The sequence below is a fragment of the Citrobacter sp. Cpo037 genome, from assembly GCF_030332945.1.
Classification (GTDB): domain Bacteria; phylum Pseudomonadota; class Gammaproteobacteria; order Enterobacterales; family Enterobacteriaceae; genus Citrobacter; species Citrobacter portucalensis.
This window is the reverse complement of record NZ_JAOWGW010000046.1, coordinates 57,672-396,864: the sequence shown is the minus strand read 5'-3', so window position 1 is coordinate 396,864 and position 339,193 is coordinate 57,672. Positions and strand designations below refer to the sequence as shown.

Genomic DNA, 339,193 nt, shown 5'->3' with positions numbered 1-339,193 from the left:
AAAATCGGCCCAGATCCGCGAAATTTTAATCAGCGAGTCAGCTTGGGAAGAAATGACCTGCTTATTCGCACCTTCCCAAGCGCTCTGAGGGGGGCGTCATCACGTAGATGGCTACGGTAAATAATGGTCGTGAGCATGGACAGTCCGGGATCAAGGGAAGGGAAGAGATATGGACAGTATCAAACAAACCAGCTTATGTCCTGATTTTAATACATTATTCTAACTTTATTTTTACAAACAAAGACCCTTAAACAGATCGAATTCATTCGTTAAACGAAGTGGATTGTACAGATGAATTTGATTTTATGTAGTTTGGTGTTTACCTAACTTACTGATTGTATTGATTTAGCACTTTTTGATAAAAATTGATGGTTAGCGTTGTACACATTTTTGGTACAACTTTTCTACTGTTATAAAACTTAATATTCACCAGCATTTTGTTACAGGAGCATGACATGCAGCAGCATACCGTTCGCACTGATACTGCAAGCGCGATTTCTCGTTACTTTGCGAAGGCGCATCTGCCAACTCAACAGGAAACATTGGGAGAAATCGTCACTGAGATACTCAAGGATGGACGAAATCTGAACCGCAAATCACTTTGCACCAAGCTTCTGTGTCGTCTTGAAAAAGCATCCGGGGAGAAAGAACAGAAACATTACAATGCGTTAATTGGCCTGCTTTTTGAATAAAACAAACCCCTTACTTATAGGGGTAAGTAGTGAAGGAGTTATGAAGAAAACTGATAGTGAACGCCTGAAACATGAAATTACAGGTTTGGCTGTGCTAGAAATTTTGCGAATGCATACAGACGTTTCGTTAGCTGCAGTGATTAAGCAATTGCGACTTATGCAGGCCAGTGAAATAGATAGCACACGCAAGCAATTAATTGACAGCGTTATCAATGATTTTACAAACATTAATCCGGGGAAGATAAGTAGAAAACCGGATAAAACCAGAGATGAGAGTGCTTTCAGTGCCAGCAAAAACCCTAAATTACATTAAAGATAATCTTCCAGACTATACAAGCGAGGTTACCATGCTTCATGAAATTAATGTCCACAGTGTAATGACGGATAAAGCTTTATCAAGTTACTTCCATAATGCAGGTGAGCTATTAGCAGATGAGTCTGCGGTATTGGGGCAGGCGGTAACAAATGTAATTCTTGCAGGTGATAATGTTAATAATAAAAACATCATTTTAAGCCTGATTGGTTCTCTGGAGTCAACAGTTGACGTTGTTCAGGCCGATATTATCAGAAAGACCCTGGAAATAGTGTTACGCTACACAGCTGACGATGTCTAAAAAGTCTTCATATTAATATAATATGTACAGCACCTTTGTTATATGCTGAAAGCACTCATGCTGAGCATTTTTTGATTAAGACTATACATAGCACCTTCTCTAGAACAATTGTGATTTTTCATTGAGGCCATAATGATGAACATCGTTCAGGAATACACTGGAAACGCAGAGTTATGGATTGATGATATTTTTATCAGGCAAGGGTTAAAGAATATTCTTGCAGATATCGTTTTTGAAGATGATAAGGCGCGACTGGTGTTCTTTACCGCGAATCACTTTAACGCGGTAAAAAGACAAAATTACGATCTGAGTACGCATCGTCTGGTACTGCTGATTGATGGTCATCTGTACAGATATCTCAATGATTTATCACTTTACAGACTGCCAATAGATGTTAGCGTTGCCACATTCAAACAATTTATTATTGATATTACTCGTTCTGGCGGTATACACGACAATCAGTCGGAACTAAATATTTCTCTAACTGCGCGAGATAAATATATTTTAACGCAGTTAGGGGAGGGGCGAACTATTGTTGAGATATCCGCCTTGTTAAATCTACATTTAAAAACGATTTACCAGGCCAGGCAGAATCTGATCAAGAAGCTTGGTTGTTCTGGGCTGATTGATTTTCAGGGAATACTGCGAGCGAAAATATTCCGTAACTGGCTGGAACATGCCTGAGTAAATCGACAGTTCGTACTTACTGTTGGGGGATACGACAGGGCCAATGGCCCTGTCCGGTATATTTTAAACTTCGCTACTCTGTCACCAGTTCATTTCCCATCTTCTGCTGATGATGCTTTTTGCTCAACGAGAAGTAGCCAAATATTAGCGTTATTACCACAATGCTGGCCATAATCAGGAAGATTTCCTGATAGCCCACTTTATCAAATAACTTACCGACAGGCAGTGACAGCACGATGATGCCGATGGAACTGGCGATATTGAAGCCAATAAGGTATATCGTTGACGACAGGCGTTTATCAAAATTCGCTACGCTGAATTTAAACACTGAAATAACAAACAGTGGGACTTCCAGCGCATGGAGCATTTTAATCAAGGAGATAATATAGATATCGGTGAACAGTGCTGAACCCAGGATTCGACAGGTCATGATTGTGCCGCCCAGCAGCAATGCGGATTTAGGCCCGATGCGGTTAATCAGGAATGGAACCAGCGCCATACCGACGGCTTCCATAAAGACCTGTACCGAGTTGAGGTAGCCGTATACGCGTGGTGCCAGTTCGGGATCGTCAAATAAGCTGGCGTAAAACACCGGGAACATCTGCTGATCGTAGATGCTATAGAACGACCAGGTACCGACGACAAAGATGACGAAAAACCAGAACTGCGTATCTTTAAAGATAGTGAGAAAATCATTTCGGGTCAGCGCGTCGGGTTCAGGAGAGCGCGTTTTTACAGAAGATGGGGCGGGTGAGTTGGTTTTGAACAACACGTTAATCAACAGGAATAATACCCCCATTACCGATACGCACCAGAAGTTAATGTGTGGGTTGATGCTGAAGAAGATACCACCAACAAATGTCCCTGCGGCGTAGCCAAGCGATCCCCACAAGCGGGCGGTACCGAATTCAAAGTTGAATTTGCGGCTCACTTTTTCGACGAAGCTTTCTACCAGACCACAACCCGCGAGGTAGCCAAGGCCAAAGAAAATGGCTCCCAGCGCCATACCAAGTTTGAAGTTGGAGGTCAGCAGCGGTTCGTAAACATAAATCAGGAACGGGCCGCTGAGCGTGATGACTATCCCCATCAGCCAGATAAGGTGTTTACGGGTGCCGAGCTTATCCTGCAGAAAACCGTAGACCAGCATAAACAGCATGCTAAAGAACTGGTTTACGGCATACAGCATTCCCAACTCCGTTCCGGACAGACCAAGTTTATTTTTTAGCCATATCGCATAAAAAGACCACCACAACGACCAGGCGGCAAAGAAAAAAAGCAGATACCCGGACGAGTACCGATATTTGTCATTACTGAACGGCATATTTATCTTCATGATTTTTCCAATCCAGATCAGGTCATTGTAAGGTCTTTCTGATACGACGTAATGAGTGCGCTTTATTACGGGGTAATCGTCCTCCGTAGCGACGGTTGTGACTGAATAAAGCTGCTCAGGTGTTGGTTGTCGGGAAACGCGCTTAGCGCGCCACGCCGGGTGGTCGCCAGAGCACCACAAGCGCTGGCCTGCTCGATAAGTGGAAGTAGCGTTGACGTTGATGTGGGCCAGCCTTCCTCGGCGAGTGCCGCCAGCAGCCCGGCCATAAAGGCATCACCGGCGCCAGTGGTATCGATACTTTCGACGTTATAGCCGCTTAAAGTTAGCCTGCTGTTTTGCCAGAAAGCGATAGCGCCGTCGGCACCGCGGGTGACGATTTTCAGGCGTGCAGGAAAATCAACCAGACGTTCGCAGGCGCTACTGAGACAGTTGGTCTGTGTTAGCCACAGCAGCTCTTCTTCTGACATCTTCAGAATGTCGCTCCGCCGGGCAAACTCGTTGACAAGGTCAAACATCTGCATCTCGTTGCTCCACATCTGCGGACGCAGATTGATGTCAAAGCTCAGAGTACCGCCGGTCTGTCGCAATGCGGCCATTGCCTGGGCGAGGGTGGCGCGGCAGTCAGGGGCAACCAGCGCCAGCGAGCAGAAGTGCAGAATATCGGCACCAAAGTCGGGCAGACTCGCCGGGCTGAGAAATTGATCGGCAGACGGATTGACCAAAAACTCAAACTGCCGCTCGCCGTTGGGAGCCAGTGAAACCAGTACGGTACTGGTGTGCTGATGTGCATCAAACTCCAGACTTCCTGTATCCACCTGCGCTGTTTCCAGCGTCTGATGCAGAAAGCGACCAAAAGTGTCATTGCCCACACGGCCAATAAAACCGCTGGCGCGGCCAAGGCGAGCGACGCCGATTGCCACATTGAAGGGAGCGCCTCCCGCACAGGCTTCAAACTGCATATTGTCGCGCGGCAATAAATCCACCACGGCGTCTCCGAGCGTCCAGATAGTCATTATTTTTCCCCAAAGCAGTAAGACGGGTGTTTATTTGGCGCTGAGCGGCCAGGCCTGCCCTTGATTAAAAATGGCGTGTCCGTTCTGGCTGAATAAGGTCAGCTGGCGATCGTCCGGTTCAGGATAAATACGACTGCTAAGGGTATATTCACCGTGATTGACAAATACCTCTACCGAGGAGCTGTCGATAAATAAGCGCAGATCCAGCCGGTCACCAACTGGCAGCGGCACGCTGCGATAACCAGAGAGACCATGCTGCGGGTAGCGACGATCCAGTACCAGACGCTGTGCCTGGCTATCGACGTAGATGCGCATCCCGTCACCCAGCGCGATACCATATTCTTCAGCACTGCTGCGGGCGATATCGAGGCTCAGTTCGACTTCAATAGCGAGCGCCTGCTCCTCTACCATCAGGGTGCGATTGTGCAGTTCGCTAACTGGCCAGACATGGAGCGGACCGCGCAATGATTCCAGTTCTTTAATTGGGTTCATACGCAGCCGCTGATCGGTATCGAGCGTCACCTCGCGGGGGAGGGTAAGCATGCCCGCCCAGCCGTCGGCTTGTTCTGGCATTGGCGATTCCCACATCGACAGCCAGCCAATCACGATGCGGCGCCCATCCGGGGTGGTAAATGACTGGGGGGCGTAAAAATCATGCCCGTGATCCATCTCCTGGAAGGCGTGGGTGACGTGAAAATGGAGATTATCCTGCCATTCGCCGACCATATAACCGCTCTGGAACAGGTTACGGCAATCGTATCCGTCTGCGGCGATGCCCTGAGGCGAGAACATGAAGACGAGCTTATCGTTGAGTGGGAAGAGGTCCGGGCACTCCCACATGTAGCCCATGCCGTCATCGGCCCTGCCGAGCGTGCTGGCAAACTGCCAGTGCTGTAGATCCTGCGAGCGATAGAGCTGCACTTCGCCCACGTCATCGACCCGGGCGCCCACCACCATGTACCAGCTGTCTCCCTCTTGCCAGACTTTCGGATCGCGAAAATGGTGTGCGCCTCGCGGGGTATCCAGAATCATGCCCTGGCGTTCAAAGTGAATCCCGTCGGTGCTGGTGGCCAGGCACTGTACCTGATACAGGTTTTCCTCATTCGCCTCGCCGTCAAACTTGTGTCCGGTGTAGATCAGGGCCAGCTTATTGCCTTCAACCACCGCTGAACCGGAAAAACAGCCGTCTTTATCTTCCGGCCCTTCTGGTGCCAGTGCGATGGGCAAGTGCTCCCAGTTCACCATATCGAGGCTGCGCGCATGGCCCCAGTGCATTGGTCCCCAGACCGGCTGCCACGGATAGTGCTGATAGAACGCATGGTAGTAACCATCGAACCAGGACAGACCGTTGGGATCATTCATCCAACCCGCCGGTGGCGCCAGGTGATAGCGTGGATACCAGCGCGGGTTTACAAGGTCTTTCTGCTGGCTTAAGGCTTCGTTGGCTTTGGAAAGTAGTGACGTCATTTGCTTGTCCCTGTAAGTGAATTGATCAAAAGATAACGTTAACATTCTCGGTTTTCTCGCAGATTTGATGGTAATATCGATGTTAATCACAAAAGTTAACGTTAACATTTTGCGGGTGTTATCGAGATCGCATTTTCAGACCCCGGCAAAGTGAACATCGGCGAAGGAGAGGGTATGGCATCTTTAAAGGATGTGGCGCAGCGGGCTAACGTCTCGTTAATGACCGTATCGCGGGCGATTAACGAGCCCGAACGACTACGGCCTGAAACCTATAAAAAGGTGATGGAAGCGGTAGATGCGCTGGGGTATGTCTCCGATCTCTCCGCTAAAAAAATTCGTGGCGCGAAAACCACTGCTAACACGATTGGGGTGCTGGCGCTGGACACCATGACTACGCCATTTTCCGTGGAGATAACGCTCTCTATCGAAGAGACCGCGCGGGCGCACGGTTGGAATAGCTTTGTGGTGAATATGTTCAGCAATGACAAGCCAGAGAAAATGGTTGATCTGCTGTTGGCACATCGCCCGGACGGTATTATCTACACCGCGATGGGACTGCGCCAGGTACCGGTACCGGAAAAGCTGCATAAGTATCGCTGCGTGCTGGCGAACTGCGAAAGCACAAGCGGCCCTTTCCCCACCTATATTCCCGATGATGAACAAGGGCAATATCTTGGCGTGAAAGCGCTGTTGGCCGCAGGCTATCGCCGACTGCTGTGCATCCACCTGCCGAAAGGAATTGTGGCGACCGATCGCCGTCGGGCGGGAATGGAGAGGGCTTGTTGTGAAGCGGGTGTCGACCCTGATGCAATGTTCCACCACTATCTTCCGCCGGGCGAGCGCCACCATATTGATGCGGCGGAGATTGCCGGGCATTACCTGAGAGGCGCGTGCCCGATGTTCGATGCGGTGGTGTGCGGTAACGACCGCGTGGCTTTTGTTATCTACCAGCTCTTGCTGGGGCGAGGGCTGCGCATTCCGCAGGACGTCGCTGTGCTGGGCTATGACAATATGGTGGGCACCGGCGAGCTATTTTTGCCGCCGCTATCAACGGTACAGCTGCCGCACTATGAAATCGGTCGTCTTAGCGCGCTGCATCTTATCCAGGGGCTCGATCACCGGGATACAGTGCGGGTAGACAGCCCCTGGCTTCCGCGCGCCTCAATATGAGTACGCTCACGTGGCTACTGCTGTTTTGCCAAAATAGCTCAGCCTTTTTGGTCATCGTGTTTGGTGCCAACTTTCAGATGCGCAGCAGCGGGAGCCTCTGAGATGCTATGAAATGAAAAATCCACGCAATTGCGTGGATTTTATAGAGTTTTACCGTTGTCATGAGATTCAGTGAAACCTCATGAGACAACAAAACTTATTTAGACGTTGAACAGGAAGTTCATGATATCGCCATCTTTGACGATATAGTCCTTACCTTCGGCACGCATTTTCCCAGCTTCTTTCGCACCTTGCTCACCTTTATAGGTGATGAAATCTTCAAACGCGATGGTTTGTGCGCGGATAAAGCCTTTCTCGAAGTCGGTATGGATTTTACCGGCTGCCTGTGGAGCCGTGGCACCGACAGGAATGGTCCAGGCACGGACTTCTTTCACGCCAGCGGTGAAGTAGGTCTGCAGGTTCAGCAATTCGTAGCCAGCACGGATAACGCGGTTCAGGCCCGGCTCTTCCAGACCCATTTCAGCCATGAATTCTTCACGGTCAGCATCATCGAGTTCAGCGATGTCAGCTTCAACGGCAGCGCAAACGGCAACCACAACAGAACCTTCGGCAGCCGCGATTTCGCGCACTTTATCTAGGTATGGGTTGTTTTCAAAACCGTCTTCGTTGACGTTGGCGATGTACATTGTTGGCTTCAGCGTCAGGAAGCTCAGGTATTTGATGGCCGCTTTGTCTTCGTCAGTCAGCGTTTTCAGCGCGCGCAGCATGCCAGCGTTTTCCAGCTGTGGCAGGCATTTTTCCAGCGCAGCCAGCTCTGCTTTAGCGTCTTTGTCGCCGCCTTTGGCCTTCTTCTGCACGCGATGGATAGCGCGCTCACAGGTATCGAGGTCGGACAACGCCAGCTCGGTATTGATAACTTCAATGTCGTCAGCCGGATCCACTTTGTTATTAACGTGGATGATGTTGTCGTTTTCAAAGCAACGCACCACGTGGCCGATAGCTTCGGTTTCACGGATGTTGGTCAGGAATTGGTTACCCAGACCTTCACCTTTGGACGCACCTTTTACCAGGCCGGCGATGTCGACGAATTCCATCGTTGTTGGCAGGATACGCTGCGGTTTGACGATTTCGGCCAGCTGATCCAGACGCGGATCGGGCATCGGGACAACACCGGTGTTCGGCTCGATAGTACAGAACGGGAAGTTTGCCGCTTCAATACCCGCTTTTGTGAGCGCGTTGAACAGGGTGGATTTGCCTACGTTTGGCAAACCGACGATACCGCATTTGAATCCCATGTTTAAATCACCTTAATCTTTTGATATTCAACCTGTTATGGAAAACAGATTGTAGAAATGTAAATAACTTTGCCTATTATACACAGCACGCGAGAAAAATGCCGCACATCACTGCTTATTGCGCTTTAAAGGTGTGTAACCGGCTCGTCGCTTTGGTCAGGCCGTCTTTGAACAAAATCTCGGTACAACGTGCCGCTTCGTCAATTGCTTCATCAATTAACTTCTGTTCTGAAACAGGCGGTTTGCCTAAAACAAATCCGACAACTTTGTTTTTATCGCCCGGATGGCCAATTCCAACGCGTAAACGATGAAAGTTGGGGTTATTACCTAACTTGCTGATGATGTCTTTCAGGCCATTATGTCCGCCATGACCGCCGCCAAGCTTAAATTTGGCCACGCCAGGGGGCAGGTCTAACTCATCGTGTGCGACCAAAATTTCATCGGGGTTAATACGATAAAAACTGGCCATCGCACCGACAGCCTTGCCGCTCAGATTCATAAATGTGGTTGGCACCAGCAGACGGACTTCTTCACCTTCAAGCGTAACTCTGGAGGTGTAGCCGAAGAATTTCGGCTCATCGCGCAGGGGAGCGCGTAATCTTTCTGCCAGCAGATCGACATACCATGCGCCTGCATTGTGTCGCGTTGCCGCATACTCTGCGCCGGGGTTCGCCAGGCCGACAATCAATTTAATCGCCACGTGTTTTGTCCTGAGTGTTTCGATAAACGACGTGTAGTTTACTGTCTGACGCTGCTGTTGACAAAAAACTGCGTGCTTATCGCCAAAAGCTGAATAATTGCAGAAATGGACTATTAGAAAATGAGTGTGTTCAGTGGCTTATTTGTAAAGTTTTGTTGCGTGAGTGTTTGTAATTGTGATCGTTCCCGCACTTGCGAACGGCAGTGTTGTCTATACTTTACACATAAGGATTAGGGGTATTCCCTGTAACAACCCAAAGTTCCGGAGGTGACACATGAAACGCAAAAACGCTTCGTTACTCGGTAACGTGCTCATGGCTTTAGGGTTGGTGGTGATGGTGGGTGGTGTTGGTTACTCTATTTTAAACCAACTGCCGCAATTTAATCTGCCACAGTTTTTCGCACATGGTGCCGTGCTCAGTATTTTTGTTGGTGGTGTCCTTTGGTTGGCGGGTGCCAGAGTGGGGGGGCACGAACAAATCAGCGATCGTTACTGGTGGGTGCGCCACTATGACAAACGCTGCCGTCGCGGTGATACCAATCATCGGCATAACTAAATAGCTCTCCCAACTCGGAGTGCGGTTGTTTGAACACAAAGTCCTGGTTTAAAAACCAGGGCTCTGCTTTTTCGTCAGTACTGGATTAAACGACTTCTACCTTTGGTGGCATACTACAAAGAAACGTTATTCGAATAACCGATAATGTAACGCTTTGATCGCGCTGTCTGCATTGTCAGCCGGTAACAGGATGCTCAGGTTGTCGTTTGACGCCCCATGGCAAATCATTCGTACCGTATGCTCTTCAAGCCAGGCAAAAACGTCTTTGCAAACTCCCGCAGCCTGTGTGAGTTGATTCCCCACCAAAGTGACCAACGCCAGTCCGGTTTCCACTTCCACACGACAGTGGGAGGACAAGGCGGTAAACAATGCGGTGGTCAGCACATGGTCTTCACCTGAGGTTGCATGAGTGGCGTCCAGCGCTAGCGCAATACTATTCTCTGAGGTTGTAACCAAATCCACCGCGACCGCATGGCGAGCTAAAATGGCGAAGGACTGCGCCAGGAAAGAACAGGAAGGTTGCTTCTCCAGACTGTGTAACCGCAACAGCGTCTGTTTACGACGAACTGCGAGCGCACGATAGCGAGGTGGATTATCGGTGGTGTTGTGCACCAGCGTACCTCCGGCGGCAGTATCCTTACTTGAGCCAACAAAGACCGGAATGCTTTTACGCATTGCCGGGAGCAGTGTCGCCGGGTGGAGGACCTTCGCACCGTAGGCGGCCATATCGCTGGCCTCGGAAAATGAGATATGGTCGATTCGTTTGGCCCGCGGCGCAATGCGTGGGTCGGTGGTGTAGATCCCTGCGACGTCGGTCCAGATGTCAACGCGTGCGGCGTGAAGCGCCTCACCGAGAAGCGTAGCCGTGTAATCACTACCGCCGCGTCCAAGCGTTGTGGTGTGTCCTGCGGCATCACGCCCGATAAATCCCTGAGTCACCATAATCGCTTGCTCAAGACGAGGGCGCAGGTGAGTCTCCACCTGGTGGTGCAGTGTGCCAAGCTCGGGTTCGGCACAGCCGAAGTTCGAGTTAGTACGCATCACATTACGGGCGTCAAACCACCCAGCCTCGGCATGCCGTTCACGTAAGACTTCAGTAAAAAGTAGCGAGGACATCAGCTCGCCATGGCTGACTAATTCATCGCTTAACGCATCAGACGGCGAAACCATCGCCGTTTGTGCAAGACGACGTATGTTGTTGAGAAGATTATCGATTTCCGTGCTGATAACGGACGGCTGCTTCAGGCGGGAAATAATGTTGTATTGAATGGCGCGTAAAGTCTCAATCTTATCTAATTGTTGATGTATTTCCAGACCTTCAGAAAGCTCAACCAGTAAGTTTGTCACGCCTGCTGAAGCAGACAAAACGACTAAACGGACATCTTGATCAGCAAGGACAATGCTGGCGCTTCGATTCATCGCATCAAAATCAGCGACGCTGGTGCCGCCAAATTTGGCAACGACGGATGGTGGATAAATGCGAGTCATAACAATCTCATATCAGGGCGCCATAAAAGTATGGCTAGAAAATTTTCATTCTCGGCATAAGGGAACGAAGTTCGCCTTACGAAATGTCCGCCCGCGAACATTTCTGCTGACAACCCAGGGAATACCTGTTGTCGATAACGCGTGTCGCCTGTACGCGTTATCGGGTGCTGCGCATTAATTTTATCTACATAGCCTGTAAATAAGCGCGCCATACTAAGTGATTTATATTTAGGGATCGACTTTTTTATTCGATTTATCGACAAATAAGTGAAAAATCATGTCATCACAAGATATCGCGAGCATCATTAATGGTAAAAACGTGTAAAAAAAATAATAAAAACACGAAAATCTCATGGTTTTTATTAGATTGTCTGCGTTGCAATTAGCTACAACATTGTTAATTAAATAGATATATTTCTTTAGGATTTAGTAATGGCAAATGGTTGTTACGCTTTGAATTTTAAAGGGAAAGTTGTTATTTTTAATGCCGAAAAATAAATGATTGAGTCCTAAGCTAAAACAACATATATTAGCCGCGCTTTTTTACAGGTAATCCTTATAACCATTTATTCAATCAGGTGTTAATCTACACTTGGTTGTAGGAGTGATATGATGACGGATAAAGTCCGTATTGATACTTTAAGTGCTAATTCATTACCACAGAGCAATGATACCTTTTTAGCAAGACAGGCTGAGTTTGAATCTAATGTCCGCAGCTATCCACGTAAACTGCCATTAGCGATCGCTAAAGCGCAGGGCGTCTGGATTACTGATGTAGAAAATAATCAATATCTTGATTGCCTGGCAGGTGCCGGAACCCTGGCGCTTGGTCATAACCATCCTGAAGTGCTGCAGAGCATTCAAAGTGTCATCACAAGCGGCTTACCGTTACATACGCTTGACCTTACCACGCCTTTAAAAGATGAATTCTCATCTTATTTACTTTCTTTATTACCGGGCCAGGGCAAAGAGTATTGCCTGCAGTTTACCGGGCCGTCCGGTGCCGATGCCGTTGAAGCCGCGCTGAAGCTGGCGAAGAAAGTTACCGGTCGTTCCAGTATCATCAGCTTCTCCGGTGGCTACCACGGGATGACCCACGGCGCGCTGTCCGTGACCGGCAACCTGTCGCCGAAAGAAGCGGTCAGCAACATGATGGCGGAAGTGCAGTTTATGCCGTATCCGCATCAGTACCGTTGCCCGCTGGGTATCGGCGGCGACGCTGGCGTCAAAGCATTAACCTACTACTTCGAAAACCTGATCAACGATGTTGAAAGCGGCGTGCGTAAACCGGCTGCCGTGATCCTCGAAGCGGTGCAGGGTGAAGGTGGCGTGAACCCGGCTCCGGTCGAGTGGCTGCAGCGCATTCGTAAAGTGACGCAGGAGCACGGCATTCTGCTGATCATCGATGAAGTTCAGGCGGGCTTTGCACGTACCGGTAAACTGTTCGCCTTCGAACACGCCGGTATTGAGCCAGACATCATCGTGATGTCCAAAGCGGTTGGCGGCGGTCTGCCGTTGGCGGTGCTGGGTATTAAGAAGAAGTTCGATGCGTGGGCTCCGGGCCACCACACTGGCACCTTCCGCGGCAACCAGCTGGCGATGGCGACCGGTCTGACAACGCTGAAGATCCTCAAAGACGACAAGATTGCCGATAAAGTTGCTGCCCAGGGCGAGTGGCTGAAAGGCAAACTGGCTGACCTGCAGAAACGCTACCCGGTTATCGGCCAGGTGCGCGGTCTGGGTCTGATGATCGGTCTGGAAATCGTGAAGCCGAACGAAGCGCAGGATCACATGGGCTGCTACCCGGCCGATGGCGAGCTGTCCGCGTTGCTGCAGAAAAAATGCTTCGAAAATGGGCTGATTCTGGAGCGTGGTGGCCGCAACGGTTGCGTGCTGCGCCTGCTGCCGTCACTGCTGATCACCAACGCTGAGCTGGAAATCTTCCTCGATAAATTCGAAAACGCCCTGCTGGGCGCTGGCGTGAAGCCGGTTTAAACGGAGTTGGATCGAATGTCAGACGTAAACCCGATTCTGTCCGGCTCGGCGCAAAGCATTGCAGCTTATCAGGACGCTATCGAGCAGAGTACGCAAGCGGTCGTTGAATGGTTGAAGCAGCCTGAGATGTATCAGGGTAAAACCGTTGAGCAACTGCGTGAACGTATCAACCTGAATTTTACGTCTCAGGGCCTGGGCAACCAGGCCGCTATTGAGCGTGCGGTTGAATACTTTCTCAAAGACAGCTTGTTGGTTCACCATGCGCAGTGCGTGGCGCATCTGCACTGCCCGAGCCTGGTAATAAGCCAGGCGGCGGAAGTGCTGATCAACGCCACCAACCAGAGTATGGACTCCTGGGACCAGAGCCCGTCGGCCACCATCCTAGAGATCAAGCTAATCGAGTGGTTGCGTGAGCAGGTTGGATACCCGGCAGGCGATGCGGGCGTATTCACCAGCGGCGGTACACAGAGTAACCTGATGGGCCTGATGCTGGCGCGTGATGCTTTCTTCGCTCGCCAGGGGCACTCCATTCAGCAGGATGGTCTGACCGGTGATCTGAGTAAAATCAAAGTGTTCTGCTCTGAAAGCGCGCACTTCTCTGTGCAGAAGAACATGGCGCTGATGGGGCTGGGCTACCGTTCCGTCACCCAGGTGAAGACCGATGCGTTTTCACGCATGGATCTGACTGACCTGAAAGACAAGCTGGCCCAGGCGAAAGTCAACGGCGAGCAGGTGATGGCAATTGTCGCCACTGCCGGTACTACCGATGCGGGCGCAATCGATCCGTTAGCGGATATTGCAGCGCTGGCGGCAGAACATCAGATCTGGATGCACGTGGATGCAGCATGGGGCGGGGCGTTACTGCTTTCTGAGAAGTACCGTGACTTCCTGAACGGCCTTGAGCTGGCCGATTCCGTGACGCTGGATTTCCACAAGCAGTTCTTCCAGACCATCAGCTGCGGTGCGTTCCTGTTAAAAGATGCGCGCCACTACGAGCTGATGCGTTACCAGGCGGCGTATCTGAACTCTGATTTCGATGAAGAGGCTGGCGTACCAAACCTGGTATCGAAGTCGCTGCAGACCACGCGTCGTTTCGATGCGCTGAAGCTGTGGATGGGCCTCGAAGCGCTGGGCAAAAAGCAGTATGCCGAGATCATTGATAACGGTGTGACGCTGGCGCGTGATGTTGCTGAGTTTGTCAAAACCCAGCCGCATCTTGAACTGGTGATGGAACCACAGCTGGCAAGCGTGCTGTTCCGCTTCCGCCCGCAAAGTGACGACGTGGCATTTGTCGCGCTGCTGAACCAGCGTATTGGCGACGTTCTGCTGGCTTCTGGTAGCGCCAACGTCGGCGTGACCGAAGCCGATGGTGTCACCTGCCTGAAGCTGACGCTGCTCAATCCGACGGTATGTCTGGAGGATGTCAAAGTCCTGCTGGCAAGCGTGAAGGCAACGGCTGAGCAACTGCTGAACGCGTAAGCAATAAGCTTGTTATAAAAATGGCTCCCACGTACGGGAGCCATTTTTTTGTCTGTCATTTGTAATCCGGTGGCGTTTCGCCTGGCCGGGCTACACGTTAGCGGATATCTGCTAGCGCAGCATCTTTATTCGGGAAGAACGTCAGACGCCCGGCAATCGGCTGAATACCCGCGCGCGCCATGGTACGTAGCGGCTGGAATTCCAGATTACTGATGCGTAATTCACAACCTTCCGGCAGACGTTTTACAAAGCGCTGGAAGGCGTCCAGACCACCGGCATCCAGTACCGGGACCGCGTCCCACTTCAAGACTACAATGCGTTTACCTTCAATACGCGACTCGAGATCGGTAAATAATCCTTCCGCCGCGGCAAAGAACAGCGGACCAATAACGCGCAGCACCAGCACATCGTCCGGTACGTCTACGTTGACCGGCGCCAGACGCGTCATGCGCGCAATACGACGCATAAACAGCAGAGAAGCGAGAACAATACCGACGCTGATGGCAATAACCATGTCGAACAGCACCGTCAGCGACATACACATCAGCATGACAATGATGTCGTCTTTCGGCGCATGACGCAGCAAATCCACCACTTTATGCGCTTCACTCATGTTCCATGCCACCATCAGCAGTAGGGCGGCCATGGCGGAAAGCGGTAACCAGGAAAGCAGCGGTGCAAGTACCAGCAGGGCGAGGATCACCAGAATCGCGTGGATAACCGCAGAGATTGGCGAGGTCGCCCCAGCGCGGACGTTTGCCGCAGAGCGGGCAATTGCTGCTGTGGCGGTGATGCCGCCAAAGAACGGTGCCACGATGTTACCCAGCCCCTGGCCAATCAACTCGCTGTTAGCTTTATGCTTGGTACCGGTCATCCCATCGAGTACGACGGCGCACAGCAGAGATTCAATTGCCCCCAGCATCGCCATCGAGAAGGCTGCCGGTAACAGCGCCTGTAACGAACTCCAGCTCAGGGTAAAGTTTGATTCAGGCATATTCCATGGCAGGACCAACTGCGGCAGCAGCTGCGGGATGCCATTACCCTGTGAGCCATCAGCCAGAATGTAGTGGAACTGCGAACCAATGGTGGCGACATGGCCGCCGGTCAGGTTCACGATACCCATTACCGCACAGCCAGCCAGCAGCGCGGGAAGGTGGCCCGGCAGTCGGATCCCCAGGCGCGGCCAGAAAATCAAGATCCCTAGCGTCACTACGCCAATGGCGGCATCACCGAAGTTAATGGTTGGCAAGGCCATAAACAGCGCGCCAACCTTCTGCAGATAGTGCTCCGGGACATGGGCCATCTGCAGGCCAAGAAAATCTTTAATCTGCATGGTACCGATGGTGATACCAATACCCGATGTAAAACCTAACGTTACCGACACGGGGATATATTCGATCAGGCGGCCAAAACGAGCGAGGCCGAAAAGGATCAGGAATATCCCGGACATCAGCGTGGCAACCAGCAGGCCTGCCAGCCCAAACTGTTGCGACACCGGATACAGAATCACCACGAAGGCGGCGGTCGGGCCAGATACGCTAAAGCGTGAACCGCCGGTAAGGGCGATAACAATCCCAGCGACGGCTGAGGTATACAGGCCGTACTGTGGCGCAACGCCACTGCCTATTGCCAGGGCCATCGCCAGCGGAATGGCAATGATCCCAACGGTAATCCCGGCGATCAGGTCGCGGGTAAAGCGAGAAGCGGTATATTTTTCTTTCCAACAAGCGTCGATGAGGGCGCGGAAAGGCATCACATGTGAGGAAAATAATCTGTTCACAATAATGTTTCATCCATGAGCGCATCATCTGTCAACTAAATGGCAGGTGAAGGAGGCATAAGTCATACAAATAAGTATTGCAGATAAAAAAACCCGCCGCAGCGGGTTTTTGAGCCGGGCTCGATTAATGCTCGAACATAGCAGAGATGGATTCTTCGTTGCTGATACGACGAATCGCTTCGGCCAGCATACCCGACAGGGTCAATGTACGCACGTTTGGCAGTGCTTTGATTTCGTCAGTCAGTGGAATAGTGTCACAGACAACGACTTCATCAATCACTGAGTTGCGCAGGTTGTTTGCCGCATTACCTGAGAAGATCGGGTGAGTAGCGTAAGCAAATACGCGTTTAGCACCACGTTCTTTCAGTGCTTCTGCTGCTTTGCACAGCGTACCGCCGGTATCGATCATGTCATCAACCAGAACACAGTCACGACCTGCAACGTCACCAATAATGTGCATCACCTGAGAAACGTTCGCACGCGGGCGACGTTTGTCGATGATAGCCATGTCGGTATCGTTCAGCAGTTTAGCGATAGCGCGGGCACGCACGACGCCACCGATATCCGGAGAAACCACAATCGGGTTATCCAGGTTCAGCTGCAGCATGTCTTCTAACAGGATCGGGCTACCGAATACGTTATCAACCGGTACGTCAAAGAAGCCCTGGATCTGTTCAGCATGCAGGTCAACGGTGAGGACGCGGTCAACGCCAACGCTGGACAGGAAATCAGCGACGACTTTAGCGGTAATCGGTACACGAGCGGAACGTACGCGACGATCCTGACGTGCATAGCCGAAGTAAGGAATAACGGCGGTGATACGGCCTGCGGAAGCACGGCGCAGCGCATCAACCATAACGACCAATTCCATCAGGTTGTCGTTAGTAGGGGCACAAGTGGACTGGATGATGAAAATATCACCACCGCGTACATTTTCATTAATTTGTACGCTGACTTCGCCGTCGCTAAAGCGACCTACAGCGGCGTCGCCGAGTGAAGTGTACAGGCGGTTGGCAATACGTTGTGCTAGTTCCGGGGTGGCGTTACCAGCAAAAAGCTTCATATCAGGCACGAGAAGAACCTCAGGCATGCGTCCATTGGTGGAAAGAATCTGCCGAAAACTGTGCGGGCCAGGCAGTATCCTCTCCATGCGGTGTATTAAAGAGCGCGATGCAACGTCTGGAACAGGGTGACGTTGTCACCGCAACTCAGCTTGCCCGGCTTACTCTTTATCTTTCGCGTTTCATTTGCGCTGGCATCAATTCCTCACACCAGTTACATACTGAAGTTGTATGCACCTGGCGATTCGTCGTTTCGCCATTTTCCTGAAACCCGAAGGATTTAGAGTAACGCTCTGTGCAATGGGGAGAGGTTGACGCCTTTCGCCACAAAGCCTTTGAGCCATTCCGGGGCTTGCTCAAGCACCTGGCGAGCACGAGACTCAGTGTCAAATTCAGCAAAGACACAAGCCCCTGTACCAGTCAGGCGCGACGGCGCGTATTCTAACAGCCAGGAAAGCGCCGCATCAACCTCGCGAAAACGTTTTCTTGCGATAACCTCGCAATCATTGCCGAATTCACATTTTAGTAACGTTTTTATTGACCTTTTTGGCGTGTTGCGGGGGAGGTCGGGATCGTTAAAAATCACCGGTGTCGGAATACTGACTCCCGGATGTGCAACCAGATACCACTTTTCCTCAGGCTCGACCGGCGTCAGAATTTCGCCAACACCTTCGGCAAAGGCCGCATGGCCGCGCACGAATACGGGAACATCCGCCCCCAGCGTTAAGCCGAGTGCCGCCAGTTCATCAACCGAAAGTCCGCACTGCCAGAGATGATTCAGCGCCACCAGAACGGTTGCCGCATTAGACGAACCTCCGCCAAGACCGCCGCCCATCGGCAGGCGTTTGTCGATACTGATGTCCGCACCACTCCCTTTGGGAAGGCGATTGCTTTCAGATGCCGCTTTCATCAGCGAACGTGCCGCACGGACGATCAGATTGTCTTCATGCGCAACGCCTTCCACTGGGGTTAACAGGTGAATTTCGCCGTCGCTACGCGGTGTAATATCTATCGTGTCGCCATAATCAAGAAACTGAAATAAGGTCTGCAGCGTGTGGTAACCGTCCGCACGCTGTCCGGTGATGTATAAAAACAAATTCAGTTTTGCCGGAGAGGGCCAATGGGTCATCATTTCACAATCCAGTTATCCATTTTCAGCTTAATACGCTGGGAACCGTCGGACAGCTCCATGTTTGCTGGCATCGCAGGCTGGGTTTTGCTGTCGTAGGCGCTATAGACCACTTTCCAGTTTTTACCGTCTTTGCTGTAGTTCACTTCACTCAGACGATATTGGTCGTCGAGCTTATAATCGGTGGCGTCACCTGGCAGACCAAGGATCCATTGGCGCAAGCTGTTTAATGGGATAGGCATGCCGGTCAGTTTGCCAATCATCTCTTCAGCGTCGTCGGCGGTGTAATGCTTGCCTTTGTTATCGACCAGTTCGACGTTGCCAGGCTGCGCATTAAGTTCCAGTTCCGTGCTGCCCAGTGGGTTGGTCAGCAGGAGACGATAGCGATCCTGACCGGTTTGCTGCCAGAAAAAGCGGGCATACACTTTCTGTTGATCGGAAATATAGGCAAACGCACCACGCGTCTGATACTGGTTCAGGGCGCGAACTTCCTGTTGGTGCTGGCGCCACTGCGGAGAATCGGGGCTTTTACCGGGACCTTTAGGCGCGTTGAGCGTACAGGCAGTAAGAACCAGGGCCGCCAGCGGCAGCAGGCGAATCAGGCGAAAATCAGGCAGGGTCATAATGATGACAAATCCTTGAGATACGTTGCAGTTATAACTCTTAATGCTAGCGCCGCCATCAGACATCGTCTACGTTCAAGTTATCTTAAATCGCTTAAATTTGTGCACTAAGCTATTACTCCAAAAGGGGTCAGTCTCTTTTATTGACCGCACGCATCCTGTATGATGCACTCAGTCTAACCTTATCAACGCTGGTACTATTCCCGCACACATGACCCTTTTAGCGCTTGGTATTAACCATAAAACGGCACCTGTATCGCTGCGAGAACGCGTAACGTTTTCGCCGGATACGCTCGATCAGGCGCTGGACAGCCTGCTCGCGCAGCCAATGGTGCAGGGCGGGGTAGTGCTGTCGACGTGTAACCGCACGGAGCTGTATCTCAGCGTTGAAGAGCAGGATAACCTGCAAGAAGCGCTGGTTCGCTGGCTGTGTGAATACCATAACCTCAATGAAGAAGATCTGCGCAACAGCTTGTACTGGCACCAGGACAACGACGCAGTCAGTCATTTGATGCGTGTTGCCAGCGGTCTGGATTCACTGGTGCTCGGTGAACCGCAAATTCTGGGGCAGGTGAAAAAAGCGTTTGCGGATTCGCAAAAAGGTCACCTGAACGCCAGTGCGCTGGAACGCATGTTCCAGAAATCATTCTCTGTCGCAAAACGTGTACGTACAGAAACTGACATCGGCGCCAGCGCCGTGTCGGTGGCGTTTGCCGCCTGTACCCTGGCGCGGCAGATATTTGAATCGCTCTCCACGGTAACCGTGCTGTTAGTCGGTGCGGGCGAAACCATTGAGCTGGTAGCGCGACATCTGCGCGAGCACAAAGTCAAGAAGATGATCATCGCCAACCGCACTCGCGAGCGTGCGCAGGTGCTGGCGGATGAAGTCGGCGCCGAGGTGATTTCACTGAGTGATATAGACGCGCGTTTACAGGATGCCGATATCATTATCAGTTCTACCGCCAGTCCGCTGCCGATTATCGGCAAAGGAATGGTGGAACGTGCGCTTAAAAACCGCCGCAATCAGCCTATGTTGCTGGTGGATATCGCCGTACCGCGCGATGTCGAGCCGGAAGTGGGTAAATTGTCTAACGCCTATCTGTACAGTGTTGATGACCTGCAAAGCATCATTTCGCATAACCTGGCCCAGCGCAAAGCGGCGGCGGTGGAAGCCGAAACGATAGTGGAGCAGGAAGCCAGCGAGTTTATGGCCTGGCTACGCGCCCAGGGCGCAAGCGACACTATCCGCGAGTATCGCAGTCAGTCAGAACAGATCCGTGATGAACTGACCGCCAAAGCGTTGGCCGCTCTTCAACAGGGCGGTGATGCGCAAGCCATTATGCAGGATCTGGCCTGGAAACTGACCAATCGCCTGATTCATGCACCAACCAAATCACTTCAACAGGCCGCCCGTGACGGGGATAGTGAACGCCTGAATATTCTGCGCGACAGCCTCGGGCTGGAGTAGCAGCACACCAATCTTATTTTTTACAGGGTGCATTTACGCCTATGAAGCCTTCTATCGTTGCCAAACTGGAAGCCCTGCATGAACGCCATGAAGAAGTTCAGGCGCTGCTCGGTGATGCGGGGACTATCGCAGACCAGGATCGCTTTCGTGCGCTGTCGCGCGAATATGCGCAATTAAGCGATGTATCTCGCTGTTTTACGGACTGGCAACAGGTTCAGGAAGATATCGAGACGGCTCAGATGATGCTCGACGATCCTGAAATGCGTGAAATGGCGCAGGATGAACTGCGCGAAGCAAAAGAGAAATGTGAGCAGCTGGAACAGCATCTGCAGGTCCTGCTATTACCTAAAGATCCCGATGACGAACGTAACGCCTTCCTCGAAGTGCGCGCGGGAACCGGTGGTGATGAAGCGGCGCTGTTTGCCGGCGATCTGTTCCGCATGTACAGCCGCTACGCTGAATCGCGTCGCTGGCGGGTTGAGATCATGAGCGCCAGCGAAGGCGAACATGGCGGGTTTAAAGAAGTCATTGCCAAGATTAGCGGCGAAGGCGTTTACGGGCGACTGAAGTTTGAGTCTGGCGGCCATCGCGTGCAGCGCGTACCTGCGACGGAATCGCAGGGGCGTATTCATACCTCTGCCTGTACGGTCGCGGTTATGCCGGAACTGCCGGATGCCGAACTGCCGGACATCAACCCGGCCGATCTGCGTATTGACACCTTCCGTTCATCAGGCGCGGGCGGTCAGCACGTTAACACCACCGACTCCGCAATCCGTATTACCCACTTACCGACCGGTATCGTAGTGGAATGCCAGGACGAACGTTCACAGCATAAAAACAAAGCCAAAGCGATGTCGGTGCTGGGGGCGCGTATTCGTGCCGCCGAAGTGGCAAGACGTCAACAGGCGGAAGCCTCTGAACGTCGTAACCTGTTGGGCAGTGGCGATCGCAGCGATCGTAACCGTACCTATAACTTCCCGCAGGGTCGTGTGACCGATCACCGCATTAACCTGACGCTCTACCGTCTGGATGAAGCGATGGAAGGCAAACTGGATATGCTCATTGAGCCGATTGTCCAGGAATACCAGGCCGACCAACTGGCGGCGTTGTCCGAGCAGGATTAATGGATTATCAGCACTGGCTGCGTGAAGCAATTAGCCAATTACAGGCAAGCGAAAGCCCGCGCCGTGACGCCGAGATTTTACTCGAGTTTGTTACTGGCAAAGGGCGCACCTTTATTCTGGCTTTCGGCGAAACGGAGTTAACCGAGGCGCAGCGTCAACAGCTTGATACGTTACTGGAGCGGCGTCAGCGGGGAGAGCCGGTGGCGCACTTAACCGGCGTGCGTGAGTTCTGGTCGCTGCCGCTATTTGTGTCTCCAGCCACGCTTATTCCGCGTCCAGATACCGAGTGTCTGGTGGAGCAGGCGCTGGCTCGCCTGCCGGCCTCAGCGTGTCGTATTCTTGATTTAGGAACCGGCACGGGTGCCATTGCGCTGGCGCTGGCAACCGAGCGTCCGGATTGTGCAGTGACTGCTGTAGACCGCATGCCTGATGCCGTGGCACTGGCTATTCGCAACAAGCAGCAACTGGGCATCGACAATGTTTGCGTGCTGCAAAGCAACTGGTTCAGCGCATTGCAGGGACAGCAGTTTGACATGATTGTCAGCAATCCGCCGTATATCGACGAGCAGGATCCGCACCTGGCACAAGGCGACGTTCGCTTTGAACCGCTGTCGGCACTGGTGGCGAGCGATCAGGGGCTGGCGGATATCGTGCATATCATTGACCAGTCTCAGCGCGTATTAACGCCCGGCGGCTATCTGTTGTTGGAACATGGTTGGCAACAGGGCGAGGCCGTCCGTGACGCTTTTACTCGTGCAGGTTACCTGGCGGTTGAAACCTGTCGTGACTATGGCGGCAACGAGCGAATTACGCTTGGACGCATCCCATCATGAGTACCTTCGGTGTGTTACTCAACGTCCATCTCATCAGCATTGCGCTTTCGGTTGGTTTGCTGACGCTGCGATTTTGGTGGCGTTACACCGACTCGCGCCTTGCCTGCGCGCGCTGGACGCGCATCGTGCCGCCGGTTGTCGATACCGTTTTATTACTCAGCGGCGTAGCGTTAATGGTTAAAGCGCACGTCCTGCCATTCACTGAGCACGGGACATGGCTGACTGAAAAGCTGTTTGGGGTTATCATTTACATCGTTTTGGGTTTTATTGCGCTCGATTATCGTCGGGCGCGCAGTCAGCAGGCGCGATTAATCGCTTTTCCGCTGGCGCTGGTGGTGCTGTACATCATCATTAAACTCGCCACCACAAAAATACCGTTACTGGGGTAAGCATGAGGTCGTTAGCTGATTTCGAATTTAATAAAGCGCCATTGTGTGATGGGATGATCCTGGCGTCGGAGTCTATCCGTCTGGATTTTCCAACACAAACTGTCTATGACGAACTGGAACGTCTGGTCAGTCTGGCGCAAGAAGAAATTAGCCAGCTCCTGTCTCAGGATGAGCAACTGGAAAAACTGCTGGCACTTTTTTACGGCGAATGGGGGTTTACGGATACCCACGGCGTCTATCGTCTTTCTGATGCACTATGGCTTGATCAGGTACTGAAAAATCGTCAGGGCAGTGCCGTATCCCTGGGCGCGATCTTATTGTGGATTGCCAACCGACTGGAACTGCCGCTGGTGCCGGTGATTTTCCCGACACAACTCATCCTGCGTATTGAATCGCTCGATGGCGAAATGTGGCTAATCAATCCGTTCAATGGCGAAACGTTAAATGAGCACACGCTGGAAGTGTGGCTGAAGGGGAATATCAGCCCGGTCGCGGAGCTGTTTAACGAAGACCTGGATGAGGCGGATAATGCAGAAGTAATTCGTAAGCTGCTCGATACGCTGAAATCATCGCTGATGGAAGAGCGGCAAATGGAGCTGGCGCTGCGTGCCAGCGAAGCACTATTACAGTTTAATCCTGAAGATCCGTATGAAATACGCGATCGTGGATTAATTTACGCGCAACTGGAGTGTGAACATGTTGCGCTGACCGATTTAAGTTATTTCGTTGAACAGTGTCCGGAAGACCCGATCAGCGAAATGATTCGTGCGCAGATTAATACTATTTCGCACAAGCAAATTGTATTGCATTGATTAATGACACTTTACCTACCGTTTAAGGCGATCCTATGAAACAAAAAGTGGTTAGCATTGGCGACATCAACGTGGCAAATGACCTGCCGTTCGTGCTGTTTGGCGGAATGAACGTGCTGGAATCCCGCGATCTGGCGATGCGCATTTGTGAGCACTACGTAACCGTTACTCAAAAGCTGGGTATCCCTTACGTGTTCAAAGCCTCCTTTGATAAAGCCAACCGTTCTTCCATCCACTCTTACCGTGGACCGGGCCTTGAAGAAGGGATGAAAATCTTCCAGGAACTGAAGCAGACTTTTGGCGTAAAAGTGATCACCGACGTTCATGAAGCCAGCCAGGCTCAGCCTGTTGCTGACGTGGTGGATGTGATTCAGCTGCCGGCCTTCCTCGCTCGTCAGACCGATCTGGTGGAAGCGATGGCGAAAACCGGTGCCGTTATCAACGTGAAAAAACCGCAGTTCGTAAGCCCGGGCCAGATGGGCAATATCGTGGATAAATTCCATGAAGGCGGCAACGACAAAGTAATTCTGTGCGACCGTGGCGCGAACTTTGGTTATGACAACCTGGTTGTGGATATGCTGGGCTTCAGCGTGATGAAGAAAGTTTCTGGCAACTCGCCGGTGATTTTTGACGTTACCCATGCGCTGCAATGCCGTGACCCGTTTGGAGCAGCAAGCGGCGGTCGTCGTGCGCAGGTTACCGAACTGGCGCGCGCAGGTATGGCGGTAGGTCTGGCCGGTCTGTTTATTGAAGCGCATCCGGATCCAGCCAATGCGAAATGCGATGGTCCATCCGCGCTGCCGCTGGCGAAACTGGAACAGTTCCTGACCCAGATTAAAGCGATTGATGACCTGGTAAAAAGCTTCGACGAGCTGGATACCGAGAACTAAGAAAGTATTGCAGTCCGGAGAGATATCTCTTCGGACTGCTGTTTGAGAAAAGTGTTAAGGGTGGCCGTCAGGCGCCAAACGCACCGTCAATTGTATGCATTGCCCCCGTCACAAACCCAGCCTCAGGGCCTGCAAGCCAGGCAACCATTCCCGCAACTTCTTCTGGACGGCCATGTCGTTTTAGCGCCATAAAACTGTGCATCACCTCTTTCAGTGGGCCATCTTCCGGGTTGGCATCGGTATCAATAGGACCCGGTTGAACCACGTTTACCGTAATACCGCGCGGGCCAAAATCACGTGCCAGCCCCCGGGCCAGCCCTTGCAGCGCTGATTTGCTCACTGCATAAGAGGCCAGGCCAGCAAGAGGCATACGGTCGCCATTCACAGAGCCAATAATGATAATGCGTCCGCCGTCAGGCATCTGTCGTGCCGCTTCCACGGCCGCATAGTATGGGGAGTGAATGTTAATTCGGAACAGGCGCTCAACGTCATCCGGATCCTGCTCCAGCGCATCACCAAACAGAATAATGCCTGCATTAACTACCAGCACGTCCAGCGGGCCGCTTTCGCGTACCCGGTTGATGACGGCGTTACGATCGGCGCTATCGGTTTGCGCTGTCTGGGTACCCGTCTCATCAGCAAGCGCTTTGGCAGCGTCAGGGGAGCCTGAATAGGTAAAGGTAACCGATGCGCCATCCGCGGCAAAACGGCGCACGATAGCCGCGCCAATCCCACGACTGCCGCCAAGAACCAGAACTGACTTGCCGTTAAAAGAAGACATGAGGTACTCCTTGAACAATTATGTAGTGATCGATATATAATAGGTGCACAGTTTTCTGTCAATGGATTTGTAATGAGCACTACAAAATGCACTCGTGCACCTGGACGCCCACGTAATTTTGATCCAGAAATGGCCGTTGCCAAAGTACAACCCTTGTTTCACGCACATGGCTATGACGCAGTTAGCGTGGCGGATGTCACCGCGGCGTTGTCGATCAAGCCCCCCAGTTTCTATGCTGCTTTTGGGAACAAAATCGGTCTTTATAAACGTGTTCTTGACCGCTACGTACAAACTGAGGCAATCCCTTTTGATGACATTCTGCGTCCCGACAAACCGGTTTCTGAATGTCTTACCGATCTGCTTGAAGAGGCGGCGCGACGTTATGCCGCAGATCCGCATGCGCCGGGATGTTTGGTCCTGGAGGGCACGCACAGTAACGATCCTCAGGCGAGGAAGGTCGCGCGGAATTTCTACTCGGCTGCCGAATATAAAATTCACGACTTTATCGCACAGCGGCATCCTAAAGAGGCTGACAGCCTGACTGATTACGTCAGTACCACAATGCTTGGCCTGTCGGGAAAAGCGCGTTGCGGGCATTCGTTCGAACGTCTGCTAGCCAGCGCGCGAATCGCCAGCGTAGCGGTGCGGCATCAGCTTTCCAGATGATCATCACATGATAAGGTAGATAAATATGATGGGGAAAATGGGAACTTAATCAGGAGGTGCCTCATATCAACCCGCATCAGAGCAGGGGGTTATCGTTGTAGGTGGTACTGATGCGACGCGGATTGGCGTTGCAGGAGTATGGCATGCCATTGAATATCATGTAACAGCTAAAGCGCTCGACGGCACGGTACGCCATAATGCGCGCCAGTTAAGCCGAGAAGATGCGTTAAAAATGTATACTCTAAATGCCGCCTGGATAGCTTTTGCAGAACAGCAGAGGGTAGTTTGCGGGTAGGTAAGCTCGCCGATTTTGCGGTGCTTAATCAGGATATTATGGCTATTCCGGCAGATAAATTGCACCAAACGGAGTCGTTATTAATGTTTGTCGATGGCCAACAGGTTTATCCGGAGCAGTGAGCGGTAAAAGAAAACGGCCCTGCGAAGGGCCGTGGGTTCTACCAGAAAAACTAATCAGGCAAATATCGTCATCAGATAGGCGATAAACAGCGCCAGATGCGCCGCACCGTTAAGCACGTTGGTGCGTCCGGTGGAGAAAGAGATGTGGCACAGTACCAGTGATGAAACCATCACAATCATCTCTGGCGCGCCCAGCGCAAAGACCAAGTCATTCCCGGTTGCCCATGCGATCAGGGTCACTACCGGAACGGTCAGTGAAATGGTGGCTAATACTGAACCGAAGAACAAATTCATCGCCCGCTGTACCTGGTTGCTCAGAACCGCTTTCAGCGCACCCAGCCCTTCAGGGGAGAGGATCAGCAATGCGACCAGGAAACCGGTAAATGCCACTGGGGCATTCAGTTCAGTCAGCAATGTCTCCAGCGGGCTGGCGTTCATTTTGGTCACGGCAATAACAGCGATCAGATGAATGATAAGCCAGGCGGCATGCCACATATTGCTGTGGGCTGACGGTTTACCGTGATGCGGATCGTCGTCGTCACCCTCGTCTTCATGCTCATAAATGAACAGACTCTGATGCGTTTTAGTTTGTATCAGCAAAAATACGCCGTACATCGCCGCAGAAATTAATGCCACTAATAGCGCCTGCCCGGTAGTGAAATTTGCACCCGGTAAAGCCATCGGGAACACCAGTACAATAATGGCCAGCGGAAACAGGGCGATTAAATACTGCTTAATACCAAACAGATTCATATACTGAGTGGCAAATTTACGGCCACCTAACAGTAATGAAAAACCGACCAGGCCGCCGGTTACGATCATAATGATTGAATATAGCGTATCGCGCATGAGCGTAGGCGCTGCATCGCCGGTCGCCATTAATGCGGAGATTAAGCTGACTTCAAGAATAACAACGGACAGGCTGAGGATCAGCGACCCGTAGGGTTCGCCAAGTCGATGTGCTAATACATCCGCATGACGGACAACGCTGAATGCGCTGCTTAATATACCAATAAGGGCCAGCGCATTAATACCGATGACCACTGGTAGTGACTGACTGCTCCCCCAGAAGAACAGTACTACCAGCGCCAAAATCGGGAAGACGAGAGAGGTCTCCTTGTGGCGGGTTTTTACCGCCTCATGTACGTGTGTCATTGAACTAATTCTCCATCTCTGCAGGTATTTATAATTATAAAAGTATTAAAGAATGTAAAAAATAACAGAACTTTCGGTATTTCCAATCTGATTTTACGTAATTTTACGGCATGGACCATTTTTTGCATCCGAGCGAATGAAATTGCATATCTTGTTTAGAGAATATTTAAATAACAACACATTAGATTTTAGCATCCACAAAAATTGATGATCGTACTGATACAAATGATAGTGCAGGACGTACCACCACGAGAGGATATAAAGTGCCGTTGACACTTTGTTCCCTTGCAAGCGAGCGGTGAATTGCCTATTGTCCAGCTATTGGTTTCAAAATGAGCAGTAAAAAAGCCCGGAAGGCGTCAAAAAAGTTGTCGCAGGGAAGCAGCAGTGGCGGAGGTGTAAGGTGTTAACGCGTGATTTTTTATTGAATGCCGACTGTAAGACGGCATTTGGTGCTATTGAAGAATCACTACTCTGGTCAGCGGAACAACGTGCAGCCTCACTGGCTGCCACGCTAGCTTGCCGACCAGATGATGGACCGGTGTGGATCTTCGGTTATGGATCATTGATGTGGAACCCGGCCTTAGAATTTGAAGAGTCTTGTACCGGGACGTTAGTCGGCTGGCACCGTGCCTTTTGCCTGCGTCTGACGGCGGGGCGAGGAACGGCGTGTCAGCCAGGACGTATGCTGGCCCTGAAAGAAGGCGGACGCACCACCGGTGTGGCCTACCGTTTGCCGGACGCGTCCCTGGAACAAGAGCTTTCACTGCTGTGGAAGCGAGAAATGATCACCGGCTGTTATCTGCCGACCTGGTGTCAGTTGGCGCTTGATGACGGCAGGACGGTGAACGCACTGGTCTTTATTATGGATCCGCGTCATCCGCTGTTTGAGTCAGACACGCGCGCGCAGGTGATTGCGCCGCTTATCGCCACGGCGAGCGGACCTTTAGGCACCAACGCCCAGTATCTGTTCTCACTGGAACAAGAGCTGGTCAAGTTGGGGATGCAGGATGATTGTCTTAACGATCTGGTGATCACGGTTAAACGATTGTTGGGAGAGAATCTGCCGGAAGGTGTTATGCGTCCAGGGTTTGCCTGAATCCAGCCAGGAACTGAATGCCCGAAAGCCAAGCGCTTTTCGGGCAATTAACGCTTAGGCTGCAATATAACTTATTGAATGCTCGAGCGACTGGCTATGGCTGTCGATCAGCACATTCCATACGCCGGTATACGGTACGGTTAACCATGCGTTATCACGATCCTGCACGCTTAAAATGTCGGACTGCGTGTCTTTGACGTGATTTTTCTCGCTCATCAGATGGATGTGACAGCGCTCGGAACAGCGCACAACCACCGTATCGCCACCAAATAACTTTAAACTCGCCTTCACTAATGCCATTTTTCACCCCGTTCTTGAAAACAACGTACTTTCTGTCGAAAGTGCTGCGTGATGTTGTTCACATTTCACTCATTGCATAACACCAAAGGGGGAGCAACAGGATGCTGATTTTGATCAAAAAATGGCATAACGATTAAACAAAAGTGACAAAATCCCTCAAAAGGGTTGAAAGGGCGTGCTAACGTTCAACGAAACCGCGCCCATCTACGATTAAATCCGGAAATTATCGACACTTTCAGTGAGCTTGCCTGAAGCGGTGTATCAGAAGGTCAGCACTTTATCTGCAGCCAGCGTCCATTGAGCCAGTTCTACCAGCGTGCCGACGGCTACTCCGTCAATTAACGGCAGCGTCGTGATCCCACGGCCATCGGTGCAGGTTTTGCACAGTTTGACCGGCACATTTTGCGCCGTCAGGATCTCCAGCATTTGCTGAATATTGTATCCTTCTGCAGGTTTCTGACCTCGTAATCCCGCGGTTACCGCGTCCGACATTAAAAACAGACGCAGGTCGAGATCCGCTTCCTGTTCGCGCAGGGCGATGGCCAGACGCAGGCTGTTAAATAACGATTCGCTTCCATAGGCCGCACCGTTCGCGACGATCACTATCTTTTGCATTTTTACTCCTGTTGTCAGATGGAAGGGATAATGCCTGGCGTGTATGTTACTCCCTGTTGGCTTAAGTAGAAAAGAAAGCATGATTGCAGAAGTGGGTACCTCTTATTATCCGGGTCGGAAAACCCTGAAAACGGTGATAAGGGCTGCAATTACCAGCCGAAGACGTTATGGTTTAACTTAGGTATGCCTAATTAATTGATGTAAGAAACCACTAACGATTTGAGCCGTCATATTTATTTTTCTCTCGCTGTATTCTCACTCTTGCCATTGGCAGGCGGTATTGCCAGCGCACGGACATCTTTTATTTACCAGGCCGAAAACCCTTTCGATAACAATAGTGATGGTTTACCCGATCTCGGTCTGGCGCCGGAGTCGCGGGCAGGCGAAAAGCACTTTGCTGAAATGGTCAAAGCGTTTGGTGAAGCCAGCATGACCGATAACGGGCTTGATACGGGTGAACAGGCGAAGCAGTTCGCATTTGGTCAGGTGCGTGACACGGTCAGCGAACAGGTTAATCAGCAACTGGAATCCTGGCTCTCTCCCTGGGGAAACGCCAGCGTTGGATTGCAGGTGGATAACGAAGGCAGCTTTACCGGAAGTCGGGGAAGCTGGTTTATCCCATGGCAGGACAATCCACGTTATCTTACCTGGAGCCAGTTGGGGCTGACGCAACAGGACGAAGGTTTAGTCAGCAATGCGGGGATTGGGCAGCGCTGGGTACGCGACGGCTGGTTTCTGGGTTACAACACCTTTTATGACAACCTGTTGGATGAAAATCTGCCCCGGGGAGGCCTTGGCGCCGAGGCGTGGGGCGAATACTTGCGCTTATCCGCTAACTATTACCAACCGTTGTCCTCCTGGCAGGAGCGTTCCGCAACCCAGGAACAACGGATGGCCCGCGGCTACGACCTGACTGCGCAAATGCGCATGCCGTTCTATCAACACCTCAATACCAGCGTCAGCGTGGAACAGTATTTTGGCGACCGGGTGGATCTGTTTCATTCCGGAACCGGGTACCACAATCCTGTGGCGGTGAATCTGGGATTGAGCTATACGCCGGTGCCGTTGATTACCGTGACGGCACAACATAAGCAGGGCGAAAGCGGAATCAGCCAGAATAACCTCGGCTTAACGCTGAATTACCGATTTGGCGTACCGCTAAAAAAACAACTGATGGTCAGCGAGGTCGCAAACAGCCGATCGCTGCGCGGCAGTCGTTATGACGATCCGCAGCGTAACAATATGCCGACGCTGGAATATCGTCAGCGTAAAACATTGTCGGTATTTTTGGCCACGCCGCCCTGGGATCTCAAGTCTGGTGAGTCAGTGGCGCTGAAGCTGCAGGTGCGTAGTTTGCATGGGATCCGCCATTTAACCTGGCAGGGTGATACCCAGGCGTTGAGTTTAACGGCGGGTAGCGATAACCGAAGCGTGCAAGGTTGGACGATTATTATGCCGAAGTGGGACAGCAGCGAAGGCGCGACAAACCGCTGGCGGTTGTCTGTGGTGGTAGAAGATGAGCAGGGTCAGCGTGTCTCTTCCAATGAGATCACGCTATCACTGACCGAACCGTTTATTACCGTTTCGGAAAATGATCCTCGTTAGCAATGAAGCATCAACGCGTTATCAGAAAATGCGTTCCTGATGTACCCATACCGCGGCTTCGACGCGTGATTTGAGCTTCATTTTCTTCAACATATGCTTCACATGGACTTTTACCGTACTTTCAGTGATGTCCAGACGACGGGCGATCATCTTGTTCGGCAGCCCCTGGGCAATGAGCTTGAGAATGTCGCGCTCACGCGGTGTCAGTTGGGTGACATCACGGTCCGACGTTGCACGATTAGCACGCAGGCTGGCGGCCAGAACCGGTGTTAAGGCTTCACTCAGCACCATTTCACCGGCCGCTGACTGCTGTAAGGCTTTGAGTAAATCTTCAGGCTCCATATCTTTCAGCAGATAACCGTCAGCGCCGCGTTTCAGTGCGGTAACTACGTCTTCTTCATGATTGGATACGCTAAACACAACGATACGGCCCGACAGTGACTTTTCACGCAGCTTATCGAGAGTTTCCAGGCCGTTCATGCCGGGCATGTTGAGATCAAGCAGGATCAGATCGGGATCAAGGGATTCAGCCAGCTCGATACCCTGCTCACCATTGCTGGCTTCGCCGACAACGGTAATATCGGGCGCCATGCTGACAAGCTGTTTTACACCGGTTCGCAGCATCGGATGATCGTCGATCAACAGGATGGTTGCCGGTTCCAGATTACTCATGGGTATCTCCTTGGACTTCTGTGAAGTTTGTTTCGGGAATAAAAGTGACAGCAACTTCAGTACCGCCCGTCTCGCGACGGCGTACGCGGCAATCGCCGCGCAAGCTCTGCGCACGGTCGCGCATTATAATCATGCCGTAGTGGTTACTGCGTTCGGCGTTTTCCGGTACGCCGCAGCCGTTATCTTGCACTGTTAGTTTGACCTGCTTGCCATTTTGCACCACCGTCACGACCACTTCATTGGCCTGAGAGTGTTTAAGTGCATTACTCAGGGCTTCGCGCGCAATTTGTAGCAGGTGAATCGCCTGATGCGAAGGGACCAGGCGTGGCGGTAGCTGATAATCCAGCTTAACCGTAAATCCAAAACGGGCGCTGTACTCCTGACAGCTGGCTTCCAGCGCCGGCCGTAATCCAGGTTCTGTGAGCTGTAAACGGAAGGTGGTTAACAGCTCACGCAGTTGTGCCCACGAAGCATTCAGCTCGTTACGAATCTGGCTGAGCAACTCGCGACAGTTATCTGAAAGCGCATCGCCCTGCATCTGCAAACAGCTAACCTGCATCTTCATACAAGAGAGCGATTGTGCAATAGAATCATGAAGTTCGCGTGCAATGGTGGCACGCTCTTCCATCACGATCAACTGCTGCTGACGCTCCTGATGTCTGTCGAGCGCGAGCGTTGCGGTCAGTTGCTCAACCAGGGTATCAACCAGTTGCTGCTGATCGTGGCTGAGATGGCGTCCGTTCGGCAAGGTGGCGAGCAGAATACCATACTGGGTATGCGCGTCGGTCAGCCGCCATTTCAATGTGATTCCGCCGTCAATCGCGGGCAGCGTTCCGCGAGGACAAAGATGGCAACCTTTCTCATCACAGCTGGCATTGGACTGACAGGTAAATTCCTGATGATTGTCTTCATCTTCCAGGTCGTAAACCCGGAGTTCAATATCATGCAGCAAGGTCAAATTTTGCAGACCATTCAGTACCGGAGAGAGGCGTTCGCACAACGGCACCTGAGAGTGCAGGCGGCGGTTGGCTTGCCACAGAAAAGAAAGGATCTGATTTTTGTGCTCCAGACCCGCCGTTTTCTCCTGTACCCGCTGTTCCAGCACGGCGTAACTTTCGGCCAGTTCTTCCGACATATTATTCAGTGCCGAGCCCAGAGCGGCCATCTCATTACGCCCGCTGATACGCGCGCGTTGGGTAAAATCACGTTGGCTGACGGCTCGCGCCATCGCCAGCAGCTGTTTCCACGGCTCTAACAGGCGCACGCGCAGCCAGATAATGGTGAAAACCAACAGCAATGCCATAAATATGGCCATCAGGCGATGCAGCAGGACGACGCGTTCAATGCGTAATTCAGTGGTATGGTCAAAGGCGGTAACCAGCTTATCCAGACCGCCTACAAAGCGTGTCACATCCTGCGCTACCGCATCAGGCGTTTGCGCATGCGCAAGCCCCGGCGCCAGTTCAGTGTGCCAGTAATCCTGTAGTGCTTTTAACTGCGCCTGTTGTCCGTCTCGCTTTGCGGCACGCGTCAACTCCGGGCTAAACGCCGTTTTCTCCATTTCATCCAGAAGCGGTTGATCGCTAGCGTCCAGCGGTACGGCTGCCAGCAGGCGATAACTCTGCATGCGCAGCGATCCCGCTTTGTTGATTGCATGGGCGCTACCCTGAACGCCCTGAACCAGCCAGCCGGAGACAGCCATACCCGCCACGCCGATGGCTGTGGACAATAAAACAATCAGCGCCACCTGGTTGACCAGCGTAAGCGGGGAGAGACAACGTTTAAACATGGTGACTTGTTCCTTCGGGTTTTCGTCGAACAGAAAACCTTATTGAATGACGATTCTGCTGCAGGCAGTGGCGTTATTCTCGGCGATACACTGGAGTATACCCATACCTCAAACGGGCTACCTCTTAATTGCCAGTGGAGGGAGAGATCCTGGGCGAGGGGGAGTAGGGGGCGACAGAAGCGTGAAAAACCACATCTTTTTTACCGAAGTTATGTACTCATTTAGGGTAATGATAAATTTTAGGCATGAATAATGACACCTTTTCCTTTGATTTATATCAACTTACCTCCAGCTGTAAACCCTAATGTTGCAGGCATCGAAACAAGTATCAGAGGTGTCTATGAGTCACTCATCTGCCCCGGAAAGGGCATCTGGAGCTGTAATTACCGAATGGCGGCCGGAAGATCCCGCCTTCTGGCAGCAGCGTGGTCAACGAATCGCCAGCCGTAACCTGTGGATTTCCGTCCCTTGCTTGCTGCTGGCGTTTTGCGTGTGGATGTTATTTAGCGCCGTGGCGGTGAACTTACCGAAAGTCGGATTTGATTTCACCACTGAACAGCTGTTCATGCTGACGGCATTACCTTCTGTGTCCGGCGCGCTGCTGCGTGTTCCGTACTCCTTTATGGTTCCCCTGTTTGGTGGACGTCGCTGGACAGCGTTTAGCACCGGTATCCTGATCATTCCTTGCGTATGGTTAGGTTTTGCGGTGCAGGATACTTCCACGCCGTTTAGTACCTTTATTATTATCTCTTTGTTGTGCGGTTTCGCCGGTGCGAACTTTGCGTCCAGCATGGCAAACATCAGTTTCTTCTTTCCAAAACAGAAACAGGGTGGTGCGCTGGGTCTGAACGGTGGCCTGGGCAACATGGGCGTCAGCGTGATGCAGTTGGTTGCGCCGCTGGTGGTTTCACTGTCAATCTTTGCCGCATTTGGTAGCCACGGGGTTGAACAACCGGATGGTACACAGCTGTATCTGGCAAACGCCGCATGGATTTGGGTACCGTTCCTTGCGGTGTTAACGCTGGCTGCATGGTTTGGTATGAATGAACTGGCAACCTCAAAAGCGTCGCTGAAAGAGCAATTGCCGGTGCTGAAACGTGGGCATCTGTGGATTATGAGCCTGCTGTATCTGGCAACCTTCGGTTCATTCATCGGTTTCTCTGCCGGTTTTGCCATGTTGTCAAAAACGCAGTTTCCTGAGGTACAGATCCTGCATTACGCCTTCTTTGGACCGTTGATTGGCGCGCTGGCTCGTTCAGCGGGCGGCGCAATCTCTGACCGTCTGGGCGGAACCCGTGTAACGCTGGTGAACTTCGTGCTGATGGCAATTTTCAGTGCCTTACTGTTCCTGACGCTGCCATCAAACGGCGTTGGCGGCAACTTTATCGCCTTCTTCGCGGTGTTCCTGGCATTGTTCCTGACGGCTGGTCTGGGGAGTGGTTCAACCTTCCAGATGATCTCCGTTATCTTCCGCAAGCTGACGATGGACAGAGTGAAAGCTGAAGGCGGTTCAGAAGAGAAAGCAATGCGCGAAGCAGCAACAGACACTGCGGCAGCGTTGGGCTTTATCTCAGCCATTGGTGCGATTGGCGGCTTCTTTATCCCGAAAGCATTTGGTACGTCTCTGGCGTTAACCGGTTCTCCGGTCGATGCGATGAAAGTATTTCTGATCTTCTATGTCGCTTGTGTGGTCATCACCTGGGCGGTGTACGGACGTCATTCTAAAAAGTAAAAAAGCTGTATACACAAAATCATTCGAACTGCATCAAGGCGGCAAGTGAGGATTCCCCAGGAGCTTACTGAAGTATGTGACTGGGGAGAACAAGCTCAGCCAACGCAGAAGCCGTTTGAATGATGACGTGTAGGTTGATTATCCATTGCGCGGTGTTAGACCGCGCTTTTTTTTATCTGTAATTAGTTACAACATACTTATGCATTGTGAAATGACAACAGCCTGTGAGAACGGTACTCGCAATATGCTAAGCAGGGGGGATACCCCTTAATACCCACTTATAAAGAATTTAACATTTGTATGATAAGTGAATTATTTAAAATCCTTTAAATTCAGAGTATTACGTTAAAAAACAATATCCCACTTTGGGGGTATGTAAAAACCAACCTTCATTTTTCATCCCTGCATGCCTTGATCGTTATCAATTCTCACGCCCTTTCAGAGCGTTACCTTCGCTCTCAATCAAGCAATGTCGATTTATCAGAGAGCCGTCAGGCTCCTACAGGAGAAAACCGATGAGTAAATTCCTGGACCGGTTTCGCTACTTCAAGCAGAAGGGCGAAACCTTTGCCGATGGGCATGGCCAGCTTCTCAATACCAACAGGGACTGGGAGGACGGATACCGCCAGCGTTGGCAGCATGACAAAATCGTGCGTTCAACCCACGGGGTAAACTGCACGGGCTCATGCAGCTGGAAAATCTATGTGAAAAATGGTCTGGTGACCTGGGAGACCCAGCAAACTGACTACCCACGCACGCGTCCAGATATGCCTAACCACGAGCCTCGCGGGTGCCCACGTGGTGCAAGCTATTCCTGGTATCTCTACAGCGCTAACCGTCTGAAATACCCGCTGATGCGCAAACGTCTGATGAAGATGTGGCGTGAAGCAAAAAGACTGCACAGCGATCCGGTAGACGCATGGGCATCCATCATCGAAGACGCCGACAAAGCAAAAAGCTTCAAACAAGCGCGCGGTCGTGGTGGGTTTGTTCGTTCTTCCTGGCAGGAAGTGAATGAACTGATTGCTGCATCTAACGTTTACACCATCAAAACCTATGGCCCTGACCGAGTTGCAGGCTTCTCTCCGATCCCAGCGATGTCGATGGTTTCTTATGCTTCCGGCGCACGCTATATGTCGCTGATTGGCGGTACCTGCCTGAGCTTCTACGACTGGTACTGTGACCTGCCGCCGGCTTCCCCGCAAACCTGGGGCGAGCAAACCGACGTACCGGAATCTGCCGACTGGTATAACTCCAGCTACATTCTTGCATGGGGCTCTAACGTACCGCAGACCCGTACTCCGGATGCACACTTCTTTACTGAAGTTCGCTATAAAGGCACCAAAACGGTAGCGATTACTCCGGACTACGCAGAAATTGCCAAACTTTGCGACCTGTGGCTAGCACCGAAGCAGGGAACCGATGCGGCGATGGCAATGGCGATGGGCCATGTCATGCTGCGCGAGTTCCACCTCGATAACCCGAGCCAGTACTTCACCGACTATGTTCGTCGTTATACCGACATGCCAATGCTGGTGATGCTCGAAGAGCGTGACGGCTACTATGCTGCTGGTCGTATGCTGCGTGCGGCGGATCTGGTCGACTCTCTGGGCCAGGAAAATAACCCAGAATGGAAAACCGTCGCTATCAACAGCAACGGCGAAATGGTTGCGCCAAACGGTTCAATTGGTTTCCGTTGGGGCGAAAAGGGCAAATGGAACCTTGAGCAACGCGATGGTACGTCCGGTGATGAAACCGAACTGCAGCTCAGCCTGCTGGGTAGCCAGGACGATATCGCTGAAGTGGGCTTCCCGTACTTTGGCGGCGAAGGTACCGAGCACTTCAGTAAAGTAGAGCTGGAAAATATTCTGTTGCACAAACTGCCGGTTAAACGCCTGCAGTTGGCCGATGGCTCTACCGCGCTGGTGACCACCGTTTACGACCTGACCATGGCTAACTATGGCCTGGAACGTGGTCTGAACGACGAAAACTGCGCGACCAGCTACGATGACGTGAAAGCGTACACGCCGGCATGGGCAGAAAAAATCACTGGCGTATCTCGCTCTCAGATCGTGCGCATTGCCCGTGAATTTGCGGATAACGCCGATAAAACACACGGTCGTTCGATGATCATCGTCGGTGCGGGCCTGAACCACTGGTACCACCTCGATATGAACTATCGTGGCCTGATCAATATGCTGGTGTTCTGCGGTTGTATCGGTCAGAGCGGCGGCGGTTGGGCCCACTATGTCGGCCAGGAAAAACTGCGTCCGCAAACCGGCTGGCAGCCGCTGGCATTTGCTCTTGACTGGCAGCGTCCGCCTCGTCATATGAACAGCACTTCCTACTTCTATAACCACTCCAGCCAATGGCGCTATGAGACGGTTACTGCGCAGGAACTGCTTTCCCCGATGGCAGACAAATCCCGCTACAGCGGTCATTTGATTGATTTTAACGTTCGCGCTGAACGTATGGGCTGGTTGCCATCTGCGCCGCAGTTAGGGACTAACCCACTGCGTATCGCCGAAGAAGCGCAGAAAGCAGGTATGACGCCGGTGGATTACACCGTTAAATCCCTGAAAGAAGGTTCAATTCGCTTTGCAGCAGAGCAGCCGGAAAACGGTAAAAACCATCCGCGTAACCTGTTTATCTGGCGTTCTAACCTGCTCGGTTCTTCCGGTAAAGGCCACGAGTACATGCTCAAGTATCTGCTGGGTACTGAACATGGTATTCAGGGCAAAGATCTCGGCCAGCAGAGCGGCGTGAAGCCTGAAGAAGTGGAATGGCAGGATAACGGCCTGGACGGCAAACTGGATCTGGTTGTCACGCTGGACTTCCGTCTGTCGAGCACCTGTCTGTATTCCGACATCGTGCTGCCGACCGCAACCTGGTATGAAAAAGACGATATGAATACCTCGGACATGCATCCGTTTATTCATCCACTGTCTGCGGCCGTTGACCCGGCCTGGGAATCGAAGAGCGACTGGGAAATCTACAAAGCCATCGCCAAGAAATTCTCTGAAGTTTGCGTGGGTCATCTCGGTAAAGAAACCGACGTCGTTACGCTGCCAATTCAGCATGACTCTGCCGCAGAACTGGCACAACCGCTGGACGTGAAGGACTGGAAAAAAGGTGAATGTGACCTGATTCCTGGTGTTACCGCACCGCACATCATGACCGTTGAGCGTGATTATCCAGCAACCTACGAGCGTTTCACCTCCATCGGCCCGCTGATGGAAAAAATCGGTAACGGCGGTAAAGGGATTGCCTGGAATACCCAGAGCGAAATGGATCTGCTGCGTAAGCTCAATTACACCAAGGCTGAAGGTCCGGCAAAAGGCCAGCCGATGCTGGATACCGCAATTGATGCAGCCGAGATGATCCTGACGCTGGCGCCGGAAACTAACGGTCAGGTAGCCGTTAAAGCCTGGGCTGCGCTGAGTGAATTTACCGGTCGTGACCATACGCATCTGGCGCTGAATAAAGAAGACGAAAAAATTCGCTTCCGCGATATTCAGGCGCAGCCGCGCAAAATTATCTCCAGCCCGACCTGGTCAGGACTGGAAGATGAACACGTGTCTTATAACGCCGGCTATACCAACGTTCACGAGCTGATCCCATGGCGTACGCTGTCTGGTCGCCAGCAGTTGTATCAGGATCATCAGTGGATGCGTGACTTTGGTGAAAGCCTGCTGGTTTACCGTCCGCCAATCGACACCCGTTCGGTGAAAGCGGTGATCGGCGAGAAATCAAACGGTAACCCGGAAAAAGCGCTCAACTTCCTGACGCCGCACCAGAAATGGGGTATCCACTCCACTTACAGCGACAACTTGCTGATGCTGACGCTGTCACGCGGTGGCCCGATTGTGTGGATGAGCGAAGTCGATGCGAAGGATCTGGGAATCGAAGATAACGACTGGATCGAAGTCTTCAACAGCAACGGTGCGCTGACGGCACGTGCAGTTGTCAGCCAGCGTGTACCGGCCGGGATGACCATGATGTACCACGCGCAGGAACGTATCGTTAACCTGCCGGGTTCAGAAATCACCCAGCAGCGCGGTGGGATCCACAACTCGGTGACCCGTATTACGCCGAAACCGACCCATATGATCGGCGGCTATGCGCAGCTGGCCTACGGCTTTAACTACTACGGTACCGTCGGTTCAAACCGTGATGAGTTTGTAGTTGTACGTAAGATGAAGAACATTAACTGGTTGGATGGCGAAGGCAATGACCAGGTACAGGAGAGCGTAAAATGAAAATTCGTTCACAAGTCGGCATGGTGCTGAATCTCGATAAGTGCATCGGCTGCCACACCTGTTCAGTGACCTGTAAAAACGTCTGGACCAGCCGTGAAGGTATGGAGTATGCCTGGTTCAACAACGTCGAAAGTAAGCCTGGCGTTGGCTTCCCGAACGACTGGGAAAACCAGGAAAAATGGAAGGGCGGTTGGATCCGTAAAATCAACGGCAAACTGCAGCCGCGCATGGGTAACAAAGCGCTGCTGTTGGGTAAAATCTTTGCTAACCCGCATCTGCCGGGCATGGATGATTACTACGAGCCGTTTGATTTTGACTACCAGACGTTGCATAACGCCCCGGCAGACAGCAAAGCACAGCCAATTGCTCGTCCACGCTCGCTGATCACCGGTCAGCGAATGGATAAAATCACCAGCGGTCCGAACTGGGAAGAAATTCTGGGCGGTGAGTTTGAAAAACGCGCCAAAGACCAGAACTTCGAAAACATGCAGAAGGCGATGTACGGTCAGTTCGAAAACACCTTCATGATGTACCTGCCGCGTCTGTGTGAGCACTGCCTTAATCCGGCGTGTGTGGCGACCTGTCCGAGCGGCGCTATCTACAAGCGTGAAGAAGATGGCATCGTGCTGATCGACCAGGACAAGTGCCGCGGCTGGCGTATGTGTATCACCGGCTGCCCGTACAAGAAGATCTACTTCAACTGGAAGAGCGGGAAATCTGAGAAGTGCATCTTCTGCTACCCGCGTATCGAAGCCGGTCAGCCGACCGTTTGCTCCGAAACCTGTGTAGGTCGTATCCGTTACCTCGGCGTACTGCTGTATGACGCAGATGCGATCGAAAGTGCAGCAAGCACCGAGCACGAGAAAGATCTGTACCAGCGTCAACTGGACGTGTTCCTCGATCCGAACGATCCGGCTGTTATTGAACAGGCGCTGAAAGATGGTATTCCGCTGAGCGTCATTGATGCCGCACAGCAGTCTCCGGTTTACAAAATGGCGATGGACTGGAAGCTGGCGCTGCCGCTGCATCCGGAATACCGCACACTGCCGATGGTCTGGTACGTGCCGCCATTGTCACCGATTCAGTCAGCTGCTGATGCGGGCGAGCTGGGCAGCAACGGTATTCTGCCGGATGTTGACAGCCTGCGTATTCCGGTTCAGTACCTGGCGAACCTGCTGACCGCAGGTGACACCCAACCTGTACTGTTGGCGCTGAAACGTATGCTGGCAATGCGTCACTACAAACGTGCGGAAACTGTTGACGGCAAAGTTGATACCCGTGCACTGGAAGAGGTGGGCTTAAGCGAAGCACAGGCACAGGAAATGTATCGTTACCTGGCAATCGCGAACTACGAAGATCGTTTCGTGGTACCGAGCAGCCATCGTGAACTGGCGCGTGACGCGTTCCCGGAGAAAAGCGGTTGTGGCTTTACCTTCGGCGACGGTTGCCACGGTTCTGATACTAAATTCAATCTGTTCAACAGCCGCCGCATCGACGCTGTCGATGTGACCAGCAAAACGGAGCCGCACCAATGATTGAACTCGTCATTGTTTCGCGTCTGCTCGAGTACCCGGATGCTGCCTTGTGGCAGCATCAGCAGGAACTTTTCGATGCACTCGCGTCATCTGAGAACCTGGATAAAGAGGATGCCCAGGCTCTGGGCGTTTTCCTGCGCGATCTAACCGCGCAGGACATGCTGGATGTGCAGGCCGCCTACAGCGAACTGTTTGACCGTGGCCGCGCGACATCGCTGCTGCTGTTTGAACATGTTCACGGTGAATCCCGCGATCGCGGTCAGGCTATGGTTGACCTGATGGCACAGTATGAGCAGCACGGTTTGCAGCTCGACAGCCGCGAACTTCCCGATCATCTGCCGCTGTATCTGGAATACCTTGCGCAACTGCCGAAAAGCGAAGCGCTAGGTGGCTTACAGGATATTGCGCCGATTCTGGCGCTGCTCAGCGCTCGTTTGCAACAGCGTGAAAGCCGTTATGCGGTGCTGTTCGATCTGCTGTTAAAACTGGCGAATACCGTTATCGACAGCGATAAAGTGGCTGAAAAAATTGCGGATGAAGCCCGTGACGATACTCCACAAGCGCTGGATGCGGTCTGGGAAGAAGAGCAGGTGAAATTCTTCGCCGATCAGGGGTGTGGCGAGTCGGAAATCTCCGCTCACCAACGTCGTTTTGCCGGGGCCGTTGCGCCGCAGTATCTGAATATCACCACCGGAGGACAGCAATAATGCACTTCCTGAATACGTTCTTCTTTGACATCTATCCGTACATCGCGGGTTCTGTCTTTCTGATCGGCAGCTGGCTGCGTTATGACTATGGGCAATATACATGGCGTGCGGCTTCCAGTCAGATGCTGGATCGCAAAGGGATGAATCTGGCGTCAAACCTGTTTCACATCGGGATCCTGGGTATCTTTGCAGGGCACTTCCTTGGCATGTTGACGCCGCACTGGATGTATGAAGCCTGGCTACCGCTTGAAGTGAAACAAAAGATGGCAATGTTTGCGGGCGGTGCCAGTGGCCTGATGTGTCTGATTGGTGGCGTACTGCTGCTGAAACGTCGTCTGTTCAGCCCACGCGTGCGGGCCACCACTACCGGAGCGGATATTCTGATCCTCTCACTGCTGGTGATCCAGTGTGCGCTGGGCCTGCTGACCATTCCGTTCTCCGCCCAGCATATGGACGGTAGTGAGATGATGAAGCTGGTGAACTGGGCGCAGACAGTGGTGACCTTCCAGGGCGGAGCGTCTCAATATCTGGATGGTGTTGCGTTCATTTTCCGTATGCACCTGGTGCTGGGTATGACGCTGTTCCTGTTGTTCCCATTCTCGCGTCTGGTACACATCTGGAGCGTCCCGGTCGAATATCTGACACGCAAATACCAGATTGTTCGCGCGCGTCACTAATCGTATATTTGAGAATGACAAAACCCTGCTTCGGCGGGGTTTTTTTATGCCTGTTTGCCGGATGGCGGCGCAAGCGCCTTATCCGACCTACGAAGGTATCAGCGAGTGCTGTAGGCCTGATAAGCGTAGCGCAGCAGACAAATAGCGGGCTCGTGTCGAGTTCGTAGGCCTGATAAGCATAGCGCATCAGGCAAATAAAGGGCATTGCAGAGGAATTGAGTGTGTTGCTTTATGAAGTGATGGTGGTGGGGGAAGGATTACTCAGCGCAGTGCGCTTCGCCCTTCGGGTCGTTGCCTGCGGCAACGCTTTCTCGCTACGCTCGAATCGAACCTTAGTCGAAGCTTCTCATCCTTCCCGCATGGGCAGAATATGGGGCATTAGAGATTGATTTGCTGTTGGTGCTTTATGAAGTGATGGTGGTGGGGGAAGGATTCGAACCTTCGAAGTCGATGACGGCAGATTTACAGTCTGCTCCCTTTGGCCGCTCGGGAACCCCACCAGGGGTAATTCAAATTGTAGGCAGTGCTAGAAGATGGTGGTGGGGGAAGGATTCGAACCTTCGAAGTCGATGACGGCAGATTTACAGTCTGCTCCCTTTGGCCGCTCGGGAACCCCACCACGGGGTAATGCTAATTACTGGCCTGCTTCCGTTGGAAGCGGGGCGCATCATATCAAATGATGCGCCCCTGTAAAGCATTCCGTTGATAAAAAATAACTGGTTGCCTGATTTTTACACGTAAAGATGTAAAGGTAACCAATTAACTTATCAATCGATTACAGAATAATCGTTCGGTTACCGTAAACAAAGACGCGTTGAGCCAGAACCTGATACAGCGCACGGCTTAATACATTTTTTTCAACGTCGCGACCCGCGCGCATCATATCTTCGGCAGTGTAGGTGTGATCAACATGGATCACGTCCTGCATAATGATTGGGCCTTCATCGAGGTTATCATTCACGTAGTGGGCCGTCGCGCCGATGATCTTCACGCCACGCTCATAAGCTTGATGGTACGGACGAGCACCAATGAATGCTGGCAGGAATGAATGGTGAATATTGATAATTTTATTCGGAAAGCGTGAAACAAATGTCGGGGTCAGAACGCGCATGTATTTAGCCAGCACGACATAGTCCGGCTGGTGGGCGTCGATAGCATCAGCCATTTTCTGATCATGTTCGTCACGTGTTAAACCTTCATGGCTCACCAGCTCAAACGGAATATCAAACCGTTCAACCAGAGGACGCAAGGTCTCGTGATTGCCGATCACCGCGGCGATTTCAACATCCAGCCCGCCATAATTGGCCTTCATTAATAAATCGCCCAGGCAATGCGCTTCCTTGGTGACCAAAATGACGATGCGGCGGCGGCCTGCTGGGGTTAATTCACGAATCGAGCCTTCAGGTAAGGCGCTGTCCAGATCGGCAAGCAGCGTGACGTCGTTAAAAATGCCCTCCAGTTCGGTGCGCATAAAAAAGCGTCCGGTACGGTGGTCCACAAACTCATTGTTCTGCACGATGTTCAGTTCATGCTTGTAACAGATATTCGTAATGCGCGCGATCAGACCTTTTTGGTCCGGGCAAATAGTACGCAGCACTTTTCGTTGTAATGAATGCATTTGCAGCGGTGATCCTGTTGAGAATGTTTGCAAAATTGATACTGTCGAGCGTTGATTAGCCGCAGCACTTTTTAAATTTTTTACCTGAGCCACAAGGGCAGGTATCGTTTCGTCCAATTTGAGGGCGTGTACCATCTATATAGTACCACTGACCGTTTTCTTTTAAAAAACGAGAGCGCTCGATAATTGCACCTGTTTTACCTTGTTCAGAAAACCGTGCGACAAAACTGACATAGCCGATATTTTCTGTGTCTGCCGTCTCTTGTTCAAAAACGGTCAGTCCAAGCCATTCGGTATGAGTAAATCCTGCGATAATGTCGTCGCGAAACTCGGCCGCATGACAATTCGGATGCCAGGTCCTGATAAGGTAATCTGCGTCTTTCATCACAAAAGCACAGTAACGAGAACGCATGAGGTGTGACGGCGTAGGTGCTACTTGCGCGCCGGACACATAACGGTAGCAACATAGGCTATACTCGACAGCGCTACCACAGGGACAAAGCTGAGACACAAAGTACTCCCTGGAATATAAAAACGGCGTAAAAACGCCAGAGTGGCACTATGTTAACTGAGCGGTAGCGATGTTGCTACGTCCGCAAGCCAGGGGAAGTTTGTACGTATAATGAGAAAAATAAAAATTGGGCTGGCGCTAGGTTCCGGCGCGGCGCGAGGTTGGTCGCATATTGGCGTTATTAAAGCCCTTAAGCATATGGGTATTGATGTTGATATCGTGGCAGGGTGCTCCATCGGTTCGTTGGTTGGCGCTGCCTACGCCTGCAATAAGCTGCCTGCTCTCGAAAAGTGGGTCTGTTCTTTCAGCTATTGGGATGTTTTACGGTTGATGGATCTCTCGTGGCGCAGGGGAGGTTTATTGCGCGGTGAACGGGTATTCAATCAGTACCGTAATGTGATGCCGGTAGAAGCAATTGAGCAATGTACTCGCCGTTTCGCAACAGTGGCCACCAATCTGAGTACGGGTCGGGAACTTTGGTTCACCGAAGGTGATTTACATCTGGCTGTCCGGGCCTCCTGCAGTATTCCTGGCCTGATGTCACCTGTGGCGCACAATGGTTACTGGCTGGTCGATGGTGCGGTGGTGAATCCTGTCCCTGTCTCCCTGACTCGCGCGTTGGGGGCCGATATTGTTATTGCGGTCGACCTGCAACACGATGCGCATCTCATGCAACAAGATTTACTCTCCTTCAACGTCAATAGCGATGCCGAATCGGGTGATGATGGTGACGAACTCTCATGGCATGCCCGTCTGAAAGAACGCTTGAGCAACATTACGGCCAGGCGTGCAGTAACTGCGCCCACGGCGATGGAGATTATGACGACGTCTATTCAGGTTCTGGAAAACCGACTGAAACGTAACCGCATGGCCGGTGACCCTCCAGACATTCTGATTCAGCCGTTTTGTCCACAAATATCCACGCTGGATTTTCACCGCGCCAGTGCGGCAATTGCTGCCGGGCAGTTAGCGGTCGAGAAGAAAATGGATGAGCTTCTACCCCTGGTGAAAACCAACGTCTAACGCATTTTTTATCAACACTTAAGCTAATTCTGACAGGCGTGAGTGGCAATAGCATGCCACTATTTATTAAAGCCAGTCAGGGGGGAGAATATGACGCAGCCATTGGTCGGAAAACAGATTCTTATCGTTGAGGATGAGCCGGTATTTCGCTCACTCATGGACTCATGGTTTTCCTCTTTGGGAGCGACAACGGCGGTAGCTGGTGACGGACTTGAAGCATTGGACTTGCTTGGGCATTTTAAACCCGACCTGATGATCTGCGACCTGGCTATGCCAAGAATGAACGGTCTCAAACTGGTTGAGTATTTACGCAATCGTGGCGATCAGACCCCGATACTGGTGATTTCTGCGACGGAAAACATGTCCGACATAGCCAAAGCGCTACGACTCGGTGTGGATGATGTCCTGTTGAAGCCGGTGAAAGACCTTAATCGCTTGCGAGAAACCGTCTTTGCCTGTCTTTATCCCAACATGTTTAATTCACGCGTGGAAGAAGAAGAACGGCTGTTTCGCGACTGGGATGCGATGGTGGACGATCCTACTGCTGCTGCGAAGTTGCTAAAAGAATTACAGCCTCCAGTGTCGCAAGTGCTCTCGCACTGTCGCATTAACTATCGACAATTGGTGGCAGCCGACCAACCGGGGCTGGTGTTGGATATTGCGCCGCTGTCGGATCATGACCTTGCATTCTATTGCCTTGATGTGACGCGGGCAGGGGATAATGGCGTGCTGGCTGCATTATTACTGCGAGCGCTATTTAATGGTTTACTGCAGGAGCAACTGACACAACAAAATCAACGGTTGCCAGAGCTAGGTACGTTATTGAAACAGGTAAATCATTTGTTGCGGCAAGCCAATTTACCAGGGCAGTTTCCCTTGCTGGTAGGGTATTACCACAGCGGATTAAAAAATCTAATTCTGGTATCAGCAGGGCTGAATGCGACATTAAATACCGGTTCCCACCAAGTGCAAATCAGCAATGGCGTTCCGCTGGGTACCTTAGGTAATACGTATCTTAATCAGCTGAGCCAACATTGTGAGTCATGGCAATGCCAGATTTGGGGGGCGGGAGGTCGCCTGCGCTTGATGTTGTCTGCAGAATGAACAATTGAGAGGCGTGCAAATGAAATTGGTTCACCCTCCCCATGTTGTGAGTGCTACTATCAGCGCCAGATTTATTCGTATTTATCTTAATTATACCGACGCGCGTCCTTTTCAGACCAGAAGCTTGTCGCTGTACTGATATACTCGGATGCGATACAGAATGATGAACACGTTCAATACATGAACAGTCCAGGAGAGTTTTAAATGGCTGCCCTTAATTCAAAAGTCAAAAAAGCCGTTATCCCAGTTGCGGGATTAGGAACCAGGATGTTACCGGCTACGAAAGCAATCCCGAAAGAGATGCTACCGTTGGTTGATAAGCCATTAATTCAGTACGTCGTAAACGAATGTATTGCTGCGGGCATCACTGAAATTGTACTTGTAACTCACTCGTCTAAAAATTCCATTGAAAACCACTTCGACACCAGTTTTGAACTTGAAGCGATGCTGGAAAAACGTGTAAAACGTCAGTTGCTGGAAGAAGTGCAATCTATTTGTCCGCCACATGTGACTATTATGCAGGTGCGTCAGGGGCTGGCTAAAGGTCTGGGCCACGCGGTATTGTGCGCGCACCCTGTGGTTGGCGATGAACCGGTAGCTGTAATCCTGCCGGACGTAATTCTTGACGAATACGAATCTGATTTATCCCGCGACAACCTTGCCGAAATGATTCATCGTTTTGATGAAACAGGTAGCAGCCAGATTATGGTTGAACCGGTAGAAGATGTTACGGCTTATGGCGTTGTGGATTGTAAAGGCGTTGAATTATCCCCGGGCGAAAGCGTCCCGATGGTTGGTGTGGTTGAAAAACCAAAAGCTGATGTTGCGCCTTCTAATCTGGCCGTTGTGGGTCGTTACGTTCTTAGTGCCGATATCTGGCCTCTGCTGGCTAAAACCCCTCCGGGAGCGGGTGATGAAATTCAGCTGACAGATGCTATCGATATGCTGATTGAAAAAGAGACGGTTGAAGCTTATCACATGAAGGGCAAAAGCCACGACTGTGGTAATAAACTGGGCTATATGCAGGCGTTCGTTGAATATGGTATTCGCCATAATACTCTCGGCGCCGAATTTAAAGCCTGGCTGGAAGACGAGATGGGTATTAAGAAGTAACCTTCTGGTATTATCTGGTCAGAACGGCGCTGTATTAACAGCGCCGTTTTTTTATACCTAATCCGGGTAGGTTTGAGCGAAGTACCGGTAAAAAAAATCCCGCCAGTGGCGGGATTTTAAACAAACTATTTCTGAATTATTCCTTGATCAGGAAATCGTCCAGTTGTTTACCTTGTTCTTCCATCGCTTTTTTGATCACTGCCGGTGTACGACCCTGGCCAGTCCAGGTTTTAGTTTCACCGTTTTCGTCAACATAGCTATATTTAGCCGGACGTGCAGCGCGCTTAGCTTTGGTGCCAGATTTAACAGCAGCCATGCTATTCAGCAATTCGTTCGGATCAATGCCGTCAGCGATCAGCATTTCACGATATTGTTGCAGTTTACGAGTACGTTCTTCAACTTCAGCAGCAGCAGCGCTTTCTTCTTCGCGACGCTCGCTAACTACAACTTCTAATTTTTCCAGCATTTCTTCAAGCGTTTCCAGAGTGCATTCTCTTGCCTGCGCACGAAGAGTACGGATGTTGTTCAGAATTTTAAGTGCTTCGCTCATTGTAGTAATCTCAAACTTATATTGGGGTGGTTTGTTGAGCTAATAATAGAGCGATAAATTCAGTTGTGCAATAGCCAGGAATGTAAGGAATTCAAAATTGCGCTTTATTTAGTATCAGAATTAATTCTCCTGTCTTAAATTCCCCATGATGTTGGGCATAAAAAAGGCTTATTGGCGAGGGGGCTTCTCAGCGGCTGAGAGTAAAAATTCAAGATTCAGGTCACATTTTATGGTGTACAAATAGTATCTCTTTGCAGTGATTTCAACCTTTTGTATTAGTTTTGCTTACGTGAATTCGCTAATACATGGCGACAGTAGGTAGATTCAATAACAATATGGGAAGGGGTTCTTTATTGCCGTATGATGATAAGTGACATTGATAAATTTCATGAGCACTATTTGTGAAAGAGTGTGTATATACGCGTCCGAGCTCAGGCTGTTTGGTCGATGGTTGTATGCTCTCTCACTACCCGTTACTTAAATTCAGGTGGCACTGTGCGAGCTTGCCCGCTCATTTATACGCCTTTGCGGCCAACGCTACACCGACATGTTCGTGAAATATGATACAATCCAGCCCATATTTATTTCCCCGGGTGAGGGCCTTCGGTCAATGGCACAACTATATTTTTACTATTCTGCAATGAACGCAGGTAAGTCGACTGCATTGTTGCAATCTTCGTACAATTATCAGGAACGTGGGATGCGTGCCGTTGTATATACAGCGGAAATTGATGACCGTTTTGGTGCTGGAAAAGTAAGTTCACGTATAGGTCTGTCGTCACCTGCAAAATTGTTTAACCAAAATTCATCATTGTTCGAAGAGATTCGCGCCGAGAATGCGCAGCAAAGAATTCACTGTGTACTGGTCGATGAGTCTCAGTTTCTGACCCGACAACAGGTTTATGAATTATCTGAAGTTGTCGATCAACTGGATATTCCTGTTTTGTGTTACGGCTTACGCACTGATTTTCGTGGTGAGTTATTTGGTGGCAGCGAATACCTGCTTGCGTGGTCAGATAAACTGGTTGAATTAAAGACCATTTGTTTCTGTGGCCGTAAGGCCAGCATGGTATTACGCCTTGATCAGGCTGGAAGACCTTATAACGAGGGCGAGCAGGTGGTTATCGGCGGGAATGAACGCTATGTGTCGGTATGTCGTAAACACTACAAACAAGCGCAGTCTGAGGGCTCTCTGACGGCGATACAAGAACGACACAGCCACGATTAACCCTGTACGCTTCTGAGCGCTTATAAACACAGGGTAGGCCGGAACCTTCGTCAATGTTCTCTACCCTGTCAGACTCTCTTCTGACGGCTAGTCTCACATCTTCCTGAATACATCTCTTACACTGCCATTTTATTCACATGGTTAAATTGTGTATTCCCCGATTTTCATAACACAAGACGAAAAAAAACGGCCCCAATTCAATTGGGACCGTTTATGATGAAACTAAAACTTATCTGAGCAAATTAAGCGGATTTCTTCGCTTTCTTTTCTGCTTTCGGTGCAGCTACTGCTTCAGTCTTAGCGGCGGTCTGACCTTCGCTATACTCACGACCGTAGTAGGTATCCAGCAGGATCTGTTTCAGTTCAGAAATCAGCGGGTAACGTGGGTTAGCACCAGTACACTGGTCGTCAAACGCATCTTCAGACAGTTTGTCCACGTGTGCCAGGAAGTCAGCTTCCTGAACGCCAGCTTCACGGATAGACTTAGGAATACCCAATTCAGCTTTGATTTCTTCCAGCCAGCCCAGCAGTTTCTGGATTTTCGCGGCAGTACGGTCGCCCGGTGCGCTCAGACCCAGATGGTCTGCGATTTCAGCGTAGCGACGGCGTGCCTGCGGACGGTCGTACTGGCTGAATGCAGTCTGTTTAGTCGGGTTGTCGTTCGCGTTATAACGAATAACGTTGCTGATCAGCAGGGCGTTCGCCAGACCGTGAGGAATGTGGAACTGAGAACCCAGTTTGTGCGCCATTGAGTGACATACACCCAGGAAGGCGTTAGCAAACGCGATACCGGCGATAGTTGCTGCACTGTGTACACGCTCACGCGCTACCGGGTTCTTAGAACCTTCATGGTAAGACGCTGGCAGGTTTTCTTTCAGCAATTTCAGCGCTTGCAGAGCCTGACCATCAGAGAACTCAGAAGCCAGTACTGAAACGTAAGCTTCCAGAGCGTGAGTGACGGCATCCAGACCACCGAACGCACACAGTGACTTCGGCATATCCATAACCAGGTTAGCGTCAACAATCGCCATATCCGGAGTCAGCGCGTAGTCTGCCAGCGGGTATTTCTGCCCAGTTGCATCGTCGGTAACGACCGCAAACGGAGTCACTTCAGAACCGGTACCGGAAGTGGTGGTAACTGCAATCATCTTCGCTTTTACGCCCATTTTCGGGAACTTGTAGATACGTTTACGGATGTCCATAAAGCGCAGTGCCAGTTCTTCGAAGTGAGTTTCCGGGTGCTCGTACATAACCCACATGATTTTCGCGGCGTCCATCGGGGAACCACCACCCAGTGCGATGATTACGTCTGGTTTGAAGGAGTTAGCCAGCTCAGCACCTTTGCGAACAACGGTCAGAGTCGGGTCAGCTTCAACTTCAAAGAACACTTCGGTTTCAACGCCAGCAGCTTTCAGAACGGAGGTGATCTGGTCTGCATAACCGTTGTTGAACAGGAAGCGGTCGGTCACGATCAGCGCACGTTTGTGACCATCGGTAATCACTTCATCCAGTGCGATTGGCAGAGAGCCACGACGGAAGTAGATAGATTTCGGAAGTTTGTGCCACAACATGTTTTCAGCTCGCTTAGCAACGGTTTTCTTGTTGATCAGGTGCTTAGGACCAACGTTTTCAGAGATGGAGTTACCACCCCAGGAACCACAACCCAGAGTCAGGGAAGGTGCGAGTTTGAAGTTGTACAGGTCACCGATACCACCCTGAGAAGCCGGGGTGTTGATCAGAATACGTGCGGTTTTCATCATCTGACCGAAGTAAGCAACACGCTCTGGCTGGTTGTCCTGGTCAGTGTACAGGCAAGAGGTATGACCGATACCACCCATCGCAACCAGTTTTTCAGCTTTGATGACTGCGTCTTCGAAGTCCTTCGCACGGTACATTGCCAGCGTCGGAGACAGTTTCTCGTGAGCAAACGGTTCGCTTTCGTCAACAACCTTCACTTCACCGATCAGAATCTTAGTGGTTTCTGGTACGGAGAAGCCTGCCAGTTCAGCAATCTTGTATGCCGGCTGACCAACGATAGCTGCGTTCAGCGCGCCATTTTTCAGGATAACGTCCTGGACTGCTTTCAGCTCTTTGCCCTGCAGCATGTAGCCGCCGTGAGTCGCAAAACGCTCACGTACTGCATCATATACGGAGTCAACCACGACGACAGACTGCTCAGAAGCACAGATTACGCCGTTATCGAAGGTTTTAGACATCAGAACAGATGCAACAGCACGTTTGATATCAGCGGTTTCGTCGATAACAACAGGGGTGTTACCTGCGCCTACGCCGATAGCCGGTTTACCGGAGCTGTATGCCGCTTTAACCATGCCTGGACCACCGGTCGCAAGGATCAGGTTGATGTCCGGGTGGTGCATCAGCGCGTTAGACAGTTCAACGGAAGGTTGATCGATCCAGCCGATCAGATCTTTCGGTGCGCCAGCAGCGATAGCGGCTTGCAGAACGATGTCAGCTGCTTTGTTAGTTGCATCTTTTGCGCGCGGATGCGGAGAGAAGATGATGGCGTTACGGGTCTTCAGGCTGATCAGTGATTTGAAGATCGCAGTAGAGGTAGGGTTAGTGGTTGGAACGATACCGCAGATGATACCAATCGGTTCAGCAATGGTAATGGTACCAAAAGTGTCGTCTTCAGACAGCACACCACAGGTTTTTTCATCTTTGTAAGCGTTGTAAATGTATTCAGAAGCGAAGTGGTTTTTAATCACTTTATCTTCGACAATACCCATGCCGGATTCGGCAACGGCCATTTTCGCGAGAGGAATTCGAGCGTCTGCGGCAGCCAGAGCGGCGGCACGGAAGATTTTGTCAACCTGTTCTTGAGTGAAACTGGCATATTCACGCTGGGCTTTTTTTACGCGCTCTACAAGTGCGTTAAGTTCAGCGACATTAGTAACAGCCATGATGCTCTCCTGATAATGTTAAACTTTTTTAGTAAATCATCTGCTCGATACGAGAGTATAGACAGACCGACGAAAATTTGTGTAATGGTTTGAAAATCAAACGGTTAATTAACGTCCACTTTACTTTGATTTACTAAAAGAGCTTATACGCTAGCGCCTGTTAACTCTAACGCGTTACCTCCAGGTGGTGTAAGCAAGATTACTCACTTCTGAGTAGTAATTGCGTGATCTGGATCAAAAATTCGCAAAGCTGACACCTTTCAGCAGGCCCTTTTAGCGTTTCTCGTTAAGTGTTAATAAATTGGCGTGATGAATGCTAATAACATTAGCATATTTAATACATATTAATAACACTGAGTATTGGTAGCGTATTTACATTGATATACGCAGATAGAAGGTGAAGTATGCTGACAAAAGGCGTATCTTCAGCGCGGATTTTATCAATTTTTATGACTCATTTTATCCGGCTAACGCTTCGGAGCTAACCGTGATCCAAACGCTATTTGATTTTCCTGTCTATTTTAAATTTTTCATTGGGTTATTTGCGTTGGTCAACCCGGTAGGGATCATCCCCGTCTTTATCAGTATGACCAGCTATCAAACTGCCGCAGCAAGAAACAAAACCAACCTCACGGCAAACCTTTCTGTCGCAATCATCCTGTGGACTTCGCTGTTTCTTGGTGATGGTATTCTGCAACTCTTCGGCATCTCAATTGACTCGTTCAGGATAGCTGGCGGCATTCTGGTTGTGACTATCGCGATGTCAATGATTAGCGGAAAACTAGGGGAAGATAAACAAAACAAACAGGAAAAATCAGAAACCGCAATCCGTGAAAGTATCGGCGTTGTGCCGTTGGCATTGCCGTTGATGGCGGGGCCGGGGGCGATAAGCTCAACTATTGTTTGGGGTACGCGATATCATAGCGCGATTAACCTGTTTGGCTTTTTTGTAGCGATTGCGTTGTTTGCCCTGTGCTGCTGGGGGCTGTTCCGCATGGCACCATGGTTAGTGCGCCTGTTGGGCCAAACCGGTATCAACGTCATTACGCGTATTATGGGGCTGCTGTTAATGGCTTTGGGTATCGAATTTATCGTTACAGGCATCAAATCCATTTTCCCTGGTTTGCTGGCCTGAAACCTCTCTTCTGTGCAAACGGAGCCGTGTCCGGCTCCGTTTCATTTCATTATCAGTAAAACTTCTCACTAAAGTTGAAAATCAGCAGAGCAATAATAAAAAATGCTGATGATTAACTCTCCTGTTAGTCATTGATTCTAAAGATATAACACGTCTCAGTGCGCCCGGTGAAGACCGATACTGCTGTTATTTTATTAACATCATACTCTGGGGCTTGCTGAAGGATTATCGAAATGTTATTAGTTATTTCAGCCTTTATTTCAGATGAATGTGCTAATTAATAACCAATTGTTAAATTTATGTGCATTTTGACATGGCGTTGACTTCGGACAGGATGGTTAACACCATAGTCGACATAATGTATTGATTTTTGTGAATTTCCCATAACGAATCTTCATTCGTAAGACTTTTTAAGTGAGATTTATTTCCAATAAAAGAGAATTGGTTAACAAATTTGTAAAATGTATTGGCGGTTAAGAAACGCATTTGATACTTTCCGGCCAGATATTATGCAGAAGAATTCACGTTGATGAGAATCATTTGCAGTTAGTTTCTCTCAACAGGGTAATAGCGTGTTTCCGGCAGGGGAGGCACGTAGAGAATCGACGCAAGGCGGTCATACGAATCGCCAGAATAAATAAAGTCGGTGATAGCAAGCAGTAAAACAATAAACCACCTGACGGCAGAAAATCTCCGGTGCCGTACAGGGATCCTGACAGGATTAACAGTCTGGTTAAAAAACCAGCCATAATAATGAGGGAGTACAACACAATGACTAACATCACTAAAAAAAGTTTAGTAGCTGCGGGGATCTTAACTGCGCTAGTCGCTGGAAATGTTGCCACGGCGGCAGAAGTGCCAGCGGGTGTGCAGCTTGCTGAAAAGCAGACTCTGGTGCGCAATAACGGTTCGGAAGTGCAGTCACTCGATCCCCACAAAATCGAAGGTGTACCTGAATCCAACATTAACCGTGACCTGTTTGAAGGTTTATTAATCAGTGATGTCGATGGCAAACCATCGCCTGGCGTGGCTGAAAAATGGGAAAATAAAGATTTTAAAGTCTGGACATTCCATCTGCGTAAAGATGCAAAGTGGTCTGACGGCACGCCTGTTACCGCGCAAGATTTCGTGTATAGTTGGCAACGTTTGGCTAATCCAAATACCGCTTCACCGTATGCCAGTTATTTGCAGTACGGTCATATTGTCAATATTGATGATATTATCGCCGGTAAAAAACCGGTCACCGATCTGGGTGTAAAAGCTCTCGACGATCATACTTTTGAAGTCACCCTCAGCGAACCAGTTCCTTATTTCTACAAACTGCTTGTGCACTCCTCCGTTTCACCGGTTCCTAGAGCTGCTGTTGAAAAATTCGGCGAGAAGTGGACCCAGCCCGCTAACATCGTTACTAACGGTGCGTATAAACTGAAAGACTGGGTTGTCAACGAGCGCATTGTGCTTGAGCGTAATACCAACTATTGGGACAACGCCAAAACGGTTATTAACCAGGTAACCTACCTGCCTATTTCTTCTGAAGTGACTGACGTTAACCGCTATCGCAGCGGTGAAATCGATATGACCTATAACAACATGCCGATTGAGTTATTCCAGAAACTGAAAAAAGAGATCCCGAACGAAGTCCACGTTGACCCCTATCTGTGCACCTATTATTACGAAATCAACAACCAGAAAGCACCGTTCAACGATGTTCGTGTTCGTACCGCCCTGAAGCTGGCGTTGGATCGTGACATTATCGTCAATAAAGTGAAAAACCAGGGTGACCTGCCAGCATATAGCTTTACTCCTCCATACACCGATGGTGCGAAACTGGTTGAGCCAGAGTGGTTCAAGTGGTCTCAGGAAAAACGTAATGAAGAAGCGAAGAAACTGCTGGCTGAGGCCGGATATACCGCTGAGAAACCGCTGACCTTTGATCTGCTGTATAACACCTCAGACCTGCATAAGAAGCTGGCTATTGCCGCGGCATCTATCTGGAAGAAAAATCTGGGTGCTAATGTGAAGCTGGAAAACCAGGAATGGAAAACGTTCCTCGATACGCGCCATCAGGGCAACTATGATGTTTCACGTGCGGGCTGGTGTGCGGACTATAACGAACCGACGTCCTTCCTGAATATGGTGCTGTCCGACAGCTCCAATAATACCGTCCACTATAAGAGCCCGGCATTTGATAAGCTGATTGCGGATACGCTGAAAGTGACGGATGAAGCGCAGCGCAGCGAACTGTATTCGAAAGCGGAACAGCAGTTGGATAAAGATTCTGCGATTGTACCGGTTTATTACTATGTTAATGCCCGCCTGGTGAAACCATGGGTTGGCGGATACTCCGGTAAAGACCCGATGGATAATATCCACGTTAAAGACTTGTATATTATCAAGCATTAATGGCAAGACGTGGGGCGATCAAAGTTGCCCCACAGTGTCTTTTTCTTCGAACTATAAATACCTCTTTAGACAAAGAGAGGTATACCCTAAATAATTCACGTTGCAGGAAGGCGGCAACGCAGCGAATCGCCAGGAGCTTACTTAAGTAAGTGACTGGCGTGAGCGAGTAAAGCCAACGCACTTGCAGCTTGAAGTATGACGGGTATAAAGGCACACGCCAGAAGGTACGGGCAATGTTAAAATTTATATTACGTCGCTGTCTGGAAGCGATTCCGACGCTGTTTATTCTTATTACGATTTCATTCTTTATGATGCGCCTTGCGCCCGGAAGCCCATTCACCGGAGAACGCGCGTTACCGCCAGAGGTGCTGGCGAATATCGAAGCGAAATATCATCTTAACGATCCCATCTCGACGCAGTACTTCAGCTATCTGAAACAGCTGGCGCACGGTGATTTTGGACCATCCTTTAAATATAAAGACTACACGGTTAACGACCTCGTTGCCTCGAGCTTTCCGGTTTCTGCGAAGCTGGGTGCGGCAGCCTTTATTCTGGCGGTGCTCGTCGGTGTTAGCGCCGGAGTGATAGCCGCGCTGAAGCAAAATACACGTTGGGACTATACGGTGATGGGGGTGGCTATGACCGGGGTGGTTATCCCCAGTTTCGTGGTCGCTCCCTTATTGGTCATGATATTTGCCATAACCTTGAAATGGCTACCCGGCGGGGGCTGGAACGGCGGGGCGCTGAAATTTATGATCCTGCCGATGGTGGCCTTGTCACTGGCCTACATCGCCAGTATCGCCCGTATTACTCGCGGTTCGATGATTGAAGTACTGCACTCTAACTTTATTCGTACCGCGCGCGCTAAAGGGCTGCCGATGCGGCGGATTATTTTCCGTCATGCGTTAAAACCAGCGCTGTTGCCAGTGCTGTCCTATATGGGACCGGCATTTGTCGGCATTATCACCGGTTCGATGGTTATTGAAACCATTTATGGTTTGCCGGGTATTGGCCAGTTGTTCGTCAATGGGGCGTTAAACCGCGACTATTCGCTGGTTCTTAGTCTGACCATACTGGTGGGTACGCTGACCATCGTGTTTAACGCGATTGTCGATGTGCTGTATGCCGTTATCGACCCGAAAATTCGTTACTGATACTGGAGCTCGCTATGATGTTAAGTAAGAAAAACAGCGAGGCGCTGGAGAATTTCAGTGAAAAGCTGGAGGTCGAAGGCCGTAGCCTGTGGCAGGACGCGCGTCGACGCTTTATGCATAACCGCGCGGCGGTAGCAAGCCTGGTGGTGCTGATAATTATTGCGCTGTTCGTAACGCTGGCACCGATGTTGTCGCAGTTTACCTACTTCGATACCGACTGGGGCATGATGTCCAGTGCGCCGGATACGGAATCAGGCCACTATTTCGGTACTGACTCGTCGGGACGCGACCTGTTGGTGCGCGTGGCAATTGGCGGACGCATTTCGCTGATGGTCGGCATTGCGGCGGCGTTAGTCGCGGTGGTTGTTGGTACGCTGTACGGTTCTCTGTCGGGCTACCTCGGCGGAAAAATCGACTCGGTGATGATGCGTCTGCTGGAAATCCTCAACTCCTTCCCGTTCATGTTCTTCGTGATCCTGCTGGTCACCTTCTTTGGGCAAAATATTCTGCTGATTTTTGTCGCTATCGGGATGGTCTCCTGGCTGGATATGGCGCGTATCGTGCGTGGGCAAACGCTAAGTCTCAAGCGCAAAGAGTTTATTGAAGCGGCGCAAGTGGGTGGGGTGTCTACCGTGCGTATCGTTATCCGCCATATTGTGCCGAACGTGCTGGGTGTGGTGGTGGTTTACGCTTCATTGCTGGTGCCGAGCATGATCCTATTTGAATCCTTCCTGAGCTTTTTGGGATTAGGTACGCAGGAGCCGTTAAGTAGCTGGGGCGCGCTGCTCAGTGATGGTGCCAACTCTATGGAAGTCTCACCATGGCTGCTGCTGTTCCCGGCTGGTTTCCTGGTGGTCACTTTGTTCTGTTTTAACTTTATTGGCGATGGCCTGCGTGATGCCCTCGACCCGAAAGACCGTTAAGGAGTGCAGCCATGAGCGTAATTGAAACCTCAACCGCGCCGCTCGCGCAACAACAGGCTAACGCACTGCTAAACGTAAAAGATTTGCGTGTGACGTTTGCGACCCCCGACGGCGATGTAACTGCGGTCAACGATTTAAACTTTTCTCTGCGAGCTGGAGAAACGCTGGGTATTGTCGGTGAATCCGGTTCGGGTAAATCGCAAACGGCCTTTGCCCTGATGGGCCTGTTGGCGGCAAATGGTCGTATCGGGGGCTCCGCAACGTTCAACGGGCGTGAAATTCTGAATTTACCGGAACGTGAACTGAACAAACTGCGCGCCGAGCAAATCTCGATGATTTTCCAGGACCCGATGACGTCCCTCAATCCATACATGCGGGTCGGGGAGCAGTTGATGGAAGTTCTGATGCTGCATAAAGGCATGAGCAAAGCGGAAGCTTTTGAAGAGTCAGTCAGAATGCTGGATGCGGTGAAGATGCCGGAAGCGCGTAAGCGTATGAAAATGTATCCGCATGAATTCTCCGGTGGTATGCGTCAGCGCGTAATGATCGCCATGGCACTGTTGTGCAGGCCCAAATTACTGATAGCCGATGAACCGACCACTGCGCTTGATGTAACGGTACAGGCGCAAATTATGACGCTGCTGAATGAACTGAAAAGCGAATTCAACACCGCGATTATCATGATCACCCACGATCTGGGGGTTGTTGCCGGTATTTGCGATAAAGTCCTGGTGATGTACGCCGGACGTACTATGGAATACGGCAGTGCGCGGGATGTCTTTTATAAGCCCGTTCATCCGTATTCGATTGGTTTGCTAAATGCCGTACCTCGTCTGGATGCAGAAGGGGAAGAGATGCTCACTATACCGGGTAACCCACCGAACCTGCTGCGTCTACCAAAAGGCTGTCCATTCCAGCCGCGTTGCCCGCATGCGATGGAAATCTGTAGCAGTGCTCCGCCACTGGAGGAGTTTAGTCCAGGCCGCCTGCGTGCCTGCTTTAAGCCGGTGGAGGAACTGGTATGAATGCGGTGACCGAACAACGTAAAGTGCTCCTTGAGATTGCCGACCTTAAAGTCCATTTTGATATTAAAGATGGCAAACAGTGGTTCTGGCAACCGACTAAAACCCTGAAGGCGGTTGATGGCGTAACCCTGCGACTATATGAGGGCGAAACCCTGGGCGTGGTCGGTGAATCAGGCTGCGGGAAATCGACCTTTGCCCGTGCGATTATCGGCCTGGTGAAGGCCACCGATGGAAAGGTTGCCTGGCTGGGTAAAGATTTACTGGGCATGAAACCCGATGAGTGGCGGGAAGTACGCAGCGATATCCAGATGATTTTCCAGGATCCTCTGGCATCGTTAAACCCGCGCATGACTATTGGTGAAATCATTGCTGAACCGCTGCGAACTTATCATCCGAATCTTCCTGGTCAGGAAGTCCGCGACCGTGTGAAGGCGATGATGATGAAGGTTGGACTATTGCCTAACCTGATTAACCGCTACCCACATGAGTTTTCCGGTGGCCAGTGTCAGCGTATTGGTATTGCCCGCGCGCTGATCCTCGAACCGAAGTTGATTATCTGCGATGAACCGGTTTCAGCGCTGGATGTATCAATCCAGGCCCAGGTGGTTAATCTTCTGCAACAGCTTCAGCGCGAAATGGGATTATCGTTAATCTTCATTGCTCACGACCTCGCTGTGGTTAAACATATCTCCGACCGTGTGCTGGTTATGTATCTCGGACACGCGGTGGAATTAGGGACCTATGATGAGGTGTACCATAACCCGCTGCATCCTTATACCAAAGCGCTGATGTCTGCGGTGCCAATCCCCGATCCGGATCAGGAAAGGAATAAGGTTATTCAGTTGCTGGAAGGCGAGTTACCGTCCCCGATTAATCCTCCTTCCGGTTGCGTGTTCCGTACGCGCTGCCCGATTGCTGGACCGGAATGCGCAAAAACGCGCCCGGTTCTGGAAGGAAGTTTCCGACATGCAGTTTCCTGCCTGAAAGTAGACCCGCTATAATCCTGAGGGCTGACAAAGGTCAGCCCTTTTTTTGGTGAGGTATCTGTGCCAGGTTTAGTCTCTTCTGTCCGCCGTGCGCTCTATCGCAAATTATTTGATTTAAATACCCGTTCAGGGCGTCGCTTTGAAGGTATGTGCGCACTATTTGCCTTGCTCAGCGTTATCGTTATCTTCATTGAGTCCGGAGTAGGGACGCAATACCATTTAACCTTTGAGGAATGGCGCATTTTTGTCTGGCTGGAGATCTTTATTACTCTGGTCTTCACCCTCGAATATCTTCTGCGCTTATGTTGCTGGGCCAACCCCGCTAAATATGTGTTCAGCTTCTGGGGGATAATTGACCTTGCCACCATTCTGCCGCTGTATGTGATGTGGCTATGGCCGGAAATCAGTCTGAGCTATGTTTTCGCCTGGCGAGCGATGCGTGTCCTGCGCGTTCTGCGTATTCTCAAGCTGCTGCGCTTTATGCCTTCTCTGCGGGTGTTCTGGAATGCGTTAAAAAGCGCCCGACATCAGCTGATGCTGTTCTATTCCTTTATCGCCATCCTGATGGTGGTTTTTGGCGCGATGATGTATCTGATTGAAGGGCCAAAATATGGGTTTACTACGCTGAATGCGTCGGTGTATTGGGCGATTGTTACTGTAACCACCGTCGGCTATGGCGATATCACGCCACACACACCGTTGGGGCGCATGGTGGCGTCTGTGCTTATCCTGATTGGTTACTCGGTGATTGCAATACCGACGGGATTGATTACCACGCACATGAGCAGTGCGTTCCAGCAGCGCGGGCACCAACGAAAATGTCCGCAGTGCCAGCAGGCGCAGCACGAACATAGTGCGCAATTTTGTAACCGCTGCGGAAGTAAACTACCGGGCTAAAAATGAAAAAAGCTGCGAGAGCAGCTTTTTTGTTTGATTATTCGCGCCAGAGAATATGGCAGAGCTTATGATCTTTTTCGCGACATAATAAAACGCGCGCAAAAATATCGTTAATCTCGCCGTCTTCTGTATCTGCCAGACCAATCACCACCTCGGCAAAGAAGTCAGGGTTCAGGTCAAAATCAACATGCTCCTGCCAATCTTCTGCCGGATCGAACAACTCGGCACCGCCACGCTCTTCAAACTGCAAATTGAACAGAATGATGTCGGCTGGATCCAGATTGTCCGCAGCCAGTTCGAGAAAAATGTCGTAAGCCTGCTCAAGCGTTTCGTCTTCGGTCAGGCGATTGTTCAAATCCATATCCATAATGACTACCTGTTTACTGTCTGATGGGCACGTTTTACAGCAACGGACTAAAGAAGTAAAACAGTCGCTCTGCTATCCTCTGCCAGAGTGGTCGTTTTACCCACAAACGGGCATCAAGCAGGCGTGAACGCGAAATATAATCATCCTGCACTGCCGCGAGATCGCCACCGAATCCGGCATCATCAATGACCAGCGTGATTTCAAAATTGAGCCACAGGCTGCGCATATCCAGGTTAACCGTCCCGACCAGGCTCAGCTCGCCATCGACCAGTACGCTCTTGGTGTGCAGCAAGCCACCTTCGAACTGATAAATTTTAACGCCAGCTGCCAGCAGCTCGGTGAAAAAGGCCCGGCTTGCCCAGCCAACCAGCAGGGAGTCATTTTTACGTGGAAGAATGATACTGACGTCAACCCCACGCTGCGCTGCCGTGCAGATCGCGTGCAACAGATCGTCGCTGGGGACGAAGTAGGGGGTGGTCATAATTAAATATTCACGCGCTGAATAAGCAGCGGTTAGCAGCGCCTGATGAATCAAATCTTCAGGGAAACCAGGTCCCGAGGCGATAGTGTGAATGGTGTGGCCGCTGGCCTGCTCAAACGGCATGATATTGACGTCTGGTGGCGGAGGCAAAATGCGCTTTCCGGTCTCAATTTCCCAGTCGCAGGAATAGACAATGCCCATAGCAGTGGCGACAGGACCTTCCATTCTCGCCATTAAATCAACCCATTGCCCGACACCCGCATCCTGTTTGAAGAAACGCGGGTCGACCATGTTCATGCTGCCGGTATAAGCAATGTAGTTATCTATCATGATCATTTTGCGGTGCTGACGCAGGTCCATACGGCGTAAAAATACACGCATCAGGTTCACCTTCAGCGCTTCTACAACCTCGATACCTGCGTTACGCATCATCGCCGCCCAAGGGCTGCGAAAGAACGCCACGCTGCCAGCGGAGTCCAGCATCAGGCGACAGTGAATGCCACGTCTCGCGGCAGCCATTAACGACTCGGCTACCTGATCGGCCATACCGCCAGGCTGCCATATGTAGAACACCATTTCGATGTTGTGGCGCGCCAGTTGAATATCACGGATCAGCGCCTGCATCACGTCATCTGAACTGGTGAGCAACTGCAGTTGGTTTCCCTTAACCCCGGCTATTCCCTGACGGCGCTCGCACAGTTTAAATAACGAAGAGGCGACGCTGCTGTTTTCCTGGGCAAAAATATGCTTGCAGGCCTTGAGGTCGTTCAGCCATTTGGCCGTTGACGGCCACATTGCCCGGGCGCGTTCGGCACGTCGCTTACCCAGGTGGAGTTCACCAAAGGATAGATAAGCAATGATCCCTACCAATGGCAGAATATAGATGATCAACAGCCAGGCCATTGCGGAGGGCACTGCGCGTCGTTTCATTAGAATGCGTAATGTTACGCCAGCAATGAGTACCCAGTAACCCAGAATGACCAGCCAACTCACCACGGTGTAGAAGGTTGTCATAAATTTAAAAATCCTTTTGAAAGCGTATTGTTAAGAGTTTACGCATCAGGATTAATCTGGCAAATAAAAACAAGGGAAAACCACTGGTCTGCATTCGGTCTGGCGTTATAATGGTCGTTCAGTGACTGAAAGAGTAGTAAACATGAAGCGTAGTAGAACGGAAGTGGGACGCTGGCGGATGCTGCGTCAGGCTAGCCGCCGTAAAGCACGTTGGCTTGAAGGACAATCGCGTCGTAATATGCGTATCCACACTATCAGAAAGTGCATTCTCAACCACCAGCGTAACTCGTTGTTGTTTGCGATCCACAGCATCTGATCCCAAAAGGGCACCGCTGGCGGTGCCCAATGTCTGCTTTACGTTCTGTTTTTAAAATACTTTTTTGTACGGTTTTACTGAAACCTGCGCATACACGCCCGCCGCGACATACGGATCGGCTTCCGCCCACGCCTGTGCCGCCTCCAAAGATTCAAATTCGGCAATCACCGTCGAGCCGGTAAAACCCGCCGCACCGGGATCGTTACTATCGACCGCTGGCATGGGGCCCGCCGTGAGCAAACGACCTTCGTCATGAAGGAGTTGCAGGCGAGCCAGATGAGCAGGGCGCACGGAGAGACGTTTTTCGAGAGAGTCTGCAATATCTTGAGCGTAAATAACATACAGCACGGGTAGAGCTCCTTGAACGGTAAAAGTCGTTAATAACGTTATTGGAAAGGCCTAACAACTGCAACGGAAAGATAACTGATATGTTAAGGCCATACTCTGAAAGCGGTTTTTTATCATAAAATCGCGTTTTAAATGTCAGTTACCGCCACGGGCTTATTGAATATGATTGCTATTTGCATTTAAAATCAGGGCCTGGTTTTTTTACTGAAACGATTATGACTTCAATGACCCTTGATTTACCTCGTCGCTTTCCCTGGCCAACGTTACTGTCTGTCGGCATTCATGGTGCCGTAGTGGCTGGTTTGCTGTATACCTCGGTACATCAGGTTATTGAACTGCCTGCGCCAGCGCAGCCGATCTCTGTCACGATGGTCGCGCCTGCCGACCTTGAACCGCCTCAGGCCGTTCAGCCGCCGCCGGAACCCGTTGTCGAGCCTGAACCGGAACCAGAACCGATTCCAGAGCCACCAAAAGAGGCACCGGTGGTGATTGAAAAACCGAAGCCCAAGCCTAAACCGAAGCCAAAACCGGTGAAAAAGGTGGAAGAGCAACCGAAACGCGATGTTAAACCAGCAGAACCGCGCCCGGCCTCCCCACTGGAAAATACGGCACCTACTCGCACAATGACCAATACCGCGCCGGCAACTACCAGCAAACCGGTGGTCAGTGCGCCATCAGGTCCACGCGCTTTAAGCCGTAATCAGCCTCAGTATCCGGCGCGAGCTCAGGCGCTGCGCATTGAAGGACGGGTAAAGGTCAAATTTAACGTAACGCCGGATGGTCGGGTTGAAAATGTGGAGATCCTGTCTGCGCAGCCTGCCAATATGTTTGAGCGTGAAGTGAAAAATGCGATGCGTAGATGGCGTTATGAGGCAGGTAAACCCGGTTCCGGACTCGTGGTGAATATTGTTTTCAAATTAAACGGCACAACGCAAATCGAGTAAGCATCAGGCCGTCCGGCAATCATCACTCTTGATCATTGCCGGATAGCATTACTGGCGTGTGCTATCAGGCCAACGTGGGAATTGGACGCGGTTTCCCGTCTTTATCAACGGCAACGTAGATAAACAGAGCTTCGGTGGCTTTATAGCGCTGCCCAATAGGTTCAGAAGCGACTTTCTTCACCCAAACTTCAATATTGATGCTGATTGAGGTTGTCCCGCGTTTCACACAGCGCGCGTAACAACACACTACATCACCTACGGCGACCGGCCGCAAAAAGCTCATTCCTTCAACCCGCACCGTTACCACACGACCATGTGCGATCTCTTTGGCCTGAATCGCGCCACCTATATCCATTTGTGACATCAGCCAACCGCCAAAAATATCACCATTCGCGTTGGTATCTGCAGGCATGGCCAGAGTACGTAAAACCAGTTCACCCTGGGGAGTGTTATTCGTTGTTGTCATTGTAGAACCGACTATAGAGAAAGATTACAGGCGCGATGCTACTAGAATTTGTGCGTTGAGAATAGAGGGGATGCGGCGTGCAGAGCAGATGTAAGCCAGGTTGTCAGCACAATGGAACGCGAGGGGATAAAAATTCGCCAGATCCGCAGATCTGGCGAGCATGTATTACGATTTATCTTCTTGCGGCAGATGACGGTAAATATAGACTCCACTCAGCAGCGTAAAGAATAAAGTCAGGGCGGTCAGGCCGAACACTTTGAAGTTGACCCAAATGTTCTGCGGTAGCCAAAATGCAATATAGATATTCGCCAGACCACACAGGATGAAAAAGACGGCCCAGGCTAAATTAAGTTTCGACCACACCGGCTGCGGCAGGGTCAGCTCTTTACCTAACATGCGCTGAATTAGCGGCTTTTTCATTACCCACTGGCTAACCAACAGAGCACCAGCAAACAGCCCGTAAATCACCGTTACTTTCCACTTAATGAATTCATCGTTGTGGAAAAAAATAGTCAGGCCACCAAATACGGCCACCAGGACAAAGGTGATTAACGCCATCTTCTCGACCTTGCGATAGCGAACCCAGCTGTAAATCAACACTACAGCCGTCGCGACAATCAGCGCCGAGGTCGCCGCATAGATGTCATAAAGCTTATAAAAAGCAAAAAAGACAACCAGCGGTAAAAAATCAAGAAACTGCTTCATTCTTCGATTCCGTCATCAAAAGCACCGGGTACAAGCCCGGAATGCGTTCAGGGTTTATTGGCGAATCAGCATGTACAGGCGGAACAAATAGATCAGCAACACGGCGGAGATCATATTGCTCAGCGTATTCGCCAATACCGCGCCTACATTCGGCGTAAGTACTGCAAAACTTGGCGCAAAAAGCAACAGCAGCGTTTTTGCCAGCAACCAACCGATCACTGCCGGCGCAACCAGTCGCATATTCGACCACGCCAGACGCATACTGTTGCGCATCGCGGCAAAGACACCCATTTTGTCCTGTACCAACATCACAGGGGCGAGTGCCAGCAGGATCGCCAGCAGAATACCGGGTACAACAACCAGCATAATACCGATTTGCACCAGCAGAGTAGTCAGAAAAATCAGAATAAACAGCTTCGGTAACACTGGCGCACTGGCGCCGATGGCACGTAATGCGCTGACGCGATGACCTGCTGAAATCAGCTGAATCATCAGGATGACACCCCCGGCGAGGATGGCATTACCAATCAGACCGGAAAACGTCGACGCCGCGGAAGCGCGTAGCAAAATTTGCTGTTGCTCCGGGGTCATGTTTTGCACCAGATCGAACAGCCCCACGCTGCTGGTTAACTGATCGCCTTCACTGAGTTGCGCAATTTGTGCGTCAGTGGGGGAAAAGGCATGCCCTAACACCACTGTGATAAACGCGCACAACAACGATACCAGCAAGATGGTAATGAATTGATTACGGAAAAAGTTTCCCGTGTCACGGTAAACGGATTTCGCCGTGATAGACATGCACTCTCCTTGAGTTTTGCAGGTGTTCATTTGCGGGCAATTGTACCCTGGATAACTCTACAGTGGCAGCATCGCGCGATGTATGGAAAAGCATATCTTTGTAAAGCTGCAGTAATTTTTGGCTATGACTTCAGCGTCGTGCATGAACGCTGTTTGTTATCTGCGCATCACGAGCAGATATCCATCACCCATCAGCAATGAGCTGGAGGTACTTGCACATTGAAAATATATCAAAATTGATCTGAATTAATTTAACCAGGATTTTTAATGCAAGTTCTAACTTAATCTGGATCAATAAATGTTAAATTATCAAAGTCAATGTGATCCATGTTAGATCACTTATTACTCCAATGTGGGTATATTCGTTCCGCTTTTATAACCATAACGATGGAGCGGACATGAAAAAATTAACAGTTGCAGCATTGGCTTTAACAACTCTTCTCTCTGGTAACGCATTTGCGCATGAAGCTGGAGAGTTCTTTATTCGTGCAGGTTCTGCCACCGTCAGGCCGACGGAAGGTGCAGGTGGTACGCTGGGCAGCTTAGGTGGCTTTGATGTCAGCAATAACACGCAGTTGGGTCTGACATTTACCTACATGGCAACCGACAATATCGGTGTTGAATTACTGGCAGCTACGCCGTTCCGCCATAAAATCGGCACTGCTGCAACGGGTGATATTGCCACCGTACATCATTTACCGCCGACGTTAATGGCGCAGTGGTACTTCGGTGACTCCAGCAGTAAACTGCGTCCGTACGTAGGTGTTGGGGTGAACTACACGACCTTCTTCGATGAAGGCTTTAACGATAACGGTAAAGAAACAGGGTTATCGGACCTGAGTCTGAAAGATTCCTGGGGCGCAGCAGGGCAAGTTGGTATGGACTATCTGATTAACCGTGACTGGCTGATTAACATGTCGGTGTGGTACATGGATATCGACACCACTGCAAGCTATAAAATGGGCGGTGTACAGCAGCGAGACAGCGTACGCCTTGATCCGTGGGTGTTTATGTTCTCTGCGGGTTATCGTTTTTAAGTTTTTCTGCAAACCCCCTGCAAAACTGGTCATCAAATGGCCAGTTTTTCCATTCTTTTCCACACGTGTCGTTGTCTTGAACGGCCATTATTTTGCGCCTCTGGCCTGACAAAATTTGTGTGTCGATACCTCGCTATAAGCTGTACTGCGCTAACTTTAATAGCAAGTGTGTTTATCTGGAATATCACTTTTGTTTCTCTTTTCTTATGCATTATTGTTGCGGTTCATTTATTACGCACAAAAAACCTGAAGATAGTCAGGGGATAATTTATCCAAAATGTTAACTATTGATAAAATTAAAGTAACATATCGTAAAATTTGGATATTTTATTTTTCATGGACGAGGATTTATACGTCATGATATAATGTAAGGCTAGGTTATTTACCTGTCGGCTATGTAAATGAATTTTTGAGGAGATCATTCCAGTGGGACGTAAGTGGGCAAATATTGTTGCTAAAAAAACAGCTAAAGACGGAGCAACGTCTAATGTATATGCAAAATTCGGTGTAGAAATTTATGCTGCTGCTAAACAAGGCGAACCAGACCCAGAATTAAATACATCTTTAAAATTCGTTATTGAACGTGCTAAACAAGCGCAGGTTCCAAAACACGTTATTGATAAAGCTATTGATAAAGCCAAAGGCGGCAGCGATGAAACGTTCGTGCAAGGGCGTTATGAAGGCTTTGGTCCCAGTGGCTCACTGATTATCGCTGAAACATTGACTTCAAATGTTAACCGTACGATTGCTAATGTCCGCTCAATTTTTAATAAAAAAGGCGGGAATATCGGAGCGGCTGGTTCTGTCAGCTATATGTTTGACAATACCGGAGTGATTGTATTTGAAGGGACAGATCCTGACCACATTTTTGAAATTTTGCTTAATGCTGAAGTAGATGTTCGTGATGTAACCGAAGAAGAAGGAAACATCGTTATTTATACGGAATCTACAGATCTTCACAAAGGCATTGCAGCTTTAAAAGCCGCAGGGATTACTGAATTCACTACCACAGAATTAGAGATGATTGCTCAATCAGAAATTGAACTTTCACCAGAAGATTTAGAAGTCTTTGCAGGGCTTGTTGATGCCCTTGAAGATGACGATGATGTTCAAAAAGTATATCATAACGTTGCAAATCTCTAATGATAGATTAAAAGAATCTGTCATTATGGCAGATTTTTTTAACTCATAGGGTTGTTATGAAGAAGAATGTCTGGCCAGATATGTTTATTCTAAAAAATAGATAAAAACCACTATCTTAAAAAAGAAAATGTAATAATTAAAATCTCTGGCCTTAACTTCTTAGGTACGCGATAAACGTTATACGTCCAATACGCCCCGCGATATCCTGAATCCACTCAGCGCTGCTATGAACAATTGAGATGTTAACTCCATCATTCCAGGTCATCCTGATGCAAGCACAACGTGAGTTCCTCGCTTATCGCTGTCCCGACAGTATGAGTGAAGCTTTTCATCAGACTTTTCATCAGATAGTCTGGTCCGCTTCACGCTCAGAGTCGTCCAGCGATTGACAGTCTCAGGCAGTATGGAAACAATGAGTACAAGTACACTGTTATTACAAACTCGGATATTTTCCATCGTCATCAACTAAAAAGATCTGAGATAGATACCAGGTATCATTTTCTTTGGACAATTGATATTCATAAATAGGTGAATAATACTGCCTTGATAATTTGGTCGTTACGACCGCTATTTTTTCAGTAATCTGAACCGATATGATCTTCTCTTGCTCAGGGTCATGACTAGACTCAGAACCAAAAGCTATAGGCTCGCCCTGAAAACCAGGTTTTGTATATTTTTTCAAAAGCTCATTCCAACCCTTCTGGGCCTGGAGCATAACTTCTTGCTTTCCATCGTTCTGATTTCTTAGGAATGACTGGTCATTCCAATATTTATAATCCCTCTGGAAAGCGGTGACTACCTGTTCCGGAGTATTTGCCAGTATGTCCTCAGCGCTTAAAAATCCAACGCTTAACACAACTAATTTAATCAACAGATGTCTCAACAAGTTCACCCATATTTGGTATGCTTTAAAGCAGTGTCTCGCAAGGGACTTTTTGAAGTCAACTTAATTAATAGCTGCACAACCAGGATGATTGAACTGTATAGATTCCGAGCATGCCTGACAGTAGTTAGCAACCAGGAAACATTCCCCTCGTTCTTCATTTAAACATTCTGGGGAAAACATCGAGCCTTTCTCCCCTTTGATGTAGTGCTACTCTTTAAGCAAACCAACTTTGAGGGTATTGCTGATGATGTTGACCCGCCATCTGCTACAGCAAAAAATCACACTTCTGGAACCGTTCTCCGAAGATCAAACGGCAGCGTTTGCCGTGAGTGCTGCACGTGAGTTATTACTTTACATGGATAAAATTGAGGTGCTGGAGAAAATTATTGCGACTCCAGTTACACTACCTTATTGCAGCGCAAGTCCGGTTTGCGAGATTGAGGCGGGCTATGCCGCAGGCGTAAACGACTGCCGCGAGGCCATCCGGCGGGCAGGATATCCTATCGAAGGTGATGATTAGTTTGCATTTATGTTAACAAATATGTGATTTTATTGTATAAATATGTAATCTAAGCGCGCGACTGCGGGCTACATCAACTTACCTGCTTCGGAGTGGCAAACATTCTCTATCAACGTACAACGCTGTTATGCAACAACATAAACGGGTAACCGATTTGGCAATACTGTTAACTATCAGGGTGGACTCGTGAAGATTGTGCAGGATAAGCTCAGAAACAGGCAGGCACTGCTGGTATCAGGGCTCATTACGTTGATATTTACTTCGTTGTTTCTGTTTATTATTTATGAACAGCGAATGGCCGCTGCCAGCGAAGGTGTCAACCGCCTGCAAGCGCGCATGATGGACATTTTTAACGATAACGAGCTGATCGCCGATGCGATTGGTGAGCGCTATCACCATATCAAAACGGGGGAACAATGCGGCGATATTTCACAATTTGTTCTCCGGGATGAGGATGAGTGGGGAATTAACGCCGACCCAAAGCGCCTGCATTCGGCGACGGGGACAATAATTTCCCAGCAAACCAGCCACAACGCGCTGTGTATGTTTACGGCAGCGGAGTTCATTCGCAGTATGGTCAATGAGCTAAACCCGGGCAGCTTCGATGCACATCGTTATATCATTGCCAAAAATTCAGATTATTTTTACTGGTTTATGGCTTCCGATTCACGCAATTTCAGTTTTTCAAATTCTGAAATGGCGCGGGATATCACTCAATTTTTCTACCCGCCCGTCGATTTCTATACCCGATTGCTGCAAAAAAACGTCAAAAACAAAGCCCTCAGTTCAACGAATTTCTATACCGATAAAATTACCGGTGAAAAAGCTTACAGCGTGGTGAGTTATATCTACGATCTGTCTGGCAAAGAGATATCAGACCAAATCGTAGCCTATCTGGTCTATGACCATTCAAAGCCCGAATTGCAGGAAGCGTTAGCGCAGGCATTTGACTATCAAGTTCCACCAGAGCTGAATGTGGAGTTGGTGAATTTGACCAACAATGAGAGTCTCTGTTTATCCGGTAAATGTCCCAGTCAATCCCGCTTTATGGTGCGCAATTTTTCGGAGAAATATGCGCTGCACTATTCGCTATCATTAGGTCGATTTATGGTACGCGACACACATGCCGGGATCGTGATTCTGCTGGCGCCGTTCTTTTTCATCATGATCAGTTTCTCACTCAAATCATGGCTGAATGAAAGCGACCTCAAGGTTTATATCGATACTCTGACCGGCTGTTTTAACCGCCGAATACTCGACATTATCAAGCGTCGGGATTTATCACACTGTTCGGTGGTGCTACTGGACTGCAATAAATTCAAGGCCGTCAATGATACCTGGGGCCACGCGGCAGGCGATCGCGCGCTGCAAATTATCGCCAACAGGATGCTGTCAAACACCCGCACCAGCCACGATATTGTGATTCGTACCGGCGGGGATGAATTTATGATCCTGCTGTTTCGATCACAGGCAACTGACGCTATAGCAATCGCGCAACGTATTAGCGGGCAGGTGACCAGTCATGTGTTCGTTGTGGACGGCCATACCGTGCCATTGTCAGTATCGTGGGGAATTGCAGAGGTGAACGATGAACTGGATGTGGCCATTCAGAATGCGGATAGCGCTATGTATAGAATGAAGCACACGAAAGAAGGGTGAAACCGCCAGCTGTCACTGGCGGTTGATTTAACTTACTGCTGGGTGGCGGTTTTCATCGCGCTGACAAACGCTTTCAGCTCAGCCAGCATCTGATCCGGTGCCGCAACATTTTTCTCAATGATCTTCACAATTGCCGAGCCGGAAATTGCGCCGGCAGCACCGGCTTCAATAGCACCAGCGACCTGTTCAGGCGCAGAAATACCAAAGCCCTGTAAAGAAGGCGGAGCATCATATTGTTTCAGCTTTTCAACCAGATGATACAGCGGTAATGCCGCACGATTTTCTGCACCGGTCACACCTGCACGTGAAAGCAGATAAGTGTAGCCACGGCCATAAGAGGCAATCTGGCGTAGCAGTTCTTCATCAGCGTTCGGAGGGCAGATGAAAATTGGTGCAATATTGTGGCGGAGCGCTGCAGTTCTGAACGGAGCTGACTCCTCAACAGGCACATCGGCCACTAACACAGAATCCACACCCACTTTTTCGCACTGGGCGTAAAACTCGTCAATGCCCTTGCTGAAGACCAGGTTGGCATACATCAGCAACCCAATGGGAATCGTCGGATGCTTCTGGCGAATCAGCGCCAGCATTTCAAAGCATTGCGACGGTGTAACGCCGGCGGCAAACGCTCGCAGGGTGGCTTCCTGTATGGTCGGACCGTCTGCCAGCGGATCGGAGAACGGAATGCCGAGCTCAAGCGCGTCGGCACCGGCTTCAATCAGCGTATCAATGATTTTCAGTGACTGCTCAACAGACGGATCGCCCAGGGTTACGAAGGGGACAAAAGCGCCTTCTTTGCGGTCCTTCAGCTGTGCAAACAGGTTTTCGTAACGTTCCATCAGATTTCCCCTCGCGCTTTCAGAATATCGTGTACGGTGAAAATGTCTTTGTCGCCGCGACCGGAGAGATTAACCACCAGTAACTGCTCTTTTTCCGGATTTTCACGCATCATTTTCAACGCGTGCGCCAGGGCATGGGAGGACTCCAGTGCCGGAATAATTCCTTCATGCAGACACAGCGTTTTGAAGGCTTCCAGTGCTTCATCATCGGTGATTGAAACATAATCTGCGCGGCCAATGCTGTTCAGGTATGCGTGCTGTGGCCCAACCGATGGGAAGTCCAGCCCTGCAGAAATAGAGTAAGATTCTTCGATCTGTCCTTCTTCGGTCTGCATCATCGGGGACTTCATGCCGAAGTAAATCCCGACACGACCATGTTTCAACGGCGCGCCGTGTTCTCCAGACTCAATCCCGTGACCGCCTGGCTCTACGCCAATCAGACCGACGCTGGTTTCATTGATAAAGTCGGCGAACATACCGATGGCATTAGAACCGCCGCCTACGCAGGCGATAACGGCGTCCGGCAGACGACCTTCTTTTTCCAGAATCTGCGCCTTGGTTTCTTCACCGATCATGCGCTGGAATTCACGCACAATGGTCGGGAAGGGGTGCGGGCCAGCCGCCGTACCGAGCATGTAGTGCGCGGTATCGTAGCTGCCAGACCAGTCGCGCAGCGCTTCGTTACAGGCATCTTTCAGGGTGGCGGAACCGCTGTGAACGGGGATGACTTCAGCACCCATCAGACGCATACGGAAAACGTTAGGCGACTGGCGTTCAACGTCTTTCGCACCCATATAAATACGGCATTTCAGACCCAGCAATGCGCTGGCGAGAGCAGATGCAACACCGTGCTGACCCGCGCCGGTTTCGGCGATAATTTCCGTTTTACCCATGCGCTTCGCCAGCAACGCCTGACCCAGCACCTGGTTGGTTTTGTGCGCGCCGCCGTGCAGTAAATCTTCACGCTTGAGATACAGCGTTGTGTTGGTGCCTTGAGTAATGTTCTGGCACTTGGTCAGTGCGGTTGGGCGACCCGCATAGTTTTTCAGCAGGTCTGTAAACTGGGCCTGAAATTCAGGATCTTTTTGCGCGCTGACAAAAGCTTCTTCCAGCTGGCGCAGGGCAGGCATCAGAATCTGTGGCACATACATACCGCCAAATTCGCCAAAGTACGGATTGAGTAATGTTGTCATGTCCTTTTCCTTAATATGCGCGCAGCGTCTGAAAGACCGAAGCCAGAAGACGTGCATCTTTGATGCCCGGCTGTGACTCTACGCCAGAATTGAAATCGAGACCGGCACAGCCGGTTTTTGCTGCGTCAACGCAGTTATCTGCACCAAGTCCGCCTGCCAGTAAAACGTTATCCAGCGATTGTCCGCCTAAAAGTGACCAGTCGAAGCGTTGACCGCTGCCGCCCTGGCCGTTGTCGAAGACGTATTTATCGACATGCTGATAATCACGGGCTGGCAACGTCTCGCTGACGCTGAGCGCCTTCCAGATTTGTACCTGTGCGGGCAGCACCTCGCGCAGGGCGTCAACATAGACCTGGTCTTCGTTACCGTGCAGTTGCACTGCAGCTAGTCCCAGCTCCGCCGCTGTTGCGCTCACGTCGGTAATATCTGAGTTGCGAAACACCCCGACGTATTGCAGCGGCGCGCCGGTCATGACCTCTCGCGCTTGTTCAACGTTGACCGCGCGCGGTGATGTGGGGACAAAAATCACGCCGCCGTAAATGGCACCCGCTTCGTATGCCGCATTTGCATCCTGAGCCCGGGTTAAACCGCAGACTTTATTCTCGCCGAGCAGTACGCGACGCACGGCGGCGTGCAAATCATCATGCGACATCAGCGCGGAGCCAATCAGAAAACCGTTGGCGAAGTGGCTGAGCTCGCGCACCTGACCATAGGTGTTGATCCCGGACTCGCTGATGACGGTAACACCGTGACCCAGTCGCGGCGCCAGTTGACGGGTACGATTCAGATCAATCGACAGGTCGCGTAAATCACGGTTGTTGATACCAACGACTTTGGCGCCCAGTGCGATAGCACGCTCCAGCTCTTCTTCGTTGCTGACTTCGGTCAGTACGCCCATTTTCAGACTGTGGGCGACGGCGGCGAGTTGACGATATTGCTCATCATCGAGCACCGACAGCATCAATAAACAGGCGTCCGCCTGGTAGAAACGCGCCAGGTAAATCTGGTAAGGATCGATAATAAAGTCCTTGCACAGAATCGGCTGCGGTGCGATACGGCTGACGATGGGCAGGAAATCAAAGCTCCCCTGGAAATACTTCTCATCGGTCAGTACAGAGATCGCGGAAGCATAATGTTTATAGACGCCAGCAATTTGTGCCGGGTCGAAGTCATCACGGATCACGCCTTTTGATGGAGATGCCTTTTTGCACTCCAGAATAAAGGCGGTGCGCGCACCTTGCAGCGCATCGTAGAAATCACGTGAGCCAGGCTGAACATCATTTTGAAAGCTGGCCAGCGGTTGTTGCTGTTTGCGGGCTTCTACCCAAATCGCCTTGTCTGCGACAATTTTCGCTAAAACGGTTTGCATCATTTACCCTCTTGCTGCCAGTGCAGTGACGCGGTCATAGGCCGCACCGCTACGCAGTACATTAATCACGGTTTGCGCATTGGCTTTTAAATCTTCTTCACCGTGCAGGCGCATTAACATGGCGACATTTGCGGCAACAGCAGCCTCATGAGCGGCTTCACCTTTACCTTGTAACAAGCGACTAAGAATGTCACGGTTTTCTTCCGGCGTGCCGCCAGCCAGCTGTTCCTGGTGGTAAGGCGTCAGACCAAAGTCTTCTGCCGTCAGTTGATAACTCTTGATTTCCCCATCGTGCAGCTCTGCCACAATGGTCGGCGCATGCAGCGAAACTTCGTCCATGCCACCACTGTGCACCACGGCTGCTCGTTGATATCCCAGCACGCGCAGCGTCTCGGCAATGGGTAGCACCAGTTCCGGGCTGTAAACGCCGATCAGCGCCAGCGGCGGATGCGCCGGGTTAATCAACGGGCCGAGCACGTTAAACAGCGTGCGGGTTTTCAACTGCTGGCGTACTGGCATGGCATGGCGAAAACCGGTGTGATATTTCGGCGCAAACAGGAAGCACACCCCGAGGTCGTCTAGCGCCTGACGGGATTTATCAGCGTTCATATCCAGATTGATGCCAAATGCCGCTAACAGATCCGAAGAGCCAGACTTGCTGGAGACGCTGCGGTTGCCGTGTTTGGCAACTTTCAGTCCGCAAGCCGCCGCAACAAAGGCGCTGGCGGTAGAAATATTGATACTGTTGCTGCCGTCACCGCCGGTACCGACAATATCGGCAAACAGATAATCAGGGCGCGGGAACGGGGCTGCGTTTTCCAGCAGCGCGGTTGCCGCACCGGCAATTTCATTCGGGTGTTCGCCACGAATTTTCATGCTTACCAGCGCCGCAGCCAGTTGTTCCGGTTTCAGTTCACCGCGTACCACGGCAGAGAACAGCAGGTGGCTTTCCTGCAGGGACAGCGTTTGGGCCTGATACAGTTTCTCCAGAATGGGTTGCAGCGTATTGGTTTGTTCAAGCTTCTGTTGCGCCCAGGCCAGCGTTTGTTCCAGCAATCGCGCGCCCTGGGTGGTCAGAATTGACTCCGGATGGAACTGGAAGCCGCAGACGCGATCGGTATCGTGACGTACCGCCATCACCATGCCGTTAAAGTGGGCGTTAATGGTCAATCCAGCAGGTACGTTGCTGCCAACCAGTGAATGATAGCGTGCCACCGGCAGCGGATTCGCCAGACCAGCAAACATCGCCTGACCGTCGTGTTCAATGCTGGACGCTTTGCCGTGCAGGATTTCTCCAGCCTGGCCCACATATCCGCCATAGGCCTCAACAATGGCCTGGTGCCCCAGACAAATACCGATGATCGGCAGCTTGCCGCGCAGGCGGGTTAACAGCTCCGGCATGCAACCTGCTTCGCTTGGCGCACCTGGGCCTGGAGAGAGCATCAGCACCGGATTTTTCATCGTTGCTAAGCGGTCAATCAACGTCTGGGCCGGAATATGGTTGCGGTAAATCACCACGTTGTGACCATTAGTACGCAGCTGATCCGCCAGGTTATAGGTAAAAGAGTCGATATTATCGAGCAGCAGAATGTCAGCCATTAGAAGGTCTCCAGTGCGTGGTGCGCGGTGGCGATAGCACGCAGAACCGCGCGCGCTTTATTACGGGTTTCATCGGCTTCAGACTGCGGTACAGAATCCAGAACAATCCCGGCACCGGCTTGTACGGTGGCAATACCGTCTTCCACGAGGGCGGAGCGAATGACAATACAGGTATCCAGATCGCCATGCGCCGTGAAGTAACCAACCGCACCGCCGTAGCTGCCACGGCGACGACCCTCTGCCTCGGCGATAAGCTGCATGGCGCGAACTTTTGGCGCTCCGCTTAACGTGCCCATATTCATACAGGCGCGGTAAGCGTGCAGCACATCCAGATCGCTACGCAATTCGCCGACCACGCGCGAAACCAGGTGCATAACGAAGGAGTAACGATCGACCTTGGTGAGGTCAGCAACATAGCGGCTGCCAGGCGTACAGATGCGCGCCAGGTCGTTACGCGCAAGGTCAACCAGCATCAGGTGCTCAGAAAGCTCTTTATGGTCGGTACGCATCTCCAGCTCGATACGGCTGTCGAGGTCGCGATCAAGCGAACCGTCCGCACGACGACCGCGCGGGCGAGTACCGGCAATCGGGTAGATCTCAATCTGGCGGCTGGTGGCATCGTATTTCAACGAGCTTTCCGGGGAGGCGCCAAACAGCGTGAAATCGTTGTCCTGCATGAAAAACATGTATGGGCTGGGGTTACTTTTCTTCAGCACATAGTAGGCCGCCAGCGGAGATGGGCAGGGCAGCGAGAAACGGCGGGATGGCACCACCTGGAAAATTTCGCCCGCGCGAATCGCCTTTTGCATGCCACGTACTACGGCGCCAAACTCTTCATCACTCTGATTGCACTCGCAGCGCATCTGTGGGACTTCAGTGACCGGCAATGGCGGCGCAGGCTCGGTAAGCTGCTGGCTCAACTGCGCCAGACGAGCGTTAATACGCTGTTTTTCAGCATCATTAGGGGAAAAAATACTGGCTTGAATACGGGTGCTTTTTTTCTGGTGGTCGATAACCATCAGCGTTTCTGCCAGATAGAAGCAGTAGTCAGGGCAACGGTTGCCCGCTTCAAGCTGAGGTAAATCTTCAAAACCGGCAACCAGGTCGTAGGAAAAAAGACCGCCGAAGAACATCGCTTCACGTTCTTGCGCTGGAACATTCACCAGCTCCTGCAGTAAGCGAAAAGCGTCAAATACGGAAAGAGAACATAAGCGGGCGTCTTCATCCAGCAGCGGGCTGACGGCGGGGAATCGCAGATGACGACCATTCGGCTGTTGTTCGTTCTCAACGCCAGCGGGCAGGGCAGCATCCAGCAGGGGCAGCAGCGATGCGCCGTTTGCGGACAACGCCTGAATAGTGACAGTGTCACCTAGAGCGGTAATGCGTAATGCGCTGTCGACCAGCAGCAGGCTCTTCAGATCGTCTTTGCTGTCGATATCTGCAGATTCCAGCAGCAGTGTTGCTGGACGTGCGCCACACACCTGATGAAACAGCGCCGTCGGATTCTCACGGTAGGCGGCATCGCAGGCAAGCAGTTCGAGTGTCGGTTTTTGAGTTTGCATCGTTATTCTCATTAATTTTGTTCAAAAAAAAGCCCGCTCATTTGGCGGGCCGGGTATCTGGTTGCATATTGCAGACGTAAGACACTGCCCGAAATCAGGAAGTGCGCCACCAACCGTGCAGAACAAATGTTGCTTTCATCTCAGATACCTTCTTCATGTGAACTTGCGTACTAGTTAACTAGTTCAATAGAATAAAGTCAACACCTGATTTCAGTATATTTGTCGAAACCGCTATGATGGGCGTGATACGACATTTATTGAAACGGGAGCCGCCTTGAGCGACACGAATTACGCAGTGATTTATGACCTGCACAGTCATACTACAGCCTCCGATGGGCGGTTAACGCCAGAAGCCTTAGTACACCGTGCGGTAGAGATGCGAGTCGGTACACTGGCGATCACCGATCATGACACCACGGCCGGCATTGCGGCGGCAAGAGAAGAAATTTCACGTTCAGGTTTAGCCTTAAATTTAATCCCTGGCGTCGAGATATCAACGGTCTGGGAAAACCATGAGATCCATATAGTGGGTCTGAACATTGATATCGCCCATCCCAGGATGTGTGAGTTTCTGGCGCAACAAACGGAACGTCGTCAGCAGCGTGCGCGCCTGATTGCCGAACGACTCGACAAAGCGCATATCCCCGGCGCGTGGGATGGGGCGTTACGCCTGGCTGATGGCGGGGCGGTTACGCGGGGCCATTTTGCGCGTTTCCTGATGGAATGCGGAAAAGCCACAACCATGGCGGATGTCTTTAAAAAATATCTTGCCCGTGGGAAAACCGGTTACGTTCCGCCACAGTGGTGTACAATAGAACAAGCTATTGATGTCATTCATCATTCTGGCGGTAAGGCTGTTCTGGCTCATCCTGGGCGGTACGATCTTAGCGCTAAGTGGCTGAAAAGACTGGTTGCGCATTTTGCTGAACATCGCGGCGACGCGATGGAAGTAGCACAGTGCCAGCAGTCTCCCAATGAACGCACCCATCTGGCGACGCTTGCGCGTTCGCATCAACTGTGGGCATCGCAAGGGTCTGATTTTCATCTACCCTGCCCATGGATTGAGTTGGGTCGTAAACTTTGGTTGCCCGCAGGCGTAGAAGGCGTCTGGCAACTTTGGGAGCAGCCCGAGATCACAGAGAGGAAAGTATGAGCCAGTTTTTTTATATTCATCCCGAAAACCCGCAGCAGCGACTGATCAATCAGGCCGTTGAAATCGTGCGTAAAGGTGGGGTGATCGTCTATCCAACCGATTCCGGCTATGCGTTGGGCTGCAAAATTGAAGATAAAGGCGCCATGGAGCGCATTTGCCGCATTCGTCACCTGCCGGACGGGCACAACTTTACGCTGATGTGTCGTGACTTGTCTGAACTGTCGACCTATTCGTTTGTCGACAACGTGGCCTTTCGTTTAATTAAAAACAACACGCCGGGTAACTACACCTTCATCCTGAAAGGAACGAAAGAAGTTCCGCGCCGTTTGTTGCAGGAAAAACGTAAGACCATCGGCCTGCGTGTGCCATCGAATCCGATTGCGCTGGCGCTGCTGGAAGCACTGGGTGAGCCGATGCTCTCTACATCGCTGATGCTGCCGGGCAGTGAATTTACTGAGTCAGACCCGGAAGAGATTAAAGACCGTCTGGAAAAACTGGTGGATTTGATTATCCACGGTGGCTATCTCGGTCAGCAGCCGACCACGGTCATCGATTTAACCGACGATTCCCCGGTGGTGTTACGTGAAGGCGTCGGCGACGTTAAACCTTTCTTATAAGGGCGCGAACCGCTATACTACGCGGCCTTAAAATGGCGCTGACTGGCGCCGTTGATTCTCCTGTTCGACGCCTGTGAAGGCGCACAAGATAAATATTAAATCATTTATAATCAATGGTTTACTGTTTTTCGGTTAATGGTTGTTACTAACTTGTGTGACAGCCATTAGCCACATCGCGACTCTCATCATGTATGTACACCTTTCCCGGCTGTTAATGTCTTCCTTGGTATAGTCCCGTATTCGGTATTACCACCAACGGGCTTATTGGCTACTATTCCCTTAATTTAGGTATGGTATCATGTAGAGAAAATCTTAAAAGAAGGGTGGTTTATGGGCTGGTCTTCGTTGGTTAGGATAACCATTGGTACATTTCTATTGGCTGGGTTGTCATTCTCTGCACACGCTAAGAACTGCAAGAAAGGTATTCCATGCGGTAATTCGTGCATTGCGGTTGGAAAAACGTGCCGGATTGGGTCAGGCACATCAACTACGTATAAAAATTATTCATACTCTTACCCGTCAACTTCTCTTCATAGTTCAATCCCTAAATCCTCTCCCCCTTCCTCATCAGCTAAGGTTGACGGAAAAAATACGTCTTCAACTGCTAAAACGTATCTCTGTCAGTATGCTATTGCAGCGATACAGAATGGAAGAATCGATGCTTTACGTGTGTTGGGTAGTGCCGAGGTAACATTGTATGTCGATAGCTTCAAAGCTAACCGTTTAAACGGTACATACTTGCTCTCGCCAAAGCTGAAAACTAACGGTAAGTTGATGATGGCAGATGATAAAAGCAAAGTGTACGCCTATGATCCGTCGCTGGGAAACTTTGCAATTAGTGACCGCATCGCAAGAAGCACTGAGCAATGGGATCATTGTAAACTGGTTCACAATTAATAAACTCAATTCGTGGGGATGTAATGAAAAAACTACTAATTGAATCGCCACGGATAATCTAGACACTTCCGAGCCGTTGATAATACTGGTATTATAAAGGTATACCCTTCTGTTTTTTTTACACTTTTATCGTCTGATATTTTATTTTAGTAGTGGTCAAATCAGATTTTTTATCCTAATGTGGATTAAGAACAATCTGATGAGTGGTATGGCAATGGACGATGAAGAGAAGAGATTGTGGCAAAACTTTCGGGATGCGTTACGACGTTTACTGGAACACCCAGATCTAACCCCCTCCCAACGGAATTATATTCTTAAAAGCCTGAAAGGATTCACATCAGAAGACAGTGTGATTGATCTACATAGCCGACGCATCCAGAAAAAAGAGTAGTGAGTGTAAACATCACCACATCCATAGACTGATCTGCCAGGCAGGTTTCCTCCTCCCGTAAAAGTCGCCCCCGATCCCTGGCAAATATCAGCGGGTTGTTTCATGGCCCGGCCCTTCTGGTATCAACAATCGAACGTTTTATGACACCAGTAAACCCTACCCTAAATTGGTGTCATTAAATTAGATCATTGACATTATGATACCATTAGTTGATTATGATACCGTTTTTGATACCAGCCAGGGGAGAGATTATGGGCCGTACATTTGCATATTGCCGTGTGTCCACCAGCGAACAGTCAACAGAAAACCAGATTATGGCGATTCGTCAGGCTGGGTATGCGGTGAAAGATAGCAGGGTAGTATCAGAAACCGTGTCAGGAGGAGTGCAGGCAATGCAGCGTAAAGCCTTTTCCAATATGGTGACTCATAAACTGGAGGCTGGGGATCAGCTTGTAGTATTGAAACTGGACCGCCTGGGAAGGGACAACATCGACGTGCAGCAAACCATTACGATGCTGGTGGATAAAGGGATTGATGTTGTTTCACTGGATCTGCCTGTGCGTAACCTTTCCAGCGCGGAAGGGAAGTTGATGCTGCAAATGTTTTCTGCGTTTGCAGAGTTCGAAAAATCCCGCATCATTGAACGCACAAAAGAGGGATTAGTAAGAGCCAGGAAGGAAGGGAAGAAGTTAGGTCGTCCGGTTGCGGCAGATACCTTTCAGCGTGTACAGGAAGCCAGAACTAAGGGACTGAGTCAGTCTAAAGCAGCACTTGCACTGAATTTAAGCCTACCTACAATCAAACGAAACTGGAACATCAAAGAGGCATAAGATTTAACCTGCCTTCACTCAGATTCAGATACTTCCCTGCCAGTGTGTGAGGCTTAATTATGGCTATTTTCGGGTCAATTAATCCGAAATATTCCGGCGGCAGTAAATCCAGCAGAGCCGCACAACAGCTTAAAATCATCTGGAAAAGATGACAATGAGGTGCTATTTTTAAAAGTTAAGCTGTAGTGCATCAGAGAACGCATTGTTAAACGCAATGAGCGCTATCGTGAGCGCTTTTTGTAGCATGGGTAATGCGAAGGTACTGCTATGCTCTTTAAATGGCTCAGGAGGCGTTACACGAAGGATTTAGCGATTTCATTTTTTCACCCCTCAATTTTGATGTTGAGTGGACCCGATCCCCATTTCCGGTCTGATACTTTCCACGCTCTTTCGCCAGATACGATACCCACTGGAAGGGACCTTTTAGCGTTTCCGGCCTATTTCTTTCGATAACGTAATGATTCGAATATCTTTCCGTTGCTTTTGGCAGCTCCACCAGCGCTGCTTTACCACCCGTCAGGCCCATCCAGATTTCAACAATACTTCCGGCAATGCCGCTTGTGGGTGTCCCAAGGCGTTTGACCTGTCGATGCGGAAGGGCAATCCAGCAATGATAATGCACCTGTTTTGCTTTCTCTTTCTCCCGTACCCAGCCATAAGCAAAGTTGAGGATCGGTTCTGCTAATCCCTCAGGTCTGTTTAATTTAGACTTCAGGCGTTCACGTAGTTTTTTAAACAGATCGCTTACCCACTTGTTGCCTGTGTCTATTGGGGTACTCTCAGGTAAGCGTAAATCGAAGCGAGAGAAGTAAACCCGGCTGTAGATGGACAGTATTGCATCAAGCTGTTCTGCTATAGGGGTAAGGATATCAAGGCGAACACCAGATTGGTCGGTGGTGTTGATCGGGTAGGAGTAACCATGACGAATGAAAACATCACCATCGATTACCCTGTAACGCCCGTGTGTATGAACTTTGGTTGTGTAAGGCGTAGCCTGTGTGAGCATTGACTGAATAGATCCTTCTTCTGACACAACACCCCCATAAGTTATTTATATAAACAACCCCTCGCGTACACGCACACACGTATAAGTTATTACCATCTGACCACCGTAAAACGGAGCGGTTACGGATAACACAAACCCCATCAGATAAAGGCTGACGGTAAAAAGATGTATGAAATTTTTTTGAAGAAAGTTTACATGATGTATATAATCCCAAGATAACAATAGCGCACAAGTCGTGGCAGTGCAAAGATTATTTTTAATCTGCGGTATTTTTCGGGTTTGCTTCTGCCATTTTGCCGTTTTTGCGATAACCCAACAAGGTACTTCCCAGTTGATAAGTGCTTTGCTTTGGATCAGTGGGCAGCGCTGACATTCTGGTTACATACAGGCATAAATTGATGCGTTCTGGCGCAGTCTGAAATCAGCGACAGATATCAATTTTACTGTCGTACAAACAGACAGCTACTATTGCTGAAAATCGACGATACATAATAAATCCTTCAGCGGCGGGCGATGGGTATACAACGCTGTTACCCCTAGGCTTTTGTTTCTGGAATGTCCGACAACGAATTGCATAAGTGGTATTGGTTGTTTTGCAGCAATGCAATTCGTCATAAAAGTATGCCGTAAACTGTGAATACGGCGTTTTAACCCATAGTCATCGTAATCCGGAATGCTGAGTTCCTTCATCAGATTGGCCCACACTTCAGTTGTTGTTGTGTAATTTGGTAGTCCATTGAAAACAAAATCGTTATCATTCAAACCGTTGATCAAAGTAAGTAATCCGTTTTCTAGCTTTTTGTGTAATGGAATTTGACGTTGGGCGTGATCCGTTTTTCCTTCTTCAATGAAAATATACCAACGCCCTGTTTCATCATCTTTGCGAATGTCTTGTTTCTTTATTGATGCAAGTTCGCCACGACGTGCACCTGTGTACATTAGTGCGAGAAAATACCACTTACGCCAATCAGTATCAGAAAGTGAAAACAGCTTTGTCTTTAGTTTTACAAGTTCGGCTGCATTATAATGACCCCTTCGATTTGGGCTTACCTGGTAAGAAATCCCGTCTGTAGGGGATTTCTCTAGGAAATCTTTAGTTTCCACTAGATATTTTCTGAATAATGAGCGCCAGATTTTTAGGTGTTTTTCGACATGTTGGCTACTAAGTAGCTCTTCTTCAGGAACGTCGTACGCAATACATTCTTTGAGGGTCAACCGTTTGTAGGGTAATTTGGTGCGGTTGGGGAGATTTTCTGTAATTTTAAGTGCCTCACGTATATCCTGCTTTGTCACTGAATCAATAGATTTATTTCCGACGACATAGTACAGAACATCGTAGAAACGCTGGTTTTCATTAGCGACACTTATGCGCCACTTTTGTCCTTTTTCTTTCACGTAGAGCATCCAAGCTTGAGAAAGGGAAATAGTTTCTTTTTTTTGTTCATTTTTTGCAGTTGCTGCAATAGGTTGAATGGAAGTTGTGGTTGATTTCGCTGTGTGTTCACGCGTTTTTAACTGCGATTGCAGGGTTTCTAATATCTGACGATATTGAGTAAGATCTCCAGAGTAGAATGCACTGTATGCTTGATAAACAATAGCACGGTTCATGTCTATTTCCCCTGCTACTTCTTTAGCCCAAGGTATGGCATCTCTGGAAAATTCTAGTTTACTGGTGCTGAGACCACCTTTTTTTTGTTCCAACATATCAAGGGATTGCAATCCCATGAGTACTTCTTTAGCCCCTATGTCATCGCCACTATATAAACGCTCCAAACACAAATCGGCATACTTTTGTGCTGATTCGACAGTAGCTGAAGGGGATAAAGGTGAATCTGGGAAGATTCTTTTATGATAGTGCCCTAGCTGTGGTAATCGTTTGACTTCTGTAATATCCATTTGAAGGGTGTGCAGCAGATAGTTATCAAAATCCAGCTTTGTAGCAGTACGGTAACCCTGCATTCTTCGTCTGAATTCATCAAGACTCATCGTCCCGTTTTGTACTAGAGGGATAAAAGGTCGTATCTGGTTCATGATCACTTCAGCCTGTTTACGGCTATCAGTGCCTAGACTAAGACGAACAAAACTAGTTGAATCATTTAATCTAAAATTCGTGTAGTATGTCCGGCCTCGAAGCATTGTGTGTGACAGCTTGTGTGACATATTGTTTGCCATGTTGTGTTCCATAAAATAGTTACATATCAATAAGTTGATGTAAAATCATTGTTAACTTGTTGTTTTTGAAAGTATACCAGACGCCTGTGAAGGCGACATCTAAAGGAAGCTCTATGAGCGAAAAGTTACAAAAAGTGCTGGCGCGCGCTGGCCACGGTTCTCGCCGTGAAATCGAATCTATTATTGCCGCGGGTCGCGTGAGCGTTGATGGCAAAATTGCCACGCTCGGCGATCGCGTTGAAGTCACTCCGGGTCTGAAAATCCGTATCGACGGTCATCTGATTTCGGTTAAAGAGTCTGCGGAGCAAATCTGCCGCGTTCTGGCCTATTACAAGCCAGAAGGTGAACTGTGTACCCGTAACGACCCGGAAGGTCGTCCGACCGTGTTCGATCGTTTACCAAAACTGCGTGATGCGCGCTGGATTGCCGTAGGGCGTCTGGACGTGAATACCTGCGGTTTACTGCTGTTTACCACCGATGGTGAACTGGCTAACCGTCTGATGCACCCAAGCCGTGAAGTTGAACGTGAATATGCGGTACGTGTGTTTGGTCAGGTTGATGATGCAAAACTGCGCGATCTGAGTCGTGGCGTACAGCTGGAAGATGGTCCGGCGGCATTTAAAACGATCAAGTTCAGCGGTGGTGAAGGGATCAACCAGTGGTATAACGTCACGCTGACCGAAGGGCGTAACCGTGAAGTCCGTCGCCTGTGGGAAGCTGTAGGTGTGCAGGTAAGCCGTCTTATTCGTGTTCGTTACGGTGATATCCCGCTGCCGAAAGGCCTGCCGCGTGGTGGCTGGACCGAGCTTGACCTCGCGCAGACCAACTATCTGCGTGAACTGGTGGAGCTGAAGCCGGAAACGACATCTAAAGTTGCCGTCGAGAAAGATCGTCGTCGCATGAAGGCAAATCAGATCCGTCGTGCGGTGAAGCGCCACTCACAGGTCGGTAGCAGCCGTCGTCCGGGTGGTCGTAGCAACAACGGTTAATCATGACCAGGCCTGATAAGCAAAGCGCTATCAGACGTTAGCGTGGAGCCGGATGCGGCGCAAGCGCCTTATCCGGCCTGGTGTCAGTAATCGATCCCTATCTGGGCCTTCACGCCCGCTTCAAACGCATGCTTGACCGGGCGCAGCTCGCTGACCGTATCCGCTAACTCCAGAATATCGCGATGACATCCACGGCCGGTGATAATCACCGTTTGATGGGCAGGGCGCGCATTTAGGGCAGTGATGACCTCTTCAAGCGGCAGATAGTCGTATGCCACCATATAGGTCAGCTCGTCCAGTACCACCATATCCAGTTCATCGTCGGCCAGCATCCGCTTGCCGTGTTCCCACACGGCCATACAGGCCGCGGTGTCGGACTCACGGTTTTGCGTTTCCCAGGTAAATCCTGTTGCCATAACCTGAAACTCTACGCCGTGGGGTTCAAGTAAGTTACGTTCTCCGTTTGGCCACGTACCTTTAATAAATTGTACGACGCCGACTTTTTTACCGTGGCCCACCGCGCGCGTGGCGGTACCGAATGCGGCGGTGGTTTTACCCTTACCATTTCCGGTGAACACGATGATGATCCCGCGCTCGTCCGTAGCGGCGGCAACGCGTGCGTCAACCCGATCTTTTACGCGCTGTTGACGTTGCTGATAGCGTTCTTCACTCATTGGGCAATTCCTGGTTTACGGCCCGGCTGGGCGTCAAAAGTCATACCGGTTTTACGGCGGCTGTCATCGCCCATCAGCCACAGGTAGAGCGGCATAATATCGGCGGGGGTTTTCAATTTTTGTGGATCTTCCGTGGGGAATGCGCTGGCTCGCATGCCAGTACGTGTTCCACCAGGATTGATACAGTTTACGCGCAGATGACGGTTTTGATACTCATCAGCCAGCACCTGCATCATCCCTTCGGTAGCAAATTTTGAGGTAGCATATGCTCCCCAATTGGCGCGTCCCTGGCGGCCGACGCTGGAAGAGGTAAAGACCAGCGATCCGGCATCGGATTTGAGTAACAACGGCAGCAATGCCTGAGTCAGCATAAAAGTAGCATTCACATTTACCTGCATTACATCCTGCCAGACCTGCGGGTTTTGTTCACTCATTGGGCAAATATCGCCGAGTAATCCGGCGTTATGCAGTACGCCATCCAGACGCGGGAAATGTGCGGCAATGCGCTGCGCAAGCTGGTGACATTCTTCAGAGGTACAGGTTAGTAAATCCAGTGTAAACCACTGTGGTTGTGTTCCGTTTTCATTGGCGATAGTGCGGGCAACCTGACGCAGTTTTTCTTCGTTACGCCCAAGCAGGATAACGGTCGCGCCATAGCGTGCATAGGTCTGCGCGGCTTCGCGTCCGATACCATCGCTGGCACCGGTGACAAGAATAATGCGGCCCTGTAAAAGGTCTTGTTTAGGTTGGTAATGCACGGCTACTCCTCGGCGACGCCCTGGCCATCTCGTTCGCAATAACTTTTGGGCTTTATGCCTTAAACCCTGTTCTTTTTCAATCAGCCAAAGGCAATAACACCGCAAAATGAACGCTTTGTCATGCTTTTTACTGATTCAGCACTGGATGTATGAAGCAAGACGAGGTGACACGCCTGTTGTACACTGAGCGGAAGTCGCGTTGTTTAACCAAGGTGGGTCTTGTGGAATTGTTGTCTGAATATGGGCTGTTTTTGGCAAAAATTGTCACTGTCGTGGTGGCTATTGCAGTGGTGGTGATGCTGATCGTAAACGCGACACAACGCAAACGTCAGCGTGGGGAATTGCGGGTTATTAACCTCAGCGATCAATATAAAGAGATGAAGGAAGATCTGTCGCTGGCCTTATTGGATGGGCATCAGCAAAAATTCTGGCATAAGGCGCAGAAAAAGAAACAGAAGCTGGAGGCGAAGGCCGCCAAGGCAAAAGCGAAACTGGGTGACAGCACGTCATCTGATAAACCTCGTGTATGGGTGCTTGATTTTAAAGGCAGTATGGATGCCCATGAGGTCAGCGCATTACGCGAAGAGGTGACGGCGGTGCTGGCGGTTGTTAAACCTCAGGATCAGGTGGTGGTTCGTCTGGAAAGCCCGGGTGGTGTGGTACATGGCTATGGCCTGGCTGCATCGCAATTGCAACGTCTGCGCGATAAGCAGATACCGCTAACCGTCACGGTGGATAAAGTCGCTGCGAGCGGCGGATATATGATGGCCTGCGTGGCAGATAAAATTGTCTCGGCGCCGTTTGCTATCGTCGGCTCAATTGGCGTGGTGGCGCAGATCCCGAACTTTAATCGCTTCCTGAAAGGGAAAGATATTGATATCGAACTGCACACCGCCGGACAGTACAAGCGTACGCTGACCTTACTCGGTGAAAACACGGAAGAAGGACGTCAGAAATTCCGCGAAGATCTGAACGAAACGCATCATCTGTTTAAAGACTTTGTGCATCGCATGCGTCCGACTCTGGACATTGAACAGGTTGCCACGGGTGAACACTGGTTTGGTCAACAGGCGCTGGCAAATGGGCTGGTGGATGAGATCAATACCAGCGATGAGGTGATCCTCGGGCTGATGGAAGGTCGTGAAGTGTTGAACGTTCGCTATCTGCAGCGTAAAAAGCTGGTGGATCGTTTTACCGGTAGTGCGGCGGAGAGCGCCGATCGTTTGCTGATGCGCTGGTGGCAGCGGGGGCAGAAGCCACTGATGTAAAATTGTCATTGCCGGATAGCGCTGCTCACATATCCTATCCGGCCTACAAATATGCATCAATGTAGGCTGGATAAGGCGTTGCTGCCATCCGGCAAATTATTTCTCGTATTAATCGATCAAGTGATACTTTTCAGAAAGTACGTGCGCCAGGTGTTTAAACATATTAAACACAGCCGTACTTTTGGGCGTTGGTAGCCCTTGCTCGTCTAAAAAGTAATCTCCGCTGAAAACCAGCACGCCGTTTCGCTGCGTAACGCCGGTGGCGACAATCCCCGCCAGCGTGTCCTCATGCTCACGAATGATTTTGTTGGCTTCAATCAGCAGTGTTTCGCGATCGATGGGTTGAGTGTCTTTATGCATGATTTACTCCTTAAACAAGGACATTAGTCTACGCTGAGCCCGCCTTATGGGCAAATATTCCCTGACATAAATGAAGGTTTTACGACAGTGTTACAACTGGCGAGATTTGTTTTTGCATGCTAATAAAGTTGCGTAACGCATTTTATCAGGTACAGTGTGACGCTTTCGTCAATCTGGCAACAGATTTGCTTGACATTCGACCAATACTTCGTCGTGCTAGAGCGTTTGTGAGCAAAAAAGCCTGTTAACTCAGTTACATGAGAGTTACATTACAAGCGCAAATCAGTTTAAGGGGTTGATATCCGCCGACGCAGAGACCATATCGATGTCTCGTCGCCAGTGGAAGGTGAATCAACGTGCGACGCATTCTGGAAGAATCAAATTAGGTAAAGGTGAATATGGGTAAAGCTCTTGTCATCGTTGAGTCCCCGGCAAAAGCCAAAACGATCAACAAGTATCTGGGTAATGACTACGTGGTGAAATCCAGCGTCGGTCATATCCGTGATTTGCCGACCAGTGGCTCAGCAACTAAAAAGAGCGCCGACTCAACCTCCACCAAAACGGCTAAAAAGCCCAAAAAGGATGAACGTGGCGCTCTCGTCAACCGTATGGGTGTTGACCCGTGGCACAACTGGGATGCGCGGTATGAAGTGCTGCCTGGTAAAGAGAAAGTTGTTTCTGAACTGAAGCAACTGGCTGAAAAAGCCGACCACATCTATCTCGCAACCGACCTTGACCGCGAAGGGGAAGCCATTGCATGGCACCTGCGGGAAGTCATCGGTGGCGACGATACCCGCTACAGCCGCGTGGTGTTTAACGAAATTACCAAAAATGCTATTCGCCAGGCGTTTGAAAAACCGGGCGAGTTGAACATCGATCGTGTTAATGCGCAACAGGCGCGCCGCTTTATGGACCGTGTTGTGGGCTATATGGTGTCGCCACTGCTGTGGAAAAAAATTGCGCGTGGTCTGTCTGCCGGTCGCGTACAGTCTGTGGCTGTGCGTCTGGTGGTTGAGCGTGAACGCGAAATCAAAGCATTTGTTCCAGAAGAGTTCTGGGAAATTGATGCTAACACGACCACGCCGGGCGGCGACGCGTTGCCGCTTGAGGTGACGCATCAAAATGATAAACCGTTCCGTCCTGTAAATCGGGAACAAACGCTTGCCGCTGTTAGCCTGTTGGAAAAAGCGCGCTATAGCGTCCTGGAACGTGAAGATAAACCGACCAGCAGCAAGCCGAGCGCACCGTTCATTACCTCCACGCTACAGCAGGCTGCGAGCACGCGTCTGGGCTTTGGTGTGAAGAAAACCATGATGATGGCGCAGCGCTTGTATGAAGCGGGTTACATCACTTACATGCGTACTGACTCAACCAACCTGAGCCAGGATGCTGTCACCATGGTTCGCGATTACATCAGTGATAATTTTGGCAAAAAATATTTGCCGGAGAGCGCGAACCAGTACGCCAGCAAAGAGAACTCGCAGGAAGCACACGAAGCTATCCGTCCTTCCGATGTCGCCGTACTGGCGGAATCGCTGAAAGATATGGAGGCCGATGCGCAAAAACTGTATCAGCTGATCTGGCGCCAGTTTGTTGCTTGTCAGATGACGCCGGCGAAATATGACTCCACCACCCTGACCGTGGGGGCGGGTGATTTCCGTCTGAAAGCGCGCGGTCGTATTCTGCGCTTCGATGGTTGGACCAAAGTGATGCCCGCGCTGCGTAAGGGCGATGAAGATCGCATCCTACCGGCGGTGGACAAAGGCGATACCTTGACGCTTATCGAGCTGACACCTGCGCAGCACTTCACCAAGCCGCCAGCACGCTTCAGTGAAGCTTCGCTGGTTAAAGAGCTTGAAAAGCGTGGCATTGGTCGTCCATCCACCTATGCGTCGATCATCTCTACGATTCAGGATCGCGGTTATGTTCGCGTTGAAAACCGTCGCTTCTACGCTGAAAAAATGGGTGAAATCGTCACCGATCGTCTGGAAGAAAACTTCCGCGAGCTGATGAACTACGATTTTACCGCGCAGATGGAAGACAGCCTCGACCAGGTGGCGAATCACGAAGCCGAATGGAAGGGCGTACTCGACAACTTCTTCACTGATTTTACTCAGCAGCTGGATAAAGCCGAGAAAGATCCTGAAGAGGGCGGTATGCGTCCGAACCAGATGGTACTGACCAGCATTGATTGCCCGACCTGCGGACGCAAGATGGGTATTCGTACTGCCAGCACTGGCGTTTTCCTTGGTTGCTCCGGCTACGCACTTTCCCCGAAAGAGCGTTGCAAAACCACCATCAACCTGGTGCCGGAAAACGAAGTATTGAACGTGCTGGAAGGCGACGACGCGGAAACGAACGCATTGCGCGCCAAACGCCGCTGCCAGAAGTGCGGTACGGCAATGGACAGTTATCTCATCGATCCTAAGCGTAAATTGCATGTGTGTGGTAATAACCCAACCTGCGACGGCTACGAGATCGAAGAGGGTGAATTCCGTATCAAGGGTTATGACGGTCCTATCGTAGAGTGCGAAAAATGTGGTTCTGAAATGCACCTGAAAATGGGACGTTTCGGCAAGTACATGGCGTGTACCAACGACGAGTGTAAAAACACCCGTAAGATCCTGCGTAACGGTGAAGTTGCTCCGCCGAAAGAAGATCCGGTTCCGCTGCCGGAACTGCCGTGTGAAAAATCTGACGCGTATTTCGTGTTACGTGATGGTGCTGCAGGTATCTTCCTTGCGGCCAATACGTTCCCGAAATCACGTGAGACTCGTGCGCCGTTGGTGGAAGAGTTGTATCGCTTCCGCGATCGCCTGCCGGAAAAACTGCGTTATCTGGCAGACGCACCGCAAACTGACCCGGATGGTAACAAGTCCATGGTTCGTTTCAGCCGTAAAACCAAGCAGCAATACGTTGCCGCTGAGAAAGACGGTAAGGCGACTGGCTGGTCCGCGTTCTTCGTTGACGGCAAATGGGTAGAAGGGAAGAAATAACAGCATTCTGGCTGAGTTCCTCCTCAAAGGGTCGCGTAAGCGGCCCTTTTTGTTTATGGCATATTATTTTTTGTCATACCTATACAGCGTACATATAAATGATATAGTGGTTATAGTTAACAAGCTTTTTATTATTAAATCGTATTAGCAGCGCCCACTAGCCTGCACAGAAACGATGATTTGATGGCGCAAATCGGGATGGCATAACATGAAATTACAGCAGCTTCGCTACATCGTTGAGGTGGTGAACCACAACCTTAATGTCTCCTCAACGGCAGAAGGGCTCTATACCTCCCAGCCCGGTATCAGTAAGCAAGTTCGTATGCTGGAAGATGAACTTGGCATCCAGATTTTCGCCCGTAGCGGTAAGCATCTGACCCAGGTTACGCCAGCGGGGCAGGAAGTTATCCGTATTGCGCGCGAAGTACTGTCTAAGGTAGATGCTATTAAGTCCGTTGCTGGCGAACATACCTGGCCGGACAAAGGCTCGCTGTATATTGCCACCACGCACACCCAGGCACGTTACGCATTGCCGAACGTGATTAAAGGTTTTATTGAGCGATATCCTCGAGTTTCATTGCATATGCACCAGGGATCGCCAACGCAAATTGCCGAAGCCGTCTCGAAAGGGAATGCGGATTTTGCTATTGCGACGGAAGCCTTGCACCTGTATGACGACCTGGTGATGTTGCCTTGCTACCACTGGAACCGTTCGATTGTCGTCACGCCGGATCATCCGTTGGCGGGAAAATCTTCGGTTTCTATTGAGGAACTGGCACAGTATCCACTGGTGACCTACACCTTTGGATTTACCGGACGTTCGGAGCTGGACACCGCGTTTAACCGTGCGGGTCTGGAGCCGCGTATTGTTTTTACCGCGACCGATGCCGATGTTATTAAAACCTATGTCCGTCTGGGTCTCGGCGTGGGTGTAATTGCCAGTATGGCGGTAGATCCTGTTTCCGATCCTGACCTGGTACGTGTGGATGCGCACGATATCTTCAGTCATAGCACCACCAAAATTGGTTTTCGTCGCAGCACCTTCTTACGTAGTTACATGTATGATTTCATTCAACGTTTCGCGCCGCATCTGACGCGTGATGTGGTGGACACGGCGGTGGCGCTGCGTTCCAACGATGATATTGAAGCCATGTTTAAAGATATTAAATTGCCTGAGAAATAATAACGGCCATAACCTCGTCGGTATCCATAAGCATAAAGCGATACCGACGGGAGAGTTTGAATTTATTCATTATTTCTCCTCCTATATATTAACCATATATTATTTATGGAAAAAGTTCTCTAAAGTAGTTTCAAATTAGTCAGCTTGCCAAAAATCACTCTCAAATATTCATAATTGATCAAACAATTGATTTATTTATCAGATTGAGTCCGAAAATTAACTGGCTTTTTCTCACCTTTTTTATTAGGATTCCTCCTATCTGATGATTAATTATACCAATTGTTTGGTGCCTAAATGATAAGTGATTTCGATAGTATGAGGTTAGCGATGCCTTCAGAAAACCAGCCAGCACGCCGGGATCCCGCGATGAAACGTAAAGCCTGGTTCGCCGTGTTTCTTGGCTCTGCGATATTCTGGATTATTGTCGCACTCGTGGCCTGGAACGTGTGGGGGTAAGTATGTCCGCACCGGAGCAGCACTTTACCGTGACGCCAGCGTCTCATGACCATGAGCAAGAGAGCAAAACCGTCGCCGAGAAGGAGCCAAAGATACCCGAATCCTGGAATCTTTCTCCTGAACAACGGGCGTTTATTGATCTGTTAACCGATGATGATGAACAGAAACAATAGTTCGTACGTATTTTATAATAATAACGATTACCTCGTGACCTTAAATATCGAATCGTTTATCCCATGTATTCATCATCAGCCACCTAATCAACGTATTATCGATTGCGCTAATGCCTGCTGAATATCCATCCTATTAATCTACACGGCTAGACCTTCCTCCCTACCATTGACCTCACTTCGCGCTTTTGTATCGCGCGCTACTTTTATCAATTTGAGTTGTTATCAAAGCGTTACATTTTGTTTGTGTTATCTTTAATACTAACCCTGAGGAAATCAGGGGATCCAACCCTGTCATTTAAGGAGGAGCTATGTCGTCGACCCTACGAGAAGCCAGTAAGGACACATTGCAGGTTAAAGATAAAACCTACCGCTACTACAGTTTACCTCTGGCCGCTAAATCACTGGGTGATATCACCCGACTACCCAAATCGCTGAAAGTGTTGCTGGAAAACCTGCTTCGTTGGCAGGATGGTAATTCCGTAACCGAAGATGATATTCATGCGCTCGCGCATTGGCTGAAGACTGCCCATGCCGATCGTGAAATTGCCTATCGACCCGCTCGTGTTCTGATGCAGGATTTTACCGGCGTGCCGGCGGTGGTCGATCTGGCCGCCATGCGCGAAGCGGTGAAACGTCTGGGCGGAGATACAGCAAAAGTGAATCCGCTTTCGCCAGTGGACCTTGTCATTGACCACTCGGTAACGGTGGACCGTTTTGGTGATGATGATGCTTTCGAAGAAAACGTTCGCCTGGAAATGGAACGTAACCATGAGCGTTATGTGTTCCTGAAATGGGGACAGCAGGCATTTAGTCGCTTCAGCGTTGTGCCACCGGGAACGGGGATTTGCCACCAGGTTAACCTTGAATACTTGGGCAAAGCCGTCTGGAGCGAGTTACAGGACGGTGAGTGGGTGGCTTACCCTGACACGTTGGTCGGAACCGATTCCCATACGACAATGATTAATGGTCTCGGTGTGCTGGGATGGGGCGTTGGAGGCATTGAAGCTGAAGCAGCAATGCTGGGTCAACCGGTTTCTATGCTTATCCCGGATGTTGTGGGCTTCAAACTGGTGGGCAAACTGCGGGAAGGCATCACCGCTACTGACCTGGTTTTAACCGTCACCCAGATGCTGCGTAAGCACGGCGTGGTCGGTAAATTCGTTGAATTCTACGGCGATGGGCTGGACACCTTACCGCTGGCCGATCGGGCAACCATTGCGAACATGTCACCGGAATACGGCGCAACCTGCGGTTTCTTCCCGATCGATAGCATCACTCTTGAATATATGCGTCTGAGTGGGCGCAGTGAGGAGCAGGTTGAGCTGGTCAGCGCCTATGCCAAAGCGCAGGGAATGTGGCGTAATCCTGGGGATGAACCCATATTTACCAGTTCACTGGAGCTGGATATGGGCAGTGTAGAAGCTAGTCTTGCCGGACCGAAGCGTCCGCAGGATCGGGTAGCACTGGCTGATGTCCCGAAAGCGTTTTCGGCGAGTAATGAACTCGAAGTGAATAGTTCGCTGAAAGATCGCCAGCCAGTGGACTATACAATGAACGGTCACCAGTACCAGCTGCCGGATGGTGCTGTGGTTATTGCGGCGATAACTTCATGTACCAACACCTCTAACCCAAGCGTATTGATGGCGGCGGGGCTGCTGGCGAAAAAAGCAGTGACGCTTGGTCTGAAACGTCAGCCATGGGTGAAAGCCTCGCTGGCGCCAGGATCGAAGGTGGTGTCTGATTATCTGGCGCAGGCAGGATTCACGCCGTACCTTGATGAGCTGGGATTTAACCTTGTAGGTTATGGCTGTACCACCTGTATTGGTAACTCGGGCCCTTTACCCGATCCTATCGAGACAGCAATCAAAAAAGGCGACCTCACCGTTGGTGCTGTGCTTTCCGGCAACCGAAACTTTGAGGGGCGTATCCATCCGCTCGTGAAGACCAACTGGTTGGCGTCTCCGCCGCTGGTGGTGGCCTATGCGCTGGCGGGGAATATGAATATCAATCTGACGAAAGATCCGTTAGGGCATGACAGAAAGGGCGATCCCGTATATCTGAAAGATATCTGGCCGACGGCTCAGGAAATTGCACGTGCCGTGGAGCAGGTTTCTACCGCCATGTTCCATAAAGAATACGCTGAAGTCTTTGAAGGCACGCCGGAATGGAAAGCTATCCAGGTAGATCGGGCTGATACCTATGGCTGGCAGTCTGACTCAACCTATATCCGCTTGTCGCCGTTCTTCGATGGTATGCAGGCGACGCCGGATCCGGTCCAGGACATTCATGGTGCGCGTATCCTTGCAATGCTTGGAGATTCCGTCACCACCGACCATATTTCTCCTGCCGGCAGTATCAAGCCGGATAGCCCGGCAGGTCGTTATCTGCAAAGCCACGGCGTGGAGCGTAAAGATTTTAACTCCTACGGTTCACGGCGCGGGAATCATGAAGTAATGATGCGCGGTACCTTTGCCAATATTCGTATTCGCAATGAGATGGTGCCCGGCGTTGAAGGTGGGATGACGCGTCATTTGCCGGGAACTGAGGTAGTGGCTATCTATGATGCGGCTATGCAATATCAACAGGAGAATATCCCCCTGGCGGTTATTGCCGGGAAAGAGTATGGCTCTGGCTCCAGTCGCGACTGGGCGGCAAAAGGCCCGCGCTTACTGGGGGTTCGCGTGGTTATCGCAGAGTCCTTTGAGCGAATTCACCGTTCTAACCTGATTGGTATGGGGATTTTGCCGCTGGAATTCCCACAGGGCGTCACGCGTAAAACGCTGGGACTAACCGGTGAGGAAGCGATCGATATTACGGATCTGCAAAACATCAAACCGGGTGCAACAGTGCCGGTGAGTATGGTTCGCTCGGATGGACGTAAAGAGGTGGTTTTATGCCGCTGCCGTATCGATACCGCGACGGAGCTAACGTACTACCAAAACGATGGCATTCTGCACTACGTGATTCGTAATATGTTGAGCTAGAATGTAAAAAGCCTGCGAGAGCAGGCTTTTTTATCGGCGGTAACAACTATTACTTGCCCAGCAAATGTCCCATCTTGGCGGCTTTGGTGTCCAGGTAATGTTCATTGTTCGGGTTACGACCCACAATCAACGGCACGCGTTCAACAATATTGATTCCCGCTTCGGTCAGAATTTCCACTTTTTTCGGGTTATTGGTCAGCAAACGAACTTCGTCCACACCAAGCAGCTTGAACATATCCGCACACAGCGTGAAATCACGCTCATCTGCCGCAAAGCCCAACTGATGATTAGCTTCAACGGTATCATAACCCTGGTCCTGCAACGCGTAGGCGCGGATTTTATTGAGCAGACCGATATTGCGTCCTTCCTGACGATGATAAAGCAGGATACCGCGCCCTTCTTCAGCAATATGGGTGAGAGCCGCTTCGAGCTGGAAGCCGCAATCGCAACGCAGGCTAAACAATGCATCGCCAGTCAGACATTCGGAGTGGACACGCGCCAGGACAGGCGTTTGGCCTGTGATATCGCCAAAAACCAGTGCGACGTGATCGTGTCCGGTTGCCAGTTCTTCAAATCCCACCATCAGGAAATCACCCCAGGGGGTTGGCAGTTTGGCTTCTGCCACACGTTTAAGCTGCATGTAATTCTCCAGATTATGCTGGCACTGTCGTGCCGTCGCCTGTTGGCTTCTGTTCTATATTGCACTATTTTGCCATAAGGCAACGATGTTCACCTAATCGCGACAACGGATTCGCTTTTGGAATGGCACAAAATTGTCAATTTCCCCGGCATGCGCTTTTTTCAGTTATGATTGTGAGACTTATCGACGAAAGGAGAGGCAATGCTGTCAATTGCAAAGCGCACTGCGGTCGGGGCCGGGCTGCTACTTATTATGCCGGTTGCTGTATGGGTATCAGGCTGGAGCTGGCAGCCGGGACATAACGTTTGGTGGCTAAAATCTCTGTACTGGATAACGGAAACGGTGACGCAGCCGTGGGGTATTATCACTCACGTTGTTCTCTGTGCATGGTTTCTGTGGTGTCTGCGTTTTCGTCTGAAAGCTGCGGTAATGCTGTTTGGGATCCTGGCTGCGGCAATTTTAGTCGGTCAGGGCGTAAAGTCCTGGGTTAAAGACAGGGTGCAGGAACCTCGGCCCTTTGTCGTGTGGCTGGAAAAAACGCACCATATCCCTGTTGATGAGTTCTACACTTTAAAACGTAAAGATCGTGGTCACTTAGTTAAAGAGCAATTGGCCGAACAACAGGATATTCCGACGTTTCTACGTAAGCACTGGCAAAAAGAAACAGGGTTTGCCTTTCCGTCAGGGCATACGATGTTTGCCGCCAGTTGGGCTTTACTGGCCGTAGGGCTGTTATGGCCACGCCGACGTTCGCTGACGATTGTGTTTTTACTTATCTGGGCTACGGGTGTTATGGGCAGTCGCTTGCTATTAGGCATGCACTGGCCCCGTGATTTGGTCGTTGCAACGCTGATTTCATGGTTGCTGGTAACACTGGCGACATGGCTTGCGCAGCGGGTATGCGGACCATTAACGCCGCCTGTGCAGGAGGAAAAAGAAATCGCTCAGCGTGAACAAGAAAGTTAGCCATGATTGATTTTTCGAATTTTGCCCTTAAATCAGAAAGGGGAAAGCGCTTTTCCGTTTCGCACTCGTTGTGAAAATGGTAATTTAAAGGGCTCAACGCGGTAAGTTGTACACGATTTATTCGCTCAAACCACATAACGGGAAGTAATGTGAAATATTTACTCATTTTCTTACTGGTGTTGGCGATTTTTGTTATTTCGGTGACATTAGGTGCGCAAAACGATCAACAGGTTACGTTTAATTACCTGCTGGCTCAGGGTGAGTATCGTATCTCTACGCTGCTTGCTGTATTGTTTGCCGCAGGTTTTGCGATTGGTTGGTTAATTTGCGGCCTTTTCTGGCTGAAGGTTCGTGTGTCTCTTGCGCGCGCCGAACGTAAAATCAAACGACTGGAAAACCAGCTTACGCCTGCGACCGACGTTGCGGTTTCTGCCGATTCGTCGGTTGTGAAGGAATAATTATTTATGTTGGAGTTGTTGTTTCTGCTTTTGCCTGTAGCCGCTGCCTATGGGTGGTATATGGGTCGCAGAAGTGCGCAACAAACCAAGCAGGATGAAGCTAACCGTCTTTCCCGTGACTATGTCGCCGGGGTTAACTTCCTCCTGAGCAACCAACAAGACAAAGCGGTGGATCTGTTCCTCGATATGCTAAAAGAGGATACGGGCACCGTTGAGGCTCATCTCACCCTCGGAAACCTGTTTCGCTCGCGCGGTGAAGTCGACCGCGCAATCCGCATCCATCAAACGTTAATGGAAAGTGCTTCGCTGACCTACGAGCAGCGTTTGTTGGCCGTGCAACAGCTGGGGCGCGACTACATGGCCGCAGGTCTGTACGACCGCGCGGAAGACATGTTTAATCAGCTTACCGATGAAACAGATTTTCGCGTCGGTGCATTACAGCAACTGCTGCAAATTTATCAGGCGACCAGCGAATGGCAGAAAGCGATTGATGTCGCAGAACGCCTGGTGAAGCTCGGTAAAGATAAACAGCGTATTGAGATAGCTCACTTCTACTGCGAACTGGCCTTACAGCAGATGGGTAGCGACGATATGGATCGCGCCATGACGCTGTTGAAAAAAGGGGCTGCGGCAGACAAAAACAGTGCCCGTGTTTCCATCATGATGGGCCGTGTGTACATGGTGAAAGGCGATTACGCGAAGGCCGTCGAATGTCTACAACGCGTGATTTCTCAGGATAAAGAACTGGTCAGCGAAACGCTGGAAATGCTGCAAAGCTGCTACCAGCATCTGGGGAAAAACGATGAGTGGGCCGAGTTTTTACGTCGGGCTGTTGAGGAGAATACTGGCGCCGCCGCCGAGCTGATGCTGGCCGATATTCTTGAAGCGCGTGAGGGGACTGATACCGCTCAGGTTTATATTACCCGCCAGCTACAACGCCATCCTACGATGCGCGTGTTCCACAAGTTGATGGATTACCATCTTAACGAAGCAGAAGAAGGGCGCGCGAAAGAGAGCCTGATGGTTCTGCGCGATATGGTCGGGGAGCAGGTGCGCAGCAAGCCTCGGTATCGTTGCCAGAAGTGCGGATTTACCGCATATACACTGTACTGGCACTGCCCATCCTGTCGCTCATGGTCAACCATTAAGCCTATTCGCGGACTTGATGGGCTGTAATTTTTAAAAAACCTCACTTTAGTTACAACATACTAATGATCTATAACAGATCCTACCTCAACCTCCGTTGCCAAATTTGCCTGGCAGAAATGTAATCGCGCCTGTTAATTTTCTATTGCCGCAGGTAGAATGCACGCCGTTTACCCATTTTGCGCCGCCGATGGCGCCCATCCTCAGGAAGGTCTGGTCATGACGTTTACTGCTTCATCTTCTTCTCGTGCTGTTACTGATTCTCCTGTCGTTGTCGCTCTCGATTATTCCAATCGTGATAAAGCATTAGCTTTTGTCGACAGAATTGATCCTTGTGATTGCCGTTTGAAAGTGGGCAAAGAGATGTTCACGCTTTTTGGACCTCAGTTGGTTCGCGATTTACAACAGCGTGGCTTTGACGTTTTTCTTGATTTGAAATTTCATGATATTCCCAATACTACCGCGCATGCCGTTGCGGCGGCGGCTGAGCTTGGCGTATGGATGGTTAACGTTCATGCTTCTGGTGGGGCGCGTATGATGACCGCCGCACGTGAAGCCCTGGTGCCTTTTGGCAAGGATGCGCCGTTGCTGATTGCAGTAACAGTTCTGACCAGTATGGAAGCCAGCGATCTTGCCGACCTTGGCGTGACGTTGTCACCTGCGGAGCATGCGGAAAGGCTGGCGCGCTTAACCCAACATTGTGGTTTGGATGGCGTCGTATGCTCCGCGCAGGAAGCAGTGCGATTCAAGCAGGCATTTGGCCAGGCATTTAAACTGGTAACGCCCGGTATTCGTCCTGAAGGCAGCGAGGCAGGCGACCAGCGTCGTATTATGACGCCGGAACAGGCACAGTCAGCTGGCGTCGATTATATGGTTATTGGTCGTCCGGTCACACAGTCGGCAGATCCGGCTCAGACGCTGAAGATGATCAATACCTCCCTGAAACGAGGTGCGTAAATGAACGACTCAAATTCTCGTCTGGTCTACTCAACTGACACCGGGCGTATTGATGAACCAAAAGCCGTCCCAGAGCGTCCCAAAGGCGATGGCATTGTCCGCATCCAACGACAGACCAGTGGCCGCAAAGGTAAGGGTGTGTGCCTGATTACTGGAATAGATCAGGACGATGCTGAACTGACCAAATTAGCTGCGGAACTGAAGAAAAAATGTGGTTGCGGCGGGGTAGTGAAGGATGGCGTGATTGAGATACAGGGTGATAAACGCGACCTGATTAAATCGCTGCTGGAAGCCAAAGGAATGAAAGTTAAATTGGCTGGCGGTTAATAAAAAAAGCCACGGAATTTTTCCGTGGCTTTTTAATAATACAGACCTGAAAAAGTAAACGTATTATTATATCGAGCCGTTTAACCGTAAATTATTTACCCACCTGGTGGCCAATAATACCACCTACTGCAGCACCACCCAGCGTTCCCAGCGTGCTGCCGTCAGTCAGGACTGCACCACCGATTGCACCAGCACCAGCACCAATTGCGGTGTTACGGTCACGTTTGGACCAGTTAGAGCAGGCACTCAGCGACATTGCCAGAGTAATCGCCAAAATGGCAGCGGTCATTTTTTTGCTCGTTACTAACATAATACTTTCTCCTGAATTATTGATTCACGGAATCCAGTGTTCTTTAAGAATAGCGCTAAATTTAGGCTAACGAAGATATTTCCGTGAAACCGTTTAGCGAAGGCATGACAAACACTATCCTGAGATTGGAGGTTCGTTCCTGTTATATCGCTAACATTAATTTTACGACTTAATCCTGTTAACGACAGGTAAAAAGTCTTAATTGGACTGTCAGATAACTCTCAGAGAGGAGATGATTTGCCGACTGACAAATCATCTGCTGAAGATTTTATGCGTGCGCATCAATGATATTGACGGTTAAACCCGAGTGCTCAAGCTGCATTTGTACGCTGGCGCTGAGTCTGGAATCCGTGACTACGCGGCTGAATCGCTCTAATGGACCCAGCGTGTAAGGGTGAATGGCTTCGAATTTTGAGCTGTCAGTAAGCACAATAACTTCTGCACCTTTTTCCAGCACCGCGTTAACCACATCAGAACGCATCATGTCGCGTCCGGTGAAGCCGGTGTCAGCCTGCCAGCCATCAATGCCGATAAAGGCCTTGCTGAAGTGTACCTGCTGGATAAACTGGCGAGTTAAGGGCCCCACCATGCTTTCGCTTTTTTTCTGATAGATGCCGCCAAGGAGAATCACTTCGCAGGGGGTTTCTTTCAGCAGATGGGCTATATAGCTGCTGACGGTAATGATGGTGACATCTTTTTGCTCCGCCAGCGTTCTGGCCAAGAGCGCATTGCTGCTGCCGTTTTCAATGAATACGGACTCGCCTGGGCTTACCAGCGATGCGGCGAATTCGGCCAGCTCACGCTTCAGCGTAAAATTAGTCATCATGCGCGTTTCCACATCATCGCTGTTCAATGAAACAGCAAAACCGTGCGCACGGCGTAAATAACTCTGTTTTTCCAGTGTGTTCAGATCCTGTCGAATCGTCACTTCTGAGACACCGGTGATTTTTGCCAGTTCGGCAACGCTCATCTGACCTTTATCAGTCACCATCTGCAAAATAGATTGTTGTCGGGAATTCATAATATTAATTTTATTGCGATATCGTATCGGAAATTAAACGGAAACTGCCTCATATGCAGTTTGCTGATAGCAGCGACATTAAAGGGTTAATGTCATCAGATCTCCCAGGGAGCCTTGTGCTTTTTGGGCAAAGACTCGGCATCTTCTTTGGCCGTGTCTAGCAGCTCAGCCTTCAGAATTTCGAGATTGTGGATGGCTGAGTGGTAATCACCTGCAACGAGGATATCCAGCACGGTATCAATGCGTTCGGCCAGACGCTGAGCGTCGATATCAGACATGGTTATCATCCTAATGGCAATAGAGTTTGAATTTCATGATGCAGAATTTCATGGCAAAAGAGAAGGGAAAAATAGTATTAACTTCAATGATAGAAGAATATTATATATTCTGTGATTACATGCAGATAGGATCGTTAGGTAATGTCCATTTATGGCTATTTTCAACGTTTGATCCCACTGCATTAGCGTGTTTTTTTATTCAGGTGCCGTCGATACCAACGTTCAAATGCAACTGCTGGCATTGGTTTGGCAAACAAAAAACCCTGACGCTCGTTGACACCATTTTTGGTTAAAAACGCATCCTCTTTCGCGCTTTCAACACCTTCGGCGATGACCTGCAGATTGAGTGCCTGTGCGACCGCAACAATGGCACGTACCAGCGACTGCGAAATAGGTTGTTTGTGTACATCCCTGACAAAGGTTTGATCCAGTTTAATTGCATCAAGCGGGAAGCGGGCCAGTTGAGACAGTGACGAATATCCGGTACCAAAATCATCCAAATGGATTTGTGCCCCCAACTGGCTAAACTGCTGAATGACGGACAGTGCCAACTGCTCATTTTCAATCAAACTGCTTTCCGTTAACTCGACATCAATGGGGCAATATTCAAAGTCGAGTTCATGAAGCACCTGTTTGAGATCGGTAAATAGCGTCTGATCGGCGAGTTGGCGGGCAGAAACGTTTACCGCCACGCGCAGATTGATTCCCTTGGCACGCCATTTTGCAACCTGACGCACAACGTCCAGAATAACCCAGCGCCCCAGCGGAACAATAAGCCCTGATTCTTCGGCGTAGGAGATAAATTCCAGTGGTGGAATGAGGCCGCGTTCCGGAGACTGCCAGCGTACCAGCGCCTCCAGGCTGCGCACTTCGCCTCGCCAGGTTATTTTTGGCTGATAATGGATAACCAGTTGATCGTTTTCCAGCGCCTTGCGCAGGTTAGTATCCAGCCACAGGTATTCAAAAACCCGCTGATTCATTTCCGGAGAGAAAACACAAAACTGTCCGCGGCCGCCTTCTTTCGCGGTGTACATGGCGGTATCGGCGTTACGAATGACGCTTTCGCAGTCCTGACCATGCTGTGGAGCGAGGGAAATACCAATAGAGCAGCCTGTATAGACTTCAATCAGGCCAATGCGAAAGGGTTGACGCAGGCGTGTCAGAATGCGCGATGCGGTAGCCTCCAGTGTGCTCTGGGACGTTTCGGTGGCAAGGACGATAAATTCATCACCGCCAAACCGAGCTAATAGCTGGTTGTCGTCAAGACAACTGAGGATTGCAAGCGACACACTCTGTAGTAGCTGATCGCCAAACATATGCCCGTAGGCATCGTTCACCTTTTTGAAGTTATCAAGATCGAGATATACAATCCCAACCTGAGTATCACCTGCGTTCTCAATCGCGTCGCTTATCAGCTCATGAATGGCGTTACGGTTCGGTAATCCGGTGATGGAGTCGGTATTAGCCAACATCCGCAGGCGTTCCTGCGCGCGGCGTTCTTCAGTGATATCGGTGCCGGAACAGATCAGAAATATTTCGTTCTTGCCGCTACCGTTATGTACAAACTTGTTGCGAAAAAGAAACAGGCGCTGACCTTTGCAGGTCTTTACCCAACGTTCGACCTCATATGAGTTGCCTTCGCGAAAAAAGACCTCGATGTTACGTCTGGAGGCTGCGGCTTCACGTCGACTCATAAACAGTGTGAATACGCTTTGGCCAATGACTTCACGTTCTCTGAGTCCGGTGTACTCTTCGCACAAACGGTTAAAACGCTGAATGTTGCCCATTCGGTCAAGAATGACAATAACGGAATTGGCTTCTGAAACCACCTGTTCGGCAAAAGAGAGACCTTGAGCCAGGTCGCGTGCGACGGAAGGGGTGTCATCCCAGGCTGATGCGCTACCGGCCCATTCGCGCTTATTGATTTTACGCCCGACCAAATGTACCGGAATATCGTCATCTTCAATGGGTAACGTCATCAACAGGCTTGACGTAATTACCGTCATCTCGCGAATGCGGTCGGCCTGTTCGGGTGATAATTCGATGGTCTGCTCAGCTTCTGCTGTTTCATCAATAGAGAAATGCAGGATGTTGCAATCCTCTGACAAACGCCAGTAGGGGTTATGAGTGCCCACATAGCTATACAACGTAACCAGCTCCCGGACGTCTTTCATGATGTGTACTATCCCGTTTAAAGCGCATAAAGCCTCAAAAGTAAGGGTAGCCATGATTCATTCAGGGTGATTATGGCTGAACGTATTGTTTTATTTATATATTTATATGTAATCCAGAATCCATAAAAAGCAAAGCCAGCGGAACTGAAAAATAGTAAAAAAATAATTTTGACTGGATGAGAGAAGTGTAGTGTGTGGTTGAAATTTGGTCGGTAAAAAAAGAAAACGACCTTTCAAAAAAGAGAAAGGTCGTTGGATTTGTCAGTTTACGCTGCTGGACGCGCGATAACGCTACGGGTTTCCATGCGAACTTCGGCGATAGTTACGTCAATCACATCAGTGACTTTGTAAACCACTTCACCTTTGATTTGTACGGTACCACTTTCCTGGCTGCAGACCAGTTCGTCACGCACGGCGTGCAGGAAGGGGGCAGGAATAAAGGCAACAGCGCCATTATCAACCAAACGTACGCGCATGCCGCCGCGGCTGACGTCGATGATCTCGGCCGCAAAGCGGGTGTCGGTTCCGGCTTTATCACTCAGGAAACGGGCGTATAGCCAGTCACCCACATCACGCTCAGCCATCCGGTTCAGGCGACGACGTTCTGCCATCTGCACGGTGGTATCATCCTGAGGTCGGGCGACGGTTTCGCCTTTGATGACGGCCTTAAGCAGACGGTGGTTGATCATATCGCCATACTTACGGATTGGGGAAGTCCAGGTGGCATATGCCTCCAGACCCAACCCAAAGTGTGGACCTGGCTCAATACTAATTTCAGCGTAAGACTGGAAGCGACGAATTCGGCTGTCGAGGAAACCGGATGGCTGTGCATCCAGTTCGCGGCGCAGTTTGCAGAAACCTTCCAGTGTCAGTACTTCTTCGGCATCGACGTGCATACCGTGGGTTTTCAGCAGCGCGGCCAGAGCGTCGGCGTTGGCCGGGTCGAATCCCATATGGACGTTATAAATACCGAAGCCCAGCTTGTCGCGAAGCACACGGGCGGCGCAAATATTTGCCGCAATCATGGATTCTTCCACGATACGGTTTGCGATGCGGCGTGGCTCAGCGACGATGTCCAGTACTTCACCTTTTTCACCGAGAACGAAACGGTAATCCGGGCGATCTTTAAAGACCAGCGCGTGGTTATGACGCCACTCTCCTCGGCTCAGGCAAATACGATGCAGCAGACGGATTTGTTCCGCAATCGCGTCGTTTTCTGGTTGCCACTCGCCTGTACCTTCCAGCCAGTCGGAAACATTGTCATAGGCCAGCTTCGCTTTAGATTCGATGGTTGCGGCGAAGAAGGTGATGTTGTCTTCAATCGTGCCATCGGCAGTAATGCTCATACGACAAGCTAAAACCGGGCGCACTTCGTTCGCGCGCAGAGAGCAGAGATCGTCAGACAATTCACGTGGTAACATCGGGATATTGAACCCCGGTAAATAATTGGTGAACGCGCGAATTTTTGCCGTTTTATCCAGCTTGCTGCCTTCTGCAATCCAGGCTGTTGGGTCGGCAATGGCGACGGTTAATTGTAGTGTGCCGTCAGCTTGTTCTTCAGCATACAGCGCATCGTCCATATCTTCGGTGCTGGCGCTGTCGATGGTGACGAAATTGAGGGCGGTTAAATCTTCACGAACCAGGCCTTCGTCCAGCATTTCGGTTGCTACACCGTCTGGGGCTTCTTTTTCCAGATTATGGCGTGCCAGTGTGACCCACCACGGGACAAAGTGGTCATCAGCAAAAGTGATAAATTGGGTTAACTCGGCGTAGAAGGTGCGATCGCCTTTCAGCGGATGGCGGCGCATTTCTGCAACAGCCCAGTCGCCTTCTTTAAATTCATGTTCAACGCCGCGGGCTGCACGACAAGGAATAGCATCTTTCAGTAACGGATGATCCGGCACAATGGACAGACGGTCATTTTTGCCCTGAACTTTACCCACGAAGCGCGTCAGGAAGGGTTCGATCAGTTCTTCCGGCTCAGCAGACTCACGATCTTTTTCTGTATGGATAACCGCAACAATACGGTCGCCATGCATCACTTTTTTCATCTGCGGCGGTGGAATGAAATAGCTTTTTTGTGCATCGACTTCCAGGAAGCCAAAGCCTTTTTCCGTGGCTTTTACCACCCCTTCAGCACGTGGCGTCTGGGAATGTAGTTGCTGTTTAAGCTGCGCTAGCAGCGGGTTGTCCTGAAGCATAATTGTCTATTTTCGTGGCTAAAAGAGCGGCTGACAGTTTTACGCGATTCTGCCAGTGGCAGCAAGCGCTCTTTCAGTAAGTGGATCGGTTAATCAGTGTCGCCCAGCGCGATTTTCAAGCGATTCAACCATCCGCACAATCCACTCCAGGCTAGCAGGTTAATGGCCTGCTCTGAAGAGATTCCCTGATCGAACAAAGGCGTTAACAGTGCGGTGCTAAAGCGGTCGGGCGCCCGGGTCAGCCATTGTACCGCCTGTAGGGTAACGCGCTCAACCGGATGTCGTTGTTCCCAACGTTGTAATTCACGTTCATCCTGGCGAAGAACGGTAATGGCCTCGGTTAATTCATGAGCTGAATACGCATGTTCATTAAAACAGGCCACGCTGCCATTAATCCGTGAAGTCATCAGCGTCGCCAATGAAAATGCCTGTACCGGTATCCCGCTACGTTGCGTGCTGGAAATGAGCGACCCGAGTAAATCCAAAATGACGGGGGAATGTATCAGTAATGGCAGTAACGCTTGCAGTTCCTCGGGATAACGTCTGTCTATCGACTCATCATGATTAAGATGTTTTTCTATCGGGAATGGCGCAGCGTGCCAGGTTGTGTTTGTTGCATTAAATGGCGCAGCGTGAGCGAATTGTTGTATATCGAGACCCGGAATTCGGCGCACCGGATGTCCACACCAGGCCTGAAACAGGGCCACGATACGGGCCTGAAAACCGACGAATCCGATAATTTGATTCATCAGAATGCTATCGCTGGTGGTTAGCCCGACAGCATCCAGATGCTGGCGATCGCGCGCGCCTATCACGGCAGGAGAGCTGGCAAGTTGACGAGCATATTGGGTGATTTGCGCCAGTCGATGGTTACTTTCCCGCGAGGAGTCCGGCCCAGGAAGCGGTGTTAGACGCGCGGCATAGTGATTACATAATCGCTGGACGCCATATACCTGAGCGACGGTTAACGCCGTACTCATCCGTTCATAGGCGCTGAATGTGTGCATCTGACTCAGGTTTACGTGGGTCGGGAAGAGAATCTGTGCAAGTTTACGGGCAGGGATTAACCAGGATTGAAAAGGTAAAAGGGCGTCATCAGATATCGCCAGATCCAGTAAAAAGCAGTCGTCGACATGAGCGGCTTCCGGCACCAGCGGCAGAACATCTTGTGGATACATGCTGGATTGCGTCTCATGATACCAGTGGCTTTTGCCTTCAATTCGGCGTTGTTCCATGGGCGGTCCTTGGTCTAAAAAGTGGCGACCCGGACACGTCGTCATACCACTCGCCGGATCGTTTGCGCTGCAATATCCTGACGTAAGCAGAAGAGGGGATGAAAGATTGTTACGTGATAATAAATATCAGAAAAGCATATATGGGACAGGGTAGAGGGGAATTAAAAACGAGCATCATGGGCGACAGCGGGCCGCCCAGAGAACAGTGGAAGATTATTTCAGTTCTAGTTCATTCATTGCAGCGATGCTGAAACCACCGTCAACGTGTACGACTTCACCAGAGATACCGGCAGAAAGATCGGAACACAGGAATGCCGCAGAGTTGCCCACATCTTCAATGGTAACAGTGCGGCGAATCGGCGTAACAGCTTCGCAATGGGCCAGCATTTTACGGAAATCTTTGATACCGGAAGCGGCGAGGGTGCGGATTGGACCTGCGGAAATTGCGTTTACGCGTACGCCTTCAGGCCCCATTGCGTTAGCCATATAACGGACGTTTGCTTCCAATGAGGCTTTCGCCAGGCCCATCACGTTATAGTTAGGGATTGCACGCTCTGCGCCCAGATAGGACAACGTCAGTAGCGCAGAGCCAGGGTTTAGCATGGAACGACATGCTTTTGCCATCGCAACAAAGCTATAAGCGCTAATGTCATGCGCAATTTTAAATCCTTCGCGGGTAACTGCGTTCACATAATCGCCATCCAGTTGGTCAGCAGGTGCGAAGCCGATGGAGTGTACGAAACCGTCGAATTTCGGCCAGGCTTTGCTCAGTTCAGCAAACATGGTGTCAATGCTGGCATCTTCAGCCACATCACACTGCAAAACAATGTTGGAGCCTAATTGCGCTGCAAATTCTTCCACACGACCTTTCAGCTTGTCGTTCTGGTAGGTGAACGCCAGTTCGGCACCTTCGCGATGCATCGCCTGAGCGATTCCCCATGCGATAGACAATTTACTGGCAAGGCCTGTCACCAGAATGCGCTTACCTGATAAAAAACCCATGGCTTTAATCCTTTTGGCTAACACTTATATTATATCAATCAATGAGTTATGATTGACGCATTAAACACACTCGAAATTGGCCTGAAATTATATCCCACGCTTTTTCCCTGGAGAATGGTTATCCGCCTCACGTGACCTGTCACGTCATTACATGTGAGGAGTATATCATCCCCCTCCGCTTGTGCTTCGTTCAGGCATCTAACGTCGGTGAATCAGAGAAAATACGAGGTTTCAAAGGCATTGAAATGGTATTATTTCATTGCTAGCTGATGTTAATAAACATAGCAAGGCAGGAACTTTCTTAAAACAATAAATGTGACAATATTCAGCTTGTTATGATATATTGTTTTTATCGATCAATATCGAATCATTGATCGATATTATTGATTGATTGTGATTAGAAGTGCATTATCAGGATGTTATGATCAATTGGAGTGGTCTTATGCACTATCATTTCATCGCGGAACCGATGAGAGACACAACAGATAAATTACTGGGTGTGGAGATTAACGCCCGGTTTACTTCAGATACGGTTCACCCGTTGCATCCAGATTTCATCATTTCAGCGTGGGATAGCGAACAAAAGCGTAATTTCATGCTCGAGCAAATTCGATTAATTGCCGAAAAGCGTGACTGGTTTGAGCACAACAGCCTTATTTGCACCCTGAACCTCATTGACGAAATGGCACTGCTGGCGATTGGTGATCCAGCCATCAAGTCGGCCTTACATGCTCTACCATTTATTGCACTGGAACTTTCAGAACGTTTTCTGTCGAATACCATGTGCCTGAATAATCTGCTGATTAATTCACTTCGCGACGGCCCAAACGCATTGTGGTTGGGCGATCTTGGCTCCGGCAGCGTAGGGGCCAGTCCACTGGTTTGCGGTCATTTTGACGTTGTGAAACTGGATCGCGGTTTCTTCCTGGAACAGGTAGAAAAACCGATGTTCCCGGTGCTGATCAAAAATATCAGGGAATATTGCGACCGTGTTGTGGTGAAGGGAGTAGAAACAGTACGACTTATCGACGAGGCCAGTACCGCAGGTGTCTGGGCAATGCAAGGTGGTGCCCTTTACCCGTCAGTCGCGTTTACCGAAGTTGATACGCTGCTATTACCCACATTGTGTCACTGATGGCAGATTGCCCCCCGGTTGAGGAGGGCAGCCGTTTGTTAACGATCTTTTCGCCAGGCATCAGCGGTAAGCGCTTCGCCGAAATGACCTGCAATCAGGCGGCGGGTAAGCTCATGAAGAGGGGACGCCAGAACATCCGCTGTACTGCCGCGTTCTACCACTTCGCCCTGATGCATGACTAATACCTGATCGCTGATGTGCTTCATCATGCCAATATGTTGGGTCACATAGATATACGAAATTCCCTGTTTTTCCTGCAATTCCAGCATCAGATTGATGAGCTGCGAACGCATCGACATGTCCAGAGAGGCCAGGGCTTCGTCGGCGATAATGACTTTGGGGCGTAAAATGAGCGCACGGGCAAGGCCCAGACGCTGTTTTTGCCCTGGGGCCAACATATGTGGGTAATAGCTTACGTGATCGGGTAGCAATCCGACCATGCGCATGGTCTCCACGATCTGTTTACGACGCTGCTCAGGCTCGAGGTCGGTATTCAGACGTAGCGGAAAATCGAGGATCTGCGAGATACGTTGCCGCGGATTAAGCGATGTTGACGGATCCTGGAAAATCATACGGATCCGCTGACTACGAAATGAATAATCGCCATATTTTAACGGATGATCGTCAATCAGCAGCTCACCGCTGGTGGGTTCAATCATACCCGCCAACATTTTTGCCAGCGTAGACTTCCCCGAGCCGTTTTCACCAATGACGGCGAGCGTCTGACGTTCGCGCAGGGTGAAACTCAGGGGCTTAACGGCCTCAACGGTCTGGCGGCGAAATAAACCTGTCCGGTAGCGAAAGGTTTTGCTTAGATTACGAACTTCGAGCAGGGTTTCTACCATCTCACTCTCTCTCCATGTTCAGCGGGAAATGACAGGCGTAGAGATGATTCTTTGCTCCGGTCAGTCTTGGGGTTTCAATACATTCGCGTTGTGCATAAGGGCAGCGTGGTCCCAGACGACAGCCGATGGGTAATTGTTCCAGCAATGGAATAGCTCCTGGCATGGTATTCAGGCGGCTTTTGTGCGGCATTGCGCTACCAAAATCAGGAATAGCGCGAATCAACGCTTGAGTATAAGGATGATGTGGAATGGTGACCAAATCTTTACTTGGCGCGGTTTCCACCGTTTGCCCGCAGTACATCACGTTGATTTTGTCAGCCCACTGGCTGAGCATTTGCAGGTCATGGCTTATCAATAAAATGGTGGTATTGCTGTTTTGATTCAGACGGGTTAGCAGACGGAAAATTTGCGCCTGGGTGGTTGGCTCCATCGCGTTCGTTGGTTCATCGGCAATCAGCAAACGCGGCTGATTCGCTAATGCAATAGCGATCATGACCTTCTGGCATTCGCCATCGGTCAGCTCATATGGGAAGCTGCGCATGGCATCTTTATGGTCTTTTATCCCGACGCGGTGCAAGAGTTCAATCGCACGGCGTTTGCGCCAACCGATGCGCTGCCACCAGCGACCTTTGTAGGTCCATGCCGGAATATTTTGCATCAGTTGACGTCCGATACGCTCGGACGGATCGAGACATGACTGCGGCTCCTGAAAGATCATGGAGACGTTATGACCGACCAGTTTGCGTCGTTCACGCGCGGAAAGGCGTAGCAGATCGATATCATCAAAACGCATACGGTCTGCGGTTACGCGCCAGTTATCTTTAGCGACACCGCAAATGGCCTTAGCGATCAGACTCTTGCCGGATCCAGATTCGCCGACGAGCCCGCGGATTTCACCCTCATTCAATGTCATGCTGACACGATCAACAGCCTTTACCCAGTCGTCACCGGTCCTGAATTCAATGGTTAGGTTGCGGATATCCAGTAATGGCATTACTCCACCCCCGCAATAATTGCGCGGCGCACGCCGTCACCCAGTAGGTTAACCAGCAACACGCTTATCATAATTGCCGCGCCTGGTAGCATCACCGTCCAAGGTGCGACATAAATCAGCTCCAGCGCGTCGCCGAGCATGGCTCCCCATTCCGGGGACGGCAGCTGTGCGCCAAGGTCGAGAAAACCCAGCGCGGCGATATCCAGAATCGCCATCGACAGTGCGCGGGTGATTTCAGTAATAAGGCCAGCGGTGATATTGGGCAGAACGGCGAACCACAGAATATTCAGTGTGGTTGCACCGTCCAGGCGAGCGGCAATGACGTACTCTTTCTCCAGCTCGTCATGCACCATGCTGTAAACGGAGCGCACCATGCGCGGCAGCAGCGCCAGCCAGACGGCAAACATGGCGTGTGTCAGATGCGGCCCGGCAAAGGCCACCACAATAATCGCCAGCAGCAGAGAAGGGATCGACAGTAGGGTGTCCAGAATGTGGTTCAGCACCGCAGAGCGCAATCCGTGCGTCGCACCGGCAACTACGCCCAATACCAGGCCACACAGCGTGGCGGCAAGAGTAACGACAAACGCGCCGCCAACGGTCGGGGCCGCGCCGCTGAGCAGACGACTTAAAACGTCACGTCCCAGATCGTCAGTCCCGAGGAAGAATGAGACTTCGCCATAGCGCGACCATGACGGCGGTAAAAGCTGATAGCCGAGAAATTGCTGATCGATGCCGTAAGGGGCAAACCAACCACCAAAAATACACAGAATAGCCAGTCCCGCACAGCCGTACAGGCCGATCATCGCAGTCGCATCACCATAGAAATTGCGCCATGCGGTGCGCAACGTACCCGGCGGGCGTTTTTCGCTATAGACGCTATCGTAAGGCATACCATTCCTTATGTTTCAGAGGGTTAGCCATAGCACCCAAAATATCAGAGATGACGTTAACGATGATAACCAGTGAACCAATCACCATCACGCCCGCTGAAATCGCCGCGTAATCCTGCTGGCGAATCGCGTTAATCAGCCAACGGCCAAGACCTGGCCAGCTAAAGACCATCTCGGTGATCATCGCCAGCGTCAGCATGGTGGAAAACTGTAAGCCCAGACGCGGGATCACCGGTGGAAGAGCGTTGTGCAGGACGTGACGACGCAGAATCGTTAATCGTGACAAACCGCGTGTGGCCGCCGCTTTGACGTAGTTCTGGTCAAAGACCTCAATGGTGCTGATACGCATCAGGCGGATGACTTCGGTGGTGGGCGCAACGGAGAGCGTCAGCACCGGGAGCACCATATGACGGATAGCGCTGACCAGCATTTCATCGCGCCAGGGCGAGTCGGAGATCCACGCATCAATAATGGCAAAACCGGTAACAGGTTTCACCTCGTAGAGAAGATCAAAACGCCCGGAAACGGGTAACCAGCCGAGGGTCAGTGAGAAGAGCAATGTTAGCAGCAGCGCCAGCCAAAAAACGGGGATAGAAAACCCCATCAGAGCCAATGCGCTGATGCAACGGTCCTGCCATTTGTTCCGCGTGATACCGGCCAGCATACCAACGGGGATCCCAACCATTAGTGCAAAACCAAAGGCAAGAATGCACAGTTCCATTGTGGCCGGGAACACCTCTTTCAGCTGCTCTGAGATCAACTGACCGTTAATACTGGATACGCCGAAATCCCAGTGGATGAGACCATTGAACCAGAATACCCAGGCGTTCCACAGCGATGCACCCTGCAACGGCGCATGAGGCGTGAAGTAGCTCAGGCTGAAGCCAATAAAGGTCAGGAAGAACAGGGTTACCAGTAGCAATAAAAATCGACGCAAGGTGAAGATAATCATGGTTTTTTCACCTCATCTTTCTTTTCCCTGGACACGCCGGCAAAAGAGGCATTACCGAATGGACTGAGCACCAATCCTTTGATGTCGTAGCGATAAGCCTGTAGACGCAGTGAAGAGGCCAACGGCAGAATAGGTAACTCTTGTGCAAGAATATTTTGCGCTTCGTCATAGGCATCTATTCGCGATGAAAGCTGCTGCGAAGAGAGGGCCTTGCGCAGAATGCTGTCAAACTGCGGATTACACCAGTGGGCAAAGTTGGTCTGCGAATTGATGGCGGCACAGCTGAGCAACGGCCGGAAAAAACTGTCAGGATCGTTACTGTCCGTCGCCCAGCCGGATAACGTCAGATCATGGTTCATATCCATTAATCTCGCCTCCTGAAAACGACCTTCTACCGGGATGATCTTCACTTTCACACCCACCTGAGCCATATCTGCCTGAATCAACTCGGCGGTTTTCAGCGGACTGGGGTTCCAGGCCTGAGAGCTGGTAGGGACCCAAAGTTGTAATGTCAGATTCTCCAGCCCCAGCGCTTTTAGCTGCTCGCGCGATTTTGCCGGGTTGTATTCTGTAATTTTAGCTTCGTTATCATAAGCCCACGAGGCGCGAGGCAAAATAGATGCCGCGGTTTCTGCCGTCCCGTAGTAGATAGACTGCATTAAGCGCTGGTTGTTAATGGCCAGCGCCAGCGCATGCCGCACGGCAGGGTTATTCAACGGCGGTTTATTGGTGTTGAACGCCAGATAGGCAATGTTCATCCCCGGGCGCAGCGTCAGACGCAGGCGAGGGTCATCACGCAATATGCTGAGCTGGCTGGCGGCAGGCCAGGCCAGGACGTCGCACTCGCCAGTGAGTAATTTCGATAAGCGTCCGGTTCCACCAGAGCCGAGATCCACTACGACCTGCGGCATCAGGGGGGTACCACGCCAGAATTTTTCATGTCGCTGCAACCGAATATATTGGCCGGCACGATTCTCCGAAAGCTGGTACGGGCCTGTGCCGACGGGTTGTCTGTCGAGCAACTCCTGGCGATCCTGTTTTGCCAGATTAGCGGCATATTCGGCCGACATTACGGAGGCATAGTGTGTGGCAAGGTGCCACATAAAGGAGGCATCCGGTTGCGTTAAGCGGAATTCAACGGTGTTGTTGTCCAGTTTGCGCACGCTTTGGACGTTATCGGCAAACTGCAGGCTGTCGAAGTAGGGGAAACTGCTACCGTTCACATTGTGCCACGGATGGTGGCGATCAAAGATGCGCTCGAAGGTAAACACCACATCGTCCGCATTTAGTTTGCGGGTGGGGGTGAACCAGGCAGTCTTCTGAAACTGAACGTCACGACGCAGATGGAAACGGTAGGTTGCGCCGTTATCCAGCACTTCCCAGCTTTCAGCCAGCTCAGGCACCAGCCGATAGGTGTAGGGATCTACATCAAGCAGTCGGTCATACAATTGGGCCGCTAACGTGTCGACGATGAGACCGCTGCTCGTTTTTTGTGGGTTGAACGTATTGACCTGCCCGCTGACGCAATAGACAAACCCACTGTCACGGATATCAGCGTGCGGAGCTTGCTCAGGCGCAGCAGCAGCCTGACCACTCAGAAATCCAGCCATCACGATCAGAGATGATAAAACCAGGCGCATAATTTTAATGGATTATATAAAGAGGCTATCTTACTAATACTTAATGACATTTGCCATTACCGTTTGTTTTTGGGAGTAACAGGCTCGATAAGCGCGAGTTCAACACCGCGACATGGTCAAAATTCATACCTGCTATCTACTTTGAATCTTCTCTGTTAACTATCTTAGCATTTTCATGGCCCATCTGACTTGCTATAAACGTGGGGCGTTCCTGTCGTTGTTTACTGATTGATATCAGTGTGTACTCGGAAGATGGAGTATGGCATCGATAACGAAGTGTGGAGCGCGCATTTAGAGTGTCACTATCAATGCTGAACTATAATCATTCAGGAAGTAGTACACGTTATGTGAGTTGTAATAGCTAAAGTATCTATAATTATTTCAATATGTTAATTCCATTTTTTCTTCATGGCATCTTAATCTTCTCACCCATTTATGGTGATGATTTCCATTGGTTATTAAATGCATTTTGGCTTTGATCCTGGTTATGAACGGTTTTCTGTTGCCATATAACCTCTAATGGAATGAATTGTATGAATAAATTACTGAGCCTTGTTGTTTCACTTGCCCTATTGCCTGGAGCCGTTTTTGCTGCGTCGACTCCAGACTGTGTGAAGGTGAATAAAGCGCAAATCGAAGCGCTATTTGATAAGTGGAACGAGTCATTGAAAACAGGTAACGCGCAGACGGTATCTGAAAATTATCTTAGCGATGCGGTATTGCTGCCTACTGTATCCAATAAAGCGCGTTTAACGGACGCTGAGCGTGTTGATTATTTCGAGCATTTTCTTGCGAAAAAGCCGACCGGGAAAATTGACATGCGTACCATTCGCCTGGGGTGTAATAAGGCGATAGACACCGGTACCTACACATTTACCTTCGCGGACAAATCAACGGTTTCAGCCCGCTACACATTCACTTATGCATGGGACGGTAAAGAGTGGAAAATTTCCACACACCACTCTTCAGCGATGCCTGAGGGGTAAAAAGCAGTGCAGGGGGCGGAATATTCACCGCTCCCTGAAGACTAGCCAATAATCGCGATGCCAAGACGTTCCATGAGCAACGATGCCTGGTAGTTGTCCAACTTAACGCCTTGTAAATCAACGCCCCGAATATCTAAGTCACCCAACTCCGAATTGGTCAGATCGCAATGTGTGAAGTTTGCTGCTCGCCAGTCGAAAGTCGAAAACTCGCCGCCGGAGAGATCTGAACCACTGAACGTCGCGCCCAGTACCTGGGCACCCATCCAACGGTTTTCCCACAGCTCACACTTTTCCAGCACGACTTTCGAAAAATTGGCGTAGCTTAGATTTGTGTTAGTGATATATGCGCTGCAAAACCAGGTGCGTGTAGTGATCATATTCATAAAGCTTGCGCCGCGGAAATCTGCGCCTTGTGCGCGGCAGTGGCGAATTTCAATGCCCAGCGCACTGGCATTGCGAAAATCCGCCATGGATAAATCACAGCTTTTAAAAATGGCATCTTTCAGCATTGCACGACTAAAATTGCACCCTTTCTGGCTTTCACGATCATAGAACTGACAGCCGATAAATTCAGTGCCACTCAGGTCGGCACCTGAAAAATCACAGTTAAAAAATGTACTATTTTCAATTTTCTCACCGGTGAAGCGGTTTCTGTCAATTTTTTCGCCAACGAGTGCCAGAGCCATATTTGTACCTGTTTTTTTATACAGTAATGGCGTCATGGTAAACCCTGATGAGGTTATGCGTCAAATCCGCCAATATGACATCTGCAAATGTGCTTTAAATCTGGTGCTTTTTCAGCAAAGCGCGAAGCTGATGGTAAGTCAGACCCAGTAATTCAGCGGCTTTTTTCTGGTTAAATTTTGCCTGCTGTAAGCTGGTTTGTAGAAAGTCTTTCTCTTGCTGCTGCTGGAATTCACGCAGATCCAGCGGTAACCCTACAGACATCGGTTTAGTTTCCGGCGCCTGCGGCTGCGTAGTGTGGCGGCGGAAGGGGTCAATGATTATCTCATCCAGCGGGTAATCACTGGTTCCATGCCGGTAAACGGATCGCTCCACGACGTTTTTCAGTTCACGAATATTGCCCGGCCAACGGTAGTGGAGGAGCGTTTCTCTGGCCTCGGCACTAAAACCCGGAAACAGAGGTAACCCGATCTCGCGGCACATCTGAATGGCAAAATGTTCGGCCATTAACATAATGTCACTTTGACGCTCGCGTAACGGTGGGAGTTGCACCACGTCAAAGGCCAGGCGATCCAGCAGGTCCGCGCGGAAAGTGCCTTCGCTAACCATACGAGGTAAGTCGGCATTGGTCGCACAAACAAGTCGTACGTTAACTTGCAACGGCTGGCTGCCACCAACGCGCTCCAGCTCGCCATATTCAATAACCCGCAGTAATTTTTCCTGTACCAACATCGGGGCGGTTGCCAGTTCATCGAGAAACAGCGTACCGCCGTCGGCGCGTTCGAAACGTCCCGGATGGCGTTTTTGCGCGCCGGTAAAGGCACCCGCTTCGTGACCAAACAGTTCGGAATCAAGCAAATTTTCGTTTAGCGCCGCGCAGTTAAGCGAAATAAACGGGCCTTGCCAGCGGGTGGAGAGGTAGTGCAGGCGGTTGGCAATAAGTTCTTTCCCGGTCCCGCGCTCACCTATAACCAGTACAGGTTTATCCAGCGGTGCCAGATGAGAAACCTGCTCCAGCACTTCAATAAAGCTGTTCGCTTCACCCAGAAGATTATCTTTGTATCCAGCCATGATGAAATTCACCATTTGTTAGTGTTATTCACCAATTTACGCTAATTAGCCTGGCAGGTAAAATTATATAATTACAATAAAATCAATTACATAAAAAGTTGGCACGCCAAGTGCATTATGAAAACAGCAGGGCATAGCCCGATATCAGAACAGTAAGTGAGGATTACATTATGGGTATTTTTTCTCGTTTTGCCGACATCGTGAACGCCAACATTAATGCGTTGCTGGAAAAGGCTGAAGATCCGCAGAAACTGGTGCGGTTGATGATCCAGGAAATGGAAGACACGCTGGTTGAGGTACGTTCTAACTCAGCGCGTGCGCTGGCAGAAAAGAAACAATTATCTCGCCGTATCGAACAGGCCAGTGCCCAACAGGCAGAGTGGCAGGAAAAAGCAGAACTTGCGCTGCGTAAAGAGAAAGAAGATTTGGCGCGTTCTGCGTTAATTGAAAAGCAGAAACTGACCGATTTAATTGCCTCTCTGGATCATGAGGTGACGCTAGTTGACGATACGCTGGCGCGTATGAAAAAAGAGATCGGTGAGCTGGAAAATAAACTCAGTGAAACCCGTGCTCGTCAGCAGGCGTTGATGCTGCGTCATCAGGCAGCGAGTTCTTCGCGTGATGTTCGTCGTCAACTGGACAGCGGTAAACTCGATGAAGCGATGGCGCGCTTTGAATCTTTCGAGCGTCGTATCGATCAGATGGAAGCCGAGGCTGAAAGCCATAACTTCGGTAAACAGAAGTCTCTGGATCAGCAATTTGCTGACCTGAAAGCAGATGATGAAATCAGCGAGCAGCTGGCGCAACTTAAAGCCAAAATGCAGCAAGACAAGCAATAATAACATCTGGCGGCGCCCGAACGCGCCGCCGCTCATCACCTGTAAGGAGTACTCATGAGCGCGCTATTTCTGGCCATCCCGTTAACCATCTTTGTGTTGTTCGTTTTACCGATTTGGCTCTGGCTGCATTACAGCAACCGTTCCAGCCGTGGCGAACTGTCGCAAAGTGAACAGCAACGTCTGGTCGAACTCAACGATGACGCACAGCGGATGCGCGAGCGCATTCAGGCGCTGGAAGACATCCTCGATGCTGAACATCCAAACTGGAGGGACCGCTAATGGGAGGCGTTAACCTGAACAAAAAACTGTGGCGTATTCCGCAGCAGGGCATGGTGAAGGGGGTTTGCGCTGGGATTGCGCATTATCTCGATGTGCCTGTGAAGCTGGTACGGATCCTGGTGGTGTTGTCAGTCTTTTTTGGCCTGGCCTTTTTCACCTTCGTCGCTTACATCGTGCTGACCTTTGTGTTGGATCCGATGCCGGACAATGTGGTTTCCGGCGAGCAGCAGCCATCAAGCGGTGAGCTGTTGGATGCCGTCGATCGCGAGCTGGCGGCTAGTGAAAAGCGTTTACGTGAAATGGAGCGTTATGTGACGTCCGATACTTTTTCCTTACGTAGTCGCTTCCGTCAATTGTGAGGACAGAAATGAACAATCGCTGGCAACGTGCCGGGCAAAGGGTTAAGCCGGGCTTTAAAATAGCAGGTAAGCTGGTGCTTCTGACCGCGCTGCGCTACGGCCCGGCGGGTGTAGCAGGGTGGGCGGTGAAGTCCGTCGCCCGACGCCCGCTAAAAATGCTGCTGGCGTTGGTTCTGGAACCGGTGTTGAGTCGGGCTGCGGCAAAATTGTCGAAACGTTATTCAGGTAATCAACCCTGATATTTGAATCAGCAAAAGCAAGCAACAATTAATCAACATTCCCTCAGTTAATTTGCGGCAGCTCACAAATATAATTTTGGGGCTGTCAAAATTCTTTTGGGTCGTTACCACGGGTATTGAAGGTGAACTAAAAAATCTATTTCGCAGGGCATTAATACACAGGTTTTATATCAGGAAGTCGGTCAGCAATATTTGTGTTCCTATAGTGATATTCTGTAATCCTTTCTCACCTGCAATCAGATTAAATAATAAATTATAGCTTTGCTCACCTAATTGTTGGGTAGGAACATCAAATGCGGGTAGAAAAATCAACAGGCTAACTGCAGCACGGGTAACCTGAGGAACAATCGTCCGCGCCTGCAGACGGTGATAATGCGGTCGCAATATTTTCTTAAGAACTGGCGTATAGTGTAGAGGTAAATCCAACTATCAGTCAGGAAGATATTATGTTGAAAAAAGGTGTATTAGCGTTGGCTCTGGCCATCGGCATGCCGGTTTATGCTGCGGAACATTGGATCGATGTTCGCATTCCTGAACAGTATCAACAGCAGCATATTCAGGGGGCCGTCAATATTCCGTTAAAAGAGATGAAGGCACGTATTGCAGCTGAAGTTCCTGATAAGAACGACACTGTGAAGCTGTACTGCAACTCCGGGCGTCAATCGGGACAAGCGAAGGATATGTTGACTGAAATGGGCTATACGCAGGTGACGAATGAAGGTGGCATCAACCAGATCTCGCTTCCTAAAGTAGAGAATAAATAATCCGTACGCAGTTCTTCTGCTCCTGGCGGTAAGAATAATGCCGCCAGGAACTGCCCAGGTAGTTGATAAGTAAGAATTGACCCCTATCTTTACTTCCTGTTTGTTATAATTTCTTCGGTTCCTTCAGCAAAACGGGATGGCGATGAAGCGACTTAAAAATGAACTCAATTCGCTGGTTAATCGCGGCGTAGACCGGCATTTACGCCTGGCTGTCACCGGACTTAGCCGCAGCGGTAAGACGGCGTTTATCACCGCGATGGTAAATCAGTTACTCAATATTCATGCCGGTGCACGTCTGCCGTTGCTCAGCTGCGTGCGCGAAGAGCGTTTGCTCGGCGTGAAACGGGTTCCTCAACGCGATTTTGGCATTCCGCGCTTTACCTATGATGAGGGACTGGCTCAGCTGTACGGCTCTCCGCCGACCTGGCCGACCCCTACGCGCGGCGTGAGTGAAATACGTCTGGCGCTACGCTATAAATCCAATGACTCTTTACTGCGCCACTTTAAAGACACCTCCACGCTGTACCTGGAGATCGTCGATTATCCGGGGGAGTGGCTGCTCGATTTACCGATGCTTGCCCAGGATTATCTGAGCTGGTCGCGGCAAATGACCGGATTATTGCAGGGGCAGCGGGGCGAATGGTCGGCAAAATGGCGGCAGTTATGCCAGGGGCTGGATCCGTTGGCGCCTGCTGATGAAAACCGTCTGGCGGAAATTGCTGCCGCCTGGACGGAGTATCTGCATCAGTGTAAACAGCAGGGCCTACATTTTATTCAACCGGGCCGTTTTGTCCTGCCCGGGGATATGGCGGGCGCGCCTGCGCTGCAATTCTTCCCGTGGCCGGATGTCGATGCCTGGGGGGAATCAAAGCTGGCGCAGGCTGACAAACACACCAACGCGGGCATGTTGCGCGAAAGATTCAATTATTACTGCGAAAAGGTCGTCAAAGGGTTTTATAAGAATCACTTCCTGCGCTTTGATCGCCAGATTGTGCTGGTCGATTGCCTGCAGCCGCTCAACAGCGGGCCACAGGCGTTCAACGACATGCGCCTGGCGCTTACTCAGTTGATGCAAAGCTTCCATTACGGGCAGCGTACGCTGTTTCGTCGGCTATTTTCTCCAGTGATCGACAAGCTGCTGTTTGCCGCCACCAAAGCCGACCACGTCACGGTGGATCAGCACGCCAATATGGTGTCGTTATTGCAGCAGCTGATCCAGGACGCATGGCAAAACGCTGCGTTCGAAGGTATCAGCATGGATTGTCTGGGGCTGGCATCGGTGCAGGCAACCACCAGCGGCTTGATCGATGTGAAAGGTGAAAAGATCCCGGCGTTGCGTGGTAATCGTCTGAGCGATGGCGAACCGCTGACAGTCTATCCGGGGGAAGTGCCCGCGCGTTTACCTGGGCAGGCATTTTGGGACAGTCAGGGCTTTCAGTTTGAGGCGTTTCGCCCGCAGGTTATGGATGTCGATAAACCCTTACCACATATCCGCCTCGATGCCGCGCTGGAGTTTTTAATAGGAGATAAATTGCGATGAGCGAGCCGTTAAAACCGCGTATCGATTTCTCAGGTCCGCTGGACGTGGAACAAAACACGGCGTTTAAAGCACAACAAATGTTCAACGAAACGGAGGCGCAGACTTTTTCTCCGGCGAAAGTGGATGAACCCCTGGAAGACGAAGGTCAGGCGGAGGCCGTCATTGATGTGGCCTTACGCCCCAAACGCAGTCTGTGGCGCAAGATGGTGATGGGCGGGCTGGCGCTGTTTGGCGTGAGCGTTGTTGCTCAGGGTGTGCAGTGGACCATGAACGCCTGGCAGACTCAGGACTGGGTCGCGCTGGGAGGATGTGCCGCAGGCGCATTGATTATCGGCGCAGGTGTCGGATCGGTGGCGACCGAGTGGCGCAGATTGTGGCGATTGCGTCAGCGCGCGCACGAACGTGATGAAGCGCGAGACTTGCTCCACAGCCATGGAACCGGAAAAGGTCGTGCATTTTGTGAAAAACTGGCGCAGCAGGCAGGTATCGATCAGTCGCATCCAGCATTGCAGCGTTGGTATGCCTCAATTCATGAAACGCAGAACGATCGCGAGGTGGTCAGTCTGTATGCCCATCTTGTGCAGCCGGTACTGGATGCGCAAGCCCGGCGTGAGATTAGCCGTTCTGCGGCAGAGTCCACGCTGATGATTGCCGTCAGCCCATTGGCGCTGGTGGATATGGCGTTTATCGCCTGGCGAAATCTACGGCTGATTAATCGCATTGCATCGCTGTATGGCATTGAACTTGGTTATTACAGCCGTCTGCGTCTGTTCCGCCTGGTGCTGCTGAATATCGCTTTTGCCGGGGCCAGTGAGCTGGTGCGGGAAGTAGGGATGGACTGGATGTCGCAGGATTTAGCCGCCCGCTTATCAACGCGTGCCGCACAGGGCATTGGCGCGGGGTTGTTAACGGCGCGTCTGGGCATTAAAGCTATGGAACTTTGCCGACCGCTGCCGTGGATCGATGATGATAAGCCACGACTGGGCGATTTTCGCCGTCAACTGATTGGTCAGGTGAAAGAGACCTTACAAAAAAACAAATCTCCGCGCGAAAGTTAGCTAAAAAACAGGCGCCGATCGTATAACTTTACGCCCCGGCGCCCAATTTTCCAGCGCGCTGTCAATATTTGTTGACAGAGTTCTTTCTGCGAACCAAATACTGTCTTATCATTTACTACATAATCCCTTGTCCTGATGAAGGTTCCTATGCGTTTGGAAGTCTTTTGTGAAGACCGTCTTGGTCTGACCCGCGAATTGCTCGATTTACTGGTGCTGAGAAGCATTGATTTACGCGGCATCGAAATTGACCCCATCGGGCGGATTTACCTTAATTTTGCGGAGCTGGAGTTCACCAACTTCAGCAGCCTGATGGCTGAAATTCGCCGTATTTCAGGGGTTACGGATGTGCGTACCGTGCCATGGATGCCTTCCGAACGTGAACATCTGGCACTAAGTGCGCTGCTTGAAGCGTTGCCAGAGCCGGTCCTTTCTCTTGATATGAAAAGCAAAGTTGAGATGGCGAACCCTGCGAGCTGTCAACTTTTTGCGCACACCCAGGAGCGGATGCGCAACCATACCGCAGCCCAGTTAATCAATGGGTTTAACTTCCAGCGCTGGCTGGAAAGCAATCCGCAGGATTCCCATAGCGAACATGTCGTGATTAACGGGCAGAATTTCCTGATGGAAATTACGCCCGTCCATTTGCAGGGCGAAAATCAGGAGCAGATGTTGACCGGCGCGGTGGTGATGTTGCGCTCCACCATCCGAATGGGACGTCAGCTGCAAAATATGACAACGCAGGATCTCAGTGCGTTTAGCCAGATTATTGCCGTCAGCACCAAAATGAAACACGTCGTAGAGCAAGCGCGCAAGCTGGCGACGCTGAGCGCGCCGCTACTGATTACTGGTAATACCGGCACCGGCAAAGATCTCTTTGCTCATGCCTGCCATCTGGCAAGCCCGCGTGCGTCGAAACCATATCTGGCGCTGAACTGTGCGTCAATCCCTGAAGATGCGGTTGAAAGCGAGCTGTTTGGCCATGCGCCGGAAGGTAAAAAAGGGTTCTTTGAGCAGGCGAATGGCGGTTCGGTTCTGTTAGATGAAATTGGCGAAATGTCGCCGCGTATGCAGACCAAATTGCTGCGTTTTCTCAATGACGGTACGTTCCGTCGCGTGGGAGAAGATCACGAAGTTCATGTTGATGTCCGTGTGATTTGCGCCACGCAAAAGAACCTTGTGGAGCTGGTGCAGAAAGGACTTTTCCGTGAAGACCTCTATTATCGTCTGAATGTACTGACGTTAAACCTGCCGCCGCTGCGCGATTGCCCACAAGATATTATGCCGCTCACCGAACTGTTCGTGGCGCGTTTTGCCGATGAGCAGGGCGTGCCGCGTCCGAAGCTGTCCGCCGATCTCAGCACGGTGTTAACCCGTTACGGTTGGCCGGGCAACGTGCGTCAGCTTAAAAATGCTATCTACCGGGCGCTGACCCAGCTTGAAGGCTATGAACTGCGGCCACAGGATATTTTGCTGCCGGATTATGATGCGGCAACGGTTGCGGTCGGAGAAGAGGTAATGGAAGGGTCGCTGGATGAAATTACCAGCCGCTTTGAACGCTCCGTGCTGACGCAGCTGTATATGAATTATCCCAGCACGCGCAAGCTGGCCAAGCGCCTCGGCGTTTCGCATACCGCGATTGCCAATAAATTGCGCGAGTACGGCCTGAGCCAACAGAAAAAAAGCGAAGAGTAATGCCGTAAATGAAAATGCCTCCATGTGGAGGCATTTTTGTATGCAAACGCAGCTTACGCTTTCAGTACGTCCAGCGCCGCTGTGTAGTCTGGTTCGTTGGTGATTTCATTGACCAGTTGGCTGAAGACGACGTTGTCATTTTCATCGATAACAACTACGGCACGTGCGGCCAGACCTTTCAGCGGGCCTTCAGCGATTTCAACACCGTAGTTTTTCAGGAATTCTGCGTTGCGCAGGGTGGACAGCGTGATAACGTTGCTCAGACCTTCCGCGCCGCAAAAACGAGAGTGGGCGAATGGCAGGTCGGCCGAAATACACAGTACGACGGTATTGTCGATTTCTGTCGCCAGTTGGTTAAACTTACGTACCGATGCCGCGCAAACGCCAGTATCGATGCTTGGGAAAATATTCAGCACTTTGCGCTTGCCTGCAAACTGGCCCAGCGTAACGTCAGACAGGTCTTTAGCCACAAGGGTAAAAGCCTGAGCTTTGCTTCCAGCCTGAGGAATGGAGCCGGCAACTGCAACCGGGTTGCCCTGGAAATGAACGGTTTGTGACATGGTTATCTTCCTGTTTACATATAGTTAACGTCGAGGCTAGTTTATGCCATCAACAGTTAACACGGCAAACGCTATTTGCGGATATCCGCTTCAGGGACTGCATTAAGGAAAACAAATGAGAACAGTTAAGGTATATGAGGAAGCCTGGCCGCTGCACACTCCCTTTGTCATCGCCCGTGGGAGCAGGACCGAAGCGCATGTGGTTGTCGTCGAATTGACAGAAAATGGCGTCACAGGTATTGGCGAGTGCACACCGTACCCGCGCTACGGTGAAAGCGATGCCTCTGTCCTGGCGCAAATTATGAGCATTGCGCCACAACTGGAAAACGGACTGACGCGTGAAGAGCTGCAAAAGCTGCTGCCAGCAGGGGCTGCGCGAAATGCCGTAGATTGTGCGTTGTGGGATCTGAGTGCGCGTCAACAGCAGACGTCGCTGGCGGAATTGGTGGGAAGTGAACTGGCGGAAGTGGTGACGACGGCGCAAACCGTGGTGATTGGCTCGCCGGAACAAATGGCCGCGAGCGCGGCTGCGCTGTGGGGAAATGGTGCGAGACTGCTGAAAGTTAAACTGGATGCTCGCTTGATTAGTGAGCGGATGGTTGCCATTCGTGCGGCTGTTCCTGACGCCACGATTATTGTCGACGCCAACGAATCCTGGCGGGCAGAAGGCCTTGCGGCACGCTGTCAGCTGTTGGCTGATCTAGGGGTGGCGATGCTGGAGCAGCCGCTGCCGGCTCAGGATGATGCCGCGCTGGAGAATTTTGTGCATCCGCTGCCCATCTGCGCAGATGAAAGTTGCCACACTCGCAGTAGCCTGAAAGCGCTGCACGGACGCTATGAAATGGTCAATATCAAACTGGACAAAACAGGCGGTCTGACGGAAGCACTGGCGCTGGCAACGGAAGCCCGCGAGCAGGGATTTGCGCTGATGCTGGGCTGCATGCTGTGTACCTCCCGGGCGATCGGTGCGGCGTTGCCGCTTACGCCGCAGGTTAACTTTGCCGATCTTGATGGCCCGACCTGGCTGGCCAGCGATGCGGAGCCAGCCCTGCATTTTACGACCGGGCAGCTCCATCTCTAGGGTGCCAGCGCAGCAGATTGGACATGGCCAGCAGGTATTTTTCGCTCGCTTCATCCGATGAAATGGGCGGAAATTCGGCGGTTATGCAGTGTAAATTCAGATCTGCGCACCAGCTCCCAAAAGAGCCGGGCGTTTCATAACCTACGCTGGTGACCAGAGGCAATTCAAACGACTGTGCCAGCCACGAACCCAGCTCGCTGCTTCTGGGATCTTCAATACAGGCCAGTGGATCGTGGAAAGAGACTACCCAGGCGGGATGAATTCGGTGAATAAGCTGACACAACGCCTGGGTTTCTGGTTCCGAACCCGGACTTTCGCCGGTCAACAACACCACATCACGCTCTTCTGCACTACTGTTCCAGCGATACACCGTTTCGCCCGCTCTCCAGTTTGCGGCGGGAAAATTACGGTTCAGATCGACGCCGTTCGCATTTGCGCGCAGCCCAAGCTGGCAACCGTCAGGGTTTACGGCCAGCACCACATGGTGGCGACGCAGGGAAGGGTTAAGCGTACGCAATGCGCAGGAAAGGGTAACGACCGAGGAGTTTTCGTCGCCGTGCGTTCCCGCCAGTATCAGGCCGCTTTCACGATCGGCTGCCAGTGCAGGAAACCAGATTAGCGGTGCGCCTAACAAGGAGCGTCCGTAATGTTCGGTTCCAGGTGGGAATGCGCCGCGCTCGGCACGGGGACGGGTAACGGTCATAGTCATCTCTGAATGCTTGGATTGTTACTCGCAGTGTTGTGCAAAATGTATGGATAATCAAATCGTTTTCACACACTTATCTTTTCAGGTGTAATATCACTTTCTTGTCGGAAGTTAATTGCATTTCCTGCTGGCGATACAAATAATTACACATTCACTTAGTAGCCGGAATTGAGGGTACCTTATGCAGCATTCTGTTTCAGTAACCTGTTGTGCGTTGTTGGTTAGCAGCATTTCTTTATCCTGGGCTGCTGATGTTCCCAGCGGAACGGTACTGGCAGAGAAACAAGAACTGGTGCGTCATATAAAAGACGAACCGGCGTCGCTTGATCCGGCAAAAGCCGTTGGGCTGCCTGAAATACAGGTGATTCGTGATCTATTTGAAGGGCTGGTCAACCAGAATGAGAAGGGTGAGATCGTGCCTGGCGTCGCTACCCAATGGAAGAGTAACGATAACCGCATCTGGACGTTTACGCTGCGCGACAATGCGCGATGGGCGGATGGTACGCCAGTAACGGCGCAGGATTTTGTCTATAGCTGGCAGCGTCTGGTTGATCCAAAAACGCTGTCGCCGTTTGCCTGGTTTGCTGCGCTGGCGGGTATTAATAATGCTCAGGCTATTATCGATGGCAAAGCCACACCTGATAAACTTGGCGTTAGTGCTGTCGATGCACGGACATTGAAAGTTCAACTGGATAAACCGCTGCCCTGGTTTGCCAATCTGACGGCGAGTTTTGCATTCTATCCGGTACAAAAAGCCAACGTTGAGAGCGGCAAAGAGTGGACCAAACCAGGCAATCTGATTGGTAACGGCGCCTATGTGCTCAAAGATCGCGTCGTAAACGAAAAACTGGAAGTGGTGCCGAACACGCATTATTGGGACAACGCCAAAACAGTGCTGCAAAAAGTCACCTTCCTGCCGATCAACCAGGAATCAGCTGCGACCAAGCGCTATCTTGCTGGTGATATTGATATTACCGAGTCCTTCCCGAAAAATATGTACCAGAAACTGTTGAAGGATATCCCGGGTCAGGTTTACACCCCGCCGCAGCTTGGTACTTATTATTATGCCTTCAATACCCAGAAGGGACCGACTGCCGACTCACGCGTGCGCCTGGCGCTCAGCATGACTATCGATCGTCGTCTGATGGCGGATAAAGTTTTGGGTACCGGTGAGAAACCAGCATGGCATTTTACGCCGGATGTAACGGCAGGATTTGTGCCGGAACCTTCACCGTTTGAGCAAATGAGTCAGGAAGAGCTGAACGCGCAGGCGAAAACGCTGCTGCGCGCGGCGGGCTATGGCCCGCAGAAACCGCTTAAACTGACGCTGCTGTACAACACCTCAGAAAATCATCAGAAGATTGCTATCGCAGTGGCTTCTATGTGGAAGAAGAACCTCGGTGTTGACGTAAAACTGCAGAACCAGGAATGGAAAACGTATATCGACAGCCGTAATACCGGTAATTTTGATGTGATCCGCGCCTCGTGGGTGGGTGACTACAATGAGCCTTCTACGTTCTTGTCGCTATTAACATCGACCCATACGGGCAATATCTCCCGCTTTAATGATCCGGCGTACGACAAAGTGTTGACCCAGGCAACTCTGGAGAATACAGAGAAAGCGCGCAATGCCGATTATAACGCCGCGGAGAAAATTCTGATGGAACAGGCACCTATTGCGCCGATTTATCAGTATACCAACGGGCGTTTAATTAAACCGTGGTTGAAAGGATATCCGATTACTAACCCTGAAGATGTGGCCTATAGCCGCACAATGTATATCGTTAAGCACTAACAGAGATAATGGCTGGTGTGATTTTGCATCAGCCATTTTATGTTTCCGGCGGCTGATGCTCCCGGCAAATCAGCAATGAATCTTCTTCACTCAATCTCTCTTTCGTCAGATTACAAAATCCCTGACCATCAATTTTTTGGTGGAACCGACAGCTATGGCAAAGACCAAAGCCAGGCACATTGTTGGTTCTCTGGATCCCACGTAACAGTTCTAACAGCAGCTCTCTGAGCACGATCGCCCGTTCACCCATTGCCGATTCACCCTCTACTAAAAACGTGGGGGGCAGCAGGGCTTCAAGTAAGGTATTGGCCGACTCACTTAAGTGTAGATGGACGCTACGTTTATCACGGTCATCCGGCTTGCGAACAATCAACCCTTTGTTTTCCAAAAGCTTCAGCGATTGCGACACGGTACCTTTGGTGAGACCAAGGTAGTCTGTCACGCCAAGCGGCGTATTGGAATAACGGTTGCAACGGGCCAGATACATTAACGCGCTAAGTTGTACTGGCTGGAGATCCGCCAGTAAAGGGTGCTGGCGAAACCACATCCTTGTCAGGCTGGACAGCCGGTCAAGTACGTCGAAAAGTGACATGTCGGGCATAACAAATCCTCCTCGGCATATAGTATCGATTAAAAACTATATTGACAAAGGATAAAAGCAGCGTAGCATGAATTATAGTATCGAATCGATACTATAATTTAAAGGAGATGTATCATGACTAAAGCTCGTTTCTATCATGCAGGTTGCCCGGTTTGTGTTTCCGCAGAACAGACACTTCTGCAGCATTTGTCTGCGGATGTTGAAATCGATGTGGTTCATCTGGGAGAGCAACCTGATCGGGTTGCTGAGGCTGAAGTGGCTGGCGTGAAATCTGTTCCGGCGCTGGTGATTGACGGCAATGTGCTGCATATTAATTTCGGCGCTCCCATTGAAGCGTTGAAATAGCTGGAAAGTTCGGGAAGTTGCGTTGGCGATTTCCCGAATATACAAGACGTTGGGGAAGATAGCGTGATGAAAACGACCGAAGAGTATCACCCGATAGATTGCGATCTTCATGATTATCTGGAAATCGCCTGCATGTACCACTATTGGTTGCACATTGAACTAACAGATGGCACATGTTTTGATGCTAAAGCGCTGACGACGTGTACCACAGTGGAAAAAGAAGAATTTCTGGTAGTGGAGCAATCTGAAAATCAGCAAAAAATCCGTCTGGATTATCTGTCAGCGATCACCGCGCTGACGCCAGGAGCGACGTTTAGCACAGTAAATCTTCAGCGAGCCTACCGCGGTTAGACGGTATAAATTCGAATGTCATGTGCCTGGAACGCTGTGGCGTACTCTTTGCTGATGTTGTCCTCTACAACAATCACATCGATATTGCTGCTTTCGGTCACGACATATCGGGCGACGGCTGGGATTTTTTCAGCCGTTAGCGCGACGATGGTTTCATTACATTGTTTTATCACCGCTTTTTTGAACTCACAATCCGCATAATCAAATCCCGTTAAGCCGGATTCAGGCGACATCGCGCAGCCGCCAATAAATCCCTGATCGAATAAAATGTCCTGCACTTGTGCGATGGCGGAAGCTCCCACGCACCCACCTGAAGATCTCTGCACCACGCCACCCAGCATAATGACTTCAAACAGCGGTTTTTTTAGCAAAACGGCGGCAATCTCCGGCGAATTTGTCACCACGGTTAACGCCAGTTCGGCGGGCAGAGCTTCTGCCATTGCCAGATTGGTGCTACCCGTGTCGATAAAAATACAGCTTCCAGATTTGACCAGCCTGGCACATCTCTGCGCGATGTTGCTCTTTTTGGCTACATTAATACTCTTGCGCACGTCGATGTCTTCGGATTCAGGGAGTGTAATGACCGCGCCACCATAAACTTTTTTACACACGCCATCTTTGCTCAATTCATGCAAATCACGACGAATTGTGTGTTCAGAAACGCCTAATCGGTTAGCGAGTTCAGAACAAATGACCCTGCCGTTTTCTTGCAGGATCTGAAAGATAAGCGCCTGACGCTGTTCCGGGAATGCGGCGTAATCGAGCATAGATACTCCAGGTGAAATAAACATCGAGCAATAGAGTGCATGATCGTGCATTATGATTAACGATGTCAACATCCCTTACAGGGGCCGTACTATTCTGGATACAATGGGAAGAGGTTCGCTATGAAGATTGCGCATATGGCGTTATGGACACAGGATCTCGAGCAGCAAGCTCGCTTCTGGGTATCGTTTTTTGACGGCAAGATCAACGAGAAATACCGCAGTAAAACCAATCCTGGGTTTGAATCTTATTTTGTCAAAATTGGCGAGGAAATTGCGATTGAGTTAATGACCAAACCGGGTCTTATCGGGCAGCAACCTGACAATAATCGTTGCGGATGGGTACACCTCGCCATTTCTGTTGGCGGCAATGAAAATGTTGATGTCATTGCAATGCAAGCGCAGGAACAGGGGATATTAGTCTCAGGTCCGCGTACTACTGGCGATGGTTATTACGAAGCGGTGATAAAAGATCCTGACGGCAATTTAATCGAGATTGTGGCGTAAGTCTTCAATCAGCTACCTGCAAATAAAGAGTACCTGCTACTGATTATTGATGAGCACAGCTCATAAGTTTGTCCTTCTTTTCCTCTCTAATCACCGACACGTCGAGTCTCTATAATTTTACTGTTTTCAGCCCCCGGTGGTGCAATGTTGCCACCGTTTTGGAGAGTCGAATATGCAATACCAACTGGATGCCAGACAACAGGCAGTCATCCCCATTGCGGCATTCACTGCCACAGGACAGATGGAAAAGTTGGACGTCGCGCTCAACGCCGGACTGGATGCGGGACTCACGCTCAGTGAAGTAAAAGAGATCCTGCTACAGCTCTACGCATACTGCGGTTTCCCTCGCAGCCTGAACGGTCTGTCCTGCTTTATGTCGGTGGTGAAAAGTCGAAGCGAGAAAGGGCTTTCAGACGACGAAGGTAGAACGGCCACGCCGCCACCTGCAGACTGGAACAGTGTTCAGGCTGGGAGCCTAACTCAGACACAACTGGTTGGACAGCCTGTAAGCGGTCCGCTGTTTGACTTTGCTCCCGCTATTGATGTCTGGCTTAAAACGCATCTGTTTGGCGATATTTTTCAGCGAGATGTACTCGACTGGCAGGACCGTGAATGGGCGACCGTTTCGGCGCTGGCCGTTCTGGGCGGCGTTAACAGCCAACTGAAAAGCCATTTTGCGATATGCCTTAACATCGGGATCCTCCCTGAGCAAATCAGTGAGTTTATTACGATACTCGAACAGCACTGTGGAGCCGGGATTGGGGAAAATGCCCGTACGGTTCTTGATGAATGTTTGGCATGAACACCGCGGACATTATCCATACTGGAGTGACTATGAACGAACATTTTGATGGTAACAGCGTCTTTCCGCGTGGAGAGAAAAATGAAGCGTATGCGAAGTATTTCACTGGCGACAGCTATCTGACCATGCTCTCCATGGAAGGCGTGGTAATTGGCAATGTCGCATTTGAACCGGGTTGTCGTAACTTCTGGCATGTTCATCATGAGGGCGGACAGATATTGCTGGTGACCGGTGGCAGAGGTTGGTATCAGGAGTGGAATAAACCGGCACGTGAGCTGAAAACCGGTGATGTCGTGCACATTCCGGCGGGAATGAAACACTGGCACGGTGCTGCGCGTGATAGTTGGTTTGCTCATATCGCCGTGGAAATCCCGGCCCCTGGCGCGTCGAACGAATGGCTGGAACCGGTTAGCGATGCTGAGTACAACCTGCTGCCCTGAACTATGCTGGTTCTGGTAACACCTAATCCCTGAGGAGATCTCAATGGTCATGAATGTGAAGGGTTATGCTGCTCTGGCGGTGAAAGAAGATTTAGTCCCCCATAATTTTGTTCGTCGCGATCCGCGTGAAGATGATGTGGTTATCGATATTTTATACAGCGGTGTATGCCACTCGGATATTCACAACGCCTACAACGATTGGGGCGGTGCTAAATATCCGATGATACCAGGGCATGAGATCATTGGCCGCGTGGTGCATGTTGGTAAGTCGGTAACAAAATTCAAAGTGGGCGATCTCGCAGGGGTCGGCTGCATGGTTGATTCGTGCCAACACTGTAGCGCCTGCGAGCAGGGGCTAGAGCAGTATTGCGAAGAAGGTAACACGCTAACGTATAACGATATCGACCGTCATGACGGTCTGCCCACTTTCGGCGGCTATTCTGACAAAATTGTCGTTACCGAAAAGTTTGTGGTGAAGGTCCCTGAAGGGATCGATTTACGCGGTGCGGCGCCGCTGCTTTGCGCCGGGATCACAACATGGTCGCCTCTGCGCCACTGGCAGGTAGGCGAGGGCAGTAAAGTCGCGGTTGTCGGTCTGGGTGGACTCGGGCATATGGCAATAAAACTTGCAAATGCGCTGGGCGCGGAAGTTACTCTGTTTACACGTTCACCGGGCAAAGAAGCTGATGCCAGACGTTTGGGGGCCAGTCACGTTGTGCTTTCCACTGACAGTGAACAGATGAAAGCGACAGCGAATCAGTTTGATCTGATTATCGATACTGTGCCCTACGTTCATGACCTGAACCCTTATATCCCAACCCTGGCGCTAAGCGGTACGCTGGTGTTGGTTGGTTATCTTGGTGCGTTGGATCCGTTGCTGAATACGGTTCCCCTGATCCTTGGGCGTAGGTCTGTGGCGGGTTCAGTTATCGGCGGTATTGCCGAAACGCAGGAGATGATGGATTTTTGCGGTCAGCATGGTATTACCGCCGATGTCGAGGTGATCGATATTCAGGATATTAATCGTGCCTGGCAGCGGATGTTGAAAAGCGATGTGAAATACCGCTTTGTAATTGATATTGCCTCATTGAAATAAGTACAAAAAAGACGCGGATTTCCGCGTCTTTTCTTTTGTTAGTGTGTAGATGGCGATGTTTCAGGATTATCCATATACAGCGTCTGGCTGGGGAACGCAAAGTCGGCGCCGTTTGCCTGGACTATCGTGATAATCTTTAAATAAACGTCTTGCTGTACCGCGAGCCATTCCTTCCAGACGGTGGTTTTCGTGAAGCAATACACCATGATATTCAACGATGAATCGGCAAATTCATTAAAATAGACCAACAGAGTTTGTTTCTGGTCTATTCCTGGATGGTTTTGCAGCATTTCTCTAACCGACTCGACAACGGCACCGACTTTATCGGCATCCTCATATCGTAACCCGATCACCGTTTTAATTCGCCGGTTGGTCATGCGCCCTGGGTTTTCTACGCTGATGGAGGAGAAAATCGAGTTTGGCACATACAATGGACGATGGTCGAAGGTGTTTATTTTAGTCATTCGCCAGCCAATTTCTGCCACCGTGCCTTCAATATTGCGGTCCGGGGAGCGGATCCAATCGCCTATGCTAAACGGTCTGTCGAAATAGAGCATAATGCCTGAGAAAAAGTTGCTCAGAATATCTTTCCCCGCCATACCCACTGCGATACCGCCAATACCGCCAAAGGTTAACAGGCCGGATAAGCTCATACCGAAGTGTTCGCCATAAAGTAAAATGATGGCAACCACGATGGTAATCTTGATGATACGCGACAGGATCCTCGCGCTGGTGATATCTCTGCCTTTATTAATCTGCGTCTTTTCAAACTGATTAATCACCAGAAAAAGTTTGATGGTCAGGATCAACGCAATCAACGAGGTGCAGATAAAGTCGACCACGCCGGGGGAGATAAATTTCAGGCTGTAACTTTCGATAACGTTATTAGCAATGCTGCCAAACGTCCCAATGATAATGGCATAGACAAAAAATTGTGCGGCATGAAATATGAATCCTTTGCAGCGACGCTCTCCACGATGATACCAGACGCTCATCAGGACCAGCGCGGCACAGCAGCTAAGAATTACCGTCAAATTAAACGCATTATTCATAAACAGTTCAGCGATCATGATTCTTCCTGGCAACTCCGTGTTAGCTAAATATCATCTGACATCCTAATCCCCAGATATTTTACCCAGTTAAGGAGGTCAGATCATTAATCAAAAGGAGAGATAAATAATGCAATCAGCGCTATTTTCAGCGAAATAACGCTGACGTCAACTCTGTATGCGGTTTATGTAGCAGACAGTCAGTTGATGTCATGGTATTGTTAGCGCAAAGTAACAAGGTTTTCATCTGCAAAAGGACAGTACTATGATCATGGCTAAGCTGAAAACAGCGAAGGGACGGAAGTTTCTGTTGTGCCTGCTTGGAGTGTTTATTATCGCAGCGTCGGTCGTGACGCGAGCGACGATCGGTGGCGTTATTGAACAGTATGACATTCCGCTATCCGACTGGACCGCTTCAATGTACGCCATTCAATCTGCAATGATTTGTGTCTACAGCATGGTGTTTACGATTCTGTTGGCTATCCCGCTTGGTATCTATTTCCTCGGCGGTGAGGAGCAACACTAGGCGTTTAAAATGCCGGATGATATCGCCATCCGGCATTTCATTGTGTGGTTAATCGTCTTCTTCGTCGTCCAGTTCAACTGGTGTCTGATATTCATCCGGCTTGATGACCAGCAGGTCACAGCGTAGATGATCGATAACCTGTTCCGCGGTATTACCAAGAAACGCAGCAGAAATACCGGTACGTCCGACGGTCCCCAATACCACAATACCCGCCTGCAAGTGCTCGGCTAAATCAGGAATGACCTCTTCAGGTAAGCCTTTTTCAACGTGCGTCACTTTCTCATCAATACTGAATTTCTGGCGTAGCGCCTTCATGGCCAGCAGGTGCTGTCCACGAATTGCGTCGTTATAAACGCTGGGATCAAATTCAGGCAGTTCAATCGCGATGTTGATTGGTGTGACAGGGTAGGCGCCAACCAGATGCACTTCGGTATGGTTAACCTGTTCTGCAAGCTGTAGCGTCTCCTTGACCAGTTTTTCATTGAGCGCGTTGTGATAAGCCTCTTCACTGGCGAGGTTTACGGCAACCAGTGCTTTACCCCCTTCAGGCCATGGCTGGTCTTTCACCATCCATACCGGACTTGGACATTTACGCAATAAATGCCAGTCGGTTGGCGTAAATATTACGGCTTCGAGGCGGTCGTGTTGGTGCGCCATCTTGAGGACCAGATCATGCCTGGCACTGATGACTTCCTGGATGATGGCTTCAAAGGGTCGGTTATGCCAGACCACTTTAATCTCCAAAGGGATCCCTGCTTCGATGTAGTATTTCGCTTGTTCACGTATCCATGCAGTTCGCTGGCTGATGACCCCCTGACGCATTGCCGTACGCTCATCAGGCGACAGCAGGGTAGTCATCTCATAGGAAAAGTCATAGATCGGCAAAAAGGCTTTAATTTTGCCACCAATCCGTTGATGCAAATAAACAGCTCGCCGTAATGCTGGTTGATCGTCCTGGTTAGGGTCGATGACGACCAGCATATTTTTATACATAGCCATACAGGGTCTCCTTACAACTGTCATCGCAGTTTGTAACTAAAAGAGTAACCCAATAATGTAGATTGAAACAGGGAATAACCTCCTGCCAGATCAATAAATCGGGAAAATTTAGCGATTTGACAGAAGGATAACTGAGAGGCTTGCGGAAAGATTACGCAACGTTACGCGTGTGGCCGGCAAGAACTGCCAGCGCGTCGCTGTTCTCAATAGTGATATATTTGCCTTTCACCGCCAGCATGCCGCTTTTCTGGAAACGACCCAGCAGGCGGCTGATGGTTTCAACCGTCAGACCGAGGTAGTTACCGATGTCGCCACGGGTCATGGTCAGGCGGAATTCACGAGGCGAGAACCCACGCTGGGCGAAGCGACGAGACAGATTGTAGATAAAGGCCGCCAGGCGCTCTTCAGCGTTTTTCTTCGACAGCAACAGGATCATATCCTGATCGCCTTTGATTTCGCCACTCATCAGACGCATCATCTGCTGACGCAGGTTCGGCATCTTACCGGACAGGTCATCAAGGGTTTCGAAAGGAATTTCGCATACCATTGAGGTTTCCAACGCCTGAGCAAAGCTCGGGTGATGACCGCTGCCAATGGCGTCAAAACCTACCAGGTCACCCGCCAGATGGAAACCGGTAATTTGCTCATCGCCTTGTTCGGTAATGGTGTAGCTTTTTATCGTTCCGGAGCGGATAGCATAGAGTGATTTAAGCTCATCACCTGCTTTAAAGAGCGTCTGCCCTTTTTGGATAGGCTTTTTGCGCTCGATGATGTTATCGAGCTGGTCAAGCTCATGCTCGTTAAGTGTGAACGGGATGCAAAGCTGGCTGATGCTGCAATCCTGGCAATGGATAGCACAACCGCCAGACTGAATGCGCCGTATAATTCGCTTTTCCGGGATCATAGGTCTGCTCAAGCCGTAATTGATATTTGTCAATTTTAACATCTTTTTGGTGAGCACGTAAGCCTGAGCTACTCCCAATAGAGAATAATTCAGGCATAACTGGAGCGAATGTTTGTATCTGCTTGATTAACCACACTTAATTTGGGGTCGCATTATGCGGAAGTGTGATGAATAAGGCATTAATTGCCTGGAATCTAGAGTAGCAAATAACCTTCGTGGCGCAATAACCACTCTTTTCGTTGTACGCCGCCGGCATATCCGGTCATGGTGCCGTTACGTCCAATGACGCGATGACAGGGAACCACAATGCTTACTGGATTGGAGCCATTAGCTGCGCCGACGGCTCTTGCAGCGCCGGGGCGTCCCAACTGTTCGGCCAACTGACCATAATGCATGACCTGCCCGCAGGGGATAGTGCGTAATGCTTGCCAGACTTCACGCTGGAAAGGTGTCCCAGCGGTTGCCGTTTCCAGCGAGTCAATGATGCTGAGGTTTCCGGCAAAATACTCAGAGAGTTTGTCGCTTAATCCACCTGGATTGTTGGCGGTAATGCGCTGATAACCTTCTGTACGGTAATGAATATCAAGCAATTGTTCCATGCGATCGCTGTGCTGATCCCATTCCACTGCGCGCAGGCGAAATTGCTCATCACAAATAACCCACAGCGGGCCCAGCGGCGTGTCTATGGTGTCTTCCAGTAAGTTAAGCATCCGTTTCTCTCATTACAGCATTCAAGCGAGGCTACACATTATCACGCCAGTGACCGTCGCAGCTATACCCCTAAAAACGGATATCAACTTGTCGTGGGTAGATCGGTTCAGCGCGGAGGATCCGGTTAATTATTGGAAATATCCGTAAACCGTTACCGGTATAGTTGTCGGTATAATAGTGCGCGGTTATGATAATGCCAGTCGCAATACGCTGGAGGATGAAACATGAACCTTGATGATGCATCGCTGTTTCTTGACGCAATGGGGGATGTTCAACCGCTGAAAAACCATGCCGATGTGCACTGGCAGCCCATGCGCAATCTTCGCACTCCGGCGCGTGTCGATACGCTTCAACTGGATAATTTTCTCTCGACGGGATTTCTCGATATTGTCCCGTTGAATGTGCCGCTCGAGTTTCGTCGCGAAGGTTTACAGAACGGCGTGACCGACAAGCTGCGAAACGGAAAATACCCGCAGCAGGCGAGTCTCAATCTTATTCGCCAACCTGTTGAAACATGTCGCCAGATGCTCTTTAGCTTTATTCTGCAGGCGCAGCAGGAAGGGTTGCGTAACGTGTTGGTGATACACGGCAAGGGACGTGACGATAACTCCCATGCCAATATTGTTCGCAGCTACGTGGCGCGCTGGTTGACGGAATTTGACGATGTGCAAGCATACTGCGCCGCACTGCCGCATCACGGCGGCAGCGGGGCATGTTATGTGGCATTGCGTAAAACCGCACAGGCAAAACAAGACAACTGGGAGCGTCACGCTAAACGTAGTCGCTGAACGACGTAAACATCAGGCGGCCAGCACTCTGTTCCTGCCTTCGTTCTTGGCTTTGTACAACGCGTCGTCAACGCGTTTGAATAACTCATCGATGCTTTCATTTGTTTCGTGCCGAGCTACGCCAATGCTGACGGTAAAGCGGGGAAGGCCAGGGAGAGTCACTTTGGCCACCGTCGCCCGTATCACTTCTGCGAGATTGAGGGCAGTGTCCAACGAGGTTCGCGGCAGCAGCAGCACAAATTCTTCACCTCCCCAGCGAAAAATCAGATCGTCCTTTCTCGCACAGGATTCCAGTGTGCGTGCCAGAGCGCAAAGTACCTCATCACCTTTTAAATGACCAAAAAGATCGTTAATGCTTTTAAAGCGATCGGTGTCGATCAACAGCAGGCTGTAATCCTGTGTCAGTGACATCGCGTGGGTCTGTTCCGGCTCGGTTACCTGATAAAAATGTCGGCGGTTAAGCAATCCCGTTAAGGCGTCACGCAGGGCCGCACGCTCAAGCTCCTGTTCCAGCCGCTTTTGCTCGGTAATATCATGAATAATGCACAACATGAGCTTATTACCGTAGATTTCGATTGGCCCGGCGTAGGTTTGTACGTGACGGGAGGTGCCGTCTGCCAGTTTATGCACAAAATGCAAAGGTTTATGGCCACCGGGAAGATGGGCGATTTCATGCATCACCGGGAGTATATGACGGCCCAGCGTATTGATTTCCCATGTATGTTTCTGGCACATCGTATCATGGCTATAGCCATAAAAATTTAGCGCGCTGAGATTTGCATCGACGATCAGCCCATCACGGGACGGATCGATAAGCAACATTGGTGCCGAGTTGGTCTGGAAAAAACGCGCGTAAAATCCCTGTTTTTTTCGCTGATAATTCGCTGAACGGCTCGCTTTCAGACCTTGCGAAGTCGGTGTTTCAATGCCTTCGAAAAGAATGACGTCACCTGATTCCGGCAGAGAGCGGATGGACAGGCGGCATGCCATTGCGACGGCTTCGCCTTCGCGGCAAACCGTAAGGATTTCCACAATATCGTGATGATTTCTCAAATCGCTGAGATACATGGTTAAATCATTCTGGGCATGAGTTGAAAATATACCCTTGCGGAGTAGAGAAAAGCAGGGGGCCTGCATCAGTTCCCGCGCAACGGTATTTGCGAACACCAGTTCTTCGGTATGCGGCGAAACAATCCACACCGGCAGGGTTAATAAATCCAGTGAATGCAGCTCGGTTGTGCTCATCGATAATCCCGTTATCTTTATCTGCTGTGTTGCCCGTTTAATGGCATCTGTTTTTTATATTACAGTCTCATAATGTTATCGATTGTTGAGGAGATAAAGACTGTACGATTCGCTGCTGCTTAATGTTGCTTTCCGTTGGAATCAATTCATGGATCTGATGCGCAGGCAACGGTTTTGCAAACAAGAAACCTTGCAGCACGCCACATCCCATCTGGGTCAGGAGTATTTCCTGCTCCTGGGTCTCTATTCCTTCAGCCACCACTTGCATATTCATGGAGTGGGCTATGTCAATAATAGTAGACACAATCTTTGTATTTTTGCTGTTCTCGTTGATATCTTTAACAAATACTCTGTCAATTTTTAATTCCCGTGCCGGAAGAGACTTTAACATCAATATATTTGAATAACCGGTACCGAAATCATCAATAGAAACGGTGATCCCTAAAGCTGAAAATGCATTCAAGACTTCAGCGCTACGTTTTAAATTTTTAAGCGCTGTACTTTCAGTCAGTTCCAGCGTGAGATATGCAGGTGATAGTTGATATTGTGCAAGGGCGCTGCAAACCACATCAACGATATCATGTTGTTCAAACTGGGAAGGGGAAAGATTAACAGCGAGGGTCCATTCCGCATGGCCCTGTAACTTCCATTGATGTAACTGCTGGCATGCCTGCTGGATAACCCATTTCCCGACCGGAATGATAAGACCTGTTTCTTCCAGCGCAGGCAGAAACTCTGCGGGTAACAGCATGCCGCGTTCCGGGTGATGCCAGCGTAATAACGCTTCAAAACCGGTCAGGGAATGATCTCCGGCGGTGTATTTGGGTTGGTACCAAAGCTCAAATTGATCGTGTTCCAGTGCTTGTGACAGTTCCTGTAAAAATGTCGGCGGTGTATCGGCGATAGCTTCCATTTCCGGGCTATAAATAGCCCAACCGTTTCTGCCAGCCTGTTTGACATGATACATCGCCATATCAGCCTTTACTTTTAACTCATGCAATGTGGAACCATGTTCAGGATAAATACTGCTTCCCGCACTTAACGAAACCCGAATGGTGTACCCAAACAGCGTGAAAGGATCGCCAATCGCAGCCGCAATCCGGGTCAGCAGAGCGGTGATAGTCTCTTTATTACAGTCAGGAACCAGAAGAATAAACTCATCTCCCCCCAGCCTCGCCAGCGTCATGGTGTCATCAAGGCAGCTGTAGATTCGCTGCGTACTGGCGATCAGCAACTGATCGCCGATGTGATGTCCCCAGGTATCGTTAACGACTTTGAAGCGATCGAGGTCGATGAATACCAGAGCAAATTGATGCTGATGCAGTTTGGAATGTTGTAGACAGGCCTGCAAGCAGGCATCTATATGTGTGCGATTGGCAAGTCCGGTCAGTGCGTCGAAGTGGACCTGATGCTCAAGCTGGCAGTTAAGTTGATGTAAGTTGTCTGCCAGCCGGGAGGTACGCAGTTGCGAATCCACCATCGACACCACCAGCATGATACCCAAAATAACCAGCGTGACGGCGCAGACCCAGACAGAGAGTTCCAGTGTGCTGAGCCCATTGTGTACAGTGTGTCCAAAATGGGTGAATGTTGCCGCTCCCATCCCGGTGTAATGCATAGAGGCAATCGCCAGCGCCATAATAAGGGCGGCGACAAGCCGATTGAACAGGGCTCGACGGGTATTTTGGCGCAAATGAAACGCCAGCCACAAACCCACACCAGATGCAACGATGGCAATCATCACTGAGAGCAGTATCAGCGAATGACTCCATAGGATGGCAACATGCTCAATGATGGCATACATGCCAACGTAGTGCATGGTGACGACACCTGCGCTTAATATTCCTGTGGCTACGACTAATCGTTTTGTTGAAAGCGTATTACCGGAAATGGCGATATTAATGGCGAGAGTTGCAGAAATGAGCGCAATAAAGAAAGAAAATGCCGTGAGCGAAAAATGGTAATTGATCGGCATACTCATTTTCATGGCCAGCATACCGATAAAATGCATTGACCAAATACCCATCCCTAGCGTAGCCCCGCCAGACAGGCGCCAGAAGGTTGATTCACGTCGATTGGAGATTGCCACTTTGCCCGCACTATCGAGAGCAATAAAAGAGGCAATAAACGCGACAACAAAGGAAATCCCAATCAATACAGGGTCCCACGACACGTTCAACATCATACTACCTATCGAAAAAAAGCCGTGGTAATAAATCTAGCAGGTTTTGTCCAGTTAACATGATAAAACCGGGAATATTCTGATGTTTTTACACTGGTATTAGAGGAAACAGGAAGATAGTGAAAATAACGAGCCATTACTTATATAAACATTCACCAAATTTATAGTTCTGTGTGTTTTATGCTCTCCATGTGCTTGTCATCACAATAACCTGATGACTGGCGCCATCACAGCCATTTGATGGAATAAAACACTGAACTAACAGGAATACAAGGTGTGATTTCTTGCCTTAAGTAAAAGGATTGCAGGCTCTCATTGAAAGTTCAGCTTTCGTCGCAGAGCAATGGCATTCTGCATTGCAGGTGCTATAAAAAATAATATCTACATAATTTCTTAGTGCACAGGACTAAAATGTTAAATGATATTAGCGTCAGAACCTTTATTATTTTATTTCTGCTTATTTCGGCAGTCGCTCTAAATATTGTTAAGATAATTTTATCGGCCACGCCGGAAATTATAATTGGTACAAATGTAGTAAGCCTTATTTCTGTATTTTGCTTATGGTGGTATATGACGAAATACCTGGTCATGCCGATCAATACGGTAAAAAGGAGCATTGAGGAAGTGACGTCTGGGAATCTGGCGATCAGTATTCCAGAGTTTGGTAATAATTGTGCGAGTAGACTAATACCGGGCATCAATAGTTTATCGAGTAATATTTCAACACTCGTTAATGAGATCAGAACATCCTCACAAACGGCGATGGCGCTCTCTGAACAGCTTGCGGAACGCAGCGCCGAGCTTTCAGTGAAAACGGAACAACAATCCGGAGCATTGATGCAGACGGCTGCTAATATGGATGAAATAGCCGTTAATACGCGAAATAATGCTGACAACACGCAAATCGCCAGCGTCCAGGCAACAGTTGCCACGCAATGCGCCATTCAGGGTGGCGAATTAATGGTGCAGGTTGCGACAAATATGCGTTCAATCACCGAATGTGCACAGCAGATGACGGAAATTATTACGCTAATTGATGGTATCGCATTCCAGACAAATATTCTGGCATTGAATGCTGCCGTGGAAGCGGCGAGGGCCGGTGAACATGGCAAAGGTTTTTCCGTGGTGGCCGGTGAGGTCAGAATGCTTGCACACCGTAGCGCGGATGCTGCTAAGAATATTAAGCAGCTGATTGCGCAAACCCATCAAAATGTTCAGCAAGGTGCAGCTATTGTGCGTGAAGCAGAAAAAAATATGCATGATATTGTCGGTGGTGCCGGTCAATTAAACCAACTGATGGGCGAAATATTAACCACTACACAGGAGCAGGAGAAAGGAATTATCAGAATTTCTCATGCACTGGCCGAACTGGAGAATGTAACCCAAAGTAATGCCATTATGGTTGATGAGCTTTCTGATTCCTCGGGTATCCTGAAAAACCAGGTGATTGATCTCCAGTCGCGAACACATAAATTTCGCTTAAGTAACGCTCTTGAGTCAGCGAGATGGCAGCGGGCTTAACCGGGTATTTCGAAGCAAGCGTCGCATTCGTCGGCGCTTTTTGTATTATCAGATATTTTTATGAATCATTTCAGCACAATGGGACAATGAGATATTGCTTAACATATTCTGACAGCTAGACTAACGAAAAAGGCTGAATGTTTGTGGAGGCGCTGTGGAAGCCATTAAGGGAACGGATGTTAATGTGCCGGATGCCGTGTTTGCCTGGCTGCTGGATGGTCGAGGTGGAGTAAAACCGCTGAGCGATAATGATGTAATTGATAGTCAGCATCCCTGCTGGCTACACCTTAATTACACTCATCCTGAAAGTGCCCAATGGTTGGCGACAACACCTCTTCTTCCCAACAATGTGCGTGATGCGCTGGCAGGCGAAAGTACACGCCCACGCGTCAGTAGAGTCGGGGAAGGTACGCTGATTACACTGCGCTGCATTAACGGCAGCACCGACGAGCGTCCTGACCAACTTGTGGCGATGCGCTTATATATGGATGAACGTCTGATTGTCTCAACCCGCCAGCGCAAAGTGCTGGCACTGGATGATGTGGTCAGCGATCTCCAGGAAGGGACAGGACCGGCTGATTGTGGCAGTTGGCTGGTGGATGTTTGTGATGCGCTCACCGACCATGCCAGCGAATTTATCGAACAACTGCACGACAAAATTATCGATCTGGAAGATAACTTGCTCGATCAACAAATTCCCCCACGCGGCTTCCTGGCATTGCTGCGCAAACAGTTGATTGTAATGCGACGTTATATGGCTCCTCAGAGAGATGTTTATGCGCGTCTGGCGAGTGAACGTTTACCCTGGATGACCGACGACCATCGGAGACGGATGCAGGATATCGCTGACAGGCTGGGGAGAGGGCTGGATGAAATAGACGCCTGTATTGCCCGGACCGGTATTATGGCGGATGAAATTGCGCAGGTGATGCAGGAGTCTCTGGCTCGCCGAACGTATACAATGTCATTGATGGCAATGGTTTTTCTTCCCAGCACATTTTTAACTGGGCTTTTCGGCGTCAACCTCGGCGGTATCCCCGGCGGTGGTTGGCAGTTTGGTTTCTCACTCTTTTGTATTCTGTTAGTGGTCCTGATTGGTGGTGTTACTTTATGGTTGCATCGTAGTAAATGGTTGTAACAACAACGTTTTTTAGTGGCTTTTGCGCATGAAAACGTCCTGATTTTTGAGCGAAGTCAATAAACCATCTACCTATTCGGGGCAATATCACTCTCGCAGGTGAATGCAACGTCAAGCGATGGGCGTTGCGCTCCATATTGTCTTACTTCCTTTTTTGAATTACTGCATAGCACAATTGATTCGTACGACGCCGACTTAGATTAGTCGGCTTTTTTTTGCCTGCAGGAAATCAGCGTCTACCCTAAAAGAGTCAACCTGAATGACTGGAGGGGTATATGACCTGTCTGATTGCAACGTCGCACACTGATTCGCTACCGACCGATCCGGTTCCCATTCCCGATCCCATACCTCGTCCGCAGCCGATGCCGGATCCGCCGCCGGATGAAGAACCGATTAAATTGTCGCATCACGGGCACAGATCTGCGAGGATACGCGCCTGCTGAATGTGAGTTTTTACCGCGAGATTAAATTGTGACCGCTTTTTCAACCCTGAATGTTTTACCTGCTGCTCAACTCGAGAATCTTAACGAGCTGGGCTATCTTGAAATGACGCCTGTTCAGGCTGCTGCGTTACCGGCAATCCTGGCGGGTAAAGATGTTCGCGTGCAGGCTAAAACCGGCAGTGGCAAAACGGCTGCTTTTGGTCTTGGGCTATTACAGCATATTGATGCCGCGCTGTTTCAGACGCAGTCTCTGGTGCTGTGCCCAACGCGCGAGCTTGCCGACCAGGTGGCGGGTGAACTGCGTCGTTTAGCGCGCTTCCTGCCAAACACCAAGATCTTAACGCTGTGCGGTGGGCAACCTTTTGGCGCACAGCGTGACTCCCTACAACATGCACCACATATTATTGTTGCCACACCGGGTCGTTTACTTGACCACCTGCAAAAAGGCACCGTTTCTCTGGATGCCCTGAATACGCTGGTTATGGATGAAGCCGACCGCATGCTGGATATGGGCTTTAGCGATGCGATTGATGATGTCATTCGCTTTGCGCCTGCGTCACGTCAGACTTTGCTGTTTTCCGCAACCTGGCCGGAAGCCATTGCCGCTATCAGTGGCCGGGTACAGCAAAATCCATTAACGATTGAAATTGATACGGTCGATGCGTTACCGGCGATTGAACAGCAGTTTTTCGAAACCTCCAGCCACGGAAAAATTCCGCTGCTGCAAAAGCTACTCAGCCAGCATCAACCCGCATCGTGCGTGGTTTTTTGTAACACCAAAAAAGATTGTCAGGCTGTTTGCGATGCACTGAATGCGGCAGGGCAAAGCGCACTGTCATTACATGGCGACCTGGAACAGCGCGATCGCGATCAGACGCTGGTTCGTTTTGCCAACGGTAGCGCGCGCGTGCTGGTCGCAACCGATGTGGCCGCACGTGGCCTGGATATCAAATCACTTGAGCTGGTAGTTAACTTCGAACTGGCGTGGGATCCGGAAGTACATGTCCATCGTATCGGACGTACCGCGCGTGCCGGCAACAGCGGTCTGGCGATTAGCTTCTGTGCGCCGGAAGAAGCGCAGCGTGCCAACATTCTTTCTGAAATGCTGCAACTGAAGCTGAACTGGTTAACTGCGCCAGCTAATGGCTCAGTCCTGCCGCTGGAAGCAGAGATGGCGACGTTATGCATTGATGGCGGTAAAAAAGCGAAAATGCGTCCTGGCGATGTTCTGGGGGCTCTGACCGGCGACATTGGCCTGGATGGCGCCGATATCGGCAAAATTGCTGTTCACCCGGCACACGTTTATGTCGCCGTTCGCCAGACTGTAGCGCACAAGGCGTGGAAACAATTACAAAACGGTAAGATTAAAGGCAAGACTTGCCGGGTTAGGTTATTGAAATAACTGCCCGTTGGGGCGCCTGATGGCGCTCCGCTTATCAGGCCTACAGGCGCTTATGCACGTTGTAGGCCTGACAGACGCTTACTTCACTTCCACCACGTTCAGGCGTAATTCATCCAGTTGAGCATCATCTTCTTCTGGCTGCCAGCCCGCAGGTTGCAGCGGGATCTCTTCACGATCGAACGCTAAATCACCGCCGTCCACAACCTCTGAACCGTGCTTAATGCCTTTAAAATCGAACAGATTGATATCGCTCAGATGTGAAGGTACAACGTTCTGCATTGCGCTGAACATGGTTTCAATGCGGCCTGGATAGCGTTTGTCCCAGTCACGCAGCATGTCAGCAATGACCTGGCGCTGTAGGTTAGGCTGTGAGCCGCACAGGTTGCACGGAATAATTGGGAAACCTTTCGCTTCGGAGAAACGCTCGATATCTTTCTCACGGCAGTAAGCCAGTGGGCGGATCACGATATGCTTACCGTCATCACTCATCAGCTTCGGTGGCATGCCTTTCATTTTCCCGCCGTAGAACATGTTTAAAAACAGCGTTTGCAGGATGTCGTCGCGATGGTGGCCGAGCGCAATCTTGGTGGCTCCTAATTCGGTTGCCGTACGGTACAGAATGCCGCGACGCAGGCGAGAACAGAGTGAGCATGTCGTTTTGCCTTCAGGGATTTTATCTTTGACGATCCCGTAAGTGTTTTCTTCGACAATCTTGTACTCAACGCCCAGCTGTTCCAGATACTCCGGCAGAATGTGCTCCGGGAAGCCGGGTTGTTTCTGATCGAGGTTAACCGCAACTAAGGAAAAACTGATCGGGGCGCTTTGCTGCAAATTACGCAGGATCTCCAGCATGGTATAGCTGTCTTTCCCGCCGGAAAGGCACACCATAATGCGATCGCCGTCTTCGATCATATTGAAGTCGGCAATGGCTTCGCCGACGTTACGACGCAGACGTTTTTGCAATTTGTTCAGGTTGTATTGTTCTTTCTTACTAATATCTTGATTTTGCGACATTTAATAGAGGCTCAATTCATAGTGTGGCATCAGAAGAGTATGCATCACGCCGGATCGTCCGGCAAAAGAAGTCTGATATAAAAACTGTGGCGTGTATGGTACGGATAAGCGGGAAAAATGTCAGCACATTTAGGACAGGAATCAAGGGTAAAAGAGGTAGAAACAAAAAGCCCGCAACGATGTGCGGGCCAGACAGCTTAGCGGACTACCAGTACCGAACACTCCGCATGACGCACCACGGCTGCAGCGTTAGAGCCCAGCAGGTAGGTGGTGATGTCAGGTCGGTGTGAGGCAATAATGACCATATCGGCCGGTAATTTTTTTGCGATCTCCAGAATCTTGTCTTTCGGCGCACCTTCTGCGACATGAACGTGCACTCTGTCCGTTGGGATATTGAACTTCTTGATAATCTCTTCCAGTTGAGATTTTGCTTCGGCTTTCAGATCGTCCATGGCCGGTAACTCTGCCGAGTAGGCCAGTCCCAGAGAAGCGTAATAAGGCAAGGACGGAATGACGGTTAAAAAATGAACCTGCGCATCGTCAATCTTTGCTTCTGCTTCAACATGGGCAATAACGCGTTGAGTTAATTCTGAGTCTGAAATATCGATGGGTACAAGAATCGTTCTGTTCATAAAACCTCCTGTTTAAGTATCCAAGTAAAGCTTACCGCGTAATGGCACTTTATGTACAATGACAACGATCACATTTTGGCATCACTTTATTTTGATTTCAGGAAATTTGCCTTTTATTACCCCATCGTAAAATCGGCCTTTAGAGACCACGATCAGGAAATCACGAAAAATACGGGCAGGGACCTGCTGATATTGCAGCGTAGCCAATTGGTGAAAGCGAATTTCTAGCGTACGGGAGGATTCGTCATAGCCGACGGATGCAATACGGGATGATTTTACAGGATGATGATTCATTGCAGGTATCCTCTACTACAGATTCAATGCAAGATATCATCTATCAGAGATGTGTTTTAACGCAACAGATATAATGTTTTGATCTGGATAAAACAGAATTATTAGAACGTAAAGAGAGCCCGCCGTTGCCAGCGGGCTGACAAATTAGAACTGGTAAACCATACCCAGTGCTACAGTGTCATCGGTAGAGATGTCATTGTGATCTTTATTGTAGAAACTATCATCTTCATCTAGCAGGTTGATTTTGTAATCAACGTAGGTGGAGAAGTTTTTGTTGAAGTAATAAGTGGCACCTACGGAGGCATATTTAACCAGATCCTTGTCGCCGTCTGATCCGTTTACACCCAGATCTTTACCTTTAGACATCAGGAAAGAAACTTCCGGACGCAGACCGAAGTCAAATTGGTACTGTGCAGTTACTTCAAAGTTCTGGGTTTTGTTGGCAATAGTATTGTCGTGACCATCTGAACCGCCATACGGGGTCATATTGCGGGTTTCAGAGTACATGGTTGCCAGGTAGATATTGTTCGCGTCGTATTTCAGACCAGCAGTCCATGCGTCAGCTTTATCACCACCTGCGGTAGAATGGTTCACTTGTTGATTGGTACGGTCAGAAGATGTATATGCTGCACCGAAGCTTACGCCCATACCCAGATCGTAGGTAGAGGAGATACCGAAGCCGTCACCGTTAGAGTTCTTCATGTTACGATCGTCGCCACCGTTATTGGTGCCTTCTTGCTCTGGTGACTGATTTTCGTTCGCACCCTGGTACTGCAGTGCAACGTTCAGACCGTCAACCAGACCAAAGAAGTCGGTGTTACGGTAGGTTGCAACACCGTTTGCACGGCCGGTCATGAAGTTGTCTGCTTTGGTGTAAGAGTCGCCACCGAATTCTGGCAGCATATCGGTCCAGCCTTCAACGTCGTACATTACGCCGTAATTACGGCCGTAGTCGAATGAACCGTAGTCGCCGACTTTAATACCTGCGAATGCCAGACGAGTCCAGGAGTCGCCTTTATCACCTTCGGTGCCGTTGGCCTGAACCTGATATTCCCACTGGCCATAACCGGTGATCATATCGTTAACCTGTGTTTCGCCTTTGAAGCCCATACGCATATAAGTCTGATCGCCATCGCTGTTAGCGTCGTCAGAGAAATAATGCAAACCGTCTACTTTACCGTAGAGATCTAATTTGTTGCCGTCTTTATTATAAACTTCAGCAGCGTGAGCAGCGCCTGCAGCCAGCAGGGCAGGAATTACGAGCGCCAGTACTTTTCTGTTCATTGAAATAATCCTTTAGTTTTTTTATTAACCTGTGACTACCCATGTAGGGAGTAAAAGCATGCTAAAGGAGAAGTTCCGTAAAGAGATAAATATGAATTGTTACGCCTTAAGTAAAACCTTAAACAAATAATTCTACGGAAATAGTGATAGTCGACATGAATGAGTTGATGAAAATATATATAAAATAAAAATTATACAATTGAATTTTGTTGGGCTATTCTGCGCGTGTTATATGCCTTTATTGTCACGTTTTATTTTTCGGTGGTATATTGATGGCAATTATTAATTAGCCAGCGAATAAATTGACAAGCCCGAACAACTGTTCGGGCTTTTTTTTTGGTTCCGGGCTAATACTGAGAAAAACGTATTATTCGGTACCGCTCTTTTCCGCTTTGCCTGCCAGTTGGGCCAGGAAGTCGTAGCGTTTTTGTAGATCAGCTGCGGCGTCTTTCCACAGCTGTTCTGCAACTTCTGGCTGTTGGGCATTCAGGCGGCGGAAGCGCTGCTCGTTAAGCAATGTTTCAGCCAGCGCGTCTGACGGTGGGCGAGAGTCCAGTGCCAGCGGCAGTTTACCTTCGTCTGCTCGGCGTGGGTCAAAGCGGTACAGCGGCCAGAATCCGGTAGCCGTGAGTTGACGCATCTGATCGTGGCTTAGCGCGAGGTCATAACCATGTTCTTCGCAAGGACTATAGGCGATAATCAGCGACGGACCCGGATAGGCTTCCGCTTCCTGGATAGCTTTCACCGTCTGGTTCAACTGGGCGCCCAGGGAAATCTGTGCCACATAAACATGCCCGTACATCATCATGCTAACGCCAAGATCTTTGCGAGCCTTGCGCTTGCCATGCTCACCAAACTTGGTAACCGCCCCGAGCGGCGTGGCTTTCGATGCTTGTCCGCCCGTGTTGGAGTAACACTGAGTATCCAGCACCAGAATATTGACGTTCTCGGTCAGACTCAGGACATGATCCAACCCGCCAAAACCAATATCGTAAGCCCAGCCGTCGCCGCCAATCAGCCAGATGGATTTCTCAACCAGCGCATCAGCATCGGTTAACAGTTGCTGTGCACCTTCGACATCTTTCAGATGCTGGCGCAGCGCTGCAACTTGTTCACGGCGTACTTCTGGCGTCGCTTCAGCATGCAGGGCGTCATTGAGTTCAGCCGGAATATTATCCGCAAACTGCTCCAGCAAACGCATGACGCGCACACGGTGTTGATCCACCGTCAGACGGAAGCCCAGACCAAACTCGGCGTTATCTTCGAACAGAGAGTTTGCCCATGCAGGTCCACGACCATTGGCATCGGTCGTATACGGTGTTGAGGGGAGGTTACCGCCATAAATCGATGAACAGCCAGTCGCGTTGGCGATCAGCATGCGGTCACCGTACAGCTGCGTAAGCAGTTTGATATACGGCGTTTCACCACAACCAGAACAGGCGCCGGAATATTCAAACAGCGGAGTGATTAACTGCGAGGTACGGATATCAATGCGTTCAAGCTTGCTGCGGTCGATCTCCGGCAGATTGAGGAAGAAGTCATAGTTAACTTTTTCCTCTTCAACATGCTCAAGGCGCGACATCATATTGATGGCCTTGATTTCCGGGTTTTGGCGATCTTTCGCCGGGCAAACTTCGACGCATAGATTACACCCGGTGCAATCCTCTGGTGCAACCTGCAGGACATACTTCTGACCGCGCATATCGCGAGATTTCACATCCAAAGAATGCAGGCTGGCAGGAGCGTTTTCCATCGCTTCAGGTGAAACCACTTTGGCGCGGATTGCCGAGTGCGGGCAAGCGGCAACGCAGTGGTTACACTGAGTACACAGCTCTTCCTTCCAGATGGGGATCTCTTCGGCGATATTACGCTTTTCCCAACGCGTGGTGCCCATTGGCCAGGTGCCGTCTGGCGGCAGCGCGGATACGGGAAGGGCATCACCCAGACCGGCGAGCATTGCCGCGGTGACTGTTTTCACGAAATCAGGTGCGGCATCAGAAACCACCGGAGGGCGGTTTGCGCTGTGCGGATCAACTGGCTGGAGTGCTACTTCGGCGACGGATTCGCGCGCCAGGGCCAGAGCCTGCCAGTTACGTTCAACCAGGTCCTGTCCTTTACTGCTGTAACTTTTCGCAATCGCCCCCTGCAATTCAGCCAACGCGCTGTCGCCGGGTAAGATTTGCGTCAAATGGAAGAATGCCATTTGCATCACGGTGTTAATACGCGCTGCCAGACCGCATTCGCGGGCGATTTTGGCCGCATTAATCACGTAGAAACGGGCTTTCTTCTGATTTAGTACCGCCTGAACTTCCTGCGGCAAACGCGCCCAGACTTCATCCACACTGTACGGGGTATTGAGCAGGAAGATACCGCCTGGTTTCAGGCGCTCGACCATCTGATACTTATCGATAAATTGCAGCTGGTGACAGCCAACGAAATCGGCTTGCGATACCAGATACGCTGATCGAATAGGCTGCTCGCTGACGCGCAGGTGAGAAACCGTCAGACCGCCTGCTTTTTTCGAGTCGTAGACGAAATAACCCTGCGCATACCATGGCGTAGAGTTACCAATAATCTTGATATTGTTTTTGGTGGCGGACACGCTACCGTCGCTGCCTAACCCATAAAACAGCGCTTCGAGCTTAGCCGTACCGGGCAGGGTGTTTTCTGGTAACGGTAGCGACAAGTTGGTGACATCATCATAGATACCGACAGTAAAGCGAGGTTTCGGCTTCGCGCTGCTCAGCTCATTAAAGACCGCCATCACGCAGTCTGGACCAAACTCTTTGGAAGAAAGGCCATAACGTCCGCCAATCACGCGCGGTAGCGTTTCTCGCTCGCCGCAGTTAAAGGCTTCCGCCAGCGCGGTCATCACATCCAGATACAACGGTTCTGCCTGTGCGCCGGGCTCTTTGGTGCGATCCAGGACGGCGATGCTGCGTACGGTTTCCGGCAGCGCGCGCAGTAAATGCTTGGCAGAGAATGGACGGAACAGGCGTACTTTCAGAACACCGACTTTCTCGCCACGCGCCAGCAGATCTTCAACGACTTCTTCACAGGTTCCAATTGCCGAGCCCATTAAGATAATGACGCGCTCAGCCTGAGGATGGCCGTAATATTCAAATGGCTGATACTGGCGACCTGTCGCTGCGGCGAAATCATTCATCGCCTGTTCTACATGATCGTAAACCGCGTTGTACCACGGGTTTGTTGCCTCGCGTGACTGGAAATAGGTGTCCGGGTTCGCAGACGTACCGCGAATAACTGGATGCTCAGGATTAAGCGCCCGAGCGCGATGAGCATCGATTTCCGCTTGCGGCATCAGTCCGAGGATCGTGTCGTCGGCCAGTGGCACAATTTTATTGATTTCATGGGATGTACGGAAACCATCAAAAAAATGAATGAACGGAACCCGGCTTTTCAGGGTAGCTATTTGCGAAATCAGTGCAAAGTCCTGTGCCTCCTGAACGCTGCTGGCACACAGCATCGCACATCCTGTCTGGCGCACCGCCATCACGTCGGAATGATCGCCAAAGATTGATAATGCGTGAGTAGCAATTGTACGAGCCGCAACGTGCAGTACAAACGGGGTCAACTGACCGGCCAGTTTGTACAGCGTTGGGATCATCAGCAACAGGCCCTGCGATGAGGTAAACGACGTAGAGAGTGCACCGGTCTGCAACGCGCCATGAACGGTTGCGATCGCGCCGCCTTCTGACTGCATTTCTACGACGCGAGGGGTATCCCCCCACACGTTCTTAAGCCCGTTCCCGGCCCAGGCATCCGCCTGTTCAGCCATCGTTGAACTGGGCGTAATCGGGTAGATGGCGATAACCTCGCTGGTACGAAATGCGACTGAAGCAACCGCACCATTACCGTCAATTGTGATCATACTGACACCCTTACATTGCGCAAAAAGAGGGACTCGCGTAACAGCGGCGAATCCTGTAGTTATCCTTCTATTTTAGCAAAAGCGCTAAAGACAGATTTTCGCTTTTGTGTCCCTGGAATAAACAGAATGAATGGTTTGATCAAAGGAGCAGGCAAAAAATTGCCAGAAAATGTAAACAGTGCGCATAAATGCGTATTTTGCCTCTCGACGGCGGTGTTTCCGCTGCCTATTATTTATGGCTGTGTCGTTTGGTTAATATTCAGAGGGGAGTAAGATGCGCGCAGCGTTTTGGGTAGGATGTGCCGCGTTATTATTATCGGCTTGTAGCAGCGAACCTGTTCAGCAGGCAACCGCCGCGCATGTCGCGCCGGGCATGAAGGCAGCAATGTCCAGTTCTGGAGAAGCTAATTGCGCCATGATTGGCGGTTCGCTCTCTGTTGCTCGTCAACTGGATGGTTCAGCCATCGGGATGTGTGCGCTACCCAACGGCAAACGCTGTAGTGAGCAGTCGCTTGCCGCCGGAAGTTGTGGGAGCTATTAAGCCACCACGTTTCCTACATTAAATCCGCGAGTTTATACGTCAGCGTTTGTTCTGCTGTCGCCAGCGTTAACTGGTCAGCAGTCAGATCGACCTGTGCGCCTTGCTTAAACATTTCGCTGACGATCCCGTCGAGCGCGTTAAGCTGTGGATCGGCGCACATCATACGCGTCATCGCCATATCTTTTACCTTCAACTCACCGTCGGACAGCTTGCCCTGGCCGTGGAATTGATTACACATCTTGCCTGATACCGTCATGTTTTCGCCAAAACTTAACTCAGGTGGGTTGTTGGCGGTGGTGACGGCTTTACCATTCACGCTTTGCAAAACGAAGCGGTGATGCTGCAACTGTTCGCGATTGACGGAAACTTTTCCATTGCTCACACAGCCAGCCATCAGCATGCTGAGCGCAATCAACGTGACAACTTTCTTCATTAAATTTCTCTACGTTTGTGACGGGAATACATTCAATATAATAATGATACTGAATGTTTTATCATCGGTGATTGTCTGAAAATGCCCCCCTGACGTCAGGGGAGCTCAGAGATTAGAAGAGGGCGTTTGGACAGGTCTCGCCTTTGGATATTTGGGCCAGATTCTGTAGCGTAGTCTCAGAAATACTGGTCAACGCTTCAGCTGTCAGGAATGCCTGATGACCGGTAAACAGCACGTTATGGCAGGCTGACAGACGACGGAACACATCATCCTGAATGACGTCATTGGATTTATCTTCAAAGAACAGATCGCGTTCGTTCTCATACACGTCCATACCCAGAGAACCAATTTTCTGGTTTTTCAGCGCGTCGATAGCGGCTTGTGAGTCGATCAATGCACCACGACTGGTGTTAATGACCATCACGCCATTTTTCATTTGCTCAAAGGCTTCGTGATTGAGCAGATGATAATTCTCCGGTGTTAACGGGCAGTGCAGAGAGATGACATCGGACTCGGCAAACAGCGTTTTAAGATCGACATATTCAACGCCTAACTCCAGCGCAGCAGCGCTCGGGTAAGGATCGAACGCCAGCAGACGCATACCAAAACCTTTCAGGATCCGCAGTGCAGCGATACCGATTTTACCGGTACCGATCACCCCAGCGGTTTTGCCATACATAGTAAAACCGGTCAGCCCCTCAAGAGAGAAGTTGGCATCACGGGTACGCTGATAGGCGCGGTGAATACGGCGATTCAGCGTCATCATCATGCCAATCGCATGCTCAGCGACGGCCTCTGGTGAATAAGCTGGAACACGAACCACCTGCAGACCCAGCTCTTTTGCTGCGTCGAGATCGACGTTATTGAACCCGGCGCAGCGCAGCGCGATATATTTCACGCCATGCTTTTTCAGTTCTTCCAGAACGGGGCGGCTGCCATCGTCGTTGACGAAAATGCACACGGCTTCGCAGCCATGGGCGGTTTTGGCTGTTTTTTCCGTCAACAGAAAGTCAAAGAATTCAAGTTCAAAACCAAAAGCCTCGTTAACCTGCTGCAGATACTTCTTGTCGTACTGTTTTGTACTATAGATGGCGAGTTTCATAAGACTTTCTCCAGTGATTTTGACGTCACATTAATCCAATTCAAATTATTTTACAAAATCTAAAAAGTTATTGATAGTCATAGGCGTAATGAATAATTTCAGCGTATCTGTTGTTAGTGTGGGCAGGTTACACAATTTCAACAACTGGATATTTTTCTATCCAACTCAACACCCGAATATCGCGGCAGGTAAAAAGCCAGCCGAATCACATCCGGACAGCTACGCTTATACAGGTAGCAATTATCGGGAGGGGTTATGCTGACTCACTCTGAAGCAAAACGATGGGCCACCCTAATGCTCAAGGCGGCATTATGCGATGGTATGAAACCTGATGAGATTTCCCGGCAGGTACATCTGGTCTGCGATCATCATGGTAGGGAGTGCCTCGAAGAACTCATTGAGGAAATTCTGATAGAAGCAGGTCGTATCGGACCTAAACATAGCGATGGACAACTGAGGCCTCATTGAGTCTGAATCTTAATATCCCCGACGGCACGTGTAACAGCGTGCCTGTAAATCGGTTATCTATCCTTAATGTGGGCATATCCAGTTAAACATGCCACAATACAGGCCTAAACCGGCTTAAATTTTTGCTAAATCAGGATATTAACTACCCATGAAGGGTAAATATAAAGCCGTTCTGGCACTCCTCTTATTATTGATTCTCGTGCCGCTGACGCTAGTGATGACGCTTGGCCTGTGGGTGCCTACGTTGGTGGGTATCTGGTTACCCGTTGGAACACGCATCGCGCTGGATGAGAGCCCGCGGCTGACACGGCATGGGTTGCATATACCTGAACTCCGCTATCTGGTTGAAGATTGCCCGCTAGCACGCATCACTCAGGCGGATCTGTCTCACCCCAGCCGCTGGGCGCTGAATGTCGGTACCATTGAGTTGGATTCAGCTTGCCTGGCCAAATTGCCGCAGGCAGAGCCATCGCCGGTAGCGCCTAAAACGCTGGCTGAATGGCAGTCAATGCTGCCCAATACCTGGATTAACATCGACAAACTTATCCTTTCTCCATGGCAGGAATGGCAGGGAAAACTGTCACTCTCGCTCACTCCCTCTACTCAACAGCTGCGTTACCAGGGTGAAAAAGTTAAATTTCAGGGGCGTTTGCACGGGCAAAACCTCACGGTAACGGAGCTGGATGTTGCGGCATTTGAAGGCCAGCCGCCAGTAAAACTGGTCGGTGAATTTACTATGCCACTGGTGCCCGATGGACTACCGGTAAGCGGTCATGCGGTTGCGACGTTAAGTTTGCCGCAAGAGCCTACGCTTGTGGACGCCGAACTGGAGTGGCAACAAAACAGCGGACAACTGATCGTGATAGCGCGGGATAATGCCGATCCGCTGCTTGACCTTCCGTGGGAAATAACACGCCAGCAACTGACCATCAGCGACGGACGCTGGAACTGGCCTTATCAGGGATTCCCGTTAAGTGGCCGGCTGGGCATGAAGGTTGAAAACTGGCAGGCCGGACTGGAAAACGCGGTGGTGAGTGGGCGTCTGAACATTCTGACGCATGGCGATGCCGGTAAAGGAAACGCCGTATTAACGCTGGGGCCAGGTAAGCTTGGTATGGATAGTAGCGATATGCCGCTACAGTTGACCGGTGAAGCGAAACAGGGTGATCTGATCTTCTACGCGAAATTACCCGCCAGACTCACCGGGAGTCTGTACGATCCGCAATTGGCTTTCGAGCCAGGGGCGCTGCTGCGCTCACGTGGACGGGTGATTGATTCGCTGGATATTGACGAGATTCGCTGGCCGCTGGCAGGGGTTAAAGTTACGCAACGCGGTGTGGATGGGCGTCTGCAGGCTATTTTACGTGCGCATGAAAACCAGATGGGCGGTTTTGAATTGCATCTGGATGGTCTGGCAAATGATTTTCTTCCTGATGCCGGTCGTTGGCAGTGGCGATATTGGGGTGAAGGCAGCTTTACGCCGATGCATGCCCGTTGGGACGTGGCGGGTAAGGGAGAATGGCATGACAACACCCTGAAGTTATTTGATCTTTCCACCGGATTTGATCATCTGCAATACGGCACGATGAAGGTGGAAAACCCACGTCTGGTGATGGACGAACCGATAGTCTGGGTACGGGATGCAACCAAACCGACATTTAGCGGCGCACTGTCGCTGGACGCAGGGAGCACCACCTTCACCGGGGGAAGCGTGTTACCACCATCGACGCTGAAGTTCAGCGTGGAAGGTAGCGATCCGACAATTTTCCAGTTCAAAGGCCAGCTTCACGCGGGGGCGATTGGGCCCGTACAGCTGAATGGTCGTTGGGACGGTATCCGCCTGCGCGGACAGGCCTGGTGGCCAAAACAATCGCTCACCGTATTCCAGCCTCTGGTCCCACCTGACTGGAAAATGAAGCTACGAGAAGGTGAGCTGTATGCGCAGGTCGCGTTTTCGGCAGCCCCGGAGCAGGGCTTTGAAGCGGGCGGTCATGGAGTGTTAAAAGGCGGTAGCGCCTGGATGCCCGACAACCAAATCAACGGTGTCGATTTTGTATTGCCTTTCCGGTTTAGTGAAGGTGCATGGCAGCTGGGTACGCGTGGACCTATTTCACTGCGTATTGCGGAAGTGGTCAATCAGGTGACGGTGAAGAATATCGCCGCCGATCTGCAGGGGGCGTACCCCTGGAGTGAAAACAACCCGTTACTGTTGAGCGATGTCAGCGCCGACCTGCTGGGGGGCAAAATCATCATGCAGCAACTGCGAATGCCGCAGCATGATCCGGCCTTATTGCGAGTGCAGAATATCTCTTCCAGCGAGCTTATCAGCGCGGTTAACCCCAAACAGTTCGCCATGTCTGGCCCGGTCAGTGGCGCGTTGCCATTATGGCTGGATAACGAAAAATGGATCATTAAAGACGGCTGGTTGACTAATCCAGGGCCGATGACGTTGCGTATTGATAAGGACACTGCGGATGCGGTTGTCAAAGATAACATGGCTGCGGGGGCGGCCATTAACTGGCTGCGTTATATGGAAATAAGCCATTCGTGGACGAAAATAAATCTGGATAACCTCGGTGTCTTAACCATGCAGTCAACCGTGACTGGCAATAGTCGGGTGGATGGCAAAGTAGGTACGGTTAATTTGAATTATACCCACGAGGAAAACGTCTTTACGCTATGGCGCAGTTTGCGTTTTGGCGACAATTTACAGGCATGGCTTGAACAAAATGCAGCGCTGCCGGAAACCCATTGCCCGGAAGGCAAGGAATGTGAGGAACAACAATGAAAACGATAGCTGCCATGCTGGGTCTGCTGGCTTCATCTCTGCTGGTAGGGTGCACTCCCAGAATCGAAGTGGCTGCGCCAAAAGAGCCCATCACCATTAATATGAACGTCAAAATCGAGCATGAGATCCATATCAAAGTTGATAAAGACGTCGAAAGTTTATTGAAATCGCGCAGCGATTTGTTCTGAGGTCATGATGAGAAAACAGTTTGCAGTGGCGCTGGTTGTCCTGAGTTTACTCAGTAGCAATGCGTGGGCATTGACCCTGAATGAAGCCAGAACTCAGGGACGAGTAGGGGAAACGCTCAATGGCTATCTGGTTGCATTGCAAACCGATGCCGAAACGCAGGCGCTGGTGAGTGAGATTAATAAAGCGCGCAACGCCAGCTATCAGCAACTGGCTGAGAGCAATAATATTCCGCCAGATGAAGTGGCAAAAATGGCCGGGCAAAAGCTGGTTGCTCGCGCTAAACCGGGAGAGTATGTGCAGGGTATTAATGGTAAGTGGTTGAAAAAAGAGTAAATCGCTTTTTCACACAGCCAGAGGGACACGACGCTGAATTATTCATCGACATCGCAATAGTTGCCACACGGCATAAAATGGATGCTGGTATAGTCCAACACCGGTCGCGTCGTGGGGTGAAATCATGTGGCTTCTCAAGTGGTACGTCTGGAATCGTTGGGTATTCAAGCTGTTAAGCCGGGATGTCGCGGAGCCTGAACAATTTTTGCTTCATTGCTGGGAAGAGAATCTGGCGAAATGCAGGGATTATGCAACCATCTGGCGTGATATTAATCGCATTCACGGCAAACAGATACAGATGCAGGGAAAGAAGTAAGTGTCGGAGAAACCCTCCCACCGGATGGTGAGAGGGGGAATTATCAGGCAGCTACCACGCTGTCGATAGCGGCTTTCGCGTCGGACTGTGCTTTAGACGCCACTTCCGGGCCGTAAGCAATACCTTCAGCAAAGACGACATTCACGTCGGTGATGCCGATAAAGCCCAGGAATACGTTCAGATACGGCGTGATCAGGTCGGTTGGTGTGTCTTTATGAATACCACCACGGCTGGTCAGCACCACAGCGCGTTTACCTGTCACCAGACCTTCCGGGCCTTTCTCGGTATAACGGAAAGTCACACCGGCGCGGGCAATCAGGTCAAAGTAGTTTTTCAGCTGCGTTGGAATGTTGAAGTTGTACATCGGCGCGGCGATAACAATCACATCATGCGCTTTCAGCTCAGCAATCAGCTCATCGGACAGCGCCAGCGCTTCTTGCTGACGCGGTGTCAGCGGTGTATCGCTCGGGCGCATCGCACCCACCAGTTCGCCATCCAGTACCGGTACAGGATTTGCAGCCAGGTCACGGACAGTGATTTCATCAGCAGAGTGCTTTTCACGCCACTGTTCAACAAAATAATCAGACAACTGACCAGACTGAGAGTACCCTGCCAGAATACTGGATTTAAGAACTAATACCTTGCTCATGGGTGTTTCCTTTTATGTGTTTGAAGGGGGAGTGCCCCGTTGCTTGTTGACACTTTATTCACAATCCTGTCGCAGTGATAGCGCAATATATCGAATCCTATGTTCGAAATTATTGAACAACACATGAAAAGCGCCGATGTGGTACTCTATACCCATCATCTAAAAGAGATTTAACCCGGCAGAGCACTGCCTTTTAACGCTATGACAGAACAACAAAAATTAACCTTCAACATGTTGCAGCAACAGCTGGATTCACTGATGCTGCGTGACAGACAGCGTTTTGCCCGCCGCCTGCACGGTGTGAAGAAGGTTAAAAATCCTGATGCACAACAGGCCATTTACCAGGAGATGGCGAAAGAGATTGAACAGGCAGCCGGTAAAGTTGTGCTGCGTGAAGCGGCGCGTCCGGAAATCAGCTATCCGGAAAACCTGCCCGTAAGCCAGAAAAAACAGGATATTCTGGAGGCAATTCGCGACCATCAGGTGGTGATTGTCGCCGGTGAGACTGGATCGGGGAAAACCACCCAGTTACCCAAAATCTGTATGGAACTGGGGCGCGGGGTAAAAGGGCTGATAGGCCATACCCAGCCGCGTCGTCTGGCGGCGCGCACCGTGGCGAACCGTATTGCGGAAGAGCTGCAGACCGAGCCTGGCGGCTGTATTGGTTATAAAGTTCGTTTCAGCGATCATGTCAGTGATAACACTATGGTCAAGCTGATGACGGACGGTATCCTGCTGGCGGAAATCCAACAGGATCGGCTGCTAATGCAGTACGACACCATCATCATCGATGAAGCGCATGAACGCAGTCTGAATATCGATTTTCTGCTCGGCTATCTGAAAGAACTTCTACCGCGTCGCCCGGATCTAAAAATTATCATCACGTCGGCGACCATAGATCCTGAACGTTTTTCAAAGCATTTCAATAACGCGCCGATTATCGAAGTCTCCGGCCGAACGTATCCGGTGGAAGTGCGCTATCGCCCGATTGTTGAAGATGCAGATGACACCGAGCGTGATCAACTGCAGGCTATTTTTGATGCTGTAGAGGAATTAGGCCGTGAAAGTCAGGGCGACATTCTGATATTCATGAGCGGCGAGCGTGAAATCCGCGACACCGCCGATGCCCTGAATAAGCTGGATTTACGCCACACCGAAGTGCTGCCGTTGTATGCGCGTCTCTCCAATAGCGAGCAGAACCGCGTGTTCCAGTCGCACAGCGGTCGCCGTATCGTGCTGGCGACCAACGTGGCGGAAACGTCACTGACCGTGCCGGGCATTAAATACGTTATCGACCCGGGTACGGCGCGTATCAGCCGCTACAGCTACCGCACCAAAGTGCAGCGCCTGCCGATTGAACCGGTGTCGCAGGCCTCTGCTAACCAGCGTAAAGGCCGCTGCGGTCGTGTTTCGGAAGGGATCTGTATTCGTCTGTATTCCGAAGACGATTTCCTGTCGCGTCCGGAGTTTACTGACCCGGAGATCCTGCGTACCAACCTGGCATCCGTTATTTTGCAGATGACCGCGTTGGGGCTGGGCGATATCGCGGCGTTCCCGTTTGTTGAAGCGCCTGATAAGCGCAATATTCAGGACGGTGTACGCCTGCTCGAAGAGCTGGGAGCGATAACCACCGACGAACAGGCAACCGCATACAAGTTAACGCCGTTGGGCCGTCAGCTGTCGCAACTGCCGGTGGACCCGCGTCTGGCACGCATGGTGCTGGAAGCGCAAAAACATGGCTGTGTGCGCGAGGCGATGATCATTACCTCGGCGCTGTCCATTCAGGATCCGCGCGAGCGTCCGATGGACAAGCAGCAGGCTTCCGACGAGAAGCATCGCCGTTTCCATGACAAAGAGTCTGATTTCCTCGCATTTGTGAATCTGTGGAACTATCTCGGCGAGCAGCAAAAAGCACTGTCGTCAAACCAGTTCCGTCGCCAGTGCAAAGTCGATTTCCTGAACTACCTGCGCGTGCGCGAGTGGCAGGATATCTACACGCAACTGCGCCAGGTGGTGAAAGAGTTGGGTATTCCGGTTAACAGTGAACCTGCTGAATATCGGGAGATCCACGTCGCGTTGCTGACCGGTTTACTGTCGCACATCGGGATGAAAGATACCGATAAACAGGAGTTTACCGGGGCGCGTAACGCTCGCTTCTCGATCTTTCCGGGGTCGGGTTTATTCAAAAAACCGCCGAAGTGGACGATGGTGGCAGAGCTGGTAGAAACCAGCCGCCTGTGGGGACGTATTGCCGCGCGTATCGATCCTGAATGGGTGGAACCGGTAGCCCAGCATCTGATCAAACGTTCATACAGTGAACCTCACTGGGAGCGCGCGCAGGGTGCTGTGATGGCGACAGAAAAGGTCACCGTCTACGGTTTGCCGATTGTGGCGGCCCGTAAGGTGAACTACAGCCAGATCGATCCCGCACTGTCGCGTGAGTTGTTCATCCGCCATGCGCTGGTGGAAGGCGACTGGCAGACTCGTCACGCCTTCTTCCGCGACAACCTGAAACTGCGCAACGAAATCGAAGAGCTGGAGCATAAATCGCGCCGCCGCGACATTCTCGTCGATGACGAAACGATGTTTGAGTTTTACGACCAACGCATCAGCCATGACGTAGTTTCTGCTCGTCACTTTGATAGCTGGTGGAAAAAGGTCAGCCGTGAAACACCGGATCTGCTCAACTTTGAAAAGAGCATGCTTATCAAAGAGGGCGCGGAAAAAATCAGTAAGCTGGATTATCCGAACTTCTGGCATCAGGGTAACCTTAAGCTGCGCCTGAGCTACCAGTTCGAACCTGGAGCCGATGCGGACGGTGTGACCGTACATATTCCACTCCCGCTGCTTAATCAGATCGACGAGAGCGGTTTTGAATGGCAAATTCCGGGGCTACGCCGCGAACTGGTGATCGCCCTGATTAAGTCGCTGCCGAAACCGGTACGACGCAACTTTGTACCTGCGCCGAACTATGCCGAAGCGTTTTTAGGTCGCGTCACGCCGCTGGAACTGCCGCTGCTGGACGCGCTGGAGCGTGAACTGCGCCGCATGACCGGCGTTACCGTTGACCGTGAAGACTGGCACTGGGATCAGGTGCCAGATCACTTAAAAATCACCTTCCGGGTGGTGGATGATAAAAATAAGAAGCTACAGGAAGGGCGTTCGCTGCAAGATTTGAAGGATGCGCTGAAGGGTAAAGTTCAGGAAACATTGTCTGCGGTGGCCGATGACGGCATCGAACAGAGTGGGTTGCACATCTGGAGCTTCGGTCAGCTTCCGGAAAGTTACGAACAAAAACGCGGTAACTATAAGGTGAAAGCGTGGCCGGCGCTGGTCGATGAGCGTGACAGCGTTGCCATCAAACTGTTTGATAATCCGCTGGAACAACAGCAGGCGATGTGGTGCGGTTTACGCCGCCTGTTGCTGCTGAATATTCCTTCGCCAATCAAATATTTGCACGAGAAGCTGCCCAATAAAGCCAAGCTGGGGCTGTACTTTAACCCGTACGGTAAGGTGCTGGATTTGATTGACGACTGTATCTCCTGCGGTGTGGATCAGTTAATTGACGCCAACGGTGGTCCGGTGTGGACCGAAGAAGGCTTCGCGGCGTTGCATGAAAAAGTGCGGGCTGAACTGAACGATACGGTGGTGGAGATTGCGAAGCAGGTCGAACAGATCCTGACCGCAGTGTTTAATATCAACAAACGTCTGAAAGGGCGCGTGGATATGACCATGGCGCTGGGTCTTGCGGATATCAAATCGCAAATGGGCGGTCTGGTGTATCGCGGGTTTGTTACCGGCAATGGTTTCCAACGTCTGGGCGATACGTTGCGTTATTTGCAGGCTATTGAAAAACGTCTGGAAAAACTGGCTATCGACCCGCACCGTGACCGTGCACAGATGCTGAAAGTGGACAGTGTGCAGCAGGCCTGGCAGCAGTGGTTCAATAAACTGCCTCCCGCGCGCCGTCAGGATGCCGATGTCAAAGAGATCCGCTGGATGATAGAAGAGCTGCGCGTCAGCTATTTTGCCCAGCAGCTTGGTACACCGTATCCGATCTCCGATAAACGTATTCTGCAGGCGATGGAGCAGATTTCGGGATAAATCGGTGCAGGGCCGTAGGCCGGATGAAGCGTAGTCGCCATCCGGCATCTGTACCCGGTAAAGATAAACACCAGGAGTCATCAATATGAGTCAGTTTCCGACACTTTCCGCAACCACCCTTGCGGCTATCAATACCGTAGGGCGATGGCTGGCGCAGAATGATTTTACGGGGAATATCACCGTTCAGTCAGATTGCGTGATTCTGGCAGGAAACGCGGTTATTCCTACCATCGACGCCGCCTGTCGGATCGCGAAAGAGCAACAGGTTCCCTTGCTGATTAGCGGTGGTATCGGTCATTCCACGCGCTTTCTGTATGATGCGATTGCCCAGCATCCGCGTTATAGCATCATTCGTACTACCGGACGCGCGGAAGCGGCGATCCTTGCCGATATTGCTCACCAGTTCTGGCAAATTCCGGGTGAGAAAATTTGGGTGGAAGATCAGTCGACAAACTGCGGTGAAAATGCCCGATTTAGCTGTGCGTTACTGAATCAGGCGGCAGAAAGCATTCATACCGTCATTGTGGTGCAGGATCCCACTATGCAACGCCGCACAATGGCCACGTTTCAGCGCGTAACCCGCGATGAGCAACATGCGCCGCGCTGGTTGAGTTTCCCTGGTTTCATTCCTGAACTGGCCCAACAGCACAACGGCGTGGATTTTGTGCCCGCGGCAGAAGGTCTGTGGTCGGTAGACCGCTATCTTTCTCTCATTACCGGTGAACTTCCGCGCCTGCGGGATGATGCTGCCGGGTATGGGCCCTGTGGACACGATTTTATCGTACATGTTGATATTCCCCAGGACGTTGAGCAAGCCTGGCAGCAGCTAAAAAATGATACCGCGCTGACCGACTTACTGGAGAGCCGTTCTCTGTAATTTTTGCTGCCCGTTTGTCGGCGTTTTATGGCAAACGGGCAGAAAGCCCATCCGTTTTTTCTCTTCATCATCACTTTTCCAGATGCTTTTATGAAGCAGTTCACAGAACCGCCACTCCAGCGATAATGCGTCATGCATGATTGATATTAATTAACAATAGTTTTACTTGTTAAAAACAAATCAATCACAGGAGAGCCGCATGTCAGTACCCGTACAACATCCTATGTATATCGATGGGCAGTTTGTGACCTGGCACGATGACGCCTGGATTGATGTCGTCAATCCGGCCACGGAAGAGATTATCTCGCGTATTCCCGATGGGCGTGCCGAAGATGCGCGTAAAGCGATCGATGCTGCGGATCGCGCTCAGCCGCAATGGGAAGCGTTGCCTGCCATTGAACGGGCAAACTGGTTACGCAAAATTTCTGCAGGTATCCGCCAGCGAGCCGATGAAATCAGCGCGTTGATTGTGGCGGAAGGTGGAAAAATTCAACAACTGGCTGACGTTGAAGTCGCGTTTACCGCCGACTATATCGATTACATGGCGGAGTGGGCGCGTCGCTATGAAGGCGAGATCCTGCAAAGCGATCGCCCGGGTGAGAATATCCTGCTGTTTAAGCGTGCACTGGGCGTGACGACGGGCATTCTACCGTGGAACTTCCCGTTTTTCCTGATTGCCCGCAAACTGGCTCCCGCCTTGCTGACGGGGAATACCATCGTCATTAAGCCGAGTGAATTCACTCCGAATAACGCCATCGCCTTTGCCAAAATTGTTGATGACATTGGTTTACCGCGCGGAGTCTTTAACCTGGTGCTGGGACGCGGTGAAACGGTCGGTCAGGAGCTGGCCGGAAACCCGAAGGTCGCCATGGTGAGCATGACTGGTAGCGTCGGCGCAGGTGAGAAAATTATGGCCGCAGCGGCCAAAAACATCACCAAAGTTTGTCTGGAGTTGGGTGGTAAAGCTCCAGCTATCGTGATGGACGATGCTGACCTTGAGCTGGCAGTGAAGGCCATTGTTGACTCACGGGTGATTAATACCGGACAGGTATGCAACTGTGCCGAACGCGTATACGTTCAGAAAGGTATCTATGACCAGTTCGTTAATCGTCTGGGTGAGGCGATGAAAGCCGTGCTGTTTGGCAATCCGGCCGAGCGCAATGACATTGCGATGGGGCCACTGATTAATGCCGCTGCGCTGGAGCGTGTAGAGCAAAAAGTCGAGCGAGCGGTGCAGGAAGGCGCCCGTGTGGTGCTGGGCGGTAAAGCCGTTGCCGGCAAAGGTTATTACTATCCGCCGACGTTACTGTTAGACGTGCGCCAGGATATGGCGATTATGCACGAGGAGACGTTTGGTCCGGTGCTGCCGGTGGTTGCATTTGATACGCTGGAACAGGCGCTGACAATGGCCAATGACAGCGACTACGGACTGACCTCATCGATCTATACGCAGAATCTGAATACGGCAATGAAGGCGATTAAGGGACTGAAGTTTGGCGAAACCTATATTAATCGCGAAAACTTCGAGGCGATGCAGGGCTTCCACGCTGGCTGGCGCAAGTCCGGGATTGGCGGGGCAGATGGTAAACACGGTCTGAATGAATACCTGCAAACACAGGTAGTGTATTTGCAGTCTTAAGTTTTTCGCCGGGTGAGCCTGTACGCCACCCGGCGCAATTCTCACACTTTGGTGGCGATCCAGTTCATCATCATTTCCGGCCAGATGGCCAGCGGTAACCCTTGCGCATCGCGAATACCAAATCCGTGCTTACCGCGTTCAAACAGATGCATTTCGACCGGAACGCCCTGCTCACGTAGCGCATTAAAGAAAACCAGGCTGTTTTCCACCTTCACCGCCGGATCGTCAATGGCGTGTAGCAGGAACGTCGGCGGCGTTGTGCTATCCACGCGTTCTTCCAGAGAATAGTGGCGCAGATCTTCCTTTTCTGGCGTAGCGCCAACCAGCTCAAGACGGGATCCCGGGTGACCGATGTCTTCGCGCAGAGTAATCACCGGGTAGACCAACGCCATGAACGCAGGACGCGTTGGTTGCTCGTCTATGCTATCAATCGGTGTATAAACCGGTTCGGCAAACCGGGTTCCCAGACTGGCGGCCACGTGACCACCGGAAGAGAAGCCCAACACACCGATACGATCAGGGTTAATTTTCCATTCATGGGCGTTGGCACGAATGTAGCGCATGGCGCGCTGGGCATCGGCCAGCGGCGCGTTTGCACCTTCCTCATGGCCATCACCCGGCATGCGGTAGGTCATCACAAACAGGGTATAACCGCGAGCGTTAAAGAATGGTGCCAGTACGCTGCCTTCTTTATCCATCACCACGCGACGGTAAGAACCTCCCGGTGTAACAAGGATCCCTACGCCGTTAGGTTTTTCGGGGGCATAAACGGTAATTTCCGGGGCGCGAATACCGGTGACAGCACGATCATACTGAGATGTTCCTGTATGTCGGGGTTCAGGCGTAAACACCGCATCGCTGTTTTTTGCTCCGGGGGCTTCACCCTGCGGCCAGAATGAGACGGTGGCGGCCTTAGCAACGGCTTGCTCCATCATGTTTTCTAACGTTTCACGACTCAGTGCTTCCATTACTATGCTCCCTCAGTGGCAAAGGTTAGCTATAGCACAGTCAGTGAATCGAAAACGGGGAGAGACTCACAACGTATTGAATTCGCGGGAAATGAAAGAGGGCGGAGGCGGGCCTCCGCCAGAACATTAGAGCTTGATAAATTTATCCAGCGTACGAATAAGTTGGGTGACAAAACCGTATTCGTTATCGTACCAGGCGACGGTTTTTACCAGCTGTAGATCGCCCACTTCGGTAATTTCGGTTTGTGTCGCATCAAATACCGAACCGAAATGCGAGCCAATGACATCTGATGAGACAATCTCCTCATCGGTATAACCAAATGACTCATTATTTTGCGTGGCTTTTTTCAGCGCGTTGTTGACCTCTTCAGCAGTGACTTTTTTCCCCAATATCGAAACCAGTTCCGTAACGGATCCGGTTTTCACCGGAACACGCTGGGCGTGGCCTTTTAATTTTCCGCTCAACGCCGGAATGACCAGACCAATGGCTTTGGCGGCTCCGGTGGTATGGGGAATGATATTTTCTGCCGCAGCCCGTGAGGCGCGCAGATCTTTCCCGCGTGGACCATCAACCAGCGACTGCGTTCCCGTGTAGGCGTGGATGGTGGTCATAGTGCCAAGCTGAATACCGAAGCTATCGTGCAGCGCTTTCGCCATCGGTGCCAGGCAGTTGGTGGTGCACGATGCGACCGAGATAATCCGATCGTTCGCATCCATTGTGTCGTCGTTGACGTTAAAGACGATGGTTTTCATATCGCCAGCCGGGGCGGATATCAGCACTTTTTTGGCACCTGCATCCAGGTGTGCGTTGGCTTTTTCTGTCGAGGTATAAAAACCGGTGCATTCGATGATTATCTCAGCGCCAGTGGTTTTCCACGGGATATTTTTGGCCTCTTTTTCTGCGTAAACCGCGATTTTTTTACCGTCGACAACCAGTGCGTCTTCGGTAAAGTCGATGCTCCAGGGAAACGGGCCGTAGTTTGAATCGTGCTTTAACAGATAGGCGAGAATTTTGGGCGAGGTGAGGTCATTAATGGCCACAACCTCCACGTTGCTTTTGACTTCCAGTAGTCGACGCAATACCAGACGACCGATACGACCAAAACCGTTAATGCCAATTTTACTCATGGTTTTCTCCTGTCAGGATGAGGCGGTACGACATATTTTCCCTACCAGGCTTAGTCCAGACAGGCATCCTCGGCAATAGCGGTTCTTGCGGTTAAGCGTAAGCGACTGAAAATGGGTGAACAAAAGTTAATGAATTTTTAACAAAAGCCCGTTATGTTGACGCATTATTGTTTTTATTCAGGAAGTGTTATGGGGAATAAGTATTCTGGCCTGCAAATCGGTATTCACTGGCTGGTCTTTTTGTTGGTTATTGTGGCCTACAGTGCCATGGAGTTTCGCGGATTTTTCCCGCGCAGCTATCGCCCCTTGTTCAACATGGTGCACGTCTCCTGCGGTATCACTATTTTAACGCTGATGGTGGCGCGTCTGCTGGTCAGGCTGAAATATCCGGCACCGCCGATTGTGCCGAAACCGAAGCCAATGATGACCGGCATGGCGCATCTGGGGCATCTGGTTATCTATCTGTTGTTTATTGTCCTGCCGATTATTGGGCTGGTGATGATGTACAACCGGGGTAACCCGTGGATTGCATTCGGCATCGTTATGCCGCATGCGGCAGAGGCCAACTTTGATTTAGTGGATATGCTGAAGTCCTGGCACGTGACGCTGGCAAACCTGGGCTATTTTGTTATTGCCCTGCATGCCGTTGCGGCCCTGATGCATCACTATTTCTGGAAGGATAATACGCTGCTGCGCATGATGCCGCGCAAACGCTCCTGAGGTAACGCCCCGCAAATGCGGGGCATTTTTTTAGGCCGCGGCAATGGCGACAATCCACCATGCCGCGCGTTTGCCATAAGGCGACCGCTAACATGGAATAAAATCGTAAATTATTTTTCCAGACAGCATAAACGCTTACCGTCAAGATGGTTAAACAACGCTCAGTTCATCACTCCCGTCACTTGATCACTGTCTTCATTAAAACTACTGTATATAAATACAGTTATATGAGAGGCAGATTATTATGTTGTTTTTCCAGCCAGTTGAACACCCCGAAATCAAACACTTCCCGCTATTTAGCGATCTCGTGCCCTGCGGTTTTCCTTCTCCGGCGCAGGATTACGTTGAGAAACGTATCGATCTTAACGACCTGTTGGTGCAGCATCCCAGCGCAACCTATTTTGTTAAATCGTCTGGCGACTCCATGATGGGGGCAGGGATCGGTGCTGGCGACTTGTTGGTAGTCGACAGTGCCAGAAAAGCGGCCCACGGAGACATTGTGATTGCTGCTATTGAAGGCGAATTCACCGTTAAGCGCCTGCAATTGCATCCGGTGGTGATGTTGAAGCCAGAGAACAGCGCCTACGCACCGATCATGATCGGCAGCGAGGACACGCTGGATATATTTGGCGTGGTGACATTTATCATTAAATCCGCGGGCTGATTATGTTTGCGCTGGTGGATGTTAATTCGTTTTATGCCAGTTGTGAATCGGCATTCCGACCGGACCTGAAAGGTAAACCCGTTGTTGTTCTTTCAAATAACGATGGTTGTGTCATTGCCAGTAGCGCGGAAGCGAAGGCGCTTGGCGTCAATATGGGAGCACCATACTTCAAACAGAAAGATCTGTTCAGGCGCTGCGGCGTGTTCTGCTTTAGTTCGAACTACGAGCTGTATGCGGATATGAGTAGCAGGGTAATGTCGATTCTGGAGGAGCTGTCTCCGCGCGTGGAAATGTACAGTATCGATGAAGCCTTTTGTGATTTAACCGGCGTGCGAAACTGCAGGGATCTTACAGATTTTGGTCGTGAAATCAGAGAAACCATTTTACAGAAAACACGCCTCACGGTTGGGGTCGGTATCGCCCAGACCAAAACCCTGGCCAAGCTGGCGAACCATGCTGCCAAAAAGTGGCAGGAACAGACTGGCGGGGTGGTGGATCTCTCGAATATTGAGCGTCAGCGTAAGCTGATGGCTGCGCTCCCGGTTGATGAAGTCTGGGGTGTCGGACGCCGTATCAGTAAAAAACTGGACGCCATGGGTATTAAAACAGTATGCGACCTGGCGGATACCGATATTCGCTTTATCCGCAAACATTTCAACGTCGTGCTTGAGCGCACTGTGCGGGAATTGCGCGGTGAACCTTGCCTGGCGTTGGAAGAGTTTGCGCCAGTTAAGCAGGAGATCATTTGTTCAAGATCGTTTGGTGAAAAACTCACGGATTACAATGCGATGAGAGAGGCTATTTGTACCTATGCTGCACGTGCTGCGGAAAAATTACGCAGAGAGCACCAGTTCTGCCGGTTTATCTCTACGTTTATCAAAACCAGCCCATTTTCCCTGAATGAACCGTATTACGGTAACAGCGCATCGATAAAACTGCTGACACCAACCCAGGATAGTCGGGAAATTATAAGGGCGGCCACACGTAGCCTGGACGCAATATGGCGAGAGGGACAACGTTATCAAAAAGCAGGGGTCATGCTGGGCGATTTTTTTAGCTCAGGCGTTGCACAGTTGAATCTTTTTGATGACAACGTTCCACGGCATAACAGCGATAAGCTGATGGCCGTTCTGGATACACTCAATGCTGAAAAGGGTAAAGGAACACTCTATTTTGCCGGACAAGGTATACAACAACCGTGGGCAATGAAGCGAGATAGGCTTTCACCGCGTTATACAACGAGATATAGCGATTTACTACGGGTGGGATAGCCATTGTTATCGTAAATAAGCGTCCAGAGCGATTCTAAAACTGTCCAGAAATAAATAAAAAAACGATTATCAGCCGCCATTAAAAATTTTATTGTAGCGCCGACTAACAGATAACTAACTGACAAACGGCAAGTCTATAATAGGAAATTTATGAAAAAGACGCTTATTACACTCATTATTGCAAATGCGCTGACCGCGACTACGGCATTTGCCGCAGCGGATGCGGGAACCTGGTATGCTGGTGGGAAATTTGGTTGGTCACATTACTTTGATACCAGCGCAAGCCAGCAAACGGGGGCCAATGGTAATAAATATGGTGATGTTGGTTTTGATAGCGATAACGTCGGTGGCGGGGTCTTTACAGGCTACCAGATTACTCCATGGCTGGCAGTTGAAGGCGGCTATGATTATTTAGGTAATATGCAATTCAACGGTAAAAATGGTTCTTCTGGTTCTCAAATGAAAAGCCAGGGTCTGCAATTGTCGCTGAAAGCAAGTTATGGTTTGACTGCTGATTGGGATATCTACGGTCGTGCAGGGGCAATGGGATATCGCGCGGAGTCAGATATTAAAGGCAATAACCGCTTTGATACTGGTGTGCGTCCGGTTGTGGCTGTTGGTACGGAATATGCCTTTAACAAGAACTGGGCTGGACGCGTGGAATATCAATGGGTGAGCAATGTGGGTAATGAAAACCAGATTGGCGTATCAAGTGATGTTAGTTCCGTTACCGCTGGGTTGTCATATCGCTTTGGCCAGCATGACGACGCGGAGGTTACGCCTGCACCGGCAGTTGCCGCAACTCCTGCGCCTGAACCTCAGCGTTTTAACTTAAAATCTGATGTGATGTTTGGTTATGATTCAGCAGCATTAACCCCAGAAGGGAAAGCGGCGATTGCGCAGTTATACCGAAATCCCGGTCTGCAACCGGCCAAAGACAAAGCGACCGTTGTTATTGGCTATAGCGATCGCACCGGAGCCGCAGATTATAACCAGCAACTGTCAGCCCAGCGCGCTCAGGCTGTTGCCGATGAATTAGTCGCGTTAGGCATGCCGGCTGCAAATATTACTGCACAAGGATATGGTTCGAGTGATTCTGTCACGGGATCCAGTTGTGATGGGCAGACCGGACAGCAGCTGATTAATTGTCTTGCTCCAGATCGCCATGTCGTTGTTGAGATCACTGATAAGCACTAAATCGGTGTACAAAAAGCCCTCCTCATTATCGAATGGGGAGGGCTTTTTTATTCGCACAGTGAACTATCATTAACTGTGACAATTTAAAGATGTTAGAGCGTAATCATGTTCATAGAATCGTTAGTTTCGAGAGCTAAAGGTAAATTATGGCGTTATTTTCTGCCACGGTTTACTCTGAAAAATCATGTGGATGATCAAGTATATAATTACTATGGTGTTTATTTTTCGGATGTAAAACAAGAAAAATATCAGCTTGTGAGTCTAAGAGGCAAAAATGATGTGCTTGAAAAATGGCATGCTGAGCAGCACGCCTATATGGAGAAAATAAACCTTCCACTCAATGATATTGAAAAAATGAATGTTGAGATTATTCATTGGAGAAAGCAAGGTCCGTTAAGGTTTAATTCGATTTTTCTTTTTGCAATAAATTATTTTACGCGTATTGCTTATGTAAAAAATGCTCTGACGAGAGCAAAAAGCAATCTCTTTTCTTCATTCGCCAGTAACAAGGCGTTGAGTGGACTTGATCGTATAATGTTGCTACAGATGCTGGTGAACGAATATGTACATCAATCGCCAGAGAAAACTCACACTGGAGTAACATGTGATGAGGTTATTGATCTATTGTACGGGACGCTTTGGTATAAACATATCAAGAATGAAGATTTCAGGAGGAAGGTCTTTCTGCTGCTCCAGTCACTTGTAATTACAGAGGATGTCAGATTTAGTGATGAAAAATATTATATTCAGGGCAAGGCTATTTCAACAATTGTTTCATGGGAATCTGAAGATAAACGGGAAAAGCAGCAGATCAGGATCCAGAAAAATATTAGTCGTTTGATGCTTGTGATTACCGCGTCCACATTGATGATCACCCTGGCGATACTGGCTCAGGCAGGCCTTATTAATCTACATAATCTTTGGGTGCATCTGACACAGTTAAAACCAATCAGGGTGTTGTTCAAACTAATATAATAAAAATCAATGCGTTAACATAATCAGTAATCATATATTTTACAGCCAAATAACAAATCTGATAGTATACCCCCCTATAGTATCTGGAGGGCGTATGCCGCATTCACCTGAAGACAAGAAACGCATTCTCACCCGTGTACGCCGTATTCGCGGTCAGGTTGATGCGCTTGAGCGCGCACTGGAGTCCGGCGAACCGTGTCTGGCTATCCTGCAGCAAATTGCCGCCGTGCGCGGTGCATCCAATGGCCTGATGGGCGAAATGGTTGAGATCCATCTGAAAGACGAGCTGGTCAGCGGGGAAACTACGCCAGATCAGCGTGCCGTGCGCATGGCTGAAATCGGCCATCTTCTGCGTGCTTATCTAAAATAACACCATCACCTCGCAATAATGGGAAGAGACAAATGAAATCACGTGCAGCAGTTGCATTCGGCCCCGGCCAACCGTTAAAAATTGTCGAAATCGACGTCGCACCGCCAAAGAAAGGTGAAGTGCTGGTTAAAATTACCCATACCGGCGTGTGCCACACCGACGCCTTTACGCTCTCTGGCGACGATCCGGAAGGCGTATTCCCGGCGGTACTTGGCCATGAAGGTGGTGGCATTGTGGTTGAAGTAGGCGAAGGCGTTACCAGTCTGAAACCGGGCGATCATGTGATCCCGCTGTACACCGCAGAGTGCGGCGAGTGTAAGTTCTGTAAATCGGGTAAAACCAACTTGTGCCAGGCCGTACGTGCGACCCAGGGCAAAGGTCTGATGCCGGATGGCACAACGCGCTTCTCGTATAACGGTGAGCCGATTTATCACTATATGGGCACCAGCACCTTCAGCGAATACACTGTTTGCGCGGAGATCTCTCTGGCGAAGGTTAACCCGCAGGCCCCGCTGGACAAAGTGTGTCTGCTGGGTTGTGGCGTGACCACCGGTATCGGAGCAGTCCATAACACCGCAAAAGTGAAAGAAGGCGACACCGTAGCCGTATTTGGTCTGGGCGGTATTGGTCTGGCGGTCATTCAGGGCGCGGTGCAGGCGAAAGCCGGGCGTATTCTGGCCGTTGATACCAATCCGGAAAAATTTAAGCTGGCAGGTGAGATGGGCGCGACCGACTTCATCAACCCGAAGGATTACGACAAACCGATTCAGGATGTGATCGTCGAACTGACTGACGGCGGTGTGGATTTTAGCTTTGAATGTATCGGTAATGTTAACGTGATGCGCGCAGCGCTGGAATGTTGCCATAAAGGATGGGGCGAAAGCATCATCATTGGCGTGGCGGGAGCAGGACAAGAGATCAAAACGCGTCCGTTCCAACTGGTTACCGGGCGTGTCTGGCGCGGTTCCGCGTTTGGCGGCGTGAAAGGGCGCACTCAGCTTCCAGGCATGGTTGAAGAAGCAATGAGCGGGAAAATTCAGTTGGACCCGTTTATCACCCACCGCTTGCCGTTGGAACACATTAACGAAGCATTCGATTTAATGCATCAGGGTAAGTCCATCCGTACCGTTATCCACTTTGGCGATAACTGATTCATTGGCCAGCGGATTTAACCGCTGGCACTTTCCTGAATTTTTTAGAATTATGTTGTGAAAGTGTGACGAATCCGGCGCTTTTCAAGGTAAGTAAACTTCCCGGATTGCCGATGACTATCTAACGGGCGTGTTTTCACGCATAAACCCTACAAGAGAGTCGACGGTCATGGACAACACTACATCGATGCAAGCCCAGCATAAACTGGGCTTTCTGCATCAAATCCGGCTGGTTCCGCTGTTTTCCTCCATTCTCGGTGGCATTCTCCTGCTGTTCGCCCTAAGTTCTGGGCTGGCAAGCTATTTTCTTATGCAGGCCGATCGCGATCAGCGCGACGTGACCGATGAGATTCAGGTCAGGATGGGGTTATCTAACAGCTCTAACCACTTACGCACCGCACGTATCAATATGATCCACGCCGGCGCGGCGAGCCGTATCGCCGAAATGGATGACATGAAGGCCAATATTGCCGAGGCCGAAAAACGGATCAAGCAGTCGCAGGACGGTTTTAACGCGTATATGTCGCGTGCGGTAAAAACGTCTGCTGATGAAGCGCTAGATGCTGAACTGAGCGCCAGCTTCAAAGCCTATACCGACGGCTTACAGCCCATGCTGAAGTACGCTAAAAACGGCATGTTTGAAGCGATCATCAACCATGAAAATGAACAGGCCCGACCGCTGGACTCTGCTTACAATAAGGTATTGTTAAAAGCGATCGACATTCGTACCGCAAGGGCGAACCAGTTAAGCGAACAGGCGCATCAGCGTACACAACTCGGCATGGCTTTTATGCTGGGTGCATTCGTTCTTGCGCTGGCGCTTACCGTAATGACGTTCATTGTTCTGCGCCGCACGGTCATTCATCCTCTGTTACGCGCGGCCAAGCGTATTGAGCAAATTTCCGCGGGCGATCTGACGATGCAAGATGAACCGACTGGGCGTAGCGAAATTGGTCGCCTGAGCCGTCACCTACAGGCAATGCAACGATCGTTGGGGAAAACGGTGGGCACGGTACGTCAGGGCGCGGAAGAAATCTACCGCGGTACCAGTGAGATTTCGGCGGGTAATACCGATCTGTCTTCACGTACTGAACAACAGGCTGCGGCGATTGAACAAACGGCAGCCAGCATGGAAGAGCTGACGGCCACGGTGAAGCAAAACGCCGACAATGCGCATCACGCAAGCAAGCTGGCGGAAGATGCGTCCGGCAAGGCCAGTCGGGGCGGTCAGATGGTTTCTGGCGTGGTGAAAACCATGGGCAATATCTCAACGAGCTCGAAGAAAATCTCCGAAATCACAGCCGTGATTAATAGCATTGCTTTCCAGACCAATATCCTGGCGCTGAACGCGGCGGTTGAGGCGGCGCGGGCAGGAGAGCAGGGGCGTGGATTTGCAGTGGTGGCCAGTGAGGTCCGTACGCTGGCAAGCCGCAGCGCTCAGGCGGCAAAAGAGATTGAAGTATTGATCAGCGAATCGGTCCGATTGATTGATCAGGGCTCCGGAGAAGTCGTCGCGGCGGGCAATACGATGACGGATATTGTCGATGCGGTAAAACGCGTCACCGACATTATGTTAGAAATTGCGGCGGCTTCTGATGAGCAGAGCCGGGGCATCGTACAGGTGAGCCAGGCGATATCAGAAATGGATAAGGTTACGCAGCAAAATGCCTCGCTGGTTGAAGAAGCATCGGCTGCGGCGGCGTCTCTGGAAGAGCAGGCTGCACGCTTAACGGAAGCCGTTGGCACGTTTCGTTTAACAGGAATAAGCGCGATTAAACGCGCTTTCGTGACCACTACGCCTGACCCTTCACGTCCGCAGACGGCAACGGCCAGTGGCGATAACTGGGAAACGTTTTAACAATAAATTAAGGGACCTGATGGTCCCTTAATTTTGGGTATCAAAACGGTACGGTTTTGCGTATTGCGGCGATAAGGATCTGCGCGGCCTGAGAGAGTTGCACATCGACACGGGTAAGAATACCGATGGGTTCGCCCGCCCCGTGGGTAGGTATCGGCAACGACACCAGCGTCGCCTGGCGTAAATCTTCTCTAACCGCGCCTGAAGGGACAAACCACACATAGTCGTAATCAACCGTCAGCTGGCGGGAAAGCGATGCTGACAGTGTTTCAATGCAGCCTGGCGGCATTTTACAACCCTGACTTTGCAACAATGCTTCTGCGTGCTGGCGAGGTGCGGTTCCTTTTGGCGAAACCACCACCGGCCACTCCATTACCCGACTTAACGTGATGGTTTCCTGCAACAGCGGATGGTTAGGGCGCACGACCAGTTTAAGTGATTCCAGAAACAACAATTCATAATTCAGACCGACCATCAATTCTGGATCGGCCATGCGACCAATGCCAAGGTCGATTTCCCCGGATTTTAAACCTGCCAGAATCATCGGATTGCTCATGGTGGCGACCTGAAGCGTGGTCTCCATTTGCTGCTTGTGGAAAGGACCAATTACCGCAGGCAGAATGCCCAGTGCCGCGGTGGGTAAGGCCCCGATCCGTACTACATCAGTCTGCGACTCTTCGCGCTGATTTAACGCTTGTCCGGCGGTGTTGAGCGCATCCAGCACTCTTACCGCGTGGGTAAGAAACTGTTCTCCGGGCAGCGTTAACTGCGCGCCAAGGCGGCCACGCTCAAAGAGCCGGGTCCCGGTCAGTTGCTCCAGTTCATTTAGCGTTTTGGAGAGAGCCGGTTGGCTCAGGTTAAGGGTCTCAGCCGCGCGCCCCAATGTTCCCTGCTGTGCAACGGCGACAAAAGTATGAAGGTGGCGCAAGCGAATGCGCTGATTGAACAGAACATTTTTTTCCATAAGCGATGTTAAAAACAGAGCCGTATCGGTGACAAGTAAAGTTGTTTGTTTTTGATAACCTGATAGCAAAATATTATTAACATTTATCATGTTTTACTTACAACTGATTTATTTTGCTTATGTTTTGTACAGCATTGCTGGGGAGTGGGATCATGGAAGGGAGTATGTTCAGTCGTTATACTTTGGTTATTGTTTACTTTTGAACGATTTCTCTTCACAAGGCACTGATGAATGATACATGTAATAGGGCACCTTAATCCCGATAGCGATGCCATCTGCACCGCCGCAATGACGGCACGTTGGCTTAGTTTACGTGGCCGGCAGGCGACGGCATGGCGTTTGGGCGAGCCTAACCGCGAAACGCAGTTTATCTTTGAACATGCGGGGCTGACGATGCCTGAACGGTTGACGTTTGAACTGACCGATCGTGATGTCTGGCTGGTCGATTTCACCGAGCCTGCCCAGGGGCCGGAATCGTTGACTGAAAGTAACGTGGTGGGAATTATCGATCATCACCGACTTGGTGGGCTAGTCACCCGTCTGCCACCGGAAGTGTGGGTGAAGCCCGTCGGCAGTAGCGCAACCCTGTTGTGGCAACTGATGACGGAAGATGAACGCAACCAGCTATCTTCCGCTGAAGCTGTTTTACTGCTCGGCGCCGTATTGAGTGACACTGTCACGCTACGTTCACCAACGACCACCTCTGACGATCGTCAGGCGGTTGATGCGCTGGCCCAAAAAACCGGAGTGGATCTTGACGCTTTCAGCCGCGACCTGCTGTCAGCCAAAACAAGCGTGGAAGGGATGAGCGCCCGCGAACTTCTGCAGAAAGACATTAAAACCTTCACCATCCATGGACATTCAGTCTGTGTAGCGCAGCTTGAACTGTATGCGCTGCAACAGGTGGATTCGGTGCTGGACGATCTCCGTCAGGAAATGGCGAGCTATGCAGAAGAAAAGAATGCTGCGTTAGTCGTGCTGATGCTCACTGACATCAATCTGGGTGACACCAGCCTGTGGTTTGCTGGATCAGAACTTTCAGACATCCCGCAGCCTTGCAAGGTAGAAGGTATGCTTAGCCGTAAAAAACAGATGCTGCCCTGGCTGGAAAGTCATTTGAAACCACGCCAGTAGGTACTGTTCATCTTTTGTATGGGTGGGAAGTTTACGCGGGGTCACACTTTGTAAATTCTTCCCACCGGAGTCAGCGGCGTTTTCTACACTCCAGGTAATATTCACTGGAGGCATGACATTATGGCGAACACCATCACGGCAGATGAGATTCGGGAACAATTTTCGCAGGCAATGTCAGCAATGTACCAGCAGGAAGTCCCGCAGTACGGCACGTTGCTGGAACTTGTCGCTGATGTGAATCTGGCGGTACTGGAAAATAATCCGACGCTGCATGAAAAACTGGCGAATGCGGATGAACTGGCCCGGCTAAACGTTGAGCGTCATGGCGCCATTCGAGTGGGTACCGCGCAGGAGCTTTCTACGCTGCGCCGGATGTTTGCCGTTATGGGCATGTATCCGGTGAGTTATTACGATCTCTCCCAGGCGGGCGTCCCAGTACATTCCACAGCCTTCCGTCCCATCGACGATGCCTCGCTATCGCGCAACCCGTTTCGGGTATTCACCTCGTTATTACGGCTCGAACTAATCGAAAACGCCGCGCTGCGGCAAAAAGCCGCTGAGATCCTCGCGAAACGCGATATTTTCACCCGCCGTTGCCACGAGCTGCTGGATGAATTTGATGCGCAGGGCAGTTTTACAACTGAACAGGCGCAAGAGTTTGTGCATGAAGCGCTGGAAACATTCCGCTGGCATCAGCACGCCACGGTCGATGAAGAGACCTATCACGCATTACATAACGAACATCGGCTGATTGCTGATGTAGTGTGCTTCCCCGGTTGTCATATCAACCATCTGACACCGCGAACGCTGGATATTGACCGGGTGCAGTCGATGATGCCGGAATGCGGCATTGAGCCCAAAATACTGATTGAAGGGCCGCCGCGCCGCGAGGTGCCCATTTTATTGCGTCAGACCAGTTTCAAAGCGCTGGAAGAACCGGTGTTGTTTGCCAGTGAAATGCGCGGCACTCACACGGCACGTTTTGGTGAAATCGAACAGCGCGGCGTGGCCCTGACGCCGAAAGGCAGATCGTTGTACGACGAATTGCTGAATAAAGCGGGAACGGGGAAAGACAATCTGACGCACCAGCTACATCTTCAGGAGGTGTTCAAAGCCTTCCCGGACAGCGAATTCCTGCTGCGCCAGCAGGGGCTAGCCTGGTTCCGCTATCGTCTGACGCCATCGGGTGAAGCGCATCGGCAGGCGATTCGCCCGGATGACGATCCGCAGCCGCTTATTGAACGGGGCTGGCTGGTTGCGCAACCCATCACCTACGAAGATTTTTTACCGGTGAGCGCCGCAGGAATTTTCCAGTCCAATTTGGGTAATGAAACACAAGCTCGCAGCCACGGAAATTCCAGCCGCGACGCGTTTGAACAGGCGCTGGGTTGCGCGGTTTATGATGAGTTTGCGCTGTATCAGGAGGCTCAAGAGCGAAGTAAACGTCGGTGTGGTTTACTTTAATGGAATTTACATGGGATTCGGCCTGTTCCCATCGACATAAAATATTTTCGATTTTGTACAGATAATCGGCGACCAACAATTGGATTATTAATGAATTTTGTCTAGAGTGAGCGGTCAGAAATGTGCACTCTCTTGCCGCTGATTTTGACCGGCGCGGGACCATTTACACGACCAGAAGGACTCACTTTCAGGCATGAATCGCAGACGATTTATTAAAGGTTCAATGGCAATGGCCGCCGTGTGCGGAACCAGTGGTATTGCATCACTCTTTTCCCGCGCCGCCTTTGCGGCAGAGTCTGACATTGCAGACGGAAAAACCGTACGTTTTGATTTTTCCGTTCTGCAATCGATGGCCCATGACTTAGCACAGAAGCCCTGGGGCGGCGCACCGCGCGCGTTACCGGAAACGCTGGCGAAACTGACGCCGCAGGCCTACAACAGCATTCAATATGACGCAGAGCAGTCTCTGTGGAACAATGTTGAAAATCGTCAGCTTGATGCGCAGTTCTTCCACGTGGGAATGGGCTTCCGTCGTCGTGTACGCATGTTCTCGGTTGATGGTAGTACGCATATGGCGCGTGAAATTCACTTCCGTCCGGAACTGTTTAAATACAACGACGCGGGTGTGGATACCAAACAATTGGAAGGGCAGACTGACCTCGGATTCGCTGGATTCCGCGTGTTTAAAGCGCCAGAACTGGCCCGCCGCGATGTCGTTTCTTTCCTGGGCGCCAGCTATTTCCGCGCCGTGGATGACACCTATCAGTACGGTTTATCGGCCCGTGGTCTGGCGGTAGATACCTACACCGACAGTAAAGAAGAGTTTCCTGATTTCACCTCTTTCTGGTTCGAAACGGTTAAACCGGGCGCAACCTCTTTTACCGTGTATGCGCTTCTCGACAGCCCAAGCGTAACCGGTGCATTCAAGTTCGTGATCCACTGCGAGAAAACGCAGGTGATTATGGATGTACAAAACCACATCTATGCGCGTAAAGACATCAAGCAGCTCGGCATTGCGCCGATGACCAGCATGTTCAGCTGCGGCAACAATGAGCGTCGGATGTGCGACACTATTCACCCGCAAATCCATGACTCAGATCGTCTGGCGATGTGGCGGGGCAATGGCGAGTGGATCTGCCGTCCGCTGAATAACCCGCAAAAGCTGCAGTTCAACGCCTATACCGATAATAACCCGAAAGGGTTTGGCTTGCTGCAACTCGATCGCGACTTCTCCCATTATCAGGACATCATGGGCTGGTATAACAAGCGCCCAAGTCTGTGGGTCGAACCGCGCAACCAGTGGGGCAAGGGGACCATCGGTTTGATGGAGATCCCGACGACCGGCGAAACGCTGGATAACGTTGTCTGCTTCTGGCAGCCGGACAAGAAGATCAAAGCCGGCGATGAGCTGGAATTCAAATATCGCCTGTACTGGAGCGCTCAACCGCCGGTGCGTTCACCGCTGGCTCGCGTGATGGCGACCCGGACAGGCATGGGCGGCTTCCCGGAAGGATGGGCACCGGGCGAGCATTACCCGGAAAAATGGGCGCGTCGTTTTGCCGTTGACTTCGTTGGTGGCGATCTAAAAGCGGCTGCGCCGAAAGGCATTGAACCGGTGATTACGCTCTCCAGCGGTGAAGCGAAACAGATTGAGATCCTCTACGTGGAGCCTATCGACGGTTATCGCATTCAGTTTGACTGGTATCCGACTTCTGACTCAACCGATCCGGTAGATATGCGTATGTTCCTGCGTTGTCAGGGTGACGCCATCAGCGAAACCTGGCTGTATCAGTACTTCCCGCCAGCGCCGGATAAACGTCAGTACGTTGACGACCGCGAGATGCGTTAATCACGCCCTTTACGGCTCTCCTGATGGGGAGCCGTATCTGCATTCATCCTCGTAACGACTCTGTACACTATTTACTCGATCCTGTTCGCATTTTTCTGTATAGCAAATGGGTACTCTGTGGGTGTGTATTTCTTATACACGTTCTTGTCCACTAACAGGGAGAAAGTATGTTTCCAGAATACAGAGACCTTATTTCCCGACTGAAATCCGAGAACCCTCGCTTTCTGTCCTTATTCGAAAAACACAACAGCCTTGATCATGAGATCTCCAGACTGGAAGGTTCGGATGGTCGGGGGTATAGTTTGGACATTGTTCGTCTTAAGAAACAGAAACTCCACCTGAAGGAAGATCTGCTCAAAATATTGCAAAAAGAGAGTGTCAGTGAGAGCTAAGTAGAACGGCGCTTGCTGTGTAAAAGGGCTTCCTGCGAGAAACGGAAGCCCTTCCTGTTTTAGGTGTTAATCGACCATCACGCGTTTGTTCGTCGCCCCCCAGAGGATCGACATTTCAGTGAACAACGCGCCGCTAATTTCTTCGACTTCTTCTGCACTAACCTGCGCATTTCCCTGTTTACCGAACAGCACCACTTCATCACCGGATGCAACCTGCGGCAAATCGGTTACATCGACGATCACGGTATTCATGGATGTTTTACCCAGTACCGGAACCCGCTGGCCGCGGATCAGCACGTGCCCCGCATTACTGAACACACGGCGATAACCATCGGCATAACCTGTCGGGATATTGGCCAGAACGGAATCACGTTTAAGGGTATAGGTTCTGTCATACCCGACGGTGTTTCCTTTGGGGTAATGGTTTACCGACGCGATGGCAGATTTAAACGTCATGACGCGTTTGTATTCGGTGCTGGCGATGGTATCGCCATAGAAAATACCGCCAACACGCACCATGTCGAGCCAGGATTCTGGAACGGTCAGGGTAGCGAACGTATTCGCGACATGCAGGGTGACATCTTCGCGCTTAAGCCCGGTAATTTTCAATACCTGGGCTGATTGCGTATTGAAACGGGCCAGATCGCGTTTTACCACTGCCGCATCTTCTTCCGGGAAATGCGACATGATGCCGACAATTTTCAGGCCGGGTAATGCGGAAATAGCGCGTGCTTCTTCCAGACCTGCGGCGGTACTGACTTCCAGACCGTTACGCGACATACCGCCAGAGTTCAGCGCCAGATGGATACGAATAGTTTTACCTTTCTCCTGAGCGATTGCACTTAGACGCTTAGCCATATCCAGATTACCGATAAGCTCTTCGGTATCGAAATCCGCCGCCTGGCGCATCTCTTTTTCCGTCGCGTTACGCACGCGCATGAGCTGCGATGTATAGCCTGACTGGCGAACGGTACTGATTTCCTCGTTACTGGCGATGCCAATACATTGCACGCCGTTTTGCATCATCACCGGCGTTACCAGTGAGAGATCGTGGCCGTACGCGTCGCCTTTAAGAATGGCGCACATCCGGGTTTTATCTCCCAGCAGTTGCTGAACTTTATGGATGTTATATTCCAGCGCGCTGCGGGAAATTTCCAGCGTGGTATTATCCACAACCTGTTGCTTATTGACCGCAAAGGGAACGGGGCCTGCTTGCGTGGTGGAAACAGGTTGGTGACAGGCGGTAATCAGTAAAAGCGGAATAAGTGCTAAACGACCCAAAGGTGCTGCCATGCTTGCTCCTTAGCAATAGAATGAAAGTGTTATTGTCATCATTACGGTCTATCCATGAGGGGATACCCGGATCACCAGAGTAACGGGTTCCACGCCAGAGATTCTTTCTAAGTGATTGCTGTTACAGCATAAAAATAAGACATCCTCGGTGCTAAACAGAGTAATATCGGCTACTGCCAGTCAGAAATGCCCCGTTTACGATCGCAAAGGAGATAAACATGTCAGAAATAATTATCGTTAGTGACGCGCTGGAACTGCGGGCGGTAGAAGAACAACACGTCACCCCTCTGCATCAGTTGGTGCTTAAAAATAAAACCTGGCTCCAACAGTCACTGAACTGGCCGCAGTTTGTCGAATCTGAGGACGACACGCGCAAAAACGTGCAGGGGAATATGATGTTGCACCAGCGCGGCTACGCCAAAATGTTCCTTATTTTCGAACAAGGGGAGGTGGCTGGCGTTATCTCGTTTAACCAGATAGAGCCGCTGAACAAAGCCGCTTATATTGGTTACTGGCTGGACGAAGAGCACCAGGGCAAAGGCATTTTGTCTCAGGCGCTACAGGCAATGATTCGTCATTATGCGCAGCGCCAGGAGATTCGCCGTTTCGTGATTAAATGTCGTGTAGATAACGTCAGGAGCAACCAGGTTGCACTGCGCAATGGCTTCCGACTGGAAGGATGTATGCAACAGGCGGAATTCCTTAATGGCGATTACCATGACGTGAATCTCTACGCCCGCATCATTGATGGTTCTTCAGAATAAACCGGCGATAGGGGTGCGCGTGATACGTTGTTCGCCGTTGATCACTTTTGGCCCGCGCAGATGGATCGCATCGCCATCAAAGGCTTCAACTTGGGCCTGATCGGTTATCTCAATATGATGCTCGATCAGCACTTCACCCAGAATACAGGCATAGCCTTCAATAAGGATGTGACCGTCAAGCTGTAGCGGTCCGCCACGTAATTGTGCATGCCCCCCAACCAGCACGTGGTGTTTCAGCACGCAGTTACCTTCAACCACCGCGTGTTCCGCCACCTGCGAGCTGTAGCGCAGGGTAGGAATGGCGTCTTCATCCGTTCCGGCGATGACGCGTGCATGCCCATAGACTTTGGCGCAATCGCAGATCCAGACATTATTCTCTTCGTTGCCTTCTATCCGTGCAAAATCAAAAACTTCAGCCCGATGTTCTATAAAGGCATAGTTGATCATCGCATCACCATAGATCTGCACCTGATGCACCACGCGTGAATTGCTGACGGTCGCCCGATCGTAAATTTGCAGGAGCTGGTCGCTTTCACGCGTTAACCCTCTGGCAGCGATGATTTCAGAGCCACACACAACGCGCGCATCACCGCAGAGAAGGCACTCGCCGCGAACAACAGAATCCCGAACGGTGACGTTGTCACGTATTTGCGCGTTATGGCTGATTTCTGCTCGGTCAATCCAGACGGCATCACCAATCTGCGCGCCATCTCTGACCACGCTTGCCTGTGTAATACGGGCGTCTCCGGTTATCGTCGCGCCGGAAAACGCGAGCGCATTCTCATCGTATATCCAGCAATTACCGCTTTGCGACAGAACGCTTTCATCATCAATCCAGCCACCGAGCGTACCGGATCTAACATCATTAAAATCAATGAGTGCGATGATTTGGCGTAGTAATACACTTTTTTTATTGCCATTATCCAGGTAACTAAAGGAGCGAGATTCATCGCTTAGACGGTATTTGGTCATAGCTCATTTCCATGTTGCGCACCTTAGTTAAACGTAGCAAAGTTTTCTGCACTGGCTAAACCGGCAGATATTCCATAAAATGCATTTCAAATATACTTTAAAAAATAAACAAAATGAGTAAGAACAAACAGAGTGAACGGGTCCTCAATCTTCCGGCCGGTTATTTTGGCATGGTACTGGGTACCATCGGGATGGGATTTGCGTGGCGTTACGCCAGCCAGGTGTGGCCGGTGAGCCACTGGATTGGTGATGGCTTAGTGATCCTCGCAATGGTCATTTGGGGATTGCTGACGCTGGCATTTGTGAATCGCTTACTACGTTTTCCGCACAGCGTACTGGCGGAAATTCGTCATCCGGTGATGAGCAGTTTTGTCAGTCTGTTTCCAGCAACAACGATGCTGGTCGCGATTGGTTTTGTACCTTGGTATCGACCGCTGGCGCTAGGATTGTTCAGCATTGGCGTGGTGATACAGCTGGCGTACGCCGCCTGGCAAACGGCAGGGCTGTGGCGCGGCGAGCATCCGGAAGAGGCCACCACGCCGGGTCTGTATCTGCCGACCGTTGCCAATAACTTTATCAGCGCCATGGCCTGTGGTGCACTTGGGTTCAACGATGCCGGGTTGGTGTTTTTGGGCGCCGGGGTATTTTCCTGGCTTAGCCTGGAGCCGGTGATTCTGCAGCGTTTACGTAGCTGCGGTGAACTACCGACGGTTTTACGTACTTCACTTGGTATACAGTTGGCACCCGCGCTGGTCGCCTGTAGCGCCTGGCTTAGCGTCAACGGCGGCGAGGGGGATACGTTAGCTAAAATGCTATTTGGTTATGGTCTGCTGCAACTTCTGTTCATGCTACGCCTTATGCCGTGGTATTTGTCACAGCCATTTAATGCGTCTTTCTGGAGCTTCTCGTTTGGCGTGTCTGCGTTGGCGACAACGGGATTGCATCTTGGACACGGCAGTGAATCAGGATTTTTTCATACTCTGTCTATCCCACTGTTTATTTTTACCAATTTTATCATTGCATTATTACTGATACGTACGTTTGCATTGCTGATGCAGGGGAAACTGCTCATCCGCACGGAGCGTGCTGCATTACTGAAATCTGAGGATAAATAATGACCCTTTGCGACGAAAACTACTTTACTGAAAAATATGATTTAACCCGTACGCATTCCGATGTCGTTGAAGCGGCAAAAGTGGTTGCACCAGGTAAAACGTTAGATCTGGGCTGCGGTAACGGCCGAAACAGCCTGTACCTGGCGGCAAACGGCTATGACGTTACCGCATGGGATAAAAACCCAATGAGCATCGCTAACCTTGAGCGCATCAAAGCGGCTGAGGGGCTGACCAACCTCAACGCGAAGGTCGCTGACCTTAATGCGTTACGTTTTGAGGGTGAATACGATTTTATTCTTTCTACCGTTGTACTGATGTTCCTTGAAGCTAAAACGATCCCTGGCCTTATTGAGAATATGCAACGTTGTACTAAACCGGGTGGATATAACTTAATCGTCGCAGCGATGGATACTGATGATTTTCCGTGCACAGTAGGTTTTCCGTTCGCGTTTAAAACCGGAGAATTACGCAACTATTACAGTGGGTGGGATCTGCTGAAATATAACGAAGACGTAGGTGAACTTCATCGTACAGATGAAAACGGTAATCGAATTAAACTGCGCTTTGCCACCATGCTGGCACGCAAAACTTCCTGAACCTCCCGTTTGGGTTAACTCTTTCTGCGTTCAGCATTTTTTGTGCTGAGCGCAGAGATAAAATTGTGCGGTGCTTACCATTTTTAGTACATCCAAAATGAAACTGTTTTGCTATCCTTTTTAGGCATCATTGCGAAAACTAAAGGGATCGTTTCATGCGTACTCAAACTTTATTTAAAGTTGCAGTGCTTACTGGCTTGTTGGCATTATCCGGCTGTGCGTCAAAAGTGACCGAGCCGGATAAATATTCTGGGTTTTTAAAAAATTACTCTGATCTGAAGGAAACAAAATCAGCATCGGGACAAACGGTACTCCGTTGGGTTGACCCGAGCTACAACGAATCCAAATATGACAACATTGTTTATAACCCGGTAACGTATTATCCGGTTCCTAAACCTACTACGCAGGTAGGGCAGCAGGTTCTTGATCAATTACTGACCTATACCAATACGAAGTTGAAAACGGCGATCGGTCAGCGTAAACCTCTGGTTACAACCCCAGGGCCACGTAGTCTGATTTTCCGCGGGGCGATTACCGGTGTAGCGACCAGCAAAGAAGGACTGCAGTTCTATGAAGTGGTCCCGGTTGCACTGCTCGTTGCAGGAACGCAAATGGCGACGGGTCACCGTACCATGGATACCAACCTCTATTTCGAGGGTGAGTTGATTGATGCAGCGACCAATAAACCGGTGATTAAAGTTGTACGTAAGGGTGAAGGTAAAGACCTGAACAACGAAAGCACGCCGATGGCGTTCGAAACGTTGAAGAAAGTTGTTGATGACATGGCGACCGATGCCTCCATGTTTGATGTGAACAAAAAACCACAATAAAAATGATGAACGCACCATCTCAGGATGGTGCGTTTTTTTATGCCACACGACGACGATAGAGTATTTTACCCATCAATGCTTCCGGTCGGGCAAACATCACCAGATTTCCCAGTAAGATCAACACCAATCCGGCAATCGCATTAACTTGCCAGATGTATCCTTCATACAATGTTGACAACGTCAGCGCCACCAGCGGGAACAGCAGCGTGCTGTATGCCGCCTTACTGGGACCAATGCGACCTACCAGCGTGAAATAAGCGCCAAAGGCAATCACTGAGCCGAAAATAGCCAGATATAACAGCGCGCTAAGATAGCTGAATGTCCACTGTGGCGTGAAGTTGTCGCCGCGCACCAGCGCAATGGCCGCGATCAGCAATGTGCCGTACAGCATGGCCCAGCTGTTGGTCGTTAACACTTCTAACCCTTTTTTCTGGTGACGCAGACTGATCATATTGCCCAGTGAGAAGCCGAAGGTTCCCAGAGCGCTCAAACCGATGCCCAGCAGCAGTGAATGATTAAACCCGCTGTTGAGCAAATCCTGCCAAAACAGAGTCACGATGCCCGTCAGTCCCAGACCCGCTGCAATATAGAAGCGCAGCGGTGGTTTTTGCCCAAAAAAGATGAAGCTATTAACTGCATTGAACAGGACGGCCATCGAGAAAATCACCGACTCCAGGCCGGTATTAATCCACGCCGCAGCCGTATAAAAACACCAGAAGTTAAAGCAAAAAACGCATCCGCCCTGTAACAGACAAAACAGATGATCGCGGCCAGACAGTTTGCGTAATTTACCGCTTAGCAACAGGATCACTATCATCACCGAGCTGGCAACTGCGAAGCGCCAAAAGATAGAAACCGGTGCAGAAACCGGACCTTGCTGCAAATAAATCGCAATCCATGTCGTTCCCCAAATAACCACCACCAGGCAGTACAACAGTGCGTTCATACAACTCTCTCTTTTTGTCGTCAGACTTACACTGTGTCACGACGGAATGCAGGAGACTTTCATCGGCTTGCGGTGTACTTGCAAAATCTTGCGCTTTTTTTAGCGTAATAGTGAAAAGGCAGCTGTTAACGATATGTAGCTGATATAGACTGAAAGCCTGCTAACTTATTTTGAATGTGATGGTATGTCTCAGCCCTACGGTGCCTTTGAAAACTTGCGCAAACATAATGCCGTGCTGCATGAATCGGTTGCGTTACATTCAGGGATCCAACTGGCGGCCTGGTCGAACAAGCGCGATACCATCACCCAATATTGCGATCACCATACGCTCAGTTTATACATCGCAGATGGTTACGAGAGTTACCACAAGACGGCGGAAGGATGGAAGAATGGCGGGGGACCAGACCGTTTTTGCCTGATGCCGAAAGAGAGTGAGTCCAGTTGGGATATTCGTGACGATCTTTCCTTTGTTCATCTCTATTGTACGGACGCGCATTTGCGAGAAGTGGGTGAAAAAGTTTGGGACAAAAGCCCCTATAGTTTCACGCTGGACGAGCATACGTTTGGCAGTGACCCGGGGATCACGGCGGTTTACCGTCAGTTTTTGCTTGGTAACGACTGGCAGCAACCGGCCAATCACCTCACGCTTAGCGCGGCATCTTCACTACTGTTAACGCATCTGATCCAGCATTACAGCAATGTGCAATGGCGACTTCCCGTTGTCACCGGAGGGCTTGCGCCTGCCACATTGCGCAACGTGCTGGCCTATATTGAAGCACATCTGGCGTATCCCATAACGTTGAGCGATCTGGCAAGCGAGGCAGCGCTAAGTGAATTCCATTTTGCCAGAATGTTTCGCCAGTCGATGAATATGGCGCCTCATCAGTACGTCATGCAACGCCGTATGGCGCTGGCGCAGCAACTGGTCTGTTATTCATCACGCAGCCTGTCGGATATTGCAATGGCCTGTGGGTTCAGTTCGGCGAGCCATTTCAGTAACCGGTTTAAACAAGTGACGGGTAAAACGCCAACGCAGCTACGCGCGGCGAAATAATGTCAACACTGAGTAGCAAATACCGCCGACGACCAGCCCCCAGAATGCAGACCCAACGCCAAATACCGTCAGACCACTGGCCGTAACCAGAAAAGTCACGATGGCCGCATCGCGTTCTGCTTCATTATGTAAGGCTTGAAATAAACTACCGCTAATCGTGCCGAGTAATGCCAGACCAGCAAGCATCTGGATCCAGCTTACGGGGAGGGCTGCCATCAGTCCTGTGACCGAACCGCCAAACACTCCAGCCAGAATGTAAAAGACACCCGCTGCCGCTGCGGCAAGCCAGCGTCGATTTGCATCTGGATGGGCTTCGGGGCTTTGGCAAATTGCGGCGGTTATGGCGGCGATGCAGATGGAATAGACGCCAAACGGCGAAAATAGCAGTGCCAGCAGCCCCGTAAAAACAATCAGGGGTGAAACGGGTAACGAATATCCAGATGCTTTCATGGTCGCAATACCTGGGGCATTTTGCGAAGCCATAGTAACCAGAAACAGCGGTAGCGCAATGCTGATACTGTGGGCTAATGAAAAGTGTGGGGCAATAAACGCTGGCAACACCGGTGACAGATTAACACCATCGGTGACAATGTCACCTTTAACCAGGGCGATAGCTATGCCTACCAACATTGCGGCGATTACGGCATACCGTGGGGCAATCACTTTTAGTACTAACCACGCCAGCAGCATGCTGCCGCACAAGATAAGCTCACTGTTCAGGCTATTGAACGCCTGCAAACCAAAACGCAGCAAGATCCCGGCCAGCATGGCTGATGCCAGCGAGTGGGGAATAATTTTCATCAGGCGAGCAAACAGCCCGGTTATACCGCACAGCACAATCAACGCATTAGCTACGATAAAAACACCGATAGCATCCTGAATCGATACCCCTTGCAGGCCCGTCACCAGCAGCGCGGCACCAGGCGTTGACCATGCGGTGAGTACAGGGGCGCGATACCACAATGTCAGCGCCAGCGTACTGACCCCCATTGCTAGCCCAAGTGCGGTCATCCAGCCTGCGATTTGTCCGGTCGTCGCACCTGCGGCGAGCGCCGCTTGCCAGATAATGGCCGCTGAACTGGCGTAGCCGACCAGGACCGCCACAAAACCCGACAAAACTGTAGGCAGGGGGATGGAAAATGTGCGCATAGCAACTCCGCGTGCGTTATAACGGTCAGTTACTGTAGCACTGTGCGTTATAGCGTACAAGTGCTAAGCTGTAGCCCCGAGAAAGGAGAGCGACGAAGGAGAAAAATGGACAACTTAACCCACTATCTGGCCACAACGCTCAAGACGCTACGTCACCAGCGTGAATGGAGCCTTTCGCGTCTGGCGGAGGAAACTGGCGTCTCAAAAGCGATGCTGGGGCAGATTGAGCGCAACGAATCCAGTCCAACGGTGGCAACATTGTGGAAAATTGCCACTGGACTGAACGTCCCGTTTTCAACGTTTATTTCACCACCAGAGTCAGACGGCACGCTAACATTCGATCCCCAGCAGCAGGCGATGGTCGTCACGCCGTTGTTCCCGTGGGATCCGCAACTGTGCTTCGATCATTTTTCGATACTGCTGGCACCCGGCGCGCTCAGTGAATCTACTCCGCATGAAACGGGCGTAATTGAGCACGTGGTGGTGATTAGTGGTCTGCTGGATATGTGTATTGAGGGGCAGTGGCGCACCTTTAAATCCGGTGAGGGTGTCCGTTTCGCCGGAGATACGGCACATAGCTACCGTAACAGTAGCGAGCAAACGGTTCATTTTCACTCGCTGATCCATTACCCACGCGGTTAATCGGGAAAACTATTCCGAAACGCCGCGCTTGTGACTACAATAACCGCCATTTTTACCGCTTGTGGATGGTAACAACTGTATGCGCCAGCAGCCTCATCACCTTGAATTGTTAAGCCCGGCTCGGGATACCGCCATTGCGCGCGAAGCCATTTTGCACGGCGCAGACGCCGTTTACATTGGTGGACCAGGTTTTGGCGCGCGTCATAACGCCAGCAATAGCCTGAAAGATATTGCCGAATTAGTGCCTTTTGCCCATCGTTACGGGGCAAAAATCTTTGTGACGCTAAACACGATCTTGCATGATGATGAGCTGGAGCCCGCACAACGGTTAATTACCGATCTGTATCAGACCGGCGTTGATGCCCTGATCGTGCAGGATATGGGGATTCTTGAACTGGATATTCCCCCGATTGAACTGCACGCCAGCACCCAGTGCGATATTCGCAGCGTTGAGAAGGCGAAATTTCTATCTGATGTGGGATTCACCCAGATTGTGCTGGCGCGCGAACTGAGCCTTGAGCAGATTAACGCTATCCATCAGGCTACCGATGCGACCATTGAGTTTTTCATTCACGGTGCGCTGTGCGTTGCCTATTCAGGACAGTGTTATATTTCACATGCACAAACCGGACGCAGCGCTAACCGCGGCGACTGTTCCCAGGCTTGCCGTCTGCCGTATACCCTGAAAGACGATCAGGGGCGCGTGGTGTCCTATGAAAAACATCTGCTGTCGATGAAAGATAACGATCAGACCGCCAACCTGGGTGCGTTGATTGACGCAGGTGTGCGTTCCTTCAAAATTGAAGGGCGCTATAAGGACATGAGTTATGTGAAGAATATTACCGCGCATTATCGCCAGATGCTCGACGCCATCATTGAAGAACGCGGCGATCTGGCCCGTTCATCAGCGGGACGTACCGAACATTTCTTTATCCCATCCACAGAGAAAACCTTCCATCGCGGCAGCACCGATTATTTTGTGAATGCCCGTAAAGGGGATATCGGCGCATTCGACTCGCCAAAGTTTATCGGTTTGCCGGTCGGCGAAGTCCTGAAGGTGGCGAAAGATCATCTCGATGTTGAGGTGACTGAACCGCTGGCAAACGGCGATGGCCTGAACGTGTTAATCAAACGTGAGGTTGTCGGATTCCGCGCCAACACCGTGGAAAAAACGGGGAACAATCGTTATCGGGTATGGCCGAATGAAATGCCTGCCGATCTGCACAAAGTGCGTCCGCATCATCCGCTGAATCGCAACCTCGATCATAACTGGCAGCAAGCGTTAACCAAAACCTCCAGCGAACGCCGTGTTGCGATCGATATTGAGCTCGGCGGCTGGCAGGAGCAGTTGATTCTGACGCTCACCAGTGAAGAGGGCGTGAGTATCACCCATACGTTGGACGGCCATTTTGAGGAAGCGAACAATGCGGAAAAAGCGTTGAGTAACCTACAGGATGGACTGGCAAAACTGGGTCAGACGATGTACTACGCCCGCAATATTCAGGTGAATCTGCCAGGCGCGTTGTTTGTGCCAAACGGTCAACTAAATCAGTTACGACGTGAAGCCGTTGATATGCTGGATGCAGCGCGCCTGCAAAGCTATCAGCGCGGTAGCCGCAAACCGGTATCTCAGCCAGCGCCGGTTTATCCGCAAACGCACTTGAGTTTCCTGGCTAACGTCTACAACCAAAAAGCGCGTGAGTTTTATCACCGTTATGGCGTTCAGTTGATTGATGCCGCTTATGAAGCGCATGAAGAAAAGGGCGAAGTGCCGGTGATGATCACCAAACATTGCCTGCGTTTCGCCTTTAACCTGTGCCCGAAACAGGCGAAAGGTAACATCAAAAGCTGGAAAGCAACACCGATGCAACTGGTTAACGGCGATGAAGTCCTGACGCTGAAATTTGATTGCCGACCGTGCGAAATGCACGTGATCGGCAAGATGAAACATCACATTCTGAAGATGCCGTTGCCCGGCAGCGTCGTGGCTTCGGTCAGTCCAGAAGAACTGATGAAGACACTGCCGAAGCGCAAAGGTTAATCGTTAGCTCAGATGTGTATCGGGTTTGCGTGATTTTTGCCAGTGATGGTGTTCACGAAGATCGGCGGCGGATTCTTCCGCCGTCACTCGCAACTCATCGCTGTCGGCCGTGTGTCGTAGTAAATGATCGGCATCCTGCACCTGAAGATATTCATGTCCCTGATTAGTAGCGAAAAGTTGACCGGAAAAAAGCGCGCTGGCCAGCAATAACACCGTTAACCCTTTCTTAAACATCATGCACCCTCTGGTACGTTAGCTGCGGAATTGGCGATAATTTCGCCAGGTGACTATTCAATATTTTAATCGAGTTAATGACAATCTCTGTTTTGCCATTTCGATGTTTTTTACATTTTTGTTTAGTCGATGTTGGGATTTGTAACACCCGGGCAGTGCAGCGCGCTGACCGGGTGTGATCAGGGCGAGATTCAGGACTTAAATCCGGCGGCCGTCATCAGGAGACGAAAGAACATGCCGACTGCGGCGAGGGCCAGCACGCTGCCGCCCCAGAGGATCACCAGCCACATCAGGCGTTTCCAGATTGTTTGTTGCATCAATGATACCCCTCACCATGTTGAACTTTGCCGCGGAAAACGTAGTAGCTCCAGAAGGTGTACACCAGGATTATCGGGATAATCAGCAGTGCGCCAACCAACATAAAGCCCTGACTTTGTGCCGGAGCCGCCGCCTGCCAGAGCGTAATAGACGGTGGAATGATATGTGGCCAGATACTGATCCCCAGCCCGCTAAACCCGAGAAAAATCAGCCCCAGCGTTAATACAAAAGGCAGCGTATGGCAGTTATGTTGCCCCAGCGAACGCCACAGCCAGAGACTGATAAGCGCAACCAGCAGCGGAACCGGCATCAGGAACCACAGGTTGGGCAGGCTAAACCAACGCTCGGCAATCGCGCTATGTGCCAGTGGTGTCCACAGGCTGATAATGGCAATCACAACCAACATTGCCAGCAGCAGTTTTTTGGCCACACTGCGCATTTTATCCTGCAACGGATTTTCGCTTTTCATCACCAGCCATGTCGCCCCCAGCAGGGCGTAAGCCACGACCAGACCAACGCCGCAGAACAACGTGAACGGGGTCAACCAGTCGAAAGGACCGCCGCTGTAGCTGCGTCCGGTAACGGAGAATCCGTTGAGTACGGCACCCACCACGACACCTTGCGTGAATGTCGCGAGGATTGAACCGCCGAGAAAGGCTTTATCCCAGAATGGTCGGTGCGCAGGTGTGGCTTTGAAGCGAAACTCGAACGCGACGCCGCGAAAAATCAGGCCGATTAGCATCAGGGTCAACGGGATCGTCAGCGCATCGACAATCACCGCATAGGCCAGGGGGAAAGCGCCGAATAATCCGGCTCCGCCCAACACCAGCCAGGTTTCATTGCCGTCCCATACCGGGGCGACGCTGTTGACCATCACATCGCGATCGTCAGCGTCCTGAATCGCTGGGAATAAAATGCCAATCCCGAGATCAAAACCGTCCATCACGATATACATCAGCGTGGCGAAGACGATAATCACAAACCAGATAACTGATAAATCGATACCCATTAGCGATGTGCCTCCGGTTGAGAATCGAGGACGGCGGCTGAAAGCGGCCGTGCAGGTGTGCCTGTCGGCGGAATGGTCGGGTCATCTTCCTGTGGCCCTTTACGGATCAGGCGGATCATGTAGCTGTAACCCACGCCAAATACTGAGCTGTACACCACAAAGAAGGACAGCAGGCTGATGCTCATATGTAAATCGCCATGTGCAGAGACCGCATCCGCCGTACGTTGCAGACCGTAAACCACCCACGGCTGACGGCCAACTTCAGTGGTCACCCAACCGGCAAGGATGGCAATCAGACCGGAGGGGCCCATCCATAAGGCAAAGCGCAGAAAAGGGCGTGAGGTGTATAAACGCTGCTTATAGCGCAGCCACAGGGCAAAAGTACCCAGTAGGATCATCAGCATGCCTAGCCCGGCCATTATGCGAAACGACCAGAACACCATAGTGGAGTTGGGCCTGTCTTCTTTAGGAAACTCTTTTAGGGCCGGGACCTGTTTGTCCAGACTATGGGTCAGGATCAGACTGCCCAGCGCCGGGATTTCCAGCCCATAGCGGGTGCGTTCCTGCTCCATATCCGGCCAGCCGAACAGCAGCAGCGGAGTCGGTTCACCGGGGCGATTTTCCCAGTGTCCTTCAATCGCAGCAATTTTTGCCGGCTGATGCTTCAGCGTATTCAAACCGTGCATATCGCCAATCAAGGCCTGCAGTGGAGCGACGATTAATGTCATCCACAGCGCCATCGAAAACATCGCTCGAATTGCTGGTGTGTTATTCCCGCGCAGCAAATGCCATGCCCCCGAGGCAGCAACAAACAACGCGCTACTCAGGAAGGCGGCAACCGACATATGCAGCAGACGATAGGGGAATGAAGGATTGAAAATAACGGCGAACCAGTCGACGGGAACGACCTGGCCGTTAACTATTTCATAGCCTTGCGGTGTCTGCATCCAGCTGTTGGAGGCGAGGATCCAGAAGGTTGAAATAATGGTACCCAGTGCGACCATGCAGGTGGCAAAGAAATGAAGCCCTGGACCAACCCGATTCCAGCCAAACAACATCACCCCAAGGAAGCCCGCTTCGAGGAAGAAGGCGGTTAATACTTCATAGGTCAGTAACGGCCCAGTGATACTCCCAGCGAACTCGGAAAAACCACTCCAGTTGGTGCCGAACTGATAAGCCATCACCAGCCCGGAAACGACACCCATACCAAAATTTACGGCGAATATTTTCGACCAAAAATGGTAAAGCGATCGCCAGGTGGGGTTTTTCGTTTTTAGCCATAGCCCTTCAAGCACAGCCAGATAACTGGCGAGTCCGATAGTAATAGCCGGAAAGATGATGTGAAAGGATACCGTAAACGCGAACTGGATCCTTGCCAGGTGAAACGCGTCAAGACCGAACATGCTTAACTCCGCAGGCAAAATTGATTTAGCGCAATTCTAAGTCTGAGGAGCAATGGAAGGCAGAAACAGAACAGTTCTTTTTAACCATAACAGTTGCAGCGCTGTTATAAGTTGCACTCGCTGATATGAAATCTGGAAGCTTGATTCCTGTTATTGAATAGCGTTCTCTTCTTGAAATACGCGCCGTAGGCAAAGAACTGTCATTACCGATGTTGTAAAACTGTTAACTATAACAGTTAAATAAAATACCCTGATTATGTAAACTGATATACACAGTGGTTGTCACCGACACCGGTAATCAGGACGAAAAATGAAAAAATACCAGCGACTGGCAGAGCAAATTCGCGATCAAATTGCGTCTGGCGTATGGCAGCCGGGCGATCGCTTGCCATCTTTGCGTGAGCAGGTGGTCAGCAGCGGCATGAGTTTTATGACCGTCGGACACGCATACCAGTTGCTGGAAAGCCAGGGGCGGATTATTGCCCGACCGCAGTCTGGTTATTATGTCGCCGCGCGCCCCGAACGTGAACTTGCTGCGCCGCAGGTGCAGGTCATGCGCGATGAAGCAGTGGATATCAATACCTACATTTTTGATATGTTGCAGGCCAGCCGGGATGCGTCAGTGATGCCCTTTGCCTCCGCATTCCCCGACCCGCGGCTGTTTCCACTTCAGCAGTTGAATCGCTCGTTGGCGCAGGTGAGTAAAACTGCCACCGCCATGAGCGTGATTGAAAACCTGCCGCCGGGGAATGCTGAGCTGCGTCATGCCATTGCCCGTCGCTATGCTCAACAGGGGATGACCATTTCACCTGATGAAATCGTCATCACCACCGGCGCGCTGGAAGCCCTTAATCTGAGCCTGCAAGCGGTCACTGAACCGGGTGACTGGGTGATTGTCGAAAACCCCTGTTTTTACGGGGCGTTGCAGGCCCTGGAACGATTACGTCTGAAGGCGTTGTCGGTGGCCACCGACGTTAAAGAGGGGATCGATCTTGCTGCGTTGGAGCAGGCGTTGCAGGAGTACCCGGTAAAAGCCTGCTGGCTAATGACCAACAGCCAAAACCCACTGGGTTTTACGCTCAGCGCAGAGAAAAAGGCGCGTCTGGTCGCCTTGCTGGAAAAATACCACGTAATGTTGATTGAAGATGATGTTTACAGCGAGTTGTATTTTGGCCGCGAAAAACCGTTGCCTGCCAAAGCCTGGGATCGCGCCGACAGCGTTCTGCATTGTTCGTCTTTCTCGAAGTGCCTGGTGCCAGGATTTCGTATTGGCTGGGTAGCAGCAGGGAAACATGCCCGGCGTATTCAGCGACTCCAGCTAATGAGCACCTTATCTACCAGTTCACCCATGCAGCTTGCCCTTGTTGATTATCTTTCAACCCGGCGCTATGACGCGCATCTGCGGCGCTTGCGTCGGCAACTGGCGGAACGTAAACAACAGGCCTGGCAAACGCTGCTGCGTCATCTTCCGGCGGAAGTCAAAATTCACCACAACGACAGCGGTTATTTTCTGTGGCTGGAGCTGCCGGAACCGCTTGATGCCGGTGTGCTCAGTACCCATGCGCTGGCACACCACATCAGTATTGCGCCGGGGAAAATGTTCTCGACCTCGGGAAGCTGGACACGTTTTTTTCGTTTTAATACTGCATGGCACTGGGGAGATCGCGAAGAGCAGGCCGTAAAACAGCTTGGTAAATTAATTCGTGAAATGATGAAATAAACCATAACGCGCTATTCAATATAAATGAATAGCGTGTTCTTATTTTCGAAATAGTGAATGCCGAACCACGGTATTATTTATATCGGGTGCGTCCATACAAAATATCAATAGTTAATGCTATTGCCACCTCTGCGTCTAACTCCTTGTCTATACTCCAGAAGATTACCCCCTGGTCAGAGTCTGTAGCGTAATGAGCGTTAGCTCACAACCTGATTAAATTTCCTTGCGCCAGCAGGAACGCTTACAACACCCCGACTATTTTTAGAAAAGGACATATATTTACGGCAAGGCTGCCGCTCAATATTTTTTAGACAGGAGTAAGACGTTATGAGCAAGCAGTTTGCCCTCAGTAGCCTGTGCGCACTCAGTATGACGCTGATGACTGCGCAGGCAGCCGAACCCCCCACATCATTAGATAAACCGGAAGGCCGCCTGGATATTATTGCCTGGCCGGGTTATATCGAACGTGGGCAAACCGATAAACAATATGACTGGGTCTCACAGTTTGAGAAAGATACCGGCTGCGCGGTTAATGTAAAAACGGCAGCCACATCTGATGAAATGGTCAGCCTGATGGCAAAAGGCGGCTACGACCTGGTTACCGCTTCTGGTGATGCCTCACTGCGCCTGATTATGGGAAAACGCGTTCAGCCAATTAATACCGCGCTGATCCCTAACTGGAAAACCATCGATCCACGCGTGGTAAAAGGCGAATGGTTTAACGTTGGCGGAAAAGTTTATGGCACACCGTACCAGTGGGGACCAAACCTGCTGATGTATAACACCAAAATTTTCCCAACGCCGCCGGATAGCTGGAGCGTGGTGTTTGTTGAGCAAAAACTTGAGGATGGGAAAAGCAATAAAGGGCGCGTTCAGGCCTACGATGGCCCGATCTATATTGCCGATGCCGCGTTATTCGTTAAAGCCACTCAGCCGCAGTTGGGTATTACCGATCCCTATCAGCTCACTGAAAAACAGTATCAGGCGGTGATCAAAGTCCTGAGCGATCAGCACGCGCTGATCCATCGCTATTGGCACGATACCACCGTGCAAATGAGCGATTTCAAAAACGAAGGCGTGGTAGCGTCAAGCGCCTGGCCTTATCAGGCTAACGCCTTGAAAGGCGAAGGTCAGCCAATTGCCACGGTCTTCCCAAAAGAAGGGGTTACCGGATGGGCTGATACCACCATGCTGCACAGTGAAGCGAAACACCCGGTTTGTGCTTACAAATGGATGAACTGGTCATTAACCCCGAAAGTACAGGGCGACGTAGCGGCCTGGTTTGGTTCTCTGCCAGTAGTGCCTGAAGGTTGTAAAGCCAGCCCGTTACTGGGTGAAAAAGGCTGTGAAACCAACGGCTATAGTTATTTCGACAAAATTGCCTTCTGGAAAACGCCGATTGCCGAAGGTGGAAAATTCGTTCCTTACAGTCGCTGGACGCAGGATTACATCGCCATTATGGGCGGTCGTTAATTCCGCTGGGGGTTTTATGACGTACGCAGTGGAGTTTCATAACGTCTCGCGTTTGTATGGGGATGTTCGAGCAGTTGATGGGGTAAGTATTGCGATTAACGACGGTGAGTTTTTCTCTATGCTGGGGCCATCCGGCTCCGGCAAGACCACCTGTCTGCGCCTGATTGCTGGGTTTGAACAACTGTCAGGCGGCGCAATCACTATTTTTGGTAAACAGGCCAGCGAATTGCCGCCCTGGGAGCGGGATGTAAATACGGTATTTCAGGATTACGCGTTATTCCCGCATATGTCGATTCTCGACAACGTCGCTTACGGGCTGATGGTCAAAGGCATCGATAAAAAACAGCGCCACGCCAAAGCGCGAGAGGCGTTGGATAAAGTTGCGCTCGGTTTTGTTTATGAACGCAAACCGTCGCAACTTTCCGGTGGTCAGCGGCAGCGCGTGGCGATTGCCCGGGCGCTGGTCAATGAGCCGCGCGTCCTGCTGTTGGATGAACCGCTCGGGGCATTGGATCTCAAACTGCGTGAGCAGATGCAGCTGGAGCTGAAGAAATTACAGCAATCCCTTGGTATCACCTTCATTTTCGTCACTCACGATCAGGGGGAAGCCCTGTCGATGTCCGATCGTGTGGCGGTGTTTAATAACGGTCGCATCGAACAGGTGGATTCTCCGCGCGAACTGTACATGCGTCCGCGGACACCGTTTGTGGCAAGTTTCGTCGGGACGTCCAATGTCTTTGATGCCACGATGTCAGCGAACGTTTGCGGGCTACAGGGGATGTTCTCCCTGCGTCCGGAACACATTCGCTTGAATGATACCGGAGGAGAAGTTCAGGCCAGGGGTGTTATCCAGGCGGTGCAGTATCAGGGGGCGGCGACGCGGTTTGAACTAAAACTGGCCGGTGGTGAAAAGTTGCTGGTTAGCCAGGCGAATCTGACGGGCGAAATGCTACCGTCAACGTTGTCGCCAGGTCAGCAGGTGATGGCATCCTGGTCACGCGACGTGATGGTACCGCTGGTTGAGGAGAGGTGAATGGCTATGAACGTCTTACATTCGCCTCCACAGTCGACCAACCTGAATCGGATCTCAGGTTACTTCTGGCGTAATCCGGGGCTGGGGCTGTTTTTGCTGCTCCTCGGACCGCTGATGTGGTTTGGCATCGTCTACTTTGGCTCATTACTGACACTGTTGTGGCAAGGTTTTTATACCTTCGACGATTTCACCATGTCGGTCACACCAGACCTGACGCTGGCGAATTTGCAGGCGCTGTTTAATCCCGCTAACTACGACATCATTTTGCGCACTCTGACGATGGCGGTAGCGGTCACCATCGCCAGCGCGATTCTGGCGTTTCCGATGGCGTGGTATATGGCTCGCTATACCAGCGGCAAAATGAAGGCTTTTTTTTACATTGCCGTAATGTTGCCAATGTGGGCCAGCTACATCGTTAAAGCCTATGCGTGGACGCTGCTGTTGGCTAAAGACGGCGTGGCGCAGTGGTTTTTAACCCACCTTGGGCTGGAGCCGTTGCTGCTTTCGTTCCTGACATTACCTGCGGTAGGCGGCAATACGCTGTCGACTTCAGGGTTAGGGCGTTTCCTGGTGTTCGTCTATATCTGGCTGCCGTTTATGATCCTGCCGGTACAGGCCGCGCTGGAGAGACTTCCGCCGTCGCTGTTACAGGCTTCTGCTGATTTGGGCGCGCGTCCGCGTCAAACCTTCCGCTATGTGGTGCTTCCATTGGCGATACCGGGCATTGCAGCGGGTTCGATCTTTACCTTCTCTCTGACGTTGGGTGACTTTATTGTGCCGCAACTGGTGGGACCGCCGGGCTATTTCATCGGCAACATGGTGTATTCGCAACAAGGGGCGATCGGCAATATGCCGATGGCGGCGGCATTTACTCTGGTGCCGATTGTGTTAATCGCACTGTATCTGGCGTTCGTGAAGCGTCTGGGAGCTTTCGATGCACTCTGAACGCGCACCCTGGCTACTCAAACTGGCGGCATGGGGCGGGGTTATTTTCCTGCACTTTCCCATCCTCATCATCGCCACCTATGCTTTTAATACTGAGGAGGCTGCTTTTAGTTTTCCACCCCAGGGATTAACGCTGAAGTGGTTTAGCGTTGCTGCGCAGCGTAGCGATATCCTGGAGTCTGTGACGTTGTCACTTAAGATCGCTGCGTTGTCCACAGCTATTGCCCTTGTTCTGGGGACGCTGGCCGCGGCCGCGCTGTGGCGTAGGGATTTTTTTGGCAAAAGTGCAATATCGCTGTTGCTACTGTTGCCGATCGCGCTGCCGGGCATTATTACCGGCCTTGCGCTGTTGACGGCGTTTAAAACCATCAACCTGGAACCGGGTTTTCTCACGATCGTGGTGGGCCATGCGACGTTTTGCGTGGTGGTGGTGTTTAACAACGTTGTGGCGCGTTTTCGCCGTACCTCATGGAGTCTGGTCGAAGCGTCTATGGATCTTGGCGCCAATGGCTGGCAAACCTTTCGTTATGTCGTGCTGCCAAATCTGGCATCGGCACTTCTGGCGGGGGGGATGCTGGCGTTTGCCTTGTCGTTTGATGAAATCATCGTGACAACGTTCACTGCCGGACATGAAAGAACACTTCCTCTGTGGCTGCTCAATCAATTGGGTCGTCCACGGGATGTGCCGGTCACCAACGTTGTGGCATTGCTGGTAATGCTGGTGACAACACTGCCAATTTTAGGGGCCTGGTGGCTAACGCGTGAAGGCGACAATCTCGCCGGAAACGGTAAATAAACGACGATATGGGAAATTGCTATGCAACATCAATTACTGATTAATGGCGAGCTGGTCAACGGTGAAGGTGAAAAGCAGCCAGTCTATAACCCTGCCACTGGTGAACTCATTCTGGAGATTGCTGAGGCGTCAGCCATGCAGGTTGATGCCGCTGTAAGTGCAGCAGACGCCGCGTTTGCCACCTGGGGGCAAACCACGCCGAAAGTCCGCTCTGAACTGCTGCTGAAACTGGCGGATGCTATTGCTGATAACGCGCAAACCTTCGCTGAGCTGGAATCACTTAACTGCGGTAAACCGCTGCACTGTGTTCTCAACGATGAAATTCCCGCTATTGTCGATGTTTTCCGCTTCTTCGCCGGTGCGGCGCGTACCCTGCAAGGACAGGCGGCCGGTGAATATCTGGAAGGGCATACCTCGATGATTCGCCGTGATCCACTGGGCGTGGTGGCCTCTATTGCGCCGTGGAACTATCCGCTGATGATGGCGGCGTGGAAGCTGGCTCCAGCGTTGGCGGCGGGAAACTGCGTGGTGATTAAACCGTCAGAGATTACCCCGCTGACGGCGCTTAAATTGGCCGAATTCGCCAAAGACATTTATCCGGCTGGCGTGATTAACGTGCTGTTTGGTCGCGGTAAAACGGTGGGCGATCCGCTGACCGGCCATGAAAAAGTGCGCATGGTTTCGCTGACCGGCTCCATTGCAACCGGCGAACACATTATTCAGCACACCGCGCCGTCAATTAAGCGTACGCATATGGAACTGGGCGGAAAAGCTCCGGTGATCATTTTTGATGATGCCGATCTGGATGCTGTGGTGAGCGGCGTGCGGACCTTTGGTTATTACAACGCCGGGCAAGACTGTACCGCCGCTTGCCGAATTTATGCCCAGAAAGGCATTTATGATGCACTGGTCGAAAAACTTGGCGCCGCCGTTGCCAGCCTGAAAATCGGTCCGCCGAATGATGAATCGACCGAGCTGGGACCGGTGAGCTCGCAGGCACATCTCGATCGCGTGACTAAAGCGGTCGATGAGGCTAAAGCGTTGGGCCATATTAAGGTCATCACCGGCGGTAAAAAAGTGGATGGTTCAGGCTACTATTTTGCCCCGACGCTGCTTGCTGGGGCGAAGCAGGACGATGCCATCGTACAGCGGGAAGTTTTCGGTCCGGTGGTCAGCGTGACCGTATTTGATGATGAAGATCAGGTGCTGGCATGGGCCAACGATTCGAAATACGGCCTGGCATCCTCCGTCTGGACCCGGGATGTTGGGCGAGCGCATCGCTTTAGCGCTCGCCTGCAATATGGTTGCACTTGGGTCAATACCCATTTCACGCTGGTTAGCGAGATGCCGCACGGTGGGCAAAAACAGTCCGGCTATGGAAAGGATATGTCGGTTTACGGGCTGGAGGATTACACGGTTATTCGCCATGTTATGATCAAGCATGAGTAATATCTTAAGCGCGATCGGCGAATGGGGCACGGATAGCTAAATATTGGCATACGTGTGTCTATACTATTCGCGCCACTGGCCTCGTCGCCATCGGACGGCGGTAAGTTGGAAATATCCGCGAGGTCAGGCTAATTGATACAACAAAGCCCCAGCATATAGCCGGGGCTTTGTGCTTTCAGGATCGCCATCGGGTTTATCTACGGCCCAGACTGCAAAGCCAGGCGAGTAGGGCACAGACGCTCAGAACCAGCCCCAGTTGCTGCACCACGCCTGCTAAACCCAGCATCATCCCAAGTAACAGGTAATAGCTTAATCCGAACAAAGCACCGGCGGCACCGGCCTGTTCACGGTAGTGACGCAGCGCCTGACTCAGCACATTGGGAATGGCGATACCATAGGCAATCACCACGCCGAACACCGGAATCAGGATCCACGCGGAGTGCTGTAAACACCACGCGACGAGACCTGACAACGCTGCCAGCACACAGGCATAACGTACCAGTCGCTCCGGCGTCAGACCAGTCGTTAACAGTCTTCGGTTCAGCAGGCTACCTGACAGAGAAGCAAACGCAAGTAGTAACCCCGTCCAGCCAAAGGCTCTGGAGCTCCATCCTAATTGCCCAAAAAGAAACGGCGCCAGGCTGTAATAGCTAAACAGCATGGTGTTCAGTAGGGCAACCAGCAAGGCGTTTTTCCGCAACTCATTGTCCCGCATCATGCGGGAGAACAATCCGGCAAGCTTCGGGCTGAGCGTATGTTCGGGCCGGGTTTCTGGCAGCATGGTCGCTGTCAGTATTAGCAGTAGCAGCGCCAACAGCACAAGGGCAACAAAGACACCGGTATGGCCATACAGACTTACTAACCAACCTCCGCTTAGCAGGCCAAAAACTGGACTCAATGCCAGTGCGGCCCCCATCACGGAAAAGACGCGGGATAGCGCAGTTGATTCATAACAGTCCCTTAGCATGGTCTGTACCACGACCGACCCGGCAGCCGCACCGATGGCGGAGATCATCCGCGCCAGCAGCAAAACGCTGAAGTCGTTGGCAACAACAGCTGCTGCGCATCCTGTTCCATAGCAGATAAGTCCTGCCAGCATCGCCCAACGTCGTCCGATGCAGTCGCTTAGCCACCCCCACATCGCTACGCCGACGGCGAAAGCAACAAAATAAACGGAGAGCGTTTGAGCCGCGCGCTCACTGCTTACGTGAAAAGAGATAGCGATACCCGGCAATGCCGGGCTGTAAATGGTTTCCACCAGTTGTGGAAACATAATCAGTAGTGTAAGAAGCCACAGTGGTGGGCGACGAAGTGTGTTCATAGCAATATCCAGACAGACAGAAAACAGGCGGGCATTATTGCTGAAAGGAATATGTCGCATTACCATTATCAGGACTTTAAATATCGAATATCAGACAGATAATGAAAATTGCCCCCGATGATGCTTTTGATGCGGATAGCTTTGATAAACCGGTAATCGGTATTGCTGCCGATATGGGCGTACATGATTCCGGGCGGCATAGTCATCTTCGTCATCAGCTACTTTTTTCGGCTGCGGGAAGTATTACGATTGAACTGGAGCAGGCCCTGTGTCTGCTACCGCCACGTCGTGCGGTTTGGATCCCGGCAGGCACGGTACATCGCGCCATAATGCGTGGTGTGATGGCTTATCGCTCTTTGTATTTTTCAACCACATTGCCGTTATCTGAGTTACCGCTGCAGATAGTCGAAGTTAATCCGCTTTTTTTTGAAGTGATAGAACGTATGGCATTCTGGCCATGGGAAATGCCTGCCGCTCAGCAGTCCAGCCTTATTACCGTTTTTTGTGAGGAAATGCGTGCCGCCCGCAGTGAAAACTGGACATTGCAATATCCCTCAGATCCGCGGCTTAACGTGTGGCTCAAGGGATTACGCATGGGTGAATTGCCACCACGACTGAATCAATTGTCCCGACAGGTTGGGGCATGCGAGAGGACGATCAGTCGAATATTTATCAGGGATACCGGGATGAATTATCAGGACTGGCGGCAGCAATTTAGGTTGTTAAAAGCCATGGAAATGTTGGCTGATGGATGCCATATCAGCCAGGTCGCGCAATATCTGGAGTTTGTCAGCGACAGTGCTTTTATTGCTTTCTTCCATCAACATACCGGCACAACACCTGGCCGTTATTCGGGCAATATAATGCCGCAGAAGGATTAGGGGTATTACATATTAAGGATAATTTACCCAGTGATAGCAGAGTGGGAAGATCGTTTACTGATGGCAGAGAGAAGCTCCTCTCTGCCAGCGGACGCTGCAATTAATCAAGAAGAGTTACATCAAGCAAACCAGCCGAACCTTGCGGATATCAGACTGAAAAGTCCTACAGCAGCAAATATATTTATCAGCACCACAGTTTTACTGGAAACATTCATTTTTGCCACCTTTCGTTTTAACCCTTATGGGTATAGTACGGCTTATAACTATCCGCAATAGTACGAATTCTGAACATAATGAAAATGGGTTGTTTTACAGCCGTTTTTCTTAAATTAATTAATAAAACTTGATGTGAGTCATGAAAAAGAGCATATTGCGCGCGATTTTCCCTTCTGGCCAGGATGCCTTAAATGTCCCTATACCAAAAAATGTTGGTTTTTTATGCGGTGATGGCCGTCATCACGGCAATCATCACCTGGTTTCTTTCCCGCGATAAAAAGCGGATTCGCTTTCTTAGCGCGGTATTAGTCGGGGCGACCTGGCCGATGAGTTTTCCCGTTGCGCTGATGTTTTCTCTTTTCTGATGACGGCGTATTCGCCGTTTCAGGAGAAAAGCAGGGCATCTAATCGTTTTTTGTCGGTTTCAGTGACATCCTGTGGGTGCTGATATCCCGCATTCTCATTCGCACGGGTGTACAAGGCAACCAGCCAGTCGTAAACGTAACGGCTTGCACCATGCGAGGGTTGTTCATCCAGCTTCGTCAGGCGTAGCATCGGCGATTGCTTCGGCGCGCTAAAAATAGCCGATCCTTTTTGGATCCTGCTGGCAGGGCGCTGTTCCTCAGCAACGTCGGCAAATCCAAGCCAGGTAATAAAATCACCAATATCGGCGTGTAGCTGCGCGGCACAGACGTTTTCTCGCTGCATAATGCGCTGTAAGCGTTGTGGCATCTCCAGGCGATAGCTGGTGGTGACGAGAATGTCGGCAACCTGCCTTAACGTACGGGGATCGAGTCGTAAACGACGGGCATTATTTTCATCGCGACACCACTGGCGCATGTGGTTAATCCACATTTTGTGTGCCTGATATCCGGTCTCCTGGCTTTCCGGCGAGTGCAGTGTGTCACGCACCTCGGCAAACAGGTCAATCTCTTCATTAAATAAACCGCTTACCTGCTCCTCGCGCGGTTGCTGAATACGCAGCAGCGACTCAAAAATGCGCATCGGCGGGAGCAAACCATCCAGCAGTTCGCCATGTTTTGCCGCTTGCGCCTGTAACTGGCGGATCACCGACTCGTGGCTATCCGATTCAGCTTGAGCGGGATTAATCCAGCTTATCAGAGTTTCGCGGATGCGCTGTTGATGCTGGTCGCATAGAGAAGTCAACCTGGCCTGGCGCTGCTGCGGTGAGGTTGCCTGAGTCAGCCATTCGACAAGACGTTGTAAGCTATGTTTATCCAGCGCCTGCAACGTACCCCAATGCAGCCCGGGCTTGCCCATCAATTGCTGCACGGATTCATCAAGGTTTTGCTGGGTACTAAAACGCGCATCCTGCGGGGCAATGGCCCAAACCACGCCCGGTAATGCGGCATCATGAACAGGTTGGGTATCGTTGACCCAGCCCAACAGCTTGCGGGTGATGGCGGGCGTCTGGGCGCGTGTAGAGACCGCGTTGCAGATTAAGAGCACATCCGGTTGCAGGTGCTGGCGATAATGTTCCAGCATCCAGCCTAATTTTGCCTGCCACAGTGGATGAGGATGAGCATCCGGTGCGAGGGGAATATCGAGCAGATCGACATTCTCCAGCACCGAGTCTTCAACCGTCAGGACCAGCTCGCGCGTGAGCAGCGCCAGTGACGACAAAGAAAGACTGACCGCATTGAGCAACTGATGATTTTCAATCGGATGAACCACCACATCGCTTTGCGTCTCATTATTGCCGGTCAATGCCAATTGGGTCAGGAAACTTTCGGCAGGTAAACCAAAATGATCAACCAGCAGGCTCAGCGGGGCCGCTAATTCTTGCGCGTGTCCGGTTTGTTGCAACGAGTGGGCCAGCGCCAACCACTGCTGCGTCAGCTCTGGTTGTTCTCCCCACAGTAACGCCCAGGCGTTTGCCCGGGTAGTCAGGTCCAGTGCGGGCAGCAACGTGGCAAACTGATACCATAGTGCATCGTCAATTTGCTGCTGGTTTGCCGGTACGCAGGAGCGCCAGAAACGACCGATTGCAGCAACATCATGCGCGGTAATGCCCGGCACCGGGTGACGCTGACGCAGCGTTTGCCATTTTTCCAGGCGCGCCTCAATAATCGATTTCTCGACCTGTCGGTTGTCCGGGAGCGCGCTGAACTGGGCGATAAATAGCTGTACCAGTTCGGCTTCACTGAGTAACCGAAGACGCAACGGCCATTCGCTATCATGCGGATTTTCATCGCGCGTAAAGCGGATCGCCATATTGGTTGGTGCATGGCCCGGATTAATATGCGAGAAATAATCAAAGCTGCGATCCGGGGTAACAATATTCACTTTGCCAGTGGCATTGCAGCACAATGCCGCCAGCAGATGTGCTTTTGCCGATTGTGAGTGTCCATATAACCCTATACATCCTTGCGATGAAAAGGTCGTCTTCAGCGCAGATTCACTCACTGCGGCTAGCGTAAGCTGTGCCAGCAGGGCATCCGCTTCATCATCAAGACGCGCTGCACGTTGACGGGTATCTACCACCCACTCGATGGCGGCCTGCGCGGTATTTAACATCTTACTCATTTCAGGTACACGCTCCCGCTATCAATCCAGTAATGGCTTCCGCTATGGCGACGGTCTGCCAGCGTATTCAGTTTTAACGTTAAGGCATTGGCGGCAACGGGGGTGCCATCCTGTAACCAGGCATCACTCAGGATGAAGAATTCCGGGCCACTTTCTTTGCTGCCGCCGCGTAGCTGCAGCCGAACATTCAACACGCCATCTCCGGCGATAGTTTTTGCCAGTTCGGCAGAGTTTATGCTGAGCGTATACAGCGGCGTGGCAGGCCAGCGGCTGTTTGCCAGTTGCCGGAATCCTAACGTCACGTTGCCACGTAACGGGAAATGCAACCGGGCATCCAGCTTCGCCCCAGGTTTATCCAGATCAATATCGTGATACCAGATGTTCTCATCACGCAGGGTATTGACCGTATTATCCAGCACACCGAGAAAGCGTACGGTCGAGTAAGCGCCGATATCGGCAGCTTTAAAGTTAAAGCGTGGCAAACGCAAATCCAGCGCCAGGCTGCACAGCATAGCGCCTACAGCAGCGGTGGATTTAGGGTTACCAATTCGCCCCTGTTGGCTGAACGGATACCACTCATGCACGCGGTAGTTATCCATCCAGATCATACGGTTAACCGGGACAGGTTGCAGATGGCGGATCAACGCCTGTACACCCGGTAAACAGGCGGGCCTGCCGGTCACTAATAAGATATCGCAGCGATAATGTGAAATAGCCTCACAAACCGCGTGCAGCGGGGAAGTCAGGGTAAATTGCCCCGCCAATAGTGCTTCTTGTAACTGCCTGAACTGTACCTGTAACGGCACGCTCAGAACATCAAACGCAGGCGACCCTGCTGGTAACGCATGGTCGATAGCTTGTTGGATGTAGTTCATCACGTTGCGCGTGGGTTGTTGACTCAGGAGTTCCCCAAAGGTGGCATGTAGCCCGGCGACCGGGTCGTTAATATCGCTTTGTTCCCAGGCAGAGAGGACCGCATGACCGAGCGGCATAAAGAGCTGTAACGCCGTTTGTTGACGCAGAATTGCCTGAGTATCGATGCGCCCGGAATCGCCAAACAGCGTGGCCAGCAATGCGGCGGCGTCGGTCACGCCAGCCTGTTGTAAGCGGGTTTGCAGCGCAGGCAACACGCAGCGCTGAATCACGTCCAGCAGCATGTCATCGCCCGCAACTTTAAAACCTTCACGGAACAGCAGATGCGGGGTAATTTTGACATTCGCGCCAACGCCGTCATCAAGCTGGTAATGAACGACGGCCATATCCGTTGTCCCGCCGCCAATGTCGATCGATGCTACGCGCAGCGCACGGCCTTTAGTCTCACCAGGCTCCGGCAAACGGTCCGGGCGGGCAAGGGCGTTAAAGAACGATTCGGTGTGGCCATCGTAGTGTGAGATAGCCTCGTTATACAGCCACACCAGTTGCCCGCAGCTGGCTTCATCCCATTCCATCTGAATTTCAGGTACGGGAACCACACTTTTTTCCTGCTGCTTACGGGTGGTGAAGTCTTCATCCTGCGGGTGCCAGCCCATCGCTTTCCAGACCAGGGCAATAGCTTCAAACATGCGCAGGCGGAAAATCTCGCGCTCCTGTTTGGGCATCGCCGACGGTAGGGTCAGGATCAGCGTCCGCAACTGACGCGGAGACGCCGGGAATCCGAGGCGCAAACGCGTCGCTACGCTGTTAATTTGCCCCAGCGCCTGGGCCAGTATTTCGCACAACATATGCGTCATCAGCGTGCTGCGGCTGTATTGTGGTGAGAACACTGGTAGACGATCGTCCTGCGGCAGGCTGAACAGCGGTTGCCCGTCATCGTTCATCAGGTTCATCAGCGGGAAGGCGGTAGCCAGCGGTTCGCGCTGGGTTTTGCCATTCATCTGGCTAAAGCGCCAGTCATGTAACACCGGCGTTTCATCCCACAGATAGCGGCGCGGGCTTGAGATCCCACTGTTGCCCTCGGTGCCCATACGCTGCATCGCCAGCTTACGGGCTTCATCACCCACACGCACAATCGACGGCCAGATAAAGGCGTCATCACGTCCGCTCTCAACGGAAAAGTGCTGTTTACCAAAGCGCGCTTCGGAAAACTCCAGCCGACTGGTGAATAGCGGATCGTTGAGGAACTGCGGCTCGCTTAACGAACGGACCTGCAATTCAGCGGTCTGACGCAGCCCGTCATTGGCATCCCCGTGATCTTCAATCAGGACACCACAGGTATGGGTATTACCGATATCCAAAATAAGATCGACGGGAATGGCGGGTGTGCTAAGGGTGTGCGTTACCAGTTTCACTTCCGGGACAGAAAGCTGCTCACCTAACAGGGTCAGCACATTCAGCCAGTGCGCCTGGTATTCAAAGTTACGCAGCGCCTGCTGGATCTCTTGTTCTGAGCGGTTCTCATGTTGGGTGACATGGTGCATAAAAGATTCGCGCAACCAGCCGTCAATCCAGGTCTGGTCAAGGAAATCAGCAATTTCGTTGTCATGCCAGGCCAGCGCAAACCGTGTACCGTTAAGCAGATCATTTTCGTTGGGGGTTAACGCCGCTGGGGCATTTTCAGTAAGCTGGCTGTCCAGCGCTACGGTAACACGGTGGGTGTTACCCGCGCTGTCCGGCTGCGCCAGCTTTCGCACCTGCACGCGTGCCCAGTTATCCGGGCCTTCAACAAACGTACGCGGCGGGTTAAAGCGCAGAAACGGTAGCGGCAGCCAGACGCCGTCGAGCACGTCCAGCGAATAATGTAACGTCTGGGTACTTTCCGGCTTCACCACTTCGGGTTGTGCGCCGGTGCTGCCCGGTAGGGTATAGCGTCCTGACGTCAGATCGAAGTCCAGTCGCAGTAGCGGACCGTTTGCCGTTTTGCGCACAAAGCGTCCATGGTGCGCAGATTCCTGCGGCGTGAGGCCGAAATCCAGAAATTGTACACCGCTATTGGCGATGAGCGTCACGCTCTGTTTGTAATCACACAGATTCACCAACATAAAATCAGGCACCTATCTTTTTGATCGTCAGAGGGATTTCCGCGTGATCGTCATAACGCGCGGTACAGGCGGCGACGTCGTTGGTTCCCGCTTTACAGGTAATTTCAGGCATCGGATAACGTGACTCGTCGGTACAACGGGCATTGCCGCGACTCTTAATCATTAATTCACCCGACTGGTGCAAACCGGAGAAAATCTCGGCACGACAAACAATATTGTCACCATGAACCACGCGTGCAGTGCCTTTATTGGCCTGGATCTGATAGCGCAGGGACGGCGCTTTGCCGCTCACCGGATCTTTAACATCGACCATGACACGCCAGTTACCGTTGAGAAAACGTGTCGTTCCTGCCTTCATCTGGTTGGCATCCATCACCAGTGCATCTTTTGGAATTGCGGCAATCACCACCGGTCCTTCGGCAGGTTTCTCTTTCTTCACAGCGGGAGTCACTTCAGCACGATGCAGGGGCAGTGCAGATGTCAGTGCTGGCAGCGGTGCCATATCAACCTTAGCGACTTCAACAGCGGCGACTGCGGGTCCGGGCTGGGCGGTCTGTTGCTTCCACAGCAGCGGCCCAACGATGGCTGCAATAATCACTGCGGCAACGGGCAGGCTCCACAGCGGCAGGCGGCGTATGGGCTTCTCCTGTACCGGGGGCGCAGTAACTTCAGGTTCGTTAACAATGACCGGGGGTTGAGGTTCAGGTTCAGTCGGTTTTGGCAGATCAACGACCGGCGTCAGTAAGGGGACATCGGCCTCGGCAAAGGTAATTTCCGGTGCGATTTCTGCTTCCTGTTCCGGCTCTGCTACGGTAACCACAGGAGGAACATCGGCAATGCGCAGGCAGTCGAGGACATCGTCGCGGGGATTTTCATTCAAATTGACGAAGCCCCAGAACGTAATAACGGGTTTGCCATCAACCAGAAATACGTGGTTTTCACCGGGAAACTGGATGGCTTTTTCGAGCAGTGAGCCAAACAGCTGTAGCGAGGTTTTCCCCGATTGCAGACTTTTACGGCTCAGGGTCGCCGCATTTTCCAGCGTGCTTCCCAGATAGCGCAGCGCACGAAAACGTGCCTCTTCATCAGCGGCTTTCCACGCCACGGCTTTCCCTTCTATCGGGGAATACCAGTCAACCCGATCGCCGCTGTCGTTAATTTGTGGGATCGCCAGACAATCCACCATCGCCTGCTGTTTACGCAGACGAAGCGTTTCACGAATTTGCAATGCTGAATCAAACACGGCCTGACCACCGCCGCCCACGGCCTGATAGTCATCCAAATTGCCGCTGCGCAAGAGAGTTTTTGCCACGTTGTTACCCCTTAGACTTCTTCACGTATCTACTTTACGTTTTATAAAAACGAGCAAACGGCGAAAGAGAGGCAAAAAGGGGCTAATTTTCATGGCATAGAGTGCCGGGAAAAATCTTGACGTTTTGAAAAAGACTTAAGGGAAATTAATTCGCTTAGGGTGATGAATTATTCAGCGAAATACACCGGATTAGAATAACCTGATAGTGATTTGTTATTGGTCAGTTTTTGTCAGCTATGCTCTGATATCCCTGTTAATAATAAAATAAGAAGGCTTATAACCATGATTGCAAGGAAAACGATACTCGCGCTGGCTCTCAGCGCCGTCTTACCGTCAGGCGCTGCGTTCGCGGCCAATACTGACACCATCATCTATTGCTCTGAAGCATCTCCGGAGTCATTTAACCCGCAAATCGCCAGTTCAGGTCCTTCATTTGTGGCCAGTTCACAAGTGCTCTACAACCGACTCATCAACTTTGATCCGGTAAAGAATACCCCGATACCGTCTCTGGCAACGGACTGGACGATTTCCCCGGACGGTAAGACTTACACGTTTACCCTGCGTCAGGGCGTGAAATTCAACAGTAATAAATTCTTTAAACCGACCCGCGACTTCAACGCTGATGACGTGATTTTCTCGGTATTACGGCAGAAAGATGCCGATCATCCGTATCACAAGATTTCTCAGGGAAGCTACGAATACTTTAACGATGTCGGTCTGGATAAACTGATTAAAGAAGTGAAGAAGGTCGATGATTATCACGTTCAGTTTGTCCTCAATGAACCTAACGCCGCGTTTCTTGCCGACTGGGGTATGGATTTTGCCTCCATCCTTTCTGCGGAATATGCCGACGCGATGCTGAAAAAAGGCACCCCTGAAAACGTCGATAACTGGCCGATTGGTACCGGGCCTTACGTGTTGCAGCAGTACAAGCAGGACTCGCAAATCCGCTATCTCGCTAACCCTAACTACTGGGATGGCGCCGTTCCAACAAAGCACCTGATCTTCTCAATCACGCCAAACGTCCAGACGCGCCTGGCAAAACTGCAAACCAATGAATGCCAGATAATCCCGGCGCCAGCCCCCGTACAATTTGACGAGATTAAAAAGAATAAAGATTTGACGCTGCATTCGGTTGAAGCGCTAAACGTCGGGTATCTGGCGTTTAACACCGAGAAAAAACCGTTTGATAACGTACTGGTGCGTCAGGCGCTAAACTACGCGACCGATAAAAAGGCCATTATTAACGCCGTCTTCTTAGGTTCCGGTACGGTGGCAAAATCGCCGATTCCACCGAATATGATGGGCTTCAATAAAGATCTGCAGGATTACACTTACGACCCGCAAAAGGCGAAAGATCTGCTGAAGCAGGCGGGGCTGGAAAACGGCTTTGAAGCGACGCTGTGGTCAATGCCGGTTCAGCGCCCTTACAACCCGAACTCCCGACGGATTGCTGAGATGATCCAGAGCGACTGGGTAAAGGTGGGCGTGAAGGCGAAAATTGTGTCGTACGAGTGGGGTGAATATCTCTCCGGAATGCGTAAAGGTGAGCATGACACCGCGTTGTTTGGCTGGATGTCAGACAACGGCGATCCGGATAACTTCGCCGATGTGCTGCTGGGCTGCGACAGCATAAAAACCGGATCTAACGCCGCGCGCTGGTGCGATAAAGAGTATAATTCGCTGGTTCAAAAGGCGAAGCTGGTGAGTAAACCGGAAGAGCGCGCCGCGCTTTACCAACAATCGCAAGAGATTTTCTACCAGCAGGCTCCGTGGATAGCCCTGGCAAACGGTAAAACGTTCTACGCTACGCGCAGCAACGTCAGCGGATACAGCGTCAGTCTGATGGGCAGTGATTTTTCAAAAGCAAAATTAAATTAATGAGTTAAGGAGAGGTTATGTCGCATCTGGATGAGGTCAGCGCACGTGTTGATGCCGCCATTGAAGAGAGCGTCATTACGCATATGAATGAATTGCTGATTGAGCTCAGCGATGATGTCGCGTTGAGCCGGGAAGACCGCTATACCCAGCAACAGCGTTTGCGTACGGCGATCGCACATCATGGTCGTCAACATAAAGAGGATATGGAAGCCCGTCGCGAACAGTTGACCAAAGGTGGCACAATCCTCTGATATTTCCCTTATCCGACCTACAGGCACGTTCTGTAGGTCGGATAAGCGAAGCTCCATCAGGCAATTAAAACGAACGTCTCGCCACCAGCCACGCCCCGATGACCAACAGCACCGCGCCGCAGACCGGCCCCACCAGCGCCCGCAGCGGCACGCCGTGACTACGTAGAATATCCAGTAGCAGTCCCCCGATAAGCTGGCTGGCAACCAGTACCGCAATCGTCGTGGCGGCGCCTACATTTTGGTATCCACTAATACTGGCGAAAACAAAGAACGATCCCAACAAGCCGGGGATGAGCGTCCACCAGCGTACGCTGGAAACCAATTCACCAAACCCTGCTAAACCTTGCTTAAACCACAATATGCTGACAAACAGCACGATCCCGACCAGCGAGTTAAGTAACATGGCGATAAGGATCGTCGAAGACGTCTGCGTGATGCGTACCATCAAGGTATTTTGCACCACCAGACCAATACCCGCGGCAATCAGAAAGGAGAGGGTCAGCGTCTGGTTCATCTAAGGGCATCCGGTTCGCGGCGATCGTCTAACTGTAACTGCATGAAGGTCAGATCCAACCAACGCCCAAATTTGGTGCCAACCTGCGGCATTTGCGCGGTGGTTTTAAAACCCAGCAAGCCGTGCAGATGCAGTGATGCCTGATTCTGAGATTCAATACCTGCCACCATCACATGCTTGCCGCATGCGCGGGCTTCGTCTATCAGTCTGCTGAGCAGTGCCCGTCCTAGCCCTTTTCCCTGATGTTCAGGATGAACATACACCGAATGTTCAACGGTATGACGGAAGCCATCAAAGTTACGCCAGTCGCCAAAGGAGGCGTATCCCGTAACCACGCCATTCTCTTCACTCACCAGCACCGGATACCCCATCAATTGGCGGGCTTCATACCAGGAAATACGGTTTTCGGCATCGACCGTTTGATCGTTCCAGATAGCCGCCGTATGCAGTACCGCATGGTTGTAGATTTCTGCAATGGCGGCGCAGTCTTCCTTGCTGGCAAATCGAATTGACATGTTGAACCTCAGGGGTTGTTCACTATAGTATTACAATATGAATACTATTGAAGACAGCATAAATCAACGGATCAGTGCAAGAATTCGCATCGAGCGGGAATCTCGCGGTTGGTCACTCACGGAACTTGCCGAGCGCGCGGGTGTGTCGCGGGCGATGATCCATAAAATAGAACGCGGCGAGAGTAGTCCAACGGCTACGCTGCTGGGTAGGCTTTCCGGTGCGTTTGGCATCAGCATGTCTACCCTGATTGCGCGGGCTGAAATGCAGGAGGGCAAGCTGCTGCGCTTCGTCGATCAGCCCGTCTGGCACGACCCGCAAAGTCACTATCTGCGCCGCCATGTTTCACCGCGCAGCGATCTGCCTATCGATCTGGTACAGATCGAATTACCCGCCGGAAGTGATATCCCGATGCCAGCCTCTTCCTATGTGCAGGCCAGACAACTTATCTGGTTACAGCAGGGGGAATTAGTCTTTGTCGAAGGGGACGTACGCCATGAAATGCAGGCAGGTGATTGCCTGGAACTTGGCCCGCCGAATGACTGTCGGTTTATCAATGAAACCGCGCAACCCTGCGTTTACCTGGTTGTGCGGTTAAACCACGCCGTCAGCTAAATAGCAGGCACAGACTGCTACTATTGATGGATTCATGCCAAAAGCAGAGGAGCACATCATGGGTCAACAGACTAATCGTAACCGTCGCTGGGTACTGGCTTCACGCCCGCATGGCGCGCCAGTCCCGGAGAACTTCCGTCTTGAAGAAGATGAGGTGGCAACGCCAGGTGAAGGCCAGATTTTGCTGCGCACCGTTTATCTTTCCCTCGATCCCTACATGCGTGGCCGTATGAGCGATGAGCCATCTTACTCACCACCAGTAGAGATTGGTGGTGTTATGGTGGGGGGGACCGTAAGTCGCGTGGTGTCATCCCACCATCCGGACTACCAGCCAGGCGAATGGGTATTGAGCTACAGCGGTTGGCAGGACTATGACATCTCCGACGGTAACGGGCTGGTGAAGCTTGGCGATCATCCCGAACATCCCTCCTGGGCGCTGGGTGTTATGGGTATGCCGGGGTTTACCGCTTATATGGGCCTGCTGGATATCGGTCAGCCGAAAGCGGGAGAAACGCTGGTGGTAGCCGCCGCAACCGGGCCGGTTGGCGCAACGGTCGGGCAGATCGGTAAGCTTAAAGGTTGTCGGGTGATCGGTGTGGCGGGTGGAGCAGAGAAATGCCGACATGCCACCGAGGTATTGGGCTTTGATGTCTGTCTCGATCACCACACACAAGATTTTGCACAACAACTGGCAAAAGCCTGCCCGCAGGGTATTGATATTTATTACGAAAACGTCGGTGGAAAAGTATTTGATGCCGTTCTGCCATTGCTCAATACCTCAGCGCGCATCCCGCTTTGTGGCCTGGTCAGCGGTTATAACGCCACGTCGCTTCCGGCCGGACCTGACAGATTACCGCTGTTAATGGCAACGCTGCTGAAAAAGCGTATCCGCATGCAGGGTTTTATCATTGGTCAGGATTATGGACACCGTATTCATGAGTTTCAGCGGGAGATGGGGCGCTGGGTTAAAGAGGGCAAAATCCACTACCGCGAGCAGGTGACCGAAGGTCTGGAAAATGCGCCACAAACCTTTATCGGTCTGCTGACCGGCAAAAACTTCGGCAAGGTAGTTATTCGTCTTGCTGAGGATTGATGCGTAAAGGTGGAAGACGGTGAATGCCTGTAACCAGGCCTGCTTCGTACAAAATGTAGGCCTGGTAAAATGCCAATGTCGTTAACTGGTATTCATGGAGGAAATAAGAAGGTTACTACATGAAAGCGAATAAACACTCCACATTGAGATAAATAATGATTACTATTCTCATTCTTAAAAAGGCAAAACCATGATTTTGCTCATTGAAGCTATGTGAAGCAGTAACAAACGAATTTATCAAAGGGAGTCGTCATGTCTTTACGTCATCTGTTTTCACCGCGTCTGCGTGGTTCTTTACTGTTAGGTTCACTGCTCGTTGCATCATCTTTTACTACGCAGGCCGCAGAAGAACTGCTGCGCAAAGCCGTCGGCAAAGGCGCCTATGAAATGGCGTACAGCCAGCAAGAGAACGCGCTGTGGCTGGCGACCTCACAGAGCCGCAAACTGGATACCGGCGGGGTGGTTTATCGTCTTGATCCGGTCACCCTCGAAGTGACCCAGGTGATTCATAACGATCTCAAACCGTTTGGTGCCACCATCAACAACGCCACGCAAACGCTGTGGTTCGGCAACACGGTAAACAGCGCGGTAACGGCGATGGATGCCAAAACGGGTGCGGTGAAAGGACGTCTGGTGCTGGATGCGCGTAAGCGCTCTGAAGATGTTCGCCCGCTCCAGCCGCGTGAGCTGGTCGCCGATGATGCTACCAACACGGTATACATTAGCGGTATTGGTAAAGAGAGCGTGATTTGGGTGGTGGACGGTGAGACGATCAAGCTGAAGGACACCATCCAAAATACCGGCAAAATGAGCACCGCTCTGGCGGTCGACAGCAAGGCTAAACGCCTGTACACCGCCAATGCGGACGGTGAATTCATTACCATCGACACCGCCACCAACAAAGTTCTTAGCCGCAAAAAACTGCTGGATGATGGGAAAGAGCATTTCTTTATCAACCTGAGCCTGGACACAGCGGGCAACCGCGCATTTGTCACCGACTCTAAAGCGGCGGAAGTGCTGGTAATCGACACCCGTAATGGCAATGTACTGGCAAAAGTCGCCGCGCCGGAATCCCTGGCCGTGTTGTTCAACCCAACGCGTAATGAAGCCTACGTGACTCATCGCCAGGCCGGTAAAGTGAGTGTGATCGACGCGAAAAGCTATAAAGTCGTCAAAACATTCGAGACCCCAACGTTCCCGAATAGCCTGGCGCTCTCCGCCGATGGCAAAACCCTGTACGTCAGCGTGAAACAGAAATCTACCCGCGAGCAGGAGGCCACCCAGCCGGACGATGTTATTCGTATTGCGCTATAAAATATCAGGAGGGGGAAACCCCTCCTGTCATTTCTCTAAACCCCACGATACGCCTCGTTACACCCCGGCGGTAGCCCGACCCACTTCAGGGACTTACACTACGCCCTCAACGGCTAACTGAATAACACGGGAATACCATGAAAAAGCCATTTATCTGTCTTTGTGCAGGCGTAATGCTGTTTACCCTGGCAGGATGCACCACCGATTACGTCATGACGACCAAAAGCGGACAAACCATTACCACCCAGGGCAAGCCAAAACTGGATAAAGATACGGGAATGACCAGCTATACCGATCAGGATGGAAATGCGCGGGAAATTAACAGCAGCGATGTAGCGCAGTTGATTGAAGCGAACTAAAAAAGAAGGCCTGAAGGGTTAACCTGTCAGGCCTTCAGCCATTATGGCGCGGTGCGGTGGATTTCCGCGACGCGTTTACGCACACCGAACCAGCCTGCAACCAGCAGGATGGCAATCAACGGTAATGACGCGATGGTGTAGGTGCCGTTTGGATAGTCAAATGCCATCAGCACCAGCACGCTCAGCAGGAACAGTAGGGTTAGCCACGAGGTAAACGGAGCGCCCGGCAGTTTAAAGCTGACGTCTGCCGTTTTACCTTCTTTTATGGCCCGGCGCAGACGCATCTGACAGACCATGATAAAGCCCCACGACGCAATAATGCCCAACGACGCGAAGTTCAACACGATCTCAAACACCTGTGACGGCACCAGATAGTTCAGAAATACCCCGACGACATAGACGACCAGCGTGGCGAGGATCCCAGCCCAGGGTACCTGTTGACGGCTCATTTTAGCCATGAATTTCGGTGCCGATCCGCCCATCGACATGGAACGTAAAATACGTCCGGTGCAGTACAGTCCAGAGTTAAGGCTTGAAAGCGCCGCGGTGAGCACCACAATATTCATGATACTGCCGATATACGGCACGCCCAGTTTAGAGAAGAAGGTAACAAACGGGCTTTGCCCCGCCTGATAGGCATTCCATGGCAGTAACAGAACCAGCAGCACCACAGAACCGACATAGAACAGACCAATACGCCAGATAACGCTATTGATCGCTTTTGGCACCATGGTTTGCGGATCTTTGCACTCACCAGCGGCAGTGCCCACCAGTTCAATAGAGGCAAATGCGAAAACCACCCCCTGAACCAGTACCAGCGCCGGCAGCAGGCCATGTGGGAAGAATCCACCGTTGTCGGTGATCAGGTGAAAACCGGTGGCGTTACCATCCAGCGGCTTTCCAGTGCCTAAAAAGACGGTACCCACCACCAGGAAAATCACAATCGCCAGCACTTTGACCAGTGCAAACCAAAACTCCATCTCCGCGAACCACTTCACGCCGATCATGTTCATGGTGCCGACAATAGCCAGCGCGCCGAGGGCGAACACCCACTGCGGTACATCCCCAAATGCGCCCCAGTAATGCATATACAACGCCACTGCGGTGATATCGACAATGCCGGTCATCGCCCAGTTGATGAAGTACATCCAGCCAGCCACATAGGCGGCTTTCTCACCTAAAAATTCACGAGCGTAGGAGACAAAGCTGCCGCTGGAAGGGCGATGTAAAACCAGTTCGCCAAGCGCGCGCAGTATAAAGAACGAAAAAATACCGCACACCAGATAAACCAGCGCCAAAGCAGGACCCGCCATTTGCAAGCGTGCGCCAGCCCCTAAAAACAACCCGGTACCAATTGCGCCGCCAATGGCGATCATTTGTACCTGTCGATTACCCATCGCTTTGTGATACCCCTCTTCGTGGGCATTCAACCAGCGTCGTTTCGCCGCATGTTGTTCCGCGGCTTGCGTGTTGTTTGTGTTCATTACTTTTCCTGTTGACCTGACAAAAATACAAAATCCTTTTTGCCGCACCAGCTGCGGCGAAAACAGCCTTACCCTTCATTGTGTTATGGGGGAAAACTGCCGGCCGAGCATCCTACATTCAATTGTTCGGTTCCGCAAAGCCCCGATAACAAGAATTCAGCATTTTGTACAGCCAGCACTGGCGCGGTGTGGCCTCGATTCAGCCAATAAAAGAGAAGGGTGTAAATACGTGGAGAGGTGTGCGCTTATCGAGACATTCATCCGATAAGCGCCGTAAGGTTATGCTGATACGCCAAAGACCTGAACAGCCTGCTGTAAGCGCGATGAACGTTGAGTCAGATCGGCGGTAGCATCGGTGACACGCTCCACCATCTCGGCGTTATTGTGTGTCATGGTGCCAACGCGTGAAATCGAATCGTTAATCAGATCCAGCGCCTGGGTTTGCTCACGCGTCGCCAGACTAATATCTTTGATCATCATCGACATCTGCAGGACATCGCCAATCATCCCAGTGAGATGCGTTTCCGTTTGCTCCACCATTTTGACGCCGCTATTGACGTTGGCGACGTTCTTCTCAATCAGTTGTTTGATCTCTTTTGCTGCAGACGCCGAGTGTTGCGCCAGATTACGGACCTCTGCCGCCACAACGGCAAATCCACGCCCGGACTCCCCGGCTCGCGCGGCCTCAACCGCGGCATTGAGCGCCAGAATATTAGTCTGGAAAGCAATACTGTCGATAACGCCGATGATGTCGACTATCTGCCCGTTGTCACGCGATATCGCCTGCATCATGGCAATAGTTTGTTTCATAATATCGCCGCCTTCTGCCGCATTGGCGCTGGTTTTATCGGCCATGGTCATAGTATGAGCCGCAGTCTCAGCAGTTTGCTGTACGGCGCTACCAATTTCTTCAATGGCTGCAGCGGTTTGTTGCAGGTCGGCAGAGGTTTCTTCTGAACGCTTGTGCAGCGCCGTACCTTCTTTTGATACCCGCTGACTGATGGCGCGAATACCGGATATTTGCGTACTGACATCATCGACCAGGGAATTCAGATTAAGCCCGGACTGATTAACCAGACGCATCAGCATTCCGATCTCATCCACCCGATTTAAATGACAGTTATCAGGTTTTCTCCCGGAGACCACTTTCTTCATTTGCGTCAGTAGCGTATTAACTGGCTGACAAATTTGATACTTAAGGTAAATAGCAAGCATCAGAAATAAGAACAGCAACCCTCCCGCCTGAATAAATGGATTAACAGGAGCGAAGAGAAATAGAACAGCGAGCAGGGCGATTACCCCTAAAGAATAATTGACGCGCTGGCTAATGCTCAGCCATTTAAACATTGATGCCCATGACAATATTCCGCGACGAATGACAATGCCTTTAAAAAGTCGAAATCCTTTAATCTGCTGATTATTAATTTTATGATATAAGCTTTCGCTTTGAGTTATTTCATCGCGCGAAGGAACGGTACGCACCGAGATGTAGCCGGTGAGTTTTTCATTGTGCCAGACCGGCGTAACGTTGGCGCGAACCCAGTAATGGTCGCCATTCTGCCGGCGATTTTTCACCATCCCCGTCCAGCTGTCTCCCTGCTGTAGCGTGTACCACATATCGGCGAACGCCGCGGGAGGCATATCGGGATGGCGAATAATATTATGCGGTTCGCCCATTAATTGCTGTTCGTTAAATCCGCTGGCATCAATAAACGCGGAGTTAGCGTAGGTAATATGACTTTCTTTATCCGTCGTAGAAAGCAGCGTCGCTTTATCGTTAAGTGCGTGCTCAATTTGTGTAACGGGCATGTTACTTTTCATAGAGGTCCCATGGTGCTATGTATAATCCATACAAAAATCCCCGCAATAAAATCGGGGGATATTAAAATCTGTTTTAAACCGTTTTAATAAGAAACGTTGCATTCTCTACTAATCATCAATTCTGTGGAAGTAGTTAAAATAAAAATTCCTATGTAAATCATTCATCCTGTGTCATAAAAGTGAAACAATTAATACAAGCGCATAACGTGACAAGTCGTTTAAACTGACTTAACGTAAATCGCGTTAAAAAACCTTTTCGTAAAAAGAAAACTGGCATGAAATGATTTTGATGCTATTACCGTGATGCCAACGACCCTATTATATTTTGTAGGCTATTAATTGCGGGTGTTTTTCTGTTTAGCGTTACAACCAGTACTGGGCGATCCAAATTTTAACCCTGGCAGCGACAGGGGTTGTTATCTACTTTTTAGCTGAGTAAATGTGAATTAAATGTTTCGGTATGGCTATTTGATAAATTAATAATAAAGACATGTTAACAAACATAGGCTCGTAACATGTCATATCGCCTGAGTATTCTGGATAAAAGCCCCATCGGGGAAGGTGAAACTGCCGCGACCGCGCTTTCCCGAACGTTGCGCCTGGCGCAACAGGCAGAAGAGTGGGGGTACCATCGTTTCTGGATCACGGAACACCATAATACACCACAGCTGGCCAGCCCATCGCCGGAGCTGGTGATCGCCTGGGTCCTCGGGCAAACTCAGCATATCCGCGTAGGTTCCGGCGGCGTGATGCTGCAACATTACAGCCCGTACAAAGTGGCGGAAAACTTCAATCTTCTGGCATCGCTGGCTCCTGGACGTGTCGATCTCGGCGTAGGGAAAGCCCCTGGCGGCTTACCGCTGTCGACCCAGGCGTTACAGCATGGGCTGCATCAGGAAGAAAAAGGCAGTTTTGCCGACCAGCTTTCTTTGCTTAACGATTGGCTGGCGCTGAGCGGAACGGAAAGCGGGGAGACGGTATTCCCGACGCCAATTCCACCGATACCACCGGAAAAGTTTGTTCTGGGAGCCAGTGTGCAAAGCGCGCAGATAGCAGCGCAATCCGACTGGAATTTCATCTTCGCAGCGCACCTCAATGGTGACAAAGCGTTATTGCATGACGTTTTGTCCTTCTGGCAGACCCACAGTGCACGCCCGACGATAGTCGCCGTGCAGGTGATTGTGGCTGACAGTTACGACACCGCTGCGCAACTGGCGGAAAACGTACAACTCTGGGGCGTGGAGCTGGAAGATGGTCAACGTGTCACGGTAGCCAGCGAAGAACAGGCGCTGGCGTTTGCCGCTCAGTCTGGCAGCCCACCACGCAAAATCGCGCGTCGTGAGCAGGCGTTGCTACACGGCACCGCTCAGGAGGTGATGGCAAAGCTGAATGCTCTGCATACGCAATTTGGCATTGACGAATTCATTATCGACACGCCAGTGGCGCAAGGGCATGCGCGTCTGACATCGCTGCGTTTGTTGGCGCAAGCCCATAATGCCGTGGAGGTGCTCTGATGACTCTCGGCTCAACGCTTATCGACTGGCGTCGTGAACTACATCAGCATCCGGAGCTTTCTCTACAGGAGGAAGCAACCACGGCGCGCATTCACGCCTGGTTGCACGCTGCGGACGTCGACATTCTGCCATTCGAGCTGAAAACCGGTCTGGTCGCGGAAATTGGTCAGGGGGAAGATGTCATCGCGCTGCGGGCGGATATCGACGCGCTACCGATAGAAGAAAGCGCCGACGTTCCGTTTCGCTCCCTCACGCCGGGCGTGATGCATGCCTGCGGGCATGACGTCCATACCAGCGTCATGCTTGGTGCAGCACTGCTGCTAAAACAACAGGAAACAACCTTACCGGGGCGAGTACGTATTTTGTTTCAGCCAGCTGAAGAGAGTTTCGGCGGCGCAAAAACGTTGATCCGCGCCGGTGCTCTGCAAAACGTAGCGGCTATTTTCGGTATGCACAATGAGCCGGGTTTGCCGGTGGGCGAATTTGCCACACGCGGCGGCGCATTTTATGCCAATGTTGATCGCTTCGTGCTGCGCATAAATGGCAAGGGCGCACATGCAGCGCGTCCTCATGAAGGTAAGGATGCCATCCTGCTTGCCAGCCAACTGGTAACAGTGCTGCAAAGCGTTGCCAGCCGCGACGTTAACACGCTGGATTCGGTGGTGCTCAGCGTGACCCGTATTCAGGGAGGAAACACATGGAACGTTCTGCCGGAGTCCGTTGAGCTGGAAGGGACACTCAGAACGCACCGAAACCAGGTACAGCAGCAGGTTAAGGCTCGGGTTAATGACATCGCCGCCGGATTTGCCCACGCCTTTGGCGCACAAATCGACGTAATCTGGCATGCGGGACCAACCGCATTGGTAAATGACGATCGTTGGGCCGATATTGCCACCGCGGTGGCGAAACAGTCAGGCTATACCACCCACCATGCCGACCTGCATATGGGCGGGGAGGATTTTGCCGTCTACCTGCAAAATACGCCTGGCGCATTTGTCAGTATTGGCAGCGCCAGTGAATACGGATTACATCACCCGGGATTCAATCCGGACGAGCGTTTAATTGAACCTGCCGCGCATTACTTTACGCAGTTAGCAAAAACGGCATTCGCACACCTTTAAGTTTACCTGTTGGGTAGGGGTTATTATGGCTGAAAATCGACAACTACGGCTCGGCACTATTCTGCATGGCGCATCGGGAAATATGTCCGCATGGCGCCATCCAGCGGCTCAGGCTGATGCCAGTATTAATTTTGATTTTGTCAAAGAGACGGCGCTTATTGCGGAAAAAGGGAAGCTGGATTTTATTTTTGTCGCCGATGGTCTGTATATTAATGAAAAATCAATCCCGCACTTTTTAAATCGTTTTGAGCCGCTGACAGTATTATCCGCTTTGGCCAGCATCACCCAGAATCTGGGGCTGGTTGGCACAGTGTCCACATCATACAGCGAGCCGTTTACGACCGCACGGCAGTTCGCTAGCCTGGACCATCTCAGCCAGGGGCGCGCCGGGTGGAACGTGGTTACGTCTCCTCTGGAAGGATCGGCAAAAAACTATTCTCGCGCTCAGCATCCAGAGCATGCCCAGCGTTATCGTATTGCCGATGAATATTTACAGGTAGTGAAAGGGCTGTGGGATTCCTGGGAAGACGATGCGTTTACCCGTAATAAAACAAGCGGGGAATTTTTTAATCCGCAAAAACTGCATACGCTTAACTATCATGGAGATTATTTCCAGGTCGCCGGACCGTTAAATATTGGGCGTACGCCACAAGGCCGTCCGATTATATTTCAGGCGGGAGCTTCAGCAGATGGCAAGAAATTAGCGGCGCAGCATGCTGATGCCATTTTTACCCATCAGGAGTCGCTGGCAGAGGCTAAAGCGTTCTATCAGGAAGTAAAAAGCCAGCTGGAAGTGGCCGGACGACATCCCGATCAACTGCATATATTCCAGGGCGTCAGCGTTATTGTTGGCGACAGCGCAGAGGACGTTGAGCATCAGTATCAGACTACCGCTGCGCTGGTCTCCGTTACTGACGCGCTGAACTATCTTGGCCGCTACTTTGAACATCATGATTTTGCCCAATATCCGCTGGACGCACCGTTCCCGGATCTGGGCTCTCTCGGACAAAACAGCTTTCGCAGTACGACTGATGAGATCAAGCGCAACGCACGCGAGCGTGGTTTAACACTTCGTCAGGTTGCTCTGGAAGCGGCAAGTCCTCGTCCGCGTTTCAGCGGCACGGCACAACAGGTTGCCGACGGACTGCAGCAGTGGTTCGACGAAAAAGCCGCAGACGGTTTTATCATCCAGGGTGGCACGCCGGATACCTTTCCGCGGTTTGTCGAACAGGTTGTCCCCGAGCTTCAGGCGCGCGGTCTGTTCCGCCATGAATATCCCGGTACGACCCTGCGCGCAAGCCTGGGATTAGCGACACCTGCAAATCAATTCACACAATAAGAGAAAAACGCTATGCAGAAAAAATCACTATTCCTCGCGCTGTCACTGGCTTTCAGCGCTACCGTCTGGGCAAATGAGGTGACGATTAACGGCACGGGCGTAAGCCTGGAAGCGAATAAAGCGCCGATTAATACGGTAAAAAATCCGCAGGCGATTGCGCAGTTACCCGCAAACCTGCACCTGGCCGTACCGGGTAAATTCACCGTGGCGATTGCCGGGCTCAGCCAGCCGCCGCTGACCGTCTTTGCCGATGACAATAAAACGCTGATCGGCAGCGAGGCGGATATCGCGCGTCTGGTGGCTGACAGTTTGGGGCTGGAACTCAACGTTGTACCTACGTCATGGGAAGACTGGCCGCTGGGCGTCACTTCCGGCAAATACGATGCCGCGATCAGCAATATTACCGTCACCAAAGCACGCAAAGAAAAATTCGATTTCGCGACGTATCGGAAGGACTCTCTTGGCTTTTATGTCAAAACCGGTAGCAAGCTGAAGAAAATCGAGCAGGCGGAAGATATCGCAGGACTACGCATTATCGTCGGTTCGGGGACAAACCAGGAAGCCATTCTGTTGGCCTGGAACGATGAGAACGTGAAGAAAGGGTTACAGCCGTTTACGCCGGTGTATACCAAAGATGATGCCGCGCAAACCCTGGCCCTACAGTCAGGCCGCGCCGATGCCTACTTCGGTCCTAATGTAATCGGCGCGTGGAAAGCTGCACTCAACGGTAAAACGCAATTAGTGGGTAGCGTTGATGGCGGTTGGCCAAAAGCGGCACATATCGCTGTGACGCTGAAAAAAGACAGCGGTCTGGTTCTGTCGGTACAAACCGCCCTCAACGGCGTGATTGGCAACGGCGACTATGACAAGGTGCTGAATCGTTGGGGAGAAGGGGTGGAACGCATTCCACAATCTGAAATCAACCCGGCCGGTTTAGGCGACTAAGGAGGTCATCGTGAGCGATCAATTTCGCGTGCTCTCACCGGAAGCCAGCGAGCTGCAGCCCATTTTGAACGGTCTGTTCGGTGAATATGCCGCCCGCTATGGCGATTACTTTTCGCGCGACGCTGAAGTGGAACTGACCGAATGGTATCTGGCGCCGCAGGGACTTTTTGTGGTACTGGAGCGCCGCGGCGAAATTATCGCCACCGGGGCTTACAAACCTTACGACAAGGACACCGCCGAGATTAAGCGTATCTGGACAAAAAGCAGCCTGCGTCAGCAGGGGCTGGCGGCGCGCGTGGTGCAGGAACTGGAACGTAGAGCGCTGCTCGCAGGCTATAGCCGGATTTATCTGACCACGGGATTTCGCCAGCCGGAGGCCGTCAGACTTTATTTAAGCCAGGGCTACGATCCGCAATTTGATACGACGCGCGATCCCGAAGAGTACAGCCTGCCGCCGTTTGATGGACGGCTGCGCTTTACCAAACTGCTGTCTATTGCCGGTCAGGCCAGAATCGCCTGAGGAGAGAAAATGAAAACGACAGATAGCATTAGAGTCGTACCGGCACGTTATCCCATGCGTACCGTAGGCGCGGTCATTGCCTTATTTGCCCTTGCGGTAATTCTCCAGTCCGTGGCGTTTAATCCGCGCTGGGAATGGAGCGTGTTTGCCCGCTGGTTCTTTGATCCGGTTATCTTGTCCGGCCTCGGGCAAACGCTGTTACTGACGCTGATCGGGACGCTGTTGAGTATTCTCATCGGCGGTCTGCTGGCGTTGGCGCGGCTTTCATCTTCCTGGCTATTGAACGGTCTGGCATGGGGATACATCTGGCTGTTTCGTTCGTTACCGCTGATTGTAGTGCTGATCGTTTTGTACAACTTCTCCTATCTGTACGACACGTTGACGATTGGTATTCCGTTCACTCCCATTCAGTGGGGAAGTTTTGAGACCATCAATGTACTCGGTCAGTTTTCCACTGCGGTGGTTGGCCTGACGCTGGTACAAAGCGCCTATACCGCTGAAATTATTCGGGGTGGATTTTTAGGGGTCGATCACGGTCAGTACGAGGCAGCGGCAGCACTGGGCTTACCGGCAGGGCGACGTACGCTGCGGATCATTCTGCCGCAGGCGCTGCGCACCATTTTGCCTGCTGGATTCAATGAAATCATCAGCCTGGCGAAAGGGACGGCGATGGTATATGTGCTGGCAATGCCAGAGCTGTTCTACACCATCCAGATGATCTATAACCGCACGCAGGAAGTGATCCCGCTGCTGATGGTGGGTGCGGTGTGGTATCTGGTGATCACCAGCGTCCTGTCGTTAATTCAGCACCTGGTTGAACGTGCATTGGCACGCAGCGAACGACGTTCAGCGATCAACACAACCCGGGTGAGGCGTGCGGAAAAACGCAGTCGTCAACGTCCACAGCAGGAGGCCGTCCATGTCCCACTCGCCTGAAGGCCATATTTCTATTACCGGCGTTAGCAAATACTTTGGTCGCCACAAAGCGCTGGATAATGTGTCGCTGGAGATCCCTCCCGGTACGGTAACGGTTATTCTTGGCCCGTCCGGTTCAGGGAAATCCACACTCTTACGAACCATCAACCATCTGGAACGCGTCGATGAGGGGTTTATTCAAATCGATGGCGATTACATTGGCTATCGTCGGCAGGGAGACAAACTGTATGAGCTGAAAGAGGCGGAAATTTTGCGCCAGCGCGTTAACGTCGGCTATGTGTTCCAGAACTTTAATCTGTTCCCGCACTTAACGGTTCTGGAGAATCTGATTGAAGCGCCCATTGCGCACGGACTGGCAACGCGTAAAGCCGCCACCGAGCGGGCATTAACACTGCTTGATGCGGTAGGGTTACGGAATAAAGCCGATGCCTGGTCGCGTCACTTATCTGGCGGTCAGCAGCAGCGTATCGCTATTGCCCGTGCGCTGGCGCTAAATCCGCGCGTCATGCTGTTTGATGAGCCTACATCTGCACTGGATCCTGAACTGGTCGGTGAAGTACTGGATGTCATTAAAGCGCTGGCGAAGTCGGGAACCACGCTGGTTGTGGTAACGCATGAGATTGGCTTCGCCCGAGAAGTCGCAGATCAGGTGGTGTTTATGGTCGATGGCAAAATCGTCGAGCAGGGCAGCAGCGAGCAGGTGCTGAATCATCCATGCCACACGCGCACTCAGCAGTTTTTGTCGAAAGTGCTTTGAGATACATTGCGGCACAATGCTGTGCCGCACAGAGGTTATACAGTGACGACGATTTTGCCTACCTGGCCGTTGGCTTCCATGTATTGATGTGCTTCGACGATATCATCAAAGGCAAAGGTTTTATCAATCAGCGGCTTGAGCTGGCCAGACTGCAATCCTTCAAAGATAAACCGTTTCGCCCGCGCAAGTTTTTCTGCATCCGTGGTGATTTCGAAAATCTCATAGCCGCGGAAGGTCAGATGACGGCCGAGTATCTCAATGACCGGGATAGAAAGGTCACGTGAATCAAGCGAACCATACTGGAAAAAGAGCCCACCGGCTGGCATCACTTGGGCAATTTTTGCCACCGCTGGGCCACCGACCGGATCGAACACCACGCGGGTTCCTTTACCCTCAGTAATCCGCTGAATCTCGGCCACCAGATCCTGCTCCTGGCTTGCAATAACCTCTGCCGCGCCCAGTTGCAGCAGCTGATCACGTTTCTCACTGGTCCGTGTCATCGCAATCGGTTTTGCTCCCCGCATGTTAGCAATCTGAATTGCCGCCAGTCCGACGCTGCTGGAAGCAGCATTGATCAGCACGTTATCACCGGGCTTAATATCCGCATATTCAACCAGCGCACCGAAAGCGGTCACATACATCATCCAACTGGCAGCAGCCTCAGTAAAGCTCAGGTTTTGTGGATGCTTTACGACCGCGTGAGCGGGGGCATTAACGACTTCACCATACATTCCATATTGATGAAAGCTGAATGCCGGGATGACGCTAACGTAATCGCCAGGTGCAAACTCACGTACGTTGTCTCCCACTGATTCAATGACTCCAGCGGCTTCATAACCCAGTCGCGCCGGGAAATTAGGTTGGTAAATATACTGTCCGGTGCGGTACATAACTTCAGCACGGTTGATACCAATAGCCCGCACGTGGATCTGAACCTCATTTGCATCAGGCGCGGGAACCTGCATCTCCTGAATCTTCAGGGCTTCAGGGCCACCAATTTGATTAAAAACTACGACCTTAGACATAGCAGACCTCAGTAAATTGTTCTGTATTGGGTCTGCACAATTTAACGACTCAGATGAGAGTGAAAAACCGCTGTTGCGGAACTTCACTATTACTTATTTTGTAATAATCCCTGAAGCCGCGGTTTTTGTTGGCTAAAAAGTTCGCATAACCAGTCAATGAATACCCGAACCCGAGGGGCGAGATGACGTCTGTCCGGGTAAAGCACCGAAACTGGTTTTGATTCTCCGGTATAATCGGCCAGCACCTCAACAAGCTGGCCTGACTGAAGATAGGGCGCAAGGACAGCATGAACGCCACGAATAATGCCGAGTCCAGATAAGCAGCCGGTTAACAGAATATCGGAGTTATCAACGCTTATCCGCCCTGCGGGGGTGAACGATTCGGTTTTACCTCTATTGATGAAGGTCCATTCCAGCGCTTCGCGATGACGCTCGCTAAAAAAGTTAAGCGCCTGGTGTCGGGATAAATCCTCTGGCACCTGCGGCACCCCCTGCCTTTGCAGATAATCCGGTGAAGCACAGGTCACCATTTTGACCTCACCAAGCCGCCTGGAGATCAAGGTCGAATCTTGTAGCTCGCCAATACGGATCATGCAGTCGATGCCTTCGGCAAGCATATCGATTCTACGGTCGGTGGAGGTGAGTACCATCTCGATGTCAGGATATCGCGACTGGAAATCTTTCAGCGCAGGTACTAACACGGAGTGCGCAAGCGACAGAGGGGCATTAACCCTGAGTTTTCCGCGTGGCGGGCGAGTAGGTGAAAAAGAAGCCATGATGTCATCAACATCGCTGAGCAGTATTTTTGTGCGTTGGTAAAAGGCATCACCTTCTTCTGTCAGACTCACTTTACGAGTCGTGCGGTTAAGCAACTTTGCCCCCAGATCGTCTTCAAGATGTTGGATAGCTTTGGTGACCGCAGGGCGGTGCAGGTGTAACACATCTGCGGCTCTGGCAAATCCACCTTGCTCAACAACCTGTACAAAAATGTTCATGTATTCAAACATACTGGAACGCATTGCTTATTCTCCCCCGGTATTCGACCATTGTTATTATGAAAGTAATAATCATGCCTGCATAGGTTGTCGAATGCTGCTCTACACTTAGGGTTTTAACTTTGGGGATTGCAGCATGATTAAGGTCTATGGGGTACCGGGCTGGGGATCGGCCATCAGTGAAGTGATGCTCACACTGGCGGAGATCCCTTACAGCTTTATTGATGTGGACGGTTTTGACAGCGATGGTCCTTCGCGGGAGTTGCTTAAAACAATGAATCCACTATGCCAGGTGCCTACGCTGGTACTGGAAAATGGCAGCGTGTTGACGGAAACGGCAGCGATCGCGCTGATGATCCTCGATCGTCGCCCCGAACTTTCACCACCCGTTGGACACGCCGAACGCCAGCAGTTTCAGCGTCTGCTGATATGGTTGGTGGCAAATGTCTATCCCACGTTTACCTATGCCGATTATCCTGAACGATGGGTACCGGACGCCCCGGCTCAGTTGAAAAAGAACTGTATCGAGTACCGTAAATCCCTCTATATGTGGCTGAACAACCAGCTAAGCGCTGAGCCGTACGCATTTGGGGATCAGCTAACACTGCTGGACATTTACATTGCCGTTATGCGCACCTGGGGACCAGGGCATGACTGGTTTCAGGACAACACGCCGAATATTAGCGCCATCGCCGATGCGGTTTGTCAGCATCCGAGACTGCGTACTGTACTGAAAAGCAATAAGATTATTTGAATAAAAAAACGCTGTTCCGCAGGAGTGCAAATCCCGGAACAGCGGGCGAACTATCGCCATAAGTTTAAATTACGCGACAGAAGGGGTCAGCGTAATACGATCCAATGGACCCACGATAAACAGATAAGAAATCAGGCCAATCAGCCCCATCGAACCGACGTACAGAATGGCGTAATCAAAAGACTGGGTATTCGCCAGAATGACGCCAATTACCAGTGGCGTGATGATACTGGCCATATTGCCGCACATATTGAATACGCCGCCTGCAATACCGAGCACTTCTTTTGGCGAGGTATCGCTAAGTACGCACCATCCCAGATTGCCAAAGCCTTTGGCGAAAAACGCCAGACTCATCGCCGCGATCACCACAAATTCTGACGAAGTGTAGTTGGCGATAACGATGACGCAGGAAAGTAACATCCCGCAGATAACAGGCAGCTTACGGGCAATCGTCAGGCTGTAGCCGCGTTTTAAAAGCCAGTCGGAGAAAACGCCGCCTAATAATCCACCAATAAAACCGGCAATGGCAGGGATACTGGCGACAAACCCCACTTTGAGGATCGACATGCCTTTCGCCTGATACAGATAGGTAGGGAACCAGGTCAGGAAGAACCAGGTAATTGACGTTACGCAGAACTGTCCGATGTAAACGCCAATCATCATGCGGTTGACGCAGACGCTTTTAATTTGCGCAAAGGTAATCTTCTGTGGTTCTTTTTTATTACCCAGCGACGGTTCACCACCGCCTTCCCGGATATAGTCAATTTCCTGCTGGTTCACCTTTGGATGATGCATGGGATCTCTGACTTTGACCAACCAGAAGATGCCAAGAAGAACGCCTATTGCCCCAATGTAATAAAACACAAAGTGCCAACTGAGATTATGCAAAATAATCGTCATTAACGGCGTAATAATCCCTAACGAGATATATTGCGCGGCCTGATAGACTGAGGTAACAAAGCCCCGTTCGTTATTAGGAAACCACTGCACGCTTAATCGGCTATTGGCCGGAAAGGCCGGAGCTTCAATCGCCCCCATCAGTAATCGTAAGATAATCAATACGACAAGCGGGCTGGCGTACAGATAAATGGTGCCCTGAAACATAGTCACCAGCGACCAGCCAATCAGTGCGCAGCCGTATACCAGACGCGAGCCATAGCGATCCAGCAGCCAGCCGCCGGGTAGTTGCATAATGACATAAGAAATACCGAAGGCAGAAAAGGCCAGCCCCATAGCTTCAGGATCAAAACCTAATTCTTTGCTCATAATCGGCGCCACGACGGATAACGTCGCGCGATCGGCATAATTAAATACGGTCGCAAGAAACAGAAATATCAGAATGCCGTAACGCACTTTTGTGCGCTTTATTATTGTGTTCATCACCCACTCCTTTCATAAGGTTGAGAGCGTTTTTGTAGGGGAGGAGGGCGGGTATTGCTTACCCGCCAAATACATTAAGGTCGTTTGCCAAACTCGCAGGTTAATTGCGTCCAGCGGCGCGCCTGCTCGCTAATGCTGAAGCCCAGACCGTGACGATCGGAAACCCACATCCGGCCATCACGCAGCTCAAGTTGTTCATTAAATAACGGGTTCAGCCATTCGAAATGCTCCAGCCATGGTTCGAGTGGATAAGCGGCGGACAGATGCAGGTGAACTTCCATAGCGAAGTGCGGAGCCAGTTTGCGACCATGTTTAGCCGCCAGGTCCATAATTTTCAGGAACGGTGAAATCCCTCCCACACGCGGTGCATCGGGCTGCACAAAATCGCTGGCATTGCCGAGGATCAGCTGTTCATGTTCGCGGAAGCTGGTCAGCATTTCACCGGTGGCAATCGGGGTATCAAGCGCGGCGGCCAGTTGGGCGTGGCCTTCAACATCGTAGGCGTCCAGCGGCTCTTCAATCCAGATTAGATTGAACTGCTCCATTTTGCGTCCCATACGGATGGCGGTTTCCCGATCCCACTGCTGATTGGCATCGACCATTAGCGGGAAGTCATCCCCCAGCGCTTCACGAACCGCGGTCAAGCGGCGAATATCCTCAGCGCAGTTTGGCTGACCAACCTTGAGTTTGATACCACCAATGCCATTTTCACGGGAAATAACCACGTTTTTTAGCACCTGATCCAGCGGCGTATGCAGGAATCCCCCGGAGGTGTTGTAGCACTGCACAGAGTCCCGATGCGCGCCAAGCAGTTTTGCCAGCGGCAATCCTGCACGCTTGGCTTTCATATCCCATAATGCGATATCAATAGGGGAGATGGCTTGTACCGCCATGCCGCTGCGTCCCACGGAAGCGCCAGCCCAGAGCAACTTGGTGTAGATCTTGTCAATATCGTTTGGATCTTCGCCTAACAGGTTATCGGCAATTTCTTTGGCATGCGCATAGATCCCCTGGCCGCCAGCCCGCTTGGAGTAACTAAATCCCACACCTTCAAACCCGTCGCGGCTGCGGATCTCGGCAATGATTATGGCGACTTCGGTTAGCGGTTTCTGGCGACCGGTGAGCACTTTGGCATCGCTCACGGGGGTTGCCAGCGGAAGGAAAGCCAGAGACAGTTTTACCCATTCAATACGGTCACCGGTTTCTGCTGCGGTTTTGGCGTTGGCCGATTTGGCATAGGTCACGGCATCGGAATTGGCACTTAAAGACATATTGTTCTCTCCTGGTGATAACAAATGATTGCGCTATCATTTTTAATGTTAGCGCAATCACTGCGCCAGCGAATTGACTGCGATTTGAACAATTGCTCACAAATACAGAGAGAAAAGGGTGGTAAATTATAAACGACGTCACATTCCAGTACTTTATGGAGAAATGCACAAACTGTTGTGATTGCGTTATCATTTTAATTAACGATAATTAACTAAGCTGCTGTTTTCTCAGCGTTATCGCCGAGAGTCGCTGGCAATAGCCCAAATCATGATGAATAATGCCAGCATAAATCAGCGATTTTTGACAAGGGCATCGACAGTGAAAAATCCCAAACCTCCGCGCGCCCCCACGCTGGAAGATGTTGCCCGTACTGCGGGATTGTCACCCATGACGGTGAGCCGGGCGTTGAATACCCCGCAGATGGTGCGCCCGAAAACGGTTGAAAAAGTGATGCAGGCGGTGCGCGCCACCGGCTATATTCCCAACGCACTGGCTGGGGGACTGGCGTCACGTCGCAGCAAGCTTATCGCCGTGGTTATTCCGCAAATTAACAACAATATGTTTGTCGATACCATCCAGTCATTAAGTGATGAACTGGCAGAACGCGGATACCACATTTTGCTCTGCGTGTCGGGTTATACGCCGCAAACAGAGGCGGAGCTGGTGGCGACGCTGCTTTCTCGTCGCCCGGATGGCGTAGTACTTACCGGTATTCATCATACCTCCGAGCTGAAAAAGGTGATTCTTAATGCGGCCATCCCGGTCGTGGAAATCTGGGATTTAACCCCAACACCCATCGATATGCTGGTCGGCTTTTCGCATGAAAAGGTCGGGCAGGCGGTGGCAGACTATCTGTTGGAAAAAGGTTATCGACGTCCGGGGTTGTTATGGACAGCCGATCGCCGGGCAGGCCAGCGTAAACAAGGACTGTGCGATGCGTTGAGTCGTCATGGTATTGCGGCTGACGCACAGGTGGATGTCCCGCTTCCGGCCTCTCTGGCACTGGGGCGCGCAGGATTGACGCAGCTATTGGCGGATCGCGAGTTTGATGTCATTGTCTGTAGCTCAGATACGTTAGCTCAGGGGGCGATCATGGAAGCCGAGAGCCGCGGTATACGCGTGCCGCAAGAGTTAGCGGTAATCGGTTTTGGCGATCTGGATTTTGCTGCCAGCAACCGGCCCGCCATCACCACCGTCAGCGTCGACAGACGGGCCATCGGGCAACGCGCCGCCTCACTGCTTGCCGATCGTATCGAACAAATTCCGCGTGAAGACGATATTATTGATGTCGGTTTTCATCTGGTAGAACGAGAGTCCGCATAAGTTACCTGCAATCCAAAACTATAAGGAATCTGCTATGCCGCACGTTGATATTAAATGTTTTCCTCGCGCTCTTACCGACGAACAAAAAACCGCCCTGGCGGCGGATATTTCCGAGGTTATTATTCGCCATTTGCAAAGCAAAGACAGTTCAGTCAGCGTGGCGCTCAATGAAGTTGAGCCAGAGGCGTGGCAGGGCGTGTGGGATACGGAAATTGCGCCGCAGATGGCGAGATTAATTAAAAAACCTGGCTACAGCATGTAAGAAAAAACGGGCGGATTTCCGCCCGTTTTCGTTGTGCTTATGGTGTAACGATGTTGAACCAGAATTCGAATTTATCCATATAGCCGAGCATGGCATCAAGCTTGGCGCCGTCACCGGTAATCTTCACATCACCACTGTCTTGTGCCTGTTTCAGCGTCACTTCTTTGAGGATGATTTTGTTCAGCGTATCGCGATTAAGCGTGACAGTGGCGTCGGCATCTTTCGCTTCGGCATTGGCGGTATGGTTCAGGACGCCATTCTCCAGTTCAAGCTTATATTTACCGCCATCACTGCCAAGATCGATGTTAAATACAGACTTCGCATCACCCGCTTTTTGTCCGTTAATATGCACTGCCAGATAATCGAAGAACATTTCCGGCGTCATAGCACGAACGGTATCCGGACTGGCGGTATTCGGGGTTGGGCCTTTGACTACGCCGTTTCGCAGCTCTTGCGCCCCGGTCAGATAGAAGTTACGCCACGGGCCGGATTCAGCCTGATAACCCAGTTGCTCCAGCGCATCCGCTTCCAGATTACGCGCGGCCTGGTTATTTGGATCGGCAAATACCACTTTGCTCACCACCTGAGCCACCCAGCGATAGTTACCCTGGTCATAGTCGGTTTTGGCTTTCTGCAAAATGGCGTCAGCGCCGCCCATGTAGTCGACAAATTTCTTCGCAGACTCTTCCGGCGGCAGCTCATCCAGCGTTGCCGGGTTGCCGTCAAACCAGCCGAGGTAGAGCACATAGGTCGCTTTTACGTCATGGCTCACGGAACCATAGTAACCGCGGTTAGCCCAGGTATGGGCCAGTGAGTCCGGCAGCTTAAAGTTGGCGGCGATTTCATCGCGGGTCAGACCTTCGTTAGCCATGCGTAACGTCTGGTCGTTGATGTAACGATACAGATCGCGCTGGCTTTTCAGCAGGCTGACCACCTTGTCATTACCCCAGGTTGGCCAGTGGTGCTGCGCCATCAGCACTTCGGCTTTATCACCCCAGCGCACAATCGCTTCGTTGATGTATTTGGACCACGGCAGCGGCTCACGAATTTTGGCCCCGCGCAGGGAGTAGGTATTGTGCAGGGTGTGGGTGACATCTTCAGCGGATTCAATCAGTTTCTTCTCTTCGATGTACCACAGCATTTCCGACGGTGCTTCTGAACCCGGGGCCAGCATGAAGTCATAGGTCAGGCCGTCGATGACCTCTTTTTGTCCATCTTTCTCAATGATATTTGTTGGCGCAATCAGGGTAACGGTTCCCGCTGAGGTCGTGGTTCCCAGTCCCGCGCCGACCTGGCCTTTGGCATCAGGTTTTAGCAGGTTGCCGTACATGTAGCTCGCGCGGCGGCTCATGACGTTACCGGCCATGATATTCTCAGCGACCGCAGCTTCCATAAAGCCAGCTGGCGCATAAACTTTCACTTTGCCCGCTTTAACGTCGGCTTCATCGACAACGCCGCGTACGCCGCCGTAATGGTCAACGTGGCTGTGGGTGTAAATCACTGCGACAACCGGTTTTTGACCGCGGTTTTTAAAGTAAAGATCCATCCCGACTTTGGCTGTTTCTGCCGAGACCAGCGGGTCAACAACGGTGATGCCTTCTTTACCTTCAATAATGGTCATGTTTGACAGATCGAGGTTACGAATCTGGTAAACGCCATCCGTTACTTCAAACAGCCCGCTGATGTTGATCAACTGAGACTGACGCCACAGGCTCGGGTTTACCGTATCCGGGGCTTTGTCGCCTTCTTTGATGAACGCATATTGCTGCGGATTCCAGATAACATTTCCCTGTTCGCCTTTGATCACGTCCTGCGGGAGTGGAGCGATAAAGCCTTTGTGGGCGTCGGTAAAGTCGGTGTTATCGGAGAAGGGCAGTTGGTTGTAAAGCGCGTTGTTGGCTTGTTGCGTGGCGGCAGTTGCGTCTTTAGGGGCTTCAGCGGCCATAACGGGAACAGAAAACGATGTGAGTAACCCAGCAAGTATAAAACTTTGTGCGATTCTATTAAGTTGCATCGTAAAACCTCTCTGACACTTCAAAAGTCCAGTTGGGGATGCTGCTTTGACGGATAGCGTTTTGATTAGGTATTTGCGTTAGTGCAAGATTAACTATAATTCACATGAATGATTCAGCAAGGAAGGGCGAGTAATTTATCTAACTGGTTTTTCAGAAGTTTTAAGAAAACAGTTGCGGATGACAGAGCAGAACTGCCATCCGTTAGCATACTATCATTCACCTGCGATAATGCGTTTCCCGCTGGAGATAAACGTTCCTGCCCCAAGGTGATGCAGAGTATTGAGCTTGCCATCATCAAACTGCCAGCGTCCTTCCACGAAGGCTCGCTCATCAGCGGCAGCGGAGACCACTTCCCCAAACAGAGTGTCATATTTTTCCTGTGCCGCCGTGGCTGGCAACAGGCGACACTCCATCCAGGCCAGACATTTCGCTTCTATCAGCGGTAAACCTAGCACTGGTCCTTGCACCACGGGAATGCCGTAACAGTTGAATTTATCTTCCACGCGACCGGAAACGCTGCCTACGGCCCAGGTCCAGTTGACGGCGGCGATACCCGGAATAACGATGCCGAATTTACCGCTACGTTCAATGAGATCCCGCGACCAGGCGGTCTTATCAACAACAATTGCTACCCGCGGCGGCTCAAATTCCACGGGCATTGACCACGCCGCAGCCATCACATTTCGCCGCTCGGTATGCTCATCCCGGCTGGTTATCAATATCGTTGGGCCATGATTGAGTAGCCGACTGGCATGTTTTAATTCGATCGAACGAAAATGGCTCATGGATGCTCCTTGGCTGAGAGATAACACACCACAATAAACATAGATATTAACGGTATTAGCGATTTTGTCGCCTCACAGGAATTAACAACGCACAAAATCGACAGCGTAAAACGAAAAATACGTTATAAGTACTGCATTAATCGAACAGGAACTCCGTATGACGCCTTTTTTAACCGCTTACTTTGCCCGTATTGGCTGGTCAGATTCGGCCAACGTCAACATTGAAACCTTGCAAGCGCTGCATTTACTGCATAACGCCGCGATTCCATTTGAAAACCTGGACGTATTACTGCCAAGAGAGATGCAGCTTGACGATTTGTCGCTGGAAGAGAAGCTGGTAACGGCGCGTCGTGGCGGTTATTGCTTTGAACAGAACGGCGTGTTTGAACGCGCGCTACGCGAAATCGGTTTTAACGTACGTAGCCTTCTCGGTCGCGTGGTACTGGCAAATCCGTCAAGCCTGCCGCCGCGCACGCATCGTCTGTTGCTGGTTGAATTGCAGGGAGAGCAGTGGATCGCCGACGTTGGTTTCGGCGGACAAACGCTGACGGCGCCGATTCGTCTGCAGGCTAACACTGAGCAGAAGACGCCACACGGCGAATATCGGCTGATTCAGGAAGGTGAAGATTGGATCCTCCAGTTCCGTCATCACGAACACTGGCAGTCAATGTATCGTTTCGATCTGGTCGTGCAGCATCAGAGCGATTATCTGATGGGCAACTTCTGGTCCGCACACTGGCCGCAATCACATTTTCGCCATCATCTGCTGATGTGCCGTCATCTGCCCGACGGCGGGAAATTAACGTTAACCAATTTTCACTTTACCCATTATCAGGATGGACATGCGGTAGAGCAGATTAATTTGCCTGACATCGCCAGTTTGTATGCGTTGTTGCAAGAACGATTTGGACTGGGTGTGGATGACGTGAAGCATGGGTTTACCGAAGATGAGTTAGCGACGGTAATGGCGGCGTTTGATACGCATCCGGAGGCGGGGAAATAGGGGCATCGGAAGTCATGCCGGATGCGGCGTCATCGCCTTATCCGGCTTTCGGGAACAATTAAAAATCTATCGCCCATTCTGCGTGAAACAGGATCACCGCCGAACCGGTAATGGTGACTTTTTTCGGCTGGTTTTCACGGATAGTCACCGTCACATCAACAATCCCGTCGCGCCCGAGCGCACGGCCCTGATGCCCCTGAACACGTAACGTTTTCCCATCATGCGCCATCAGCCCATGGTGGACCAACCATGCGCCCATTGGACCGTTGGCATTGCCGGTAACCGGGTCTTCCACAATACCAATAGCAGGTGAAAACATGCGGCCATCAGTGGCGTTTTCGCCCTCGCGGATTTGAAAAGGGAAGAAACCGTTACAGCCAATTTGTTGGCTGATGGCGGTCAAAGCCGGTAAATCAGGGGAAAGGGCGTCGAGATCCACCTCAGGTTTCAGTGGAATCATCACTTTCGAATGCCCGGTCGTGGCAACCTGAATGGGTAAGCCTGCCAGCATATCGTCTTCGCTCAGGTGCAGCGCATCGAGAATCGCAGTACGAACAGCGCCCTCCAGCGGAGGTTCAAAACCCGGTTCACCTTGCTCAAGGCTAATGCGATAGTCGTTCCCGGTAGCGTCAATATCCACGCGATGACGTCCGGCCAACGAGGTTTGCCAGACCGTGCAGTTACCCAGACTCAGCACCCTGGCCCGCACGTAATGCGCGGCGACGGTAGCATGCCCACAGATAGGAACTTCGACCGTCGGGGTGAAATAGCGGATGCGAACATCGCTGTCGTCACTGGTCAGCAGAAATGCGGTTTCTGAATGACGCAGCTCGCGAGCGATGAGCTGCATCTGCGCGTCGCTCAGTCCATCAGCATGTAAAACCACACCTGCTGAGTTGCCGCGAAAAGGGACCGGGGTAAAGGCATCGACGTGGTAAACCTGTGGTTTCATTAGCGTTCTCCCTGAAATGGAGAAGCATCATAACGCACAAAAAGCGGGATAGCGATGCAGGCCCGGTAAGCGTAAGCGCTACCGGGCATCAGAGTTCAATTATCGGCGGGAACGCACTATTTGGTAGCGACGGGTAAAGTACTCAAACGGCGCACTCCAGACGTGGACCAGGCGAGTGAACGGGAACAGCAGGAAGATAGTCATCCCCAGAACCAGATGCACACGGAAAATCAACGCCACGCCATCCAGATGCGCAGATGCGCCGCCCTGGAAAGTCACCACCGACTGCGCCCAACCGACCAGTTTCAGCATTTCACTGCCGTCTGGATGTTGCGCAGAGAACGGGATGGTGGTTAAGCCGAGGATACACTGAATCAACAGAACGCAGAGGATCAGAATATCGGCGGTGGAAGATGTCGCACGAATACGCGGGTTGGTCAGACGGCGCACCAGTAAACCTGCGCCACCAACCAGCGTTAGCACGCCGCATAGCCCACCGGCAATCATTGCCATCTGTTGTTTCACCGCAATCGGCAGGAACCAGGCATACATCCAGTGCGGCGTTAGCATGCCGAACAGGTGACCGAAAAAGATCCCCAGAATGCCGATGTGGAACAGGTTTGACCACAGCACCATGCCGCGTTTGTCCAGCATCTGGCTGGAAGAGGCGCGCCAGGTATATTGCCCGTAGTCATAGCGTAGCCAGCTGCCGAGGATAAACACCGTACCGCACAGGTACGGGTAGATATCGTAAAAAAAGACGTTCAGGTACTGTATCATTTCGGGCCTCCCGCGCTGACGTCGACATACTGCGGCGCCACGTCCTGGCTAAAGCGTCGTTGATAGTTTTGTAACGGTGAACTGTCGCAGGCGGTGGCGTTATCCTCGATAAACTTCACCTGTTCCTCTTCCCACACCGCATCCAGCGCCTGACGGGTATCATCGCGGGTTTCAGCACCAACCTGCTTAGTGACACTGTCACTCGAAAGAGGGCTTCCGGCAAGCAGCAGCAGGGCGTCAAACAGTTGATACCACGGCGTATCGCGCTGTTTTAAGCGCCCGCCCAGCAGAGCCAGAATCGGTGCAACGTTCTGCAGTCCTTCTTTGGCCTGGTCCTCCGGCAACACGCTCAAATACTCCAGATACAACGGCAGATGATCAGGCAGTTCGCGGCAGTCGAGCTGTAGCCCGACCTTTTCATACTGAGCCAGCAGATCAACCATCGCCTGACCCCGGTCACGGGACTCGGCGTGCACGTGCTCAAACAGCAGCAGAGAGGTGGCCCGGCCCCGGTCAAAGATTTCGCACCATTCCGCTTGTTTATCCAGCAGTGGCGCATTGAGCAATCCCTGGCTAAATTCGGTAAGCATGGGGGCATCGCTGGCCACAAGCGCCAGCGCGTCGTCTTTACACTCCCACAGCAGCTCGTCGGGATATTCCATCAGCAGGCCGATAACCTTCAGGATTTGCATTATTCACCCTCCGCTTTATCGCGCACTTCGGTGATGTCGATCGCATCAATACGGCTACTGTTAAACAGGTTGAATTTGGTATCTGAGCCATGGCAGCCGTCACCGAAGGTAAATCCGCAGCCGTTTTTCTCCGGGAAGGCATCGCGCGCCATTTCACGGTGGCTGGTCGGGATCACAAAGCGGTCCTCATAGTTGGCGATGGCCAGATAGCGATACATCTCCTCAACCTGCTCAACGGTCAAACCCACTTCCTCAATCGCGCGGGTGTCCGTCACACCTTCCACTGTTTGCGCACGCATATAGTGACGCATGGCCATCATACGTTTCAGCGCGCGCAGCACCGGACCGGTATCTCCCGCACTGAGCATGTTGGCGAGGTACTGAACCGGAATTCGCAGCGACTCAACCGCCGGCAAAACGTTACCATTGTGCGGCAGTCCGCCCGCGTCGGCGACCGACTGAATCGGTGACAATGGCGGTACATACCAGACCATCGGCAGGGTGCGATATTCCGGGTGCAGCGGCAGCGCCAGTTTCCAGTCCATCGCCATTTTGTAGACTGGCGAACGTTGGGCCGCTTCGATGACGTTATGCGGAATACCTTGTTTTAACGCCTCTTCAATGACAGCCGGATCGTGCGGGTTGAGGAATACATCGCACTGACGCTCATAGAGATCGGTCTCATGCTCGGTGCTGGCCGCTTCTTCGATGCGGTCGGCGTCGTAGAGCAATACGCCGAGATAACGGATACGCCCAACGCAGGTTTCCGAACATACCGTCGGCTGGCCGGACTCAATACGCGGGTAGCAGAAAATGCACTTCTCAGACTTACCGCTCTTCCAGTTAAAGTAGATTTTTTTGTACGGACAGCCGCTGATGCACAAGCGCCAGCCGCGACATTTGTCTTGGTCGATCAGCACAATGCCGTCTTCTTCACGCTTATAGATAGCACCGCTTGGGCAGGTGGCGACACAGCTTGGGTTCAGGCAGTGCTCGCACAGGCGCGGTAAATACATCATGAAGGTGTTTTCGAACTGGCCGTACATCTCCTTTTGCATCTTCTCGAAGTTACGGTCGCGGGCACGTTTTGAAAATTCGCCGCCAAGCAGTTCTTCCCAGTTTGGACCCCAGATAATCTTGTCCATCCGCTTTCCATCGATCAGCGAACGCGGACGCGCGGTGGGCTGATTCTTGCTTTCCGGCGCGCTATGCAGATGCTGATAATCGTAGGTAAACGGCTCATAGTAATCATCGATTTGCGGGATCACCGGGTTGGCGAAAATTTTGGTGATGACGCCCATCTTACCGCCCAGACGCGGTCTTATCTTGCCGTTAACATCGCGAACCCAGCCGCCTTGCCACTCTTCCTGATCTTCCCAGTTTTTTGGATACCCAATCCCCGGTTTAGTCTCAACGTTGTTAAACCACGCATATTCCATCCCTTCACGCCCGGTCCAGACGTTTTTACAGGTGACGGAGCAGGTGTGGCAGCCGATGCACTTATCCAGATTAAGAACCATGCCTACCTGTGAGCGTATTTTCATTTTTTCGCCTCCTGTACCTGATCGCGACCTTCATCATCCAGCCAGTTAATATTTTTCATTTTTCTAATCATGATGAACTCATCGCGGTTAGAGCCGACCGTACCGTAATAGTTGAAGCTGTATGCCAGCTGCGCATAGCCACCTATCATGTGCGTGGGTTTCGGGCAGACGCGGGTCACCGAGTTATGGATCCCGCCGCGCATCCCGGTCACCTCTGAGCCAGGGATATTCATGATTCGCTCCTGAGCGTGATACATCATGGTCATTCCCGGTGGCACGCGTTGACTCACCACTGCACGCGCGGTGAGCGCACCGTTGGCGTTGAAGGCTTCAATCCAGTCGTTATCCTCAATACCCAGCTCTTTGGCATCGGTTTCACTGATCCAGACAATCGGCCCGCCGCGCGACAGCGTCAGCATCAGCAGGTTTTCGCTATAGGTGGAGTGGATCCCCCATTTCTGGTGCGGCGTCAGGAAGTTGAGCGCTTTTTCCGGGAAGCCGTTAGGCGGAACCTCGCGCATTTCACTGACGCTGCGGGTATCGATAGGTGGACGATACGCCACCAGACTTTCACCAAACGCACGCATCCACGCATGATCCTGATACAGCTGCTGGCGACCGGACAGGGTACGCCATGGGATCAGCTCGTGGACGTTGGTATAGCCTGCGTTATAGGAAACATGTTCACTTTCCAACCCGGACCAGGTGGGGCTGGAGATGATTTTGCGCGGCTGCGCCTGGATATCGCGAAAACGGATCTTCTCGTCTTCTTTGTTCAACGCCAGATGCGTATGGTCGCGTCCGGTCATCGCCCCCAGCGCTTCCCAGGCTTTCACCGCCACCTGACCGTTTGTTTCCGGTGCCAGGGCAAGGATCACCTCAGAGGCATCCAGCGCGGTGTCAATCAGCGGGCGTCCTTTTGCCGGGCCTTCGCGCTTGGTGTAGTTCAGCTTGCCGAGGAAATCGACTTCCGCCTGGGTATTCCACGCAATGCCTTTCCCGCCATTACCGAGTTTGTCCATGAGCGGGCCAAGTGAAGTAAAGCGTTCGTAGGTGGCGGGGTAGTCACGCTCCACAACGGCGATATTCGGTGCCGTTTTGCCCGGGAGGAGATCGCATTCGCCTTTGTGCCAGTCCTGAATGTCAAACGGCTGCGCCAGCTCTGCCGGAGAGTCGTGTTGCAGCGGTTGCAACACGACATCCGTTTCTTGTCCAAGGTGTCCGACGCAAACCTCAGAAAATACTTTGGCGATGCCTTTATAAATTTCCCAGTCGCTCTTCGATTCCCATGCCGGGTCGACCGCCGCAGACAACGGGTGAATAAACGGATGCATATCCGAGGTATTCATATCGTCTTTTTCATACCAGGTAGCGGTTGGCAGAACGATATCGGAGAACAAACAGGTGCTGGACATACGGAAATCGAGCGTGACCAGCAGATCGAGCTTGCCCTCTATCGCCGCCGACTGCCATTCAACCTCTTCAGGTTTAATACCCTCGCTTGAACCGAGCGCTTCCCCCTGGATCCCGCTTTCGGTACCCAGCAAATATTTGAGCATGTATTCATGCCCTTTACCGGAGGAGCCGAGCAGGTTAGAGCGCCAGACGAAGAGGTTGCGCGGATGGTTTTTGCCGTTATCAGGCTGTTCGCAGGCAAAACGAATATCACCCGACTTCAGCGCCTGTGCGGTGTATTGCGCAGGAGATAGTCCTGCATGTTCGGCTTTTGCTTTAACGGTCAGAGGGTTGAGGTTAAGCTGCGGCGCAGACGGCAGCCAGCCCATTCGTTCAGCCCGCACGTTAAAGTCAATTAAATGTCCGCTAAACTTCGACGCATCGGCCAGCGGAGAGAGGAGTTCCTGCGCGGTGAGTTTTTCATAACGCCACTGGCTGGAGTGGTTGTAGAAAAACGAAGTGCTGTTCATCTGACGCGGCGGACGGTTCCAGTCCAGCGCAAAGGCCAGCGGCAACCAACCGGTTTGCGGTCGCAGTTTCTCCTGACCCACATAGTGCGCCCAGCCGCCGCCGCTTTGTCCCACGCAACCACAGAACACCAGGATGTTAATCATGCCACGGTAGTTCATATCCATGTGATACCAGTGGTTGACGCCAGCCCCGAGAATGATCATCGAACGGCCATGCGTTTTGTGCGCAGTATCGGCAAACTCACGGGCGATCTGTTCGATATGACGGCGTGGCACACCGGTAATTTGCTCGCCCCAGGCCGGGGTGTAGGCTTTCACTTCGCTGTAATCTTGTGCGCTATGGACGTCATCCAGACCACGGTCGAGGCCATAATTCGCCAGCACCAGATCATAGACGCTCACTACCGGGCAACGGCTACCGTCAGCGAGGGTAAGATGTTTTACCGGCAGTTGACGGATCAGCACCGGTTCTTGTTTTACACTGCGAAAATGTGGGTTTTCGTTGCCGCCAAAATAGGGGAATGCGACGCCGGTCACTTCATCATGCAGACCGAGCAGCGAAAGAGAAAGCTCAGTTTCAGCGCCAGCCGCCAGTGGTTCCAGGTTCCATTTGCCTTTCTCCCCCCAGCGAAAACCGATAGATCCGTTCGGGACAACCAGTTCACCTGCGCTGTTAAAGGCTACCGTTTTCCACTCTGGATTGTTGCTTTCGCCCAGACCATCGACAAGGTCTGAAGCACGCATCATGCGTCCAGGCACGTAGCTGCCATCTTCCCGGGCATCCAGTAAAACCAGCATCGGCATGTCGGTATAGCGACGGCAGTAATTGAGGAAATAATCGCTGGGATTGTCGAGGTGGAACTCTTTCAGGATGACGTGGCCCATCGCCATTGCCAGCGCGCTGTCGGTCCCTTGTTTAGGTGCCAGCCACTGGTCGCATAGTTTAGCGACTTCCGAGTAGTCCGGCGTAATGGCAATCGTCTTGGTGCCTTTGTAGCGTACTTCTGTGAAAAAGTGCGCATCCGGGGTACGGGTCTGCGGCACGTTAGAGCCCCAGGCGATGATATAGCTGGAGTTATACCAGTCGGCGGATTCAGGAACGTCGGTCTGCTCGCCCCAGGTCATCGGTGACGCGGGCGGTAAGTCGCAGTACCAGTCATAGAAGCTCAGACAGGTTCCGCCGATTAGCGAGAGATAGCGTGTGCCGGCGGCATAGGAAACCATCGACATCGCAGGGATCGGGGAGAAGCCGACCACGCGATCCGGGCCGTAGGTTTTCACCGTCCAGACGTTGGCGGCAGCAATCAGCTGATTAAGCTCTTTCCAGTTGGAACGGATAAACCCACCGCGCCCGCGTACCTGCTTGTAGCTCTGGCATTTTTGCGGGTCGTTCATAATGGATTCCCAGGCCAGCACCGGATCGGGCTGGCGGGAGAGGGCGTCGCGCCACAATTCGATTAAGCGTTTACGCACCAGCGGATATTTCAGGCGGTTCGCGCTATAGAGATACCACGAGTAACTGGCGCCGCGTGGACAGCCACGGGGCTCATGATTTGGCAGGTCAGGACGGGTACGCGGGTAGTCGGTTTGCTGCGTTTCCCAGGTCACCAGCCCGTTTTTAACGTAGATCTTCCAGCTGCATGAGCCGGTACAGTTAACGCCGTGGGTAGAACGCACAATTTTGTCGAACTGCCAGCGCTGACGATAGCTGTCTTCCCAGTCCCGGTTGGTGTGCATTACTTGCCCATGCCCCTCGGCAAACGTATCGCCCTTTTGTTTAAAGTAGCGAAAGCGGTCTAACAGTTTACTCATGACATAACTCCTGCTTCGATAATATTGCCGACGGTGAATCGAACGCCAGGCCTGATCCGGCCTGCCTAAATGTCCGATCCTGCGGTATCCATTTTGTTATTTTTTTTGTGATTTACGGCCATAGACCAACCAGGTCACCAGCACGCAGACGATGTAAAACACGAGGAATATTTTCATGGCACCCACAGGAGAGCCGGTCAATGCCAGCGATGAGCCAAACGCTTTAGGAATGAAGAAGCCCCCCACAGCGCCAATGGCGGAGATAAATCCCAGGGCGGCTGCGGTATCGGTTACCGCTTCCCGCTGAGCTTGCTCTTCAGTACCGCCATGCAGCTTCACCCGATAAATTGTGATTTTGCGAAAGATCACCGCAATCATCTGGAAGGTTGAACCGCTACCCAGACCCGCGGTCAGGAACAAGCCCATAAACACCAGGTAAAACGCGATAAAGCTACCTTCGCCCGAGCCGGGCAAAGTGAGAAACAGCAGGGCGCTGAACAGTGCCATAAAGATGAAGTTAATTAAGGTGACACGTACACCACCAAACTTGTCAGAGATAACACCGCCCGCCGATCGTGCAAGCGCGCCGATGAAGGGGCCGAAGAACGCCAGTTGCAGGATATTCACGTCGGGGAACTGGGTTTTCGCCAGCATGGCAAAGCCTGCCGAAAAACCGATAAATGAACCGAAGGTGGCGAGATACAGCAGACTTAATAACCACAGATGAAAACGCTTGAGGACCGGTAACTGGGAGGCAATTGAGGCCTTCGAGCTGGCAATGTCGTTCATTCCCATGCCCGCTGCCACGGTGGCTATCAGCAGTAACGGCACCCAAATCCATGCGGCATTGGCCAGCGACAATAACGAGCCATCAGCTTGTGGTACGCCCTGTACGCCCAAAAAGGTAAATATGGGCAGAAAGATCACCAGTGGCGCGATCAACTGCATCACGCTGACGCCGAGGTTGCCGAGACCACCGTTAACGCCTAATGCGCTACCTTGCTTCGCTTTGGGGAAGAAAAAGCTGATATTGCCCATGCTGGAGGCAAAGTTAGCGCCAGCAAAACCACACATCAGCGCAATGATAATAAATACACCGAACGGAGTAGTGGTATTTTGCACGGCAAATCCGAGCCAGACACAGGGAATAACCAGAATAATCGTACTAAAAATGGTCCAACGACGCCCACCAAATATAGGTACCATAAAGGAGTAGGGAACGCGCAATATTGCACCAGAAAGAGAAGGCAGTGCCGTTAATAAAAACAGTTGGTCAGTGGTGAAATTAAAGCCAATTTTATTCAGATTTACGGCAACGGCGCTGAACAACATCCAGACGCAGAACGCAAGCAGCAGGCAACTTACTGATATCCAGAGATTTCTGCGCGCAATGTGCTTGCCTTTATTTTCCCAAAAGCCGGGGTTCTCTGGTTTCCAGTCCGTTAAAAGATAACGATTATTTTTCTCATTTGATGATGACATATTATTCTCCATGCACATGCCGTTCATGAAAAAGAAATAAACGCATGCAGCGCCGCGCGGCTTCTTTTTAGAAACTATTGAAAAGTTTTAGGAATATTGACTGAAAGAATAGATAAAAAAGTGCAATAACGCGGCGTGATAGGAGAATTACACGTTGCTTAAGTGTTACTAATTGTAAACATAAAAGATGTATTGTTAATTCATCTATTACATCAAATAAATAACTCCTGCGTAATCATACGATCAAGATGACGATCGAATGCAGGATCGGCCATTTCCTCAATACCTAATATGTACATACCATCCAGGCCGCAGACTAATGCGATTAAACGCCATGCGACGTCGGCGGCATCAGGCGTAGATGAGAACTCACCGGCTTTCTGTCCTTGGGTAATAATGTTGGCGGTTTCTTCGTGCCACATTCGCATGGTCAACAGGTAGGCGCTTTTAATTTCCGGATCTTTACCCGCAACAACCTGTGCTTCACGCCATAGCTTAATATAGGGTTCCAGACCACCATCTTCACTGCCTAGCATCGCATGCAGTCGCTCACGGAAACTGGCGTCTTCGCTGACCAGTTCGGCATCAAGTAGGGTGCGGATAAGGCGCACAAATGCCTGGGATTTGAGCTCACCGGCAGAGGCGAAATGGTGATGTAGCTGGCCCGTCGCGACGTGAGCTTCAGCAGCAATGCGTCGAACCGTCATGGCGGAAAATCCTTCTTCAAGTGCGACACGCATTGCCGCTTGCAGAATCACTTCCCGACGTTCATCCCGATTTAGATAGCTCATCATTCCTCCTGTATCCGTATAGATCGCAGTCTAACAAAAAGTTGGACATATGTTCAATTTTCCGTAGGATCGCTAAAGCTGGACATGTGTCCAGTTTTGGTTTCGTTAGGGAGTTTTATGTTTCGTCAGTGGTTAACGTTAGTCATTATTGTGCTGGTCTACATCCCTGTTGCGATTGATGCAACGGTGCTGCACGTTGCCGCGCCCACGCTGAGTATGACGCTGGGTGCCAGTGGTAACGAGCTGCTGTGGATCATTGATATTTATTCCCTGGTAATGGCCGGTATGGTATTGCCAATGGGCGCGCTGGGGGATCGCATCGGCTTTAAACGTCTGCTGCTGTTAGGCGGTGGATTATTTGGTCTCGCATCGCTGGCGGCCGCTTTTGCTCATAGCGCAAGCTGGCTGATTGCCACCCGGGCGGTATTGGCGATTGGCGCGGCGATGATTGTTCCGGCAACGCTGGCGGGTATTCGCGCCACGTTCTCTGAGCAACGGCATCGAAATATGGCGCTCGGCGTCTGGGCAGCGGTCGGTTCCGGCGGTGCGGCGTTTGGCCCACTGGTTGGCGGGATGTTGCTGGAGCACTTCTACTGGGGGTCCGTATTCTTAATTAATGTACCAATTGTCCTGGTGGTAATGGCCTTAACCGCACGCTTAGTGCCACGCCAGGCCGGACGTCGCGATCAATCGTTAAATTTTGGTCATGCGATCATGCTGATTGTTGCCATTCTGCTGTTGGTTTACAGCGCCAAAACCGCGCTGAAAGGGCATACGGCGACCGTTGCCATCGCCCTGACGCTGTTAACCGGCGCTTTACTGTTGTGGCAGTTTGTCCGTATCCAGCTTGCGGCAGCCCGCCCGATGATTGATATGCGTCTGTTCACGCACCGCATTATCTTAAGTGGCGTAGTGATGGCGATGACCGCGATGATAACGCTGGTGGGTTTTGAGTTGCTGATGGCACAGGAACTACAGTTTGTTCACGGTTTAACACCGTATCAGGCAGGGTTGTTCATGCTGCCGGTGATGCTGGCCAGTGGTTTCAGCGGACCGATTGCCGGTATGCTGGTTTCACGCCTGGGATTACGTTGTGTGGCAACGGCGGGCATGGCGCTGAGCGCCGTTAGTTTTTACGGCCTGGCGATGACGGATTTCAGTAGCCAACAGGTACAAGCCTGGATTTTGATGGCTTTGCTTGGTTTTAGCGCCGCCAGTGCGCTCCTGGCTTCAACAGCGGCTATCATGGCAGCAGCGCCGGCGGAAAAAGCCGCGGCCGCTGGCGCCATCGAGACAATGGCTTATGAACTGGGGGCAGGACTTGGGATCGCTATCTTTGGCTTACTGCTGAGCCGTAGCTTTTCTGCATCGATTCTGCCGCCAGCCGGACTTAATGCGCAGGAAATGGAACGTGCCTCATCGTCAATGGGGGAGGCGGTACAACTGGCGCACTCGCTCCCGCCGTCACTAAGTGAAGCATTGCTGACGGCTGCCAGAGAAGCGTTCACCTGGTCACACAGCGTGGCATTAAGCAGCGCCGGCAGCATGCTTATCGTATTAGCGATAGGAATGTGGTTCAGTCTGGCAAAGGTACAACGTTAATAACTAGTGAGCTAAATGACAGGGGTAATCCATCTCTTCGACTTCTTTCCCACTCAGTCGAGCGTATTGCCCCGTCAATCTCCAGAACGCAGGCTGTGTTTCCGTATAGATTTCTGCCGCTAATATCAGGCGGCGGCGATCTACCTCATTAAGTTCCAGAAGTGTCCACGGAATAAAGTAGCGATCGCTGTCCGTCAACGTAAACCACAGTGGGCATCCGCAGCCGGAACAGAAGAACCGTTCACCACGATTTGAAGAAGGGAAGTGCGAAGGTTCTGCCGATTCTGGCGACATCAGCGGGTGAGCGCTGGCTTCCAGATACATGGCGATGCCGCCTGACCATTTCTGACACAGCGTACAGTGGCAGGCATAGACATCCAGCATTTCGACGTCAACGGTAAAATGACTCTGTCCGCAAAGACAACGACCAGTGAATGTCTGCACGGCATACTCCTTATGACCGAGTCTACATTAAGAGAAAAAGCCAGCCCTGGAAGGACTGGCTTTGTATTCAGACTACAACAAAATTAGAACTGGTAGTTCAGACCAACAGCCACGATGTTGTCAGTGCTGATCTGCGCAACATTTTTAGTGAAGTTAGTGTCATCCAGCAGGTTGATTTTGTAATCAACGAAGGTAGACATGTTTTTGTTGAAGTAGTAGGTAGCACCCAGGTCTACGTATTCAACCAGATCCTGGTCGCCGTATGCACCCAGATCTTTACCTTTGGATTTCAGGTAAGCGATGGACGGACGCAGGCCGAAGTCGAACTGGTACTGTGCAACAGCTTCAAAGTTCTGAGTTTTGTTAGCAATACCGTCGATTTTACCGAATGTGGTCATATTGCGGGTTTCGGAGTAGGTGGTCGCCAGGTAGATGTTGTTCGCATCATACTTCAGACCAGCAGCCCACACTTCCGCATTCTGACCTGAAGCGTAAAGACCGTTGGTGCCGTTGCGCACCTGACGATCGGTTCGGTCAGATTTCGCATAGGTAGCACCAACGCCGAAACCTTCGTATTCATAGGTAGTAGACAGACCGAAGCCATCACCGTTCGCTTCAACTTCATCGGTACGATCGTTTTTGCCCTGGTACTGAGCGGCAAAGTTCAGACCTTCAACCAGACCGAAGAAGTCGGTGTTACGATAGGTTGCAACGCCGGTAGCACGCTGGGTCATGAATACGTCGGTCTGGGTCCAGGTATCACCACCGAACTCAGGCAGGACGTCGGTCCATGCGCCGATGTCGTAAGCTACGCCGTAGTTACGACCGTAGTCGAAAGAACCGTATTCAGCGAATTTCAGGCCAGCGAATGCCAGACGGGTTTTGTCTGCTTCGGAACCCTGGCTTTCGGAACGGTTGCCTTTGAATTCATATTCCCACTGACCAAAACCAACCAGTTGGTCGTTGATCTGAGTTTCGCCTTTGAAGCCCAGACGTGCGTAGGTTTTGTCGCCATCGCTGCTGGTGTCGTCAGAGAAGTAATGCTGAGCGTGAACTTTACCGTAGATATCCAGTTTGTTTGCGTCTTTGTTATATACCTCAGCTGCGTTTACCGCACCTGCCGCCAACAGGCTAGTCACTGCCACTGCAACTAATTTAAGTTTCATTCTAAATAATCCTTATAATTTTTTCTTGGTGTGTTTCCTAAACCATTGCTAAACGAAGGGGTTCGTCAATGGCAAACTATTTTTAAATGACGCAGTGGTATAAGTTCAATAATAAGTTTCATAATATTGCGAAATATTTGAGTTTGTGTGATCCAGATCTACATAATATAGCTGATTGTATTAATCTTTATATGTGACAAATCTGAATGGGTATATTTACGTAGGGGACTATTGTGCCGCCTATGGTTTAAATGACGTTAGTCACGCAGGTGTAATATATACATATCGAGGATTATAGATAAGCATGAAATATTTTCTTGAGTTAATTAATTACCAATTATTAACATTTAATTAAACAAAAATAAACATAAGCCACAAGTGGAATGAACATTTATTATTCATTAATTTGATTACAGTGTAGCCGGGTTTTAGATTTGCGCGATAAAACCCGGATTTTTTTCAGGCGCGGCGTGTTGCCAACCAGCAAAGTAGCGAACCCGCACAAACCATCAATGCCCCCTGCCAGAAAGATAGCGACAACGGGGCGCTGAGTAACACAGCAGCCAGGGCGGAGGAGAGCACTGGGGTAAAATAGGAACCTACGGCCATGATGGTCACGTTGCCATGCAAAATGCCAATATTCCACGCCGCATAGGCAAATCCTAACGTTAATGCCGCTGAGAACATTTTAATAGTCACCGAAGTGCTGAAAATCATTTCTGGTTGCGGAGTCATAAAATAGTAAACCCACAAACTTGCGGCCGTCAGTAAAACGAATACCGTAATGCCGTTAAAGCCTTTTGCATATTTATTGGTCACCGTGCAATACGTTGCCCAGATAAATGCGCCCAAAAAGGCGAGGAAATAGCTCAACGGACTGCTGGCAACGTTGTTTATAATTTCACCAGGATTAAGGCCGTTTTCACCACCCAATACCCAACAAACCCCGGTCAATGCGATAATTAATCCAGGGATCACCAACCAGGTTGTTTTTTGACCATTAAATAAAATAGCAAACAATATCGTTAAACTCGGCCAGAGATAATTGACCATACCGACTTCAATAGCCTGGTGACGAGTAGCCGCATAACCGAGAGCCAGCGCTAAACATATTTCATAGGTAACAAAAAGCACGCTACCCGCGATTAAATAACGCACAGGAATCTTTCTTATATTCGGAAAGCCGACGGTAAAAATCAGCAACAGGCCACTTAACGAAAAAATCATTGCTGCGCCGCCCGCAGGACCCAGTCCTTCACTTACCCCACGCATGAGTCCGACCATCGTACTCCAGAGCACAATAGCAATGAGCCCAATTAACGTTGCTTTTTGTTTTGTCATTCTGATTGTCTGTCCATGGTACTGGCAAAAATTTAAGCTGAAATTTATAGCACCTTTACACCGTAGCGCGCTAATTAATTGCTTTTCACATACTCCCTTATGGGTACAAAGGTTAAACAAAGTGCACTATTTAGTAGCGGAACCGTTTCGTTATTGATTTGACGCAAAAAAAATATGGATATAGCTGATAGTTTCGTCGCGAAGTTGTACATGTCATCTTTCAATTATGCCGCGCTGGCGCGATTTGAGAGATGTCGTGTACGAATCCCTGCAAAAAAGAGGAAAGCAATGGACGTCAGCCGCAGACAATTTTTTAAAATCTGCGCGGGCGGTATGGCGGGAACAACAGTAGCCGCTTTGGGTTTTGCACCCAAAATGGCACTGGCTCAGGCGCGAAACTATAAGCTGTTACGCGCCAAAGAGATCCGAAACACCTGCACATACTGTTCCGTAGGTTGCGGGCTATTAATGTATAGCCTGGGAGATGGAGCAAAAAACGCCAAAGAGTCGATTTACCATATTGAAGGGGATCCGGATCATCCGGTGAGCCGCGGGGCATTATGTCCTAAGGGCGCAGGATTACTGGATTACGTGCACAGTGAAAACCGTCTGCGTTACCCGGAATATCGCGCTCCTGGTTCCGATAAATGGCAGCGTATCAGCTGGGATGAAGCATTCACCCGTATCGCGAAGCTGATGAAAACTGACCGTGACGCCAACTTTATTGAGAAGAATGAGCAGGGCGTAACGGTAAACCGCTGGCTTTCAACCGGGATGTTGTGTGCCTCTGCGGCAAGTAATGAAACCGGCATGCTGACGCAAAAATTTGTGCGCTCACTCGGCATGCTGGCAGTAGACAACCAGGCGCGCGTCTGACACGGACCAACGGTAGCAAGTCTTGCTCCAACATTTGGTCGCGGTGCGATGACCAACCACTGGGTTGATATCAAAAACGCTAACGTCGTGATGGTGATGGGCGGTAACGCCGCTGAAGCACATCCAGTGGGATTCCGCTGGGCGATGGAAGCCAAAAACAACAATGATGCCACGCTGATTGTTGTTGACCCTCGTTTTACACGTACAGCATCGGTGGCGGATATCTATGCGCCAATTCGTTCCGGCACGGACATTACGTTCCTGTCCGGCGTCTTGCTGTACCTGATTGAAAATAACAAAATTAACGCTGAATACGTTAAGCATTACACCAACGCCAGCCTGCTGGTGCGGGATGACTATGCTTTTGAAGACGGTCTGTTCAGCGGGTATGACGCGAAAAAACGCCAATACGATAAATCGTCCTGGAACTACCAGTTCGATGAAAACGGCTACGCGAAACGCGATGAAACGTTAAGCCATCCCCGCTGTGTCTGGAACCTGTTAAAACAGCACGTTTCCCGCTACACGCCGGATGTGGTGGAAAACATTTGTGGTACGCCGAAAGAAGACTTCCTGAAAGTCTGCGAAGTGCTGGCTTCCACCAGCGCAGCCGATCGCACCACTACGTTCCTGTACGCGCTGGGTTGGACTCAGCATACCGTCGGGGCACAGAACATCCGAACCATGGCGATGATCCAGTTGCTGCTCGGCAACATGGGGATGGCAGGTGGCGGTGTCAACGCCTTGCGCGGCCACTCCAACATTCAAGGGTTAACCGACTTAGGTCTGCTCTCTACCAGCCTGCCGGGCTACCTGACGCTGCCGTCAGAGAAACAGACAGATCTGCAAACCTATCTGGCCGCGAACACGCCAAAAGCGACATTGGCCGATCAGGTTAACTACTGGGGCAACTATCCGAAGTTCTTCGTCAGCCTGATGAAATCTTTCTACGGCAATGCAGCGCAGAAAGAAAATGACTGGGGCTTTGAGTGGCTGCCGAAGTGGGATCAGTCCTACGACGTCATCAAATACTTCAACATGATGGATAGCGGGAAAGTCACCGGCTACATCTGTCAGGGCTTTAACCCGGTTGCGTCCTTCCCGGACAAAAACAAAGTGGTGCAGAGTCTCAGCAAACTGAAGTATCTGGTGATTATCGATCCGCTGGTGACCGAAACCTCAACGTTCTGGCAAAATCACGGCGAGTCAAACGACGTTGATCCGGCATCGATTCAGACTGAAGTTTTCCGTTTGCCTTCTACCTGCTTTGCGGAAGAGGACGGCTCCATCGCCAACTCAGGCCGTTGGCTGCAGTGGCACTGGAAAGGTCAGGATGCCCCGGGCGAAGCCCGCAACGACGGCGAAATTCTGGCCGGTATTTACCATCGTCTGCGCGATATGTATCGCACTGAAGGCGGTAAAGCTGTAGAGCCCGTTCTGAAAATGAGCTGGAACTATAAGCAGCCGGACGAACCGCATTCCGAGGAAGTGGCAAAAGAGAACAACGGCTATGCGCTGGAAGATCTCTATGATGCCAACGGCGTGCTGGTTGCGAAAAAAGGTCAGTTGCTCAACAGCTTTGCGTTGCTGCGCGATGATGGTTCCACGTCATCGTCCTGCTGGATTTATACCGGTAGCTGGACCGAACAGGGCAACCAGATGGCCAACCGCGATAACGCTGACCCGTCAGGTCTGGGTAATACGCTGGGCTGGGCCTGGGCATGGCCGCTGAACCGTCGCGTGCTGTATAACCGCGCTTCGGCGGATCCGCAGGGTAAACCGTGGGATCCAAAACGCATGCTTATCCAGTGGAACGGTACGAAGTGGACGGGGAACGATATCCCGGACTTCAACACCGCGGCACCGGGTAGTGGCACCAATCCGTTTATCATGCAGCCGGAAGGGCTGGGGCGTCTGTTTGCTATCGATAAGATGGCGGAAGGTCCGTTCCCGGAACACTACGAGCCGATGGAAACGCCGCTGGGTACTAACCCGCTGCACCCGAATGTGATCTCCAACCCGGCAGCACGTCTGTACGAAGCGGATAAACTCCGTATGGGCACGAAACAGGACTTCCCGTACGTCGGGACGACCTATCGTCTGACCGAACATTTCCATACCTGGACCAAGCACGCATTACTGAATGCGATTGCCCAGCCAGAGCAGTTTGTGGAAATCAGCGAAACGCTAGCGGCAGCGAAAGGGATCAACAACGGCGATCACGTGAAAGTCAGCAGCAAACGTGGATTTATTCGCGCAGTTGCCGTGGTCACTCGTCGTCTGCGTACCCTGAACGTCAACGGTCAGCAGGTTGAAACGGTTGGGATCCCAATCCACTGGGGCTTTGAAGGAGTCGCGCGTAAAGGCTTTATCGCCAACACCCTGACGCCGAATGTCGGTGATGCAAACTCGCAAACGCCGGAATACAAAGCGTTTTTAGTTAACATCGAGAAGGCGTAAGGGAGGCGAACATATGTCTATGGAAACGCAGGACATCATCAAACGGTCCGCAACAAACTCCATCACGCCGCCGCCTCAGGCCCGTGATTACAAAGCAGAAGTCGCGAAGCTGATCGACGTTTCCACCTGTATAGGTTGTAAGGCCTGTCAGGTGGCATGCTCAGAGTGGAACGATATCCGCGATGAAGTTGGCCACTGCGTCGGGGTGTATGACAACCCCGCCGATCTCAGCGCCAAGTCCTGGACGGTGATGCGGTTTACCGAAACCGAACAGAACGGCAAGCTGGAGTGGTTGATTCGTAAAGACGGCTGTATGCACTGTGAAGATCCGGGCTGCCTGAAGGCGTGCCCGTCTGCCGGGGCCATCATCCAGTACGCCAACGGGATTGTCGATTTCCAGTCAGAGCACTGCATCGGCTGCGGCTACTGTATTGCCGGGTGTCCATTTAATATTCCGCGCCTCAATAAAGAGGATAACCGCGTGTATAAATGTACGCTGTGTGTGGACCGAGTCAGCGTCGGGCAGGAACCTGCCTGCGTGAAAACGTGTCCGACCGGGGCAATACATTTCGGCACCAAGCAGGAAATGCTGGAAATGGGCGAACAGCGTGTGGCAAAACTGAAAGCACGCGGTTTTGAACATGCCGGTCTTTACAACCCGGAAGGTGTGGGCGGCACGCACGTCATGTACGTTCTGCATCATGCCAACCAGCCTGAACTGTATCACGGTCTGCCAAAAGACCCGCAGATAGATACCTCTATCAATCTGTGGAAAGGGGCGCTGAAGCCGCTGGCCGCTGCCGGATTTATCGCCACCTTCGCCGGACTGATTTACCACTACATTGGTATTGGTCCGAATAAGGAAGTGGACGACGACGAGGAGGATCATCATGAGTAAGTCGAAAATGATTGTGCGCACGAAATTTATCGACCGCGCCTGTCACTGGACGGTGGTGATCTGCTTCTTCCTGGTAGCGCTGTCGGGGATTTCATTTTTCTTCCCGACTCTGCAATGGCTGACGCAAACCTTCGGTACGCCGCAGATGGGACGCATTTTGCATCCGTTCTTCGGCATACTGATCTTCGTGGCGCTGATGTTCATGTTTGTACGCTTTGTGCACCACAACATCCCGGATAAGAAAGATATTCCGTGGCTGAAAAACATTGTGGAAGTACTGAAAGGCAATGAACACAAAGTGGCGGATGTGGGCAAATACAACGCCGGGCAGAAAATGATGTTCTGGTCGATTATGAGCATGATTTTCGTGCTGCTGATTACCGGTATCATTATCTGGCGTCCGTACTTTGCGCAGTTCTTCCCGATGCAGGTCGTGCGCTATAGCCTGCTGATCCATGCGGCTGCGGGGATTATCCTGATGCACGCCATCCTCATCCATATGTATATGGCATTCTGGGTGAAAGGATCGATTAAAGGCATGGTTGAAGGGAAAGTGAGCCGTCGCTGGGCGAAGAAACATCACCCGCGTTGGTATCGCGAAGTTGAAAGACAAGAAGCGAAAAAAGAGAGTGAGGAGGGGGTTATCTAATCCCTGATGTTCCCTCTACGCAATGGCGCTACATCGGTAGCGCCATTTTTTTGCCAAAAAAACGTCATGTTTCTGTCATCTGCTGAACGTAAGGTATTGTCTTTCCGATAATAGAAGAGTTAAAAGACAATGCATCTGGTGAAAAAATTACTCGCAGTCAGCGTGTTTCTTTGTGCTTCAGCTCAGGCGCAGAACATCCTCGAATTTCCTCAGCCGGAGAACAACCCGGAAGAGTTTTATGCCGTAACCGAAATCCCGGCAGGCGGAATGATTAAATATGAAACCGACGCCAAAACCGGTTTTATCGTTGCCGATCGCTTCCAGTCAATGCCGGTTGCCTATCCCGCCAACTACGGTTCACTCACCCAGTCTTTAGCCGGTGACGGCGACCCGCTGGATGTCATTTTTTATACCCGTGCGCCGCTTGCTCCGGGAACGTTGATTAAGCTGCGCGCTATTGGCGTACTGAAGATGATCGACGGCGGTGAAAAGGACGACAAAATTGTCGCTGTTCCGGCCAGTAAAATTGACCCCACTTATGACGACATCAAAGAGTTAAGCGATCTGCCCAAGATTGAAGTTCAACGTCTGGAATCTTTCTTCCGCGTGTACAAAGATCTTCCGGAAGGGCGCAAGAAGGTCGAATTAAACGGTTTCAATGATGCCGCTACGGCAAAGCAAGAGATCAAACAGGCCTGGGATGCCTGGAAAGAGAAAAAACCGCAGCAATAACGAATTGCCGGATGGCGCTTGCGCTTATCCGGCCTACGTTTTTGTAGGCCCGGTAAGCGTCGCGCCACCGGGCGTTGCTATCAGAGTTTCGCCGTTATTTCCTCTATCTCCTTGCGCCATTGCGCCTGTAACAACGGTTTTTGATGTTTCGGCTTGCGGGCGAGATCGTCGGCCAGACGCTGCTCAAGATCGAGAAGTTGTTCCAGTAATCTATCGCTGTCACCGCTTATTTCAGTTTTCTCTACGACCGCCGTTTTGGGAACGGTTATCTCCGCGGACGTTTCCCGAATACGCGCATTGACCGCCTCCAGATCGTGCCATTCACTGAGTTCGCCATTGTCGATTAACCAGAACCGATTACAGCTTTGGCTGATAAGCTGCCGGTCGTGACTGACCAGCAACACGCCGCCGTTATAGCTTTGTAGCGTTTCTGCCAGCGCCTCTTTGCCTTCCATATCCAGATGGTTGGTCGGTTCATCGAGCATCAGCAGACTGTAGCGTGCAAGCGTCAGCCCCACAAACAGTAGCCGGGAGCGCTCACCACCGCTTAATGTACTGACCCGCTGCGCATGACGAACCCACGGAAATCCCGCGCTAATCAGCGCCATCTTGCGAATCTCTGGCTGCGGGGCAAACGCTTCCAGCGCGTCAAACAATGAATCGTTATCGGCAAGCTGATGCAGCGTCTGGTCGTAATAACCCAGCGTAACGCGCGGGTGTAACACCAGTGAAGTTGATGCTATCTGTGCCTGGAACTGTTGCCAGATAAGCCTTAACAGCGATGATTTCCCGCAACCGTTACGCCCGACAATCGCCACGCGATCGCCGCTTTTTAACCGGATACCGGCAATGGAAAACAGTGTATCTGCACCAGGAGCAGGGGCTACAGACAGATTGGTCATCTCCAGCAAACGATCTGCACGCAGGGCATCACCCTGCAATGTTAGTGTCCACTGACTTCCTGACGTCACTTCTGTTTGTACCTCTTTCAGGCGCTGTACCTGTTTTTCCATCTGCTTGGCCTTGCGGGAGAGATCTTCGTTGTCGTAGACCCGCCCCCAGGTTGCCAGCCGTTTGGCGCTGGCAGTCACCCGGTCTATTTCTTTTTGCTCAGCCTTGTGGCGCAGAGCATCGCTGACATCTCTTTCTGCCAGAGCCTGACGCGCTGCACTACAGGGTAGATCAAACGCATGGAGGGTGCGATCGCGCAAGATCCAGGTTCCGTGAGTCACCGCATCCAGCAGTTGCGGGTCGTGGGAGACCACCACAAAACTGCCAGACCAGTTCTGTAAGAACTGCTCAAGCCACAGTAATGTAGGCAAATCCAGGTGGTTACCCGGCTCATCCAGCAGCAGCAGGTCAGGATTACGCATCAGTGCCCGCGCTAATAGCAAGCGCGTGTGCTGGCCACCGCTCAACGTTTGCGCTGTAAGAGATAAATTCTCTGGCGTAAAACCCATTTCGGCAAGCAGTGCTTCAACTCGCCACTGCTGAGCTGCGCGTTCATGCTCGGGAAGTTGAGCGAGAACGGCTTCCTGCAGCGTAAGAGGCAGTATATCGTCAGGTAGATGTTGTTCTACACGCGCGAGATGGCAGTGATTCGCCTGCGCGATTGCCCCACTGGTGGGCGAGATCGTGCCATCGAGCAGTTTTAACAGCGTGCTTTTGCCGCAGCCGTTGTAACCGATAAGCCCGATGCGGTCGCCTTTTTTCAGGGTAAAGGAAAGATCGTCGAATAGCGTGCCGAATGCCGTATCAATGTGTAAGGATTGTGCGGTTAGTAATGTGCTCATTGTTGCTTACTCAAGAGTTACAGGCGCAAAAACGCCTCGTCAAACATCGCTGACGATAACCCGGTAAGCCCGAGAGAAGGGGATTTAGAAGTTAGCTTCGCTCAAGCAGAAGTTATCGCAGCACGATACCGATAACGCTTGAGCACTGGCGATCGCCAAAAGCATGTGAAACGATAAAACGTTCACAGTACAGCATAAGTATCCTCCTTTTGTTTTTCAGAATGTTAATCGGTGGTGAAAGTGTAATCGTAAGTTGCGCAAAAGCGCAAGTGTTGAACGCCCGGCAGCAGTTTGCCGCCGGGCAAAGCGTCAGATAGAGGTACGACGGTAGTCGCGATATTCTGCTTGCCAGAAATTATCGTCAATCGCCTGTTGCAGCGCTTCGGCGGAGGTTTTCACCGCCACACCTTGCTGCTGCGCCATTTTACCGACGGCAAAGGCAATGGCGCGAGAAACGGTCTGAATATCTTTCAGTTCCGGTAGCACCAGGCCTTCGCCGTTGAGCACCAACGGTGAATACTGTGCCAGCGTTTCACTCGCCGACATCAGCATTTCATCAGTGATGCGCGACGCGCCAGACGCAATCACACCCAGACCAATACCCGGGAAGATATAGGCGTTGTTACACTGGGCGATTGGGTAAATTTTATCTTTCCACAGTACCGGTGCGAACGGACTACCGGTCGCAACCAGCGCGTTACCTTCGGTCCAGGCGATAATATCCTGTGGCGTAGCTTCAACACGGGAAGTGGGGTTAGACAACGGCATGACGATCGGACGCGGACAATGCTTGTGCATTTCGCGGATGATCTCTTCGGTAAACAGGCCGGTTTGTCCGGAAACGCCGATCAGGATGTCAGGTTTAACGTTGCGGACCACGTCGAGCAACGACAGCACATCTTCTTGTGTATCCCAGTGCTGGAGATTTTCGCGTTTTTGCACCAGTTTGGTCTGGAAGGAGAGCAGGTTCGGCATTTTGTCTGTTAACAGGCCGAAGCGATCGACCATGAATACGCGTTGACGCGCCGCTTCTTCGCTTAAACCTTCACGCTGGATCTGCGCAATGATCTGCTCGGCAATCCCGCAACCGGCGGAACCCGCACCGAGGAAGACGATGTTCTGTTCGCTCAACTGGCTACCGGCCGCGCGGCTAGCCGCAATCAGCGTACCGACGGTAACCGCCGCGGTGCCCTGAATATCGTCGTTAAACGAGCAAATTTCATCACGATAACGGGTCAGCAGCGGCATGGCGTTTTTCTGGGCGAAATCTTCAAACTGCAACAGCACGTCCGGCCAGCGATGCTTCACGGCCTGGATGAATTCATCAACGAATTCGTAGTATTCATCATCAGTGATACGCGGATTGCGCCAGCCCATATACAGCGGATCGTTCAGCAGTTGCTGGTTGTTGGTCCCCACGTCCAGTACCACCGGAAGAGTATAGGCCGGGCTAATTCCGCCACATGCGGTATACAGCGACAGTTTACCGATTGGAATGCCCATCCCGCCGATCCCCTGATCGCCAAGACCTAAAATACGTTCGCCATCGGTGACAACGATGACCTTGATGTTGTGGTTAGGGACGTTTTGCAGGATATCGTCCATATTGTGGCGGTTCTGATAAGAGATAAACACGCCGCGCGCACGACGATAAATCTCAGAGAAACGCTCACAGGCCGCGCCGACCGTTGGGGTATAGATAACTGGCATCATCTCATCCAGGTGATTATGCACCAGTCGGTAAAACAGGGTTTCGTTGGTGTCCTGGATGTTGCGCAGGTAAATATGTTTGTCGATTTCGGTTTTGAATCCCTGATATTGGATCCAGGCGCGTTCAGCCTGTTCCTCAATCGTCTCGACCACTTCCGGCAGTAACCCCAGCAGATTGAAGTTACGGCGTTCTTCCACACTGAAGGCGCTCCCTTTATTCAGTAAAGGGAATTCCAGCAGTACCGGGCCAGCGTAGGGGATGTAAAGGGAACGCAGTTTTTTGGTTTCGTTTTCCATGTCACTCACTCTTTTTTGAATAACCGTCCCTGGCGCTCTTTATGATCGTATGTGGCCTGTCCGCCAGGGAAACGGGCGAAGTATAAAGCATTGTGAATGGGTTAAGGGGTTTTATAAGCAAAAACACCACTGCGGTTGCAATGGTGTTTATCTCGTTACTCAGTCAGACGTGCGAAAGGCTACTTGCCGTCAGTGCGGCGCTTTCTTCCAGTAGGATTATTGACCACGTTGGTTTTGTCACCTTCGGTCACGATTTTACGTTGATTTGAGATTTTGTGGTCCAGTCCGAGAATATGACGGGCCTGACGGTTCGATTTCATTCTAACTCCTTAATCCTGTTACTGGTTTCAAGGGCGAGCCCGTACGAGAACGGACGAAATACAACCTGATATAAAGCCGATGTTCAACATAACGGCTTTCTGGATGGTCGGTCATTTTATCTGAAAGGTCAATGCTTAAGCGGCAAATGAGAACTATCCCGTATGTAACATGCTTTTTCCCGGGCGTCCTATACTAGTAACTCCGACGACAACACAGGAGAGCGGTAATGACTATCCATAAGAAAGGTCAGGCACACTGGGAAGGCGACATTAAGCGCGGCAAAGGCACTGTGTCGACCGAAAGTGGCGTGTTGAATCAGCAACCGTATGGGTTTAATACACGGTTTGAAGGTGAGAAAGGCACCAATCCTGAAGAATTGATTGGCGCGGCCCATGCAGCCTGTTTCTCGATGGCGCTTTCGCTGATGCTGGGCGAAGCGGGGTTTACCCCAGATGCCATTGATACCACTGCCGATGTTTCTCTGGATAAAGTAGATGCCGGGTTTGCGATCACTAAAGTCGCGTTGCATAGCCAGGTGAGCGTGCCGGGGATAGACGCCGCCACGTTTGACGGCATCATCCAGAAAGCAAAAGCCGGATGCCCGGTATCGCAGGTACTGAACGCGGAAATTACGCTGGATTATCAGCTGAAGTCTTAATCGTGGCGTGCCGGATGCGACTGCGTCTTATCCGGCCTACGACTGTGCCGGATGTAAGTCAGTCTTATCCGGCACCTGATGATGTTATTGCGCTACCCAACCGCCATCCATATTCCACGCCGCGCCGCGCACCTGTGCCGCACCGTCTGAACATAAGAATAACGCAAGATTCCCTAACTGCTTTGGGGTAACGAATTCACGCGACGGCTGCTTTTCCGCCAGCAGGGCGTCACGCGCAGCCTCAGGCTCTGCGCCTTCGGCAATACGCTTATCGATCTGTTGCTGAACCAGCGGCGTGAGCACCCAGCCGGGACACAGTGCATTACAGGTGACACCCGTCTGCGCGGTTTCCAGTGCGATAGTCTTGGTGAATCCCACCACGCCGTGCTTCGCCGCTACGTAGGCAGATTTCTCTTTTGAAGCCACCAGGCCGTGAACAGAAGCGATATTAATGATGCGCCCCCAGTTTCGCGCGCGCATACCAGGAAGCGCCAGACGCGTGGTGTGAAAAACGGAAGAGAGATTAATAGCGATAATCGCGTTCCATTTATCAATCGGGAAGGTTTCCACCGGGGATACATGCTGGATCCCCGCATTGTTGACCAGAATATCAACACCGCCGAATTCGCTCTCGGCATAGCGCATCATGTCGGCAATTTGCGCTTCATCGCTCAGATCCGCGCCATGATAACCTGGCGTTTTGCCATATTGCGCAACAGCGTCTTTGGCGGCATCCACATCACCAAACCCGTTAAGGATCAGGGTAGCGCCCGCTTGCGCCAGCACCTGTGCGATACCTAATCCGATACCGCTGGTCGAGCCGGTAACCAGAGCGGTTTTTCCCGTTAAGTTCATGATGATTCTCCTTAAACAATTCCGGTAGTGTAGAAGACGCCGATGACAAACAGTACGGCCAGACTTTTAATGACGGTAATAGCGAAAATTCCGCCATACGCCTGACGATGGCTGAGACCGGTGATAGCCAATAAGGTAATGACCGCGCCGTTATGCGGCAGGGTGTCCATACCGCCGCTGGCCATAGACGCCACACGGTGGAAGACTTCAAGTGGGATATTGGCAGCGTGAGCAGCCGCGATAAAGGTGTCAGACATGGCGGCAAGGGCAATACTCATCCCGCCAGACGCCGAACCGGTGATCCCGGCGAGCGTAGTGATACTGATAGCTTCATTGAGCAGCGGGTCAGGAATAGCCGCCAGTGCTTTTGACAGTACAAGGAAACCTGGCAGGGCGGCGATCACTGCGCCAAAACCGTACTCTGACGCGGTGTTCATCGCCGCGAGGATCGCGCCGCCAACCGCCGTTCTGCTGCCTTCCGCCAGGCGACCTTTTATGTTGCGGTAGCCGAAGAGCACCACCAGCAGGATCCCAGAAATCAGCGCCGCTTCCACTGCCCAGATAGCGGTGATTTTACCGACTTCGGTGGTAATCGGCTTGGCGAGACCCGGAAGCTCCAGTTGATGCGTGGCGCCATACCATTGTGGGATCCAGCGGGTAAACAGCAGGTTAAATACCCCAACCAGGATCAGCGGAGAGATCGCGATGATCGGGTTCGGCAGATTAATGTTATCCGGCGTTTCCGGCTCGTTTAACAGTTCAGTGCCATAACCCTCATTCTTAGCCTGTGCTTTACGACGCTGACGTTCGAGATAAACCAGACCAACAACGATGATAAATACGGAACCTATCAAACCCAGCCACGGCGCGGCCCAGGCGTTGGTACCGAAGAAACTGGTCGGAATAATGTTCTGGATCTGCGGTGTGCCTGGCAGGGCATCCATGGTGAAGGAGAAGGCACCCAGCGCAACGGTTGCCGGGATCAGGCGTTTAGGAATATTGCTCTGACGGAACAGTTCAGCCGCGAACGGATACACCGCAAAGGCCACCACAAACAGCGATACGCCGCCGTAGGTCAACAGCGCACATACCAGCACAATCACCGGGATGGCATGACGACGACCGAGGATGTTGATAGCGGCGGCAACAATGGAACGTGAAAATCCAGATAACTCGATTAACTTGCCAAACACTGCCCCCAGCAGGAACACCGGGAAGTACAGCTTCACAAAACCGACCATTTTTTCCATAAACAGGCCGGTGAAGGCAGGGCCGACGGCGCTGGGTTCGGTAAGCAATACAGCACCTAATGCCGCGATGGGGGCAAACAGAATGACGCTGTATCCGCGATAGGCTGCCAGCATCAGCAGGCCCAGCGCTGCCAGGGCGATTAATACACTCATCATGACTCCTTATTATTATATTGGGGTACAGAAAGAGACGTTATGGTTTCAGGGCAAAACGCAGCTGATGCTCTCTGCGTTGCTGGATGTACTCCTTGCGCGAATCATCCCAGCGATAAAATCCCTGACCGCTGCGTAAACCGGTATCACCGTTGGCAACCTTGTCAGCGACCAGCGACATCATGTCGCTGCCGGTTGCCAGTTCCGGAAGCAGATGCCGACAAATGTCCTGCACCGTAGAAAGCCCGGTCATATCAGCAGCCTCCAGCGGACCGACCATTGCATAGCGACGTCCGAGCGAGGCGCGCATCACCTGATCAACCACTTCTGCGCTGGCGATGCCGCTTTTAACGATATGTAGCGCTTCGCGTAGCAGGGCAAACTGTAGTCGGTTGCCGACAAACCCTGGGGCAGCGCGGTCGAGCACCACCGCCTCAAGTTGCATCGCGATCAGCATTTGTTGTAATTCATGGAGATATTCCGGCTTCGTTGCGGTGCCAGGCACAATTTCGACCAGCGGAATAAAATGAGGCGGGTGCCAGAAATGGGCTATCAGCAACCGTTCAGGATGGGCGAGCTTTTCCGCCAGTGCATCCGGCGGCAGGCCGCTGGTGTTACTGGCAATAACGGCCTCCGGCGCGATCAGCTCTTCCAGTTGGGCATACAGTGCATGTTTGAGTTCGAGCCGCTCCGGGATCGCTTCAATCAGTAACCGGCATGCGGCAATATCCTGTAGCGAGGTCGTGCCGTGCAGGCGAGACACGACCGTCGTTTTTTCACCAATGGCAAATTGGTCGGTGGCTATCAGCTCATCCAGGATACCGCCGGCAACTCCGCTTATTTCTGCAATTCGGCTGCTATCGGTATCGTATAACCAGACATCGTGACCATAACGGGCGAAGTGGGTAGCAATGCCGACGCCCATTAAACCCGCCCCCAGGACGCAGATAGGTTTACTATGCATGAGATACCTCCTGTGAACGCTCTACTGCCAGCGCCACACCTTGACCGCCGCCCACGCACAACGTAGCCAGCCCTTTTGCGGCGTTGCTGCGAGCCATTTCGTGCAGCAGTGTTACCAGAATCCGGCAACCTGATGCGCCAATCGGGTGCCCTAGAGCAATTGCGCCGCCGTTCACGTTCACCCGGTTGCTGTCCCAGTTCAGGGATTCGCCAACCGCCAGCGCTTGTGCGGCAAATGCTTCGTTGGCTTCGATAAGATCCACGTCATTCAGCGTCCAGCCAGCACGTTTCAGGCACTGGAGTGATGCTTCTACCGGCCCAATCCCCATAATGGCGGGATCGACGCCAGAAACCGCGTAGCCTGCCACCCGGGCAAGCACCGGCAAATTGAGTTCTGCGGCTTTGGCTGCGCTCATCAACATCACCGCGGCGGCACCATCATTGATGGATGAGGCATTTCCGGCGGTCACCGTACCGTTACCTGGACGAAATGCTGGTTTAAGTTGCGCCAGCTTGTCGGCCTGAGTATCCGGGCGAGGCTGTTCGTCACGATCCACCACACGTGGCGGTTTTTTGCCCTGCGGGACGCTAACCGGCGTGATTTCCGCGCTAAAACGACCCGCTTCAATGGCGGCGGCGGCTTTTTGCTGGGAGCGCAGGGCAAAAGCATCCTGCTGCTCACGGCTGATAACAAACTTATCCGCCAGATTTTCGGCAGTAATTCCCATGTGATAGTCGTTGAACGCATCCCACAGACCGTCATGCACCACGCTGTCTTTCATGCTGGCATGACCCAACCGCAGACCGGCCCGCGCCCCGTCGAGAAAATAGGGCGCATTACTCATGCTCTCCTGGCCTCCGGCAATCACGATTTGCGCATCGCCACAGCGAATCGCCTGTACCGCCTGATGCACCGCCTTCAGACCCGAACCACACACCAGATTAATGGTTAGCGCGGGCGTGGTGACTGGCAGACCTGCGCGTAACGCCGTTTGTCTGGCCGGATTCTGACCGCAGCCCGCGGCCAGAACCTGACCTAAGATCACCTCATCAATTTGCTCGGGTTCCACAGCCGTTTTTTCCAGCAGCGAACGGATCACCACTGAACCAAGCTCAACCGCGGAAAGTGGTGCCAGCGCGCCATGAAAACTGCCAATCGGGGTGCGCGTTGCCGCGACAATGACAACATCCTGCATGGTCAGCTCCTCAGCTAAATTGCATTTCTGGGACATTTTCGGGAACGATGAGATTACCGGCGGTTCTGGCGACAATCTCATCCACGCTGATGCCCGGTGCACGTTCACGCAGAATGAATGCACCGTTGGCAATTTCCAGCAGAGCCAGGTCGGTAAGCACGCGTTTGATGCAGGCCACACCGGTCAGCGGCAGGGTGCAGGCGGAAAGCAGTTTCGACTCACCGCTTTTGGAAGCATGGGTCATTACCACGATGATATTGTCGGCTCCGGCAACCAGGTCCATCGCGCCGCCCATGCCTTTCACCATTTTTCCGGGGATCATCCAAGAGGCGATATTGCCGTTAACATCGACTTCAAACGCACCGAGCACCGTCAGATCAACGTGGCCGCCGCGGATCATGGCGAAGGATTGCGCTGAGTCGAAAATCGCCGCGCCTTTGCGCGCCGTCACTGTCTGTTTCCCGGCGTTGATCATGTCGGCATCAATTTCGTCTTCTGTGGGAAACGGGCCCATACCCAGCAAACCGTTTTCTGATTGCAGCATCACGTCCATGCCATCAGGGATGTAATTTGCCACCAGCGTGGGAATACCGATCCCAAGGTTGACGTAATAACCGTCGCGCAGCTCGCGGGCGACGCGCATCGCCATTTGTTCACGCGTTAACATGGTCAGGCTCCTTTCTGGCGCAGGGTGCGTTGTTCAATACGTTTTTCAAACTGCCCCTGAATAATGCGGTTAACGAAAATTCCGGGAGTGTGAATCGCCGCAGGGTCCAGTTCTCCGGGAGGGACAATCTCTTCAACTTCCACGACGGTAATGCGCCCGGCGGCGGCCATCAGCGGATTAAAGTTCTGTGCGGTGTGGCGATAGATGACGTTGCCGTACCAGTCGGCTTTCCAGCCTTTAACCAATGCAAAATCGCCGGTTATCGCCTGCTCAAGAATGTAAGGGCGTCCGGCAAACTCGCGAACCTCTTTACCTTCCGCCACGGGAGTTCCATATCCGGTCGCGGTAAAAAATGCAGGGATCCCCGCGCCGCCCGCGCGCAACTGCTCTGCCAGCGTACCCTGCGGCGTCAGGATGGCTTCCAGTTCGCCGCTAAGCACCTGTTTCTCAAACAGGGCGTTTTCCCCTACATAGGACGCGACCACTTTGCGCACCTGACGCGTTTCCAGCAGCACGCCAAGACCAAAGCCATCCACACCACAGTTGTTAGACACAACGGTAAGTCCCTGAACCTCCCGACGGCGGACTTCGGTAATCAGGTTTTCAGGGATCCCACATAAACCAAAACCGCCCGCCAGCAGCGTCATGTTGTCGGTCAGTCCCTCCAGCGCCTCTTGATAAGTGGCAACACGTTTATCCAGTCCAGCCATACACTTGCCTCCCAAGTTGTCCTTGCCGACATCATTGGGGGTGAAAAATGATTTGTTAATTTTAAATTTGTGACTCACTCATTGGGTTTTTTTATCAATTTAATGTTAATTAAAGGTATTCAACAAGTTAAAGGAATGCGAAATGGGAATGAGCATCAAACAGTTACGCGCGTTTTTAGCGGTAGCTCACACTCTGAATTTTGCTCATGCCAGCGAAAGACTGAATATGTCGCAACCCGCGTTAAGCCTGGCGATTAAAGGACTGGAGGATTCGCTGGGTGGGGCGTTACTGTTAAGAACGACCCGCAAAGTGACCCTGACGCAGGAGGGAGAAACGCTGCTGAATATGGGGCGACAGCTGCTGGCGGACTGGGAGAATACGGAAGAAGCCATGCGCCAGCGCTTTACGCTGCAGCGCGGTAAAATATCGATCGCCGCCATGCCCTCATTTGCCGCTAACGTCCTGCCATCGGTACTGAAAACATTTCGTGATTCTTATTCCGGTATCAACGTAACGGTTCATGATGTGATCAATGAACACGTGATTGAAATGGTCAGTGAAGGGCGGGTCGAGATGGGCATAGCCTTCGAGCCGGACTATTCGGGACATCTGCATTTCACGCCGCTCGGTGTGGATCGTTTTATCGCGATTGTGCCGCCAACCTGTCGACTGGCAGACAGGGATCGTATTGCGTGGCGCGAACTGCTGACGCTGGATTTTATCACCCTGCAACGCCCGTCCGCCGTGCGGCTGATGCTGGAAGAACAACTGGTGCAAAGCGGACATACGCTGGAAGTGGCGCTGGAGAGCCACCAGTTGGTAACCGTTGGCCGCCTGGTGGCTAACGGTTTGGGCGGTAGCGCCGTACCTGCACTATGCCGCACGCAAATGACAGAGTTAGGCGCAACCTGTATCGATCTGGATACGCCGGTGATCCAGCGTCGGATCGGGGTTTTGCGTTCGGCGCATCATAAATTATCTACCGCTTCCGAGGTGCTGGTGGATTCACTGAAAAAGGCGTATCGCACCTGACTTTTCTCAACGGCTCTGGTCATGTAACCGCCCGCCAGCAGCGAACGTCACAGCCGGTATCACCCTTCAGCAATGCCTGTTTTTTCTCACAACCGTGGGTTGCCAATGGACATCTGTCACGGAAAAAGCAGCCCTGGGGCAACGTTCGGTTTCCCGGTAGCTCAGTCTTACGTAACACCAAATCTTCCGCCAGCGGTGCGCCCGTTTTAGGGACCGAGTCCAGCAATAATCGTGTGTACGGATGGGCGGGGTGAGTGAGAACCTGTTGGGCATCGCCCAGCTCAACAATTTGCCCGAGATACATCACCGCCACACGGTCGCTCATATGGCGGACCACCGACACGTTATGCGATATCAATACGTAGGTCAGGTTTCTACGCGCCTGTAGCGACACCAGCAGGTTGAGAATTTGCGCCTGCACGGAGATATCCAGTGCTGAAGTTGGCTCATCAAGGACGATAACATCCGGCTCTGACGATAGCGCCCGGGCAATAGCAATACGTTGGCGCTGTCCACCGGAAAACGCGTGCGGCAAGCGGTCGAGATATTCAGGACGAATCCCCACCTGCCGTGCCAAATCCTCGGCAAGCATGCGTCGTTCACGCTCCGGGCTCCGTTTTTGGATCCACACCGGTTCGGTAATTATCCGCCACACCGGTAAGCGCGGATCCAGCGATGAAAGAGGGTCCTGAAAGACCATTTGCATACCGTTATGCTGTTTTTCACCACGGCGAGAATAGCTTCCCTGGCTGGGTTTCAACATGCCCATCAGCAGTTGCGCCAGCGTACTTTTTCCACAGCCGGATTCGCCAACAATCCCCAGCGTTTCACCCTGGCGAATCTGTAAATCCAGACCGTTGAGCGCATGCACCCGTTCCGTAACCTTGCCAAGCCAGTTTTTACGCGCAGGAAAGTTGACATGAACATCCTGCAGCGTCAGTAAAAAATCAGACATGTGTTGTCTCCAGTTGCGGATACCAGCAGGCAGATTGTTGATCCGCGCCTCCCTGACTACTTAACGCAGGCATCTCTTCACAACGAGGACCAGCGGCAAAGCAGCGTTCGCGAAACGCGCATCCGGCAGGTAAGCAGGTTAGGTTCGGCACGGTGCCGGGAATGGCGGGCAGCAATGCGCGCGGTTCGCCGTGTTCCGGTGCACATTTCAGCAAGCCAATGGAATAGGGGTGCGTCGGACGTTGAATAACGGTTTGCGTCGGGCCACTCTCAATCACGCTCCCGGCATACATGACATACAACCGGTCGCATAACTGTGAAACCACCGCCATATCATGGCTGATAAATAACACCGCTGTTCCGCTGGCGCGCGCTTTTAACTTCAGCAAACGCAGCACCTGCAGTTGCACCGTGACGTCCAGAGCAGTGGTCGGTTCATCGGCAATGATGAGCTCCGGCTCGCACGAAAAGGCCAGCGCAATCATCACGCGTTGGCGCATACCGCCGGAAAGCTCAAACGGAAATCGTTTCATGACCTCCGGCGCGTCCGGGATTTGCATCTCTTCGAGTAGAGCAACAGCTTTCTGGCGGGCATCCGTTCGGCTTAACGCCTGATGATGGCGGATCACCTCCACCATTTGCTGGCCGATACGACGGGTCGGATTCAGTGCCGTCATGGGCTCCTGAAAGATCATCGCGACGCGTGCGCCGCGCCATTGGCGCATTTGTTTCTCACTGGCGTTGAGCACATCTTCACCCAGCAGCGAAACGCGTCCCTGGTGAATACGATAGCTTCCCTCCGGTAGCAGACGCATGGTGAGCATGGCGGTCACGGACTTACCGGAACCGGATTCACCCACCACACCAACAATTTCTCCGCGGTTGATGTGCAGTGATACATGGTTCAGCGCATGCACGTCAGCTTTATAGCCGGGGAAACTCAGATGCAAATCTTCGATTTCCAGTACGGGTTGTGTCATGACTGTTTTCCTCCGGCTTTCGGATCCAGCAGATCGCGAATACCATCGCCAAAGAGATTAAAGCCCACGGCGGTAATCAGAATGGCGGCGCCGGGAAAAGCACAATACCACCACTGATCAAGCACGTAATTGCGGCCAATTGCGACCATCGCACCCCATTCAGCGCTGGGCTGCTGCGCGCCCAGACCGATAAACCCGAGTGTGGCGGCCATCAGGATCGCACTGCCGATATCCAGTGATGCCTGCACAATGAGCGGCGGCAGAGAATTGCGTAAAATGTGCCAGCTAATCAGATGCCAGCGTGAAGCGCCGTAGGTCCGGGCAGCCTGTACATAAGTAAACTGGCGCACCACTAACGTCTGGCCACGGGCGAGGCGTACATAGAAAGGGATACGGACGATTGCAATCGCCAGCATGGCGTTAAACAGGCTGGGGCCCAGCGCGGCGGCCAACGCCATCGTCAGCACCAGCGAAGGGATGGACAGCATAATGTCCATCATCCGCATAATTATCGCGTCGGCACGCCCGCCCATGACACCCGATAAGCAACCCAGCAGTGAGCCCAATCCCCCGGCGATACCCACTACCACCAGACCCGCAACGACAGATTGCTGACTTCCTACCAGGACGCGGCTGAACAGATCGCGACCGACTTCATCGGTTCCAAACCAGTGAGCGGCTGATGGGGGCAGCAGGCGCGCACTCAAATTGATGGCATTCGGATCGTGGGGTGTTATCCACGGCGACAGCACCATCAGCAGCAGTATCAATACGATAATGACCCCGCCAACCAGCGTCAGCGGGCTACTTTTCATCATCCAGAACAGTTTGGCCCAGTCCGTGCGGCGGCGTGCAGTCTGAGGGGCGGTCGGTGTTTCTTGAGTGAGCATCATTCAGCACCTCCACGTCCAATTCGAGGGTCTACCCACAGATAGAGTAAATCCACCACCAGGTTGACCAGCACATAGGCAAACGAGACCACCACCGCAAATCCCATTACTGCCGGGAAGTCGAGTGCCTGAATTGAGGTCACCACCCAGGCGCCCATGCCAGGCCAGGCAAAGACCGTTTCGGTCAATACCGCACCGTAGAGCAGATCGCCTAGCGCCAGGCCGAGGACGGTGATTGATGGGATAAGTGCGTTAGGCAATGCATAGCACAGCACGATGTACCAGCCCGGGAGCCCGCTGGCGCGGGCGGTACGTATGTAATCTTCACTCAGTTGCTCCAGCATGGCGGAACGAATCTGACGGGCAACGATCCCAAGATGTACAAAAGCCAATGTCAGCGATGGCAAAATCAGGTGCTGAAGCGCATTGAAAAAGACTTCGCCGTTGCCTTCCAGCAGAGCATCAATCAGGTAGAAACCGGTGACGTGAGCAGGTGGATCCAGCCAGTCGTCTAAACGCCCACCGCCTGGTAAAATTTGCAGATGACCGTAAAACAGCACGATAACCCCCAGCCCCAGCCAGAATGCAGGCGTGGAGATACCGGTAATTGCCATTAGCCGAACAAGGTGATCAAGCCAGCGGTTACGCCAGACCGCAGATAAAATACCCAGCGGGATACCTATCACCAGCGCCAGCAACAAAGAACAGAAAGCCAATTCAAGGGTCGCGGGGAAGAAAATGCGCAGCTCATCCAGTACCGGACGCCCGGTGCGAATGGAGGTGCCTAAATCGCCGTGAAAAATATCGCTGACATAGCGAAAAAACTGGACATACAGCGGTTGATTCAGCCCCAGCTGTTGGCGAATATTTTCGACAATTTCATCGCTGGCACGGTCACCCGCCAGCAGCCGCGCGGGGTCGCCAGGTATCAGGTGTGAAATAATAAAGGTGATTACGCAAACACCGATAACCACCAGAATAAGTCCCCAGCATCGCTGGCGTAAAATACTCCAGAACGTCATTAGCTTCCCCTTGCGGAGCCAGAACGGCTCCGCATAAACGTGGCTTATTTACTCATGGTGGAGATATTGAAGACCTGTTCCAGCATGGGGTTGAATACAAATCCTTTGACGTCTTTGTTCATCGCCAGCTGATAGTTTTTCTGGAATAAATAGACGTAGGCTGCTTCATCAATCACGATGGTTTGAGCCTGCTGGTAGTCATTGGTTCTGGCCACCTGATCGGTCGTGGCCAGCGCGCTGCGCAGCAGTTTATCGACCTCACCGTTTTCATAGAACGAACGGTTACCCGGCAAGCCTTTCTTATCTGACTCAAACCAGTAGTTCATAAACATGTACGGGTCGGCAAAATCCGGACTCCAGTTGCCAATGGCAATGTCGTAATCGCCTTTGCCCACGCGGTCACGCATGGTGGCGTTTGCCAGTTTTTCCAGTTTCACCTTAATACCCAGTTTGCCAAGGCTTGCCTGGGTGGCGAGCGCGATAGGTTCCCAGTTAGGGTCATTATCGGAGTACAGGAAGCTCAGGCTTTCAGGTTTGGTGGCAACTTTGTCCCACGCTGCTTTGGCTTTAGCTTCATCAAAGCTGTACTGCATGGCCTTGTCGTCAAAACCCCACATGCCTTCAGGGATCGGGCCACGCATTTGCTTTCCGTTGCCGCTCAGGATCCCGTTGACCATGCCCTTATAATCGGTGGCCCACGAGATGGCGCGGCGTAAATCCACCTGATTAAGCGGGGCCTTACTGTTGTTGAGATACAGATAGGTCACGCGCAATGAGGGATAATCCGCCACGTTCACTTTGCCTTCCTGTTTTAAAGCGGCAAGCTGGTCAACAGGAAGCGCATCGGCAATGTCGATATCACCACGTGACAGTTGCAGGCGACGGGAGGCGCTTTCACCAATGATTTTGACTGAGACACGCTTAAATGTCGGTTTCGCCCCGGCATAATGCGGATTCGGCACCAGTACCAGTTGTTGTCCCTTTTGCCAGCTCTTCAGCATAAAGGGACCAGAGCCTGCCGTGTTCTGCGCGAGGAATCCGCGGGCATCGTCTGCGGCATGCTCTTTCAAGATGGCCGGGTTAATGATTGAGGCACCGTCATTTGCCAGCGTATACAGAAACGGGGCAAACGGCTGGCTGAGGGTAAATTTCACCGTATTGTTATCAATGACGTCGACCTTCAGATCTTTTGGGAAAGCCTCCGCAGGTCCCTGACCAATTTTGAGCAAACGTTCAAAGGATTGCTTTACCGCATCTGCCGTTACCGGCGTTCCGTCGGCGAATTTGGCATCGTTTTTCAGGGTAAACGTCCACTCTTTCTGATCGTCAGAGGCTTTCCAGCCGCTGGCTAAATCACCTTCAACTTCCGTGGAGCCTTTACCTCCGTCGGTTTTGTATTGAACCAACCGCTGGTAGGAGGGATAGGTGACTGTCCAGTCATTGTTATCGATGGTCACGGCGGGGTCGAGCGTCTGCGGATCGGCGGCTTTACCAATCACTAACATATCTTTGGGAACGGCAGCCTGAGCGGCGGGCAGGGCAAATGCTAACGCAGCGGCTATCAGAGCGGGGCGAAAAAACGCGTTTAACGCAGGTGTAGTCTTCATAACCAGGCTCCAGAATTAAAGTGGATGTTGTGTTGTTATGGACGTGACGGTGTAACAATCCAGTTGATCGTCAAGCAGCGGATAGCGAGCGGCATCAGGTAATTCGAAATGCCACCACTCGCTGTTGATACCGACAAAACCGCCACCAAACATAATGGCATTGAGCAGCAGGCGGTTACGCTGCGCGGCCGGAGGTACAGACGGATGCCAGGCGTGGGAACGGTCATGCATTTCATCAAAACCGGCTCCCATATCAAGGAGATGGCCGCGATCGTCCATCAACGTGACGTCAATGGCCGTACCCCGACTGTGATTGGAACCAATCGCGACATCGACAACATACTGCGGGTCGGGACAGGCATTCCACAGTATCGCCTGCGCCTGCTGGGGGCGATACGCGTCGTACACCACAAGCTGCAGGCCGGCCAGTTGCGCAATGCTGATGCTTTTAGCCAGTGCGGTTACCGCCTCGGTGTGTAGCAGGCAATGCGCTTCCCGGTAGATTGGTGCGCCGGTAATGTTGTCGGCAGTGGCGTATTTAAGATCGATATGCAGCGACGGAAATATCACCGACAGATCGACCAGTTCTGGGTGTTCTGACATAGCACGTATCCTGTTTATTGTTCGAATTGACCAAATTGTTGTTGTAACTGGCGATTGGTTTGCAGGCGTCCTGCGAGGGCGTCACCCAGTTGTGCCACCACCGCAGAAAGTAATAAGTTGAACAGACAGCTCACAGGCGCCAGTGAGTCCCAGAAATGTCCGGTGTCGGTTTTTACCTGTAGTAAATCAATGGAATAATCCCTGGCCCATGGGCACCACACATCGGTAATTAGCGCCAGCGGAATGCAGCGCTCTGTGGCGACACGGCAATATTGTCGCGAAATAGCGGAGTAGGCACGCATATCGGTAATAACCACGTAAGGCTGGCTGAATCCCGAGTTCAGCGACTCTACCCAACTGCCGGAAAGGCCTTCGGAGTAGCTGACTTTAGGTCGCAGGTATTCCAGGTGACTAAAAAAGGCGTTGGCGATCCCGCGGGTGGACTGGATCCCGAGGATGTACACGGCTTCCGCATGCGCCAGCTGCTGTGCAATGCGTAAAAACGTTTCGCCTTGTGCGAGCTGGTAGACGTGGGTAATAGCGTCGATCTCCAGCAACAGCGACTGATGCGCCCGATCCGGCAGGCTTTGTTGCTGGTGCCAGGAGTCCAGTCGTTCGTTCATTCCCCAGGGCTGATAGGGAACAACGGGAAGCTCACGCAGACTGGCTTTTGCATCCTCCAGGTTACGAAAGCCCAGTTTACGCAGATAACGTCCGACGGTAATGCCGCTGGTGCCGGTTGCTTTGGCGATGCCATCTGCGGTTTCAAATGGGATCTGCACAGCATGGGCTAACAGCCACCCGGCCACGCGCTTTTCGCTGGGCGTCAGCTGGCTAAAGGTTTGTTCTATGCGGGTAAATAACTCTGGTTTGGCTGTCATTACCTTCTCGCTGTTAGTTGCCTGTCAGATACCGTATTTCTGTTAGCGAATTAACAATGCAGGACGCGTGCCATGTGCGTAACAGCGGCACGTCGGCTGTTTTTGTTAAAAATAAACCGACATTCATTAACCAATGATCAACATTTGTGCAGCGTAGTTCAGTTTTGGTGCAACGGCAGAGGAAGAGGGGTATGAATCTGCTGATTTCGTCGGAACGATCACATTGTGGGCAACATTTACCCCTCAGACATAAGAATCAGTAATGGGAAATATAAATTTCAGCCATATCAATAACAGTAATCTTTATTCTTATGATGGTAGGGGTATTATTTTTCGCGAGCTACATTAACGGTGTTAAGCGCAAGTGTAGATATTATTTATATTATAAATGGAGTACTACAATGAATAAATTCTCCCTTTCTACAGCAGGTATTCTGGTCGCAGCGCTGTTAACCAGTGTCAGCGTCAATGCAGCAACAGATAACGCTAAAACTGAAGTGACTCCAAAAGGCATGAACTGCCAGGAGTTTATTGATTTAAACCCACAAACTATGGCTCCAGTGGCCTTCTGGGTGCTCAATGAAGACGAAGACTTCAAAGGTGGTGACTACGTCGACTATAACGAAACCGTTACGACTGCAGTTCCTCTGACCGTTGAACTTTGCAAGAAACATCCGCAGAGTGAATTAAGTAAAATAAAAGACGAAATCAAAAAAGAATTATCCAAATAAGATTTAACTGTTATTAAAGCCCAGCCAAAGTGCTGGGTTTTGTTATTTGTGACACTGTCACTAATTTGTTTTGCAATACTTAAGAAAACTTTATAAAGATATAAACGCCTGTGCCGATACTGGATAAAAGTTAGCCTTTTGCAGAAGGAGTTTGTATGGCCTGGTATCCTACTCGTATTTCAACGCGTTTAACCATCGGCGGCATTCTGCTGCTTGCAGTAACGAGCCTTGTTATCGTGGTGATTATGCTCTGGCGCGGTCAGCCGCGCGTCGTTGAAATCAACACCGCTCTGATCGAAGAAACAGGGCAAGGTTTAACCCGTCAGTTGAGTACCGTATTGTCCCGAATTGAAGGTGAGACCGTCAGCCTGTCGCGACTGGCTGAAGTGTTGCCTAACGATGAATCACTGTACCAAAGCGTTGTTCCGCATCTTATTGGTGAAGGTAAAGACTCGATTATTACCGGCGGCGGCATCTGGCCAGAACCAGACGCCTTCACCGCAGGTGTGGAGAAAAGAAGCTTTTTCTGGGCGCGTAATGCTGAAGGAAAGCTGGTGTATTCCAATGATTATAACGTCGAAGGATCGAGTGGATACCACAATGAAAGCTGGTATCAACTGGCCAAAGGCCATTCACAAAACAGCTGTTTATGGTCTGACGTTTACCAGGATGCCAGTTCAGGCGTCAACATGGTGACATGCAGCGTGCCTTATCAACAGGCGGGCAAGTTTGCCGGTGTCGCTACCACCGATATCCGTCTGGATAACGTCGCCACTTTTATGCAGCAGCAGGGAAACAGCACCGGTGGTTACGCGTTTGTGGTAGACAAGCAGGGACAAATTCTCTATTTCCCGCAGGCCGACCTGGCAAAATATAAAACCATTAACGATTTGGCGCAAAGCGCGCAGTGGCTTATCCCGGTGCAAAACGGTCTGAAATCCTTGCGCCCGGCGGATGGAGTGAAGACGATTACGCTTGCGAACGACAACGTGTTGAATACGCCATCCCGGGTAATGCTGTTCCCGATGGCGGATACCGGCTGGGTCGTGGGGCTGGTGACACCTGAATCACGCATCGTCGGTCTCGCCAAAGTGATGATGCAGGATGTTCTGGAAGTATTGATCCCTGTCATGACGCTGTTGCTGGTGGGATCATGGCTGGTGGTTCGCCGACTGATTTCGCGTCTCGATGATACTCGCCAGGCACTTGATGATATTGCGCAGGGCGAAGGCGATCTTACCCGTCGTCTGGATGTTCGTGGCAAAGACGAGATTTCAGCTATCGCCGAGGCGTTTAACCTGTTCGTCGATAAAATCTCGGCCATCCTGATCACCGTCAGAAGCAGTAGCACAGTGGTAGCGAATAACGCCGTTAGCCTGGCTGACAGTAATATGGAGCTTTCATCTCGCGTCACGCAGCAGGCCGCTGCGCTGGAAGAGAGTTCGGCGGCGATGGAACAGTTAAATGCGACCGTTCATCAAAACGCCAGTAATACACAACTGGCGGATGAGCTATCCGATAGCACCGCGCAAACGGCCAACCGCTGCGGCGATGTGATGCAGGGCGTGATCTCAACAATGGATAACGTCAGCGCCTCATCCGGCAGAATGGTGGAAATTGTCGCAGTCATCGACAGCATTGCATTCCAGACCAATATTCTCGCCCTGAATGCCGCGGTTGAAGCCGCCAGAGCGGGTGATGCTGGCAGAGGGTTTGCCGTCGTGGCCTCCGAAGTGCGCACGCTGGCTCAGCGCAGTGCCACCGCCGCCCAGGAAATTAAAACGTTGATTGATGAATCCGTTTCTCATGTAGGTAGCGGAAGTCAGCAAATCCACACTGCCGGCGAACGTCTGGGAGAACTGGTCAGCAATGTGCGTCAGGTGCGCCAGTTGATGGGGGAAATACGCGTTGCGGGTGAAGAACAACGTAAGGGCGTTTCCGAAGTCACGCTGGCCGTTACCGAAATGGACAGCACCGTTCAGCAGAATGCCTCGTTAATTGATGATGCCGCAGCACGGACGCAGGCGCTGAAAGAGGAGGCGGAACAGCTGGCACTGCTGGTCTCATCCTTCAGGTTACCTGAGCCTTCCGTTGCCTGATAACCACACCATATCCGGGTACAGACCTTGTGCCCGGATAACTCCAGTATAATGGCTTTTAAGTAAATTTTTCCGGTTTAGCTCCCTTTTATTATGTTTTATAAGATTTTGAATTCCCCATCATTTAACTCTATAATATTGGGTGTAAAGTAGCTTTTATTCTTATAAGGGCCAATGTTATGGATTTAACGCTCAATACAGCTGCTGATATCGTCAAACTACTCTGTGACAGATTGCGTAAAGAACGACTCGCGCGGCAAATGACGCAGGCTGATGTTGCCGCGCGTTCAGGTGTCGGTGTGAATACCGTTTCAAATCTGGAAACAGGTAAGAATGTAGGATTTGAGAATCTGGTCAAAGTCGCGATGGTGTTAGGCTATGGCGATGCACTGGAGGGGTTATTCAAACCCAGGATTGATAGTCTGGATGATATTTTGCGTTACGAAAAGAGCGCAACGCGCCAGCGGATCAAAAGGAAAAAACCTGATGCCTGAACAAGTTGATGTCTTCTATGAAGGTTGGGGTGAAAAATGGCTGTGGGGAAAACTGGTGTCTTCCACAGCCCTGACCGGACGTCCGTTGATCGCCTTTGAATACAGTGAAGACGCCTTACGTAGGGGCCTGGAGCTGTCCCGTCTGATGTTACCGCTGAACGGTCCCCGTTTGCGCAGGGATTTCCCGACTCATCAGTTGGGATTACCCGGACCGGTTTATGATTCGCTACCTGACGGCTGGGGCATGCTGTTGATGGACCGACTATTTAAACGCCGCGGACTCAACGCAGCACGCATAGGTCCATTAGAGCGTTTAACCTGGGTCGGCAACAACGCGATGGGCGCCATGACATTCCAGCCCGTTCAGTCAGATGTCGAGATGCTGTCAAAAGAGAATGTTCCTCTCGAACAACTGGCCGCTGAGGTTCAGGAAGTCCTGAGCGGCGAAGGCGGGGAATTTTTGCACAAACTGCTCCAGATGGGCGGTTCGCCACAAGGAGCAAGGCCTAAGGCGCTACTTTATCGTGACACTGTCACGTCTAAATTCATCACGGTGCCGCAACCCGGGAGCGAAAGCTGGCTGATTAAATTTCCCGCCAGGCATGAGCATGCTGAGGTATGTGCCATCGAAGCGGTTTATGCTGAATGCTTGCGCCAATGTGGGATCACCACGCCTGATACGGCGTATTTCAATCTGCCCGGCGGACAGGCGGCATTTGCCACTCGCCGTTTCGACCGTGACCAGTCGATACGTATTCCTATGCAGAGCCTGGCGGCACTTACCGGGGCAAATTACCAGATACCCGGCGCTTTAGACTACCGGGATTTTCTGCGCGCCACGCAGATTTGTACCAATGATGTCAGAGAAAAGGCAAAAGCGTTCGAACGCGTGGTTTTCAACGTGGCTTTTAACAACCGCGACGATCATCCGAAGAATTTTGCCTATTTAATGTCAGCCGATGGAAACTGGACTCTGGCTCCGGCTTACGATGTCACCTGGTGCGAAGGACCTGGCGGGTATCACCAAATGGACGTGCTGGGAGAGGCGCTGGATATCGAAAGAAAGCACCTTCAGTCGCTTGGCGTTCAGGAAGCTGAGTTATCTGCTGACCATGTGAACGGCGTAATCGAAAAAGTCTGTCACTTTGCCACTGCATTGAGCGCTATCGCCAGGGACAAATACCCCGATCAGATAACGCTATCTACGCTGAATACGATACAGAAACAAATTAATGATAATGTCCGCCGGCTAATGTCCCGGTGACGCAGATACGGCCGCAACACTTCCCGGAAAATTAAAGCTGAGCGGGGCAAGGTTTCCCCGCTACATTTCCCCGCTAAACTGACGAGAGGACAACCATTAACGTCCCCAACGATTGCGAATATAGGTCACAGCTTCCTGCGTTTGCGGTTGATTAAGATAATCTTCGCGAAACAGGATCGTGCCGTTGATGTACGGTTCGGATTCGTTTAAATCGAGCTGCTTTTTCAGTTCCGGCACACCGCCTTTTACCGTCCAGTCCGGCTCTTTTCTCGATGGTTCACCGACTTTATACAGCGCTACACCAATGTAGAGGCGAGTGTTGGTTGATTTCACGACATCTGCCCACCATTTTGCCAGTACATCGTAACGCGCTGCGTCACGGGCAAAAGGCCAGTAGAGTTGCGGTGCAATGTAATCCAGCAAACCTAGTTGCACCCAACGGCGGGTGTCTGCATACGACTCATCATACGCTGCCGCGCCGCGCGTGTCGGAGCCCGCTGGATCGTGCGAACGGTTGCGCCACACGCCCGCAGGACTAACGCCAAACTCGACTTCAGGCTTGAGTTTCTTGATGGTCCGCGATACCTGGGCAATCAACCTTTGCGTGTTATCGCGCCGCCAGTCAGCTTTGGAAGCGAACCCCTGACCGTATCTTCTGAAGGTCTGGCTGTCATTGAGCGCAGAGCCGGGAGATTCGGTATAGAAGTAATCATCAAACTGCACGCCGTCAACCGGGTAATTCTCAACCACTTCCGCCACGATGCTGGTGATCCAGTCGCGCACGTCGGGAATACCGGGGTCTAACACAAAACGCTCGCCCGCAGTGCGGATCCAGTCCCGATGCAGGACGTATACGCTGGACGGCGTCTGTGACAGCGTGCTGTTTAATTCAGTGACCGTCGAAGGTTTGGTGTTTACGGACACGCGATAGGGGTTAAGCCAAGCATGAACTTTCATTCCGCGCTTATGCGCTTCATCGAGCATAAACTGCAGCGGATCGTAACCCGGATCCTGGCCAATCGTGCCGGTCAGGGTATCTGACCACGGTAGAATTTTTGACTTCCACAATGCGGTCCCATCGGGCTTAACCTGGAAAAAAACGGTGTTAATACCAAGCCGTTTCAGGTTGTCCAGCTTATCCGTCAGCGCTTTTTGCTGCAGGCTGATGCGTACGGCAGGCGAACTGATGTTCACGGATGAAATCGGCGGCCAGTCAAGACGTGAAACCGTCGCCAGCCAGATCCCGCGCACTGGCTCCTTGCTCTGCTGGGGTTTGCTCACCGGAGGTAGCGGAGTGGTCTTGTAACCGGGTGGTTGTGAAGAACAGCTGCCAAGTAACAACATACTGCCCACAAGTACAGCAAACCATTTCATGTTGGTCAGCGGTAGTCTGGCACGAGAACGGGCGAGAATCTTCGCCAGTTTTTTCTGATAATTTCCTGAAAAGAAACCGGATGCTGCCATCTGATTTTGCTCTTATTTCTTTTTATTGCGGCTGTTAGCCCAGGGATCGAAGGCCGGTTCGGGGGTGTTGTTTGAGGCCAGGTCATGCAGCGAATCAAGGTACAGCGCTTCAACTTCTGCCCGCGCCCACGGCGTACGGCGCAGAAACTTCAGACTGGATTTAACGCTCGGTTCATTTTTAAAGCAGTTGATATTAATGCGTTGCGCCAGTTCAGCCCAACCATAACGTTCAACCAGGGCATTGACCTGCATTTCAAGCGTTACGCCATGTAAAGGGTCTTTAGAAATATGAGCATTCATATGAAGTCCAGTTCAGTGGTTCCAGATTTTGTCAGTAGTGTGACGGGAAGAAGGTTACAAGAAAGCAAAGCTGCCAGCAATGGCAGAAAGCGGTATGGCGCGACAAGCCGTACGCCATACCGGCAATGGATGGCTCAATACTCTTTAAAAGCCAGTTCCAGACGGGCAATCAACGGTTTAAACAGGTAACTCATCAGGGTTCGTTCACCGGTCTTGATCGTCACGCTGGCGGGCATTCCCGCTTTAATTTTGTAATCGCCCAGCAAACGCGCACCCTCTGCTGAAACCTGTACTTCCGCAAGGTAGTAAGGCTGCTGTGTAGCTTCATCAATTAAACGGTCCGCAGAGATAGTCAGAACCCGAGCCGGAACCGACGGTAACAGCGCGTGGTTAAGGGCAGGGAATAGCACATCAACGGTTAAACCAGGGACCAGTTTATCAATGACATGCACGGGTATTTTGGCATCGATTTGCATCGGTTGCCCGGCGGAAACGATATCCATTAAATGTTCTCCAGGCTGGATGACGCCGCCAACGGTACTGACTTTAACATCCAGCACGATGCCGTTAATCGGCGAGCGGATCTCGGTGTTATCCAGCTCGTGACGGGTGGACGCCAGTTCATCCTCCAGCATTGCCACTTCTTTTTGGTTTTCCGTCAGTTCAGACTCAACTTCACGTAAATATTGATGACGCACCTGGTAGGCTTTAATTTTTAATTCGTTTTGCTGCGATTTCAGTTTGGCAATGTTAAGAATATCTTCTGAAACGCTGCCAGATATTTCTGCCGCCTCGCGCTCCAGCACCAGTAATTGCGCTTTGGGATAATAGTTTTTTTCGCTCAGCGCGCGAATAGCCCCTAACTCCCGGTTAATCAGAGAAAACTGGTGGTCGCGATAGCCTTTTATTTTATTGAGATTATCCGTTTGTCCTACCAGACCATCGAGCGTTTCCTGAATCATCGACAGTTCATCCTGAATCGTTTTGCGACGGGTATCGAAAAGTTTAGCCTGCAGATTTCTGACTTCTGCCAGCCGTTTATTGCCAGATAATTGCTGCGTCAGCGTCGTATTAAAGACGATCGCATCCAGGCCATCGCGTTCTGCCAACAGGCGATCTTCGATACTTTTTGCAGAAATATACTGGGCATTTAACGCGCTGAAACGCATTTCAAGCTGCATTTTATCCAACCGGACGAGGACCTGATTTTTCTTCACCAGGTCGCCTTCTTTGATAAAGATATCCGTTACCCGACCGCCGCTCAGATGCTGAATGGTTTTGCGGTTACTCGATACGGTTACCGTACCATCGGCGACCACGCCCGCATCTAACGGCGCTTGCACTGCCCAGAGGATAAAACTACCGACACCAAGCACAATGACGATCACGCCCCGGATAATCGGCGACCAGATATTAGTATCAACGCCAGCAGAGGCCGCGTTCTCAGATTTCTTTTTCATCATCAGGCCTCACGTTGCTGTTCAGTCGTGGATGGAGAAGGCGTAGCCACTGGTTTCAGTACGTTGGCCTGACGCAAATGGGCAAAAACCTGATCGCGGGTACCAAACTCCTGTATAGCGCCATCGTTAAGCAGCAAAACCTTATTGACCACGCCGAGCAGCGTCGGGCGGTGTGAGATAATGACAGTGGTTTGTCCCTGGGTACGCAGGGTATTGATGGCTTTAACGAGTGCGAATTCGCCCGCGTCGTCAAGATTGGCATTCGGTTCATCAAGCACGATGAATGCAGGATTGTTATACACGGCGCGTGCCAGCCCGATGCGCTGCCGCTGCCCGCCGGAGAGCTGATATCCACCTGCTCCCAACAGCGTGTCATAACCTTGTGGCAAGCGCAGGATCATCTCATGAACGCCTGCCAGTAATGCGGCGGCGACGATAAGCTCACTGTCATTCTGCGCGAAGCGGGCAATGTTTTGCGCGATGGTACCGTCAAACAGTTCCACATCCTGCGGCAGATAGCCAATAGACGGGCCCAGCAGCGCTTTATCCCACTGACAAATATCTGCGCCGTCTAATCTGACTTTCCCTGATAGCGGTTTCCAGACGCCAACCAGAACCTTTGCCAGCGAGGTTTTCCCTGAGGCTGAGGGGCCGATAATCCCCAGAACTTCACCTTGCTCCAGCTGGAATGAGATATTACGCAGTAGCGGGGAAGGCTGGCCGGGGGCTGCGGCGAAGACGCTTTCGACGCTGATGTTGCCGTTAGGACGCGGCAGGGTCAGTACCTCTTTCGGTGCCGGATACTCCTTCAGCAAGGTTGAGAGCTGATGCCACGCGCTACGAAACTGCACGAACTGCTTCCAGCTGCCAATGACTTGTTCTACCGGGTTGAGGACGCGGCCAAGAATGATCGAGGCGGCGATCATCAGGCCCGGAGTAATATGGCCGCCGATCACCAGTAAAGCCCCGGCGCCCAGCGCAATAGATTGCAGCAACACCCGCACAAAGCGGCTGAGACTGCTTAACCCGGCCGTTTTGTCGGCAATCTGCGTTTGTAGCGCCAGCACTTTGTTATGTTGCTCCTGCCAGTTGGACTTCAGGGTCGAAAGCATCCCCATCGCTTCAATGGCATCGGCGTTTTGCAGCTGTTTATTCAGTTTGCTGGCATTGTTAATGGTTAAGGCGTGCGCTTGCTGAATCGGGCGCTTGGTAGAGATTTCAGATACCAACGTCAGAATAAATAATAATGTTATTCCGCCGAGAGAAAGATATCCCAGCAGGGGATGGACCAAAAAGGCGATGAACAGATATATTGGCGTCCAGGGAATATCCAGTAAGGCGAACAGGCTATTCCCGGAAAGAAACTGACGAACCTGATCTAATTCGGCTAAAGATTGCGCTGGGTTGTTATCACCGGTAACCATCTTTCTTTTAAAGGCTGCGTTAAAAACCAACTGGCTTAGCTTTATATCCAGCCTGTTGCCAAGCCTGACCATAACCTGCGCGCGGGCAGATTCAATCATGGCAATAACGATGTACAAGCCGACAATCAATAAGGTCAACATTAACAGCGTGGTGGTATTTTTACTGACCAGCACACGGTCGTAAACCTGTAGCATATAAATTGCCGGCGCCAGCATAAGCATATTAATCACACAACTAAAAAACAACAGCATCAGAAAAGTGGGTTTCGTTCCCTTTAATGCATCATTCAGTTCTGTTGGCGTATGCTGGCGCGACATAGTCATCTCCTTATACGATCAATGAACTATTGCCATTGTTACTGGCAAGGGTAGTGGGCATTTCCAGATAAAAGTCACCAATATTCACGGTGTTCGAATTGACGCCCACCAATGTGATGGTATCTGTACCGATAGTCACAATGGTGTTGCCATTGTTTCCGGTGATAGACACGCTGCTGGCAAAATTACCCGCGTTGATACCTAACAAGACGAGATCAAGGAAGTCCTGCCCGCCGTTGGGGTTACTGTCAAAACCGGTAATTCGGTCCTGCCCAAAGTTGGCACCAAAGGCGAAGATATCGCTCCCGGCACCACCGTCCAGAATGTCGTTACCTTCCTGACCATTGAGAATATCGTCCCCGCTACCGCCGGAGAGGGTATCCGCGCCCGCACCGCCAATCATGACGTCGTTACCAACCCCGCCTTGCAGGTTATCAGCGCCATCTCCGCCATCGAGGAAGTCATTCCCGATACCACCAAACAACTGGTCGTTACCGCCCATACCGAACAGATAGTCGTTACCGGTCCCTCCCGTAATGGTGTTCGCAATGGCATTACCGGTACCGATAAAACTGCCGCTGCCGGTAAATACCAGTTCTTCCACGTTATCGGTGAGGTCGTAGCTGCTAAGGTTGGTTCGGACAACGTCCGTGCCCCCATTCACACCTTCGATAACTACATCACCGAAATCATCAACGATGTAGGTATCATCGCCCGTGCCGCCGGTCATACTGTCGGCACCAAGCCCGCCATCAAGCGTGTCATTACCAGCATCACCTTGCAGAATATCTTGCCCCGCCTGACCAGAGAGGTTGTCGTTTCCCGCACCGCCGATGAGCAGATCGTCACCTGCACCGCCGAGTAAGGTGTCATTACCGCCTTCACCGCGTAGGATATCGCTCCAGGCAGTGCCGACGAGGGTGTTAGCCCCGTTGGTACCCACAATCAGATCGCCCACGGGCTGGGTGGTGGTCGACGTCAGGACAACAGGGGGGTTGCCTTCATCGTCGACGACGGTAACGACCACCTGCAACGTTCTGCCAACCATAGCCTGACCCGGCGTATAGGTGGCGGAAGTCGCACCGTTAATGTTGACGAATCCGGTTGGCGAACTCATTCTCCATTGATAAGTGAAATTACCGCCGCTCAGACCATCGGCGTCAGCAATGCCTGAAACCACCGCGGTCAGCGTCAGGCTTTCAGTTGGGGTGAGGTCGTTAATTACCGGCACACCGGTCGTGGCCTGATTTCGCGGTAGGATCGCCTGAGTTTGTGCCGACACCAGGGTTTCAGCGTCACCCATGCGGTCGTTAAAACTGGCTACCACACGCAGCGGAGCACCCTGAATAGTGCCAGGCACTCTGAACTCAACACCGGTTGCCTGATCTCGCCATTGGCCGTTGACGAATGCCTGCCAGGTCATGGTGATGGCCACATCCGCCGCCAGGCCGTTACCATCCAGCAAGTTCGCCACGTTGACGCGCAGCAGGTCGCCCACCGAAGGGTTAGGATTGCTGATGGTCAGATCGCCCGTCGCTTGCTGCGCCGTCACCCACAGCTGCTTCCCATCGCCAAACTCCAGTTTTTCGATGTTCAACAGACGATCGATGCCATCATTCAGGTTCAGCGCGGCATCCGGCGTGGCGTGATCGACGCGCAGGCTACCGTCCGCCATACGGGTAAAGACATAGTTGCTGCTGACATCACGGTACACCGCGACGTCAGTTTCCGTGCCGTTACCTTCATGCAGGATTTCTCGCACAATCGACAGCTGATTCGGTTTCAGCGTGCCGGCCAGCATGTACGATTTCAGTTCGGCCATACCTTCGGCGCTGGTGAGTCCCGCCATACCTGTAACGGCAATACGCACGTTGAGCCATGCATCACCATCAATGATATCGTTACCGGCTTTACCCATAATGCGGTCGCTACCGCCACCGCCGAGTAAAATATCGCTACCATCATCAGGGTTCAGTAGCACCGCGTCCGGATTTGTAGAACGCTCTACGCCGAGAATAGCCTGTAAACCGGTGATCCGGTCCGCACCTTCCTGGGTCAGGTTGTTAGAGAGGGGAACGCCCTGAACAGGCGCAGTACCTATCGGCTGTTCTGTCCCGGTCAGGATATCGTCGTATTTCCAGCCCGACAGCCCTTCAACAAGATCAAAACGGTCGCGTAGAATAAACTCCTGCTGGTTGACGAAAATAGGGATCCCAAGGTCAGAGTTAGCGCCATTTGGGTCGCCTTTATGGATAGCCCAGTCGAAACCGGCCATGCCATTATTGCGCTGGATCCCCGCGCCCTGAACCATGATGTCGTCACCGGCTTCGCCATCGTAGTCGGTGTCGTTACCCTGACCGTTGAGGACATCGTGACCGATAATGGTACTGTTGAAGAACAACTCAGAGTTGTCACCCGCCAGCGTGTCAAACCCGTCGCCGCCTTCCAGCCAGTCATCACCTTCGTTGCCCATCAGGAAATCACCACCCGAGCCGCCAAGTGCAAAGTCGTTATCCTGGCCCGAGAAGACCTCCTGTGCATCTTCGCCGACCACCACGAAGTCACTACCGCTGCCACCAAAGACCAGATCGTTTCCGTTACCGGAGAAGATAACGTCATGTCCGGCATCACCGTGCAGGAAGTCCGCATCACCAACAGGCGTACCGGTATCGGTAATAATGTCATCACCGTCACCACCATGGACCACGTCTGCTTCGTCGCCGCCGTCCAGTCGGTCATCTCCGCCATCACCCCACAGACTGTCGATCCCTTTACCGCCGATTAACGTATCATTGCCTGCCGTCCCTCCAAGCACCACATGCCCATCGCCGGTATATTTCAGATACCCGCCATCGGCAAAACTATCGCCGTCAACATCCACTCCTGGGTCGCGACGCACCAACAACGGCGAGAGCAGATCCTTCAGCGGATTACCCCATTTCGGGTCGATTTCCGTTTGCAGCACGCGGTTCACTTCAAAAATATGGTCCGGTGTCTGGAACAGATTAGCGGGCAGGTGGGAGGATCCCTCATCACCAAGATCGCTGTTACGCATTACCAGCGCGGAAAACGAGTTGGCCTCCAGTTCATTGAGTAAGTTCAGTCCCTGAACGCGGCTCAGATAGTAGAAACGATCGCCGTCCTGAAGCATTTCCATTTGTGTTTCAAAGACGAAGTTGAAGGTTGAGCCGAGCATGCCGCCAAATTCATTTTTGCGCTCTGCCAGCCCGCCAATCCAGAAATCGACCATATTCAGGCCGGTCTCTTTGGTTGCCCACGCTCCGGTACTGTTAAAGAAATCCATCGCATCCGCAGGCGGGGCATTGTTAGCATCACCAAACAACAGGAAGTTTACCGCTGCACGCTTACCTTCAAGGCTGGTGGCATTGAGGATCAGCTCATGCTGACCATAGGCGGCCATAAAGTTAATGATTGAAGCGGGATTTTTCAGGTAGGTAGTGAAGTCAGCCCAACTGGTATAAGGCTTCAGTTGACTATCACCGCTTAATGCAAAAAACTGCTCGCGGGCCTGGTTCAGCGTCGGCATTGCGGTGTCACGGCCACGGGCTATATTAAGCGCGCCTAAATCGAGGGGCAGGCCGATGAGATTATTACGCAGAGCATCGGTAATAAATTCATCAATTTCGTTACCCACCTGACGCGTCATACCACGCACAATTGCGCCAATAGCCTGATCGTCCGTGACGGTGGCCCCGTTGATTTGATTAAATGCTACCGGATTCAGGAATGCTGAAATCAGGTCAATATCGCCGCTTTGCATATCAATGTCGGTGCGCGCCACGGTTTCTGTCAGCATTGAATGCCCGAAACGGTAAACCACATGCGCAAACTCGGCAAAGATCATCGGGTTTATATCCGCCGTGTTGGAGAAAACAAACGGATCGACGGCGGGTTGTACGGTACGGGCAAACTCCTCGAATACGAGGTGCTGATATTGCATTTCCGTGGAGAAACGACCTGCCTGGAATAGGTACTCACCGTTCCATACCAGCGTACTGGTATCGGCAGGTAATTCCGTGATTTGATGATTGGGCATCAACCACTGATTAATGAGGTCGATATCACCGGTTTCCAGCAGTGTTGTTTTATATTGCTCAACCAGACGGTTATGCTCGCTGTGAAAAACGGCGTGCACCGCGGTTAAACCTATATTTTCGTTCCCACGCCCGTCACCGGTAATAAAGTGACGATCGAGCAGTTCGTTATCATAGGTTCCTGCCGGTTGCGCTCCTTCGCCCCCAATCGCAGTGTCATCATCTGCCAGCAGACCCGCTTTTGGCGCGGCAGTATGCGCAATATCATCAAGAAACGCATGGCCGGTGCGGAATGTTCCCTCAGGCAACAGACCGCCGTTGGCTTCAACCAGTCCCCCGGTGGTAACAATCTGTACCTTTCCATTTTCACTTAAAATCAAATTACCGTAGCGATCCGTTGCCAGCAGGGGAACATTAAACACATCCTGATCGGTGAGTTTAATGCCTAGCAGAGTTTCAGCCTGGTTTTTAACGTCGGCCCAGGTCGCCAGTCCACCGTTCGCACCGCCTAATAAATTCCCGGTAGGCTCAGGTTTCCCATCAATAATGACGTATTCGCGGATGAAAATCTGATGTGAAGGATGGGAGGTGTAGGTTTGGTTTTGGTCGATGAAGGGGGTCGTCAGGTTTACTGTCTCTCGGTTTTCATCCACCGTTGCCCGGGTTAATAGCATAAAGTTTGTCGACGACCCTTCCACATATAAAGGGTCATCCGGCTGTAGCGGAATGAAAACGATACCGTTGCCGCCTTTGGGAATCAAATCCAGACCGTGGTCAAAAAACTGGCCAAAGAAGGTCATCCAGCCGTTAAAAGCAGGGGAGAGACCGATATCGGGAGACTGGTTAGGAATGGATAACGTTTCTCCGTCTCCTGTAATAGTCCCCCCGCCGGGAGCATCTTTTAACGCGTTAAATACCTCCAGTGCGGCTGGGTTAGATGCCGTTTGATCGGAAATTAAGTTACTAATAATACGTGGGTCGGCATCAATAACGGTGCCACCAATTTGGATATAACTGGTCATTTGGTCCGCATCTTGCCAGTTTAACGCGGTTAATCTCGGCATTGTCTGGTCGGCAGAGCCATATAACTCCTGGTCTGGTAGAAGATTATTCCATGAACCATCTACCGTGCGAAGTCCATAAGGCAATAGCGGACTGGAAACTAATTCTCTAAGCAATTCAGCATTAACGCTACCATCCGGGTTAGTTGCCGCTTCGGATATTTTGATCTGCTTAAGAATAAAAGCAAGATCGTGCAGAGTGACAGTAAAGTCATATTGTGAGGCCATAAGTCATTACCCCTATCTTTACCTGTATTAGCTATCATCACTCTTTTCTTCCACTTACAAAAACTGACAGAAGAATGAGTCGTATAAGATACCTGATTGTTATTACATGATTAAAACTCCATATTTAAAAAAATGAAGTATCTACGACTTGATTAGCATTATTCTCCTGAAATTTAGTTAGCACAGTAAGATATGCACCTCACTTATATATTAGGTTTGAGCGGTTGATGGTCTTCGTGCCCCATTGAAATTAAAGGTATATTCGAGACACGCAGTTTTGAGAAGACAAGGTCTCCTCAAGGCTGTAAAGGTTTTACTTTTTAAAACGCATATTACAGTTATGTGATGATCATAACTATGGTTTTTCCGTTGGCGACTTCACTCATACTTTATTATGAAAAGATTAAATTTTCATTTCTTTACATTAGAATTTATGTCAAATCTCTTCTTAAGAAGAATTCTCATTAAGTCGACTTTTAAGATGTCATTGTGTTGAATTATAAAATTTAATATTGGATGAAATTTAACACGACATCATTCCTGATGCCTGATTATGCTATTAGCATAAATCAATACAGTGTGATAGCTGACCCTACGTTTAGTAAAGAACGCCTCCTCCAAACAGGTAATGCAATGAAAAAAAATATAATTTTTCTCTCCGGGATGATTTTTTCGTCAGTCGGTCACGCCAGTGCGCTCTACTTCTATGAAGTCGGAACGGAGGATACCGCACTGGCTGGTGCAGGGCAGGCCGCTCGTGCTCAGGATGCCTCTACGCTGTTAACGAACCCTGCGGGGATGACCCGTTTACCTGACCATATGGTCAGCGGAGGATTACAGGCGATGGGCGGAGATATTCCCTATACGCTGAACAATACGACAGATGGAAGGCAAAGCCCCGGTAATGTAATGACGCTTTTCCCCAATGCCAGCATGTTTTATACGCAACGGCTGAGTGATACCGTTTCTGCCGGTTTGGGTTTGTACGGCAACTATGGGTTAGGTATCGACTTCGGAAACTGGGCAGGGGATCGGTTAATTAAACAAAGTACCATGGTTGCGATGACGCTGAGTCCCGCCGTTGCATGGAAACTAAGTGATAAGGTGTCGGTTGGCGCAGCAGCAGGGCTAAACTATGGTTTTCTGTCGCTAAGCAGAGATGTCGATGGCCACGATGAGAAACAAAGCGATCATGACTGGGCGATGAATTACCACCTTGGCTTATTAATGGATTTAACCGACAAAACGCGGGCGGGAGTAACCTGGACCAGCAAGGCTGATTATCATTTCAATATTGACGGGACGGCACGTTTCCCCAATATACCTAATATTGGATATGATCTGCCGATCTCCACACAGGTCCGTGCTCCGCAGCAGGTGATGCTTAGTCTGGTTCACGATATCAACTGTCAATGGTCAGTGATGGGCGATCTTGGCTGGCAGGACTGGAGTCAGTTTGGCAGCCCGCAGATTACAATAAATGGTCAGCAAAGCGATCGTGATAATCGTCTGAGAGATACATGGCATACAGCGCTGGGCGTGCAATATCATCCCGATGAGCAGTGGCGCATTAATGCCGGTATTGCCTATGACAGTTCACCGTACAAATCGCAAAGTGATGTAGCGCTTTCGATGCCAACCGGCGATGAATGGCGACTTGCCACCGGTGCACAGTACCAGATTACGCCAGCCAGCAATATTGGCGTTGCCGTTGAGTATTTGCACATGCAGTCGTCCAACGTCAAATCTGATATCTTTGCAGGCCAGTATAAGAACCCGTGGCTATGGTTTGCCAGTGTCAACTACAGCTATCAATTCTAGCGCCGTTATTCCCGATTAACTATCTCACGCATTGTTAATAGTCACCATGGCGGATTATCTATCCGACAGTGTCTGGTAACCGTCTGCTGGTGGTCTTATCACACACGCTGGTTTAAATAAAAATAAATTTCTACTTTTATTATTGAGCAATTTATGGTTTTAATATGAATCTGTACTACCTTCATGGAATATAGGTAAAAGTATATTGTTTTCAATCTAAATAATACAGGTTTGATTATGCAAATTTCACCTCCGGTACGCCCAGAACAAAGCATACAACGCTTAATGCAAGCACTTGAACCGATTGCAGAAAAGATGAAGGTTGTGCCGCGGCGGCGTATCATGTGGAAATACAAGAATAAGCCTCAACTCTACCTTTTTTTGCAAGGGGAGCTGTCTATTTTACGTTCTTCTGATGGTCTGTTAATCGTGACCGTCTATGAACCCCATTTGTTCGGTATTGCCGAAATGATCCAACCGGTACACGGCCATTTATTGCGCGCTGAAGCTGAGTCAACATTATTACGCGTCGATGCCGATAAAGCACGAGAACTCTTTCATCAACAAGGCTTGTGGGAAGATGCGGCGGCAGTGCTTTCATATCATACGGGCTATCTCTTTTATCGTGATGATTTAGTCGTACAGCAGCGTACTTATTCAGTGATACGTAACCACCTAGAAGAGATGATTTTGTTGCCGGAAGAGACGCGCACGCGAGTCTCTATTTTAGATTATATTCAGGATCGGACCCACTTATCGCGCAGCAGTGTTTTAAATGTTGTGTCTGCGTTAAAAAAAGGAGGGTATATTGATTTTGAACGCGGAGGGTATCTTACTTCCATCAATAAATTGCCTGAGCGATTTTAAATAAACCCACAAACAAGTTACAAATCGATTATCTAAATTTAATATTCTATTGTTGTGGTATGCCATATATCAATCGTAAGAAATCCTCCTCATCATTTTCTGAGGAGGATTTCTTGTTATTCAATAAGAGAGTTCACGGACTGATTAATGCTTAACAGTCCTGTTTGATTATGCTCCTTATAATAAAAATTGTTCATTTGCTGCATTTGTTCGAGCTTGGTTAAAGAAGCATAAACCTGGTATGCCTGGCTATGAACGTCAAACATCTCTCTTGGCTTAACCTCATGAAGATATTCATTTTTTAATGAACTCGCGACGTTTTCAATTTGCTGTTTATTATCCTGATATAAGGACAGGGATGCCGAGTCACTACTTGATTTTGACTCGGGTTGTGCCTGAACAACAGGGATCACCATTTTATTGATTTTAACAACTTTCTCTGGGGGAGAAGTATTACAGCCAGAAAGTATCCCAACGATGAGAAGTAGATAGAGAGTGCGCATATATAGTGTTCTAAAGACAATGGATGCCAGCTATTATCTTTTTATACAGTCAGGTGTCTACAGCTATTTTGTTTAAATAAAAACAAAAGGAAATTTAAAATTAAATGCCATTGCATTACATTGTTTCATAAGACCATGTTAGCCTACGAGCATTAGATTATAGAAACCTGATAAGTACAGTATTACGGAAGCTTCTCAACAATCAGAACTGCAGGATTTCTTTCTTCTGGATAATATATTATTAGCGAGGATTTATGAAACTTAATAAACTAGTAAGTTATCTGACTTTAGCTGGCGTGTGTTCAACATCATTAATATCACTACCTGTATTGGCACAGGAAGGAGCAAAAGATGCGACTGCTCAGACCAAAAGTGCGAATGACGCATTATATGGTCAATTGCCATTCACTGATAAAACCGATTTTATGAACGCACATAAAGGTTTTATTGCTCCGCTTCCCAGTGAATTGATTAAAGGGAAGCAGGGAAATGTTGTCTGGGACCCTCAGCAATATGCCTTTATCAAAGAGGGCGAAAAAGCCCCCGACACGGTTAATCCAAGCCTGTGGCGTCAGTCGCAGTTGATCAATATTGGCGGTTTGTTCCAGGTCACTGATGGCGTGTATCAAATCCGTAATCTTGATCTCTCGAATATGACAATTATGGAAGGGAAAGAGGGTATTACGGTCATTGATCCGCTGGTATCTGCAGAAACCGCGAAAGTGGGAATGGACCTTTATTATAAGAATCGCGGTAAAAGACCCGTTGTTGCCGTCATTTATACGCACAGCCATGTTGACCACTACGGTGGTGTCCGCGGCGTGATTGATGAAGCGGATGTGAAATCCGGTAAAGTGAAGGTATATGCACCGGCTGGTTTTATGAAGGAAGCTGTATCTGAAATATTATGGCAGGTAACGCCATGAGTCGCCGAGCTAGTTACATGTATGGCAATCTGTTGAAACCGGATGCAAAAGGTCAGGTCGGTGCGGGTCTGGGGACGACAACCTCCGCCGGTACGGTGACGCTGATTGAACCCACTAACTATATTACCCACACCGGGCAGAAAGAAGTTATCGACGGTCTAACCTATGACTTCATGATGGCACCGGGATCGGAAGCACCTTCTGAAATGCTGTGGTATGTAGAAGAGAAGGGAATGATCGAAGCTGCAGAGGATGTCACCCATACGCTACATAACACTTATTCATTACGTGGCGCGAAGATCCGCGATCCGCTGGCATGGTCAAAATATATCAATGACGTTATTGGCCGCTGGGGTGGAAAGGCAAACATTATTATTGCTCAGCATCACTGGCCGACCTGGGGTAATGAAAATGTGGTGAAGTTAATGAAAAGTCAGCGTGATATGTACCGTTACATCAACGATCAGACGCTGCGTATGGCTAACCAGGGGCTGACCCGTGACGAAATCGCCGCTAACTTCAAACTGCCGTCTGGTCTGGAAAAATCATGGGCCAGCCGTGGATACTATGGTTCTGTAAGCCATGATGTGAAAGCAACGTATGTCTTTTACCTCGGCTGGTTCAACGGTAATCCGGCAACACTGAATGAATTACCGCCCGTTGATGCCGCGAAGAAATATGTCGATTACATGGGCGGCGCTGATGCAATCATGCAAAAAGCGAAAACGGATTACGCCCAGGGCAATTACCGTTGGGTGGCGCAAGTCACTAACAATATCGTCTTTGCTGATCCGAGCAATAAAGAAGCCCGTAATCTGGAAGCCGATGCCCTTGAACAAATGGGTTACCAGGCTGAGTCCGGCCCATGGCGTAATTTTTATCTGACAGGTGCACAAGAATTACGCAACGGTGTGGTAAAAGGCGCGACGCCAAATACCGCCAGCCCGGATACCGTTAAGGCCATGTCGCCGGAGATGTTCTTTGATTATCTCGCGGTACATATTAACGGAGAAAAAGCGGCAAATGCGCAGGCAGTCTTCAACATCGATTTAGGTGCTGACGGCGGTAAATACAAACTGGAACTGGAAAACGGTGTTCTTAACCATAGCGCTGATGCACAGGCCAGTAATGCTGACGCCTCCATTACGCTTAACCGTGCAACGTTGAACAAAATCATTCTTAAGGAAGAATCGCTGAAACAGGCAGAAGAGAAGGGTGATGTACAAATTTCCGGCAATCATGCCAAGCTTGATGAGTTCCTCGGGTATTTAGATAGCTTTGATTTCTGGTTTAACATGGTAACGCCTTAACTGTAGAGACAAACCATGCCATAACCCGCCAGCACTGGCGGGTTTTTTATTGTTGCTTATCAGAGTATTGAGTTGAACGATGCTGTATAGCAGTTGCTATACATAAGCCTTATGATATGCTTGTAAAGCAATTGCTATACAAGAGGCTTAATAATGAAATCAGATGTCCAGCTCAACCTTAGAGCTAAAGAATCCCAACGCGCGCTTATTGATGCGGCCGCAGAGATTCTACATAAATCGCGTACAGACTTTATTCTGGAAATGGCCTGCCAGGCGGCAGAGAACGTCATTCTCGATCGCCGAGTGTTTAATTTTAATGATGAACAATACGCTGAGTTTATCGAGATGCTTGATGCTCCGGTTGCCGAAGATCCCGCTATCAGGAAGCTACTGGCAAGGAAACCACAGTGGGATTTGTAACCGCACCGGAACCACTAACTCACATTCATCAATTAGCGGAATTTGTCAGCGGAGAAATTGTTCTCGATGATTGGTTAAAGCAAAAAGGGCTAAAAAATCAGGCTCTCGGCGCAGCCAGGACGTTTGTTGTCTGCAAAACAAACACGCGACAAGTCGCTGGCTTTTATTCACTGGCCACAGGTAGCGTCAACCACACAGAAGCAACAGGCAATCTTCGGCGTAACATGCCAGATCCAATCCCCGTAATTATCCTTGCCAGATTGGCCGTAGATCTTTCTGTTCGTGGAAAAGGGTTAGGGGCCGATCTGCTTCACGATGCGGTACTGCGGTGTTACAAAGTGGCAGAAAATATTGGCGTGCGTGCCGTTATGGTACATGCGCTCACAGACGAAGCTAAACGTTTTTATCTTCACCACGGATTCAAAGCATCTCAACTGCAGGAACGAACTCTGTTCCTCAGGCTTTCATGATTGTAATGAGCAGAGGAGGTCAATGGCCAAACGTGGGCCACATGGAGTCTCAACTGAGTACGCAGCAATTGCATTTAACATAATATACATTATGCGTACTAACATAGATAAAGGCGGAATCTGCTGTTTTATGGTCATCCTTGTGCTGCTCCATAATGACGCCTCAAAACCCTTTCAAGCGCAGTTGCCTCAACAGCGCTAACAGTTTTGGATGATGGCTCTTGACTACAGCTGGTTATGCAGTACCGTTTTACGTTCCGCCACCGCCAAACGCGCTCATGGCCGGGGGAATAAACTGCCCATCAACCTGTCGTCCCTTGCCATGCAGAAACAGACCGAACAGGCCGCCGCCATAACCAACGGCCGGTTCGGTAATAACCAGCGGAATCGGTAGAAAACCGTACGGGTTTTCTTGTAAATAACGGCTCATGTCCACCATGCCGTCTTCAGGACCGATAAGCCCTGTCGCCATAGCGCGCCAGCACAGCAGAGGAATTAGCAGAAAAAGCCAACGCATTATTTCCCGCCTTCTGGCGGTGTTGCGGGTGCGGCATACCAATTCTCTTTGGCCACCATCACGCTGTTTTCTGGCTGTAGCACAAAATTCGGAGACATAATCTGCACGTTAAATTCGTTGAAGACGTCCTGAATATTGCTATGCAGTTCATTACGGGCATCTGCCAGTGATACATCCGGCAGCAGGCGCACCTGCAATTCATAGGAAATATACCAGTCCATCAGACTCAGCTGACGCACCAACGGCGGCTGTGAAAGATCGATTCCTTTGGCCCGCTTGGCTGCCAACTCCAGCATTGCGTGGACCTGGCGCCAGGGCGTGTCGTAGCCAATGGTAACGCCGACCGTCAGGTTGACGCCGCCGTTGGTGCTTTGCGCGCTAAGGTTAGTAATTTTTCCACTAACCACTACCGCATTTGGCACTGTGACCACGTAATTTTCACGAGTGATAATTTTGGTCGCGAGCATACCAATTTCGCTTACCAATCCCTCGTTGTCCGCTACCCGAATCATGTCGCCTTTGCGCAGCGCGCGCGAATAGATCAAAACCAGTCCGCTCATTGCGTGGTTCATCACCCCGGCCGACCCCAGCGTGAGCATCAGGCCAAAGAAAACGCTGATGCCTTTAAACGCCAGTGAATTGGCTCCGGGCAAAAAGGGATAAGCTGCAGATAGCGCAAAGAGCCACACCACCACAGAGATCAACTTCCGGGTTGCGCCCACGGTTTCAGGGTGAATTCCAGGCAACTGCAAACGCCCTGCCTCCACCTGGTTGAGAACCACTTTAAGCAACTTCAGGATGAACGCCGTGATGAGAAAAATGATCAGGACGATCATCAAGCCAGGTAACGCTGAGACAATCGACAATGCAATATCACGCACTACGCGTACAGACCAGTCACCAAGGGACTCTCCCCAGACGCGCGTCCAGGGAAACAGGCTAAAGACCCAACTCAGCCAAATGTAAAGTGCAACGATACCAAGCAGGATCATCAACAGTGCGTACAGGCGTGTCTCGATAGCGCCGATAAAACGCCGCCAACTCTGGGGGATCCAGCTTTTGTTCTCAAAAATGCGACGACGATAAACGCGTCTGACCCAACGCCAGGAACGGTATGCACCGAACCAAAACAGCACCAGTCCCACCAGACCAGCCACCGTTTTCACCGCCGACAGCGCCAGCCAGCCGCTGTTATACTGATCGCTCAATGCAGACCGCTGCGCCTCTATGCGCGCCAGTACGCGCTGCGCTGCCTGGTCGAGCGTAAGATCGTCTCCTTCGTCGAGATCACCTTGTGTCAGCAACATCACCGGTTTACCGTTCATCACGATAAGCCTTCCCGGCTGGTTATAACGCGTGACCGACACAACCTGTAGCGGTTCGCGAACATCGGCTTCAGTGAAATTTCGTAGCGTATTGCGGATGCGCAGCACCCGCTCTTCTGGCGTGGTAAGGCCGAATTTCGCCTGGAGCATGACAATCGGTTGATGAAAAATATAAACCGTCCGCGCGCGTTCCTTTTCGGTGGGCTCCTGACGAGGTTCCGCCGCATATGTGTTAACAACCAAAGAGGAAAGAAAGCACATTAAAAAAGCGATCACAATCCTGTTCATATTCGCCACCGAAAACGCGAGAATTATCGTTATTATTCAAAAAGCCAACGCAAATTTGATTGCTTTTTTTAGCATAGACCAGCCTTTCACTTACGCAATGTTAGTGAGAATGAGATCTTCATTTGATGTGAAAGATGACATTTCTCTGGGAAGGCTCTTATCTTCATCGTCGCTAATTTGAAAAGCATATCTCTGACCAAAAGTACATAGCCTCAATTATTACGTCATGAGATTCTGTCTTTAGTAGCTTTCATTTAAAAATATAAAGCCGCACATCTGTGATTTTTAAGCAATGGTATGTAATCGTTCGTTATATACTGAACCAGGTGACTTCACTTACTTTCAGAAATACGATAATAAAATTGAGTACATATCGGACAATGCGAAACAAAAAAAGCAAAACCATCCTACGCTTCGCGCTCTTGCTACTATTTACCTCTACGCTGTCGAGCTGCACATTAACCCGTGTTTCCGACAGCACACTCGCCAAAGAGGTCGATGAGCTGAATGTTATTGGTCTGAGCCTGGAGGCAGCAAGGCAAAGAGCAACTGAAAAAGGTTTTGTGTGCAGCGAATACGGAAACGTGAACACGGTTGTAACCGAACAGGGTGATCATCGATGGCTACAAACTGAGTGCAGCAAGAAAAGTGCAGAGCTGTTCTGCCCGCAAATGCGTTTTGTCGTTCTTAATGTCGAGCCCAGCACGAACACAGTCGTTGATGTTGGCAACTATATTAATCAACACACCTGTTTTTGAAGGCAACACCTGCATATTGCGCTAAACCTCGTATTGACTAAAGGACGCTATCTTGCTCATCAGAATCATCATCGCAATGATCGCATTTGCTGGAAATTCAGTGCTTTGCCGACTCGCATTGAAGGGTATGCATGCTGATGCTATCTCATTCAGCAGCATCAGATTGATAAGTGGCGCAATTGCCCTTTTTTTATTTATCGCGATAACATCTGACAGCAGAAAATTTGAGTTCAAGTGGTTAAATGCCCTGCTCCTTTGCATCTATGTTTTTTCATTCTCCATTGCCTATGTTTCTCTTAGCACCGGCGCTGGTGCCCTGCTGCTCTTTGGTACCGTTCAGCTCGTCATGACGGTATGGGGAATAGCCCAGGGAGAGAAACTCGTAATTTTAAAAATAACAGGAATACTCGGGGCATTGGCTGGAATAGCGATTTTGCTATTTCCTGGTGTGGAGCGTCCTTCCTTTTATGCCGCAATAATGATGGTTATTGCTGGGTTAGCCTGGGCTTTCTACAGTATCACAGGGAAGAAAATCACGGATGCTGCTGCCTCAACCGGGGGGAATTTCATCCTGGCAATCCCGGTCGCATTGATTATTCCTCTGTTCTTCCGCTCTCATCTTCATATTGATATATATGGATTAGTTCTGGGCGTGCTTTCTGGTGCAATTACATCGGGAGGTGCATATCTGCTCTGGTATTCATTGCTCCCCTTACTCCGGTCCACAACGGCCAGTACTATTCAACTCAGCGTACCTTGTCTGGCCACTCTCGGTGGGATCATATTTTTGGGCGAAACGCTCACCGTCAGAATCCTTCTCGCAAGCGTCATTATTTTGGCTGGGATTGGCTTAGTTATTTTCTCTGATATGAGAAAAGGAGCAAAATAGACTGATTAATTATCGGCAAAGACGATACAGAACATGTTGTGCCAATCGATGATCTGGCGGCAACGCGGGATGCGTAAACTCTTCTGTTTTATTCATACCAATTCGTATCATCAGATCCTCTGACGGTTTATTCAGCACAGAAGTAAATGAAACGACTTCATTTAGCGCCAGTACGTCAAAAGCAAATGCAAGACTCGCTTGCGCGGCTTCTAACGCCAGACCCTGGTGCCAGTATGCTTTAGCAAGGCGCCAGCCTATTTCGGTGCAGGGTGAAAAATGAAATTTATCAGGTTGTGGATGTAACCCCACACAGCCCACAAACTGGTGTGTTTCTTTTAGCTCTACGGCCCAAAATCCCCAGCCGCGTTCTGCAATACCTTCACTAAATCTATCGGCCAGGTTATCGCTTTCAGCTTTCTCTAGCGGCGCGGGGAAAAAGCGCATCACGTCAGAATCGGCATTGAGTGCAGCAAAAGGGGCCCGGTCTTTAGCCTCCCATTGTCGTAATATCAACCTTGATGTTTCCAGCATATTCCTGCCCTTATCATTCATTTTCATATAATCTTCTAAAATAAGTGGCTCATCGGCAAGGTCTTATACCGTCCTTTTCCGACTTTTCCTCTCATACTGGAGATTTATACATGGCCGACTGGAACCCTTCGCTTTATCTGCAATATGCAACTGAACGTTCAAGACCCGCAGCAGAATTACTCAGCCGTGTGGCGTTAGAAAATGTCCGCTCAGTTGTTGATCTTGGTTGTGGTCCGGGAAACAGTACGGCATTGCTGCATCAGCGCTGGCCCACGGCAAAGACAACAGGTGTCGATTCTTCACCTGCTATGCTGAATGAAGCGCGCAACGCATTACCTGACTGCCATTTTCTCGAAGCGGATATTAGCCAGTTTAAGCCCGAGCATCCCGTAGATCTGCTTTATGCAAATGCGTCGTTACAGTGGGTGCCCGATCACTATGACTTATTCCCACATTTGGTCTCACAACTCGGTCACAACGGCGTTCTGGCCGTGCAAATGCCGGATAACTGGCTGGAGCCCACGCATGTACTGATGCGCGAAGTGGCTTATGAACAAGATTACCCCGACCGGGGGCGTGCTCCGCTTCCTGGCGTTCACGCCTACTATGATATTTTGACCGAAGCGGGTTGTGATGTGGATATCTGGCGTACAACGTATTATCACATTATGGATTCGCATCAGGCGATTATCGACTGGGTAAGCTCAACGGGACTCCGCCCCTGGCTGCAGGATTTGAGCGAAAGCGAGCAACGTCATTACCTGGCTCGCTACCATGAACTGCTCCAGGAACAATATCCGTTGCAGGAAAACGGCAATATTTTGCTGGCATTTCCGCGGTTGTTTATTGTTGCCAGACGCAATAGTTAAGCGTTTATCATCAGACAGATCACAGGATTGGGCTACCGAGTATGCGCGCCCTCGCCTTTTTATCATAAGGGTCTAGTGGCTATGTCAGGCATCTGCTAGTGTCTTGCCACATGTTTCTGACGGGAGTTGTTATGTCTAAAGTCTACATTGGTGGGTGTCTGTGTGGCTCGATCCGTTTCACAGCCAGCAGTCCTAATAATTCCCATACCTGCTCCTGCGATATATGCCGGAAACATACTGGTGCCCCGACCGTCGTCTGGATTGAGTTTGATGCAGAAAATGTAGAATGGACGGGAAAAGCCGGAAAACCGACAACCTGGCGCTCATCTGAAACCACCAGTCGGGCTTTTTGCCCTCAGTGCGGGAGTTCCGTGGGCGCCATCGATGACGCTCCGGTCATTGCGCTTTTAGCCGGCGCTTTTGACGATCCTAATGATGAAGATCTGGCGCCGGAGTTTCATTCGTTTTCTGATATGCGGCCAGCATGGTGGGAAACAGAACGAAACTAAGTTAGTTGGTAATGTTTATCCGGCATATGTTTTGCTGGCACATTGGTTTCATCGTTCATTTGCAGTAAATCGATTTCGATTGCATTGCAAATCGCATCCAGCGGCAGGTCATTGTTCTCAGTACCAAACGGATCTTCAAGCTCTTCCGCAAGCGCATCGAGAGAGATAAAAGTATAGGAAATAAGCACTGAAATAAACGGCGTCATGTAGTGCAGATCCACCACTAAGGCGAACGGCAGCATGATACAAAACAGATAAACAGTGCGATGAAGGATCAAAGTATAAGCAAACGGCACTGGCGTATTCGCAATTCGCTCACAACCTGCCAGTACTGCCGACATATCATTTAATCTGTTGTTTAAACTATGAAATAATATATCGGACAGCTGTCCATCACGTCTGCGCACGGCCAACCACTCCCCCATCAGCAACAAAATGCGGTTTGCTGGCGATTGTGCGGAAAATACCGTCTGCAGATCTTTCTCGCTGAGATATTTCGCCAACGGCTCTGCCTGTGGGTTTCGACGTAACGTCATGCGTAAACAGTGGGCAAATGCGATTTGCAGACGAACAAACTGCCCCAGTTCGGCGTCATCCGGTAAGGTGGTTTTCACCTCGCGAAGTAGTGATCGGGAAGCAATCATCAACTGCCCCCACAGGTGTCGGGCTTCGACATAACGTGAATAGCAGGCGTTATTGCGAAAACCTAAAAAGATAGCAATCGCCACGCCCAGAATACTGAACGGTGCCAGGGTAAATTTGATACCCAACATCGTATACCAGGGCAACATGATGATAACGGCGATGGAGAGCAGGAAGTTCAGCAGCAACCGTGAGAATATTTTAGATAATACGGAACCATGCCAGACGAATATCAGGCGCAGCCAGTGTTGTTGGGGACGAACGATCATGGTTATCTTCGGGAAAATGTGAAATCCGTCACATTAGACGCGATAGCGATCAATGTTGCAAGTTAATCGCAACATTATCCCAACAACTTTTGTTCTGCTTAAAATGAAGCCGCACCTAAGTCACAGACCGGGTTTATGATATAAACCACATAGTATGTTGTAACTAATGTATATCAAGAAAAAACCCGGCCTGAGCCGGGTTGTCGGTAGTCGTCTTAGCACAGTGGCTTAACGGCTTCACGCATACCTTTTGCCAAAATGGTATCCAGATCGGCAGAGACCTGTTCCACCAGTCCAGAAACCTGCGTCAGATCTTGTTCCCAGTGTTCTTTGACACTCAGTACAGATTTGACCAACGCTTCGGTACTTATCTGGCGATCGCGATGCTGGGACCACAGCTGTTGAAAACGCTCTATCCAGTGCGCATCATCCTGAACCGGATAAGACTCACCGTTGCGCTCTCCACGATAAAAAGCAATTAACGCGGCAAGCGCAAACGTCAAACGCGCCGGCAGCTTACCGCTGGCCTGTTGCCCTGCCAGCAGTTGCGGCAATATACGGGTGCGGAATTTGGTCATGCCATTCAGGGCAATAGACAGCAGCTGATGTTTTATATACGGGTTGCAGAATCGACCGGTTACCGAGCTGGCAAAAGAAGCTAACTCATCACGTGGTAAATCCAGTACCGGAATGATCTCTTCATAGATCGCTTTCTCCACGAAAGCACAAATCTCAGCGTCATTCATCGCCTCACCCACGGTGTCCAACCCTGCCTGCCAGGCAACAGGGACCAGCGCGGTGTGAGCACCGTTGAGAATCGCCACTTTGCGCTCTTTGTACGGTTTGATGTCATCCACGATCAGGACATTCAGCGGATACTTATCCAGACGTAGTTCTGCGGCTAATGACTTCGGCCCCTGAATGACAAACAGATAGAAATGTTCTGCGGTATCGAGGAAAGCATCATGATAGCCCAGTTCAGCTTCGAGCTTAGCTACCTCATCACGCGGATAGCCGGTAACAATACGGTCCACCAGCGTGGAGCAAAATGCATTGGCCTGATCCAGCCACTGAATAAACGCTTCCGGCAGCGCCCATTCCTGAGCGTAGCGCAGAACCAGTTCACGCAGCGCATCACCGTTATAATCAATCAGTTCGCAAGGGATGATAATCCAGCCTTTATCCAATGCGCCGTTAAAATAGCTGAAGCGTTCGAACAGCAGACGCGTCAGTTTAGCCGGATAACTAACCGCTGGCGCGTCGTCAAACTTATCGCCCGCGTGGTAACTGATACCTGCTTCCGTGGTGTTAGAGAACACAAAACGCATATCAGGATTATGCGCCAGCTTCAGGAACTCATCGTATTCGCTATAGACGCTGATTTCACGGTTAACTGAACGAATTAGACGGGCATCACTGACGGCCTCGCCCTTCTCATTCAAACCACGAATGATAGTGGTATAGAGGCCATCCTGCGTACTCAGCGATGGCGGGAAGGAACTTTCGATAGGACGAACAATGACCACACCAGCGTTCAGATCGGTATGTTCGTTGAGCAGATCTACCTGCCAGTCTACAAAGGCGCGCAGGAAGTTTCCTTCACCAAACTGAATAATGCGTTCAGGATACTGAGCACCGGGGAAATCGCGACGATTTAGTGTTTGCACAATGGGTTCCCTTTATGATTAGTCATACAACCTGATTGAATTGGTCCAATAGGTTAGCAAACTTTAATACATTGAAACCCTGTTTTGATCAATCCCCGGCGACAAATTAGAGCGTTTTATAGAAAAGTGTGGTTCCGGTCAGCGTCCCATCGGGCATTTGGGCATAGTCAGGTATCACCCCTACCTTTTTCCACCCGCAATTGTGGTAGAACAACTCCGCACCACTGCCAGTCGCCGTATCAAGCACCAGCAGCGTTTTACCTTGTTGACGCGCGCAACTTTCCAGTTCGTTCATCAATTCACGGGCCAGGCCACCGCGTCGCGCTGAGGGGTGAACCAGCAGTTTGGCGACATCAGCACGATGAGGTTGATTTTCGGGTTGATCGATAATGAGTTGGACGGTACCGACAAGCACCCCCTGCGCATTCTGCGTACCAAGAACGATCCGTTCTCCGCGAGAAACACTTTGCGCGACCTTCATCCAGAAAGGCTCTGATTTTTCGCGATTAAAGGGCAGCATAAAACTGATGGAGGCGCCGTCATTGACGCACTGTTCAAGAACATCGCTGAGCTCGTCGATTCGCGACAGAATCTGTGTCGCGCTCAGCACAAAGCAGGGTTTGCCGGAAGCCATGGTTTCTCCTTAGATTGACCCCTTCATACTGCTTTTAACAATTACACAACACAAGGGGGCATATCATAGGAAAATATTATCTATGGCTTGTTCATTTGGAGTACTAACCAGTGGTAAATAACCGTGACAACGTAACGTTGCTGTTCATCGTTTAGCACTACACCCTGAGGTATATCATGCCATTTCGCCAGACACCCTCGACAGCACGTCGCCGTAGCATGTTGAGCGATAAATACCGGGTGACCACGCATAGGAGTCTGTTTACCATCATTGGCGGGAAACGCAGGTGCTAGTCGTTTAGCTATAAAATCCGCAGCATGTTGTTCGATAACTGGTGCCCCTTTATCCAGACAATACTGCCTTTCTTTCTGACCAAGACGAAACCGCGAGCGAAACGTTGATTTCGCCAGCCGGGCAAAAAGAGGATCGAGCGTTTTCATCAGTAAACCGAGCGCCCCAGCTGTTGTGTTAATTGTTCCAGCACGGCGATACCGGCCAGTGAATTTCCCGCCGGATCCAGTTCCGGACTCCAGACAGCAATCGCCATCTCGTGTGGCACGATCGCCACGATGCCGCCGCCGACGCCAGATTTCGCCGGAAGCCCAACCCGCCAGGCAAATTCCCCTGCGTTCTGATACATGCCGCTGGTCGCCATCAGCGCATTGATCTGCCGGGCCTGCATCGGTGTGACCACAGGCTCCGCAAGATGAAAGGCATGCCCTTGATTTGCCAAAAAGACAAAAGTCCGCGCCAGTTCCACACAGCTCATTTTCAGCGCGCAGTAGTGAAAATAGTTCTGCAAAACGGTGGGCACGTCATGGTGAAAATTGCCGAAGGATTTCATCAGCCATGCAATAGCGGCGTTACGCGCCGAGTGCTCAAACTCCGATCGCGCGACCGTCGCATCATAGGCGATATCCGAAACGCCGCTTAATGCCCGCACCACTTCCAGCATCCGTTGACGAGGTGCGCTTAGACGCCCTTGCAGCATATCGCAAACCACCAGCGCCCCGGCATTAATAAAGGGGTTGCGAGGGATACCCTGCTCCATTTCCAGCTGCACCAGGGAGTTAAATGGATGACCGGAAGGATCTTTGCCGACGCGCTGCCAGATCTCCTCTTCCTGATAGTGACGCATCGCCACGACCAGACTGAGCACCTTTGAAATTGACTGAATAGAAAAACGTTCTTGCGCATCTCCCGCCTGATAGTGCTGCCCATCAACGGTACAGATAGCAATACCCAGTTTTGAACCGTCGACGGAGGCTAATGCCGGAATGTAATCAGCGACTTTACCCTGACCAATCAGCGGACGAACCTGCTGCACAATGGTCTCTAAAATTGAATTGTCCATGGCCCTGGCCACAACATGCTCCTTGCTCGCAGGTATGAAAGGCCTGCGAGTATAACAGAGCTGAATACGCAACGTCAGGCCGGAAGGCGGAATCTGGCCACGGCCTGCATAAGCTGGTTAGATTCATGGTGAAGCTGTAAGGAAGAATCAGATGCAGCATTCACCAGATCACTGGTTTGTCGGGCTTCGCCGTTCAGGACATGGAGCTGACGGGTTAACTGGTGAATACTGTTCCCCTGATTTAACGTTGCAGTCGAAATGTCGTTCAGTAACGCGCCGAGGTTTTCCACCAGTGCGATAACCTGCTGCAAATTCTTATCCAGTCCATTAACCGCGTGAAAGCCCTCTTCAATGCCCTGTAACGAGTGTTTAATCAGTGTCTGAATGTTTTGCGTAGACTGACCGCTTTTTCGCGCCAGCAGCCCAACTTCTTTCGCAACCACGGCAAACCCGCGCCCTTGCTCCCCGGCATGTGCTGCCTCGATTGCGGCGTTGAGAGCCAGGATATTTGTCTGAAATGCAATGTTGTCGATAAGCGTTGTAATCCCTCGCATTTCAGACGAGCGAGTCACAATCGCCTGCATTGACGCATTTACCGTCGCCATCATTCGGTCTCCACCTGCCGCAATATCACGCGCCTGCACTGCGCGTTGATTCGCCAGTTCAGCAAAGCCACTGTTATCCTCAACATGCATTTCCAGAACCGAAATATGCGATGTCACAGTGCTCAACTCTTCACTTTGTTTTGCCGACTGCTGGTATAGCTGTTTATTGTTCTGCGCAAGTTCGTTGATATTTCCTACCATTGCGGTGGTGGCATCATTCACCTGCCGTACCAGCGCGCAGAGCCCCTGCTGCATTGCAGCAATACGCGAACTTAATTGCGTCACTTCCCGATTAAACTGACTCACCTGCGGGGCTGGCCGGGAAAGATCACCCGCCGCTAAAATATCGATATGATCGATCAGCCGTCGCAGCGGCATAATCACCCAACGGAACATACTACGCCAGACCAGAAAGGCGATAACCACCAGTACCAGAGGAATAAACAAAAATAGATTCTGTAAACGCTCAAGACTGGTCAACAGCTGCTGACGCCCAACTTCCGCATGTCGCCCACTGCCCTGCTGAAAGCGCGCGTAATTACCGTTAAAGTCTGTCTGAAAGGCCTGCACGGGTACGGCAAAAAACGCATCAATGGAACCTGACTGCATCAGCCCGTCCGCCTGCTCCTTAATACCGCTATAAAAACGCTGATAGCTCTCTGTTAGATCCGGATCCGACTGCGGCTTCATATCCCGCCAGGCATCCCATGCAATTTTTGACTGCGCCAGCGCCCGATACGCCTCTTCCATTAACGGACGCCAACTCCCGTCCGATCCGGTGGCGGCATCCTGCATAAAATAAATCCCCGCACGGTTAAGTAAATCGCTGGCAGATAATAACGCCACCCGCGCTTCATCAACCTTTGCCTGCTGCAAAAGCGCGAGTTGATTACGCCCTTCATTCTGCTGTGCGTCACTGACTGAGGCCGAGAGCATCAAGGAGGACACGACCTGCAAAACAGAGAACAGCGCAATAATGCAAAAAATGCCCGTTAACAGACCGAACTGACGGGGTATTAGACGATGGGAAATTTGCGTTATGTTCATATTACTCTTCTGTATCAAAGCGTTAGTCGCGAGTGTACGGAGAGTAAATGACAGAAAAATTGCAGAAATAAGACAGGTGCCCCCAGCGGAGGCACCCACACCATCAAAGGCGGTTTTTCCAGACGGTCTGCACGTTACAAAACTCATGCAGACCAAAGTGCGAAAGTTCGCGGCCAAAGCCACTTTTCTTCACACCACCAAACGCAACGCGGGCATCACTGGCGCTGTAACCATTGATAAATACGCCACCACACTCCAGGCGTGACGCCATCTTCTGCGCCAGCGCTTCATCCGCAGTAAACACCGTGGCGGATAAGCCGAAATCACTGTCATTCGCCAGCGCTAACGCATGTTCCGCATTCTTCGCCACGGTAATTGCCGCAACCGGACCAAACAGCTCCTGGCGGAACGCCGTCATCTCTGGAGTGACATCGCCCAGTACCGTCACGGCATAGTAATTGCCCTGACCCGCAATTTTTTCCCCGCCGAGCAGTAACCGTGCCCCTTCGGCAAGGGTGGCTTCTACCTGCTGGTGCAGTTCGTCACGCAGATCAAATCGCGCCATCGGCCCCAGATCGTTTTCTTCGTTTAGCGGATCGCCCATTTTGAGCGCACTCGCAGCGGCCACAAAGCGTGAAGTAAATTCTGCCGCAATCCCTTCTTCGATAATAAAGCGCTTGGCTGCCGCACAAACCTGCCCTGTGTTCTGATAACGCCCAGCGACCGCCGCCTTAACGGCCAGATCGAGGTCAGCATCATTGAGGACAATAAACGGATCGGAGCCGCCCAGTTCAAGCACACATTTTTTCAGCGCGGCACCCGCCTGGGCGCCAATCGCCGCACCGGCACGTACGCTTCCCGTTACCGTTATCGCCGCGATACGCGGGTCATTGATCATTTGACTGACCCCGGCGTTATCGGCATTCACCCAACCGTAAACCCCCGCGGGTACACCAGCATCAGCGAAAACCTGCGCAATAATTGCAGCACAGCCGGTTACGTTAGGCGCATGCTTTAACAGATAGCCATTTCCGGCCAACAGAATCGGGACGGCACCTCGCATTACCTGCCAGAGCGGGAAGTTCCACGGCATGATCGCCAGAATGGTTCCTACCGGACGATACTCAATCACCGCCTGGTTATTCTCCACCAGCGTGGGTTCCGGATTGAGCATCGCCGGTCCATGCTCGGCGTACCAGTCACACAATGCAGCTGACTTGGCGACTTCAGCACGCGCCTGCTTAATGGGTTTACCCATTTCACGTGAGATACACTCCGCCATCTCTTCCGCACGATGGCGCAGAGCTTGCCCGATCTGGCGCAGCGTTTGCGCACGGTGCTCAACGGAAGTATGTTTCCATTCGTTATAGCCATTCGCGGCAAGGTTCAGCGCATGATCAATCTCTTCCGCGCTTGCCCACGGCGTCGCCGTCAGCCTTTCACCGCTGGCAGGGTCAAAGGAAATCGCATGTGTTGCTGCTGTGATAGTCATAAGTGCCTCTCTTTATCGCAGGGTATGGTTATATCATGAGCATATTTACTATTTCTGAAAAATGAATAATATTAACCATACCATTCACGAATAGAGAATATTATGGATCTGACGCAGTTGGAAATGTTCAATGCCGTCGCGGAGACTGGCAGTATTACGCAGGCCGCCGCGAAGGTGCATCGCGTGCCATCCAATCTCACCACCCGTATACGTCAGCTTGAAGCCGACCTGGGTGTTGATCTATTTATTCGTGAAAACCAGCGCCTGCGGCTTTCCCCATCCGGGCACAACTTTTTGCGCTACAGCCAGCGGATCCTGGCACTGGTTGAGGAAGCCAGGATGGTCGTCGCCGGGGATGAGCCGCAAGGACTCTTCTCTCTCGGCTCGCTTGAAAGTACAGCAGCAGTTCGCATCCCCGCCACGCTGGCTGAATATAACCAGCGTTACCCCAAAATTCAGTTCGCGCTGGCGACAGGTCCTTCAGGCACAATGCTTGACGGCGTGCTCGACGGTACATTGAACGCTGCCTTTGTCGATGGTCCAATTACCCATCCGGGACTTGAAGGAATGCCGGTCTACCGTGAAGAGATGATGATTGTCACGCCTAACGGTCATCCCCCCATTAAGCGGGCCAGTGACGTCAACGGTTGCAGTATTTACGCCTTTCGCGCCAACTGTTCCTATCGCCGCCATTTTGAAAGCTGGTTTCATGCCGATCGCGCCATGCCCGGCACCATTCATGAAATGGAGTCATATCACGGCATGCTGGCCTGCGTCATTGCCGGCGCGGGTATCGCACTGATCCCGCGTTCGATGCTGGAGAGCATGCCAGGGCATCATCAGGTCAACGCCTGGCCGCTAAGCGAGAACTGGCGCTGGCTGAATACATGGCTGGTCTGGCGCAGAGGTGCAATGACACGTCAGCTGGAAGCGTTTATTGAGGTGTTGAACCCTCAGTTATCACAGAGCCCGGAGTAACTGGCGCTCCTCAAAGAACATGAATACCTGTAAATCCGGGTGAAGTCATACGCCCGGAATTTCATTATTATTGAAATACTTAAAAATACGAGGAATGTTCGGCAGCAAATTGTGGCGCCCTGCCAATGAAATGAGATCCGCATCACAAAATGATTGTATTTTCGCCAGCAAACGTTTTAAGATCGTGGCCTTACCTTTTCGCAGCTAATCCTCTTATTTGATATGACAACAGACACTGTTTCCCGCAAGGTCGCGTGGCTACGGGTAGTTACGCTTGCCATTGCCGGTTTTATTTTCAATACCACAGAGTTTGTCCCTGTCGGCTTGCTGTCCGACATCGCACAAAGCTTTAATATGCAGACTGCTCAGGTCGGGATCATGCTGACGATCTACGCCTGGGTTGTCGCCCTGATGTCGCTCCCTTTTATGTTACTTACCAGTCAGGTGGAGCGCCGAAAACTGCTGATCTGTCTGTTTGTTGTGTTTATCGCCAGTCATGTTCTCTCTTTCCTGGCATGGAATTTTACCGTGCTGGTAATTAGCCGTATTGGTATTGCCTTTGCGCACGCTATTTTCTGGTCGATCACCGCATCGCTGGCGATCCGCCTGGCTCCTGCCGGTAAACGAGCACAGGCTCTCAGCCTGATTGCCACCGGCACCGCGCTGGCTATGGTATTGGGTCTGCCCATCGGGCGCATTGTCGGTCAGTATTTTGGCTGGCGCACCACCTTCTTCGCCATCGGCATGGGGGCGTTAGTTACCCTGCTTTGCCTGATTAAGCTCCTGCCCAAACTACCCAGTGAGCACTCCGGCTCTTTAAAAAGCCTGCCGGTGTTATTCCATCGTCCGGCATTGATGAGTCTGTATCTACTGACGGTGATTGTGGTCACCGCACATTACACGGCCTACAGCTATATCGAGCCGTTTGTGCAGACCGTCGCGGGTCTGAGCGCAAACTTTGCTACCGTGCTGTTGCTGGTTCTGGGTGGCGCGGGAATTGTCGGTAGCGTCATTTTCGGTAAGCTGGGGAATCTGCATGCTTCCGTACTGATTAGCAGTGCCATTGCCCTGTTGACGGTATGCCTGGTGTTGTTACTTCCCGCTGCTGACAGCGAAATGCACCTTGCTATCCTGAGTATTTTCTGGGGCGTCGCCATCATGCTGATAGGTCTGGGTATGCAGGTGAAAGTGCTGGCGCTTGCTCCTGATGCGACTGACGTCGCAATGGCACTGTTCTCAGGCATCTTTAATATCGGTATTGGCGCTGGCGCGCTGGTAGGCAATCAGGTGAGTTTGCACTGGTCAATGTCTACGATTGGTTACGTCGGCGCAGTGCCTGCCGTGGTGGCGTTGATATGGTCGGTGATTATCTTTCGTAAATGGCCGGTATCGCTGGAAGAACAGCCTCAGCATTCGTAAAAAATGTGCCCGGTAGACATTACCGATTACCAGGCACAGTGTTCTAAGCGTAGGTTTTAATAATTTCCAACACGCCGTTAATAATAAACTGCACGCCCATACACACCAGCAGGAAGCCCATCAGACGAGAAATCGCTTCGATACCACCTTTGCCGACCAGGCGCATGATCCCCCCGGAACTGCGCAAACAGCCCCACAGGATAATCCCGACAACCGCAAAAATAATCGGCGGCGCGATCATGATCACCCAGTCCGGAAATTCGGAGCCATGGCGCACGGTTGACGCGGAACTGATGATCATCGCAATCGTCCCCGGACCGGCAGTGCTTGGCATAGCCAGCGGTACAAAGGCGATATTGGCAGTCGGCTCGTCTTCCAGCTCTTCTGACTTGCTTCTCGCTTCCGGAGAATCATGTGCCTTCTGCTGCGGAAACAGCATCCGAAAGCCGATAAACGCAACGATTAACCCACCCGCAATACGGAGTCCGGGAATCGAAATCCCGAAGGTATTCATCACCAGTTGCCCGGCATAGTACGCCACCATCATGATGGCAAACACGTAAACAGATGCCATGAGTGACTGACGGTTACGCTCTGCGCTGTTCATGTTGCCCGCGAGGCCAAGGAACAACGCCACGGTGGTTAACGGGTTTGCCAACGGTAACAGGACTACCAGCCCCAGCCCTATTGCTTTAAACAAGTCCATCATAATGTCATCTTTCCTGTGCGTTAATCGTCAACGGCAAGTATACGGTGAAATCCAGAAGATAAGCCATTTTCGCGATGTAAGGATTCATTTTTCATCCGCACGTATAAACCATAATTATCAGATCGTTAAATTTCCACATTCCAGGTATTGAGTCTGATGATTTAGCAAAACGTGGCATTTGCGGATTCATTCGTTTGACTTATATTTGCCTAAGCAATAATATCAGCCGTGACTAACTACTTGCCAGGGCAACCATTGTGAAAAACACCAGTGATCTGTTTAACGAAATCATCCCACTGGGTCGTTTGATCTATATGGTTAATCAGAAAAAAGATCGTTTGTTAAACGACTATTTGTCACCGCTGGATATCACGGCATCGCAGTTCAAGGTGCTCTGCTCCATCCGTTGCGCGGTGTGCATCACCCCTGTCGAATTGAAAAAAGTGCTGTCTGTCGACCTTGGCGCCCTGACGCGGATGCTGGACAGACTGGCCTGTAAAGGCTGGATAGAAAGGCTTCCGAATCCACATGATAAGCGTGGCGTGCTGGTGAAACTCACCGAGCATGGCGCAGCAATTTGCGAGCAGTGTCATCAATTAGTAGGGCAAGACCTGCACCAGGAACTAACAAAAAACTTAACGGCGGATGAAGTAGCCACACTTGAGCACTTGCTTAAGAGAATCCTGCCGTAACCAGAAAGAGGTATGACGATGTCCAGACGCAATACTGACACAATCACTATTCATAGCATTTTGGACTGGATCGAAAATAACCTTGAATCGCCGCTCTCACTGGAAAAAGTGTCAGAGCGTTCAGGTTACTCCAAATGGCACCTGCAACGGATGTTTAAAAAAGAAACCGGTCATTCACTGGGTCAATACATTCGCAGCCGTAAAATGACTGAAATAGCGCAAAAACTAAAAGAAAGTAACGAGCCTATTCTTTATCTGGCAGAGCGTTACGGTTTTGAGTCTCAGCAGACGCTGACCCGGACATTCAAAAACTATTTTGATGTTCCGCCGCATAAATACCGTATGACGAATATGCACGGCGAATCACGCTATTTGCTCCCACTTAATCAATGTAATTGCTAAACGCCAGTTAACGACGTAACCGAGGAAATCATGAAACTTCTGTCTTATGCAATGCTGGCCCTGCTGTTTGTTGTTTCGGGCCAGAGCATGGCGGAACAGACCGCGCAACCTGCCACCCAAAACAGTCGCGACGCGATGATTATGCCCCCTGCGCACGATCAGTCCCCGTTCGATTTTAATCATATGGGTGCAGGCAGCGACAAGTCCGACGAATTAGGTGTGCCTTATTACAATATGCGCAACCTGTAATTATATTGCCCCGCCACTGCGGGGCTTTTTTTAGCCCCTCACCGACGCAACCTTACGCAACCGAAAGCCAAACACATTGATATACAACCCAGCCATGATCAGTAGCGCACCGAGCAGTTGCAATCCGGTCAGCGTTTCATCCAGCAGCACAACCGCACTCGCCAGTCCAACGACCGGCACCAACAGCGACAGCGGCGCTACACGCCAGGTCTCATAGCGTCCGAGTAACGAACCCCAGATACCATAACCCACGATGGTCGCCACAAACGCCAGATAAACCAGTGACAGAATGGTGGTCATATCTATCGCCACCAGACTTTGGGTAATTTGCGCTGGACCATCGAGAATTAATGAAGCAAGGAAGAACGGAGCAATAGGGATTAACGCGCTCCATACCACCAACGACATAACGGCTGGGCGCGAGGTATGCTGCATGATTTTTTTGTTAAAGATATTGCCGCAGGCCCAGCTTAGCGCCGCCGCCAGCGTCAGCATAAAACCGAGCATGCCAACATGCTGCCCGTTCAGACTGGACTCAATCAGCACCAGCACGCCAAATACCGCCAGCGCAATGCCTACCAGCTGTTTACCCTGCAGACGTTCGCCAAAGGCGAATGCCCCCAGAATGATGGTGAAAAACGCCTGAGCCTGTAATACCAGAGAAGCTAACCCGGCAGGCATACCGAATTTGATAGCGCTAAAGAGAAACGCAAACTGCCCAAAACTGATGGTCAGCCCATAGCCGAGCAACAGCGAAAGTGGGATTTTCGGCCTGGCAACAAAGAGTATTGCCGGGAACGCCACCAGTAAAAAACGCAGCCCTGCCAGCATTAAGGGGGGCATATTATGCAGCCCCACTTTGATGACCACAAAGTTCAGTCCCCAAACCACAACGACCAGTAACGCTAATAACCCGTCTTTACGCGACATACCACCGCCCCTGCAAATATTAAATTTTTGTAAACAAGTTAAGGTAACGGAAATCGTTGTGCCGTAACAGATCATTATTTCAGGTAGGCCACGCAAGGCATTTTCGGACAACTTATTGAGTGTACATCACAGTTTTAGCATGCTATTTGTTTCTTATATCTAAAAAAAACATAACAACATGCATTGTCGGGCAGGAAAATGAATATCTCTCTGAGAAGGTCCACTCTCGCGTTACTCGCGTCATCTTTGTTATTAACAATTGGCCGTGGCGCCACTCTGCCATTCATGACGATTTACCTCAGTCGTCAGTATGGCCTGGGTGTCGATCTGATCGGTTATGCAATGACAGTAGCACTGACTATTGGCGTCGTTTTCAGTCTTGGATTCGGCATCCTGGCCGATAAATTTGAAAAAAAACGCTTTATGCTGCTGGCAATTTGTGGCTTTGCGTCCGGCTTTATTGCGATCCCACTGGTGCATAACGTGGTGGTCGTGGTTTTGCTCTTTGCTCTGATCAACTGTGCCTACTCCGTCTTCGCCACGGTGCTGAAGGCCTGGTTTGCCGATAATCTGTCTGCTACCAACAAGACTAAAATTTTCTCGCTTAACTATACCGTGCTGAATATTGGCTGGACCGTTGGTCCACCGCTGGGCACGCTGCTGGTGATGCAAAGCATTAACCTGCCATTCTGGCTGGCTGCCGCCTGTTCAGCATTGCCACTGGTGTTTATCCAGACCTGGGTAAAACATTCAACAGCACCATCAGAAGGTTTAAACGCCGCGGTGTGGTCCCCTTCGGTACTCCTGCGCGACCGGGCATTATTCTGGTTTACGTTATCGGCCTTTCTGGCATCGTTTGTTGGCGGTGCTTTTGCGTCCTGTATTTCGCAATACGTTATGGTGGTCGCCGATGGCGATTTTGCCGAGAAAGTCGTGGCGGTGGTCCTGCCCGTGAACGCCGCCATCGTAGTATCACTGCAATACGCACTTGGCCGCAGGCTCACCGCCACGAATATCCGCCCGTTAATGACAATGGGTACAGTCTTCTTTGTCGTTGGCCTGATCGGTTTCGCCTTTTCCGGCAACAGTCTGTTGTTATGGGGAATTTCTGCTGCCTTTTTCACTATCGGCGAAGTCATTTACGCGCCGGGCGAATATATGCTTATCGACAACATCGCGCCAGCAGGCATGAAAGCCAGCTATTTTTCCGCCCAGTCGTTGGGCTGGCTTGGCGCAGCGGTTAACCCATTAGTCAGCGGCGTCATTTTAACCACATTGCCGCCATGGTCGCTGTTTGTCGCGCTGATAGTGGCGATCGTTCTTGCCTGGGCGCTCATGATAAAAGGCATGCGCGCCAAGCCCTGGGGGCAGACGGCAGTCTGCTGATGAGTATAGCGACAGAGCCGAAACCGCTCTGTCGCATACCTCAGATTGCAACCAGTCCCCGTACGCCCTCAGCCTCCATATTTTTACCGTCGCCGCGTTGAATAATGCTGCCCCGCGACATCAGCAGGTATTTGTCGGCTAGCTGCTGCACAAAATCATAGAACTGCTCCACCAGCAAAATGGCCATATCACCCCGGTGCGCCAGTTGAGAAATAACCTGACTAATCTCTTTAATTACCGAAGGCTGAATCCCTTCGGTGGGCTCATCGAGGATCAACAGCTGTGGGCGACTTGCCAGCGCTCGCCCAATCGCCAGTTGCTGCTGTTGCCCGCCGGACAAATCTCCGCCTCGCCGATGCTTCATCTCCTGTAAAACCGGAAAGAGCGCGTAAATATCATCTGGCACATGCCGGGCCTCCGGTGCTGAAAAACGGGAAAGACCGAGCAGCAGATTCTCTTCTACCGTCAAACGCGGAAAAATATCACGCCCCTGTGGGACATACGCCACACCGGCCCTGACCCGCTGATGCGGCTTCCAGTGAGTGACATTTTTATCCTGCCAGAGCACGCTTCCGCTACGGGCCGGAATAATCCCCATCAGACACTTTAGTAGTGTTGTTTTCCCCACGCCGTTACGCCCCAGCAGGCATGTCACCTCGCCGATACGCGCTTCAAAGCTCACCCCGCGCAGAATATGGCTGCCACCATAATATTGATTTAGTTCTTTCACCTGCAGCATATGAACTCCTTAACGCCCGAGATAGACTTCAATAACCTGCTCGTTGGCCTGCACATCGCGAAGGCTCCCCTGAGCGAGGACACGTCCCTGATGTAATACTGTGACGCGATCGGCAATGGTTTCAACAAATCCCATATCGTGCTCAACAACCATCAGAGAGTGCTTACCGGCAAGCTGGCGAAACAGCTCCGCCGTGTATTCCGTTTCCGCATCCGTCATCCCCGCCGCGGGTTCATCCAGTAGCAGTAAATGCGGCTCCTGCACCAGCAGCATGCCAATTTCGAGAAACTGTTTTTGCCCATGCGAAAGCAGTCCGGCGCGGCGGGTCCGCTCATTACCCAGCCGCAACAGCGCCAGTACTTCATCAATATGATCCCGTTGTTCGCCTGAGAGTCGTGCCCGTAGAGAACCCCAGACAGATTTATCATTTTTCAGCGCCAGCTCCAGGTTCTCCTCCACCGTTAATGCTTCAAATACCGTGGGCTTCTGAAATTTCCGTCCAATCCCCTGACGCGCGATGGCGATGGGATCCAGCGTTGTTAAATCGGTCGACTGGTCGTATATCGCACGACCACTTTGCGGTCTGGTTTTACCGGTTATGACATCCATTAACGTCGTCTTCCCGGCGCCGTTGGGGCCAATAATACAGCGCAGTTCCCCGACGCCAATATTGAGCGAGAGATCCGTTAACGCCTGGAATCCGTCGAAATTAACGTTAATTTTTTCCAGTTGGAGTACCGGGTCCGTTTGTTCGCGAAACCGATCGCCCGGCATCTGGCGTGTAAAAAGTCCTTCATCCGGCTGCATTATTTGTCTCCTTTGCGAAACAGGCCAATCACACCACTAGGTAAAAAAAGCGTAACGCCAATAAAGATCAGGCCAAGAAACAGCTGCCAGTATTCCGGCATAATGACGGTAAACAGGCTTTTAGCACCGTTCACCAGTACTGCGCCAAATACCGGGCCGATCAGGGTTCCACGTCCGCCCAGAGCAACCCAAATCGCCGCTTCAATCGAGTTGGTCGGCGACATTTCGCTGGGGTTGATAATCCCTACCTGCGGGACATAAAGCGCCCCGGCCAGGCCGCACAGTACAGCGGAAAGCGTCCACACCAGTAACTTGAAACCTTTCGGATCGTAACCACAGAACATCAGTCGGTTCTCGGCGTCGCGCACGGCGGTCAGAATACGACCAAACTTACTGCGGGCCAGCGCAAGTCCCAGCCATATTGCCAGCACCAGCAGCATAACCGTCGCCAGAAACAGCGCGATCCTGGTGGACGTCGCGGTCACCGGAAACCCCAGAATGGTGGTAAAACCGGTAAAACCGTTATTTCCACCAAAGCCGGTTTCATTGCGGAAAAACAGCAGCATTCCGGCGAAAGTCAGGGCCTGGGTCATGATGGAGAAATAGACCCCTTTGATTTTTGAACGGAAGGCAAACCAACCAAATACCAGCGCCAGCAGGCCCGGCACCAGAACAACCAGCAGCATCGCCCAGAGAAAATGTTGCGTCCCCCACCAAAACCAGGGCAGCTCGCTCCACGACAGGAATGACATAAAGGCCGGTAATCCTTCGCCGGAAGCCTGACGCATCAGGTACATTCCCATCGCATAGCCCCCCAGCGCGAAGAAGATACCGTGTCCCAGCGAGAGCATTCCGGCATAGCCCCACACCAGATCCAGCGCAACGGCCACAATGGCATAGCAGAGAATTTTCCCGGCCAGCGTCAACGTCCACACCGATATGGCCAGCGGATGCTCCGCAGGTAACAGCGCAAGAAACGGCAGAATAATCAACGCCAGCAGTAAGCCCAGACCCAGCACGCGTGTTGCACGCGGCGCTTTACGCGCCAGCGTTATTGTCATTGGCATCGTCATCAGTCAATAACCCTCCCTTTCAGCGCGAACAGTCCCTGAGGTCGTTTCTGAATAAACAGAATGATCAGCACCAGGATCATGATTTTGCCGAGAACCGCCCCCACCTGAGGCTCCAGAATTTTATTGAAGATCCCCAGCCCAAATGCCGCAGCCACGCTCCCGGCAAGCTGTCCAACGCCGCCCAGTACCACCACCAAAAACGAATCGATAATGTAGCTTTGCCCCAGCTCCGGTCCTACGTTACCTAGTTGCGAGAGCGCCACGCCTCCCAGTCCGGCAATTCCTGAACCAAGGCCAAAGGCCAGCATATCGACTCGTCCGGTGGGTACGCCGCAGCAGGCCGCCATATTGCGATTTTGCGTCACGGCACGCACGCGCAGCCCGAGGCGCGTTTTATTCAACAACAGCCAGGTGAAGAACAGCACCAGCATGGCAAAGCCAAGCACCACTATTCGGTTCCATGGCAATATCAGATTGGCATAAACCTGAATACCGCCGGAAAGCCATGCCGGATTGGCGACTTCCAGGTTTTGCGCGCCGAAAGTCATTCGCACCAGTTGGATGAGCATCAGGCTGATCCCCCAGGTCGCCAGTAGCGTTTCAAGCGGACGGCCATATAAATGGCGTATCACCCCTCGCTCGAGCAGCATTCCTACTGCCGCAGTCAGCAAAAAGGCGACCGGAAGTGCAATAACCGGATACCAGGCTAACCCGTGCGGGAAAAACTGCCCCATCAACTGTTGCACCATCCAGGTACAGTACGCCCCGAGCATTAACATCTCGCCATGCGCCATATTGATGACGCCGAGCAATCCATAGGTTATCGCCAGACCCAATGCCGCCAGCAGCAAAATAGAACCCAGTGACAGTCCCATGAAAGCCTGCCCTAGAAGATCCCCAACCTTCATGCGATGCGAGATGGAATTCAGACTTTCGTCAGCGGCAGCACGCACTCGGGCATCGGGTTCATGTTCAGCCCGGGTGAATGGCTGCAGGCGCACCTGAGTTTCAGGATCATTTGACGCCCCTAATAGTTCGATTGCCTGAAGCCTGACCTCCGGCGAGGTGCTACTCAGTTGCAGATTTGCCAGTGCAATAGCGAGTGCGGATTTCACATCACCATCTGACTCCTGAGCCAGTCGTTGTTGTAAAAACGGCAGCATGCCCGGCTGCGCCTCACGCTGTAATGTACGAGCTGCCTCTCCCCTTACCGTGACACTGTCACTTAAAAGCTGATGGACAGCCAACGCTCCGGCTACCAAATTACGCAGGCGGTTAGTAAGGCGAGTTTTTTTTAGCTCGCCGTTTGGGGCTGTCGCTGTTCCTAACGGCTGTACGTGCGAGCCGTTCATGATGAAGGCATTTTTCGTGTTATCGGTCAGCAGGTTCTCATCTCGCAGCGCGCTGAGCAGCGGGATGCGCTGAACGTCGGGATTCACCGCCCATTGTTCAAGCAAGGCGGCCTGCTGAGCACGGTTGGCGGCGGTAAAGGAATCAGCATCTGCGGCCTGGGCTATCCACGGCAAAAACCACATCAGCAACAACACACCACGAATCAAGCGCATAGCTTTCATGAGCGTTCTCCAAAGCATTACCCTCCCGCAGGAGGGCGTTAGATCAGTTGCTGGCGGTTTTCACAGGCTGTTCAGATTTTTTATCATTACCAGCGATGTACGGACTCCACGGCTGGGCGCGGACCGGCTCATCGGTTTGCCACACCACGTTAAACTGGCCGTTGCCTTCAATCTCGCCAATCATGACGGGTTTATGCAGGTGATGGTTGGTCGCATCCATGGTCAGGGTAAAACCTGATGGTGCAGCGAAGGATTGCCCCGCCATAGCAGCACGAACTTTATCCACATCGGTAGTTCCGGCTTTTTCTACCGCCTGCGCCCACATGTGCAGGCCAACATATGTGGCTTCCATTGGGTCGTTCGTCACTACCGAATCAGCATTCGGTAATTTGTGCGCTTTGGCATACGCCCGGTAATCCGCGACAAACTTCTTGTTGGCCGCATTATCGACAGACTCAAAGTAGTTCCAGGCAGCAAGGTTGCCCACCAGCGGTTTGGTATCAATACCGCGTAGCTCCTCCTCACCCACGGAAAAAGCCACCACCGGCACATCGGTGGCTTTCAGCCCCTGATTCGCTAACTCTTTATAGAACGGTACGTTAGAATCCCCATTGATGGTTGATACCACCGCCGTTTTTCCCCCTGCGGCGAATTTTTTAATACTGGAGACAATGGTCTGGTAATCGCTATGTCCGAATGGGGTGTACACCTCTTCGATGTCTTTATCGGCGACCCCTTTTGAGTGCAAAAAGGCGCGTAAAATTTTGTTGGTCGTGCGCGGATAAACATAATCCGTGCCCAGCAGGAAGAAGCGTTTCGCGCTACCGCCATCCTCACTCATCAGATACTCAACCGCAGGGATCGCCTGCTGGTTGGGGGCTGCGCCGGTATAGAAGACGTTAGGCGACATCTCCTCACCTTCATATTGCACCGGGTAAAACAGCAGACCATTCAACTCTTCAAATACCGGTAAAACTGATTTACGCGAAACCGATGTCCAGCAGCCGAAAACTGCCGCCACCTTGTCCTGACTCAGCAGTTGTCTTGCTTTTTCAGCAAATAACGGCCAGTTCGAGGCCGGGTCAACCACCACCGGTTCCAGCTTTTTACCCAACACACCGCCCTGAGCATTTATTTCATCGATGGTCATCAACGCCACATCTTTTAGCGGCGTTTCGGATATGGCCATCGTGCCGGATAACGAATGCATGATGCCAACCTTGATGGTGTCGGCTGCCTGAACGCTAAAACTCACGCCCATTGCAACAACAGAGGCAGAAAGTGCAAAAGCTTTTAAAAATGTACGACGCTGCATAGTTTCACTCCTGAAATTAGACTTGCTGAAAGCTCCGGTGCAGCCGGGCAGACAAAACGGTGCAAATTAAGGGTATTCAGAAGTGATAAGGCAAAAACGATGCCAGATATTAAAACCTCATATAAAATCAATAAATTAGCATCCCGCGCACAAAAATCAGTATTACATTTTCCCGCCAAAAGGATTAATCACACGAAAAAATGAACCACCATGAGACAACTCTGCATTATAAACGTGCAACAATCTGTGTCAGCATCACACCGTCATAACAGCGTCTCAGGGTTTAAAAACAAGGTTATTTGTGCGCAGATAAATGTGTCTCGTCACTATTATTTATTTTATTCGACGTGATCATGTCAAAAATTTACTTTTCAGTCGAAATAATCACACAGTTCAGCCTTTGTTTAAGATTGAATTGCTACTATAGTCATAAGCGAGGTGAACTTAAGGTAAGAGAGGAAACTCACAGATAAAGGAGCATTTACTATGCTGGGTAATATGAATATTTTTATGGCTGTTCTGGGAATTATTTTATTTTCCGGTTTTCTGGCCGCGTATTTTAGCCACAGATGGGATGATTGATGAACGGAGATAGTCCTGCACCGACCCGGCCCCTTGTTGCGTAGCTGCACAAGGGGCCATTTTTTTACCTGAATCGCGCTCGCTGTACCTTTATCGTGATTTACAGATAAAAAAAACCGCCGGATATACCAGCGGTAAATGCTTGCATGGATAGATTTGTGTTTTGCTTTTATACGCTATCTGGCAATTCCCTGCGAAGATAACGGATAGTCAGCTAACCTATCATCGACAACCCCAATGAAAGTTAAACGAAACGCAACTACCTCAAAACGTTTTTCAAAAACTCACGCACTGAGGGGATACGAGGTTCCGTCATTGGTGTCCACCAACGCGATCCGCTCATTTTCATCCATAAACATGCAGCGATTCCTGCCAGTCTGTTTCCCCTGATACATCGCCCTGTCGGCCCGACCAAGCGCGGTATCCAGCGTTTCACCCTGTTGAACCCGGGTTATGCCTGCCGTCACCGTGATACCGATCTCTCCATCAGCGTAGGGAATTTTTTTCTGACCAATCAGACGACAAAGTCGCAAACCCGCCAGGCATGCCTGCTCGTCCGTTTTTGTTCTGATGATGATAATGAACTCTTCTCCACCGTAGCGGTACGCCGCCTCATCATATCGCGTCCATGACAATAAATTTGATGCCAGAGCGCGCAATACCACGTCACCGACCAGATGACCGTATGTATCGTTAACGTATTTAAAACGATCGATATCCAACAACAATATATAGAGATTAAGCGGTTCGGCGTCGAGCAACTGCCGATCAAAAGACTCATCGAGCATTCTTCTGCCAGGTAAACCTGTTAATACATCGATATTACTGCGGATACTCAATAAATATATTTTGTAGTCCATTACAGATGAGGTAAATGCCAGAAGCGCGTCCTGGAAACTGTCGAAATGCCATGAATGGCTACGTTTCTCCACTATAGCCAATAGCAACTCCTTGCCTAATAAATGCATCTTTTCGTGAGTGGCACTTATCTTGCTCACGTAACTACAATCATCCTCATTGTACCGCGATTGATTATTAAGCCACAGTCCAAATCGACAAACAAAATGCGAGTTTTCACCCATAATATCAGGCTGTGTTACATCTGAAGACACCACGCAGCGGAACATCTTTACCAGCCATTTGTAGTGGGCATCAATGGACTTGTTCAACTCAATCAAAATTGTATCTATTTCCTTCGTATTTCTCATCATCACGTTCTCTCTCCCTGTTCGAGCGTTTCTGATGGAATTATCTTAACGATAAAAAAGAAAATTTATGTAAATTTTTTAATAGTAATTAATAAGCCGCGATTAACAATAGCATTGCGCTATGCCACTGGTCGCGGCATAGCGTACATCACTCAGTTCATACCAGACTCAAATTGAACACGGCCATTGAGCCTTTTATTTTCGCGGATAGATAAAAACCGCTAAGAAAGCTGATGTGTATGCTTTAAGCTTTTTATAGCTATCTTTTTCCGGTTAGAGACCTAAATTGCAAGGTTATTTCTTAGGTAATATAAAAACCGGGCGTTACACCCGGTTGGGGATGCACGAAACGATAGTGAGCAGTAGGCCGGATAAGGCGTTTACGCCGCCATCCGGCAATCTGTTACAAGCAGCGGATTGCGCTTCGCTTATCCGGCCTACAGCGTAATTCCCTTTTCAGCACAATGATGAATTTATCGGCGTCATTATGTTTAGCTAAGCTGAATTGAGGACTTTCCCCCTCTGAACAAACCTTACGCGCTCAAACCACGATGTTCCAGCATCGGCTCCATTCGGGGATCGCGCCCGCTCCACTGGTGATAGAGTTCAGCTAAATCAGTACTGTTACCGCGGGACAAAATAGCTTCACGGAACTTTTGCCCGTTTTCACGAGTTAATCCGCCCTGCTCTACAAACCACTGATAGCCATCATCGGCCAGCATTTGCGTCCACAAATAGGCGTAATAACCTGCGGCATAACCGCCGCCGAAGATATGGGCAAAATAGCTGCTACGATAACGAGGCGGCACAGCCTTGAGTTCCAAACCTTCTGCTGCCAGCGCCTGCTGTTCAAATTGATCAACCGAAAGAGATAACGCGCTATTTTCCAGACTGTGCCAACGCATATCCAGCAATGCGGCACTGAGCAGTTCGGTCATGTCGTAACCTTTGTTAAACAGGCTGGCCCGCTGCATCTTATCCCGCAACGCCTGCGGCATTTGCTCCCCGGTATCAACATGACGAGCAAAACGAGCAAAGACCTGCGGATGACTCGCCCAGTGTTCGTTGATCTGCGAAGGAAACTCAACAAAATCCCGCGGAGTATTGGTTCCTGAAAGTGTGGCATAACGCTGAGTGGCAAACAGGCCGTGCAACGTGTGCCCAAACTCATGAAATAACGTAATAACATCATCCCACAATAACAATGCAGGCTGACCCTTTGCCGGTTTTTGATAATTACACACGTTATAAATAACCGGCCGGGTTTCATTGAGTTGCGATTGCTCAACAAAATTGCCCATCCAGGCACCACCGCTTTTCGATTCCCGGGCAAAGAAATCGCCGTAAAATAACGCCAGCCCTACGCCATCGTGATCGAATATTTCCCATACCCGAACATCCGGGTGATAAACAGGAATGTCGAACCGTTCTATAAATTTTATGCCAAAGAGTTGATTAGCTGTCCAGAAAACGCCCTCGTTCAGCACCGTATCAAGGGCAAAGTAAGGTTTGAGCTGCGCCTCATCAAGAGCATATTTCTCACGACGAACCTGCTCGGCATAAAATGCCCAGTCCCAGGCCTCGACGTTAAATTGCCCCTGTTCGTGATTGATAACATTCTGGATTTCGGCCTGTTCATCCAATGCCCTGGCTCGCGCAGCGGGAACAATCGCCCGCATGAAATTCAGTGCCGCCTCCGGTGTTTTTGCCATCTGATCGGCAATTTTCCATGCAGCGTAATTGGCAAAACCGAGTAGTTTCGCCTGCTGCATCCGGATCTCGACCAGTCGCTGAATAATCGCCCGAGTATCGTTAGCGTCATTGTTTTCTGCTCTCGTCCATGCGCGGTTGAACAGATTCTCACGGGTCTGGCGATCGCGTAACGCCGCAAGCGCCGGTTGCTGAGTCGTATTCAATAGCGGGATAACCCAACGCGCTTCAAGCCCTTTCTCCTTTGCAGCTTCGGCGGCAACAGCAATTTCCTCTGCGCTAAGTCCGTCCAGGTAACGTGCATCATCCACCACCAGAGCACCGGACTTGTTCGCCGCCAGCAGCCGTTGATTAAACTGGCTGGTCAACGTGGCGGACTCTGTATTGAGCGCTTTAAGGTTTGCTTTATCGACCTCATTCAGACGCGCGCCGGCTAATACAAAACGCTGGTGGATGACCTCCAGCAAGCGTGATGATTCGCTATCCAGCCCCAGTGAACCTCGCTGTTGCCAGACCGCTTCAACGCGCGAAAAAAGCGCGCCATTGAGATAAATATCATTGGCAAGGCTCGCCAGTTCCGCGGAAAATTCTTCGTCAAGGCGCTGTAGTTCATCGTTGGTGTGTGCCGCCGTCATCGCGAAGAAAATGCTGGTTACACGTGTGAGCAGCGTGCCGCTTTGTTCAAGCGCCAGCAACGTATTGGCAAAATCAGGGGCCTGCGGGTTTTGCACAATCGCCTCGATCTCTGCACGTTTTTGCCGCACGCCTTCATCGAACGCTGGGCGATAGTGCTGCACCTCTATCTGATCAAACTGCGGGGCCTGATACGGCAATGTGCTGTGGTGTAAAAAGGGATTCGTTAACGACATCTTCCACTCCTGAAAACGATTTGTTTACCAGAGTAGACTTCCCGGGAATCAACCGCAATCGCGTTACGCAGGAATAGCTCTGAACGGAAATGACGTGCTATGGTAGTACGACATAAAAAGCGTTGAGGAACAGTGAGATGATCGTTTTAGTAACCGGAGCAACCGCAGGTTTTGGTGAGTGCATTACGCGTCGTTTTATTGAGAATGGGCATAAAGTTATTGCCACCGGACGCCGCCAGGAGCGCCTGCAGGAGCTCAAAGATGAGCTGGGTGACCGCCTCTATACCGCGCAACTGGACGTACGTAATCGTGCATCGATTGAAGAGATGATGGACGCCTTACCCGCAGAATGGCGCAATATTGATGTTCTGGTCAACAACGCAGGTCTGGCGCTGGGCCTTGAGCCTGCTCACAAGGCCAGCATTGAAGACTGGGAGAATATGATCGACACCAACAACAAGGGGCTGGTTTATATGACCCGTGCCGTTCTGCCTGGTATGGTTGAACGCAACCGCGGTCATATTATCAATATCGGTTCTACCGCGGGCAGTTGGCCATACGCTGGCGGTAACGTCTATGGTGCGACTAAAGCGTTTGTTCGCCAGTTTAGCCTGAATTTACGTACTGATTTACACGGCACTGCAATTCGCGTTACCGACATCGAGCCGGGTCTGGTTGGCGGTACGGAATTCTCTAATGTCCGTTTCAAAGGTGATGACGCCAAAGCTGAAAAAGCCTACGAAAATACCACGGCGCTGACTCCGCAAGATGTTACAGAAGCGGTATGGTGGGTGGCTTCTTTACCGGCTCATGTCAATATCAACACCCTTGAAATGATGCCTGTCACACAGTCTTTTGCCGGGCTGAGTATCCACCGGAGCTAATTTCTCTGCCCGGCCTTGTGCCGGGTATAGATAGCCTGAAAGAAGTGATAAAATATCCGGGTTAACTCTCTAAAAAGTAAGAATGAATGACCGTAGAAACGCAGCTCAACCCTACACAACCAGTAAATCAACAGATTTACCGTATTCTTCGCCGTGATATCGTGCATTGTCTGATTGCACCCGGTACACCGCTGTCGGAGAAAGAGGTTTCTGTACGCTTTAATGTGTCACGCCAGCCGGTACGAGAAGCATTCATCAAACTGGCTGAGAACGGTCTGATTCAGATCCGCCCGCAACGTGGCAGCTACGTGAATAAAATTTCGCTGTCGCAGGTGCAAAACGGCTGTTTTGTTCGCCAGGCAATTGAATGTGCCGTGGTACGCCGCGCCGCATCGCTGATCAACGATCAACAGTGCTATCAGCTTGAACAGAATTTGCATCAGCAGCGCATCGCAATTGACCGAAAACAGATTAATGATTTCTTCCAGCTTGATGATGAGTTTCATCAGAAACTGGCTTTAATCGCCGAGTGCCAACTCGCCTGGGATACCGTTGAGAATATAAAGGCTACAATTGACCGCGTTCGTTATATGAGCCTGGATCATATTTCCCCGCCTGAAATGCTGCTACGTCAGCATCACGATATCTTTGCCGCCCTTGAGAAGCATGATGGCGATGCGGTCGAGCGCGCAATGATGCTCCATCTTCAGGAAATTGGTGAGTCCGTTCAGCTTATTCGTCAGGAAAATAGCGACTGGTTCAGCGAAGATTAATACTACGCTCACCTCACTCCGGGGTGAGTTTCTCCTGCGTTTTCCCCTCTCCCGCATAGCTGCATAAAAAAAGCTGTGATTTTGATCGAAAACAAAAAAAATCATTAACGAGAAGCGTATTTATATTGCGCCCGTTACGTGGGACTAAAAGCCCACGGGCTTTGACGGTAAGTTGGAAAGGAGAAAACACCATGAAAACATACGATCGTAACCGTAACGCAATCACCACTGGCAGCCGCGTCATGATCAGCGACACCGGACTCACAGGCCGCATTACAGCGATAGATACCGATGGCCTGACCGCTGAGCAGATTCGCCGCGGGAAAACAGTGGAAATCGAAGGATGTGAAGGCAAATACGCCCCCCTCGAGCTGATTCGTTTAGGCATGAACTAATTGGTGTGAATGCCAGAAAACACAGCGCCATCTGGCCGTTGCAAGCCAGATGGCGACATAAAGCATAATCTTCGTTACATCAGTTTTGCTGCATACTTCGCAACCGTCGCCTTCGCCCCTTCAGCCAGTAAAGTAAGATACGCTTGTGTGACCTGCCGATTGAACAGTTCAACCTGTGGCAGTTCACGACCAAAAATAGCATCGATTGCCAGCAGCGCCTGAACGCGCTCTTCGCCCTCGTTACTGCTACGCACGGCATTCTGGATCACCGGCAACAATGGATCGCTAATTTCAATCGCCTGGCCCTGTTCATCCACACCACCGACGTAACGCATCCAGCCAGCGACACCCAGTGCCAGCAGCGCAAAGTCACTACCGTGCACAATGTGCCAACGAATGGAATCAAGCATACGCTGCGGCAGTTTTTGGCTACCGTCCATGGCGATCTGCCAGGTACGATGACGCAGCGCCGGATTGCTGTAGCGTTCAATTAACAAATCGGCGTAGCGCTGTAGGTCAACACCTTTTACTTTCAGCGTAGGTGCTTGTTCCTGCAACATCAGCGCACGTGCAGCAAGACGATAGTTTTCATCACCCATGCAATCGTTAATATGTTGATATCCCGCCAGATACCCAAGATACGCAAGGAAAGAGTGGCTGCCGTTGAGCATACGCAGTTTCATCTCTTCAAACGGAATGACATCAGCCACCAGTTCCGCCCCGGCCTTTTCCCATTCAGGACGGCCGGCAACAAAGTTATCTTCAATTACCCACTGGCGGAACGGTTCGCATGCCACGCCTGCCGGGTCGCGTACACCGGTGATATGTTCAATTTTGTCCAGCGTCTCCTGCGTAACCGCCGGGACAATGCGGTCAACCATGGTTGATGGGAATGTCACATGTTGTTCGATCCACGCGCCCAGTTCCATATCCACCGCTCGGGCATATGCAGTGACAACATTGCGCATCACATGACCGTTTTCTGGCATGTTATCGCAGGATATCACGGTAAAGGCGGCTAAACCCGCAGCTTTGCGACGAGCCAGGGCTTCAACCACCACGCCCGGCGCAGTTTTAGGCTGTTTGGGGTTTTGCAGATCGGCTGCAATCATTGGATTGTCTAACATCAGTTGGCCGGTCGCCGGAGAATGGCAGTATCCTTTCTCGGTGATGGTCAGGGAAACGATCGCGACCTGCGGTTCACACATCGCTGCCAGTACGCTTTCCAGACCATCAACCTGCGCATGCAATGCATTTTTCACCACGCCCACGACTCTCGCAGTCCAGGCATCAGCAGACATCTCTGCAACGGTATACAGATTATCTTGCTGTTTCAGATCGAAAATCTGCTGCTCGCCGCCAATCAGGTTCACTTCGCAGTAACCCCAGTCACTGCCGTGATCGGCGGCCAGAATGTCAGCGTAAACACCCTGATGTGCGCGGTGAAACGCGCCAAACCCCAGATGAACAATACGCGGAACCAGTTTTGTACGATCGTAGTCAGGAAGTGCAGCCTTAGCCGCTAAGAGCTTGTTTTGCATGGTATGGCCTACTTATAAATGAAATCAGGACTGTTCCAGAGTAACGCCTGTATGGTTGTATGTTTTGATTTGCATTAAGCTTTTTATGATTGGTATGACATCATTTATTGAGTTATGAACCAAAATCGGTGAGTTTGGCGGCATACTGCCGCCAATCGATATTAGTGTTTCTGCCACTGCTGATATTCACGTTTAAGTCTTTGCGGTGCAGTTTCCGGCATCATCAACAAACCAATAATTGAAATAACTCCAAGCACAATCACATAGGTTGCAAGTCCATAGTAATGTCCACCTGTTACTTGCAGAATTTTTACTGCTACTAAGCCAAGAATCCCGCTGCCTATTAGCGACCCCAGTTGCCAAATTAATGCTATTCCGCTACAGCGAATATGAGTTGGGAAAAGCTCTGGAAAATAAGAGGCCTGAGGTGCGTAGCACATACTATGCCCAATACTCAGAACCAGGATCATTACTATTTGTGTAAGCCAAAAACTATCCTGATTAATCGCAAGAAAGAAAGGAATAATCATAACGACCTGCAGCAACGCGCCGATAATATAAACTGGTTTACGTCCAATTTTATCGCATAGCGACCCCATCAACGGTATTGCAATGATTTCTATTATGACCGCAACGATCATTGTCTCCATCAAAATATTAGCATCAAGATTATTTGCCTTACCGTAAGCCAAAACAATCACTGTGAACATTGCAAATGTGCAAGCTTCAATTAGTTTCGCACAGACCCCCTTGACAACAATGCCAGGAAAATCGCGGATAACTTCAACTAATGGACGTGATTCTTCTGCTTTTGTCTCCCTAATCTGAGCAAAGACCGGTGACTCATCAATTTTTAAGCGGATAAACAGCCCTACAATAACCAGTAACAGACTCAAAAGGAACGGTATACGCCACCCGTAATCCATCATTGCCTCTGGAGAAAGTGTGGCATTTAACAGCGCAAAGAGTGCTAACGGCAGAAGAAAACCAACCGGGGCACCAATTTGAACCCAACTGGAAAAAAATCCACGATTTTTGGGTTCAGAATATTCAGCAGTCATCAGTACAGCACCGGCTTGCTCTCCTCCAACACCAAATCCCTGTAATACACGAATAAAAATAAGTAAAGCTGGAGCCCAGACACCAATTTTCTCATATGTAGGTAATAACCCGATACAAAACGTCCCCAAACCTACAATTAATATGGTAATAACCAGTGCTTTTTTACGCCCAACCTTATCGCCAATATGACCAAAGACAATTCCTCCTAATGGTCTTGCGAGGAAACCAACAGCATAGGTTGCAAAAGCAGCGAGAGTACTTTTAACGGATCATCACTTGGGAAAAATAAATGACCAAAAAAGAGTACAGCAGCTGTCCCGTATGCAAAAAAATCATAATACTCAGCTGCTGTACCAATTGCGGATGCTGAAGCCACTCGGCGAATAATGGGCTTATTATCTACGTTATCTTTAATATCGACTGAACTAACCATAAGTTTAACCTTCTGTAGGGTATTGGGTTAATCAACATCTTTCGTACGTAAAATTTATATTTACCAGTTCCACAGCGTGCCATCTTCCAGGCGAGCAACGGGCAGATATGCAGGGTCATACGGATATTTCGCCGCCAGTTTTTCGTCAAACTCGATCCCAAGACCAGGTTTGTCTCCTGGGTGCATATAGCCGTTATCAAAGGTCCAGTTATGTGGGAACACTTCCAGCATTTGCTCGGAATAGCCCATATATTCCTGTACGCCGAAGTTCGGCACCCACAGATCAAAATGCAGCGCGGCGGCCATGCACACAGGCGACAGATCGGAAGGTCCATGTGAACCGGTACGAACCTGATACAGAGACGCGAAATCGGCAATCCGGCGCATACCGGTGATACCACCCGCATGGGTGATGGTGGTGCGGATATAGTCGATCAGTTGTTCTTCAATAAGCTGTTTACAGTCCCAGATACTGTTGAACACTTCCCCTACCGCAATCGGCGTGACCGTATGCTGGCGGATCAGGCGGAAGCACTCCTGGTTTTCAGCTGGCGTTGGGTCTTCCATCCAGAACAAACGGTACTGTTCAATGCTTTTGCCAAAACGGGCCGCTTCAATTGGCGTCAGACGGTGGTGCATATCGTGCAGGAGATGTTCGTTGAAACCAAACTTGTCACGCACGGCAG

Annotated in this window: 309 protein-coding genes, 2 tRNA genes, 1 other RNA gene, 6 pseudogenes and 1 other annotated feature (1 of these 319 running past the window's edge); of the genes and pseudogenes, 162 read left to right on the top strand and 156 right to left on the bottom strand. The window is 51.0% G+C overall.

The features are described from left to right. Nucleotides 1–455: 455 nt before the first annotated feature. The 4 genes from ycgZ to OGX94_RS07865 all read left to right on the top strand — a co-directional run bounded on the left by ycgZ (nt 456) and on the right by OGX94_RS07865 (nt 1,990). Nucleotides 456–692: a regulatory protein YcgZ gene (gene ycgZ, locus OGX94_RS07880; protein ID WP_003833500.1), complete on the top strand. Its 237-nt coding sequence runs from the start codon at nt 456–458 to the stop codon at nt 690–692. 40 nt (nt 693–732) lie between these two features. Continuing rightward, nucleotides 733–1,005: a hypothetical protein gene (locus OGX94_RS07875; RefSeq protein ID WP_003833498.1), complete on the top strand. Its 273-nt coding sequence runs from the start codon at nt 733–735 to the stop codon at nt 1,003–1,005. Between the two features lie 34 nt (nt 1,006–1,039). Beyond that, nucleotides 1,040–1,306, top strand: a complete 267-nt coding sequence (locus OGX94_RS07870) for a biofilm/acid-resistance regulator YmgB/AriR (protein WP_148361892.1) — start codon at nt 1,040–1,042, stop codon at nt 1,304–1,306. Between the two features lie 132 nt (nt 1,307–1,438). Beyond that, nucleotides 1,439–1,990, top strand: a complete 552-nt coding sequence (locus OGX94_RS07865) for a LuxR C-terminal-related transcriptional regulator (RefSeq protein ID WP_003833493.1) — start codon at nt 1,439–1,441, stop codon at nt 1,988–1,990. A gap of 76 nt (nt 1,991–2,066) precedes the next feature. Here OGX94_RS07865 and OGX94_RS07860 read toward each other — a convergent pair whose 3' ends face one another. The 3 genes from OGX94_RS07860 to OGX94_RS07850 all read right to left on the bottom strand — a co-directional run bounded on the left by OGX94_RS07860 (nt 2,067) and on the right by OGX94_RS07850 (nt 5,806). Beyond that, a complete protein-coding gene (locus OGX94_RS07860; protein ID WP_003833490.1) occupies nt 2,067–3,326 on the bottom strand; it encodes an MFS transporter in 1,260 nt (419 codons plus the stop codon). 65 nt (nt 3,327–3,391) lie between these two features. Then, nucleotides 3,392–4,339 carry a PfkB family carbohydrate kinase gene (locus OGX94_RS07855; RefSeq protein ID WP_149335215.1) on the bottom strand — a complete coding sequence of 316 codons (948 nt, stop codon included), beginning with the start codon at nt 4,337–4,339 and terminating at the stop codon, nt 3,392–3,394. Nucleotides 4,340–4,369: 30 nt separating this feature from the next. Next, complete coding sequence (locus tag OGX94_RS07850) at nt 4,370–5,806, bottom strand: glycoside hydrolase family 32 protein (protein WP_257661933.1); 1,437 nt, start codon at nt 5,804–5,806, stop codon at nt 4,370–4,372. A 174-nt stretch (nt 5,807–5,980) separates the two neighbouring features. On the opposite strand from OGX94_RS07850, the gene OGX94_RS07845 reads away from it, so the two are divergent. Then, nucleotides 5,981–6,976 (top strand): LacI family DNA-binding transcriptional regulator, encoded by a 996-nt coding sequence (locus OGX94_RS07845; protein ID WP_257661934.1) that lies wholly within the window; start codon nt 5,981–5,983, stop codon nt 6,974–6,976. A gap of 200 nt (nt 6,977–7,176) precedes the next feature. Here the strand turns inward: OGX94_RS07845 and ychF are convergent, their stop codons facing one another. Together ychF and pth are read right to left on the bottom strand one after the other, a co-directional pair. Next, complete coding sequence (ychF, locus tag OGX94_RS07840) at nt 7,177–8,271, bottom strand: redox-regulated ATPase YchF (RefSeq protein WP_003020818.1); 1,095 nt, start codon at nt 8,269–8,271, stop codon at nt 7,177–7,179. 115 nt (nt 8,272–8,386) lie between these two features. Beyond that, complete coding sequence (pth, locus tag OGX94_RS07835) at nt 8,387–8,971, bottom strand: aminoacyl-tRNA hydrolase (protein WP_257661935.1); 585 nt, start codon at nt 8,969–8,971, stop codon at nt 8,387–8,389. Between the two features lie 274 nt (nt 8,972–9,245). On the opposite strand from pth, the gene ychH reads away from it, so the two are divergent. Continuing rightward, nucleotides 9,246–9,527, top strand: coding sequence for a stress-induced protein YchH (gene ychH, locus OGX94_RS07830; protein WP_003833480.1), 282 nt, complete (start codon nt 9,246–9,248; stop codon nt 9,525–9,527). Nucleotides 9,528–9,653: 126 nt separating this feature from the next. Here the strand turns inward: ychH and lysC are convergent, their stop codons facing one another. After that, nucleotides 9,654–11,015, bottom strand: coding sequence for a lysine-sensitive aspartokinase 3 (gene lysC, locus OGX94_RS07825; protein WP_206159577.1), 1,362 nt, complete (start codon nt 11,013–11,015; stop codon nt 9,654–9,656). A 609-nt stretch (nt 11,016–11,624) separates the two neighbouring features. Between lysC and OGX94_RS07820 the strand changes: the two genes are divergently transcribed. After that, nucleotides 11,625–13,010, top strand: coding sequence for a diaminobutyrate--2-oxoglutarate transaminase (locus OGX94_RS07820; RefSeq protein ID WP_126957259.1), 1,386 nt, complete (start codon nt 11,625–11,627; stop codon nt 13,008–13,010). Nucleotides 13,011–13,025: 15 nt separating this feature from the next. Further along, nucleotides 13,026–14,489, top strand: a complete 1,464-nt coding sequence (locus OGX94_RS07815) for a pyridoxal phosphate-dependent decarboxylase family protein (RefSeq protein ID WP_373371603.1) — start codon at nt 13,026–13,028, stop codon at nt 14,487–14,489. Between the two features lie 97 nt (nt 14,490–14,586). On the opposite strand, the gene dauA is transcribed toward OGX94_RS07815, so the two are convergent. From dauA to lolB, 4 genes are all read right to left on the bottom strand, one after another. Continuing rightward, on the bottom strand, nt 14,587–16,269 hold the full coding sequence (gene dauA / locus OGX94_RS07810) for a C4-dicarboxylic acid transporter DauA (RefSeq protein ID WP_071692414.1): 1,683 nt from the start codon (nt 16,267–16,269) through the stop codon (nt 14,587–14,589). A gap of 124 nt (nt 16,270–16,393) precedes the next feature. Then, nucleotides 16,394–17,341, bottom strand: a complete 948-nt coding sequence (gene prs, locus OGX94_RS07805; protein WP_001518537.1) for a ribose-phosphate diphosphokinase — start codon at nt 17,339–17,341, stop codon at nt 16,394–16,396. Nucleotides 17,342–17,610: 269 nt separating this feature from the next. Continuing rightward, nucleotides 17,611–18,462 (bottom strand): 4-(cytidine 5'-diphospho)-2-C-methyl-D-erythritol kinase, encoded by an 852-nt coding sequence (ispE, locus tag OGX94_RS07800; RefSeq protein ID WP_003833423.1) that lies wholly within the window; start codon nt 18,460–18,462, stop codon nt 17,611–17,613. Continuing rightward, the gene (gene lolB, locus OGX94_RS07795) at nt 18,459–19,082 is read right to left on the bottom strand and encodes a lipoprotein insertase outer membrane protein LolB (protein ID WP_003833422.1); all 624 of its coding nucleotides are present in this window, start codon (nt 19,080–19,082) and stop codon (nt 18,459–18,461) included. The genes ispE and lolB overlap by 4 nt, the downstream gene beginning before the upstream one ends. Nucleotides 19,083–19,293: 211 nt before the next feature. On the opposite strand from lolB, the gene hemA reads away from it, so the two are divergent. The 6 genes from hemA to kdsA are packed head-to-tail and all read left to right on the top strand — an operon-like array spanning nt 19,294 to nt 24,598. Next, the gene (hemA, locus tag OGX94_RS07790) at nt 19,294–20,550 is read left to right on the top strand and encodes a glutamyl-tRNA reductase (protein ID WP_003833420.1); all 1,257 of its coding nucleotides are present in this window, start codon (nt 19,294–19,296) and stop codon (nt 20,548–20,550) included. 41 nt (nt 20,551–20,591) lie between these two features. Continuing rightward, nucleotides 20,592–21,674, top strand: a complete 1,083-nt coding sequence (gene prfA / locus OGX94_RS07785; protein WP_003020786.1) for a peptide chain release factor 1 — start codon at nt 20,592–20,594, stop codon at nt 21,672–21,674. After that, complete coding sequence (gene prmC, locus OGX94_RS07780; protein WP_003833416.1) at nt 21,674–22,507, top strand: peptide chain release factor N(5)-glutamine methyltransferase; 834 nt, start codon at nt 21,674–21,676, stop codon at nt 22,505–22,507. Before prfA ends, prmC begins: the two co-directional genes overlap by 1 nt. After that, nucleotides 22,504–22,896, top strand: a complete 393-nt coding sequence (gene sirB2, locus OGX94_RS07775; RefSeq protein WP_003833414.1) for an invasion regulator SirB2 — start codon at nt 22,504–22,506, stop codon at nt 22,894–22,896. The genes prmC and sirB2 overlap by 4 nt, the downstream gene beginning before the upstream one ends. A 2-nt stretch (nt 22,897–22,898) precedes the next feature. Next, the gene (gene sirB1, locus OGX94_RS07770; RefSeq protein ID WP_003020775.1) at nt 22,899–23,708 is read left to right on the top strand and encodes an invasion regulator SirB1; all 810 of its coding nucleotides are present in this window, start codon (nt 22,899–22,901) and stop codon (nt 23,706–23,708) included. A 35-nt stretch (nt 23,709–23,743) separates the two neighbouring features. Beyond that, the gene (kdsA, locus tag OGX94_RS07765) at nt 23,744–24,598 is read left to right on the top strand and encodes a 3-deoxy-8-phosphooctulonate synthase (RefSeq protein ID WP_003020772.1); all 855 of its coding nucleotides are present in this window, start codon (nt 23,744–23,746) and stop codon (nt 24,596–24,598) included. A 67-nt stretch (nt 24,599–24,665) separates the two neighbouring features. Here the strand turns inward: kdsA and bdcA are convergent, their stop codons facing one another. Continuing rightward, complete coding sequence (bdcA, locus tag OGX94_RS07760; RefSeq protein WP_048216243.1) at nt 24,666–25,379, bottom strand: SDR family oxidoreductase; 714 nt, start codon at nt 25,377–25,379, stop codon at nt 24,666–24,668. A 72-nt stretch (nt 25,380–25,451) separates the two neighbouring features. On the opposite strand from bdcA, the gene OGX94_RS07755 reads away from it, so the two are divergent. Continuing rightward, nucleotides 25,452–26,045: a TetR/AcrR family transcriptional regulator gene (locus tag OGX94_RS07755; protein ID WP_003833409.1), complete on the top strand. Its 594-nt coding sequence runs from the start codon at nt 25,452–25,454 to the stop codon at nt 26,043–26,045. A gap of 91 nt (nt 26,046–26,136) precedes the next feature. Next, nucleotides 26,137–26,462: pseudogene (locus OGX94_RS07750) on the top strand (amidohydrolase family protein). A gap of 54 nt (nt 26,463–26,516) precedes the next feature. On the opposite strand, the gene chaA reads toward OGX94_RS07750, so the two are convergent. Continuing rightward, nucleotides 26,517–27,617, bottom strand: a complete 1,101-nt coding sequence (chaA, locus tag OGX94_RS07745) for a sodium-potassium/proton antiporter ChaA (RefSeq protein WP_257661937.1) — start codon at nt 27,615–27,617, stop codon at nt 26,517–26,519. Between the two features lie 403 nt (nt 27,618–28,020). Between chaA and OGX94_RS07740 the strand changes: the two genes are divergently transcribed. Continuing rightward, entirely contained in the window at nt 28,021–28,716 is a 696-nt protein-coding gene (locus OGX94_RS07740) for a gamma-glutamylcyclotransferase (RefSeq protein ID WP_003833406.1), read from the top strand. 54 nt (nt 28,717–28,770) lie between these two features. Here OGX94_RS07740 and OGX94_RS07735 read toward each other — a convergent pair whose 3' ends face one another. Together OGX94_RS07735 and OGX94_RS07730 are read right to left on the bottom strand one after the other, a co-directional pair. Then, entirely contained in the window at nt 28,771–29,016 is a 246-nt protein-coding gene (locus OGX94_RS07735) for a DUF1883 domain-containing protein (RefSeq protein ID WP_003833405.1), read from the bottom strand. Nucleotides 29,017–29,277: 261 nt separating this feature from the next. After that, nucleotides 29,278–29,631 carry a DsrE/DsrF/TusD sulfur relay family protein gene (locus OGX94_RS07730; protein ID WP_003833402.1) on the bottom strand — a complete coding sequence of 118 codons (354 nt, stop codon included), beginning with the start codon at nt 29,629–29,631 and terminating at the stop codon, nt 29,278–29,280. 219 nt (nt 29,632–29,850) lie between these two features. Here OGX94_RS07730 and OGX94_RS07725 point away from each other — a divergent pair, with 219 nt between their 5' ends. After that, nucleotides 29,851–31,236 carry a YchO/YchP family invasin gene (locus tag OGX94_RS07725; protein WP_257661938.1) on the top strand — a complete coding sequence of 462 codons (1,386 nt, stop codon included), beginning with the start codon at nt 29,851–29,853 and terminating at the stop codon, nt 31,234–31,236. A 21-nt stretch (nt 31,237–31,257) separates the two neighbouring features. On the opposite strand, the gene narL is transcribed toward OGX94_RS07725, so the two are convergent. Beyond that, entirely contained in the window at nt 31,258–31,908 is a 651-nt protein-coding gene (gene narL / locus OGX94_RS07720) for a two-component system response regulator NarL (protein WP_003833392.1), read from the bottom strand. After that, nucleotides 31,901–33,697: a nitrate/nitrite two-component system sensor histidine kinase NarX gene (gene narX, locus OGX94_RS07715; RefSeq protein WP_003833391.1), complete on the bottom strand. Its 1,797-nt coding sequence runs from the start codon at nt 33,695–33,697 to the stop codon at nt 31,901–31,903. Before narX ends, narL begins: the two co-directional genes overlap by 8 nt. A 340-nt stretch (nt 33,698–34,037) precedes the next feature. On the opposite strand from narX, the gene OGX94_RS07710 reads away from it, so the two are divergent. From OGX94_RS07710 to narI (OGX94_RS07690), 5 genes are all read left to right on the top strand, one after another. Further along, a complete protein-coding gene (locus OGX94_RS07710; RefSeq protein ID WP_003833390.1) occupies nt 34,038–35,429 on the top strand; it encodes a NarK family nitrate/nitrite MFS transporter in 1,392 nt (463 codons plus the stop codon). Between the two features lie 515 nt (nt 35,430–35,944). Continuing rightward, nucleotides 35,945–39,688 carry a nitrate reductase subunit alpha gene (locus OGX94_RS07705; RefSeq protein ID WP_063940833.1) on the top strand — a complete coding sequence of 1,248 codons (3,744 nt, stop codon included), beginning with the start codon at nt 35,945–35,947 and terminating at the stop codon, nt 39,686–39,688. Next, complete coding sequence (gene narH / locus OGX94_RS07700; RefSeq protein WP_003833388.1) at nt 39,685–41,223, top strand: nitrate reductase subunit beta; 1,539 nt, start codon at nt 39,685–39,687, stop codon at nt 41,221–41,223. Before OGX94_RS07705 ends, narH (OGX94_RS07700) begins: the two co-directional genes overlap by 4 nt. Further along, nucleotides 41,220–41,930 carry a nitrate reductase molybdenum cofactor assembly chaperone gene (narJ, locus tag OGX94_RS07695; protein ID WP_063940832.1) on the top strand — a complete coding sequence of 237 codons (711 nt, stop codon included), beginning with the start codon at nt 41,220–41,222 and terminating at the stop codon, nt 41,928–41,930. Before narH (OGX94_RS07700) ends, narJ begins: the two co-directional genes overlap by 4 nt. Next, the gene (narI, locus tag OGX94_RS07690; RefSeq protein WP_003833386.1) at nt 41,930–42,607 is read left to right on the top strand and encodes a respiratory nitrate reductase subunit gamma; all 678 of its coding nucleotides are present in this window, start codon (nt 41,930–41,932) and stop codon (nt 42,605–42,607) included. The genes narJ and narI (OGX94_RS07690) overlap by 1 nt, the downstream gene beginning before the upstream one ends. Nucleotides 42,608–42,847: 240 nt before the next feature. Here narI (OGX94_RS07690) and OGX94_RS07685 read toward each other — a convergent pair. The 5 genes from OGX94_RS07685 to OGX94_RS07665 form a co-directional block, all read right to left on the bottom strand. Continuing rightward, nucleotides 42,848–42,978: non-coding RNA, RtT sRNA (locus tag OGX94_RS07685), on the bottom strand. A gap of 44 nt (nt 42,979–43,022) precedes the next feature. Continuing rightward, nucleotides 43,023–43,107 (bottom strand) — tRNA-Tyr (locus tag OGX94_RS07680). 34 nt (nt 43,108–43,141) lie between these two features. Then, a tRNA-Tyr gene (locus tag OGX94_RS07675) sits at nt 43,142–43,226 on the bottom strand. 156 nt (nt 43,227–43,382) lie between these two features. Beyond that, the gene (gene purU / locus OGX94_RS07670) at nt 43,383–44,225 is read right to left on the bottom strand and encodes a formyltetrahydrofolate deformylase (protein ID WP_003020737.1); all 843 of its coding nucleotides are present in this window, start codon (nt 44,223–44,225) and stop codon (nt 43,383–43,385) included. A 55-nt stretch (nt 44,226–44,280) separates the two neighbouring features. Then, nucleotides 44,281–44,736, bottom strand: a complete 456-nt coding sequence (locus OGX94_RS07665) for a YchJ family protein (RefSeq protein WP_003833385.1) — start codon at nt 44,734–44,736, stop codon at nt 44,281–44,283. A 111-nt stretch (nt 44,737–44,847) separates the two neighbouring features. Between OGX94_RS07665 and rssA the strand changes: the two genes are divergently transcribed. The 3 genes from rssA to galU all read left to right on the top strand — a co-directional run bounded on the left by rssA (nt 44,848) and on the right by galU (nt 47,976). After that, on the top strand, nt 44,848–45,759 hold the full coding sequence (gene rssA / locus OGX94_RS07660; protein ID WP_003833384.1) for a patatin-like phospholipase RssA: 912 nt from the start codon (nt 44,848–44,850) through the stop codon (nt 45,757–45,759). A gap of 90 nt (nt 45,760–45,849) precedes the next feature. After that, nucleotides 45,850–46,863: a two-component system response regulator RssB gene (rssB, locus tag OGX94_RS07655; RefSeq protein WP_164562694.1), complete on the top strand. Its 1,014-nt coding sequence runs from the start codon at nt 45,850–45,852 to the stop codon at nt 46,861–46,863. A 204-nt stretch (nt 46,864–47,067) separates the two neighbouring features. Next, nucleotides 47,068–47,976: a UTP--glucose-1-phosphate uridylyltransferase GalU gene (gene galU / locus OGX94_RS07650; protein WP_003020727.1), complete on the top strand. Its 909-nt coding sequence runs from the start codon at nt 47,068–47,070 to the stop codon at nt 47,974–47,976. A gap of 136 nt (nt 47,977–48,112) precedes the next feature. Here the strand turns inward: galU and hns are convergent, their stop codons facing one another. Continuing rightward, nucleotides 48,113–48,526 (bottom strand): histone-like nucleoid-structuring protein H-NS, encoded by a 414-nt coding sequence (gene hns / locus OGX94_RS07645; protein ID WP_003020723.1) that lies wholly within the window; start codon nt 48,524–48,526, stop codon nt 48,113–48,115. Nucleotides 48,527–49,136: 610 nt separating this feature from the next. On the opposite strand from hns, the gene tdk reads away from it, so the two are divergent. After that, nucleotides 49,137–49,754 (top strand): thymidine kinase, encoded by a 618-nt coding sequence (gene tdk, locus OGX94_RS07640; protein ID WP_008784954.1) that lies wholly within the window; start codon nt 49,137–49,139, stop codon nt 49,752–49,754. A gap of 242 nt (nt 49,755–49,996) precedes the next feature. Here tdk and adhE read toward each other — a convergent pair whose 3' ends face one another. Beyond that, nucleotides 49,997–52,675, bottom strand: coding sequence for a bifunctional acetaldehyde-CoA/alcohol dehydrogenase (gene adhE, locus OGX94_RS07635; RefSeq protein WP_003833375.1), 2,679 nt, complete (start codon nt 52,673–52,675; stop codon nt 49,997–49,999). Nucleotides 52,676–53,162: 487 nt separating this feature from the next. Between adhE and ychE the strand changes: the two genes are divergently transcribed. From ychE to OGX94_RS07600, 7 genes are all read left to right on the top strand, one after another. Then, the gene (ychE, locus tag OGX94_RS07630; RefSeq protein WP_003020714.1) at nt 53,163–53,810 is read left to right on the top strand and encodes an NAAT family transporter YchE; all 648 of its coding nucleotides are present in this window, start codon (nt 53,163–53,165) and stop codon (nt 53,808–53,810) included. A gap of 771 nt (nt 53,811–54,581) precedes the next feature. Next, nucleotides 54,582–56,213, top strand: coding sequence for an oligopeptide ABC transporter substrate-binding protein OppA (oppA, locus tag OGX94_RS07625; RefSeq protein ID WP_149335228.1), 1,632 nt, complete (start codon nt 54,582–54,584; stop codon nt 56,211–56,213). A gap of 233 nt (nt 56,214–56,446) precedes the next feature. Next, nucleotides 56,447–57,367, top strand: a complete 921-nt coding sequence (gene oppB, locus OGX94_RS07620; protein WP_003020708.1) for an oligopeptide ABC transporter permease OppB — start codon at nt 56,447–56,449, stop codon at nt 57,365–57,367. Nucleotides 57,368–57,381: 14 nt separating this feature from the next. Further along, nucleotides 57,382–58,290, top strand: a complete 909-nt coding sequence (gene oppC / locus OGX94_RS07615; protein ID WP_003833365.1) for an oligopeptide ABC transporter permease OppC — start codon at nt 57,382–57,384, stop codon at nt 58,288–58,290. A gap of 11 nt (nt 58,291–58,301) precedes the next feature. Then, nucleotides 58,302–59,315 (top strand): murein tripeptide/oligopeptide ABC transporter ATP-binding protein OppD, encoded by a 1,014-nt coding sequence (gene oppD, locus OGX94_RS07610; protein WP_003833364.1) that lies wholly within the window; start codon nt 58,302–58,304, stop codon nt 59,313–59,315. Beyond that, on the top strand, nt 59,312–60,316 hold the full coding sequence (gene oppF / locus OGX94_RS07605) for a murein tripeptide/oligopeptide ABC transporter ATP-binding protein OppF (RefSeq protein ID WP_003833363.1): 1,005 nt from the start codon (nt 59,312–59,314) through the stop codon (nt 60,314–60,316). Before oppD ends, oppF begins: the two co-directional genes overlap by 4 nt. A 45-nt stretch (nt 60,317–60,361) precedes the next feature. Next, complete coding sequence (locus OGX94_RS07600) at nt 60,362–61,198, top strand: ion transporter (protein ID WP_257661939.1); 837 nt, start codon at nt 60,362–60,364, stop codon at nt 61,196–61,198. A 37-nt stretch (nt 61,199–61,235) separates the two neighbouring features. Here OGX94_RS07600 and OGX94_RS07595 read toward each other — a convergent pair whose 3' ends face one another. Beyond that, nucleotides 61,236–61,565 carry an HI1450 family dsDNA-mimic protein gene (locus OGX94_RS07595; protein WP_003020691.1) on the bottom strand — a complete coding sequence of 110 codons (330 nt, stop codon included), beginning with the start codon at nt 61,563–61,565 and terminating at the stop codon, nt 61,236–61,238. Between the two features lie 34 nt (nt 61,566–61,599). Then, nucleotides 61,600–63,060: a cardiolipin synthase gene (cls, locus tag OGX94_RS07590; protein ID WP_003020687.1), complete on the bottom strand. Its 1,461-nt coding sequence runs from the start codon at nt 63,058–63,060 to the stop codon at nt 61,600–61,602. Nucleotides 63,061–63,202: 142 nt separating this feature from the next. On the opposite strand from cls, the gene OGX94_RS07585 reads away from it, so the two are divergent. Beyond that, the gene (locus OGX94_RS07585; protein WP_003020684.1) at nt 63,203–63,376 is read left to right on the top strand and encodes a YciY family protein; all 174 of its coding nucleotides are present in this window, start codon (nt 63,203–63,205) and stop codon (nt 63,374–63,376) included. Nucleotides 63,377–63,427: 51 nt separating this feature from the next. Here the strand turns inward: OGX94_RS07585 and OGX94_RS07580 are convergent, their stop codons facing one another. Next, nucleotides 63,428–63,724, bottom strand: coding sequence for a YciI family protein (locus OGX94_RS07580; protein ID WP_003020675.1), 297 nt, complete (start codon nt 63,722–63,724; stop codon nt 63,428–63,430). Between the two features lie 215 nt (nt 63,725–63,939). On the opposite strand from OGX94_RS07580, the gene tonB reads away from it, so the two are divergent. Beyond that, on the top strand, nt 63,940–64,668 hold the full coding sequence (tonB, locus tag OGX94_RS07575) for a TonB system transport protein TonB (RefSeq protein WP_168150127.1): 729 nt from the start codon (nt 63,940–63,942) through the stop codon (nt 64,666–64,668). A 64-nt stretch (nt 64,669–64,732) separates the two neighbouring features. Here the strand turns inward: tonB and yciA are convergent, their stop codons facing one another. The 4 genes and pseudogenes from yciA to OGX94_RS07555 all read right to left on the bottom strand — a co-directional run. After that, nucleotides 64,733–65,134: an acyl-CoA thioester hydrolase YciA gene (gene yciA / locus OGX94_RS07570; protein ID WP_003020670.1), complete on the bottom strand. Its 402-nt coding sequence runs from the start codon at nt 65,132–65,134 to the stop codon at nt 64,733–64,735. Between the two features lie 165 nt (nt 65,135–65,299). Further along, nucleotides 65,300–65,839, bottom strand: a complete 540-nt coding sequence (locus tag OGX94_RS07565) for a septation protein A (RefSeq protein ID WP_003020667.1) — start codon at nt 65,837–65,839, stop codon at nt 65,300–65,302. A 54-nt stretch (nt 65,840–65,893) separates the two neighbouring features. Next, complete coding sequence (locus OGX94_RS07560; RefSeq protein ID WP_003020663.1) at nt 65,894–66,637, bottom strand: YciC family protein; 744 nt, start codon at nt 66,635–66,637, stop codon at nt 65,894–65,896. 28 nt (nt 66,638–66,665) lie between these two features. After that, nucleotides 66,666–66,743: pseudogene (locus tag OGX94_RS07555) on the bottom strand (YkgJ family cysteine cluster protein); the annotation flags it as partial. Between the two features lie 292 nt (nt 66,744–67,035). On the opposite strand from OGX94_RS07555, the gene ompW reads away from it, so the two are divergent. Next, nucleotides 67,036–67,674, top strand: coding sequence for an outer membrane protein OmpW (gene ompW / locus OGX94_RS07550; RefSeq protein ID WP_003833354.1), 639 nt, complete (start codon nt 67,036–67,038; stop codon nt 67,672–67,674). A 426-nt stretch (nt 67,675–68,100) separates the two neighbouring features. Further along, nucleotides 68,101–68,817 carry a YebC/PmpR family DNA-binding transcriptional regulator gene (locus OGX94_RS07545; RefSeq protein WP_063940825.1) on the top strand — a complete coding sequence of 239 codons (717 nt, stop codon included), beginning with the start codon at nt 68,101–68,103 and terminating at the stop codon, nt 68,815–68,817. A gap of 433 nt (nt 68,818–69,250) precedes the next feature. On the opposite strand, the gene OGX94_RS07540 is transcribed toward OGX94_RS07545, so the two are convergent. Beyond that, entirely contained in the window at nt 69,251–69,688 is a 438-nt protein-coding gene (locus tag OGX94_RS07540) for a hypothetical protein (RefSeq protein ID WP_226804197.1), read from the bottom strand. 259 nt (nt 69,689–69,947) lie between these two features. Between OGX94_RS07540 and OGX94_RS07535 the strand changes: the two genes are divergently transcribed. Both OGX94_RS07535 and OGX94_RS07530 read left to right on the top strand, forming a co-directional pair. Beyond that, nucleotides 69,948–70,223: a hypothetical protein gene (locus OGX94_RS07535; RefSeq protein WP_063940823.1), complete on the top strand. Its 276-nt coding sequence runs from the start codon at nt 69,948–69,950 to the stop codon at nt 70,221–70,223. Nucleotides 70,224–70,409: 186 nt separating this feature from the next. Further along, nucleotides 70,410–71,882 carry a GGDEF domain-containing protein gene (locus tag OGX94_RS07530; protein ID WP_257661940.1) on the top strand — a complete coding sequence of 491 codons (1,473 nt, stop codon included), beginning with the start codon at nt 70,410–70,412 and terminating at the stop codon, nt 71,880–71,882. A 32-nt stretch (nt 71,883–71,914) separates the two neighbouring features. On the opposite strand, the gene trpA is transcribed toward OGX94_RS07530, so the two are convergent. The 6 genes from trpA to trpL all read right to left on the bottom strand — a co-directional run bounded on the left by trpA (nt 71,915) and on the right by trpL (nt 78,583). After that, nucleotides 71,915–72,721 carry a tryptophan synthase subunit alpha gene (gene trpA, locus OGX94_RS07525; protein ID WP_063940822.1) on the bottom strand — a complete coding sequence of 269 codons (807 nt, stop codon included), beginning with the start codon at nt 72,719–72,721 and terminating at the stop codon, nt 71,915–71,917. Then, nucleotides 72,721–73,914, bottom strand: coding sequence for a tryptophan synthase subunit beta (trpB, locus tag OGX94_RS07520; RefSeq protein WP_003020645.1), 1,194 nt, complete (start codon nt 73,912–73,914; stop codon nt 72,721–72,723). Before trpB ends, trpA begins: the two co-directional genes overlap by 1 nt. Nucleotides 73,915–73,924: 10 nt before the next feature. Next, entirely contained in the window at nt 73,925–75,286 is a 1,362-nt protein-coding gene (trpCF, locus tag OGX94_RS07515) for a bifunctional indole-3-glycerol-phosphate synthase TrpC/phosphoribosylanthranilate isomerase TrpF (RefSeq protein ID WP_370628564.1), read from the bottom strand. Continuing rightward, nucleotides 75,287–76,882 carry a bifunctional anthranilate synthase glutamate amidotransferase component TrpG/anthranilate phosphoribosyltransferase TrpD gene (gene trpD / locus OGX94_RS07510; protein WP_257661941.1) on the bottom strand — a complete coding sequence of 532 codons (1,596 nt, stop codon included), beginning with the start codon at nt 76,880–76,882 and terminating at the stop codon, nt 75,287–75,289. Continuing rightward, the gene (gene trpE / locus OGX94_RS07505) at nt 76,882–78,444 is read right to left on the bottom strand and encodes an anthranilate synthase component I (protein ID WP_257661942.1); all 1,563 of its coding nucleotides are present in this window, start codon (nt 78,442–78,444) and stop codon (nt 76,882–76,884) included. Before trpE ends, trpD begins: the two co-directional genes overlap by 1 nt. A 23-nt stretch (nt 78,445–78,467) precedes the next feature. Continuing rightward, nucleotides 78,468–78,562, bottom strand: a sequence feature (Trp leader region). After that, a complete protein-coding gene (gene trpL, locus OGX94_RS07500) occupies nt 78,539–78,583 on the bottom strand; it encodes a trp operon leader peptide (RefSeq protein ID WP_012905981.1) in 45 nt (14 codons plus the stop codon). Its footprint overlaps the feature before it by 24 nt. 135 nt (nt 78,584–78,718) lie before the next feature. On the opposite strand from trpL, the gene rnm reads away from it, so the two are divergent. The 4 genes from rnm (at nt 78,719) to OGX94_RS07480 (ending at nt 82,332) form a co-directional block, all read left to right on the top strand. Next, nucleotides 78,719–79,597 (top strand): RNase RNM, encoded by an 879-nt coding sequence (gene rnm, locus OGX94_RS07495; protein ID WP_257661943.1) that lies wholly within the window; start codon nt 78,719–78,721, stop codon nt 79,595–79,597. Beyond that, on the top strand, nt 79,594–80,214 hold the full coding sequence (locus tag OGX94_RS07490) for an L-threonylcarbamoyladenylate synthase (RefSeq protein WP_003833336.1): 621 nt from the start codon (nt 79,594–79,596) through the stop codon (nt 80,212–80,214). Before rnm ends, OGX94_RS07490 begins: the two co-directional genes overlap by 4 nt. Nucleotides 80,215–80,544: 330 nt before the next feature. Continuing rightward, nucleotides 80,545–81,111 (top strand): hypothetical protein, encoded by a 567-nt coding sequence (locus tag OGX94_RS07485; protein ID WP_080470555.1) that lies wholly within the window; start codon nt 80,545–80,547, stop codon nt 81,109–81,111. Between the two features lie 642 nt (nt 81,112–81,753). After that, the gene (locus tag OGX94_RS07480) at nt 81,754–82,332 is read left to right on the top strand and encodes a recombinase family protein (RefSeq protein ID WP_049025820.1); all 579 of its coding nucleotides are present in this window, start codon (nt 81,754–81,756) and stop codon (nt 82,330–82,332) included. 283 nt (nt 82,333–82,615) lie between these two features. Here the strand turns inward: OGX94_RS07480 and OGX94_RS07475 are convergent, their stop codons facing one another. Continuing rightward, nucleotides 82,616–83,338, bottom strand: a complete 723-nt coding sequence (locus OGX94_RS07475; protein ID WP_115601973.1) for a YagK/YfjJ domain-containing protein — start codon at nt 83,336–83,338, stop codon at nt 82,616–82,618. Between the two features lie 465 nt (nt 83,339–83,803). After that, the gene (locus tag OGX94_RS07470; protein ID WP_063940817.1) at nt 83,804–85,510 is read right to left on the bottom strand and encodes a tyrosine-type recombinase/integrase; all 1,707 of its coding nucleotides are present in this window, start codon (nt 85,508–85,510) and stop codon (nt 83,804–83,806) included. Nucleotides 85,511–85,623: 113 nt separating this feature from the next. Between OGX94_RS07470 and rluB the strand changes: the two genes are divergently transcribed. After that, nucleotides 85,624–86,499 carry a 23S rRNA pseudouridine(2605) synthase RluB gene (gene rluB, locus OGX94_RS07465; RefSeq protein WP_003020625.1) on the top strand — a complete coding sequence of 292 codons (876 nt, stop codon included), beginning with the start codon at nt 85,624–85,626 and terminating at the stop codon, nt 86,497–86,499. Between the two features lie 83 nt (nt 86,500–86,582). Here rluB and cobO read toward each other — a convergent pair whose 3' ends face one another. Beyond that, nucleotides 86,583–87,173: a cob(I)yrinic acid a,c-diamide adenosyltransferase gene (gene cobO / locus OGX94_RS07460; protein ID WP_003833333.1), complete on the bottom strand. Its 591-nt coding sequence runs from the start codon at nt 87,171–87,173 to the stop codon at nt 86,583–86,585. Next, nucleotides 87,170–87,931 carry a YciK family oxidoreductase gene (locus OGX94_RS07455; protein WP_003833331.1) on the bottom strand — a complete coding sequence of 254 codons (762 nt, stop codon included), beginning with the start codon at nt 87,929–87,931 and terminating at the stop codon, nt 87,170–87,172. The genes cobO and OGX94_RS07455 overlap by 4 nt, the downstream gene beginning before the upstream one ends. A gap of 221 nt (nt 87,932–88,152) precedes the next feature. Here OGX94_RS07455 and sohB point away from each other — a divergent pair, with 221 nt between their 5' ends. Continuing rightward, nucleotides 88,153–89,199, top strand: coding sequence for a protease SohB (gene sohB / locus OGX94_RS07450; RefSeq protein ID WP_257661944.1), 1,047 nt, complete (start codon nt 88,153–88,155; stop codon nt 89,197–89,199). 108 nt (nt 89,200–89,307) lie between these two features. On the opposite strand, the gene OGX94_RS07445 is transcribed toward sohB, so the two are convergent. Further along, the gene (locus OGX94_RS07445; protein ID WP_003020616.1) at nt 89,308–89,559 is read right to left on the bottom strand and encodes a YciN family protein; all 252 of its coding nucleotides are present in this window, start codon (nt 89,557–89,559) and stop codon (nt 89,308–89,310) included. Nucleotides 89,560–89,957: 398 nt separating this feature from the next. Here OGX94_RS07445 and topA point away from each other — a divergent pair, with 398 nt between their 5' ends. The 5 genes from topA to acnA all read left to right on the top strand — a co-directional run bounded on the left by topA (nt 89,958) and on the right by acnA (nt 97,351). Then, nucleotides 89,958–92,555, top strand: coding sequence for a type I DNA topoisomerase (gene topA / locus OGX94_RS07440; protein ID WP_003833325.1), 2,598 nt, complete (start codon nt 89,958–89,960; stop codon nt 92,553–92,555). 208 nt (nt 92,556–92,763) lie between these two features. Continuing rightward, complete coding sequence (gene cysB / locus OGX94_RS07435) at nt 92,764–93,738, top strand: HTH-type transcriptional regulator CysB (protein ID WP_003020610.1); 975 nt, start codon at nt 92,764–92,766, stop codon at nt 93,736–93,738. 315 nt (nt 93,739–94,053) lie between these two features. After that, the gene (locus OGX94_RS07430) at nt 94,054–94,194 is read left to right on the top strand and encodes a YmiA family putative membrane protein (RefSeq protein WP_257661945.1); all 141 of its coding nucleotides are present in this window, start codon (nt 94,054–94,056) and stop codon (nt 94,192–94,194) included. 2 nt (nt 94,195–94,196) lie between these two features. Then, on the top strand, nt 94,197–94,367 hold the full coding sequence (locus OGX94_RS07425) for a YciX family protein (protein ID WP_003833320.1): 171 nt from the start codon (nt 94,197–94,199) through the stop codon (nt 94,365–94,367). 308 nt (nt 94,368–94,675) lie between these two features. Beyond that, nucleotides 94,676–97,351 (top strand): aconitate hydratase AcnA, encoded by a 2,676-nt coding sequence (gene acnA / locus OGX94_RS07420; protein ID WP_003833319.1) that lies wholly within the window; start codon nt 94,676–94,678, stop codon nt 97,349–97,351. Between the two features lie 49 nt (nt 97,352–97,400). Here acnA and ribA read toward each other — a convergent pair whose 3' ends face one another. After that, complete coding sequence (gene ribA / locus OGX94_RS07415) at nt 97,401–97,991, bottom strand: GTP cyclohydrolase II (protein ID WP_003020601.1); 591 nt, start codon at nt 97,989–97,991, stop codon at nt 97,401–97,403. A gap of 201 nt (nt 97,992–98,192) precedes the next feature. Here ribA and pgpB point away from each other — a divergent pair, with 201 nt between their 5' ends. From pgpB to yciH, 5 genes are all read left to right on the top strand, one after another. Further along, nucleotides 98,193–98,957 carry a phosphatidylglycerophosphatase B gene (gene pgpB / locus OGX94_RS07410; RefSeq protein WP_257661946.1) on the top strand — a complete coding sequence of 255 codons (765 nt, stop codon included), beginning with the start codon at nt 98,193–98,195 and terminating at the stop codon, nt 98,955–98,957. Nucleotides 98,958–99,106: 149 nt separating this feature from the next. Further along, nucleotides 99,107–99,415, top strand: a complete 309-nt coding sequence (locus OGX94_RS07405) for a LapA family protein (protein WP_003020595.1) — start codon at nt 99,107–99,109, stop codon at nt 99,413–99,415. Nucleotides 99,416–99,421: 6 nt separating this feature from the next. Continuing rightward, nucleotides 99,422–100,591, top strand: a complete 1,170-nt coding sequence (lapB, locus tag OGX94_RS07400) for a lipopolysaccharide assembly protein LapB (RefSeq protein WP_003833317.1) — start codon at nt 99,422–99,424, stop codon at nt 100,589–100,591. A gap of 189 nt (nt 100,592–100,780) precedes the next feature. Then, nucleotides 100,781–101,518: an orotidine-5'-phosphate decarboxylase gene (pyrF, locus tag OGX94_RS07395; protein WP_257661994.1), complete on the top strand. Its 738-nt coding sequence runs from the start codon at nt 100,781–100,783 to the stop codon at nt 101,516–101,518. Further along, the gene (yciH, locus tag OGX94_RS07390; protein WP_257661947.1) at nt 101,519–101,845 is read left to right on the top strand and encodes a stress response translation initiation inhibitor YciH; all 327 of its coding nucleotides are present in this window, start codon (nt 101,519–101,521) and stop codon (nt 101,843–101,845) included. A 91-nt stretch (nt 101,846–101,936) separates the two neighbouring features. On the opposite strand, the gene osmB is transcribed toward yciH, so the two are convergent. The 7 genes from osmB to fabI form a co-directional block, all read right to left on the bottom strand. Further along, nucleotides 101,937–102,155, bottom strand: coding sequence for an osmotically-inducible lipoprotein OsmB (gene osmB / locus OGX94_RS07385; protein WP_003020583.1), 219 nt, complete (start codon nt 102,153–102,155; stop codon nt 101,937–101,939). 268 nt (nt 102,156–102,423) lie between these two features. Continuing rightward, entirely contained in the window at nt 102,424–103,176 is a 753-nt protein-coding gene (yciT, locus tag OGX94_RS07380) for a DNA-binding transcriptional regulator YciT (RefSeq protein ID WP_003020580.1), read from the bottom strand. 95 nt (nt 103,177–103,271) lie between these two features. Continuing rightward, a complete protein-coding gene (locus OGX94_RS07375; RefSeq protein WP_003833313.1) occupies nt 103,272–103,454 on the bottom strand; it encodes a YciZ family protein in 183 nt (60 codons plus the stop codon). Nucleotides 103,455–103,636: 182 nt separating this feature from the next. Next, on the bottom strand, nt 103,637–105,628 hold the full coding sequence (gene pdeR, locus OGX94_RS07370; protein ID WP_063940813.1) for a cyclic di-GMP phosphodiesterase: 1,992 nt from the start codon (nt 105,626–105,628) through the stop codon (nt 103,637–103,639). A 266-nt stretch (nt 105,629–105,894) separates the two neighbouring features. Then, on the bottom strand, nt 105,895–107,829 hold the full coding sequence (locus OGX94_RS07365) for an exoribonuclease II (RefSeq protein WP_057067367.1): 1,935 nt from the start codon (nt 107,827–107,829) through the stop codon (nt 105,895–105,897). A gap of 89 nt (nt 107,830–107,918) precedes the next feature. Next, nucleotides 107,919–109,064 carry a carboxymuconolactone decarboxylase family protein gene (locus OGX94_RS07360; protein WP_126317902.1) on the bottom strand — a complete coding sequence of 382 codons (1,146 nt, stop codon included), beginning with the start codon at nt 109,062–109,064 and terminating at the stop codon, nt 107,919–107,921. Between the two features lie 213 nt (nt 109,065–109,277). After that, nucleotides 109,278–110,066 (bottom strand): enoyl-ACP reductase FabI, encoded by a 789-nt coding sequence (gene fabI, locus OGX94_RS07355; protein WP_003833299.1) that lies wholly within the window; start codon nt 110,064–110,066, stop codon nt 109,278–109,280. A gap of 442 nt (nt 110,067–110,508) precedes the next feature. Between fabI and OGX94_RS07350 the strand changes: the two genes are divergently transcribed. Beyond that, complete coding sequence (locus OGX94_RS07350; protein WP_003833297.1) at nt 110,509–111,201, top strand: EAL domain-containing protein; 693 nt, start codon at nt 110,509–110,511, stop codon at nt 111,199–111,201. A gap of 38 nt (nt 111,202–111,239) precedes the next feature. On the opposite strand, the gene sapF is transcribed toward OGX94_RS07350, so the two are convergent. From sapF to sapA, 5 genes are read right to left on the bottom strand one after another with little or no spacing between them, the layout of a single operon-like run. Further along, nucleotides 111,240–112,046 carry a peptide ABC transporter ATP-binding protein SapF gene (sapF, locus tag OGX94_RS07345; protein ID WP_003020558.1) on the bottom strand — a complete coding sequence of 269 codons (807 nt, stop codon included), beginning with the start codon at nt 112,044–112,046 and terminating at the stop codon, nt 111,240–111,242. 1 nt (nt 112,047) lies between these two features. Continuing rightward, nucleotides 112,048–113,040, bottom strand: a complete 993-nt coding sequence (gene sapD, locus OGX94_RS07340) for a peptide ABC transporter ATP-binding protein SapD (RefSeq protein WP_003020556.1) — start codon at nt 113,038–113,040, stop codon at nt 112,048–112,050. Then, on the bottom strand, nt 113,040–113,930 hold the full coding sequence (gene sapC, locus OGX94_RS07335; protein WP_003833291.1) for a peptide ABC transporter permease SapC: 891 nt from the start codon (nt 113,928–113,930) through the stop codon (nt 113,040–113,042). Before sapC ends, sapD begins: the two co-directional genes overlap by 1 nt. After that, entirely contained in the window at nt 113,917–114,882 is a 966-nt protein-coding gene (gene sapB / locus OGX94_RS07330; RefSeq protein WP_003020545.1) for a peptide ABC transporter permease SapB, read from the bottom strand. The genes sapC and sapB overlap by 14 nt, the downstream gene beginning before the upstream one ends. Then, entirely contained in the window at nt 114,879–116,522 is a 1,644-nt protein-coding gene (gene sapA, locus OGX94_RS07325) for an ABC transporter substrate-binding protein SapA (RefSeq protein WP_003833288.1), read from the bottom strand. Before sapA ends, sapB begins: the two co-directional genes overlap by 4 nt. A 533-nt stretch (nt 116,523–117,055) precedes the next feature. On the opposite strand from sapA, the gene OGX94_RS07320 reads away from it, so the two are divergent. Continuing rightward, nucleotides 117,056–117,508: an SgcJ/EcaC family oxidoreductase gene (locus OGX94_RS07320; RefSeq protein ID WP_003833285.1), complete on the top strand. Its 453-nt coding sequence runs from the start codon at nt 117,056–117,058 to the stop codon at nt 117,506–117,508. A 41-nt stretch (nt 117,509–117,549) separates the two neighbouring features. Here OGX94_RS07320 and OGX94_RS07315 read toward each other — a convergent pair whose 3' ends face one another. Both OGX94_RS07315 and pspF read right to left on the bottom strand, forming a co-directional pair. Then, a complete protein-coding gene (locus OGX94_RS07315; RefSeq protein WP_004201260.1) occupies nt 117,550–118,194 on the bottom strand; it encodes a quinolone resistance pentapeptide repeat protein QnrB9 in 645 nt (214 codons plus the stop codon). 94 nt (nt 118,195–118,288) lie between these two features. Further along, entirely contained in the window at nt 118,289–119,278 is a 990-nt protein-coding gene (gene pspF, locus OGX94_RS07310) for a phage shock protein operon transcriptional activator (protein ID WP_161495982.1), read from the bottom strand. A 155-nt stretch (nt 119,279–119,433) separates the two neighbouring features. On the opposite strand from pspF, the gene pspA reads away from it, so the two are divergent. From pspA to pspD, 4 genes are read left to right on the top strand one after another with little or no spacing between them, the layout of a single operon-like run. Beyond that, nucleotides 119,434–120,102 (top strand): phage shock protein PspA, encoded by a 669-nt coding sequence (gene pspA, locus OGX94_RS07305; RefSeq protein ID WP_096890255.1) that lies wholly within the window; start codon nt 119,434–119,436, stop codon nt 120,100–120,102. A gap of 54 nt (nt 120,103–120,156) precedes the next feature. Continuing rightward, entirely contained in the window at nt 120,157–120,381 is a 225-nt protein-coding gene (gene pspB, locus OGX94_RS07300) for an envelope stress response membrane protein PspB (RefSeq protein WP_003020509.1), read from the top strand. Continuing rightward, complete coding sequence (gene pspC, locus OGX94_RS07295; RefSeq protein WP_003020497.1) at nt 120,381–120,740, top strand: envelope stress response membrane protein PspC; 360 nt, start codon at nt 120,381–120,383, stop codon at nt 120,738–120,740. Before pspB ends, pspC begins: the two co-directional genes overlap by 1 nt. Nucleotides 120,741–120,748: 8 nt before the next feature. After that, complete coding sequence (gene pspD, locus OGX94_RS07290) at nt 120,749–120,979, top strand: phage shock protein PspD (protein WP_003833267.1); 231 nt, start codon at nt 120,749–120,751, stop codon at nt 120,977–120,979. A 165-nt stretch (nt 120,980–121,144) separates the two neighbouring features. On the opposite strand, the pseudogene OGX94_RS07285 reads toward pspD, so the two are convergent. Next, nucleotides 121,145–121,270: pseudogene (locus OGX94_RS07285) on the bottom strand (LacI family DNA-binding transcriptional regulator); the annotation flags it as partial. A gap of 155 nt (nt 121,271–121,425) precedes the next feature. Between OGX94_RS07285 and pspE the strand changes: the two are divergent. The 4 genes from pspE to tyrR all read left to right on the top strand — a co-directional run bounded on the left by pspE (nt 121,426) and on the right by tyrR (nt 126,033). Then, on the top strand, nt 121,426–121,743 hold the full coding sequence (gene pspE / locus OGX94_RS07280) for a thiosulfate sulfurtransferase PspE (RefSeq protein WP_003833265.1): 318 nt from the start codon (nt 121,426–121,428) through the stop codon (nt 121,741–121,743). 142 nt (nt 121,744–121,885) lie between these two features. After that, entirely contained in the window at nt 121,886–123,283 is a 1,398-nt protein-coding gene (locus OGX94_RS07275; RefSeq protein WP_003833262.1) for a YcjX family GTP-binding protein, read from the top strand. Further along, nucleotides 123,280–124,341: a YcjF family protein gene (locus tag OGX94_RS07270; RefSeq protein WP_257661949.1), complete on the top strand. Its 1,062-nt coding sequence runs from the start codon at nt 123,280–123,282 to the stop codon at nt 124,339–124,341. Before OGX94_RS07275 ends, OGX94_RS07270 begins: the two co-directional genes overlap by 4 nt. 147 nt (nt 124,342–124,488) lie before the next feature. Further along, nucleotides 124,489–126,033: a transcriptional regulator TyrR gene (gene tyrR / locus OGX94_RS07265; protein WP_003833259.1), complete on the top strand. Its 1,545-nt coding sequence runs from the start codon at nt 124,489–124,491 to the stop codon at nt 126,031–126,033. Nucleotides 126,034–126,086: 53 nt separating this feature from the next. Here the strand turns inward: tyrR and tpx are convergent, their stop codons facing one another. After that, nucleotides 126,087–126,593, bottom strand: a complete 507-nt coding sequence (tpx, locus tag OGX94_RS07260; protein ID WP_003020437.1) for a thiol peroxidase — start codon at nt 126,591–126,593, stop codon at nt 126,087–126,089. Between the two features lie 115 nt (nt 126,594–126,708). On the opposite strand from tpx, the gene ycjG reads away from it, so the two are divergent. After that, the gene (gene ycjG / locus OGX94_RS07255; protein WP_126317911.1) at nt 126,709–127,674 is read left to right on the top strand and encodes an L-Ala-D/L-Glu epimerase; all 966 of its coding nucleotides are present in this window, start codon (nt 126,709–126,711) and stop codon (nt 127,672–127,674) included. Here the strand turns inward: ycjG and mpaA are convergent. After that, entirely contained in the window at nt 127,649–128,377 is a 729-nt protein-coding gene (gene mpaA, locus OGX94_RS07250) for a murein tripeptide amidase MpaA (protein WP_003833255.1), read from the bottom strand. The two genes, ycjG and mpaA, sit on opposite strands and share 26 nt — an antisense overlap. A gap of 184 nt (nt 128,378–128,561) precedes the next feature. On the opposite strand from mpaA, the gene mppA reads away from it, so the two are divergent. Continuing rightward, nucleotides 128,562–130,175, top strand: a complete 1,614-nt coding sequence (gene mppA, locus OGX94_RS07245; RefSeq protein ID WP_257661950.1) for a murein tripeptide ABC transporter substrate-binding protein MppA — start codon at nt 128,562–128,564, stop codon at nt 130,173–130,175. A gap of 37 nt (nt 130,176–130,212) precedes the next feature. Here the strand turns inward: mppA and OGX94_RS07240 are convergent, their stop codons facing one another. Next, the gene (locus tag OGX94_RS07240; protein ID WP_003833252.1) at nt 130,213–130,776 is read right to left on the bottom strand and encodes a MarR family winged helix-turn-helix transcriptional regulator; all 564 of its coding nucleotides are present in this window, start codon (nt 130,774–130,776) and stop codon (nt 130,213–130,215) included. Nucleotides 130,777–130,890: 114 nt separating this feature from the next. On the opposite strand from OGX94_RS07240, the gene OGX94_RS07235 reads away from it, so the two are divergent. Continuing rightward, nucleotides 130,891–131,121 carry a glutaredoxin family protein gene (locus OGX94_RS07235; RefSeq protein ID WP_008784905.1) on the top strand — a complete coding sequence of 77 codons (231 nt, stop codon included), beginning with the start codon at nt 130,891–130,893 and terminating at the stop codon, nt 131,119–131,121. Between the two features lie 66 nt (nt 131,122–131,187). Next, entirely contained in the window at nt 131,188–131,472 is a 285-nt protein-coding gene (locus OGX94_RS07230; protein ID WP_206159779.1) for a Rho-binding antiterminator, read from the top strand. Here OGX94_RS07230 and OGX94_RS07225 read toward each other — a convergent pair. Then, nucleotides 131,469–132,239 (bottom strand): DeoR/GlpR family DNA-binding transcription regulator, encoded by a 771-nt coding sequence (locus OGX94_RS07225; protein ID WP_008784903.1) that lies wholly within the window; start codon nt 132,237–132,239, stop codon nt 131,469–131,471. The two genes, OGX94_RS07230 and OGX94_RS07225, sit on opposite strands and share 4 nt — an antisense overlap. A gap of 120 nt (nt 132,240–132,359) precedes the next feature. On the opposite strand from OGX94_RS07225, the gene OGX94_RS07220 reads away from it, so the two are divergent. The 4 genes from OGX94_RS07220 to OGX94_RS07205 all read left to right on the top strand — a co-directional run bounded on the left by OGX94_RS07220 (nt 132,360) and on the right by OGX94_RS07205 (nt 135,081). Continuing rightward, nucleotides 132,360–132,743: a glyoxalase/bleomycin resistance/extradiol dioxygenase family protein gene (locus OGX94_RS07220; RefSeq protein ID WP_003833241.1), complete on the top strand. Its 384-nt coding sequence runs from the start codon at nt 132,360–132,362 to the stop codon at nt 132,741–132,743. Between the two features lie 172 nt (nt 132,744–132,915). Continuing rightward, nucleotides 132,916–133,545: a carboxymuconolactone decarboxylase family protein gene (locus OGX94_RS07215; protein ID WP_257661951.1), complete on the top strand. Its 630-nt coding sequence runs from the start codon at nt 132,916–132,918 to the stop codon at nt 133,543–133,545. Nucleotides 133,546–133,577: 32 nt separating this feature from the next. Then, nucleotides 133,578–133,985: a cupin domain-containing protein gene (locus OGX94_RS07210; RefSeq protein WP_257661952.1), complete on the top strand. Its 408-nt coding sequence runs from the start codon at nt 133,578–133,580 to the stop codon at nt 133,983–133,985. 43 nt (nt 133,986–134,028) lie between these two features. Continuing rightward, nucleotides 134,029–135,081, top strand: coding sequence for an NAD(P)-dependent alcohol dehydrogenase (locus OGX94_RS07205; protein ID WP_164562746.1), 1,053 nt, complete (start codon nt 134,029–134,031; stop codon nt 135,079–135,081). A 38-nt stretch (nt 135,082–135,119) separates the two neighbouring features. On the opposite strand, the gene OGX94_RS07200 is transcribed toward OGX94_RS07205, so the two are convergent. Then, the gene (locus OGX94_RS07200; RefSeq protein ID WP_257661953.1) at nt 135,120–136,151 is read right to left on the bottom strand and encodes a mechanosensitive ion channel family protein; all 1,032 of its coding nucleotides are present in this window, start codon (nt 136,149–136,151) and stop codon (nt 135,120–135,122) included. Between the two features lie 244 nt (nt 136,152–136,395). On the opposite strand from OGX94_RS07200, the gene OGX94_RS07195 reads away from it, so the two are divergent. Next, nucleotides 136,396–136,656 (top strand): DUF2534 family protein, encoded by a 261-nt coding sequence (locus tag OGX94_RS07195; protein ID WP_003020403.1) that lies wholly within the window; start codon nt 136,396–136,398, stop codon nt 136,654–136,656. Nucleotides 136,657–136,704: 48 nt separating this feature from the next. Here the strand turns inward: OGX94_RS07195 and uspE are convergent, their stop codons facing one another. The 3 genes from uspE to ogt form a co-directional block, all read right to left on the bottom strand. Then, the gene (uspE, locus tag OGX94_RS07190) at nt 136,705–137,655 is read right to left on the bottom strand and encodes a universal stress protein UspE (protein WP_003833229.1); all 951 of its coding nucleotides are present in this window, start codon (nt 137,653–137,655) and stop codon (nt 136,705–136,707) included. A gap of 151 nt (nt 137,656–137,806) precedes the next feature. Then, nucleotides 137,807–138,559, bottom strand: coding sequence for a fumarate/nitrate reduction transcriptional regulator Fnr (gene fnr, locus OGX94_RS07185; RefSeq protein WP_003020397.1), 753 nt, complete (start codon nt 138,557–138,559; stop codon nt 137,807–137,809). Nucleotides 138,560–138,753: 194 nt separating this feature from the next. Next, nucleotides 138,754–139,269, bottom strand: a complete 516-nt coding sequence (ogt, locus tag OGX94_RS07180; RefSeq protein WP_003833227.1) for a methylated-DNA--[protein]-cysteine S-methyltransferase — start codon at nt 139,267–139,269, stop codon at nt 138,754–138,756. A 225-nt stretch (nt 139,270–139,494) separates the two neighbouring features. On the opposite strand from ogt, the gene smrA reads away from it, so the two are divergent. Next, a complete protein-coding gene (smrA, locus tag OGX94_RS07175; protein ID WP_003833225.1) occupies nt 139,495–140,058 on the top strand; it encodes a DNA endonuclease SmrA in 564 nt (187 codons plus the stop codon). 12 nt (nt 140,059–140,070) lie between these two features. On the opposite strand, the gene OGX94_RS07170 is transcribed toward smrA, so the two are convergent. Both OGX94_RS07170 and OGX94_RS07165 read right to left on the bottom strand, forming a co-directional pair. Continuing rightward, nucleotides 140,071–141,303 (bottom strand): GGDEF domain-containing protein, encoded by a 1,233-nt coding sequence (locus OGX94_RS07170; protein ID WP_003833223.1) that lies wholly within the window; start codon nt 141,301–141,303, stop codon nt 140,071–140,073. 67 nt (nt 141,304–141,370) lie between these two features. After that, a complete protein-coding gene (locus OGX94_RS07165) occupies nt 141,371–143,485 on the bottom strand; it encodes a putative bifunctional diguanylate cyclase/phosphodiesterase (RefSeq protein WP_193135041.1) in 2,115 nt (704 codons plus the stop codon). 411 nt (nt 143,486–143,896) lie between these two features. Here OGX94_RS07165 and OGX94_RS07160 point away from each other — a divergent pair, with 411 nt between their 5' ends. From OGX94_RS07160 to dbpA, 4 genes are all read left to right on the top strand, one after another. Beyond that, complete coding sequence (locus OGX94_RS07160) at nt 143,897–145,006, top strand: methyl-accepting chemotaxis protein (RefSeq protein ID WP_286568970.1); 1,110 nt, start codon at nt 143,897–143,899, stop codon at nt 145,004–145,006. 154 nt (nt 145,007–145,160) lie between these two features. Next, the gene (gene zntB / locus OGX94_RS07155) at nt 145,161–146,144 is read left to right on the top strand and encodes a zinc transporter ZntB (RefSeq protein ID WP_003833215.1); all 984 of its coding nucleotides are present in this window, start codon (nt 145,161–145,163) and stop codon (nt 146,142–146,144) included. Between the two features lie 275 nt (nt 146,145–146,419). Next, complete coding sequence (ynaL, locus tag OGX94_RS07150; RefSeq protein ID WP_003833213.1) at nt 146,420–146,587, top strand: proline-rich small protein YnaL; 168 nt, start codon at nt 146,420–146,422, stop codon at nt 146,585–146,587. A gap of 28 nt (nt 146,588–146,615) precedes the next feature. Further along, nucleotides 146,616–147,989: an ATP-dependent RNA helicase DbpA gene (gene dbpA, locus OGX94_RS07145; RefSeq protein ID WP_063940801.1), complete on the top strand. Its 1,374-nt coding sequence runs from the start codon at nt 146,616–146,618 to the stop codon at nt 147,987–147,989. 78 nt (nt 147,990–148,067) lie between these two features. On the opposite strand, the gene ttcA is transcribed toward dbpA, so the two are convergent. The 5 genes from ttcA to nifJ form a co-directional block, all read right to left on the bottom strand. Beyond that, complete coding sequence (gene ttcA / locus OGX94_RS07140; protein WP_003833209.1) at nt 148,068–149,003, bottom strand: tRNA 2-thiocytidine(32) synthetase TtcA; 936 nt, start codon at nt 149,001–149,003, stop codon at nt 148,068–148,070. Nucleotides 149,004–149,200: 197 nt separating this feature from the next. Continuing rightward, nucleotides 149,201–149,635, bottom strand: coding sequence for a universal stress protein UspF (gene uspF, locus OGX94_RS07135; RefSeq protein WP_003833207.1), 435 nt, complete (start codon nt 149,633–149,635; stop codon nt 149,201–149,203). Nucleotides 149,636–149,716: 81 nt separating this feature from the next. Then, a complete protein-coding gene (locus OGX94_RS07130) occupies nt 149,717–149,929 on the bottom strand; it encodes a KTSC domain-containing protein (RefSeq protein WP_123267264.1) in 213 nt (70 codons plus the stop codon). A gap of 144 nt (nt 149,930–150,073) precedes the next feature. Beyond that, nucleotides 150,074–151,213: a porin OmpC gene (ompC, locus tag OGX94_RS07125; protein ID WP_126957633.1), complete on the bottom strand. Its 1,140-nt coding sequence runs from the start codon at nt 151,211–151,213 to the stop codon at nt 150,074–150,076. A gap of 367 nt (nt 151,214–151,580) precedes the next feature. Then, nucleotides 151,581–155,105, bottom strand: coding sequence for a pyruvate:ferredoxin (flavodoxin) oxidoreductase (gene nifJ, locus OGX94_RS07120; RefSeq protein WP_191222553.1), 3,525 nt, complete (start codon nt 155,103–155,105; stop codon nt 151,581–151,583). Between the two features lie 274 nt (nt 155,106–155,379). Here nifJ and OGX94_RS07115 point away from each other — a divergent pair, with 274 nt between their 5' ends. Continuing rightward, nucleotides 155,380–155,646 carry a putative hemolysin gene (locus OGX94_RS07115; protein WP_003833199.1) on the top strand — a complete coding sequence of 89 codons (267 nt, stop codon included), beginning with the start codon at nt 155,380–155,382 and terminating at the stop codon, nt 155,644–155,646. Between the two features lie 13 nt (nt 155,647–155,659). On the opposite strand, the gene hslJ is transcribed toward OGX94_RS07115, so the two are convergent. After that, nucleotides 155,660–156,079 (bottom strand): heat shock protein HslJ, encoded by a 420-nt coding sequence (hslJ, locus tag OGX94_RS07110; RefSeq protein WP_003833197.1) that lies wholly within the window; start codon nt 156,077–156,079, stop codon nt 155,660–155,662. A gap of 112 nt (nt 156,080–156,191) precedes the next feature. After that, nucleotides 156,192–157,181, bottom strand: coding sequence for a 2-hydroxyacid dehydrogenase (locus tag OGX94_RS07105; RefSeq protein ID WP_003833196.1), 990 nt, complete (start codon nt 157,179–157,181; stop codon nt 156,192–156,194). Between the two features lie 616 nt (nt 157,182–157,797). Between OGX94_RS07105 and OGX94_RS07100 the strand changes: the two genes are divergently transcribed. The 4 genes from OGX94_RS07100 (at nt 157,798) to OGX94_RS07085 (ending at nt 161,275) form a co-directional block, all read left to right on the top strand. Then, on the top strand, nt 157,798–160,437 hold the full coding sequence (locus OGX94_RS07100) for a YdbH family protein (RefSeq protein ID WP_257661955.1): 2,640 nt from the start codon (nt 157,798–157,800) through the stop codon (nt 160,435–160,437). Continuing rightward, nucleotides 160,434–160,625 (top strand): YnbE family lipoprotein, encoded by a 192-nt coding sequence (locus tag OGX94_RS07095; protein ID WP_003020350.1) that lies wholly within the window; start codon nt 160,434–160,436, stop codon nt 160,623–160,625. Before OGX94_RS07100 ends, OGX94_RS07095 begins: the two co-directional genes overlap by 4 nt. 7 nt (nt 160,626–160,632) lie before the next feature. Then, complete coding sequence (locus OGX94_RS07090) at nt 160,633–160,959, top strand: YdbL family probable chaperone protein (RefSeq protein ID WP_003833190.1); 327 nt, start codon at nt 160,633–160,635, stop codon at nt 160,957–160,959. Between the two features lie 124 nt (nt 160,960–161,083). Continuing rightward, complete coding sequence (locus OGX94_RS07085; RefSeq protein WP_008784880.1) at nt 161,084–161,275, top strand: hypothetical protein; 192 nt, start codon at nt 161,084–161,086, stop codon at nt 161,273–161,275. A 43-nt stretch (nt 161,276–161,318) separates the two neighbouring features. On the opposite strand, the gene azoR is transcribed toward OGX94_RS07085, so the two are convergent. Next, complete coding sequence (gene azoR / locus OGX94_RS07080; protein WP_003020341.1) at nt 161,319–161,924, bottom strand: FMN-dependent NADH-azoreductase; 606 nt, start codon at nt 161,922–161,924, stop codon at nt 161,319–161,321. A 201-nt stretch (nt 161,925–162,125) separates the two neighbouring features. Here azoR and hrpA point away from each other — a divergent pair, with 201 nt between their 5' ends. From hrpA to aldA, 3 genes are all read left to right on the top strand, one after another. Further along, nucleotides 162,126–166,028 (top strand): ATP-dependent RNA helicase HrpA, encoded by a 3,903-nt coding sequence (hrpA, locus tag OGX94_RS07075; protein ID WP_257661956.1) that lies wholly within the window; start codon nt 162,126–162,128, stop codon nt 166,026–166,028. Between the two features lie 85 nt (nt 166,029–166,113). After that, nucleotides 166,114–166,905: a YdcF family protein gene (locus OGX94_RS07070; protein WP_126957623.1), complete on the top strand. Its 792-nt coding sequence runs from the start codon at nt 166,114–166,116 to the stop codon at nt 166,903–166,905. Between the two features lie 199 nt (nt 166,906–167,104). Next, on the top strand, nt 167,105–168,544 hold the full coding sequence (gene aldA, locus OGX94_RS07065) for an aldehyde dehydrogenase (RefSeq protein WP_149335286.1): 1,440 nt from the start codon (nt 167,105–167,107) through the stop codon (nt 168,542–168,544). 41 nt (nt 168,545–168,585) lie between these two features. On the opposite strand, the gene OGX94_RS07060 is transcribed toward aldA, so the two are convergent. Further along, the gene (locus tag OGX94_RS07060) at nt 168,586–169,512 is read right to left on the bottom strand and encodes an alpha/beta hydrolase (protein ID WP_257661957.1); all 927 of its coding nucleotides are present in this window, start codon (nt 169,510–169,512) and stop codon (nt 168,586–168,588) included. Nucleotides 169,513–169,638: 126 nt separating this feature from the next. Beyond that, entirely contained in the window at nt 169,639–170,640 is a 1,002-nt protein-coding gene (gap, locus tag OGX94_RS07055; protein WP_003833184.1) for a type I glyceraldehyde-3-phosphate dehydrogenase, read from the bottom strand. Between the two features lie 189 nt (nt 170,641–170,829). Here gap and cybB point away from each other — a divergent pair, with 189 nt between their 5' ends. The 8 genes from cybB (at nt 170,830) to OGX94_RS07015 (ending at nt 178,846) form a co-directional block, all read left to right on the top strand. After that, nucleotides 170,830–171,360, top strand: coding sequence for a cytochrome b561 (cybB, locus tag OGX94_RS07050; protein ID WP_003833183.1), 531 nt, complete (start codon nt 170,830–170,832; stop codon nt 171,358–171,360). 244 nt (nt 171,361–171,604) lie between these two features. After that, nucleotides 171,605–172,024, top strand: a complete 420-nt coding sequence (locus tag OGX94_RS07045) for a translesion error-prone DNA polymerase V autoproteolytic subunit (protein ID WP_003833182.1) — start codon at nt 171,605–171,607, stop codon at nt 172,022–172,024. Nucleotides 172,025–172,026: 2 nt separating this feature from the next. Then, nucleotides 172,027–173,295: a Y-family DNA polymerase gene (locus tag OGX94_RS07040; protein WP_257661959.1), complete on the top strand. Its 1,269-nt coding sequence runs from the start codon at nt 172,027–172,029 to the stop codon at nt 173,293–173,295. A gap of 150 nt (nt 173,296–173,445) precedes the next feature. Beyond that, on the top strand, nt 173,446–174,492 hold the full coding sequence (ompA, locus tag OGX94_RS07035; protein WP_003833180.1) for a porin OmpA: 1,047 nt from the start codon (nt 173,446–173,448) through the stop codon (nt 174,490–174,492). A gap of 186 nt (nt 174,493–174,678) precedes the next feature. Continuing rightward, nucleotides 174,679–175,467, top strand: a complete 789-nt coding sequence (locus tag OGX94_RS07030; protein WP_257661960.1) for a hypothetical protein — start codon at nt 174,679–174,681, stop codon at nt 175,465–175,467. A 94-nt stretch (nt 175,468–175,561) separates the two neighbouring features. Further along, nucleotides 175,562–175,837 carry a metal/formaldehyde-sensitive transcriptional repressor gene (locus tag OGX94_RS07025; RefSeq protein ID WP_003833178.1) on the top strand — a complete coding sequence of 92 codons (276 nt, stop codon included), beginning with the start codon at nt 175,562–175,564 and terminating at the stop codon, nt 175,835–175,837. Between the two features lie 32 nt (nt 175,838–175,869). Further along, nucleotides 175,870–176,988 carry an S-(hydroxymethyl)glutathione dehydrogenase/class III alcohol dehydrogenase gene (locus tag OGX94_RS07020; RefSeq protein ID WP_164562756.1) on the top strand — a complete coding sequence of 373 codons (1,119 nt, stop codon included), beginning with the start codon at nt 175,870–175,872 and terminating at the stop codon, nt 176,986–176,988. Between the two features lie 169 nt (nt 176,989–177,157). Further along, the gene (locus OGX94_RS07015; RefSeq protein WP_257661961.1) at nt 177,158–178,846 is read left to right on the top strand and encodes a methyl-accepting chemotaxis protein; all 1,689 of its coding nucleotides are present in this window, start codon (nt 177,158–177,160) and stop codon (nt 178,844–178,846) included. A 40-nt stretch (nt 178,847–178,886) separates the two neighbouring features. Here the strand turns inward: OGX94_RS07015 and pcaQ are convergent, their stop codons facing one another. Further along, nucleotides 178,887–179,810: a pca operon transcription factor PcaQ gene (pcaQ, locus tag OGX94_RS07010; RefSeq protein ID WP_003020288.1), complete on the bottom strand. Its 924-nt coding sequence runs from the start codon at nt 179,808–179,810 to the stop codon at nt 178,887–178,889. 231 nt (nt 179,811–180,041) lie between these two features. Here pcaQ and OGX94_RS07005 point away from each other — a divergent pair, with 231 nt between their 5' ends. From OGX94_RS07005 to OGX94_RS06990, 4 genes are all read left to right on the top strand, one after another. Next, entirely contained in the window at nt 180,042–180,944 is a 903-nt protein-coding gene (locus OGX94_RS07005; RefSeq protein WP_257661962.1) for a manganese-dependent inorganic pyrophosphatase, read from the top strand. Between the two features lie 120 nt (nt 180,945–181,064). After that, nucleotides 181,065–182,408, top strand: coding sequence for a 2-oxoadipate dioxygenase/decarboxylase HglS (hglS, locus tag OGX94_RS07000; RefSeq protein ID WP_257661963.1), 1,344 nt, complete (start codon nt 181,065–181,067; stop codon nt 182,406–182,408). 193 nt (nt 182,409–182,601) lie between these two features. Then, nucleotides 182,602–184,257 carry a glucan biosynthesis protein D gene (locus OGX94_RS06995; RefSeq protein WP_103015377.1) on the top strand — a complete coding sequence of 552 codons (1,656 nt, stop codon included), beginning with the start codon at nt 182,602–182,604 and terminating at the stop codon, nt 184,255–184,257. Nucleotides 184,258–184,424: 167 nt separating this feature from the next. Then, nucleotides 184,425–184,649, top strand: coding sequence for an HP1242/YdcH family protein (locus OGX94_RS06990; protein WP_003833168.1), 225 nt, complete (start codon nt 184,425–184,427; stop codon nt 184,647–184,649). Nucleotides 184,650–184,715: 66 nt separating this feature from the next. On the opposite strand, the gene alr is transcribed toward OGX94_RS06990, so the two are convergent. Continuing rightward, nucleotides 184,716–185,942 (bottom strand): alanine racemase, encoded by a 1,227-nt coding sequence (alr, locus tag OGX94_RS06985; RefSeq protein ID WP_003833167.1) that lies wholly within the window; start codon nt 185,940–185,942, stop codon nt 184,716–184,718. A gap of 218 nt (nt 185,943–186,160) precedes the next feature. On the opposite strand from alr, the gene rimL reads away from it, so the two are divergent. After that, on the top strand, nt 186,161–186,706 hold the full coding sequence (gene rimL, locus OGX94_RS06980) for a 50S ribosomal protein L7/L12-serine acetyltransferase (RefSeq protein ID WP_148361937.1): 546 nt from the start codon (nt 186,161–186,163) through the stop codon (nt 186,704–186,706). Here the strand turns inward: rimL and ydcK are convergent. After that, the gene (gene ydcK, locus OGX94_RS06975) at nt 186,698–187,678 is read right to left on the bottom strand and encodes a YdcK family protein (RefSeq protein ID WP_257661964.1); all 981 of its coding nucleotides are present in this window, start codon (nt 187,676–187,678) and stop codon (nt 186,698–186,700) included. The genes rimL and ydcK overlap by 9 nt on opposite strands. Before the next feature lie 113 nt (nt 187,679–187,791). Between ydcK and tehA the strand changes: the two genes are divergently transcribed. From tehA to OGX94_RS06960, 3 genes are all read left to right on the top strand, one after another. Further along, nucleotides 187,792–188,793 (top strand): dicarboxylate transporter/tellurite-resistance protein TehA, encoded by a 1,002-nt coding sequence (gene tehA / locus OGX94_RS06970; RefSeq protein WP_003833162.1) that lies wholly within the window; start codon nt 187,792–187,794, stop codon nt 188,791–188,793. Further along, nucleotides 188,793–189,389 (top strand): tellurite resistance methyltransferase TehB, encoded by a 597-nt coding sequence (gene tehB / locus OGX94_RS06965; protein ID WP_003833160.1) that lies wholly within the window; start codon nt 188,793–188,795, stop codon nt 189,387–189,389. Before tehA ends, tehB begins: the two co-directional genes overlap by 1 nt. Nucleotides 189,390–189,544: 155 nt before the next feature. Further along, nucleotides 189,545–190,219 (top strand): DUF3313 domain-containing protein, encoded by a 675-nt coding sequence (locus tag OGX94_RS06960; protein ID WP_003833157.1) that lies wholly within the window; start codon nt 189,545–189,547, stop codon nt 190,217–190,219. Between the two features lie 37 nt (nt 190,220–190,256). Here OGX94_RS06960 and OGX94_RS06955 read toward each other — a convergent pair whose 3' ends face one another. Then, nucleotides 190,257–191,165, bottom strand: a complete 909-nt coding sequence (locus OGX94_RS06955; protein ID WP_003833155.1) for a DMT family transporter — start codon at nt 191,163–191,165, stop codon at nt 190,257–190,259. Nucleotides 191,166–191,349: 184 nt separating this feature from the next. Between OGX94_RS06955 and OGX94_RS06950 the strand changes: the two genes are divergently transcribed. Further along, nucleotides 191,350–192,219, top strand: a complete 870-nt coding sequence (locus OGX94_RS06950) for an AraC family transcriptional regulator (RefSeq protein WP_257661965.1) — start codon at nt 191,350–191,352, stop codon at nt 192,217–192,219. Here OGX94_RS06950 and OGX94_RS06945 read toward each other — a convergent pair. Further along, the gene (locus OGX94_RS06945) at nt 192,202–193,368 is read right to left on the bottom strand and encodes a benzoate/H(+) symporter BenE family transporter (protein ID WP_126317998.1); all 1,167 of its coding nucleotides are present in this window, start codon (nt 193,366–193,368) and stop codon (nt 192,202–192,204) included. The two genes, OGX94_RS06950 and OGX94_RS06945, sit on opposite strands and share 18 nt — an antisense overlap. A gap of 105 nt (nt 193,369–193,473) precedes the next feature. Here OGX94_RS06945 and OGX94_RS06940 point away from each other — a divergent pair, with 105 nt between their 5' ends. Both OGX94_RS06940 and rlhA read left to right on the top strand, forming a co-directional pair. After that, nucleotides 193,474–194,010: a helix-turn-helix domain-containing protein gene (locus tag OGX94_RS06940; protein ID WP_071446326.1), complete on the top strand. Its 537-nt coding sequence runs from the start codon at nt 193,474–193,476 to the stop codon at nt 194,008–194,010. Between the two features lie 79 nt (nt 194,011–194,089). Beyond that, on the top strand, nt 194,090–196,051 hold the full coding sequence (gene rlhA, locus OGX94_RS06935; RefSeq protein ID WP_257661966.1) for a 23S rRNA 5-hydroxycytidine C2501 synthase: 1,962 nt from the start codon (nt 194,090–194,092) through the stop codon (nt 196,049–196,051). A gap of 3 nt (nt 196,052–196,054) precedes the next feature. Here the strand turns inward: rlhA and OGX94_RS06930 are convergent, their stop codons facing one another. The 4 genes from OGX94_RS06930 to OGX94_RS06915 form a co-directional block, all read right to left on the bottom strand. Beyond that, a complete protein-coding gene (locus tag OGX94_RS06930) occupies nt 196,055–196,285 on the bottom strand; it encodes a DUF2554 family protein (RefSeq protein ID WP_003020233.1) in 231 nt (76 codons plus the stop codon). A 191-nt stretch (nt 196,286–196,476) separates the two neighbouring features. Continuing rightward, a complete protein-coding gene (locus tag OGX94_RS06925; RefSeq protein ID WP_003020230.1) occupies nt 196,477–196,602 on the bottom strand; it encodes a DUF2474 domain-containing protein in 126 nt (41 codons plus the stop codon). Beyond that, nucleotides 196,602–197,612, bottom strand: a complete 1,011-nt coding sequence (cydB, locus tag OGX94_RS06920; protein WP_111465540.1) for a cytochrome d ubiquinol oxidase subunit II — start codon at nt 197,610–197,612, stop codon at nt 196,602–196,604. The genes OGX94_RS06925 and cydB overlap by 1 nt, the downstream gene beginning before the upstream one ends. After that, nucleotides 197,612–199,015, bottom strand: a complete 1,404-nt coding sequence (locus tag OGX94_RS06915; RefSeq protein WP_126318004.1) for a cytochrome ubiquinol oxidase subunit I — start codon at nt 199,013–199,015, stop codon at nt 197,612–197,614. The genes cydB and OGX94_RS06915 overlap by 1 nt, the downstream gene beginning before the upstream one ends. A 310-nt stretch (nt 199,016–199,325) precedes the next feature. Between OGX94_RS06915 and OGX94_RS06910 the strand changes: the two genes are divergently transcribed. The 6 genes from OGX94_RS06910 to patD all read left to right on the top strand — a co-directional run bounded on the left by OGX94_RS06910 (nt 199,326) and on the right by patD (nt 206,431). Continuing rightward, nucleotides 199,326–200,735: an aminotransferase-like domain-containing protein gene (locus OGX94_RS06910; protein WP_148361941.1), complete on the top strand. Its 1,410-nt coding sequence runs from the start codon at nt 199,326–199,328 to the stop codon at nt 200,733–200,735. A gap of 327 nt (nt 200,736–201,062) precedes the next feature. Further along, complete coding sequence (ydcS, locus tag OGX94_RS06905; protein WP_008784842.1) at nt 201,063–202,208, top strand: putative ABC transporter substrate-binding protein YdcS; 1,146 nt, start codon at nt 201,063–201,065, stop codon at nt 202,206–202,208. A gap of 16 nt (nt 202,209–202,224) precedes the next feature. Further along, nucleotides 202,225–203,241, top strand: a complete 1,017-nt coding sequence (locus OGX94_RS06900) for an ABC transporter ATP-binding protein (RefSeq protein WP_063940776.1) — start codon at nt 202,225–202,227, stop codon at nt 203,239–203,241. Continuing rightward, the gene (locus OGX94_RS06895) at nt 203,242–204,186 is read left to right on the top strand and encodes an ABC transporter permease (protein WP_003833133.1); all 945 of its coding nucleotides are present in this window, start codon (nt 203,242–203,244) and stop codon (nt 204,184–204,186) included. Next, nucleotides 204,176–204,982 carry an ABC transporter permease gene (locus tag OGX94_RS06890; RefSeq protein ID WP_257661967.1) on the top strand — a complete coding sequence of 269 codons (807 nt, stop codon included), beginning with the start codon at nt 204,176–204,178 and terminating at the stop codon, nt 204,980–204,982. The genes OGX94_RS06895 and OGX94_RS06890 overlap by 11 nt, the downstream gene beginning before the upstream one ends. A 21-nt stretch (nt 204,983–205,003) precedes the next feature. Next, complete coding sequence (gene patD / locus OGX94_RS06885) at nt 205,004–206,431, top strand: aminobutyraldehyde dehydrogenase (protein ID WP_149335302.1); 1,428 nt, start codon at nt 205,004–205,006, stop codon at nt 206,429–206,431. 193 nt (nt 206,432–206,624) lie between these two features. Here patD and OGX94_RS06880 read toward each other — a convergent pair whose 3' ends face one another. Then, a complete protein-coding gene (locus tag OGX94_RS06880) occupies nt 206,625–207,752 on the bottom strand; it encodes a multidrug effflux MFS transporter (protein WP_032934571.1) in 1,128 nt (375 codons plus the stop codon). A 101-nt stretch (nt 207,753–207,853) separates the two neighbouring features. Between OGX94_RS06880 and OGX94_RS06875 the strand changes: the two genes are divergently transcribed. After that, nucleotides 207,854–208,633 carry an AraC family transcriptional regulator gene (locus tag OGX94_RS06875; RefSeq protein ID WP_003833119.1) on the top strand — a complete coding sequence of 260 codons (780 nt, stop codon included), beginning with the start codon at nt 207,854–207,856 and terminating at the stop codon, nt 208,631–208,633. A 119-nt stretch (nt 208,634–208,752) separates the two neighbouring features. Here OGX94_RS06875 and yncL read toward each other — a convergent pair whose 3' ends face one another. Continuing rightward, a complete protein-coding gene (yncL, locus tag OGX94_RS06870; RefSeq protein ID WP_071524268.1) occupies nt 208,753–208,848 on the bottom strand; it encodes a stress response membrane protein YncL in 96 nt (31 codons plus the stop codon). Nucleotides 208,849–209,040: 192 nt separating this feature from the next. On the opposite strand from yncL, the gene OGX94_RS06865 reads away from it, so the two are divergent. Further along, nucleotides 209,041–209,214, top strand: a complete 174-nt coding sequence (locus OGX94_RS06865; protein ID WP_003020198.1) for a GhoT/OrtT family toxin — start codon at nt 209,041–209,043, stop codon at nt 209,212–209,214. A 19-nt stretch (nt 209,215–209,233) separates the two neighbouring features. On the opposite strand, the gene OGX94_RS06860 is transcribed toward OGX94_RS06865, so the two are convergent. Genes OGX94_RS06860 through OGX94_RS06850 form a run of 3 tightly spaced genes read right to left on the bottom strand, consistent with a single transcriptional unit; the run spans nt 209,234 to nt 215,686 of the window. Next, on the bottom strand, nt 209,234–211,396 hold the full coding sequence (locus OGX94_RS06860) for a virulence factor SrfC family protein (protein WP_257661968.1): 2,163 nt from the start codon (nt 211,394–211,396) through the stop codon (nt 209,234–209,236). Beyond that, a complete protein-coding gene (locus OGX94_RS06855; RefSeq protein ID WP_126957581.1) occupies nt 211,393–214,374 on the bottom strand; it encodes a virulence factor SrfB in 2,982 nt (993 codons plus the stop codon). The genes OGX94_RS06860 and OGX94_RS06855 overlap by 4 nt, the downstream gene beginning before the upstream one ends. A 4-nt stretch (nt 214,375–214,378) precedes the next feature. After that, complete coding sequence (locus OGX94_RS06850) at nt 214,379–215,686, bottom strand: SrfA family protein (protein WP_286568955.1); 1,308 nt, start codon at nt 215,684–215,686, stop codon at nt 214,379–214,381. Nucleotides 215,687–215,968: 282 nt separating this feature from the next. Between OGX94_RS06850 and OGX94_RS06845 the strand changes: the two genes are divergently transcribed. Together OGX94_RS06845 and OGX94_RS06840 are read left to right on the top strand one after the other, a co-directional pair. Next, a complete protein-coding gene (locus tag OGX94_RS06845) occupies nt 215,969–217,567 on the top strand; it encodes an ABC transporter substrate-binding protein (RefSeq protein WP_126957577.1) in 1,599 nt (532 codons plus the stop codon). Between the two features lie 17 nt (nt 217,568–217,584). Beyond that, complete coding sequence (locus OGX94_RS06840; RefSeq protein WP_003020183.1) at nt 217,585–217,818, top strand: YdcY family protein; 234 nt, start codon at nt 217,585–217,587, stop codon at nt 217,816–217,818. Nucleotides 217,819–217,882: 64 nt separating this feature from the next. Here the strand turns inward: OGX94_RS06840 and OGX94_RS06835 are convergent, their stop codons facing one another. Both OGX94_RS06835 and OGX94_RS06830 read right to left on the bottom strand, forming a co-directional pair. Then, entirely contained in the window at nt 217,883–218,332 is a 450-nt protein-coding gene (locus tag OGX94_RS06835) for a DMT family transporter (protein WP_126957575.1), read from the bottom strand. After that, the gene (locus OGX94_RS06830) at nt 218,329–218,847 is read right to left on the bottom strand and encodes a GNAT family N-acetyltransferase (RefSeq protein ID WP_126957573.1); all 519 of its coding nucleotides are present in this window, start codon (nt 218,845–218,847) and stop codon (nt 218,329–218,331) included. Before OGX94_RS06830 ends, OGX94_RS06835 begins: the two co-directional genes overlap by 4 nt. 37 nt (nt 218,848–218,884) lie before the next feature. On the opposite strand from OGX94_RS06830, the gene OGX94_RS06825 reads away from it, so the two are divergent. From OGX94_RS06825 to OGX94_RS06810, 4 genes are all read left to right on the top strand, one after another. Further along, complete coding sequence (locus OGX94_RS06825) at nt 218,885–219,460, top strand: helix-turn-helix domain-containing protein (RefSeq protein WP_126957571.1); 576 nt, start codon at nt 218,885–218,887, stop codon at nt 219,458–219,460. 58 nt (nt 219,461–219,518) lie between these two features. Further along, nucleotides 219,519–220,553 (top strand): NADPH-dependent curcumin/dihydrocurcumin reductase, encoded by a 1,035-nt coding sequence (gene curA / locus OGX94_RS06820; RefSeq protein WP_003833095.1) that lies wholly within the window; start codon nt 219,519–219,521, stop codon nt 220,551–220,553. Between the two features lie 252 nt (nt 220,554–220,805). Beyond that, nucleotides 220,806–221,867, top strand: coding sequence for a 7-bladed beta-propeller protein YncE (gene yncE / locus OGX94_RS06815; RefSeq protein ID WP_200921563.1), 1,062 nt, complete (start codon nt 220,806–220,808; stop codon nt 221,865–221,867). A gap of 137 nt (nt 221,868–222,004) precedes the next feature. Then, entirely contained in the window at nt 222,005–222,226 is a 222-nt protein-coding gene (locus OGX94_RS06810; RefSeq protein ID WP_003833091.1) for a YgdI/YgdR family lipoprotein, read from the top strand. A 41-nt stretch (nt 222,227–222,267) separates the two neighbouring features. On the opposite strand, the gene ansP is transcribed toward OGX94_RS06810, so the two are convergent. Together ansP and OGX94_RS06800 are read right to left on the bottom strand one after the other, a co-directional pair. Beyond that, a complete protein-coding gene (gene ansP, locus OGX94_RS06805) occupies nt 222,268–223,710 on the bottom strand; it encodes an L-asparagine permease (protein WP_003833088.1) in 1,443 nt (480 codons plus the stop codon). Nucleotides 223,711–223,989: 279 nt separating this feature from the next. Further along, the gene (locus OGX94_RS06800) at nt 223,990–225,531 is read right to left on the bottom strand and encodes a methyl-accepting chemotaxis protein (protein ID WP_200921564.1); all 1,542 of its coding nucleotides are present in this window, start codon (nt 225,529–225,531) and stop codon (nt 223,990–223,992) included. A gap of 515 nt (nt 225,532–226,046) precedes the next feature. Here OGX94_RS06800 and OGX94_RS06795 point away from each other — a divergent pair. Genes OGX94_RS06795 through OGX94_RS06770 form a run of 7 tightly spaced genes read left to right on the top strand, consistent with a single transcriptional unit; the run spans nt 226,047 to nt 232,663 of the window. Further along, nucleotides 226,047–227,045: an MsnO8 family LLM class oxidoreductase gene (locus OGX94_RS06795; protein ID WP_286568950.1), complete on the top strand. Its 999-nt coding sequence runs from the start codon at nt 226,047–226,049 to the stop codon at nt 227,043–227,045. Beyond that, nucleotides 227,045–228,166, top strand: a complete 1,122-nt coding sequence (locus tag OGX94_RS06790) for an amidohydrolase (protein ID WP_063940767.1) — start codon at nt 227,045–227,047, stop codon at nt 228,164–228,166. The genes OGX94_RS06795 and OGX94_RS06790 overlap by 1 nt, the downstream gene beginning before the upstream one ends. A gap of 25 nt (nt 228,167–228,191) precedes the next feature. Next, nucleotides 228,192–229,505 carry an LLM class flavin-dependent oxidoreductase gene (locus OGX94_RS24955; RefSeq protein WP_502873442.1) on the top strand — a complete coding sequence of 438 codons (1,314 nt, stop codon included), beginning with the start codon at nt 228,192–228,194 and terminating at the stop codon, nt 229,503–229,505. Nucleotides 229,506–229,517: 12 nt separating this feature from the next. After that, nucleotides 229,518–230,450, top strand: a complete 933-nt coding sequence (locus OGX94_RS24950; RefSeq protein WP_502873441.1) for an ABC transporter substrate-binding protein — start codon at nt 229,518–229,520, stop codon at nt 230,448–230,450. Nucleotides 230,451–230,460: 10 nt separating this feature from the next. Continuing rightward, a complete protein-coding gene (locus tag OGX94_RS06780; RefSeq protein ID WP_257661971.1) occupies nt 230,461–230,970 on the top strand; it encodes a GNAT family N-acetyltransferase in 510 nt (169 codons plus the stop codon). A gap of 9 nt (nt 230,971–230,979) precedes the next feature. Further along, nucleotides 230,980–231,906, top strand: a complete 927-nt coding sequence (locus OGX94_RS06775; protein WP_063940764.1) for an amino acid ABC transporter permease — start codon at nt 230,980–230,982, stop codon at nt 231,904–231,906. Then, nucleotides 231,890–232,663, top strand: a complete 774-nt coding sequence (locus OGX94_RS06770; RefSeq protein WP_003833073.1) for an amino acid ABC transporter ATP-binding protein — start codon at nt 231,890–231,892, stop codon at nt 232,661–232,663. The genes OGX94_RS06775 and OGX94_RS06770 overlap by 17 nt, the downstream gene beginning before the upstream one ends. Before the next feature lie 35 nt (nt 232,664–232,698). Here the strand turns inward: OGX94_RS06770 and OGX94_RS06765 are convergent, their stop codons facing one another. Next, on the bottom strand, nt 232,699–233,688 hold the full coding sequence (locus OGX94_RS06765) for a zinc-dependent alcohol dehydrogenase family protein (protein ID WP_257661972.1): 990 nt from the start codon (nt 233,686–233,688) through the stop codon (nt 232,699–232,701). An 89-nt stretch (nt 233,689–233,777) separates the two neighbouring features. Next, entirely contained in the window at nt 233,778–234,707 is a 930-nt protein-coding gene (locus OGX94_RS06760; protein ID WP_126318048.1) for a LysR family transcriptional regulator, read from the bottom strand. A 112-nt stretch (nt 234,708–234,819) separates the two neighbouring features. On the opposite strand from OGX94_RS06760, the gene OGX94_RS06755 reads away from it, so the two are divergent. Beyond that, nucleotides 234,820–235,437: a glutathione S-transferase family protein gene (locus OGX94_RS06755; RefSeq protein WP_257661973.1), complete on the top strand. Its 618-nt coding sequence runs from the start codon at nt 234,820–234,822 to the stop codon at nt 235,435–235,437. 69 nt (nt 235,438–235,506) lie between these two features. Here the strand turns inward: OGX94_RS06755 and OGX94_RS06750 are convergent, their stop codons facing one another. Next, nucleotides 235,507–236,817, bottom strand: a complete 1,311-nt coding sequence (locus OGX94_RS06750; protein ID WP_003833063.1) for an MFS transporter — start codon at nt 236,815–236,817, stop codon at nt 235,507–235,509. 74 nt (nt 236,818–236,891) lie between these two features. Next, a complete protein-coding gene (locus OGX94_RS06745; protein WP_032943493.1) occupies nt 236,892–238,088 on the bottom strand; it encodes an L-talarate/galactarate dehydratase in 1,197 nt (398 codons plus the stop codon). A gap of 319 nt (nt 238,089–238,407) precedes the next feature. On the opposite strand from OGX94_RS06745, the gene OGX94_RS06740 reads away from it, so the two are divergent. Continuing rightward, the gene (locus tag OGX94_RS06740; RefSeq protein WP_257661974.1) at nt 238,408–239,412 is read left to right on the top strand and encodes a LacI family DNA-binding transcriptional regulator; all 1,005 of its coding nucleotides are present in this window, start codon (nt 238,408–238,410) and stop codon (nt 239,410–239,412) included. 34 nt (nt 239,413–239,446) lie between these two features. Beyond that, nucleotides 239,447–239,674 carry a tautomerase PptA gene (gene pptA, locus OGX94_RS06735; protein WP_003833058.1) on the top strand — a complete coding sequence of 76 codons (228 nt, stop codon included), beginning with the start codon at nt 239,447–239,449 and terminating at the stop codon, nt 239,672–239,674. 37 nt (nt 239,675–239,711) lie between these two features. Here pptA and OGX94_RS06730 read toward each other — a convergent pair whose 3' ends face one another. Next, complete coding sequence (locus OGX94_RS06730; RefSeq protein ID WP_128316904.1) at nt 239,712–241,688, bottom strand: alkyl/aryl-sulfatase; 1,977 nt, start codon at nt 241,686–241,688, stop codon at nt 239,712–239,714. 213 nt (nt 241,689–241,901) lie between these two features. Next, complete coding sequence (locus tag OGX94_RS06725; RefSeq protein WP_126957204.1) at nt 241,902–242,474, bottom strand: flavin reductase family protein; 573 nt, start codon at nt 242,472–242,474, stop codon at nt 241,902–241,904. A 157-nt stretch (nt 242,475–242,631) separates the two neighbouring features. Between OGX94_RS06725 and nhoA the strand changes: the two genes are divergently transcribed. Further along, nucleotides 242,632–243,477 carry an N-hydroxyarylamine O-acetyltransferase gene (nhoA, locus tag OGX94_RS06720; protein ID WP_063940756.1) on the top strand — a complete coding sequence of 282 codons (846 nt, stop codon included), beginning with the start codon at nt 242,632–242,634 and terminating at the stop codon, nt 243,475–243,477. A 58-nt stretch (nt 243,478–243,535) separates the two neighbouring features. Here the strand turns inward: nhoA and OGX94_RS06715 are convergent, their stop codons facing one another. The 7 genes from OGX94_RS06715 to OGX94_RS06685 all read right to left on the bottom strand — a co-directional run bounded on the left by OGX94_RS06715 (nt 243,536) and on the right by OGX94_RS06685 (nt 253,455). After that, nucleotides 243,536–244,429: a PhzF family isomerase gene (locus tag OGX94_RS06715; RefSeq protein ID WP_149280955.1), complete on the bottom strand. Its 894-nt coding sequence runs from the start codon at nt 244,427–244,429 to the stop codon at nt 243,536–243,538. Nucleotides 244,430–244,528: 99 nt separating this feature from the next. Continuing rightward, the gene (gene narI, locus OGX94_RS06710; protein ID WP_003833047.1) at nt 244,529–245,209 is read right to left on the bottom strand and encodes a respiratory nitrate reductase subunit gamma; all 681 of its coding nucleotides are present in this window, start codon (nt 245,207–245,209) and stop codon (nt 244,529–244,531) included. Beyond that, on the bottom strand, nt 245,206–245,901 hold the full coding sequence (gene narW / locus OGX94_RS06705) for a nitrate reductase molybdenum cofactor assembly chaperone (protein ID WP_003833045.1): 696 nt from the start codon (nt 245,899–245,901) through the stop codon (nt 245,206–245,208). Before narW ends, narI (OGX94_RS06710) begins: the two co-directional genes overlap by 4 nt. Further along, on the bottom strand, nt 245,901–247,445 hold the full coding sequence (gene narH / locus OGX94_RS06700) for a nitrate reductase subunit beta (protein ID WP_003833042.1): 1,545 nt from the start codon (nt 247,443–247,445) through the stop codon (nt 245,901–245,903). The genes narW and narH (OGX94_RS06700) overlap by 1 nt, the downstream gene beginning before the upstream one ends. Continuing rightward, complete coding sequence (locus tag OGX94_RS06695) at nt 247,442–251,182, bottom strand: nitrate reductase subunit alpha (RefSeq protein ID WP_257661975.1); 3,741 nt, start codon at nt 251,180–251,182, stop codon at nt 247,442–247,444. The genes narH (OGX94_RS06700) and OGX94_RS06695 overlap by 4 nt, the downstream gene beginning before the upstream one ends. 96 nt (nt 251,183–251,278) lie before the next feature. Beyond that, complete coding sequence (locus OGX94_RS06690) at nt 251,279–252,664, bottom strand: NarK family nitrate/nitrite MFS transporter (RefSeq protein ID WP_063940753.1); 1,386 nt, start codon at nt 252,662–252,664, stop codon at nt 251,279–251,281. 212 nt (nt 252,665–252,876) lie between these two features. Continuing rightward, nucleotides 252,877–253,455, bottom strand: coding sequence for a TetR family transcriptional regulator (locus OGX94_RS06685; protein WP_003833036.1), 579 nt, complete (start codon nt 253,453–253,455; stop codon nt 252,877–252,879). 117 nt (nt 253,456–253,572) lie between these two features. Here OGX94_RS06685 and OGX94_RS06680 point away from each other — a divergent pair, with 117 nt between their 5' ends. Beyond that, a complete protein-coding gene (locus OGX94_RS06680; RefSeq protein WP_003833034.1) occupies nt 253,573–255,057 on the top strand; it encodes an MFS transporter in 1,485 nt (494 codons plus the stop codon). 3 nt (nt 255,058–255,060) lie between these two features. On the opposite strand, the gene OGX94_RS06675 is transcribed toward OGX94_RS06680, so the two are convergent. The 3 genes from OGX94_RS06675 to yddG form a co-directional block, all read right to left on the bottom strand. After that, on the bottom strand, nt 255,061–255,501 hold the full coding sequence (locus tag OGX94_RS06675) for a GFA family protein (protein ID WP_003833032.1): 441 nt from the start codon (nt 255,499–255,501) through the stop codon (nt 255,061–255,063). Between the two features lie 83 nt (nt 255,502–255,584). After that, entirely contained in the window at nt 255,585–256,667 is a 1,083-nt protein-coding gene (gene ompD / locus OGX94_RS06670) for a porin OmpD (protein WP_008784801.1), read from the bottom strand. 459 nt (nt 256,668–257,126) lie between these two features. After that, nucleotides 257,127–258,008, bottom strand: a complete 882-nt coding sequence (gene yddG / locus OGX94_RS06665) for an aromatic amino acid efflux DMT transporter YddG (RefSeq protein ID WP_063941986.1) — start codon at nt 258,006–258,008, stop codon at nt 257,127–257,129. Between the two features lie 288 nt (nt 258,009–258,296). Between yddG and fdnG the strand changes: the two genes are divergently transcribed. The 4 genes from fdnG to OGX94_RS06645 all read left to right on the top strand — a co-directional run bounded on the left by fdnG (nt 258,297) and on the right by OGX94_RS06645 (nt 263,623). Next, nucleotides 258,297–261,344, top strand: a complete 3,048-nt coding sequence (fdnG, locus tag OGX94_RS06660; protein ID WP_149384247.1) for a formate dehydrogenase-N subunit alpha — start codon at nt 258,297–258,299, stop codon at nt 261,342–261,344. Between the two features lie 13 nt (nt 261,345–261,357). Next, complete coding sequence (gene fdnH / locus OGX94_RS06655) at nt 261,358–262,242, top strand: formate dehydrogenase N subunit beta (protein ID WP_003833024.1); 885 nt, start codon at nt 261,358–261,360, stop codon at nt 262,240–262,242. Beyond that, nucleotides 262,235–262,891: a formate dehydrogenase-N subunit gamma gene (fdnI, locus tag OGX94_RS06650; RefSeq protein ID WP_257661976.1), complete on the top strand. Its 657-nt coding sequence runs from the start codon at nt 262,235–262,237 to the stop codon at nt 262,889–262,891. Before fdnH ends, fdnI begins: the two co-directional genes overlap by 8 nt. A gap of 129 nt (nt 262,892–263,020) precedes the next feature. After that, the gene (locus tag OGX94_RS06645) at nt 263,021–263,623 is read left to right on the top strand and encodes an inorganic diphosphatase (protein WP_003833020.1); all 603 of its coding nucleotides are present in this window, start codon (nt 263,021–263,023) and stop codon (nt 263,621–263,623) included. Between the two features lie 80 nt (nt 263,624–263,703). On the opposite strand, the gene OGX94_RS06640 is transcribed toward OGX94_RS06645, so the two are convergent. From OGX94_RS06640 to sra, 3 genes are all read right to left on the bottom strand, one after another. Further along, nucleotides 263,704–265,416, bottom strand: a complete 1,713-nt coding sequence (locus tag OGX94_RS06640; protein ID WP_286568938.1) for an ABC-F family ATP-binding cassette domain-containing protein — start codon at nt 265,414–265,416, stop codon at nt 263,704–263,706. A 309-nt stretch (nt 265,417–265,725) separates the two neighbouring features. Continuing rightward, nucleotides 265,726–267,423: a malate dehydrogenase gene (gene maeA / locus OGX94_RS06635; RefSeq protein WP_003833011.1), complete on the bottom strand. Its 1,698-nt coding sequence runs from the start codon at nt 267,421–267,423 to the stop codon at nt 265,726–265,728. A gap of 179 nt (nt 267,424–267,602) precedes the next feature. Continuing rightward, nucleotides 267,603–267,743 (bottom strand): stationary-phase-induced ribosome-associated protein, encoded by a 141-nt coding sequence (sra, locus tag OGX94_RS06630; protein ID WP_003833009.1) that lies wholly within the window; start codon nt 267,741–267,743, stop codon nt 267,603–267,605. A gap of 227 nt (nt 267,744–267,970) precedes the next feature. On the opposite strand from sra, the gene osmC reads away from it, so the two are divergent. Next, nucleotides 267,971–268,402: a peroxiredoxin OsmC gene (gene osmC, locus OGX94_RS06625; RefSeq protein WP_003833007.1), complete on the top strand. Its 432-nt coding sequence runs from the start codon at nt 267,971–267,973 to the stop codon at nt 268,400–268,402. A gap of 84 nt (nt 268,403–268,486) precedes the next feature. On the opposite strand, the gene OGX94_RS06620 is transcribed toward osmC, so the two are convergent. Genes OGX94_RS06620 through OGX94_RS06595 form a run of 6 tightly spaced genes read right to left on the bottom strand, consistent with a single transcriptional unit; the run spans nt 268,487 to nt 274,196 of the window. Continuing rightward, nucleotides 268,487–269,257, bottom strand: a complete 771-nt coding sequence (locus OGX94_RS06620; protein ID WP_257661977.1) for a 3-hydroxybutyrate dehydrogenase — start codon at nt 269,255–269,257, stop codon at nt 268,487–268,489. An 11-nt stretch (nt 269,258–269,268) separates the two neighbouring features. After that, nucleotides 269,269–270,663, bottom strand: coding sequence for a GntP family permease (locus OGX94_RS06615; RefSeq protein ID WP_196776256.1), 1,395 nt, complete (start codon nt 270,661–270,663; stop codon nt 269,269–269,271). Between the two features lie 37 nt (nt 270,664–270,700). Beyond that, nucleotides 270,701–271,624 (bottom strand): 3-hydroxyacyl-CoA dehydrogenase family protein, encoded by a 924-nt coding sequence (locus OGX94_RS06610; protein WP_003833002.1) that lies wholly within the window; start codon nt 271,622–271,624, stop codon nt 270,701–270,703. Beyond that, nucleotides 271,617–272,819: an acetyl-CoA C-acetyltransferase gene (locus OGX94_RS06605; RefSeq protein WP_126957191.1), complete on the bottom strand. Its 1,203-nt coding sequence runs from the start codon at nt 272,817–272,819 to the stop codon at nt 271,617–271,619. The genes OGX94_RS06610 and OGX94_RS06605 overlap by 8 nt, the downstream gene beginning before the upstream one ends. Before the next feature lie 10 nt (nt 272,820–272,829). Next, on the bottom strand, nt 272,830–273,486 hold the full coding sequence (locus OGX94_RS06600; protein ID WP_257661978.1) for a CoA transferase subunit B: 657 nt from the start codon (nt 273,484–273,486) through the stop codon (nt 272,830–272,832). A 2-nt stretch (nt 273,487–273,488) separates the two neighbouring features. After that, the gene (locus OGX94_RS06595) at nt 273,489–274,196 is read right to left on the bottom strand and encodes a CoA transferase subunit A (RefSeq protein ID WP_003020020.1); all 708 of its coding nucleotides are present in this window, start codon (nt 274,194–274,196) and stop codon (nt 273,489–273,491) included. A gap of 142 nt (nt 274,197–274,338) precedes the next feature. On the opposite strand from OGX94_RS06595, the gene OGX94_RS06590 reads away from it, so the two are divergent. After that, complete coding sequence (locus OGX94_RS06590; protein WP_003020016.1) at nt 274,339–275,229, top strand: LysR family transcriptional regulator; 891 nt, start codon at nt 274,339–274,341, stop codon at nt 275,227–275,229. A 19-nt stretch (nt 275,230–275,248) separates the two neighbouring features. On the opposite strand, the gene OGX94_RS06585 is transcribed toward OGX94_RS06590, so the two are convergent. From OGX94_RS06585 to OGX94_RS06555, 7 genes are read right to left on the bottom strand one after another with little or no spacing between them, the layout of a single operon-like run. Then, on the bottom strand, nt 275,249–276,184 hold the full coding sequence (locus tag OGX94_RS06585) for an ABC transporter ATP-binding protein (RefSeq protein WP_218667428.1): 936 nt from the start codon (nt 276,182–276,184) through the stop codon (nt 275,249–275,251). Then, nucleotides 276,177–277,163, bottom strand: coding sequence for an ABC transporter ATP-binding protein (locus tag OGX94_RS06580; protein WP_003832994.1), 987 nt, complete (start codon nt 277,161–277,163; stop codon nt 276,177–276,179). The genes OGX94_RS06585 and OGX94_RS06580 overlap by 8 nt, the downstream gene beginning before the upstream one ends. Next, nucleotides 277,160–278,056 carry a D,D-dipeptide ABC transporter permease gene (gene ddpC / locus OGX94_RS06575; RefSeq protein WP_003832993.1) on the bottom strand — a complete coding sequence of 299 codons (897 nt, stop codon included), beginning with the start codon at nt 278,054–278,056 and terminating at the stop codon, nt 277,160–277,162. The genes OGX94_RS06580 and ddpC overlap by 4 nt, the downstream gene beginning before the upstream one ends. Next, entirely contained in the window at nt 278,053–279,075 is a 1,023-nt protein-coding gene (locus OGX94_RS06570; RefSeq protein WP_003020008.1) for an ABC transporter permease, read from the bottom strand. The genes ddpC and OGX94_RS06570 overlap by 4 nt, the downstream gene beginning before the upstream one ends. Before the next feature lie 44 nt (nt 279,076–279,119). Then, on the bottom strand, nt 279,120–280,682 hold the full coding sequence (locus OGX94_RS06565; RefSeq protein WP_149335325.1) for an ABC transporter substrate-binding protein: 1,563 nt from the start codon (nt 280,680–280,682) through the stop codon (nt 279,120–279,122). Nucleotides 280,683–280,697: 15 nt separating this feature from the next. After that, entirely contained in the window at nt 280,698–281,285 is a 588-nt protein-coding gene (ddpX, locus tag OGX94_RS06560; protein WP_191221487.1) for a D-alanyl-D-alanine dipeptidase, read from the bottom strand. Nucleotides 281,286–281,299: 14 nt separating this feature from the next. Further along, nucleotides 281,300–282,166, bottom strand: coding sequence for a MurR/RpiR family transcriptional regulator (locus OGX94_RS06555; RefSeq protein ID WP_003020002.1), 867 nt, complete (start codon nt 282,164–282,166; stop codon nt 281,300–281,302). A 401-nt stretch (nt 282,167–282,567) separates the two neighbouring features. On the opposite strand from OGX94_RS06555, the gene hdeB reads away from it, so the two are divergent. The 4 genes from hdeB (at nt 282,568) to OGX94_RS06535 (ending at nt 286,754) form a co-directional block, all read left to right on the top strand. Beyond that, the gene (gene hdeB / locus OGX94_RS06550; protein WP_003019999.1) at nt 282,568–282,897 is read left to right on the top strand and encodes an acid-activated periplasmic chaperone HdeB; all 330 of its coding nucleotides are present in this window, start codon (nt 282,568–282,570) and stop codon (nt 282,895–282,897) included. 155 nt (nt 282,898–283,052) lie between these two features. Beyond that, nucleotides 283,053–284,996, top strand: coding sequence for a methyl-accepting chemotaxis protein (locus OGX94_RS06545; RefSeq protein ID WP_149335327.1), 1,944 nt, complete (start codon nt 283,053–283,055; stop codon nt 284,994–284,996). Nucleotides 284,997–285,175: 179 nt separating this feature from the next. Next, a complete protein-coding gene (locus OGX94_RS06540) occupies nt 285,176–285,490 on the top strand; it encodes a helix-turn-helix domain-containing protein (protein WP_003832988.1) in 315 nt (104 codons plus the stop codon). Further along, complete coding sequence (locus tag OGX94_RS06535; protein WP_257661980.1) at nt 285,483–286,754, top strand: type II toxin-antitoxin system HipA family toxin; 1,272 nt, start codon at nt 285,483–285,485, stop codon at nt 286,752–286,754. Before OGX94_RS06540 ends, OGX94_RS06535 begins: the two co-directional genes overlap by 8 nt. A gap of 96 nt (nt 286,755–286,850) precedes the next feature. On the opposite strand, the gene OGX94_RS06530 is transcribed toward OGX94_RS06535, so the two are convergent. The 5 genes from OGX94_RS06530 to OGX94_RS06510 all read right to left on the bottom strand — a co-directional run bounded on the left by OGX94_RS06530 (nt 286,851) and on the right by OGX94_RS06510 (nt 297,064). Next, the gene (locus OGX94_RS06530; protein WP_126318106.1) at nt 286,851–288,218 is read right to left on the bottom strand and encodes a glycoside hydrolase family 10-like protein; all 1,368 of its coding nucleotides are present in this window, start codon (nt 288,216–288,218) and stop codon (nt 286,851–286,853) included. 12 nt (nt 288,219–288,230) lie between these two features. Continuing rightward, the gene (locus OGX94_RS06525; protein WP_032943454.1) at nt 288,231–288,518 is read right to left on the bottom strand and encodes a VF530 family protein; all 288 of its coding nucleotides are present in this window, start codon (nt 288,516–288,518) and stop codon (nt 288,231–288,233) included. Nucleotides 288,519–288,652: 134 nt separating this feature from the next. After that, nucleotides 288,653–289,981 (bottom strand): HlyD family type I secretion periplasmic adaptor subunit, encoded by a 1,329-nt coding sequence (locus OGX94_RS06520; protein WP_191221490.1) that lies wholly within the window; start codon nt 289,979–289,981, stop codon nt 288,653–288,655. Continuing rightward, nucleotides 289,981–291,720, bottom strand: coding sequence for a type I secretion system permease/ATPase (locus OGX94_RS06515; protein ID WP_057067763.1), 1,740 nt, complete (start codon nt 291,718–291,720; stop codon nt 289,981–289,983). Before OGX94_RS06515 ends, OGX94_RS06520 begins: the two co-directional genes overlap by 1 nt. A gap of 10 nt (nt 291,721–291,730) precedes the next feature. After that, the gene (locus tag OGX94_RS06510) at nt 291,731–297,064 is read right to left on the bottom strand and encodes a peroxidase family protein (RefSeq protein ID WP_257661981.1); all 5,334 of its coding nucleotides are present in this window, start codon (nt 297,062–297,064) and stop codon (nt 291,731–291,733) included. A gap of 633 nt (nt 297,065–297,697) precedes the next feature. Between OGX94_RS06510 and OGX94_RS06505 the strand changes: the two genes are divergently transcribed. After that, a complete protein-coding gene (locus tag OGX94_RS06505; protein WP_286568930.1) occupies nt 297,698–298,885 on the top strand; it encodes an OmpP1/FadL family transporter in 1,188 nt (395 codons plus the stop codon). Between the two features lie 237 nt (nt 298,886–299,122). Then, nucleotides 299,123–299,752: a winged helix-turn-helix transcriptional regulator gene (locus tag OGX94_RS06500; RefSeq protein WP_003832974.1), complete on the top strand. Its 630-nt coding sequence runs from the start codon at nt 299,123–299,125 to the stop codon at nt 299,750–299,752. Nucleotides 299,753–299,868: 116 nt separating this feature from the next. Here OGX94_RS06500 and OGX94_RS06495 read toward each other — a convergent pair whose 3' ends face one another. Beyond that, nucleotides 299,869–300,255: a KPN_03583 family lipoprotein gene (locus OGX94_RS06495; protein WP_063941972.1), complete on the bottom strand. Its 387-nt coding sequence runs from the start codon at nt 300,253–300,255 to the stop codon at nt 299,869–299,871. A gap of 254 nt (nt 300,256–300,509) precedes the next feature. Between OGX94_RS06495 and OGX94_RS06490 the strand changes: the two are divergent. The 3 genes and pseudogenes from OGX94_RS06490 to OGX94_RS06480 all read left to right on the top strand — a co-directional run bounded on the left by OGX94_RS06490 (nt 300,510) and on the right by OGX94_RS06480 (nt 303,381). Further along, nucleotides 300,510–302,491, top strand: a pseudogene (locus tag OGX94_RS06490) (alkyl/aryl-sulfatase). Nucleotides 302,492–302,644: 153 nt separating this feature from the next. Further along, nucleotides 302,645–302,911, top strand: coding sequence for a type II toxin-antitoxin system TacA family antitoxin (locus OGX94_RS06485; RefSeq protein WP_008784769.1), 267 nt, complete (start codon nt 302,645–302,647; stop codon nt 302,909–302,911). Then, nucleotides 302,899–303,381 (top strand): GNAT family N-acetyltransferase, encoded by a 483-nt coding sequence (locus OGX94_RS06480; protein WP_206159536.1) that lies wholly within the window; start codon nt 302,899–302,901, stop codon nt 303,379–303,381. Before OGX94_RS06485 ends, OGX94_RS06480 begins: the two co-directional genes overlap by 13 nt. A gap of 253 nt (nt 303,382–303,634) precedes the next feature. Here the strand turns inward: OGX94_RS06480 and OGX94_RS06475 are convergent. Both OGX94_RS06475 and OGX94_RS06470 read right to left on the bottom strand, forming a co-directional pair. Further along, nucleotides 303,635–303,898, bottom strand: a pseudogene (locus OGX94_RS06475) (BamA/TamA family outer membrane protein); the annotation flags it as partial. Continuing rightward, the gene (locus OGX94_RS06470) at nt 303,898–305,511 is read right to left on the bottom strand and encodes a mechanosensitive ion channel family protein (protein ID WP_257661727.1); all 1,614 of its coding nucleotides are present in this window, start codon (nt 305,509–305,511) and stop codon (nt 303,898–303,900) included. The gene OGX94_RS06470 and the pseudogene OGX94_RS06475, both read right to left, overlap by 1 nt. Before the next feature lie 380 nt (nt 305,512–305,891). On the opposite strand from OGX94_RS06470, the gene OGX94_RS06465 reads away from it, so the two are divergent. Together OGX94_RS06465 and OGX94_RS06460 are read left to right on the top strand one after the other, a co-directional pair. Beyond that, nucleotides 305,892–306,269, top strand: coding sequence for a hypothetical protein (locus OGX94_RS06465; RefSeq protein WP_257661726.1), 378 nt, complete (start codon nt 305,892–305,894; stop codon nt 306,267–306,269). A 52-nt stretch (nt 306,270–306,321) separates the two neighbouring features. Further along, nucleotides 306,322–307,158, top strand: a complete 837-nt coding sequence (locus OGX94_RS06460; protein WP_003832960.1) for a DMT family transporter — start codon at nt 306,322–306,324, stop codon at nt 307,156–307,158. 9 nt (nt 307,159–307,167) lie between these two features. On the opposite strand, the gene OGX94_RS06455 is transcribed toward OGX94_RS06460, so the two are convergent. After that, the gene (locus tag OGX94_RS06455; protein ID WP_003832958.1) at nt 307,168–307,689 is read right to left on the bottom strand and encodes a GNAT family N-acetyltransferase; all 522 of its coding nucleotides are present in this window, start codon (nt 307,687–307,689) and stop codon (nt 307,168–307,170) included. A 110-nt stretch (nt 307,690–307,799) separates the two neighbouring features. On the opposite strand from OGX94_RS06455, the gene tam reads away from it, so the two are divergent. Next, nucleotides 307,800–308,558: a trans-aconitate 2-methyltransferase gene (gene tam, locus OGX94_RS06450; RefSeq protein ID WP_003832955.1), complete on the top strand. Its 759-nt coding sequence runs from the start codon at nt 307,800–307,802 to the stop codon at nt 308,556–308,558. A gap of 131 nt (nt 308,559–308,689) precedes the next feature. After that, complete coding sequence (locus OGX94_RS06445; RefSeq protein ID WP_003832953.1) at nt 308,690–309,067, top strand: GFA family protein; 378 nt, start codon at nt 308,690–308,692, stop codon at nt 309,065–309,067. On the opposite strand, the gene OGX94_RS06440 is transcribed toward OGX94_RS06445, so the two are convergent. From OGX94_RS06440 to sad, 7 genes are all read right to left on the bottom strand, one after another. Then, the gene (locus tag OGX94_RS06440) at nt 309,064–309,978 is read right to left on the bottom strand and encodes a bestrophin family protein (RefSeq protein ID WP_063941590.1); all 915 of its coding nucleotides are present in this window, start codon (nt 309,976–309,978) and stop codon (nt 309,064–309,066) included. The two genes, OGX94_RS06445 and OGX94_RS06440, sit on opposite strands and share 4 nt — an antisense overlap. Nucleotides 309,979–310,193: 215 nt before the next feature. Beyond that, on the bottom strand, nt 310,194–311,645 hold the full coding sequence (locus OGX94_RS06435; protein WP_257661725.1) for a tagaturonate reductase: 1,452 nt from the start codon (nt 311,643–311,645) through the stop codon (nt 310,194–310,196). Nucleotides 311,646–311,751: 106 nt separating this feature from the next. Next, nucleotides 311,752–312,279 (bottom strand): GNAT family N-acetyltransferase, encoded by a 528-nt coding sequence (locus OGX94_RS06430; RefSeq protein ID WP_149280930.1) that lies wholly within the window; start codon nt 312,277–312,279, stop codon nt 311,752–311,754. An 80-nt stretch (nt 312,280–312,359) separates the two neighbouring features. Then, nucleotides 312,360–312,719, bottom strand: a complete 360-nt coding sequence (locus tag OGX94_RS06425) for a DUF4186 domain-containing protein (protein ID WP_063941589.1) — start codon at nt 312,717–312,719, stop codon at nt 312,360–312,362. After that, complete coding sequence (gene glsB, locus OGX94_RS06420; protein WP_003832944.1) at nt 312,719–313,645, bottom strand: glutaminase B; 927 nt, start codon at nt 313,643–313,645, stop codon at nt 312,719–312,721. The genes OGX94_RS06425 and glsB overlap by 1 nt, the downstream gene beginning before the upstream one ends. A gap of 62 nt (nt 313,646–313,707) precedes the next feature. Then, a complete protein-coding gene (locus OGX94_RS06415; RefSeq protein WP_257661724.1) occupies nt 313,708–315,285 on the bottom strand; it encodes a methyl-accepting chemotaxis protein in 1,578 nt (525 codons plus the stop codon). A 103-nt stretch (nt 315,286–315,388) separates the two neighbouring features. Further along, nucleotides 315,389–316,777, bottom strand: a complete 1,389-nt coding sequence (gene sad / locus OGX94_RS06410; RefSeq protein ID WP_126957169.1) for a succinate-semialdehyde dehydrogenase — start codon at nt 316,775–316,777, stop codon at nt 315,389–315,391. A gap of 102 nt (nt 316,778–316,879) precedes the next feature. On the opposite strand from sad, the gene ptrR reads away from it, so the two are divergent. Then, entirely contained in the window at nt 316,880–317,755 is an 876-nt protein-coding gene (gene ptrR, locus OGX94_RS06405) for a putrescine utilization regulator PtrR (protein WP_003832938.1), read from the top strand. Between the two features lie 222 nt (nt 317,756–317,977). Continuing rightward, entirely contained in the window at nt 317,978–319,174 is a 1,197-nt protein-coding gene (locus tag OGX94_RS06400) for a sugar transporter (protein WP_126957167.1), read from the top strand. 43 nt (nt 319,175–319,217) lie between these two features. Here OGX94_RS06400 and OGX94_RS06395 read toward each other — a convergent pair whose 3' ends face one another. Beyond that, on the bottom strand, nt 319,218–319,883 hold the full coding sequence (locus OGX94_RS06395) for a MarC family NAAT transporter (protein ID WP_063941584.1): 666 nt from the start codon (nt 319,881–319,883) through the stop codon (nt 319,218–319,220). Nucleotides 319,884–320,140: 257 nt separating this feature from the next. Here OGX94_RS06395 and marR point away from each other — a divergent pair, with 257 nt between their 5' ends. The 3 genes from marR to marB are packed head-to-tail and all read left to right on the top strand — an operon-like array spanning nt 320,141 to nt 321,226. Further along, a complete protein-coding gene (gene marR / locus OGX94_RS06390) occupies nt 320,141–320,575 on the top strand; it encodes a multiple antibiotic resistance transcriptional regulator MarR (protein ID WP_003832935.1) in 435 nt (144 codons plus the stop codon). Nucleotides 320,576–320,593: 18 nt separating this feature from the next. Further along, nucleotides 320,594–320,977, top strand: coding sequence for an MDR efflux pump AcrAB transcriptional activator MarA (gene marA / locus OGX94_RS06385; RefSeq protein ID WP_003032424.1), 384 nt, complete (start codon nt 320,594–320,596; stop codon nt 320,975–320,977). Nucleotides 320,978–321,007: 30 nt separating this feature from the next. Then, nucleotides 321,008–321,226, top strand: coding sequence for a multiple antibiotic resistance protein MarB (gene marB / locus OGX94_RS06380; RefSeq protein WP_003832934.1), 219 nt, complete (start codon nt 321,008–321,010; stop codon nt 321,224–321,226). 30 nt (nt 321,227–321,256) lie between these two features. Here the strand turns inward: marB and eamA are convergent, their stop codons facing one another. Beyond that, the gene (eamA, locus tag OGX94_RS06375) at nt 321,257–322,156 is read right to left on the bottom strand and encodes an O-acetylserine/cysteine exporter (RefSeq protein WP_003832933.1); all 900 of its coding nucleotides are present in this window, start codon (nt 322,154–322,156) and stop codon (nt 321,257–321,259) included. Nucleotides 322,157–322,354: 198 nt separating this feature from the next. Between eamA and ydeE the strand changes: the two genes are divergently transcribed. Beyond that, nucleotides 322,355–323,542 (top strand): efflux MFS transporter YdeE, encoded by a 1,188-nt coding sequence (gene ydeE / locus OGX94_RS06370; protein ID WP_286568921.1) that lies wholly within the window; start codon nt 322,355–322,357, stop codon nt 323,540–323,542. 40 nt (nt 323,543–323,582) lie between these two features. Here ydeE and urtE read toward each other — a convergent pair whose 3' ends face one another. The 5 genes from urtE to urtA are packed head-to-tail and all read right to left on the bottom strand — an operon-like array spanning nt 323,583 to nt 329,050. After that, nucleotides 323,583–324,281 (bottom strand): urea ABC transporter ATP-binding subunit UrtE, encoded by a 699-nt coding sequence (gene urtE, locus OGX94_RS06365; RefSeq protein ID WP_200920434.1) that lies wholly within the window; start codon nt 324,279–324,281, stop codon nt 323,583–323,585. A gap of 9 nt (nt 324,282–324,290) precedes the next feature. After that, nucleotides 324,291–325,088, bottom strand: a complete 798-nt coding sequence (gene urtD, locus OGX94_RS06360) for an urea ABC transporter ATP-binding protein UrtD (RefSeq protein WP_063941582.1) — start codon at nt 325,086–325,088, stop codon at nt 324,291–324,293. Further along, entirely contained in the window at nt 325,088–326,161 is a 1,074-nt protein-coding gene (gene urtC / locus OGX94_RS06355) for an urea ABC transporter permease subunit UrtC (RefSeq protein WP_003832929.1), read from the bottom strand. The genes urtD and urtC overlap by 1 nt, the downstream gene beginning before the upstream one ends. Beyond that, a complete protein-coding gene (gene urtB / locus OGX94_RS06350) occupies nt 326,161–327,735 on the bottom strand; it encodes an urea ABC transporter permease subunit UrtB (protein WP_191221498.1) in 1,575 nt (524 codons plus the stop codon). Before urtB ends, urtC begins: the two co-directional genes overlap by 1 nt. 43 nt (nt 327,736–327,778) lie before the next feature. Continuing rightward, nucleotides 327,779–329,050, bottom strand: a complete 1,272-nt coding sequence (gene urtA / locus OGX94_RS06345; RefSeq protein WP_148361994.1) for an urea ABC transporter substrate-binding protein — start codon at nt 329,048–329,050, stop codon at nt 327,779–327,781. A gap of 486 nt (nt 329,051–329,536) precedes the next feature. Here urtA and mgtS point away from each other — a divergent pair, with 486 nt between their 5' ends. Beyond that, nucleotides 329,537–329,632: a protein MgtS gene (gene mgtS / locus OGX94_RS06340; RefSeq protein ID WP_003032406.1), complete on the top strand. Its 96-nt coding sequence runs from the start codon at nt 329,537–329,539 to the stop codon at nt 329,630–329,632. A 284-nt stretch (nt 329,633–329,916) separates the two neighbouring features. Here the strand turns inward: mgtS and OGX94_RS06335 are convergent, their stop codons facing one another. Beyond that, nucleotides 329,917–330,843, bottom strand: coding sequence for a diguanylate cyclase (locus tag OGX94_RS06335; RefSeq protein ID WP_003832923.1), 927 nt, complete (start codon nt 330,841–330,843; stop codon nt 329,917–329,919). Between the two features lie 530 nt (nt 330,844–331,373). Continuing rightward, entirely contained in the window at nt 331,374–333,419 is a 2,046-nt protein-coding gene (gene dcp / locus OGX94_RS06330) for a peptidyl-dipeptidase Dcp (protein WP_197384993.1), read from the bottom strand. A 137-nt stretch (nt 333,420–333,556) separates the two neighbouring features. On the opposite strand from dcp, the gene ydfG reads away from it, so the two are divergent. The 3 genes from ydfG (at nt 333,557) to ydfZ (ending at nt 335,471) form a co-directional block, all read left to right on the top strand. Beyond that, nucleotides 333,557–334,303, top strand: a complete 747-nt coding sequence (gene ydfG, locus OGX94_RS06325; RefSeq protein WP_003832919.1) for a bifunctional NADP-dependent 3-hydroxy acid dehydrogenase/3-hydroxypropionate dehydrogenase YdfG — start codon at nt 333,557–333,559, stop codon at nt 334,301–334,303. A gap of 86 nt (nt 334,304–334,389) precedes the next feature. Continuing rightward, nucleotides 334,390–335,076 (top strand): GntR family transcriptional regulator, encoded by a 687-nt coding sequence (locus OGX94_RS06320; RefSeq protein WP_003032396.1) that lies wholly within the window; start codon nt 334,390–334,392, stop codon nt 335,074–335,076. Nucleotides 335,077–335,267: 191 nt separating this feature from the next. Continuing rightward, nucleotides 335,268–335,471, top strand: coding sequence for a putative selenium delivery protein YdfZ (ydfZ, locus tag OGX94_RS06315; protein ID WP_003032393.1), 204 nt, complete (start codon nt 335,268–335,270; stop codon nt 335,469–335,471). 74 nt (nt 335,472–335,545) lie between these two features. Here the strand turns inward: ydfZ and OGX94_RS06310 are convergent, their stop codons facing one another. From OGX94_RS06310 to rspA, 3 genes and pseudogenes are all read right to left on the bottom strand, one after another. Then, complete coding sequence (locus OGX94_RS06310; RefSeq protein WP_257661723.1) at nt 335,546–337,012, bottom strand: mannitol dehydrogenase family protein; 1,467 nt, start codon at nt 337,010–337,012, stop codon at nt 335,546–335,548. A gap of 161 nt (nt 337,013–337,173) precedes the next feature. Beyond that, nucleotides 337,174–338,507: pseudogene (locus tag OGX94_RS06305) on the bottom strand (MFS transporter). Between the two features lie 60 nt (nt 338,508–338,567). Then, nucleotides 338,568–339,193 carry the 3' portion of a starvation-sensing protein RspA gene (gene rspA, locus OGX94_RS06300; protein WP_003832907.1) on the bottom strand. 589 nt of this gene lie beyond the right edge of the window, so 626 of the gene's 1,215 nt are visible here — the last part of the coding sequence; its start codon lies off the right edge, out of view; it ends in the stop codon at nt 338,568–338,570.

Coding starts and splice junctions, on each gene's coding strand:
- OGX94_RS07490 (WP_003833336.1), top strand. CDS start 79,594: ATGAGCCAGTTTTTTTATATTCATCCCGAAAACCCGCAGCAGCGACTG.
- OGX94_RS06620 (WP_257661977.1), bottom strand. CDS start 269,257: ATGAACTTAACGGGAAAAACCGCTCTGGTTACCGGCTCGACCAGCGGT.
- tehA (WP_003833162.1), top strand. CDS start 187,792: ATGAGTAAGAACAAACAGAGTGAACGGGTCCTCAATCTTCCGGCCGGT.
- OGX94_RS07850 (WP_257661933.1), bottom strand. CDS start 5,806: ATGACGTCACTACTTTCCAAAGCCAACGAAGCCTTAAGCCAGCAGAAA.
- pcaQ (WP_003020288.1), bottom strand. CDS start 179,810: ATGGAAAAAAATGTTCTGTTCAATCAGCGCATTCGCTTGCGCCACCTT.
- OGX94_RS07425 (WP_003833320.1), top strand. CDS start 94,197: ATGTCCGCACCGGAGCAGCACTTTACCGTGACGCCAGCGTCTCATGAC.
- ansP (WP_003833088.1), bottom strand. CDS start 223,710: ATGAACACAAACAACACGCAAGCCGCGGAACAACATGCGGCGAAACGA.
- OGX94_RS06960 (WP_003833157.1), top strand. CDS start 189,545: ATGCGTACTCAAACTTTATTTAAAGTTGCAGTGCTTACTGGCTTGTTG.
- OGX94_RS07225 (WP_008784903.1), bottom strand. CDS start 132,239: ATGCTCGATTACGCCGCATTCCCGGAACAGCGTCAGGCGCTTATCTTT.
- cobO (WP_003833333.1), bottom strand. CDS start 87,173: ATGAGTGAAGAACGCTATCAGCAACGTCAACAGCGCGTAAAAGATCGG.
- fnr (WP_003020397.1), bottom strand. CDS start 138,559: ATGATCCCGGAAAAGCGAATTATACGGCGCATTCAGTCTGGCGGTTGT.
- OGX94_RS06755 (WP_257661973.1), top strand. CDS start 234,820: ATGATTAAGGTCTATGGGGTACCGGGCTGGGGATCGGCCATCAGTGAA.
- cybB (WP_003833183.1), top strand. CDS start 170,830: ATGGGGAATAAGTATTCTGGCCTGCAAATCGGTATTCACTGGCTGGTC.
- ychF (WP_003020818.1), bottom strand. CDS start 8,271: ATGGGATTCAAATGCGGTATCGTCGGTTTGCCAAACGTAGGCAAATCC.
- trpE (WP_257661942.1), bottom strand. CDS start 78,444: ATGCAAACTCAAAAACCGACACTCGAACTGCTTGCCTGCGATGCCGCC.
- OGX94_RS06745 (WP_032943493.1), bottom strand. CDS start 238,088: ATGTCTTTAAGTGCCAATTCCGATGCCGTGACCTATGCCAAATCGGCC.
- OGX94_RS07315 (WP_004201260.1), bottom strand. CDS start 118,194: ATGGCTCTGGCACTCGTTGGCGAAAAAATTGACAGAAACCGCTTCACC.
- OGX94_RS06900 (WP_063940776.1), top strand. CDS start 202,225: ATGACGTACGCAGTGGAGTTTCATAACGTCTCGCGTTTGTATGGGGAT.
- rssB (WP_164562694.1), top strand. CDS start 45,850: ATGACGCAGCCATTGGTCGGAAAACAGATTCTTATCGTTGAGGATGAG.
- OGX94_RS07475 (WP_115601973.1), bottom strand. CDS start 83,338: ATGCTCACACAGGCTACGCCTTACACAACCAAAGTTCATACACACGGG.
- acnA (WP_003833319.1), top strand. CDS start 94,676: ATGTCGTCGACCCTACGAGAAGCCAGTAAGGACACATTGCAGGTTAAA.
- ydcK (WP_257661964.1), bottom strand. CDS start 187,678: ATGACCAAATACCGTCTAAGCGATGAATCTCGCTCCTTTAGTTACCTG.
- hdeB (WP_003019999.1), top strand. CDS start 282,568: ATGAATAAATTCTCCCTTTCTACAGCAGGTATTCTGGTCGCAGCGCTG.
- sirB2 (WP_003833414.1), top strand. CDS start 22,504: ATGAGTACCTTCGGTGTGTTACTCAACGTCCATCTCATCAGCATTGCG.
- rimL (WP_148361937.1), top strand. CDS start 186,161: ATGTCAGAAATAATTATCGTTAGTGACGCGCTGGAACTGCGGGCGGTA.
- OGX94_RS07560 (WP_003020663.1), bottom strand. CDS start 66,637: ATGTCTATCACGGCGAAATCCGTTTACCGTGACACGGGAAACTTTTTC.
- nhoA (WP_063940756.1), top strand. CDS start 242,632: ATGACGCCTTTTTTAACCGCTTACTTTGCCCGTATTGGCTGGTCAGAT.
- OGX94_RS06765 (WP_257661972.1), bottom strand. CDS start 233,688: ATGTCTAAGGTCGTAGTTTTTAATCAAATTGGTGGCCCTGAAGCCCTG.
- OGX94_RS07855 (WP_149335215.1), bottom strand. CDS start 4,339: ATGACTATCTGGACGCTCGGAGACGCCGTGGTGGATTTATTGCCGCGC.
- purU (WP_003020737.1), bottom strand. CDS start 44,225: ATGCATTCATTACAACGAAAAGTGCTGCGTACTATTTGCCCGGACCAA.
- OGX94_RS07320 (WP_003833285.1), top strand. CDS start 117,056: ATGAATAAATTACTGAGCCTTGTTGTTTCACTTGCCCTATTGCCTGGA.
- OGX94_RS06335 (WP_003832923.1), bottom strand. CDS start 330,843: ATGATGAGAAATACGAAGGAAATAGATACAATTTTGATTGAGTTGAAC.
- yciT (WP_003020580.1), bottom strand. CDS start 103,176: ATGAATTCCCGACAACAATCTATTTTGCAGATGGTGACTGATAAAGGT.
- OGX94_RS07230 (WP_206159779.1), top strand. CDS start 131,188: ATGAAAACGACCGAAGAGTATCACCCGATAGATTGCGATCTTCATGAT.
- uspE (WP_003833229.1), bottom strand. CDS start 137,655: ATGGCTATGTATAAAAATATGCTGGTCGTCATCGACCCTAACCAGGAC.
- sirB1 (WP_003020775.1), top strand. CDS start 22,899: ATGAGGTCGTTAGCTGATTTCGAATTTAATAAAGCGCCATTGTGTGAT.
- pspD (WP_003833267.1), top strand. CDS start 120,749: ATGAACAATCGCTGGCAACGTGCCGGGCAAAGGGTTAAGCCGGGCTTT.
- eamA (WP_003832933.1), bottom strand. CDS start 322,156: ATGTCGCGTAAAGACGGGTTATTAGCGTTACTGGTCGTTGTGGTTTGG.
- OGX94_RS06790 (WP_063940767.1), top strand. CDS start 227,045: ATGACTCTCGGCTCAACGCTTATCGACTGGCGTCGTGAACTACATCAG.
- OGX94_RS06880 (WP_032934571.1), bottom strand. CDS start 207,752: ATGAACACACTTCGTCGCCCACCACTGTGGCTTCTTACACTACTGATT.
- OGX94_RS07115 (WP_003833199.1), top strand. CDS start 155,380: ATGCGCGCAGCGTTTTGGGTAGGATGTGCCGCGTTATTATTATCGGCT.
- oppD (WP_003833364.1), top strand. CDS start 58,302: ATGAGCGTAATTGAAACCTCAACCGCGCCGCTCGCGCAACAACAGGCT.
- OGX94_RS06995 (WP_103015377.1), top strand. CDS start 182,602: ATGAATCGCAGACGATTTATTAAAGGTTCAATGGCAATGGCCGCCGTG.
- OGX94_RS06835 (WP_126957575.1), bottom strand. CDS start 218,332: ATGAACCAGACGCTGACCCTCTCCTTTCTGATTGCCGCGGGTATTGGT.
- OGX94_RS07865 (WP_003833493.1), top strand. CDS start 1,439: ATGATGAACATCGTTCAGGAATACACTGGAAACGCAGAGTTATGGATT.
- oppF (WP_003833363.1), top strand. CDS start 59,312: ATGAATGCGGTGACCGAACAACGTAAAGTGCTCCTTGAGATTGCCGAC.
- narI (WP_003833386.1), top strand. CDS start 41,930: ATGCACTTCCTGAATACGTTCTTCTTTGACATCTATCCGTACATCGCG.
- nifJ (WP_191222553.1), bottom strand. CDS start 155,105: ATGATCACAATTGACGGTAATGGTGCGGTTGCTTCAGTCGCATTTCGT.
- OGX94_RS07820 (WP_126957259.1), top strand. CDS start 11,625: ATGATGACGGATAAAGTCCGTATTGATACTTTAAGTGCTAATTCATTA.
- OGX94_RS06540 (WP_003832988.1), top strand. CDS start 285,176: ATGGATTTAACGCTCAATACAGCTGCTGATATCGTCAAACTACTCTGT.
- ydcS (WP_008784842.1), top strand. CDS start 201,063: ATGAGCAAGCAGTTTGCCCTCAGTAGCCTGTGCGCACTCAGTATGACG.
- OGX94_RS06610 (WP_003833002.1), bottom strand. CDS start 271,624: ATGCATAGTAAACCTATCTGCGTCCTGGGGGCGGGTTTAATGGGCGTC.
- OGX94_RS06825 (WP_126957571.1), top strand. CDS start 218,885: ATGAATACTATTGAAGACAGCATAAATCAACGGATCAGTGCAAGAATT.
- OGX94_RS06925 (WP_003020230.1), bottom strand. CDS start 196,602: ATGCAACAAACAATCTGGAAACGCCTGATGTGGCTGGTGATCCTCTGG.
- OGX94_RS07235 (WP_008784905.1), top strand. CDS start 130,891: ATGACTAAAGCTCGTTTCTATCATGCAGGTTGCCCGGTTTGTGTTTCC.
- marB (WP_003832934.1), top strand. CDS start 321,008: ATGAAACTTCTGTCTTATGCAATGCTGGCCCTGCTGTTTGTTGTTTCG.
- OGX94_RS07205 (WP_164562746.1), top strand. CDS start 134,029: ATGGTCATGAATGTGAAGGGTTATGCTGCTCTGGCGGTGAAAGAAGAT.
- OGX94_RS06525 (WP_032943454.1), bottom strand. CDS start 288,518: ATGAATGCTCATATTTCTAAAGACCCTTTACATGGCGTAACGCTTGAA.
- OGX94_RS06895 (WP_003833133.1), top strand. CDS start 203,242: ATGGCTATGAACGTCTTACATTCGCCTCCACAGTCGACCAACCTGAAT.
- OGX94_RS07360 (WP_126317902.1), bottom strand. CDS start 109,064: ATGGAACAACGCCGAATTGAAGGCAAAAGCCACTGGTATCATGAGACG.
- hglS (WP_257661963.1), top strand. CDS start 181,065: ATGGCGAACACCATCACGGCAGATGAGATTCGGGAACAATTTTCGCAG.
- ompW (WP_003833354.1), top strand. CDS start 67,036: ATGAAAAAATTAACAGTTGCAGCATTGGCTTTAACAACTCTTCTCTCT.
- trpB (WP_003020645.1), bottom strand. CDS start 73,914: ATGACAACATTACTCAATCCGTACTTTGGCGAATTTGGCGGTATGTAT.
- OGX94_RS07535 (WP_063940823.1), top strand. CDS start 69,948: ATGATGTTGACCCGCCATCTGCTACAGCAAAAAATCACACTTCTGGAA.
- OGX94_RS06445 (WP_003832953.1), top strand. CDS start 308,690: ATGTCTAAAGTCTACATTGGTGGGTGTCTGTGTGGCTCGATCCGTTTC.
- pgpB (WP_257661946.1), top strand. CDS start 98,193: ATGCTGTCAATTGCAAAGCGCACTGCGGTCGGGGCCGGGCTGCTACTT.
- ydfZ (WP_003032393.1), top strand. CDS start 335,268: ATGAAAACATACGATCGTAACCGTAACGCAATCACCACTGGCAGCCGC.
- OGX94_RS06570 (WP_003020008.1), bottom strand. CDS start 279,075: ATGACGTTCTGGAGTATTTTACGCCAGCGATGCTGGGGACTTATTCTG.
- OGX94_RS07070 (WP_126957623.1), top strand. CDS start 166,114: ATGAGTCAGTTTCCGACACTTTCCGCAACCACCCTTGCGGCTATCAAT.
- cls (WP_003020687.1), bottom strand. CDS start 63,060: ATGACAACCTTCTACACCGTGGTGAGTTGGCTGGTCATTCTGGGTTAC.
- OGX94_RS07870 (WP_148361892.1), top strand. CDS start 1,040: ATGCTTCATGAAATTAATGTCCACAGTGTAATGACGGATAAAGCTTTA.
- ispE (WP_003833423.1), bottom strand. CDS start 18,462: ATGATGACCCATTGGCCCTCTCCGGCAAAACTGAATTTGTTTTTATAC.
- tyrR (WP_003833259.1), top strand. CDS start 124,489: ATGCGTTTGGAAGTCTTTTGTGAAGACCGTCTTGGTCTGACCCGCGAA.
- galU (WP_003020727.1), top strand. CDS start 47,068: ATGGCTGCCCTTAATTCAAAAGTCAAAAAAGCCGTTATCCCAGTTGCG.
- OGX94_RS06910 (WP_148361941.1), top strand. CDS start 199,326: ATGAAAAAATACCAGCGACTGGCAGAGCAAATTCGCGATCAAATTGCG.
- OGX94_RS07015 (WP_257661961.1), top strand. CDS start 177,158: ATGGACAACACTACATCGATGCAAGCCCAGCATAAACTGGGCTTTCTG.
- mpaA (WP_003833255.1), bottom strand. CDS start 128,377: ATGACCGTTACCCGTCCCCGTGCCGAGCGCGGCGCATTCCCACCTGGA.
- OGX94_RS07815 (WP_373371603.1), top strand. CDS start 13,026: ATGTCAGACGTAAACCCGATTCTGTCCGGCTCGGCGCAAAGCATTGCA.
- rluB (WP_003020625.1), top strand. CDS start 85,624: ATGAGCGAAAAGTTACAAAAAGTGCTGGCGCGCGCTGGCCACGGTTCT.
- OGX94_RS07240 (WP_003833252.1), bottom strand. CDS start 130,776: ATGCCCGACATGTCACTTTTCGACGTACTTGACCGGCTGTCCAGCCTG.
- OGX94_RS07705 (WP_063940833.1), top strand. CDS start 35,945: ATGAGTAAATTCCTGGACCGGTTTCGCTACTTCAAGCAGAAGGGCGAA.
- OGX94_RS06940 (WP_071446326.1), top strand. CDS start 193,474: ATGGACAACTTAACCCACTATCTGGCCACAACGCTCAAGACGCTACGT.
- pyrF (WP_257661994.1), top strand. CDS start 100,781: ATGACGTTTACTGCTTCATCTTCTTCTCGTGCTGTTACTGATTCTCCT.
- sapC (WP_003833291.1), bottom strand. CDS start 113,930: ATGCCTTACGATAGCGTCTATAGCGAAAAACGCCCGCCGGGTACGTTG.
- OGX94_RS07045 (WP_003833182.1), top strand. CDS start 171,605: ATGTTGTTTTTCCAGCCAGTTGAACACCCCGAAATCAAACACTTCCCG.
- OGX94_RS07005 (WP_257661962.1), top strand. CDS start 180,042: ATGATACATGTAATAGGGCACCTTAATCCCGATAGCGATGCCATCTGC.
- OGX94_RS07270 (WP_257661949.1), top strand. CDS start 123,280: ATGAGCGAGCCGTTAAAACCGCGTATCGATTTCTCAGGTCCGCTGGAC.
- OGX94_RS06810 (WP_003833091.1), top strand. CDS start 222,005: ATGAAAAAGCCATTTATCTGTCTTTGTGCAGGCGTAATGCTGTTTACC.
- OGX94_RS07130 (WP_123267264.1), bottom strand. CDS start 149,929: ATGAATCATCATCCTGTAAAATCATCCCGTATTGCATCCGTCGGCTAT.
- OGX94_RS07025 (WP_003833178.1), top strand. CDS start 175,562: ATGCCGCATTCACCTGAAGACAAGAAACGCATTCTCACCCGTGTACGC.
- topA (WP_003833325.1), top strand. CDS start 89,958: ATGGGTAAAGCTCTTGTCATCGTTGAGTCCCCGGCAAAAGCCAAAACG.
- sapD (WP_003020556.1), bottom strand. CDS start 113,040: ATGCCATTACTGGATATCCGCAACCTAACCATTGAATTCAGGACCGGT.
- smrA (WP_003833225.1), top strand. CDS start 139,495: ATGAACCTTGATGATGCATCGCTGTTTCTTGACGCAATGGGGGATGTT.
- narX (WP_003833391.1), bottom strand. CDS start 33,697: ATGTTTAAACGTTGTCTCTCCCCGCTTACGCTGGTCAACCAGGTGGCG.
- hemA (WP_003833420.1), top strand. CDS start 19,294: ATGACCCTTTTAGCGCTTGGTATTAACCATAAAACGGCACCTGTATCG.
- OGX94_RS07595 (WP_003020691.1), bottom strand. CDS start 61,565: ATGGATATGGATTTGAACAATCGCCTGACCGAAGACGAAACGCTTGAG.
- OGX94_RS07365 (WP_057067367.1), bottom strand. CDS start 107,829: ATGCTTCAGGACAACCCGCTGCTAGCGCAGCTTAAACAGCAACTACAT.
- pspC (WP_003020497.1), top strand. CDS start 120,381: ATGGGAGGCGTTAACCTGAACAAAAAACTGTGGCGTATTCCGCAGCAG.
- OGX94_RS06395 (WP_063941584.1), bottom strand. CDS start 319,883: ATGATGGACTTGTTTAAAGCAATAGGGCTGGGGCTGGTAGTCCTGTTA.
- OGX94_RS06535 (WP_257661980.1), top strand. CDS start 285,483: ATGCCTGAACAAGTTGATGTCTTCTATGAAGGTTGGGGTGAAAAATGG.
- narH (WP_003833042.1), bottom strand. CDS start 247,445: ATGAAAATACGCTCACAGGTAGGCATGGTTCTTAATCTGGATAAGTGC.
- azoR (WP_003020341.1), bottom strand. CDS start 161,924: ATGAGCAAGGTATTAGTTCTTAAATCCAGTATTCTGGCAGGGTACTCT.
- rssA (WP_003833384.1), top strand. CDS start 44,848: ATGAGAAAAATAAAAATTGGGCTGGCGCTAGGTTCCGGCGCGGCGCGA.
- sad (WP_126957169.1), bottom strand. CDS start 316,777: ATGACTATCACAGCAGCAACACATGCGATTTCCTTTGACCCTGCCAGC.
- tpx (WP_003020437.1), bottom strand. CDS start 126,593: ATGTCACAAACCGTTCATTTCCAGGGCAACCCGGTTGCAGTTGCCGGC.
- OGX94_RS07195 (WP_003020403.1), top strand. CDS start 136,396: ATGATCATGGCTAAGCTGAAAACAGCGAAGGGACGGAAGTTTCTGTTG.
- mppA (WP_257661950.1), top strand. CDS start 128,562: ATGCAGCATTCTGTTTCAGTAACCTGTTGTGCGTTGTTGGTTAGCAGC.
- ribA (WP_003020601.1), bottom strand. CDS start 97,991: ATGCAGCTTAAACGTGTGGCAGAAGCCAAACTGCCAACCCCCTGGGGT.
- fabI (WP_003833299.1), bottom strand. CDS start 110,066: ATGGGTTTTTTATCAGGTAAGCGCATTCTGGTGACAGGCCTTGCCAGT.
- OGX94_RS06930 (WP_003020233.1), bottom strand. CDS start 196,285: ATGTTTAAGAAAGGGTTAACGGTGTTATTGCTGGCCAGCGCGCTTTTT.
- OGX94_RS07350 (WP_003833297.1), top strand. CDS start 110,509: ATGCACTATCATTTCATCGCGGAACCGATGAGAGACACAACAGATAAA.
- adhE (WP_003833375.1), bottom strand. CDS start 52,675: ATGGCTGTTACTAATGTCGCTGAACTTAACGCACTTGTAGAGCGCGTA.
- OGX94_RS06605 (WP_126957191.1), bottom strand. CDS start 272,819: ATGCAGGATGTTGTCATTGTCGCGGCAACGCGCACCCCGATTGGCAGT.
- osmC (WP_003833007.1), top strand. CDS start 267,971: ATGACTATCCATAAGAAAGGTCAGGCACACTGGGAAGGCGACATTAAG.
- OGX94_RS06415 (WP_257661724.1), bottom strand. CDS start 315,285: ATGAACATAACGCAAATTTCCCATCGTCTAATACCCCGTCAGTTCGGT.
- OGX94_RS06955 (WP_003833155.1), bottom strand. CDS start 191,165: ATGAACGCACTGTTGTACTGCCTGGTGGTGGTTATTTGGGGAACGACA.
- sapF (WP_003020558.1), bottom strand. CDS start 112,046: ATGGTAGAAACCCTGCTCGAAGTTCGTAATCTAAGCAAAACCTTTCGC.
- OGX94_RS07445 (WP_003020616.1), bottom strand. CDS start 89,559: ATGCATAAAGACACTCAACCCATCGATCGCGAAACACTGCTGATTGAA.
- OGX94_RS07275 (WP_003833262.1), top strand. CDS start 121,886: ATGAAGCGACTTAAAAATGAACTCAATTCGCTGGTTAATCGCGGCGTA.
- OGX94_RS06865 (WP_003020198.1), top strand. CDS start 209,041: ATGTCCCTATACCAAAAAATGTTGGTTTTTTATGCGGTGATGGCCGTC.
- oppC (WP_003833365.1), top strand. CDS start 57,382: ATGATGTTAAGTAAGAAAAACAGCGAGGCGCTGGAGAATTTCAGTGAA.
- dcp (WP_197384993.1), bottom strand. CDS start 333,419: ATGTCGTTAACGAATCCCTTTTTACACCACAGCACATTGCCGTATCAG.
- OGX94_RS06590 (WP_003020016.1), top strand. CDS start 274,339: ATGGGAATGAGCATCAAACAGTTACGCGCGTTTTTAGCGGTAGCTCAC.
- narW (WP_003833045.1), bottom strand. CDS start 245,901: ATGCAAATCCTGAAGGTTATCGGCCTGCTGATGGAATATCCCGACGAG.
- OGX94_RS06775 (WP_063940764.1), top strand. CDS start 230,980: ATGAAAACGACAGATAGCATTAGAGTCGTACCGGCACGTTATCCCATG.
- urtD (WP_063941582.1), bottom strand. CDS start 325,088: ATGCAGCCGGATGAAGGACTTTTTACACGCCAGATGCCGGGCGATCGG.
- OGX94_RS07735 (WP_003833405.1), bottom strand. CDS start 29,016: ATGGCATTAGTGAAGGCGAGTTTAAAGTTATTTGGTGGCGATACGGTG.
- narL (WP_003833392.1), bottom strand. CDS start 31,908: ATGAGTAATCTGGAACCGGCAACCATCCTGTTGATCGACGATCATCCG.
- OGX94_RS06495 (WP_063941972.1), bottom strand. CDS start 300,255: ATGCGCACTCTCTATCTACTTCTCATCGTTGGGATACTTTCTGGCTGT.
- OGX94_RS07470 (WP_063940817.1), bottom strand. CDS start 85,510: ATGGCAAACAATATGTCACACAAGCTGTCACACACAATGCTTCGAGGC.
- OGX94_RS06595 (WP_003020020.1), bottom strand. CDS start 274,196: ATGGCTGGACTGGATAAACGTGTTGCCACTTATCAAGAGGCGCTGGAG.
- urtB (WP_191221498.1), bottom strand. CDS start 327,735: ATGAAAGCTATGCGCTTGATTCGTGGTGTGTTGTTGCTGATGTGGTTT.
- OGX94_RS06430 (WP_149280930.1), bottom strand. CDS start 312,279: ATGGCTTCCGGCAAACCCTGCTTTGTGCTGAGCGCGACACAGATTCTG.
- urtC (WP_003832929.1), bottom strand. CDS start 326,161: ATGACGATGCCAATGACAATAACGCTGGCGCGTAAAGCGCCGCGTGCA.
- oppA (WP_149335228.1), top strand. CDS start 54,582: ATGACTAACATCACTAAAAAAAGTTTAGTAGCTGCGGGGATCTTAACT.
- sapB (WP_003020545.1), bottom strand. CDS start 114,882: ATGATTATCTTCACCTTGCGTCGATTTTTATTGCTACTGGTAACCCTG.
- OGX94_RS07100 (WP_257661955.1), top strand. CDS start 157,798: ATGAAGGGTAAATATAAAGCCGTTCTGGCACTCCTCTTATTATTGATT.
- OGX94_RS07085 (WP_008784880.1), top strand. CDS start 161,084: ATGTGGCTTCTCAAGTGGTACGTCTGGAATCGTTGGGTATTCAAGCTG.
- urtE (WP_200920434.1), bottom strand. CDS start 324,281: ATGCTGCAGGTGAAAGAACTAAATCAATATTATGGTGGCAGCCATATT.
- alr (WP_003833167.1), bottom strand. CDS start 185,942: ATGGCAGCACCTTTGGGTCGTTTAGCACTTATTCCGCTTTTACTGATT.
- OGX94_RS06615 (WP_196776256.1), bottom strand. CDS start 270,663: ATGATGAGTGTATTAATCGCCCTGGCAGCGCTGGGCCTGCTGATGCTG.
- OGX94_RS07165 (WP_193135041.1), bottom strand. CDS start 143,485: ATGTTGAACGTGTCGTGGGACCCTGTATTGATTGGGATTTCCTTTGTT.
- ycjG (WP_126317911.1), top strand. CDS start 126,709: ATGAGAACAGTTAAGGTATATGAGGAAGCCTGGCCGCTGCACACTCCC.
- OGX94_RS06555 (WP_003020002.1), bottom strand. CDS start 282,166: ATGACAGCCAAACCAGAGTTATTTACCCGCATAGAACAAACCTTTAGC.
- OGX94_RS06770 (WP_003833073.1), top strand. CDS start 231,890: ATGTCCCACTCGCCTGAAGGCCATATTTCTATTACCGGCGTTAGCAAA.
- OGX94_RS06750 (WP_003833063.1), bottom strand. CDS start 236,817: ATGAACACAATAATAAAGCGCACAAAAGTGCGTTACGGCATTCTGATA.
- OGX94_RS06470 (WP_257661727.1), bottom strand. CDS start 305,511: ATGAACAGGATTGTGATCGCTTTTTTAATGTGCTTTCTTTCCTCTTTG.
- trpA (WP_063940822.1), bottom strand. CDS start 72,721: ATGGAACGTTACGAAAACCTGTTTGCACAGCTGAAGGACCGCAAAGAA.
- OGX94_RS06320 (WP_003032396.1), top strand. CDS start 334,390: ATGACCGTAGAAACGCAGCTCAACCCTACACAACCAGTAAATCAACAG.
- OGX94_RS06890 (WP_257661967.1), top strand. CDS start 204,176: ATGCACTCTGAACGCGCACCCTGGCTACTCAAACTGGCGGCATGGGGC.
- ychH (WP_003833480.1), top strand. CDS start 9,246: ATGAAACGCAAAAACGCTTCGTTACTCGGTAACGTGCTCATGGCTTTA.
- curA (WP_003833095.1), top strand. CDS start 219,519: ATGGGTCAACAGACTAATCGTAACCGTCGCTGGGTACTGGCTTCACGC.
- OGX94_RS07730 (WP_003833402.1), bottom strand. CDS start 29,631: ATGCAAAAGATAGTGATCGTCGCGAACGGTGCGGCCTATGGAAGCGAA.
- hrpA (WP_257661956.1), top strand. CDS start 162,126: ATGACAGAACAACAAAAATTAACCTTCAACATGTTGCAGCAACAGCTG.
- OGX94_RS06465 (WP_257661726.1), top strand. CDS start 305,892: ATGCGAAACAAAAAAAGCAAAACCATCCTACGCTTCGCGCTCTTGCTA.
- OGX94_RS07565 (WP_003020667.1), bottom strand. CDS start 65,839: ATGAAGCAGTTTCTTGATTTTTTACCGCTGGTTGTCTTTTTTGCTTTT.
- marA (WP_003032424.1), top strand. CDS start 320,594: ATGTCCAGACGCAATACTGACACAATCACTATTCATAGCATTTTGGAC.
- OGX94_RS07585 (WP_003020684.1), top strand. CDS start 63,203: ATGAAGCGTAGTAGAACGGAAGTGGGACGCTGGCGGATGCTGCGTCAG.
- lapB (WP_003833317.1), top strand. CDS start 99,422: ATGTTGGAGTTGTTGTTTCTGCTTTTGCCTGTAGCCGCTGCCTATGGG.
- tdk (WP_008784954.1), top strand. CDS start 49,137: ATGGCACAACTATATTTTTACTATTCTGCAATGAACGCAGGTAAGTCG.
- mgtS (WP_003032406.1), top strand. CDS start 329,537: ATGCTGGGTAATATGAATATTTTTATGGCTGTTCTGGGAATTATTTTA.
- OGX94_RS07160 (WP_286568970.1), top strand. CDS start 143,897: ATGTTAAATGATATTAGCGTCAGAACCTTTATTATTTTATTTCTGCTT.
- OGX94_RS07020 (WP_164562756.1), top strand. CDS start 175,870: ATGAAATCACGTGCAGCAGTTGCATTCGGCCCCGGCCAACCGTTAAAA.
- lysC (WP_206159577.1), bottom strand. CDS start 11,015: ATGACTCGCATTTATCCACCATCCGTCGTTGCCAAATTTGGCGGCACC.
- OGX94_RS07860 (WP_003833490.1), bottom strand. CDS start 3,326: ATGAAGATAAATATGCCGTTCAGTAATGACAAATATCGGTACTCGTCC.
- OGX94_RS07210 (WP_257661952.1), top strand. CDS start 133,578: ATGAACGAACATTTTGATGGTAACAGCGTCTTTCCGCGTGGAGAGAAA.
- OGX94_RS24955 (WP_502873442.1), top strand. CDS start 228,192: ATGGCTGAAAATCGACAACTACGGCTCGGCACTATTCTGCATGGCGCA.
- OGX94_RS06725 (WP_126957204.1), bottom strand. CDS start 242,474: ATGAGCCATTTTCGTTCGATCGAATTAAAACATGCCAGTCGGCTACTC.
- OGX94_RS07060 (WP_257661957.1), bottom strand. CDS start 169,512: ATGGAAGCACTGAGTCGTGAAACGTTAGAAAACATGATGGAGCAAGCC.
- OGX94_RS07170 (WP_003833223.1), bottom strand. CDS start 141,303: ATGAGCACAACCGAGCTGCATTCACTGGATTTATTAACCCTGCCGGTG.
- prmC (WP_003833416.1), top strand. CDS start 21,674: ATGGATTATCAGCACTGGCTGCGTGAAGCAATTAGCCAATTACAGGCA.
- aldA (WP_149335286.1), top strand. CDS start 167,105: ATGTCAGTACCCGTACAACATCCTATGTATATCGATGGGCAGTTTGTG.
- narH (WP_003833388.1), top strand. CDS start 39,685: ATGAAAATTCGTTCACAAGTCGGCATGGTGCTGAATCTCGATAAGTGC.
- OGX94_RS06855 (WP_126957581.1), bottom strand. CDS start 214,374: ATGTTGGTGAATCTGTGTGATTACAAACAGAGCGTGACGCTCATCGCC.
- ompA (WP_003833180.1), top strand. CDS start 173,446: ATGAAAAAGACGCTTATTACACTCATTATTGCAAATGCGCTGACCGCG.
- narJ (WP_063940832.1), top strand. CDS start 41,220: ATGATTGAACTCGTCATTGTTTCGCGTCTGCTCGAGTACCCGGATGCT.
- fdnH (WP_003833024.1), top strand. CDS start 261,358: ATGTCTATGGAAACGCAGGACATCATCAAACGGTCCGCAACAAACTCC.
- OGX94_RS06795 (WP_286568950.1), top strand. CDS start 226,047: ATGTCATATCGCCTGAGTATTCTGGATAAAAGCCCCATCGGGGAAGGT.
- OGX94_RS06715 (WP_149280955.1), bottom strand. CDS start 244,429: ATGAAACCACAGGTTTACCACGTCGATGCCTTTACCCCGGTCCCTTTT.
- OGX94_RS06840 (WP_003020183.1), top strand. CDS start 217,585: ATGTCGCATCTGGATGAGGTCAGCGCACGTGTTGATGCCGCCATTGAA.
- sra (WP_003833009.1), bottom strand. CDS start 267,743: ATGAAATCGAACCGTCAGGCCCGTCATATTCTCGGACTGGACCACAAA.
- OGX94_RS07200 (WP_257661953.1), bottom strand. CDS start 136,151: ATGATCGCTGAACTGTTTATGAATAATGCGTTTAATTTGACGGTAATT.
- OGX94_RS06875 (WP_003833119.1), top strand. CDS start 207,854: ATGAAAATTGCCCCCGATGATGCTTTTGATGCGGATAGCTTTGATAAA.
- osmB (WP_003020583.1), bottom strand. CDS start 102,155: ATGTTAGTAACGAGCAAAAAAATGACCGCTGCCATTTTGGCGATTACT.
- OGX94_RS06455 (WP_003832958.1), bottom strand. CDS start 307,689: ATGCTGGAAACATCAAGGTTGATATTACGACAATGGGAGGCTAAAGAC.
- uspF (WP_003833207.1), bottom strand. CDS start 149,635: ATGAACAGAACGATTCTTGTACCCATCGATATTTCAGACTCAGAATTA.
- pspF (WP_161495982.1), bottom strand. CDS start 119,278: ATGGTGAATTTCATCATGGCTGGATACAAAGATAATCTTCTGGGTGAA.
- OGX94_RS07755 (WP_003833409.1), top strand. CDS start 25,452: ATGAGCACTACAAAATGCACTCGTGCACCTGGACGCCCACGTAATTTT.
- OGX94_RS06830 (WP_126957573.1), bottom strand. CDS start 218,847: ATGTCAATTCGATTTGCCAGCAAGGAAGACTGCGCCGCCATTGCAGAA.
- cysB (WP_003020610.1), top strand. CDS start 92,764: ATGAAATTACAGCAGCTTCGCTACATCGTTGAGGTGGTGAACCACAAC.
- OGX94_RS06945 (WP_126317998.1), bottom strand. CDS start 193,368: ATGCGCACATTTTCCATCCCCCTGCCTACAGTTTTGTCGGGTTTTGTG.
- OGX94_RS07710 (WP_003833390.1), top strand. CDS start 34,038: ATGAGTCACTCATCTGCCCCGGAAAGGGCATCTGGAGCTGTAATTACC.
- ddpX (WP_191221487.1), bottom strand. CDS start 281,285: ATGTCAGAACACCCAGAACTGGTCGATCTGTCGGTGATATTTCCGTCG.
- OGX94_RS24950 (WP_502873441.1), top strand. CDS start 229,518: ATGCAGAAAAAATCACTATTCCTCGCGCTGTCACTGGCTTTCAGCGCT.
- maeA (WP_003833011.1), bottom strand. CDS start 267,423: ATGGAAAACGAAACCAAAAAACTGCGTTCCCTTTACATCCCCTACGCT.
- fdnI (WP_257661976.1), top strand. CDS start 262,235: ATGAGTAAGTCGAAAATGATTGTGCGCACGAAATTTATCGACCGCGCC.
- hns (WP_003020723.1), bottom strand. CDS start 48,526: ATGAGCGAAGCACTTAAAATTCTGAACAACATCCGTACTCTTCGTGCG.
- OGX94_RS07375 (WP_003833313.1), bottom strand. CDS start 103,454: ATGTCTGATATCGACGCTCAGCGTCTGGCCGAACGCATTGATACCGTG.
- OGX94_RS06515 (WP_057067763.1), bottom strand. CDS start 291,720: ATGTCGCGCCAGCATACGCCAACAGAACTGAATGATGCATTAAAGGGA.
- yddG (WP_063941986.1), bottom strand. CDS start 258,008: ATGACAAAACAAAAAGCAACGTTAATTGGGCTCATTGCTATTGTGCTC.
- yciA (WP_003020670.1), bottom strand. CDS start 65,134: ATGACAACAACGAATAACACTCCCCAGGGTGAACTGGTTTTACGTACT.
- OGX94_RS06800 (WP_200921564.1), bottom strand. CDS start 225,531: ATGAAAAGTAACATGCCCGTTACACAAATTGAGCACGCACTTAACGAT.
- tehB (WP_003833160.1), top strand. CDS start 188,793: ATGACCCTTTGCGACGAAAACTACTTTACTGAAAAATATGATTTAACC.
- OGX94_RS06680 (WP_003833034.1), top strand. CDS start 253,573: ATGTTTCGTCAGTGGTTAACGTTAGTCATTATTGTGCTGGTCTACATC.
- OGX94_RS06640 (WP_286568938.1), bottom strand. CDS start 265,416: ATGAGCACATTACTAACCGCACAATCCTTACACATTGATACGGCATTC.
- OGX94_RS06500 (WP_003832974.1), top strand. CDS start 299,123: ATGCAAATTTCACCTCCGGTACGCCCAGAACAAAGCATACAACGCTTA.
- urtA (WP_148361994.1), bottom strand. CDS start 329,050: ATGCAGCGTCGTACATTTTTAAAAGCTTTTGCACTTTCTGCCTCTGTT.
- trpD (WP_257661941.1), bottom strand. CDS start 76,882: ATGGCTGACATTCTGCTGCTCGATAATATCGACTCTTTTACCTATAAC.
- ompC (WP_126957633.1), bottom strand. CDS start 151,213: ATGAACAGAAAAGTACTGGCGCTCGTAATTCCTGCCCTGCTGGCTGCA.
- yciH (WP_257661947.1), top strand. CDS start 101,519: ATGAACGACTCAAATTCTCGTCTGGTCTACTCAACTGACACCGGGCGT.
- ynaL (WP_003833213.1), top strand. CDS start 146,420: ATGACCTGTCTGATTGCAACGTCGCACACTGATTCGCTACCGACCGAT.
- gap (WP_003833184.1), bottom strand. CDS start 170,640: ATGAGTAAAATTGGCATTAACGGTTTTGGTCGTATCGGTCGTCTGGTA.
- pspA (WP_096890255.1), top strand. CDS start 119,434: ATGGGTATTTTTTCTCGTTTTGCCGACATCGTGAACGCCAACATTAAT.
- patD (WP_149335302.1), top strand. CDS start 205,004: ATGCAACATCAATTACTGATTAATGGCGAGCTGGTCAACGGTGAAGGT.
- pspE (WP_003833265.1), top strand. CDS start 121,426: ATGTTGAAAAAAGGTGTATTAGCGTTGGCTCTGGCCATCGGCATGCCG.
- OGX94_RS07875 (WP_003833498.1), top strand. CDS start 733: ATGAAGAAAACTGATAGTGAACGCCTGAAACATGAAATTACAGGTTTG.
- tam (WP_003832955.1), top strand. CDS start 307,800: ATGGCCGACTGGAACCCTTCGCTTTATCTGCAATATGCAACTGAACGT.
- ogt (WP_003833227.1), bottom strand. CDS start 139,269: ATGCTTAACTTACTGGAAGACACCATAGACACGCCGCTGGGCCCGCTG.
- ddpC (WP_003832993.1), bottom strand. CDS start 278,056: ATGATGCTCACTCAAGAAACACCGACCGCCCCTCAGACTGCACGCCGC.
- OGX94_RS06860 (WP_257661968.1), bottom strand. CDS start 211,396: ATGAGTAAGATGTTAAATACCGCGCAGGCCGCCATCGAGTGGGTGGTA.
- pptA (WP_003833058.1), top strand. CDS start 239,447: ATGCCGCACGTTGATATTAAATGTTTTCCTCGCGCTCTTACCGACGAA.
- OGX94_RS06400 (WP_126957167.1), top strand. CDS start 317,978: ATGACAACAGACACTGTTTCCCGCAAGGTCGCGTGGCTACGGGTAGTT.
- OGX94_RS07480 (WP_049025820.1), top strand. CDS start 81,754: ATGGGCCGTACATTTGCATATTGCCGTGTGTCCACCAGCGAACAGTCA.
- OGX94_RS06510 (WP_257661981.1), bottom strand. CDS start 297,064: ATGGCCTCACAATATGACTTTACTGTCACTCTGCACGATCTTGCTTTT.
- OGX94_RS07430 (WP_257661945.1), top strand. CDS start 94,054: ATGAGGTTAGCGATGCCTTCAGAAAACCAGCCAGCACGCCGGGATCCC.
- OGX94_RS06505 (WP_286568930.1), top strand. CDS start 297,698: ATGAAAAAAAATATAATTTTTCTCTCCGGGATGATTTTTTCGTCAGTC.
- OGX94_RS06845 (WP_126957577.1), top strand. CDS start 215,969: ATGATTGCAAGGAAAACGATACTCGCGCTGGCTCTCAGCGCCGTCTTA.
- cydB (WP_111465540.1), bottom strand. CDS start 197,612: ATGGGTATCGATTTATCAGTTATCTGGTTTGTGATTATCGTCTTCGCC.
- yncE (WP_200921563.1), top strand. CDS start 220,806: ATGTCTTTACGTCATCTGTTTTCACCGCGTCTGCGTGGTTCTTTACTG.
- OGX94_RS07485 (WP_080470555.1), top strand. CDS start 80,545: ATGGGCTGGTCTTCGTTGGTTAGGATAACCATTGGTACATTTCTATTG.
- OGX94_RS06425 (WP_063941589.1), bottom strand. CDS start 312,719: ATGAAAACGCTCGATCCTCTTTTTGCCCGGCTGGCGAAATCAACGTTT.
- OGX94_RS06695 (WP_257661975.1), bottom strand. CDS start 251,182: ATGAGTAAACTGTTAGACCGCTTTCGCTACTTTAAACAAAAGGGCGAT.
- kdsA (WP_003020772.1), top strand. CDS start 23,744: ATGAAACAAAAAGTGGTTAGCATTGGCGACATCAACGTGGCAAATGAC.
- OGX94_RS06730 (WP_128316904.1), bottom strand. CDS start 241,688: ATGCAACTTAATAGAATCGCACAAAGTTTTATACTTGCTGGGTTACTC.
- lolB (WP_003833422.1), bottom strand. CDS start 19,082: ATGACCCTGCCTGATTTTCGCCTGATTCGCCTGCTGCCGCTGGCGGCC.
- ttcA (WP_003833209.1), bottom strand. CDS start 149,003: ATGTCGCAAAATCAAGATATTAGTAAGAAAGAACAATACAACCTGAAC.
- OGX94_RS06690 (WP_063940753.1), bottom strand. CDS start 252,664: ATGTCATCATCAAATGAGAAAAATAATCGTTATCTTTTAACGGACTGG.
- pdeR (WP_063940813.1), bottom strand. CDS start 105,628: ATGAAAGACGTCCGGGAGCTGGTTACGTTGTATAGCTATGTGGGCACT.
- OGX94_RS06760 (WP_126318048.1), bottom strand. CDS start 234,707: ATGCGTTCCAGTATGTTTGAATACATGAACATTTTTGTACAGGTTGTT.
- OGX94_RS06585 (WP_218667428.1), bottom strand. CDS start 276,184: ATGTCTGATTTTTTACTGACGCTGCAGGATGTTCATGTCAACTTTCCT.
- narI (WP_003833047.1), bottom strand. CDS start 245,209: ATGATACAGTACCTGAACGTCTTTTTTTACGATATCTACCCGTACCTG.
- trpCF (WP_370628564.1), bottom strand. CDS start 75,286: ATGATGCAAACCGTTTTAGCGAAAATTGTCGCAGACAAGGCGATTTGG.
- OGX94_RS06685 (WP_003833036.1), bottom strand. CDS start 253,455: ATGAGCTATCTAAATCGGGATGAACGTCGGGAAGTGATTCTGCAAGCG.
- OGX94_RS06485 (WP_008784769.1), top strand. CDS start 302,645: ATGAAATCAGATGTCCAGCTCAACCTTAGAGCTAAAGAATCCCAACGC.
- OGX94_RS06440 (WP_063941590.1), bottom strand. CDS start 309,978: ATGATCGTTCGTCCCCAACAACACTGGCTGCGCCTGATATTCGTCTGG.
- OGX94_RS07040 (WP_257661959.1), top strand. CDS start 172,027: ATGTTTGCGCTGGTGGATGTTAATTCGTTTTATGCCAGTTGTGAATCG.
- chaA (WP_257661937.1), bottom strand. CDS start 27,617: ATGACACACGTACATGAGGCGGTAAAAACCCGCCACAAGGAGACCTCT.
- OGX94_RS07215 (WP_257661951.1), top strand. CDS start 132,916: ATGCAATACCAACTGGATGCCAGACAACAGGCAGTCATCCCCATTGCG.
- OGX94_RS07090 (WP_003833190.1), top strand. CDS start 160,633: ATGAGAAAACAGTTTGCAGTGGCGCTGGTTGTCCTGAGTTTACTCAGT.
- yncL (WP_071524268.1), bottom strand. CDS start 208,848: ATGAATGTTTCCAGTAAAACTGTGGTGCTGATAAATATATTTGCTGCT.
- OGX94_RS07095 (WP_003020350.1), top strand. CDS start 160,434: ATGAAAACGATAGCTGCCATGCTGGGTCTGCTGGCTTCATCTCTGCTG.
- ycgZ (WP_003833500.1), top strand. CDS start 456: ATGCAGCAGCATACCGTTCGCACTGATACTGCAAGCGCGATTTCTCGT.
- OGX94_RS06990 (WP_003833168.1), top strand. CDS start 184,425: ATGTTTCCAGAATACAGAGACCTTATTTCCCGACTGAAATCCGAGAAC.
- OGX94_RS06915 (WP_126318004.1), bottom strand. CDS start 199,015: ATGTTCGGTCTTGACGCGTTTCACCTGGCAAGGATCCAGTTCGCGTTT.
- OGX94_RS06310 (WP_257661723.1), bottom strand. CDS start 337,012: ATGCAAAACAAGCTCTTAGCGGCTAAGGCTGCACTTCCTGACTACGAT.
- OGX94_RS07220 (WP_003833241.1), top strand. CDS start 132,360: ATGAAGATTGCGCATATGGCGTTATGGACACAGGATCTCGAGCAGCAA.
- hslJ (WP_003833197.1), bottom strand. CDS start 156,079: ATGAAGAAAGTTGTCACGTTGATTGCGCTCAGCATGCTGATGGCTGGC.
- ydeE (WP_286568921.1), top strand. CDS start 322,355: ATGAATATCTCTCTGAGAAGGTCCACTCTCGCGTTACTCGCGTCATCT.
- prfA (WP_003020786.1), top strand. CDS start 20,592: ATGAAGCCTTCTATCGTTGCCAAACTGGAAGCCCTGCATGAACGCCAT.
- OGX94_RS06600 (WP_257661978.1), bottom strand. CDS start 273,486: ATGTTAACGCGTGAACAAATGGCGATGCGCGTCGCCCGCGAGCTGCGC.
- ompD (WP_008784801.1), bottom strand. CDS start 256,667: ATGAAACTTAAATTAGTTGCAGTGGCAGTGACTAGCCTGTTGGCGGCA.
- pspB (WP_003020509.1), top strand. CDS start 120,157: ATGAGCGCGCTATTTCTGGCCATCCCGTTAACCATCTTTGTGTTGTTC.
- OGX94_RS06580 (WP_003832994.1), bottom strand. CDS start 277,163: ATGACACAACCCGTACTGGAAATCGAAGATTTGCATCTGAGTTTCCCC.
- OGX94_RS06545 (WP_149335327.1), top strand. CDS start 283,053: ATGGCCTGGTATCCTACTCGTATTTCAACGCGTTTAACCATCGGCGGC.
- ydfG (WP_003832919.1), top strand. CDS start 333,557: ATGATCGTTTTAGTAACCGGAGCAACCGCAGGTTTTGGTGAGTGCATT.
- OGX94_RS06645 (WP_003833020.1), top strand. CDS start 263,021: ATGCATCTGGTGAAAAAATTACTCGCAGTCAGCGTGTTTCTTTGTGCT.
- OGX94_RS06950 (WP_257661965.1), top strand. CDS start 191,350: ATGTCTCAGCCCTACGGTGCCTTTGAAAACTTGCGCAAACATAATGCC.
- OGX94_RS07105 (WP_003833196.1), bottom strand. CDS start 157,181: ATGAAACTCGCCATCTATAGTACAAAACAGTACGACAAGAAGTATCTG.
- rlhA (WP_257661966.1), top strand. CDS start 194,090: ATGCGCCAGCAGCCTCATCACCTTGAATTGTTAAGCCCGGCTCGGGAT.
- OGX94_RS06520 (WP_191221490.1), bottom strand. CDS start 289,981: ATGATGAAAAAGAAATCTGAGAACGCGGCCTCTGCTGGCGTTGATACT.
- OGX94_RS06530 (WP_126318106.1), bottom strand. CDS start 288,218: ATGGCAGCATCCGGTTTCTTTTCAGGAAATTATCAGAAAAAACTGGCG.
- ptrR (WP_003832938.1), top strand. CDS start 316,880: ATGGATCTGACGCAGTTGGAAATGTTCAATGCCGTCGCGGAGACTGGC.
- tonB (WP_168150127.1), top strand. CDS start 63,940: ATGACTTCAATGACCCTTGATTTACCTCGTCGCTTTCCCTGGCCAACG.
- bdcA (WP_048216243.1), bottom strand. CDS start 25,379: ATGTCTTCTTTTAACGGCAAGTCAGTTCTGGTTCTTGGCGGCAGTCGT.
- sapA (WP_003833288.1), bottom strand. CDS start 116,522: ATGCGCCTGGTTTTATCATCTCTGATCGTGATGGCTGGATTTCTGAGT.
- oppB (WP_003020708.1), top strand. CDS start 56,447: ATGTTAAAATTTATATTACGTCGCTGTCTGGAAGCGATTCCGACGCTG.
- OGX94_RS07845 (WP_257661934.1), top strand. CDS start 5,981: ATGGCATCTTTAAAGGATGTGGCGCAGCGGGCTAACGTCTCGTTAATG.
- OGX94_RS06565 (WP_149335325.1), bottom strand. CDS start 280,682: ATGAAGACTACACCTGCGTTAAACGCGTTTTTTCGCCCCGCTCTGATA.